Source organism: Rhodococcoides corynebacterioides NBRC 14404 (assembly GCF_001894765.1).
Classification (GTDB): Bacteria; Actinomycetota; Actinomycetes; order Mycobacteriales; family Mycobacteriaceae; genus Rhodococcoides; species Rhodococcoides corynebacterioides.
The window spans coordinates 229,803-679,804 of sequence record NZ_BCWV01000004.1 but is presented as its reverse complement, the minus strand read 5'-3'; the positions used below and the strand labels follow the sequence as shown (position 1 = coordinate 679,804).

The following is a 450,002-nucleotide window of genomic DNA, read 5'->3' as shown; positions in this document are numbered from 1 at the left end:
GAAACAACACACCGTGTTCCACACGTGTGACAGTTTCACAGAGTTACGGCGGCCATAGCGGAGCGGGAAACGCCCGGACCCATTCCGAACCCGGAAGCTAAGCCCTCCAGCGCCGATGGTACTGCACCCGACAGGGTGTGGGAGAGTAGGACACCGCCGAACAACCATTCCACAACACCCCCCGACCACACGGTCGGGGGGTGTCGTGCGTTTCAGGCCTGTTCGTTCGAACACCACCAGGTGGTGCGGCCGCCGACCGTTCCGCGCGCCATCGGCGCCCCGCAACGGGGGCACAGGGCATCGGACTTCCGGAACGGGATGATGTCACCGGTGTGTACGCCGCCCTTCGCGATCGCGGACCGGATCGCGCGGCGCAGTACCACACGGAGCTCGTCGACGGTGTCGTCGTCGAGGGTCTTCGATCGCCGCGACGGGGACACGCCGGCACGCCACAACACCTCGTCCGCCAGCAGGTTGCCGATCCCGGCCACCACGGACTGATCCAACAGTCGCGCCTTGATCGGTGCGGAGCTGGCCTGGATCCGCTCCCGGAACTCCTCACGTCCGATCTCTGCGGCATCGGGTCCGAGTGAATCGACGTCGGGGTCGAGCCGAACACGACCCAGCCGCCGCTTGTCGAACAGCCGTAGTTGGCCCCCGTCCTCGAAGGTCAGGGAGAAGCGCGTCCATTCGGGCTTGTCGGTGTCACGCTCGCCCACGTGCGGATCACCGCCGCCGTAGCGGGAGGTCTGCTCGCCGTCGGGCGCGGTCACGATGATGCGGCCGCCCATACCGAGGTGGATGCCGAGGGTGGGCCCCTCGGTCCCCTCGGCGTCGATCGTGTCGCACCACATGGCCTTGCCGCGCCGATGGGCGGCCACGAGTTGCCCGCCCCTCAGCGCGCCGGCGATGTCTCCGGGCAGGTGCGGGCGGCACTCGAACTCGTCGCGGTCGTCGACGTCGGTGACGACGCGATGCAGTGCTTTCTCGACGACCTGACGCGCGTTCTCGACTTCGGGCAGCTCCGGCATGGGGCGGGAGTACCCCGGAGGGGTCTTCTCCTACGCCCGGTCGAGCGGATGCGACCGGAACCAGTGGTCGCACGCGCGGCAGGCCAGGTCGGGGCCGTCGGGGTCGAGGACGCAACCGCCGAGCGGAACGCCGTCCGGCGGTGGATACGGAGGCATCCCGTACAGGATCTCGACCACGTCGCGGCTCCCGCAGAGCGGGCACACGGGTGCGTGGTGGGCGGCGAGCGCGTCGACGGTCGGTCCGAACGGATGGTGCAGCGTGTCGTGGCAGCGGTCGCACACGAAGGACGGATCGGCACCGCCGAGATGGGGATGTGCGATCCGCAGGCCGCGCCGACAGCACGCGCACCGGCCGGTCGCAGCGTTTCCGTCGTCCCGAGCGATCGCGCGCTGGACACGGGAGGGATCGCTGCACGCGGACGCGTCGAGAACGGGCCACGGCACCGGGTCGGACCGCAGGCACTCGATGTCGTCCAGCCAACGCTCGCCGTCGTGCAGAACCACCGATCGGGTCGGAAGGGCACGACCGGTCGCCCGCCACAGAATCGTGTCGGTGATCGGACGGCGGAGCAGCTCCTCTCGCGCGTAGTAGGCGGGCTCGCCCGAGCGCCGGACGACGGTGGCCACACTGACGACCGCGGTCCGTCGTCCACGCGCGACGTGCAGGACGACGTCGCCGTCGCGCAGATCGGCCGGGAAGTGCCAGGCCATCCGGTCGAACGACAGGGCGCCCGAGCTGAGATCGAGAGCAGGCTCGCCCTCGGACGCATGAGTCAGCAGAACGCGCGACGTGGTCATGGCCCGAATCATGGCCCGGGGGTCCGACAACCGGAGTCCGACAACGGGAGGTCACGGCGTCCGAGGTTCCGTGCAACGCCGCCGCGCGGGTCTCATCCGGCCCCGTCGTGAACGACTCGGGTTAGTCTCACCCCACCATGCCGCAGAGACCCCGCCGCTCCATCTCCCCGTTGGGCAGCCCGTTGCTGGGCCATACGGACGAATCGCCGCGCCGCCGCCGAATCCGCGTCCAGGTACTGCTGACGGTGTTCCTGCTCGGCGCCAACGCCATCGGCGCGGTGATCGTCGGAGCGCTCATCAGCGTGGTGGTCCCCGGGCCGAACGTGGTCACGCCGCGGGAGTACTGGTGGGTGAACTTCATCCTCATCCCGACCTACCTGCTGGTGGCCTTCCTCATCGGGGTCGGGTGGGGGACCAAACGCACCGTGCAGGGTCTGCGGTGGGCGATCGAGGACCGCCCCCCGACACCGAAGGAACAACGCCGGACCCTGGCGATGCCGTGGCGGTTGACCCGGCTGCAGATCGGACTGTGGATCGTCGGCCTCGTTCTGGTGACGACGGCGGACGGCATCATCGACCCCAACTCGATTCCCAAGGTGGCGTTCACCATCGCCTTCGGCGGTGCCACCGTCTGCGCGTTCAGCTACCTGCTCACCGAGTTCGCGCTGCGGCCGGCCGCGGCCCGCGCGCTCGAGTACGGCGACCCGCGGCGCATCCGGATCGCGGGCGTCATGGGTCGATCGATTCTCACCTGGTTGCTCGGGACCGGCGTTCCGGTCGCGGGTCTGATGGTCATCGCGATCGCGTCCTTCATCCGGCAGGACACCTCGGCGACGCAGTTCGCCGTGGCCATCCTCGCCCTCGGGGGCATCACGCTGGTGTTCGGGTTCGCGCTCTCGTTGCTCGGAGGTCTGGCGACGACCGCACCGATCGACAACGTGCGCTCCGCGATGGCCGAGGTCGAGCGGGGTGATCTGGACGTTCGCGTCGAGGTCTACGACGGCACCGAGCTCGGTGAACTGCAGAGCGGATTCAACCGGATGGCGGAGGGGCTGTCCGAGCGCGATCGCATCCGCGACCTCTTCGGGCGTCACGTCGGCATGGAGGTGGCCGAGGCGGCCCTGGCGAAGAATCCGGAACTCGGGGGCGAGGAGCGAGACGTCGCCGTGTTCTTCATCGACCTCGTCGGGTCGACGGAGCTCGCCGCGTCGCAGCCGCCCAAGCAGGTCGTCGACCTGCTCAACCGCTTCTTCGCCGTCGTCGTCGAGGAGGTCGATCGTCACCGGGGCTTCGTCAACAAGTTCGAGGGCGATGCGGCGCTGGCGGTCTTCGGCGCGCCCGGCGCGCTCGACGACCACTGCGGCGCGGCGCTCCGGTCCGCGCGAGCCATCATGGACCGGCTCGACCGCGAGGTGCCCGACTGCACGGCGGCCATCGGCATCGCGTCCGGCCGCGCCGTCGCCGGCAACATCGGTGCGAAGGAACGGTTCGAGTACACCGTCATCGGTGATCCGGTCAACGAGGCCGCGCGGCTGTCCGAACTGGCCAAGAGTGCCGACGGGCGCCTGGTCGCGTCGGCGCGGACGGTCGAGCACGCGACGAGCATCGACGGGGACGAGTGGAGCTTCGGCGATTCCGTGACGCTGCGGGGACGCGCGGAGGAGACCCGCCTCGCGATGCCGCGTCGGCAGGGTGGGTCGACAGCGAGCCGCGAAGCGTCCGCTCGATAGGGTGGCCCGGTGCGTCTGGTCATTGCTCGGTGTCAGGTCGACTACGTCGGACGGCTGACGGCCCATCTGCCCTGGGCCAAGCGTCTGCTGCTGGTCAAGTCCGACGGGTCGGTGAGCGTGCACGCCGACGACCGTGCCTACAAGCCCCTCAACTGGATGAGCCCGCCCTGTTGGCTCGAGGAAAGCGTGCCGGATCCGTCCACCACCGACGAGGACCTGGTGCCTGCCGACCGCCGTCTGTGGGTGGTGACCAACAAGGCGGGCGAGGAATTGCGCATCACGCTCGAGGAGGTCGAGCTCGACACCAGCCACGATCTGGGTGTCGATCCCGGCCTGGTCAAGGACGGGGTCGAGGCGCATCTGCAGGAACTGCTGGCCGAACACGTCCACACGCTGGGCGCCGGGTGGTCGTTGGTGCGACGCGAGTATCCGACGGCCATCGGTCCGGTCGACCTGCTCTGCCGGGCGGACGACGGTGCCACGGTGGCCGTCGAGGTGAAGCGACGCGGCGACATCGACGGCGTCGAACAGCTCACGCGCTACCTGGACTTGCTCAATCGCGACCCGTTGCTCGCTCCGGTGCACGGGGTGTTCGCCGCGCAGCAGATCAAACCGCAGGCGAAGACGCTGGCCACGGACCGTGGAATCCGTTGCATCACATTGGATTACGACGCCCTGCGCGGCGTCGAGACCAGCGAGTTCCGGCTGTTCTGAGCGCCGGTCGCTAGGCTGTGGGTCATGCCCCGCCGCCACCACCGTCGGTCGACCCGGCCCGACGTGTCGCCGACGTTCGGCGGCGCGACGGCACGCACCGAGGCGGGACCCGGTGACGAGGACTATGCGGTCCGATCCATCCCGGGTGCCCGCGCGGTCAAGCCCTACCGGTGCCCCGGATGCGACCACGAGATCGCACCGGGTGTTCCGCATCTCGTGGTGTGGCCGCTGGACCGCCCCGGCGGTGCGGACGATCGTCGCCACTGGCACACGGGGTGCTGGTCCGGCCGCCGGACCCGCGGCCTCACCCGGCGCTGGTCCTGATCCCGGCCGGCGTCAGGAACGCGCGGCGGCGGTGTCGCGGGTGGAGCCGTCGGCCGCGGTGTCGGCGGACCCCGAGGACTCCGCGGCCCCCACCGATTCCGAGGACTCCGTGGCCGGGTCGACGTTCTCCAGCGACTCGTCGATCTCCAGGTCGTCCGGTGCCAGGGGCGCGTCCAGAAGCTCGCTCTCCCGGTTGACCGACGCGAGCATGGCGGGCACGGAGTCCAGCTGACCGCGAATACCCAACAGTTGCGCGAGGACGCGACCCCGCAGGACCCGCAGTTCCTCGGCCAGTTCCTTCGCGTGGGCGATCCGTCGCTCGGACTGTTCGGTGGCGGCCTGCAGACGCCGCTTGGCTTCCGCCGTGGCGTCGGCGAGGCGACGCTCCGCCTCGGCCTTGGAGTCGGCTTCGAGGTCGTCGACGGCCTTCATCACCTTGGTGCGGCGATCGGCCATCGCGATCTCGAAGTCCTCCTGGATCGTGCTGCGCTTCTTCTCCGCCTCGGCGTCCAGTCGATCGCGTTCCGCCTGCGCCGCCTCCACGATGCGCGCGGCCTCGGTGCGGGCCTCGGCCATGGTCTGCTCGTGCTCGGTCTCGAGTGCGGAGCGTCGGTCCTTCAGCTCCGCGACGAGCCCTTCGTACTCGCCGCGCATACGCGTGGCGTCCTGCTCGGCGATGGAAACGATCTCCGCGGCGTCGGCCTCGGCCTTGGCGCGCACCTCGGAGGCCTCGTCGGATGCCAGGCGAAGCATGCGCGAGATGCGGTCGCTCATGCCCTCCGCGGTGGTGGGCGGAACGGACAGGCGATCGATGTCCTTGCGGAGGTCGTCGATCTCGTCCCGGGCGTCCTCCAGCTGTACCGCCAGGTCGCGGGCCTGCGCGGCGGCCGCGTCGCGGTCGGTGGCGATGACGCGCAACTCGGCGTCGAAACGCTCGAAGTACCGCTGGACCTCGTCCTTGTCGTATCCCTTGCGGACCACGCTGAACGGTAGAGAATTGCTGCCGAAGGCGGTGTCGGGGGCCATGGTCGACAACTTACCGGCCGGGACCGCCGATCGAGCGGCAGGACGCCCGTCAGCGAGCGGGTTCGACCAATTCCACGAGCACGCCGCCGGCGTCCTTCGGGTGCACGAAGTTGATGCGCGAGTCGGCCGTCCCGCGGCGCGGGGTGTCGTAGAGCAACCGTGCGCCGCGGGCGCGGAGGAAGTCCGCGACCTCCTCGACATCGGCGACCCGGAACGCCAACTGCTGGAGGCCGGGGCCGTTGCGGTCGAGGAACTTGGCGATGGTCGACGACTCGTCGAGCGGGGCGAGGAGCTGGATCTGGGCGGCGCCCGCGTCGGCACCGGGGACGGCCAGCATGGCCTCGACGACGCCCTGGCTGTCGTTGACCTCGCGGTGGGTGACCTCGAGGCCGAAGTGCGACCCGTAGAAGTCGATGGCCTCGTCGAGGTCGGCCACGGCCACGCCGACGTGATCGATCGCGGTCACGAGGCCGGCGGCCACGGCATCGGACGTGGGTGTGGCGGCGGCTGCGGTGCTCATAGTTTGACGTTAGACCTTTTCCGACCCGGGGACGATGGTGTCCTGTGTCACAAACCTCGCGGGGTTGCATCGTGGGGAACGACACTCCGGACGGGCACGGCACGTCGGGCAGAATGCACGTATGTCCGATTCTCGGCCCGCAGCCGGCACCGATGTCACCACCGGAGAACCGTCCACACTCGGGGCGGCGACCCCGCCTCGCCCGGCGATCGTGGGCTGGTTCCGCATCGTCGCCGTCGCCGAGGCCCTCACGTGGCTCGCCCTGCTGATCGGCATGGCGATCAAGTACGTCCCCGAACCGAACATCGACAGCGCCGTGCGCTACCCGGGCGCCGCGCACGGTGCGGTGTTCGTGCTGTACCTGCTCGTCACGGTGGCCACCGCCGTGGCGTTGCGTTGGAGCAAGGGGCTGACGGTGGTCGCGCTCCTGGCGAGCATCCCGCCGTTCGGCACCGTGGTCTTCGAGATCTGGGCGAACCGGACCGGACGACTCGACGTGCGGGACGCCCGGACCGCATCCACGCCGACTCTGCGCAAGTGACAAAATACGGAGCGTGACTCGACCCGGTTCCCGCCCGCCCGCTCGTCCGTCCGCCGCCGCGGCTGCCGCCATGTCCGGAGCCGTCGATCTGTCCGCGCTGAAGGCCAAGGCCGAGGCCGCGGCCGCGCCGCCCGCGCCCACCGGCGCCGGCGGCGTCCCCGTCGTGGTGACGGTGACGGAGCCGGACTTCGAGGCCGAGGTCCTCGTCCGGTCGAACCAGGTGCCGGTGATCGTCAACCTGCTGTCCTCGCGTTCGCCGGGCTCGCTGCAACTCACGCGCACGCTCGAAGCGTTGGCGGCCGAGGGCAACGGCACCTGGATCCTGGCCAACGTCGACGTCGACGTCAGTCCGCGCATCGCACAGGCCTTCGGGGTGCAGGCGGTCCCCACCCTGGTCGCCGTTGCGGCCGGTCAGCCGCTGGCCGATCTGCAGGGTCCGCAGCCGGAGGAGAACCTGCGCCAGTGGCTGTCGGCCATCGCGCAGGCCACCGAGGGCAAGCTCACCGGACCGGTCGGCGAGGCCGGCCCCGCTCCCGAACCCGAGGACCCGCGTTTCGACGCGGCCGAGAATGCGCTCGCCGAGGGTGACCTGGCCGGGGCGGAAGCAGCGTTCCAGGCGATCGTGGACGCGGAGCCGCAGAACAAGCAGGCCCTCAACGGTGTCCGCCAGGTGCGCTTCCTCGCGCGCACGCAGTCCCTTCCCGACGACGTCCTGGAGCAGGCCGACGCCGACCCGGCCGACGTCGAGCTCGGCCTCCAGGCCGCCGACGCGCTCCTCTACCAGCAGCGCACGGAGGAGTCCTTCGCGCGTCTGGTCGACCTGGTCCGCCGGACCGCCGGGGACGACCGAGCTCGCGTTCGCGCGCGACTGCTGGAGCTGTTCGAACTCTTCGATCCCGCCGACCCGCTCGTGGTGGCGGCGCGACGCAAGCTGGCGTCCGCCCTGTTCTAGGTCCGTCTGCGTCGCACGGTGTCACCGATACCGTGCGTCGCACGAGTCTCGGCCACCGAGCACGCCCCAGCGGAACGCGTCCACTCGCGCGAACCCGCTGGGGACCGTGCGTCCGTCGACGTCGCTCGCGGCGAGACCGTCGCTCAGCAGCCCGGACACCGCCTCGTCCAGATCGCCGGGGGAGAGCGTCACCGCCGCGTCGGGATTGCCTCCCGACGGGCCGAGCGCCGCGGTGACGACGCCCGCGAGGCACGCGGACCGCAGGCCGGCTCGTGCGTCGGTCAGTACCTGACCGGCCTGGTTCTGTACGGCCAGGACGTAGCGCGAGAGGAACAGCACGTAGGCCCCGTAGTCGCCGGTGACGTCGACGGGGACGACGCGGTCGTCGTCGTCCACCGCCGGTCGGCCGCGCTCGGCGAGGGCGTCGACCGAGACCCCGATCGTGTTGGTGGCCGGGCAGTAGGAGACCGGCTCCGTGGCCGTCGCGTCGGGACAATCGGTGTCGGCGCCCGAGTAGTCGACGGTCGGCGCCGGTGAGGTGGGCATGATGTCGACGAAGGTCGTCGCGAACGCCTCGAGGGTCTCGCGGGTCACGGGCAGCTCGCCCGTGTCCAGCGGGTTGTCGAACTCCCGTGGCAGGGTCGACCGTCGGGTCTCGATGTCCTGCAGGTCGATGGCCGCACACGCCGCGGGGCCGTCGGTGAATCCGATCTGGGCGGCGGTGACGCGCTCGAACGCCGAGCCGTGCACGGAATCGGGGTCTCCCGGATCCTCGTCGCGGACGGCCACGGTGGCGGCGAGCACGTCGTTCAGTCCGTCGGAGGTGTTCAGCGAGAAGTGGGTGGAGTCGCCCTCGGCGACATGGCGCATGAAGGCGCCCGCGTAGCAATCGGCCTGCTGCTCGGCGACGATGGTGGGGTCGTCGTCACCGAGCGCACCGGACTGCGTCTGCACGGCGTGGCCGTACTCGTGCGCGAGCACCATCACGACGGACATCGGACCGAAGGCGTCGACCATGGCGGGCATGAGGATGCCGCGGTCCCAGCCGATGCTGTCGTCGAGCGAGCAGTAGCCGGCGTTGACGAATCCGTCCGTCGGATCGCCGCAGAACACCGGCCCGGCACCGGGTTCGGCCCCGGCGTCCCAGGAGACCAGTCGGCCGACGGGGGTGAACTCGCCCCGGAAGAGCATCGGATACTGCCGACGCCAGAACTTCTGGATGTCGTCGAGAGCGTCGGTCGCGAGAACGTCGACGTCGGAGCCGGAGAACCCGTCGACGTCCAGTTGCGCATGCGCCACCCCGGGCCGGGGCCCGGACGGACCGTCGGTGACCGGGAGGCCGGCGACGGTGAAGGGGTCCTCGTAGATCGACACGGGCGTGCCGGTGACCACCGACCCGCACGCGGCCAGTGCCAGGCTGCAGGCCAGGAGAACGGGGCTCGTGAATCGGTGTCGACGAGCCCCGTCCATCACTTCTCCAGTCTGAGCCAGATCGCTCCGTAGGCGGGGAGGGCGACCTGCGCCGAGGCGGGCCGTCCGTGCCAGGAGTAGTCGGTGGCGGTGACCTCGCCGAGGTTGCCGACGCCGGATCCTCCGTACGCCTCGGCGTCGGTGTTGAGGATCTCGATCCAACGCCCCGGCTCCGGCAGTCCCACACGATACGTCCCGTGGACCGACCCCGAGAAGTTGAACAGGCACGCGGTCACGCTGCCGTCGTCCCCGTAGCGGAGGAAGGACAGCACGTTGCTGGCGGTGTCGTTCGCGTCGATCCACGAGAACCCGTCGGGCGTGTGGTCCTGCGTCCAGAATTCGGGGCTCGCGACGTACGTGCGGTTGAGGTCGCCGACCAGCTGCTGCACGCCTCGGTGGAGGTTGCCGACGCCTTCGGTGCCGATCTCCCACCAGTCCAGCCCGCGCTCGTCCGACCACTCACCGGTCTGCCCGAACTCCTGGCCCATGAAGAGCAACTGCTTGCCCGGGTGCGCCCACATGTAGGCGAGCAGGCCACGCAGTCCGGCCGCCTTCTGCCAGTCGTCGCCCGGCATGCGCGACCACAGGGTGCCCTTGCCGTGGACCACTTCGTCGTGGGAGATGGGAAGGACGAAGTTCTCGCTCCAGGCGTACACGAGGGAGAACGTGACCTCGTGGTGGTGGTACGAGCGGTGGATGGGGTCGCGCCCGATGAAGCCGAGCGTGTCGTGCATCCAGCCCATGTTCCATTTCATCGAGAACCCGAGGCCGCCGAGCGAGGTCGGCCGCGTGACGCCGGGCCACGACGTGGATTCCTCGGCCACGGTGACGACGCCCCGATGGAGCTTGTGGACGGTCGCGTTCATCTCCTGCAGGAAGGCCACCGCTTCGAGGTTCTCGCGGCCGCCGTGGATGTTCGGCGACCAGCCGCCCTCGGGACGCGAGTAGTCGAGGTAGAGCATCGAGGCGACGGCGTCGACCCGGAGCCCGTCGATGTGGTACTCGTCGATCCAGTACAGCGCGTTGGCGACGAGGAAGTTGCGGACCTCGGTGCGGCCGAAGTCGAACACGTACGTGCCCCAGTCGAGCTGCTCGCCGCGCTTCGGGTCAGCGTGTTCGTAGAGCGGCGATCCGTCGAACCGGGCGAGCGCCCACTCGTCCTTGGGGAAGTGCGCCGGCACCCAGTCGACGATGACGCCGATGCCGTCCTGATGCAGACGGTCGACGAACGCGCGGAACTCGTCGGGTGTGCCGAATCGGGAGGTCGGCGCGTAGTAGGAGGTGACCTGGTAGCCCCACGAGCCACCGAAGGGGTGCTCGGCCACGGGGAGCAATTCGACGTGGGTGAAGCCGGTCTCGCGGACGTGGGCCGAGAGTTGTTCGGCCAGTTCGCGATACGTCAGTCCCGGCCGCCAGGAGGCGAGGTGGACTTCGTAGACGCTCATGGGCGCACGGTGCGGCTCGGCGTCGGCGCGGGCGGCCAGCCAGGCGTCGTCGTTCCAGGTGTAGGCACTGGTGGTGACCACGGACGCGGTCGACGGAGGGACCTCCGTGCGGAACGCCATGGGATCGGCCTTGTCCCGGACCGAGCCGTCCTTGCCGTGCACGCGGAACTTGTAGAGCGTGCCGTCGCCGATGTCCGGCACGAAGAGTTCCCAGACTCCGGTCGAACCCAGGACGCGCATCGGCCACGTCTGACCGCCCCACCCGTCGAACTCGCCGACGACGGTGACGCCGACGGCGCCGGGCGCCCACACGGCGAACGACGTGCCGTGGACGTCGCCGTCGGGCAGGGTGTACGAGCGCGGGTGGGCTCCGAGGATGTCCCACAGGCGCTCGTGGCGGCCCTCGCCGAAGAGGTGCAGGTCCAACTCGCCCAGGGTGGGCAGGAAGCGGTACCCGTCGGCGACGGTCACCTCGTGGACGGCGTCGCCGCCGGTGGGGTAGCGCACCCGGAGGCGGTAGTCGGCCGGGTCCTCCATCGGCACGACGACGGAGAAGATGCCCTGCGCGACGTGGGTGAGCGGGTACTCCTTGCCACCGATGAGTGCGGTCACCTCGAGAGCATTCGGGCGCAGGGCCCGGATGGCGGTGCCGCCGGCGACGGAGTGCGCACCGAGCACGGAGTGCGGATCGTGGTGGTGGCCACGGGCGAGCCGCGACAGATCCGCCTCGGACGGCGCTCCGACGGTGTCCTTCGGGGTCGTCATGACGGTTCCTTCCGGAAGGCGAGCGTGGTGCGCTCGGGCTCGGCGATGGGCGGTAGGGCCAGGATGTGCGCGACCTGCCGCCAGGGCTCGAGCTTCACGTAGTTGGCCTGACCCCACTCGAACTGCTGACCGCCGACCTCGTCGGTCACCGTGATGCGTGACTGCCAGTCGCGACCGATGGCGGGCATGTCGAGCCAGACCGTGCCCTCCTCCGCGCCGAACGGGTTCAGGTTGACCACGACCAGGACGGCGTCGCCCGAGACGGCGTCGAACTTGGAGTAGGCGATCAGTGCGTCGTTGTCGACGTGGTGGAAGTGGATGTTGCGCAGCTGCTGCAGCGCCGGGTGCGCCTTGCGGATCGCGTTGAGAGTGGTGAGCCACGGCTCGAGGGACTCACCGCGAGCGCGGGCGGACTCGTAGTCGCGCGGGCGCAGCTGGTACTTCTCCGAGTCCAGGTACTCCTCGCTGCCCGGCCGCACCGGAACGTGTTCGTACAGTTCGTATCCCGAGTAGACGCCCCAGAGCGGGGACATCGTGGCGGCGAGTGCGGCGCGCAGGGCGAACATGCCGGGCCCGCCCGTCTGCAGGCTCTCGTGCAGGATGTCCGGTGTGTTGACGAAGAGGTTCGGGCGCCCCAGGTCGGCCTTCGCCGCGATCTCGGTGCCGAACTCGGTCAGTTCCCACTTGGCGACGCGCCACGTGAAGTACGTGTAGGACTGCGTGAAGCCGCGTCGCGCCAGACCGTAGAGGCGCGCGGGGCGGGTGAACGCCTCGGCCAGGAACAGCACGTCCGGGTCGGTCTTCTTGACCTCGGCGATCAGCCACTCCCAGAAGTCCGGCGGCTTGGTGTGCGGGTTGTCCACCCGAAAGGTCTTGACGCCCAACGACACCCAGTGCCGCACCACCCGGAGAACCTCGGCGTAGATGCCCTTGCGGTCGTTGTCGAAGTTGACGGGATAGATGTCCTGGTATTTCTTGGGCGGGTTCTCCGCGTAGGCGATGGTGCCGTCCGGAAGGACCGTGAACCACTCCGGGTGCGCCTGCGCCCACGGGTGATCGGGGGCGCACTGCAACGCGAGGTCCAGCGCCACTTCGAGACCGAGCTTCTCCGCGGCGCGGACCAGCTCGACGAAGTCCGCCTCGGTTCCCAGCTCGGGATGGACCGCGTCGTGACCGCCTTCCTCGGCGCCGATCGCCCACGGCGAGCCGACGTCCGTCGGGCCCGGGGTCAGCGTGTTGTTCGGGCCCTTGCGGTTGACCCGACCGATCGGGTGGATCGGCGGGAAGTAGACGACGTCGAAGCCCATGGCGGCGACGCGGGGGAGCGCGCCGACGGTGGTCGCGAACGTGCCGTGGCGCGGTGTGCCGTCCTCGTTCCAGCCGCCGGTGGACCGCGGGAACAGCTCGTACCAGGAGCCGACCAGGGCGGCGCGCCGGTCCACCCACACGTTGATCGCCTCGCCGCGGGTGACCAACTCTCGGAGCGGCGTCTCGCGCAGGATGCGGCGCACCTCGTCGGTGAACGCCGGGGCGACGCGGGAGGGCAGGTGGGCGTCGCTGCGCAGCGCGGCGGCGACGGCCGTGAGCACGGGACGGTCGGCGCTGCGCGCCTTCGCGGCGGCGCGGTCGAACAGCCGGGCTCCGACCTCGAGATCGTTGGCGAGGTCCGACGCGGTCTGACCGACGCCGAGCTTCGCCTCCACGGCGTGGGACCACGTCGCGATGGGATCTCCCCACCCCTCGACACGCGCGATCCAGTACCCCTCGCGATCGGGGGTGAACAGGGCGTGGAAGACGTCGGGCTCGGTGCCGGGAGTCATCGGGATGTGGACGGAGGTGCTCGAGCCGGGGCCGCGGACCGCGAGCGTCGCGTTCACGGCGTCGTGTCCCTCGCGCCACACGGCGGCGGTGATCGGGAAGGCTTCTCCCACAACGGCCTTCGCGGGGTACTTACCGGACGATGTGTTGGGTGATACGTCGTCGATGCCGATACGGCCTGTCACCGGATCCCCTTTTCTGATGGATGTCGCAGGTGCACGGGCTGAGAGGTCCAACCGTAGACGAGCGAGCGCACGCCGGATACCCGAGCCGCCCGCGGTCTCGTCCGAAGCGATACCCGTCCGGCCCGTCGGCAAACGCGAACCCGCGTGCGAGCGCGCCCGCGCCGCTAGGCTTCGGAATCGTGAAAGCTCTTCGTCGATTCACCGTGCGTGCGCAGCTTCCGGCCCGACTGTCCGGGTTGGCCGAACTCTCGGTCAACCTGCGCTGGTCGTGGCACACCCCCACCCTCGAGCTGTTCGAGAGCATCGACCCCGCCCTGTGGGTGAGCGGCGAGCGCGATCCCGGCCGCATCCTCGGCGAGGTCGATCCGGACCGGCTCTCGGCACTGGCCGAGGACGACGCGTTCGTCCGCCGGGTCGACGAACTGGTGGAGGATCTGCACTCCTACCTGGACCGGCCGCGCTGGTTCCAGAAGCAGGTCGACGGTGGTGCCGATCTGCCCTCCGGGATCGCCTACTTCTCCATGGAGTTCGGTGTCTCCGAGGTGCTGCCCAACTACTCCGGCGGCCTCGGCATCCTGGCGGGCGATCACCTCAAGGCCGCCTCCGACCTCGGCCTCCCGCTCATCGGGGTGGGCCTGCTGTACCGCTCCGGATACTTCCGCCAGTCCCTGACCGCCGACGGGTGGCAGGCCGAGCGCTACCCGTCGCTCGATCCGCAGGGCCTGCCGCTGCGCCTGCTCACCGACGACGCCGGGGCCGCCGTGCTGGTCCACGTCGCCATGCCCGCGGGCCGGGTGCTGCGGGCCCGCATCTGGATCGCCCAGGTGGGCCGGATTCCGCTGCTGCTGCTGGACTCGGACATCGCCGACAACGACGCCGACCTGCGCGGCGTCACCGATCGCCTGTACGGCGGCGACCAGGACCACCGCATCAAGCAGGAGATCCTGGCGGGCGTCGGCGGTGTGCGGGCGGTGCGCGCGTTCACGCAGTACGAGAACCTCCCGGCGCCGTCGGTCTTCCACATGAACGAGGGCCACGCCGGGTTCCTCGGCCTCGAACGCATCCGCGAACTGCGGACGGACGGCCTCGATTTCGACGACGCCCTGGCGGCGGTACGGGCCTCGACCGTCTTCACCACCCATACACCGGTCCCCGCCGGCATCGACCGCTTCCCGGCGGACCTGGTGCGGCGCTACTTCGGCGACGGCGGCGCCGGCTCGTCGCTGTTACCGGGTCTGGACATGGATCGCATTCTCGCCCTCGGGCGCGAGAGCGATCCCGCCCTGTTCAACATGGCTCACATGGGACTGCGCTCCGCGCAGCGCGCCAACGGTGTCTCGCTGCTGCACGGCCGGGTCAGCCGGGGCATGTTCGACGAACTCTGGCCGGGTTTCGACGCCGACGAGGTCCCGATCGGCTCGGTGACCAACGGCGTGCACGCACCCACCTGGGCGTCGCCGCGTTGGCTCGATCTCGCCGAGCGGGTCGCCGGCCGCGAGCTGATGGAGGAATCGCGGGGCTGGGAGAAGCTGCACGAGGTGCCCGCGAGCGAACTGTGGGCGACGCGCAACGCCCTCCGCGACGAGCTGGTCACCGAGATCCGTCGCCGGCTGCGCGCCTCGTGCCTCGAGCGCGGGTCGACGGAGGCGGAACTCGCGTGGACGGACGAGGCCTTCTCGCCCGACGTCCTCACCGTCGGTTTCGCTCGTCGTGTCCCCACCTACAAGCGCCTCACGCTCATGCTGCGCGACCCCGAGCGGTTGCGTGCGCTGCTGCTCGATCCCGACCGCCCCGTGCAGTTGGTGGTGGCAGGCAAGTCGCATCCGGCCGACGACGCCGGCAAGGCCCTCATCCAGCAGATCGTGCGCTTCGCCGACCGACACGACGTGCGTCATCGCATCGTGTTCCTGCCCGACTACGACATGTCGATGGCGCGCTACCTCTACTGGGGGTGCGACGTCTGGCTGAACAATCCGCTGCGCCCGCTCGAGGCGTGCGGAACGTCCGGCATGAAGTCCGCGCTCAACGGCGGACTGAATCTCTCGATCCGCGACGGGTGGTGGGACGAGATGTACGACGGTCGCAACGGGTGGGCGATCCCCACCGCGGACGGGGTCGACGACACCCGCCGTGACGACCTCGAGGCGGCTGCGCTGTACGAACTGCTCGAGAAGTCCGTCCTGCCGACGTTCTACGAGCGCGGCACCGACGGTGTCCCGGAACGCTGGGTCGGCATGGTGCGGCACACGCTCGAGACGTTGGGGCCGAAGGTGCTGGCGTCGAGGATGGTGCGCGACTACACGGTGCAGTACTACGGACCCGCCTCGCGGGCCGGCCACGCCGTCGCCGCCGACGGCTGGGCCGGGGCGCGCGCCCTCGCGGGTTATCGACGACGGGTCGACGCCGCCTGGCCTGCGGTCACCGTGCGCGACGTCGAGGCGGACGGCCTCCCCGACACCCCGGTGCTCGGCTCGGCCCTGACCCTGTCGGCCGGCATCGACCTCGGTGGGCTCACCCCCGCGGACGTGACCGTGCAAGCGGTGTTCGGCCGCGTCGACTCCGACGAGCACCTGCACGACGTGGTCACCGTGCCGATGACCCACCGCGGGCCGGTGGACGGCGTCGATCGGTTCGCGGCGGAGACGGAGCTGCCGCTCTCCGGTGCCGTCGGGTACACCGTCCGGGTGCTGCCGCACCACGAGCTGCTCGCCGGTGACGCCGAGCTCGGCAAGGTGGCAGGGCCGGCGATCGTCTGACGCGGCGGCTCGGCAGTCGTCCGACGACGGCCGGGCCGGCCCCCAGCGCTCGGCCGGGCCGGCCCTCGGCGCTCGGCCGAGCCGGCCCTCAGCGCTCGGCGAGCCGCCGCAGCGACCGGCGGACGACGTCGGGATCGGTGGTCTCCCAGAACGGCGGCAGCGACGCCCGGAGGTAACCGCCGTATCCGGCCGTCGCCAGTCGCGGATCGAGGACGGCGACCACCCCGCGGTCGTCCGTGCTGCGCAGCAGGCGGCCGACGCCCTGTGCGAGAAGCAGGGCCGCGTGGTTGGCCGCGACGGCCAGGAAGCCGTTGCCGCCCCGGGATTCGATCGCGCGCTGGCGGGCGACCAGCAGGGGATCGTCGGGTCGCGGGAACGGGATGCGGTCGATCAACACCAGCGTCAGCGACGGACCCGGAACGTCGACACCCTGCCAGAGCGAGAGAGTTCCGAACAGCGACGTCGCCTCGTCGGCGGCGAAGCGATCGACCAGCGCGCCGGTGGCGTCGTCGCCCTGGCACAGCACGGGAGTGTCGAGGCGCTCGCGCATCTCCGCGGCTGCGGCCTTCGCGGCGCGCATGGAGGAGAACAGGCCGAGCGTCCGGCCACCCGCGGCGGCCACGAGCTGGGCGATCTCGTCGAGCTGAGCCGGTGCGGCGCCGTCGCGGCCGGGCGCCGAGAGGTGCTTGGCGATGTAGAGGATGCCGGCGCGGCCGTGGTCGAAGGGCGAGCCGACGTCCAGGGAGTTCCACCGCACGGTTCCGGTGTCCGAGGGCGCCTCGCTGCCCGTGGCCAGCGCGGCGTCCACGCGCGACGGGTTCGCCGCCGGCAGACCCCACGTCACGGCCAGACCGTCGAAGCTGCCGCCGACCGTGAGCGTGGCCGACGTGAGGATCACCGTGGACTCGGCGAACAGGCGCGTGCGCAGCAGGCCGCCGACCGACAGCGGGGCGACCCGCACGACCCGCCGCACGACGCCGCGGAACTCGTCGACCGAGAGCCAGACGACATCCCGTCGCGCAGCGGGGTCGGTCTCCTGGAACGTCTCGAGGATGCGGACGGCGGTGTCGTGGACGTCGTCGATCGCGGCGAGGGCGGCGGTGCGTGCCGCGGCGGCGTCGGGATCCGACGCGGCGGCGCCGCGCTCGGCGGGACCGATCGCGCTGCGGACGGCCCACGCCGCGTCCCGGACGCCGGCGAGGACGGACCCGGCGCCACCGGGGAGTTCCTCCCACCGGCCACCGCGCAGGTCCTCGATGAGGTCGGCCAGGCCGTCGCCCGCGCCGGCGAGCCGGTCGAGGATCTCCTCCTCGACCAACTTCCCGCACCGACGCAGGGCCGCACTCACCGACGACGACGACAGTTCCGCCGTCGCGGCCGAGGTGACCCGGTCCACCAGTTCGTGAGCCTCGTCGACGACCACCACGTCGTGCTCGGGGAGCACGGCGATCCCGGTGATGGCATCGATGGCGAGCATGGCGTGGTTGGTGACCACGACGTCGGACTTCGCCGCGTCGACCCGCGCGCGCTCGGCGAAGCAGTCCTCGCCGTAGGGGCAGCGGGACTTGCCGAGGCATTCGCGCGAGGTGACCGACATCTGCCGCCACGCCTGATCGGACACGCCCGGGGTCAACTCGTCGCGGTCCCCGGTCTCGGTGTCCGACGACCACTCGGTGATGCGCTTGACCTCACGGCCGAGCCGGGAGACGGCGAACGCGTCGAACAGCTCCTCGGCCGGGTCGTCCACGGGCGCGCCGTGCAGCTTGTTCAGGCACAGGTAGTTGCCGCGGCCCTTGAGGATCGCGAACTGCGGCTCGTGATTCAGGGCGGGCGTGAGGGCCTTGCTCAGCCGTGGCAGATCGCGGTCGACGAGCTGGCGCTGCAGGGCGATGGTGGCGGTGGAGACCACCACGGTGCGCCCGCTCTCGACGGCGTGCCGCAGCGACGGAACGAGGTAGGCCAGCGACTTTCCGGTGCCCGTGCCGGCCTGCACGGCGAGGTGCTCACCGGTGTCGATGCTGTGGGCCACGGCCGAGGCCATGGTCAGCTGCGCCGTGCGTTCCGTGCCGCCGAGCGCCTGGACCGCCGTACCGAGCAGGGACGGGACGGTCGGCAGATCGGTCTTCGGTGGCACCGGAGAAGGTTACGACGGCGGGCCGTCAGCGGGTGGTGCGGCCACCCGCCTCGGTGATCGCGGCGAGCACGCCGGGGACGTTCTCGGGCGTCACGGCGGCGGTGTAGTCCACCAGGACGGTGACGTCGAACCCGTTCCGCAGACCGTCGAGGGCGGTGGCGCGGACGCAGAAGTCGGTGGTCAGGCCGACCACGTGGATCGCGTCGACGTTCCGGGCGCGGAGCCAGTCCGCGAGGGGAGCGCCGGCGTCGTCGACCCCCTCGAAACCCGAGTAGGCGGCGTCGTACTCGCCCTTGGAGAAGACGGCCTCGATCGCGGTGGTGTCCAGATCCGGATGGAACTCGCATCCCGGTGTGCCCGACACGCAGTGTCGGGGCCAACTGTCGACGTAATCGGGAGTCTCGGAGAAGTGATCACCCGGATCGATGTGGTGATCGCGGGTGGCCACGACGACGTCGTAGTCCGACCCCTGGATCAGCGTGCTGATCGCCGACGCCACGCGGGCGCCTCCCTGGACCGCGAGGGAGCCGCCCTCGCAGAAATCGTTCTGGACGTCGACGACGACGAGCGCGGTGGTCACGAGTCAGGAGAATACCGTCGGGATCGCCGCGTCTCCGCGGGACAGACCCAGGCCCTCCCACGGCAGCGAGGTGAGGCCCGCCGCCACCAGGTCCCGCGCGTCGGCGACGGTGCCGGTGGCGACCACGTCGCCGCCGCGGACGAGCGGGACGGCGACCTCGCGCGCGTCGTACGGGTCCGTGGACGGCACGGGTGCGTCGGCCGCCGTCACGAGTTCCTCGACCACCGTGCCCGTGCGACGCGCCAGACGCACCGCACGCTTGCGGCCGCCGCGGGACTCCTTGTGCGCACTGCGTTTCGCGACGGGCCGACCGTCGACCTCGACGAGCTTGTAGACCATGCCGGCGGTCGGGGCGCCCGAGCCGGTGACCACCGACGTGCCGACGCCGTAGACGTCGACGGGCTCGGCGCGCAGCGACGCGATGGCGTACTCGTCCAGATCCCCCGACACCACGATGCGGGTGTTCGGGGCCCCGAGGTCGTCGAGCTGCGCGCGGACCTGGCGGGCGAGCACGCCCAGGTCGCCCGAGTCGATGCGGACACCGCCGAGCTCGGGACCGGCGACCGCGACGGCCGTCTCGACGCCCGCCGTGATGTCGTAGGTGTCCACCAGGAGCGTCGTGCCCACCCCGAGCGCGTCCACCTGAGCGCGGAACGCCGCCGCCTCGTCGGGACCGTCGGCGTCGGTGTGCAGCAGCGTGAACGCGTGCGCACTGGTGCCCGCGCCCGGAATGCCGTGTCGCCGAGTCGCTTCGAGGTTGGACGTCGCCGAGAATCCGGCGATGTAGGCCGCCCGTGACGCGGCGACCGCGGCCTCCTCGTGCGCGCGTCGGGACCCCATCTCGATCAGGGGACGCCCGTCCGAGGCGCTGACCATCCGCGCGGCCGCCGACGCGACGGCACTGTCGTGGTTGAAGATCGAGAGCGCCAGCGTCTCGAGGATCACGCACTCGGCGAAGGTGCCCCGCACCGACAGGATCGGCGAGCCGGGAAAGTAGAGCTCGCCCTCGCGGTAGCCGTCGACGTCGCCGGAGAAGCGGTAGTTCCGCAGCCAGTCGAGTGTCTCGTCGGTGAGGAACTCCGCCACCGACGCCACCTCGTCGTCGGTGAATCGGAACCGCGTCAACGCCTCGAGGAATCGGCCGGTACCCGCGACGACGCCGTAGCGCCGACCGCCGGGGAGGCGACGGGCGAACACCTCGAAGGCGCAGGAGCGATCGGCCGTTCCGTCGCGCAGGGCGGCAGAGAGCATCGTCAGCTCGTACCGGTCGGTGAAGAGCGCGGTGGACCGCGGCGGGTGGGTCACGCCGTCGGAGGCAGTGGGGGTCACATCGTGGAACAGTAGGGCGCTCGGACGCCGTGGTGGGTGAACCGCGCGCGGTCCATCCGTATTCTGATGGTCATGGGTGCCTCCGAAACCGCCTCGACCGCCACCCTCGCGCCGCTCGCGACGCTCCCGCAGGCCGACCCGGAGGAGAGCGTCGCGGTACGCGAGGACGTCGCCGCGGACACACCGTGGGTCACGATCGTCTGGGACGATCCGGTGAACCTCATGCACTACGTGACCTACGTGTTCCAGAAGGTCTTCGGGTACAGCAAGGACAAGGCCACCGAGTTGATGATGCAGGTGCACTCGGAGGGGAAGGCCGTGGTGTCCAGCGGTCCCCGCGAGAAGATGGAGAGCGACGTCTCGAAGCTCCACGCGGCCGGCCTGTGGGCCACCATGCAGCACGACGTCTGACGCAGTTCCTTCACCACGGCGCAGTTGCCCACGACAGAGCAGGGAGACCTTTCAGTGCGAGTGTGGACCCGGAAATCGTCGTTGGGCGGGGTCAAGTTCCGGTCCGAGATGGACTCGCGGGAGGTCGCGGTGCTCCGCTCCCTCGTCGAGTCCGTGGTCGGGCTGCTCGACGAGCGCAGCGCGCAGGCGCCCACGGACGATCTGGCCGCCCTCACCGGCATCCGCTCGGGCAACACGAGCGCGCCCGAGGACGCCACCCTCGCGCGGCTGCTGCCGGACTTCCATCGGCCCGAAGGAGCCGACGCGGCCGACACGCCGGACGCCCTCGCCCAGCGCGCGGACCTCAACGGGGCCCTGCGCGGAATCCACGAGCCCGAGATCATCGACGCCAAGCGCGCCGCGGGAACGGTGATTCTCGAGTCGCTGCCCGCCGACGGGGGTCGGATCACGTTGACGCCCGAGCAGGCCGAGTCGTGGTTGACCGGGCTGAACGACGTCCGCCTCGCCCTCGGCACCACCCTGGGCATCGATGCCGACACCCCGGACGAACTGCCCGCCGACGACCCCCGCGCGCCGCACCTCGACGTCTACCACTGGCTCACCTGGATGCAGGACTCGCTGGTTCAGGTCATGATGGCCTGATGCAGGACCGCCTGACCGACGTCGCCGGTCTGACCGTCGGTCACCACCGGGTGTGGACGCCCGACGTCACGGTGGCCACCGACGACCGGGACGGCGTCGGCTGGGCCACCGGCACCACCGTCGTGCTGGCCGACGGGCCCGCCGTCGCCGCGGTGGACGTGCGGGGCGGCGGACCGGGCACCCGCGAGACCGATCTGCTCGACCCCTCGCACTCCGTTCAACGGGTGGACGCGATCGTGCTGACCGGCGGCAGCGCCTACGGACTCGCCGCCGCCGACGGCGTCATGCGGTACCTGGAGGAGCACGGCCGCGGCGTGGCGATGGGGCGTCCCGATCGCGTGGTCCCGATCGTCCCCGCGGCCGTGATCTTCGATCTTCCGCTGGGCGCCTGGACATCCCGACCCGACGCCTCGTTCGGCCACGCCGCAGCGGCGGCCGCGTCGTCGGACGTCGCGCAGGGCAGTGAGGGTGCGGGGACCGGCGCACGTGCCGGCGTGCTCAAGGGCGGCATCGGGACGGCGTCCGCGACGGCCACCGAGGGCCCCGCCGCCGGACTCACGGTCGGTGCACTGGTCGTGGCCAATCCCGTCGGCTCGGCCTTCGACCCCCGCACCGGTGTGCTGTGGGGCGACCCGGGGGTGACCCTGCCCGTCCCGACCGCCGACGAGGTCGCGGCCGCCGCGGCGCTCGCTGCCAAGGACACCTCGCTGAACACCACCATCGGCGTCGTCGCCACCGATGCCGACCTCACGGCGTCGGGCTGCCGTCGGTTGGCCGTCGCCGCGCACGACGGGCTGGCCCGCGCGATCCGTCCCGCGCACTCGCCGCTCGACGGCGACACGTTCTTCGCCCTCGCCACGGGCCGGGCGACGCCGCGGGGCGAGGCCGTTCCCGTCGACGCGCGCATGATGCCGGACCTCGCCGTCCTCGACGCCCTGTGCGCCCTGGCCGCCGTCGTCACGGAACGGGCGATCGCGCGCGCCGTGCTCACGGCCACGTCGATCGCCGGGATTCCCGCTTATCGGGACGTCTTCGCTTCCGCTCGCGTCTGACCCGCGCCGGTACCGTGGCAGGGGAACCTCCCGACGGACCAGGACGGCGACCATGAGCGTGACTCCCTCCCGCACACCGGGCTCGACGCCCCCGAGCGCCCGGTCGCGGTGGAGTGCCGCGGCGATCGGGATTCTCGGTTTCCTCGCCGTGCTCTACGTGGTCGAGGCCGTCGACGTGGCGCTGGGACAACGCCTCGACACGGCGGGAATCCGGCCGCGCGACGTCGACGGCCTGAGCGGCGTCGCGTTCGCGCCGGTCCTGCACGACGGGTGGGATCACCTGTTCGCCAACACCGGTCCGCTGCTCGTCCTCGGCTTCGTGCTGCTGCTGTCCGGCATCGGACCAGCCGTCGCGGTCACGGCGGTGATCTGGATCGTCGGCGGGCTCGGCACCTGGCTCACCGGGGCATCGGGATCCATCCACATCGGGGCGTCGATCCTGGTGTTCGGCTGGCTCGCCTACCTGATCGTGCGCGGGGTGTTCACCCGTGACATCGGGCAGATGGCACTGGGTTTCGTGGTTCTCGTGGTCTACGGCGGTCTGCTGTGGGGCGTGCTGCCCACCGAGGAACGGGTGTCCTGGCAGGGGCATCTGTTCGGTGCTCTCGCGGGGGTGCTCGCGGCGTGGATGTTCGCGTCCGGACGCCGCCGAACCGATCCGACCCGGGCGCCGTCACCGCACGGTCGATGAATCCTCGGATCGGACACGACACCGGCCGGGCCCGATCCTGTCCGGAGCGGCGCGATCACATGGCAGCATGACCCCCATGCGTCTCACGGTCCTGGGTTGTTCGGGCAGCGTGTCGGGTCCCGACTCACCGGCATCCGGATATCTCCTCGAGGCGCCCGACACCCCGCCGCTGGTCCTCGACTTCGGACCGGGAGTGCTGGGGGCACTGCAGAAGTACGCCGATCCCGTCGACGTCCACGTCCTGCTCTCGCACCTGCATGCCGACCACTGCCTCGACGTACCGGGCCTGCTCGTGTGGCGTCGCTACCACCCGGTGCCGGCCGAGGGGCGGGCGCTGGTGTTCGGCCCGTCGGACATGGCGTTCCGGCTGGGGGTCGCGTCGGCCGAGAGCGGCGGCAAGATCGACGACATGTCCGACACTCTGGACCTCCGGTATCTCCGCGACGGCGGGGTCATCGAGTTCGGTGCGCTGTCCATCGAGACCCGCCGGGTCTACCACCCGCCGGAGTCCTACGGCATGCGGGTGACCACCGAGAACGGCACCGTCCTCGCCTACACCGGGGACACCGGGATGTGCGACGCCGTCGAGACTCTCGCGCGCGATGCCGACGTCCTGCTGGCGGAGGCGTCCTGGACCGACGGCGCCGATCGGCCGCTCGGAGTCCACCTCTCCGGAGCCGAGGCCGGGCGCCTCGCCGCCACGGCCGGCGTCGGCGAGCTCCTCCTGACCCACATCCCGCCCTGGACGTCCCGCGAGGACGTGATCGCCGAGGCCAAGGCCGAATTCGACGGTCCCGTGCACGCGGTCTCGCCCGGGTACGTCGTCGAACTCTGACCGGCCGCGTCACCCGATAGGGTGGGCCGGTGGCCACACGCGAAGACGGACGAGACGACGACGAACTGCGCCCCATCACCCTGACGCGGGGTTTCACCTCGCATCCGGCCGGGTCGGTGCTGGTGGAGTTCGGCAACACGCGGGTCATGTGCACCGCGAGTGTCGAGGCGGGGGTGCCGCGCTGGCGCAAGGGTTCCGGGCTCGGCTGGCTCACCGCCGAGTACGCGATGCTGCCCGGCGCCACCCACACCCGGAACAGCCGAGAGTCCGTGAAGGGCAAGGTGTCCGGCCGCACCCAGGAGATCAGTCGACTGGTCGGTCGCTCGCTGCGGGCCTGCATCGACCTCGCCGCCATCGGTGAGAACACCATCGCACTGGACTGCGACGTGCTCCAGGCCGACGGCGGCACCCGCACCGCGGCGATCACCGGCGCCTACGTGGCGCTGGCCGACGCCGTGACGTACCTCGGTGCCCACGGTCGTCTCGCCGACCCGCAGCCCATCTCGTGCGCCATCGCGGCCGTCTCCGTCGGCGTCGTCGACGGTCGGGTGCGTCTGGACCTGCCGTACGAGGAGGATTCGCGCGCCGAGGTCGACATGAACGTCGTCGCCACCGACACCGGCACGCTCGTCGAGATCCAGGGCACGGGGGAGGGTGCGACGTTCCCTAGATCCACGCTCGACGCGATGCTCGACAGTGCGCTGGCCGGGTGTGAGCGCATCTTCGCGGTGCAGAGGGAGGCTCTGGACGCGCCGTACCCGGGTGAGCTTCCCGGTGCCTGATTCGGTGCGGTTGCTGGTCGCCAGCCGGAACCCGAAGAAGCTGGCCGAGTTGCGGCGGGTGCTCGACGGCGCGGCCGTCGAGGGCATCGACCTGGTCGGGCTCGACGAAGTGCCGGAGTATCCGGAGACACCCGAGACCGGCGCGACGTTCGAGGAGAACGCGCTGATCAAGGCGCGCGACGGTGCTGCTGCCACCGGATTGGCCTGCGTCGCAGACGATTCGGGGATCGCGGTCGATGCGCTGAACGGCATGCCCGGGGTGCTCTCGGCTCGCTGGTCCGGCCGACACGGCGAGGACGAGGCCAACACCTCCCTGCTCCTCGCGCAGCTCTCGGACGTGCCGGACGAGCGACGCGGCGCGGGCTTCGTGTCCGCCTGCGCGCTGGTGCTGCCGGACGGGACCGAGACCGTCACCCGCGGCGAATGGCGCGGTGCGGTGGCCCGGGAGCGGGCAGGTTCCGGCGGCTTCGGCTACGACCCGGTGTTCGTGCCGGAGGGGTCCGACCGGTCCGCCGCGGAACTGAGCCCGCAGGAGAAGGACGCCGCCTCGCATCGGGGAATCGCCCTGCGTGCGTTGGTGCCGGCGATCGCGGCGTTGCGGTAACGCGCTCGACCTGCCTGGTTGCACACAGGTCGACCGGATCGGCGGGTTCCCGGCATTCCGGGCGATTCGTGTGCAGGGAGGCATGGTCGGCCGCCGGGGCGCACGATGGCGGGTCGTGAGGCGTCCCCTGCGCGACAGCACACAGGTCGACCGAATCGACGGGTTCCCGGCACTCGGGGCGTCCTGTGGACACTCCGGCAGGTCCATCCACAGGTCGGTGTCCGCGGGGCTGTCCGGGCGGCCGTCGCGGTGAAGCTTGGCCCGTGACGGTGTATCGGCGAGACGAGTTGTTGCGCAGCGGTATCGGGCGGGGTGCCCTGAATCATCGCGTGCGCACCGGAAGACTCCATCGCGTGCTGCCGGCGGTGTACTGCACCCGCCCACCCACCTACGAGGATCGATGCCGTGCGGTCGTGGCCTGGAGACCCGAGGCGGTCCTGAGCCACGACACCGCGGCCCGGCTCTGGGGCCTGCTCGTCCCCGAGCCCGAGGTGGTCCACGCCACCGTCCCGATGTCCACCTCGTCGCGGTGCCCGCCGGGGTTCCGTCTGCACCGGCGCGTGGTGGAACCGGTGGTGTACCGCGCATTGTTGCCGGTGGTCACGCAGGAGCAGTGCTTCATCGACGTGGCGACCACGCTCGATGCCGAGGCTCTCGAACGGTTCGTCGATCAGGCCCTGTCGCATCGGGTTCGGTGGCGGGCGGTCGCCGCGCTCTGCGACGCGGCGCGGGGCATGCACGGCGTCGCGGCGGTGCGGCGGCAGTTGCGGACTGCGTGCCCGCGAACGCTGTCCGAGGCGGAACGGCAGGTCGCCCGTGCGCTCAGCGCGAGACACGCCGGCATGGAGATCAACGCCGAGGTGGGGAAGTACTACGGCGACCTGGTGTGTCGGCGTGCGCGGGTGATCGTGGAGATCGACGGGCGGGAGTTCCACATCGACCCGCACACGTTCACCCGCGACCGCATCCGCCAGAACGAGTTACTACTCGATGGCTGGCTCGTGCTGCGCTATTCCGCGGTACGGGCACTGGCCCACACGGACGAGGTGGTCGACGAGATCCTCGCGGTGGTACGGAAGCGGCGGAAGTCCCGTGCCTGAGTGCACACAGGTGGGGCGATCGGGCGGGTTCCCGGCAGTCGGGGCGACTTGTGTGCCGTGGCGCAGGTCAGACGGCGAAGTCCCGCTTGACCTGCTGGGTCCGCCGATGCTCGATGACGAAGGAGAGGAACGGCACGGTGCCCGCGAGAAGGGTGCCCACCGTGCGACCGACGGGCCAGCGCACCTTGACGGCCAGGTCCAGGGTCACGAGGAGGTAGACGAAGTACACCCACCCGTGCACGACGGCGATCCACCCGGGCAGGTCCTGCACGCCGAAGCCGTACTTGGCCACCATCTCCGCGGTCAGCACCAACAGCCAGAGCCCGGTGGCGTAGGCGAGCACGCGGTACCGCAGCAGCGCGGGCGCCACGCGCGCATCCTTCGTGCGAGTGGGGGCGGCGGGTCCGGAATCGGCGGTGCTCACGAACTGCTCCTGTCCTCGCGGCCGAGCTCCGCGAGATAGCGGTTGTATTCCTGCAGGCTGCGGGACTCGGCGTCGGAGCCGAGCGTCTCCGCGGGAGTGACCGTGGGCCGCTGCGGCAGCAGATCCGCAGGGATCTCGGTCGGCTCGGCGGTGAGATCCGGCTCCGGCTCCTCGGGAGCGTCCTCGAGCTGCACGAACCGGCGGTAGGCGAAGACGACGAACGCGGCGAACAGCGGCCACTGCAGGGCGTACCCGAGGTTCTGCCCCGAGCCGGTCGACGATTCGAAGCGCTCCCACTGCCACCAGCCGAGCGCCAGACAGCCGCCGGCCGCGACGACGACCAGCAGAATCAGGGCAGGTCGACTCCTGGCCCGGGTTCCGTCGCCGTGTCGATCCACACGGCCAGGCTACCGGAGCGCCGGTGTGTCAACGACGCGACGTCGTACTTCCCGGTGGGCTCCGATTCGGTGCGCGAGGGGGGACTCGAACCCCCACGTCCTTCGGACACCAGAACCTAAATCTGGCGCGTCTGCCATTTCGCCACTCGCGCGTGCGGGCCGAGTCTAGACGCCCGCGTCACCCCCGGATGGTGAGGTGACGCGGGCGTCCGACCTCACGCCTCGCGGGGCGGCGCAGGGGAGCGTCGGCCGGTGGCGACGCGCTGATGACGCCACAGCGAGTGTCGGACCGTGGGGACGTCGACCGCGAGCTCGTCGGCGATCACGGCGAGAATGCCGTCGACCGCGGTCGGGTCGAGATCGTCCGACGCCCCGGTGACCTCTCGGAGGAACGACGCGACGAGCGCCGCGGCGTCGTCCGTGACCACTCCGAGGGCGCCGAGGAAGCACTGCCACGTGCGGTCGCCGAGGCCGGGGACGTCGACGACGGCGCGTCGCAGCTGCTCGGTGTCGGTCACGTCCGCGGCGCTCCGGACGCCGGCCTCGGTGAGGGCGGCGGCTGCGGCCACCACCGCAGCGGCCTTGGTGGTGCGGTTGCCGGGCACCCGCTGTCGGTTGCCGAGCAGTGCGGCGAGTCCGTCCCCGTCGCACGCGGCGAAACCGGCGAGATCGTCGGTCCGGCCCTGTCGATGGGCCCGCCACGTGGCGACGACGCCTCGAACACCCGTGTTCGGCCCGCCGTAGGACGCGCGGGCGGAGAAGACGGCGTCGAGCAGGGCCGCCTCGGCGTCGCGCCACCCCGGGAACCAGAACGGTGACGATTCGCGCGGAACGGCGCGCAGGACCGACGCGGTGAGGTCCGACGGCGCGACGGCGGCGGTGGTGGTGGCGAGGTCGGCGGTGATGGATGCGGTCACGAGATTCCCCCCGGATCTACGTGCGGCACGCGTGGTGCCGGTGTGGGGCACGGCGGGCGCCGTGCGACGCGGACGGTAGCCGCGAGGTCCGACAGCGCGGACGGAGTCGGCGCGACACCGGACGCCGGGTCACAGATACCTGCAGGTCGTGACATGCATCACCCACGCCCACACCTGAATCCGAGGGTTTCCTCGAGTTCCGAGCCGCGGAGATACCCCCTGGTCTGCGACGACTTTCGCTACTCGCCGGTCACTTCCCGCCGCCGGTCGGGGCGGCGTCACGACGTACCGGCGGGTAGCACTAGGACGTCAAACAGAACGTGAGGATTTCCTCATGATTTTGTGTCACGCTGGTCCGCACGAGGCGACGGCTCCCCGCCAGGGATCGAGCGCGCGTCGTCTCACCGGACTCGTTCGACCGACCGGATCCACGAGAACCGAGGTCGCCGCCCCCAGCGGCCCCGACCCCCATCGCCTCGCACCCGAGGTAGGAGAGGACACGCACGCGTGACGATCAACGAGAGCACACCATCCCGCCCGCGGTCCGGAGACCGCAGCAGCTCGCTCGCCGAGCGCGTGGTCGACGGTGAGGCGTACGCCCTCGCCTTCGGGGGGCAGGGCGCCCCGTGGCTGCCGACGCTGGACGAACTGACCCGCGACTGCGCGCTGGAGCCGCAGATCACCGACCTGGTGAACTCGTCCGCCCGGGTGCTCGCGCCCGTGGCCGCCGAGCTGCTGGTAGTGCGCCCGCTCGGCTTCGACCCGATCGCGTGGATGCTCGAGCAGGAACTCGCCGACGACCCCGCCGCCGGCCCGTCGGATGCGGCTCTGCTGTCGGCCGCCGTGTCGGTGCCCGGCGTGCTGCTCACGCAGATCGCCGCGTTGCGCGCCCTCGCCGTGCAGGGTCTGGACTACACCACCACCCCGCCCGTCGCGGTCATCGGTCACTCGCAGGGTGTCCTCGCCGAAGCCGTCGTCGCCGACCGCGGTGAGAGCGATGTCGAGCTCCTCGCCCTCGCCCAGCTGATCGGTGCTGCCGCCGGGCTGGTCGGCCGCCGCCGCGGCCTCATCGGTGCCGGTGATCGCGCCCCGATGGTCTCGGTGTCGAACATCGACCCGGCTCGCCTGCAGGCCGTCGTCGACGAGCTCTCGGGCGACGAGGCCGCGGCGTCCGCCGTCGTGGCGATCCGCAACGGCCGTCGTCGTGTCGTCCTCAGCGGGCCCTACACCGCCCTCGTTCGCATCCAGCAGCGGTGCGAGGAGATCGCGGACCGCGAGAGCCGCGAGCGCGACGCCAAGAAGCGTGGCGGCGACGTGTTCTCGCCCGTCTTCGAGCCCCTCGCCATCGAGGTCGGCTTCCATCACCCGCAGCTCGCCGAGGCCGTCGAGATCGTCGAAGGCTGGGCCACCCGCTGCGGTCTCGACGTCGACCGTGCGCGGGCGCTGTCCACCGCCATCTTCGTCGAGCCGGTCGACTGGGTCGCCGCCGTGGATTCCGTCGTCGCCGCCGGTGCCGCCTGGGTCCTCGACCTCGGCCCCGGTGACGCCCTCACCCGCCTGACCGCCTCGAACATGCGCGGCCACGGCGTCGGTGTCGTCGCCGCGTCGACCAGGACCGGTCACCGAAACCTGTTGACGCCGGGCGCCGCTCCCGCCGTCGACCGCCCGTGGACCGACTTCGCGCCGCGCGTCGTCACGCTGCCGAACGGCCGCACCGTCGTCGAGACCTCCTTCACCCAGCTCACCGGTCGCTCGCCGATCCTGCTCGCCGGCATGACGCCGACGACGGTCGATCCGGCCATCGTCGCCGCGGCCACCAACGCCGGCCACTGGGCCGAGCTCGCCGGTGGCGGCCAGGTCACCGAGGAGATCTTCGCCGGTCACGTCGACCGTCTGAAGGAGCTGCTCGAGCCGGGCCGCTCGGTGCAGTTCAACTCGCTCTTCCTCGATCCGTACCTGTGGAAGCTGCAGCTCGGCGGCAAGCGCCTCGTGCAGAAGGCCCGCACCGCGGGCGCACCCTTCGACGGTGTGGTCGTCACGGCCGGTATCCCCGAGCTCGACGAGGCCGTCGCGCTGATCGAGGAGCTGACCGAGGTCGGCATCAGCCACGTCGCGTTCAAGCCCGGCACCGTCGCGCAGATCCGCAGCGTCATTCGCATCGCCACCGAGGTGCCCGACTACCCGGTGATCGTGCACATCGAGGGCGGGCGCGCCGGCGGCCACCACTCGTGGGAGGACCTCGACGACCTGCTCGTCGCCACCTACGCCGAGCTGCGTGCGCACGACAACATCGTCATCTGCGTCGGCGGCGGCATCGGCACCCCGGAGCGGGCGGCCGAGTACCTCACCGGCCAGTGGTCCGTCGACGCCGGGTTCCCGGCGATGCCGCTCGACGGCATCCTCGTCGGCACCGCCGCCATGGCGACCCTCGAGGCCACCACGGCTCCCGAGGTCAAGCAGCTCCTGGTCGACACCCCCGGATGCCCGGACTGGGTGGGCGCCGGAACCGCCACGGGCGGAATGGCTTCGGGCCGCAGCCAGCTCGGCGCGGACATCCACGAGATCGACAACGCCGCGTCGCGCACCGGCCGCCTGCTCGACGAGGTCGCCGGTGACGACGACGCCGTCGCGGCGCGTCGCGACGAGATCGTCGCCGCGCTGGACGCCACGGCCAAGCCGTACTTCGGTGACGTCGCCGACATGACGTACCTGCAGTGGCTGAACCGCTACGTCGAGCTCGCCGTGGGCGACGACCCGCGCGTGGAGAACCCGTGGCTCGACATCACGTGGCGCGTGCGCTTCCGGGACATGCTGCAGCGCAGCGAGGCTCGGCTGCACCCGGCCGACCGTGGCCCGGTCCCCACGCTGTTCGAGGACGAGGATCTGCTCGAGCGTCCGGCCGACGCCGTCGCAGCGCTGCTGCGTGCGTACCCCGACGCCGAGTCGGTGCGCCTGCACCCGGCCGACGTTCCGTTCTTCGTCTCGCTGTGCCGCCTGCCGGGCAAGCCGGTCAACTTCGTGCCCGTCGTCGACAAGGACGTGCGCCGTTGGTGGCGCAGTGATTCCCTGTGGCAGGCCCACGATCCGCGGTACAGCGCCGATCAGGTCTGCATCATCCCCGGCACCGTCGCCGTCGCCGGCATCGACCGCGTCGACGAGCCCGTCGGTGACCTGCTGAACCGCTTCGAGAAGGCCACCACGGACCGGCTGCTCGCCGAGGGTGCCGAGCCCGTCGCCGTCGCCACGCGCCGCCACCCCGAGGTGGCCGGTGGCGCCATCGGTGTCGTGCTCGCCGCGCCGGACATCACCTGGGCATCGCGCCTGGCGCCCAACCCCGTTCGTCGTCTCGGTGCGGTGAGCGAGTGGGAGGTCACCTCCGACGAGCAGGCGACGCACCCCGGCACCGGCGCCACCCTGACCACGTCCGGCGACGACGCCGTGCTGCTCTCGGTGCCGCTGACCGCCGGTCGCTCGGTCGACATCCGGATCACCGTCCCGGCCTCCGCGGTCGACGGCGGCGCACCGCTGGTGACCGACGCCGACGCCGAGACCGCCATGTCCGCGCTCCTCGGAGTGGCTGCGGGACAGGATCTTCCGACGGTCAAGAACGGCACCGCGCGTCTGAACATCGCGTGGTCGCCCGATCTGACCGCCGATCACGCCGGCGTCACCGGCTCCGGCCTGCCCGCGCAGTACGGCGTCGGACAGTCGATCGTGCCGGACGTGCTCGTCGGGGCCTGTTGGCCCGCCGTCTTCGCCGTGCTGGGCGCTGCCCGCACCGCGGACGCCGGCTCGGTCATCGAGGGCATGCTGGACCTGGTCCACCTCGACCACCGCATCGATCTGGTCGGCGAGCTGCCGGATCACCACAGCATCCTGGTGGTCAAGGCGACCGCCGGCGAGGTGATCGACACCGATCTCGGACGCGTCGTGGAGGTCTCGGTCGAGATCGGCGCGATGCTCGGCGAGGGCCTCGACGCCCCCGCCGTCGCGACCCTGGTGGAGCGCTTCGCCATTCGCGGGCGCACCGGTGCCGGCACCCTGACCGATCCGCCGCGCGCCGGCGGGTCGCTCACCGACGCCCTGGTGGAGACGCCGCGTCGACGTCGTCGGGACGTCACGGTCACCGCGCCGCGCCACATGGGTGCCTTCGCTCAGGTGTCCGGCGACCACAACCCGATCCACACCTCCGACGCCGCCGCGCGTCTGGCCGGTCTGGGCAGCCCGATCGTCCACGGCATGTGGCTCTCGGCCGCCGCGCAGCAGGTGGTGACGGCCGTCGATCCGTCGGCCACCACCCCGCCGCGTCGCCTCACCGCATGGACCACCCGGTTCCTCGGCATGGTGCGCCCCGGCGCGTCGATCGACGTGCGCGTGGACCGCATCGGGTTCGAGGCCGGCCGCGAGGTCGTCGAGGTCTCCTGCAAGGTCGACGGTGACCTGGTCATGCAGGCCACCGGCCGCATCGCGGCGCCGAAGACGGTGTACGCCTTCCCCGGTCAGGGCATCCAGACCCGCGGCATGGGTCTCGACGCGCGGAGCCGGTCCAAGGCCGCACGCGAGATCTGGGAGCGTGCCGACAAGCACACCCGGTCCGCGCTCGGCTTCTCCATCCTCGCGGTGGTGCGGGACAACCCGACCGAGCTCCGCGCTCGCGGCGTCACCCACAAGCACCCCGACGGCGTGCTGCACCTGACGCAGTTCACCCAGGTGGCCATGGCCGTCCTCGGTGTGGTCCAGGTGGCCGAGCTCCGCGAGTCCGGTGCGTTCGTGGAGGACTCGTTCCTCGCGGGCCATTCGGTGGGCGAGTACAACGCCCTCGCGGCGGTCGCCGGTGTGCTCCCGCTCGAGGCCGTTCTCGAGGTGGTCTTCCAGCGCGGGTCCGCCATGCACCAGCTCGTTCCGCGTGATGCGCAGGGCCGCAGCGACTACCGCATGGCCGCCATCCGTCCGTCGCAGATCGGCCTGGCCGACGACGACGTCATCGAGTACGTCGAGTCCATCGGCGCCCGCGTCGGCGAGTTCCTGCAGGTGGTGAACCTCAACCTGCGCGGGTCGCAGTACGCCATCGCCGGCACCGTCGCCGGGCTGGAGGAGCTCGAGCGCGACATCGACCGTCGCCGTGCGGAATTCGGCGGCAAGCGCGCCTTCATCCTGGTGCCCGGTATCGACGTGCCCTTCCACTCCACGGTCCTGCGCGGCGGAGTCGACGACTTCCGCAACCGTCTGCTGGACCTGCTGCCGGAGACGATCGATCCGTCGATCCTGGTGGGGCGCTACATCCCCAACCTGGTGCCGCGCCTGTTCTCGCTCGAGAAGGCGTTCGTGCAGGAGATCGCCGACCTGGTGCCGTCCGCACCGCTCGTCGACGTGCTCGGCGCGTGGGACGACTGGGCCGCTCGCCCGTCCGACCTGTGCCGCGTGGTGCTGACCGAGCTGCTCGCGTGGCAGTTCGCCAGCCCGGTGCGGTGGATCGAGACGCAGGATCTGCTGTTCGCCGACACCGCCGACGGCGGGTTGGGCATCGAGCGGTTCGTCGAGGTGGGTCTCGGCGCTATGCCGACGGTGGCCAACCTGGCGACCAACACGCTGAAACTGCCGGGCCGCGTGGGTCATCCGGTGGAGGTGCTCAACATCGAGCGCGACGCCGCCGTGGTGTTCTCCACCGACACGGACCCGGAGATCGTCGACGAGCCGGAGGAGACCCCGGCGGCCGACCCGGCCGCCACCGCCCCGGCCGCGGCTCCCGCGGCGCCGGCGCCTGCAGCGGCACCGGCGGGCGGGCCTCGTCCCGACGACATCGCCTTCACCGCGTCGGACGCGACCACCGTGCTCATCGGCCTGTGGACCAAGCTCCGCCTCGACCAGATCGGCCCCGCCGACACCATCGAGGCGCTGTGCGACGGCGTGTCCTCGCGTCGGAACCAGCTGCTGGTCGATCTCGGTTCCGAGCTCTCGCTCGGCGCGATCGACGGTGCGGCCGATGCCGACATGGGCGCTCTGGCCGGCACCGTCAACAAGCTCGCCCGCACCTACCGGCCCTACGGCCCGGTGCTGAGCGATTCCATCAACGACCACCTGCGGAAGGTGTTCGGCCCGTCGGGACGTCGTCCCGGCGCGGTCGCCGAGCGGGTGACCAAGGTCTGGCAGCTCGGCGACGGGTGGGCACACCACGTCACCGCCGAGGTCGCTCTCGGCACCCGTGACGGGCAGTCCGTCCGCGGCGGGGCGCTCGGTGGTCTCGGCGAGACCGCTCCGTCGGACGGCGCCGCCGTCGACGCGTTGATCGACGCCGCCGTGACGGCCGTCGGTCAGCGCCGCGGGGTGCAGGTCTCCATGCCGTCCAGCGGGGGTGGCGGCGGTGGGGGCACCGTCGACGCCGCCGCGCTCGGCGAGTTCACCGAGAACATCACCGGCCGGAGTGGCGTGCTCGCCTCGGCGGCGCGTCTGGTGCTCGAGCAGCTCGGGTTCGCGGACGCGGAGACGCTGCCGGAGGCCGATACCGCCGAGTCCGATCTGATCGATCTCGTCTCGTCCGAACTGGGCAGCGACTGGCCGCGTCTCGTGGCGCCGTCGTTCGACGCCCGTCGTGCGGTCCTGATCGACGACCGATGGGCCACGGCGCGTGAGGATCTCGCTCGCCTGTGGATCGGCGACGAGGCCGCTCGCGCCCTGGCGGTCGACGCCTTCACCGGCGCCGGCGAGGCCGTGGCCGCGCAGGCGGCGTGGTGGCAGCGCCGTGCCGACGCACAGGGTCTGGCCGACCTGGCGTCGTCGTACGCCGCCATCGCCACGGCCGCGACCGCGACCGAGACGCCGGGGCAGTGGGCCGATCAGGTGGCCGTGGTGACCGGAGCGAGCAAGAACTCCATCGCCGCTGCGGTGACCGGCGAGCTGCTCTCGGGCGGGGCGACGGTCTTCCTGACCACGTCGCGTCTGGACGAGGAGCGCGTCGGGTTCTACCGCGAGCTCTACCGCACGCACGCCGTGACCGGTGCCGCTCTCTGGGTGGTCCCCGCGAACATGGCGTCGTACGCCGACGTCGACGCGTTCGTCGAGTGGGTCGGCACCGACCGGATCGATTCGGCCGGTGGCGCCAAGAAGCTGGTCAAGCCGGCGATGACGCCGACCATGTTGTTCCCGTTCGCCGCGCCGCGCGTGGCGGGCGAGCTGTCCGACGCCGGCGCCCGCGCCGAGATGGAGATGAAGGTTCTCCTCTGGTCGGTCGAGCGTCTCATCGGCGGACTGTCCGCCATCGGGTACGACCGCGACGTCGACAGCCGACTGCACGTGGTGCTGCCGGGCTCGCCGAACCGTGGCCTCTTCGGTGGCGACGGCGCGTACGGCGAGGCCAAGGCCGCGCTGGACGCCGTGACCAACCGCTGGAAGGCCGAGCGCAGCTGGGCCGAGCGAGTGACGTTGGCGCACGCCCGCATCGGCTGGGTCCGGGGCACCGGGCTCATGGGCCACAACGACGTGGTCGCCGAGGCCGCGGAGGCGGCCGGCGTGCGGACGTGGTCGACGCAGGAGATGGCCGAGCAGCTGATCGCCCTGTGCGACGAGGACTCTCGCCGCCGTGCGGTCGACGCTCCGCTCGAGGCCGACCTCACCGGTGGTCTCGCCGAGGCCGGGCTCGATCTGGCCGCGCTGGCCAAGGACGCCGCGGACGCGGCCGTCGCCGAGGAGGCTCCGGCCCCCGCGCCGGCCACCGTCGACGCGCTGCCCGAGCCGCCGCGCATCACCGGCGAGCTCGATGCCCCGGCGTGGCCGGAGCTCGACGTGGACCCGTCGGAGCTGGTCGTCATCGTCGGTGCCGGCGAGCTCGGACCGTACGGCAGTGCGCGGACGCGCTTCGAGATGGAGGTCGACGAGAAGCTCTCGGCGGCAGGCGTTCTCGAGCTTGCATGGAGCACCGGCCTGGTGGTCTGGGAGAACGATCCCAAGCCGGGCTGGTACGACGTCGAGTCCGGTGATCTGGTGCCGGAGGCCGAGATCGCGGACCGCTACCACGACGTGGTGGTCGAGCGGTGCGGCATTCGCCGGTACGAGGACGACGGCGCCATGGTGAACAACACCGCGCCGCTGATGTCCTCGGTGTTCCTCGACCAGGACCTGACCTTCGTGGTGGGCAGCGAGGCCGAGGCCCGCGCGTTCGTCTCGGCGGATCCGGACCGGACCGTGGTGAACACCAACGCCGACGGCGACTGGCAGGTCACCCGCAAGGCGGGCACCGAGATTCGCGTGCCGCGCCGGATGAAGCTGACCCGCAGCGTGGGCGGCCAGATCCCCACCGGCTTCGATCCGGTGAAGTGGGGCATCTCGCCGGACATGGCGAGCTCGGTGGACCGCGTCGCACTGTGGAACATCGTGTGCACCGTCGACGCGTTCATCACCTCGGGCTTCGAGCCGTCGGAGCTCATGCGCTGGACCCACCCGTCTCTGGTGGCGAACACGCAGGGCACGGGCATGGGCGGCATGGAGTCGATGCGCTCGCTGTACATCGACACGCTGCTGGGCGACGCACGGGCGAACGACATCCTGCAGGAAGCCCTGCCGAACGTCGTGGCGGCGCACGTGGTCCAGAGCTACGTCGGCTCGTACGGCGCGATGGTGCACCCGGTGGCTGCCTGCGCCACGGCCGCGGTGTCGGTCGAGGAGGGCGTCGACAAGATCCGTCTCGGCAAGGCCACGTTCGTGGTCGCCGGCGGCTTCGACGACCTGAGCAACGAGGGCATCATCGGCTTCGGCGACATGTCCGCCACGGCGGACACCGAGGCCATGCGGGCCCAGGGCATCAGTGATCGGCGGTTCTCGCGGGCCAACGATCGCCGGCGCGGCGGATTCGTCGAATCGCACGGCGGCGGAACGATTCTGCTCGCCCGCGGCGACCTGGCCCTGGAGATGGGTCTGCCCGTCCTCGGTGTGGTCGGCTGGGCGCAGTCGTTCGGCGACGGTGTCCACACCTCGATTCCCGCCCCGGGCCTCGGCGCCCTCGGTGTGGGTCGCGGTGGCCGGGACTCGGCCATGGCGCTCTCGCTCGCGGCGCTCGGCGTCGCGGCGGACGACATCGCCGTGATCTCCAAGCACGACACGTCCACCAACGCCAACGACCCCAACGAGGCCGAACTGCACACGCGTCTGGCGCGGGCACTCGGCCGCAGCGAGGGCAACCCGCTGTTCGTGGTGTCGCAGAAGTCGCTGACGGGTCACAGCAAGGGCGGCGCCGCCGCCTTCCAGCTGATCGGTCTGTGCCAGGTGCTCGCGCAGGGCGTCGTGCCGCCGAACCGCAGCCTCGACTGCGTCGACGACAAGATGGCCGAGTTCGAACACCTGGTGTGGGCACGCCGGCCGCTGACGTTCGGAAACTCGTTGCCGCTCAAGGCCGGTCTGCTGACCAGCCTCGGGTTCGGCCACGTGTCCGGGCTGATCGCGGTGGTGCACCCGCAGGCGTTCGTCGCCGCGATTCCGGCCGATCGACGCGAGGAGTACCTGCGCACGTCGCGGGAGCGCGTCGTCGCCGGACGCCGACGCCTCGCCGACGCCATGTGCGGCGGTGACGCGCTGTACCGGCGTCCGGAGGATCGCCGGCTGGGTCACGACGGCACACCGTCGGCCGTCAAGCATCAGCTCGAGGCCGACCTGCTGCTCAGCGAGGCCACCCGACTCGGTGCGGACGACGTCTACCGCGTCGCCGCGCAGGATGGCACGGTGACCGAATGAGCATCCTCGGAGTCGGACTGGACCTGGTGTCGGTGTCGGAGTTCGCCGAGCAGATGGAGCGCGTCGGGACCACCATGGTCCGCGACAGCTTCACTGCCGGCGAGCGCCGCCACGCCGCCACCAAGAGCAGCGATCCCGCGCGGCACTACGCCGCGCGGTGGGCGGCCAAGGAAGCGGTGCTGAAGGCCTGGGCCGGGTCCCGGTTCGCCCGCGCACCGCAGATCGGCGACAACCCCTACCCGTTGATCGAAGTGGTCAACGACGCCTGGGGTCGCCCGTCGATCAAGCTGCACGGCATGGCGGCGGAGTTCCTGCCGTCGGTGAAGATCCACCTGTCGCTGACGCACGACGGCGACATGGCCGCCGCGGTGGCGATTCTGGAGGAGTGAGTACCGAGTGACTCGGGGGAGAGAGCCGGCGCGATCAGCGCCGGCTCTCTTTTTCTGCCAGTGACAGGTACGCGGCCATGATGCGCTTGAGTTCGACCACGGCGTCGGCGTGCGTCTGGCCGTCCTGGACGGAGAAGTTCAGCATCGAGTAGACGACGTGCACCAGCACCTCGGCCATGAGGTTGCGGCGCGCCCGCGGTGTCCGCGGGGTGAGCGGTGCGAGCATCCGCTCGATCTGCGCGGCGAACGCCCGCTCGTGGATCACGCCCGTCGCCCGCGTGGCCGGCGTGCTCTGCATCGCCAGCCACACCTCTCGACGGGACGGGTCGGACGACCACAGACCGGACATGTGGTCGAGGAAGTCGTCGAGGAATCGCAGCCAGTCGATCGACGGAATCTCGCCGTCGAATTCCGCCAGCTCGCGTTGGACGCCCTTGAGATCCTCGCGGTTGAGTTCGCAGACGATCACGTACTTGTTGGCGAAGAACTGGTAGAGCGTGCCGATCGGCAGTCCCGCGCGGGACGCCACTTCCTCGCAGGTGAACGATTCGAAGCCCACATCGACCAGAAGCTCGCGCGACGCGGTGAGCAGGGCGTCGAACTTGCGCTTGCTCCGCTCCTGCGTGGGACGACGTCGGGGGAGCAGCTCCACGGGTTCGTTGGTGTCCGCGTTCTCGCTGGTGTCGGCGCCGTCGCGGACGTCCGACTCGTCGAGGGTGTCGGAATCGTCGGGCGTGCTCGGCTGGTGCTGCCACGGTGACCCGGCGGTGGAATCCACGACATCGAGACTATCGGTCCGGCGCGTCGTCACCACCGAGCATCCCCGATCGGGCCCGCCGTTTGTGAACATCCGGTATGTTTGGAGAGCGTTGAGAGGGAGATGGACCGAAAAAGTCCCTCTCGTTCGCCCTCGCGCCCCGGATCGACGGGGGTGGTTCGGACTGCGTGAGGTTCCGGGTGCGTTGCGCCCGCGTCGCACATTCCTGCTGGTGGCGGCGCGGCCCGTGGCGGCACCGACCCGACACGCGTCGAGACCAGGGAGGGCTCGCCATGAAGGACTCCACGCCGGCTGCGTTGCTGGCCTACCACGTACAGGGCAGCACGGTGACCGCCGAACTGCTCGCCGCGGCCGACGGAACGGTCGTCGGCCCGCCGGCCGTCGTCACGCTGGACGGTCTCACCGCCGAGCAGATCGGCCTCTCCGTGCCCTCGCTGTGGAGCCTGGTCGACGACGCGGCCGTGACCCTCACCTGCGTCGTCGTCACCGGAGTCGCCGCGGACGTCGATGCCGCGCCGCCCATCCTCGAGCTGGCCCTCGACGTGCCCGTGCACCGCGCACCGTCGCCGACGGTCGTCGTCGACTCTCGGGGGTCCGCCCCGTGGGATCGCAGCGCGCCGCAGCGCCTGCGCCCGGTGCGTCCCGTGCCCGCCGCGCCCGGTCGTCGACCGGTCGAGCCGACGCGGGCGTCCGTGCCGGCCTCCGACGCGTCCCGGCCCGGCCGGGTGGCGTCCGCCGCCCTCACGTCCGGGGCTTCCGCGGCGTCCGCGGCGTCCGGGGCGTCCGTGGCGTCCGGGGCGCCCGAGGACGACGCAGCGTCGACGTCCGCGGACGATGTGGTTCCCCCGACGCCGATCGACGCCACCCCGGCACCGGCGGACGACATTCTCGTCCCGGAGACGGACGACGCGACCGAGGCGTTCGCCGTCGTCGTCGACGACGAGCCGGCTGCCGCACCCGTGTCGACGACCGACGGACGTCGAACCCGACGTGCGGGCACTCTCGTCGCCGCGTCGGCGGCAGCGCTCCTGGTGGCGGCGGGTATCGCCGGTGCCGCCGTCGTCGTCGGCGGGCCGGGGGACGATGCGCCGTCGTCGGCAGCCACCGGCACCGCGCCCGACGGGGCAGCGGTGACGGAGGGCGTGCGCGACGCCGCCCGACCGGTCGCCGACGTCCCGCCCGCCGGCACCGACGCCGCCGCAGTTCCGGCACCGGTGGCGCCGTCGTCGTCCGCCGCGCCGACCACCGAGGAGTGGACGCCCACCACGGAGGCGTCGCCCACCGCGGACACGTCGCCGGGAGTCCCGCCGCAGACCACGTGGTCCCCGCCGCCGCGCACCTCGACCGTGCCGCCGCCGGTGTTCGCGGTTCCGGTGCCCGAGCAGGATCCGAACAAGTCCCCGCAGCAACTGCAGGACGAGGCGTGGGCCCGGCACTGGGAGCAGACGGGCGAGTGGCTGAACCAGGAGTTCGGCGGCTGACCGAGTGAGGCAGACTCGGATGGCATGACTGCTTCTCCCGACCGGTTCCGTGCATCCGTGTCCGCCGACATGCCTCGGGTGCGGGACGAACTCGCCGCCGTGGTCGCGTTCCGGTCGGTGGCCGACGACGCGTCGCTCGCCGAGGACAACCGTGACGCCGCCGAGTGGGTGCGCCGAGCGTTCGTCGATGCGGGAATTCCCGACGTCGCACTGCACGAGACGTCGGACGGCTCGCTGGCCGTCGTCGGTCGGCGGCCCGCGCGAGACGGTGCGCCGACCGTTCTGCTGTACTCGCACTACGACGTTCAGCCCGCCGGTCCCGAATCGGTATGGGAGAGCGACCCGTTCGAGCTGACCGAGCGCGGCGGTCGCTGGTACGGCCGTGGTGCGGCCGACTGCAAGGGCAACCTGGTGGTGCACCTGGCCGCGCTGCGTGCGGTGGGGGACTCGCCGGTGGGCGTCGTCGTGGTGTGCGAGGGATCCGAGGAAACCGGCACCGGCGGCCTCGAGCACCTGGTGGCCGAGCGCCCCGACCTGGTCGCGGCCGACGCCGTCGTGATCGCCGACGCGGGCAACGTCGCGGTGGGCGAGCCGACCGTGACGACGTCGTTGCGCGGCATGGCCATCGTGCGGGTCGACGTCGAAACCCTCACCGGAGCCGTGCATTCCGGCATGTACGGCGGGCCTGCTCCCGACGCGTTGGTCGCGTTGATCGGCATGCTCGCGACGCTGCACGACGACGCCGGGAACACCACGATCGACGGGGTCGACGCGTCCGGAACCTGGTCCGGCGCCGACTATCCGGAGGACCGGTTCCGCGCCGACGCCGGTGTCCTCGACGGAGTCGGGCTCGCGGGCGAAGGATCCATCGCCGACCGGTTGTGGGCACGCCCGTCCGTGACGGTCATGGGGATGGACTGCCCGCCCGTCGTCGGGAGCGCGGCAGCCGTCGTGCCGAGGGCGTCGGCGCGACTGGGCCTGCGCGTCCCGCCGGGCGCCGACGCGGCCGCTGTCCGGGACGCGCTGATCGCGCACCTGCGCGCGCGGGTGCCCTGGTCCGCGCGGGTCACCGTCGCGGAGGAAGCCGTCGGGCAGCCGTTCGCGGCGCGCACCGACGGACCGGCCTACGCGGCACTCACCGAGTCGCTGCGGGATGCCTACGGACGCGAGGTGGCCGTCGCGGGGCAGGGCGGGTCGATTCCGCTGTGCACCGCGCTGCAGCAGGCGCTCCCCGACGCCGAGATCGTGCTCATGGGCGTCGAGGAACCCCTCTGCCGCATCCACGCCCCGAACGAGAGCGTCGATCCAACGGAGATCGAGAACCTCGCCGTCGCGGAAGCGCTGTTTCTGGAGCGGGTGGTCAGAGCTTCAGATCGCGGATGAGCTTGGCGACGTGGCCGGTCGCGCGCACGTTGTACTGCGCGACCTCCACGGCGCCGTCCGGGTCGATCACGAACGTCGACCGGATGACACCGCGAACGGTCTTGCCGTACATGGTCTTCTCGCCGAACGCGCCCCACGCCTCCAGCGTCGTCTTGTCCGGGTCGGACAGCAGCGGGAAGGTCAGCTCCTCCTCGTCCCGGAACTTGGCCAGCTTTGCGGGCTTGTCCGGCGAGACGCCGAGGACCTCGAGACCGGCGTCGTTCAGCTGCGCCAGGCTGTCGCGGAAATCGCAGGCCTGCTTGGTGCAGCCGGGCGTTCCGGCCGCCGGGTAGAAGTACACGACCACCCGCTTGCCCCGGTAGTCCGCCAGCGACACCGTGGTGCCGTCGGCGTCGGGCAGGGAGAGTGCGGGCGCGGGATCACCGGGGGAGAGTCTCGAGTCGGTCACACCGGCAAACCTAGTCGAGAAGAGCGCGGTGGCCGTGCTCTAGGCTCGAGGTTCGACCGCGCAACGATCACCTGTGGAGGGCCACGTGGCACGCAACACCGACAACATCGAGCGGGACATCGAGGCCGCACGCGACCAGTTGGCCGCCACCCTCGACGAACTGAGCGTGCGGGTGGACCCGAAGCGCCTCGCCGAGAACACCAAGCGCAGCGCCGTCGCCACCCTGAACGAGCCGGCCGTGAAGTTCTCGCTCATCGGAGTCGGTGTGGTCGTCGCGATCCTCGTCGTCCGCAAGATCGTCAGCTGACCCGTTTCGCCTGATCAGGGCGCCGATTTCACTCCGCGCGCCGGCAGGTGTTAGTGTCTTTCTCGCACCACGGAGCGGGCAACCGCTCCGGCGCCTATAGCTCAGTTGGTAGAGCAAGTGACTCTTAATCACTGGGTCCGGGGTTCGAGTCCCTGTGGGCGCACAGCAAAAGGGCCCCCGATCAGCGGATACGCTGGCCGGGGGCTCTTTCTGTACCTGACACTCCGGCGCTCACTCACTACTTATTCATGACTTTCGGCCCAAACGGGGCTGAAAGTCATGAGTGCCGAGGTCATGTCGGGTGCCACGTTGGTGCGCTGGATGTAGTGCGCCTCCGTGACACGTGAGTTCGAGTGACCCAGCTGCACTTGCGCTCCCTCGACTCCGTATTCGGCCCGGATAGCAGTGGCCACCGTCTTCCTCATGGTGTGTGGCGTGACCCATGCCAAGTCCTCACCCAACGCGGTGCGCCACGCTCGACGGACGTTCGAGGGGGAGACCCAGTTCCCGGTGGAGGTGACGAAGACCGGATCCGTCGCGCGCGGGGGAAGGTCGAAGGATGCCCAGCGTCGCGCGAAACTGACGACAGCGAAAGCAGGAAGCGTCACCGTCAGGGCCGGCGCATTGCCCTTCCGGAAGTTCTGGCGCCGGAAGGTATCGCCCTTGAAGCGAGGCACGACGAGGGTGGAGTCGATGACGAGTGTCGGCGGATCGGTCTCGAGATGGAGATCCTCCCACCGGAGAGCCAGTACCTCACCGATGCGTGCGCCTGTGGCGATCAAAATCGTGAAGATGTCCTCGAGCACCTTCGCGGGCTGAGGGCCCATCGTGTGCCCGGAACCATCCCTGGAAGCGCCTCGGCAGTACCGAGCGATCGCGTCGCGCGCCTCCGCGAACTCGCCCGGCGTCAGCGCCCGAATCGGTGCTCGAGTCTTTCGACCGACCACCCGCGCGTCCGTGACCGGGTTCGTCGTTCTCAGATCGAGGCGCACCGCGAGCGAGAACATGCCGGAACACACCACCCGAGCCGCGCGCGCTCGGCTGACGGCAGATCGCGACGTGCGTTTGAAGAAGGCGTCTAGCGTGCCGGTGGTCACCTCGCGAATGAGCAACTCGCCCAATGCGGGCGCGCAGATGCGACTCCAGATGTCTCGGTACCCGTTGAAGGTCTGCTCGGAGACGCTCGCCTGCTTGTCCTCCAGCCAGTAGGCAGCGAGATCACTCACCTTCGATGCGCTGGTCAGCGATCGACCTGAAGTCGGCGCGATACGTTCGCGAAGCTTTCGCAGTAACTTCCTTCGCGCGTCCTCAGGTGACGTGCCCCGCGATTCGACCGGGCGCCGCCGACCGTCGTCGTCCCGGATGTACGAACGTGCGTAGAACGCATCGCCGCGCTTGAAGTTGGTGATCGCGCCCCACTCACCGGGTTCCATGCGAGGTCTAGGCACGGGGATGTTCCTCACCGGGGTCGAGTCCGAGATCGGACATCTGCTGACCCAAACGTTGTGCGCGCTCGCGCGCTTCCTCGTAGATCACTTCGAGGGCTTCGAGCTGATCGGGTGTCTCGCGCGCCGAGATCGCGCTGCGCATGTGGATCCTGGCGCTGCGCATGGAGTGAATGGCTTTCAGCCACTGGCGGGTGAGTGTGACCCTGTCGAGCTCTGGTGCGAAGTCCTGGCGTGTCCATACAGGAACCGCCTCGCCCTCACCTGTTTGCCATCCTGGCGACGAGGCGAAGAGGCCGGTCTCGCCGGCGAACCATCGCACTGCGTCGTGTGACTCGTGCGGTCGTTCGGGCAGGACGTCCACTGGGCCGCGAGGCAGATCGGGAAACAGTAACTGCACCGGTGCGATCTGCAGCGCCGCTGCCAACACGATGAGATCCGCGACGTCCAGACCGCGGCGCCGACCTGTCTCCAGGTCGGAGATGACGGCGCGTGAGATCGGGTGGCCCAGCTCGGCCGTACGGTCGGAGAGTGCTTGCCCAGACAGGGGCGGCGAGGCGGCCGTTCGCGCGCGCCTCACCTCTTTCCCCACCCTGTCGACGATCTGCTGGCTCCACTCCTGCGTCATGTGCACGCATGTTACGGCATTTCATTGCGACTCTTGCGGTGAATCGACGACAGCGGTACGTTGTGGTGGAACCACTCAGACTCAACCGCAAAAGCGGAAAGCTGGTGGTGATTCACGACAGGGGGATGCAATGAGCAGGCAGCTCTTCTCGGTACAGGAAGGCATGGCCCGGACTGGGCTCGGTCGTTCCAACTTTTTCAACAAGATCGCGTCCGGCGAGATCAGAAGCGTCAAGGTCGGCAAGCGCCGCCTGATACCTGACACCGCCATCGACGAGTACATCGAACGCCTGGAGTCTCAGAGCACCGGCGACGCGGACGTCGCCTGAGTGACACTGACACCAGATCCCTACGAAACGGAAGTGCCCTCGGCTGAACCCGGTGTGTCGAGCACCGGAGCCGAGGGCACCAGGCCTACCACCCGCGAGGACGGAGGCTTCGACGACTGACTTTAGATCACTGATCGATTCCCATCAAGGGCCTTCTGCCATTCCTGGGATCGACTCCTGACGCGGTGACTAATCCCGCGATCACAACATTCACTGTCGATCGACTAGCTCGCATCATCACATGACCTGATGCGAGCGATGTCGGCATGTGCGTCGTTTTCAGGCAGAGCCCGACGATAACCAGCCTGCCGCCGTTGCCTGTGCACCCTTAGCGATCTCCGGAGACCGGCCCCGGGGCACCATGCCGTCGACTGATCATTGATGACGTGGCGATACCGAAAGCCGCGCGCCCACCCGGGCGCGGGGCCAGAGGGCGTGGAGCGGACAACGTGGGTGCGGACAATGGGGGTCACCCCTGGGGGGTCCGGGTGAAGCAGAACGTAGTCCGATGCAGTAGATGGGACCACTCTCCGTGCCAACAGGTTTCAGGTTCGATGCTCGAAGACGGAGTCTGTGGGTCCGGCCCCGTTGCGGGTTCATCGACAACGCTGGCAGTTACCAGTGATCGCAGTATCGGCGGGGTTGACAGCATCTACCGCTACCCCAGTGATGGTGGCATCGCTGGTATTGCGTCCCGTGCGGGTGTCACGTCCCAGTCGGTCATTACCGGTATCGGACTCTTCACCGGGGCGGCACGTATGGAGGTATGTGCCGCCACTCGTCCGATACAGCCATCACTTGCTTTTCTTCCTGCACCCGTATTGCAGGTATTGCGGGTACGGGAAGTCTCTTTCTTCGAACTTCCGACACATGAGAGGACACACATGTCACACAACGTGATCGCCTTCTGCAACCAAAAGGGTGGCGTAGGTAAGACGACGACCACCTTTCACATCGTTGATGCCGCCCGTCGCGCCGGCCACCGCGTTCTGGCACTCGATATGGACCCTCAGGGCAACCTGAGTACCGTCCTCAGTGCCGGTGAGCCGGCACCCGGTGACGCGGGGATGGCGGACGCGTTATCGGACCGGTCGGCCGCCACCCTCGCCGACGTCGTGGCGCCGTCCATCTGGGACGGTGTGGACCTGGTCGCCACCGACCCGAACTCGGAATCCCTCGCCTTCGTGCGGGATGAGTTGATTCTCGGCGGCGCAGGACGCGAGCGGCGACTCCGCGATGCGCTGGAGTCACTCGCTCCGAAGTATGGACTGGTGGTGATCGATTGCCCGCCGAGTCTGGACCTGTTGACGATCAACGCTCTGGTGGCAGCCCGGCGAGCGCTCGTGGTCAGTCAGTCCGCGCTCTTCTCCGCGAATGGTCTCGCACGGCTACGACGCACCATCGACGTGGTGCGCCGCAGCTACAACCCGACGCTGGAGCTGGTGGGCGCGATCATCAACCTTCACGAACGCAACACCATCGCTGGTCGCGAGCAGCTGGCGGAGATCGCCGCATGCATCACGATCATCGGCGACCCCATACCCAAGCGGGTCGTGCTGAAGGATTCCTCCGAGGCGCAGACCAGTCTCCTCGAGTGGGGGACGACGGACGCCCGCAATCTGGCCAGCATCTACCGCCGCACATCGGGGTTGCTTATGGAGGGAGTCGGACCTGGCGCGTCCTGAACGACTGAAGAGCAGCTTGGGCAACTCCAGCCCCCTCGATCCGGTCACCGTGGTGGCATCAAGTGCGTCCGTCTCCGGTCCTCAGCCGCCAGCGGGGGACAAGCCTGCCAAGACCAAGCGCACCTTTTACTTCTACGTCGAGACCAGTGAGCGGCTCTTGAATGTAGCCGAGGCACTGATGGCTACACCGGGTGCACCGCGCGGCCCGTCTGACCTCGCTGCAGAGGCTGTGGAGCGTTACGTCGACTACCTGGAGGCCACCCACAACGAAGGCCAGCCGTTCGCACAGCGAAGTGGGCCGCTGCAGAGGGGACCACGCATTCGATAGCTGCTCACGCGGGCTTTCTGAGGCGTGTCACGCCGAGAGTCGACTGATCAGCGTGGCGCCACTAAATCGCGATGACAACGTTCCTCGCGCGTGATGGTACTTATCGAGTTGATCGTGATCCTGGCCGGACTGAGGTCGCCCGGCGTCGCGGAGGCACGCGCGTCCAGTGCGTGCTGTTCTCGACCGGCCTGGCCTTGCGCCGTAGATTCGACCACCATGGACACAGCGCGCCTATCTGTCACCCACGGGACGTACTTCCTCACGGGAGCTGGCAACATCGACATCGCTGTCTCCGCAGCGGACGGGCTGTGCGAGCCGTCGCAGCGAGGACTGGCCCTTCGGGCGTCCTCGCAGGAGCTCGAAGTCAGCGTCGACTTTCTCGTTCGCCCGCAACCGAATCGCCTCGCCGAGGGATGGACTGTTCTGGCTTTCGGCACGTTCGACGCCTATAGCCCCTTGCAGTTGGAAAACGCCGAGGGTCAGGTCTTCCCAGGTTTCGGGTCACTTTCGCAGATTGTTCTTCCATCGGAGTTGAAATTCCGGCTCTTCCGCTCGACTGTCGATGATGGATCGGAACGCTACCTCCTCGAATTGACGTCACTTTCGAACATGCCGGGGCAGATGTCGGGACGTGACGATGCGATCGTGACCGGGCAGTCCGACTCATCGAGTGGTGACGTGTACTGGAGCGTTGGTTGCTCGGTACCGGGTAGCGCTCGCTATGTCAGTACGAACGGAGCTGCGCGTTCACGGCTGGCGGCGATGGGCGATGCCATCGACGCGGGTCGGATCCTGTTGCGCAGCGTGTATCCACAACCGAACACCGCTCCTGTGAGGGGCATCTCGGTCGGCCTTGGATTCGAATCCGGACAAGTTCACGGATTCGACGATCCGGCACTCGACGACAGTGTTTTGGCATCCCGCATAGTGTCCGAACTGCGCGACGAGGCGGCTCGTGAGGCCGAAATCCTTGCTGCAACTGCGGTTCCCACAGATCGACCGGGGGTGCGGTACGACACCGTTGCGTCATCGGTACCGGAACAGTGGTCGCGAGTAGCAGGGTGGCTGTCTCTTTCGAGTGAACCCGTGCGGCAGAAACGAAACTTGGGCGACGGAACTTGGCCTCGCGAGCTGATCGAGTTCGCCGACAGAGTCGACACCCTTCCCGACATATACCGACTGTCGCTGTTACCCACGTTCGAACTGTTTGATCGAGAACGTATGCGGTCGGAGCGAGCGATGATGGTCGAGATCTGGGCCTTGGTAGCCGAAGAGGAAGGTGTCGAGAACATCCCGAGTCTGGAGGCCGGGGTGAGCGCCTGGACGTTCGTTCCCGAGTTCGTACCGATCGCAGGGCTCGACGGCTCGTTCCTTGTGGTCGACACACGTCCTGGCGAACTTACTGGCTGTGTGACGCTGTTCGACAAGGTCGACGCCGATGCGGCTGGTCCGCAATGGAATTCGATCAGTGCGATGCTGTCGGATCTTGCGTCCAGCTTCGACGCCGGCACGCTGTTCGACGGCGCTTGGCGGCCTTCACTGATCGATGGAGGAGTCGAATGGACATGACGGGTGGGTGTGCCCTTCAAATCTGAAGTAATCGATACTGTGTCGTATCGACCGGGAACACCACCCTGCATCGCACGGTCCCCACCAGTACGTCGGAGCTTGACCCGGTTTCCCGGACAGTTCGGGTTGGGTGTTCAGGCCACGTCTAGGGTGACCCGTCGATGGTAGGCGTGTTCGTAGTCCACTGGCGAGGAGTAGCCGATCCCGGAGTGCCGGCGGTGCGGGTTGTACCAGGCTTCGATCCATTCGAAGATCGCGGAGGCGAGCTGATCTCGGGTGTCCCATGATCGGGTGTCGAGCAGCTCGCGTTGCATCGTCGACCAGAACGATTCCATCATCGTGTTGTCGACGCTCGAGGCCACCCGACCCATCGACCCGAGCAGTCCTGCCGTGCGCAGTCTGTCAACGGCCAGGATGAAGTCCCCGCTGGCGGCCAGGTGAAAGTCCCCGGGCCCGTGTTGATGTTTCCGGTTGTTCAGGGGCGGCCCTTTCGGTGCTGTGCGTCTTTCATGCGGTAGGACTCGCCGTCGGTGACGACGATGGTGGCATGGTGAAGCAGTCGGTCGAGGATGGATGCGGCGGTGGTGTGTTCGGGGAGAAATCGTCCCCATTGTTCGAACGGCCAGTGCGATCCGATGGCCAAGGATCGGCGTTCGTAGGCACCGGCGACGAGGCGGAACAGCAGTTGGGTGCCGGTGTCGTCGAGTGGGGCGAAGCCCATCTCGTCGATGATGATCAGGTCGACCCGCAGCAGTGATTCGATGATCTTGCCGACGGTGTTGTCGGCGAGGCCGCGGTAGAGCGTGTCGACGAGGTCGGCGGCGGTGAAGTAGCGGACTTTGTGTCCGGCGTGCACGGCGGCGGTACCGAGGGCGATGAGGGTGTGTGACTTCCCGGTCCCGGCGGGGCCGATCATCGCCAGATTCGATTGCGTGCGAACCCATTCCAGACTGGCCAGGTAGTCGAACACCTTCGGTTCGATCGACGATGCCGCCACGTCGAACGACTCCAGCGTTTTGGTCACCGGGAACCCGGCCGTCTTGAGTCGGGTGACGATGTTCGACGCATCCCGGGCGGCGAGCTCGGATTCGATCAGGGTCCGCAGGACTTCCTCCGGTGTCCAGCGCTGTGTCTTCGCGGTGATCAGCACCTCGGGTGCGGTGCGGCGGATCGCGGCGAGTTTGAGCCGACGTAAACCCGCGTCGAGATCGGGGGCGAGTTCCGGGACCGACTGTGGGACAGCAGTCTTGGTTGCGGTCACGACGGCACCTGCTGATCACCGGCGGAGGGGCGGATCGCGTACGCGTCCAGCGAGCGGGTCGGCGCCGTCGGTAGGTCGAGGATCAGCGCCTCCCCTGCGGGGCGGGGTTGCGGTGCCCCGGCGCCGGCGGCGAGGATCGACCGGACGTCGGCGGCACGGAATCGCCGGAACGCCACCGCCCGGGTCAATGCCGCCGTCAACGCCTCGGTGCCGTGTGCTGCGCCGAGCGCGAGCAGGATCTCGAGTTCGGAGGCGAGTCTGGTGTTGCCGATCGCGGCCGCACCGATCAGGAACTGGTCCGCAGTGGGTCCGAGGGCACAGAACTGGTGCTCGACTGTGGTTCTGGGCCGGGGACCGCGATGGGGTGCAGGGCGTGCCCCGCCGTAATGGTCGTCGAGCACCGACGCGGTGCCCGGTTGGGCGAGGTCGTGTTCGGCGACGACCTCACCTGTGTCGGGATCGACGATCACCAACCGTCCGCTGGTCTGCGCCACCGTCAGGGTCGTGCCGATGAAGCGGTTCGGGACCGAGTAACGGGCCGAGGCGAACCGCACGCAGGACAGCCGGTCGACCTTACGGGTCACTGGCGGTGGTCCGATCTCGAGTCGTAGGGACGGCAACGGCGACAGCAGCTTTCGCTCGGTGTCGAGCTTGTCGTTCGGTATTGCGCAGATCTCCGAATGAATCCGCGCGTTGACTTCGGCGCACCACACGGTGGCGGCAGCGTTCGCAGCATGAACGTCGACGGTGGTGCCGGCGACGGCGGCTTCGGTGAGCAACGGCACCGCAAGATCACGCTGGGCGAACCCGACGAGGTTCTCCACCACCCCTTTCGATTGTGGGTCGTTGGCGTGGCAAAAGTCCGGTGCAAACCCGTAATGGGTCGCGAAGCGGACATAGTCCGGGGTCGGGATCACCACGTTCGCCACCACACCGCCCTTGAGGCACCCCATCCGATCAGCGAGGACCTTCGCCGGGACACCACCGACCGCAGCGAGCGCTTCGGCGATCAGTGCCATTGTGGTGGTGGCTTTCTCGTCGGTGGCGAAGGCGGCGAACCGCCACCGCGAGTACGCCATCACCGCGCAGAACAGGTGCAACCCACCGACGGTGGCCCAGTCGATGATCAGGTAGTCGCCCGGTGCCCACACCGCCGGTCGGCGGCCGCGGTGATGATCGGTGCGCCACCGCTTCTTCTCCTCGGCGACCAGCCGGCGGAAGTTTCGGTCCGACCCGCGGTAGCCGGCGGTGCGGGCGATCGGCAGGATCCGTTTCGCCGAGATCCGGCCCTGAGACTTCGCGACCCGCTCGGTCACCAAGTCGGTGACGGCGTCGTAATTGTGTCCCCGGTCGGCCTTCGGTGGAGCCGTCTCACCGGACTGGTCGGCTTCGAACTTCTCGACGGTGCGTTTGACGGTCTTGTGGGTGGTGCCGCACAGCTCGGCGGCTGCTCGGTACGACCCGACTTCGCGGTAAGCGGAAATGATGTCCATGCGTTCCTTCGCAGACTTCAATGGAACTCCCCGGGCGGTGCGGTGTGTGGTTGGCACCTTCACCGTCACCGCTCGGGCCAGCAGTTCCTGATCGACACGACGAACACGGGCTGGGGACTCCTACATGGCCACCAGTGGGGACCTCGACCTGGCCACCAGTGGGGACTTTTTCATGGCCACGGACACAGTCGTTGGCCGAAAACCCAGCTGGTGTACTGAGATCCGCGGTCCGAGTGCATGATCGTCCCGGTATCGGGGTGGCGGCGCCACAGTGCCATCTGCAGTGCATCCACGACGAGGTCGGTACGCATGTGATCGGCGATCGACCACCCCACGATGCGCCGGGAGAACGTGTCGAGGACCCCGCAGCAGTACACCTTGCCCGTGCCGGTGGGGTGTTCTGTGATGTCGGTGCACCAGATCTGATCGGGCCGCTCGGCGACGAACCGGCGGGCGACGAGATCGTCGTGCACCGCTGGTGCGGGTCGGTGGCGACGCTTGTGGCGGGCACCGATACCAGCAACGCCGAGTAGCCGCATCACCCGTGCGACACGTTTGCGTCCGACCGAGATGCCACCGCCGAGACGGAGTTCGGCGTGGACCCGCGGCGCGCCGTAGCACCCGCGTGAGCCTTGGTGGATATCACGGATGCTGTTGGCCAACAGTGCATCCGACATATCACGTACGGACGGTGGTCGATGTCGCCAGTCGTAGAATCCGGATCTCGACACCTCGAGGGTCCGGCAGGTCACCTAGGGCGGGGAAGCCGTCCGCAGCCAATTCGTGGACCAGCCGGAAACCTATTTTGGGAGGATGTTCTCCCGCGCGAAATAGGCGCTTGCGCGTTTGAGGATCTCGACCTCGGTCTCGAGGCGCTTCTTGTCTCGGCGCAACTGTGCCAGCTCGGCGCGTTCGCTCGTGGACAGACCGTCGACGCGGCCGGCATCGACGTCATCGAGTTTCATCCACCTGCGCAGACACGACTCACTGATGCCGAGGTCGGACGCGATGCGCATGACACTCGCCCCCGGCTGACGTGTCAGGTCGACCGCCCGGCGGCGGAACTCCTCGGGATGGGCAGCGGGCATAGCTCGGACTCCTCTCCTGCAGCAGCAACGCTACAGATCAGGTGTCCGGGAAACCGGGTCAAGCTCCTTATGCCCCGCAGCGTCGGTGGGCCCTGGCCTTTGCGTAGCACCATCTCGTAGCTGTGGTCCGTCCAGTGGTTCCCGAGGAGGGCCCGAACCCAACCGTCGGCTTCGACGGTGGACACGGCATCGACCAACTGGCCTCGCGCGGCTGTGCGGGTGGGCAACTGCGCCGGGAAGGCCTGGACATGGATGCGGAGAGCGAGGACGTTCGTGCCGGGCGGGAACGAGCCGAGGTCACCACCGTCCTGGTGGGTGTGGAAGAGGTGTATCCGGAGGTCGAGGTCGAGGAGCGAGAGTCCTTCGACGAGCCGTGCATGAGCCGGCCAGCGGTTCCCGCGGTCGGCGACTCGATGATCGGCGGCGGTGTGCTCAAGCAGGTCTCGGTAGACGGCGATGTCGCGGCGGTACCGGGCTTCGACGAGTGCGGCGAGGGAGACGGCGTCCGGTGGGTCGTCGGCCGGACGGTCGTGGGCGTCAGAGCGCGGCGGCATTCTTTCGACGTGTCGAGTGCATGACGGTCACCCTAGCCCATCTACCCCCGCCTGGTCTCGGACCGCGCAACCGGCAACCATGCGGATCCGTCCTGCACTGACGGCAGGGTGAATCCGCCTCCCGACCGAGCCGGCCTCGACACGAGATCGGTGACTGGACAATTCGTCGGCTCTCCGAGTTCCCTTTCGACTGTGCGGGTGACGGTCGGACCGCCTGACCTGGTTACGCTCGACAGTGTGTTCCGGATCGCGTGGATAGTGCTTGCCGTGGCGGTGGGTGGCTGGAGCCTGTTGGCGGGTTCGACGGAAACGATGATGTCCGTGTCGATGGGGTGCGCGAAGATCGGTGAGACCGGAGCTGCGTATCGGTGCGATGACAGGGCAGTCGACGTTCTCGGTTGGTGGAATCTCGTGGGTGTCGTTGCGCTGGTCGTGGTTCCGTGTCTGGCGCCTGCAGTGGTGGCATCGCGACGCGTCGCGTGGTCGGCGGTGGCAATCCTGGTTGCACTGGCCTTGTTCGGGCTGACGAGGGTGACCGAGACGTCCTACCTCGACTCGCTCATGGTGGGGTTTCCTGTCGCGCTCGTCGGTGCCGGGTTGGCCGCACTGCAGGGCCGCCGCGAGAAGAAGTCAGCACTTTCCGCCTAGCGGCCAGGTGGACGATTGGTCGCTCGGGTTTCTGCACAGCCGTATCGGTCGTCGCGGTGTCCCGCGACCGGCGCGCCCTCGATTCACCAGATAACTCTGCAGCGCTGAGTGTCTAGTCCATCGGAATCAAACGTCGTGGCGGAGCCCCCGGGGCCGGGCGGCACGCGAGGGCACACCCGGAGGCGCACGACTCGCTCGTCGGGAGTCGCGTTGTGGTGTAGACAGATCGAAGTGTCCATCCCTGATCTCGAGTTCGTCGACGAGTGGACTCTGCCGGTGCGGCCGGAGTCTGGATTGGGTGCGCCGACGCAGATGGTCGACGCGTGTTACGCGGTGGGGTCGGATCTGCGGTGGCGACGATACGGGGCCGAGCTCGACATCGACCATCTCAAGTGGACGCTGTCGCTGCACGAGACGGGAGCGGTTCAGCTCGGCGTGAATTCTCGTCGCCCGCGGCGCCGCGTCCGCGGCGAAGCGGACGGTGTGCGCGAGTTGGGGATGCAGCGGTACACGGTGGCCCTGCACATTGAGCTCACGCTCGCCGAAGCCACGGTCGTTATCGCGGACATCGTGCAGACCGAGCTCGCGGGATATCCGCCGTGGGTTCAGTGGCCTATCGAAGAAAAGCGGCTGTTGCTGCCGGTCGTGGTCGAAGGCGAGGCAGTGTGGCGAGATCCGCGCACTGGAGAGTCGGTCGCGCCCATCGGTGGACTCACCGCGTGAACGACTCACGAGTAGGCCGGGTCAGCGACACGCAGCCAGAGGAACGTAGGTCAGAGCGGTTCGACCGGGGTGTCGACATTTGTGTCGAGGTCGATGAGCACGCCGGCCTCCCGGACCCAGGGGCCTTGTCGCGGCGGGGCCATTTCCACCCAGCCGGACTGCCCCGGGGGTAGTGGTTCGACTGGCTCCAGGCCGAGTCGAAACCCGGTTTGTCCTTCCGGTACGGGGTCAAGGCGGTCCGACCATTCGTCGTGTCTGCCGACGGCATCGGGGTAACTGGTCCGCGTCACGAGCCGAACCCGGGTAGCGGTGGCGGTGGTCTCGGCGACGGGGAGGATGGCCGACCAGTCCGCTTCGAAGATCCCGGTCAAGCGCTGTTCGCCGTCGAGCAACTCGGGCCCGGTGAAGTACGCGCTCCAGCCTGCACCGGCGAGGAGCATCGAATAGGTCCTGGGGCGCTCGATGCCCCCGGGGTCGGTCCATTCCGCCGACAGACGCCCGTCGTGGAGTGGTTCGACCCGGGCCACGACCGTGGTGATCATCTCGGGGTTGTCCGATGGGTGTTGCGTGCGGAATCGAAGCCAGTAGCCGACGCGGTCGCCCGCGGTGGGGATGGGGGCCATCCCATCCATGATGTAGTCCGCTGGAACGAGGACTCGCACATGTGTCACAACCCTATTTTGAGGCAATCGGCGTCCGGCCCGCGCGGAATTTTCCGAGCCCGGTGCTGCGCTGCGGACATGCTGTAAGCCTCAGCGAGTCCAACCGACGGTGTGTGTTGCAGCGAGGATGGTGCGTTCGGTGCCGGGCCGGTCGATCGGCGACGACTCCCAGGTGCGGACAGCGGCGTCGATGTCGTCGAGGACGGTGATGGCGTGGCCGGACCCGGGCCGGAGTGCAGGTGCTGCAGGGGTATCGCACGAGATGTGGGCTCCCACCACGGCGTGAACGAACCCGTCGGCGATGCAAGCGGAGAGCATCTTGCTGTGTACACGCGCGCCTGCGGCATGAGAGCCGTCACCGAGGACATCCACATCTCCTCGGCGAGGTCGAGTTGTGTGCGAGTGATACTGCCGCGGTGGCGAACCCGCTGATCGCCGGGCACACGGTTCTCGAACCTCCCGACGATGTACGAGACGACCGCAGCAACAGCGGGCGGGACGAGGGGCGGTGTGCTGTCGAGTTCGGCTTTCACGACCGACCTGTAGTCCAGGCACGCACGCGCAAGGGTGTACCCGTCGCCTTCACCGATCGCCATGGCTGTTGCGGGGAAGAGGAAGTCGTCGAAGTAGTCGAGGTGCGTCGGCATTGTTCGGCGCATGCCGTCGGCGTCGGCCATCGTGATCTCCGGGCGCATCAGATACCAGCCGAGGACGTTGCGTTCCACGTCTTGCAACCACATACGTCAGCCTGCGCGTGAGGGGAAACAGCGGACGACGCCGCCGTGGCGCAGGTTACCTGGCCCACAGTGAACCGCAGAACGAGACGAAGTCCAATGAATTCGCTGACGCAGACATCGAAAGCGCAGCGCAAGAATCGATTTGGCGCGGTGAACGAGGCGGTCGAGACAGCCCGTCCGCCAGTGAGCAAACTGGAGGCGTGAACGTCTTCTTTCCGAACCTGGAGCCGCGTCTGCGCGCGGCGTGGACATCGTCCGGCGGGATCGGGATTTTTGCCTCGGAGATGCCTACCGCGTGGGTCCGTGCGCTCGGGCGGCTGGGCGCCGATCTGCACGTGCGTCAGTACGCAGGCCGCGTCACTCACGTCGAGTGGGTGGTGCAGTACGACCCCGACGGTGGGTTCGCTTGGCTCAACAGTGCGGTCACGTCGGAGGCGATGGGTCGAGCGGGTTTCTTCGGTAGCGGGTCCGGCGCGCAAGTGCACGCCGATGAGGAAACGATCTTGCTTTCGATGGCGGACCTGGTGTCCACGGCGCTGGCGGAGTGTGGCGTCGCTTGGCCCCACGCCGACGGCGGCGGGTTTCTCACACCGCGATCACTGAGTGGTGTCGCCACGTGGAGCGATCGGTCTGGACTCGACGTGTCGATCGGGACCCTGGCAACGGTCGGTCAGTAGGTGAAGCCCCGCTCGCGCTTGATTCAACGCGTTCGTGGTGGGTCGGCCGCGACGATGTCGAGTCGGGTCTGGGCGACGAGCCGGGGGATCGTCGCTTCGGATCCGCTGATGTAGGCCCACGTCGGGTCGACGTCCGATGCCACACACCAGGCACGGTCGGCCGGCCAGATGAACGCTGCCGGCGGCATGTCGGGAGTGGGCTGGGCGCACCACTGTCCGACGTCGCTGAGCGGGCCGGAGAACAGATGGTAGGTGCGATTGGGGATGGCTACGACGGGTGGACCCGGCGTGATGGTCTCATCGATTCCCGGCCACCCCTCCCACAGGCAGAAGTAGCAGAATTGCGGCGTGGTGGTGTCCGCGGCCAGTATGTCGCAGAGCTCGGCGACGACGGGGCCGTCGCCCTGCTCGCCGAGGGGACGTGGCGGAATCGTCGGTCTCGCGGCGTCGCCGTCGTCGGGGATGTAGCGCAGGCGGGCGTGCGCGGGGAACAGAGTGTGGGGCCCAAGCGTCGCGAGCACGTCCCACGCAATTCCAGAATGGGTGAGCCACGCGGCTGGTGCGGGGTCTTTCACTAGTTGCAGGACCATTCCCGTAGTCAAGCAGTAAGAGAACGCCGGCCCAAGATCGTGCACGGCGGCGTTAGCGATGATCCGATATGGCCACGTCCCGCTCGCACGAGGTTCATCTCTGGTCGTTGCCGGTACCGGTGGGATACCCTCGTCGGAGGTGACCCCGAGTCCGCCGCCGTCGTGCGGCGTTCCTCCTACTACTCGGGGCTTCGACATGTACGACTCCGTACCGTCCGAATCCTTGTCAGCGGCAACATCTTCGCCACCACTCCCACCATTCCGCGTTCTCGTGTCGTGGTGGGTGATCGGAGACGGGTCCTTTCCTCGGGCGTCCGTCGGTGATGACGTCGAGGTCTTCGCCGAGCTGATCACCGGAACGTCGTCGCTACTGAACCGTCGGGTGACTGCGTTCGCGGTACCTGCGTACGGGATGGCGCCACGCGAGAGCCGCGACGGCAGGCGACGTTGGTGGCATCTGCTCTACGGCGAGGGGTGGAGCGCCGGGTGGTGGTCGGATGCGCCGCGTTCCGGTCGGGTGGCGGTCGAGGGATACTTCGTGGCGACTCTGGGTAACGACCCCGGCGGCCCGGTCGCGGTGAGCGGCCGGGTGTCGTCCCTGCAGTCGGTGCAGCTCCGCCTGGACCCGCTCGAGGGTGGTGGACGGCGAGAAGTCGGTGGTACCGAGTCGATGACCGAGGTGGACGAGGTTCCCGTCGAGTTCGAGCCGTTCTCCTTCCCGAACGACGGCCTGCCCCACCGCGGGGTGACCGGCGTGCTCGTCGACCTCGAGTTGGGCGACCCTCCGACAGATCGGACTCCGTTCGACCCGGGGGCGGTCGATGCCGGTGCCGGGGTGGTGTGGGTGATGCACCGATCGGACCCGACCGTGCTGCGCATCGACCCGCGTCAGGATCCGCCGGCGGTGCGAGAGTTCCTGCTGCCGTTGCCGATCGAGGAGCCGAGCGGCGACTTCACCCGCCGCGTACACGCTGCTGACGACGGATGCTGGATCGTCGGAATGCACGACGTGCATCGCGTCGTCGTCGACGGTGCCGATACGGTCACCGTCGAGCGTGTGTGCGCCGGCGGCGGTCAGCCGAGTGTCCTCGTCGACGGGCACGTGTACGTGTTCGGGTCGACGTCGGATCGACTAATGGCTGATCGACGGCACGGATTGATTCGTTGGCCGGCCGATGCGGTGGCGTTGTGGGTGTGCGACCCCGCGACGCAGTCGTTGCGGGAGGTGACCGATCGGCAGACCGTGTTCGAGGTGCGGCGACGTGGTCGGCGGCCGGACGTGGTGACCGACGCCGACGGTGTCCAGTGGATGTCGGGGCGCCGCGGGGTCCTGCGCCGCACGGGCAACGAGACGACCGCCGTCGACGTCGGTGATGCGGCGGTCGGGACGGCGGTGTGGGTGCAGCCGCGGCCCGAGGACGACCGGGCGACTGCGGCCCTGTTGGCCGATATCACCGTCGGTGCCTGGTTCGCCGAAGCCCCTGACACCGATGACGATCCGGAACCCGACAGTCCCGCCGGTGGGAACACCGAGTCCGTGAGCGGTGAGCGGTCGTGACCGGTTCTCGCACTATCGTCATCCGGATCGAGTCGTCGGTGATCGGCGACGGGGAGATCGCGGTGCCGCGCCGCGGCGAGGTGCTGGCTGGGCCGTTGCGGTTCGTCGAGACCGCCGCCGACGCCCCCCATGCGGTCCGTGTGCGCGCGGAATTGGTGCCGTCGGAGCGGCCCCCGATCTGGCAGTACACCGGCGAGGGAACGCCGCGGCGGTGGGAGTGGTCGGGGCTGCTGCGTGGGGACGGGTGGACGGCGTCGTGGCGGGGTGCTGTTCCGCGGACCGGGCAGGTCGACCTCACCGGGGTGTTCTGGGGGACGTTCGGCTACGACACGAAGGGGCGGTTCCGCGGCCGGGTGACGCGGGTGCGGATGGTGTCCGAACGGTACGAGCGCCGGGGCGCCGGGGGTTGGTATCCCGTGCCCGGTTTCCATCGGCTCCGGGAGGTGGACGCGGCGCCGCGGTTTTTCGGGCCGGGGGAGGAACTGCAGGACGGCGACACCGCGGACGTGGAGACCAGTGTCGTGGTCGATCTGGATCTGGACGATGTTCCGGCGCTGCCGGTTCGGCCGGCGCTGGTGCCCGGCGATGTGAGTGCCGCGGGTGGTGTGGTGTGGTTGGTGGATTCCGCGTTGCCGGTGGTGCTGCGCGTCGACGCAGACGACCGCGCGACTCGCGTGATGCTGCCGGGGGCGATCGGAACACAGCGGAGGGTGTACGCGACCCCGTCGGGATGCTGGGTCACCGGCCAGGACGGCACGTTCTGGGTGACCGAGGGTGCGGATCCGGTGCGGGTGGACGATCGGCCGGTGGTCGCCGGCGCCGTGGCCGGTGGGAGTCTGGTGGCATGCACGGGCACAGCGGTGTGGCGGCAGTACATGCCCGGCCGCGAACCGGTCGATCTTCCCGCCATCGCCGGCCACGTCAGTTCGATGGCGCCGATGGGCGATGGCGCCTACGCGGTAGTACTTCGTTCTGATGAGTCGGCCCTGCGGGTGGTGCGGGTGTCGGCGTCGGGGGAGTGCACGGTCGGACCCGCGGTGCCGTTGCTGCCGCGCGGACACGGCAACCCCTTCCTGTTGGGCGATCCACTGCGCGTGGTCCGTGGTGCCGATGTCGGAGTGGTGCAGCCGGATCTGAGTGTGCACGAGGAGCGCGAATTCCCGAAGCGCCAACTCGGAGGGTGTATCTCGGGTGGTGTGTCGTGGACCGTGGGTCGACAGCTACAGGGCAATACGACGGGCGAATCGTGGCCTCTGCCGGGACCTGTGGTCATGAATCCGACGCGGCCGTCATGGGTGCTGACCGTGCACGATCCGGCCGGCCTCGAGCCGGTGACGAGTGTGCCGGTCTCGACGCACGCGCCGAGGGTCGCGGCCGGCGCCGACGGGGAGGTGTTCGTCATCGACCGTGCGGTCCGCCGGTTCCGCACGGACAGCCCCGTGATGGCCGAACCCGAGGTGATCGACGTGGCGAGCATCGCCGCGCGACTCCAGTGACCCGGTCATAGGTGGGTCGCCGTCGCCACCTGTCTGAGAAGGTGAACCGATGAGTGTGGTCGAGACGTTGTTGGCGGGTCCGCGTGGTCGGCGGCTCTTGCTGGAATACGCGCTCACTGCGGACCGGCTGTCGGGGATGCAGTCGCAGAACTCGTTTCACACGGCGGTGTTCCTGGCGGCGTATCGCCTCGACGTCGATCGGGGCTCCGGGGTGGTGATGTTCGGTCCCGGTGCGGAGGAGGCGCGGCGGACGGTGGTGACCGCCGAGGAGGTCGCGGACCGACTCTCCCGCGTGGTGCTGCCGGAGGTCACCGCGAAAGCGGTGCGGCAGACGATGGAGTTGTCGATGGACTTTGCGCAGTACTGGCAGGAACCGGATGGTGCGGACGTTCTCGCCGCGACCGAAGCCGTGCGGGGAGCGCTGCGGCGGGTCGCCGAGCACGTCGCGCAGTCGCCGTGGACCGAGTGGTGGTCGTCCGATGCGGTGCTCACGGAGCAGTGGGCGGTGGGGCGGAGCTTCGGTGACGCGGGCCTTCTCGACGATTCCGCGGTGGGGCGGCCGGCGGCAGAGGTGTTGTCCGAGTGGTCCATTCGTACCGCAGTGGAGGAGGAGCGCGCGGCGCGGGAACGGCCCTTAGATCCCACAGCCAGCGTCGGGGGTGAGTGGTGGTCCAACCCGCCGACGCTGTGTTCGTCTCGCCTGTTGGCCGATGGGACGCCTGCGGGGTTGTGGTTCGTCGAGGACGGCTCGGACCCGGCGCGAGCCGTGTCGCGGCGCGTCACCGTCGCGGAGGGTGCTCGGGTGTTCGAGGTCGACGGCCCACAGGCGTGGGCGCAGTTGTGCCGGCGATTCCCCCTCGAGGTGACGGCGCAGAAGCGGCACGAGTGGTACCGCACCACCGGTCGGTCGGGCCGGTGGGTCATCCCGGACTGGCTACGGGTGGCCGAGGTGTACGACGGTGTCCACCTCACCACGACGGGATACCTCTCCGCTGCGACGACGGCTATTCCGGTCGACGACGACTGTGCGAGCGTCATCGCCGGATGGGCGCCGGACGAGACATACTGGTTCACCGACGCGGCGAGGATCGTCGCCGACGATGTCCGCCTGTGGGTGAGTGAGTCCGACGGGGAGCGGCTCGACTGGGTCGAGGACGACCAGCCACCGGCTTAGGCTGAGGCGATGACAGCGGTGATGCACGGCGAGAGGTCACCTGACGGGGCGCCGGCGCGGTGGGCGTGGTTGGTGCTGGCCTCGATCGTGGCCATTGTCGCCGCGGTGGGTGTCGTCGCCGGGTCGATTCGCGAGTACCAGGTGAGCTCGTGCGAGATCATCGACGCCACCGCCACCTGCATGATGTCCACTTTCGACATCGTCGGGTGGGGTGCGATAGCGGTCGTCGTGGGCGCTGCGTTGCTGTGTGTGATGCCGGCGCTGTGGCCGCGCCCGGCCGCGCGCTGGGGAAGCGTGGCAGCACTGGTGCTCCTCGGCGTCGGATCACTGATCGTGCTGGGCCGCATCGGGTTCAGTGTGGTTGCGGTCGCAGCGCTGGGCTCGATTCTCGCTGCCATGCAAACTCGGCGCCGTTCCGACAGCGGACCGTCGAACGACGAACGCGGCGTCGGGAAGCAGGTGCCCCTACGGGTGCTCATGCGGGACAGTTCAGCTTCTGTCGCCCGAGGGCGGATTGCCGTCGGGCAGCGGGTCACACACGAACGCTGACCCTGATGCGGACGTGCGACGGTCAATGCCACGACGGCTGTGGGCGTCGAATCCGTGGCATACCTGAGCCCGGAAGTCGAGGCTGATTACCATCAGTTCTTTCTGGCGGCTTCCGATGCCGATACGTCGTGGGCGCAGTCCGATGACGAGATGGTCGCTACCTCACCGAACGCGGTGGTGATTCGCACGGGGATCACCACCGGGCCGGTCGCCGTCGCCCTGGCGCAATTGCGAGCCGAGCCCACAGGCCACGCCGATCAGTGGGAGACCGCCGGTCGAGCAGTGGTGGAGGTGCTGCGAGCGAAAGAACGGTGTCAGACAGGCGTCTCCGCTGGCGCCCCGGGCATCGTGGCGGGTGCCGACTGCTGGCACGCTGTGATCGTGGTTCCGTTGATCGTCCTCGTTGCACTCCTCGTCATGTCGGTCACCTCGTTCCGCCTGCGCGACGCGACCGTCTCGAACTGCACTGCCGCAGCATGGATCGGGACGGTGGTGGGCGCTCTCGCGCTAACGCTGAGTAGCTACCGCTGGAACAACCAGCTCGGCTGCCGCGAGGCATTCCCTCGGCATTTCGGCTATCGAGGTCCGAATTGGGAGATGGCACCGTACCCGGTTCAGGACGAGCGGTCATGGTGGCCGCTGGGGTTCTCCTGCCGCGGCGTCAGCGTTTACACAAGAGAATTCGTTTCGATCGAACCCGGCTGGAATCTGACGGTGCTCGTGTACGGGTGTTTCGGGTGCGCAGTCGTCGCCGCGTTCATCGCTGCAAGACGGGTGAGTGTCGTCGTGCGACGTCGCCGCAGCGCGAGCCAGTGACGTCGATCGAAGCCAGGAGCATCTTCGCCCGCCGCCTAGCGACAGCGAAGAATGCCGCGAGAATCAACGGTGGCCAGGACGAACGCCGCTGCCCACGTCGATGCTGACGTGTCGAAACCGGCGTGCTCACGTATGGCCCGGAGCGTTCAACTCAGAGGACGACTCAGTGGCGGCCGTCGGTGCTGCGTGTGGTGCCGGCAATGCGGCCACGCCTTGTCGTGGGCTGGGCACTCGCGGCGTCGGCGAGATCGAGGTTCCTCTGGGAACGCTGGTGGGCAGGTCCCTCGGCCCGGACAAGGCGAACGGTAGCTCGTTGGGGCTGATCGGGAGAATCAATCGACTCGGCCGCGGCGGGGTGGATCGATGCGTCGCTGGCGGTCGACGGGGACGCCCGGGTGGAGGATGTTCTGCAACGCGTGCACGGTGTCGTCGTCGATGTCGACCTCGTTCATCGCGGCCGCCCAGTCCCAGTCGGGTGTGGACCACACGTAGTGCAGCGGGCCCCATCTGGGTGCCCAGCTCCCGTCGGGGGACCGTGGGTTCCGGGCGAGCATGGTGTGCTCGTTGTGCCCCTCGAATGCGCCTGTTGCTTTGTCCGCAACCGGCACGGTGGCGGGGGTGAAGTCGACAGGGACGGGCGCGACGAGGGGTTCGGCGGTCACGGTGTCCGCAAACCACTCCGCCTGACGTCTCTTCACGTCGTCGCTGCGGCGACGGAGTTCGTCCTGGCGCTCTCGTTGCGTCTGTGTGAGACCACTCCAGGCGAACATCGAGGAATCGATAGGCCGGCCGACCGTCAGGTCGACATAGTGCGCGCCCACGCCGACCGCGTCGACCCGGTAGCCGAGTATTCGGCCCGTCTCGATGTCGACCCAGATGCGCATCGGGTGCGGCTTGCGTTCGGGCGGGGCCAGTTCGACTGTCCAACATCGACGGTCGAGGAACGTCTCCTCGGTGATGGGCCCGGTCGGTCTGGTGAAGTCGTCACCGGCCCATTCCGCGGCCGTGCGTCGCTTGATCAGGAACTGATTCTTACCGAAGTAGTGCACCCGATCCGTCGGCCCCACCAGTGGGCGCTGCGGATCGGGGGTGAAGTCCCAGGCGGTGGTGCCGTCGGTAATGAACACGGGGTCACCGTCGTACTCCACGCGCATTGCGGGACCGTGGAGCCAGACGATGCAGTCGTCGACAGCCCGGACGAACATCGACCGGTACCCGGCGGTCTTGAACGTGACCGGGTCACGCTGGGAACCGGGGTCTTCTCGGATGGTCCCGTGCAGCGGTGCGTCGTTCGGTGTGGTGAGTGCGCGCAGGACTTCCACCCATTCGGTCACGATTCACCCTTTCGGTACCCGACGGAGAGTATCGCCGCGACGACGGCGCCGGCCAGGAGAAGCAGGACGACGTCAGCGCTGCGTTGGGCCGCTGAGGTCCCCGACCACGTCAGGACGCGCACGATCACGGCCAGTACGTACAGACCGATGGCGGCGGTGCGCGGATTGCCCATGGTGATGACCGTAAGCGCGAGCCGGGGTATGCGCACGTGAACGACAGTGCGGTCCCTGCTCTGGCTCGGAATCCACGGGCGGGTGAGCCTCTGCTGGCCGTCCCATTGTGCAGCGGGCTTCTACATCACCGTCGATCCGCGCACGAACGGGCTCCAATGAATGACGTCGCGCTGACGAGACACGGGGCCGTAGGGTGACCACGTGTCGTTCTCGTTCCCAATCCTTCTCCGCTTCAGTGCAACTGCCGGAACTGCACTGGTGGCCGTATGGGCTTTGAGCAATGCCTGGCCGATCGACCTGTACCAGGCCGAGACCGCCACTCGCTCCGAATACGCGTTCGGCAACAATTGGTCCGACCTGTTCTTGAATCCGTCGTGGGCTGCGGGCGTTGCCCTCGTGGTGGCCGTGGTAGCAATCCGGTTCAGCGGGGGTAACCGGGCTGCCCCGGTTGTCGGCGCTGTTGTCGGACTCACGGTGCTTGCGGCGCCGTCGGTGGTCTCGGTGCCCACGGGTTTGGCGCCGACGACGACGGGGGTCGCGGCGGGTCTGCTCCTGAGTTTCGCGGTGTCCGCTGCTGGATCGGAACGATCCGCTCTGACCGCTCTGGTTCTCGGTGCGGCGTCCGCGGACCCCGCACGGCGAGAAGCGGATGCGCACCTCGGTTCACCGCGGGACTGGTCGATCAGTCTTCGCGGCAGCGAAGCGACCACGCTGGTTCCGATCGCGGTGCTCGTTCTGGTCGGTGTGGTGGTTCTGGCTTCGTCGAGGTCGTTGCCGCCGTTGCCTACACGGCCGTCAGTATCGCGGTGGGCCGTCGCACCGATTGCAGCGGTCGTCATCTGGGGTGTGTACGTGTCGTTCGGTGACAGCGCATCGTCGGCAGGTCGGTGGGTAGTCGCCGTCGCCGTCACGGTGGCGGTAGTGGCCGTTGTCGCGCTCCGGTCCGGTCGAGACGGTCGCTTCCTTTGCGCCGGCTTGGCGGTCGGTGCCACCACAGTCAACGACGTGATCTGGAGTGGGTGGTGGTTGGCACCGCTTGCTCTGGTGGGGATTGCTTCTGGGGTCGTTCTGGCCCGCCGAATCCCGTCGACGGTGCCGGGGTGCTGCGCGCTGGCGGCAGTGTCCGTTTCCGGACTTTTCTGGGACAACCCCGTCTCGACGATCGCCTACGCCGCGGTTCTCCCTGCGGCCGCCGCCTTTTCCTTCCTGTCGACGCCGGTGTCGGACCCCTCTGTCAAGGCCCTGGGGATTCTGCTGCCGGTGATGGTTGCGGTACTTGGTTTTTCGGCATTGGGGAGGCGGCCGAGCGGAGAGCTGATGTGGGTCACCGATGAACCAAGCGAACTCCCCAGTGCGGGCGCGCTCATCCCGGCAAGTCCGGGTGCGATCACTCTTGCTGCGCTGGCGTGTGTGACGGCAGCGTCGGTCGCATTCGTGATCGGTCGCCGCGCGGCGCGCGCGGTCGAACGGTGACGGGGCCCGACAACAGGGCGGTGCGTCACTATCGAGCCCATGACGCCCCGCACCTACGACCACGGTGAACCTCTGCCGCCCGGGTGGGATTTCCTCGACCGCGAGCAACTGGACGAGGCGTGGTCTCGGTTCCGAGCCGCGCTCGGCGAGCTTCGACCCGGACTGCACGCCGACGACTGGCCGGCGATCACCGAGCCGGCACCGTCGGTCACGTTCGACCTCCGGCTCGACGCGACCCTCGTGCCCGCGATGTGGGCTGCGCGCATGGAGGCGATCAACGCGGAGACTGTCCGCTGCTTGCTCGGCATCGCGGATACTCCCGAAGTCGTGGTGCTGGATTGGCAGCATCCTGGTTACCGCCTCGACCTGTCCGAGCATGCGTCTGCCCCTGACGCCGTGTGGAGGGTGCCGGTTTACCCGGACGGCGATTACTACACCTTCGTGCTGCCCGACTTCAGCGAGGGGACGTTCGGCCACCCGTGGGAGCAGTCGTTGTGTGTGTTCGGTCCGAGACTGGTGGGCACACTGGCCGTCACGCTGTCGACGTGGCTGCCGGTCCTTCGGGTCGACGGGCGCACCCAGTAAGACATTCCCCTGCTCGTGGACGACCCGCCGCCCGTGCGGCTTCCAGCACGCAGGTTCATCGGAGGGTTTACCCAGGCCGGTCCGCACTTCGCCCATCGGATGCGGGAGCGGGGGGATGCCGGGTGCTCCGACGCCTCCGGAGCATGACGTACACCGCCGATCCGACGACGGGCAGGACCCACGCGGACGCGACAGCGAACGCTTTTGTCGACCCCGTCAGGCGACCCTGTGCCGCGATCGAGACGAACGCTCCCACGATGAACCACGCCGAGATGACGACGATACCGACGGCGACATCTACGAAGAATTGATTGAAAGACTCGACGCAGTCCGGGCTGAGGTGACATTCACTCAGGCCGGACTCGGCGAGGACGGTCGACGGCACGGGAATCACACTACCGACCCTGACGCGCGAGGTTGCTGGGTTCGTGCCGACACCGCCGGCCGCCGCTGTCCAGTCCGCTACGGTACGACACTGCTGGAGCATTCCGGCGCGTGAGGGCGTACTCCGTCGGCCGAACGGACTACGAGCGGTTCCGGGAAGATTCTGCCCCGCTGTCCGGCGAATGTCATTGTCGCAACTTCCCGTTGACGCCATAGGGATAGCGTTGACCCACCGCGAACCACAACAGCGGCCCTGATACCGACAGCATGAAGACAACCACCGTCCAGCCGGTCCTTCGCCCGCACTTTCACGTGACGGGCACGCAGAACCGAGACCACAGCGACCGCCCGTCAACGCCATCAAGACGACGCCCGCGAGCTCTATGCGCAGGCCGCATCGAGCATGTTTCCTGCTACGACCGACGCACGGCCTCGTTCGGGTTCGGTCCTGTCACTCTCACCCCGGCCGCCGTTGCCGAATGTCGAACGCTGGAACGCTGGAGTCGTGGTGCCATTGTCGTCCTTGCCGTACTCGTGGTCATGTCGGTCGGTTCGATCCGCCTGCGCGACGCGACCATCTCGAACTGCACCGCCGCAGCATGGATCGGGACGGTGGTGGGCGCTCTCGCGCTAACGCTGAGTAGCTACCGCTGGAACAACCAACTCGGCTGCCGCGAGGCATTCCCTCGGCATTTCGGCTACCGAGGTCCGAATTGGGAAATCGCGCCGTACCCGGTCGAGGACGAGCGGTCATGGTGGCCGCTGGAGTTCACGTGCCGCGGCGTCAGCTCGTACACAGGCGAATTCACCTCGATCGCACCAGGCTGGGGCCTGACGGTGCTCGTGTACGGATGCTTTGGCTGCGCCGTCGTCGCCGCGTTCATCGCCGCCGGACGGGTGAGTCTTCTACTCCGGCGTCATCACGGTGCGACCTGATGAGGTAGGTCGGGGGCCGACCCGGTCACCGCCCACCGCCTGGCGATACCGAAAGAGAGCGCCAGAACGACGGCGACCACGAGGACCACCACGACCCAGGTCGGTGCCGACGTGTCGAAACCGAGGTACCAGGCCGCCGCCACCCCCGAGGCCGTCGCACCCACGCCGCCGACCGGGGCGGCCACCGCTGTCGCTCTGACCGTGCGGGCCGACCACGCGTCGCGCCACCGTGTCATCAACAACCGAACCGCCACGACCGTCGATGCCCACGCCAACACCGCGGAGAACGCGTACAACGGCAACGTCGCGTATTCGGTCGCGATGCCCTCGACCCACGAGGCACCCGCGAACGCGGAGCCGACCACGATCAACGCCGGCGCCAAGCCCACCGATACGCCCAGGACGCCGACTGCGGCGACAGACCCGGCTCGGACGATCGGATCCCCTGACACCCTCATTCCGAGGACGTGCAAGGCCGACCCCAGCACGGCCCCGACCAGAAACCCCACAAGGGCTGCACCGATGAGCGAATAGATGCCCCACGGGAGCGAATCACCGGCGAAGCCTGCGGTTCCCACCACCACGTAGCCTCGGGATCCGCCCGGGGACAGAGCGGCCCCCGACAAAGCGGACCCCAGAACACCGGCGATCATCCCCACTACGCCGAACCCGACGCCCTGTTTCAGCATGGCTCCATCATGGGTTACACGCTGATCAGTGGCATCACACGCGCTGCTCACATGCGAATCGACGGTGATGCTGCCGGGAACGTCGCCGCCCGAGTCCACGACGTCCCCGTTGGTTCGGGGAGCGATCGCTCTGTCGAGACGCCCAGTGCGTCAACCGATCACGGGCTTGCGCCCGGACGTCAGCCTGTCCAGCTCGGCCTGCATCACGGTGACGACTCGGTCGGCGAAGTCCTCCGCCGACTCGTCCGGCCGAGCGGTCATGGGAGCGAGAACCGAGGTGTCGAGCTTGGTGGGCAACGGGAAATAGGGGAGCAGCCCGACGAGTCCGAGATTCACGCCCCAGGGAATGGACACCGAGAGCGGCAGCGCCTTGAGGCGAAGGAGCTTGTCGACGCGGGTGGCCTTGGCCAGTCGCTTGCCGCCGGCGATCACCAACAGCGATTCGCCCGCCCCGGCGGTGACCACGGGCACGACGGGCACCTGCGCTTCGAGGGCCAGGCGAGCGAATCCCGTACGGCCCGAGAACACGATGTCGTTGCGATTCGACCAGGCCTTCAATGCGTCGACGTCTCCGCCGGGGAAGACCAGGACGTTGCTGCCCTCGGCGAACGCTTTCAGGGCGGTGTCCTTGTTCGCGGGCCGAGCGCCGAACGGCTCGATCAGCCTCTCCGCGTGCAGAGTCCAGGCGATCTGGTGGGTCAGGGTGATCAGGCTTCGGTCGATCCCCATCTCGTCGTACGCGGCGGCGAAAGCGAAGACGTTGAGGTCGACGATCCCGCCGAATCCGTGGTTGGCGACGAACAGCACCGGCCTGTCCGGGATCGGCTCGGCAATCGACACGCTCAGGCGGTTGTAGAGCCGCAGGGTCGTGATGGACGCCGAGCGCAGCATCCGGGCGATGGTGTTCACGACAGTCCCGCTATCGGTCCAACTGTGTCTCGGCGGCGATGCCGGCGACGACGAACCCTCCGGCGATCAGGCATCCGGCGACGCGCGTGCGACGAGGCAGGTCCGCCGTGAGCGCGAATGCCGCGGTATCCCAGACGTCGACCGCCACGCCGGCGCGCAGCAGCGTGCGCACGACACGAGGGGCATAGGAGGTCGCGGCGAACAGCCCGCCGCCGATGTAGATCTCGCGGATCCCGAAGGTGCGTGCCGCGGCTCGCGTCGTGGGGGTCGCGGCGTCGGTGCCGGCGAGCAGTTCGTTCGCACGGGTCGGGGCCACCATGTGCGCGATGCCGATGGCTGCGCGGGCCAGCCCGACTGCCTCGGGCAAGCGCCGTCCTGTCCCCCGGTCCGACCTGACTGCCATGAGCCCCCCTCGTCGACGCTGCGTTTCGAACACCTATCTGACGATGTCCTCAGAAGTGAGCATAGCGGCAACAACGGGCCGTTTGGCGCCCGATCGGCCTCGCCGGCTGCTCGGGACCGTGAACTCGGGCGCCCGGACGCCTCACTCCTGCGGCGACTGCGCCGGGTCGCCGACGGTGCGCCGCAGGACCAGCTGCGTGAGCGGCGTGACGGCCAGCGCGACCGTGAGGCCCACGAGGACAGCCAGGATCATGTTGTCCTGCAACGCTTGTCCACCCAGGTAACCGGCCATGACGATGTAGATGCTCCAGGTGACCACTGCGATCGCGGTGTACGGACCGAAGGTGCGCCAGGGCAGCGAGCTGATTCCGGCGCTCAGCGTCACGAAATACCGCCCGACCGGAACGTATCTCGACGTGACGAGGATCAGGCCGGGGCGTTCGGCGAGCTGGGCTCCGATCCAGTCGAGAGACCGGCGACGACGCGTGCCGGGTGGCAGGCGTCGCAACACGGGCGCGGCGAGCGCACGCCCCACGAAGTAGGGCACGAGGTCCCCGCCGAACGCTCCGACCGCGGTCGCGACGATGACGAGCGTCACGTTGGCATCGCCGTTGGCCGCTGCGACTCCGGCCACGACAAGGAACGGTTCGCTGGGAATCGCGGGCAGGAACGAGTCCAGGAACGACACGACGACGAGGATCACGTAGAGCCACGGGGAGAGCACGAGTGCCTCTGCGGCGTCGAGCCAGTCCATCACGTCGGGCCGCCCACCGCACACCTCCACAGGACCGAATGCCGTGATCGTCGCAACTCGTCGATCGAAGGTCAACGGGCGTTGGGCGCTGTCCAGCTGCTCGGTAGCCTGAGGGTGTCGCCTCCCTGCAGAGTCGGCTCGAGCGTCGCCCAGGGGAAGGCCCGGACACGTGCGGACAGTCCTCGTGGAGACGCACCTGTTCGGCGACATCGAGTTGACCTACCGCGACTCCGCGATCGTCGCCACGTACACGGACGAGCCGAGTACGGAGGTCTCGATCACGCGCACCGGTAAGAGGAGTAGGAACTCCCCGATCGGGACCCGCGACGAGTCGGCCCTCCAGGCGGTTCTCGACGGCCGTGACGTCCCGCTGTCTCCGGGGCGCGCCCGACTGTCGAAGCGGACCTATCGCGTCGGCTTCGAGATCGACGGGCGCGTCCTTACTCTCGCGGCGCGCACTCTCACTGACAGCCGACTGCTCGACGGCACGTCGGACACCGGCGAGAACTGCTTCGGCGAGCTGACCCGAACGCACGACGGCATCGAGATCACGTGGGCCGTCCCGTTCCGGTTCATGACGCGATCAATCGAGCCGCCGATACCCACGAGGGACGACGTCCTCGTCGCGGTCTGCGTCGCTGCAGCATTCGGGACGGGCGGCCTGTCGGTGGCCACCGTCGTCTTGGGGTTCGTCGACGCGCTTCTTCCCTGAGGGCGCGGGAGTTCCGTCGACTGTGGCGCACGTGGCCGTCGCGCAGAAGGGCCGCCGGGGCCGCGTGAAGGCCGCGCAGCGCACCTCGATGCGCCCCCGTTGCAGCCTGCGCAGAGTGAGGTGCGCTGCGCACCGGAAAGGGGGGTGCGACAAATAAGCACCTATTGTCATCTTCGGATACGCGTGGTTTAGTTCTGTCACCAGGACAGTACGATCTCACCACCGAGGCGGTAGTCGTCATGCGCGTTCGCGACACGATCATCACGAAGACTCAGGCAGTGGTTCCGATGGAACGCCAGATCCAGGGACTGCATCTGTGGCAGCGCGCCAAGCGACTCGTGGTCGACGACGGCCAGCCACACTTCTCCGAGGCTCCGATTTCCGACGTCACCGACCTCGACCTGACCGAGATCGACGTCAGCAACCCGTTCCTGTGGCGTCAGGGGGCGTGGGAGCCCTACTTCCGTCGGCTGCGTGACGAGGCGCCCGTTCACTATCGCGCCGACAGTGCCTTCGGGCCGTTCTGGTCGGTGACCCGCTACGACGACATCGTCCGCGTCGACAAGGATTTCGAGACGTTCTCGGCCGAACCGCAGATCATCCTCGGAGCACCGCCCGAGGGCCTGGACATCGAGATGTTCATCGCAATGGACCCGCCACGCCACGACCAGCAACGCGCCGCGGTCCAGGGTGTCGTCGCACCCCAGAACCTCGAGGAAATGGAAGGGCTCATCCGCTCCCGCGTCGCGGAGGTCCTCGACGAACTCCCGGTGGGCGAGCCCATCGACTGGGTGGATCGCGTCAGCATCGAGCTGACCTCCCGCATGCTCGCCACGCTGCTGGACTTCCCGTACGACGAGCGTCGGAAGCTGGTGGAGTGGACCGATCTGGTGGCGGCGAGCGCGTCGGCGACCGGCGGATCCACGGACACAGACGCAGCGTACCGAGCAGCGGCGGAGGCGGCGCGCAGCTTCAGTGCCCTGTGGCACGACAAGGCCGCGCGGCTCGCGGCGGGGGAGAAGCCGGGGTACGACCTCATCACCCTCATGCAACTGTCCGAGGACACGAAGGACCTCATCGACCGACCGATGGAGTTCCTGGGCAACATCGTGCTGCTCGTGGTGGGAGGCAACGACACCACCCGCAACTCGATGACCGGCGGACTGCTGGCCCTGAACCGGTTCCCGGAGCAGTTCGACCGCCTCCGCGAGAATCCCGCCCTCGTCCCGAAGATGGTCCACGAGATCCTGCGGTGGCAGACGCCGCTGGCATACATGCGTCGTGTCGCCACCCGCGACACCGTCCTGAACGGACAGTTCATCCGGAAGGGCGACAAGGTCGTCATGTGGTACGCCTCGGCCAACCGGGACGAGCGCACGTTCGAGAACCCCGACGACTTCGTGATCGACCGGCGCAACGCCCGCCACCACCTCGCGTTCGGCATCGGCACGCACCGGTGCATGGGGAGCCGCCTGGCCGAGATGCAGCTACGCATCCTGTGGGAGGAACTGCTGGCGCGTTTCGACGACATCGAGGTGGTGGGGGAGCCGACGCGGGTGCAGTCCAATTTCGTGCGCGGTTACGGCTCGATGCCGGTGGTCCTGACGCCGAAGGGCGGCGAGCGTCGGCAGCACGGCACCTGGCGCGCGCAGAACGCCACGACTCCCGGCGGCGCCACGTCCGACGCCGCGACACCCGGCGCTACCACGCCCGACACGAGCGCGTCCGCGACGAGCGCACCCGACGCCCCCCGCACTCGGCGCGGTGCCGAGCGGACCCAGCTCGATCTGCGCGTGACCCGGCGGCGCACGGCGGCGGAGGGCGTCGTCGAACTCACCCTCGCCGACGCCGGAGGTGGATCGCTCCCGCCCTGGACCCCCGGCGCCCACGTCGAACTGACGGTGAAGCCCGGACTGGTCCGGCATTACTCGCTGTGCGGGGACCTCGCCGACCGGTCGTCGTGGACGGTGGCCGTTCTGCGAGAACCGGACGGCCGTGGCGGCTCGGCGCACGTGCACGATCAACTGGCCGAGGGCGCGACTCTCCGGGCGCGCGGTCCGATCGACAACTTCGCGCTCGTCCCCGCGCCGCGCTATCTGTTCCTCGCCGGCGGCATCGGCATCACTCCGATCCGCGCGATGATCGCCGCGGCGCGCTCGGCCGGGGCGGAATGGAACCTTATCTACGTCGGCCGGTCCCGGTCGTCGATGGCATTTCTCGACGAGTTCGACGGCGACGATCGGGTGACCGTGTGGGCGAAGGACGAGCGCGGCGGACGCCTCGACCTGGACACGGTGCTGGGCGAACCGCGCTCGGACACCCTCGTCTACTGCTGCGGACCGGCTGCCCTCCTCGACGCTGTCGAGACGCGGTGCGCCGCGTGGCCGGGGGAGGCCCTCCACCTCGAGCGCTTCGCGGCGCAGACCGTCGCTGCGCCCGACGGCGCACTCGAGTCGTTCGACGTGGAATGTGCGCGGACGGGGGTCACCGTCACCGTTCCCGAGGGCACGACGATCTTCGACGCGGTCGAGCAGGCCGGCGCCGACGTCATCGGATCGTGCATGGAGGGCATCTGCGGAACCTGTGAGGCCGACGTCCTGAGCGGCACCCCGGACCACCGCGATTCCGTGCTCTCCCGCGCCGAGCGCGAACGGGGTGACACCGTGATGACCTGTGTCTCGAGGTCGTTGTCCTCGAAGCTGGTCCTCGACCTCTGAGGATCCGAATCGCGTTGCGCAGCAGTGGCTCCGGGGCCGGCTCACTCGAAGCTGCGTACCACCCGATCGATGCGGTCGACGGCTTCGTCGATGTCCACGGTGGGCTGCAGGAGGTGGCTCAGCGTCAGCCGGACCACGCAGTCGACCAGCGCCTCGGACGCCCGATCGCCGACGAGCGCGCCCACGGCAGCGTTCGCTTGACCCAGCACGGCGTCTGGGTTGACGGTGACCATCGCGAGCAGGCCCGAATCGTGCCCCGGTCGCAGGACCGCGGCCAGAGCGGCGTTGGAGCGGCCGTGTGCGAGGACGCTCCGCACGGCCGCGGAGATGCCGTCCTCGAAGCTGTCGGGGTGCGCCGCGAGTCCGTCGCCGACCTGCTCGAGGAATTGGCCGACCTCCCGATCCACCACGGCGCGGCCGAGGTCGGTGCGGGTGCCCACCTCCTTGTAGAGGCTCTGACGAGGGACCCCGGAGCGCTTGGCGACCTCGGTCATGCTGAGGGCGTCCCAGCCCCGGTCGGTGATGATCTCCACCGAGGCGTCGAGAACCCGCTCGAGTCGCAGGGCCCGCAGTTCGGAATAGAAGTCGGGCGCGGTCACGCCCGTGAGCCTAGGTCAGAACCCGTGCGCCGCCACTCGTGGACTCGGGCCCGGTTGTCGTTTCCGCGGAGGGCGCACACCCTCGCGGACGATGCACCGTCCGTAGGAGCAGGGGCGATCCGCGGGAAGCGTGTCCCACCGCGAGCGGTCACGGAATGTGACCCGAACAACGGCACCCATCCATTCTTTTGGCGCGCACGAATGCGGTGATGACCACCCGGCGTTCCGAAGGCTGCCGCGCGTCCACGGCCTGTACGACCGTGCCGTTCGCGGCCGCGTCGGCGTCGTTGTTGTCGATACCGTGGCGCGACCCCGGCCCGCGCGACCTGCTCACCCTCGCAGCGGCTCTGGGCCTGGTGCGTCGAACCGCGGAGCATTCATCGTCACTGTCGAGGGCGATCTCCGCGGCCGGGGACGCCGTCGACTGCGCCGCGGCCTCCTGGTTCGACGAACTCGGAGTCACCGTCGACGGTGCCCGCCGGGAGGCGCACGCCGTCGCTGCCGAGGTTCGCGAGGTCCTGGCCGTGTCCGACTGCTCTTGCGGCAGCGCACTGTCCGAGAGCGCCGTCGTCGCTGCGGCGCTCGCCGGCACCATCGCCGACCTCGCCGGCTACATCGAGTCGCAGTCGGGTCCGCCCGTGCCGTGGGAGGTCTTCCTGTCACCGCACGTGCTCGACCTGCTGCGCCGGGTGGCGGAGACGCTCGTCCCGATCGCCGAGAATCTCGACGAGGCCTGACGACGTCGCGAACGACGTCCCGAGTGCACGACATCCCCCGTATAGTGCGAGCGGTTCCGTACCGAACGTTCCGAATCGACGAGGTGACTTCGTGCCGTATCTCGGTCTGCTGACGATGGCCCTGCTGGTCTTCTGCCTGATCGACGTGATCACCGCCGACGAGGGCGGTGTGCGCCACGTGCCGAAGATGGCGTGGCTCGTCGTCGTCCTGCTCCTTCCGCTGATCGGATCGCTGCTGTGGCTGACGGTCGGCCGGCCCATCGGTGCCGGACTCTGGGGTGGTGGTGAGCCGTCCCGGCCGCGCTCGGGCTTCGCGGAATACGACGTCCGCCCCGGCCGCGCCGTCGCGCAGAGTCCGGAGGCCGACGCCGAATTCCTGCGCCAGTGCCGCGCGCGGGCCGAGGAGCAGCGTCGCGTGGAGCGGGAGCGGCGTCGCGCCGAGGAGTCCTGAGCGGTCGATCGTCCACGTGCGCAGAAATATTCGCGTGCGACCGGGGTTCGGTCACCTCTAGGGTCGACGCGTCCGTTCCCCCACCGCGCGAGGTTCCCGATGGTCGTCCACCCCTCCCGTCCGGCCGAGGCGGCGCCGCTGCACATCGCGATGATCGGGACCACCGCCCCGAGTCACATCTACCCGTCGCTCTCCGTGATCGCGGAGCTCGTGCGGCGAGGTCACCGGGTCACCTATGCGGTCGGTGAGTCGTTGGCCTCTCTCGTCGAGCCGACCGGTGCGCGGGTGGTGCCGTTCGACTCCCTGCTCCCTCGAGGCGAGGAGTCCTGGCCGGACGATCCGGCGGCGGCGATGCACGTGTTCCTCGACGAGGCGATCGCCGCGTTTCCCACGTTGACGACGGCGTACGACGACGATCGTCCGGACCTGCTGCTCTACGACATCGGCGGACTGGCCGCGCCGGTCCTGGGCGTCCGTTACGGCGTCCCGGCGGTCCAGCTGTCGCCGGCGTACGTCGCGTGGAACGGGTACGAGGACGATCTCGCCGACGTTCTCACCCCGATGCGGACGTCGGCGACGGGCGTCGCCTATCGCGACGCGTACGCGGAGTGGCTGCGGGACAACGGGATCGAGGCCGATCCCTGGGACTGGATCACCTATCCCGAACACTGCCTGTCCTTGGTGCCGAGAACGATGCAACCGCACGCGGATCGCGTCCGCGAGTCCGTGCGCTTCGTCGGCCCCTGTCCGGATCCGACTCGCCTGGCGGATCGGAGTTGGACGGCTCCGGCGGGGCCCGTGCTCTACGTCTCCTTCGGCACCGGCTACAACGACCGACCCGATTTCTATCGACTGTGCATCGAGACCTTCGGCCACACGCGGTGGCAGGTGGTGATGTCGATCGGGCGCCGAGTCGACCCCGCCGTCCTGGGGTCGCTCCCGCCCAATGTTCAGGTCCACGAGCACGTTCCGCAGTTGGCGGTGCTCGCGTCGGCGCGAGTGTTCGTCACCCATGCCGGCATGGGTGGATGCACGGAGTCGCTGTGGTTCGGAGTGCCGACGGTCGCGATCCCGCAGGGAGTGGATCAGTTCGCCAACGCGGCGATGCTCGACGAGATCGGGACGGGAGTCCACCTCCCCTTCGACGAGGTGACGGCGGAGTCGCTCCGGGCCGCCGTGGAACGGGCCGTCGACCTCGGGCCCCGCGCGGCCGAGGTCGGCGCGGACGTCAGGGCGCACGGAGGCGTCGACGTCGCGGCCGATGCCGTCGAGTCGTTCGTACGGCGCTGAGTACTGCGCCGGCAACGGCGACAGCCGACTACCGTGCCTGTCATGCCGATCCGCATGGACAACGTCGGAATAGCGGTGCGTGACCTCGACGCCGCAGTGGCCTTCTTCACCGACCTCGGCCTCGAGGTGGTCGGCCGCGACACGGTGCAGGGCGAGTGGACCGACACGGCAGTGGGCCTGGACGGGAATCACGCGGACATCGCAATGCTGCAGACGCCGGACGGTCACAGCCGGATCGAGCTGTTCCGCTACCGGCACCCGCAGCCGATCGAGACGGAACCGACCCGGCCGAACGAGATCGGGATGCACAGGGTCGCATTCGAGGTCGACGACATCGAGGCCTCGCTGGCCATCGCAGCGCGTCACGGCTGTCTGCCTCTCCGCGGTGTCGCGGAGTACGACGGCATCTTTCGCTTGACCTATCTTCGTGGTCCCAGCGGCATCATCGTAATGTTCGCGCAACGCATCGGCGGCTGATCACCCGATCGCGGCGGCCAGCCGAGGGACGAGCGAGAGCGGGGTGGCGTTCTCGACCAGTGCCCGTTGCGCGCCGTCGAGGACGTCCGACAGGCCCGGCGCGGGATCGGTCGTCTCGGCCACGGCGAAGGTCGCGCCGCTGAACGGCCAATCGGTGCCGAAGACGATCTGGCCGACGTCCGCGACCTCGAGGACGCTGCGCATCGAGGACGCCGAGGCCGACAGTGCGGTGTCGTAGTAGAAGCGGCGGAGGGCTTCGCCGACACCGAGCAGGGACACCGACGGCACCGCGTCGGGAACCACCGTGCGGGGCGTCGACAGACGGGTCGCGAGGAACGGCAGGCAGCCCCCGGCGTGCGCGAGGACGAATCGGATGCGCGGGTACCGATCCAGGGTTCCGGACAGGATCAGACTCGTCGCGGTCCGCGTGGTGTCGAACGGGAACTCGAGCAGGAAATCCGGAAGCGGCATTTCGGGTTTCGACGGCGCAGGCATCTCGCCGGGGTGGACGAACACGGTGGCGGAGTAGGCGTTCAGCAGGGCCATCACCGGCTCGAACCGCGGGTCTCCGAGGTACACACCGTCGTACGACGACAACAGTGTGACCCCGTCCATCCGTACCACGTCGAGGGCGTAGGTGATCTCCGCGAGCGTCGCCGCGACGTCCGGCAGGGGAACGGTGGCGAACGAACCGAACCGGGTGGGCCACCGACGCTGAAGATCGCCGGCGTAGTCGTTGCACGCCCGCGCCAATCGGATCGCGTCTCCGCCCGAGACGAAGCGCACCCCCGGATCGGACACCGACAGCACCTGCGCGGCGATGCCGAACCGGTCCATGAAGTCGAGGGCGCTCTCCGGCGACCAGGCGGGGAACGGCAGACCACCGGGCGCGAGGAGGCCGGCACGCAGGACGGCGGCGCGGTAGTCCGGCGGAATCATGTGCCCGTGGAGATCGATCCGCCGACCGGCGGCACCGGACGAGGCCGGGGTGTCGCCGGCCGGGGTCGCCTGTGCCGTTCCCCCGCCGGACAGCGCCAGTGCCCCGCCCGCGGCGATCGCCTGGACGAGTCGGCGTCGGCCGATCCGTGCGGTCGACGGCGACGTGCTGGTCGGTTCGTCGTGTGTCATGGTCGCCCCCCGAGACGATGAACGTCGGCCGCCCCCCGACCGACGCCCGGCACGATAGCAAGGCGCGGCCGCGGGCAGGCTCGTCCCCGAACGGTTCGGCGCCGTCACAGAACGGGCCGACGACGTGGGGACCGATCCCGGGCGGCAGCGAGGCGACGCCGCGGCCGCCCGCGAACCCCTAGGGTCGGCTGCGTGCACTTCGACGACTATCGCCGGTACGACGCCCTGGGTCTCGCCGCACTGGTGCGCGACGGCGAGGTGACCTCGAGCGAGCTGGTCGAGGTCGCCCTCGACCGTGCGCATCGCACCCACGCCGCGCTGAACGCCGTCGTGCAGTGGCAGGACGACGACGCCCGATCCCGCTCCCGGTCCGCGTTGTCCGGCCCGTTCGCAGGAGTGCCGTTCCTGCTCAAGGATCTGGCGCAGGCCCAGGCGGGTGTGGTCGAGACGGCCGGATCGCGGGCATATCGAGATACGCGGGCCGCGGCGACGGACACCGTGGTGCAGCGCTGGCTGGACTCCGGCCTGGTGGTCATCGGACGGACCGCAGTCCCGGAATTCGGGGCGAAGGGCGTCACGGAATCCGACCTCTTCGGGCCGACCCGTAATCCGTGGGACACGACCCGCTCGCCGGGGGGATCGTCGGGCGGGTCCGCGGCCGCGGTGGCCGCAGGTGTGGTGCCGGCCGCCGGGGCCAACGACGGCGGCGGGTCCATTCGCATCCCGGCCGCCTACTCGGGTCTCCTCGGGCTCAAACCCGGTCGCGGGGTTGTGCCCTGCGGACCCCGCTCCAGCGAGTTCTTCCACGGCGGCGCGGTGACCGGCGTGCTCACCCGCTCGGTGCGGGACTCCGCGGCCATGCTCGACGTGCTGCGGGGCTCGGACCCGGCGGCGCCGTACGTCACCCCGACCCTCGCGGAGAGTCATCTGGCCGCACTCGACACTCCGGGGCCGCGTCTGCGCATCGGCATGCAGAGCACGTCGGCCCTGTGCGATGCGCCGGACCCCGAGGTGCTGGACGCCCTGCACCGCACCCGCTCACTGTTGGTCGACCTGGGACACGTCGTCGAGGACGTGCCTCCGCCGGTCGACGAGGAGGCGTTGGCGCGGGACTTCCTGCTGCCCTGGTTCGTGAACGTCGCGAGCGAGCTCGCAGCCATCGGATCGGCGCGCGCTGCGGACGTCGAGCTGGACACGATGGTGATGGCGGAACTGGGCCGACGCACCACGGCCGTCGATCACGACGCGGCGCTGAGCCGGTGGCACGACCACGTTCGCGCTCTGTCCGACTTCCACCGTCGTTTCGACCTGCTGTTGACCCCCACCACCGCGACGCCCGCGCCGCGAGTCGGCGAATTCGCGACCACTCGGCTCGAACGGCTCGGGGCGCGTGCGGCACTCGCGCTGCGTCTGGGGTCGGTGCTGGCCCGCGTGGGGGCCGTCGAGGCGGGCGTGATGCGGAATCTGTCCGCGGTGCCGTTCACGCAGGCGGCCAATCTGACCGGGCGGCCCGCCCTGAGCGTGCCGTTGTTCCGTACCGCGTCCGGGCTGCCGATGGGATCGCACTTCGTGGCCCCACCCGGCGGGGAAACACGACTCCTGCGCCTGGCCCGTGAGTTGGAGGAGGCGAAGCCCTGGTTCGACGTCGCTCCGCCGGACGTGGGGTAGATCGACCGATGTCCCGACATCGGGCGGCCTGCCGGTGTGCAGGCCCACAATGGAGTCGGTGATCACTCACAATGCGGAACAATGAAGTCACGCAATGGAATCCGTCCATACTGGGCGCACGCGAGACCAATCGCGACATCACCAGAAGGAGACATTCGTGTTCAGCTTCCTCAATGGCCTGAGCTTCCTCAACTTCAGCTTCGGCAACCTGTTGCCGTTGACGGATTTCCTCAAGATCGCGTCCTGATCGCGACTCGACGGGGCGCGTGCGCCGACGGCCTCGCCCGTCCGCGCACGCACCCGATCGGGGACCTCGCCCGTCGTTCTGCCCCACCCATCGAGGCTCAGCCGTCGACCAGGCAGATCCACCCGTCCAGCAGCGAGACCCGCCGCGTCGACAGCGGGACCAGCGACCCGATGGCCCGCACCGCGGCGGAGTAGGGCGGAAAACCGAACAGCATGCCCTGCGGGCCGGTGACCATCTTCCCGGTCCGAACATCGTATTCGGCTCGATGCCAGGGACATTCGAGACAACCATCGTCGGTGACCCGTCCCCGTCCGAGCTTGGCCAGTTGGTGCCGGCAGACGTTGCCCACGGCGAAGGGGGTGCCGTCGGGAAGCATGCCGACCGCGAGGTCCACGCCGTCCTCGGTCCGCACCTCCACCACGCGGTGGTCGCCGAGTCGGGACACCTCGACCAATCGGCGCCCGCGGGCCCGGATCGGGTCGGCCGGCAGCACCGGCGGTAGCACGCCGGACCGATCCGCCGACACGGCGTCGTCGCGGTCAGGGCCTCGTCGCTCCTCGCTCATCGGTGCGACATACCCGGGGCGATCGCCTCCAACCGGCGCCGTCGACAATGATGCGATGACCGTGTCGGTGGTGACCCTGGCCGATCGTCCCGACCTGTTCGACGCGATGTGGTCGATGCCCGATTCGTGGCCGGACTTCATGCTGCAGGACCCCGTGTCGTCGTTCTACTACCGGCCCGACGTCGTGACCCGCGTCGCCGACCACGTGGTGATCGCGCTCGACGGCGACGAGGTGGTGGGGAAGGGGTACGCGCTGCCACTGCGCCTCGACCCGGATGCGCTTCCCGCCGACGGATGGGACGCCGCGATCCGCCTCGGCGTCACTCAGTTTTTCGCGGGAGTGGCCCCGACGGTGCTGTGCGCGCTCGAGATCGCGGTGCGACCGGACCGGCAGGGGGACGGACTGTCGTCACTCCTGCTGGGCGCGGTCCGGCGATGCGCCGCACGGGCGGGCCTGCCGGAGGTGATCGTCCCCGTGCGGCCGAGCGGGCCGGTCGACCCCGGCGTCCCGATGAGCGCGTACGCCTCGCGCGTGCGTGACGACGGCTTGCCGGTCGACCCCTGGCTCCGGGTTCACGTTCGTGCGGGCGGACGCATCGCAGGTGTCGCCCCACGGTCGATGGTGATCGCCGGCACGCTCGACGAGTGGCGTCGGTGGACCGGACTTCCGTTCGATCGATCCGGCCCCATCGAGGTGCCGGGCGCTCTTTCCCCGGTGCTCTGCGATGTCGTCCACGGCACGGCCGTGTACGTCGAAGCGAACGTGTGGGTGCGCCACCGGGCCGCCTCGACCGGCTAGCGTTCCGCCCATGGCGTGGTGGTTCCTGGTGGGTGCGATCGTGGCCGAGGTCGCGGCGACGTTGTCGATGAAGGGGTCGGAGAACGTTCCGGCCCTGTACGCGGTGGTGGTGATCGGCTACGCGACGGCGTTCGTGATGCTGGTGCAGGTGTTGAAGCGTGGCATGGGAATCGGTGTCGCTTACGGCATCTGGGGTGCCGGCGGTGTCGCTCTGACCGCGGTGCTGGCGTGGGCCATCTTCGGTGAGACCTTCACACTCGTCATGGCGGGCGGCATCGCGCTCATCATCGCGGGAGTACTGCTGGTCGAGACGGGTTCACGCCCGTCGACGGTGGATTCCTGATGCAGTACGCCTTCCTCGTCGCCGCGATCCTGTTCGAGGTGACCGCGACTCTGTCCCTGCGCGGTGCGGTGGGCGGACGGCGCGCGCTCTACGTCGTGGTGGCAGTCGGCTACGTCGTGGCGTTCGCGTCGCTGCTCGGGGCCTTGCGTGCCGGGCTCGCGCTCGGGGTCGCCTACGGCATCTGGGCAGCGGCGGGCGTGGCCCTCACCGCGGTCGCGTCGCGGTTCCTGTTCGCCGAACCGCTCACTCGGCGGATGCTCGCGGGTATCGGACTGATCGTGGTGGGCGTGCTCCTGGTGGAACTCGGCGCGGCAGCGCATACGATCACGCCGTGACCGATCACGACCGTGCCGCCGCCCGCCGCGAGATCACCGCGGCCCTGCTGGCTGCCTTCGACCGCCGCCACGACGTTCTGGACGCCATCGTCGAGGCCGACGACCGCGATCAGGCGGTGGCCGCCATCGCCGGTCTGCTCGAGACGTCTCGTCTCGGCGGAGAAGCCGTCATGGGGATGGCGTTCGACCAGCTCACCAAGGACGCCCGGCGCAACAACGCCGCCGAGCTCGAGGACCTGGACGCTCGTCTGACGTTCACGCTCGCCGAGCGACCCGCCAGTGCGGGAGAGGGACTCACCCTGCGGGCGTTCTCCGACGACACCGACCGGGAGCTGTTCGCGGCCCGCCTCGCCGACGTCGGCAGTGCCGGGGACGGGTCCGGCGGCGCGGCCGGCGATCTGGACTCCGAGATCACCTCCGCTCGGGATCGCTCCGACTCGGAGCAGGCCGCCTGGTTCGTCGCGCGCGAGGGCGAGGAGAGCGTCGGGTTGGTGTTCGGCGAACTGAAGAACGGGGAGATCGACCTGCGGGTCTGGATCCACCCGGATCACCGCAAGAAGGGATACGGGACTGCGGCGCTGCGCAAGTCGCGGTCCGAGATGGCCGCGGTCTTCCCGGGTGTGCCGATCGTGGTGCGCACGCCCGGCGCCCTGCCGTCCTGATCGGCGGGCCCGAAGGCGGATCGGAAAGCTAACGGTCCGCGAGGGATCGGCTCCACGCCGACCACAGATCGTGGTACCGGCCGCCTGCTCGCACGAGATCGTCGTGCGACCCCTGCTCGACGATCCGTCCGTGCTCGAGGACCACCACGCGGTCCGCCGCCGCGGCCTGCGTGAGGCGGTGGGCGACCACGATCGTCGTGCGACCACGGGTGGCCGCGCGGGCCGCGTCCTCGAGATCGCGGGCACCGGCACTCCCGGCCTCGGCGGTGGCTTCGTCGAGCACCGCGACGGCCGGATCGGCCAGGACCAGCCGGGCCAGGGCCACGTGCTGTGCCCGGGCGGCGGTGAGGGCCAGGCCACCCTCGCCGACCACGGTGTGCACCCCGTCGGGCAGGTCGGCGACCCACCCGGCACCGACCCGGTCCAGGGCCGCCTGCACCTCGTCTTCCGAGGCGTCGGGTGCGGCCAGACGCAGGTCGTCGATCAGCGGGCCGGCGAAGACGTGCACCTCCTGGCTGACGACGGCGACGTGCCGACGGACTCGGTCCGCGGCGAGCTCGGTGAGGGGGACCCCGCCGATGCGGACGGTCCCGGCGGTGGGCTCGGTCGATCCCGCGACGATGGCGGCGAGCGTCGACTTGCCGGCGCCCGTGGACCCCACGAGGGCGACCGTCTCGCCGTTCGCGACGGTGAGGTCCAGCCCGTGAATCACCTCGTGCACGCCGTCGTAGGAATGGCGAATGCCCACGAGTTCGACTCGGCCGGAACCGGGTTCGCGGCCGGTCACGGTGCGGGGCGCGTCGGGCAGGTCGAGGACGCCGACCAGGCGGGCCAACGACGCGCCGGCGGACTGGACGTCGTCGAACGAGTACATGAGCATGCCGATCGGGTTGAACAGGCGATGGAAGAGCAACGCGGCGGCCGTGGTCTCGCCGACGGTCACCGATCCGTCTCTCACCAGGAGGAATCCGGCGAGAAGTACCACCGACAGTCCGACGCACTCGGCGCGGTTGCTCCTCGATCCGAACCGTGTGAACAGTCGGAACACCGTCACGGCGATGTCGCGGGCGCCGGCCGAGGCCGCGTCGATGCGCGACAGATGCTCGGACTCCACGCCGTAGGCGCGGACGGTGCGCGCGCCCTGCATGCTGCTGACCAGTGCCTGTGCCCGCTCACCCATGGCGACCCGCTCGCTCGCGTACAGCGGCGCCGACCGGGGCAGGTACCAGCGCAGGGCCATCACGTAGAGCGGAATCGCCACCATTCCGGCCAGGCCGAGTCGCCAGTCCACCCCGAGCATCGCGGCGATACTGACCACCACGAGGAGAACGGCGGCGAGGATCTGCGGAACCACCTCGCTCAGGGACTTGGCCATCACCGCGACGTCGTCACCCACGCGGGAGAGCAGGTCGCCGCGGCCCGCACGGTCGAGTCGGTCGACGGGCAGGGTGAGCGCGCGGGCGACGACGCGTTCGCGCAACGAGGCGAGAATGCGCTCGCCGAGCAGGGCGACGGTGTATGCCCCGAGGCCGGTGAACACGCCACCGACGACGGCGGCGACCACGATCACCGCCACGACCCCGATGATCGTCGACGCCGGCGCACCCTCGGTCACCCGGTCGACGAGGACGCCGAACACGTACACCGGAACCACGGTCGCCGCTGCGGCGACGATGCCGAGGACGACGGCGCCGAGCGTCGCGGCGCGATGTCCGGCCAACTCGCGCAGCAGGAACCGGCCCGACCGGCCGCCGGACGCGATGGGAAGCAGATCGGTTCCGGTCATCGCAGCACCCGCTCGCGATAGGTCGTGTCCGTCGTCGACAGCGACCGGTGCGTTCCGCGCGCCACGACCCGGCCGTCGTCGATGACGACGACGCGATCGGTCACCGCGAGCAGAGCCGGGCTGGTGGAGACGACGACGGTCGCGCGGTCGGGCCTCGCCCGGAGGGTGCGGATGCCGTCGGCGATGGCGTGCTCGGTCACCGAATCGACGGCGGTGGTGGGATCGTGCAGCACGAGAATCGGGGGATCGGCGGCGAGGGCGCGGGCGAGAGCGACGCGTTGACGCTGACCACCGGACAGGCTGGCGCCGCGATCGGTGACGGGGTGATCGAGCCCGGCGTCGTGCAACTCGATCAGATCGGTCACCGCGGACGCGGCCACGGCGGCCTCCAGACGGGCGTCGTCCGCCGCGCGGGTCACGATGTTGGTCCGGACCGTCCCGGCGAAGAGGTCGGCCGCGTGCGGTTCGACCAGCACGGTGCGACGGACCTCGGCCAGCGGAAGTGAGCGCACGTCGATGCCGCCGACGCCGACTCGGCCCGCCGACGGGTCCAGCGGAACCTGGCCGGAGAGCACCGCGACGAGGGACTCCGCGTCGGCGGGGCGGTACGCGACCACCCCGACCGCCTCACCCGGCGCGACGTCGAGATCGACGCCGCGGAGCGAACCGTGCGCGAGCGCGTGGAGGTCGAGTCGGGCCTCGCGGACCGTCGGGCGGGGGTCCGCGGCACGTGCGTCTCCGGTGCCGTCGGTGTCCACGGCGGTCACGACGTCGTCCACGAGGGGCGACGCCCCGAGGACCGTGGCAATGCGGTCCGCGGACCCGCGCACGACGGCCGTGACCCCGGGCAACCGGGAGAGCGACGACAACGGCTCGACCAGGAACTGGGCGAGTCCGACGACGGTGACGAGTTCGCCGAGAGTGAGCCGTCCGGTGAGGGCCAGGTAGCCGGCGCCGCCCGCGACTCCCGCCGCGAGCAGGGACCCGACCGTCGCCGACAGTCCGAGGTAGGCGCTGTTGCCCCGGGCCAGGCGCAGAGTGGCGTCCAGCGCGCGTCGACTCGCCTCGACGTAGCGCCGCGCCGCGGCGCCCTCGCCGCCGATGCCGCGCAGGGGGCGCACACCCCCGACGAGATCGGTCGCGAGACCGGACACGCGGGCGATCTCGGTCTGTGACGCGGTCGCCGCCCGCGTCAACACGGGCGCACACCACTGCAGGACGAGGAGCAGCAGGGGAGTGCCGATCACCACGGCCAGGCCCAGCGGCACATCGACGACGAGGAGCGCCACGGCCGTGACCACCAGCGCCGTCGTCGCCGACGCCGAACGGGCCACCACGTCGAGAATCCACGACGTCTTCTCCGCGTCCGAGGTACCCACCGTCAGCAGTTCCCCCGCGGACAAGTCGCTGTCGATGCCGCGGGGATCGAGCACGGTGCGGGCGACCTCGACGCGCAGGAGGTGCGCCTCGCGCTCGATGGCGACGACGATGATGCGGGCGCCGATCCGGTACGCGAACGACAGCACGACGAACAACGCCGCGAGCCCGACGAGCGAGAGCAGCATCGCCGTGACGTCACCCGTCTCGACTGCGCGGGCGACGATGATGCCGATCGCGACCGGAACCATGGTCTCGCAGAACTGGTGGAGGCAGAACAGCAGCGAGGAACCGATCATCCGAGCGCGGTTCCGGACGAGCGCACGGCGCAGGACCCCTCCGCCGCTGATCGCCATTAGCCGACCCTAACCGACGGGTGTGAGTGGCTCGTCGTCTGTCGTCGGCGTCACAACCACCGGCCGGGAAGGCGACGCCGACCGGACCGGATCCGAATAGTGCGTGTGCGTTCCCCCCGAGGCCGGTGAACTTCTCACGACGCGGAGTTTCCCGGCACCGGGGCCGGGGCACCCCGCAGCCGACGGCGTTGCGGTGATCACCAGACGAAGGGACAGTGTCGTGCCCGATTACGAGCGCGAGAACGAGCACCCCCAGGACGACGTGCGCACCATCCGGGCGCACGCCGGTGAGGCCATCACCGACAGCCGCAACTGGCCGGGATACGTGTTGATGGCGCTGGGTCTGGCGGCGTTGGGCCTGGCCCTGACGGCTGCAGGCGGCGGTTTCGAGGGCTGGGTGCTCATCACGGGCATCGCCTCGCCGGTGCTGCTGCTGGCCGGACTCGCCGTGGTGCTGCTCGAACGCAAGCGTGTGAAGGCCGCCGAGGGCAAGTCCCTCCTGGATCCCGGTGGTCACTGACCACGATGCGATCTCGGGCCCCGGTGCGCCGGGGTCCGGCTCTCTCTCCGGCCGTCGCGTCCCCGTGGAGCCGACCCCGACCGACCGCGACTCCTATCTCCGGGCCTGGTCGGCCCTGCACGGTGACTATCTCGTCGACTCCTCCGTGCTGGTGCGCGGCTGGCTCGGCCTGACGTACCGCGTGGCGCGTCCGCTCGTCCGTGGCCGCATCACTCCCGGCGCGGTGACCACCGTCGGGGTGGTGTTGGCGTCGGCCGCACTGGGCATCGCGGCGCTCGGCGGGCCCTGGTCGGCCGGTCTCGCGGCAGTCCTGCTCGTGCTCAGCGCGCTGACCGACAGTCTGGACGGGGCAGTGGCGCTGCTGCGTGGTCGATCGAGCGCGCTGGGTTACGTGGCCGACTCGGTGGCCGACCGCATCTCCGATCTCGCCGCACTGAGCATCCTGCTCGTGCTCGGCGGGCCCGTTCCCGCCGTCCTCGCGGTCGCGGCGCTCACCTTGCTCCACGAGACCCTGCGCGCTCGGGCCGTGTCCGCCGGCATGAACGACATCGGCGTGGTCACGGTCTGGGAACGGCCCTCGCGGATCATCGCGGTGACCGTGACACTGATCGGCTGCGTCTTCGTCGGCGACACGGCGCTCTTCGCCGCCGTCGGCACCGCCGTCTCCGCCGTGCTGGCCCTGATCGGATTCGGTCAGCTGGCGCTCACCGTGCGTCGGCGGCTGCGGGGTCACGACGCGCCACGAGTCGGTCGCACTCGAGGGTGAAGACCCATCCGATCAACACGATGATGTGCAGCAGGAACAGCCACAACACCGTCGCGACGGCGGCGCCCACCGGTTCGAGGCCACCGAACGGCCCGGACCAGTCCAGGGGAATCGCGAGGAACAGCACGTACCCCTGCAGGAAGCCGGCGACGAACGACGCCGTGGTCAGGGTGCCCACGACGACGGCCAACCGGGACAGGGTGATCGGGGCGACCACGCGGAACGTCCACCCCAGGGGCACGGACAGCACGAGCCACACGGTCACGAAGCCCAGCCAGACCCGGAACAGGCCCCCGGCGACACCGCCGTCGATCGACGCCAGCGCATTCCCGACCACGAGCACGGGCACGGTCAGCAGTGGCGTGATCACCAGCACCGGGAGTGACAGGGCGCGACCCCGCCACCCGATGTAGGTCTCCTCGTGCGGTGCGTAGACGAGGAGGGCGCGACGCATGCCCTCGCCGTAGAAGGTGGCCGGGAGGATCGCCACCACGACGCCGATCCACCCGATCGACGTCCCCGCGAGGAACAGGGCGCGCACGGCCTCCGGTGCCGCCGCCGGGTCGGGGAGGAGCGACGCGATCGCGTCGCCGTAGCGCAGGACCGTCGGGTTGCCGAGGACGACCGCGGTCGCCTTCAGGCCGAGCAGCAACATCGGTACGACGGCGATGCCTCCGTAGAACGTGACCCCCGCCGCGACGAGGGCCGTGTCCCGCGATGCCATCCGACGCCGCATGCCGGCCCGGATCACCACGTGTGACCGCACCAGTTCCGGCCACACGCTCGCGAAGGTCAGGGCGCGGGGCATGGCCTGTCGTTACCCGCCCGTACGGTCGGTCAACCGTTTCGGGTTGCCCGGTCGCGGGTAGAAGCCTGCGGTCCCACCACGCTGTTGTCGTCGATGAATCGAGAAATCCCCGTGAGTTCCGCTGTTCGCTCCTCCCGTGCCTCCACCCCGTATCCCCTCGGTGTCTCCCTCCGGCCCGACGGCACGGCCAACGTGGCGGTGTACTCCGAGACGGCGGAGTCCGTCACGGTGGTGACGTTCGACGAGTCGGGGTCCGAGCTCGAGTCGACCCCGCTCCCCGAGTACACCGGCCACGTCTTCCACGGACTCGTGCCGATGACGGTGGGCACCCGCTACGGCCTGCGGGTCGACGGGCCGTGGAATCCCGCCGAGGGACTGCGGCACAACCCCGCCAAGCTGCTCCTCGACCCGTACGCCAAGGCGATCACGGGAGCCGTGGAGTGGGACGAGGCGGTCTTCGGCCATCACCACGACGAGCCCGAGACCCGCAACGACGCCGACTCGGCTCCGTTCATGCCCCGGTCGGTGGTGGTGGACGACGACTTCGACTGGGGCGACGACGAGTCGCCACGCGTGCCGCTGTCGGAGACCGTGATCTACGAGACCCACGTCAAGGGGTTCACCGCGCTCGATGCCGATGTCGACGAGTCGATCCGCGGGACGTACGCCGGACTCGCGCACCCGGCGGCGATCGAGAAGCTCACCCGGCTGGGTATCACCTCGGTCGAACTGCTTCCGATCCACCAGTTCGTCCAGGACTCCCACCTGCTGGAGGCGGGACGCCGAAACTACTGGGGCTACAACAGCATCGGGTTCCTCGCACCCCACAACGAGTACAGCTCGACCGGTGACACGGGTGGGCAGGTCACCGAGTTCAAGGCCATGGTGAAGGCGCTCCACGCAGCCGGACTCGAGGTCATCCTGGACGTCGTCTACAACCACACGGCCGAGGGCAATCACCTGGGACCGACGTTGTCCCTCAAGGGGATCGACAACGGCTCCCACTACCGGTTGGTGCCGGACGAGCGCAGCGCCTACTTCGACACCACGGGCACCGGCAACAGCCTCAACGTCGGACACCCCGCCGCGCTCGCCCTCATCATGGACTCGTTGCGCTACTGGGTCACCGAGATGCACGTCGACGGCTTCCGCTTCGACCTCGCCAGCACCCTCACCCGTCAGGACGAGGACCTGGATCGGCACTCGGCGTTCCTGGACATGGTGCACCAGGACCCGATCCTGGCACCGGTCAAGCTCATCGCCGAGCCGTGGGACACCGCCGGCTATCAGGTGGGCGGATTCCCGGCACGGTGGTCGGAGTGGAACGGCAAGTTCCGGGACGACGTGCGGGACTTCTGGCGCGGCACCGAGGGCGCGCTTCCCGCTCTGGCGCAGCGGGTCTCGGGCAGCCCCGACGTCTACGAGAACGACCGCCGGCCCACCCTGGCCAGCGTCAACTTCGTCACCGCACACGACGGCTTCACACTCGCCGACCTCACGATGTACGACGAGAAGCACAACGAGGAGAACGGCGAGGACAGCCAGGACGGCGAATCCGACAACCGGTCCTGGGGCTGCGGGGCGGAAGGTCCCACCGACGATCCGGAGATCAACGCGCTGCGCGACCGCCAGCGCCGGAACTTCCTGGGCACCCTCCTGCTCTCGGCGGGTGTCCCCATGATCCTCGGCGGCGACGAGCTCGCTCGCAGCCAGGGCGGCAACAACAATGCCTACTGCCAGGACAACGAGATCTCCTGGTACGACTGGGAGAAGGCGGACGACGAGCTGGTCGCGTTCACCACCGCGCTGATCACGCTGCGTCGGGAACACCCGGGCCTGCGGCCGGTCTGGTACCGCCACGCCGAGTCCGACGGGGATCGCGACACCGTGGACTTCCAGCGGGCCGACGGCGTGGCCATGGGTGACGAGGACTGGAACGACGGCGCGAGCAAGTCCCTCGCCGTGCTCTACAAGTCGTCCGCCGAGGACACCGTGTTCCTGTGGTTGCTCAACGCCGCCGAGACGCCCGTCGAGTTCACCTTGCCGGACGAGTCGTGGACACTCGCCCTCTCCAGCGACCCCGACCAGCAGGTGGGGGAGAACCCCACCACGCTGCTGGTGCGAGACCGCTCGTTCACGCTGCTGCAGAGCGTCTGACGCGACCCGTCACCGACGCGTCGGGTACAGCCGCACCTCGGTCGCCTTCACGGTGAGGAACACCTCGGACCCCGGCTGCAGGTCCAGGTCCGTGGCCGCGACCGAGGTGATGTCGGCGGCGAGCACGCCGAGTGCCGCGCGTGCCGTCACCCGCACGCCGGAGCCGACGGCGTCCACCTGGTCGATCCGGGCGGGAATCACGTTGCGGGGACTGCCGATCGGTCGGACGGCGAACACCGAGACCGTGGTCGGCGCGATCGAGGCGATGCCCGGTCGGCCCGCGCCGGGGTGGTCGATCGCGTGCCCGTGCACCACGGTGCCGTCCTCCGTGCGGAGGGTGTCCCCGTCCTCGAACGTGCCGTGGATCAGCGTGGTGCCGGCGAGGGTCGCGGCGAAGGTGCTGCGCGGAGTCGCGAGGACGGCGGCGACCGGACCCTCCTCGACCACCCGTCCGCCGTCGAGGACCACCACGTCGTCCGCGAGGGACAGGGCGTCCACGCGGTCGTGGGTGACCACCATCGTCGTACATCGGCTGTGGCTCAACACGTCTCGGACCAGGCGGCGCAGTGTGGGCGTCGCGTCGGCGTCCATCGCGGCGAACGGCTCGTCCAGCAGCAGTACGTCGGGATCCGCGGCCAGCGCACGGGCCAGGGCCACCCGCTGGGCCTGACCGCCCGACAGCTGCCGGGGCAGCCTGTCGGCGAGGTCGCGAGCGTCGACTCGCTCGAGCCAGTCGTCGGCGATCGCCCTCGCCTGCCGCCGATCGTGTCGTACGCGCGGCGCGAAGGCGACGTTCTCCCGAACGGTGAGGTGCGGGAACAGCAGTGGGTCCTGGGCGAGCAGGGCGATCCCGCGGCGGTGCGGCGGGACGTGGACTCGGCTCGCGGTGTCGGTGAGCGTGCGGGCGCCCACCCGGACCGTTCCGTCGTCGGGACGCACGAGTCCGGCGACGACGTGCACCAGCGTCGACTTGCCCGCACCGTTGGGCCCGAGGAGTGCGAGAACGGACCCGCTGGGCACGGTGACGGACAGGTCCAGACCGCGCACGGGCACTCGGGCGCGAACGGTGATCGTGGTGTCGGTCCCCGCGTCCGCGGTCATGGAACTCACCGGACCGTCCGGGGCCGCCCGGCGCCGGTGGCGAGCACCACGGCGACCGCAACCAGAACGAGGACGACCGACAGCGCCACCGCGGCATCCGGGTCGGTCTCGCGCTGCAGGTAGATCTCGAGCGGGAGCGTGCGCGTGACACCCTGCAGCGAGCCTGCGAACGTCAGCGTCGCACCGAACTCGCCGAGCGCCCGCGCGAACGCCAGGACGGCCCCGGACGCGAGCCCCGGGAGAACCAGCGGAAGGGTGACCCGCAGCAGGACGGTGGTGGGTGGGGCGCCCAGCGTCGACGCGACCTGCTCGTACCGGGTTCCGGCGGTACGCAGCGCACCCTCGAGGCCCACCACCAGGAACGGCAGCGCGACGAAGGTCTGCGCGAGCACCACCGCCGTGGTGGAGAACGCGATGTCGATACCCAGGGCATTCAGATGCTCGCCCAGCAGACCGCGCCGGCCGAACGCGTAGAGCAGCGCGAGTCCGCCCACCACCGGCGGCAGGACCAGGGGCAGCAGCACCACCGCGCGCGTGATCGCGGCAGCACGTCCCCGTGACCGTGAGAGAACGAGCGCCAACGGAACGCCGAGCAGGACGCAGAGGCCGGTCGCGGCCGCGGACGTGCGCAAGCTGAGCAGCATCGCTGCGCGCGACGAGTCGCTGGTGACGAGGGACGGAAAGCGAGACCACTCGACCGAGAGGACGATGGCGAGCAGCGGCAGGGCCACCAGCGTGAGGCCCACCGCAGCGGGCAGGAGGACCCACCGGGGCAGTGTCCTCACGGTCCCCACGCCGCTCGTGCTCTCACCAGACCCACCCTAGTGACGATCGCGGGCGCGGGAATGATCGGCGGGGACGGCGCGTTGTGGAAGTCGACGGCGCCGGATCCATGCCCCGGGTACCACCCCTTTTGCCGCTGCGAGCGGCCTTCTGCCGAGAGGCGCACGGCCGGCGCCGTCACCCTTCTCTCACTCGGCCGGTCGAGTGGCGGCTGTGATGCGCCCTGTGAAGTGCCACTGCCGGTTCGGTATCGGACCGTGACCCCCGATTTCGCCGCGGGAGTGGTGACTTTCCGCTGGTGGCTGGCATCATGTGCAGCGGGTCGGTGGTCGTGCGTGTCGAAGTGGGGTTCTCGTGAAGGTGTTCTCGTCCGTCGCCGCTGCTCGCGGGCGTGTCGTGCTCGTGGCGTCGGCCGCCGTGATGTCGCTCGTCGTCACCGGCTGCACTGCGGGCGCCGGTGACGACGCCGCTGCCCCGCCCGCGCCGATCGATTCCAATCCGTTGTCGGAACTCATGAAGCCGAAGGTCACGCTGCCGGCCCCGGACGCGTCGGTCGGCTTCTCTCCCTCCGCTCCCGTGACGGTGTCCGTGGTCGACGGCAGCCTGTCGCGCGTCACCCTCACCGATTCCGCCGGGCAACCCGTCGAGGGTGCCCTCGCTGCCGACCGTGCCTCGTGGATCGCCACGGCACCGCTGGACTACAACGAGACCTACACGGTCGACACGCGCGCCTACGGGCTCGGCGGTGAGGCGACGTCGACGACCTCGTTCACCACCACCTCACCCGGGAATCTCACCAAGCCGTACCTGCTGCCCTCGGAGGGCGAGGTGGTCGGCGTGGGTCAGCCCGTCGCCGTGCAGTTCGACGAGCCGGTGCCGGACAAGGTGGCGGCGCAGAACGCCATCACGGTCACCACGAATCCGCCCGTCGAGGGTGCCTTCTACTGGGTGAACCAGAAGGAGGTGCGCTGGCGGCCGCAGAACTACTGGGTGCCCGGCACCACCGTCGACGTGGCCGTCGACGTGTTCGGTCGCGATCTCGGCGACGGACTGTTCGGCCAGGAGAACGCCCGGTCGTCGTTCACCATCGGCGACGCGGTGATCGCGGTGGCGGACGACGCCACCAAGCAGGTCACCTTCACCGTCAACGGCGAGCAGGTCATGACGATGCCGACGTCGATGGGCAAGAACAGCAGCCCCACCCCGAACGGGGTCTACACGATCGGCGACAAGTTCGCCTCGATGGTGATGGACTCGTCGACCTACGGCGTGCCGGTCGACTCGGCCCAGGGGTACCGCACTCCGGTGGACTGGGCGACGCGAATGTCGTACTCCGGCATCTTCTTCCACTCCGCGCCGTGGTCCGTGGGATCGCAGGGCTACACCAACGTCAGCCACGGATGCCTGAACCTGAGCCCGGCCAACGCCAAGTGGGTCTACGACAACACCAAGCGGGGGGACATCACCATCGTGAAGAACACGGTGGGTGGAACGCTGCCGGGCACGGACGGACTGGGCGACTGGAACATTCCGTGGGAGGAATGGAAGGCCGGGAACGCCCAGTCCGTCTGAAGCCGGTGAGAACTGGGTTCTAGACCCGCAGGCCCAGCGCCGTCAGGTAGCCGACGGGATCGACGGCCTCGCCGCCGCGGCGCACCTCGAAGTGCAGGTGAGGACCGGTGGAGTCGCCCGTGCTGCCGACCGCGCCGATGGCCTGGCCGGGTGCGACGGTGTCGCCCACCGAGACGTCGATGCGGCTCTGGTGGCCGTAGAGCACCTCGGTGTCACCCTTCTTGATGATCACGAGGTTGCCGTAGCCGTCGCCGTTGTCACCGGCGCGGGTGACGGTGCCACCGGTCACGGCGAAGATCGTGGTGCCCGACGGCGCCGCGAAGTCGATGCCCTGGTGGTTCTGCCAACCGCCGCCCGTCGGGTTGCCCCGCCCGCCGAAGCCCGAGGTCACCTCGAACGATCCCGGTGCGAGCGGGAGGCGCGACCCCCCGATACCGGGGGTGGACGTGAACGGAGGCACGGCCGGCGAGGTGCCGGGGCCGGCGGATCCGCTGGGCGGCGTCAGGAACTGATCGCCGAGCACCAGGCCCGCGACCTCCTGGACCAGGACGCCCGTGGCGTCGAAGACAGCGGCCAGGATCGCGGCCTGCTGCTTCGCGGTGAGGGGCAGACCCGGAATCGCCGGCAGGCCGGGGATCGCGGGCAGGGGCGGCAGAGCGGGTGCCGCGGTGGCCGGAGCGGCCCCCAGAACGAGGCTGCCCGTGAGCGCTACGCCGAGAACGGCGCCCCCGATGACCCGCCTTCCCCGGCGGGTGGTGACGGAACGGGACCCCGATTCCCGAGTGGACGTGTCGAGTTCGTGATGCACGTGCTACCTCCGGTTGCGCCCGGATGCGGGCGTCGTCGATCTGACCGGCGCAGACGGAGGAGGTGAGCCGAGCAGACGTCGCCGACGACCGTCGGGCCGGGACGGCCGACGGTCGCACGAGGCCGGTCGACGTCGATGCCCTTCCCTTGACATCCACGATCGACAGGTCTCACGAACAACACGAGTATCTGTGCGGCGCACCTTCCCCAAGAGCGCCAGCGGCCACTTTACGTCACAGAAGTATCTCGCGGTCACACCAATTAACAATTACATCACCGTAATTCGCGCGGTCGGCGTGATCGGCCCGTAACCGGCATGCCATGCGGTCGATCACCGCGAAACGGGGGCGGCGACAGGTGCGCACGCCCGACGTGCCATCATTCGTGCTGCAGGACCGCGGCTCGACCCGAGCCGCGGAGGGGACGAACGTGGGGGACGACCGACGGTGCGCGGGTATTTCAAGCTGGCTGCTGCTCTGACGACGACGGCGACGGTGGTCGGCACGCTGGTCACCGGGGCGGTGGTCGGGCCGGCGGTCGCCTCGGCCGAACCGTGCGGCGGCATCTCCGGCACGGGCATCACCGGGATCGGCGGGCTCGGGCAGCAGGCCGCCGGCCCCCAGGGCGCGCCGCCTCGCTACGCCGGACCCAACACCCGCATCGTCGACTGGGTCAGCGGTCAGGCCGGCCCCAACCGCACCTTCGATCGGTTCGGCATCACCGGAACCGACCTCGGCGTCTCGTGGGACAACGGCGCCGGCCAGACCCTTCTCGCCTTCGGTGACACCTTCGGCAGCTGCGTCGTGCCCGGCGGGCAGTGGCGGCACAACGTGATCCTGCGCAGTGACGACGCGAACCTCGCCGACGGCCTGACCGTGCCCGACGCCGTTCCCGGCGACGTGCGATCGGGTGCGGCCGTGACCGCGCTCGAACCCCGCGTCGCCCAGCAGGCCGTCTCCGCGCTGGGACTCGCCCCGGTGGAGCAGACGGTGGTCCCGACCGCCGGTATCGCGGTGGACGGGGTGCAGTACCTGCAGTTCATGTCCGTCCGCGGCTGGAACGGGTCGGTCTGGTCCACCAACTACGCCTTCACCGCGACCTCGCGCGACAACGGCCAGACCTGGACGCCGGAACCGAGCACCACCCGGTACAACACCGGGGTCACCCTGCCGGGCGCCGAGCAGCTCGACGGCAAGTTCCAGCAGTCCGCCTTCGTGCGCGGCCGAGACGGCATGGTCTACCAGTACGGCACCCCGAACGGTCGCCTCGGCGCGGCGTACCTCGGTCGCGTCGCCCCGGACGGGTTGTTGGACCTGCGGCGCTTCGAGTACTGGAACGGGTCGGGGTGGTCCCCGGACGTCGCGGCCGCCGCCCCCGTCGTCGAGCAGCCCGTGGGTGAGCTGTCGGTGACGTGGAACGACTACCTGGGCCGATTCGTCATGCTCTACGGCAACGACGTCGAGGGACGTATCGTCGCGCGGACCGCTCCGTCCCCGGAAGGTCCGTGGTCCGCGCCGACCACCCTGGTGACCAACAACGACGTCGGCAACTACCCCGGCGGCGGTCTCTACGCGCCGTTCGTCCTTCCGCGCTCCTCGGGCGACAAGCTGTACTTCACCGCGTCCCAGTACTCGTCCTACCAGGTGCTCCTGCTCGAAACGGACCTCGACGCGCTGCGGTGACGTCGCACCGGTCGTCGGCGAGACGCGCTGTCCGACCGCCCGGTTTGCCCAGTCTGTGGATTGGCCACACTGCATCGACAGGGGATAGCGTTCCCGTGCCCAGCGGGCCCACACGCTCCCGATCCTGCGATGAGAACCGAGGTCCTTTCCCGTCATGTCGTCCCTCACGACCGCGTGGCGCGGGCTCCGCAAGCCCGTGTTCGTCCCTGCCACACTGCTGATCGTCCTGATGATCGGCTTCTCGGTGTTGTTCGCCAAGACCGCCGAGGACGCCTTCGAGCGCCTCAACTCGGCCATCACGGACGGCGTCGGATGGTGGTACATCTTGGTCGCCACCGTGTTCGTCGCGTTCGCCTTCTACTGCGGCGTGAGCCGTATCGGCAACATCCGACTCGGGCGGGACGACGAGACGCCCGAGTTCGGCGTGCTGTCCTGGTTCACCATGCTCTTCAGCGCGGGAATGGGCATCGGCCTGGTGTTCTACGGCGTCGCCGAGCCCCTGTCGCACTACGTCACGCCGCCGGTGGCGGGCGGGGTCCCCGGCTCCACCGACGCCGCGGCGAATCAGGCTCTCGAGCTCACGCTGTATCACTGGGGTCTGCACGCCTGGGCGATCTACGTCGTGGTCGGCCTCGGGCTGGCCTACATGACCTACCGCAAGGGCCGGCCGCTCTCGGTGCGATGGCTGTTGGAACCGTTGCTCGGCCGCACGCGGATCGAGGGCGGTATCGGTCACGCGATCGACGTCGTCGCCATCGTGGGCACGCTGTTCGGAGTGGCGACGTCCCTCGGGTTCGGTGTGCAGCAGATCTCCGCCGGACTCGGCTATCTCGGATGGTTCGAGGTGAACAACTGGCTGGTGATCGGTCTCATCGTCCTGGTCACCGGCATGGCGACCTTCTCGGTGGTCTCCGGCGTCTCGCGCGGCCTGAAGTGGTTGTCCAACATCAACATGGGCCTCGCCGCGGCGTTGGCTCTCTTCGTTCTGATCGCCGGCCCCACGCTCTTCCTTCTGCAGTCCTGGGTGCAGAACCTCGGCGGGTACATCCAGTCGTTCCCCGAGCTGATGCTGCGGACCTCGCCGTTCGCGGAAGACGGCTGGACCGGCGCGTGGACCATCTTCTACTGGGGCTGGTGGATGAGCTGGGCGCCCTTCGTCGGCATGTTCATCGCCCGCATCTCCCGCGGCCGCACCATTCGCGAGTTCGTCTTCGGTGTTCTGTTGGCCCCCACCGTGATCGGTTCCCTGTGGTTCACGATCTTCGGTGACGCCGCCATCCTGCGGCAGCGGGGCGACGGGTCCATGACCAACGCCGACGGTGCCGTCGACGTCGACACCTCGCTGTTCCAACTGCTCGACGGGCTGCCGTTGGCCACCATCACCAGCGTGCTCGCGATCCTCGTGATCGTCTTCTTCTTCGTCACGTCCTCCGACTCCGGGTCGCTCGTCATCGACATCCTCTCGACGGGCGGCGACCTCGAGACCCCGAAGATCACCCGGGTGTTCTGGAGTGTGCTCGAAGGCATCGCGGCAGCGGTCCTGCTGCTCATCGGCGGGTCCGGGTCACTGACGGCCCTGCAGACGGCATCGATCGCGACGGCGGTGCCCTTCTCGGTCGTCCTCGTGCTGGCCTGTGTGTCGATGCTCAAGGCGTTCCGGTACGACGTGGCGACCACGCCGCGATACGTCCGCATCACGCCCACCGCCGACACGCGGGTGACCCGCACGGGAGCGCGCACCGTCCGCCGCGGGGGAGTGTCCGCCACGTTCGCCGGACTCTCGCTGCCGACGCAGCAGAACGGCACCTCGGCGCCGGCGGGCGATCACGTGGTCCTCGCGATCCAGGACGTTCCGCAATCGGCCATCGACGTCGACGCCGCCACCGGCGATGCGCAGTACGTGGCCGACGCCGAGCCGCAGGATCCGTTGGGCGGCGAGGTGTTCGACACCCCGCAGTTCGAGGAATCGGCGCAGGCGCAGACCACCAATAAGTAGGCGGAATGCAAGAAGGGCCCCGGTCGGATGACCGGGGCCCTTCTCGTCGGGGTGGACGACGGGACTCGAACCCGCGACAGCCAGGATCACAACCTGGTGCTCTACCAACTGAACTACGCCCACCATCGCGACGCACCCACCGGGCGCGCAGCGCGTTCGATACTAGCCTGACCCCGCGGCCGGAAGCCAATCGGTCCCGGTCCTGCCGGTCGGTCCCGGGCGCGCCCGCCGGTCGGTCTCAGGCGTCGCCGCCGGTCAGGGAACGCACGACCGTCCCGATCTGCTCGGTGGTGGGACCGGGGGGTGCGACGAAGGCCGTCCGCCGGTAGTACTTCAGCTCGCGGATGGACTCCTCGATGTCCGCCAGGGCCCGGTGCGCGAGCCCCTTCTGCGGCTGACCGAAGTAGATCCGCGGGTACCAGCGACGGCACAGTTCCTTCACGGAGCTGACGTCGATCATCCGGTAGTGGAGGTAGTCGTCGAGCTCGGGCATGTCCCGAGCCAGGAATCCGCGGTCGGTCGCGATGGAGTTGCCCGCCAGCGGTGCGGCCTTTTCCGGCACGTGCGCCCGGATGTACGCCAGGACCTGCTCCTGCGCCTCCTCGAGGGTGACCGTGGACCGCCGGACCTCCTCGGTCAGTCCGGACTTGGCGTGCATCTCGGTGACGACGTCCGGCATGTTCGCGAGCGCGTCGTCGTCCGCATGGATCACGATGTCGACCCCGTCGCCGAGCACGGTCAGGTCGCTGTCCGTCACCAGCGCGGCGATCTCGATCAGCTTGTCCGAGGCCAGGTCGAGACCCGTCATCTCGCAGTCGATCCAGACCAGGAAATCCTTGCTCACGTCGTGCCTCACGTTCGGTGCCGTTGTCCTGCTCACCCTAGACCTCGGCGCTAGGGTCGTCTCATGACCGATGCCGCATCCCGCTCCGCTGCCATCGCCGCCGGTTACGCCACGGAGGGTGCGGCCGTCGAACTCGGGACTGTGGTGCTGGGCGGTGCGGCGGACGCCTCGGCGCGCGTGCGTCTCCCGCTGGCGACGATGAATCGCCACGGTCTCGTGGCCGGCGCGACCGGAACCGGTAAGACCAAGACGATCCAGGTGATCGCCGAACAGCTCTCCCGTGCAGGCGTTCCCGTGGTGCTCGCGGACGTCAAGGGCGACCTGTCGGGACTGTCACGGGCGGGCGAGGATTCGGAGAAGATTCGGGCTCGCGCCGTCGACACCGCCGCCGAAGGATGGGCGCCGGAGGGTTTCCCGGTGGAGTTCCTCTCCCTCGGGACCGAGGGCGGTGCGATCCCCGTCCGCGCCACGATCAGCTCCTTCGGACCGATTCTGCTCTCGAAGGTGTTGGGACTGAACGCGACCCAGGAATCCACCTTGGGGTTGATCTTCCACTGGGCGGACACGCAGGGTCTGGCGTTGCTCGATCTGAAGGATCTGCGTTCGGTGATCACGCACCTGACCAGTGAGGAGGGCAAGGCGGACCTGAAGGGCATCGGCGGAGTGTCGTCGTCGACGGCCGGCGTGATCCTGCGGGCGCTGGTCAACCTGGAGGCGGACGGGGGTGACACCTTCTTCGGCGAGCCGGAGATCCGTACCGAGGATCTGCTGCGCGTCACGCCGGACGGGCGCGGCGTGCTGTCGCTGTTCGAGCTCGGACCGCTCGCTGCACGGCCGGCGCTGTTCTCCACGTTCCTCATGTGGATCCTGGCCGATCTGTTCCAGACGCTGCCCGAGGAAGGCGATCTGGACAAGCCGAAACTCGTGTTCGTCTTCGACGAGGCGCATCTGCTGTTCGCGGACGCGTCCAAGGCCTTCCTGCAGCAGGTGGAACAGACGGTCAAGCTGATCCGCTCGAAGGGGGTGGGCATCTTCTTCTGCACCCAGCTGCCGACCGACGTTCCCGGCCCGGTGCTCTCCCAGCTCGGAGCGCGGGTCCAGCACGCCCTGCGCGCCTTCACCCCGGACGATCAGAAGGCGCTGACGAAGACGGTGCGGACGTATCCCACGAGCGAGGACTACGACCTCGAGGAGGCGTTGACGACGCTCGGTACCGGTGAGGCCGTGGTCACCGTGCTGTCCGAGCGTGGCGCGCCGACCCCGGTGGCGTGGACCAGGATTCGGCCGCCGCAGTCGCTGATGGACACCATCGGCACCGAGGCGATCGCCGCGGCGGCGGCGGCGAGTCCGCTGCATGCGACGTACGCGGAGACCGTCGACCGCGACTCGGCGTACGAGCGCCTGTCCGCCCGCCTCGCGCCGCCGACGGCACCGACTGCGCCGACTGCCGAACCCGAATTCCCGCCGCTGCCACAGACCTACGACCTGCCGCCGCTCCCGGCTCCCGAGCCGTCCGGCCCGTCCGCCGCCGAACGGATCATGAGCAATCCTGCGGTGAAGAGCTTCTTGCGTTCCGCCGCCAGCGCGGCCGGACGCGAGATCTCGCGGAGCATCTTCGGGACGGGCCGCCGCCGGCGGTGACGGCAGTCGGATTCAGCCGACGCCGGTGATCACTCCCCGCCGAGCTTCTTGTAGAAGCTGCCCACGATCGGCGCGGTGATGAACCGCGGACTGTACTGTCCCGCAACGGACATGCCCTTGCTGAGGATGCCGGGCACGATACGCATCTTGTTCTTCTCGAGCCCGTCGAGGGACAGCCGCGCGGTGTAGGCGCTGTCGATCCAGAGGAAGTCGGGGACGAGCTTGTCGACGATCGACGCGTCGGCCGGGTCGGGGGTCTCGGTGCGAACCGGACCGGGCGCGAGCAGGGTGCAGTGCACACCGGTGCCGGCGAGTTCGGCGCGCAGGGACTCCGAGAAGGTGTTCACGAAGGCCTTGGTGGCGGCGTAGGTCGCGTTGTTGGGGATGGCCATGTTGCCGGCGGCGGAGCCGGTGATCAGGATGCCGCCGGCGCCGCGAGCGATCATGCCCGGAAGGACGGCGAGGGTGAGGTCGTGCACGGCCACCGCGTTGAGCTGCACCTGGGCGCGCTCGTAGTCGGGGTCGAGCTTCGCCACCGGGCCGAAGGTCGCGATACCGGCGTTGTTGCACAGGATCGAGACGTCGCGGTCGGCGAGTTCGTCGGCCAAGGACTGCCGCTGCACGGGATCGGAGAGATCGTTCACCCGCACCTCGACGGTGACGCCGTGCTCGTCGGTGAGGCGGTCGGCGAGGGCGTTCAACAGGTCACCGCGCCGCGCGACGACGATCAGCGAGTGACCGCGGGCGGCGAGTTCGGCGGCGAGGGCTTCGCCGATGCCGGACGACGCTCCGGTCACGACGGCACGGGCATCGGCGGTGGGTGCGGGGAGGCTCACGACCGCTCAGGCTAGCGAAGCCGGCGGGGGTCCGGCACCGGGAGAGGTCACAAACGTGCGGCCACCCGCGTCCCCTGCTCGATGGCCCGCTTCGCGTCGATCTCCGCGGCGCGCTCGGCCCCACCGATGACGTCGACCCCGATCCCGGCCGTCGTCACGGCGTCGAGCAACGTGCGAACGGGCTCCTGACCGGCGCAGACGATCACGGTGTCGACGGTCAGGGTCCGTGGTCGACCGTCGACCGTGAGGTGCACGCCGGCATCGTCGATACGGTGGTAGGTCACGCCGGAGAGCTGCTCGACGCCGCCGTCCACCAGGTGCGCGCGGTGAACCCATCCGGTGGTCTTGCCGAGCCGGGTGCCGATGCGTCCGGGAGTGCGCTGCAGCAGATACACCTGTCGACGCGGGCTCTCGACCCGGCGTTCGGTCAGCCCGCCGCGCGCGGCCGGGTCGTCGGTCACGCCCCACTCCCGTCGCCACCGCGCGACGTCGAGGGTCGGCGAGGACGTCGTGGTGAGGAACGTGCAGACGTCGACGCCGATGCCGCCCGCCCCGATAACGGCGACGCGATCGCCGATCGGAGCGCGGCCGAGGACCGCGTCGGCGTAGGTGACGACGCTGGGGTGATCGATGCCGGGGATCGTCGGCACGCGCGGCACCACACCCGTCGCGAGGACGACGTGATCGGCGCCGACGACGTCGTCGACGGTGGCGGTGACGCCCAGGCGAACGTCGACGCCGGCACGGTCGAGCGAGTGGGTGAAGTAGCGGATCGTCTCGGCGAACTCCTCCTTGCCGGGGATGCGGCGGGCGATCTCGAACTGGCCGCCGATGCGATCGCTCGACTCGAAGAGCGTCACGCGGTGGCCACGTCGACCCAGCTCGACGGCGGCCGCCAACCCGGCCGGTCCGGCGCCGACGACGGCGATGTCCCGTGCCCGCACGGTCGGTGCGAGAACGAGTTCGGTCTCCCGGCCGGCACGAGGGTTGAGCAGACAGGAGGCCTTGCGGTGGACGAAGACGTGATCGAGGCACGCCTGGTTGCAGGCGATGCAGGTGTTGATCTCGTCGCGGCGGCCGTCGCCGGCCTTGGCCACCCAGTCGGGGTCCGCCAGCATGGGCCGGGCCATGGAGATCAGATCGGCGGCGCCGTCGGCGAGCAGCTGTTCCGCGACCTCGGGCATGGAGATGCGGTTGGTGGCCACCACCGGGACCCGCGCGACGTCGGAGAGGCGGCGGATCTCGTCGGCGAACGCGGCGCGAGGGACCGACGTGACGATGGTGGGGACGCGGGACTCGTGCCAGCCGATGTCGGAGTCGAGCAGATCCACGCCTGCGTCCTCGAGCTCCCGGGCCAGGGCGACGACCTCCGGCCAGGTCTGCCCGTGCGCGACGAGGTCCGCGATCGACAGACGGAACATCAGCAGGAAGTCGGGGCCCACCGCGGCGCGGGTGCGACGCACGATCTCCACGGGCAGACGGCGGCGGTGCGCGGCCGAGCCGCCCCAGCGGTCCGATCGGTGGTTGGTCGCCGGCGCGAGGAACTGGTTGATCAGGTAGCCCTCGCCGCCCATGATCTCGACGCCGTCGTAGCCGGCCCGTTGCGCCAGGCGTGCGCAGCGCACGTAGGCGTCGATCTGTCGCTCGACGCCGCGATCGGTCAGGCGCCAGGGGCGGAACGGGGAGATGGGGGACTTGCGGGACGACGCCGACGCGGCGCCGGGGTGATAGGCGTAGCGGCCCGCGTGGAGGATCTGGAGCACGATGCGCGCGCCCTCGTCGTGCACGGCCGCGGTGATGCGGCGATGGCGCCGCGCCTCGATCCGGTTGGTCAGCTTGGCCGCGAACGGGAGCAACCACCCACGCCGGTTCGGTGCGTAGCCACCCGTCACGATGAGGCCGACCCCGCCGCGGGCCCGCTCGGCGAAGTACGCGGCGAGCTTTCCGGCGTCGTGCGCACGGTCCTCGAGGCCGGTGTGCATCGAGCCCATCACGACGCGGTTGCGCAGGGTCACCGAGCCGACCGTGAAGGGGGAGAGCAGCGTCGGATACCGGTGCGCCTGCGAGGTGTCGGTCACGTTCGCCGAGTGTAGGGACGATGTGCGGTGTCGGACCGGAATCGACGTGTCGCCGCCGCGCCCTATGCTGCGAGGATGGTGGTGGTCGGTGCTCCCGGCACGGTGTCGAAGAAGCAGATCGCGGCGTGGGGCCTGTGGGACTGGGGCGGCGCCGCCTTCCAGGCGGTCATCCTGACGTTCGTCTTCTCGGTCTACCTCACCGACGCCGTGGGCGACGATCTGCCCGGCGGCATCTCGGCCAGTTCGTGGCTCGGCTGGTCGCTGGGTCTGGCCGGACTGCTCATCGCGGTGAGTGCTCCGGTCTCCGGACAGCGCAGCGACGCGCGGGGGCGGCGCACGAGGTCGCTCTTCCTGCTGAGCGTCGCCACCGTCGCCGCGATGGCCGGCTTGTTCTTCGTGAAGGACGACTACCACTACCTGTGGCTGGGGCTGGTGCTGCTCGCGGGTGGGTCGGTCCTGTTCGAGCTCGCGCAGGTGCCCTACACCGCGATGCTCCGGCAGGTCTCCACCCCGGACAACCTGGGACGCGTGTCCGGATTCGGCTGGGCCATGGGCTATTTCGGTGGCATCGTGCTCCTGCTGGTGTCCTACTTCGGCTTCATCGCCGGGGAGGGTGACACTCGGGGCTTCCTGGGCATCTCCACCGAGGACGGTCTGAACATCCGCCTGGTCGCCCTCTTCGCCGCGGTGTGGTTCCTCGTCTTCTCCCTGCCGGTCCTGCTGGCGGTCCCCGAACTGCCGCGCACCGACGCCGTCGCCGCGCGGGCCGGGTACCTCGAGTCCTACCGAGTCCTGCTGCGCGACGTGCGCGACCTGTGGCGCACCGACCGCCGCACGGTGTGGTTCCTCGTCGCCAGTGCGCTCTTCCGGGACGGACTCGCCGGCGTGTTCACCTTCGGCGCCGTCCTCGCCGTCACCGTCTACGGCATCTCGGCCGCCGACGTGCTGCTGTTCGGCGTCGCGGCGAACGTCGCCGCCGCGCTGGGGGCGCTCGCCGCGGGACGCGTCGACGACGCGATCGGGCCCAAGCGGGTCATCGTCGTCTCGTTGGCCGCCATGATCGCCACCGGCATCGTCCTGCTGGTGGTGTCCGGGCCCACGATGTTCTGGATCTTCGGGTTGATCCTGTGCCTGTTCGTCGGGCCCGCGCAGTCGTCGTCACGCACGTTCCTCACGCGCATCGTGCCGCCGGGCCGGGAGGGTCAGATGTTCGGGCTCTACGCGACCACCGGCCGCGCCGTGTCCTTCCTGGCGCCGAGCCTCTTCGGGTTCTTCGTGTACGCGTTCGGCTCCGACCGGGCCGGCATCGTCGGCCTGCTGGTGGTGCTCGCCGCCGGTCTGGCCGCGTTGCTCCCGGTCGCCGCGCCGCGCGGTGATCTGGCTCGGGACGCGGTGGTCTGACGCGGCCCGAGAGGTGTTCAGCGAGCGAGGATCTCGTCCGCGAGTCGATCGGGGTCGTCCTCCGGAACCCAGTGGCTCACCCCGAGCTCGACGAACTCGTACGGCCCCTCGACGTGCTGCGCGCAGCGCTCCGCCGCCACTCGACCGATGGCGGTGTCGTCGTTGCCCCACACGAACGTGGTGGGCACCGTGACGGGACCGAGGTCGCCGAACTCGCGGGTCATGGCGCGATACCAGTTCAACGCGCCGGTGAGCGCAGCGCGGTCAACGACGACGGGCAGGTGGCGCTCGACGATCGTCGGATCCGCCGCGCCGGAGAACATGGCGATCAGGCGACGGGCGTCGTCGGCCAGCAGCACGTCCTCGGCCTTGTCCGGCTGACGGAACAGCTGCATGTACTCGCTGCGCTCCTTCTGGTCCGCGTCGTTCCGCAGGGCCCAGCCGAACGCACCGGGGTGGGGGACGGACACGGCCGTGAGCGAGCGCACCCGCCGGGGATGCCACGCGGCGACGTGCCAGGCGACGATCGCGCCCCAGTCGTGCCCCACCAGGTCGACCGCGTCGATCCCGAGGGAGTCGAGCATGCCCACGACGTCGGCGACGAGTTCCTCGATGCGGTAGGCCTCGATGCCGTCGGGTCGAGCGTCGGGGGAGTAGCCCCGTTGGTCCGGAGCGACGACGTACCGCCCGGCGTCGGCCAGGCGGGCGGCCACGTCGTCCCAGCTCGCGCCGGTTTCGGGGAAGCCGTGCAGCAGCAACGCCGGACGGTTCTCCCGGTCGCCGTACTCGCGTGCGTCGAAGGTCAGGTCGCCCACGGGGATGCGCATGGGCCCCACGCTAGCCGCGTGCGGCGGGGCCTCGCTCCCGGACCGCGGTGCGCGGTTGCCACTGGCCCATGCCCAGCATCACCACGCGCAGTTGCGCGAGGGCGCGTTCGACGACGTCGCGCTCGGCCACGCTGTTCGGCCGCACGTCGAGCAGGTCGACGACCGCCGCGAGCATGGTGTTCACGATGAGATTGGCGACCATGTCGAGATCGTCGGTGGGCCACTGCTCCAGCGCCGGTATGCGCTCGAGGTCCTGCACCAGCTCGTGCACGATGAGCCGCAGCTCGGTGGCGATGGCCCTCCGGACCTCGGGGACCCCGCCGTTGCGCTCGCGGAGGAGGAAACGGAACTGGACGTCGTGGTCACGGATCTGGCCGACGAGCAGACCCAGGGACTCGCGCGCGTTCTCGGCCGACGGGTGTCGACGCGCGTCCCTCAGGACGCGCCGCAACGTGCGCATGCTGTCCTCGACGACGGCGACGCCGAGATCGTCCATCGACGCGAAGTGGCGGTAGAACGCCGTCGGGACGATGCCGGCCGCGCGGGTCACCTCGCGCAGGCTCACGCTGGCGAAACTGCGGTCCTCGATCGTGGCCAAGGTGCCGTCGACCAGCGCACGGCGAGTGCGCTCCTTGCGCTCGGCCCGGCTGGCCGTCGCGGTCCCGGATCGGTCGGACATGAGGTCACAGTAACTCACCTGCGTGTATGCGTGTGCACTCCGCCGATACCGGTGGTGTCCGGATCACTGCTGGTGAGCAGACGTGTCGGTCGTCACATTGGCCTTGAACGTCCCTGGTCCGGGCTGTCACACTCGTTTCCAGTGAACGGATGTGCACTGTTGGCGGGTGCGGATCCGACGTCGCATCCCACCGACATCGAAGGAGACACGATGAGCATCGCCGAACCGGCCGCTCGCCGCCGTCCGTCCCTGCTGTCCAAGCTGCGTCCGCGCCTGCTGGAGACCCTCACCACGCCCCACGCCGTCGACCGCTACCTCGAGCTGGTCGACCCCATGGTGACCGTCGACGAGATGCGGGCCGAGGTGGTCGCCGTGCGTCGGCAGACCGCGGACACGGTGACCCTGACTCTGCGGCCGACCTGGCAGTGGGAAGGCCACACCGCCGGCCACTTCGTCCAGATCGGTGTCGTGGTGAACGGCATCCGGCACACCCGCTGCTACTCGCCCGTGGGCGCGGCAGGTGCCGACGGCACCATCGAGCTGACCGTCAAGAAGCAGAAGGACGGCATCGTCTCCACCTACTTGGTCGACGCGGCCGAGCCCGGACTGGTGGTGAGCCTCGCGCCCGCCACCGGCACGTTCGAGCTCCCGTCGCCTCGGCCGAGCCACGTCCTGCTGATCAGTGGCGGGAGCGGCATCACCCCGGTGATGTCGATGCTGCGCACACTGGTGCACGAGGGGTACACCGGACGCGTCGCGTTCCTGCACTACGCGTTCACCGAGAAGGACGTCTGCTACCGCGCCGAACTCGACCGCATCGCGGCCGAGAACGACAACGTCGACGTCGTCTACGCGTACACCGATCAGCAGGACGGTGGTCATCTCCACGGCTTCTTCGACGCCGAACACCTGGCGACCGCCGCGCCCTGGTACGAGTCCGCGCAGACCTTCCTGTGCGGCCCTCCCGGGCTCATGAAGGGCGTCACCGGCGTGTACGACGAGCTCGGGCTCGCCGACGCCCTCCACAAGGAGGAGTTCGTCACCGCCACCCCCGTCGCGGACGGCGACGCCACGGGCACCGTCACGTTCTCCGCCTCGGGCACCACGTCCGAGAACGACGGCGCCACGCTGCTCGAGCAGGCGGAGAACGCCGGGCTCACCCCGGAATACGGGTGCCGCATGGGCATCTGCTTCACGTGCACCTCGGTCAAGAAGTCCGGATGCACCCGCAACGTCAAGACCGGCGAGACGAGTTCGGATCCCGACACCGAGATCCAGCTGTGCGTCTCCGTCCCCGTGGGCGACGTCGACATCGACGTCTGACCACACCACCACCAGCAGGAGGCATCATGTTCGGACTGTCCTTGTCCTTCCTCCCGTTCATCGGCTCCGGCTCGAAGCCGGAGCCGGCGTCCAGCGCCCTCGATCGGCCCGGCACGGACGGCCCCGTCGTCCTGTCCTACGAAGCCGTCGAGGAACTCGGCCGCAAGCTCGACGACCTGCGTGCGCGCACCGTCGCCGACCTCGGCCAGGAGGATCGCGACTACATCTACAAGATCATCAAGGCGCAGCGGGGATTCGAGGTCGCCGGGCGCGGCCTGATGTACCTCGGCTTCTTCCCGCCGGCGTGGATCGCGGCCGTAGGCGCTCTGTCGATGTCGAAGATCCTCGACAACATGGAGATCGGCCACAACGTCATGCACGGCCAGTACGACTGGATGCGTGAGCCGGGCCTGAACTCCAAGAAGTTCGAGTGGGACACCGCGTGCCCCGCCGACCAGTGGCGGCACTCGCACAACTACATGCACCACACGTACACCAACATCCTGGACATGGACCGGGACATCGGGTACGGCATCCTCCGCATGGACAAGGACCAGAAGTGGAACCCGTACTACCTGGGCAACCCGGTGTACGCGTTCCTGCTGATGATGCTGTTCGAGTGGGGCGTCATGCTGCACGATCTCGAAGCCGAGAACGTGGTGCAGGGCAAGCGCAAGTGGAGCGACGTCAAGCCGCTGGTCCAGGGCTGGTGGCGCAAGGCCGGCCGCCAGGTGCTCAAGGACTACATCGTCTTCCCGGCGCTGACCGGTCCGCTGTTCGTCCCGACGCTCGTCGGCAACGCGACCGCCAACATCGTGCGCAACGTGTGGGCCTACTCGATCATCTTCTGCGGCCACTTCCCGACGGGTGTGCAGACGTTCACCGCCGAGGAAACCGCTCAGGAGACCCGCGGCCAGTGGTACGTCCGGCAGATGCTCGGCTCGGCCAACATCGAGGGCGGCCCGCTGTTCCACATCCTGTCCGGCAACCTCTCGCACCAGATCGAGCACCACCTGTTCCCGGATCTGCCCGCACACCGGTACCCGCAGATCGCTCCCGAGGTCCGGGCGCTGTGCGAGGAGTACGGCCTGCCGTACAACACCGGCGGCTTCTTCCACCAGATCGGTACTGTGTGGGGCAAGATCTTCAAGCTCGCGCTGCCGAACCGGTTCACCGGTCCGGACACCGTCACCGGTGTGATCATCGAGCGCGAGAAGGCCGCAGCCTGAGGAGGACCTTCGTGGTCGGCAAGTTCGAACGCAACAAGGACACCGTGCAGGAGATGACCGAGTCCGCCGCCATGCACGTCGGCCGGATCGCCGTCATCATCGCCACGGCGGTCCGCGACGTCACCCGAGAGATCGGCGACCTCGTCACCGACGGCATCGAGATGCGCGAAGCATCCCGGCGCGCCCAGCGCGACAACCGATCCTTCGAGGTGATCGACGGAGAGTTCGAGCAGGTCGCCGAGAAGTAGACCGATCGACGACGCCCCACCCCCGAATCCTCGGGGGTGGGGCGTTCGTCGTGGGTGGGGGTGGATCGTGACGTTCCGGCCCCGGATACCGGGGCTGAAGGTTCACTATCCCTGTCGCCACGGGTCTTCGTACACGACACTGTCCTCGTGAGAATCACCGACGCCCAGCGCCGCGCCCGACTGATCTCCCGCCATGCGGTGGGGACGGGGGAGTCGCTCACCCCCGACGAGGTGACCGCCCGCGTCCTGGCGCTCCACGCCACCGATCCCGCCAGCGTCTCGTTGCAGGTGATCGCCCGGTCGCGCACCGCCACGCTCGCCGACATCGCGACCGCCATGTACGACGCCCGCACGCTGGTCCGCGTTCTCGCCATGCGCCGGACGTTGTTCGTCGTCGAGAAGCCGTTCATGCCCGTCGTGCAGGCGGGGGCGAGTGCGGGGGTGGCGCGCACGCTGCGCACCCGCTTGCTCAAGGAGTTGTCGACCAAGCCGACCGACCCCGTGATCGACGACGCCGAGGCCTGGCTCTCCGGGGTGGAGGCCGACGTCGACGCGGCGTTGCGCGCGGCCGGAACGGCCACCGGCGCCGAGTTGTCCACCGCCGTACCGGCATTGCGCACCGCCTTCCTGCCGACGACGGACAAGAAGTACGACGTGCGTCGCAACGTCACGTCCTCGCTGCTCGCCCTGCTGTCCGCCGAGGGGCGCATGGTGCGGGTGCAGCCGCGGGGGTCGTGGTCGTCCCGGCACCACACGTGGGCGCCGGTCGACTACTGGTGGCCGGACGGACTGCCCGAGATCGACGAGGCCGAGGCGCGGGTCGAGGTGGCGCGGCGGTGGCTCGAGGTGTTCGGGCCCGCGACCGTCGACGACCTGCAGTGGTGGACCGGGTGGTCGAAGGGGCACACGCAGAAAGCCGTGACGGCCCTCGACGTCCGCGAGGTCGAGCTGGACTCGGCGCCGGGAATCATGCTGTCCGGCACCGAGATCGAGAAATCCACCGGAGGTGCGGCGCTCCTGCCCGCCCTGGATCCCACGCCGATGGGCTGGAAGGACCGGCGCTGGTTCCTGCCCGACGCGCTTCGCCCGGCGCTGTTCGACACCTTCGGCAACGTGGGCCCCACCGTGTGGTGGAACGGCCGCGTCGTCGGCGGGTGGGCGGTGCGGCCGGGGGAGGGCGTGGTTACCCGTCTGGTCGAGGAGGTTCCCGCGCGGGCAGCCGCGGAGATCGAGCGCGAGGCAGTCCGGATCTCCGCCGTGCTCGTCGGAACGCCCGTGACGCCGTCGTTCCCGACGCCGCTGGAGAAGGACCTGCGGACCGGCCCGGCACCCTCGGTGCAGTAGTCCACCCGCACGGTGGATTTCTGCACCGACAGTCAGGGCAGCAGGCCCGCCCGACGCGCCGAGGTGGCGGCCTCCATGCGCGTGGTGGCACCGAGCTTGACCATGATCGACTTCATGTAGCTCTTCACCGTGCCGACGGTCAGTCCCAACGACTCCGCCACGGCTGCATTGGATTTGCCGGTGGCGACGAGGGCCACCACGTCGAGCTCGCGTGCCGTGAGCACGCACGACGTATCGGGTTCGACGCCGCCGACCACGGCTCCGGCAAGATCGGCGCCGGCCCGATCGAGGGCGGCTTTCACGGTCGGATCGTCCACCCGCGCCGCGAGCATGCGCAGGTTGGCGTACGCCAGTCGAATGTCCTCACGCAGCCGGTCCGAGCGGGCCCGCTCCTCGTCCACCGCGAGTTCCTGGCCGACGCGGCGAGCCTCGTCGCTCAACGCGTCGAGGACCCGGCCGCCGATGATGCCGACGCGATGGTTCGCGCCGTAGAGCACGCCGACGTGCCGCTCGTTCACCACGACGGGCGCCGCGATCATGGCGCGCAGGCCCTCGGCGGCGATGATCGCGTCGTATCGATGGCTGATGACGGAGGTGGTGGTGTAGTCGTCGACCGACACCGTCCGGCCGATCTGGAGAACACGGCCGCCGAGCCCCTGCCCCGGCTCGAGCGCGACGCCGTCGAGAGCGCCGACCGACCGGCCGCAGAAGTGCGCGAGCGAGAGCTTCCGGGACGCGCCGACCGTGCCGCCGAAGGCAAGGGAGACCCCCGTGGCCTGCCGCAACCGGGCGACAGCGGTGTCCATGCGCGAACTCGTACTGGCGATCATCTCTCCGTCTTTCTCACCGAACCACGTCGGACACCCACCCCCTTCGGAGGGTATCGCCCGGCACGTGGTGTGGACCACACTGAATCACAGAACGAGTGAAAGGACACCACTGTGCACGGAGTTGCCACGGCCCCCGCGGCCGCCGCCGACGGAACCGCCGCCACCGCGGCCCACATCGACGCGCTCGTCGCGACGTACGGCGCCGCGTCGCTGAACGTCGCCGCCGTGCTCTGCGACGACCACGATCCGTCGGCGATCGCCTTCACGTTCGTCGACGTCGACACCGACGGCGCCCTCACCCACCACGATCTGACGTTCGGCGACCTCGCCGACAAGTCCGCGCGGTTCGCCACCGGGCTCGCGTCGATGGGCATCGGCGAGGGCGACCGCGTCGGCGTCCTGATGAGCAAGCGTGAGGAACTGATCGTCGCGCTGCTCGCGATCTGGCGCCTCGGCGCCGTGCACGTACCGCTGTTCACCGCGTTCGCGACGCCCGCGATCGAGATGCGGGTGACGGCCGCGGCAGCGCGCGTGGTCGTCGTCGACAGCGACCAGCGGCCGAAGCTCGAGGGCATCGACGGGATCGCCGTCGTGGAGACCGGACCCGGTTTCGACGCGATGGTCGCCGAGAACGAGCCCCTGGCGTCGTCGGTCGCCGTGGGTGGCGACGGCATCATCGTCCAGCTCTTCACCTCGGGCACCACCGGTCGCCCGAAGGGTGTGCCGGTGCCGGCACGGGCGCTGGCGTCGTTCGTGGCGTACATGACGTACGGGCTGGACGTGCGCGAGGACGACGTGTTCTGGAACGCCGCCGACCCCGGCTGGGCGTACGGGCTGTATTACGCGATTCTCGGGCCGATGGCGATGGGTCGGCGCAGCCTGATGCTGCACGCGGGATTCACCCCCGCGGTGACGTCCGCCGTCATGACCACCTTCGGGGTCACCAACTTCGCCGCCGCCCCCACCGTCTACCGCAGCCTCAGCAAGGATCCGTCCGTGGGCGGGCTGTCGCTGCGCCGGGCGTCGTCGGCGGGCGAGCCCCTGACTCCCGACGTCCTCGTCTGGGGCGAGAAGGCACTCGGGGTGACCGTGCGTGATCACTACGGGCAGACCGAACACGGCATGGTCATCGTCAACGGATGGCACGACGACGTACGTGTCGACGTGATCCCGGGATCGATGGGCACGCCGCTGCCGGGCTTCGCCGCGGGAGTGATCGACGGCCAGATCGCGTTCGACGTCGCCGGCTCACCGCTGATGTGGTTCGACGGCTACCTCGACGATCCCGACAAGACCGCCGAGCGGTTCACCGAGGACCGCGCCTGGTATCTCACCGGTGACGCGGGACGGGTCGAGGACGGCTCCTACTTCTTCTCCGCGCGCAACGACGACGTCATCATCATGGCCGGGTACCGCATCGGCCCGTTCGACATCGAGAGCGTGCTGGTCGAGCACCCGTCGGTGATCGACGTGGCCGTGGTGGGCCAGCCCGACGACATCCGCGGCGAGGTGGTCGAGGCGTACGTGGTGCTCGCACCCGGCACCGAGGGGTCGGCCGAGCTGGAGACCGAGCTGCAGCAGCTGGTGAAGACCAAGTTCGCGGCGCACGCCTACCCGCGGACGGTGCACTTCGTCGACGCCCTGCCCAAGACGCCGAGCGGCAAGATCCAGCGATTCCTGTTGCGCCGCAAGCGCTAGTTCGGGAGCAGGGCGCGGAACTCGGGGCAGTACGCCCCGATCGCGGAGCCGACGATGGCCCCGGCCGCGCCCTGATCCCACTTGCCGCCGCTGCCGGTGGTCACCGCGTCCACCTCGGCGATCACCGGCGCGCCCTGCTGCAGTTCGGCGCAGATGCCGCGGCCCAGGATGACCATGGTCTCGGGGTCGGCGAACTCGACGGCCCCGGCCCGCAGTCCGGCGACGAACAGATCGTCGGCCGCGACGGCGTCCGCTCCGGTGGGGACCGCGGGACCTGCGACGGCAGGGGTGCTCGGCTCGGTGGTGGGCGAGTCGGCGGACGTCTCCGGTGCCGCGTCGGACGCCGCTGGAGCCTCGGCGGGCGGGTCGGCCGGCGCACATCCGGCGAGCGCCAGCGCGCACGCCCCGGCGGCGAGTAGTCGGCGCATCACCCGAGCGACGGTACCGGGTGGGTGATGGTGGAATGTCCCGCGTGATCGACGACGTGCGCGAATTCCGAACGGTGGCGGGCCTCGCCGCGGTGGCCGGCTTCGTCGACGGCGTGGGATTCGTTGCGCTCGGCGGCTTCTTCCTGTCCTTCATCACCGGCAACTCGACGCGCAGCGCGGTGATGCTCGTCGAGGGCGACGTCGGGGCGGTGGCGGTCGGCTTGTCGATCGTGGCGACGTTCGTGGTCGGCGTGATCGTCGGGGGAGTGGTCGGGGCGGTCGCGGACCGTCGACGGCGCTCGGTCGTGTTGGCGACGGTCGCGGTGCTGCTGGCCCTCGCCGGGGTGGTCCACCTCCTGGTGCACACCACTCTGCCGTCTGCCCTGGTCCTCACCGCCGGCATGGGCGCGCTGAACGCCGCGTTCGCCCGTCGCGGCGGGGCCGTCGCCGTCACCTACATGACCGGCATGCTCGTCACCGCCGGGTTGCGCGTGGCCGATCGACTTCTGGGGCGCGGGACCGCGACGTGGCTGCAGCCGCTGGCACTCTGGACCGCACTCACCCTGGGTGCCGTGGCGGGCGCGGCAGCGTACCGGCTGCTGGGTTTCTCGGCGCCGGCGATCGCCCTGGCGGTGGTACTCGTGGCGGCCGGCCTGACGTACCGGGCCGGCCAGTGACAGCGGCGGGGGTTCCCGCGGGCGTTGTCTGCGTGCACGGACGGTGCACCGTCCGCGCACGCACGGGCGATCAGCGGGACGGGCGGTGCGGCCCGGGGGACAGGAGTCGCGGAGTGCCCCCGGCAGGATTCGAACCTGCGACCAAGGGATTAGAAGGCCCTTGCTCTATCCCCTGAGCTACGGAGGCGCACGGAAAGTGTAGCCAAGGGGCGTCCCCGGCATCGGTGGAGTCCGCCGGTGTGGCGCATCTACTACAACCTGTCGGCGAATACGGCCCGATCGGCTTCTACCCTGGAAGCATGGCAACCACCGAGGTCCGACCCGTCACGACGCCCGAGCGGGGCGCGGGGTCGTCGGGCGTCGCCGCGGGAGCCGGACTGGTCGCGGCGGTCGTGGCGGCGCTCGTCGTCGCGCTGTCCGCGTCGCAGGCCCTGGTGCTGCTCGGCATCCCGGATCCGGGTCCCGTCACCACCTACGGACTGCCGGCGGTGCGGGCGCTCGGGGAGATCGCCGCGGTGATCGCGATCGGGTCGCTGCTGCTCGCGGCGTTCCTCGTCCCGCCGCAGACATCGGGCGTGCTCGATGTCGACGGCTACCGCGCGGTGCGCACGGCCTCCGCCGCCGCCGCCGTGTGGGCCGCGTGCGCGATCGTCCTGGTGCCGCTCACCCTCTCGGACACGTCCGGTCAGCCGCTCGGGCAGGCGCTCGAACCCGCGAATCTGTGGTCCGGCCTGGCTCAGGTGGAACTGGCGCGAGCCTGGCAGTGGACGGCGATCATCGCCCTGATCCTCACCGTCGCCGCGCGCAGCGTGCTCCGCTGGGGCTGGACGCCGGTGCTCCTGCTGATCGGGCTCGCCTCGCTCATGCCGTTGGCCCTGACCGGGCACTCGTCGTCCGGCGGGTCGCACGACGTCGCCACCAACAGCCTGATCCTCCACCTCGTCGCGGCGTCGCTGTGGGCCGGCGGACTCTTCGCTCTGCTCGCGCACGCTCGTCGTCGCGGCGCTCACACCGATGTCGCCGCCCGCCGGTTCTCGGCCGTCGCGCTGGTCGCGTTCGTGGTGATGGGCGTGAGTGGCGTGGTCAACGCCTTCGTCCGCATCACCCCGTCCGATCTGATCGAGACCACCTACGGTCGCCTGGTGCTGGCCAAGGTGGTGGCACTCGTCGCGCTCGGGACGTTCGGCTACGTCCATCGTCGACGGTCGCTGCCGGACCTCGCCGCCGACCCGTCGTCACGCTCGGCGCTCGTCCGCTTCGCCGGTGCCGAGATGCTGGTGTTCGCGGCCACCGTCGGACTGGCCGTGGGACTCTCACGCACCCCGCCGCCCGCGGGCGACGGACGGGAGCTCACCCTCACCGAGGTCGAACTCGGCTACGACCTGACCCGGCCCCCGTCGTTCGCCACCTTCGTCACCGACTGGCGCTTCGACCTGATCTTCGGCACCGCCGCGATCGTGCTCGCCGTCGTCTATCCGATCGGCGTGCGTCGTCTGACCCGGCGCGGCGACACCTGGCCGATGGGCCGCACCGTCGCGTGGGTCCTGGGCTGTCTGAGCCTGCTGGTCGCCACGTCGTCGGGCATCGGCCGGTACTCCATGGCCATGTTCTCCGTGCACATGGGCGCGCACATGGTGCTCTCGATGCTCACGCCGGTGCTGCTCGCGCTCGGCGGCGGAGTCACCCTGGCGCTGCGGGTGCTGCCCGCGGCGGGGAAGACCGGTGTGCCCGGACCGCGTGAGTGGATCCTCGCGGCGCTGCACAGTCCGGTGTCGCGGTTCCTCACGCAGCCCCTGGTGGCCGCCGTGATCTTCGTCGGTGGTTTCTACGCGCTGTACCTGGGCGGTATCTACGACTCGGCGGTGGACTCGCACGGCGCCCACCTGCTCATGAACCTGCACTTCCTGCTCAGCGGCTACCTCTTCTACTGGGTGGTGATCGGGGTCGATCCGGCGCCGCGGCGGCTGTCCCCGGTGACCAAGCTGGCCATGGTGTTCGGGTCCCTGCCGTTCCACGCCTTCTTCGGCGTCGCGTTGATGAGCACCGAGTCGGTGATGGGGGAGCAGTTCTTCCGCGGACTGGGCCTGCCGTGGAACCAGGATCTGCTGGCCGACCAGCGACTCGGCGGCGGCATCGCCTGGGCGACGGGTGAGATTCCGCTGCTGCTGGTCATGATCGCGCTGCTCGTGCAGTGGTCGGCCAGCGACCGGAAGGAAGCCGTGCGCACCGACCGTGCCGCGGACCGCGACGACGACGCCGACCTGGCCGCTCACAACGCGATGTTCGCCGAGCTGGCCCGACGCGACCGCGACGGGAGTTAGAAGACCCAGCCCCGCAGGGCGAGGAAGCGCAGCGCGCCGACGACGGCCGTCACGGCCACCACGAGCACGGCCGACGCCAGGGCGCCCGTGCCGGGGGCCGCGACCTCGAGTGCGGTGACGGCAGCGGTCGAGACCATGAGGCCGACCAGCGCCAGCCCGCCCGCCTCCCACTGCGCGGTGAACCAGTGGACCCGCTCGCCGGCGTGGAACGTCAGACGGCGATGCAGTTCGTTGGCGAGCACGGTGGACGCGGCAGCGCCCGCGACGTTCGCGATCACCCGCCCCTCCGGCTGCATCAGGACGAACACCGCGACGTACAGCACGTTGCTGACGGCGCCGACGGCCGCGAAGCGAACCAGCTGGGGAACGACGGAATCGTTCCGCACCACCGCGGCGGCGATCACCCGTCCCCTCATGAGACAGGCTTGTTCCCGGTTCTGGGCCGACCTAACCCCACGACGGATCGACGGCCGCGACGAGGCGGCCGAGCAGCGCCTCGAGCGCACGCTGCTCGCCCTCGTCGAGCACGTCGAACAGCCCGGCCGACGCGCGTCGCTGCGCGCGGGCCACGTCCGCGGCGAGGTCCCGTCCGGCATCGGTGAGGTCGACCAGGACGGCACGCCGGTCGGTGTCGTCGGGACGGCGCAGGACGAGTCCGGCCTCGGCCAGGGCGTCGACGACGTCGGTGACCGAGCGGGGCGCGATGCGCAGGCGATCGGCGAGATCCCCCGGGCGCACGGGACCGTCGCTGCGAGCCAGCACCTTCAGCGCTCGCCCGTGCGAGGGCGGGAGTCCGAACGGTTCGAGGGCGGCCAGGTGGCGTCGTCGGAGCGCGCGCGCGACGGTGATCGTGAGGTCGCCGAGATCGCGGTCGGAGGAATGCACGGACCACATCCTACGTTGTAGCGGTCAGCCTCATAGTGAGGTAACCTCATTGTTATTCGGCCCGCGCTCGACGAGGCCGACCGATCACCCGGGAGGTTCCATGCATCCCACTTCCCCCACCCCGGCGCTCCGCGCTGACCCCGCCGGTTCTTCCCCCACCCCGGCGCACCGCGCCGATCCCGCTGGTTCTTCCCCCACCCCGGCCCTCCGCGCCGACCCCGCCGAGCTCCGCCGGGTCGTCGCCCTCTTCCACCCCTACCGTCGGCGCGTCCTCGCCGTCACCGCCGTCATCACCGCGAGCGCCGTCGTCGCTCTGGCATCGCCGCTGCTGCTGCGCGAGATGCTCGACCACGCCATTCCCGACGGCAACACCACGCTGGTCACACTCCTCGCCGCGGGCATGATCGCCGTCGCCGTGGTCACCAACTGTCTCGGCGTCGCGCAGACGTGGATGTCCAACGGGATCGGCCAGGCCCTCATGCACCGGCTCCGGGTGCAGGTGTACTCGCACCTGCAGCGGCAGTCGCTCGGCTTCTTCGCGCGGACCCGCACCGGAGAGGTGCAGTCCCGCATCGCCAACGACATCGGCGGCATGCAGTCCGTCGTCACCAACACCGCCACGTCGATCGCCCAGAACGCGACCACGGTGCTCGCCACGGTCGTCGCTCTGTTCCTGCTCGACTGGCGGCTGGCGCTGTTCTCCCTGCTCATCCTTCCGGTGTTCGTGCGCATCGCGCGCCGGGTCGGGGACGAGCGTCGTCGCATCTCCTCGGTCCGTCAGCGTCTGCTCTCGGAACTGTCGGTCCAGGTCGAGGAGTCGCTGTCGGTCAGCGGGGTGCTGCTGGGCAAGACCACCGGCTCGGGGTCCGTGCTCACGGAACGGTTCTCGGCGCGCTCCGCCGAGGTTGCCGACGTCGAGCTGCGCTCCACCATGGCCGGCAAGTGGCGGATGGCCACCATCTCCATCAGCTTCGCGGTGATGCCCGCGCTGGTCTACTGGTTCGCCGGCGTGAGCATCGGTCACGGCAACACCATCACCGTCGGCACCCTCGTCGCGTTCACCACCCTGCAGACCCAACTGTTCCGACCGACGATGTCGCTCCTCAACACCGGGGTGGAGGTGCAGAGTTCACTCGCCCTGTTCGGCCGCGTCTTCGAGTACCTGGACCTGCCGGTCGACATCGACGAGCCCGCCGCACCGATCGAGGTGGACCCTCGTCGGGCGCGCGGTGACGTGCGCTTCCGCGACGTGAGCTTCCGCTATCCGGGGTCGAGCTCGCCGACGCTGGAGAACATCGACCTCACCGTCCCCGCCGGCAGCACGCTCGCAGTGGTCGGCGCCACGGGCGCCGGCAAGACCACCCTGGGCTACCTCGCCGCCCGCCTGCACGATCCGGAGTCCGGCAGCGTCGAGATCGACGGTGTGGACCTCCGATCGCTCCCGCTCACGACCGTCGCCGACCTGGTGGGCGTGGTGTCGCAGGAGACGTATCTGTTCCACGACACCATCCGGGAGAACCTGCGCTTCGCGAGACCGTCGGCCACCGACGAGGAGATCGAGAACGCCGCCCGCGTCGCGCAGATCCACGAGTTCGTGCTCGCTCTGCCCGACGGCTACGACACGCTGGTCGGCGAACGCGGGTACCGCTTCTCCGGCGGGGAGAAGCAGCGGCTGGCCATCGCCCGCACGGTGCTGCGCGACCCCCCGATCCTCGTGCTCGACGAGGCCACCAGTGCCCTCGACACCGCCACCGAGCGCGCGGTCGCGACGGCCATGGACGAGCTCGGCCGGGGACGTACCCGCATCGTCGTCGCGCACCGGCTCTCCACCGTGCGGCACGCGGACCGCATCGTCGTCCTCGACCACGGTCGGATTCTCGAGCAGGGCACGCACGACGAGCTGGTGGCGGCCGACGGGGCCTATGCTGCGTTGCTCGCCGCGCCCGACCTCGAACCGGACGCCGTCCCGGTGGGCTGAGACCACCTCTGTCAACCCCTCGCCGTGCCCTGTTGATCACCGTCCACAGGGCAGGGTCCGGCGCACCCCGTTCGTCGCCCCGCGGCGGCATCCTCGGCGACGTACCGGCATCACCGCCGGACGGGAGGGGGAGAGATGAACGACGTCTGGACGACGGTGGTGGGCACCGTCATCACCGATCCGATCAAGCGGACCACGCAATCCGGGGACGAGGTGCTCGGGTTCCGCGTGGCCAGCAACTCGCGCCGACAGGACCGCGCGACGGGGGACTGGATCGACGGGGACACGCTCTACGCGTCGGTGTCCTGCTGGCGTCGGCTGGTCGCGGGCGTGGGGGCCTCGCTCATGAAGGGCGACCCGGTGATCGTCTACGGCCGCGCCCGCACCAGCGAGTACACCACCAAGGAGGGGGTGGGTCGGTCCGGACTCGAGATCACCGCGACGGCTGTCGGGCCGGACCTCTCGCGCTGCCAGACCACACTGCAGCGACCGCGCCGCGACGCCGCGCCGGCCGACTCCGATCCGGTCGAACCCGATCGGGTGGACGGCCCGCCGGACCTCGCCGAGGAGGAGGCGGAGGAGCATCGGGACTCCGTTCCGACGCCGGTCGGCTAGGGCGCGGGTGCCGGTCGCGCGGGCCCCTGGCCGGCGATCGGCACCCCGCTCCGGCGGTTATGGCGGCGACGGCCGTCCCGGTAGACTCCGATCGCATCTGACCACTTCGAGAGGAACCCGTGGCGGAATTCATCTACACCATGAAGAAGGTGCGCAAGGCGCACGGCGACAAGGTCATTCTCGACGACGTGACCATGAGCTTCTACCCGGGAGCGAAGATCGGTGTGGTCGGCCCCAACGGCGCCGGCAAGTCCTCGATCCTCAAGATCATGGCGGGCATCGACCAGCCCGGCAACGGCGAGGCCTTCCTCGCCCAGGGCGCGTCCGTCGGCATCCTGATGCAGGAGCCGGAGCTCGACGAGACCAAGACGGTCCGCGAGAACGTCGAGGACGGCCTGGGCGACACCATGGTGCAGCTCAAGCGCTACAACGAGATCGCCGAGCTCATGGCCACCGACTACTCCGACGAGTTGATGGAGGAGATGGGCGAGCTGCAGGAGAAGCTCGATCACGCCGACGCGTGGGAGATCGACTCGCAGCTCGAGCAGGCCATGGACGCGCTGCGCTGCCCGCCGCCCGAGGAGAGCGTGGTGCACCTCTCCGGAGGTGAGAAGCGCCGCGTCGCGCTGTGCCGGCTGCTGCTGAGCAAGCCCGACCTGCTGCTGCTCGACGAGCCCACCAACCACCTCGACGCGGAATCGGTGCTGTGGCTCGAGCAGCACCTCGCCGCCTACCAGGGCGCCATCCTGGCGGTCACCCACGACCGGTACTTCCTCGACCACGTCGCCCAGTGGATCTGCGAGGTCGACCGCGGTCGCCTCTACCCCTACGAGGGCAACTACTCGACGTACCTGGAGAAGAAGGCCGAGCGTCTCGAGGTCCAGGGCAAGAAGGACCAGAAGCTGCAGAAGCGGCTCAAGGACGAGCTCGCCTGGGTCCGCTCCGGCGCCAAGGCCCGTCAGGCCAAGAACAAGGCCCGCCTCGACCGGTACGACGAGATGGCGGCCGAGGCCGACAAGACGCGCAAGCTCGACTTCGACGAGATCCAGATCCCCAACCCGCCGCGTCTCGGCGACGTAGTGGTCGAGGTCTCGCACCTGGACAAGGGCTTCGACGGCCGCATCCTCATCAAGGATCTGTCCTTCACGTTGCCGCGCAACGGCATCGTCGGCGTCATCGGCCCCAACGGTGTCGGCAAGTCGACGCTGTTCAAGACCATCGTCGGCCTCGAGCAGCCGGACAGCGGCGAGGTCAAGATCGGCCAGACGGTCAAGCTCAGCTACGTCGACCAGAACCGCGCCGGCATCGATCCCGCCAAGTCGGTCTGGGAGACGGTGTCCGACGGGCTCGACTTCATCACCGTCGGCACGCAGGAGTTCCCGTCCCGCGCCTACATCAGCTCGTTCGGGTTCAAGGGCCACGATCAGCAGAAGGCGGCCGGCGTTCTCTCCGGTGGTGAGCGCAACCGGCTCAACCTGGCGATGACGCTCAAGCAGGGCGGCAACCTGATCCTGCTCGACGAGCCCACCAACGACCTCGACGTCGAGACGCTGGGTTCGCTGGAGAACGCCCTGCAGGAATTCCCGGGCTGCGCCGTGGTCATCTCGCACGACCGCTGGTTCCTCGACCGGACCTGCACGCACATCCTGGCGTGGGAAGGCGGCTTCGGCGACAACGAGGCTGCCTGGTACTGGTACGAGGGCAACTTCGAGGGCTACGAGGCCAACAAGGTCGAGCGGCTCGGTCCCGACGCCGCCCGTCCGCACCGCGTCACGCATCGCAAGCTCACCCGCGACTGACGCACCCCCCCGCACGACCGGCCGGCGCCGACGGAGTTCGCTCCGTCGGCGCCGTCGTCGTTCGTGAACCGCCCCGAATGTACTGGCCGGTAACCGGATTGCCTCCGAATCGCCGCCCACCCGCGCCCCTCGCGACCGGCCGACACCGTTAGGGTCGAGCCACACCGCCCCCCTCGTCGCGGTGTCGCGATGCGGGTCGGAAGGTGGAACGCACATGGCGGAATCGGACGCCCTGACGACGGAGCAGGTGCAGGCCGCCTACTTCGGTGACGTCGACCCGGGCGAGCTCGGCCGAACGAGCGACGTCGACCCCGCGGAGATCGTGCGGCTCCACACCGAGCTCGCGTCGTCGCGTCGTCCCGGAACTCCGGTCCTGGCGTTGCGCCGCGGCACGGACAGCCGCGTCGGGCTGGCCCTCCAGATCGTCACCGACGACATGCCGATGCTCGTCGAATCGGTCACCGCGTGGCTGAGCGGTGTCGGGATCGCCGTGATGGACGTCGTCCACCCCATCCTCCGTGTCGACCGGGACGACGACGGCCGGTTGCGCCGCGTACTCGGGTCGGCGACACCCACCGACGAGGCCGACCATGCGGCGAGTGACGGCGAGTTGCTCGAGTCGTGGATCCACGTCGTGCTCCACCCCGCGGCGTCGCCGGAGACGTTCGACGCGCTCGAGGACGCCCTGATCGCCGTCCTGCGCGACGTGCGCCGCGTCGCCGACGACAGCGCGGAGATGCGCACCCGGCTGCTCGATCTGGCGGCGGGCCTCGAACGGGAGCGCAGCGACGGGGCCGTGGGTCCCGAGGCGCGAGTGGGGGCGGCGCGACTGCTGCGGTGGCTCTCCGAGGGCAATTTCCGACTGCTCGGCAGCTGTCGCTACGCCGCGACCGCGACGTCCACCACGGGGGACGGCGGTCTCACCGCGATCGACGGCAGCGCGCTGGGCATCCTGCGCGCCGACGGGTCCGGTGACCCCGACGGGTCCGGGCGGGTCGGCGACTTCGATCTGCCGACCGACCGGGTGGTCGCCCGCGAGGACCTGCTGGTGCTGACGCAGGCGTCGGGTTCGACGTCGGTGCATCGCACCGTGCATCCCTATTTCGTCGGCGTCCACGATCTCGACGACGAGGGAAACACGGTGGGGGAGCACCGATTCGTCGGTCTGTTCACCATCAGCGCTCTGTACGGCAACGCACTCGACATCCCGGTGGTGGGAGACCGGGTGCGGTCGGTCATCGAACGCGCCGGCCACACCCTGACCTCCTGGTCGGGCCAGGTGATGCTCGAGTCCATCCAGGCGGTGCCGCGGGTGGAGCTCTTCTCCGCCGACGCGCGATCCCTGTACCGGGTGGCCACCGCGGTGGAGCGGAGCGGGCTGCGCCGGGACGTGCTGGTGTTCCTGCGCCGCGACGGGTACGGGCGCTTCGTCTCCGCGCTCGTGTACCTGCCGCGGGACAGCTACACCACCCGGGTGCGGCTCGAGACGCAGCGAATCCTGGTGCAGGAGTTGGGCGGAACGGGAATCGAGTACGAGGCGCGGGTGACGGACAGCCCGCTCGCGCTGGTGCACTTCACGGTGCGCTTCACCGGTCAGTCCGCAGACGCGGTCGACGTGTCCGAGGACAACGCCGAGCGCATCCGCGGTCTCATCGCCGAGGCCACGCGCAGCTGGGACGACGCGCTGCGCACCGCGGCGGCGACGACGTCTCGGGTGTCGCCCGACATGGCGGCGCGCTACGCCGCCGCGCTGTCCGAGGCCTACAAGCAGGACTTCGGCGTGGCCCGCGCGCTCAGCGACATCGCCCGCGTGAACTCGCTGAGCGGCGACGCGATCGACATGTGCCTGTACCGCCCGGAGAACTCCGAGCGTGGCCGTTGGCGCTTCTCGCTCTACGTCTCGGGAACGGAAGTGTCACTGTCGCAGGTGCTTCCGGTTCTGCAGAGCCTCGGTGTCGAGGTGGTCGACGAACGTCCCTACGCCGTGGTCCGCCCCGACGGGGTGCGGTGCTGGATCTACGATTTCGGACTCGCCGCCGAACCCGAAGTGCTCGGGGACGTCGACCCCGCCGAACTCGGTGCCCGATTCACCGAAGCCTTCCACGCCGTCTGGTCCGGCCGGGCCGAGGCCGATCGCTTCAACGAGCTGGTCCTGCGGGCGGGGTTGGACTGGCGTCGCGCCGTGGTGCTCCGTGCGTACGCGAAGTATCTGCGGCAAGCCGGTTTTCCCTACAGTCAGTACACCGTCGAGGGCGTGCTGCTGGCCGACCCGCGCGCCGCGCGCCTGCTGGCCGATCTGTTCGACGCCCAGTTCGACCCCGACCGGACCGGCGGGGCGACGGCCTCCGACGAGCGCGCGGCCGAGATCGCCGACACGCTGACGGAACTCATCGACGAGGTGGTCGGTCTCGAGGCCGACCGGGTACTGCGGTCCCTGCTGGGGCTGATTCGTGCCACGCTGCGAACCAACCACTTCGTCCGGGGCGCCGACGGGACGACGCGGCCGTTCCTGTCGCTGAAGTTCGATCCGCGAGCGGTCGACGTACTGCCCCAACCGCGTCCGCGGTTCGAGATCTTCGTCTACTCGCCGCGAGTGGAGGGCGTGCACCTGCGCTTCGGCGCCGTCGCCCGCGGCGGGCTCCGCTGGTCGGACCGCCGGGACGACTTCCGCACCGAGGTCCTGGGCCTGGTGAAGGCGCAGGCCGTCAAGAACGCCGTGATCGTGCCCGTCGGCGCCAAGGGTGGCTTCGTCGTCAAGCGTCCCCCGGCCGCCACCGGCGACCCGGCCGAGGACCGGCAGGCGACGCAGACCGAGGGCCGGGCGTGCTACCGCATGTTCATCGCGGGCCTGCTCGACGTCACCGACAACCTCGATCCGGAGACCCGCGCGACGGTGCCGCCGGAGCGCGTCGTGCGTCGGGACGACGACGACACCTACCTGGTGGTGGCCGCCGACAAGGGCACCGCCACCTTCTCCGACCTGGCCAACGAGGTGTCCGCCGAGTACGGCTTCTGGCTCGGCGATGCCTTCGCGTCCGGTGGATCGGTGGGCTACGACCACAAGGCCATGGGCATCACGGCCAAGGGTGCGTGGGAGAGCGTCAAGCGGCATTTCCGCGAACTCGGCGTCGACACCCAACGGGACCCGATCACCGTCGTCGGCATCGGCGACATGAGCGGCGACGTCTTCGGCAACGGCATGCTGCTCAGCGACCGACTTCGCATCGTCGCGGCGTTCGACCACCGCCACGTCTTCCTCGATCCCGATCCCGACCCCGCTGCGTCGTTCGCGGAGCGTCGGCGACTGTTCGAGCTTCCGCGCTCGTCGTGGCGGGATTACGACACCGACCTGATCAGCGCCGGCGGCGGCGTGTTCGATCGCACGGTCAAGTCGGTGCCGATCGGCCCCGAGATCCGCGCGGCGCTCGGCCTGAACGACGACGTGACGGCGCTGTCCCCACCCGACCTCATGCGGGCGATCCTGCGCGCACCGGTCGACCTGTTCTGGAACGGCGGGATCGGCACGTACATCAAGGCGCGCACGGAATCCCACGCGGACGTGGGGGACAAGGCCAACGACGCGGTGCGCGTGAACGGCGCCGACGTGCGCGCGAAGGTGGTCGGCGAGGGCGGCAACCTCGGGGTCACCGCCCTCGGTCGGATCGAGTACGCGGCAGCGGGCGGCCAGATCAACACCGACGCGGTGGACAACTCCGCCGGGGTCGACTGCTCGGACCACGAGGTGAACATCAAGATCCTGCTCGACTCCGCGGTCACGTCCGGTGATCTGAGCAGCGACGAGCGCACCGACCTGTTGTCGTCCATGACGGACGAGGTGGGTGCTCTGGTGCTCGCCGACAACGTGGCCCAGAACGAGGTCCTCGGTGTCTCCCGCTCGCACGCGCCCGAACTCCTCGGGGTGCACGCGCGCCAGATCTCGGAGCTGGAGCGGGACGGCCGCATCGACCGCGAACTCGATGCCCTCCCGACGACGGGTGAGATCGACCGTCGCCTGCAGCAGGGACTCGGACTCACGTCCCCGGAACTGTCGACCCTGCTCGCGCACGTCAAGCTCGCGGTGAAGGAGGACCTGCTGGCGACCGAGCTGCCGGACGCCGACGTCTTCGCGCCGCTCCTCGTCGGCTACTTCCCGGAGCCCCTGCGCGAGCGCTTCGCCGGAGCGATCCACACGCATCCGCTTCGCCGGGAGCTGGTGGCCACCCGCATCGTCAACGACACCGTCGACCACGCCGGCCTCACCTACGCCTACCGCCTCGCGGAGGATTCCGGCGTCGGCAGCACGGACGCGGTGCGCGCCTACTCCGCGACGACTGCCGTCTTCGGCCTCCACGACCTGTGGGACGAGATCGCGCGGACCGAGATGCCCACCGCGGCCTCCGACGCCCTCGTGCTGGAGACGCGTCGCCTGCTCGATCGCGGGTCGCGATGGTTGCTGAGCAACCGGCCGCAACCGATCGCCGTCGGCGCCGAGATCACCCGCTTCGCCCGCAAGGTGCAGTCGATGGCCCCGCGGTTGTCGGAGTGGTTGGACGGACGGCTGGCGGACGCGGGCCTCGCTCGATCGACGCGCGCGATCGACCTCGGTGCGCCGGAGGAGTTGGCGCACCGCGTGTTCCGGCTGCTCGACGTGTTCTGCCTCCTCGACGTCGTCGAGGTCGCCGACATCGGCGGCGCCGACGAGGTGGAGATCGCGAAGGTCTACTACGCCCTCAGCGAGCACCTCGGCATCGACTGGCTGCTCGGCGCCGTGTCGACGCTGGAACGCGGCGATCGCTGGCACTCCCTCGCTCGTCTCGCGCTGCGCGACGATCTCTACTCGTCGTTGCGGGCACTCACGCTGGACGTCGTCGACGGCGGCGCGCCGGGGGAGACTCCGCAGGAGATGATCGCCGACTGGGAGTCCACCAACGCCTCCCGGCTCGGCCGGGCGCGGACGGCGCTGCGGGAGATCGGCGAATCGGGAACCGTGGATCTCGCCACCCTGTCGGTCGCGGCGCGGCAGATCCGCAGCATGGTTCGGGCCGCGAGCACGGGCGCCGGGACCCGCTAGGTTGTCCGGGTGACCGATCACGCTGCTGCCGAGCCCGTCGGATTCCATTGCCCCGTCGAGGTGCGGTGGTCCGACATGGACGCCTATCGGCACGTCAACCACGCCCGAATGGTGACGCTGCTCGAAGAGGCGCGCATTCCGTGGCTGATGGCCGACGGCGTACCCACCGCGACCCTGCGCAACAGTGCCGTGATCACCGATCTGCACGTGCGCTACCGCGGTCAGCTGCGCCACGAGGACTCCCCGCTCGACGTGGTGATGTGGACGCAGCAGCTGCGCGCGGTGGACTTCACCGTCGGGTACGAGGTGCGCCCGCACGGGGCCGCCATGTCCACTCCGCCGTCCATCGTCGCCTCGACGCAGATCGCCGTGTTCGACATCGAGACCCAGCGACTGCGCAGACTCGCGCCCGCCGAGCGGGAGTACCTCGCGCGCTGGACGCGGTCGGACTCGACCGGTCGCCCGTGACGGGCGCTCTCGCCGAACGGTCCCTGACCCTCCCGGCGCCGTCGGACCGGAGCGACCTGTCCACCTTTCTCGGCCACGTCACGCGTCTCGACGCGGCCGCCGTGGTCCGGCTGCGGCGACGGGCGCCCGATCACGTCGTCGCCTGGTGCGAGACCGGGTTCGACGTCCTGGCCAGCCGCGCGGTCCGCGGCTCCGTGCACCCGGCCGACGTGACGGTCGCCGCCGACGGGTTGCGTGCGCTGCTCGCCGGCGCAGGATCGGCACCGTTCGACCCCGGCTTCGCGATGGATTCCGCCTGGCGCGGTCCGGTTCCGGGTGACAGCGGCGCCGGTTTCGTTCACGTCGAGGACGTCCCCGGGCCCGTTCTCGTCGATCTCGCGGAGCGCGGCGTCGCCCTCGCTCGGGAACACGGTGGGGAGCACGGCCCGCCGACCTCGCTGCTCGATCAGACGGTGCTGACGGCCCGCTCCGCCGACGAGTCCGTGGACATCCCCATGCGGATGGTGTTCGCGCTCAATGCCATGAAGTTCGTCCCCGGTGAGGACGCGGACGACCGGGTTCGAGTGCGGCTGCACCGGTCATGGGTGCGCCTCGACGCCCGCTACGGCTCCGTCGTCCGCGCGCGGGGTGCGTCGATACCGCTGATGGTGACGCCGGGGCGCTGACGGTCCTCGGGTGCGGTCCTGCGCAGATTGTGGTCACCTTCACCGGTTGCACCCTGAGCATCTGACCGGAACCCGTGCAGATTCCCCCGGCACAGCGCGGGGTGGGATCAGACCAGCCAGGCGGCGGAGTCGCCTGCCAGCATCCCGTCGACGACGGGGGTCGAGGACAGCAACACCGACCCCGGCGGCAGCGGGACGGGCTCGGACGTGGTGTTCAGGGCGCAGACGAGTCCGCCGCGTCGCCGGAAGGCCAGGCATCCCGGCGGGCTGCCGTACCAGTCGAGTCCGGCGTGCGCGAACTCCGGCCGGGTGGCCCGCAGTTCGAGGGCCGTCCGGTGGAAATTCAGCATCGAGTCGGTGTCCTCGAGCTGGGCCTCGACGGTCAGGGCGGCCCAGTCCGCGGGCATCGGCAACCACGGTTCGCCGGTGCCGAAGCCGAACGGCGGCGTGTCGCCTTCCCAGGGGAGGGGGACCCGGCATCCGTCGCGACCCTTCTCGGCACCGTCGGACCGGAACCACGCCGGGTCCTGCCGGGCATCGTCGGGCACGTCGGCGCTGGGCAGGCCGAGCTCGGCGCCGTTGTAGAGGAACACCACCCCCGGCAGTCCGAGGGTGACCAGGGCCATCGCGCGGGCCCGGCGGGTCCCGAGGTCGCCCCCGCCGTACCGCGTGACCTCCCGGTCGATGTCGTGGTTCGACAGGGTCCACGTGGGGACACCGAGCGCATCCTCGGTTTCGGCGAGCGCCACCGCGGCGAGGGAATTGTCGACGGCGTCCTTGACCTCGTCGGCGTCGAACGCGGCCTCGGCGAGCCGGAAGTTGAACCCGAGCGTGAGCTCGTCGGGACGGAGGTAGCGGGCGAAGCGCTCGTTGTCGCGCACCCAGACCTCACCGACCGTCATGGCGTCGTACTCGTCGACGACCCGGCGGATGGCCCGGTGGATCTCGTGGACGCCGTCCTGGTCGAACCGCGGGTCGCCGTCGGCGTTGCGCATCAGCTCGTTGGTGGTGAGGTCCATGTCCGGCAGATCGGCCGGCTTGGCCATGCCGTGTGCGACGTCGATGCGGAAGCCGTCGACGCCGCGGTCGAGCCAGAACCGGAGCGTGGCCTCGAGGTCGGCGCGCACCTCGTCGTTGTGCCAGTTCAGGTCCGGCTGTTCCGGCGCGAAGATGTGCAGGTACCACTGCCCGGGTGTGCCGTCGGCCTCGGTGACGCGGTGCCACGCCGGGCCGCCGAAGATGCTGGGCCAGTTGTTCGGCGGTTCGGAGCCGTCCCCGCGCCCGTCGCGGAAGACGTAGCGGTCGCGCTCGGGGCTGCCGGGTCCGGCCTCGAGCGCGGCCCGGAACCACGGGTGCTCGTCGCTGGTGTGATTCGGCACCAGATCCATCGTCACCTTGATCCCGCGTGCATGCGCATCGGTGATCAGCCCGTCCATGTCGTCGAGCGTGCCGAAGAGCGGGTCGATGTCCCGAGGGTCGGACACGTCGTACCCGTGATCGACCATCGGGGACCGCATCACCGGACTCAGCCACAGAGCGTCGATGCCGAGCAGTTCGAGATAGCCCAACTTCTCGCGAACACCGGCGAGATCGCCGACACCGTCCCCGTTCGCGTCCGCGAAGGAGCGCGGATAGATCTGATAGAAGACCGCGTCGGACCACCAGGGTGCCCCGGCACCGCCGCGACGGGCGGCGATGGCTCTGCTGGCGCGCGTGTTCACAGCAGTCATAGTGCCAGTGCCGGGGACGGATGCCGTCGCGGAGTGGGCTTGCTACTCGTCCACGTGACGGCCCCTCGACGACAAAGCAACCACGAGTCGGTTTCGTAGGGTATTTTCAGGGCGATCGTCAAGCCACGGTAAAGGACTGCACATGACCACTCCCGTTTTCGAGGCCGTCCGCCTCGACGACGTCGAGCTCACCGCCGCCCCCATCGATCCCTCGTGGATCATCGCGGGCAACCCCGTCGCGCGCAGCGGACAATGGTCCTGCAGCCCCGACACCACCACGTCCAGCTGGGTGTGGGACTGCACGGCCGGCACCTTCGACTGGTACTTCGAGCAGGACGAGACCATCCACGTCATCGAGGGCGAGGTGATCGTCACGTCCGCCGGTCAGCCGCCGCGCACCCTCCGCGCGGGCGACGCGGCGCTCTTCCACGCCGACACCTGGGCGCGCTGGCACGTGCCGCAGTACGTGCGCAAGCACGCCATCCTGCGCCCGCACATCCCGCGTCCGATCTGGTTCGCCATGCGCGTCGCCCGCAAGCTGCGGGGCGGCGGCGCACGGTCCGGCGGCTTCGCGGGCTGATCGCCCGGGCGGCGGGTCGTCAGATGGGGGAGTTGACCATCGACTGCGCCGCCATCTCGATGTAGTCGACGAACTGCTGTCGGTGCTCGTCGTCCATCGTGGCCCTGTCGATCGACGCGAGCGCCGTGTGCATGGCGCGCAACCAGGCATCGCGCTCGAACGGGCCGATGACGAACGGGCTGTGCCGCATCCGCAGTCGCGGGTGGCCTCGCTCGTCGGAGTAGGTGCGCGGGCCACCCCAGTACTGCTCGAGGAACATCCGCATGCGGCGCTCCGCCGGTCCCAGATCCTCCTCCGGGTAGAGCCGCCGCAGGATCTCGTCGCGTTCGACCTCCTCGTAGAACCGGGCCGTCAGGGCGCGGAACGTCTCGGCGCCGCCGACGGCGTCGTAGAACGTCTGCGCGGGCTGCGTCGACGGAGTGTCGCCGCGTGGTGTCATCGGTGGAGTCCTCACGTGGTCACGGTGCTGGTGGCGGTGCCGAACGGACGCCCGTTGGGGTACGGCGCGGCGATCCCGGCCTCGTCGAACGCCTCCAGTATCCGTCGGTGCAGGCGCCGCTGCACCGCCCACTGCCGCCCGGGCCGGACCTTGACGGTCAGGCGCAGGGTCACGGTGTCGGAGGTGACCGCGTCGACACCCAGCATCTGGGGAGACTCGAGGATGTCGTCGTCGAAATCGCCGTGCGCGATCGCCTCGGTCGCGGTCCGCTCCGCCACCTCGCACGCGGTGTCGATGTTGGCGGTGTGCGCCACGGGCAGGTCGAGGACGGCGACGGCGTGTCCCTGGCTCATGTTGCCCACGCGCAACACCTCGCCGTTGCGGACGTACCAGAGGGTGCCGGAGATGTCTCGCACGGTGGTGACGCGCAGCCCCACGGTCTCCACCGTGCCGGTGGCTTCGCCGAGATCGACGATGTCGCCGACGCCGTACTGATCCTCGAGCAGCATGAAGATGCCGGAGAGGAAGTCGCGCACCAGGTTCTGCGCGCCGAAGCCCAACGCCACGCCGACGATGCCGGCGGACGCGATGAACGGGGCGACGTTGACGCCGACGATCGAGAGCGCGGACAGGACGAACCAGATCAGAATGGTGACGGACACACCGGACTTGAGAACGGAGCCGATGGTGCGCGCGCGCTGCGCGCGCCGTTCGTGAACGATGTCGGCCTGCAACTTGGTGGTCGTGCGTTCACGCAGAGGTCTGAGCAACGCGGGCTTGCGCCCGTCGCCGGGGCGCCGCAGCGTCACCCGATCGATGGCCCGGTGCAGCACGAACCGGAGCACCAACGCCAGGACGAGATAGCCCACGATCTGGAGCGGACGGTCGACCAGCCAGTCACGGCCGGTCTCGGACAGCGCGAGAGTCGAGAACACGGCGAAGAGTCTACGGATCGGCCCCGCCCCCGGGGCCCCGAGAATTCACCCACCGGACGGTTCGCGGCCCCCCGAAACGCCGTGCGTCCTGCGCCGATCCGTGATGCACTGTTGTGGACGTCACGTGTGTCGGCGTCGGCCGCACTCCGGCGGCGCGAGCCGACCGACGCGCAGCGACTCCGCCTCGACGGGAATCGTCGCGCGTGTGGTGCGTACTGGAGGTGGCATGACGAAGAACCGGCCCGCAGCCCTCGCCGAGCATCGACAACTGTCGCCCACCGACGCGCGTCCCGCGCCGTCGTCGGGGGCCCACACCAGTTCCGGTCATCGAGCGTTGCGCTCGGTGACCGCCGACCCGCTCCACCGGGACGATCTGCCCGCCGGCGACGATGCCGTTCCTGCCTGGCTCTCCCGCCGCGTGCTCCTGCTCAACGCGACCTACGAACCGCTCACCGCGCTGCCGATGCGCCGCGCCGTCGTCCTCCTCGTGTGCGAGAAGGCCACCGTCGTGCACGACGACGACCAGGGACCGCTGGTCCGCTCCGTCGACCTGGCGCTGCAGGTTCCGTCGGTCATCCGACTCCGCACCTACGTACGTGTGCCCTATCGGGCGCGCATTCCCATGACCCGCTCCGCGCTCATGCACCGTGATCGCTTCCGGTGCGCCTACTGCGGCGGCAAGGCCGAGACCATCGACCACGTCGTACCGCGCAGCCGCGGTGGCGGTCACTCGTGGGAGAACTGCGTCGCCTGCTGCGCTCCGTGCAATCACCGCAAAGCGGACAAATTGCTGTCGGAGCTGGGATGGACCCTGCGCGCGGCCCTCACACCGCCGACGGGACCGCACTGGCGTCTGCTGGCCGGCATCAAGGAACTCGATCCGACGTGGCTTCCCTACCTCGGCGAAGGTGCTGCCTGAGCGGACGTCCCCGGGCCCGTCCACTAGGCTGAGCGGCGTGAGCATCCTCGAAACCACGGTGATCTTCGGACTGATCCCGCTCGCCATCTTCCTCGCGTTGTACGTCTTCGCGAAGATCACGTCCCGCGCACCGGCGCCGCGTCCGGCTCCCTATCGGTTGGGGCAGACCTGGACGCACGCACCGGTGCTGTGGACGGCGACGGACGAGGTCACGCCGTACACACATCAAGCGGGTGCTGCGCACTCGGGACACGCCGAGCTCACCGCGGGCTCGCAGGCACTGATCGGAGGCCGGGCAAGTGGCAAGTGGTGAACTCGCGCATCGTGCGGTGAACGAGGAGGACCTGCCCGTCGGCCACGTCGTCACGGCCAGTGGACGTGTCTCCGGCGTGCACCAGGTGGGCACGCCCAACCCCGATCTGTCGCCCTTCGCGGCCGACGAGCTGATCCAGCTCGACGAGACGCTCATCGACGCGACCCGCGCCACCGGCATCCGGTTCAGCATCGTCGTCGGTGACCTCGGCGCGGATCCCGCCGTGGGCGCCGAGCAGGCGCTCGCCGCGGCGCCCGAGTCCGAGTACTCCGTCCTCATCGCGGTCTCGCCCAACCAGCGAGTGATCGAGATCCGGTCCGGACGCGGCATCGCGCACCGGGTCGACGATCGCATCGCGCAGCTCGGCGTCACCGCCGCGCTGAGCCCGTTCCGTGACGGCGACCTCATCGACGGTCTCGTCGCGGCCGTGCGTGTCATGAGCGCGGCGATCGCGGGTCCGTCCGCCTGACGCTCCCCCCGAACGCCCGAGAGCCCGTCACCGATCGGTGACGGGCTCTCGGCGTCTCAGGCCCGGTCCGCGGCGCGAGCGCGCAGGGCGCGGACCACGCCGGCCCGGCCCTCGACGACCAGGCGTGCGAGCGCCGGGGGGTGATCGCCGGCCAGGAACGCGTCCGCCGCGGCGACGGCGTCCTCGGAGATCGCCCACGACGGGTAGAGGCCCACGACGACGGTCTGGGCCACCTCGCTGGACCGGCGCGCCCACACGTCGGCGACGACGTCGAAGTACCGCTGGACGAACGGCGCGAGCAGTTCGCCCTGGCCGACGCCGGGGAACGCCCCGATGATGGCGCGTGCGGTGATGTTGGGCAGGCTGTCGTCCTCGATCACCGAGGTCCAGGCCCGTTCCTTCACGGTGGCCTGCGGTCGGGCGGCGCGCGCCGCCGCGGCGTGCCGTGCTCCCGCCGCGGTGTTGTCGCGTTCCGCCTCCGCGTCGATCGTCGGCGTCTCGTCGCCGGTGTCGACGGCCCCGCTGCGGGCGAGCGCGGTGACGATGCGCCACCGCAGGTCGGTGTCCACGGTCAGGCCCGTCAGGCCCTGTTCCGTCGGGTCACCGTCCAGCACCGCGCGCAGCACCTCCAGGTGCCGGTCGGCGAGCACCGACGACGTCAGGGCTCCGACGTGGGCGAGCTGATGGTCGGAACCGGGCTCGGCGGCCCGGGCCAGCTCCAGCAGGCGGTCCGCGAAACCCGGCCAGCCGGTGCTCTCGGCCCACTCCGGATCGGCGTACGAGCCGAGGGCGGTCTGCGCCTGCAGCAGCAGCCGCTGCACCACACCCACCTCCGTCTCGGCGTCGACCCCGCGCTCGACCAACGCGACGAAATCGCGGGCCTTGGTCTCGGCCTGACGGGTCATCTCCCACGCCGCCGACCACGCCAGGGTGCGGGGGAGCGACTCGGCGATGTCGCCGATTCGCGACGTCAGGGTCTCGAGCGACGCCGGGTCCAGGCGCAACGAGCAGTAGGTGAGATCGTCGTCGTTGACCAGGACGAAGCGCCCCGCGGGGACGCCCACCAGCTCGGCCACGTCGGTGCGCTCGGCCGCGTCGAGGTCGAGTTCGACGCGGTGGGTGCGGACCAGCTTCCCGGCCGCGTCGTCGTCGTACACCCCGACCGCGATGCGGTGGACACGACGCTCGCCTGCACCGGGTTCCGCGGGGCCCTGCACGACGGCGAACGCCGTGTAGGTGCCGTCCTCACCGACGGTGAAGTCCGGGGTCAGCGTGTTCAGTCCCGTGGTGCGGAGCCATTGCGCGCCCCAATCCGACAGGTCCCGTCCCGACGCCGTCTCGAGGGCCGACAGCAGATCGTCGAACGTCGCGTTGCCGTACGCGTGGTCGCGGAAGTAGCTGCGCAGGCCGGCGAGGAAGTCCTCGAGTCCGACGTAGGCGACGAGCTGCTTGAGCACGCTGGCGCCCTTGGCGTACGTGATGCCGTCGAAGTTCACCTCCACGGCGGCGAGGTCGGGGATGTCGGCCGCGATGGGGTGCGTCGAGGGCAGCTGATCCTGGCGGTAGGCCCATGACTTCTCGACGTTGGCGAAGGTCGTCCACGCGTTGGTGTACTCGGTGGCCTCGGCCTGGCAGAGCACCGAGGCGAAGGTGGCGAAGGACTCGTTGAGCCACAGATCGTCCCACCAGCGCATGGTGACGAGGTCACCGAACCACATGTGCGCCATCTCGTGGAGCACCGTCTCCGCGCGGCGCTCGTAGGAGTACCGCGTCACCTTGGACCGGAAGACGTAGTCCTCGAGGAACGTGACGGCGCCCGCGTTCTCCATCGCGCCCGCGTTGAACTCCGGCACGAAGAGCTGGTCGTACTTGCCGAAGGCGTACGGCGTTCCGAAATTGTCGTGATAGAAGCGGAACCCCTGCTTGGTCTCGGTGAAGAGTCGCTCGGCGTCCATGTGGTCGGCCAGCGACGCCCGGCAGTAGATGCCCAGCGGAATGGTGCCGTGGTCGTCGGTGTAGGTGTCGGTCCACTTGGCGTAGGGCCCGGCGATCAGCGCGACGAGGTAGGTGCTCATCACGGGCGTCGTCTCGAAGACGTGGCGCACCCCGGCCGTGTCTCCGGCGTCTCCGGCGTCTCCGGCGTGCCCGGCGGCCGCGTTCGAGATCACGGCCCAGCCCGCGGGCGCGGTGACCGTCAGCGCGAACGTCGCCTTGAGGTCCGGCTGGTCGAAGCAGGCGAACATGCGCTTGGCGTCCGCCGTCTCGAACTGGCTGTAGAGGTAGACCGACCCGTCGGCGGGGTCGACGAACCGGTGCAGCCCCTCGCCGGTGTGGGAGTAGACGCAGTCGGCGACGACCGTCAGCTCGTTGGTCTCGGCGAGATCCGGCAGTGCGATGCCGGTGGACTCGTCGTAGTCCGCGACGTCGAGGTCGGTGCCGTTGAGGGTGGCGGAGTGGATTCCGGCCGCCACGATGTCGACGACCGTCGACGCGCCCGGCGTGGCGGTGAACGACACGGTGGTGCTCGACCGGAAGGTCTTCTCGCCCGGCCCTCCCGCCGAGTCCGTGAGATCGAGGTCGATGGCGTAGTGCGACACGGAGATCAGGCCCGAACGGGTCTCGGCCTGGTCCCTGGTCAGATTGGGAGCAACCACGTGCACCCTTCCTTCTCGTGGGCGGATGATGCGCGGAGGTGAACGGAACTCGTGCTCACCGCACGGGCTCGACACATCCCATCATGTCTCGTCCGTCGGATGGGGGTACAAACAGGTGTGGGGCGCACCTGCGCACAGGAGTGACGACGGAAGGACAGATGTGAGCGAGACCAAGGACGTGGCGGATTTCTGGTTCGACCCTCTCTGCCCGTGGTGCTGGATCACCTCGCGGTGGATCCTCGAGGTCGCGAAGGTCCGCGATATCGAGACCAACTTCCACGTCATGAGCCTCGCGGTGCTGAACGAGGGCCGTGACCTGCCCGACGAGTACCGCGAGTTGATGACGAAGGCGTGGGGTCCGGTACGTGTGGCCATCGCGGCGGCACAGGAGAAGGGCGACGAGATCCTCGAACCCCTCTACACCGAGATGGGCACGCGAATTCACAACGAGGGCAACAAGGACTTCGCCGATGTCGTCGAGTCCTCGCTCGCCGCACTGGATCTGCCCGCCGAGCTCGCGTCCGCGGCGACCAGCACGGACTACGACGACGCGCTGCGCAAGAGCCACCACGCCGGCATGGACAAGGTGGGCGACGACGTCGGCACGCCCACCATCCACGTCAACGGCGTCGCGTTCTTCGGCCCCGTCCTCTCGCGCATTCCGCGGGGCGAGGAGGCCGGCAAGCTGTGGGACGCGTCGGTGATCTTCGCCTCGTACCCGCACTTCTTCGAGCTCAAGCGAACTCGTCACGAGGATCCGCAGTTCGACTGAGCGGCACGCGTTCTCGATCGACACGCAGCGGGGGTCGGCGCAGTGGCGTCGGCCCCCGAGGCATCTGCCGCACCGAGGCTTCCTACACCACGATGCGGTCGGCGGACGACGGACCGAACGTCCGCGCTTGCCCGTCGCGCCACCGTCGGGCCGACCACGCGGCGGCCACCGCGTCCAGAACGTCGTCGAGCGCGGGGCCGTCGTCCAGTGCGGCCGTGGCCGCCAGCACGTCGGCCGGGTCGACGACGGCACCCAGCGCAGCGAGTCGCTGCGCCAGACCTCGGGCTCGCTTCTTCGACCCGAACGCCACGTCGGGCGCAAGGGCGCGAAACGACGACTCGGGATGGACCTCGATCACCCGATTCCGGTCCGGTGCCGTGTTCAGTGCCGCCGACCAGTCCAGGATGTGTCGGCACAGGAACCAGGCCTGCTTGCTGATCGCCTTCCCCGTCCGGGCGCGCGACGCCGCGCAGGCCTCCTCGTACGACGAGGCCCGGACCGCGTCGGCCACGGGGGTGGGGAACAGCGACGAGCGCGCCGAGCCGAGGAAGGCGCGCAGCGCCACCTCCGACTCCCGCGTTCCGTCGACCGGGACCACGAGCGGCATGTCGACGCCGACCACGGCACAATCCGCGGTGGTCCGGAGCACGTCGGCCGGGGTGTCCGCGAGATGGAGGCGCACGGCGTCGTCGTCGAGGACGGCGACCACCCAGCGCCCACCGGCGCCGTCCACCCCGGCGACCGGGGGAGCGGAGGCCGAGCCGGTGCCACGCACCTGTCAAACTCTAGCCATGCGCGTTTACCTGGGTGCCGATCACGCCGGCTTCGAGTTCAAGAATCAGATCATCGATCACCTCCGCGAGTCCGGGCACGAGCCCGTGGACTGCGGTGCGTTCACCTACGACGCCGTCGACGACTACCCGGCGTTCTGCATCGAGGCCGCACGCCGCACGGTGGCCGATCCGGACAGCCTCGGCCTGGTGCTCGGCGGATCCGGTAACGGCGAGCAGATCGCCGCGAACAAGGTGCCCGGCGCCCGTTGCGCGCTGGCGTGGAGCGTGGAGACCGCACAGCTGGCTCGCCAGCACAACAAGGCGCAGCTCATCGGCATCGGCGGCCGGATGCACACGCTGCCCGAGGCCCTCGCGATCGTGGACGCGTTCCTCGAGACGCCGTGGTCCGGCGAGGAGCGCCACCAGCGCCGCATCGACATCCTCGCCGAGTACGAGCGCACGGGCGACGCACCGGCAGTGCCCGGAGCACCGGCCGGCTCCGAACAGTAAGGGTCCACACCCTTCTCACCGGACAGGACCGCTCATGCCCGAGGGTCACACCCTGCATCGTCTGGCCCGCGCGCACCAGAAGTCCTTCGCCGGTCAGGAACTCGAGGTGTCCAGTCCGCAGGGGCGGTTCGTCGAGGGCGCGGAGTGGGTCACCGGTCACGTGCTGCTGCGTGCCGACGCGTGGGGCAAGCATCTGCTGCATCGGTACGACAACGGCGCGATCGTGCACGTGCACCTCGGTCTCTACGGCAAGTTCACCGATCAACCCGTGCCCATGAAGGACCCGGTCGGTCAGGTGCGGATGCGCCTGGTCGGCCGGGACAAGGGCACCGATCTGCGCGGCCCCACCCGGTGCGAGATCTACGACGAGTCCGACGTCGATGCCCTGGTGGCGCGGCTCGGCCCGGATCCGCTGCGCCGAGAGTCCGACCCGGACAAGGCGTTCCACCGCATCCACAAGTCGTCGGTGGCCATCGGCGCGCTGCTGATGGAGCAGGACGTGATCGCCGGCATCGGCAACGTCTATCGCGCCGAGTTGCTCTTCCGCCACGGCGTCGACCCGTTCCTGCCGGGCAAGAAACTGGACACCGAGCGATGGAACGCCATGTGGGTGGACCTGGTCGAGCTGATGAAGCTCGGGGTGCGGCGCGGGCGCATCGTCACCCTGCGCCCCGAACACGACAGCGCGGCCTCCCGAGGACCCGGAAGGCCGCGCAGTTACGTGTACAAGCGGACGGGGCTGCCCTGCCGGATCTGCGGAACGCCGATCCGCACGCAGGACATGAAGGGCCGCAACCTCTTCTGGTGCCCGACCTGCCAGGCGGACTAGAACCCGCCGAAGTCCCCGCCGCCGCCGAAGTCTCCGCCGCCGAAATCGCCGCCCCCGCCGCCGAAGTCCCCGCCGCCGTCGTAGCCGCCGCCCGCATCGCCGAAGTCGCCACCGCCGTCGCCGTAGTCACCACCGGCATCTCCACCGTCGCCGGCGTCGTTCATACCGTCCTCGTAGCCGTCGCCGTACCCGCTCTCGAACGCCTGCGCGTCGTATCCCACGCCGGCCATGCCCGAGAACATCGCGGAGAACAGGAACATCGACCCGACGCCCCAGGCGCCCGCGACGAGGGCCGGCTTCCACCAGGGTTCGGAATACCAGCCGGCGGGCACCGGACGACCGGCCACGCGGCCACCGGGGTAGTAGTTCGGCGTCTTCTCGCTCGGGGCGGGTGCGGCTGTCACCTGCCGGCCCTCGAAGTCGACGGTGCGCTCCTCGGTGACCTCACCGGCCGACTTCTGGCCGTCGATGGTGGGCACGTCGGGGCCGGGGTCCATGCCCATGGCGAGGCGGGCGGCACGGATGTAGTACAGGCCCTCGAGGGCGGTCTGCTTCGCCAGCCGTGCCTGGGCCGAGGTGCGCGCCTGGTCGATCTGCGAGCCCGCCGCGGTGTAGCGCTCGGAGGCGTCGGCCAGTGCCTGCTTGGACGCGGTGTCGCTGCCGACCAGATTGAATACCTGCCCGCCGAGCCGCTCGATCGCCTGCCGCGCATCGGCTTTCGCGTCGTCGACGGCGGCGGCCTCGCGCTTGCCGGTGTTCTTCTGGGAGATCATCACGACGCCGCCCACCAGGGCGATGACGACGACGATCAGCAGCAGGGGTTCCATCGTTCCTCCATCGTCGGCTTCGGACCCCAGTGTACGGAGGCCCCGAAACGGACGAACCGGACGTAGCTCAGAGCGTGATGCTGGGGCGCGCTTCGGCCCAGGCCTCCATCAGGTGCGCGGCGAGCACGTCCTCGACGTACCCGAGTGCGCGCATCCCGAAGACGACGTCCGCCTCGAGGGCGGGGTCGTTCGCCACGAGGTCGCCGACGACGTCGTGCCGCATCACCTGCTCGTGCACCGCGTCGGCCTCGACGTGCTCGGCGTAGAAGGCCACGCACTGCTCGGCGAAGCCGAGCCGCCGGAGTGCCGTCACCAGACGCGACGACCCGGGCGACGAGGTGATCTCGGTCGCGGCGAGGTGCCCGGCCGCGGCGCCGCGCCACCGACGATGCAGCCCGAAGAAGGACATGAGGTTGACCGGCGCGAGGGTCGGGGCCCCCACGTGATCGAGGTAGCCGAGGTACGACGAGTCGAGGCCGGCGGCGTCCAGGAGATCGCGGAAGAGCACCTGATGCATGCGGGATCCGCGTCCACCGCCGAATTCGTCGAACTCCACGGCGACGTAGGCCGCCTTGGCCTGCCCCTGCAACCGCGGAATCGCCCATGCGTGCGGGTCGGCCTCCTTGAGGTGGTAGAGCGAGCGGTGGGCGAGGTACTCGCGCATCTGCTCGGCCGTGCCGTGATCGCGGAGGTGGTACGAGGGGCCGCTGCCGTCGACGTGTTCGGTGGCCAGGGCATCCATCTCGTCGTTCACGGATCCACCGGTGGGCACCCGGGCCCGGAGGTGGTCGAGGAAGAGGGCTTCCATCGCGCCCCGTAGCCGAAGCAGGTCGGGGTTCCATTCCCAGGCGTCGTCGACGCCGGTGAAGCTGCGGTAGTGCAACTCGTAGCAGACGTACAGCGCGAGGTGCAGGTCGTCGCCGTACGGATCCGCATCGGTGACGGCGGAGCCGGCGAGGTCGGCCAGGGCCGTCGATCCCGAACCCGGTTCCGACGCCAGGGCGCGGATCACCGACTGCGACAGCGGACCACGAGGGGCGGGAAGCTCGGCGTCGGCGTGGCCTGCGGGGGCGGAAGACAGAGTGGACGTCACCAGGTCCGGCTACCCGTTCGCCGGGGGTCCGAACATGTCCGGGGCCGGGGACGTCCGATCCAGAAGGTACGTCGCGGCGTCCAGGACCACGGTGCGGTCGTAGGTGAGGCGGTAGTCGAAATCGGGGTCCGGGCCGTCGTCGACGACCCGCGCCAGCATCCCGGCCGTGAGGTGCGGACCGACGACGATGAGCGTGAACTCCGTCGCGATCGGGTCGTCCGGTGCGATGTCCCTGGTCCGCAGGTTGGGCAGGGACGGCAGGGCCGCGCGGTGCGCGTCGCGACCGAACACGGTGACCAGAGCGCCGGACCCGGCCACGCCGCGGGCTCCGGCGATCGCGTCGGTGTCGAGCGGAAAGCAGTAGGGAATCGTCGTGAGCACGACCGTCGACGGGCCGTTGGCCAGGGCCTGCTGTTCCAGTCGACGCGACAGCGACACGACCAGTTCGCCGTCGGCCCGCTGAACCCGCCCCGCGGCCGCACCGATCGCGAACGGGGTGTCCCGCGGCCGGCGACGCGCGGTGATGCCCACGGCGGACACCATGGGCGTGGTGTCCGTTGCCGTGTCGGGCGGAGCGGTCACGTCGGACGGCTCGGGAACGCGCCGAGGCAGCGGCGCCGGCTCGCCGAAGAGGTAGCCCTGGCCCATGGTGGCCCCGAGGTCGAGGGCGGATCGGAGGTGTCGCTCGGTCTCGATGCCCTCGGCGAGGACCCGCGCCCCCGTCCGGCCCGATTCCGCGGCGACGGCGGAGATGACCGATGCGGTGTCGTCCGCGCCTCTGGCCTGCGTGAACGACATGTCGAGTTTGATCACGTCCGGCTCCAGGAAGGGAAGCAATGCCAACGACGCGGCGTCGGCGCCGACGTCGTCGACCGCGATCATCCACCCGCGGCCACGGATGCGATCGACGGCTCGCAGCAGGGCGGCGGGATCGACCAACAGGTCGCGCTCGGTGATCTCCACGACGACGGACAGCGTCTCCGCGCGCCGAAGCACGTCCACCGCCTCCGGGGGCACGAACCCGTCCGTGACCCCGGGTTCGATGTTGACGAAGAGCAACTGACCCGGCGGCAACGGTGCCGACAGCGCGCCGCGCAGTGCGCTGACCCGGCAGAGCCAGTCGATCTCGCGCAGGCGACCGGCGGCCCGTGCCGCCGCGAAGAGCTCCTCCGGCCGCTCGAACGGGGAGCCCGCCGGACCGCGGGCGAGGGCCTCCACGCCGACCATCGCCCGCGTCGTCAGATCCACCACCGGCTGATAGAGGGAGCGGACCTCGACGCCGTCCGGCAGAGCCGGCGTCACCTGGTTTCGTCTCCGGCCGGGACGACCACCACCGGAACCTCGACCGAATGCAGGACCGCGCGCGACGTCGAGCCGAGCAGGAGGGACCGGAACCCGCCGCGGCCGCGACGTCCGACCACGACCGTCGAGGCGGACGCCGACCGGGCGACGAGTTCGCGGACCGGTCGATCGCGCACCACCACGCGCTCGACGTCGACGGTCGGGAATTCCTCGGACCACCCCGCGAGCGACTCGGCGAGGGCGGCCTGCTCACCCTCCTCCGTGCGAGACCAGGCGTCGGGCTCGAGATGCAGGTCGACGTCGCTCCAGGCATGCACGGCGACGAGCCGCTCCCCGCGGGCCGCGGCCGTCGTGAACGCGAGACGCAGGGCCGGCATGCTGTTGGCCGTTCCGTCGACACCGACCACGACCGACCCGGTCGCTCGATCCGTTCCGGCGGGGACGACGGCGACGGCGCACCGCGCGTGAGTGGCGACGGCCGTGCTGACCGATCCGGACAGGCCCCCGGTGAACTCGCCGAGCCCGCGGGTGCCGACGACCACGAGGGACGCCGTCTCGGATCGGTCGACCAGGACCCCGGCCGGGGTGCCGTGGTCCGATTCGACCTCGACGCGGACGCGGGCGTCGCCGAGCCGGTCCGTCGCGACGCCGCGGGCCCGGTCGAGCAGGGCGGCCGCGGTGGAACCCGGCGGGCTGTCGACGGTCGCGGCCACGTGGACCCCCGGGGCCACCGCGGTGAGGAGAATCAGGTCCAGTCCCTGTCGCCCCGCCACGTCCGCGGCCCACGACACCGCGTCCTCCGCTTCGGCCGAACCGTCCACGCCCACCACCACCGGTCCGCGACGAGTCGTGGTCGTGCCGTCCGGTCCCGTGTCCGTCATGGGAACAGTGTCGTCGGCGATCGGCCGGGCCGCGGCGAAACGCGCTGATTGCAAACGCAACGTAGTTATCCGAAAGCGATGTCATCGTTACCGTATCGAGACGCTGAGATCGCTGCCTCGACATGTCCGCGGACGAATCTGAAGACACAGCCGCCGGACGAGGCGAACCACTCGCCGCCCCCGACGACTCCACGCCGCACGCGGTGCAGACCAGCGCCGCACACGGTCACGACACCGGTCCACGACCGGAATGCACGACGACAGGGGAGCCACACCATGAGCGCACTCGAGACCTTCGCCTACGACATCGTCTCCACCGACCGTGCGGAGGGGATAGTCGCACGCCCCGCGGACCTCACGGTCGTCGATCACGTGCGCGACGGCGTGGCGGTCCTGTCCATCGGCGGTGAGATCGACCTCGGCACCACCCCCGAACTGCGCGAGATACTGATCCGCCTGGCCGCGCGCCGCGAGGACGCCGTCGTCCTCGACCTCTCCGACGTGACGTTCCTCGGATCCGCCGGCGCCGTGCTGCTGCTCGACGCGGCGTCGGCCGTGGCCGCTCGCCCGATGGTTCTCGTCGCGACGCACCCGGCCGTGCGTCGACCGCTGGGCTTGCTCGGCGTCTGCTCGCCCATCGCGGTGTTCGGCGACCTCGACGAGGCGGTCGCGTCCCTCGCGGACGACGAGCTGTTCTCCGAGGTCGGCTGACCCCGGGCGCCGTCCCACCCCGAGCACCGCCCGACCGAACCACCAACGGCCCCGAACTCCGCGGAGTTCGGGGCCGTTGGTGATCGTGGAGCGGGCGACGGGAATCGAACCCGCGTAATCAGTTTGGAAGACTGAGGCTCTACCATTGAGCTACGCCCGCATGCCGACGGCGAGTCCGGGATCGCCGGCCCGTCGCCTGCGAGGAGACTGTACCGAACCCGGCGCGGGAATCGTAAATCGGCCCGGCGTCGACCGAGCGTGCGTGGTCACCGTAGGATCGACCGCGCGAGGACGAGGTCCGACGCGTGCCGTGTCCGGGCGCGACGTACCTGCGCCCCTGCACGTGAACGGGATGTGGCGCAGCTTGGTAGCGCATCCGCTTTGGGAGCGGAGGGTCGCAGGTTCGAATCCTGTCATCCCGACCCCGACCGGGCTCGGGCCCGTGAACACCCGACGAACCATACGAAGGAGCCATGTCCGTGAAGAGCACCGTCGAGCAGCTCAGCCCGACGCGAGTCCGTATCAACGTTGAGGTGCCCTTCGAGGAGCTCAAGCCTGATTTCGATCGCGCGTACAAGACGCTCGCCCAGCAGATCCGTCTCCCCGGGTTCCGTCCGGGCAAGGCGCCCGCCAAGCTGCTCGAGGCTCGCGTCGGTCGTGCGAACGTGTTGAACCAGGTGGTCAACGACGCGCTCCCCGGCAAGTACAACGACGCGCTGAACGCCACCGAGCTCAAGCCGCTCGGTCAGCCGGACATCGAGATCACCAAGCTCGAGGACGGCGAGGAGATCGCCTTCACCGCCGAGGTCGACGTCCGTCCCGAGATCACGCTGCCCGACTTCTCGTCGCTGGCCGTGACCGTGGATCCGGTCGAGATCACCGACGAGGCCGTCGACGAGCAGTTGCTCTCGCTGCGGCAGCGGTTCGGCACCCTCACCGGCGTCGAGCGTCCCGCGCAGACCGGCGACTTCGTCTCCATCGACCTGTCCGCGACGGTCGACGGCGAGAACGTCGAGGAGGCGTCCACCGAGGGTCTCTCGCACGAGGTCGGCTCGGGTCAGCTCATCGAGGGTCTCGACGACGCCATCGTCGGCCTGTCCGTCGGTGAGTCGACGGAATTCGGCACCACCCTGCTCGCCGGCGAGCACGCCGGCCGCGAGGCCGTCGTGACCGTGACCGTGAAGTCGGTCAAGGAGCGCGAGCTGCCGGAGCCGGACGACGAGTTCGCGCAATTGGCCAGCCAGTTCGACACCTTCGACGAGCTCCTCGCGGACCTCCGCGAGCGCGTCGGCCGGGTGAAGAAGGTCGAGCAGGCCGGACAGATCCGGGACAAGGTGCTCGAGGCGCTCCTCGAGCAGACCGAGGTGCCCGTGCCCGAGGCCTTCGTCAAGGCCGAGGTCGACTCCGCCCTGCACGATGCGATCCACCCGCTGGACCACGACGAGGACAAGCTCGCCGAGCAGCTCACCGCGGCCGGCTCCTCGCGCGAGGAGTTCGACGCCGAGGCCAAGGCCAACGCCGAGAAGTCGGTGAAGACGCAGCTCCTGCTCGACACCATCGCCGATGCCGAATCGGTGCAGGTGGGTCAGGACGAGCTGACGCAGAACATCGTGTTCCAGGCGCAGCGCTACGGCATCGCGCCCGAGCAGTTCATCCAGCAGGTGCAGCAGGCCAACCAGCTGCCCGCCCTGTTCGCGGACATCCGCCGGAGCAAGGCCCTCGCGACGATCGTCGATCGCGTGCAGGTGACCGACACCGCGGGTGCGAGCGTCGACACCAAGGAACTCTTCGGCGAGCCCGACGGTGACGACAGCGGCGAGAGCAACGACGGCGGCGAGAACACGGCCGCCGAGCAGTAATAACGCTGACAGCGAACGACGGCGGTTCCGGGACTCCGGAGCCGCCGTCCTTCGTTAGTGTCGGTGTCGAGAAGGCGTGCGGCGGACGGGGGACCTCCCGCCGCCGCGTCGGACGAGACAACACCACGAGCACCATCCGAGCACCAGAAGGCAGGTAACGTGACCAGCACGAACCCGGTCGGTAAGTCCGGCCCCGCGGGATCGATCCACCAGGCCGCTCCGGTCATGACGTCCGCGACCGCCGGACTCAACCTCTCCGATTCCGTCTACGAGCGTCTGCTGCGCGAGCGCATCATCTTCCTCGGCACCCAGGTCGACGACGACATCGCCAACAAGCTCTGCGCCCAGATCCTGCTGCTCTCCGCCGAGGATCCCACCCGCGACATCGCGCTCTACATCAACTCGCCCGGTGGCTCGGTCTCCGCGGGCATGGCGATCTACGACACGATGAACTTCGCGGAGTGCGACGTCGCCACGTACGCGATGGGACTCGCGGCGTCGATGGGCCAGTTCCTGCTGACGGCGGGCACCAAGGGCAAGCGGTACGCCCTCCCGCACGCGCGGATCATGATGCACCAGCCCTCCGCCGGCATCGGCGGCAGCGCCGCGGACATCGCGATCATGGCCGAGCAGTTCGCGCTCACCAAGCGCGAGATGGCCGAGCTGATCGCACAGCACACCGGCCAGTCGTTCGAGCAGGTCACCGAGGACTCCGACCGCGACCGGTGGTTCACGGCGCAGCAGGCTCTCGAGTACGGCATGGTCGACCACGTCATCACCCGTGCGCAGCAGGCCGGGGGCACCAGCGGAGCCGACAACTGACGCTCGGCTCCACCCGTCACCCCTCCTTCGCGCCGCTCGCGGCACGTTCTCACACCTGGAGACTTCCATGACAGAACTGTTCGACCCCCGCAAGACCTTCGCGCCGGGATCCACCTCGCCCGTCGGCCCCGATTCCCGCTACATCCTGCCGTCGTTCGTGGAGCACTCGAGCTACGGCGTCAAGGAGTCCAACCCGTACAACAAGCTGTTCGAGGAGCGCATCATCTTCCTCGGCGTGCAGGTGGACGACGCCTCGGCGAACGACATCATGGCGCAGCTGCTGGTGCTCGAGGGACTCGATCCCGATCGGGACATCACGATGTACATCAACTCGCCCGGTGGTTCGTTCACCTCGCTGATGGCCATCTACGACACCATGCAGTACGTGCGGGCCGACGTGGCCACCGTCTGCCTGGGCCAGGCGGCCTCCGCCGCGGCGGTGCTGCTGGCCGCGGGCGCGCCCGGCAAGCGTGCGGCGCTGCCGAACGCTCGCGTCCTGATCCACCAGCCGTCCACCGGCGGCGTGCAGGGTCAGGTGTCCGACCTCGAGATCCAGGCCGCCGAGATCGAGCGCATGCGTCGTCTGATGGAGACCACCCTGGGTCGCCACACCGGCAAGGACGCCGACGTGATCCGCAAGGACACCGATCGGGACAAGATCCTCACCGCCGACGAGGCCAAGGACTACGGGATCATCGACACCGTGTTCGAGTACCGGAAGCTCTCGGCTCGTCGCTGACGGACACTCCGACACGTTCTCGCCACATCTCTGCCGCGCGGCGTGTGGACGGGTACGGTCGCAGGCAGAAGTTCGGCTCCCCGGCCGTCGTCGCATCGGCGTGTGCGGGGAGCCGAATTCGAACGACAAGTGAGGATCGATTCCCATGGCACGCATCGGAGACGGTGGCGACCTGCTGAAATGCTCTTTCTGCGGGAAGAGCCAGAAGCAGGTCAAGAAGCTCATCGCCGGGCCCGGCGTCTACATCTGCGACGAGTGCATCGACCTCTGCAACGAGATCATCGAAGAGGAACTGGCGGAGTCCAGCGAGGTCAAGCTCGACGAGCTGCCCAAGCCCGCCGAGATTCGTGACTTCCTCGAGAACTACGTCATCGGCCAGGACGCCGCCAAGCGTCGGCTCGCCGTGGCGGTCTACAACCACTACAAGCGCATCCAGGCCGGCGACAAGGCCCGTGACGCGCGGGGCGAGTCGGTCGAGTTGGCGAAGTCCAACATCCTCATGCTCGGTCCGACGGGCTGCGGCAAGACCTACCTGGCGCAGACGCTCGCAAAGATGCTCAACGTGCCGTTCGCCATCGCCGACGCCACCGCCCTCACCGAGGCCGGCTACGTGGGCGAGGACGTCGAAAACATTCTGCTGAAGCTGATCCAGGCCGCGGACTACGACGTCAAGCGGGCCGAGACCGGGATCATCTACATCGACGAGGTCGACAAGATCGCGCGCAAGAGCGAGAACCCGTCGATCACGCGGGACGTGTCCGGCGAGGGCGTGCAGCAGGCCCTGCTGAAGATCCTCGAGGGCACGCAGGCGAGCGTTCCGCCCCAGGGCGGGCGCAAGCACCCGCACCAGGAGTTCATTCAGATCGACACCACGAACGTGCTCTTCATCGTGGCCGGCGCGTTCGCCGGTCTCGAGAAGATCGTCTCGGACCGCGTGGGCAAGCGCGGCGTCGGCTTCGGTGCCGAGGTGCGGTCGAAGGCGGAGATCGACACGCAGGACCACTTCGCGGAGGTCATGCCGGAGGATCTGATCAAGTTCGGTCTGATCCCGGAGTTCATCGGTCGTCTGCCGGTGGTCGCCTCGGTGACCAACCTGGACAAGGACTCCCTGGTTACCATCCTGTCGGAGCCGAAGAACGCGCTGGTCAAGCAGTACACCCGCCTGTTCGAGATGGACGGGGTGGAGCTCGAGTTCACGCCGGACGCGCTCGACGCCATGGCGGAGCAGGCCATCCACCGGGGTACCGGTGCCCGCGGTCTGCGCGCCATCATGGAAGAGGTCCTCAACCCGGTGATGTTCGACATCCCGAGCCGTGACGACGTCGCCAAGGTGGTGGTGACGGCAGAGACGGTGAACGACAACGTCCTGCCGACCATCGTTCCGCGCAAGCCCGACCGTCCGGAGCGGCGCAACAAGAGCGCCTGACCCACTCACGACGCGAGCCCCCGATCCACACGGATCGGGGGCTCGTGTCGTGACGGGAGGGTCAGCCCGCCGCGATGTCCGACGGGTGCTGCGCCAGCGGGGTCACCGCGATGGTCATGTACGGGAACAGCGGAAGATTCCACAGGATCTCGTGCAGGCGAGCGTTGTCGGCGACGTCGAAGATCGACAGGTTCGAGTACTGCCCGACGCACCGCCAGATGCTGACCCACTCACCTCCCCGTTGCAGGTCCTGCGAGTACGCCTTCTCGCGAGCGAGCGTGTCGGCGCGAACGTCGGGATCGAGATCGTGCGGGATCGCGACGTCCATGGTCACGGCGAAGAGCATGTGATCAGGCCCGATCGGCGCGGTCGAGCACGAAGTCGTAGGTGACCTCCTGGCCGCCCTCGACGTCGCGGGGATCGAGCACGAGCTCCGGCTTCACAGCGCTGGCGACGTCGTCGTCGTTGTGGGTGTCGCCGGGGAAGTACAGCTGCGTGGTGATCTGCTCGTGGCCGGTCGCGCCGACCTTGAGGTGCAGGTGGGCAGGGCGCCACGGGTGCCAGCCGGCGGCCGAGATGAGCTTGCCGCACGCACCGTCGGTGGGGATCTGGTACGGAGCGGGCTTCAGCGTCCGGATGCGGAGCCGGCCCTCGTCGTCGGCCGTGACCGTGCCGCGCAGGTTCCACTCGGGGATGCCGGGGGCGAACTGGGAGTAGAAGCCGTCGGCGTCGGCGTGCCAGATCTCGACGACGGCACCCGGCAGTGGGCTGCCGTCGACTCCGGTGACCTGACCCTGGAACACCAGCGGCGTGCCCTGTTCGTTCTCGCGGGTGGGAAGCGTTGCGTCGCTGCCGAGTTCGGGTGCGTTCGGCACGTAGTAGGGCCCCTCGATGGTGCCCTTGCTGCCGTCCCGGGTCTCGCTGGCGACCTCCTCCACGACGTGTTCGACCCACACGTCGAGGAAGAGCGGCCACTCGCCGTCCTGCCCGACGGAGATGAGCCAGGCCTTGAGGGCGTTGTACTCCTCGTAGGTCACCTTGTGCTCGCGCACCGTGCGGTGCACGGCGTCGAGAACCTCACGGGCGAGGAGGCTGACGCGCTCGGGCGGCGTCGAGGCCGCCATGGCCTTGTCGGTGGTGAAGCGCTGGGTGGCAGTGGCGCCGGAGGCGGCGGCTGTTGCGGTGGTCATGGGCGTTCCTTCGGTCGATGTGGGGACTGTGATCGTGGGCTGTGTTCGTGTGTGTGGGGCTCAGGTGTCGGTGCGATAGTGCGCGAGCTTGTCCTCGTCGATCTGCACGCCGAGGCCGGGGCCGGGCGGCACCTGCAACTCGCCACCGGTGATGGCGAGCGGATCGGTCAGCAGGTCGTCGGACATGTCGAGGAAGTTCGAGAGTTCGCCGGCGCGGCGCGAGGTGGACTCGAACGCGGCGCCGAAGGCGACGGTGGCGGCCGAGCCGAGCTGACCGTCGATCTGGTTGCCCATGACGACCTCGAGACCGAGGCCCTCGCAGAGATGATGGGTACGGCGCCCGCCGGTGAAGCCGGAGCGGGAGGTCTTGATGCTCACCGCAGTGGCGGAACCACCGAGGATCTCGCGCGTCACCTCGGCGGGGGTCACCGCGGATTCGTCGGCGACGAAGGGGACCGAGAGCTGCGAGACCAGCCACCGGCGCCCCAGGACGTCGTCGGCGGGGCAGAGTTCCTCGGCCAGGGACAGATCGAGGTCGGCCATCTCCGCCATCGCGCGGGCGGATTCCGATGCGGTCCAGCCGCGGTTGCCGTCGACGTAGAGCTCGACGTCGTCGCCGAGTCCTTCGCGCAGGGCCCGGACGACGGCGGTGTCCAGGGATACCGGCCGACGGCCGACCTTCACCTTGAACGTCTCGATGCCGTACTCGGCGCGCATGCGGCGGGCCTCGTCGACCATGGCGGCGGGGGTGTCGAACCCGAGCATGTGGCTCACCCGCATACGGTCGGTCCAGCCGCCGAGCATCTCGGTGACCGAGGTGTCGAGGGTGCGGCCCAGCGCATCCCAGATCGCCATGTCCAGAGCGGCTTTCGCGACGGGGTTGCCGACCGTCCGAGACAGGCGACCGTGCACGACCTCACGGTCGAGCAGCGTCAGCCCGGTCACGGCCGGCGCGAAGATGTCCTCGATCACCGCGACGACGCCGCGTTGGGTCTCGCCGTAGGTGAACGGGCGAGGTGGGGCGTCGGCGATCCCGACGACGCCGTCGTCGGTGCGGACCCGCACCAGCACGTGGGTGGCGGCGTGGATCTCGCCGCTGGCGAAACGGAGCGGCTTGCGATAGGCGATCGTGTACGGGATCGCCTCGACGGCAACGATTTTCACAACGGTCCTTCGACGAGGGTGGCAAGGCGGGCGGTCTCGGGCGCGGAGTCCGTGGTGACCGCGTCGGGCGGGAGAATTCCGGATTCCTCGAGGGCCCGGATCAGGGAGTGGACCGCGGCGGGGGCGTCGCGGGGAAAGGCGAGGGCGAGGTCGATGGTCTCGGCGCCGGCGACGTCGCGGAAGACGACACCGTCGAGCCTCATCGACCGCACCGATTCGGGGACCAGGGCCACACCGAGCCCGGCGGCGACGAGAGCGAGGAGAACGGACGTGTCCGGTGCCTCGTGCGCGCGGCGAGGGGTGAAACCGGCCGTGCGACAACTGCGCACGACGACGTCGTTCACCGCGGAGTGGGTGTCCGCGTACATCACGAAGCCGTCGTGGGTCACGTCCGACACTTCGAGGGAGGGCTCGTCGGCCAACCGATGGTCCGCCGGCAGGGCGAGGACCAGCGATTCGGTGGCGAGAGTGCGGACCACCAGGTCGTCTCCCGCCACCGGCGGTCGCAGGACGGCGAGATCCAGTCGGTCCGTCCGCAGGCCCTCCACCTGGGCGGGGGTGAGCAGATCACCGTGGATCTCCAGGGCGATGCCGGGCAGCCGTTGCCCGACCGCTCGGGCGATCGCGGGGAGCCGGTCGAACGCCGCGGTGCCGGTGAAGCCGATCCGAACCAGGCCCGTGTGTCCTTCGTCGATGCGGCGCACGCCGTCGACGGCGTCGTCGAGGGCGGCGAGGATGCGCACGGCTTCGCGGTGGAAGTAGGCGCCGGCCGGGGTCGGGGTCACCTGGCGCGTGGTGCGGGCCAGCAGGGTCACGCCCAGCTCGGCCTCGAGCTGGCGTACCGACTGCGACAGCGCCGGCTGGGCGAGGAAGAGCCGCTTGGCCGCCTGGCCGAAGTGGCGCGTCTCGGCCACGGCGACGAAGTGGCGCAGGTGACGGAGCTCCACGGCATTCCTCGCTCTCGGGTTCGGTCGGGTCGTGACCGGTACCACAGTAGGACCGCGGTCCATCGAAGACAAAGACATGATCGGGCCGGATTGATCACTCGGACTGATCAATCCGTACCGGGGTCGGGTCTGGGCAAAACCCTGGTGTGACCCCGGCCACGGCTCGTCAGGATCGAGGCATCCCCCGCATCGACCCGAAGGGCCTGACGATGACCGACACCCTGGACAACGTTCGCGCACGCGTCGACGGCGCCGTCGTGGACGACGAGGCCGCCGGCGTGTATCGCGCCAACCGTTCGATCTTCACCGACGAGCAGATCTTCGAACTGGAGATGACGCACATCTTCGAGGGCAACTGGATCTACCTCGCCCACGAGTCGCAGCTGCCGAACCCCGGTGACTACTTCACCGTCCACATGGGCCGCCAGCCGGTGGTGATCACCCGGGACAAGGAGGGGGAGTTGCACTGCCTGATCAACGCCTGCGCCCACCGCGGTGCGATGCTCTGCCGTCGCAAGACGGACAACCGCACCACCCTCACCTGCCCGTTCCACGGGTGGACGTTCCGGAACGACGGCACGTTGCTCAAGGTGAAGGACCCCGAGGGTGCCGGGTACCCCGATACTTTCGACGTCGACGGCTCGCACAACCTCACCCGCGTCGCGAAGTTCGGGAACTACCGCGGCTTCCTGTTCGGCAGCCTGAACCCCGACGTGCCGTCCCTCGAGGAGCACCTCGGTGACACCACGAAGGTCATCGACATGCTCGTCGACCAGTCACCGGACGGGCTCGAGGTGCTCCGCGGATCGTCCACCTACACCTTCGACGGGAACTGGAAGGTGCAGGCGGAGAACGGCGCCGACGGATACCACGTGTCCGCCGTCCACTGGAACTACGCGGCCACCACGTCGCGCCGGAACAACGGTGAGTCGGCCAACACCACCAAGGCACTCGACGCCGGCGGGTGGGGCAAGTCGGGCGGCGGCTACTGGTCCTACCCGAACGGGCATCTGTGCCTGTGGACGTGGGCGGCCAACCCGCAGGACCGACCGCTGTGGGACAGCATGGACGAGCTCAAGAAGACGCACGGCGACGCCAAGGGCGAGTTCATGGTGAAGGGCTCGCGCAACCTGTGCCTCTACCCGAACGTCTATCTGATGGACCAGTTCTCGACGCAGATCCGGCATTTCCGACCCATCGCTCCGGACAAGACCGAGGTGACCATCTACTGCATCGCGCCGAAGGGCGAGAGCAAGGAAGCCCGTGCCCATCGCATCCGGCAGTACGAGGACTTCTTCAACGCCTCGGGTATGGCGACCCCCGACGACCTCGAGGAATTCCGCTCCTGCCAGCTGACCTTCCAGGCGACCGCCGCTCCCTGGAACGACATGAGCCGCGGTGCCGAACACTGGCTGACCGGACCGGATCCCGTCGCGACGGCCCTCGGAATGGACGGCGTCATCTCCGCCGGCGTCAAGAACGAGGACGAAGGCCTGTTCGCGGTCCAACACGGCTACTGGCGGTCCACGTTGCTGGCCGCTCTCGACCGCACCACCACCGAAGGACAGTGACGTGACCACTCCAGTCGACAACCGCACCCCGGCCGACACGGCCACCACCGGAAAGACGATCACTCAGAACGACATCGAGCAGTTCCTCTACCGCGAGGCGCGGTACCTGGACGACCGTGAGTTCGAGCTGTGGCTCACCTGCTACGCCGACGACATCGAGTACTGGATGCCGTCCTGGGGCGACGACGACCGACTCACCGAGGATCCGCAAACCGACATCTCGTTGGTCTACTACGAGAACAAGGGCGGGCTCGAGGACCGCGTGTTCCGCATCCGCACCGAGCGCTCGAGCGCGACGTCGATCCCGGAACCCCGCACCAGTCACAACATCTCGAACGTCGAGGTCATCTCCCGGCGCGGTGACCTGGTGGACGTGCGCTTCAACTGGCACACCATGTACTTCCGCTACAAGACGGTGGATCCGTACTACGGCACGTCCTTCTACACCATCGACTTCTCCGGCGACTCCCCGCTGATCCGTCGCAAGACGGTGGTGCTGAAGAACGACTACATCCACCACGTGGTGGACATCTACCACTTCTGACGACACGAGAGGAGAACTCATGAGTCACCGTGTCGCGCTGTCCTTCGAGGACGGCGTCACCCGCTTCATCACCTGTTCGAACGGGCAGACGGTGGCGGACGCGGCCTACCGGTCGCGCATCAACATCCCTCTCGACTGCCGTGACGGGGCCTGCGGAACGTGCAAGGCGGTGTGCGAGTCGGGCGAATTCGACGGCGGCACCTATCTCGACGACGCCCTGTCGGACGACGAGGCCGCGAAGGGCTACTGCCTGCCGTGCAGCATGACACCGCAGTCGGACCTGGTTCTGCAGATCGCGAGCACGTCCGCGGTGGCCAAGACCAGTGCCGCGACCTACACCACGACGGTGACGGCGGTGGAGCGACTGTCGCCCACCACCGTTCGACTCGCGGTGGCCGCGCCGACCGGTGCCGACCTCGCCTTCCTGCCCGGGCAGTACGTCAACATCGCCGTCCCGGGACGCGTGCCGGGGTCCGACGGGACGACCGACCACGAGGTCGAGACGCGGTCCTACTCCTTCAGCTGCGTTCAGGGATCGTCCGAGCTCGAGTTCCTGATCAAGCTGATCGACGGCGGGCTCATGTCGTCGTGGCTGTCCCGGGCGCAGGTGGGCGACGCCGTGTCGTTCACCGGTCCGCACGGCAGCTTCTTCCTGCGCGAGGCCGAGCGGCCCGCTCTGCTGCTGGCCGGCGGGACGGGCCTGGCGCCGGTGCTCGCGATCCTGCGGACGCTGCGGGAGAGTGGCAGCGACCGTCGCGTGCACCTGGTCTACGGCGTGAGCACGGACGACGACCTCGTGTGCCTCGACGTTCTGCGGGATCTCGAGACGTCGATGCCGAACTTCAGCTGGGACCACTGCGTGTCGGATCCGGCGACCACCGCGCCGCACACCGGCTACGTGACCGGGCTCATCGAGGACGAGCACCTCAACGGTGGTGACGTCGCGGTGTACCTGTGCGGGCCGCCGCCGATGGTCGAGGCGGTGCGCACGCACTTCGCCGAGCGCGGGGTCGAACCGACCGGCTTCTACTACGAGAAGTTCGCGCCGTCGGCGTCGAGCGTCGAGGCCGCACCCGCCGCACCCGCCGCTCCCGCTGCGGCCCACGGCGCCGCACCCGCGGTGGCCGTTCCCGCGGAGACCGTGTCCGCGGTGGATTCCGAGTCGAGCGTCGCGCCCGTCCCCGCGATCACCGATGTCACCGAGAGCACCGACGTCACCGATGTCAAAGAGACCGAGACCGCCGAGGCGCCGACTGCCGACGCCGCCGCGCGACGTCTCTGCGGTCAGGAGGTGTTCGCCGCCCGTGCGACGACGGCCGGTGCGACCCTGACGACGTCGGTCGAGTCCCGCGACGACCTCGCCACGGCGCGAACCGTGGCGGGACAGCAGATGATGCCGTCCGCGGGCGCCGGCGACGGTGTGGTGGCCGACGATCCCGGCCGAGATGTCCGACCCGCCACCGACGACGTCGCGAATTCCGTGGCGGGACAGTCACTCCGGTCGGGACGCGACGGGCTCCGGCCTCTTGTCGCGCCCGCCCCGGCAGGTCCGGCCCCATCCGCCCCGCCCTACGAGATCGGCGAGGAGCACCCGTCGGTTCACGAGTCGGACGCGGTCTTCGAGGCGCGACGGGCTCTCGAACTGGGCGCGCTGGAGCTGGTCGTCGGCCGACTGACGTCGCAGCAGATCGCCGGGTACCGACTGCTGGCTGAGGCGACCACTCGCTACGTCGACGGGGACCGTTTCGTCGACGCAGCGGCGTACACCGACACCAATGCCGCCTTCCACGACTATCTGTTCACCGCGACCGGCAACGACCACCTTCTGCAGGCGTACACCGCGCTCGGGGTGAAGGCGGCGATGGCCGAGGTCCTGCGCGGGGCGACGTGGTGCGATCCGCAGTGCGCTCAGGACCACCTCGACATCGTCGACGCCGTCGAGGCGGGCGACCGTGAGCGAGCGAGGACGCTGATCGCCGACCACGCGGAGAGGTCGAAGGCCACGATGAAGCGCGCCATGGCGGACACGCTCGCGGCGAAGCGTCCGAAGTTCGTGAGCCCCGGCCGGTTCGCGGGCAAGGTCGTGACGGTCACCGGCGCCGCGCAGGGTATCGGCGAGTGGGTGGCCCGGCGGATCGCCGCCGAGGGCGGCACGCTGGTGCTGGCGGACCGGTCGGAACTCGTCGACTCGGTGGCCGCCGAGTTGACCGCGCAGGGCGGGTCCGGTGGTCCGGTCACCGCGGTGCTGGCGGACCTCGAGACGATGGAGGGCGCCGAGTCGCTCGCGTCCGCGGCGATGGACCGTCACGGTCGCATCGACGTCGCCGTGCACGTGGTCGGCGGCACCATCTGGGCGAAGCCGTTCCAGGAGTACCCGCCCGATCAGATCGAGAAGGAGATCCGTCGTTCGCTCTTTCCGACTCTGTGGTCGTGCCGAGCGGTGTTGCCGCACATGATCGACGGCGGGGGCGGGACCATCGTCAACGTCTCGTCGGTCGCCACGCGAGGCATTCACCGGGTGCCGTACGCGGCGGCCAAGGGCGGCGTCAACGCCATCACGTCGGCCCTCGCGCTCGAGGCGGCACCGCACGGTGTCCGTGTGGTGGCGACGGCACCGGGTGGGACCGAGGCGCCGCCGCGGCGCATTCCCCGCGGGCCGGGGCCGGCCGACGACCGCGAGCGGCGCTGGTACCAGGACCTGGTCGATCAGACGACGAGTTCGTCGCTGATGGGCCGGTACGGCACGCTCGACGAGCAGGCGGCGGCGATCTGCTTCCTGGCGTCGGACGAGGCGTCGTACATCACGGCCACGGTCCTGCCGGTGGCCGGCGGCGACCCGGGCTGAGCGAGTCCGTGCGGCCCGGATCGCCTCGATGGGAGGGGCAACACGGCTACGGTGACCGCGTGAGCCCCACCCGACCGACGGGCAGCCGCGACGACGCGATCGCTCTCCTCGCCGGCACCGCCGAGCGCGGGTACGTCGTGGTGGTCCGGGGTCCGCGTGGGGCAGGCCTGTCCACGGCGCTCGCCCGCGTCGCCGCGGACCTGGCGCGGACCGGTGACGTCGAGATTCGCAGCGTGCGTGCCGTTCCGTGGGAGACGACGTCCCCCGGGGGCGTGCTCGCGCAACTCGGTCCGGCGGACCCGGGTGCGCCGGACGCCGTCGCCACGGTGATGGTGATCGACGACGCGCATCACGCCGATCCCGCATCGCTGCGCGACCTGACGACGAGGGTTCGCCGCCACCGCGACGGCGGTCTGTCACTGCTGTGCGGTGTGCATGCGGGCGATCATGGTTCGTCGGCGTCGCACGACGTTCTCACCCGGGCGGCGGACGTCGAGGTGGCGTTGCCGCGCCTCTCCGTGCAGGACGTCGCCGGTATGGCGGCCGCTCGTGGGATCACGCTGTCGCACACGGCGGCTCAACACCTGACGCGGCACGCGGATGGCCGGCCCGGTATCGTCGCCGCGCTGCTGGCGGAACTGCCGAGCGACACCTGGCGCACCCCTCGCCCCGCGCTGCCGGCGCCCGCGGCGGACCGTCGCCGCGTCCGAGACGCCCTCGCCGCGGGCGGGGACTCGGTGCGTGCCGTGGTCACGGCGGCCGCGATCCTCGGCGAGCGGGCGGCGCTACGGACGGTGTGTGCCGTTGCCGCGGTGGAGGATCCATGGCCGGCGCTGGAGGAGGCACGCCGCGCGGATCTGCTCTCGGTGGTCCGCGCGGCCACCGCCGTCACCGTCGAGATCGGCGATCCGGTGGCACGCGCGGCGATCCTGGCGACCCTCGGCGAGACCGAACGGGCGCGTCTGCACCGGGTCGCCGCGGAGACCGTCGAGGACCCGGCCGACGCACTGGCTCATCTGGTCGACTCGCGCGCGGTGCCGGATCCTGCGGTGTCCGATCGGCTGGACGCGGTCGCGGCCGAACGCGCCCGACGTGGCGAATGGGCCACGGCAGCACGGCTCTACGCGCTGTCGTCGAGGTCGAGTGTGGATCCCGCCGACCGGGACGCGCGATTGGTGCGTGCGGTGGACGCCGCGATCGGGGCGGGTGACGTGCCCACCGCGGCGGGCTGGAGCGCGCAGATCGAGAGCTTCCGCGACACCCCGGCGAAGAATGCGGTGCTGGGGTACCTCGCCATCCTGCGGGGACGCCCGCAGGACGCGGAGGTCCGGCTGCACCGGGCGTGGACCTCCGTGCGACGAAAGCACGATCCGCGGACGGCCGCGACGATCTGCCACCGCGAGGTCCTGCACAATCTGGCGCGGTGTCGCGGGGCGGATCTGGTGACGTGGGCCGACCGTGCGGTCGACCTGGTGGGGGCGGACGACGCGACGGCGGTGGAGGCGCGCACCATTCGCGGCCTCGGCCTGGGGTCGACCGGCCGCACCGCGGAGGCGCTGGCGAGTTACGACGACCTGCTCGCCCACGTCGAGTCGGGTGCCATGGGTCAGCGCGTGCAGATGGGGGCGGGATGGCTGCACCTGGCCACCGATCGCCCGGACGCGGCGCGGGCCGAACTCGAATCGGCACTGCCGACGGACTTTCTGGGCGGATCGACGCGAATCTCGTTGTGGGCCCATGCCTGGCTCGCTCGGTGCCACGTCGCGACCGGGGACTGGGACGCCGCACTGCGGGTCGCGGCGGCGGGTCTCGATCTCGCCGACCGGTCCGGGTCCGATCTGATCGTTCCCCTGCTGCGGTGGACGGTCACGCAGGTGCATGCGCTGCGGGGGGACTGGGAGGCTGCCGACGAGAGCGCTCGGGCGGGTGACGCGGGCGTCCGCGACTACGAGATCATGCGCGTTCCGGCGCTCCTCGCGCGAGCGGCGGTCGCGGAGGCGCGTGCGGACTACGCCGCGGTGCTGCGCATCCTCGCTCCGCTGACCGAGGACTGGGCGCGCGGCGACATCTCCGAACCGGGATTCTGGCCGTGGCCGGACGTGTTCGCCAACGCACTCGTCGTCGAGGGGCGGCTCGACGAAGCCGATGCCTTTCTCCGCGCCCACGAGGAACGCGTGCGTCTGCGCGGGCATCGCTCGGCCGGTGCCCGGCTGGCGTACGCACGGGGCCGATTGCTCGGCGCGCGTGGCGATCTCGACGCCGCCCGTGCCTCGTTCGAGTCCGCCGTCGGGGCACTGGCGGATCTGCCGCTGGTGTACGACCGGGCTCGCGTGCAGTTCGCGTACGGCCAGACGCTGCGGCGTGCCGGCAAGCGGCGGGAAGCCGACGTGGTGATCTCCGCCGCGCGGGACGCCTACCTCGCGCTGGGCGCGAACACCTATGTGGCGCGGTGCGAACGAGAGCTCAAGGCGGGCGGAATGCGGGCCGTGTTGAAGGATCGACCGCACGACGCGCTGACGCCGCAGGAGGACGCCGTGGCGTCCTTGGTTGCGACGGGTATGACGAATCGTGAGGTGGCGGCGGAGCTGTTCCTGTCGGTGAAGACGGTGCAGTTCCACCTCACTCGGGTGTACGCGAAATTGGGGATCCGCTCGCGCGCCGAGCTCGCCGCTCGGTCGGCCGGCGGCGAGTGACCGACGCCGCGACGTCGATTGGGCGGCTCCGGCGTCCGAACGGTGCCCGGGTCGGCACTGGGTGATCGTCCGGTGTGATCCAGGTCATGACGAGTGACGATCGTGATCTACACCGTCCGTGCCGCTCGTCGGCGCAGGACGTCCCCCCTTCGACGTCAGGATCACCATGACCACCTCCGCCGACGACGGCCGTGTCGCGGTCGCCGTGCCCCGCACGGACGGCTGGGCGAGCGATCGCCACCGCCGCAGCGTTCTCTGGATCGTCGCGCTCGCGACGGCCGCCATCGTGTTCGACGGCTACGACCTCGTGGTCTACGGCGCCGTGTTGCCGACCCTGCTCGCCGATCCCACGGCCCTCGGGACGATCGACCCCGCCACCGCGGGTGCGCTCGGGTCCTACGCCTTGATCGGGGTGATGGTCGGCGCGCTTCTCGCCGGCGCCGTGGGCGACCGCATGGGCCGCCGCCGCACCATGCTCACCGCCATCGTGTGGTTCTCGGTGGGGATGGGCGCGACCGCACTGGCCCCGTCCGTCGGGACCTTCGGCGCTCTGCGGTTCCTGACCGGCATCGGCGTGGGCGCCCTCGTGGCGACCGTGGGCGCCATGATCGCGGAATTCGCGCCGGCCGATCGCCGAAATCTGTTCAACGCCATCGTCTACAGCGGAATCCCGGCCGGCGGGGTGCTGGCGTCCCTCGCGGCGATCGTGGCCGAGGACGCCGTCGGGTGGCGCGGACTGTTCTGGCTCGGCGCGCTGCCGTTGGTGACGCTGCTCCCGCTGGCGATCCTCCGGATGCCCGAGTCTCCGCGGTGGTTGCTGGCCCGCGGTCGCGTCGACGACGCGCGCGCCGTCTGCGCGTCGACCGGCATTCCCCTGCCCGAGGCCGAGGTGTCCGCACCCGGTGATCGGGTGGGCTTCGCCGCGCTCGCCCGCCGTCCGCTCCGTCGCCCGACCCTTCTCCTCGGGTCGATGAGCTTCTGCGGATTGCTGCTCACCTACGGCCTCAACACCTGGCTGCCGCAGATCATGTCGGAGGCGGGATACAACGCCAAGGGCTCGCTGTCCTTCCTGCTGGTGCTCAACGGCGGCGCCATCGTCGGCGGTCTGATCGCGTCGCGAGTGGCCGACCGCACCGGTCCGCAGCGAGTGGTCGCGGCCACGTTCTGTCTGGCCGCGCTCGCGCTGGTGATCCTGACGTCCGGTGCGCCGCTGGGCGTCCTGCTGGTCGCGGTGGCGGGTGCCGGGATCGGCGCCATCGGCACGCAGGTCCTGATCTACGGATTCGTCTCCGGCTACTACCCGACGTCCTCTCGGGCCGCCGGTGTGGCGTGGTGCGCCGGCTTCGGACGCCTCGGTGGTATCGGCGGCCCGCTGGTCGGCGGGCTGCTGCTCGGGGCGGGGGTGTCGTCGGCGACGGCGTTCCACCTCTTCGCCGGTGTCGCCCTCGTGGGCGCCGCGGTCACCCTGACGGTGCCGCGGCGCACGGCGGGGCCGGTCGACCCCGCCCCGGCCGATCAGACTCGCTCGAAGACCGCCGCGAGGCCCTGACCGCCGCCGATGCACATGGTCTCGAGACCGTAGCGTGCGTCGGTGCGGACCATCTCCCGCGCCAGCGTCGTGAGAATGCGGGCTCCGGTGGCACCGACGGGATGTCCGAGGGAGATGCCCGACCCGTGGCGATTGAGCCGCGGGTCGTCGGCATCGATCTGCCACTCGCGGAGGACGGCGAGCACCTGCGCGGCGAAGGCCTCGTTCAGCTCGACCACGTCCATGTCCCCGAGGGCCAGACCCAGGCGGCCCAGAACGGTGGCGGTGGCGGACACCGGTCCGATGCCCATCGTGGCGGGGGCGACGCCGGACACCGCCCAGCCCGCGAGGCGCACCATCGGCTCGAGCCCGAGTGCGGCGGCCTTCTCCGCGGTGGTGACCACGCAGAGCGCGGCGCCGTCGTTCTGTCCGCTGGCGTTGCCGGCGGTGACCGTGGACTCGGGGTCGATCGCGCCGCGGATGGGGCGCAGTCGGGCGAGGGATTCGGCGGTGGTGTCGGCGCGGGGGTGCTCGTCCCGATCGACGACGACGTCACCGCGGCGGTTCGGCACGGTGACGGGCACGATCTCCTCGGCGAAGACTCCGCTCTCCTGCGCCGCGACGGCACGTCGGTGCGACTGCACGGCCAGCGCGTCCTGGTCGGCGCGGGAGATGCCGTACTCGGCGCGCAGGTTCTCGGCGGTCTCGATCATGCCGCCGGGCACGGGAAATGCGGTGCCGCCGGCGGTGACTCGGGCACGGGCGAGTCGGTCGTGCAGGGCGAGCGCGTCGCCGCGGACCCCCCACCGCATCCCGGTGGAGTAGAACTCGGTCTGCGACATCGACTCCACGCCACCGGCGAGCACGAGCTCGCTCGCGCCGGACTGCACCTGCATGGCGGCGTCGAGCACCGCCTGCAGGCCGGAGCCGCAGCGGCGGTCCACCTGACGGCCGGGGACGCCGATGCCGAGGCCGGCGTCGAGAGCCGCGACGCGGCCGATCGCGGGAGCCTCGCCGTTCGGTGAGCCCTGGCCGAGGATCACGTCGTCGACGTCCGACCCGGACAAGCCGGTGCGAGAGAGGATCTCGGCGATCACGGTGGTGGCGAGCGTCGGGGCGGTGACGTCCTTCAACGCTCCGCCGAAGCGGCCCACGGGGGTGCGCAGGGGGGTGCAGACGACGGCGTCGGGCATGGGGTCCTCCGGGTTGTCAGGGCTGGGTTGTCAGGGCTGGGTGGTCACGCCGACTCGGGTGAGATCGGCGTCGATGGCGGCAGCGGTGCGGCGCAGTGCCGGAACGAGAACGGAGTGCAGGTCCTCGTCGGTGTAGCGGGCGGCCGGGGTGCTGATGTTGAGGGCGGCGACGACGGCGCCGTCGGGCCCGTGAACAGGGGCGGCGAGCGAGCGCAGGCCGACCTCGAGTTCCTGGTCGACCACGACGATCCCGTCGGCCCGCGCCGCGAGGATGCGGTCGCGCAGCGACTCCGGTGTGACGGTGGTGCGGCCCGTGAGATCGGTGAAGTCGGTCCGGCGGAGGTAGGCGTCGAGGTCGTCGTCGGGGAGAGCGGCGAGCAGCACGCGACCCATCGACGTGGCGTAGGCGGGGAATCGAGTCCCGATGGTGATCGCGACGGTCATGATGCGCCGCACCGGAACTCGCGCGACGTACACGACGTCGTCGCCGTCGAGCACCGACACCGAGGACGATTCACCGACCTCCGCGGACAGAGCCTCGAGGTGGGGGAGCGCGACCTCGGGCAGCCCGAGCGACGAGAGGTACGAGTAGCCGAGTTCCAGCACCGCGGGGGTCAGCGCGAACGTGGCGCCGTCGGTGCGGACGTAGCCGAGCTCGACGAGGGTGAGCAGGAATCGGCGGGCGGTCGGCCGGCTCAGGTCGGTCGCCCGGGCGACGTCCGCGAGACTGCGCTGCGGGTGGGCGGCGTCGAAGCAGCGGATCACCGCGAGTCCGCGCGCGAGCGACTGCACGTGGTCCGGCGAGGTGGCACGCGGCTCGGTCACGAGTGCGTGGTGACGTGGCTGCGCACGAGGGCGGACACCTCGGCCGCACGTTCGATCGCGGCGAGATGCGCTGCGGGGGAGAGGACTTCCAGTCGAGCACCCGCGATCCCGTCGGCGATCACCGCCAGCGAGTCCGGTGGCGTGGCCGGGTCCCGGTCACCGGCGATCGTGAGCGTGGGAACGGTGATCGTGCCGAGCAGTGGGCGGGAGTCGAAGCGCGACAGGGCCTCACAGCACACGGCGTAGCCCTCGTCGGGCACCGCCGAGACCATGGTGACGCAGCGGTCGACCACGTCGGGATGCGCCGCGGCGTACTCGGCGGTGAACCAGCGTTCGACGATGGAGCCGGCGATCGACGCGACGCCGTCGCGGCGCACGGTGTGCGCGCGGCTGGTCCATGCGTCGGGATCGCCGAACCGGGCGGCGGAGCAGAGGACCGTGAGGGACGCGATTCGATCCGGATGCTGCGCGGCGAGGGTCTGCGCGACCGCACCGCCGAGGGACAGGCCGACCACGTGCACGCGACCCTGGCCGAGGTCGTCGAGCAGGGCCAACACGTCGGCAGCGAGGTGGTCGACCGTCACGTCGTCGGGCGCCCCGGTGTCGGTGACCGGGCTGCCGCCGTGGCCGCGGACGTCGACCGTGAGCACCGACGCGACGTCGGCGAGGGCGGCGACCTGCGCGGACCACATGGAGCGGTCCGACCCGAGCGAGCCGAGGAAGACGACGGTGGGCGCGTCGGGCCTCGGGGCCGGGGTGAGGTCGTGGGCGAGCGGGACGGTCATCGGGCGCTCCTGGGTCGTATCGGGGGCGAATCGGTGTCCGCATCGCGGACTATTGTCCGTCAAGCGTACACCGCGCTACAGTGGTGGACATGATGAACAAGGTGGTCGCGTCGGCACCCGACGCAGTCGCGGACATCCCGGACGGGGCGTCGATCGCCGTCGGCGGGTTCGGGCTCGTCGGAGTGCCGAACGTGCTCATCGCCGCGGTGCTCGAGCAGGGCGCGCGGGGTCTCGAGACGGTGAGCAACAACTGCGGTACCGACGGCACGGGCCTCGGCATCCTGCTCGAGGCCGGGCGCATCCGGCGCACGATCAGCTCCTACGTGGGCTCCAACAAGGAGTTCGCGCGGCAGTACCTCGCCGGCGAACTCGAGGTGGAGCTGACGCCGCAGGGGACGCTCGCCGAGCGTCTGCGCGCGGGCGGCGCGGGCATCCCCGCCTTCTTCACCCCGGCCGGCGTCGGCACGCAGGTCGCCGACGGCGGGCTGCCCCAGCGTTACGACGCCGACGGTGGCGTGGCCCTGGCGTCGCAGCCGAAGGAGACGCGAGAGTTCGACGGCGCCACGTACGTGATGGAGCGCGGCATCGTCGCCGACTTCGCCCTGGTCCACGCGTGGAAGGGCGACCGGATGGGCAACCTGGTCTACCGCGCCAGCGCGCGGAACTTCAACCCACCCGCCGCCGAGTCCGGCCGCATCACCATCGCGCAGGTCGAGCACCTCGTCGAGCCCGGTGAGCTGCGCCCCGAGGATATCCACACCCCCGGCATCCACGTCCAGCGCGTGGTCCCCGTGGGGCCGGTCACCACAGGAATCGAACGACGGACGGTGCGGTCATGACACTCACGCGCGATCAGATGGCGGCCCGTGTCGCCGCCGAACTCGAGGACGGCCAGTACGTCAACCTCGGCATCGGCATGCCCACGCTGGTTCCCGGCCACATTCCCGACGACGTGACGGTGGTCCTGCACTCGGAGAACGGCGTGCTGGGGGTGGGGCCGTACCCGCTCGAGGACGACGTCGACCCGGAACTGGTCAACGCCGGCAAGGAAACCATCACGGTGCTGCCCGGAGCCTCGTTCTTCGACTCCGCGCAGTCCTTCGGCATGATCCGCGGCGGCGCCGTGGACGTGGCGGTGCTCGGCGCGATGCAGGTGGACGCGCAGGGCAACCTGGCCAATTGGATGATCCCCGGCTCGATGGTCAAGGGGATGGGCGGCGCGATGGACCTGGTCCACGGCGCCCGGCGGGTGATCGTGATGATGGATCACGTCTCGAAGAACGGCAGCCCGAAGATCCTGCGGGAGTGCACCCTTCCGCTCACCGGCGCGGCCTGCGTCCAGCGCATCGTCACCGACCTCGCCGTGATCGACGTGACGCCGGAGGGCCTGGTGTTGGTCGAGACCGCGCCCGGCGTCACCGTCGACGAGGTCCGCGCGGCCACCGAGGCCGACCTGATCGTGCGCTGACCCGTCCCCTCCGTTCCCGCGCTGCGCGATCCGACCCCGGCGCAGGTCACATCCCGATCGGCGCTAGCGTTCGCACCATCATGAGCACGCCCGAGCAGTCGCACCTCTCCACCGGACTCAAGGTCCGCCACCTGACGATGATGGGCCTGGGCTCCGCCATCGGCGCGGGACTCTTCCTCGGCACCGGCGCGGGCATCGTCGCCGCGGGCCCGGCGGTGCTGCTGTCCTATGCGCTGGCCGGGCTGCTGGTCGTCCTCGTCATGCGGATGCTGGGGGAGATGGCGGCGGCCTCCCCGTCGTCGGGATCGTTCTCGACCTACGCCGAGATGGCGTTCGGACGCACCGCCGGCTTCGCGATCGGCTGGCTCTACTGGTTCACCCTCATCATGGTGATGGGCGCGGAGATGACCGGCGCCGCCGCGTTCATGGGCCGGTGGTTCGGCGTCGACCCCTGGATCCCCGCGCTGATCGCGATGGTGTTCTTCGCCGCGGTCAACCTGGCCCGCGTCGCCAACTTCGGCGAGTTCGAATTCTGGTTCGCCGCCGTGAAGATCGCCGTGATCGTCGGCTTCCTCGTGATCGGTGGGTTGCTCGTCTTCGGCCTGCTGCCGTCGTCGGATCCGGTGGGCTGGAGCAACTTCACCGGGCTCGGTGGCTTCGCGCCGAACGGTGTCTCCGGCATCGCGGCGGGGCTGCTGGTGGTCGCGTTCGCGTTCGGCGGCATCGAGATCGTCACCATCGCCGCGGCGGAATCGGACGATCCTGCCCTGTCGGTGGGGCGGGCGGTGCGCAGCGTCGTGTGGCGGATCAGCGTGTTCTACCTCGGGTCCATCCTCGTCATCACTCTGCTCCTGCCGTGGAACTCGCTCGGCCCCGCCGAGTCCGCCGCGCAGAGCCCGTTCGCGCTGGTGCTCCAGCAGGCGAATCTGCCGGGGGTGGTCGGCTTCATGGAGGCGATCATCGTGCTGGCGCTGCTCAGTGCGTTCAACGCCCAGATCTACGCCACCAGCCGGATGATGTTCTCGCTCGCGGACCGCGGCGACGGCCCCCGCGTGCTCGCGCGGGTCACCGCATCCGGCGTCCCCCGCGCGGCGCTCCTGGTGTCGGTGTTCTTCGGTTTCGTCGCGGTCGCCTTGAACTACCTCGATCTCGACGGGCTGCTGACCTTCCTGCTCAACGCGGTGGGCGCGTCGCTTCTCGCCATCTGGGCGATGACCGCGGCGGCGCAGCTCCGCCTCCGGCGCCGCCTCGAGGCGGCCGGCCCGCTCCCCGTGCGCATGTGGGGGTTCCCCTACCTCAGCTGGTTCGCCCTGATCCTGCTCGCCGGCCTGACCGTGCTCATGCTGACCGACGCGGCGGCTCGACAGCAGGTTCTCGCGATGGTGGTCGTGGTCGCCGGGCTCGCGGTGGTCGGTGCCGTCACCGCGCGACGCTCTCCGCGGGTGCAGCCGGCTCCGTGACCGTGATCCGGTGCGGGTGGCTGTAGACGTTCATTCCGTCACCGCGCAGGAACCCCACCACGGTCAGACCCGTCTCGTCGGCCAGGTCGACCGCGAGCGACGACGGCGCGGACACCGCGGCCAGCACGGGAATCCCGGCCATCACGGCTTTCTGCGCCAGTTCGAACGACGCCCGGCCGCTCACCATGAGAACGGTGCCGGTCAGCGGAACCCGGCCCTCGGACACCGCCCAGCCCACGACCTTGTCGACGGCGTTGTGCCGGCCGACGTCCTCCCGCGCGACGAGCAGTCGGCCGTCGGCGTCGAAGAGTGCCGCCGCGTGCAGTCCGCCGGTGGTCGAGAACAGGCGCTGGTGTTCGCGCAGCGTGTCCGGCAGCGACGTGAGGACGGCGGTGTCCACCGTCACCGGGTCCCCGGCCGGTGCGTGGCGGGACGTCAGACGTACCGCGTCGAGCGACGCCTTCCCACACACGCCGCAGGACGACGTCGTGTAGAAGTTCCGCTCCACCCCGGGATCCGGCGCCGGAACACCCTCCGCGAGTGCGATGTCGAGCACGTTGTACGTGTTGCGTCCCTCGTCGTCGACGCCGTCGCAGTACCGCGCGATCGCGACGTCCGCACGGCCGGCGATCACGCCCTCGGTGAGCAGGAAGCCGTGGGCGAGGTCGACGTCGTGCCCCGGCGTGCGCATGGTGACCGCGAGGGCCCGACCGCCGACACGGATCTCGAGCGGTTCCTCGACGACGAGCGTGTCCGGTCGCGACGAGTGGTGCGGTCCCCGGATGCGGAGGACCGGACGACGGACCGATGCGCGGCCCATCAGGAACGTCCGGACGAGCAGCGAGGGCGTGGCGAGGCGCTGGGCATGACTCCATAGTGGACCCGCGTCCGTCGTGACGGCCACGCACGTCCGTCACCCCGCGTCGCGGGCCCGGGCAACACAAGTTAGCCTAACCTGCCTACTGCATCGGTCGTGGCGCTCACGACCGTCTCCCGAAGGGACTGCTTCACCATGACCTCGTCGCCCCGTGTGTCACGTCGGACGTTCCTCCTCGGTGCTTCGGGCGCCCTCGTCACGCTCGGCGTCGCCGCCTGCGGCTCGGGTTCCGACGGCGGGTCGACCGACGAGGCCGGCGCGACCGTCGACACGAAGTACGGCGAAATCGGCGTGCCGGCCGACCCGCAGCGCGTCGTCAGCGTCGGCTACAACGATCAGGACACCCTCCTCGCGCTCGGCGTGGTCCCCGCCGGGGTCTTCGACTGGTACGGCGACTACCCGGGGGCGACCTGGCCGTGGGCGCAGTCGTTGCTGGGCGGTGCCACGCCGGAGATCGTCGGGACGGCCGCCGAGGGGATCGACGTGGAGAAGGTCGCCGCCGTCGGCCCGGATCTGATCGTCGGTACGTATGCGGGCGTGACGCAGGGCGAGTACGACCAGCTGTCGGCCCTCGCCCCCACCGTCACCGCGCCGCCCGGGGTCGCCGACTTCGGCATCGCGTGGCGCGACCAGACCCGCCTGCTCGGCGCCGCCGTCGGCAAGTCCGCGGAGGCCGATACGCGCATCGCCGATGTCGAGGACAAGTTCGCCTCGGTGGTCACCGCCAACCCGTCGTTCGCCGGGAAGACGGTGCTGGTCGGCGCTCTGCAGGGCCCCGCACAGTTCGGTGTCTACGGCGCGCAGGACCCGAAGGTGCGGTTCCTCAACGACCTCGGCTTCGTGAACCCGCCGGTGGCCGCGCAGGTGGGGGACGCCAACTTCGCCGCCATCAGCACCGAGCAGCTCTCCCTCGCCGACGTCGACCTGCTGGTCTGGTACGCGGGCGGCGGCTTCGGGGACAAGCTGCGCGCCGAACTCGCCGTGACGCCGGTTTACCAGCAGTTGCCGGTCGTGCAGGACGGCCGGGTGATCGTTCTCGAGGACGAGGCCGCCGAGGCGATGGCCTGGAGCACGGTGCTCTCGCTGCCCTTCGCGCTCGACCAGATTCCCGGCCGCCTGGCACCGCTGGTGCGCTGACCGTCCCGGGGTTCCGATCCCCGCGGTGTCGGGGTGAGCGTCTAGGTTCACGGGCATGGTTGCCGCGCACCCGTTCGCCGATCCCGAGACCTACCTCGACACCCCGCGTACGGCGGGACTGGCGCTGTCGCCGGACGGCACGCGGCTGGTCACCGCCCAGTCGACGCTGTCGGAGGACCGCACGCGATTCGACACCGCGCTCTGGTCGGTCGACCCGACGGGTGCGGAACCCGCGCGGCGGTTGACCCACGGCGCGTCGGCGTCGGATCCGGTGTTCGCGGCCGACGGCCGGTTGCTGTTCCGCCGCGTGGCCGACGCCACGGACTCCTCCCCGAAGGCATCGAAAGCGCTGTGGGCGTTGGACTTCCGCGGCGGTGAACCGCAGCGGATCGCGTACCGGGCGGGCGGGGTGGACACCGTGCGCTGCGCCGTCGGCTCCGACCGCATCGTGGCCACCGGCCCGGTCCTCGGTGACCCCGAGCGCGACGAGCAGGTGCGGGCGCTGCGGGAGAAGGGTGTCACCGCGATCCTGCACGCCGGCTATCCGATGCGGCACTGGGACGCGGACCTCGGGCCGGCGGTCACCCACCTGTTCGACGTGGTGAGCGGCGGCGGGATCGGCGGGCCCGACGGCGTGTTCACCTCGGTGACGCCCGACGCCGCCGGTCCGTCCGGCGGGGGCGTCTACCGCGACACGGGGTTCGACGTCTCGCCGGACGGCGCGACCGTCGTCGCGACGCGACGCGTCCCCGGGGCCGACGGCGTGACCCGCCACGTCCTGGTCCGTATCGATCTGCGGGACGGCGCCGTGGGTGCCGAGGGTGCCAGGGGTGCCGAGACCCTCGTCGACGACCCGCACGCGGACCAGTCGTCCCCCCGGATCTCGCCGGACGGCACCCGCATCGCCTACCTCCGCGAGGAGCATCCGGAACCGGACGCGGCCCCGCGGGTCACCGCGCAGGTGCTCGACCTCGCGACCGGTCGCAGCGAACGCTGGGGTGGGGACTGGGACCGGTGGCCCACCGCCCTGACGTGGACCGCCGATTCGTCGGCGCTGCTGGCCACGGCGGACGATCACGGTCACGCGCCCGTCTTCCGCGTCGATCGCACGTCGGCGATGCGCCTGACCGACGAGGGCGCGTTCACGGAGCTGCAGGTGGCTCCGGCCGGGGACGTCGTGTTCGCGCTGCGGGCGTCGTACCTGGCGCCGCCGCACCCCGTGCGCATCTCGCTGGCGGACGGCACGGTGACCGCACTGAACGCGCCCGCGCCGCTGCCGTCGCTGCCCGGCACACTCGAGGACGTCGACGTCCTCGTCGCGGACGGCACCCGGGTTCGGGCCTGGCTCGCACTGCCGGAGGGAACGTCCCCGGACTGGCAGGCGCCGTTGGTCCTGTGGGTCCACGGCGGCCCGCTGGGCAGTTGGAACACGTGGTCCTGGCGGTGGAACCCCTGGATGCTGGTCGCCGCCGGCTACGCGGTGTTGATGCCCGATCCGGCCCTGTCCACCGGGTACGGGCAGGCGTTCGTTCAGCGCGGGTGGGGCCGCTGGGGCGCCGAGGTCTACACCGACCTGACCACGATCACCGACGCGGTGGCCGACCGGCCGGACATCGACAGCACCCGCACCGCCATGATGGGCGGCTCGTTCGGCGGCTACATGGCCAACTGGATGGCGGGCCACACGGATCGGTTCCGCGCCATCGTCTCGCACGCCGGGCTGTGGGCGCTCGACCAGTTCGGCCCGACCACCGACGAGGCGTCGTACTGGGCCCACGAGATGACCCCGGAGATGGCCTTCGAGAACTCCCCGCACCTGTCGGTGTCCGAGATCGTCACACCCATGCTGATCACGCACGGCGACAAGGACTTCCGGGTCCCGATCGGCGAATCGCTCCGACTGTGGTGGGAGCTGCTGTCCGAGTCGGCGTCGCCCGCGGACGCGAACGGCGAGACCGTGCACCGCTTCCTGTACTTCCCGGACGAGAACCACTGGATCCTGACGCCACCCCACATCGCCGTCTGGTACGGCGCGGTCCTGGCCTTCCTCTCGACACACGTGCTGGGTCGTGAGCTGCCGATGCCCGCGGCCCTGGGCGTCCGACCGGGCAGAACCGGCGCATCGGACGAGAACTAGAATCGACCGAGTGACCGATACTGCGTCGACTACGCCCGACCCGACTCCCGCAGACCGCCTGCCGAAGGCGTGGAACCCCGGCGACGTCGAGGCCGACCTCTACCAGGGCTGGGTCGACGCCGGATACTTCACCGCCGATCCGGACAGCGCCCGGCCCGGGTACTCCATCGTGCTGCCGCCGCCCAACGTCACGGGCAGCCTGCACATGGGTCATGCCCTCGACCACACGCTGATGGACGTGCTCTCCCGACGCAAGCGGATGCAGGGCTACGAGGTGCTGTGGCTCCCCGGTATGGACCACGCCGGCATCGCCACGCAGTCGCTGGTGGAGAAGCAGCTCGCCGCCGAGGGCACCACGCGCGACGAGCTGGGCCGGGAGGCGTTCATCGAGCGCGTCTGGCAGTGGAAGCGCGAGTCCGGCGGCACCATCGGCGAGCAGATGCGCCGACTCGGCGACGGCGTCGACTGGAGCCGTGAGCGGTTCACCATGGACGAGGGCCTCTCGCGTGCCGTGCAGACCATGTTCAAGGAACTGCACGATCGTGGCCTGATCTACCGCGCCGAGCGGCTGGTCAACTGGTCGCCAGTGCTGCAGACCGCTATCTCCGACATCGAGGTCAAGTACGAGGACGTCGACGGTGAGTTGGTCTCGCTGCGCTACGGCTCGCTGAGCGACGACGAGCCGCACGTCGTGGTCGCCACCACCCGCGTGGAGACGATGCTCGGTGACACCGCCGTCGCGGTGCATCCCGACGACGAGCGGTACCGCGACCTCGTCGGCACCACGCTCCCGCATCCGTTCCTGGATCGCGAGATCCCGGTCATCGCCGACGACTACGTCGACCCCGAGTTCGGTACGGGCGCGGTGAAGATCACCCCCGCGCACGATCCCAACGACTTCGAGATGGGCGTGCGGCATTCGCTGCCCATGCCGTCGATCATGGACACCGAGGGCCGCATCACCGGCACGGGAACGCCGTTCGACGGTCTCGACCGCTTCGAGGCCCGCGTGAAGGTCCGAGAGGCGCTCGCCGAGCAGGGTCGCGTCGTCGCCGAGAAGCGGCCCTACACGCACAGTGTCGGCCACTCCGAGCGCAGCGGTGAACCCATCGAGCCGCGTCTGTCCCTGCAGTGGTGGGTGGACGTGTCCTCCCTCGCCGCCGCGGCCGGTGACGCCGTGCGCTCGGGCGAGACCACGATCCACCCGAGCAGCCAGGAACCGCGCTGGTTCTCGTGGGTCGACGACATGCACGACTGGTGCATCTCGCGCCAATTGTGGTGGGGGCACCGCATTCCCATCTGGTACGGTCCGGACGGCGAGACCGTCTGCCTCGGTCCGGACGAGACGCCCCCCGAGGGCTGGACGCAGGATCCCGATGTTCTCGACACGTGGTTCTCGTCGGGACTCTGGCCCTTCTCGACGATGGGATGGCCCGAGCGGACCCCGGACCTCGAGAAGTTCTATCCGACCTCCGTCCTCGTCACCGGCTACGACATCCTGTTCTTCTGGGTGGCGCGAATGATGATGTTCGGCACCGCGATCGCGGATTCGGTGCCGGGCCCCGTGCCGTTCCGAGACGTGTTCCTGCACGGGCTCGTGCGCGACGAGCACGGCCGGAAGATGAGCAAGTCCAAGGGCAACGGCATCGACCCGTTGGACTGGGTCGAACGGTTCGGCGCCGACGCCCTGCGCTTCACGCTCGCCCGCGGCGCGCACCCCGGCGGAGACCTGTCCGTCGGCGAGGACAACGCACAGTCCTCCCGCAACTTCGCCACCAAGTTGTTCAACGCCACGAAGTTCGCACTCATGAACGGTGCGACGGTGGGGGAGCTGCCCGCGCGGGACACGCTCACCGACGCCGACCGCTGGATCCTCGACCGGCTCGCGATCGTGCGCGCCGAGGTGGACGACGCCCTGGACCGCTACGAGTTCGGCAAGGCGTGCGAGGCGCTCTACCACTTCGTGTGGGACGAGGTCTGCGACTGGTACCTCGAACTGGCCAAGGTGCAGTTCTCGGCGCCGGCCGGGGACGGGGACGACACCGAGGACCGGGCCGCCGCGACCCGCCTCGTGCTCGGCTCCGTGCTCGATTCCGTTCTGCGCCTGCTGCATCCGGTGATTCCGTTCGTCACCGAGACCTTGTGGACCGCCCTGACCGGCGGTGAGTCCGTCGTCGTCGCGGACTGGCCCAAGGAGACCGGCGTGGGCGCCGACCCGGTGGCGCAGCGGCGCGTCACCGACGCCCAGAAGCTCATCACCGAGGTGCGGCGCTTCCGCAGCGACCAGGGCGTCAAGCCGAAGCAGCGAGTGCCCGCACGTCTTGTGGGCATGGACGACGCGGAGCTGACCGCGCTGGTGCCGGCCGTGCAGGCGCTGGCCTTCCTCACCGATCCCGACGGCCCCGACGGACCCGACACCGGGTTCAGCGAGTCCGCGTCCATCGAGGTGCGACTGTCGCGGGCGACCGTGACGGTGGCCGTCGACACCTCCGGAACCGTCGACGTCGCCGCCGAGATCAAGCGCGCGGAGAAGGACCTCGCGGCGGCGCGCAAGGAACTCGAGACCACCACGGCGAAGCTGGGGAACGAGGCCTTCGTCGCCAAGGCTCCCGAGGCCGTCGTGCAGAAGATCACCGCCCGGCAGCAGCTGGCCCGCGACGAGGTCGAGCGGCTGACCAAGCGCCTCGGCGACCTGGGCTCCGCGTGACCGGCCCGGTCGACGGCGCGGCGGGCGGAACCTCCGCCGCGCCGTCGCCGGTGGATCTCGCCGAGTTCACCCTGGTGGAGTCGGAGCTGGACCGCCGGTGGGGCGAGACCACCATCGAGCCGTCGCTCACCCGCATCCGGGCCCTGATGGATCTGCTCGGGTCGCCGCAGGCGAGCTACCCGGCCATCCACGTCGCGGGCACCAACGGCAAGACGTCGGTCACTCGCATGATCGAGTCGTTGCTCCGGGCGTTCCATCGCCGGACCGGCCGCACCACCAGTCCCCACCTGCAGCTCGCAACCGAACGCATCGCGATCGACGGGGTGCCGCTCACGCCGCGTGAGTACGTCGACACCTACCGCGACGTCCTGCCGTACGTCGAGATGATCGACGAGCGCAGCCAGGCCGCCGGTGGACCCGCGATGAGCAAGTTCGAGGTGGTGACCGCGATGGCGTTCGCCGCGTTCGCCGAGGCTCCCGTCGACGTCGCCGCCGTCGAGGTCGGACTCGGCGGCACGTGGGACGCCACCAACGTCGTCGACGCGCAGGTCGCCGTCATCACCCCGGTCGGGATGGACCACACCGAGTACCTCGGCGACGATCTCGCGTCCATCGCGGGGGAGAAGGCGGGCATCGTCAAGCGTGCGCCCGAGCGGCTCGACCCCGTCGACACCGTCGTGATCGTCGACGAGCAGCAGCCCGAGGCCATGGAGGTGATCCTGCGCCGGGCCGTCGAGTCCGACGCCGCCGTCGCGCGGGCCGGGTCCGAGTTCGTCGTGCTCTCGCGCCGCGTCGCCGTCGGTGGACAACAGCTCGACCTTCGCGGGCTCGGCGGGGTCTACGACGACATCTTCCTGCCGTTGCACGGTGCCCACCAGGCCCGGAACGCGTCCGTCGCCCTCGCGGCCGTCGAGGCGTTCTTCGGGGCGGGCGCCGACCGCGGCCTCGACCTCGACACCGTCCGCGAGGGGTTCGCCGGCGTCGTCAATCCGGGGCGGCTCGAACGCGTGCGGAACGCGCCCACCGTCTTCGTCGACGCCGCTCACAATCCGCACGGCGCCGCGGCGCTCGCGACGACCCTCGGCGAGGAGTTCGACTTCCGCAAGCTCGTCGGCGTCGTCGCGGTGATGAAGGACAAGGACGTCGACGGCATTCTCACCGCCCTCGAGCCGGTCTTCGACGAGATCGTCGTCACCACCAACGGGTCGCCGCGCGGCCTCGAGGTCGACGCCCTCGCCGATGCCGCCGTCGCCAAGTTCGGTGACGAGCGCGTCGTGGTCGCCGAGACCCTGCCCGACGCGCTCGAGATCGCCATCGGCATCGCCGAGGACGTCGCGGACGAGGGAGAGGCGGTGTCCGGTGCGGGCGTCGTCGTCACCGGGTCGGTGGTCACCGCCGGCGCCGCACGCACCCTCTTCGGGAAGGACCCCGCATGACCACCGCTCCGACCCCCGACGGCGGGTCCGTTCCGCCGCCCGCCCGTGACCCGTGGAAAGGGTTTCGCGGCGTCTGCGCCGGCACCCTGGTTCTCGAGGCCATCGTGGTCTTCCTGGCGTTGCCCGTCGTCGCGACCGTCGGCGGCGGTCTGTCCTGGATCAGCGGGACCTACATCGTCGGACTCGGACTCGTCATGCTTCTCGGGGCCGGTCTGCAGGGGCGGCCGTGGGCCCTGCAGTTCGACGTCGCTCTGCAGGTGCTGGTGATCGTGGGATTCCTGGCCCATCCGTCGATCGCGATCGTGGGGCTGCTCTTCTCCTGTGTGTGGGCGTACCTGATCTACCTTCGCCGCGATCTGCGCAAGCGCATCGCGGAGGGACGCCTGCCCAGTCAGCGCGAGTGACCCGGACGCTAGGCTCTGCCGCGTGACCGAACGCACTCTCGTACTGATCAAGCCCGACGGCGTCGCCCGCAAGTTCGTCGGAGAGATCCTCGGCCGGGTCGAACGCAAGGGCCTGGACATCGTCGCTCTGAAGATGCTCACCGTGTCCGAGGAGGACGCGACGCAGCACTACGCCGAGCACGCCGAGAAGTCCTTCTTCCCCGAACTCCTCGAGTTCATCACCTCCGGCCCACTGGTCGCCGCCGTGCTCGAAGGCCCGCGCGCGATCGCGGCATTCCGACAGATCGCCGGCGGTACCGACCCGGTGGCCAAGGCCGTGCCCGGCACGATTCGCGCCGACCTCGCACTCGACGGCCAGCAGAACCTGGTGCACGGATCGGACTCGCCGGAATCCGCCGCCCGGGAGATCGCCATCTGGTTCCCCGAACTGGGCTGATGCCGTCCGCCCGGGAACGGTCGACACCTCGGGCGACCGTTCCCGGCCACGGGTGGCGTGGGTGAACGCATCCGTGTGGGATACTGACGGAGGTCGCGGCGCGCACCACGCGCAGGCGACCGGATGACATCCACGGCACCCGGTGCCCGTCATCGCGGACCGCGCGTCGGTCGTCGTGCCCCGGCACCTCGACGGACGCCGACGCTGAGGACGAGGCGATCGGACCGGCCATCCGCCCAGGCATTCGCGGTACCCGTCGGCGACCGTTCCGGTCGGCGACGGGCCGAGATGCAACCCGACCTCGTCGAACCCGCCCGGGTTCCGCGAACAGACCAAGGCACCCGCGTGGCCGCGTGTCGTGTCGACGGACGAAGCCCCCACCAGGGGCCGACCGTTCGCGACGACCGCGCCCGGGGCCCCGAGGAGAACACGTGGCCGATCACGAGGCCCCCAGAACTTTCCCCGAACGTATCCGCGTTCATGCCCTGGCCAAGCTGCTGGGAGTGACCAGCAAGCAGGTCGTCGCCCAACTCGCCGAGATGGGCAAGGACGTGCGCAGCGTGCAGTCCAGCGTCGTGCGTGTGGACGCCGAGACGGTGGCCGACGCGTTCGACGTCCCCGTGGCGGATGCTCTCGCCACCGCCGGTCCCGACGTGGTCGAGATCCCCGCCGAGGAGCAGGCCGGAGCGTCCACCGCCGACGAGAGCCCTGTGTCCGCGACCGAGCCGGACCTCTTCACTTCGGCTCCGGCGACGACCGCGCCGGACGAGTCCGAGGCGCCCGCCCCGGACTCGCGGCCCGCCGAGGTGCCGCTCTTCCTCCAGCCCGAGCCCGCACCCGAGGCGCCGCGCCGGCGTCGCGCCTCGACGCGCAAGGCCGCTCCGGCCGAGCCCGCAGGCGACACGTCGGCCGCCGACGCGACCGAGGGCGCAGCGAGCGACACCGCGCAGGCCGACCCCGCGCAGAGCGTGTCGGCGCAGAACGAGACAGCGCAGAGCGAGACAGCGCAGAACGATTCCCCCCGCGGCGAGTCCGACCAGGACGACAGCGAGTCCGGCAACGGTCCGCGTCGCCGTCGTCGCGGACGACGCGGCCGTGGCCGCGGCCGTGGTGACACCGGTGGCGACGAGACCGGCGAGAACGGCGCAGAGTCGGGCGACGACGCGGACGCGTCGACGACCGCATCGTCGCGTACGGCCTCGGCCGACGGTCCGGACACGGCCACCCCTACCGAGTCGGCCACCACCGACGACGCTGCCACCGACGACTCTGCGTCCGGCGAGGCGGCTGCCCCCGACGTCGCCGCCGAGGGTGCCGACTCCACGGACGCTCCCCGGCGTGGTCGCCGTCGGAGCCGCCGCGGCGGACAGAAGAGCGCCGACAGCGGCGACACGGCCGAGGAGTCGACCGGTGGCACCGACGCCGACACCCCCGACACCTCCGACACCTCGGAGGCCGCCGACACGTCGGCGGAGTCCGACGAGTCCGACGACACGCAGGACGGCGCCACCGACTCCGACGAGACCGGCGGAGAGTCGGCCAGTCGTCGTCGGCGTCGTCGGCGTCGCCGGAAGAGCGGCGGTGGCGACGGAGACGACACCACCGGCGAGGACGATCCGCCGAACACGGTCGTGCACGAGCGTGAGCCGCGCCAGCGCGCCAAGAAGGACGAGGTGCAGGGCATCTCGGGATCGACCCGACTCGAGGCCAAGCGGCAGCGACGTCGGGACGGCCGGGACGCCGGACGGCGCCGCCCGCCGATCCTCACCGAATCCGAGTTCCTCGCGCGTCGGGAGGCGGTCGACCGCACCATGGTCGTCCGGGAGAAGTCGCTGGCCGGTCACCCCGATCTGACGCAGGTGGGGGTGCTCGAGGACGGTGTCCTGGTGGAGCACTTCGTCACCAGCACGTCGTCGGGCTCGATCGTCGGCAACATCTACCTGGGCCGCGTCCAGAACGTGCTGCCCTCGATGGAGGCGGCGTTCATCGACATCGGCAAGGGCCGCAACGGCGTGCTCTACGCCGGCGAGGTGGACTGGGACGCTGCCGGTCTGGGCGGCAACAGCCGCAAGATCGAGCAGGCGCTGAAGTCGGGCGACCAGGTATTGGTGCAGGTCTCCAAGGACCCCGTCGGCCACAAGGGCGCACGTCTCACCACGCAGATCTCGCTGGCCGGCCGCTTCCTGGTGTACGTGCCGGGTGGGTCGTCGACGGGCATCAGTCGCAAGCTGCCCGACAACGAGCGCAAGCGGCTCAAGGACATCCTGCGCGACATCGTCCCCGCCGACGCCGGCGTCATCATCCGCACCGCGTCCGAAGGTGTCAGTGCCGAGGAGCTCGAGCGCGACGTCACCCGGCTGCAGGCGCAGTGGGCGACCATCCAGGAGCGGTCCTCGAACGCCGAGTCGAGCAAGGGATCGTCGCCGGTCACCCTGTACGAAGAGCCGGACCTGCTGGTCAAGGTCGTGCGCGACCTGTTCAACGAGGACTTCTCGGGCCTGGTCATCGAGGGCGAGCGCGCGTGGTCGACCGTGCAGAGCTACATCGAGGCCGTGGCGCCGGACATGCTGCCGAAGGTGACGCGCTACGAATCGACGTCCAAGAACGTCGACGTCTTCGCCGCGTACCGCATCGACGAACAGCTGGCCAAGGCGCTCGATCGCAAGGTGTGGCTGCCGTCCGGCGGCACCCTGGTGATCGACCGCACCGAGGCGATGACCGTCGTCGACGTCAACACCGGCAAGTTCACCGGCGAGGGCGGCAACCTCGAGGAGACGGTCACGCGGAACAACCTGGAGGCGGCCGAGGAGGTCGTGCGCCAGATGCGGCTGCGCGACATCGGCGGCATGATCGTCGTCGACTTCATCGACATGGTTCTCGAATCCAACCGTGACCTGGTGCTGCGCCGTCTCACCGAGGCGCTCGGCCGGGACCGCACGCGCCACCAGGTGTCCGAGGTGACCTCGCTCGGCCTGGTCCAGATGACGCGCAAGCGCATGGGCACCGGGCTGATCGAGGCGTTCTCGACCACCTGCGAGCACTGCCACGGCCGCGGCATCGTCGTCCACCAGTTCCCCGTGGAGACGGCCAAGGACGACGGCGGGCGTGGATCGCGCGATCAGCAGAGTGGGTCGCGACGGAAGCGGGGCGGGCGATCCGCCGACCGCGACAAGTCGTCGGACACCGAAACCGAGACCACGGTCGACACCGAGTCCGGGGCGGCCCCGGACTCCGCCGCGTCGGCCACCGCCGAGTCGAAGGGCACTCCGCGTCAGCCGCATCCCGTCGCCCTCGCGATGGCGACTCACCACCACGAGGACAGTTCCGCCGACGCCGACGTCACCGGTGACCCCGTCGCCGAGGGGGCGGGCGACCCCGTCGCCGACGCCGAGGCAGCCGTCGAGGCAGTGTGGGCCGCGAGCACCGTGGACGCGGCAGCCCAGCCGGAAGAACCCGCGGTGGAGCCGACCCAGCCGGCGGCACGGCCGCGTCGTGCGCGACGGGTCGCCCGTGCGGCCGCCGCGCCGGCCGGCGATGCTGCCGGCACGGTGATCGTCGTTCCGGCTCAGGACTCGTCCGGGGACTTGTCCGGCGACTCGTCGTCGAAGGACTCGGCGCCCGAGAGTACGACTGCAGCGGCGTCCGCGGAGTCCGTGGCCGACACCTCGGTCACCACCGGAGGAGTGGCGTCCGCGTCGGCGGCCGCACCGGTGCGTCGTCCGCGTCGTCGCGCCGCAGGTCGGCCCGCCGGTCCGCCGGTGGAGGATTAGGGAGAGGTATGTCCGAGGGGTGGGGCGTCGCCGGTTTGACCCGGCACGACGCTCTCCCGTAATCTTGGACGGTCGCTGTCGGCGACGCGGTCGTGTCGTGCCCATCTCTCGGGTGGGTCCCGCTCGCTGTGCCGACCAGCAGATCATCACTGGATGCGACGCCCCCCGGTTCGCCGGAGGTCGTGTCGCGCCGAGAGACCAGTCGCCCCCACACAGGGGAGCGAGCACGTTCGACAAGCAAGGGGTGGCCGTCCGATGGCAACGTACGCGATCGTCAAGACCGGCGGAAAGCAGTACAAGGTCGCAGTGGGTGACCTCGTCAAGGTCGAGAAGATCGGGGGAGAGCCCGGCACGGCCGTCTCGCTTGACCCGGTTCTCGTCGTCGACGGCGCGGAGCTGACCACCGACGCCGACAAGCTGGCCAAGGTGTCGGTCGCCGGCGAGATCGTCGAGCACACCAAGGGCCCGAAGATCCGTATCCACAAGTTCAAGAACAAGACCGGCTACCACAAGCGTCAGGGACACCGGCAGAAGCTGACCGTCCTCAAGGTCACCGGCATCAACTGACGTCGTCCGACGTTCTCGATCTCTCTACCGACCCCGGAGGGTTTCTCATGGCACACAAGAAGGGCGCGTCCAGCTCACGCAACGGTCGCGATTCCAACGCTCAGCGACTCGGCGTCAAGCGTTTCGGCGGCCAGGACGTCAACGCAGGCGAGATCCTGGTTCGTCAGCGTGGCACGCACTTCCACCCCGGCGTGAACGTCGGCCGTGGCGGCGACGACACGCTCTTCGCCCTCGCTGCGGGCTCGGTCCTGTTCGGCACCAAGCGCGGCCGCAAGACCGTCAACATCGTTCCGGCCGCCGCAGAGGTCTGATCCTCCTGCGGCACCGCGGGAAGCCGTGCTTCCCGCTGACCGACACGTTCCCGACAGGGGCGGCTCGGAGGGCTTGTGCTCTCCGGCCGCCCCTGTCGGCTTTTCCCCACCAGTCACCACTCGCGTCACCCGCTCGGAAGGACCTCTCCCATGTCGCGCTTCGTCGACCGCGTCACTCTGCACGTCAGTGCAGGAAAGGGCGGCAACGGATGCTCGTCCGTGCATCGGGAGAAGTTCAAGCCGCTCGGCGGCCCCGACGGCGGTAACGGCGGGCGCGGCGGCAACGTCGTGCTCGTCGTCGACTCGGGTGTCCACACCCTCCTCGACTTCCACTTCCACCCGTACGCGAGGGGCGGCAACGGCACGCAGGGCGCCGGTAGCAACCGCGACGGGGCCATCGGCGAGGACCTGATTCTGCGCGTGCCCGACGGCACCGTCGTGCTGGACAAGGACGGCCGGATCCTCGCCGACATGATCGGAGAGGGCACCCGGTTCGAGGCGGCGGCCGGCGGCCGCGGTGGCCTCGGCAACGCGGCGCTCGCGTCCCGCGCCCGCAAGGCGCCGGGCTTCGCGCTGCTCGGCGAGGACGGCGAGGAACGCGATCTGGTTCTCGAGCTGAAGTCCGTCGCGGACGTCGGCCTGGTCGGGTTCCCCAGCGCCGGGAAGTCGTCGCTGGTGTCGGTGCTCTCGGCGGCCAAGCCGAAGATCGCGGACTACCCCTTCACGACGCTCGTGCCGAACCTCGGGGTGGTGTCCAGCGGCGAGACCACGTTCACCGTCGCCGACGTGCCGGGTCTGATTCCGGGTGCGAGCCAGGGCAAGGGGCTCGGTCTCGACTTCCTGCGTCACCTCGAGCGGTGCGCCGTGCTGGCCCACGTGGTCGACTGCGCCACCCTCGATCCCGGTCGCGACCCGGTGTCGGACGTCGAGGCACTCGAAGCCGAACTCGCGGCGTACGTGCCCGCGCTGTCGGGCGATGCGAGCCTGGGTGACCTGGCGGACCGGCCCCGCATCGTGGTGCTGAACAAGGTCGACGTGCCCGAGGCCGCGGAACTAGCGGAGATGGTGCGCCCCGATTTCGAGGCCAAGGGATGGCCGGTGTTCACCATCTCGGCCGTCAGCCGAGAAGGCCTGCGGCCGTTGACCTTCGCCCTGGCCGAGCTGGTGGCGCAGTACCGTCGCGACCACCCGAAGGCGGCCCCGCGTCGTCAGGTCATTCGGCCGGTCGCGACGGATCGCGCGGGCTTCAGTGTCATCGCCGATCCCGACGAGCCGGGCGGCTTCATCGTGCGCGGCGAGCGACCCGAGCGGTGGGTCAAGCAGACCGCGTTCGACAACGACGAGGCCGTGGGCTACCTCGCGGACCGCCTCGCGCGACTCGGGGTCGAGGACGAGCTGGTCAAGCAGGGTGCTCAGCCCGGCGCACCCGTCACCATCGGCGACGTCAGCTTCGACTGGGAGCCGCAGACTCCCGCGGGCGTCGAGGTCACGCTTACCGGGCGCGGCACCGACTCGCGTATCGACCAGGTGGACCGCATCGGTGCGGCCGAGCGCAAGCATGCGCGTCGGGTCCGCCGAGGGCTGGACACCGACGAGCAGTGACCGGAACGCGGGAGACCATCGCGGCCGCACGGTCCGTGGTGGTGAAGATCGGATCGTCGGCGCTGACCTCGATGGCAGAGGGGCTCGACGTGGGGCGTCTCGACGCCCTGGCCGACGCCATCGAGGCGCGGATGCGTCGCGGCTCGGACGTCGTGGTCGTCTCGTCGGGTGCGATCGGGGCGGGCATGGCCCCCCTCGGGTTGCGACGTCGCCCGCGGGATCTGGCCACCAAGCAGGCTGCGGCGAGCGTGGGTCAGTTGGCGTTGGCGCACGCGTGGGGCACGTCGTTCGCCCGCCACGGTCGGACCGTCGGGCAGGTGCTGTTGACGGCCGAGGACATCGCCCGTCGCGCCAACCATCGCAATGCTCAGCGGACGCTCGACCGGTTGCGGTCGCTCGGCGCGGTGGCCGTGGTCAACGAGAACGACACCGTGGCGACCACCGAGATCCGCTTCGGCGACAACGACCGGCTCGCGGCGCTGGTCGCCCACCTCGTGGGCGCGGACGCGCTGGTTCTGCTGTCCGACGTCGACGGTCTGTACGACGGTGATCCCCGCAAGGACCCCGCCGCGCGCCTGATCCCGGAAGTGGACGGACCCGAGGATCTCGACGGCGTGGTCGCGGGTTCCGGTGGCGCGCTCGGCACCGGCGGCATGGCCTCCAAGCTGTCCGCGGCGCGGCTCGCGGCCGACGCCGGAGTTCCCGTGTTGCTCGCGGCGGCGTCGGACGCCGCCTCGGCCCTGGCCGGTGGGCCGACCGGCACGGTGTTCGCGGCGCGGCCGACCCGGCTGTCCGCGCGACGGTTCTGGGTGCGACACGCCGCCGACACCAGCGGGGGGCTGACGCTCGACGCCGGTGCGGTCGAGGCGGTCGTCGGGCGGCGGCGCTCCTTGTTGTCCGCCGGAATCACCTCGGTGACAGGAACATTCGACGCCGGCGACGTGGTGTCGCTGCACGCCGACGACGGCACTCCGGTCGCGCGTGGGGTGGTCGCGTACGACTCGGCCGAGCTGGCCGGAATGCTCGGGAAGTCGACCTCGGACCTGGCGCCCGACGCGCGGCGGCCCGTCGTGCATGCCGACGACCTCGTGGCGGTCTGACCGGAGGGTGCGGCATCGGCCCGGAGATTCGTGTCGTACCCCTGTGTCATGGTGTCGGTGACACGAATTCGGGGGGATTCACGTGGACACACTTCTGAGCGGTGACGAGTTGTCGCCGAACGACATTCGACGATTCCTGACCCGCATCGCCGCCATCGCGGTGAGCGAAGCAGTGCAGGACGGGGCCGCCGCGGCGATCGACACCATCACCGCGCTGGAAGAGCTCAAGGCCGCCGCGGCGGGGGCGCAGGCCGTGCTCACCACCCGGGTGGCCGACACCATCCGCGGGCAGCGCCGCGACGCCGGCCGACCCGCCGCCCGCTGGAACACCGGCATCGCCACCCAGATCGGCCTCGCCCGACGCGACTCCCCCCACCGCGGCACCACCCACCTCGGCCTCGCCCGAGCCCTCACCGCCGAGATGCCCCACACCCTGGCCCAACTGCGCCGCGGGGACCTCTCCGAATGGCGCGCCACCCTCCTGGTCCGGGAAACCGCGTGCCTGACCGCCGACGACCGCCGCCTCGTCGACGCCCGCCTCTGCGCCGACCCCACCACCCTCACCGGGAAAGGCGACAGCACCGTCGTCGCCATGGCCGCCCGGCTGGCCGCCGAACTCGACGCCGCCGCCGTGGTCCGCCGCAAAGCCCGCGGCGCCCGGCACCGCCGCGTCACCGTCCGCCCCGCCCCGGACGTCATGGCCCACCTCGGCGCCCTGCTGCCGATGGACCGCGCCGTGTGCGTCTGGGCCACCCTGCGCCGCGACGCCGACACCCTCATCGCCACCGGCGCCGCCGACGGCCGCACCCGCGACCAGATCATGGCCGACCTGCTCGTCGAACGCACCACCGGCCTCGCCCACCCCATCAACCCACCGGTGGCGGTGCACATCGTGATCTCCGACCAGGCCCTGCTCGGCGGCAGCGACACTGCCGCCGAGGTGCCCGGATACGGGCCGATCCCCGCCGCCGCAGCACGGGCGTGGATCGCCGACGCCGTCGGTTCTGAGACCGCGGTGACCCTCCGCAAGCTCTACGCCCGCCCCACCGACGGGCAGCTCACCGCCGTCGAATCGGTCGCCCGCTGCTTCCCCACCGGCCTGGCCCGGCTGATCGACCTGCGCGACCGGACCTGCCGCACCCCGTGGTGCGACGCCCCCATCCGCCACCACGACCACATCCGACCGCACGAGGACGGCGGACCGACCACCGCCGACAACGGCCTCGGCCTCTGCGCCGCCTGCAACCTCGCCAAGCAAGGCGACGGGTGGACCACCACCCGAACCGAGGACCCCGACGTGCACACGGTGGAATTCCGCACCCCCACCGGCCACACCTACCGGTCGACACCGCCGGCCCAGCCGCTACCGCTGCGGCAGGTGAGCTGACGTGCGCGCTCGCAGCACCGCGGCCAGGGCAGCGACGGCGAGTCCGGCTCCCACCATGGACCACAGCGCCCAGCCGTATCCGACCTGCCCGGCGAGGGTGCCGAACCCGAGCGGGGCCACGAGGATGCCGACGCGGGCCACCAGCGAGACCACCGACAGCGCGGTGCCCGCCGCGATGCCGGGGAGCCCACCGGCCATGCCGAACACAGCCGGGAAGATCGGAGCGGCGCCGAGGCCGGCCACCGCGAACATCACCACCGCGACGGTGGGGGAGGTGACCCACGGTGCGGCGAGGAAGGCCAGCGCGATGGCCACGGCCCCGCCGATCAGGACGCGATGGCGTCCCACGCGATCCACCACGGCGTCGCCGACGAGACGGCCGACGAACATTGCCGTCGAGAACGCGACCACGGTGAGTCCGGCGGGTCCGGGTGCTGCCCCGAGGTCGGTCGCGTACAGCGCGCCCCAGGACTGGGGGAGGTCCTCGACGAGCGAGGAGACGAACACGAGGGCGCCGAGCAGCGCCAGAGCCGCGGCGGTGCCCGACCGACGACGCGCGGCGGATCGACGCTGTCGGCCGGACCCATCCGGCTGTGCCCTGCTGTCGGGGCCCCGCCGGCCGGCGTCGGGTTCGAGGTGTCGCGCGGTGACGACGGTGAGGGCGAGCAGGACGGTGGCGACCACGGCGAAGTGGAGCTCGACGGGCACGGCGAGTGCTGCGGCGCCCGCTCCGACGAGTCCGCCGGTGACGGCCCCTGCGCTCCATCCGGCGTGCAGACGGTTGAGAATCGAACGGCCACTGCGGTTCTCGACCAGGACGCCCTGCGCGTTCATCGCCACGTCCATCACGGCGTCGGCGGCGCCGAGGACCATCAACGCGAGGCCGAGGGACCACCAGGTGCCGGCCAGGGCGGGGAGAACGATCGCGACGGACAGCAGTGTGGCCGAGGCCAGAGTGGTCACCCGACTGCCCCGCGCGCGAATGGCCAGCGCCGCCAGCGGAGTGGCCAGTAGCCCGCCCGTGCCCATGCCGGCCAGCGCAAGGCCGAGCGTGGCCGCATCGAGGGAGAGCTCACCGGCGATCGCCGGGATGCGCGGACCCCAGTTGCCGAGGACGGCGCCGTTGACGAAGAAGATCAGCGCAACCGCGGCGGCGCGGCTCGTCGACACCGCCGCGGCGCGGCTTTTGTACACTGCCGCGGCGCGGCGGCGCGTCACAGGTACGACGTCAACACCTCGGAGCACCCGGCGTGCACCGTGTCGTCGGCGAACTCGTCGCCCCGAGTGGCGCCGCGGTTCACGATGACGACGGGCTTGTCGTGCTTGGCCGCGCGCCGGACGAAGCGCAGTCCCGACATCACCGTCAGCGACGATCCGAGCACCACCAACGCCGCCGCGTCGTCGACCATGTCGTACGCCGCCCGGACACGGGGCTTGGGCACGCTCTCGCCGAAGTAGACGATGTCCGGCTTGAGGATGCCGCCGCACCGGTCGCAATCGACCATGCGGAAGTGGGCGGTGCTGGAGATCTCGGCATCGGCGTCGGGTGCGATCTCGACGCCGTCCGCACCGACGACCGACTCGACGAAGCCGGGGTTGGCGGCGGTGAGCCGCTCGTCGAGGGCGACGCGGGAGATCAGCGTCTCGCAGGACAGGCATCGCACCCGGCCGTAGACGCCGTGGAGGTCGATGACGTTCCGGCTGCCGGCCTTGGTGTGGAGCATGTCGACGTTCTGGGTGATGACGCCGGACACGACGCCGCGCCGCTCGAGTTCGGCGAGCGCACGGTGGCCGGCGTTCGGCCGGGTCGCATCCATGTGGCGCCATCCCACGTGATTCCGGGCCCAGTAGTGCCGACGGAACTCGTCGTCCCCGATGAACTGCTGGAAGGTCATGGGGTTGCGGGGCGGCGAGTCCGGGCCGCGGTAGTCGGGGATTCCCGAGTCGGTGGACATGCCCGCACCGGTGAGAGCGACGACGCGCCCGCGGGACAGGACGTCGTCCAACGAGACGAGACCGCGCTGCGACGGTGAGAACGGGGAAACGGTGGTCACCTCGTCCAGGATAGGTCGCACGCGCGGTCTCGTTCGGCGATGCCGGGGTCGGACAGGGTCAGGCAGGGACCTCGATCAAGGGGTAGACGCCGTTCTCGTCGTGCCGCTCGTCGCCGACGACGGGCGGGTTGAAGACGCACAGCATGCGCATGCGCGTGGTGGTCTCGACGGTGTGCCGCTCGTGACCGTTCAGCAGGTACATGCTGCCGGGGCCGAGCGGGTAGGTCTCGCCGGTCTCACGATCGGTGAGCGTGCCCTCGCCCTCGATCAGCCACACGGCCTCGACGTGGTTGGCGTAGTGGAAGTTGTTCACCGTGTTCGGCTCGATGGTGGTCTCGTGGAAGGAGAAGCCCACCCGGTCGCCGCCGAGGACGATGCGCTTGGACCGCCACTGGCCGTCCTCGCTGGCGATGTCCCGTTCGGTGCCGGTGATCTCGTCGGTGGTGCGCACGATCATGGAAGTCGGTTCCTTTCGCTGGGGGTCGACGCGGGGTCAGGAGCAGACGGTCTCGGTGGCCTGGCGCAGGATCGACAGACCGTGGTCGAGGTCCTCCTCGGAGATGGTCAGCGGCGGGAGAAGCTTGACCACCTCGTCCGACGGGCCGGACGTCTCGGCGAGCAGACCCTGGTCGTAGGCCATGGAGGTCACCTTGCCGGCGAGGTCACCGTCGGCGAAGACGAGGCCGTGCACCATGCCGCGGCCGCGGGTGCTCACGCCCTCGTAGCGATCGGCGAGGTCGGTGAACGCGGCACGAATGCGCTCGCCCTTCGCGAGGATCTCCTTCTCGAAGGTGTCGTCGGACCAGAAGTGCTCGATCGCCGCGGTGCTGGTGACGAAGGCGGGGTTGTTGCCGCGGAAGGTGCCGTTGTGTTCACCCGGTCCCCACACGTCGAGGTCGGGGCGAATCAGGGTGAGCGCCATGGGCATTCCGTAACCACCGATGGACTTCGACAACGTGACGATGTCCGGCACGATGCCGGCCTCCTCGAACGAGAAGAACTGGCCGGTGCGGCCGACGCCCATCTGGACGTCGTCGACGATGAGGAGGATGTCGCGGCGCTTCAGCAGCTCGGCGAGGGCCTGCAGCCACTCGGCGCGGGCGACGTTCACGCCGCCCTCGCCCTGGATGGTCTCGACGATGACCGCGGCAGGACGGTTGATGCCGCTGCCGGAATCGTCGAGCACCCGCTCCATCCACTGGAAGTCGTCGGTGGCGCCGCCGAAGTAGTTGTCGAACGGCATCGGGGTCGCGTGCACCAGGGGAATGCCGGCCCCGGCGCGCTTCATGGAATTGCCGGTGACCGACAGGGCGCCGAGCGTCATTCCGTGAAAGGCGTTGGTGAAGTTGATGACCGACGATCGGCCGGTCACCTTGCGCGCGAGCTTGAGGGCGGCCTCGACGGTGTTCGTGCCGGTGGGGCCGGGGAATTGCACCTTGTAGTCCAGTCCGCGCGGCGCGAGAATCTTCTCGGTGAAGGCGGTCAGGAAGTCGCGCTTGGCCACGGTGGACATGTCGAGGCCGTGGGTGATGCCGTCGCGCAGGATGTACTCCACCAGCGCGGTTTTGAGGACCGGGTGGTTGTGGCCGTAGTTCAGCGCACCGGCGCCGGCGAAGAAGTCGAGGTAGCGCTTGCCGCTCTCGTCGGTGATCCAGGAACCCTGCGCGGTGTCGAACACGGCCGGCCACTGGCGGCTGTAACTGCGGACCTGCGACTCGTGGTTCTCGAACACGTCCGGGGTGGGGGCGATCTGGTTCATGAGGTCTCCTGCGAATCGTTGGTGGGGGCCGCGAAGGGGCCGACGGTGTAGAGGTCTTCCGGCTGGTGCGCGTCCGGGAAGGACCCGGCGGCGAACAGGTCCGATCGGACGATGCCGGTGCCGCGTCGGCGCGCGAGCGAGGTGAACGTGGCGATCGACGCCGCGTTGTCGGGACTGACCGTGGTCTCCAGGGTGGTGACTCCGTGATCGACGGCGACGCGATCGACGAGCGCCTCGAGCATGCCGCGGGCGAGTCCCCGGCCGCGGTGGGCGGCGTCGACGGCGACCTGCCACACGAACACGGTGTGGGGGGCGCCCGGTCGGAGGTAGCCGGTCACGAAGCCGACGGGACGATCGTCCTCGTCCACTGCCACGACGGACGTCGCCGCGAAGTCACGGCACCAGAGCAGGTACGAGTAACTGGAGTTGACGTCGAGCACGTCGGAGTCCCGGGCCATTTCCCAGAGGCGGACACCGTCGTCGACCGTCGGTGGACGGTACTCGTGTCGGGAGTCGAGATCGGGCGGGGTCGAGGTCGCACTCTGTAACACGGGCGTCATATGGCAATCGAACGTAACAAGGTGGTCCGGAGAAGTCAGGTGCGTCGGTCGAGGTCGACCCCGAGACCCCCGTCAATCCCCAGTGTGCGGCGGCTGTGTGAAGGTGCTCACAGCGTCGCGCGGACGCTCCGACCTCGATTCGGGACCGGTGCTGCGGCATGGCACCCACCTTTTCCAGCCATTTCTCGTTATCGTCCGGCCATGATGCGCGTGTCGTCCTCGCTGTCCCGCCTGGTCCCGGCGCGTTCGGGGCGTCCGGGGCGTGGCCGCGCCACGGCCGGAGTGCTGCTGGCGCTGATGGTCCCCACCCTCGCCGCGGGGGTCGTCGCGGCCACGACGTCCGGCGACGACGGGTCCGCGACCGGACCCACGCGCGTCGTGCCCGCGTCGCAGGCGAGCGACCCCCTCGCCGCGACCCGTGGTGCGCTCGGCAACACGGCGCTTCCGCTGCAGATCCTCACCGGCGGCATGACGGAACTGACCGACGGCAGTGTCGAACTCGACGACGGGGCACACCGACTGGCCGACGGGCTCGGCCAGGCCCGCGACGGTGGCGACCAGCTGGCGGACGGCATGACCCAGCTGCGGCAGGGACTGTGGCAACTCGGTGACGGGTCCACTCAGGTCAGCGGCGGCGTCGACCGGGTCGTCGGCGCGCTGACCGGGGTCGGCGCGGCCCAGGGTCAGATCGAGGTCATCGTCCAGCAGACGCTCGACTCGCTCGCCACGTCCACCGACCCGGCGGCGGCGGCCACGGCCGATCAGCTGCGCACGGTCCTCGACCTGCTGCGGACCCAGGGCCTGAACGGCGGGGTCCTGTCCGATCTCGAACGGCTCCGCGACGGCGCGCGGCAGGTGTCCTACCAGTTGTCGGATCCGTCCTCGCCATTCGTCGACGGCATCGTTCGCGCCACCGACGGGTCGGCGCAACTGCGGGACGGTCTGGTGCAACTCGACGACGGTGGGGTGTTGCTCGTCGACGGCACGACCCGTCTGCGCGACGGCGTCGGACCGATGGAAGGGATGTTCACCACCCTGCGCTCCAACGTCGACAAGGCGTCCTCGTCGCTGCCCGCCGCGGCGTCGACCGAGGTGGATCCCACCGGCTCGTCCTTCGTCGTGCGGCCTGCGGTCGAGAACTGGCCGTACCTGACCGCGGTGTTCGCCGTCCTGGCGGCCGCGCTGGTCGGCTTCCTGGTTCCGCGGGCGCGGGCCGCCGTGATCGGCGCCGTCGGGGCGGCCGCGACGATGGTCCTGGCGCTGACGTTCGTCGACACCGGTGCCTCCCTGGCGGGATCGATCCTCGCCACCGTGACCGTCGGTCTCTGGGTCGCCGCGGTGGTCACCGCCTGCCGCGCGGTGCGACTGATCCTCGGTCCGGTGGCCGGGGCAGCGGTGCTCGCGCTGCTCGGCCTGGTGCAGGTGATCCTCGGCGGAGCGGTACTACGCGGCGCAGGCGGTCTGCTCGCTCGGGCGGCCGACGTCACCCCGGTCGGGCAGATGGTGCGGGCGCTGACCGATGCGGTGGGCGGGCCCGGTCTGCCGACCCTGATCGCCGTGCTCGCGGCAGTGGCGACCCTGGCGGTGGCGTCGGTCGCGGTCCGGCGAGCCGAGACCCCCGGTGAGGTCCGGACGGCGACGGAATCCGACGACCCCGACGGTCCGGCCGCCGAAAAGGCCGACGACGAGGACGTCGTCTCAGTAACCTGAGGCCACGATCCGCGAGAGTCCGTGTCGGGCGAGCGGGTGCGAGGAGGCGACGTGCTGCTGTCCGGTGCCAACGCCGTGGTCTACGGCGCAGGTGGTGTCGTGGGCAGCGCCGTCGCGTCGGCCCTCGCCCGCGGCGGTGCGCGCGTGCATCTGGCCGGTCGATCGCGGACCCGGCTGGACGCCGTCGTGCGGCGCATCACCGATCTCGGTGGGCACGCCGAGGCGCAGGTGCTCGACGTCCTCGACGAGGTGGATGTCGACGAATACGTCGACGTCGTCGCGGCCTGCTCGGGGAGCATCGACATCTCGGTGGACCTGGTGGGTCCCACGCCCGTGACCGACCATCCCCACCGGCGCGTCGACTACACCGAACTCGCCGAGCTCGAGGGTCCCGTTCTCGGTGCGCTCCGCTCGCATTTCATCACTGCCCGCGCCGCCGCCCGGCACATGATGTGTCAGCACTCCGGCATCATCCTGGTGCCGCACCGGGCGGCCGTCACCGCCGGTCTGGACGGCGCATCACTGGCCGCGGCGTTGCTCGATCGTCTCGCCGAGCAGCTGGCCGCACAGCTCGCGGCCTCGGGAGTGACGGTGCGCGCCGTGGACCTCGAACAGGCGGTCGGAGACGACGCCGCGGAGGTGGGGCGCCGCGTGGTGGACGCCGTCACCGGTGGGGATCCGACGCTCGCCGCCGTCTGAGTTCCTCCGGCCGTGCACGCGGGTCACGTCGCGATGCGCAGCGCCTCCACCAGGTCGCGGTACAGGGTGTCCGACGTCAGCAGCGCCGTGTGCGAACCCTGCGCGCGGACCCGTCCGTGCTCCAGGACGACGATCGTGTCGGCGTCGATCACCGTCGACAACCGGTGCGCGATGGTGACCACGGCGCCCCGAGCGGAGAGGTCGCGGATCACCTCGTGGATCGCGGCCTCGGTGATGCCGTCGACCTGCGCGGTGGCCTCGTCGAGCAACAGGATGTCGGGCGGCCGCACGATGGCCCGCGCGAGCGCGATGCGTTGACGCTCGCCCCCGGACACCGCGGTGTCCCGCAACTCGGTGTCCAGGCCGTCGGGCAACGATTCCATCTTCTCCGCGAGCCGCACACGGCGCAGCGCCGCCCAGAGTTCGTCGTCCGAGGCGTCGGGATGCGTCAGGCGCAGGTTCTGCGCGATCGTCCCCGGCAGCGTCGGAGTGGCCTGCTCGACGTAGCCGATGCGCTGGCGGATCTGCCGGTGGGACAGCGCCGAGTACGGCACACCGCCGAGGACGAGCTCGCCGGCTCGCGGTTCGAGAAATCGGAGCAGCAGGGAGAACAGTGTCGTCTTGCCCGCGCCGGACGGACCCACCAGCGCGGTGTGGCCGCGCGCCGCCACGGTGAGGTCGATCGCGTGCACGGCCGACCGGTCGTCGCCGTACCCGGCGGTGACGCCCCGCAGGTCGAGCGCGGACGGGGCGTCCTCGATGCGGGCGGGGAGGACGGCGACGGTGGCGGGCGCGTCGGGTTCCGGCTCCATGAGCTGGACCTCGCGGATGCGGGTGGCGGCCGCGACACCGCGTTGCAGTTGGGCGACGTACAACGTCAACTGAGCCACCGGCCCGACCAGTTGGAACGCGTAGAGCAGGAAGGCCACGAGCGACGACACCGCGAGAGCACCGGAGGACACGCGGTAGGCGCCCACGCCGAGCACGGCGATGATGGTGAGTTGGATTCCGCTGCCGGTGATGGTCCAGGCCCACGCTTCGAGTCGGACGGAGCGGATACCGAACGATGCCGACACCCGCGCCTCGTTCACGATGCGATCGCTCTCGCGGTCCTCCGCCCGGCTGGCCTTGACGGTGCGAACCGCACGCAGCGCGCCCTCGAGCATGCCGCCGAGACGTCCCATCGCGGCCTGGGCGTCGCGTTGCGCCGCAGCCACTTTCGGCATGAGCAGGCCGGCGGCGACGCCGATGCCGGCGATGCCGAGCAGGGCCGTGCCGAGCAGGGGAAGGTCCAGCGTGGCCATGAGGATCACCACGCCGACGATCGCGATGGTGCCGTTCACGATCTCCACGAGCGCCCACGACGAGGCCTCGCGCAGCAGCACCGTGTCGGAGGTGACGCGGGTGAGCATCTCGCCCGCCGGGCGCGCGGTGACGGCCGGCACGGTGGCGCCGAAGAACCGATGCACCATCGATGATCTGGCTTCCAGGACCACCCGCTCGGCCATGGTGCCGAGCAGCAGCCGCTGGGCGAACCCGACGACGATGCCCACCAGGAGCAGGACCACCAGCACCGTCACCGCGGACGCGGTGGCGCCGGGCACCCCGAACGAGTCGAGCAGTCGCTTGGTCACCAGGGGAGTGGCGAGCGACGACCCGGTCGCCAGCAGGCCGAGGAGCAACCCGCCGACGAACATGCGCCGGTGCGGCCGGACGAACGTCCACAGCAGGCGCAGGTTGGGCCACCGCAGCGGCGCGCGATCGGTCACGCCCGTGCTGCCAGCACGAAGGGGAGGACGGCGTCGGCCCCGGCCGCGCGGAGGGCACGGGCGGCCACCGTGGTGGTCCATCCGGTGTCGGTGATCAGATCGAGGAGCAGGACCGGCCCGTCGTGCGCCGTGAGGTCCGGGGCGTCGAAGGCGTCGACCAGACTCGCCACCCGGAACGCCGAATTGGCACCGGACGCCGGCCGGGCGTCCGGGCGGCGCCGCAGGGTGCCCAGTGGCGCGAGCCGGCCGATCCGCGCGAGGCGGGCACCGAGGTCCTCCATCAGCGCGGGCCGCGACGTCTCCATCACCACGACGCCGGTGGGACGCTCCGTCCAGGTCCAGCCGGCGAGTACCGCGATGCAGGCCTGCTCGAGCGCGTCGGGCGCGGGAGCGTCGTCGCCGTCGACGAGGGCCCGCAGTCGAGGTCCCCACACCGGATCGGTGAGTCGGCCCAGCACGCGGCCGGGCTCGGGCCCGTCGGTGATGCGACCCGACAAGGACACGCCCACCTTCGCCAGGCCGGTGGGCCACTGCCTGCGCGGGGCGAGGTCGAGACCGGGGCGGTCCAACCGGGTCCGGGTGCGATCGACGGCCTCGGCGTCGACGTCCGGTGACAGCGGGGTGCCCGTGCAGTTGTCGCACTTCCCGCAGCGATCGACGTCGGCGTCGCCGGTGAGCGACGGGTCGTCGAGCTGCCGCCGGAGGAAGGCCATGCGGCACTCGTCGGTGGTCTGGTAGTCCAGCATGGCCTGCTGCTCGGCGGCGCGGGCCGTGTCGAGGCGCTCGTAGCGCTCGCGGTCGTACGTCCATTCGGCGCCCGTGGAGAGCCAGCCGCCCTTGACACGGCGGACGGCGCCGTCGACGTCGAGCACCTTGAGGACCATCTCGAGACGGGTGCGGCCGAGTTCGACGAGCGGTTCGAGCGCCGGGGTGGACTGGGGCCGCTCGGTGTCGAGGACCTCGAGGACGCGGCGCACGACGTGCTCGCGCGGGAAGGCGACCGAGGCGAAGTAGCTCCAGATCTCCCGGTCCTCCGGGCCGGGCAGCAGGATCACCTCCGCGCGGTCGGTGGCGCGGCCGGCACGGCCGACCTGCTGGTAGTAGGAGATGGGGGAGGACGGTGCTCCCACGTGCACCACGAACCCGAGATCCGGCTTGTCGAACCCCATCCCGAGGGCCGAGGTCGCCACCAGGGCCTTGACGCGGTTCTGCAACAGATCCTGTTCTGCCGCTTCGCGTTCGGTGGGATCGGTCTGGCCCGTGTACGCGGCCACGGCAATGCCCCGCTCGGACAGCAACGCCGCGAGGTCGGTGGCGCCCGCGACGGTCAGCGAGTACACGATGCCCGAGCCGGGGAGCGATTCCAGCCGGTCGGCCAACCATGCGATCCGGGCCGTGGGGTCCGGGATGCGCACCACGGCGAGGTGGAGGGAGTCGCGGCCGAGGCCGCCGCGGAGGACCTCGGTGTCGGCTCCGCCCACCCCCAACTGTGCGGCGACGTCGGCGACGACCCGGTCGTTGGCCGTGGCGGTCGTGGCGAGCACGGGAACCCCGTCACGCAACTCGGCGACCAGCGAGCGGATGCGGCGGTAGTCGGGTCGGAAGTCGTGCCCCCAGTCGGAGACGCAGTGCGCCTCGTCGACCACCACCAGGCCGGCGTCGGCGGACAGCGAGGGCAGCACCTGATCGCGAAAATCGGGATTGTTCAACCGTTCCGGACTGACGAGGAGTACGTCGAGCTCCCCGGCCGCGACGCGCGCGTGCACGTCGTCCCACTCGGTCACGTTGCCCGAGTTGATGGTCGCCGCCGTGACCCCGGCGCGCTCGGCCGCGGCCACCTGGTTGCGCATGAGCGCCAGCAGCGGCGAGACGATGACCGTCGGCCCGAGACCCTGCTCGCGTAGCAACCGCGCGGCGATGAAGTAGACGGCGGACTTGCCCCACCCGGTGCGCTGGACCACCAGGGCGCGGCGTTTGTGCACCACGAGTGCCTCGATGGCCGTCCACTGATCGTCCCGCAGCACCGCCGACGGGCCGGCCAGATCGGCGAGCAGTTCCTGCGCGCGCTCGCGCGTACTCACGCGAATTCCTGTGCGGCGTGGTCGATCTCCGCTGCGGTCGGGGCGGCGATGCCCGCTCGGGTGGTCGCGAGCGCGCCGCCGACGACCGCCCGGCGCACCGCGGTCTCGGGCCCGTCCCGCCAGGCGACGGCGAGCGCGCCGGTGAACGCGTCGCCGGCGCCGGTGGTGTCGATCGCCTGCACGCGAGGTGCGGGGACCTCGGTGACGGCGCCGTCGGGTCCGCGATGCCGCGCTCCGCGCGCGCCCAGGGTGGTGACGACGTGCGGGGTCCGCTCGACGGCGGCGCCCAGTGCGTGGTGCTCGCTCTCGTTGACCACCAGGACGTCGACGACGTCGAACAGGGCGTCGGGCACCGACCGGACGGGCGACGGATTGAGGAAGACGGTGGTGCCGCCGCGGCGCGCGGCCTCGGCCGCGGCGACGACGGTGGGCACCGGAATCTCCAGTTGCAGCAGCAGGACGTCGGCGCCCTCGATCGCCGCGACGTCGTCCGCGCCCAGCTCGGTCAGGGAGTCGTTGGCGCCGGCGACGACGACGATGGTGTTCTCGGCGGCGTCGTCCACCGTGACCACGGCGACGCCGCTGGCGCCGGGCGTCGTGCGCAGGGTGTCGGTGTCGATGCCGTCGGCCTGCAGGCTCGCCCGCAGCTCGGGAGCGAAGGCGTCGTCCCCGACCGCGCCGACGAACCGGACGCTCCCGCCGGCCCGCGCCGCGGCGACGGCCTGGTTGGCGCCCTTGCCGCCGCGGCCGAGGACCAGCTCGGTGCCCGCGACCGTCTCGCCGGGGGCGGGCAGCGACGACGTCCGCGCCGAGACGTCCATGTTGATGCTGCCGACGACGGTGATGCGCGGGGGTTCCGGAGGGGCCACGACGCCGACACTAACCGTCGGCGCCGACAGCCTCGTCTCGCGCGGACGGCGCGGTGACCGCCCGACGACGCCCTCGACGGTCGTACAGCGCCGCGACCGCCGCGCCGACGACGAGGCCGAGCGCCAGACCGATCAGCGTCATCGTCAGGCCGTGTGCCAACCCGGCCGACCACCGACCGTCGAAGTAGAGGATCGCGCGGACGGCGAGGTAGACCTGGTGCATCGGTTCGAACGTCGCGAGGAACCCGAACAGTCGGGGAGTGGCCTCGAGGGGAATGGTGGCACCGGCGGACGGCAGTCCGAGGATGACGAAGAGCACGAGGTTGATCACCAGGCCCGGCGTGCCGAGGACCGCCACGACGGACATGGCCGTGATGCCGACGGCGCTGATCGCGAGCGCCCCGTAGAGCCACAGCAGCAGAGCGTGCGGGGTGGGCATGCCCAGAGCGGCGGCGATGGCGAGGTACAGCGCGGACACGACGGCTCCGACCACGACCATGGTCAGCCACTTCGCGACCAGCGTGCGCAGACGGCTCACCGGGACCGCCGGCTTCTGTCGGAAGAACGGTCCGTACTCGAGCGGGAGGTAGCCGATGGCCCCGTCGACGAGTGCATTGGCGATGGTGGCGCCGGTGAAGCCGGCGAGGACGAGCAGCAGGGCGTAGTAGAACGCGGACAGACCGAGCCCGGTGCCGCCCGGCAGGGGGTCGTACGGCGCGACGACGACGTCGATGGGCTGCGCGAGGGTGAGTGCGGCGGTGCCGGTCAGGGCGGTTCCCTCGGGCAGACCGGCGGTGACCTGGTCGACGAGTTGCGACCCGACCGTCGTATTCGCCTCGGCGAGAGCGCGATCGGCGACGGTGCTCGCGAGCGTCGACCCCAGCGTGCCGGCGCGGGGGTTGGTCGTGACGGTGACGATCGGCTTCTCGACGTCGCCCGGAACCGCCGCGGCCTCGGCGAGCACGGTGACGCGTTTGGTGAAATCGCTCGGAATGGTCACGGCGGCGTAGACGTCACCGTTCGCCAGCATCTCCCGCGCCTGCGCGATGCCGACCACGCGAAGGTCGAACCGGTCGGGGTCGAGGCCCTTCTCGATGCCGTCGGCGATGGACTGGCCGAGATTGGCCTGCTGTCCGTTCGGCAGGACGTCGCCCTCGTCGTTCTGCACGAGCGCGAGGGGAAAGTGGCGCAGGTTCTTCTGCGGGTCCGCCACGCCGCCGAGATAGAGCGCGGCGAGCAGGGACATGAGCACCGACACGACGACCACCGGGACCGCCCAGGTGAGGGGTCGGCGGAACGCCGAGGGACGCGGTGCGATCACGGTGGGCATGGCAGTTCCCTCTCGACGACGTCGGTGGGCCGTGCTCGATGCACTTCTGTATCGAGTGGCAGTTCGATACAGTAATGCATCGAACTGTCGACGGACAAGGACCGACCCCTGTGAGCACCGAGACGACCCGGCCGAAACGCAGCCGCGCCGCGACGCGCGAACGCGTACTGGACGGCGCCCTGGCCGTCTTCGCCGAGCGCGGATTCGGACGGTCCACTCCGGAGCAGATCTGCGAACGTGCGGGATTCACCCGCGGCGCGTTCTACTCGAATTTCGGTTCGATGGACGAGGTGTTCCTCGCCCTCTGGCAACGTCAGGCGAACGCCCTCGTCGACCGACTCCGCACGGCGGTCGACGACGTCCACGTGACGGCTCCCGCGGGCACGTCCGTCGTCCGGGCGTTCACCGAGACCGTCGTCGACGGGTTGTCCGGACTCACCGCGGACGTCTCCTGGCACGTCCTCACGGCCGAGTTCTCCGCGTACGCCGCCCGCCGTCCCGAGCTCGCCGCGGTGATCGTCGAGCACCGCGCGGCCCTGCGTCACGCGCTGTTGCCCATGATCGTGCGCGTGCTGGCCGCGTTCGGGCGCGAACCCGCCGTCGACGAGGACACCCTGGGACGCAGCGTCGTCGCCGTGTACGACGGGGCCATGTCGCAGGCCATGATCGAACCCGACGATCCCGCGCCGCGACGGCTCGCCCTCGAGCTCGTCGCGGCGATCGTCTGGGATCGATCACGCCCCGTGCGAGATCAGTAGGCCCGCTCGTACTGCGGCGGCGTCGCGGGCGTCATCGCGACCCCGAGTTCCTGCGCGGCCCGGCGCGGCCAGTACGGGTCGCGCAGCAGTGCCCGGCCGAGCAGGACGGCGACCGCGTCCCCCGAGGCGACGACGTCCTCGGCCTGCTTGGCCTCGTCGATCAGCCCGACGGCCGCGGCGGGCACGGTGGTCTCGCTCTGGATCCGCCGCGCGAACGGCACCTGATAGCCGGGCGCGACCGGAATATCGGCCTTGGCGACGTTGCCGCCGGTGGAGACGTCGATCAGGTCGACTCCGTGATCCTGCAGCCGCTCGGTGAGCAGCACCGTCTGGTCGGCGGTCCAGGCGTCGGAGTCGATGCCACGCTCCTCGCCGGTCCAGTCGGTCGCGCTGACGCGCACGAAGACGGGGCGATCGGCCGGCCAGACCTCGCGCACGGCGTCGACCACGCGCACCAGGAACCGGGCGCGGCCGTCGAAGTCGCCGCCGTACTCGTCGGTGCGGTGGTTGCTCGCGGGGGAGAGGAACTGATGCAGGAGGTACCCGTGGGCCGCGTGGATCTCGACGACCTCGACTCCCGCGCGACGGGCGCGCGTCGCCGCCGCCCGGAAGTCGGCGACGACGGTGTCGATGTCCGCGACGGACATCTCGCGCGGTGGCGGGTAGTGCCCGAACGGCACCGCGCTCGGGCCGAGCGTCTCCCAGTGCAGCGGGTTCTCCGACGACAACGGCTTGCCGCCGCGCCACGGGGCGTCGGTGGACGCCTTGCGGCCGGCGTGTGCGAGCTGGACGGCCGGCACGCTGCCGTGCGCGACGATCTCGGCGACCACGTCGGTGAGCGCCCGCTCCTGCTCGTCGGTCCACAGACCCAGGTCCCACGGGCCGATCCGCCCCTCGGGCGACACGGACGTCGCCTCGGTCACGATCAACCCGGCGCCGCCGACGGCGCGGGAGACCAGGTGCGTGCGGTGCCAGGCGGTCATGGCCCCGACCTGCGGTCCCTCCGCGTCGGCCGAGTACTGACACATCGGCGACATCCACACGCGATTGGGGACGGTCAGCTCTCGCAGGGTCAGGGGTTCGAACAGCACGCTCATCGGTTCACTCCTCGTCTCGACTCCCTCTCTCGTTCGTGGCCAACCGGCTCGGCGGCGAACTATTCCCGGCGTTTACCCTGGGTTCGTGACCGCTGTCTCTCCCGCATCCGTCTCTCTCGAGGAGGCCGTCCACGCCGCGGCCCGGCGCGCCCGGCTCGCGGCGCGCGTCCTCGCGCAGACCACCACGGCGGACAAGGACCGGGCGCTCCACGCCGCGGCCGACGTCCTGCTCGCCGCGGCGGACACCGTGCTCACGGCCAACGCCGAGGACGTCGCGACCGCTGCGGCGGACGGCACCCCGGACTCGGTGCTCGATCGGCTGCGTCTGACGCCCGACCGGATCGACGGCATCGCCTCCGGTCTGCGGCAGGTGGCCGGGCTGCCGGACCCGGTCGGCGTGACCCTGGAGGGCACCACCCTGCCCAACGGACTCGAGACCCGTCGGGTGAGCGTGCCGCTGGGCGTCGTCGGGATGATCTACGAGGCGCGGCCCAACGTCACGGTCGACGCCTTCGGTCTCACGCTGAAGTCCGGCAACGCCGTGCTGCTGCGCGGCTCGTCGTCCGCCGCGCGCACCAACGCGGCGCTGGTGGAGGTGCTGCGCGCGTCGCTCACCGCGGAAGGTCTGCCCGCCGACGCCGTCCAGTTGCTCTCGTCGGAGGACCGCGCGACCGTCACGCATCTCATCCGGGCGCGCGGGCTGGTCGACGTCGTCGTGCCGCGCGGGGGAGCGGGCCTCATCGCCGCCGTCGTGCGGGACGCGACGGTGCCGACCATCGAGACCGGCGTCGGCAACTGCCACGTGTACGTCGACGCCTCGGCGGACCTCGACGTCGCCGAGCGCATCGTCCTCAACGCCAAGACCCGTCGCGTCAGCGTGTGCAACGCCGCCGAGACCGTCCTGATCGACCGCGCGGTCGCCGACGCGGCGGTGCCGCGGTTGGTGGCGGCGCTGGAGGCGCAGGACGTGCGCGTGCACGGCGATCTGCCCGGCCTGATTCCGGCCACCGACGCGGACTGGGAACAGGAGTACCTCTCGCACGACATCGCGCTCGCCGTGGTGGACGGGGTGGACGGGGCCATCGAGCACATCGACCGCTACGGCACCGGCCACACCGAGGCCATCGTCGCGCGCGACGTCGCGGCCGCCCGGACCTTCACCGCGCGCGTCGACGCCGCCGCCGTCATGGTCAACGCCTCGACCGCCTTCACCGACGGCGAGCAGTTCGGCTTCGGCGCCGAGATCGGCATCTCCACGCAGAAGCTCCACGCCCGCGGCCCGATGGGACTCCGCGAGCTCACCTCGTCCAAGTGGATCGTGTGGGGCGACGGACACGTCCGCCCGGCCTGACCCCGACTCGCCCCTCACCCGAAGGCTCCTCGTGACCCCTGCGCTCCAGACCCCCGCCGGTACCGCGAACATCGTCCCGGTCTTCACCGACGTCGACGACGTCGTCGCCCGGCTCGCGACCACCGGCTACCTCGCCGACAAGGCCACGGCCACCGCGGTCTTCCTGGCCGACCGGCTGGGCAAGCCGCTGTTGGTCGAGGGGCCGGCGGGTGTCGGCAAGACCGAGCTGGCGCGGGCCGTCGCGCAGGCCACCGGCGCGGAACTGGTGCGGCTGCAGTGCTACGAGGGCGTCGACGAGGCCCGCGCGCTCTACGAGTGGAACCATGCCAAGCAGATCCTGCGCATCCAGGCCGACCAGGGCTCCGGCTGGGACGCCACACGGCACGACGTGTTCTCCGAGGAGTTCCTGCTGCCGCGGCCGCTGCTGGCCGCGATCCGCCGCAGCGACCCGACGGTCCTGCTGATCGACGAGACCGACAAGGCCGACGTCGAGATCGAGGGCCTCCTGCTCGAGGTGCTCAGCGACTTCGCCGTGACCGTTCCCGAGCTCGGCACCGTCACCGCGACCCGCCGGCCGTTCACCGTGCTCACCTCCAACGCGACCCGTGAGCTCACCGAGGCGCTCAAGCGCCGGTGCCTGTTCCTCCACCTCGACTTCCCGGACGCCGCACTCGAACGCCGCATCCTGGCGAGCCGCGTCCCCGAGCTGCCCGACGCGATGGCCGAGCAGATCGTCCGCATCGTCCAGGTGCTCCGCGACATGCAGCTGCAGAAGGTGCCCTCGGTCGCCGAGACCATCGACTGGGGTCGGACGGTGCTCGCGCTGGGCGCCGACTCGGTCGACGATGCGGTCGTGAAGTCGACGTTGGGCGTGGTGCTCAAGCACCGTTCCGACACCGAGCGGGCCGTCGCCGAACTGCGCCTGGGCTGATGACGGCCGCCGCCGACGTCGCCGGGATCCCGGCGCACCTAATCGGCTTCGTCGAGGCTCTGCGCCGCCGCGGTATCGCGGTCGGCCCGTCCGAGACGGTCGACGCCGGCGCCGTGCTCTCGGTACTCGATCTGCTCGATCGCGAGGCCGTCCGCGAGGGACTGGCCTGTTCCCTGGTGCGGCGGCCGTCGCACCGGCCCGCGTTCGACGCCCTCTTCGACCTGTGGTTCCCCGCCGCGATCGGGGCCCGCACGGCCGACGAGGACGCCGTCGTCACGCCGCCGCGACGCGACGACGGGAGCATCGACCTCGACGCCCTCAAACACGTGCTGGCCGACCTGCTCGCCGACGGGTCGGACGAGGCGATGGCCGAGGTGCGACGACTGGTCGGCGACGTCGTCGAGACGTACGGCAAGTACTCCACCGCACGCGGCGACTCGTTCTCCGAGTACCAGACGTTGCGCGAGGTCGCCCCGGACACCCTGCTCGCCCGCATCGTCGAGGGCCTGCGCGGCCGCAGCCGCGACCCCGGCGCACCCACGTCCGGCGACTTCGAGAGCGAACTCGTCCGCCGCACCGCCGCCGTGCGGGTCGCGGAGTTCCGATCGATGATCGAGAAGGAGGTCCGACGCCGGACCGCCGAGGTGCTCGGTCGAGAGCGCGTGGCGTCGTACGGCGTGCCCCGCGCCGCCGAGGACGTCGACTTCCTCCGCGCGTCGGAAGCCGAACTCGCCGCGTTGCGACGGCAGATGGTCCCGCTCGCCCGCATCCTCGCCGGGCGGCTGGCCGTGCGTCGCCGACGGTCCCGCGCCGGGTCGATCGACCTGCGACGCACGCTGCGACGGTCCATGTCGACCGGTGGGGTCCCGGTGACGCTGGTGACCAAGGCGCCGCGCCGTGCCCGACCCGACCTCGTCGTCCTCTGCGACGTGTCCGGGTCCGTCGCCGGTTTCAGTCAGTTCACGTTGTCGCTGGTGCACACCCTGCGGGAGCAGTTCTCGCGCGTTCGCGTGTTCGCGTTCGTCGACACCGTCGACGAGGTCACCCGGTTCTTCTCCGGGCCCGCGTCGGCGGGGGTGACCGACGCGGTGAGCCGCATGATCGCCGAGGCCGACCTGGTCAGCTACGACGGCCACTCGGACTACGGGCACTCGTTCGAGTCGTTCGCGATGCGGCACCTGTCCGTCGTGACGCCGCGGTCGTCGGTGCTCGTCCTGGGCGACGCGCGCACCAACTTCCGGGACCCCCGGGTCGAGTCGCTCGCCCGTGCGGTCGCCGTCGCCCGGCACGCGCACTGGCTCAACCCGGAGCCGCGGGCCCAATGGGGGACGGGCGATTCGGCGGCCGAGGTCTACCGCCGGGTGATCCCCATGCACGAGTGCCGGTCGGCGTCGCAACTGGCGGACGTGGTCGGACGCCTGCTCCCGGCCACGTAGAGTCGACGCTCGTGCACCCAGCGCCGAACCCGTCGGACGGGCCGTCCGCATCCGAGCCGCGGCGGCTCGGCGTGATGGGCGGCACGTTCGATCCGATCCACCACGGCCACCTCGTGGCGGCCAGTGAAGTGGCGGACCGGTTCGACCTCGACGAGGTGATCTTCGTGCCCACGGGTCGGCCGTGGCAGAAGAACGACCGCAGCGTGAGCCCGCCGGAGGACCGGTACCTGATGACCGTCGTCGCCACGGCGTCGAATCCGCGATTCTCCGTCAGCCGCGTCGACATCGATCGGGGCAAGCCGACGTACACCGTCGACACGCTGCGCGACCTCGCGCGTCAGCACCCCGGGGACGAGCTCTACTTCATCACCGGGGCCGACGCGCTGGGCAGCATTCTCGGCTGGCAGGACTGGCAGGAGCTGTTCGGCCTCGCGCGCTTCGTCGGGGTGTCCCGGCCGGGCTACGAGCTCGAGGCGGACCACCTGGCGGACTACCTCGCCCGGCTGCCCCGCGACGTGCTCACGCTCGTCGAGATCCCCGCCCTCGCCATCTCGTCGACGGAGTGCCGTCGGCGATCCGCCGAGGGGCGACCCGTCTGGTACCTCGTGCCCGACGGCGTCGTGCAGTACATCTCCAAACGCAACCTCTACCGCTCGGCGGGAGCCGCGGGACGAGACACCGTCTCCGAACCGGCCGCACCGTCGTCCACCGAACACCCGGGAGTTCCGCAGTGAGTGCCACATCCGACGCCGTCGCGATCGCGACCGTCGCCGCCCGCGCCGCCGACGACAAGTTGGCTGCCGACGTCATGGTCATCGACGTCTCCGAGCAGCTCGTCATCACCGACTGCTTCGTCATCGCCTCCGCGCCCAACGAGCGTCAGGTCAACGCGATCGTCGAGAACATCGAGGAGAAGCTGCGCGAGGCCGGTCACCAGCCGGTGCGCCGCGAGGGCACCCGCGAGGGCCGCTGGGCGCTGCTCGACTACGTCGACGTCGTCGTGCACGTGCTCCACAACGACGAGCGCCACTTCTACGCACTCGAGCGGCTGTGGAAGGACTGCCCCGTCCTCGAGGTCGAGGGCGTCCGCTCCGAGGCGCGCACCACCTACGGCAGCGACGAGGGCCACGACGAGCCGAACGGAAGCGCCCCGACGGCGTGAGCGCTCCGCTTCCGGTGCGTCGGCTGGTGCTGCTCCGGCACGGCCAGACCGAGTACAACGCGACCGGGCGCATGCAGGGTCACCTCGACACCGACCTCACCGACCTGGGACGCCGGCAGGCCGACCTCGCGGCGCGGGAACTGGCGACCCTGCGCCCGCATCGCATCGTCACCTCCGATCTGCGCCGCGCGCACGACACCGCCCGCGCCCTGGGCACGCACGCCGCCGTGTCGGTCGAGACCGACGCGCGGCTGCGCGAGACGCATCTCGGGGATTGGCAAGGTCTCTCGCACACCGACATCGACGCGTCGGCCCCCGGTATCCGGGAGACCTGGCGCAGCGACTCCGAGTTCCGGCCGCCCGGCGGTGAATCGCGCCTGGACGTCGCTGCCCGCGCCCGCCCGCTCGTCGACGAGTTGCTGACCGACGCGGCGTGGACCGCGGATCCGGTGGTGCTCGTCGCGCACGGCGGCACCATCGCCGCGCTGACGGCGTCGTTGCTCGGACTGGCGGTGGAGTCCTGGCCCGTGCTCGGCGGGCTCGGCAACGCGAGCTGGGTTCAGCTGTCGCGCTACGACTCCGAGCCACCGTGGCGCCTCGACATCTGGAACGCCACCGCGGCCGTCGCCGGGGACGTGCTGTGACCGATCGGCCCGTGTTGCTGGTCCTGGCCGACTCGCTGTCGTACTACGGGCCCGAGGGTGGGCTGCCCGCCGACCACCCGCGCATCTGGCCGTCGCTCGTGGGGCGCGAACTCGGATGGGACGTCGAACTGGTCGCTCGCATCGGCTGGACCTGCCGCGATGCCTGGTGGGCCCTGACGCAGGATCCGCGCGTCTGGGCGGCGATCCCGCGCGCCGGGGCGCTGGTGGTGGGGACGGGCGGAATGGACTCGTTGCCCTCGCCGCTGCCGACCGCCCTGCGCGAACAGATCCGCTACGTCCGGCCGCCGGCGTTGCGCCGAGCGGTGCGCGCCGGATACGGGTGGGCACAACCCCGACTGTCGCGACTCGGACGTCCGGTGGCGCTGCCGCCCGCCCTGTCCGTCGACTACCTCGAGCAGATCCGGGGCGCGACGGCCGCGGTGCGGCCGGACCTGCCGATGGTGGCGACCCTGCCGTCCGTCCACGAGTGCGACGCCTACGGGCGGGTGCATGCGGGCCGGGAACCCGCCGTGCGCGCGACCACCGCGTGGGCTCGCTCGACGGGTGTTCCCGTGGTCGACCTCAAGGCCGCGGTGGTCGACGATTTCCGCGCCGGGACCACGAATCCCGATGGCATCCACTGGGGTTGGGCATCGCACGAGCGGGTCGCCGAGGCGATGCTGCGGGTGCTGCGCAGTCCCTAGCTCGTTCATCCCCAGTGCTGAGGTTGTCCCCGGGTCGATGTCGACGAGGCCGTCGCGTCGGGGGCGGAACCTACCGTCGCGGGCATGACCTCACCCGAGCCGGACGCGGACCTCGACGCACCCCCGGCCGGTCCGGCCCGGCGGCCGCGATCGGTGCGACTCGACCTCGGCTCGCGCGGGTTCCGCGCGCTTCTGGTGGTGGGGGTCGTGCTGGTTCTCGGAACGGCCGGGTTGCTGATGCGCGACGCGCCCGAGGTGGTCGCGGTGCCGCCGCTGCCGCCCGTGGCGGGACCGGCGGTGGAGTCGGCTCCCTCTGCCGAGCCCGACCCGCCCGCGTCGGTGGTCGTGAGCGTGGTCGGTGCCGTCGTGCGGCCCGGACTGGTCACCGTGCCGCCCGGGTCCCGGGTGGCGGACGCCGTGGCCGCGGCCGGGGGACATCGGCCCGACGCCGACATGCTCACCCTGAACTGGGCCAGGCCCGTCGCCGACGGGGAGCAGGTGGTGGTGGGGGTCGCCGGTGCTGCGTCGCCGGTCGCCGGGGTGCTGCCGGCCGGCGACACGCCGCCGACCGCCGGATCGGCGGGCGGGATCGCCGCAGCGGGGCGCGTCTCGTTGAACGCCGCCACCGAATCCGACCTCGACGCGTTGCCGGGCGTCGGGCCCGTCACCGCGGCCGCGATCGTCGCGTGGCGAGAGGAGAACGGACCCTTCGCGAGTGTCGATCAGCTGGCCGAGGTCACCGGCATCGGGCCCGCACGTCTGCAGAAGCTGACGGAGTTGGTGGTGCCGTGACACGCGACTCGGGCGGGGCCGAGGACTCTGCGGAGCAGCAGGATTCGACCGTGCCGGATCTGCGATTGGTGCCGTCGGCGGTGGGGGCGTGGACGGCCTGTGGGCTCGGCGTGGCGGCGGGGACGTCCGCTGCGGTGGTGCTGGCGGTCGCGTGCGTGACGGTGGTCGCCGGGTGCGGACTGTGGACTGCCGCGACGGGTTCCCGTCGGCGGATCGTCACGGTCGCCGCGGCCGCTCTCGTGGTGACCGCCGCCTTCGCCGGAACGACCGCGTTGCGTGTCGACGCCGTCGCGTCCGGGCCGGTCCGCGCCTACGCCGAGGCCGGGCGGTTCGTCGGCATCGACGGCGTCGTCAGCGAGGATCCTCGCGAGATCCGTGGTGCGGCAGCGACTCTCGTGGTGCTGTCCGTGCGGGCGCACCGGGTGGCATCGGGCCGCGATGCGGTGACCGGCCCGGCGGACCTGACCGTCCTTGCCGCCGGAGCCGAGTGGATGCGGGTGGCGTACGGGACGCCCGTCACGTTCCGGGCTCGCCTGGCCGTGCCGGACCGACCGGGCCTCGTCGCCGCGGTGGCGCGCCCGACCGGCCCGCCGAGCCCGGGCACCCCGCCGTGGTGGGCCACCGCGGCCACCTCGGTCCGGTCCGCGCTCGCCGCGGCGTCGGACCGCGCGTTGCCACCCGAGTCGTCGGGCCTGCTCCCGGGCATCGTGGTGGGGGACCGGTCGGGGCTGCTGCCCGAGGTCGAGGAGGACTTCACCGAGGCCGGGATGTCGCACCTGACCGCGGTGTCGGGCGCCAACTTCGCTTTTCTGGTCGGTGCCGTGGTGGTGCTGGCGCGGGCGTGCACACTGGGTCCCCGGGCGACGGTGCTGGTGGCCGGTCTCGCGCTGGTGGCGTTCGTGGTGATCGCACGTCCGTCGCCGAGCGTGCTGCGGGCGGCGGTCATGGGGGTGCTCGGTCTGCTCGCGTTGCTGACGGGACGTCGTCGCCACGCGATGCCGGCGCTCGCCACCGCCGTGATCGTGCTGCTGGCGGTGAACCCCGCGTTGGCGGTGTCGTGGGGGTTCGCGTTGTCGGTCACGGCGACCGCGGCGCTGGTGCTGTTGGCGCCGGTCCTCCTGCGCTGGTGGGTCGGCGACCCCGACGCGCCGGACGGCACTCCGGTTCGGTCACCCGTGCGGGGCGCCGTCGTGGTCGCGGTAGCCGCGCATCTGGTGACCGCGCCGATCGTCGCGGCGATGGCGGGCCGCTCGAGTCTCTATGCGGTCGTCGCGAACGTGCTCGCGGCACCGGTGGTCGGGCCGGTCACGGTGGTGGGCGCCGCGGCGGCCCTGGTCGCGGTGGTCGACGTCGACATCGGCGCGCTGGTGGCGGGGGTGACGCGGCTACCCCTCACCTGGCTCGTGGAGGTCGCGCGGGTCTCCGCGTCGGCACCCGGCGCGCAGATACCCACTACCGAGGGGCTCGCCGGGGCACTGGTGGTGGGCGGCGTCGCAGTCGGTGCGACCGGAGTGTGGTGGTGGCTGCGGGCGCCGCGGATTCCCGGGGGCCGGGAGGGTCCGGGCTGTCGGCCGCCCGTGGGACGATCGTCCGGTGACTGCAGCGACCCGCCCCGAGCCCCTTCATCTCGTCCTGGGTGACGAGGAGCTGCTCGTCGAGCGTGCGGTCTCGTCCATCGTGTCGGACCTGCGTCGATCGGCCGGTGGCGGTGCGGATCTGCCCGTCGACACCATCCGTGCCGGGGACACCACCACGGCCGAGCTGGCGGAGCTGCTCAGCCCGTCGCTGTTCGCCGAGGATCGGGCCGTGATCTTCGAGGCCGCGGCCGAGGCGGGCAAGGACGCGGTCACGCTCCTGCAGGACGCGGCGTCGTCACCCGTGGACGGCGTGGTGCTGATCGTGCTGCATTCCGGTGGGGGACGGGCCAAGTCGATGGTCGGCGTCCTCCAGAAGGCGGGTGCGGTGGTGCACGACTGCGCCAAGCTCACCAAGGCCTCGGATCGCATCGACTTCCTGCGTGGCGAGTTCCGTCGGCACGACGTGCGGGTGGCGCCGGACGCCATCGCGGCTCTGGTCGACGCCGTCGGCTCGGACCTGCGCGAGCTGGCGGCGGCGTGCTCGCAGCTGGTCTCCGACACCGGCGGCAAGGTGGACGTCGCCGCGGTGCGTCGGTACTACTCGGGGCGGGCAGAGGTCACGGGGTTCGACATCGCGGACAAGGCGGTGGCGGGGGACACGGCCGCGGCGCTCGAGGCGCTGCGCTGGGCGATGCTGGGCGGCGCCCCGCACGTCCTGCTGGCCGACGCCCTGGCCGATGCCGTGCACACGGTCGCCCGCGTCGGGTCGGCGGGCCGCGGAGACCCCTTCCGGATGGCGCCGGAGCTCGGAATGCCGCCGTGGAAGGTGAAGAAGGCGCAGGCGCAGGCCCGCCACTGGGATCCCGATCGCATCGCCGCCGCGCTGCAGGTGGTGGCCGCGCTGAACGCAGACGTGAAAGGGCAGGCCGCCGATGCAGACTACGCGGTGGAGCGGGCGGTCACCGTCGTGGCGGGGCTGGCCGCGGCCCGATAGGCCGGCCGACGTTCGGCCGGAGAACGTACGACACCCCGGCCGCCGAGGGCGACCGGGGTGAGGCAGGCACGGCACGGCTCGTCGCTCCCAAAGGAGAGCGGACCGTGGCGCGAATCAGAGCTTGTTGAAGGCCTGGGACAGCGCCGACTTCTTGTTGGCGGCCTGGTTCTTGTGGATGACGCCCTTGCTGGCAGCCTTGTCGAGCTGACGGCTGGTCGCATGCAGGAGGGTCTCCGCCTTGTTCTTGTCGCCGGCAGCAGCCGCCTCACGGAACGACCGAACGGCGGTGCGCAGCGACGACTTCACCGACTGGTTGCGCAGACGCTGACGCTCGTTGGTGGCAATGCGCTTCACCTGGGACTTGATGTTGGCCACGCTGAAATATCCTTCGCTTCTTCTCGGTCCGGGACGGCTGGCTCCGGGGAACGATCCTGGCCGTGACGTGCTGTGCTCGTGCTAAGCATGCGGCGGGCACGAATGACGTGCCCACGCCCGACGGTCGAGACTACCAGCGACGGTCGGTGAACCCAATTCGCCCGCCGCCCCGGGACGCCGCCGCGCGACGCGTGTGACGGCCGAGGCTGTTGTGACCGAGGGTAATTGTCGTGTCCCCCGTGCCAGGACGCACCCGGTGAGGCACCATGACGCCATGAGCCCACGGTCCACCGCGACGGAGAAGCCGGACAAGCCGGCGAAGACGACGCAGAAATCCGCGCAGTCGCAGAAGTCGACAGCACGGTCGTCCCGGTCGACCGCGCGCACGTCGACGACCGACGGGGTGTTCGGTGGCTACAGCGACATCGGCCGCTACGGCCTCGCGTTCGACGAGATGTTCGACGGTGACGGTGGTCTGCGCGGACCGTACAAGGGCATCCACAAGGCGCTGGCTCCGTCGGACGCCGGTGAACTCGCGGCACGGTCGGACGCGCTCGGCCGCGCCTTCGTCGACCAGGGCATCACGTTCTCGCTGTCCGGCCAGGAGCGGCCCTTCCCGCTGGACCTGGTGCCCCGCGTCATCGCCGCGGCCGAGTGGAACAAGCTCGAACGCGGCATCACCCAGCGCGTGAAGGCGCTCGAGATGTTCCTCGCGGACATCTACGGCGACCAGGAGATCCTGCGTGACGGGGTGGTGCCCAAGCGGCTGGTGACCTCCTGCGAGCACTTCCACCGCGAGGCGTTCGGCATCGTGCCGCCCAACGGGGTCCGCATCCACGTCGCCGGCATCGACCTCGTGCGCGACGCCGAGGGCACGTTCCGGGTGCTCGAGGACAACCTGCGCTCGCCGTCGGGCGTCAGCTACGTCATGGAGAACCGCCGCACCATGGCGCGGGTCTTCCCCGACCTGTTCGCCAGCCACCGCGTCCGCGCGGTCGGCGACTACGCGACCCATCTGCTCCGCGCCCTGCGTGCGGCGGCGGCGATCAACGAGGCCGACCCGGCCGTCGTCGTCCTGACCCCGGGCGTCGCCAATTCCGCGTACTTCGAGCACTCGCTGCTCGCCCGGTTGATGGGCGTGGAGCTCGTCGAGGGCCGAGACCTCTTCTGTCGCGACAACGTGGTCTACATGCGGACCACCGAGGGCGAGCGTCAGGTCGACGTCATCTACCGCCGCATCGACGACGACTACCTGGACCCGATGCAGTTCCGGCCCGACTCGGTGTTGGGGGTGGCCGGGCTCGTCAACGCCGCGCGCGCGGGCAACGTCGTCATCTCGAGCGCGGTGGGCAACGGCGTCGGCGACGACAAGCTCACCTACACGTACGTGCCCACGATCATCGAGTACTACCTGCACGAGAAGCCGCTGTTGGCCAACGTCGACACCTACCGGTGCTGGCTCCCGGAGGAGTGCGAGGAAGTCCTCGATCGCGTGGACGAGTTGGTCATCAAGCCGGTCGAGGGCTCCGGCGGCTACGGCATCGTCTTCGGTCCCGACGCCAGTCCGAAGGAACTGAACGCGATCTCGCGCAAGATCAAGGCCGATCCGCGGGGGTGGATCGCTCAGCCGGTGGTGCAACTGTCGACGGTGCCCACCAAGATCGGCGATCAGCTCGTGCCCCGTCACGTGGACCTGCGGCCCTTCGCGGTCAACGACGGCGACGACGTGTGGGTGCTGCCCGGTGGACTGACCCGTGTCGCGCTGCCCGAGGGCTCGCTGGTGGTGAACTCCAGCCAGGGCGGCGGCAGCAAGGACACCTGGGTCCTCGCGAGCCGGAGTTCCTCGGAGGAACGGGAACTCGGCGGGCAGGAGATCGTGAGCGAGCCGCCGTCGTCACCGACCGCGCCGCAGGGCCCCGAGCTGACGTCGTCGCAGATCCAACAGCAGCAGCAGGGGCGCATCGACACCACCGGAACGGGGGCCGAGTGATGTTGGCTCGCAACGCGGAATCGCTGTACTGGATCGGGCGCTACGTCGAGCGGGCCGACGACACGGCTCGCATTCTCGACGTGACGGTGCATCAGCTGCTCGAGGATGCCACCGTCGATCCCGACCACGCGTCACGAGTGTTGTTGCGCGTGTTGGGTTTCGAGCTCCCCAGTGAGCGACTCGACGTCTGGTCGCTGACCGAACTGGTCGCCTTCTCGCGCAACGGGACGGGGTCGATCGTCGACTCGCTGTCGAGTGCTCGCGAGAACGCCCGCGGCGCACGGGAAGTCACGTCCAGCGAGATGTGGGAGTGTCTGAACACCACCTACAACGCACTGAACGATCGCATCCGCGCGTCGAAGCGACTGGGGCCGCACGAGTTCTTCAGCTTCATCGAGGAGCGGGCCGCGATGTTCGCCGGCCTGGCGGACTCCACGCTCAGCCGCGACGACGGCTACCGCTTCCTCCTGCTGGGGAGGTCCGTCGAACGGGTGGACATGACGGTCCGACTCCTGCTCGCGCGCGCCGGTGACCGGCCCTCGTCGCCGGCCTGGGTCACGGTGCTGCGGTCGGCCGGGGCGCACGACACCTACCTGCGGACCTACCGGGGCGCGTTGGACGCCCAGCGGGTACTGGAGTTCATGGTCCTCGATCGACTGTTCCCGCGGTCGATCTTCTACGCGCTGAGCCAGGCGGAGGCGTCGCTCGACGAGCTCGACCACCGCCCGGACAGTCGCGTGGGCTCCACCGCGGAGGCGCAGCGACTGCTCGGTCGGGCCCGCAGCGAGCTCGAGTTCCTGCAGCCGGGAGCCCTGCTCGAGGACCTGCAGGATCGACTGATGGCGTTGCAGTCCGTGTGCAGCGACGTCGGCGATGCGATCTCGACGCAGTACTTCCACGCGGCGCCCTGGGTGGCGTGGACGGATGCCGGAGCGCGTACGGACGTCGCGCAGGTGGAGGGAGAGCTGTGAGCTGGCGATTGCGCGTGGTGCACACCACGGGCTACAACTACGACGCCCCGGTGACGTCGTCGTACAACGAGGCGCGTCTGACGCCGCGGAGCGACAACCGCCAGAACGTCATCCTGAATCGCGTCGAGACCGACCCTGCGACGCGTTCCTACCGCTACACGGACTACTGGGGGACCGCGGTCACGGCGTTCGACCTGCACGCCCCGCACACGTCGCTCGAGGTGGTGGGCTCCTCGGTCGTCGAGACCGACGCCTTCACCCCGCCTGCGGAACCCTCGGAGTGGGGCGAACTGCACGCGGACTCGGTGACCGACCGGTTCGACGAACTCCTCGGCACCAGCACCTACGTGCCCGCCAACCGTCAGTTGGCGTCCGTCGCGAAGAAACTGGCCAAGGACCGCACGCCCTACGAGGCCGTGACGGCGGTGGCCGAGTGGGTCCACGCCGAGATGGCCTACGTCCCCGGCACCACGGGCGTGCACACCTCCGCCGTCGAGGCGTACGCGGAGAAGAAGGGCGTCTGCCAGGACTATGCCCACCTGACCCTGCTCATGCTGCGCAGCATCGGGATTCCGGCGCGGTACGTGTCCGGGTACCTCCACCCGACCGCCGACGCGGTGGTGGGCGAGTCGGTGGAAGGGCAGTCCCACGCGTGGGTGGAGGCCTGGACGGGATCGTGGTGGGGCTACGACCCGACCAACGCCGTGCCGGTGCGAGAACAGCACGTCTCGGTGGGAATCGGCCGCGACTACGCGGACGTGCCGCCGCTCAAGGGCATCTTCTCCGGCGGCGGTTCCACCGAGCTGGACGTGGTCGTGGAGATCACCCGGCTCGCCTGACCGGGGTCAGTGCCAGGCGAAGTCCGACTTCAGCCGAGACGCGACGGTGTCGAACTTCTCGCGCGGGAAGATCGCGCCCTCGCGGCGGATGCCGGCCTCGGGCACGTCGAGGACGCGATCCAGACGCAGCCAGCTGGGTCGACCCTGTGCATCCCAGGGGCCGGACCCGACGGCGAGCCAGTCACGGTCGCCGTCGTGGTTCTTGCTCGAGAGCATGAGGCCGAGCAGCGTTCCGCCGTCGCGGCCGACGACGAGGACCGGCCGATCCTTGCCCTGCGACGGGTCCTCCTCGTAGGCGACCCAGGTCCACACGATCTCGCCCGGGTCCGCGGCACCGTCGAGTGCGGGGGCGTACTCGATGCGGCGGGCCCGCGCCGCCGTCGGGGCGGACGTGGTGCTCACCGGACGCCCGGCGGGTGCGGACGGCGCGGTCGTGCGGCGGCCCGCGAGTTGTTCCTGAACGCGGTCGAGGGCGCCGGATCGCTGCAACTGACGGAACAGGCGCGGCCCTTCCGCGACGGCGAGGCGGCCCAGCTTCTTCCCGATCTGTCCCAGCGTTGGCATGGGGACCAGATTACCGAGTCCGGCGATCGTGACTCACCCACGAGAGGTTAGGTTCGGCTACCCTAACTCCGTCCCGGACGATCCGGGCGATCGAGGGAGAGACGATGAGAACGACCGACCATCGACCGCGGCGACGGGGTCGAGTGCTCGTGGCCGTCGCGGCCGCGGCCCTGCTCGTCCTGACGGGCTGCTCGTCCGGCGACTCGGACGACGCGGTGGGGGAGACGACGGTGACGCACGCGTTCGGTGACACGGTGGTCCCGACGAACCCGCAGCGTGTGGTGTCGGTGGGGCTGACCGAGCAGGACACCCTGCTCGCGCTCGGAATCGTGCCGGTCGGCGTGACCGAGTGGTACGGCGATCAGCCCTACGCCACGTGGCCGTGGGCGCAGGACCTGCTCGGGGACGCCACGCCCGAGGTGCTGAGCCAGGTGGACGGCATCGAGTTCGAGAAGGTGACCGCGCTCGAGCCGGACCTCATTATCGGCACCAACGCCGGCATGAGCGCCGACGACTACGCGCGCCTGAGCGCCATCGCGCCCACCATCGCGCACAGCGATCCCGACTCGCCGTACTTCGAGCCGTGGGATCGACAGGTGCGGACGATCGGCGCCGCCGTCGGCAAGCCGGAGGAGGCCGACGCGCTGGTCCGCGGCGTGCAGGAGCGTTACCGCGAGGCCGCCGCGCAGCACCCCGAGTTCGCGGACACGAAGGCGGTGTTCCTGCAGAACGCGTTCTACGACGGTAACGCCATCGCCTACCAGGACGGACTGAGCACCGACTTCCTCACCTCGCTCGGCCTCACCATCCCGGACGAACTCGACGCGTTCGTCACCGCGCAGGACGCTCAGGCCTCCATCCCGCTCGAGAACCTGTCCGTCCTCGACGCCGCCGACGTCCTGATCTGGGGCACGGAGAACGCGGACGACCGCACCGCGCTCGAAGCCGATCCGGTGTACGCGTCGCTGCAGGAGGTCCGCGAGAAGCGGGTGGTCTTCACCGACGGCGTCGTCGCCGGGGCCATCTACTTCACCTCGCCGCTGTCGCTGCCGTATCTGCTCGACGCGCTCGTGCCGGCGCTGTCGTCGGCGCTGGCCGGGGACGGGCCGGCCACAGCGGCCGCGCCGGCCTGATCGTGACGGCCGCGCCGGCCTGATCGTGACGGCCGCGCCGGCCTGAGTCGGCTCGCGGCGGGCATCGGTGACCACCGACGTCCGCCGCGGGGCGTACTGCGGATATTCTGGGCGGTGCGCCGTCCGCCACCTGCGGATCACGCTCGTCTTAGGAGTTCCCCATCGCCAGTTTCTCGGACACGACGTTCACGGATCCCGCCCGCATCCGCAACTTCTGCATCATCGCTCACATCGACCACGGCAAGTCGACGTTGGCGGACCGGATGCTGCAGCTGACGGGCGTGATCGACGACCGGTCCATGCGTGCCCAGTACCTCGACCGCATGGACATCGAGCGCGAACGCGGCATCACCATCAAGGCGCAGAACGTGCGTCTGCCGTGGAAGGTCGGCGACACCGAGCACGTGCTGCACCTCATCGACACGCCCGGCCACGTCGACTTCACCTACGAGGTGTCGCGTGCGCTCGAAGCGTGCGAGGGTGCGGTTCTGCTGGTCGACGCCGCGCAGGGCATCGAGGCGCAGACCCTGGCCAACCTGTACCTGGCGCTGGACAAGGATCTGGAGATCATCCCGGTCCTGAACAAGATCGACCTGCCCGCCGCCGATCCGGATCGCTACGCCGCCGAGATCGCCCACATCGTCGGCTGCGAGGCCGACGACGTGCTGCGCGTCTCCGGCAAGACCGGCGAGGGTGTCGAGGCCCTGCTCGATCGGGTCGTCCAGCGCGTGCCCGCCCCGGTGGGCGACGCCGACGGTCCGGCGCGAGCGATGATCTTCGACTCGGTCTACGACACCTATCGCGGCGTCGTCACCTACGTGCGCGTCGTCGACGGCCGCGTCGTGCCGCGCGAGAAGGTCAAGATGATGTCGACGGGGTCGACGCACGAACTGCTCGAGGTCGGCATCGTCTCGCCCGAGCCGAAGGCGACGACGGGTCTCGGCGTCGGTGAGGTGGGCTACCTCATCACAGGCGTCAAGGACGTGCGCATGTCGAAGGTCGGTGACACCGTCACCACCGCCCGGCACGGCGCGACCGACCCGCTGACCGGGTACCGCGAACCGCGTCCGATGGTCTATTCCGGGCTCTACCCGGTGGACGGGTCCGACTACCCCAACCTGCGGGACGCGCTGGACAAGCTGCAGCTCAACGACGCCGCTCTGACCTACGAGCCGGAAACGTCGGTGGCGCTCGGGTTCGGGTTCCGCTGCGGGTTCCTGGGTCTGCTGCACATGGAGATCACGCGCGAGCGGCTCGAGCGCGAGTTCGGACTCGACCTCATCTCCACCTCGCCCAACGTGGTCTACCGCGTGGAGCTCGAGGACGGCAGCGAGCACGTCGTCACCAACCCGTCGTACTGGCCGGAAGGCAAGGCGCGCAACATCTTCGAGCCGATCGTCAAGTGCACGATCATCTCGCCGAGCGAGTTCATCGGCTCGATCATGGAGCTCTGCCAGAGCCGTCGCGGTGAGCTCGGGGGCATGGACTACCTGTCGGAGACGCGCGTCGAGATGCGGTACACGATGCCGATGGCGGAGATCATCTTCGACTTCTTCGACTCGCTGAAGTCCCGCACCCGTGGCTACGCCTCGCTCGACTACGAGGAGTCCGGCGAGCAGGCCGCTGCTCTGGTCAAGGTGGACATCCTGCTGCAGGGCGAGGCCGTCGACGCGTTCAGCGCCATCGTGCACAAGGACGCCGCCGCTGCCTACGGCAACAAGATGACCGGCAAGCTCAAGGACCTCATTCCGCGCCAGCAGTTCGAGGTGCCCATCCAGGCGGCCATCGGCTCGAAGATCATCTCCCGCGAGAACATCCGCGCCATCCGCAAGGACGTGCTGGCCAAGTGCTACGGCGGCGACATCAGCCGCAAGCGCAAGCTGCTCGAGAAGCAGAAGGAGGGCAAGAAGCGCATGAAGACCATCGGTCGCGTGGACGTCCCTCAAGAGGCGTTCGTGGCCGCGCTGTCCTCGGACGCGGCGTCGGACAAGCCGAAGAAGTAGTCCGGCTTCCGCGGGCGGTTCCTGCGTGTGCGGGCCACGAACCGTCCGTGCTCGTCGTGGAACGCGTGTTGCAGGCGGGGCTCCGGTATGTCGGGCCAGCCGAGGACAGTGCGCGGGAGAAGGACTCGCCGAGGCTCTCGGTGAGCGGACTGGCCCGCGCCACCGCGCGGCGCGCGAGCTCGATCCCGTGGCGGCGCCCCATTCGCTCGAGAACGCCCGGTACGTCCACGGCGCCGAGTCGGAGCGACGACTCGACCGCGCACAGTCCGTGCACGGCCGGCCGAACGCAGGCGAGGTCGAGGGCGGTGCGGGCCGGTGTGGTCACGCGGACGCCGTCGACCACGATCACGTCGACCTCGGACAACGGCACCCGGTGTTCGACCGTCGACACCGTGGTCTTCCCGCCGCCGCGACCGTCGACGGTGACGTGCACCCGATCGCGGCGCGGAGCGAGCACCGGCAGACGCAGCAGTGCGGCCGCACTGTCGTGGCTGGCGACGGACTGCGTGCGGCCGGTCATCGCGGCGTGGACCGCGAGGCGGCCGGTGCACCGTCCGTGAGCGCAGGAGGGGTCAGCGGGAAGGCCGGAGGCCGGTCGGGAATCAGCGGGAAGGCCGGAGGCCGGTCGGGAATCAGCGGGAAGGCCGGAGGCCGGTCGGGAATCAGCGGGAAGGCCGGAGGGGGTCAGGAGTGGCCGTGGGCGGGCTGGAACTGGCCCGACTGCGCTGCCTCCTCGGCCCGGATGACGTGCACGACCGCGTTGATCAGTGCGAGGTGGGTGAAGGCCTGCGGGAAGTTGCCCAGGTGGCGGCCGGTGGTGGTGTCGATCTCCTCGGCGTAGAGCTTGAGGGGGCTGGCGTACCCGAGCAGCCGCTCGCAGAGGCGCTTGGCGCGGTGCAGTTCGCCGATCTCCACGAGCGCCGACACCAGCCAGAACGAGCAGATGGTGAAGGTGCCCTCCTCCCCGGACAGGCCGTCGTCGGTGGTGTCGACGCGATACCGCAGCACCAGGCCGTCCTGGGTGAGCTCGTCTGCGATGGCGAGCACGGTCGCGCGGACCCGCTCGTCGTCCGCGGGCAGGAACCGCAGCAGCACGACGAGGAGCAGCGACGCGTCGAGTGAGTCGTCGCCGTAGCGCTGGGTGAAGACTCCGCGGTCGTCGACGCCGTGCTCGAGAATGTCGGCCTTGATCTCGTCGGCGACGGCGCTCCACTCCTCGGCGTAGGCCCGCTCACCGTGCAGCACGGCGAGTTTCGCTCCGCGGTCGAGCGCGACCCAGCACATGACCTTCGACGACGTGAAGTGCTGGGGTTCGCCGCGCACCTCCCAGATGCCGCGGTCGGGTTCACGCCAGTGCTTCTTCGCCTCCTCGACCTGACGTTTCAGCAGCGGCCACAGGGACTCGGGAACGTGCTCGCGCGAGCGAACGTGGAGGTACACCGAATCGAGCATGGTGCCCCAGATGTCGTGCTGGCGTTGGTTGTACGCACCGTTGCCGACGCGGACGGGGCTGGCGCCGTCGTAACCCGAGAGGTGGTTCAGTTCCTCCTCCTCGAGGGTGCGCTCCCCGCCGATGCCGTACATCACCTGCAGCGGAACGGGTTCGCCGTCGGCGTTGCCGGTGACGTCGGAGATGAAGGAGAAGAAGTCGTTCGCCTCGCGGTCGAGCCCGAGCGTGTACAGCCCCCAGAGGGCGAACGTCGAGTCCCGCACCCACGCGTAGCGGTAGTCCCAGTTGCGGGCACCGCCGGGCGTCTCCGGCAACGACGTCGTGCTGGCGGCGAGCAACGCCCCGGTGGGCGCGTAGGCCAGACCCTTGAGAGTCAGCGCGCTCCGCTGGAGGAAGCCGCGCCACGGGTGATCCGGGAAGCGGCCGATGGTGATCCACTGGCGCCAGCACTCCGCGGTCTGCCACATCTTGTCGGCGGCGTCGTCGAAGGTGCGCGGCGGCTCGAGAGTCGACCACGACAGCGCGACGAACACGTTGTCGCCTTCGCTCATTCGGGTGCGGGCGCGGGCCTCCCGGCCCTCGATCCCGATGCGCAGATTCGTCGACAGCTTCAGCGTCGGCTGGTCGCCGTCCTCCGGGCGAGCGGTGGCGGTGGCCTCCTCGTAGACGTCGCCGGTGTACTCCCAGACGGTCTGCTTGCGGTGGTAGTCGAAGGCGGGCTCACAGCTCATCTCGAGTTCCACGGTGCCGCTCACGCATTTGACGCTGCGCAACAGGCAATGCTCTGCATCCCAGTCCGACGGCGCGCGCTTGTGGGTGCGCGAGCGCTCGTCGGTGTTGTGCCAGGGCCCCATGAGGAGCGCGTCGCGCACGATCAGCCAGCCCGTCTCCGTCTGCCAGGTGGTCTCGACGATCAGGCCCCCGGGCAGGTAACGACGCGCGGCCGGCACGTTCTGCCCGTACGGGCCGATGCGGAAGTGGCCGGCTCCCCGGTCCAGAACGGCGCCGAAGACGCTGGGGGAGTCGGGGCGCGGCACGCACATCCACTCGACCGACCCGTTCCGGGCGATCAGACACGTGGTCTCGCAGTCGGAGAGAAATGCGTAGTCGTCGATCGGGGGGAAGGCCGACCGGTGCGGTGCCCAGCCGGCGGTGGTCTGCGGAACAGCGTCGAGCGCCCCGCCCTCGTCGCCGCCGTCCGGACTGGCCGGACCGAACACCGCCTCCCCGGCCGTCGCGACGCGAGGAACGGCGGACTGTTCGTCGAACGGGCTCATCGACACATCATCGGTGCGAGGGGGCCGGGCGTCCAGGTGACGCGCAGGGGCGATCCTCTCCTCGTGCTGCGGGGACTAGGCTCGGACCGATGAACGCGGTGGCCTCGTGGTGGGACGGAGTGGAACTCTGGATCGCCGGGCTCTCGTTCGTCCCCCAGGTCGCCGTGGTGCTCGCCGTGGTGGTGCCGGCCGCGGTCGTCGTCGCCGTGGTCGCCGACGTGGTGTTGTCGGCCGTGTTCGACGCCCGGCGCCGCATCGTCGGCACGGATCGGCCCGGCCGTGTCGTCGGCACGGATCGGCCCGGCCGTGTCGTCGGCACGGATCGGCCCGGCCGCGTCGTCGGCGAGGACCGCCCCAGCGGTGTTGCCCCCGCGGCCACCGAGAGTCGAGAGTGAGAAGCGTGCCCCGCTCGCGTGTGACGTTGACCTTGATCGTGTTGGTGCTGCTCGTCCTGGTGGCCTGGCTCCTCACGCGGTGACGACGGCGCGCCCGGGCAGGGCGTCGACCGCGTGGCTGCATCACGCCGGGACCGGGCACGTCGGTGACCTCTGCTAGATTCTCGGCTGTGTTCGACGCCGCGCCCGCACCGATCCGCCACGAGTTGGCGCTGATCGCTGTCGGCATGCTCGCCGTCGCCGACGTCGACTGTCGCTGACGTCCCTTCGCGTTCGGCCGTCTCCGTGCCGACGCCCCCTCGCCAGCCTGCGCTCCCTCCCCGTCGTGCCCCACGGTGGTCGCCGTCCGCGCGCCCCGTGCCGTCCCCGAGAGGCCCTCCCTCCGTGTTCCGATCTCGTCGCGTTCGCCTGCTCACCGTCACCGCTGCCGTGGCCGCCCTGACCCTCACCGCCTGCTCCGCCGGCTCGTCGGACACCGTCGGTGAGACCGCCGCCACCACGTCCGGCCCGTCGCTCACTCTCGTCGGCTACGCCGTCCCCAAGAACGGGTGGGACGCCATCGGAGAAGCGTTCCGCGCCACCGAGTCCGGCGAGAACGTCACCATCAACGCCGACTACGGCGCCTCGGGCAACCAGTCCCGGAAGGTCGCCGACGGCGCGCCCGCCGACATCGTCAACTTCTCCGTGGAGCCCGACGTGACGCGACTGGTCAAGGCGGGCAAGGTGAGCGAGGACTGGAACGCGAGCGCGACCGGTGGCGTCCCGTTCGGCTCCGTCGTCTCGTTCGTCGTGCGGCCCGGCAACCCGAAGAACATCCGCACCTGGCAGGACCTGATCCGTCCCGACGTGTCGGTCATCAGCCCCAGCCCGCTCAGCTCCGGCTCGGCGAAGTGGAACCTCCTCGCGCCCTACGCCGCCGTGAGCAACGGGGGACAGAATCGGCAGGCCGGCCTCGACTACATCACCCAACTGGTCGAGCGCTTCCCGGTCCAGCCGGACTCCGGCCGCTCGGCATCGGAAGCCTTCCTGCAGGGGCAGGGTGACGTCCTGCTGAGCTACGAGAACGAGGCGCTGCTCCTCGAGAGTCAGGGTCAGGCCGTCGAACACTTCGTCCCCGAGCAGACGTTCCGCATCGACAATCCCGTCGCCGTGGTCGAGGGGAGCGCCAACCTCGAGCAGGCCAACGCCCTCAACGAGTTCCTGTACACCGAAGAGGGACAGCGCATCTGGGCCGAGTCCGGTTTCCGGCCCGTCGATCCCGGCGTCGCCGCCGAGTTCGCCGACAAGTTCCCCACGCCCGGCACGCTCTACACCATCGATCAGCTCGGCGGCTGGACCGCGGTCGACGCCGACCTGTTCGGCGAGAACGGTGCCATCAACGCGATCTACAAGGCGTCGAACTGACCATGAGCCTCACCGAGCCACCGACGACACGCACCCGACGCAGGCCGGCCTCCGGCCTGCCCGGGAGCAAGCGACCGGCCTCCGGCCTGCCCGCGCGCAAGCGACCGGCCTCCGGCCTGCCCGGGGGCAGCCTGACGCTCGGCACCGTCCTCCTCTGGCTCTCGATCATCGTTCTGCTCCCGCTCGCCGCGGTCGCGAGCCGCTCGCTCGCCGACGGACCGGGCGCCTTCCTCGACGCGGTGACCGACCCCCGAGCCCTGGCGACGTTGCGCGTCACGGTCCAGGTGTCGGTCGCCGCGACGGTGGTGAACGTCGTGATGGGCACGCTCATCGCCTGGGTGCTCGTCCGCGACGACTTCCCCGGCAAGGGCATCGTGAACGCCCTGATCGATCTGCCGTTCGCGTTGCCGACCATCGTGGCGTCCCTCGTTCTGCTCTCGCTGTACGGGCCGATGAGCCCGGTGGGCATCACCCTCAACGCCACCAAGGCGGGCGTGATCGTGGCGCTCGCGTTCGTCACGCTGCCCTTCGTGGTGCGGGCGGTGCAGCCGGTGCTGATCGAACTCGACCGGGAGGTGGAGGAAGCCGCCGCGTCGCTCGGGGCGAGCAACCTCGTCGTCTTCCGGCGGGTGGTGCTGCCCGTGCTGTTGCCGTCGATCCTCTCGGGTGCGGGTCTCGCGTTCTCCCGAGCGCTCGGCGAATTCGGGTCCGTGGTTCTCATCGGCGGCAACATCCCCGGCGACACCCAGATCGCCTCGCAGCTCATCCGTGAGCAGATCGAGACGGACCAGCCCGTCGACGCCGCCGCCATCTCGGTGGTGCTGTTGGCCATCGCGTTCGTGGTGCTGTTCGTCCTGCGCGTGTCCGGCAATCGCCTCGCTCGACGGGAGGCTCGGCGATGAAGCTCGCACCCGGGACCCGCATCGGGCTGCGCACGGTGGCGTTGCTCTACCTCGGCATCCTCGTCGTCTTCCCGCTCGCCGCGATCCTCTACCGCACGTTCGAGAACGGCGTCCTCGAGTTCGTCCAGCTGATCACCACGCCGGCAGCCCAGTCGGCCCTGCAGCTCTCGCTGCTCATCGTGGCGATCGTCGTTCCGCTCAACGTGGTGTTCGGTGTCGTCACGGCGCTCGCCCTGGCCCGCGGCACCTTCCGCGGCAAGGGACTCCTGCACGCCGTCGTGGACCTCCCGTTCGCGGTGTCACCGGTCATCGTGGGTGTCGCCCTCATCCTGCTGTGGGGAGCGGGCGGATGGTTCGGCGCGCTCGCCGAATGGGGCATCACCGTCATCTTCGCGCTGCCGGGCATGGTGCTGGCCACCATCTTCGTGACTCTGCCGTTCGTCGTCCGCGAGGTCGAACCGGTGCTGCACGAGATCGGCCAGGAACAGGAAGAGGCCGCGGCGACGCTGGGCGCGACGTCGTGGCAGACGTTCCGGCGCATCACCCTGCCCGCCATCCGCTGGGGTCTGACCTACGGCGTCGTCCTCACCGTCGCCCGCGCGCTGGGCGAATTCGGCGCCGTCATCATCGTCTCGACCAACCTGCCCGGCATCTCGCAGACATTGACCCTGCTGGTCAACGCCCGCTACGAGGACTTCAACCAGGCCGGCGCCTACGCGGCGTCGACGCTGCTGATGGCCGTCGCCGTCGTCGTTCTGCTCTTGATGACGGTCCTGGACCGGAAGCGAACCAAGGAGTGACCACTGTGAGCACAGACTCGGCAGCGTCCACCACGGCCTCCACGGCCTCCACGGCCTCTGCGGCCTCCGCGGCCATCGAGATCTCCGTCCGCGACGCGCGCAAGCAGTACGGCGATTTCGTCGCGCTCGACGACGTCTCGCTCGACATCCCGTCCGGCTCGTTGACGGCGCTGCTCGGGCCGTCCGGGTCCGGCAAGTCGACCCTGCTGCGGTCCATCGCCGGGCTCGAAGAGCTGGACGGCGGGGCGGTGGTCATCGCGGGCGACGACGTCACGAGCGTGAGCCCACAGAAGCGCGACATCGGCTTCGTCTTCCAGCACTACGCCGCGTTCAAGCACCTCACCGTGCGCAAGAACGTGGCCTTCGGTCTCGAGATCCGCAAGCGCCCGAAGGCCGAGATCGACGATCGGGTCGACCAGCTGCTCGAGATCGTCGGCCTCACGGGCTTCCAGACGCGGTTCCCGGCGCAGCTGTCGGGCGGGCAGCGTCAGCGGATGGCGCTCGCACGCGCGTTGGCCGTCGACCCCCGGGTGTTGCTGCTCGACGAGCCCTTCGGTGCCCTCGACGCCAAGGTTCGCGCGGACCTGCGGACCTGGCTGCGCCGGTTGCACGACGACGTCCACGTCACCACGGTGCTCGTGACCCACGATCAGCAGGAGGCGCTCGACGTCGCCGATCGGATCGCCGTGATGAACGCCGGGCGTATCGAGCAGGTGGGTACGCCCCGCGATCTGTACGACCGGCCTGCCAACGACTTCGTGATGTCCTTCCTCGGCGACGTCTCGCGCGTGAACGGTCAGATGGTGCGTCCGCACGACATCCGGGTCGGTCGGACCCCGGATCTCGCTCGGGCGCAGGCGGAAGGCACTGCCGAGAGCGCCGGTGTGCTGCGTGCCACCGTCGAGCGAGTCGTTCACCTCGGGTTCGAGGTGCGGGTGGAGTTGCGCAACGCGGCGACCGGCGAGCCGTTCTTCGCTCAGATCACCCGCGGCGACAACGAGGCTCTCGGCCTGACCAGTGGGGAGACGGTGTACGTCCGCGCCACGCGCGTCCCCGCCATCGCCGGTTCCGCCTCCGTCGGCACGGACTGAACGCCGAGGTCGATCATCGGGCCCGCGATCGGGGCCGCGCCGGCGGCGGACACCAGGGCCAGGACGTCGCCGGCCCGCACGTCCGCCGCGAGGTCGACGGCCGGGCACAGGCAGACTCCTGCGGTGCAGAGGCGGACCGGAACGGGTCGGACGAGGGCGTGACGCGAGGCCACCCGTGCCCGCGCCGGTCGGACGCCGCTGGGGGTGCCGGTGGTGACCACGCGCAGCAATCCGTGGTCGTGCTCGACGGCGACCACGCGGACGACGGCCACCCGGGCGCCCGACTCCGTCCGCACCACGACGGCATCGCCGACGCGGTCGCACAGATCCGTGAGCAGGTGGTCGCCATCCACCGCCCGCGCCGCCAGGACGCCGGACCGGTAGTGGATATCGTTGGGCCACACCGGGTCCGCAGTGTCCGGCAGGAGCGAGGGCAGTGTCTCACGCAAGGTCACCCGTCGAGACTGCCCGCTCGGTCGGCCCGGCCGTCACCGCGCTGACGCGGTCTTGACGGCCGGGCGGCCGATCTCTACGCGAGTCCCAGTGCCCCCACCGCCGCGTCCGCGTCCGCGACGTCGTGCCGCTCCACGCCCGCGGCGTCGAGCTCTCCACGGACGGCAGCCAGGACGGCGGGATCCACGGCATCGAGGGCGAGGACGGCCACGACGCCGGCGTCGGCCAGCAATCGTGCGATGCGCGCGAGATGAATCGCTGCGGAGCGCACGTCGGGGGACAGGTCGAGAGCGCTGCGCAGTGCCGCGCCGTCGAGTGCGTACGCGTTGCGTCCGCGCGCCGTGAGGGCATCCTCGATGCTCGCGGTCGACGCGGTGGTGTCGTCGTCCGGGGTCAATGCCAGCAGGACGGCGCCGCGCTGACCCGTCCGCGCGGCACGGTCGTCTGCGGACAGGGCGGACGGTGTCCACGCGACGCCCTCACCCCTCGCCGCGATGTCCCGCGCGCCTTCGACGATGCCGGCGGCGACGGTGTCGTTGGTGTGCTCGTCGACCAGGATGAACGCCCCGGCGTCACGATTGTCCACGTAGTGATCGCTGACGACGATCGCGCTGGTCCGCACCGTGACCCGCGCGATGTCGTTGAGGGACAACGCTGCCGGGCCGGGCGACTCGTCGAGAGTCTCGGGATCCAGGCGCGAGTGGATGCGGTGCACGGTTGCGCGCACCGTCGTCGTCGTGTGCTTGAGTGCCACGCGATCGCCGACGGCGATGGGCTGCTCACCGAGCCAACAGACCGTCGCGTCGATCTCGCGGGCGAGCACGGGCAGATGCGCACCGTCGCGGCCGCTGACGAGCACGTCGCCGCGGGCGACGTCGATGTCGTCGGCCAACTCCACCGACACGCTCAGGGGTGCGACCGCCACGTCGCGGTTCTCGTCGAGGGTGTCGAGGGCGGTGACGACGCTGCGCGAGCCCGAGGGGAGCGCGACGACGGGGTCACCCACCTGCAAGGTGCCGGCGGACAGGCGGCCGGTGTAGCGGCGGCGCTCGCCGACCGTGGGACGTGAGACCCACTGCACCGGCAAACGCAGCTCGGTGGCGACCGGAGCCGGCGCGGCGAGGTCGATGCCCTCGAGGTGGTCGAGCAGGGTCGGACCGTCGTACCAGGGCATCGCCGCCGAGCGGTGGACGACGTTGTCGCCCGGCTTCGCGGCGATGGGGATGACGAGGATCTCCGTACCCAGACGTGCGCCGAGGGCGGCCAGTTCCTTCTCGACCGCGCGGAAGCGCGCCTCGTCGTACCCGACGATGTCCATCTTGTTGACGGTGGCCACCAGGCGGTCCACCCCGACGAGCGTCGCGATGCGTGCGTGGCGTCGAGTCTGGCGCAGCACTCCTGCGCGCGCGTCGACCAGCAGGATGGCCACGTTGGCGTTGGACGCACCGGTGAACATGTTGCGGGTGTACCGCTCGTGGCCCGGGGTGTCCGCCAGGACGTAGCTACGGGTGGGGGTGGAGAAGAATCGATACGCCACGTCGATGGTGATGCCCTGCTCGCGCTCGGCGCGCAGGCCGTCCGACAACGCGGCGAGGTCCGCGACGCCGTCCTCGTCCGTCACGGACTCGAGGTGGTCGAGCGGAAGGCTGTCGGTGTCGTGCAGCAGCCGTCCGATCAGCGTCGACTTGCCGTCGTCGACCGACCCGGCCGTGGCGATGCGCAGCAACTGGCGCGGGGCCACACCGCCGGAGTCGGGGGAGGCGTCGGCACCGGGCCGAACGTCGGTGACGGTCATCAGAAGTACCCTTCGCGTTTGCGATCTTCCATGGCGGCGCTGGACGTGCGGTCGTCGGCGCGGGTCTCCCCGCGCTCGGAGACGGTGGCGGCGGAGATCTCTCGGATCACGCCGGCGATGTCGGTGGCCTGCGATCGCACGGCACCGGTGATGGTCAGGTCGCCCACCGTGCGGTAGCGCACGGTCTCGACGCGCGCCTGCTCGTGCTCCGTCGGGGAGGTGAACTCCGAGGTGGCGAGCAGGATGCCGTCGCGCTCGAAGACCTCGCGCTCGTGCGCGAAGTAGATGGAGGGCAGTTCCAGCTGCTCGAGCTCGATGTAACGCCAGATGTCGAGTTCGGTCCAGTTGGACAGCGGGAACACGCGCACCTGCTCGCCCCGCTTGATGCGACCGTTGTAGAGCGACCACGGTTCCGGCCGCTGGGCTCGGGGGTCCCACTGCCCGAACTCGTCGCGGAAACTCAGGACGCGTTCCTTGGCGCGAGCGCGCTCCTCGTCGCGGCGGGCGCCGCCGAACGCCGCGTCGAACTTGTTGGCCTCCAACGCATCCAGCAACGTGCGGGTCTGCAGACGGTTGCGCGACCCGCTGGGACCGCCGACCTCGCGCACGCGCCCGGAGTCGATGGATTCCTGCACCGACGCGACCACCAGACGATGGCCGGCCTCGGCGAGCCGCCGGTCGCGGAACTCGATGACCTCCGGGAAATTGTGGCCCGTGTCGACGTGCATGACCGGGAACGGCACCGGCGACGGCCGGAACGCCTTCTCCGCCAGCCGCAGGAGCACGATGGAGTCCTTGCCGGCCGAGAAGAGCAGGACCGGGCGCTCGAGTTCGGCGACGACCTCTCGGATGATGTGCACGGACTCCGCTTCGAGAGCGCGCAGCTCGTCGACGTGGGTGACGTCGACGACCCGTTCGGCAGCCGCGGTCATCGCGTTCCTTCCTCGGTCGAATGCAGGCCGCACTCGGTCTTGGTGCTTCCGGCCCAGCGCCCGCTGCGCGGATCCGCTCCGGGCGCGGGCTTTGCGGTGCACGGCGCGCACCCGATGGACGGGTAGCCCTCCGCCACCAGGGGATTGACGAGAATGCCGTGGCGGTCGATGTAGTCCTGCATGTCGTCGTCCGACCACGCCGCGATGGGGTTGATCTTGACCAGACCGAACGCCTCGTCGAAGGACACCAGCGGCGCGTTGGCACGCGTGGGCGCCTCCACCCGACGGATTCCGGTGACCCAGGCGCTGTAGTTGGCGAGTTCGCGCTTCAGGGGCACCACCTTGCGCAACGCGCAGCAGCGGGCGGGGTCGCGCGCGAAGAGATCCTTGCCCTCGAGGCGGTCCTGCTCGGCGACGGACACGGTGGTGGCCGCGTCGATCACGTTGACGCCGTACACCTGCTCGACCGCGTCACGGGTCCCGATGGTCTCGGGGAAGTGGTAGCCGGTCTCGAGGAACAGCACGTCCACGCCCGGGTGGATCTGCGCGGCGAGGTGCACCAGCACCGCGTCCTGCATGTTGGAGGCGACGATGTAATCGTCGCCGAACGTGTCCTCGGTCCACCGGAGCAGGTCCTCGGCCGAGGCGTCGACCAGATCGCGGGCGCCGCGCTCGGCGATCTCCCGGAGTTGCTGCTCGGACAGATGGCGGTGCGTGGCAACGCTCATGACACACCCTTTCGCGAGGAGGTGGTGGGGTGGTGCAATCCGACGCGCGTCACTGCAGATCCGCGTCGTCCGCGCGCACGGCCCACTGGGCGAAGCGCTCGCCCTCCGTGCGGTGCTTGACGAAGTTGCGCACCACGCGGTCGATGTAGTCGCCGAGCTCGGCGCTGGTGACCTTGTGCTGCCGCAACTTTCGGCCGAACGCGCTGTCGAAGCCGAGGCTGCCGCCGAGGTGGACCTGGAATCCTTCCACCTGTCCGCCCTGCCCGTCGTCGACCAGCTGGCCCTTGAATCCGATGTCGGCGACCTGCGAGCGCGCGCAACTGTTGGGGCAGCCGTTGATGTTCACGGTGATCGGCACGTCGAGCTGCGCGTTGATGTCCGCCAGTCGCTCCTCGAGCTCGGGCACCAGCACCTGGGAACGCTTGCGCGTCTCGGCGAAGGACAACTTGCAGAACTCGATCCCGCTGCACGCCATGAGGTTCCGGCGCCAGGCGGACGGGCGCGCGGGCAGGCCCAGCGCGTCCATCTCGACGATGAACTGCTCGAGCTTCTCGTCGGCGATGTCGAGGACGATCAGCTTCTGATACGGGGTGAAGCGCATGCGGTCCGACCCTGCCCGCTCGGCGGCGTCCGCCACCTTCTGCAGGATCGTGCCGGACACGCGACCGGCGATCGGGGCGAGTCCCACCGCGTTCAGCCCGTTCCGGAGCTTCTGCACGCCGACGTGGTCGATGGGACGCGTGGGCTTCTCGGGCGCCGGCCCGTCCAGCAGCGGCCGCTTCAGGTACTCGGTCTCGAGAACCTCGCGGAACTTCTCCACGCCCCAGTCCTTGACCAGGAACTTCAGCCGCGCCTTGTTGCGCAGGCGGCGGTAGCCGTAGTCGCGGAAGATCGACACCACGCCCTCCCACACGTCGGGCACCTCGTCGAGCGGCACCCACACGCCGAGACGCTGCGCGAGCATGGGGTTGGTGGACAGCCCGCCGCCGACCCAGAGGTCGAGGCCCGGGCCGTGCTCGGGGTGGTTCACGCCGATGAACGCGACGTCGTTCACCTCGTGCACCACGTCCTGCTGACCGGAGATCGCGGTCTTGAACTTGCGCGGCAGGTTCGAGTACTCGGGCTTGCCGATGTAGCGCTCGACGATCGCGTCGATGGCCGGGGTGGGATCGAGCACCTCGTCGATAGACTCCCCGGCGAGCGGGGAACCCAGCACGACGCGGGGGCAGTCGCCGCACGCCTCGGTGGTCTTCAGACCGACCGCTTCGATGCGACGCCAGATCTCGGGCACGTCCTCGACGCGGATCCAGTGGTACTGGACGTTCTCCCGATCGGAGAGGTCGGCGGTGTCGCGGCCGAACTCCGTGGAGATCTCGCCGAGAGTGCGCAGCTGCTGCGCGGTCAGGGCGCCCGCGTCACAGCGGATGCGCATCATGAAGTACTTCGCTTCGAGGAGATCGATGTTCTCGTCGCCGGTGAACGTGCCGTCGTACCCCTGCTCGCGCTGGGTGTAGAGACCCCACCAGCGGAACCGGCCTCGCAGATCGCTCTTGTCGATGCTGTCGAAGCCCTGCTTGGAGTAGATGTTCTCGATCCGCGCCCGCACGTTCAGCGGGTTGTCGTCCTTCTTGTTCTGCTCGTTCGGGTTCAGCGGCTCCCGATAGCCGAGCGCCCACTGGCCCTCGGAGCGGCGTTTGGCCGGCCGCGGCGATCGTGCCCGGGGTGCGGACGGTGCGGGGGGTGCGGTCTCAGGTGTCGTCACGAAGTTCGCGCTCCAGAAGAGTCGGGGCGCGGGCGGGAGCGAGAGGGTCCGGCGGGCTGGTCCGCACACCTCGTCCCCGACCGGCCGGGAGTGTGCGGGCTGGCGGGAAGGTCAGACGATGGGCCCCAGACAGCTGCAGACGCGCGCGAGATCGACGTGGCGGCGAGCCACCAGCATGATCTCCACGACGGTCATGCGCCACATTCTGCCACGGCGGGCGGACGCTCCCGTCGTGCGGCCTCGTCGGCTCTCGATGGCCGGACCGACCGGACCGATCCGACCGGACCGACCGGGGCGATCGACCCGACCGGCGGGGAGGACAATCGACGCGGTGACCTCTCCACCCCTCGCCACCGCGTCGGCACACCCGCTGCCGAGCGCGGCGTTCTCGCGGCCCGCCCACCCGTTCGGGCTCTATCTCCACGTTCCGTTCTGTGCGACACGGTGCGGTTACTGCGACTTCAACACCTACACCGCGGGTGAGCTCGGCAGCTCGGCGTCTCCGCAGTCGTGGCTCGACGGGGTCCGCCGGGAACTGGAATCGGCTGCGGCGGTCTTCGACCGCGAGGCCGGGAGCGTGCCCACGGTGGACACGGTGTTCGTGGGCGGCGGAACGCCGTCGTTGCTCGGCGCGAGCGGTCTGACCGACCTGCTGGACGCGGCCCGGGCCGCCTTCGACCTGGCGCCGGACGCCGAGGTGACCACCGAGTCCAATCCGGAGTCGACCTCCCCGGCGTTCTTCGACGGCATCCGCGCCGCGGGCTACACCCGTGTCTCCCTGGGCATGCAGTCCGCGGCACCGCACGTTCTCGCCGCGCTCGATCGGACCCACACGCCCGGTCGCGCCGTCGCCGCGGCGAGGGAAGCCGCCGACGCGGGATTCGCGCACGTCAACCTCGATCTCATCTACGGGACGCCGGGTGAGGAGGACGCCGACCTCGACGCGTCGCTCGCCGCCGTGCTCGAGGCGGGCGTCGACCACGTCTCGGCCTACGCGCTCATCGTCGAGGACGGGACGGCGCTGGCCCGACGCGTGCGGCGCGGCGAGATTCCGCTTCCCGACGACGACGTCCTCGCGGCCCGCTACGAACGCATCGACGCGACGCTCGGTGCGGCCGGCTTCGCCTGGTACGAGGTGTCCAACTTCGCACGCGGCGAGGACGCCGCCTGCCGGCACAACCTCGGCTACTGGGACGGCGGGGACTGGTGGGGCATCGGGCCCGGAGCGCACAGTCACGTCGGCGGCACTCGGTTCTGGAACGTCAAGCACCCGGCCCGCTACGCGGACATCGTGTCCGGTGGCCTGCTGCCCGTCGCCGACAGCGAAGTGCTCACCGACGACGAACGTCACCTCGAGCGGGTGATGCTCACGGTGCGGCTGCGCTCGGGCGTCGCGGCGAAGGACCTCCGCCCGGCCGAGCGCGACCGCGCCGACGACGCCGTCCGCTCCGGACTGCTCGCACGGAACGGCGACCGCTACGTCCTCACCGACCGCGGCCGACTTCTCGCCGACGGCGTCGTCCGGGACGTGCTCGACTGAGCGGGCTGTCGGTGAGCTATCTCACGATGGCGTCGTAGTCGAAGACCCGGGCGTGCAGCACGGTCCGGTTCCGCAAAGCCGCGCGCACCGCGCGGTGCAGACCGTCCTCGAGGTAGACGACGCCGCGGAACTGCACCGCGTGGGGGAACAGGTCGCCGTAGAACGTGCTGTCCTCGGACAGCAGCCGATCGAGTTCGAGCACCTTCGTGGTGGTGACGATCTCGTCGAGTCGCAGCTGCCGCGGCGGGATCTTGGACCAGTCCCGCAGGGACAGACCGTGCTCGGGATACGGCTTGCCGTCGCGCACTCCCTTGAAGATCACTCCCGTCACAGTAGAGGTGGTCGGCCACACGGGGTAGGGCCGCCGGTCGGCGACTAGAATCGGCTGGTCGGGCAGGACGAGCGTGAGGGAGGAACGAGTGTCGACGACCGAGGATCGACGTTTCCAGGTCCTCCGTGCTCTGGTGGCCGATTACGTCGCCACCCAGGAGCCGATCGGATCGAAGGCGCTGGTCGAGCGCCACAACCTGGGAGTGTCCAGCGCCACCGTGCGCAACGACATGGCCGTACTCGAGGCGGAGGGGTACATCACCCAGCCGCACACCAGCTCCGGCCGCATCCCCACCGACAAGGGGTACCGACAGTTCGTCGACCGCATCTCCGACATCAAGCCGCTCTCCGCCGCCGAGCGGCGGGCCATCCTGCAGTTCCTCGATTCGGGCGTCGATCTCGACGACGTCCTGCGTCGGGGCGTCCGGCTCCTGGCCCAGCTGACCCGGCAGGTCGCCGTCGTCCAGTACCCCACGCTGTCGGCGTCGTCGGTGCGCCACCTCGAGGTGGTCGCGTTGACGCCGGCGCGGCTGCTGCTGGTCCTGATCACCGATTCCGGTCGCGTGGACCAACGGATCGTCGAACTCGGCGACGTCATCGACGACGAGGATCTGTCCCGCCTGCGGGCGCTGCTCGGTGGCGCGTTGGAGGGCAAGCGTCTGGCGCAGGCGTCGATCGCCGTGTCGGAACTGGCCGACGATGCCCCGGACGATCTGCGCGACGCCGTGATTCGTTCCGCGACCGTCCTGGTCGAGACGCTGGTCGAGCACCCCGAGGAGCGCCTGGTGCTCGGCGGAACCGCGAATTTGACCCGCAACGCCGCCGACTTCGCCGCGCTCAGCGGATTCCCCGGCTCGCTGCGGTCCGTTCTCGAGGCGCTGGAGGAGCAGGTGGTGGTCCTCAAACTGCTCGCCGCGACCCAGGAGACGGGCCGGGTGACGGTGCAGATCGGCGAGGAGACCAAGGTGGAGGAGATGCGCGGCGCGTCCGTGGTGTCCACCGGCTACGGTTCCGCGGGAAACATTCTCGGGGGTCTCGGCGTTCTCGGACCGACACGGATGGACTACCCCGGAACCATCGCCTCGGTGGCGGCGGTGGCCCGCTACATCGGGGAAGTCCTCGCGGAACGGTGACCCGCGCGGGGTACCCGACCACGACCTGTACGACCACTGCACGCACCTGTACGACGACGATCACTACACAGAGGACATGAGCACTCACGTGGCACGCGATTACTACGGCACCCTGGGCGTCGACAGCAAGGCCAGCGACCAGGAGATCAAACGCGCCTACCGCAAGCTCGCGCGGGAGTACCACCCGGACGTCAACCCCGACGAGGCCGCGCAGTCCAAGTTCAAGGACATCAGCGCGGCGTACGAGGTGCTGTCCGACCCGGAGAAGCGCCGCATCGTCGACCTCGGCGGCGACCCGCTCGAGAGCGGCGGCGGGGGCGCGGGCGGCTTCGGCGGTGCGGGCTTCGGTGGCGGTCTGGGCGACGTCTTCGAGGCGTTCTTCGGTGGCGGGGGCGGGGGTACCCGCGGTCCGCGTGGCCGGGTGCAGCCGGGCTCGGATTCGCTGCTGCGCACCACGCTGACCCTCGAGGAGTGCGCCACCGGCGTGACCAAGCACATCGCCGTGGACACGGCGATCCTCTGCGACGTGTGCACCGGATCGGGCACCAACGGCGACTCGAAGCCCGTGCGCTGCGAGACCTGTGGCGGCGCCGGTGAGGTGCAGTCGGTCCAGCGGTCGTTCCTCGGCCAGGTGATGACGGCGCGTCCGTGCCCCACCTGCCGCGGCGCCGGCGAGACCATCCCGGATCCCTGCCGCAAGTGCGCAGGCGACGGCCGGGTGCGTGCCCGTCGTGACCTGGCGGTGAAGGTGCCCGCCGGCGTCGGCAGCGGCATGCGGATCCGCCTCGCGGGCCAGGGCGAGGTCGGCCCCGGCGGTGGACCCGCCGGAGACGTCTACGCCGAGGTGGTCGAGAAGACCCACTCGACGTTCGTGCGCGACGGCGACGATCTGCACTGCACCATCCGGGTGCCGATGGCCGAGGCGGCGCTGGGGACGCAGGTGACCATCGAGGAGATCCTCGGCGGACCCACCGAGATCTCCATCGAGCCCGGGACCCAGCCGGGTGCCGTGCAGGTCCTGCGCGGCCACGGCATGCCGAAGCTGCGGAGCGGCGTCCGGGGTGATCTGCACGCCCACCTCGAGGTCGTGATTCCCGCCCGCCTGGACTCCACCGAGACCAAGCTGCTCAAGCAGTTGCGCAAGCACCGCGAGCGCGACCATGCCGAGGTGGTCACCACCTCGTCCCAGCACACGGGCGGTCTGTTCTCGCGCCTGCGCGACGCGTTCTCCCGCTGACCCGTGGTCGCCAGCGTCTATCACCTCGCCGACGTGCCGGCGGTCGGCGCGCGCGGGGTGCTGGACGGCCCCGAGGGTCGACATGCCGTCACCGTGCGCCGCACCGTGACCGGGGAGCGCATCGCGCTCTCGGACGGGCGGGGGACGCTGGCCACCGTCGAGGTGGTCGGGACGGCGCGCGACTCCCTGGACTTCGTCGTCGACGAGGTACGGACGGTGCCCGGGCCGACGCCGCCCGTCACCGTCGTGCAGGCGCTACCGAAATCGGATCGGGCGGAACTCGCCGTGGAGACGGCCACCGAGGCCGGTGTCGACGTGATCGTGCCGTGGCAGGCGTCGCGGTGCGTCTCGCGGTGGTCCGGTCCGAAGGCGGAGAAGGGCGTGACCAAGTGGCGCCACGCGGCGCTGGCCGCGGCCAAGCAGTCGCGACGCGCGCTGTTCCCCGAGGTCGCCGACCTCGCCTCGACGGCGGACGTCCTGGACCTCGTCGCGGACTGTGTGCAGCACGGCGGCGTGGCGCTGGCGCTGCACGAATCGGCGCGGGAGCCCCTGGCGGACGCCGGGCTGCGATCGGCGTCCCGGATCGTGCTGGTGGTCGGGCCCGAGGGCGGGCTGTCCGACGAGGAGCTCGCGGTGCTGTCCGAGGCCGGCGCCCGCCCGACGATTCTGGGGCCGACGGTGCTGCGGACGTCCACGGCGGCGTCGGTGGCCCTGGGGGCGATCGGGGTGTTGACCGACCGATGGTCGGGTGGGTCGCCCCTGGCGATTTCGCCCACGGAGCAGCCCACGGAGTAATCGGAATGCGCTGTCGGTGGGCGCGGTTAGACTCGATGTCAGTCCGGACACCGTAGTTCACGAGCACCGAAAGCAGGCCATACCGCACACGTGACAGACAACGTTTCTCGTTCCTCGGCCGCCCGGTCGGCTCGGGTCTCGGCCCGCCCGCTGCTCAGCGAGGCCGCCGTGCCCGCGACATCGGAATCCTTCGAACTCGACCCGGCCGTCATGTTCCCGCTGCTGGGGTCGGCCGACGAGAACCTGCGGGCTCTCGAGCAGGTGTTGTCCGCCGACGTGCACGTGCGCGGCAACGTCGTGACGCTCGACGGAGCACCGTCCGACATCGTCGTCGGCAAGCGGGTGCTGACCGAGCTCGCGGGCGTGGTCGCGGCCGGTGGTCCGGTCACGCCGGACGCGGTGCGGCGCACCGTCGCGATGCTGCACGGTGGGGTCAGCGAGACGCCGGCCGAGGTGCTCAGCCTGGACATTCTGTCGCGACGCGGCAAGACGATCCGTCCGAAGACGCTGAACCAGAAGCGTTACGTCGACGCGATCGACGCGAACACCATCGTCTTCGGGGTGGGTCCGGCCGGTACCGGCAAGACCTATCTCGCCATGGCGAAGGCCGTGCAGGCTCTGCAGGCGAAGCAGATCTCACGCATCATCCTGACTCGGCCCGCGGTCGAGGCGGGGGAGCGGTTGGGGTTCCTGCCCGGCACGCTGCACGACAAGATCGATCCCTACCTGCGCCCGCTGCACGATGCGTTGCACGACATGATGGACGTCGAGGCGATTCCGAAGTTGATGCAGGCCGGGATCATCGAGGTCGCGCCACTGGCCTACATGCGTGGCCGCACGCTCAACGATGCGTTCATCATTCTCGACGAGGCGCAGAACACCACCGCCGAGCAGATGAAGATGTTCCTGACCCGGCTCGGCTTCAACTCCAAGATCGTCGTCACCGGCGACATCACGCAGGTGGACCTGCCGGGCGGTTCGACGTCGGGTCTGCGCGCGGCCACGGAGATCCTCACCGACATCGACGACATCCACTTCGCCCGGCTCGATTCGTCGGACGTCGTGCGTCACCGCCTCGTCTCGAGCATCGTCGACGCCTACGACCGCCACGACGCGGCACGCGGCAACGACGGACCGAATCGCGCTGCTCGTCGCCGGTGATTCCGGTGAGACCCCGACGGTCGTTTACGGTGATCGCATGAGCATCGAGGTCTCCAACGAATCCGGAATGGACGTCGGCGAGGAGGACCTGATTTCCGTGGCGCGGTTCGCGATCGCGCGCATGGACGTCCACCCGGCGGCGGAGCTGTCGATGGTGCTGGTGGATTCCCCCACCATGGCCGATCTGCACATGCGGTGGATGGACCTGCCGGGACCGACCGACGTGATGTCGTTCCCGATGGACGAGCTCGAGCCGGGTGGTCGGCCGGACGCTCCGGACCCCGGTCCGTCCATGCTGGGCGACATCGTGCTGTGTCCGTCGTTCGCGGCCGACCAGGCGGAGAAGGCCGGGCACTCGTTGGCGCACGAGTTGGCGCTGCTCACCGTGCACGGTGTGTTGCACCTGCTGGGGTACGACCACGCGGAGCCGGACGAGGAGAAGGAGATGTTCGGTCTCCAGAACAGTCTGCTCGAGGAGTGGTACGAGAGCCTGCGTCGCACGGAGCGCGAGGCCGCTGCCGCCGAGCGCGACAGTCGGCTCCTGGGCAAGACCGGCTTCACCTCGCCCGGTGGTGAGTCCGCCCGGTGACCGACGCTCCGGCCCTCATCGTGCTGGCGGTGCTGCTGGTACCGCTGGGAGGCCTGTTCGCCGCCGTCGACTCGGCCATCAACACGGTGTCCTCGGCACGCGTCGAGGAGATGGTCAAGGACCAGCGGGGCGGCGCCGTCGAACTGCTGCGCGTGCTCGCCGACCGGCCCCGCTACGTGAACCTCATGGTGCTGCTGCGCATCCTGTGCGAGATCGGCTCGACGGTCGTGTTCGCGGGTGCCTTGCTGGATCTGCTCGACCCCGCCGTCGCACTGGGCGTCGCCGCGGCGGTCATGGTGGTGGTGGACTACGTCGTCATCGGCGTCGGGCCCCGCACGCTCGGTCGCCAGCACGCGTACTCCCTCTCGCTCGGCGCGGCCTACCCGCTCCGGGCGCTCGGGGTGCTGCTGAGTCCGATCAGCCGACTGCTGATCCTCGTGGGCAACGCCCTCACGCCCGGCCGCGGGTTCCGTAACGGGCCGTTCGCCTCCGAGATCGAACTGCGGGAACTGGTCGATCTCGCGCAGGAACGCGGCGTCGTGGCCGCCGAGGAACGCCAGATGATCCAGTCCGTCTTCGAGCTGGGCGACACCTCCGCGCGCGAGGTCATGGTGCCCCGCACGGAAATGGTGTGGATCGAACGCGGCAAGTCGGCCGGCCAGGCCACCACTCTCGCCGTGCGCAGCGGACACTCCCGTATCCCCGTCATCGGAGAGAACGTCGACGACATCCTCGGCGTCGTGTACCTCAAGGACCTCGTCGAGCGGACCTACACGTCGTCGGACGGGGGACGCAGCGTTCGGGTCGACGACATCATGCGACCGGCCGTCTTCGTACCCGACTCGAAGCCGCTCGACGGCCTGCTCGCCGACATGCAGCGCGACCGGAACCACATGGCCGTGCTCGTCGACGAGTACGGCGGCACGGCCGGATTGGTGACCATCGAGGACGTGCTCGAGGAAATCGTCGGGGAGATCGCGGACGAGTACGACACCGACGAGGTGGCGCCCGTGGACCCGCTGGACGACGGTCGGATTCGCGTGTCGTCGCGGCTCCCGCTCGAGGATCTGGGCGAGCTGTTCGACGTCGAGATCGACAACGACGAGGTCGACACCGTGGGTGGTCTGCTGTCCTACGAGATCGGCCGCGTGCCCCTGCCCGGCTCGGTGGTCGAGGCGCACGGCCTACGGCTGATCGCCGAGGGCGGGCGTGACGCCCGTGGGCGCGTGCACGTGCACACGGTGTTGGCCGAGAAGCTCGCCCGAGACGACGAGGACCCCACCGACGGCGGGTCGAGTCGAGACAGACAGTCCCCCGGATCGGCCGACGGCGCCGAGACGCAGCGTGAGGAGCATCGCAGATGACCGGAACCGATCAGGGCGACGAGACGGAGTTCCGATCCGGCTTCGTGTGCTTCGTGGGCCGGCCGAACACCGGCAAGTCCACTCTGACCAACGCGCTGGTGGGCAGCAAGATCGCGATCACGTCGTCACGCCCGCAGACCACGCGCCACACCATCCGCGGCATCGTGCACCGAGAGCACGCACAGCTCATCCTGGTGGACACGCCCGGGTTGCACCGTCCCCGCACCTTGTTGGGGCAGCGGCTCAACGATCTGGTTCGGGACACCTACTCCGAGGTCGACGCCATCGGCTTCTGCATCCCCGCCGACGAGAAGATCGGCCCCGGTGACCGGTTCATCCTCGAGCAGGTGCGCGCCAACGCGCCGCGTACTCCGGTGGTCGGGCTGGTCACCAAGATCGACAAGGTGTCCAAGCAGCGGCTCATGGAGCAGTTGGTGGCCGTCTCGAACCTCCTGGGCGGAGACGCCGAGGTGGTGCCCGTGTCCGCGGCGTCGGGGGAGCAGGTCGAGGTGGTCGTCGACGTCTTCGCGTCCGTGCTGCCTCCCGGCCCGGCGTTCTACCCCGACGGCGAGCTGACCGACGAGCCCGAGGACACCATGATGGCCGAGCTCATCCGCGAGGCCGCGCTGGAAGGCGTGCACGACGAGCTCCCGCACTCCCTCGCCGTGGTCATCGAGGAAGTCCTGCCCCGCGAGGGCCACGAGAACATGCTCGACGTCCACGCCATCCTCTACGTCGAGCGGCAGTCGCAGAAGGCGATCGTCATCGGCAAGGGCGGCGCGCGACTCCGCGAGGTGGGGACCGCCGCCCGGACGCAGATCGAGAAGCTCCTGGGAACCAGGGTCTACCTCGACCTGCACGTCAAGGTGGCCAAGGACTGGCAGCGCGACCCGAAGCAGATGGGCAAGCTCGGCTTCTGACGGCATTCCTGCGCGGGTTGTGGTCGGGTGCACCGGTTGCAACCCGTGCGGGTGGCTGGAGCCTGAGCGGGTGTGGTTGGGGCGCGGCGTCCGAGGCTCGTGCCGGTGATGGCCGCGACGAAGTCGCTCCGGTTCCAGCAACCTGCTCCTGTTGCGACCGGAGCAGGTTGCGGAAACCGGAGCAGGTTGCGGAAACCGGAGCAAGTAGCGAGCTGCGCAGGTTGTAGCCGAATGCACAGGTTGCAACCGGTGAGGGTGACCGGAACCTGAGCAGGTGGCGAGGTGCGCGGGTTCTGGTCGGGTGCACCGGTTGCAACCCGAGCGGGTGGCTGCAACCGGTGCACCTCGAGGACTGCTCGGGTCAGGACAGGTGTTCGGGCTGAGGGTGCGACTTGTGCCCCTCGTCCGACCGGACGCTGTCCTGCCCGTCACCCGACGCCGCGTGCCCCGCCGAAGCCGGGGTCAGGGACACCACGATGCCCTTGGAGGTGGGGCAGTTGCTCTCTGCTGCCGTGGAATCGAGCGGCACAAGGGGGTTGGTCTCGGGGTAGTAGGCCGCCGCCGAACCCTTGGGCGTGGCGTACTCGACGATGCGGAAGTTCTCCGCGCAGCGCACCCTGTCGTCGCCGTCCCACCGGGTGGTGATGTCGACGAAGTCCCCGTTCCGGAAGCCCAACTCGGCGATGTCGCCGCGGTGCATGAAGATCACGCGGCGACCACCCTCGATGCCGCGGTAGCGGTCGGACAGTCCGTAGATGGTGGTGTTGAACTGATCGTGACTCCGGAACGTCTGCAGCAGCAGGTGTTTCGGCGGGACCTGCAACGCCTCGATGGGCGAGACGGCGAACTGGCCGAGACCCGATTCGGTCTGGAACGTGCGCGAATCCCGCGGCGGGTGGGGGAGGACGAAGCCGCCGGGACGGCGGACGTTCACCTCGTATCCCGCGCACCCCGGAACGACGCGCGAGATGTGCTCGCGGATGTTCCGGTAGTCGTCGCGGAAACCCTTCCAGTCCAACCCGTATCGGTCGCCGATGGTGGCCTCGGCGATGCGGGTCAGGATCTCCACCTCGGACTTCAGGTACGGGCTCGCCGGCTCGAGTGGGCCGCGCGAGGAGTGCACCGAGCAGGTGGAGTCCTCCACCGAGATCCACTGCGGCCCACTGGCCTGGATGTCCTTCTCGGTCCGTCCCTTCGTGGGCAGGATCAGCGCCGTGTCCCCGCACACCAGGTGCGATCGATTGATCTTGGTGGAGATGTGCACCGTCATCCGGGTGTTGCGCAGCGCCTGGAACGTCACGTCGGAATCCGGTGCGGCCTGGGCGAAGTTGCCGCCGAGTCCCAGGAAGAAGTGCGCCTTGCCGTCACGCATGGCCCGGATGGAATCGACGGTGTCCAACCCGTTCGCCCGCGGCGGGTCGAAGCCGAACTCCTTCTGGATCGCATCGAGGAAGTGCTGGGGCGCGCGCTCCCAGATGCCCATGGTGCGGTCGCCCTGGACGTTGGAATGCCCGCGCACCGGCAGCAGCCCGGCCCCACGCTTGCCGATGTTCCCCTGCAGGAACGCGAGATTGGTGATCTCCTTGACGGTGTTGACCGCGTTGTGGTGCTGGGTGATGCCCATGGCCCAGCAGAAGACGGTGGCCGAGGAGTCGCGGAGCATCCGGGCCGCGTCGGTGATGACGGCTCGGGTCAGCCCGGTGGTGGCTTCCACCTCCGCCCAGTCCAGCGTCTCGATGTGCTGCTTCCACAGGTCGAACCCGGTGGTGTGGTCGCGCACGAACTCGTGATCGACGGCGCCCCACTCGAGCAGGAGATGCCCGAAGGCCTGGAACAGCGCCAGGTCGCCGTTGATGCGCACCGGCAGGTGCATGTCCTCGAGATCGGTTCCGGGACCGATCATTCCGCGCGGTGTCTGCGGGTTCTTGAAGTTGATCAGACCGGCCTCGCGCAGCGGGTTGATCGCGAGGATCTTGGCGCCGTTCTTCTTCGCCTTCTCGAGGGCGGAGAGCATGCGCGGGTGGTTGGTGCCCGGGTTCTGCCCGGCCAGAACGATCAACTCGGCGTCGTAGACGTCGTCGAGCGTGACGCTGGCCTTGCCGATGCCTATCGACTCCTGCAGGGCGATCGACGTCGACTCGTGGCACATGTTGGAGCAGTCCGGCAGGTTGTTGGTGCCGTAGGCCCGCACGAAGAGCTGATAGACGAATGCCGACTCGTTGGACGCGCGGCCGGAGGTGTAGAACACGGCCTCGTCCGGATCGAGTGCACGCAGCTGCGCCCCGATGAGGTCGAACGCCTCGTCCCAGTCGATCTCCTCGTAGTGGGTTCCGCCGGGCCGCTTGACCATCGGGTGCGTGATGCGGCCCTGCTGGCCCAGCCAGTGCTCGCTGTGCGAGTCCAGCTCGGCGATGGAGTGACGGGCGAAGAAGTCCGGGGTGGCGCGACGGGTGTCGGCTTCCTCGGCGACTGCCTTGGCGCCGTTCTCGCAGAACTCGGCAGTGTGTCGATGGCCGGGGTCGGGATCCGGCCACGCGCAACTCATGCAGTCGAAGCCCTCGGCCTGATTCAGGTCCAGCAGCGTCTTCGCCGTCCGGATCGGACCCATTCGGTCGAGCGACCGGTACATCGACACCGCGACGGCGGTGGGCCCGGCAGCGTGGGTCTTGGGCTTCTCGACGGACAGATCCGCTTCGTCGTAATCACGCACTCCGCGTGTACTCATGGCCACACTCTCTCTTCGACTCGTCCCCCCGCATCGGACGTCACTCGACAGTAACCGTGACGTCGGACTCGACATCGGCGATCGGGGTGTTCGCGGTTCGTGTACCCGTCGGAGCGCCCGGATACCGTGTCGGGAGTGCGCACTCGAACCGTCTCCGATTCCGTCGTCGTCGCGGCCTCGCCCGACGAGGTCTACGCCGCTCTCGCCGACCCCACCCGCATGGCGCAGTGGAGTCCGGAGAACACCGGCGCCGTCGTCGCCGACCCGCGACGCGGCGGAACCTACGTCGGGATGACGTTCGTCGGCACCAACCGGCGTGGGGGAGCGCGGTGGTCGACGCGGTGCGTCGTCACGGCGGCGGAGCCGGGCCGACGCTTCGCATTCGCCGTCCGGGCGATCGGGGTGGGCCGGCCGATCCTCCCGACGCCGATCGCGTCGTGGGAGTACCGATTCGAGCCCGTCGACGGCGGCACCCGGGTCACCGAGACCTGGACCGACGACCGTCCGTGGCCGGACGCCCTGGCCGCCGCCTTCGACAAGGTGGCGACGCGCGGCAGCCTGTTCGCCGACTTCCAACGCCGCAACATCGCCCGCACGCTCGCGTCGCTGCAGCAGGATCTCGGCGCACCCTGAGGCCGTCCCGTCGGGACGCGCCGACGTGCCACACTGGACCACGTGGGTGAGTCGTGAGGTCCTACCGGGATCACGCCGTCGTCCTGCGTGAGCACAAGCTCGGCGAGGCCGATCGCATCGTCACGCTGTTGACGCGGGACCACGGTCTGGTGCGCGCCGTGGCCAAGGGCGTGCGGCGTACGACGTCGAAATTCGGTGCGCGGCTCGGTCCGTTCGCGCACATCGACGTCCAGTTGTATCCGGGCCGGAACCTCGACATCGTCACCCAGGTGCAGACGGTGAACGCCTTCGGCGCCGACATCGTCGCCGACTACGCCCGCTACACGACCGGGTGCGCGATCCTCGAGACGACGGAGCGGCTCGCGGGCGAGGAACATGCCCCGGCCCCGCGGCTGTACTCGCTGACCGTCGGTGCCCTCCGGACCCTCGGCTCCGGCGAGCGACCGCCGGAACTGGTTCTCGACGCCTTCCTGCTGCGGTCCATGAATTTCGCCGGGTGGGCCCCGTCGCTGACCGAGTGTGCGACGTGCTCTGCGCCGGGCCCGCTGCGGGCGTTCCACGTGGCGGCCGGCGGTGCGGTCTGCACGCAGTGTCGGCCGGCCGGATCGGCCACCCCGGGAACCGGCGTCCTCGATCTCATGGCCGCCCTGCAGAGCGGTGACTGGCCCGCGGCCGTGGCGACGTCGGAGTCGGTGCGGACGCAGGCGAGCGGTCTGGTGGCCGCACATCTGCAATGGCACCTCGAACGGCAACTGCGGACCTTGCCGCTGGTCGAGCGCGGTGCCCCCGCGGCCGGGGCCGTCGGGCAGGATGAGACCCGTGATCCGTCGTCGCGAGCAGCCGACCCCGTCCGATAGTGGTGCCGTGCGTCCGCCGAGCCCGCACCCGTCGGGGGCGCGGGCGCCGATCCTGCAGCCCGAGCTGATCCCGCGACACGTCGCGCTGGTCATGGACGGCAACGGACGGTGGGCGCAGGACCGCGGACTGCCTCGCACGGCCGGCCACGAACGCGGCGAGGCGGTGCTCATGGACACCGTGGAGGGCTGCATCGAGGTCGGCGTGCGCTGGCTGTCGGCGTACGCGTTCTCCACCGAGAACTGGCGACGCAGTCCCGACGAGGTCAAGTTCCTCATGGGCTTCAACCGCGACGTCATCCGTCGACGTCGCGACGAGATGCACGAGATGGGCGTCCGGGTGCGGTGGGCGGGGCGACGACCGCGCTTGTGGCGCAGCGTGATCCGCGAGCTCGAGATCGCGGAGGAGCTGACGAGGGACAACACCGTCATGACGCTGACGATGTGCGTCAACTACGGCGGCCGCGCCGAGATCGTCGACGCCGCTCGGGAGATCGCGCGGCGGGCCGCGGCCGGGCAGCTCGATCCGGAGAAGATCTCCGAGGCGTCGTTCGCCCGCTACCTCGACGAGGCCGACATGCCCGACGTCGACCTGTTCCTGCGGCCGTCCGGCGAGCAACGCACGTCGAACTTCCTGCTCTGGCAGTCGGCCTACGCCGAGATGGTGTTCCAGGAGAAACTGTTCCCGGACTTCGACCGCCGCGATCTGTGGGCCGCGTGCGTCGAGTTCGCCTCGCGGGACCGACGATTCGGGGGAGTGAAATGAGCGAGCACGACGTGGTCGCGGCTCTGCAGGACCGGGCCCGGGTGGTTCTCGGCCAGTTCGCCGACGTCACCGTGGCCGACGATGGATCGCTCGGCTTCACGTACGCGGGCGCCCTCTGCTCGTTGCGGGCGGTCGCGCTGGGACCGGGCCTCGAGGTGCTCGCGTTGACGTCGGTCCTCGCCTGGGATCGACCGTCGTCCGGTGGGCTGCGCGCGAAAGTCGCTGCGCGCAACGCCGAATCGCAGTTCGGGTCGATCTCGGTGATCGGTCACGGATCGCAGGCCGACGTCATCCTGCGCTACACCTTCCCGGCCACCGGACTCGACGACGAGCCCCTGATGACCATGCTGGTCCTGGTGCTGTCCGGCGTCGAGAAGGCGCGCGTCGGCCTGGTGCCCTGACGCGCCGCACCGTCGAGATCAGGCCTTCGCCGCGCACTCGCTGCACAGGCCGAAGATCTCCGCCGTGTGGCTGACGTCGGAGAAGCCGTGCTCACCGGCCACCGACTTCGTCCACCGTTCCACCGCGGCGCCCTCGACCTCCACGGTGAATCCGCAGGTTCGACACACCAGATGATGGTGGTGACCGTCGGAACAGCGGCGATATACCGACTCGCCCGAATCGGTGCGCAGCACGTCCAGGGTGCCCGCGTCGGCCATCGCCTGCAGAGTGCGGTAGACCGTGGTCAGGCCGATGCCGTCGCCGCGCCGTCGCAACTCGTCGTGCAGGTCCTGCGCCGACCGGAACTCGTCGACCGTGTCGAGCAGCTCGGAAATCGCGCTGCGCTGCTTGGTCGACCGCAGGCCGACGGTCTTCGCCACGTTCATCGATCGGTACCGTCGGTCGCCTGCGCAGATCCGTCGGTCGCCTGCGCAGATCCTTCGATTGCATGCGCAGATCGTTCGGTCGCATGCTCGGATCCTTCGGTCGCATGCTCCACTGCATCCACCACGATGTGCGCCAGGTGGTCGTCCACCAACCGATACAGCACTTCACGCCCGGACCGCTCACCGTGCACCACCCCGGCGGCCTTCAGCACGCGCAGATGCTGGCTGATCAGCGGCTGAGTGACGCCGAGCGCGCCGACCAGCTCGTGTACGCACCGCGCCGATTCACGCAGCTGGAGCACGATCGCGATCCGCACCGGCGCGGCGAGCGCGCGCAGCAGATCCCCGGCGCCGGTCAGCACGTCCTTGGGCGGCAGATCCGTCGCCGGGTGGGGGAGGGTCGGGCCGGAATCCGGCACCGCGTGCGGCACGCTCATGGAGAGAACACCCCGTCGTCCAGTCGTCGTTATTGGAAATCGTAATCATTGTGATATGCGCGACGGCGCATGTCAACCGGGGCGCTCCGCGGACGCGGTGGACCGCGAACCCCCACCGGGCCGATAGTCTGATGTGTCGCGGCCGGACACACCACGTCCGCGCCCCGCCACCACCGACTCACGACCCGAGATGGAGAACTGGCCCCGTGGCTCCGAAGTCCAAGATCGATACCGTCGCCAACCTGGCCAAACGCCGGGGACTCGTCTACCAGTGCGGCGAGATCTACGGCGGTACCAAGTCCGCGTGGGACTACGGCCCCCTCGGCGTCGAGCTCAAGGACAACATCAAGAAGCAGTGGTGGCGCAACATGGTCACCAGCCGCGAGGACACCGTCGGCCTCGACTCCTCGGTCATCCTCCCGCGTGAGGTCTGGGAGGCGTCCGGGCACGTCGAGACCTTCTCCGACCCGCTGGTCGAATCGCTCCACACCCACAAGCGCTACCGCGCCGACCACCTCCTCGAGGCGTACGAGGAGAAGCACGGTCACCCGCCGGAGAACGGCCTCGCCGACATCCGCGACCCCGAGACCGGTGAGCCCGGCTCGTGGACCGAACCCCGCGCGTTCTCCGGGCTGCTCAAGACCTTCCTCGGCCCCGTGGACGACGAGGCAGGCCTGCACTACCTCCGCCCCGAGACCGCCCAGGGCATCTTCGTCAACTTCGCCAACGTGCTCACCACGTCCCGCAAGAAGCCGCCGTTCGGCATCGGCCAGATCGGCAAGAGCTTCCGCAACGAGATCACGCCCGGCAACTTCATCTTCCGTACCCGCGAGTTCGAGCAGATGGAGATGGAGTTCTTCGTCAAGCCCGGCGAGGACGAGCAGTGGCACCAGTACTGGATCGATTACCGCATGAAGTGGTACACCGACCTCGGCATCGACCCGGAGAACCTGCGCCTCTACGAGCACGCGCAGGAGAAGCTCTCGCACTACTCCAAGCGCACCGTCGACATCGAGTACCGCTTCGAGTTCCAGGGCAGCGCATGGGGTGAGCTCGAGGGCATCGCCAACCGCACCGACTTCGACCTCTCCACGCACGCCAAGCACTCCGGCCAGGACCTCAGCTTCTACGACCAGGCCGCCGACGAGCGCTACACCCCCTACGTCATCGAACCCGCAGCGGGACTGACCCGATCGCTCATGGCGTTCCTCGTCGACGCGTACCACGAGGACGAGGCCCCGAACGCCAAGGGCGGCGTGGACAAGCGCACCGTGCTGCGCCTCGACCGGCGCCTCGCCCCGGTCAAGGCCGCGGTGCTCCCGCTCAGCCGCAACGCCGACCTCACGCCCAAGGCGAAGGATCTCGCGGCCACGCTGCGTCAGCACTGGAACGTCGAATTCGACGACGCCGGCGCCATCGGTCGCCGCTACCGCCGCCAGGACGAGATCGGTACCCCGTTCTGCATCACGGTCGACTTCGACACCCTCGACGACCACGCCGTGACCATCCGCGAACGCGACTCCATGGCGCAGGAGCGGGTCGCCCTCGACCAGGTCGAGGGCTACCTCGCCGCCCGGCTGATCGGGAGCTAGAACCGGCCTCCGGAGCTCCTGCCTATCCGCCCCGAGGACCCCGACCCACCGAAGGACCGGGGCCCGCCACCGAAACCGCCGTAGCCTCCGCTGCGGCGGTTTCCGTAGGTGCGGCCGCCGCCGAAGCCGCCGCGCAGCACACTGTCGATCAGGACTCCGGTGAGGACGCCGCCGGCCGCGGACCCGCCGCCGTAGCCGCCGGAGTGCCGCGGCCGCTGCGTCGCCTCCCAGTCGGCGACGTCGGCCTGCGCGGCGTGCGAGGCCTGCGCGGACAACGACAGGGCGGCCGCGGCGTGCTGCAGTGCGCGCGGCGCGTCGGACTCGGCGAGCTGCTGCGCGGCCTGCAGGTGCCGTTCCGCTTCCGCCAGCCGGGTGCGGGCCTGCACCTTCACGGCACCGCTGCGCGAGGCGACGAACTCGTTCGCCGCCCGGACCTGCGCGGACGCCGCCGCGAGATCGCGGGCGAGACGCGCGCGGGCGTGCTCGTCGCGCTGCTGCGCCTCCGTCGCCGCGGCGAGCGCGTCGTCGAGCGCCGCGTCGGCGGACACGAGAGCGTGCATCGCCCCCAGCGGATCGGTGGTGCCGGACCGCTCGGCCCGGTCGATCGCGGCGACGGTCGCCGACCGCGCCGACGCCAACGCCTCGCCGCCGTGCGTCGCCAGCCGGTCCGCCGTCGCCACGTCCTCGCGGGCGTCGGCGATCGCGGCGGGCAGCTGGTCGACGGCCGCGACGATGTCCTCGTCCGCGTGATCGACCGCGTCGAGCAGCGTGCGGGCGCGGGTCAGTGCACTCTCCGCGGTGCGCACCGCGGCGACCACGGGCCCTTGCCGACCGACCGGCTGCGCGGCGGCGTCCCGACCGTCGTCGATCGCCGACTCGGCCAGCGTGAGCTGTTCGGTCGCGAGCGTGACGTTGTCGGCCACGGGGGCGAGCACGGACGCGTCGTACCGGGACCGCAACGACTCCAGCGTGGCCGCGCAGCCGTCCAGGCGCGCCGTCTGTTCGACCTGCCGCTGGGTCAGTGCGTCCAGCCGCGCGCCGGCGTCGATCAGCAGGTTGCGGATCTCGTCGAACTCGGCCACCTTCTCGTCCAGCACGCGGTCCGCCTCGGCGCACGAGGTGATGATCCGCTCGACCATCCGGCGACGCTCGTCCGGTGACTCCGGGATCGCGTCGTCGAGACGCTGGCGCAGCTCGTGGGCCTCGGCGAGCGCGCGACGGGCGTCGGCCAGCGCCGTCGTGAAGGGGCGGGCGCCGGCCTCGCCGAGTTCGCCCGTGGCCGCGGCCAATTCCTCGGCGCTGGCCCGCACGGCTTCGTCCGTCTCGGTGAGGATCTCGCGCGCCCGCTCGTCGAGCACGTCCGCGGGCAGCGCGGCCAGCGCCGCCGGATCGCTGCCGTCGACCGTGCGCGCCGCCTCGGCCGCCGCGTGACGACGGCGGGCGGTCCGGATGCGTCCGAAGGCGAGGGCGCCGACGACCACCAGGACGAGGACGGCGAGGGCGACCCACAGTCCGGCCGATCCGGAGCCGGTGGTCGAGACGGCCTTCGCGAGGCCGGTGGCCGCGGCGGTGGCCGCCCCGGCCCATTGCTCCTCGCGCAAGGCGGGTTCGATGCTGCTCTGCTCGAGGTCGGAGATCTCCGAGTTCGAGATGGCGGTCTGCGCCTGCGGCACGTTCAGGGTGTAGGACCGGGCGACGGTGGCGACGGCGAGCAGGATGTCGCGGTCGCCGAAGTCGCTGGCGACGGCGGTGCGCTCACCCCATTGCGCGTACGGGACGCCGGAGAAGTCGTCGACGAGCACCACCCACAGCCGCAGGCCCTGATCGGTGTAGAGACGGTCGACAGCGGCCTCGACCTCGGCGCGGTCGCCGTCGTCGAGGACCCCGGCGAGGTCCGTGACCTGCTCCGGAACACGGAACGGCTCCTCGGCGCTCGCGACACCGCCGCCCAGCAGGGTGGTCAGCAGGATCAGCGCGGCGAGCACGCAGCGGGCCGTTCGCGTCGAGGCCGGAGTCATGGGGGGAACCTACCGCGATCGGACCCGTGACAGTCGTCATGGCGAAGACGTGACGCTCGGCCGAGGGACGAGGCCGCCGCGGCGAGCATCGTCGTTCCCATGACATCGAACCCGCACATCACACCGGCCGTCGAACTCGACGGCCTGCAGAAGAGCTTCGGCTCCGTCACCGCGGTGGACGGTCTGTCCCTGACCGTCCACCCCGGTGAGATCGTCGCCTTCCTCGGCCCCAACGGCGCCGGGAAGACCACCACCCTCGACATGCTGCTCGGGCTGACCCGGCCGGACCGCGGCACGGTTCGCGTCTTCGGCGCGACGCCGCGCGAGGCGGTGGCGTCGGGTCGGATCTCGGCCGTTCTCCAGTCGGGGGGCCTGCTGCGCGACGTCACCGTCGCCGAGACCGTGCGGCTCGTGGCCGCTCTCCACGCGAGTGCGCGTCCCGTGGACGAGGTCCTGGAACGCGCCGGCATCACCGACATCGCCGACCGTCTCGTGGGGAAGTGCTCCGGCGGTCAGCAGCAGCGGCTCCGGTTCGCGCTGGCTCTGCTGCCGGACCCGGACCTGGTGGTGCTCGACGAGCCGACCACCGGCATGGACACCCTCGGGCGCCGCGACTTCTGGGCCGCGATGCGCGCCGACAGCGCCCGCGGGCGAACCGTCCTGTTCGCCACCCACTACCTCGAGGAAGCGGACGCCTACGCCGACCGCATCGTGCTCGTGCGTGCCGGCCGCATCGTCGCCGACGGGACCGCCGCGGAGATCAAGAACCTCGCGGCGGGTCGGCGCATCACCGCCGTCGTCACGGACGTCAATCGTGCCGCGCTGCTGAGCATTCCGGGAGTCGACGACGTGCAGAGCCAGGGCGACCGGATCGTCGTGCACAGCACGCGATCGGACCTGGTGGCGCGCCACCTGCTGACGACCACCGACGCGCGGGATCTCGAGATCGTCCCGCGCAGCCTCGAGGACGCCTTCCTGAGTCTCACCACCGACACCACCGACACCCTCACGACCGCCGGGAGCCCCGCATGACCACCACCACTGTCGACCGTCCTCGGTCCGTGCCCGCCCATGGCGGCTTCAGCCTGCTCTTCCTGGGCCTGGAGCTGCGCCGCATGCTGCGCAATCGCCGCACGATCGTCTTCACCGTGCTCGTCCCGCCGATCTTCTTCGCCGTGTTCGGACTGTCCGGCGACTATCGGACGCAGACGATGGGATCGGCCAATCTCACCGGCTACATCATGGTGAGCATGGCGCTCTACGGCGCGATGCTCGCGACCACCAGCGGCGGCGCCATGGTCTCGATCGAGCGCGGCGTGGGGTGGAGTCGGCAACTACGGCTCACCCCCCTCGACCCCGTCGCCTACGTCGCCACCAAGGTCCTCGTCGCCATGGCCCTGGGTCTGGTGTCGGTGACCACGGTGTTCGCGGTCGGCGCCGCCACGGGGGCGCACCTCACCGCCGCGGCGTGGGTGTCGTGCTTCCTGCTGGCCTGGGTGACCTCCGTCGTCTTCGCCGCCTTCGGCCTCTTCATGGGGTACGTGTTGCCCTCGGAGAACGTCATGCAGATCCTGGGGCCCGGTCTGGCGTTGCTCGCCTTCGCCGGTGGCCTGTTCGTCCCCGCCAGTGGGTGGTTCGCCGACGTGGCGAAGGTCGTGCCCACGTGGGGCGTCGCCACCATCGCCCGCGCTCCGATCGGGGAGGTGACGGCGGCGAATCTCGGCGAGGCGATCGTCAACGTCGTCGTGTGGACGACGGTGTTCGTCCTCGGCGCTCGGGCGATGTTCCGGCGCGACACCGCCCGCGGTTGACCCGGCGTGACCGACGGCACGCGTCTAGCGTGGCGACGATGACGGACATCGTCGCCACGCTCGCGGGCGGAGAGGTCGAGCAGCGGCAGCGCCGGGGATGGCTGTTCAGCGCCATCTGGCTGGCGTTCCTCTTCTACCCGCTGGAGCGGATCCTGCAGTACCGGGGGCCGTGGCCGTGGACGGTCGCCGGATACGTGTCGCTCGTGCTGTTCGCCGTGGTCTTCCTCCTGGGCTTCCGCGACTTCCGCCGCCGCCTGCACGACGACGACCGGCGGCCCGAGCAGACCCGGCGCGCGTGGACCACCCTGTTGCTCCTCACCGCACTGCTCGTCCCCGTGGTTCCGGCGGCCGGGGACGCCGTACTCACCGGGTCGGTGTACCTCGCGGTGTTCGGCATCATCACCCTGCCGGGCCGCACGGGTGTCGCGGTGGTCGCCGTCGTCGCGGCCGCCGTGGAGATTCTTCCGCGGGTCGTGGACGGATGGACCCCCGACAACTCCGCCGCCATCACGGTGGTCGCGGCGGCCATGGCCGCCTGGGGCGTGAAGACGCTGATCCAGCGCAACGCCCAACTGCTCGAGGTGCGGCGCCGCCTCGCCGACCTCGCCGTCGTCGAGGAACGGGAACGCCTCGCCCGCGACGTGCACGACATCCTCGGCCACTCGCTCACCGTCGTCACCGTGAAGGCCGAGCTGGCGGGGCGCCTGATCGATCACGATCCCCGACGCGCCGCCGCGGAGGTCGCCGACATCGAGGTCCTCGCCCGGCAAGCCCTCGCCGACGTCCGATCGACCGTCGGCGGGTTCCGACACCTGCGGCTCGACGAGGAGCTGCTCGGCGCGCACAGCGCCCTCGACGCGGCGGAGATCGAGCTGTGTCGCCACGGAACCGTCGACGACGTCCCCGAGGATCGACGCGAACTGTTCGCCCGCGTACTGCGCGAGGCGGTGACCAACGTCGTCCGCCACAGCGGCGCCTCGACCTGCACGGTGGATCTGGGACGAGAGCGCATCACCGTCGAGGACGACGGGATCGGACCCGGCGCGGGAGGCGAGCACGGGTCCACCGGATCCGGATTGAGCGGGTTGGCCGACCTGGTGCGCGACGCCGGCGGGACACTGACCATCGCCCGCGGCACCCGCGGCGGGTTCCGGGTGACGGCGGAGGTGCGCGAGTGACCGACTCCATCAGGCTGCTGCTCGCGGACGACCAGTCGTTGGTCCGCGGTGCGGTCGCCGCCCTGCTCGGACTCGAGCACGACCTCGAGGTCGTCGCCGAGGTCGGCCGCGGCGACGAGGTGGTGCCGGCCGCGCGGATGCACCGCCCGCACGTCGCGCTCCTCGACGTCGAGATGCCCGGCGGCGACGGCATCGAGACCACCGCCGCCCTGCGCGCCGCCGTCCCCGACTGCCGGGTGCTGGTGGTCACCACCTTCGGCCGACCCGGCTACGTCCGTCGCGCGCTCGACGCGGGCGCGAGTGGATTCGTCGTCAAGGACACTCCGGCGCGCGCCCTCGCGGACGCGGTCCGGCGGGTCCATGCGGGCCTGCGCGTCGTCGACCCCACGCTCGCCACGGAGACGCTGACGGCCGGGACGTCCCCTCTGACCGCTCGCGAGCGGGACGTCCTGATCGCGGCGCGCTCGGGCGGAACGGCGTCGGCGATCGCGCGGGAGCTGCATCTGTCGGAAGGCACCGTGCGCAACCACCTCTCGGCCGCGATCGGCAAGACCGGGGCCGCCACCCGGGCCGAGGCCGTGCGAGTGGCGCTCGACAACGGGTGGCTCTGACCGCCTCGCGCGCCGCACACGGCCGTCACAGGTGCGGCTGGCAAACTGGTCCGCGATGAGTACGGACTACTACTACGACGACCGCGACGGATACCGCGACACGGCCGGCCGACCACCCCGACTGGGGTTCGGGGGCACGCTGGCGCGGTGGATCCGGCGGCTGATCGCGGGTGTCGTCCTGGTGGGACTGCTGGTGGTGCTGGGCACGGCCGTCCGCGTGTGGCAGGTGGCGCGGATCGACGACCACACGCCGTCCGACGCCATCGTGGTGCTGGGAGCGGCGCAATACGACGGCGTGCCGTCGTCGGTGTTCGAGGCGCGGCTCGCGCAGGCGTCGGCGCTGTATCGGGCCGGTATCGCGCCGCTGGTGGTCACCGTGGGCGGCAAGCAAGTGGGCGACAACTACACCGAGGCCGCGTCCGGTCGGACCTATCTGATCGATCAGGGTGTCCCCGCGGACGACGTCGTCGCCGTCGAGGAAGGGTCGGACACGCTGCGCAGCATCGAGGCGGTGGCGGCCGAACTGCAGAGCCGAGGCCTGAACCGGGTGACCCTGGTCAGCGATCCCTGGCACTCTCTGCGGACCCGCACCATGGCGCACGACGCCGGCCTGGACGCGTGGACCTCGCCCACCCGGCAGGGTCCCGCCGTCTACACCCGTGAGTCGCAGATCCACGGAATCGGCCGGGAGACAGCGGCTCTGCTGTGGTACCAGCTCACCCACCACTCGGCGGACTTCGCCTACACGGCAGGACAGTGATGGTCGCCGACCTGCCCACCACCGAGACCTACACCGCCGCCGACGTCGACCGCCGGGTTCCCGAGGTACCGAAGTCGGCCGGCCTCGCGCCGGAGTCGACGGCGGAATCGCGCGGCGCGTTCGCCCGTGACCGCGCGCGGGTGCTGCACTCCGCGGCGCTGCGCCGCCTCGCGGACAAGACCCAGGTGACCGGTCCGCGGGAAGGCGACACGCCGCGAACGCGGCTGACCCACTCGCTCGAGGTGGCGCAGATCGGCCGCAGCATCGCCGACGGTATCGGGTGCGATCCCGACCTCGTCGAGCTCGCCGGTCTCGCCCACGACATCGGTCACCCGCCCTACGGCCACAACGGCGAGCGCGCGCTCGACGAGGTCGCCGCGTCCTGCGGGGGCTTCGAGGGCAACGCGCAGAACCTGCGCATCCTCACGTCCCTGGAACCGAAAGTGCTCGGGGACGACGGTCGCAGCGCCGGGCTCAACCTCACCCGCGCGTCGTTGGACGCCGCGATCAAGTACCCGTGGACCCGGCCCTCACCGGGGGCGAAGTTCGGCGCCTACGACGACGACGCGGCCACCCTGGCCTGGGTGCGCGCCGGCGCACCGGAACGGCGGCAATGCCTCGAAGCGCAGGCCATGGACTGGGCCGACGACGTCGCGTACTCCGTGCACGACGTCGAGGACGGCGTCATCGCCGGGCGTATCGACCTGCGCTCCCTCGCCGACCGGGCCGAGCAGGACGCGTTGGCCGACCTCGCGATCCGCGAGTTCCGTGGCCTGGACCGCGACCTCATGTGCGATGCGGCGCAGCGACTCTCCGAGCTGCCGGTGGTCTCCGACGCCGCCGGCTACGACGGCACCCTGGTCCGGTCCGTCGCCCTCAAGCGCATGACGAGCGAATTGGTCGGGCGCTTCACCACGGCCGCCGTCTCGTCCACTCGGGAGGCCGCCGACGGACGGCCGGTCCGGCGTTACGACGCCGACCTCGCCGTCCCCGACCTGGTGCGCGCCGAGGTGGCGCTGCTCAAGACCATGGCACTGCGGTACGTCATGTCCGACGACGGCCACCGACGACGCCAGGACCGCCAACGCGACCGCATCCACCGCGTCGCCGCGTGGCTGCTGCACTCCGCGCCCGCCTCGCTCGACCCGATGTTCCTGCCGGCCTGGTCCGCCGCCGAGGACGAGGCCGCCCGCACCCGCGTCGTCGTCGACCAGATCGCGTCCTGCACCGAGTCCCGGCTCGAACGGATCGACGCCGCCAGCCTCGGCGCGCAGGCGTCGTGGGGTTAGAGCGGCCCGCTCGTGGGATAGAGCGGCCCGCTCGTGGGATAGAGCGAGAGCGGCCCGCTCGCCCGTGCGGGGCCGTCGGACCGGACGCCTAGACTGTCCCGGTGGCCGGCCGAATACCCGAACGAGACATCGCGGCCGTTCGTGAACGGACGCGCATCGAGGACATCGTCGGCGAGTACGTCGCCCTGAAGGCGCCGCGCGGCGATTCCATGATGGGCCTGTGCCCGTTCCACGACGAGAAGACCCCGTCGTTCCACGTGCGGCCCAATCACGGCACGTTCCACTGCTTCGGCTGCGGCGAGGGCGGGGACGTCTACACGTTCCTGCAGAAGATGGAGCACATCAGCTTCGTCGAGTCGGTCGAGCAGCTCGCCGACCGGCTGAACTACCGCATCGACTACGAGGGCGGCGGCACCTCCGTGCAACGGGACCGCGGCACGCGTGCGCGGCTGGTCGCGGCCAACGCCGCGGCACAGCAGTTCTACGCCGAGCAGCTCGGATCGCCCGAGGCGCAGGCCGCGCGGGACTACCTGACCGAGCGCAACTTCGACGCGGCCGCGGCGCGGCAGTTCGGCTGCGGGTTCGCTCCCAGCGGGTGGGACACGCTGACCAAGCACCTGTTGAAGAAGGGATTCGAGTTCGCCGAGCTCGAAGCCGCGGGTCTGGCGCGGCAGGGCAAGCGGGGTCCGATGGACCGCTTCCACCGCCGACTCCTGTGGCCCATCCGCAACCTGGCCGGCGACGTCATCGGCTTCGGCGCCCGCAAGATCTTCGACGACGACACCATGCCCGGCAAGTACGTCAACACCCCGGAAACGCTGCTGTACAAGAAGTCCCAGGTGCTCTTCGGTCTGGACCTGGCCAAGAAGGACATCGCGAAGGGCCACCAGGCCGTCGTCGTCGAGGGGTACACCGACGTCATGGCGATGCACCTCGCCGGCGTCACCACCGCCGTCGCCTCGTGCGGCACCGCGTTCGGCGACGACCACCTCGCGTTGCTGCGTCGGCTGCTCATGGACGACAAGTTCTGGCGCGGCGAGATCATCTACACCTTCGACGGAGACGAGGCCGGGCAGGCCGCGGCGATGAAGGCGTTCTCCGGTGACCAGAAGCTCGCCGGCCAGACGTTCATCGCCGTCGCGCCCGAGGGAATGGACCCGTGCGATCTGCGACTGCGTCAGGGCGACGCCGCGGTGCGCGACCTCGTCGCGCGTCGTACTCCGCTGTTCGAGTTCGCCATTCGCGGCGCGCTCGCCGAGTGCAACCTCGACACCGCCGAGGGTCAGGTGGAGGCGCTGCGCCGGACCGTCCCGATGGTCGCGCAGATGAAGGACCGCGCGCTCCGGGACAACTACGCCGCGCGCCTCTCCGGTTGGGTGGGGTGGATCGACGAGCGGATGGTGGTCGGCCGGGTCCGCGAGGAGGCCGCGAAGATCGCCAAGGGTGCGGCACCCGCCCCGCTGCGCCGCCCGTCGCGACCGAGCGAGGATTCCGCGGCACCGGCCGGACCGGCGCATCCACGTCGGGACGACCCCACGCTGTGGCCGCAACGCGAAGCGCTGAAAGCCGTGATGCAGCACCCCGGCATCGCCGGATCGGTGTTCGACTCACTGCCCCCGGAGACCTTCGGACATCCCGCCTACGCCGCGGTCTCGGACGCGGTCCGCGAGGCCGGGGGCACCGCGGCGGGACTCGGAGGAGGGGAGTGGCTCGACGCCGTCGGCAAGAAGGCCGAGGCGAAGGGCCTCCGTTCCCTGGTGACCGAACTGGCGGTGGAGCCGATGCCCATCTCGGAGGAAGCGACCCCGCGCTACATCTCGGGTGTGCTGGCCCGCCTGCAGGAAGTCTGGGTGGGCCGTCAGGTCGCCGAGCTGAAGTCGAAGCTGCAGCGTATGTCGCCGATCGAGAAGCCGGAGGATTACAACGCGCTCTTCGGCGACCTCATCGCGCTCGAGCAGTACCGCCGCAGCCTGCTCGAACAAGCCGTGGGCAGCACCACCGACGCGGAGTTCCCCGCGATCTAGAGCTGGTCTCGGGGGACGAAGACCTGCGTGTCGTCGTACTGCTTCATGGGCTCGAGCTTGGGCTGCGTGCTCAGCGAATCGGACAGCTTCTGTCGGCCCGCGGTGACGATCTTCTTGGTGGCCGGGCTCGAGGCGACGGCCTTGGTCGCGCGGGAGATCTGCTCGTAGCGACCGCGGCCGGCCTTGGTGCCGAGCACGTATCCGGCAGCGACGCCGACCAACAAACGCATCATGAGTGCAGCGGTCCTCTCGGTGGTCGGGTGACGGGGTGTCCATCCTGCCCGATGACATACCCCGGTGCGCGCACCCCACCCCTCGTCCGTTCGTGCCGGGACACGAGAAAGCCCCGGATCGATGACGCGCGATCCGGGGCTCACTGGGGCTCCCCCATCTGGACTTGAACCAGAAACCCTTCGATTAACAGTCGAATGCTCTGCCAATTGAGCTATGGGGGAATGCAGCAACCGGTACGAGACCGGCCGAGAAGAGACTCTAACTCATAGCACCCGTGCACTGCCAAATCGCCTGGTACCACCGGTTCCCCACACTCCGACCAGGGCGAAGACGAGCAGCACGACACCGGATCCGACACCCGCGGTCAGGTCCGTCGCGACGGTGGGTGCGCCCGCGAACGCGAGCACCAGCCCCGCTACGCCGAGAGCGGTGATGGCTCCGCCGAGCACGTGGAAGAGCCGCAATCGCCACAGCACCGCGAGCACGACGAAGTGGATGCCGACGACGGTGGCCACCCACGCGACCCCGGCCTGTGGGTGCCCGGCCGCCGCGACGACGCGGACGCCGACCACGATGGCCACGACCTCCGCCGCGACCACCGCCCAGTACCCCCGCCCGAAGGGCCGCACCGACGGCGGGGTGGCCGGCTCCGGGCCGCGCGCGATGCCCACCAGGACCAGGACGGCGGCCGCCACCGCAGCGACGACGAGCACGATGCGGACGACCGTCGGTGAACTCGCGGAGTTCACGAGCACGAACACCAGGCCGAACACCGCACCGATCAGCGATCCGAGGTGCTGGGGGGCGAGGCGTCGGGAAGCCATACCCGTCAGTCTGACTCAGGATCGGTCCGACGACGGGAAATCACTGCCGATAGGGGCTTCGGGAGCGAAATACATTGCCCTCCGCATCGTCTTTGGGTTCACGCGAGATGCCGAAACGCCACATCAGGGGACCCACGAGACGGTCGAACACCGCCGGAACCAGGGTGTAGCCGACGGCCGCGACCTTGTTGACGTAGCCGAAGACCGCGTCCGCGTCACGCTCGCGTTGGGGCTTGCGCACCACGCGGTCGACGGCGCGGGCGATGACCTCGGGCGTGGTGACCGGCGGCGGGGGCGAGCCCGCGCGGCCGACCACGGTGGCGGCCTGCTCGTAGATCGGGGTGCGGACGGCACCGGGCGCGACCGAGCTGACGTGGATGCCGGGGTACTGCTGCATTTCCTGCTGCAGCGTCCGGGTGAGGCCGCGCAGCCCCCACTTGGCCGTCACGTAGGTGCCCATCCAAGGCACGGCGATACGACCGAGGAGCGATCCGATGACGACGAGGTGCCCGTGCCCCTGGTCGCGATAGACGGTCAGGACCGAGCGCGCGACGTTGGCAGCGCCGATCAGATCGACGGAGATCGCGTGGTCGAAGACCTCGGCGGGGGTGTCGAGGAACGTGCCGTAGGACATGACGGCGGCGCTGTGGACGCACACGTCGATGCGGCCGAATTGTTCGACGGTCTCGGTGACGGTCTTCTGGACCTCGGTGCCGTCCGCGACGTCGACGGGCTTGACCGCCACGTCACCGGCGCCGCGCCGACGGCACTCGTCGGCGACGTCCTCGAGGCCTTCGCGCCCACGGGCGCAGAGCGCGAGGGACCAGCCGCGTTCGGCGTAGAGGTGGGCGGTGGCGCGGCCGATACCGCTGGACGCGCCGGTGATCAGAGCGGTGCCGGGGCCGGAACGGCCGGCGCCGGGCGAACGGGTGGACGACATGATGCCTCGCAGACGTGCGCGGAGGGCGCACCGAGATGGGAGAAGCAGGAGCGCCGAGGGCTGGACGCCGGTATCCGCGGCCGAAGGGTGTCGCGGTGACACAGGGAGTTCGTGGCGGGTCCACGCGGTGGACTACCGCGAGGTGGAGTCGTCTTTGCCGCGCGAGAGTCGGAGCGAGCGGCCACGTTCGACGTGCTCGGCGTCCTTCTCGGCGTTCTTCTGCGACACGCGCGTGTCCCGCTCCGGCAGTTGCAGGTGCTCCTCGGCCCGGAGTCCTGCCTGCAGTTCGCGCCCCCGCTCGAGTTCGGAGTCGAGTTCCGCGCCGAACAGGAGTGCGAGATTGGTGATCCAGAGCCACAGAAGGAAAATGACGACGCCCGCGAGCGAGCCGTAGGTCGCGTTGTAGCTCGAGAAGTTCGCGACGTAGAACCCGAACAGCGCCGAGGCGACGATCCAGGTGACGATGGCCAGCGCGGCCCCCGTGCTGACCCACCGGAACTTCGGCTGCTTGACGTTGGGCGTGGCGTAGTAGAGCACCGCCACCGCGATCACCACCAGGATCAGGATGATGGGCCAGCGCGCGATGTTCCAGATCATGAGGGTCGTGTCGCCCAGGCCGACGGCGTCGCCGATCGCCTTGGCGACCGGGCCGCTGACCGCGAGCATCAACGCACCCGTGGCGAGGCAGATCAGACCGATCAACGTCACCAGCAGCATGACCGGGCGCAGTTTCCAGACCGGCCGGCCCTCGTCGACCTCGTACATGCGGTTCATCGCACGTCCGAAGGCGCCGACGTAGCCGGAGGCGGACCAGATGGCACCGGCGAGGCCGATGATCAACGCGAGGCCGGCCGTCGGCGTCGCCACCAACTGGGAGATCGGGTCCCGCAACGTGTCGACGGCCGACGACGGTCCGAGGTCGGAGACGATGTCGAGGACGGCGTTCACCGTGCGCTCGCCCTGACCGAAGACGCCCAGCAGGGACACCATGGCCAGCAGGGCGGGGAAGATCGACAGCACCGCGTAGTAGGTGAGGGCGGCGGCCAGATCCGTGCACTGGTCCTTGGAGAACTCCCGCGCGGTCTTGCGGACCACGTAGAAGAACGACGGCTTGGTCAGATCCGTGGGCGAATCCGGCTTGCGATCGTCGTCCGGATCGTGCGACATCGACGGGTCGGCGGCGGTCGGTCGCGTGGTGGTCATACCGACCGTCTTCCCTCGCAGCCGAGGGTGGAAACCGCGCGCGGCCCCCCGGTGCGGTCGGCCTGCGGTACTCGCGAGGGGAACGCGGAAACGGGTCAGGGTCGGTCGGTCAGGTACCCGCCGCCGTGGGGGAAGAACTCGGCCGCGGGAACGATACGGCCGTCGGCGGTCCGGACTTCGTCGACGACGAGGGCGCGGCCCCGACCGAGGTGAGCCGACGGTCCGGCGACGATGGCCATGCCGTCGCCCTCGTGGATGAAGACGCGGCCGGGGGTACCGCCGTAGCAGCAGGTGGAGACGTGGGCGCGGGTGATACCGATGCGCTCGCCGCGGTAGTGGGTCCAGGCGTCGGGATAGGGGTCGGACTGGGCGCGGATCAGGCGGTCGATCTCCTCGGCGGGCCAGGTCCAGTCGATCCGGCTGTCGAGGTCCGAGCGCTTGTGGAAGAAGGTGCGCTGCGCGAGGTCCTGCGGGGTCCACTCGGCCGTGCCGTTCTCGATGGCGGCGAGTGCGTCCGTCAGAATCTCCGGGATGAGGTCGATCGTGGCCTGGACGAGCTCCGTGGCGGTGTCCCGCGGACCGATCGGCACCGCGCGCTGGACCACGATGTCGCCGGTGTCGAGGTCGTCGTCCATGCGGTGCGCGGTGAGGCCGGTCTCCGCGGCGCCGCTGATCAGCGACCAGATGACGGGGGAGAAGCCGGTGAAGCGGGGCAGCAGCGAATCGTGCAGGTTCAGCGTGCCGTGCGGGGGAGCGTCGAAGATCTCCCGCGGCAGCTTGGTGCGCCAGTTGTTGGCGACGAGGATGTCCGGTGCCGCCTCGCGCACCCGTGCCGCGAGTGCGTCGTCCGGGCGCTGGGCCAGGTGGACCGCGATGCCGTGGCTCCGGGCGAGGTCCTCGACGGAGTCGGACCAGATCGTCTCGTAGGAGTGCTCGCTCGGCGGGTGGGTGACCACGAGGACCACCTCGTGGGAGGAGTCGAGGAGGGCCTGCAGGGTGCGGTGACCCCAGGTCTGATACCCGAACATCGCAACGCGCATGCGACATAGATTAGCCTACCCTTTGTTCCGGGCGTGGCCGGGGCGCGGCCGGGCGGTCAGCCCTTCAACATCACGGGAACACCCTGGTAGGGACCGAGTGTCAACGGGAAGCTGCCCAACTCGTCGACCGTGCCGATCTCCTGGTCGGTGAACAGGTCGACGACCGTGGCCCCACCCGGCAGGTGCTTCGACTGCACCGTCGCGGTGATCTCGTCCCCCGTGAAGTTCAGCACCGTCGCGGAGACGAGACCGTTGGCGAGCTGGTGCACCAGTACCAGCAGCCCCTTGTGGGACACCGATGGCACGTCGAGCTGGGTGGCGGTGGCGATGCCGTAGCGGTTCCGGACGTCGAGAATGCGCGAGAGCTGCCGGACGAAGGACGACCCGTCCTTCATCTGCTCCGGCAGCGATCCGTACAGGCTCCGGCCCCGCGGGATGCCCGAGTCGGAGCGCGTCGCGTCGGGGGCGTAGTTCATCAAGTCGTGCGCACCGCGGTTGATCCACCGCGTGTCGCCCTCCGCGATGAGGTCGGACACCTCCTCGGCCGGGACGGGGAGCACACCGCAGAGGTCCCATCCGGACAGCGCGAAGACGCCCGGCTGGAGCGCGTTGTACATCGCGAGGAGCAGGTGCGCCTTCTTCACCGTCTCGATGTCGGTCTCGTCCATCCGGTCGAGGTCCCGGATGCCGAGCGACGCCGTGATCACCGAGGCCGTGGTGCAGGCGATGCCGTTGTTGGTGAAGGTGCGGTTGTACGGCGCCCACCGGCCGGTGAGTCGCTCGCACAGCTCCGCACGGATCTGGTCGCCGAGATCACCGCCCTTGATCACCTCGCCGCCGTAGGAGAACTCGTCCTCCCGGTGCAACGTCGCGAAATGCACCAACTCGAAGGTCATCTCGTCGTGGTTCTGCAGAGCGTGCACCAGTGATCCGGTGTCGACGCCGTGGTCACGCGCGAGGTTCATCGTCAGGCGGAGGAACTCGGTGTTCCCCATGACCAGCGCGTGGTGGTAAGCGGGCCGGTTGATGAAGTCGTAGGACAGGTCCGCACCGCTGCCACCCATCGCCTTGATGTCGTCGATGGTGAGGTTCAGCTCCTGGAAGGTGAATCCGCCCATCTTGCGCACCACGCTCGCGATGAGATGGTTCGCGGCCTCGGACAACGGGTGGCCCTCCGACCAACCGGGGCCCTCGGTCCGCCGCTCGACACCGAGGAAGCCGTTGGCGTCGAGACGCAGAGCGCCCGCGCCGAGGTCGGCGATGGAGTGACACGCGTCGCCGATGACCAGGCGCATGCCGGCAAACGAGGGGTCGAGCCAGTTGATCGACGGCTGGCCGGCCTTGAAGTAGTGCAGGTAGACCCACCGGCGTTCCACGCCGTCGACGCCCCGGATGATCGGCGTCGCGCTCCAGTTGGTCTCCTTCACGCCCATCTCGTAGAAGATGACCCGCTGGAGTTGGCCGACGATGTAGCCGGCGCGGGCCAGTTCGGCCTCGGCGTCGGCGTCGATGTTCACCGAGTCCCGCCCCGCCCCGACCTTGGGGAGCAGGTGCCAGTCCTGCGGTTCGATCTCCACCATGTGGTAGATGCCGGGGTAGTCGGAGTACGCCATCTCCGCGAGGCGGAAGTCCGCACCCTTGCCGGTGTGGCCCGGCACGATGTCGTCGATGACGATGCCCTCGTAGGCCGAGGCGACCACGCAGAGGCGGCGGAACTCCTCCTCGGACCCGAACGCCGGGTCGATCTGCATGCTCACGCGGTCGAAGTGGCCGTCCACCGACGGCGTGGCGTGCCAGCCGTGCAGCCCGCCGGCCTCCTTGACGGGGCCGGTATGCACGGCGGTGATGCCGATGTCCGAGAACAGCTGCCACAGCGACTCGTCGCCGAGAGTGGCCAGGAAGCTCTGGCCCGGCGAGGCGATGAGCGAGATGGGGTAGGCCGTGAACCAGACGGGAGCACGCTCGACGGCGCCGCGCGGATCCGGTGAGGCGTAGGGGTTCTGCCACATGCTGCCCTTGCCGGACAGCTGCTCGGCGATGAGCTTGGCGTCCTGCAGCATGGACCGCTGCACCAGCCATGACACGTACTCCGGGTTGTCCGCCTCCGCGTCGCCGCGAGGCAGGTCGCCGGCCGTCCGGTAGGCCCGCCGCACGGACGGCTTCAGCGGCCGCGGCCGCGCCGGATAGAAGTTCTCGTCGTAGGAGATCTCGCTGGGCTCGTGCTGCACTTCCGGATCCACAGTTCCTCCGTCATCGCCGACCGCCCGATTATCGCCCTCCACCGGCCACACGGCCCGCCCCCCGAGACCGGACGAGAGCAACCCGGCACCGACGGGACGGCTACCCGACCCGTTCGTCGTCGAAACGGGTCGTGACCGAGCACGAGCCTACGCAGCCGGAAGCCACGTGTTCCGGCCGGTTCACGGCCCGTGTGGTCGAATATCCCCATGGACACCGAGGGGCAGGCCGGACCGAGCCTGACGCCCGGGCGGCTCGGAGAGATTCTCGGAGCGCTGGGCGGAAGAATCGAGGACACCGACCAAGTGGTCGAGTTGCTGCAGAAGGCCGTCGATCTGGCGCACGACATCATCCCCGGTGCCGACAGTTGCGGCGTGACAATCGATTTCGACGGCTCTACCTACACCGCGACGTACACGGACCTGCTGACCCTGACGGTGGACCGACACCAGTACGACGCGGGGGCCGGACCCTGCCTGCAGGCGTCACGCACCGGTGAGAGCGTGGTGGTGGACTGCACCGAGCGGGACGATCGGTGGCCGGACTTCACGGACGCCGCCCGTGCGGAGGGCATCCTGTCGGTGCTCGCGTCGCCGATCCGGACGCTCGACGGCGTGATCGGGTCCTTCAACCTCTACGGTCTGCGCGATCACGCGTTCGACGACATCGACACCGACGTCCTCGAGGGCATCACGACGACGGTGGGCCGCGCGATCGGGGAGCACACCCGCTACAGCGACGCCGCCTCGGCCGTCCGCGCCCTGCGCGAGGCCATGGAACAGCGCGCACCCATCGAGCAGGCCCGCGGCATCATGATGGCGATGGACGGCGTCGACGCCGAGGCCGCGTTCGCCGCTCTCTCCGACGAGGCACAGCGCCGCGGACTGCGGGTGCGCGACGTGGCCGCCGAATTCGTCCGTCGGACGTCCACCGCTCGGGACGACGCCGACGACCGGTCCGAGTAACTCGGCGCGCGGTCTCCCGCGGATCGAGCCTCTCAGCCGGCCCGTCGCTCGCGGAGCATGTCCGTCATGGTGGCGGCGTCGGTCGGCTCCGCGAGCCAGAATCCCTGCGCCAGATCGCATCCGCTGTCCCGCAGCCGGTCGAACTGCGCCTGCGTTTCCACGCCCTCGCCCACGACGGTGACGTCGAACGCGTGCGCCAGGGAGACGATGGCCGAGACGATGGCTTCCGGCCGCTTGCCGGGCATGGCCTGGATGTAGCTCTGGTCGATCTTGAAGGCCTCGATGACCGGGTAGCGGTTGAGGTAGGTGACGGAACTGTGCCCGCTGCCGAGATCGTCGAGAAGAATCGACACCCCCATGCGGTGCAGCTCGGTGAGGGCGTCGCGTACCTGGGCGGTGTCGGCGAGCCACACGGTCTCGGTGATCTCGAGGCCGAGCCGACCGACCGGCAGTCCCGTCTCCGCCAGCACGCGCGCGACGGCCGAGACGAACCCGGGCCGGCGCAGTTGCAGCGCCGACACGTTGACCCGAACACCCACGTCGGCGATGGCCTGCCACTCGGCGGCCTGCCGACACGCCGAATGCAGCGCCCAGAGGCCCAGCCGGTCGATCTGACCGGTTCGCTCCGCAATGGCGACGAACGTCTCGGGGCTGACCGACCCCAGTGTCGGGTGCTCCCACCGCGCCAAGGCCTCCACGGCGGTGATGCGGCCGGTGCCGATGTCGAAGATCGGTTGGTAGGCGAGCGTGAGGTACCGGCTCTCCAGTGCCGCACGCAGATCCGCCGACAGTGCCAGTTGGAGGCGGCGGTGGTCACGGTCGTCACGGTCGAACAGTGCGACGTGGCCCCGTCCGGTCTCCTTCGCCCGGTACATCGCGACGTCGGCCCGACGGACGAGCTCGTTGACCGGAACGTCGGTGGTGGTGATCGCGACCCCGATGCTCGCGGTGATGACCAGATCGTTCCCCTCCACGGAGACGGGGGCGCGTACGGCGTCGCCGTAGACCGCGGCGGCCGCCACGGCGTCGTCCTCGTCGCGCAGGTTCTCGCACACCACGACGAACTCGTCGCCCCCGAGCCGCGCGACCGTGTCCCCGGGCCGCGACGCGCGCGCGAGCCGGGTGGCCACCGCGACCAGGGCGGTGTCCCCGGCCTCGTGGCCGAGTCCGTCGTTGATGGACTTGAAGTCGTCGAGATCGATGAGCATGACCGCGGTGCACGAGCCGGCGACGAGGCCGCGTTCCACGGCGGAGCCGATGCGGTCGTGCGCCAGGGCGCGGTTGGGTAGTCCGGTCAGCGGATCCCGCAGACTGCGGTAGCGCAGTTCCCGTTCCACCCCGACACGGTGCACCGCGGCACCGACGATGTCGGCGACCTCGTCGAGTATCGACGGCTCGGGAACGGCGTCCGATCCGGACACCGCAGCCGCGGGCCCGTCGGTGGAGCGGCCCACGTCGACACCGAAGACGGCGAGCACACCCCACGGGCGCCCGCCGCCCTCGATCGGCACCGCGACGGCGTTCTCGAATCCCGCGTTCCGCAGGGACTCGGCGTCGATTCGGTGATCCAGGGTCTCGCCCCGCCACAGCAACGGCGTGCCGGTCGTCCCCACGAACGCCGGGACCGTGTCGCTACCGCGGGTGAGAGCGGAGTCGCCGCCGTCGGTGGTGGCGACCGTCTCGATCGTGGTCGGGTCGGCATGCACGCGCGAAATGGTCGCGAGTCGAGCCCCGAGCAGGTACGCGACCGTGTCCGCCGACGCGGCGAGCAGATCTGCCATGCGTCCCCGCAACGCCAGACGGGACAGTTCTGCCAGCAGATCGTGACGCTCGTCGGCATCGCGCGAGGCGCGCAGCACGGCCTGGACCTCGTCGGCGACGCCGCACGGCGGATCCAGGGTGAGCTCGGGAGTGCGCAGGGTGGCGACGATCAGCGGATCCTCGTCCCGATCGTGCACAGCGAACGCCGATGTCGACACAGGCACCCTCTCTCCGGTCGACTGCACCAGCTCGGCGCGGCCGAACCACGTACCACCTGCCCGGACGATGGTCGGCGAGTCCTGCGGACCCGCCCTTCCGGGCAGTTCGAGCGTCCAGGCGCGGTCGGCCGACACCGCGACGTCGCCGAGGCGATGGCGGGCCGCCGGGTTGGCCCGGACCACCCGACCGTCCGCGCGCACGAGAAGAACCGGCACGGCGGAACGATCCACCGCGGCCCCGACGGCCCGGACCAGGGCGGTGGGTCCGTCCTCCGGTTCTCGCTCGATCGACGTCACTGACCGTTCCCGCGCCCCTCGACCTGCGACGTCCCCCCGTCCGATCACCTGCCGGGACGAGGCGACGCGACGGCCGAACGCCGACAAAACAAACTGGAAGTACAGAATGTAGCAGAAAGCCGGACGCAGCGACCGGAGACGGGGATCGGGCGCGGCGGCGGACGCAGGAGCGTGGTGGTGGGGCGGGCGGGGCTCGAACCCGCGACCAATGGATTCGAAGTCCTTTGGTCCCGCTGCTACCCGTCGATGCCTCATCATCGCCGATGAACAGCGCAGGAGCGAGGTCGAGTGCCCAACGCGACTCGACGTAATGCTTTGCGTGGCGCCCTGAGACCGCGCGGTACCTTTTCTGGCAATGACGTATCCCGAAGTCGGTGATTCGATCGACGTGCCCGAGTTCGGAGTCATACCGACCTTGCGCGGCATCGAGAACAGAAAGCTGTGGTCGATGCAGCATCTCGGCAGCCAACGGTTCCGGTTCACGAACGGATTACGGAACCTCTCCGAAGGAGGAGGCCCGGGCCGTCATTGTGTAAAGCGGAGACCATCCCGCGGCGAACCTCCCGTCGCCCCCTGGCAAGGTTCCGGGCGGCGAGGTGGGGATCAAGGCTTCGACACTCAAGGTGCGGCTCACCTGGCAGACACCGACTCCGCCGCAGCGAGACTGCCTGAAATCGCTGAGGTGAGTCAGCTCGCTCGATTCGGCGACGAGGCTCTAGTCGGACTCATGATCGTCGGGCCCGCTCCTGGTAGCGGGGTAGCGTCCGCCTGGTGACGGACGGTGAGCGGTGGGGCCGCGCGGAGCCGTTGCTGTGCGCGCAGCGGCGAAGGCCGGCCGCGGACTACAACGGCGCGCACATCGCCGACGGCGGGTGGACCGCCGGCCCGGAAGCATAAGGCGCGCTACGGCCGCGGCGAAATCGCACTCGACCTCGAGGAATCGGTCGCCGCCTGGCTTGGCCACGGATGGGACGAAGGACCGGAGCCCGACGCGTGGGGGCGTGAGGCCACGGAGCGCTGAGGCACAATCTCGCCCATGGATCCCGACCAGTGGTTTCGTTTGTGGCTCGCGATCGGCCAGGGGTTGGGCGGCGGCCTCGTCACGCTGGTAGGTGGCTACGTGGGTTATCGACTAGCCGGCAGGACCGAACGCAACAAACTGCGCACCGAGGCGCTCCGAAACCTCAACGACCGCCTAAAGAGGATGGTCGAGATCGGCGAGGCGATCCCTGCGACCGCTACGTCCGACGAAGCGATGACCCAATTGATCGCGGAGTATCGGGCGGTTCTGAACGATGACCCGCCCCCGAAAGGTACGCCCGCGAACGTGATTGCCCTGGAGTTGATGCCGACCCTCACCAGCATGGCGCTTGAACACGCAATTGCGGCAAAGGCGGGCAAGCCGGGGCGAGGAACACCTCCCGCTGCATTGTCTGCCATTCGGAGATCGCGAGCCGAATGCTCTCGATGGATCATGAAGGGTCCACCGTCCGCTCGGTCGCTGCAGAGGCGAAACAAGGCTGTGTTGCAGGCAACCGAGAAGATCCTGGACGACGCCGACCCCGCAAAGAACTCAGAAGCCGGGGCATAGGCGTGGCTGCCGGACGATATCGGGAATGCGTGGCGACGAACCGCCTGGTCTGTCACCATTTCTATCCATGACGCAGACTCCTGCGCCCGGGTGGTTCCCTGATCCCGAAGGCGCACCGCATCTCCGGTGGTGGGACGGCCGCCAATGGACGAACGAGACACGGCCGATGCCGAAGAACCTTCCTCCCACCGGGCCGGGGGTGCCGGGTCGTCCCCCTGTGCAGAAGGGGATCAACTGGAAGTGGTTGGGCGGGGTCATCGCAGTCTTCGTGCTGATGGGTGTCGTGGCATCTTTCGGTACCGACGATGAACGCTCCACCTCGCGGTCATCGTCATCGTCGTCGAGCTCCTCGCCGCGGTCGGCCGCGGCAGCGCCTCGAACGACGAGCGCAGCCGAAGCGTCTGCGGCAGCCGAACGGTCTCGGGCGGCAGCCGAAGCGGCGGCAGCCCAGGAAGCCGCGCGCCTGGATCGTGGCGCCTATTCCCCGATCGACGCTCGGGAGTTCGCGCTCCTGGCGAAGACGCCGGACCGGTACATCGGGCGCAAGTTCGTGATCTACGGAGTCGTCACGCAGTTCGACGCCGCGACCGGCAGCGACACCTTCCGCGCGAACACGGCTTCGCAGCCGCAGGACTACCAGTTTGACTACGACGTCAACTCGGTGGTTGAGGGGTATGACTCAGTGGTGGCCGCGAACGTGGTCGAAGACGACTACGTGACAATGTTCGTTAGCGTCGACGGGTCGTTCTCCTACGACACCCAAATCGGCGGCAGCACGACGGTCCCCAAGTTCACGGCGAACATGATCGACGTGACTGGATCGGTGGGGTGAGACGCAGACCTCCGTCCGTGCCCGGTAGCGGGGCAAACGCACCGCTACCGGTAGCAGTATCCGAGGATGCTTTCCGCCCATCGCGACCTTAAGTTCGGCAGAGCAGACTCGACCATATTGCCCGTGACCGCCAATGACGTGGTAAGCACCTCGCATACAGGGAGGTTGTGAGCGCCAACGAGCGGTACGGCATCGAACTCTCGATGCTTGGCGACGAAGGGCTACAGCTATTCGTCGGTAGCTACGATGAAATTCACTGACCTCCTTCGGGGTAAGAATCCCCTAGTGAGAATCCCCTAGGAACATTGATAGACGGCAGGAGTAGGGCGCAGTCAGACCCCGCCGTTGAGGAAGGCGACCGACTTCCACTCAGCGTTTCCGCCGCGTGCCGCGACCCCTCTCCGCGAGTGTGCGCAGTCCGACGGCGATCGCTGTGGGCGCGGTCGTCGCCGCGGCGAAGGCAGCGTCGATCAGAGGATCTACTCGAGCGCCGTCGATGGGTGTGCCGGCGCGCAGTCGTTCGTCGACGTTTTCGTAGCCGTTGCCGGTGTAGAACTGCACGGCTCCGCGCTTGTCGTCGGGCAGGGTGCCGGCGTAGGCGAATCACGTCGACGCGCCGAGCTCACGACCTTCTCGTTCGGTCGGCGTGCGTGCTGGCCCGGCGACCCGGTAGAACTTTCGGTTTCGAACCAGTCCTGCACCCGCGCGGGTGTAACGGTTCTCCTCTTCGAGCCACGCGGCGACATCTGCGGACCGTTGGCCGGCGTCGATGTCGACGACGTCAGGGGAGCGGCGTCGTGAAGATCCGAGCTGTGGGACCAGCTACCACAGTAAGCGGTGAAGATACGACGGCCCGGTTCCATGGAACCGGGCCTGACGTGGGGCGGGCGGGGCTCGAACCCGCGACCAATGGATTATGAGTCCACGGCTCTGACCGACTGAGCTACCGCCCCGGTACGCCGCCGACGGACCCGTCGCGGCGCGCGGCATACGTTACCCGGTCGGGCGAGCACGGTTCCCGCGGTGATGCCGGGGTACGCGACCGGCATGAGCGATCACCGGAACGACAGCGAGAACGACGGCCGGACGGACGGCACCGGGTCTCCCGTGTCGGACGAGCCGACCCACACCTCCGAGCGTCCCTACGATTCGACGCGCGATCCCGACGCCGATCCGACCGAGCTCGACGACGCCGCCGGCAACCAGCCGGATCAGGCAGAAGGGGAGTGACCGCGCGTCAGGACGGTGTCAGGGTGCCGACGCGCAACATGTCGTAGACGGTCTCCGCCGGCTCGGGGCGCGCGTAGAGGTAACCCTGCGCGCGGGTGCATCCGAGATCGAGCAGCGCCGTGCGGGCCTCGACGGTTTCGAGGCCCTCGGCGATGAGGTCGAGTCGATAGGCCTTGGCGAGGGTGACGACGGCGCCGACGATGGCGCGGTCGTCGGCGTCGGTGTCCAGGTGGGCGACGAACTCCCGATCGATCTTCACCGCGTCGACGGGCAACGTCTTGAGGTGCGAGAGCGAGCTGTAGCCGGTGCCGAAGTCGTCGATGGCCACGCGAACCCCCAACGCGCGCACGGCAGCGAGCGCGCGAGCGGCGAGCGTGACGTCGTGGACGACGGCGACCTCCGTGATCTCGATGCAGAGGTCCGCGGGGGACATCGCGTGTCGGGCGAGGGTGGTCTCCACGACGCGGATGAAGTCGCGCGAGACCAACTGGGCCGGGGAGACGTTCACCCGCAGCGTGATGGTCGACCCACCCAGCCGTTGCCGCCACGACGCGTAGGTCCGGCACGCCTCGTTCAACACCCATCGACCGAGCTCGGTCGCCAGGTTGACCGACTCGGCGATGCCGACGAAGTCGGCGGGCGGAATCATGCCGCGCGTCGGGTGCAGCCACCGCACGAGCGCCTCGACGGCCGTGATGCGCCCAGTGGTGAGGTCGATCTCGGGCTGGAAGTGCAGCAGCAGGGCGTCGTTCTCGATAGCGGCGCGCAGGTGCAGCTCGATGTCGTTGCGCAGGGCGGTGCGTTCGCGGATCTCGTCGGTGAACAGCGAGACGGCGTTGCCGCCTGCGCTCTTCGCCGCGATCGCGGCCTGATCGGCACCCGCGATGACCGAATCGACGGTGTCGATGCCGGGTCGCGCGACGGCCACACCGATGCTGGCGGTGCGCGAGACGACGTCACCGGCGAGTTCGACCCGCGCGGTCACCGACATCAGCAGGCTGCACGCCTCGACGTACGCCTCGTCCTCGGTCGAGGCACCGGGGAGGAGCAGCACGAATTCGTCTCCGCCCCAGCGGCACAGCAGGGAGTCGTCGTCGGTGAACCGGCGCAGGCGTTCGGCGACGGTGCGCAGGAACTCGTCGCCGGCGGTGTGACCGAGTACGTCGTTGAGGGCTTCGAGGCGATCCAGGTCGAAGTAGAGCACCGCGAAGCGGGGACGTCCGTCCGCGAGCCGGGCGGAGAGCTCGTCCGTCATCCCCCGCCGGTTCAGCAGGCCGGTGAGCGCGTCGTGCCGCGCGGCCCATCGCAGACGTTCCTCGGCGGACACTCGTGCCTGGACCTGCGAGAAGAGGGAAGCGGTGGCCTTGAGTGCGCCGAGCTCCTCCTCGGTCCACTGGCGGTCGCCCGCCGCCACCAACCCGAGAACCCCGGTGGTGGCCGGACCCGACAGCAGCGGCACGGCCACCATCGACACCGAACTCATGCCCGACGCCGATTCGACCCGCTCGGCGTAGGCCCGCGCGGGTGACCCCGGCCGGAACACCAACGGTTCCTGCAGGTGCTCGGTGGCCGCGAACACCGGATCGGCATCGGCGAACCCCACGACTCCGAGCGGGTCCGGATCCGGAACGTGTTCGCGCTGCGGCCATTCGGCGACGAGCGTGGTGATGCGATGGTGGGAGTCGTGGTGGCGGAGGAAGACGGTGTCGACCCCGAACCAGTCACGGAGGTCGCGCAGTCCGGCCCGGTAGGCCGACGGAGCCGTGGGCGCGTCCGCACCGATGAGGTGCGTGGCGACCCGAGTGACCAGAACGTCGAGGCTCGGCGACAACTCCACCGTCGATGCCTCCTCGCGCGCCGCGAACGCATCCGCCACGGCGCGTTCGGGAATCGGAACGTTCCGGTCCCGGCGTGACAATACCGCGAACGGCCTGTTCACACCCGTCTGCGACGGCTTCTCGGCGCCGGGGCCGCCCCATGCGACAGGCGCACCACCAGAGCGATCGACGTCGCCGGATCCACGGCGAGCAGACCCGTCAGTTCCCTTCGCAGTCGTGCGAGGTGCTCGGCGTGATGCGGGGAGAGCGCCCGGAACTCCGAATCGGTTCGGGCGTACAGGAATACCGGCGAGACCGGGTGGACGGCGAGGCCGTGCCGTTCCGCCGTGATCCAGACGCGCTGCACGGCGCGCCCACCGCGGACGAAATCGACGGGACGGTCTCCGTCGACGAGGACCAGGCCGACGGCCGATGTGGCGGCCAGCCGGTCCCGCGAGTCGTCCCCGAGAGCCGCTCCGGTGTCCCACTCCGCGAGATGGCGCATGACCTCCGGCCGTCGGGCGACGTCCAACTTCACCAGATCGGTTCGGTCCAGCCCGAGTGTGGCGACGTCGATTCCCGTGTCCGGGTCCGCGTCTCCGGGCCACCGCAGCTCCGACATCATCTCCGCGTGGAGATGCCGGGTGAGGTACCGGACTCGGTCCGACTCGGCGAGGATCTCGCCGATCTCCGTGAGCACGGTCCGGTCGTCGGTGAGCACCCAGCGGCACCCTTCCGCCTCCGCGGCGCCGCGCAGTGCCGCCGCCGTCGTGGCCTCCACTGCCTGCGGACGGCCGTGGTGACGATTGGTGACGCGGGTCGACATCGCCGGGAACAGGTCGGCCTCCTCGCGGCACACCGCGCCGTCGCCGAACGTCACCTCCGCTCGGACGACGTCGTCGCCGAGGTCGACCACCGTGTCCGTGGTCGAGAAGCCCTCGTGCGCCGCGGCGATCCGTGCGTTCAGCAGCGCGGCCCCGACGGCGACGGCGCTGCCCCGGCGCCGCACGTCGAGACCCGACGTCCGATCCGGATCCAGTGTGACCGTCAGCGATTCGTCGGCGGTCTCGACGAACCAGGGCTGCACGTTGCCTCCCGACGGCGCGCGGCGCGCCCACCCGGCGATGCGGTCCACCGCGCGGTCGGGCCCCGCGTCGTCCACCTGCCCCGCGTCGTCCACCTGCCCGTCGTCCCCGCTCACCGCGTCGTCGGTCCGATCGACGGCCGGACCCCTCGCCGGCTCGGCGAGCCCGTCCAGGACGCCGTCGACGTCGATCCGCACGCGTCCCGACGGCAGCGCGTCGCCGCGTGCCCATCGGCGCACGGCCGCGGCGACTGTGGCGCCGCCGAGCGCGACGTCGCCGCCCAGCTGCGGCCACGTCGACACGGTGCGGTCGACCTCGACCATCGACGCGGCGAAGCGCGCGGACACCTGATCGGCACCGAGGATGGCCATGACGTACGGAACCTTGTCGTGCGTGCTCAGTCCGGCGACTCGGTCGGAGGTGACCACCCCGGCCGCGCCGTGGAACAGCGGCCGCTCGGGTTCGAGGTCGAACCGCTCGACGTCGAGGAGGCCACGGTCGGAGGTCTCCATGATCACCGGAACACGGTGTCGGCGTGCGGCTTCGCGGATCAGGACCTTGACGTCGAGGGAGTCGCATTCCTCGACGACGAGATCGACGCCGGCGACGAAGTCGTCCACCGAGTCGGCCGTGATGCCGTCGGGCCGGCACCGGACGTCGAGGTACGGGTCGAGTTCGGCGATGCGCCGGGCGGCGACGTCGGTCTTGCGTTCGCCGAGGTCGAGGATCCCGGCGGGGATCCGGTTGAGGTTCGACAGGTCGAGGGTGTCGAAGTCGGCGAGGTGCAGTGTGCCGCAGAGACCCTCCAGGGCGAGGGTATGGGCGACGGCGTGCCCGACGGACAGGCCGACGACGCCGATGCGCACCTGGCGCAGCCGGTCCTGTTCCGCCGTCGTGATCTTGTTCCGGTTGCGGTCGAGCCGCAGCAGCCGAAAACCGGTGGGACCCAGGAGGTGGACCAGAGTGTGTCGCCACGGGTAGTGGACCCACCGGGGTGCCTCGTCCAGCACCGCCCTGTCGGGCGTCGGCACCACCTCGGCGAGTGTGCGGAGCTGTCGGCTCAGGGTGTCGAGAACGGTGATGCCGGGACTGCGCCGCAGACGGTGCAGGGTGCGCAGGTCGTCGGGATCGCGCGGGTCCAGGACGGTGGCGGTGGCGTCGGTCATGGGGTCCTCTGTCCGGCTGGGGAGTGTGCCGTGGCTGCGGCGCGGGCACGATCGGGGGCGCGCAGGGCGGTGCGGCGTACGTGATCGGCCGCCACCTCGATCCGGCGAGCATGATCGGGCAGCGCCCGGTCGGTGTACGTCGTCCGATCCCAGAAGAGGGCGCGGGTGCGGTACCGAGCATCGGGGTAGGGCGTGGCGGGAACCTCGTCGACGAGAACGGCGCCCGCCCGCTCCCACAGACCGAGCGCGTGGTCGCCCGCGGTCACCAGGGTGTGGCGGACACCCAGGACCTCTCCGGCGAGCGGTCCGGAGAATCCGATCATGTCGGCCAGGCGTCGATCACGGGGAACGGCCGGGTCCACCCAGCCGGTCTTGAGTTCGACCACCCCGTCCGCGAGCCGGGCGGCGACCAGGTCGCGCAGCGCGGCCCGACCCGCCGGGCGGGGAATCCACTCCCGGTCGGCGTGGGTCTGATCGGGCCGCTCGTACGGACCCTGCACCCGGGCGCCGGCGACCGGATGGCCGGCGTCGTCCAGCGCGCAGAAGAACAGGGTCGTCGATCGGCCGTCCGCGATGCGGTCGAACTCCAGCGCCGCGTCGACGCCGTGCCGGGCGTAGCTCGCGCGCGCGCCGTCGAGGAAGCGGCGCCAGAGGGCGGGGTCGGACCGGGGGGTCCCGACCGTCACCGCGTAGCGGAAGACTCGGTCGACGTAGTAGCCGAACGGCCGATCGGACCGCGGTGCGGGGGCCACGCACAGCTCGGGACACGCGTCGAGCGTCGACACCACGGCGGGCGCGGCCGTCAGGCCGGCACGGACTCGACGACGAGGTAGCGACGGCCGGAGACCTCGACCCGGGACAGGCCGAGGTGGACCAGAACGTCGGAACCGTCCTTGCGCACCAGCCGCAGTTGCGTGTCCGCCGCCCCGCCGGGCGAGAGGGTCGCGCGGTCGGTGGCGTCGGCGAGGAGCGCCGCGTCGTCCGGATGCACGATGCCGTCACCGGTGAGCGAGGCGAGCTCGTCGGCGTCGTACCCCAGCAACCGCGAGCACGCGGCGTTGAAGAAGGTGAGGGCGCCGGACTCGTCGTGCACCGTCGTGGCGTCGTCGGAGCGGGCGATGCCGTAGTACAGCGACGGCAGACCCCCGCCGTCGGTCGGTGCGTCGCCCTCGGAACCGGTAGGTGGAGTAGCGGACATGGCTCGATGGTGGCACAGCCGGATACGATGCGCGGGGACGGCGGACGTCTCCGGATCGGACCGACGGCACGCTATTGTCGGGTGTCACAGACGGTGTGACAGGTTCGGAGTGTCGCTCGGTGTACGGGCTGATCAGTGTCTCGCGGGGTGTGGTGAGCCGGGGAGGATTCGGTGACATTTCATGGGCGACGACCAGGTATCGCGCCGCCGTCCGTTGGACGCGCTCGTCGTCGAGTTGGCCACCGGCCTGATCGACGCGGATGCCCGTAACGTCGAACGGGTCTACACCACGCTGCTGCGTGACCTGAGCACCGATTTCGGCACCGACACCTGCTTCCTCCGTCACAACGATCACGATCTCGACGTCTCCGTCCTGGTGGCGGAATGGCCGCCGCGACCGTCGATTCCGGATCCGGACCCGCTCGGCGTCGTCCCCTTCCGCGATGCCGATCCGGTCTTCGCGTCCACGCGCGACCAGACCACCGTCATGATCTACCGCCCCAGCGATCAGCCGCGTCCCTACCGGGAGCGGGTGACCACCGGCTCGGGGGAGCCGTCGACCACGATGGTCTCGGTGCCGCTCGTCGGTGAGGGACGCACGCTCGGCGTGCTCGGGTTCGTCTCGTTCCGGGACCGGGTGTGGAGCACCGAGGAGATCGACGCCGTCACGGCCGTCGGCGCGATGCTCGCCCAGGTCCATCGGCGCGTCGCCGCCGAGAACGAATTGCGACGTCATGCGCTGCACGACGAGCTGACCGGTCTGCTCGCGCGCCGCGGCCTGTCCGAGGAACTGCGCACGCGCCTGCGCGGCGACGAGCCGATCGCCGTCCTCTTCGCCGACGTGGATCGGCTGTCCGCGTTGAACGACTTCCTGGGACAGGGGATCGGCGACCGGTTCCTCCGGACCGTCGCCGACCGACTCACCCACCGCCTGCCGAGCGCCGCCATCGCTCGGCTCGGCGGCGACGAGTTCGTCCTCGTCGTCGGCGACGTGGCGACGGCGGCCGACGGCGTCGCTCTGGGCGAGCAGGTGCGGCGCACGATCGCCGAGCCGATGTCCATCGGGGAGGACCGAGTGACGCGGACCGCGAGCATCGGGGTCAGCGTGGGCGCGGAGAACCCCTACGAGCTGCTTCGTCGGGCGGATCGGGCGGCCCTGCGCGCCAAGGCGTCGGGGGGCAACGCGGTGGTCGAGTACGCCGGGGGTACCGCCGACGAGGTGCTCTCCCGCAACGGTCTCGAACTGAGCCTGGTTGACGCCGTCGCGACCGACTCGCTGGTGCTGCACCATCGTCCCGAGGTCGATCTCCGAACCGGTCGCCTGACGGCGGTGGAGTCGTCGGTGCGCTGGCCGCACCCCACGCGGGGACTGCTCGGGCCCGCGGACTTCGTGCCGGTGGCCGACATGTCCAATCTCGCGCCCGAACTGGGCCGGTGGATCGTGGAGCAGACCTGCCGCGCCCACGCGGAGCGGCTCCGCCGCACGGGACGGTCGGATCTCCGCGTGCACGTGACGTTGTCGCCGGGATTCGTGACCTCCGCCGCGTTTCCCGACGCGGTCGCCGCCGCCCTGGATCGGTGCGGTGTCGATCCTCGACTGCTCTGCGTCGGTGTCTCCGAGGTGGGCGTGGTCGACTCCGTGACCCGGACCGCCGACGCTCTCGCCGCGGTGCGCGAATCGGGCGTCCGCATCGCGCTCGACGACGTCGGCAGTGGGTTCGGCTCCCTGCTCCACGTCAAGAGGCTGCCCCTCGACGTGCTCACCGTCGACGCCCGTTTCGTCCGCGACGCCGCCGGCGACGCGGGGGATCGCGCGGTGCTGGCGGCCCTGGCGACGGTCGCGCAGGAGATGTCCCTGGACGCGGTCGCGACGGGCGTCGACACGCCCGAGGCGGTGCGCACGCTGCTCGAGCTCGGCTACGGCCCGGCCCGCGGTGCGGCCGTCGGTCCGTGGTCCGACGACGCACTTTGCGCCACGACGCGCGCGGTCGACCCGCCGACTACCGCTCCGCGGCGCGGGTGACGGTGACCGGAACGCCGTTGAGCACGGCGTTGCCGGCCACGGACTCGATCCGATCCGGGTCGGTCAGATCGTTCACGCTGGGCCCGATCACGGTGCGCGCCACGGAGAGTCGGACGCCGTCGCGTTCGTGACCGAACCCGTGGGGCATGCTCACGACGCCGCGCATGACGTCCTCCGACGCGGCCACGACGGTGCGGACCGACCCGGCGTCCGAGCGCACCTCGACGGTGTCGCCGTCCGCGAGCTGTCGCGGCGCGAGATCGTCCGGGTGCATCAGCAGCGCATGGCGTGGCTTGCCCTTCACCAGGCGTGGCGCGTTGTGCATCCAGGAGTTGTTGCTGCGCAGGTGTCGTCGCCCGACGAGGGTGAGTCCGCCGTCGGCCACGGGGGTGCCGGTCAGCGCGGCCCGGACCCGTGCGACGTCGTCCAGCACCAGCGGCTGGGCGAGGTCGATGCGGCGATTCGGGGTCAGCAGGGCGTCGGGCAGACGCGGCCGGAGCGGGCCGAGGTCGACCCCGTGGGGCGCCCGGCGCAGCGCGCGCAGCGACAGCCCACGGCGCCCACGGCGCAGCAGGACGTCGAGACTGCGCGCCGGGGACAGACGAAAACGCACCTCGCGCACCAGCGATGCCCGCGTGAGGCGCTCGCGCGGGGTCCGGCGACGCAGTGCGGCGTAGCGCAGCGCCAGGTCACGGAACACCTCCCAATCGTGGCGCGTCCCGTCGGGTTTCGGGAGGACGGCGGGGGAGAACTTGGCGACGTTCCGCACGGCGAACGAGGAGAAGATCAGGTCGTAGTGGTCGCGTTCGAGGGCGGTGGTGGACGGCAGGATCACGTCGGCATGGCGGGAGGTCTCGTTGACGTAGATGTCGAAGGACACCATGAAGTCGAGATCGGCGAACGCGTCGTCGAGGCGTCGTCCCCCGGGCGCGGACAGGACGGGATTGCCCGAAGCGACCACCATGGCGCGAATCCGATCCGGACCGTCGACGGTCATCTCGTCCACCAACGTCGACGTCGGCAACTCACCCGAGAACTCCGGGAGGTCGCGGACCCGGCTGCGCCAGAGATCGAAATGACCCTTGCCCGTGATCTTCTGACGCACCAGGTCGACCGCAGGCTCGGTGAACAGCTTGCCGCCGACGCGGTCGAGGTTGCCGGTGAGGATGTCGAGGACGTGGATCGCCCACTGACACACCGTGCCGAACTGCTGCGTCGACACCCCCATCCGGCCGTACACCGCGGCGGACTCGGCCGCGGCGAGCTCGCGGGCCAGTCGACGGACGGTCTCCGCGGGCACCCCCGTCACCTCGGCGACCGCGTCCGGGGTGAAGTCCGCGACCGCAGCGCGCACCTCGGCCACACCGTCGACGTAGTCCGCGGGACGTTCCGCACCGTCGCCCAGGATCACGTGGATCATCGACAGCAGCAGGAAGGCGTCCGAGCCGGGCCGGACGAAGACGTGCTCGTCCGCGACGGCCGCGGTCTCGGTCCGCCGCGGATCGACGACCACCATCCGACCGCCGCGGGCCTGCAGGTCCTTCACCCGGCGCCCGATATCGGGCACGGTCATCATCGAGCCGTTCGAGGCCATCGGATTGGCGCCGAGGACGAGGAAGAACTGCGTGTGGTCGATGTCGGTGATCGGCTGCCGCAGTTGATGACCGAACAGCAGCATGTTGGTCAGCTGATGGGGCAGCTGGTCCAACGACGTCGCCGAGTAGCGGTTGCGGGTGCGCAGCATCGACAGGAACGGGACACCGTGCGTCAGGGCGCCGAGGCTGTGCACGTTCGGATTGCCGACGTAGACGCCGACGGCGTTGCGGCCGTGGGTGTCCCTGATCTCCGAGAGCCGTCGCGCCACGAGGTCGATCGCCTCGTCCCACTCCATCTCCGCCCAGCCGTCCGCGGTGCGACGGACGGGTCGGCGCAGCCGGTCCGGATCGTTCGCGATGTCGACCAGCGCGGTGGCCTTCGGGCAGAGGTGACCGCGCGAGAGCGGGTCCTTCTTGTCGCCCCGAACGGACTCGACCCCCGTCGGTCCCACCGTGTACTCCAGTCCGCACATGGCTTCGCACAGGGCGCAGGTGCCGTACGCGGTGCGCGTGCCGGCGGCGTCGGTCGTCATGAACCACGACGCTAGTCCGCCGACGCTGTCCGCACGCCCCGACGGGCGGACCGGCCCGTCGGCTAAGTTCGCCTCGTGACTCCTCACGACGGTGACGACGACCTGCTGGCACCCCTGGGCGACTGGCCCGTCCCGGCCGTCTCCGCGGCCGTGTTGCGACGCTCCGACGACGGTGTCCGGGTGCTCGCCCGCCACGGCGATGCGGACCGCGTGCAGGAACTGGCCTCGGTCACCAAACTGCTCGTCGCCTACGCCGCCCTCGTCGCGGTGGAGGAGGAAGCCATCGCCCTCGACGAGCCCGCCGGGCCGCCCGGGTCGACCGTCCGGCACCTGTTGGCGCATGCGTCGGGCGTCGGGTTCGACGACCGGACGCCGAGCGCCGAGCCGGGGGAGAAGCGCATCTACTCCAGCGCCGGCTTCGAGCTGCTGGCCGAGCACGTCACCGCACGCACGGGCATCGACTTCCCGGAGTACCTGACGGACGCGGTGCTCGCGCCGTTGGGGATGACGGCGACCGTGTTGGTCGGGTCCGCGGGGCACGGCGCGCGGTCGAGCGCGGCGGACATGACCGCGTTCGCGGCCGAACTGCTCGTGCCGACCCTGCTCGCGCCCGAGACGGTGCGGGACGCCACCGGCGTGCAGTTCCCCGGCCTGGCCGGGATTCTGCCGGGCTACGGATCGCAGCGACCGAACGACTGGGGCCTCGGCTTCGAGATCCGCGACGGCAAGTCGCCGCACTGGACCGGGACCGGCAACTCCCCGCGCACCGTCGGGCACTTCGGCCAGGCGGGCACCTTCTGCTGGGTCGATCCGGATGCGGACCTGGCCGTGGTCGTGCTCGCCGACCGCGCGTTCGGGGACTGGGCCAAGCCGGTGTGGACCGAGCTCTCGGACCGGGTTCTGCGCCGACTCGCCGACTGATCTGCCGCGACACTCCGGACGACTGGTGTAACAGCGGTAACTCGAGGCACACTGGTATGCAGCCATTGCGCAGTCGACTCGTCGGGCCGTTGGGGAAGACGTCCCTCGTCGAGGCTGGAGGCAACGGTGAACGCACGAAATCAGTTCGCGGACGCGACGACGGGTGTGGTCTGGATCCACTCGTCTCCGGCTGCGCTGTGCCCGCATGTGGAATGGGCACTGTCGGACGCGCTGGACGCGCGCGCCAACCTGAAGTGGACCGCGCAGCCCGCGCAGTCCGGTCAGCTGCGGGCCACCACCGAGTGGGTGGGGCCCGTCGGCACCGGCTCGCGCCTGGCCGCGGTCCTGCGCTCGTGGCGCATGCTGCGCTTCGAGGTCACCGAGGACCCCAGTGAGGGCGTCGACGGCGAACGCTTCGCGCACGTCCCCGGACTCGGCCTGTGGCACGGCATCACCGCCGCGAACGGCGACGTAGTCGTGGGGGAGCAGCGCCTCAAGGCGATCCTCGCCGGCGGTGGCGCGGACCTCGCCGCCGACCTCGATCACGCCCTCGGCACGGCCTGGGACGACGAGCTCGAGCAGTTCCGGCTGGGCGGCACCGGCGCCGAGGTGACCTGGCTCGCGAGCTGACCCGGCTCGACCCGTCGGGGCGACCCCCGGCGGGCCGCTACAGCGGGATGTTGTTGTGCCGCCCGCGTCGCGCCGGGGCCTCGGCCAGGGCGCGGGTGAGCGTGCTGCGGGTGGTGCCGGGATCGATGACCGCGTCGACCACGCCGATGCCGACCGCGCGATCGACGCCGCCGGCGATGGCCTCGTGCTCGGCCGTCAGACGATCGTGCAGAGCCTCGCGCTCGTGCTCGGGTGCCGCGGCGAGGGCCTTCTTGTGCAGGATGCCCACGGCCGCCTTCGCGCCCATGACGGCCACCTCGGACTCGGGCCAGGCGTACACCGCGGTGGCGCCCAGCGCGCGGGAGTTCATCGCGATGTACGCGCCGCCGTAGATCTTGCGGGTGACCAGCGTGACGCGGGGGACCGTGGCCTCGGCGAACGCGTGGAGCAGCTTCGCTCCGCGGCGGACGACGCCTTCCCACTCCATGCTGACGCCGGGGAGGTATCCCGGCACGTCCACGACGACGACGAGCGGGATGCCGAACGCATCGCAGAGTCGGACGAACCGTGCGGCCTTCTCCGCGGACTCGGAGTTGAGGCAGCCACCGAGTCGAATCGGGTTGTTGGCGATCACACCGACGGTGCGGCCGCCGAGGCGACCGAGGCCGGTCACGATGCTGCGCGCCCAGCCACCCTGGAACTCCTCGAACGACGATTCGCCCTCGACGTTGTCGAGCAGTTCGTGGATCACCGGGTGCACGTCGTACGCGCGGCGGTTGGAGTCCGGAAGCAGGGCGCGGAGGTCGGTGTCGCCGTGCTCGGCCGCACCCAGATCGAACGTCCCCTGATCGCAGAACATCGAGACCAGGCGCCGGCCGCGTGCCAGCGCGTCCAGTTCGTCCCGGGCGACGATGTGGCAGACGCCGGACTTCTTGTAGTGGGTGTCGGGACCGCCCAGCGACGCCATGTCGACCTGTTCGCCGGTGACACTGCGGACCACGTCGGGACCGGTGACGAACACGCGGCCCTCGGGGGCCATGACGACCACGTCCGTCAGGGCCGGACCGTACGCCGCGCCACCGGCGGCGAAGCCGAGGACGACGGAGATCTGCGGGATGCGGCCCGACGCGCGCACCATGGCCTCGAAGACGAGACCGACGGCGTGGAGCGCCTCGACGCCCTCGGCGAGGCGGGCTCCGCCGGAATGCCAGATGCCGACGATCGGCGCGTTCTCGTCGAGTGCGGTGTCGATGGCCGAGACGATGTGCTTGCAGCCGTCCACACCCATGGCGCCGCCCATGACGGTGGCGTCGGAGCAGTAGGCGATGGTGGGGACTCCGTCGATCTCACCGCGCGCGGCCACGACCCCGGATCGGTCACGGGGGTGCAGGAGCGCGATGGAGGCGGAGTCGAAGAGTCGTTCGAGACGGGCCAGCGGATCGCGGGGATCGACGTCGGCCGCGCCGCGCGCGTGGGGAGCGAGAACGGTCACGGAACTTCTCCTTCTGCCGTCGGTCCGCGTGGCGATCCGGGCCGGGAGTGGTGGGTCGGGGCGGAGCGCGACGGTGATCGCTCACCGTGCGCCCCGCCCCCACCCGGGGGTCGAGCTGCTCTCGCCGTCGGTCAGGCTCGACCGATGGCGAGGGCGACGTTGTGCCCTCCGAAGCCGAACGAGTTGTTCAGCGCGTACCCGATCTCGCCGCGACGGGCTTCGCCCTTGACGACGTCGAGATCGATCTCCGGATCCTGGTTGTCCAGGTTCAGCGTCGGCGGAACGATGCCGTCCCGGACGCTGAGGACGGTGAGGACCGCTTCGAGGGCGCCGACGGCGCCGATCGAGTGGCCCAGCGCCGACTTCGGCGCGTACACCGACGCGTGCTTGCCGACGGCGGCACCGATCGCCGCCGCCTCGGCCGTGTCCCCGATGGGGGTGGCCGTGGCGTGGGCGTTCACGTGCGTGATGTCCGTCGCGGTGAGGCCCGCGGTCTCGATGGCGCGACGCATCGCACGCGCCGCTCCGGTACCGGCCGGATCGGGGGCCACCAGGTGGTAGCCGTCCGACGTGATTCCGGCACCGAGCAGTCGCGCGTGGATGGTCGCGCCTCGAGCCTTGGCGTGCTCCTCGGACTCGATGACCATGAGCGCGCCGGCCTCACCGAACACGAAGCCGTCCCGATCGACGTCGAACGGACGCGAGGCGGCCTTCGGATCGTCGTTGCGCGTGCTCATCGCACGCATCATCGAGAAGCTCGCGATCGGCACCGCGTCGATGTGTCCTTCGACTCCACCCGTGACCACGACGTCGGCATCGCCCATGACGATCATGCGCCACGCGTGTGCGATGGCCTCGGATCCCGACGAGCACGCCGACACGGGCGTGATCACCCCGGCGCGGGCGCCGAGTTCGAGTCCGACGACGGCCGACGGGCCGTTGGGCATGATCATCTGGACCGAGAGCGGAGACACCTTGCGGTACCCGCCCTCGCGCATCTTCTTGTCCGCATCGAGCAGTGCGTCGCCGCCACCGAGACCGGTGCCGATCGAGACGCCGAGGCGCTCCGGATCGACCTCGGGGCTGCCGGCGTTCTTCCAGACTTCCTTGCCCAGAACGAACGCCATCTGCTCGACGTAGCTCATCCGTCGCTGTTCCACTCGGGACAGCAGCGACGACGGGTTCACGGCGAGGTGACCGCCGATGCGAACCGGAAGATCGTACTCGGTGACGAAGTCGTCCTCGAGTACGTCGATACCGCTCTCGCCGTTCAGCAGACCCTTCCACGTGGCGTCGACGTCACCGGCGATCGAGGTGGTGGCCGCGAGCGAGGTCACGACGACGTTGCGGAAGCCCCCGTTGGCTGTGTTGGGCGTGGTCACGGCCTGGCTCACTCGCCTGCGGTGCCGCTCTGGCCCTCGAACTTCGCCTTGATGGCCTCGGCCGCCTCGGGGTTCTCGGACTCGAGCTTCTGGATGTAGGACACGGCGTCACCGACGGTGCGCAGACTCGCGAGGTCCTCGTCCGGGATCTTGACGCCGTACTTGTCCTCGGTCTGGACGGCGATCTCGACCATCGACAGCGAGTCGATGTCCAGGTCGTCGACGAAGGACTTCTCGACGGTCACCTCGGACGGCTCGATGCCGGTGACCTCTTCGATGATCTCGGCGAGTCCGGCGATGAGTTCTTCCTGCGTGGCCACGTAGGTGGCTCCCTTCTGGTTGTGACTGCGTCGTTCCCCGATCGGCCGCGGACGACCGATCGGAAGCAGATCTCGTCCCGGCGGCGCGTGCCGACCGGGTTCCGGCCGACGGACGTCGACCGGGTGGGCCCCGGCGAACCGGGACGCGCGGCAGGGTTCGCCGCGCGCAGTAACCTAGCCGACCGAGACCGGCAGGGTGAGGCCGGAGATGTCCTCCGGAGTCTGGAGAGCCGTGGCGGGCGTGCCGCGCATTTCGCGCTTGGCGATGCCGACCAGGGTGCCCGCGGGCGGGAGTTCGACCAGGTGGGACACCTCGGCCGCCTTCAGGGACGCCGTGCACAGATCCCACCGGACGGGCCGGGTGACCTGCGCGGCGAGCTTGGCGAGAACCTCGGCGCCGGTGGTGACCTCGCGACCGTCGAAGTTCGACAGCAGCCGACGAGTGGGGTCGGCCGGTCGGATCGAGGCAGCGGCGGTGTCGACGGCGTCGCGCGCGGGAGCCATGAAGCGGGTGTGGAAGGCGCCGGCCACGGGGAGCGGACGGATCCGGGCCTTCTCGGGCGGATTCTCGGCGAGTTCGGCGAGACCGGTCAGCAGGCCGGCCGCGACGATCTGGCCGGCGGCGTTCCTGTTGGCGGCCTCGAGACCCAGCTCGGTGAGGCGCTCGAGCACGGCGTCCTCGTCACCGCCCAGCACGGCGGACATGCCGGTCGGGGCCTGCGCGCACGCCTCGGCCATCGCCGCGCCGCGGACGGCCGCCAGGCGCACGGCCTCGTCGGCGGTGATGACACCGGCGACGGCCGCTGCGGCGAGCTCACCGACCGAATGGCCGGCGACGACCAGGTTCTCGGGGAGGCCGTGGGTGCGATCGAACTCCTCGAACGCGAGCAGGGCTGCCGCGACGACCAGCGGCTGGGTCACCGCGGTGTCGGTGATCTCGTCCGCGCCGGCGGTGGTGCCGAGGCGAACGAGGTCGAGTCCGGAAGCCTGCGACCACACGGCGAGACGGTCGGCGGCTCCGGGGAGTTCGAGCCACGGCGTCAGCATGCCGGGTTTCTGAGAGCCCTGTCCGGGCGAGAGCAACGCAATCACGGACATAAGAGAACACTGTGAGGCCCTCTCGAGGAGATGTCGTCCGCGATGAACCTTCTCGCCTCCATTTGTCGGAACCCTACAAACCCCCTGCAGAGAGCGTCGCATCGCTCGGAGCGCAAGATTCGTTACCGTATGAGGTTTCCAAATGTTCCCGCTGTGACGCTTGTTATCGGTGATGGACTTTCGTTATGCGATTGCGCCAGTCTTCCCACTGTTGCAGCGACACGAAGCACGTACGCGTCCCGTGCGTTGGTGGGGTCGCGGCCGGTGACGTCGGCGATGCGCTTCAGTCGGTAGCGGACAGTATTTGGATGAACAAACAGTGATCTTGCACAAGTCTCGACCGCGCCACCGCAGTCGAGGTAGGCGTCGAGCGTGTCCGACAGGCCGCCGCCCGCCGCCGCGAGCGGGGTCACGATCACGTCGTTCAGCGTGGCGACCGCCGCCGGATCACCCAGCAACGCTCGTTCCGGCAACAACTCGCCCGCGTGCACCGGCCGAGGCGCACCGCGCCAGCCGACCACCGCCTGCATGCCGGCGAACGCTTCCACTGCACTCGAATGCGCGGCGCCCAGCGTGCGCGTGGTCGGACCGACCACCACCGGATCGGTCGAGAAGTTCGCCATCAGATCGTCCAGGAACGCCGCCGAGGCGGCGTCACCCGACATCGAGCCGCTCACCACCATCACCAACCGCGTGCCCTGCACCACCGCCAGGGCCGCGCGGCCGTGGCGGCTGGCCACCGCGTGCACGGTGCCGACCACCGACACGCCCTGATCGGGCGGAGGCGACCCCACCAGCACCGTGGCCGGGGCCGTCGCGTCCCAGTTGAGCGTCGCCGCGCGCGAGAGCATGTCCGACCCGGTGTCCCCCCGCACCACGGCGTCGACCACGAGCGCCTCGAGGCGTGTGTCCCAGGCACCGCGGGACTCCGCCGCGCTCGCGTACACCGACGCCGCCGCGAAACCCAGCTCACGCCCGTACCGGAGCACCGCCTCGGTGAGCGCCACCAACTGCTCGTCGTTTCGGGCCAGCGCCGGCAGCCACTGCTCGAAGAACTCCATGGCCACGCGGACCATGTCGACGGTCTGACGCAGGGTCAGGCGCCGCGCCAGGTCCTGCGGGATCACCTGGAACGCGTCGAGGCTGAACCGGATGTCGCTCTCCGGATTCTGCAGCCATTCGAGGAAGTTCACGACGGCCGTCTGCACCAGCAACTGCACACTGGCCCGCTGCGAGGCATCCAGGTCGCGCACGAAGGGCAGCTGCCCCTCCATCTGCGTCAACGCCTCCGTCGACAGACGGGACGAGAACTGCTTGACCCGGCGCAACAGGGCGTCGGGCAGCGGCACACGTTCCTGCCGAGCACGCCGCAGGGCCGCGCCGGGTGTTCCCACCTCGGCAGCGGCCCTGCGGAGTTCACGACGTTCCCGGATGCGCTCGGCGTCCCGCGCCGACTCGGTGTCCCCGCCGGACGCGGGCGCGTCGGGCGCGGGGGAGGCGTCGGTCATGGATCGAACCTACGCCCCGCCCCCCGCCGCGACGGTCAGGCGACGCCGGGGTCGGAGGTGGAGATCGGTGCGGCGAGGACGTCGTCGATCTGGTAGCGCTCGGCGGCTTCGACGGCCTTGTCCGCGTCGACCTGTCCGGCCTTGGCCAGCGCGGAGAGCACGGCGACGACGATGGATTCGGCGTCGACGTTGAAGTGTCGACGCGCGGCGGTGCGGGTGTCGGAGAACCCGAAACCGTCGGTGCCGAGCGTGACGTAGTCACCGGGAACCCACTGGCGGATCTGATCGGGCACCGCCCGCATCCAGTCGGAGGCGGCGACGAAGGGGCCCTGCGCGTCCTGCAGCTTCTGCGTCACGTACGGCACCCGCGGGTTCTCGCCCGGGTTGCGCAGCGCCTCGGTCTCGGCGTCGACACCGTCGCGGCGCAGCTCGCCCCAGCTGGTGACCGACCAGACGTCGGCGGACACCCCGTAGTCCTCGGCGAGCAACTCCTGCGCCCGCAGACCCGACGGCATGCCGACTCCCGAGACCAGGATCTGCGCCTTGGGGCCGTCGTCCTGTCCCTTCTGGAACAGGTAGATGCCCTTGAGCAGACCCTCGACGTCGAGGTTCTCCGGCTCCGCCGGCTGACGGTAGGGCTCGTTGTAGAGGGTGATGTAGTAGAAGATGTTCTCCCCACCGAACCCCGGCTCGAGCTCTCCATCGGACCCGACGGTGCCCCCGTACATCCGTCGCAGACCGTCCTTGACGATGTGCGCGATCTCGAACGAGAACGCCGGGTCGTACGCCACGGCGGCCGGGTTGGTCGACGCGAGCAGCAGCGAGTGCCCGTCGGCGTGCTGGAGGCCCTCACCGGTGAGGGTGGTGCGGCCGGCGGTGGCGCCGAGGACGAACCCGCGGGCCATCTGGTCCGCCGCCGCCCACAGGCCGTCGCCGGTGCGCTGGAAACCGAACATCGAGTAGAAGATGTACAGCGGGATCATCGGCTCGCCGTGGGTGGCGTAGGAGGTGCCGACGGCGGTGAACGACGACGTCGACCCGGCCTCGTTGATGCCCTCGTGTAGGATCTGCCCGGTGGAGTTCTCCTTGTAGGCGAGCATCAGCTCCGCATCGACCGAGGTGTAGAGCTGGCCGTTGCGGTTGTAGATCTTCAGCGACGGGAACCACGAGTCCATCCCGAAGGTGCGGGCCTCGTCGGGGATGATCGGCACCACGCGGTGCCCGATCTCCTTGTCGCGCAGCAGTTCCTTCATCACGCGCACCAACGCCATGGTGGTCGCGACTTCCTGCTTGCCGGACCCCTTCATGATCGACTTGTACGTCGAGTCCGGCGGCATCGGCAGGGGCTTGGCCGACGTGCGCCGCTCGGGGACGAACCCGCCGAGCGCCTTGCGGCGATCGAGCATGTACTGGATCTCCGGCGCGTCCGGCCCCGGGTGGTAGTACGGGGGCAGGTACGGGTCCTTCTCGAGCTCCTCGTCGGAGATCGGGATGTGCTGGATGTCGCGGAACGCCTTGAGGTCGTCGAGGGTCAGCTTCTTCATCTGGTGCGTGGCGTTGCGGCCCTCGAAGTGCTTGCCCAGGGTGTAGCCCTTGATGGTGTGGGCCAGGATCACCGTCGGCTGACCCTTGTGCGCCATCGCCGCGGCGTAGGCCGCGTGCACCTTGCGGTAGTCGTGCCCACCGCGCTTGAGGTTCCAGATGTCGCTGTCGGAGAGGTCCTTGACCAACTCCTTCGTCCGCGGGTCGCGGCCGAAGAAGTGATCGCGGACGTAGCCGCCGTCGTTGGCCTTGTACGTCTGGAAGTCACCGTCGGGGGTGGTGTTCATCAGGTTCACCAGCGCACCGTCGCGGTCCGCGTGCAGCAGCGCGTCCCACTCGCGACCCCAGATCACCTTGATGACGTTCCAGCCCGCACCGCGGAAGAACGACTCGAGTTCCTGGATGATCTTGCCGTTGCCGCGCACCGGGCCGTCGAGGCGCTGGAGGTTGCAGTTGATGACGAAGGTCAGGTTGTCCAGACCCTCGGTGGCCGCCACGTGCGCCAACCCGCGCGATTCGGGCTCGTCCATCTCGCCGTCGCCGAGGAACGCCCACACGTGCTGATCGGAGGTGTCCTTGATGCCGCGGTCGTCGAGGTAGTGGTTGAACCGCGCCTGGTAGATCGCGTTCATCGGGCCCAGGCCCATCGACACCGTCGGGAACTCCCAGAAGTCCTGCATCAGCCGCGGATGCGGGTACGACGGCAGACCGCCGCCGGAATCGGCGTGGCTGTACTCCTGGCGGAATCCGTCCATCCGCTCGGCCGGGATGCGGCCCTCGAGGAACGCGCGGGCGTAGATGCCGGGGGAGGCGTGACCCTGGATGAAGATGTGGTCGCCGCCGCCGGGGTGGTCCTTGCCGCGGAAGAAGTGGTTGAAGCCCACCTCGTACAACGCCGCCGAGGACGCGTAGGTGGAGATGTGGCCGCCGACGCCGACGCCGGGGCGCTGCGCGCGGTGCACCATGATCGCCGCGTTCCAGCGGATCCACGCGCGGTACCGACGCTCCATCGACTCGTCGCCGGGGAACCACGGCTCGTTCTCGGTGGGAATGGTGTTGACGTAGTCGGTGGAGGTCAGCGACGGAATCGCCACCCGCTTCTCACCGGCCCGCTCGAGCATCCGCAACATCAGATACCGAGCACGCTGCGGACCGGACCGCTCGAGGAGCTGATCGAACGATTCCATCCACTCCGAGGTCTCCTCCGAGTCGATGTCCGGGAGGTACGAGGCCACCCCCTCTCGGATCACTCGCACCCGGCCGTCCGAGTTCGCACTCCGAGCCACTGCGCCGACGTCGGCCGCAGCCCCGTCGCGCCCTTCCTTGGTCGCTTCCGACAACGTCTCTCCTCGATCTGGCGGGTGCGTGGTGGTGCCCCGTTCCATCGCGGGTCGGTCCTGTGACGCCGACTCGCTTTTCGGTCTCATGGTGATCGTGGTCAATCCTGCCCCATCGACCCCCGTCCGGTGCAGGTGGTCTGGTAATGGGTACCCGTGAAATCAATGCAACGGTTGGCGGGTGCGTCGGCTTGCGCCGGGGCGCCCGAGCATGTTCGCTTTGTCTACTGCACACTTTCTTCACGGGCCGAGGCCAACTCGGACCTGCACGGCCCTGCTTCACCACCCCACCCATGAGGAGGACACGACCGTGGTCGCCGCGGCGGACGATCGGAACTACGCCCACAAGCTCGGAATCACCCACGACATGGTCGTGCAGGAATTGGGTTGGGACGAGGACACCGACGAAGACCTGCGGGCCTCCGTCGAAGAGACCATCGGTGGCGAGACCGTCGACGAGGATTCCGACGAGGTGGTCGACGTCGTGCTGCTGTGGTGGCGTGACGGCGACGGCGATCTGGTCGACGCACTCATGGACGCCATCACGCCGCTGTCCGACGACGGGTTCGTCTGGGTGCTCACGCCCAAGACCGGACAGTCCGGGCACGTCGAACCCAGCGAGATTGCCGAGTCCGCCCCCACGGCCGGTCTGACGCAGACGTCGTCGACCAACCTCGGGTCCTGGATCGGCAGCCGCCTGGTGCAGCCCAAGGCTCGCCCCACCAAGCGCTGATGCCTCTCGAGGTGGGCGCGCAGGCGCCCGAGTTCACGCTCAAGGATCAGAACAATCAGCCCGTCTCGCTGTCCGACTATCGCGGACGCAAGAACGTGCTGCTGATCTTCTTTCCGCTCGCCTTCACCGGCACCTGCCAGGGCGAGCTGTGCCGAGTCCGCGACGAGCTCCCGAAGTTCGAGAACGACGAGACGGCCGTCGTCGCCATCTCCGTCGGCCCGCCGCCCACCCACAAGATCTGGGCGGCCGAGCAGGGCTACCTCTTCCCCCTGCTGTCCGACTTCTGGCCCCACGGCGAGGTCGCGCAGCGGTACGGGGTGTTCAACGAGAAGCTGGGCTTCGCCAACCGCGGGACCTTCCTCGTCGACACCGAGGGCGTCATCCGGTTCGCGGAGATGATGGGACCGGGCGAAGCCCGTGACCAGGGCGCTTGGGAGAACGCGCTCGCCACGTTAGGGTCTTGACCGCGTTCGCCGGGGGTTCTCGAGCCGGCACGCGAGGGCGTATAGCTCAGCGGTAGAGCTCTGGTTTTACACACCAGCGGTCGGGGGTTCGAACCCCTCTGCGCCCACTCTCCTGCTGCCCTCCGCTCCCGCTGCTGCGCACCGCGCGAGGGGGCGGGGTCGAGCGGCTCCCCGGTTCAGGAGTGGCTCCCCGGATCGGGGGCGCCGGGCCGTAACCGGGGAGCCGCTCGCCTCAGAACACCTCGCGGTAGAGGTCCTCGATCTGCTCGGCGGTGGGGACGACGGGGTTGTTGTTCGGCGAGCCCGACGCCAGGGCCTGCTGCGCCATGGTGGGGATGAGGCGGTCCCACTCGGCCCGGTCGATGCCGTGGCTCGACGGCGTGGGGACCTCGACGTCGGCGCAGAGCTGCTCGAGGTAGGTGACCAGCTGCGCCGCCGCAACGGAGTCGTCGTCACCTGCGGCAGCCGCCCCGAGCTGACGGGCGCACTCGGCGTAGCGGGCCTCGGCGCCGGACACGGAGAACCGGGTGACGGCCGGCAGCAGCATGGCGTTCGAGAGTCCGTGCGCCACATGGAAGTTGCCGCCGATGGGCCGGCTCATTCCGTGCACCAGGCAGACGCTCGAGTTGGAGAACGCCATTCCGGCCTGGGTCGCCGCCACCATCATGGCGCCGCGGGCCTCACGGTCCTCGCCGTCCCGGTACACCCGGAGCAGGTAGCGGCCGATGGTGCGCATGGCGTTGAGCGCCAACGCATCCGCGATCGGGTTGTTCTTCGCCGACACGTACGCCTCGATGGCATGGGTGAGGGCGTCGACGCCGGTGTCGGCCGAGAGTCGCGCCGGCATGCTGACCGTGAGGTCGGGGTCGACGACCGCGGCGATCGGCAGGAACGACAACCCCGGACACAGCATCTTCTCGTCCGTCGCACTGTCGGTGATGACCGTGAACTGCGTTGCCTCGGAACCGGATCCGGCCGTCGTGGGCACGGCCACGATGGGCAGCGCGGGTCCGGTGTACGGGCCGGGGGCGCGGTAGTCGTTCATCCGACCCCCACCGCGGACGAGGACGGAGACGGCCTTCGCGGTGTCCATCGGGCTGCCCCCGCCGAAGCCGATCACCACGTCCGCGTCGTGCGCGACGGCCGCCTCGACCGCGGCCGTCAGCGAGTCGGTGGTGGGGTCCGGCACCGTGTCGGAGAACAGCGCACCGTCCATGCCCGCGGCGGCGACGAGGTCCATCATTCGTCCGGCGGCGCCGGTGCTCACCAGGAAGGCGTCGGTGACGACGAGCGGGCGGCGCACGTCCAGATCGGTGAGCACCGCACCGATGTCGTCCAGTGCCCCGGAACCGACGCGCAAAAATCGAGGGAACGAGAGCGAGGTCGCCATGCGGCTCGATGAACTGGTCGCCATACGGCTCAGTGTGCCCGCTTCGGAAGCGCGAACACCAACAGAAACGCCGCAACGGCGAAGGCCGCGCTGACACCCATCGCGTGGGCGGCGGCGTCGGTGAAGCCGGTGGCCAGGGCGTCCGGTCCGGGGCCGGCGACGGTGAGCGACCCGAACAGGACGCTGCCGATGATCGCGATGCCGATGGCGCTGCCGATGCGCTGCATCGTGGAGATGACACCGCTGGCGGCTCCGGCATCGGGGCGGTCGACGGTGGCGACGATGAACTGCGCGTTGGGGGCGATGAAGGCACCGTTGCCGAGGCCCGCGACGAAGAGCGGAACCAGCAGCTTCCAGTTGGTGAGGTCCGCGGCCTCGGTGGTGAGCAGGATCAGCCAGGCCGCGATCAGGCCGATGCTCTCGAGCCCGGCGCCGAGCAGAAGCACGCGTCGCCCGAGCCGCTCCGCCAGTCGGTTCGACTGCGAGGACGAGACGATGCTGCCGATCGCGAACGGGATGGACACCACACCCGAGGCCAGCGCGGTGTTGCCCAGACCGGTCTGCCACAGGATCGAGATGGTGAAGAAGATGGAGGTGAAGGCGGCGAAGTAGACCAACGCGAGGATCACGCCGCCGGTGAACGCCGGACGAGTGAATAGCCGTGGCGGGACCAGGGGAGTGCGGCCGCTGCGGGTGTAGCGCACCTCCCAGGCGCCGAAGAGCGCGAGCAGCAGACCGCCGACCACGAGCGTGACCACCGTCCAGGCCGGCCAGCCGGTGTCCTGCCCCTCGATCAGCGGAACCAGGAGCGCGACCAGGCCGGCGGTGACGAGGAGCAAGCCGACCCAGTCGATACCGCGGTCCGCGGCTCCGGCGCCGACCTCGTCGTGCGTCGGCAGGATCTTCGCCGCGAGCAGGACCCCGGCGATGCCGAAGGGCAGGTTGACCAGGAACACCAGGCGCCAGCCGCTGTCCGGGCCGACGGCCTCGATGATGAGCCCGCCGATGATGGGGCCGAGGGCGCTGGAGACACCGATGACGGCGCCCATGATGGCGAAGGCCTTGCCGCGCAGCTGCGGCGGGAAGAGCAGCTGGATGAAGGCCGTGACGGCGGGGACGAAGATGCCACCCGCGAGGCCCTGGACGATCCGCGCCGCCACCAGCTGCACGTCGTTCTGCGCCAGGCCGCACGCGAGGCTGGCGACCGTGAAGATCGCGAGGCCGGTGACGAAGATCCACTTGTGCCCGATGCGGTCGCCCACCCGGCCGGCCGGGATGAGCGCGAGCCCGAAGGCCAGGGCGTACCCGGAAATGATCCACGACAGCGTCGCCTCACCGGCGTCCAGCGAGGTGCGGATGGTGGGGAGCGCGACATTGACGATGGTGGTGTCCAGCAGGGCGATGAACATGCCCATGAGCAGCACCATCAGGGACTGCCAGGCGCGCCGGGAGACGGCGGGAGCGGACGCGTCCGAGGTGGACGACGACGCGGGAGAACTGGTGGACACCCTCGAAACCTTTCGCACAGGGAACAACTTGCCTAGCCTGATTCGGCACACCGACAACCGTCGGACCGTGGATGCCGAGGACGGGTACCGACCCGAGCGAGTACCCGCGTCGTACGCTGCGGGAACACCGGACAGAACGGACGCGGGCAGCAGGGACGGGGGAGCGATGGAGACGACGCGATCGGAATCGGTGGCAGGCGCGCCGACCGGGCGTCGGGTGTCGGTGTTCGCCGACGATGCGCTCGGCCGACACGACGCGGTGGGTCTGGCCGACGCGATTCGGCGGCGGGAGGTCTCGCCGGCCGAGGTGCTCGCGGCGACCCGCGATCGGCTGGCGGCGGCAGCCGAGCTGAACGCGCTGGTGGGGCCGGCGTTCGAGACGCCCGTCGCCGGGCGCGCGGCCGGACCGTTCGGCGACGTCCCGACGCTGCTCAAGGACAACAGCGACCTCGCCGGCGTTCCGACCGGCCAGGGATCGGAGATCGTTCGCGCGTCCCCGGCGTCGGCGCACGGCCCGGTGGCCCGCGAGCTGCTGCGGATGGGCATGACCATCGTCGCGAAGTCCACGTTGCCGGAGTTCGGACTCAGCGCGTCCACCGAGTTCCCGACGCGTCCGCCCACCCGTAATCCCTGGCACACCGGCTACTCGTCGGGGGCGTCGTCGGGCGGGTCGGCCGCTCTGGTGGCCGCGGGGGCGGTGACGCTGGCCCACGCCAACGACGGCGGCGGGTCCATTCGCATCCCCGCCGCATGCTGCGGACTGGTGGGCCTCAAACCGTCGCGCGGGCGGTTCGTGCTGCCGACCGTCGAGAAGATGCTGCCGGTGCCCATCGTCGCGGACGGGGTGGTCACGCGCAGCGTGCGCGACACCGCACGGTTCTGGGCGGAGGCCGACCGGCACTCGTCGCGATCGCTGCGGCCGATCGGATCGGTGACGGGACCGTCGGCGCGGCGGCTCCGCGTCGGGCTGGTCCTGTCCTCGCTCGCGGGCAACGGCATCGACGACCCCACCCGTCGCGCCGCCGAGGATGCGGCCGCGTTGGTCGAGTCGCTCGGTCATCGGGTGGAGCCGATCGATCGACTGCCCATCGACGCCGGGTTCCCCGACGACTTCGTGCGGTACTGGTCCTTCCTGGCCTTCGCGCTGCAGCACTCGACGCCGCGCGCACCCGGCACGACCCTCCGGGACTTCGATCCGCTCACCGTCGGTCTGGCCGACCGCTTCCGTCGCGACGCGTGGCGGCTTCCGGCCGTGATCCGTCGACTGCGTCGCGCCGCCGCGGACTACGCCACGATGTTCGCGTCCGTCGACGTGGTGCTCTCCCCGGTGACGGGACAGGCCACCCCGCCGCTGGGCTACCTGTCGCCCCGGGTGCCGTTCGATCTGCTGCTCGAGCGGCTGACCGACGTCGCGGCCTTCACTCCTCTGCACAACGTGGTGGGGGCGCCGGCGATCAGCCTGCCGCTGGGCCCGCCGTCCCCGGCTCCGCTGGGCATGATGTTCTCGGCGCGACAGGGCGACGATCGCACTCTGCTGGAGTTGGCCTTCGAACTCGAGCGGGCCGCGCCGTGGGCCGGCCTCGGTGGCTCGGGACGCGCCGCGGATCGACGCGTCGACCCGCGCGGAGGAACCGGAACGCGACCGACTTCGGAGTACTGATCGGGGTCGTCGACCGCTTGGGTCGTAGCAGCCCCACGGCCCGAGCTGGGGGCTTAGTGTTCGGTCACAGTACGAGCCGGTGACCGAAGGGGTGTCCGATGTCGGTGGGAATCACGATCGTCGACCTGTTGACCCGCATCTCCTACTTGTTCCGCGGGTGGGAATTCTGACCGGACCGCACCACCCGGGCGCCGAACACGATGGAGGCGTCGGTCAGCGCCACGCTCATCGCGGGACGACGTCCGTGCAGGTGGCCCAGGGGTCCGTCGGGCGCGAAGGTCCAGGTGGCGCCCAGCGTGCGGATGCGCGGGTAGAGGCGATTGCGGGAGATCACGCGTCGTCCGTCCAGCGCCTGCGCCGTGGTGAGGGGAATCGCGATCGAGCCGGGTAACGACGCGCGGCCGACCGTCGCGTCGAGAGACGCGACGGCGGCACCGTCCTTCGTCATGGAGGCGGTGACGCGGCGGCCGGAACTCTCGCGTCGGAAGTCCCCGAGATGTTTGGGGATCGACCACAGTTCCCGTCCACCCGTGCGGGATTGCGCGCTGTCCACCCAGATGTCCGGAATGGTGGCCATGATCGAGGCGCCGCGGCGGACGAGGATCGACCCGATCAGTTCGTCGTAGGTCAGCACACCGCCCGAGGTGTAGCGGACGAACGCCGCACCGACCACGGCGCGGCCCCCGACGGTGACCGGTCGAACGGCCGCGTCGCGCACCGTGTCGGTGATCCGGGCGGGCAACTCCCGTGTGGGGACGAGGAAGGTGGACACGAGCAGGGTTCCCCCGAGGTACCAGGGTTCGGGCGGGTAGGTCTCGCCGTCCTCGCCGATGTGCCAGTCCGCCGCCCGTAGCTCCGTCATGCGAGCCAGGATAGCCGATACGTGGACGTCCAATCATCGCGTCGGTCCGTAGGCTCGCGCGGTGCGCACTCGGTCCTCCGCCCTGCTCCTCTCGTGGCTCGCCGACGTCGTTCTCGGCGACCCGCAGCGTCGACACCCGGTGGCGGCGGTGGGGTCCGCCGCGGCCCGGCTCGAGACCCTCACCTACCGCGACACGCGCGCGGCGGGCGTCGTGCACACGACCGTCGTCGTCGCCACCGTGGTGGGCGCGGCCGTCGTGATCGACCGGGCGGTGCGCTCGCGGCCATGGCTGCACACCGCAGTGACCGCCGCCGGCACCTGGGCGTGTCTGGGCGGCACGACCCTCGGACGCACCGGGGCCGCGATGGCCGACGCGGTCGCGGCTGGCGACCTGTACGCCGCGCGGGCCATCGTGCCTTCGCTCTGTGGACGCGACCCGTCGCTGCTCGACGAGGCCGGGGTGGTGCGCGCGGCAGTGGAATCGGTGGCCGAGAACACCTCCGACGCCACGGTGGGCGTGTTGGTCTGGGCCGCGGTCGCCGGCCTGCCCGGGGCGGTGGGCTACCGCACCGTGAACACCCTCGACGCGATGATCGGCTACCGGAACGACCGCTACACCCGCTTCGGGTGGTGCGCCGCGCGCCTCGACGACGCGGTGAACCTGGTCCCCGCGCGACTGACCGGGCTGCTCACCGTCGGACTCGCGCCGGTGATCGGCGGCTCACCGTCGCGCGCGCTGCGCGCCTGGCGCGACGACGCCGGGGCACATCCGAGCCCCAACGCGGGCGTGGCCGAAGCCACGGCGGCGGGTGCGCTCGGCGTGGGTCTCGGCGGGGAGACCGCCTACCGACACGGGGTGGAGCAGCGGCCTCGGCTCGGACGCGGTCCGGCTCCGACGACCGACGACCTGCGGCGCGCGGTACGACTGTCCGCCGCGGTCCAGGCTGCGGCGGCGCTGGTCACGGCAGCCGCGGCGGCGCAGATCACCGCGGGCGCGGCGGGCAGGGTCGGTCAGCGTCGACGGCCGTAGCGGTCGGCGAGACGGTCGTCGGACACGGCCGGGGTGGCTTTGCGGCGTTTCCGGCGCGGGGTGAGCAGGGCGTCCAGACCGTCGTCGTACTCCGGAGTCGCCTCCCGATCGGCGGGGCCGACGGGCTCGTCGGATGCGGGATCCACCGTCTCGTCCGTCTCGCCGCGCACGCGTCGTCGCTCCTTGATCTCGGCGCGGACGAAGTACGCGAGTCCGAGGGGCGCCATGAGGCCGAACGCGAGCCACTGCAGTCCGTAGGACAGGTAGGGCCCGGCGTCGAGTTGCGGCAGGGCGATCACGCCCAGGCCGCCGGGCTGATCCTCGGCCAGCTGCAGATAGCCGTCGATCGGCCGGGTGCCGGTGAGCTCGCCGACCTGACCGGGCGTGATGGTGTAGACCTGCGGCAACCCGGGGCCGGTCACGGGGGGCTTGCCGTCGACCGGCGGTTCGGCGACGCGCAGGCGCCCGTCGAGCGAGACGGGACCGGACGGTGCCGGCGTGATCTCGGGGACCTCGACGCCCTGCGTCGGCAACACGTAGCCGCGGTTCACCATGAGGGTGGCGCCCTCGTCGGTGCGGAACGGGGTGAGGACCTCGAAGGCCGGCGTGTCGCCGACACTGCGCAGCCGGACGACGACGTCACTGTCCTGCACGTAGGTGCCGGAGGTGCCGACGCGTCGCCACTCGTCGTCGCCGGACACGACGCCGTCGCCGATCAGCGTCGCGGCGTCCACGGGGTCGGCGTCGAACGACCGGGAAATCTGCTCGTTGCGCGCCGACGTGGACGAGTTCTTGCCCAGTTGCCAGGGCGCGAGCACCGAGAAACACAGGTACGCGAACAGCAGCACCACAGCCATGAGCGCCAACCACCCGGGGCGCAGGAGGAACGACAGGCGACGCACAACTACACAGCGTAGTCGTCGGACCCGGGCAGCAGGGTCCGGACGCGGTCGACCAGACCGGGGACGGCGGCTTCGATCTGCGTGCGGACCTCGGTGAACCCGGACTCCGGGCCGTAGTACGGATCGGCCACCTCGGCGTCCGGATCGGCCGCGGGGTCGAACGACCGCAGCAGCACGAGCCGGTCGGCCGGTACGCCGAGCCGGACGAGCGCGCGCCGATGCGAGTCGTCGAGGGCCACGACCAGATCGGCGCCGAGGATGTCCTCGTCGACGGTGCGGGCGCGGTGCTGCTCGGAGTAACCGTGCGCACCGAGTTCGGCGGCCGCCCGCGGATCCATCGGGTCCCCGACGTGCCAACTGCCGGTGCCCGCGCTGGTCAGACGGACTCGGTCCGACAGTCCTGCGCGCTCCAGCGCCTGCGCGGCGATCTTCTCCGCCATCGGCGAACGGCAGATGTTGCCGGTACACACGAAGGTGACGTGGACGCTCACGCGGCCACCGTCGTCGTGGCCAGCAAATCGGTCAGCGCCTGCGGCGTCGCGACGGACCACGACGCGGCGGCGTGCTCGGTCGGCAACCCGTATCCCCACTCGACCAACGCGACGGGGATGCCCCACTGCCCGGCGCCGAACACGTCGTGGTCACGGTCGCCGACCATCAGCACCGCGGGCGTGCCGCCGTCGGCGGTGGCCCGCGGCTCGCGGCCCATCAGCCCCAGGGCGCGGGCCACGACGTCGGACTTGGCCCGCCGGGAGCCGTCGTCACTGGCGCCGGCGATCGCGCCGAAGAACCGGGCGAGGTCGAAGTGCTCGAGGATGCGGGTGGCGACGCGCTCGTTCTTGCTGGTGGCCACGGCCATCGGCACACCCGCCGCGGCCACTGCCTCGAGGACGTCGACGACACCGTCGTACACCCGGTTCTCGGCCCACCCGGAATCCTCGTAGTACTCCGAGTACGCCGCCCGCGCACGGTCGACCTGGTCCGGCGTCATGCCGAGGGACCGGAAGGTGTCGATCATCGGCGGACCCACCACGTGCGCGCGGACGTCGTCACCCGGCAGCGGCACCCCGACCGCGGTGAGCGCGCGGTCGAACCCGGCCAGGATGCCGGACGCGGAATCGGTGAGCGTGCCGTCGAGGTCGAACAGGATCAGATCGGCGGGCTCGCGGTCGGCAGGGTCGGGTGCGGTGGCAGGCATGATGCGCCCAGTTTACGGGCGGGGTCCGACGTCGAGCCGGGCCCGTGACAGTCTCACTCCCGTGAGCGACCCGCACGTCCACGACCACGACCTCCGTCATCACGGCGACGTCGACGCCGGTGCGGGGATGGAGGACTTCGCCGTCAACGTTCGCGGCACGCGGCCGCCGGGGTGGGTGCGCGCGGTTCTGGTCGAGTCGCTGGACCGCGTGGGGTCCTATCCGTCGGCCGAGCACGACCGCGCGGTGCGGGAGATCGTCGCCGCCCGGCACGGGCGACACCCCGACGAGGTGCTGCTGCTCGCCGGTGCCGCGGAGGGGTTCGCGATGCTGCCGCGGCTGGTCCGCCGGCGGGCCGCCGTGATCCACCCGTCCTTCACCGAGCCCGAGTTCGCGTTCCGCGAGGCGGGTGTGCCGACGGCGCGGGTGATCCTGCCGAAGCCGTACGCCCTCGCCGCGGCGACCGTTCCGGAGGACGCCGACGTGGTGGTCGTGGGCAACCCCACCAATCCGACGTCGGTGCTCCACCCGCGTCGAGACGTCCTCGCGATGCGTCGCCCCGGGCGGCTGCTGGTGGTCGACGAGGCGTTCGCGGACACGACGCCGGGGGAGCCGGAGTCGCTCGCCGGTGAGTCGCTCCACGATGTCCTGGTCCTGCGGAGTCTCACGAAGTCCTTCGCCCTCGCCGGTCTGCGATGCGGTTACGCCCTCGGACATCCCGACGTGCTCGCCCGCCTGACGCGCGGCCGGGCGCACTGGCCGCTGGGAACGCTGCAACTCGACGCGATCGCCGCGTGCAGCAGCCCGGAGGCGGTGCGCTGGGTCGAGCGCGACGCCGCGGTGATCGCGGAGGAGCGCGCGTACCTGATCGACCGGCTGGCGACCGTCGGGGTGCGGCCGGCCGCGGCGCCGTCGGCGTCGTTCGTCCTCGTCGACGTGCCCGACGCCGAGCGCGTTCGGCGGGAGCTGCGCGCGCGGGGTGTCGCGGTCCGGCGGTGCGACACGTTCCCCGGACACGGCGATCAGCTGCGGTTGGCCGTGCGCGACGGCGCGGCCGTGGACCGGCTTCTGACGGCGTGGCACGCCCTCTCGTGACGGCGTGGCACGCCGTTACCCTGGGCTCATGACCTCCCCTCGGCCCGCGCTCCTGTCCGACGTGATCGCCGAGCTCGATCGCGTGTATCCGCCTGCGCTGGCCGAGGATTGGGACTCCGTGGGATTGGTGGCCGGGGATCCGGCGGACGAGGTGCGCACCGTGCGGTTCGCCGTCGACGCCACCACGGCGGTGGTAGACAGGGCGATCGCCGACGGTGCCGAGTTGCTGGTGGTCCACCATCCACTGCTGCTGCGCGGGGTGGACACCGTGGGGGCGCACACTCCGAAGGGCGCTCTGATTCATCGGCTCGTGCGCTCCGGGTGTGCGTTGTTCACCGCTCATACCAACGCCGACTCCGCGCGTCCCGGCGTATCCGACGCGCTGGCCGACGCTCTGGGACTGGTCGACACCGCACCGCTGGATCCGAAAGACGTCGGCGCGCTGGACAAGTGGGTGGTGTTCGTGCCGGACGCCGACGCGGCCGCGGTGCGCGACGCGTTGTTCGCCGCCGGCGCCGGGTCGCTGGGCGACTACCGGGAGTGCAGCTGGGCGACGACGGGCGTGGGACAGTTCCGGCCTGTCGACGGCGCGACTCCCGCGCTGGGGTCGGTCGGATCGCTGGAGCACGTCGACGAGCACCGGGTCGAGACCGTCGCGCCGCGCTCGGCGCGTGCCGCAGTCCTGGCGGCTCTGCGGGCCGCGCACCCCTACGAGGAGCCGGCGTTCGACGTGTTCGCTCAGGTGGGTCTGCCCGGGCCGCTGGGGCTCGGACGGGTGGGCCGGCTGGAGTCGCCGGTCACGTTGCGGGAGTTCACCGCTCGGGTCGCCGAACGCCTGCCCGCCACGGCGTGGGGCGTACGCGCCGCGGGCGATCCGGACCTGCGCGTCGAGCGCGTCGCCGTGTGCGGGGGATCGGGCGACTCGTACCTCGGCGCGGCCCGCGCCGCCGGCGCCGACGTCTACGTCACCTCCGACCTGCGCCACCACGTGGCCGACGAGCACCTGCGCGGCGGCGGCCCCGCTCTTATCGACGTGGCGCACTGGGCCGGGGAGTTTCCCTGGTGCGCTCAGGCCCGGGGCGTGCTCGACCGTGCCTTCGGCGAGCGGCCCGGGTGGTCGAGTGCGGTCCTGGGGGAGCGGACCGATCCCTGGACGATCGGTGCCGTCGACACCGGCCGCTGACGGTAGCGTGACACCGGTGAACGTCGACCCGAAGATCCAGGAGCGGTTGCTCGACCTGGCTGCCATGGACACCGAACTCGCTCAGCTCGCCCACCGTCGACGGACGTTGCCCGAGCAGGCGGAACTCGACGCGCTCGAGAGCGAGCGGGTGGCGCGCAAGGACGCCGCCGTCGGCGTGGAGATCCAGCTCGACGACATCGACCGCGACATCCGCAAGCTCGAAGGCGAGATCGACGCCGTCCGCAAGCGCGAGGACAAGGATCGCGCCGCACTCGAGTCCGGCGCCGCGCCCGCGAAGCAGCTCACCGAACTGCAGCACGAGCTGGGCAGCCTCGAGCGCCGCCGCAGCATCCTCGAGGACGAGTTGCTCGAGGTGATGGAGCAGCGCGAGGCCCTCGCCGCGGATCACGACCACGCGGGTGCGCGGTTGTCGAAGGCCGAGGACGACCTGGTCGACGTGACCCGACGACGCGACGACGCCCTCGCCGACGTCGACCGTCTCGTGCAGACGCGGACCGGTCAACGCGCCGAGCTGGCGTCGTCGTTGCCGGACGAGGTGCTGTCGGTCTACGAGAAGCAACGCGAACGGTCCGGTGTCGGCGCGGCTCTGCTGCGGGGTCGCCGCTGTGGGGCCTGCCGCATCGAACTCGACCGCGGCGAGATCGCGCGTATTGCCGCGACCCCGGCCGACGCCGTCGTCCGCTGTTCGGAATGCAACGCGATTCTGGTGCGGACCAAGGAATCCGGTCTGTGACGACCGGTCGCGACGGTCGGGTGACGGTCGAGGCCGACGGCGGGTCGCGCGGCAATCCCGGCCCGGCCGGGTACGGCGCGGTGGTGCTCGACGACGCCGGGTCGGTCCTCGCGGAGCGCCGTGAGTCGATCGGTACCGCGACCAACAACGTCGCGGAGTACCGCGGACTGATCGCGGGGCTCGAGGCCGCGCGCGAGCTCGGCGCGGCCGAGGTGGCGGTCCGGATGGACTCGAAACTGGTGGTCGAGCAGATGTCCGGGCGCTGGAAGGTCAAGCACCCGGACATGATTCCGCTGCAGCGGCGGGCGGCGGAGGCGGCGCGCAGCTTCGACTCGGTGAGCTGGACCTGGATTCCCCGCGCCGAGAACGCTCGGGCCGACCGGTTGGCCAACGAGGCGATGGACGGGGAACCGGCCCTGCTGACCGGTGCGGCCCTGTCCGAGTCGACGAGTGGGTCGACGAGTGGGTCCGCGAGCCAGCCGGCGACGACGGACCGTCCCGCGTGGCAGTCCGTGTCCGGGGCGGCGACTCGGCTGATCCTGCTGCGGCACGGGCAGACTCCGCTGTCGGTGGAGAAGCGGTACTCCGGACGCGGCAACCCCGATCTGACCGACGTCGGGCGAGCGCAGGCCGCGGCCGCCGCCGAGCGCGTGGCACGGTTCGGACCGATCGACGCGATCGTCTCCTCACCGCTCGCCCGCGCCCGCGACACCGCCGAGGCGGTCGCCGCGCGGGTCGGGGTGTCGGTGCGCGTGCTCGACGATCTGACCGAGACCGACTTCGGGACCTGGGAAGGGCTGACCTTCGCCGAGGTGTCCGCCCGCGACGGCGACGCGCACCGCCGGTGGATGGGCGACACGTCGATCGCGCCACCCGAGGGCGAGAGCTTCGACGCCGTGCGCGCCCGCGTCGAGCGGGCGCTGGCCACGGTGCGCCGCGAGCACGCCGGGCGGACGGTGGTGGTGGTGTCCCACGTGACCCCGATCAAGACTCTCCTGCAACTCGGGCTCGACGTGGGCCCGTCGATCCTCTACCGGCTGCACCTCGACCTCGCGTCCGTCAGCGTCGTCGATTTCTACGACGACGACGCGGCATCGGTGCGGCTGGTCAACGACACGTCGTTCCTCGGCGGGTAGAACGGCCGCCGAGGACACTCGGCGCGACCCGCTCGTCAGACCCGAAGGGCGGCCCAGAGTGCGAGCGTGGCGGCCACGAGGGTCACCGGAGTCGTGAGTACCCCGAGCGCGGTGAAGGTTCGCAGGCTCACCGGTTCCCGTTCGGCGCGAGCGACTCGGCGCCACAGCATGATCGCCAGCGACCCCACGTAGGTCAGGTTCGGCCCGAGGTTGACCCCGATCAGCAGGGCCAGCAGGGCCGGGACCGAGGCGGCGCCGGAGCCGGTGAGCGCGGCGAGCAGCAGCAGGGTCGCGGGCAGGTTGTTGAGGACGTTCGAGGCGACGGCCGCGATCGCGGCGATCAGCAGCAGGGACGGCAGCGACGTCGACCCGGGCAGCAGGTCGGCCACCCATGACCCGACGGGTCCGTCGGCCAGGCCCGCGACGACGATGCCCAGGGCGAACACGAAGACGCAGAACCACAGGTCGAGCGCGCGCACGATGGCAGTCGGAGTGGTGTCGCGAGCGCGGACGGCTGGGACGGCCAGTACGACGGCCGCGGCGGCCGCCACCCACACCGGCTCGATGCCGACGGCCCCGCTCACGGCGAAACCGACCAGGGCGCAGGCGATCACCCCGAGTGCGAACACGGGTGCGGGGGTGTCGTCGTCGGGGGTGTCTCCGGCGTGGAGGTCGGCCGGTTCCGGGGAGGACTCGCCGCCGTGGAGATCGTTGCGGAAGAACCAGCGGAAGGCAAGGAACTCGACCACGATCGCCACCACCCACGGCCCCGCCATGAGCGCGGAGAAGTGCAGGAAGGACAGACCCGTCGCCGAGAACACCAGCAGATTGGTGAGGTTCGAGACCGGCAGCAGCGTCGACGCCGAGTTGGACAGGTGCGCCACCGCGTACGAGGTCGGCCGAGCGGAGAAGCCGGCCCGGCGGGCGGCGGCGATCACCACCGGGGTGAGCAGCACGACGGTCGCGTCGAGGCTCAGGACAGCGGTGGTCAGCGCCGCGGTGACGAACACGGCTGCCAGCAGGCGCACCGGGGACGATGCCGAGCGTCGGTGCAGGACACCGGCGATCCAGCGGAACACGCCGCGACGGTCCGCCAGATGGGCGAGCGCCAGAATGGCCGCGAGGAACGCCACGGTCGGTGCCAGATCACGCACCTCACGCAGGGCACCGTCGAGGCCGACCACGCCGAGGAGCAGCGCCAGGCCGGCGGCGGGCACCGCCAGCACGGCCTCGGGCAGTCCCCGCGGACGCACGATGGCGAACGCCAGTACTGCTCCGACGAGCAGGACCGGAAGAACGACGTCTCTCACGCGAGCAGGCGACGCAGCGTGCGGAGATTGCGGGTGGTCGTCGTCGACTTGTACGCCGCCTTCGCGCTCGCCTTGCCCACGACGCTGCCGAGCGTGTCGCCACGGACGACCTCCCAGTACAGGACGTGATGCGGCCCCGGTGCGGTCCGTTCCACGGCCGGGTCCAGGCCGTCCAGAGCGCCCAACTCGGCCGTCGAGTGGCCGTCCGAGGAGAAGATCACGTACGGGTGGCGCACGTCCTCGTCGGTCTCCCACGGATAGGACTCGACCACCTCGGCGAGCCGGTCCGAGGTCAGCACCACGACCCACGCGTCGTAACCGAACTCGCGGCGCAGCACGGCTTCGACGTCGGCCCGGACCGACGCCTCGTCGCCCTCCGCCGTGAGCAGGACGTTGCCGGACGCGAGCACGGTGGTGACGTCGACGTACCCGGCAGCGGTGAGGGCGGACCGCAGGTCGCTCATGACGAGGCGCACCCCACCGACGTTCACTCCACGGAGCAGGACGACGAATCGCATGGGGACGACTCTAGGGCGACGGCCCGACACCCCGGTTCGCCGAGTACCATCTGCCGTGCGGACGAGTCGACCGGGCGGCCGCGGCGGGAGGAACCGGCGACCGGTGTCGCCAGGCCTCGCGCCGAGGAAAGTCCGGACTCCACAGAGCAGGGCGGTTGCCAACAGCAACCCGAGGTGACTCGCGGGACAGTGCCACAGAGAACAGACCGCCGATCGTCCTCGTGACGCATCGGTGAGGGTGAAACGGTGCGGTAAGAGCGCACCAGCACCCCGGGTGACCGGGGTGGCTCGGTAAACCCCGCCCGGAGCAAGATCGAAGGTCGCATCGCCGCACGCGGTGGTGCGGCTGCGCAGGTGCCCGAGGGCTGCTCGCCCGAGCCTGCGGGTGGATCGCTCGAGGTACCCGGTGACGGTGTGCCCAGATGGATGGTCGCCGCCCGGACGCCCGCGTCCGGGAACAGGATCCGGCTTACAGGTCGACTCGTCCGCCCCGACTCGACCCACTAGAACATGTGTTCGATGTCCTGCTAGAGTCGGCCTCGGCGGGCCGGCGGTAGGCAACTACGGGAAGCGTCGGCCCGCCGCCGATCTCCCGCAGGGTCGCTCCCGCCGCCCGAACGACGGACCGGAACGACGAACGGCCCCCGTCCGGAGACGGGGGCCGTTCGTACGTCACGCGGTCGATCAGATGGGATTGACCGCCAGCAGGGTCGCCCAGTAGGTCGCGGCGTCGGGTCCGACCAGCGGCAAGAGGTGGTCGAAGATGATGACTGACATGTCCTACTCCTTCGTCGTGATGCACCGTGGTGACGGTGGCGTGCGCAGGGGGTTCCCGGGAAGTGTATCCCTGTAACCCCCACGATTGCGCGCGCGTCTCCTGCCCCGGCGCGTGCACCCACCGAGTGCCGCGTACGGGTCGCTCGGACGGGGCACACTGTGCTCATGAGCGACGACGAGCAGTGGTACTTCCGCATCAGCGACAAGGCCGTGGTGCAGGGCAAGGACGCGGGCGCGATGGACCGTATGGGTCCCTATCCCGACCGCGAGACCGCCGAGCGTGCTCTCGAGATCGCGGCGGAACGGAACAAGACGGCGGACGACGCGGACCGCGACTGGTCCTGACCCCGCCGATCTAGTCGGCGGTCCAGCCGGCTCGATCGGCAGTGCGGCGCAGCGTCTTCCAGGCCGACGGGAAGGGCTCGAGGGCCTCGGCGCCGGCACGCACCTCCGCGGCGTACAGCACACCGTGGGTGAAGGTGTCCGCGCCGCGTGCGTGGGCCGAGTCGGCTTCCACGAGCAGGGTGCGGCGCGCGACCGCGCTGTCCTGGTGATCGCCGAGCACCGACTGCACCTTCTTCGCGGACTTCGCCGTCCGTGCTGCCGTGCGCGCGAAGCGCTTCGGTGAGTCGACCACCCCGGCCGCCTCCGCGGCGTAGCGCAGCTTCTTCGCCAGCTTGCGCACATCGTGCATCGCGTCCTCGTGCTCGTCCTCGGCACCGCGATCGCGCAGCGCGAGAGCGCGACGGTGCGCCTCGTCCACGCGGGCGTACTGCGCGCGCAGCACGCGATCGAAGACTCGGGCGGCCGGCTTGCCCGCCTTCTTCCCGGTCGCCGATGACGCGAGCAGCGCCTCGAGGGCATCGAGGAGGGCGAAGTACCGCTCGCCGTCGAGTTCGCGCACCACCTCGGCGTGGGCGAGGGAGTAGAGCCGCTCCTGGGTGCCGATCAGCGAGTCCGCCACGTCGCCGCGTACGGCGTCGGCCGGAAGGGCGGCCAGGGCGTCGCGATATCGCTCGGCCAGCACCTCGGCGTCGCGCGCGGTCCCGAGAATGCCCGCGAGCCACGACAATTCGCTCCGAACCGCGTCGACCTCCGCGCGGTCGAGCAGTGCGCGGTAGGACCGGAGGACGCTGCGCAGCCGCCGCGTGGCGACGCGCATCGCGTGCACGGAATCGTCCTCGTTGCGCCGCACGCGGGGATCCGCGGCGACCAACGCGGACACATCGGCCGCGAGCGCGACGCGGAGCGCCGAGCCCGCCGTGCCGTCGGGCTGCGGGGACGTGGTCTCTCGGGCGGCGTCCAGACGCGAACCGAGTGCGCGCGCCAGCTTGGACGGCGACGAGCCCGGCTTCGCGCCGTGATCGAGGAGAAACGTGCCGAGATCGCGGAGTGTCGACCTCGGTCCGTCGACCAGTTCCAGCTCCCACTCTCGCCACCGAACGGTGATGTCGTCCAGCAGGTTTCGCGCCGTCACCGTGTCGTCGCAGAGCTCGGCCGCACGATCGGCCTTCGCTGTCGACACGGTGGTGATCACCCGACGGGTCTCGATGCTCGCCACCGGCACGAGGGGGCGGCCGCGCGTGTGGGCGCGCACCACCAGGGCGACCTCGTCGGGCACACGCGTGGAGTTCCCGCCCGCGGAGAGCGGGCTGCGCACCTCGACGCGTTCGTCCGACGAGACGGGCAGTTTGACGTGCCACCCCGCATCGGCGCTGCCCGTCCGTCGCCGCAGCGTGATGCGGGCGCGAGCCAGAGCCAGATCGGCGGTGTCGAAGTAGGTGGAGACCGGATGCGTCAGCTCCGGCGCCGACGCCGCCGTGACCGACGGCGCGCCCGCGAGATCCGGCACGGGAGTGTCCATCCCGACGTCGAACTTCACTTCGATCTCGGTGTGCGCCTCGGACTTCCTCGTCATGACCACATCTTTACCAGCCGAGGATGAACGCGCCGGTCCACTACCGACGCAGCGCGTCCTGCCACTACCGACGCAGCGCGTCCATGGCCTCCACGAGGTGGTGCACGATGCCCGGCTCGGCCGCCGAGTGACCCGCGTCGTCGACCACGTGCAGGGTCGACGACGGCCACGCGCGGTGGAGATCGAGGGCGCTGCGCGCCGGGGTCACCACGTCGTACCGCCCCTGGACGATCACGCCGGGGATGTCGGCGATGCGGCCGATGTCCCGCAGCAGCTGCCCCGGCTCGAGAAAGCCGCCGTGGACGAAGTAGTGGTTCTCGATCCGCGCGAAGGCGAGCGCGAATCGCGGGTCCGCGGTCTGATCCAGACGGCTCGGCGACGGCAGCAGGGAACTGGTCGCACCCTCCCACGTGGACCACGCCACGGCTGCCCGCACGGCGACGTCCTGATCGGGGGAGTGCAGCAGGTCGTGGTAGACCGCCACCGGATCCTCGTCCCGCCGATCGGCCGGGATCGGAGCGAGGAACTCCTCCCACTTCTCGGGGAACAGGTGGCCCGCGCCGCCGCGGTAGTACCAGTCGATCTCGGAGTCGCGGAGGAGGAAGATCCCGCGCAGGACCAGAGCCCGGACGCGGTCCGGATGCGCCTCGGCGTAGGCCAGGGCGAGCGTCGACCCCCACGAGCCACCGAACACGATCCACGACTCGACGCCGAGGTGCTCGCGGAGCCGCTCCATGTCGGCGATCAGCGCGGGCGTGGTGTTGACGGAGAGGTCGGCGCCGTCGGCGACGTGCGGCGTGGACGCGCCGCAGCCGCGTTGATCGAACAGCACGATCCGGTAGTGCTCGGGGTCGAAGTAGCGGCGCTGGTCGGGGTTGGTTCCGCCGCCCGGACCGCCGTGCACGAACACCACCGGGGTGCCGGCGTCGGTGCCGCTGACCTCCCAGGCGAGGCGCTGACCGTCGCCGACGTCCAGCAGACCCTGCTCGTGCGGCTCGATCGGCGGGTAGAAGGTGCGACGCGCGACGTCCGCGGTCACAGGCCCACCAGGCCCGTCGCCAGATCGGGGATCTCCAGCAGGTCGATCGCCTGCGAGCGGACGTCGCCGCACGTCTCCTCGGTCGCGTCGTCGACGATCGCCCGGTTCTGGACGACGGCGGCGTTCAGGCCGTACTGCGCCGCCCACGTCTGCACGAGGATGTTCAGGCCGCCGCGCCCCAGCGTGGGGCCCTGCGTCCGCCAATCCGAGAGCTGGGCCTCGAGGTCGCGGCACAGGGTCTCGGCCTGATCGGACGTGACGGTCGCCGTGGCGGACGCCGCCGTCGTCGACGTGGTCGACGTGGTCGACGACGGCACCGTGGTCGTGGAGTCGGCGGGCGCGGGCTCGGACCCACCGGTGCCGCACGCGGCCACGCACAGGGCGGTGGCCGCGAGGGCGAGACCGACGCGGGTGGGGACTGCGGAGCGAGACACGGTTCGGCGAATCATGTCTGCGAGTGTGTCAGAAGCTGTGCTCGGGCCCCGGGAACGAGCCGACACGCACCTCGCGCGCATACTCCGCGGCCGCGCGGCGCAGCTCGTCGCCCACCGCACCGAACCGCTTGACGAATTTCGCGGTGCGGCCGCTGGTGTAGCCCGCCATGTCCTGCCAGACGAGCACCTGGGCGTCGCAATCGGGACCTGCGCCGATGCCGACGGTGGGGATCATCAGCTTGCGGGTGACCTGGCCGGCCAGCTCGGCGGGAACCATCTCCATCACGACCGAGAACGCACCGGCCTCCTGGACCGCGACCGCATCGGCGACGAGGCGCTCCGAGGCGTCTCCTCGGCCCTGTACTCGGAATCCGCCGAGTCCGTTGACGCTCTGCGGGGTGAAGCCGATGTGCGCCATGACCGGGATTCCCGCGGCGGTGATCGCGGCGATCTGCTCGGCGACACGCTCGCCGCCCTCGAGCTTCACCGCGTGGGCCTGGCCCTCCTTCATGAACCGCACCGCCGTCTCCACGGCCTGCTGCGGGGAGGTCTCGTAGGTGCCGAACGGCAGGTCGGCGACGACGAGAGCGTTCGGTGCGCCCCGCACCACCCCGCGCACGAGCGGCATCAGCTCGTCGACGGTGACGGGAACCGTGGTGTCGTAGCCGTAGACGACATTGGCCGCGGAGTCGCCCACCAGCAGCACGGGGATGCCGGCGTCCTCGAAGATGCGGGCGCTGGAGTAGTCGTAGGCGGTGAGCATGGCCCACCGGTCACCGGACGCCTTCATGGCCTGCAGATGATGGACGCGGGTCTTCCGACCGGTCGGCGCGCCGTAGAGCGGGGTCTCGGCGGTGTCGGCGGTCGTGGGGGTCGTGGCGGTCTCGGTGGGGTCGGTGCCGGGTGCAGAAGTGGACACGTGGGTCCCTTTCGTCCTCGAGGCCCGCCGTGCGGGTCCCCGGGTGGGTGCTGACCAGGCAAGTCTGCCACCGACGGCACCGGTCGCCGCTGTGGTGTCCGTCACCTTCGGCGCGGTGTCGGCCGGGCGTGCCACCATCGCAGGCGTGGTCCATCCGCGCGGTCGTCGCCGCTTCTTCCCGTCGGTCACCCTCGTGTCGGTCGCCGTGGTGACGTCGGTCGCCGGGTGCGCCACCGCGAGCGGTCCCGCGCCGGGTGCCGTCGGCACGGAATCCGCCCCGACCGCCGCGCCGCTCGCCGCGGAGGTGTTGCCGGGCCCGGACGACCCCCGTCCCCGCACCCTCGCGGAGTACGAGGCCCAGCGCGTGGCCTGGGGTTCCTGCGATGGATTCGCGACGGACGGAACGGCGCTCGACACCGCACTCCAGTGCGGTCGGGTACTCGTTCCACTGGATCACGACGACCCGGCGGGTCCGCTCGCATCGCTGGCCCTGTCGCGCTCTCCCGCCACCGGACCGGTGATCGGGTCGATGCTCGTGAACCCGGGCGGACCGGGCGCATCCGGGCTCTCGACGGCCACGGTCGCTCGCGGAACCCCCGTGGCCGAGCGACTGGACGTCGTGGGATTCGACCCCCGCGGCATCGGTGCCTCGGTGCCCGCGGTGCGCTGCGACACCGCCGCGGAGTTCGATGCCGAGCGCGCCGACGACGACGTCGACACCTCGCCGGCCGGGATCGCCGAGACCGAATCGGAGAACCGCGACTACGCCCAGCGCTGCGCCGACCGCAACGACCCCGTCCTGCTCGCGCACATGAGCAGCGAGGACGTCGCCCGGGACATGGACGTGATCCGCGCCGCGCTGGGTGACCGCGCGCTGACCTATCTGGGGTTCTCGTACGGCACGCGGCTCGGGTACACCTACGCCGAGCTGTTTCCGGACCGGGTGCGGGCGATGGTGCTCGACGGCGCCCTCGACCCCGCCGCGGACGTCTCCGAGGAGACCGTCGCGCAGGCCGCCGGCTTCCAGACGGTGTTCGACGCGTTCGCCCGCGACTGCGCCACGCGGGCGGACTGCCCGCTCGGGACCACGCCGGCGGACGCCGTGACCCGTTTCCGCGCGCTGGTCGATCCACTGGTCGGGGCACCGGTGCCGGCGGGGAACGACAGGGCGTTGAGTTACGACGACGCCATCACCGGGGTTCAGCAGGCGCTCTACACCGAGCAGCTGTGGGAACCGCTCCGGCGCGGTCTCACCGAACTCGCCTCCGGCCGCGGCACCGTCCTGCTCGCGCTGGCCGACCTCTACAACGGCCGCCTACCCGACGGCAGCTACACCAACAGCAACGACGCGTTCACCGCCGTGCGGTGCGTCGACGACCCGCGCCTGACGGACCGCGCGGAGAACGGCGCGGTCGATCGCGAGTTCCGTGCCGCTGCGCCGTTCCTCGACGACGGCCGCGGCACGGGCGAGGCACCGCTGGACTCGTGTGCTTTCTGGCCGGTCCCGACGCGCGCCGACCCGGGGCCGCTGCAGATCACGGGACTGCCGCCCACCGTCGTCGTCTCCACCACCGCCGATCCGGCCACGCCCTACGAAGCGGGCGTGGCGCTCGCCGACCAACTCGGCGCTGCCCTGGTGACGTTCGAGGGAGACCAGCACACGGCGTCGTTCGACGGGGTGGCGTGCGTCGACGACGCGGTGACCGACTACCTCGTCGACCTCACCGTGCCGCCGGCCGGACTGCGCTGCCCGTGACGACTCGACGCGCCGAGCCCGATGTAACACGGATTTAATGCGGCGTGCCTAGCCTGACGGTCATGGATCGCCAAAAGGAATTCGTGCTACGCACGCTGGAGGAGCGCGACATTCGGTTCGTGCGGCTCTGGTTCACGGACGTGCTCGGATACCTCAAGTCGGTGGCGATCGCGCCTGCGGAACTCGAAGGCGCCTTCGAGGAGGGCATCGGCTTCGACGGCTCCGCCATCGAGGGCTTCTCCCGCGTGTCCGAGGCGGACACGGTGGCCAAGCCGGACCCCACGACGTTCCAGATCCTGCCGTGGACCACCAGCAAGGGCGAGCAGCACTCCGCCCGCATGTTCTGCGACATCGCCATGCCGGACGGCTCCCCGTCGTGGGCCGACTCGCGACACGTCCTGCGGCGCCAGCTGAGCAAGGCCGGCGATCTCGGATTCAGCTGCTACGTGCATCCGGAGATCGAGTTCTTCCTCTGCAGCGAGATGCCGGACGACGGGCGTCCGCCCACCCCGGCCGACAACGGCGGCTACTTCGACCAGGCCGTCCACGATTCCGCACCGAACTTCCGCCGCCACGCGATCGACGCCCTCGAGTCCATGGGCATCTCCGTGGAGTTCAGCCATCACGAGGCCGCACCCGGCCAGCAGGAGATCGACCTGCGGTACGCGGACGCGCTGTCGATGGCGGACAACGTGATGACCTTCCGGTACGTCGTCAAGGAGGTCGCGATCGAGGAGGGCGTGCGCGCGACGTTCATGCCCAAGCCGTTCAGCGATCAGGCCGGCTCGGCGATGCACACCCACATGAGCCTGTTCGAGGGCGAGACCAACGCCTTCCACAACCCGGACGATCCGATGCAGCTCTCGGACACCGGCAAGGCGTTCATCGCCGGCATCCTCGAGCACGCGAACGAGATCAGCGCCGTCACCAACCAGTGGGTCAACTCCTACAAGCGCCTCATCCACGGCGGAGAGGCTCCGACGGCGGCGTCGTGGGGCCCGTCCAACCGGTCCGCGCTCATCCGCGTGCCGATGTACACGCCGAACAAGGCGTCGTCGCGACGCGTCGAGATCCGCAGCCCCGATTCGGCCTGCAACCCGTACCTCACGTTCGCCGTGCTCCTGGCCGCCGGCCTGCGCGGGATCGAGCAGGGCTACGAGCTGCCGCCCGAGGCGGAGGAGGACGTCTGGTCGCTCACCTCCGCCGAACGGCGCGCCATGGGATACCGGGAGCTGCCGAGCAGTCTCAACGAGGCGTTGGCCGCGATGGAGAAGTCGGAACTGGTGGCCGAGACGCTGGGGGAGCACGTGTTCGACTACTTCCTGCGCAACAAGCGTCGAGAGTGGGAGTCCTACCGATCGCGCGTCACGCCGTTCGAGCTCGAGACCTACCTCGGACTGTGAGCCGACGCGCCGCCGACAGCGCGTCGCCCGATGCGGAAGTCCGTTCGACCCGAGAGAGTGCCCGATGACTCCACCGACCGGCCGATCCACTCTGCCCAGCCCGGGGCGACTGGGGCTGGTCGCGGGAACCGCGGCAGCCGACCTCGCTCGGCTGGGGTGGACCGGCGAAGCCGACGTGGACCTGTTGTGGTCGTTGTCGCGGTCGCCGGACGCGGACCTCGCGTTGCGCACGGTGGTGCGTCTCGCCGACGCCCTCGGTGACGACTGGTCCGAACTCGACGGCATCCTGCGCCGCGACACGGTGCTCCGGGGTCGCCTGTTCGCGCTGGTGGGCTCGTCGAGCGAGCTGGGCGATCACCTGGTGGGGCAACCCGAGAAGTGGCGACTGCTCGCCGACCACCGGACCGCGTTGCCGACGCTCGAGGAGGTGCGGTCCGACCTGCTCGGCGCCGTGGAGGCGACCCCCGAGACGGGGGAGTGCGCGTCCGACGGGCTCTTCCGCGCGGCCCTGACGGGACCGAAAGCCGTCCTCGCCCTGCGGACCACCTACCGCGACCACCTGATGATCCTCGCCGCCGCGGATCTCGCGGCAACGGTGGAGAACGAACCCGTCGTGCCCTACGAGACGGTCGCTCGCCACCTGTCCGACCTCGCCGACGCCGCGCTCACCGCGGCGCTGGCCGTGGCCGTCGCCACCACCTTCCCCGACGAGCCGTGCTCGGTACGGCTCGCGGTGATAGCCATGGGCAAATGCGGTGCGCGCGAACTGAACTACGTCTCCGACGTCGACGTCGTCTTCGTGGCCGAGCCGGCGACCACCGCCGCGACGCGGCTCGCGGGTGAGCTGATGCGCGTGGGGTCGTCGGCCTTCTTCGAGGTCGACGCGGCACTGCGGCCCGAAGGCAAACAGGGTGAGCTGGTTCGTACCCTCGATTCTCACGTGGCCTACTACCAGCGGTGGGCGAAGACCTGGGAGTTCCAGGCGTTGCTCAAGGCCCGCGCGATGACCGGCGACGCCGAGTTGGGTGCCGCGTACGTCGCCGCCGTGACGCCCCTGGTGTGGAACGCCAGTGAGCGCGAGGACTTCGTGCCCGAGGTGCAGGCCATGCGCCGCCGGGTCGAGGAGATGGTGCCGCCGGAACTGCGCGAGCGGGAGATCAAACTCGGACGCGGCAGCCTGCGCGACGTGGAGTTCGCCGTGCAGTTGCTGCAGATGGTGCACGGCCGCGGCGACGAGTCGCTGCACGTGCAGAGCACCGTCTCCGCCCTCTCCGCTCTGGCGGACGGTGGGTACGTCGGCCGCGACGACGCTGCCAATCTCACGGCGTCCTACGAGTTCCTCCGGCTGATCGAGCACCGGTTGCAACTGCAGAAACTGCAACGGACCCACACACTTCCGCCGTTCGACGACGACGAGGCGCTGCGCTGGCTGGCGCGCGCCGCGCACATGCGGCCCGACGGCAACCACGACGCGCTGGGTGTCCTGCGTCAGGAGATTCGCCGCAACGCCCAGCGCATCCGCCGGCTGCACGCGCGACTGTTCTACCGGCCGCTGCTCGAATCGGTCGCCCGGCTCGACAGCGACACGCTGCGCCTGAGCGCCGACTCGGCCAAGCGGCAGCTTTCCGCCCTCGGCTACTCGGCGCCGCAGAACGCACTCGGACATCTCACCGCCCTGGTGGGCATGGGTGCGCGCAAGGGCCGTATCCAGTCGATGCTGCTGCCGACGCTGCTCGAATGGCTCGGGGACACGCCGGATCCCGACGCCGGCCTGCTCGCCTATCGGCGTCTGTGCGAGGAGGTCGCGGAGCAGTCCTGGTTCCTGCGTCTCGTCCGTGACGAGGGCCCGGTGGCGCAGCGGCTGATGCGTGTCCTCGGCTCCTCGGAATACCTGCGCAGCGTTCTGGTCAACGCCCCCGAGGTCATCCGCCTCTACGGCGACGGCGCCTCCGGACCGAAACTGCTCGACGTCGACCCCACCGAGACGTACGGCGCCATCCTCAAGTCGTCCGCACGATACGAGGACCCGGTGCGTGCCGTCGGTGCTGCCCGGTCGTTGCGCCGCTACGAGCTCGCCCGCGTCGCGTCCGCCGACATCCTCGGACTGCTCGACGTCCCCGAGGTGTGCCGGGCGCTGTCGTCGGTCTGGGCCGCGGTCATCAACGCCGCGCTCGACGCGGCCGTCCGCGCGTCCGTCGCCGACCGCGGCGAGCCCGCCCCGGCCACGATCGCCATCATCGGCATGGGCCGTCTCGGCGGTGGGGAACTGGGTTACGGGTCCGACGCCGACGTGCTGTTCGTGTGCGAGCCCGTGCCGGGTGCCGACGACTCCGAGGCCGTCAAGTGGGCCAACGCGATCGCCGACCGCGTCCGCACGCTGCTCGGCTCACCCAGCCAGGACCCGCCCCTGGAGGTGGACACCGGGCTGCGGCCGGAGGGCCGCCAGGGCCCCGTCGTGCGCACGCTGTCGGCGTACGAGGCGTACTACACCCAGTGGGCACAGCCGTGGGAGATCCAGGCCCTGCTGCGCGCCCACCAGGTGGCCGGGGATCACGACCTGGGGATCCGCTTCCTCCTCGTGGCCGATGCCGTCCGCTACCCGGAGGGCGGTGTGTCCGAGGAGGCCGTCCGCGAGATCCGCCGCATCAAGGCCCGCGTCGACGCGGAGCGGCTGCCCAAGGGAGCGGACCCCACCACCCACACCAAGCTCGGACGAGGCGGCCTGGCCGACGTCGAGTGGACCGTGCAGTTGCTGCAGCTCCGCCACGCCCACCGCGTTCCGGCGCTGCACAACACCTCGACCCTGCAGGCGTTGGACGCCATCGGCGCAGCCGAACTGATGAGCCCGGGCGACGTCGATCTGCTCCGCCAGGCGTGGCTGACCGCGACCAAGGCGCGCAACGCCCTGGTCCTGGTGCGCGGCAAACCCACCGACCAACTGCCCGCCCCCGGCAAGGTGCTCTCCGCCGTCGCGCAGGTCGCCGGCTGGCCCAACGGGGACGCGGGGTCCTTCCTGGACAACTACCTCCGCGTCACCCGGCGAGCGAAGAACGTCGTCGAGCGGGCGTTCGGGTCCTGACGAATCAGTCGGTACCCGCGGTCACGAACCCCTGCTGCACCATCCAGTCCCGCGCCACCTCGGCCGGCTCCCGGCCGTCCACGTCGACTTGCTTGTTGAGCTCGGTGATGGCGTCGTTGGTCAACGCCGCCGAGACGGGGGCGGTGATCTCGGCGATCTCCGGGTACCGGTCCGCCACCTCCTGGCGCATGGTGACCGTGGCGTTGTAGCGCGGGAAGAACGCCTTGTCGTCCTCGACCACCGCGAGGTTCAGGCCCTTGATGCGGCCGTCGGTGGTGAAGACCTCGCCGAACTTGCACTGCGAGCCCTCGGCGGTCGCCTGGTAGATCACGCCGGTCTGCAGGATCTGCCGCGGCACGGCGTTGGCATCGAACCCGTACGTCGCGGCGAGGCCGGGGAACCCGTCCTGGCGCGAGTTGAACTCCGTCTCCACGCACACCGACGCGGCCGCGGGGTCGGAGTTCGCGAGCGCGGCGTAGTCGGACAGGGTCTTCACGCCCGTCGCCTCCGCGGTCTGCTGGTTCATCGCGAGTGCGTAGGTGTTGTCCATCGGCGCGGGATTGACCCAGACGATGCCGTTCTCCTTGTCGGCGTCGCGCACCGCGTCGTACTGCTCGGTGGCGTCGGCGATCGGAGTCTCGTTGCCCAGATAGTTGATCCATCCCGTGCCCGTGTACTCGTAGGCCAGGTCGACCTGGCCGCTGATCATGGCCTGCCGCGTGCTGTTGGACCCCGAGATGTTGGTCAGGTCGCGGACGTTCGCCCCCGCCGCCTCGAGCGCGAACTCGAGGATGTAGCCGAGCACGATCTGCTCGGTGAAGTCCTTCGACCCCACCGTCAGCTCGGCACCCTCGAGTCCGGGTTGCGCGGTGATGCTGCCCGGCCCCACGTCGAGCGGAACCGCGCTGCCGGACTGCAACCCGCAGCCGGCGAGGAGGAGGGAGGAGGCGCCGAGCGCCGCGAACAACCGTGTGGTGCGGCGCATCTAGCGAAGTCCCTTCGGTCCGAGATAGGCCTCGGCCAGCGCGCCGAGCCAGTCGACGAGCAGGGCGAGCGCGACGGCCAGGACGGCACCGACGACGAGGATGAGCGGCTGGTTGAGCTTGTACCCGGTGTCGATGAGGACACCCAGACCACCGGCGCCGACCAGGAAGCTCAGCGTGGCGGTACCGACGGCGAGCACGAGCGAGGTGCGCAGGCCCGCCAGGATGTACGGCACGGCGAGCGGGAACTCGATGCGGCGCAACACCCCTCCGCTGGACATGCCCTGCCCGCGGGCGGCGTCGATGTAGCTGGGATCGACCTGCTGGAACCCCAGCATCGTGTTCCGCAGGACCGGCAGGAGCGAATAGAAGGCGATGGGCAGCACGCCGATCCAGAAGCCGGTGGTGCTGGTCAGCAGGAAGAGCAGCACCAGCAGACCGACCGCCGGAGCCGCCTGCCCGATGTTCGCGATCCCGATGAAGATCGGCGCGAGTCTGCGGTACCCGTTGCGAGTCAACAGGATTCCCAACGGGACGGCCACCAGGACCACGAGGGCGGTCACCACGAAGGTGATGAGGACGTGCTGCAGCACCGTCTCGGAGATCGTGCCGATGTTGATGGTTTCCGCCTGGGTGGCCGTCAGATCTCGGGTGAGGGCGTAGATCAGCAGGACGGCGACCATCACGACCACGATCAGCGGCTGGATCAGCAGGCGGATTCGTTCCGCGCGCCGCACGGCGCGGGCCGCGGACTCCGCGTCGGCGGCCGGGTCGACGTCACCGCCGAGGGCAGGCGCCTCCGACGCGGTGGTCACGAGGACGCTCCCGCCGCGGCCGGCGACGCGGCCGGATCCTGATCGACGTGGTCGTCGGCGTGCGCCGAGCGGATGGTCTTGATGGTGTCGATCAACTGCTCGATGGTGATGGTGCCGACGTACTCGCCGCGGTTTCCGGTCACGGTGGCCGTCGCATTGCCCTCGGCGAGAAGGGCTTCGAGCGCGTCCTGGAGCGTCGACTGCGTCGAGACCAACTCGCCGATGGGGACGCCGACGTCGCGCAGGCTGCCCACACCGGTGAGGTGGCGACGGTCGGTCCACCGCACCGGGCGACGCCGCTCGTCGAGAATCAGGCCCCAGGCCTGCGGGTCGGAACCGAGGGCGGCGTTCATGGATTCGACGGGCTCGTTCTCGCCGAATGCGGGCACGTCGGACAGTTCGATGTCGCGCACGCGCATCAGGGTGAGCTGCTTGAGCGCGGCGCCGGCGCCGACGAAGCCGGCCACGGTGTCGTCGGCGGGGTTGGCGAGGACGGCCTCCGGTGTGTCGTATTGGAGGATCCGAGACTGGTTGCCCAGCACGGCAATACGATCACCGAGTTTGACCGCCTCGTCGAAGTCGTGGGTGACGAAGACGATGGTCTTGCCGAGTTCCGACTGTAGGCGCATGAGTTCGTCCTGCAGCAGACCACGAGTGATGGGGTCGACGGCTCCGAAGGGCTCGTCCATGAGCAGCACCGGAGGATCGGCGGCGAGGGCCCGTGCCACGCCGACGCGTTGCTGCTGACCACCGGAGAGCTGCCGCGGGTAGCGGCCGCGGTACTGGGCCGGGTCGAGACCGACGAGGTCGAGCATCTCGTCGGTGCGGCTCTCGATCTTCTTCTTGTCCCACCCGATGAGCCCCGGCACGATGCCGACGTTCTGCGCGATGGTCATGTGCGGGAACAGTCCCGCCTGCTGGATGGAGTACCCGATGGTGCGCCGGAGCTCGTTGGGATCGATCGACAGCGCGTCCTTGCCGCCGATGGTGATGCGACCCGACGTCGGCTCGATCAGGCGGTTGATCATCCGCATGGTAGTGGTCTTGCCGCAGCCCGACGGGCCCACCAGGACGACCACCTCGCCGGCCGGAATGGTCATCGACACGTGGTCGACGGCGGCGTTCTTCTGGCCCGGGTAGGACTTGGTGACGTCCTCGAGCACGATCTCCGCGCCGGTGGTGGTGCGATTGCTGTCAGTCACGGATACCCCTCGAGGTGGTGAGCTTGCCGACGAGCACGTAGATGCCGTCGAGAATCAACGCCAGAACGACGATGAGAACGGTGCCGGTGAGGGCCTGGGGAACAGCGGTGGGGCTGCCGACGCGGGCGAGGCCGGAGAAGAGCAGGTTGCCCAGGCCCGGGCCCTTCGCGTACGCCGCGATGGCGAGGATGCCCATCGCCATCTGCGTACTGACGCGCATGCCGGTGAGAATGGACGGCCACGCGAGCGGAATCTCGATGCGACGCAGAACCGAGACGCGGCTCATGCCGATACCGCGGGCGGCGTCGCTGACGGCGGGATCGACCGCGGCGAGCCCCACCACCGTGTTGCGGATGATGGGGAGCAGGGAATAGAGCACCAACGCCGTCACCGTGGGACCGACACCGAGACCGAGAATCGGAATCAGCAGACCCAGCAGGGCGAAGGACGGAATGGTCAGAACGGTGCTGGCGAGTGCGGTCGCCACGGCGGAACCCGCAGGACTGCGATACACCAGGATGCCGATGACGACGCCGAGCAGAGTGGCGATGAGCACGCACTGCACGACGGCGGAGACGTGCAGGTAGGAATCGATCGCGAGCTGCTTGCGCCGCCCGACCACGAAGTCCCAGAGGGCATCCATCAGGCGCAGATCCTTTGTTCGGGAACAGTGGGGCGCAGCGGCACGTGTGCACTGCGCCGTCCGGATCTGCGGGTGGATCGGCACCCACGCCCATCGGGACGTTTCCACTTCTACCCCGATCGATGCCGAGACAAACGGAAACGGCGATATCGGCGACCGGATCGAGACCACCCGGGGAACGCCGAACGCCCGGCCGGAAGGATCCGGGCCGGGCGTTCGAGGTGTGATCGAGTGATCAGCAGTCGTAGTACAGCTGGAACTCGTAGGGGTGCGGACGGAGGTTCACCGGGGCGATCTCCGACTCGCGCTTGAGCGAGATCCAGGTCTCGATCAGGTCGGTGGTGAACACGCCACCGGCCGTCAGGTACTCGTGATCCTGCTCGAGGCGGTCGATCACGGCCGGCAACGAGGTGGGAGCCTGCGGGATGTTCTTGGCCTCCTCCGGCGGGAGCTCGTAGAGGTCCTTGTCCACCGGAGCGAGCGGCTCGATCTTGTTCTTGATGCCGTCGAGACCGGCCATCATCTGCGCGGCGAACGACAGGTACGGGTTGCCGGACGCATCGGGGGCGCGGAACTCGAGGCGCTTGGCCTTCGGGTTGTTGCCCGTCGTCGGGATGCGCACCGCGGCGGAGCGGTTACGGCCCGAGTACACCAGGTTGATGGGGGCCTCGTAGCCCGGCACCAGACGGTGGTACGAGTTGATCGTCGGGTTGGTGAACGCCAGCAGCGACGGGGCGTGGTGCAGGATGCCGCCGATGTAGTGACGAGCCAGGTCCGACAGACCCGCGTAGCCCTTCTCGTCGTAGAAGAGCGGCTTGCCGTCCTTCCAGAGCGACTGGTGCACGTGCATGCCGGAGCCGTTGTCGCCGAAGAGGGGCTTGGGCATGAAGGTGGCCGACTTGCCGTGCTGCCACGCGGTGTTCTTGACGATGTACTTGAACAGCTGCAGATCGTCGGCCGCACGCAGCATCGTGTTGAACTTGTAGTTGATCTCCTGCTGGCCGCCGGTGCCCACCTCGTGGTGGCCGCGCTCGAGCTCGAAGCCCGCGTTCTGCAAGTTGGTGGAGATCGCGTCGCGCAGGTCGACGTAGTGGTCGTACGGAGCGACCGGGAAGTACCCGCCCTTGGGGCGAACCTTGTACCCCAGGTTGGGGGAGCCGTCGATCTCGGCCTCGGCGCCGGTGTTCCAGGCGCCGGAGCTCGAATCGAGCTCGTAGAACGCGCCGTTCATCTGCGAGTCGTAGCGCACCGAGTCGAAGATGTAGAACTCCGCCTCGGGACCGAAGTACGCGGTGTCGGCGATGCCCGTCGAGACCAGGTACTCCTCGGCCTTGCGTGCGACGTTGCGGGGGTCGCGGCTGTAGGACTCACGCGTGTACGGATCGTGGACGAAGAAGTCCATGTTCAGCGTCTTCGCGCGACGGAACGGGTCGATCTGCACCGTGCCGTAGTCGGGAAGCAGCATCATGTCCGACTCGTGGATCGACTGGAAGCCGCGGACCGACGAACCGTCGAAGGCGAGGCCGTCCTCGAGGGTGTCCTTGGTGAACGCCTTCGCTGCGATCGAGAAGTGCTGCTGAATGCCCGGGAGGTCCGTGAAGCGGATGTCGACGTATTCGATGTCCTCGTCCGCGATGTACTTGATGACCTCTTCGGCCGTGGTGAAAGCCACGCTTGTGCTCCTTCTGTGTCGAGTGCCGATCCGCGACGATCCGTCACCGGATGCGCGGCAGCTCCGTCGAGGCACGACGGTAGGGAAGCGGTGTTGCCTGACCGTCAAGCCCGTGTTTCGTCGGTGTTACGGCCGAGGTGGCCACGGAGCACCACCTATCCTGGAGCAATGGCTCACCACGTGTACACCGGCAGTGTCCGCTGATGGCGCGCGCGACAGGATCGTGGCTGTCCGGCCCGGCGGCCGCACACCCCGGCGGCGACCACGACAAGCAGGCCTACCAGGGCGAGTACCTCGGGCTCCCGAAGACCGGTCGCGGCTCGCTCGCCGCCACCCCGCGCCGGGTCGCGGCGCTGACGATCGACTGGCTGATGTCGATGGGCGTGTCCGCGCTGTTCCTCGGCGCCGCACTCGACGGCGGCTACCTGTCCACGGCGACGCTGGGTGTCTGGTTCGTCCTCGGCGTGGTGGGTGTCGGCCTGTTCTCGTTCACGCCCGGCCAGCTGATCATGGGTATCCAGGTCGCGAGAATCGACGGGCCCGCCCGCGTGGGCTTCGTTCGTGCCCTGGTGCGTCAGGTGTTCCTCACCACGGTCGTGCCGGCGGTCATCTCCGACATCGACAGCCGCGGCATGCACGACCGCGCCACGGGAACGGCGCTGCTGGTCGCCCGCTGAGCGGGAACCGGCAGCGCCGTCGTCGAGTGCGGGAACCGGGTCGTATCCCGCCGGGCCGGGTCAGCGGCGCTTGATGGTGCGCTGCATGCCCTTCATCTTGGCGCCGCCGGGAATCGGACCCTTCGGCAACGGCGGGCCCGAGCGGGTGCCCAACGCGGCGAGTCGGCCCTCGATGGTGTCCATGCGCTTGGCGTCGATGTTGCGAGGCAGCTTGGTCAGGAACTTCTGCAGGCCCGACAGCGGCACCTGGCCGTCGCCGTTGCCCACGACCACGTCGTAGATCGGGGTGTCGCCGACCAAGCGGGCGATCTTCTTCTTCTCCTGTGCCAGCAGGGATTTGACGCGGGTGGGCGATCCCTCGGCGACGAGCACGATGCCGGGCCGCCCGATGACACGGTGCACGGCGTCGAGCTGCGCGGTCCCGGCGACGGCCGTCTTCACGCGCCAGTTGCCGCGCAGGTTGTCGAGCGCCCACGCCGCGGCGCCGGCCTGCCCGTCCGCCTTGCCGTAGACGGACTTCTGCACCCGACGGCCGAAGATGACGAAGGCGACCAGGACGCCGATGAGCAGACCGAACGGCAGCAGCAACCACTCGATGCCGAAGACCAGGCCGATCAGGAAGAACAGCACCGTCATGCCGACGACGGACCCGATCATCAGCGGCAGGAGGAGCTTGTCCTCCTTGCGCTGCATCTGGAACGCCTGCCACAGCTGAGCGCGCCGCTCCTTGGAGGCCTGCTTGCGTGCGGCTTTGGCGGCGGCCTTGGCTTCCTTGGTGGGTTTACCGGAGCCGGATCTGCCGGTCTTCGTCGATGCCATGACGTCCAGGATAGGCCCCGACGGCCGGGGAACCGAACGGCCCGCCACCCGCGGGAGCGGGGGCGGGCCGGGGGACGAATCGGGCGGCCGGCCGTCACCGAGCGGCGAGACGCTCCATCAACGAACTGGCCTCCTGCGACGCGGAGCCGGCCTCGCCGAGGTGCGCCATGTTCTCCGCGATGGGACGGCCGTGATGAGCCATCGCCTGGGCGTAGAGGCGACCGGCGCGGTACGACGAGCGCACCAGCGGTCCGGCCATCACGCCGGCGTAGCCCATGGCCTCGGCGGCGGCGGAGTGCTCGACGAATTCCTCCGGCTTGACCCACCGCTCGACGGGGTGGTGCCGCGGCGACGGCCGCAGGTACTGGGTGATGGTGAGGATGTCGCAACCGGCGTCGTGCAGGTCCTGCATCGCCTGCGTGACCTCCTCGGGGGTCTCGCCCATGCCCAGGATGAGGTTGGACTTGGTGACCAGGCCGGCGTCGCGCGCCGCGGTGATGACGTCGAGGCTGCGCTGATACCGGAACGCGGGGCGGATGCGCTTGAAGATGCGGGGGACCGTCTCGACGTTGTGCGCGAGCACCTCCGGCTGCGACGAGAAGACCTCGGCGAGCTGGTCGGGGTCGGCGTTGAAGTCGGGGATCAGCAGCTCGACTCCGGTGTTGGGATTGAGCCGCTTGATCTCCCGGACGGTCTCCGCGTAGAGCCAGGCGCCGCCGTCCTCGAGATCGTCACGCGCCACCCCGGTGATCGTGGAGTAGCGCAGACCCATCGCCTGCACCGACTCGGCGACCCGTCGCGGCTCGTCGCGGTCCAGATCGGCCGGCTTGCCGGTGTCGATCTGGCAGAAGTCGCACCGCCGGGTGCACTGCTCACCGCCGATGAGGAACGTGGCCTCGCGGTCCTCCCAGCACTCGTAGATGTTGGGGCACCCCGCCTCCTCGCACACCGTGTGCAGTCCCTCGCGCTTCACGAGGCCCTTGAGTTCGGTGTACTCGGGGCCCATCTTGGCGCGGGTCTTGATCCACGACGGCTTGCGTTCGATCGGGGTCTCCGCGTTTCGGATCTCGAGGCGGAGAAGTTTGCGTCCGTTCGGGGCGTGTGCGGGGTTCTCGGGTGCGACGGTCACCGGGCCGATCCTACGCCCGACCGAACCGCCGGGTTCGCGCTCGGGGTCCCGCCGCGACCGGCCGACGAGTCAGCGGAAGACGGTGGTGGTGAACTGCGGTGCCGCAGGCGCATTCTCCGCGGACGGGGTGCGGTCGAGTTCCCGATCGGTCACCTCGAGGCGGCCGTCGAGGGCGTCGACGATCCACCGCGTGACGTCGGGCGTGACGTCCTCGACGGTGACGGATCGTCCGAGTTCCGCCGTCAGCGTCGTCACCCCCGCGTCCGCGATGCCGCACGGCACGATGGCGCCGAAGCCGTCGAGGCTCGCATCGCAGTTGAGGGAGAAGCCGTGCAGGGCGACGCCGCGCTGCACGCGCACGCCGATCGCGGCGACCTTGCGTTCGGGCTGCCACACGCCGTGAACGGGGCCGGCCGCGAGCCAGACACCGGATCGTCCCTCGACCCGGCCGGTCGTCAGCCCCAGCTCGCCGCAGAAGGAGATCAGCGCTTCCTCGATCAGGCGCACGTACCGGACCACGTCGACCGGCTCCGCGAGACGGACGATGGGGTAGCCGACCAGCTGGCCGGGGCCGTGCCAGGTGATCTTGCCGCCACGGTCGACGTCGATGACCGGCGTGCCGTCGGCGGGGCGATCCTCCGGCGCGGTCCGGCGGCCGGCCGTGAACACCGCCGGATGCTCGAGGAGCAGCAACTCGTCCTGCCCGAGTCCCTGCGCTCGGCGATCGGCCACCCGACGCTGCAATTCCCACGCCTCGACGTAGTCGACGGTGCCGAGACGGCGGACGTCGACGGGCGTGGACTCCAGACGGATCGGGCGGCTCATCGGTCGGATTCTACGCCCGCGCCGGGCACCGGAGATCAGCCGACGGTGTCGGCGAGCGCCTCGCCGATGGTGTTGTGCTCGAACGTGAAGCCGTGCTTCTCGAGCACCGCGGGAATGGCGCGCGGATTGGCCAGGATGGCTTCGTTCGCGAACTCCCCGATGAGGGCGCTGATGGCGAAACCGGGCACCACCCAGGGTGCGGGACGGTGGGCAGCGCGGCCCATCGCGCTGTTGAACTGCGCGTTGGTGACCGGCGCGGGACCCTGCAGATTCACCGGCCCGCGGATCTCGGTGTTCTCGACGGCGAACACGATGGCCCGCACCTCGTCGGTCAGCGAGATCCACGGGAAGTACTGCCGGCCGCTGCCGAGGCGACCACCGAGACCGAGCTTGTAGAGCGGGCGGAGCTTGCCCATCATCCCGCCGTGGCGGGACAGCACGGCCGCGCTGCGCAACAGGACCACCCGGACGCCGTTCTCGGCGGCGTACGACGTCGCCCCCTCCCAGTCCCGGCACACCTCGGCAAGGAAGCCGGAGCCGGCCGGAGCGGTCTCGTCGACCACGCGGTCACCGGTGTCCCCGTAGAAGTTGATGCCGCTGGCGTTGATCAGCGCCGGCACTCCCGCCGCCACGACGGCGCGCGCGAGCAGTTCCGTCGGCTCGATGCGGCTGTCCCGGATGGCCTGCTTGTACGCACCCGTCCACCGCTTGTCGCCGATGCCGACGCCGCACAGGTTGACGACGGCGTCCGCGCCGGACAACGCCGACTCGTCCAGCCGGCCCTCCGCCGGGTTCCAGGTGATCTCGTCGGGGCCGGCGGCCGGACGCCGCACCAACCGATCGACGTCGTGCCCCGCCCGGCGCAACGACGCGACGAGAGCAGTTCCGATCAAGCCGGACGAACCGGCGACGACGACACGCACGGTGACGGGCCTCCTGTGCTGGTGGAACGCGAATGGAGCCGGAACGCCACGAGGGGCATCCGCCTCGGCGGATGCCCCTCGTGCAGTCGAGCGTCGAAGCGGACCGCGTCGACCGCCGGGGGCTGTACCCGACGGTACCCACCCGGCCGAGCCGACGACGGTCCGGCGACTACAGGCCCAGATCGGCCTCGAACGCACCGTCCTCGAGGCGCTGCTTGACGGTGGTCAGGAAGCGACCGGCGTCGGCACCGTCGACCAGGCGGTGGTCGTAGGTCATGGGCAGGTAGGCCATCGACCGGACACCGATGGACTCCGCGCCGGAGGCGTCGGTGACCACCACGGGACGCTTGACGATCGCACCCGTGCCCAGCATCGCCGCCTGCGGCGGCACCAGGATCGGGGTGTCGAACAGCGCGCCCTGGCTGCCGATGTTGGTGATGGTGAACGTGCCACCGGACAGCTCGTCGGGCTTGAGGCCGTTGGAGCGGGCGCGGTTGGCGATGTCGGCGATGGCGCGGGCCAGACCGGCCAGCGACAGGTCACCGGCGTTGTGGATGACCGGCGAGAGCAGACCCTGCTCGGTGTCCACGGCGATGCCGAGGTGCTCCGAGTCGTAGTAGGTGATCTGCTTCTTGTCCTCGTCGATGCTCGCGTTGACGTTCGGGTGCACCTTGAGCGCCTCGACGACGGCCTTGGCGAAGAACGGCAGGAACGTGAGGTTCACGCCCTCGCGGTCCTTGAAGCCGGCCTTGGCACGGGTGCGCAGCGCGGCGATGCGGGTCATGTCGACTTCGAACACCTGCGTCAGCTGAGCCGACGTCTGCAGGGACTCGCGGGTCTTCTTGGCCGTGATCTGCCGGATGCGGTTGATCTTCTGCGTGGTGCCGCGCAGGTGCGCGAGTTCCGGACGCACGCCCGCGGTGGACGGGGCCGACGAGGACGGGGCCTGATTCGCCGAGGCGGCGGGGGCCTGCTGCGCCGGAGCGGACTCCTGCGTCGCGGGAGCCTTCTTCGCCTCCGCAGCGGCGAGGACGTCCTGCTTGCGGATGCGGCCGCCGACACCGGTGCCGGTGACCGAGTTCAGGTCGACGTCGTTCTCCGCGGCGAGCTTGCGCACCAGCGGGGTGACGTACGGGCTGGACCCGGTGGAGGTGGACGAGGAGTCCGACGCGGGCTTCTCGCCGCCGCCGGAGCTGTTCTCGGACTTCGACTCCGACTTCGGCTCCGGGGTGTAGTGCTCACCGGCGGGCTCGGGGTCGGCCTGCTTCGACTTCTGCTCGGCCGGAGCGGCCTCCGCCTTCGGCTCCGCCTTGGGCTCGGCCTTCGGCTCCTCCTTGGGAGCCTCCTGCTTCGGCTCGGGCGCCTTCTCGGACTTGGCCGGCGCACCGGAGCCGATGACGGCGAGCTGTCCGCCGACCTCGACGGTGTCGTCCTCCTCGGCGGAGATCTCGAGGAGCGTGCCCGCGACGGGGGAGGGGATCTCGGTGTCGACCTTGTCGGTGGAGACCTCGAGCAGCGGCTCGTCGACGGCGACCTCGTCGCCCACGGCCTTGAGCCAGCGGGTGACGGTGCCCTCGGTGACCGACTCGCCGAGTTCCGGCATGGTGACCGGGGTGCCGTCGCCGGACCCGGAATCGGTGCTGCCGGAGTCGTCGGAGGAGGAGCTCGGTGCCGGAGCGTCGGCCTCGTCCTCACCCTCGACGGATGCCTTCTCGGCGGCGTCGGACGGGGCAGCGTTCGCCTCGTCGTCGCTGTCGTCGCTGTCGGTGGCGGAGTCGTCGTTGCCGGAATCGTCGTTGCTGCCGGCGTCGTCGGCCGAGTCGCCGATGACGGCGAGCTCACCACCGATCTCGACGGTGTCGTCCTCCTGCGCGACGATCTTGGTCAACACACCCGCGGCCGGAGAGGGAATCTCCGTGTCGACCTTGTCGGTGGAGACCTCGAGCAAGGGTTCGTCGACTTCGACCGTGTCCCCCTCCTGTTTCAGCCACCGTGTGACAGTTCCCTCGGTGACGCTTTCACCGAGAGCTGGCATCTGGACGGAGAAGGTCATGTCTGTTGACTCCTCGACAGTTGTTGTGCGGGTGTAACGGCTGGTGCCGACTCGTGGTCGCGTGCGGTGCGGCGCGTGCCCCGAGTCGGCTGCCGGAACGGGGGCCGTCGGATGAGTTGCCTCCACGACCCTCGACCCGCAGCGTGAGGTGGTTCACGCGCGTGCGGACCCATCCTGTCACTTCCCGCCGTGCGGCGCGCCCGGCGGGGTCGGCGCGGCGTCTGGATGATGGGACGAGAGCGTTTACGTGCATTACGTGCACCGACGACGACGCAGACGACGACACGAACGAGGCGGGAGCGAGACAGTGGGACTGTTCGACAGGTTGCGGCGATCGGGCGGACGACGAGGGGGCGGTGCGACGACGAGCGACCGCCAGTACCTCGCGGACTGGACGGCCGCGCGGGTCGGAGTGGAGGCGTTCGTGGAACCGGAGACCACGGTCACCCCGATCACCGTCGTGCTGGTGGCCAAGGACGGTGAGTGGACCCGGCGAGCCGTCGGCGGCGCGAAGGGCGCCCGGAAACTCGGGGAGGACCTGAAGATCCCGGTCTACGACGTCCGCAAGGTCGGGTACCCCCAGCGGATGCGCGACCACGACGCCCGACAGAAGATCATCCGCCGACGCGAACAGGGTGCCTGAGCGCCCCACTCGCGTCGGCGGTTCCGAGACTCTGCCGTGCCGATCAGCCGTGCTCGGCGATGTCCTCGAGGACGGCGATCATGGTGCGAACCGGGACGCCGGTGCCGCCCTTGGGGGTGTAGCCGAACGGTCCACCGGTGTTGAACGCCGGACCGGCGACGTCGATGTGGGCCCACTGGACCCCCTCGGCCACGAACTCCTTCAGGTAGAGGCCGGCGACGAGCATGCCGCCCCACCGGTGGTTGGTGACGTTCGCCAGATCGGCCACTCGCGAGTCCAGGTCCGCGCGCAGCTCGCGCGGCATCGGCATGGCCCATCCGCCCTCGCCGACCCGCTGCGAGATCGCTGCCACGCGGTCGCGGAACGCCTCCGTTCCCATGACGCCCGGCGTGCGCGTTCCCAGCGCGACCATCTGCGCTCCGGTGAGCGTGGCGGTGTCGATGAGGTAATCGGGCTCGTCCTCGCAGGCCCGCACGATCGCGTCGGCGAGAATGAGTCGACCCTCGGCGTCGGTGTTGATCACCTCGACGGTGGTGCCGCCGTACTGGGTGAGGACGTCGCCCGGCCGCTGCGCCGTGGACGACGGCATGTTCTCGGCCATCGGCACGGTGGCGGTGACGTTCACCGGCAGCTCCAGCTTCGCGGCGAGCACCACGGTGGCGACGACCGCCGCCGCGCCGGCCATGTCGGAGGTCATGTTCTCCATTCCGGCGGCCGGCTTGATGGAGATGCCGCCGGTGTCGAAGGTGATGCCCTTGCCGACCAGGGCCACGGACGGCGCCTTCTTCTTGCCGCCGGTCCAGGACAGTCGCACCAGACGCGGCGGACGCGAGGACCCCTTGCCGACACCGACGATGCCGCCGTATCCGCCGCGCTCGAGCGCGCGTTCGTCGAGCACCTCGACGGACAGTCCGGCCGCGGACCCGAGGGTGCGCGCCCGCTCGGCGAACTCGGCCGGGAAGAGGTGGCTCGGCGGGGTGTTCACCAGATCACGCGCGACCCCGACGGCCTCGGCCACGGCGACCGCGCGGGTCAGGTCGGCCTTGGTCTGCTTGTCCCGTGGGGAGTCGACCAGCAGGTCGATCCGGGTGAGGGACGGTGCGTCGTCCTCGGCGGGCTTCGTGAACTCGGTGAAGCGGTACGCCCCGAGCACCAGCCCCTCGGCGACCGCACCGAGCCCGGCCGGCGCGAGGGTGGTGCTGACGTGGCCGATTCCGGTGAGCGCGCGCGCGGCCGTTCCCGCCGCCGCGCGGACGAGGTCCTCCGACCTGTCGTCGGCACCGCCGAGCCCGACGCTCACGACGGAGGCGACCGGCAGCGAGGACGGGGCGGGGATGCGGTGCACCTGATCGCGGCGACCGGTGGCGCCGACGGCCACGAGGCCGGCGAGGACGTCCCGGGCGGCGTCGCCCAGGAAATGGTCGCCGATCAGCCGCGGGTCGCCCGCGGTGGTCTCGAGTCCGACGAGGATGGCGTCGGCGGCCTTGTCGACGGTGCCGGCGAGGACCAGGTCGGGTCCGGGTGTGCTGCTCACGAGTGGTGACTCCTGTGGGTCGGCGGGCGGTCGAAGACCTCGATCGTAGGGCGGCGGACCGACAGGCATCGTCCGGGCGGGGCAGGCGCTAGCGTTGCCCCTCATGAGCGATGTCGCACTGCAGCAGGGACCCCTCCACGACGCCCACGTCGCGCTGGGAGCGACGTTCGCGTCGTTCGGCGGATGGTCGATGCCCGTCTCGTACGCCGGGACCGTCGCCGAACACACCGCCACGCGCACCGGCGTCGGACTGTTCGACGTCAGCCATCTCGGCAAGGCCGTCGTCCGCGGACCGGGCGCCGCGGACCACGTGAACGCGGTCCTGACCAACGATCTCGGCCGCATCGGACCCGGCCGGGCGCAGTACACGTTGTGCTGCACGGAATCCGGCGGCGTCATCGACGACCTCATCGCGTACGTCGTGTCCGCCGACGAGGTGTTCCTCGTCCCCAACGCGGCCAACACCGCCGCCGTCGTCGACGTCCTCGCGGCCGACGCCCCGTCGGGAGTGACGGTGGAGTCCCTTCATCGCAGCCGCGGCGTGCTGGCCGTCCAGGGGCCGCGCTCCGCCGCCGTGCTCGCGGCCGTCGGCCTGCCGTCGTCGCTCGAGTACATGGCGTTCGAGGACGTGCCCTTCGGCGACGGGGAGGTGCGGGTCTGCCGCACCGGCTACACCGGCGAGCACGGCTACGAGTTGCTGCCGCAGTGGGACACCGCGGCGCCGCTGTGGGAAGCGTTGCTGGCCGCGGTGCGGGCCGAGGGCGGACAGCCCGCGGGGCTGGGCGCGCGGGACACGCTGCGCACCGAGATGGGCTACCCGCTGCACGGTCACGAACTGTCCGTCGACATCACCCCGCTCGAAGCCCGGTGCGGGTGGGCCGTCGGATGGTCCAAGCCGGCGTTCCACGGCAAGGACGCCCTGCTCGCGCAGAAGGACACGGGTGCACCGCGGACTCTCGTCGGTCTGCGCGCCGTCGGTCGCGGTGTGTTGCGAGCCGAGCTGGCGGTGCTGCGCGACGGCGAGCCCGTGGGGACGACGACGTCGGGCACCTTCTCGCCGAGTCTCAAGGTCGGCATCGCCCTCGCGTTGGTGGACACGGCGGCGGGCGTGGCCGTCGGCGACGCCGTCGAGGTGGACGTCCGGGGTCGCGCCGTGGCCTGCGAGGTGGTCCGACCGCCCTTCGTCGAGTCGCACGTGAGGTGACCGCCGCGCGCCCGTGAGCGCCGACAAACCGCTGGACCTGGTGTCCTAGGATGATTCGCATGACCGCTCACCTGGAGTTCACGCGTCACGCGCACCCGTCACCTGCCTCCGAGCAGGCGCTGGCCGCGGTACTCGAGGCTCCCGGTTTCGGCGTGCACTTCACCGATCACATGGTGAGCATCGACTGGGACACCGACCGCGGCTGGCACGACGCCGTCGTGACCCCCTACGCGCCCTTCCCGATCGATCCGGCCGCGATGGTCCTGCACTACGGGCAGGCGATCTTCGAGGGCCTGAAGGTCTACCGGCAGCCGGACGGCAGCCTCGCGTCGTTCCGGCCGGGTGCGAATGCCGACCGGTTGCAGTCGTCGGCCGCGCGCCTGGCGATGCCCGCCCTGCCGGCGGAGCTCTTCCGCCGGTCCATCGAGGAATTGCTCGCGGTCGATCATCGCTGGGTCCCGGTGGCCGGTGGTGAGGACGCGCTGTACCTCCGTCCCTTCATGTTCGCCACCGAGGCGGGTCTCGGAGTTCGGCCGGCGTCGTCCTACCGCTACCTGCTCATCGCCTCGCCCGCCGGGGCCTACTTCCCGCGCGGTGTGAAGCCCGTCAGCGTGTGGCTGTCCACGGAGTACGTTCGCGCGTCCCCCGGCGGAACGGGTGCGGCGAAGTTCGCCGGCAACTACGCCGCGTCGCTGCTCGCGCAGGCCCAGGCCGCCGACCAGGGGTGCGACCAGGTGGTGTGGCTCGACGCGATCGAGCGGCACTACGTCGAGGAGATGGGCGGGATGAACCTGTTCTTCGTCTTCGGCTCCGGTGCCGACGCTCGTCTGGTCACCCCGTCGCTGTCCGGATCGCTGCTGCCGGGCATCACCCGCGACTCCCTGCTGGCCCTCGCCACCGACGCCGGATTCGCGGTCGAGGAGCGGCGCATCTCCACCGACGAGTGGCGCAAGAAGGCCGAGTCCGGCGAGATCACCGAGGTGTTCGCCTGCGGCACCGCGGCCGTCATCACCCCGGTGGGACGCGTCAAGTCCGCCGAGGGCGAGTTCGTGGTCGGCGGCGGCGAGCCGGGCGAGGTCACCATGGCCCTGCGCGACACCCTCACCGGGATCCAGCGCGGGACGTTCGCGGACATCCACGGCTGGATGAGCACGCTCCGGTCAGCCGACCAGTAGCCCGACGGCGACGACGGCGGTCGTGACCTCGATCGTCGCCCCCAACACGTCGCCGACCAGCCCGCCGAAGCGGCGAACGCAGTGGCGCACCAGCAGCGTCGCCGCAGCGAGCGCGAGAGCCACCGCGATCGCACCCTGCCACCAGGGCGCGGCCACCGCGGCACCGACGGCGATCGCGACGACGCACCACGCCGAAACCGCGATCCGTCCCTGTGTCGCGGCGACGAGCGCACCGAAGCCCGTCGTCGTGGCCGCGGGGATCGAGGCGCGGCACGCCAGCACGACCGCGCACCGCGCGACCGTGACCGCGGCGATCACGGACAGGGCATGGCCGCGTGCCACCAGGTCCCCGAAGGCCACCGCCTGCACGCCGCCGACCGCGGCCAGGGCGGCGACGCCGAACGGTCCCGCGCCGCCGGACTTCATCACCTCGCGCGCGCGCTCGGGCGGCCCGTAGCACCCCAGGCCGTCCGCGGTGTCCGCGAGGCCGTCGACGTGCATGCCCCGCGTGAGCAGGGCCAGTGCGGCGACGGCGAGGATGCCGCCGAGCACGGGGGGGAGCGACGCGGCGTCGGCGAGCACCAGGATCCCGGTCGCCACGGCGCCGAGCACGACGCCGACCAGAGGGACCGCGGCGATCGCGCGTCGGGCGTCGTCACGCGTGACGGACGACGGTCCCCGTAGCGGCACCACCGTCGTCCACGTCAGGGCCAGACGCAGGTTCATGCGTCTCGCGTGCTGACACCGGCGTCGTCGAAGGTCGCCATCTCCGCGAGCGTCGCGACGGCCCCGGAGAGAATCGGCAGCGCCACCACGGCCCCCGACCCCTCGCCGAGGCGCATCGACAGATCGACGAGCGGCTCGAGCCTCAGGTGAGCCAGAGCGAGGGCGTGCGCCGGCTCCGTGGAGCGATGTCCCGCCACCCACCACGCCGACGCGCCGACCGACAGATCGTGCGCGACCAGCGCCGCGGCGGAGACCACCAGCCCGTCCAGCACCACCGGCGTACGTCGCACCGCCGCCTGGATCAGGAACCCGGTCATCGCGGCCAGATCGGCGCCACCCGACGTGCGGAGCAGCGCCACGGGGTCCTTCACCACGGGGCGGGCTCGCCGCAGCGCATCGCGGATGGCCGCCGTCTTGCGCATCCACCCGGCGTCGTCGACGCCGGTACCGCGACCGACGGCCGCGACCGGCTCGGTGGTCGTGATCGCCGCGATCAACACCGTCGCCGGCGTGGTGTTGCCGATGCCCATGTCACCCGCGATCAGCAGGTCCGCACCGCCGTCGATCTCCTCGTCGGCGATCGCCTTGCCTGCCAGCAGCGCGGCCCGGACCTCGTCGTCGGTCAGCGCGTCCTCGCGGTGGATCGAGCCCGACGAGCGTCGTACCTTGCGGTCGCTCACGGCGGCGTCGGTGTCCGCATCGACCGCCACGTCGACCACGCGGACCGTCGCGCCGGCGACCGCAGCCAGAGCGTTCACCGCCGCGCCGCCCGCCCGGATGTTGGCCACCATCTGCGCCGTCACCTCGGGCGGATACGCGGAGACGCCGTGCCGGGCCACGCCGTGATCGCCGGCGAAGACCACGACGCGGGCGCGCTCGAACGGCCGCGGCGGGCAGGTGCCCTGACACGACGCGACCCAGGCGCCGAGCGTCTCGAGTCGGCCCAGGGAGCCGGCCGGCTTGGTCAGCGACGCCTGCCGATCGTGCGCCTGCCGAGCCACCGCCGCATCGGGCGGGTCGACGGGGTCGAAGAGGGGAGCGGTGTCGGTCACCGGGGGCTCCGTCCGTGATCGGGGTGGGGGAGAACGAGGGAACGTCCGGCGACGACGAGTTCCACGCGGTCGCACAGCTCGGCGAGCCGGGCGTTCAGCGCGCCGATCTCGTCGCGGAAGAGGCGACCCGCCCGTGATTCGGGGACGACGGACATCCCCACCTCGGGCGTGACCATCACCAGCGTGTCGGATCGGTCGGCGACCGCGGCGACCAGGTCGTCGGCCGCCGCCGTCACGGTGCCGCGCGGAGCCTCCCAGGCGTTCAGATCGTCGAAGGCCCCGGCCAACCACGTACCGAGATCGTCGACGAGCGTGACACCGCCCGTCCGCAGCGTCGTCACCAGGTCTCGATGGTGCCCGATCTCCACGGTGGTCCAGTGCGCCGGGCGTCGGTCACGGTGTCGCTCGATGCGGTCCGCCCACTCGGCGTCCCGCGCGTCGCGACGTCCGGTGGCCACGTACCGCACCGACGGCTCGTCGGCCACCAGCGCCTCGGCGCGGCCGGACTTGCCGGACCGGGCACCGCCGAGAACCAGGGTCCGCGGCATCGCCGGAGTCAGACCGCGTCGCCGGGCCCGACGCGCGGCTTCGGAGCGCGCATCTTGCGCACCTGCGACGCGCGCACGAACGTGTACCAGCCCAGCTTGAATCCGCCGTCCGGTGTGTCGGGGAACCGCTCGCGCACGCGGTTGTTGATGCGGCGGCCGAGCAGGTAACCGTCGATGGCCATGAAGATCATCATGACGAAGAGCACCAGCGTCACCACCGACTGGATCTGCGGGCTCAGGAATAGCGCTACCAGCAGGATCAGTGCCATCGGCATGAACAGGCCGAGGAAGTTGCGCCGCGCATCGACCAGGTCGCGGGCGAAGGCGCGAACCGGGCCCTTGTCGCGGGGGAGCAGGTACTTGTCCTCGCCCGCCATCATGCGGGCCCGCTGATCGGCCGACCGCGCGCGCCGCTCGGCCGCCGCCGCCTTCCGCTCCTCCTTGGTGCCCCGATTCGCCTTCCGACGAGCCCGGGCCTCCTTCGCCGTCAGCGGCGCCGGGGCCACCGGGCCGCGGCGACGAGCCTCGGCGTCACGGCGCTTCGGGGTGGGACGACCCTTCCCCTGCGGAGCGGCCTTGCCGGTCACCGTGCGCTCCGTGGACGAGTCGCCGAGTGCCGAGGACCCGTCGTCACCGGTAGCCTGGTCGGCGTGGGCGTCGGAATCGCCGGACTTTCCGAAGGGCAGTTTCACGGAGTCCAGGTTATTCGACGCTCGCCCCGCCGCGAACACCGCAGTGCGCGCACCCGGCCTGCGCCGGTGAGGAGCCGGTGAGGAATAGGGGAGACGGGAGTACCGTTGACCCGTTCGCGGGAGTTACGAACGAAGAGGGAGACCCCATGACAGTGCAGAACGACGTGACCGCCGGTGCGGCCGCGACCGAGACCGAAACGCACGCTGTCGTCATGACGGAAGCAGCGTCGTCCAAGGCCAAGGCCCTGCTGGACCAGGAGGGCCGCGACGATCTGGCGCTGCGCATCGCCGTGCAGCCGGGTGGCTGCGCCGGCCTGCGGTACCAGCTCTTCTTCGACGACCGCTCGCTCGACGGCGACCTGACCCGCGACTTCGGCGGCGTCACCCTGGCCGTCGACCGGATGAGCGCGCCGTACGTCGAGGGTGCGTCCATCGACTTCGTCGACACCATCGAGAAGCAGGGCTTCACCATCGACAACCCCAACGCCACGGGTTCGTGCGCGTGCGGCGACTCGTTCAACTGACGCTCCGTTCCACGACACACCCCCGGCCACGGTCGGGGGTGTTCTCGTGTCCGGGGTCGGTGCCCCGGCCGGGTTCGGGTCGCCCGGGATTCGGCGTCGGTACTCCCGGGTAAGGTCGACGAGACCCGATTCCTGCGGAAAGGCCCTCGGACGTGACCATTGCGGTGTCCGGCTCCATTGCTACCGACCATCTGATGCGATTCCCAGGTCGGTTCGCCGATCAGTTCCTCGCCGATCAGCTCGCCCACGTCTCGCTGAGCTTCCTCGTCGACGACCTGGTGATCCGCCGTGGCGGCGTCGGCGGGAACATCGCCTACGCGATGGGCGTCCTCGGTGGGTCGCCCCTGTTGGTGGGATCGGTCGGACCCGACTTCGACGACTACCGGTCGTGGCTCGAGACCAACGGGGTCGACTGCGGCGCGGTCGCCGTGTCCAGCACCGCGCACACCGCCCGGTTCGTGTGCACCACCGACGAGGACATGGCGCAGATCGCCTCGTTCTATCCCGGTGCGATGACCGAATCCGGATCCATCTCGGTGCACGACGTCGCCCGCGACCGCACGCTGGATCTGGTGCTCGTCGGCGCCAACGATCCGGCCGCCATGGTGCGCCACACCGAGGAGTGCCGTGAGCTTGGCATTCCCTTCGCCGCCGATCCGTCCCAGCAGCTCGCCCGGCTGAACGGCGACCAGGCCGCGCAGCTGATCCACGGCGCGCAGTACCTGTTCACCAACGAGTACGAGTGGGGCCTGCTGCGGCAGAAGACCGGCCTCACCGAATCCGACATCCGTGCGCGGGTGGGCCTGCGGGTGACCACCCTCGGCAAGAACGGCGTCGAGATCGTCGGCGACGGCGTCGACCTGCGGGTCGGCGTCGTGCCCGAGACCAGCAAGGTCGACCCCACCGGTGTCGGTGACGCCTTCCGGGCGGGTTTCCTGGTCGCCCGCTCCCACGGGCTGGGCCTGGAACGGGCCGCGCAACTCGGGTCCTACGTCGCGGTGCTCGTCCTCGAGACCACCGGCACGCAGGAATGGACGCTGGTCCGCGACGACGCCGTCACGCGCCTCACCGGGGCTTACGGCGCCGAGGCGGCGCGGGAGATCGCGGAGATCCTGCCGGCCTGACGCCCGACCGCTAGAGCCGAACCGGGTACGTCGGTTCGGCGATGGCCGGCCGGATGCGCTTCTCGACGAAGATGCCGTGCCAGATCATGAACACCAGAACGGTCCACAGCCGCCGGCTGTGATCGCTGCGGCCGTCGCGGTGGTCCTCCAGCATGCGGAGGACGGCGGCCTTGTCCAGCAGGTGGTCGGTCTGCGAGTCGACGATCTGCTGCCGCGCCCAGTCGAACAGCTCGGGTCCCCGCAGCCAGTGCCGCAGCGGCACCGGGAACCCGAGCTTCGCGCGGTCGAGCACGTGCTCGGGGACGATGCCGTCGAGCGCCCGGCGCAGCGCGTACTTGGTGGTGGACTTGGTGATCTTCTGCTCCAGGGGCAGCTGCTCCGCCACGGCGAACACCTCGGAATCGAGGAACGGAACCCGCAGTTCGAGCGAATTGGCCATGGTGATCTTGTCGGCCTTGACCAGAATGTCGCCGCGGAGCCAGGTGAACAGGTCCAGGTGCTGCATGCGCGCCACCGGATCCCACCCGCGGGACTCCGCGTAGATCGGTGCCGTGACGTCCTGGTGGTTCCACTCGGGGCGGAAGTCGCGCAACACCGACCGCAGTTGCGCGTCGTTGAAGCTGCGAGCGTTGCCGTAGTACCGATCCTCCAGGGTCATCGACCCACGGTGGAGCAAGCTCTTGCCGCGCGTGCCCTCGGGGATGCGCTCCGACAGTCGCCCCGCGGCCCGGCGCAGACCGCCCGGCAACTTGTCGAACGCCCCGAGGGACAACGGCTCCCGGTAGATGGTGTACCCGCCGAACAACTCGTCGGCACCCTCACCCGACAGCACCACCTTGACGTGCTTGCGGGCTTCCTTCGCGACGAAGTACAGCGGGACCAACGCCGGATCCGCCACCGGATCGTCGAGATACCAGACGATCTCGGGAATGCTCGCCGCGAACTCCTCCGGGCCGACCACCTTGATGACGTGCTTCGCACCGATGGCGGCGGCGGACTCCGCCGCGACGTCGACCTCCGAGTACCCCTCGCGCTCGAAACCGGTGGTGAAGGTGATCAGATCGGGGTTGTGCCGCATCGCCAGCGCAGCGATGGCCGTCGAGTCGATGCCGCCGGACAGGAACGAGCCCACCGTGACATCGGCACGCATGTGCTTGGCGACGGAATCCTCGAGCGCCGCGGCGATCTCCCGGTAGCGAGCGTCCTCCGTGCCCGCGCGCACGGGGCGCACGGGGAAGGACGGCCGGAAGTACCGGGTGATCATCGGTTCGCTGCCCGGGGTCAGGCGCGCCGTGCAGCCCGACTCGAGCCGTCGGATGCCGGCGTGCAGGCTCTCCGGCTCCGGGACGTATTGCAGCACCGCGTAGTGCTGCAGAGCGCGAGGATCGAGGTGGTCCTCGACCCCCAGCGTCTCGAACAGCTCGAGAATGCTCTTCTTCTCGCTCGCGAACGCGGTGCCGGACGGGCCGGTCGAGTAGAACAACGGCTTGATGCCGAACGGGTCGCGTGCGAGGAACAGTTCCCGCTTCTCGGTGTCCCACAGCGCGAACGCGAACATGCCGCGCAAGCGACGGACGGCGTCGTCACCCCAGAAGTGGAAGGCGGCCACGATGGCCTCGCCGTCACCCTCGGTGGCGAACGTCGCCCCGTGATCGCGAGCGAGGGTCTCGCGGAGTTCGAGGTAGTTGTAGATCTCTCCGTTGAACACCAGGGCGTACCGCGTCGGGTTCTCGGCCGGACCCCAGCGCAGCGGCTGGTGCGAATGGTCGATGTCGATGATGGAGAGGCGGTTGAAACCCAACGCCAGATCGTCGTCGTGCCACGTCCCGGGCTCGTCGGGTCCGCGGTGACGCATGCAGTGCGACGCGTGACCCACGGCGTCGACCACATCCTTCGCGGATGCGTTCGACGTCAACAGTCCCAGCAGTCCACACACGGTGTCAGGCCTCGCTTCACATTCGATGTACTCGGCCGGTCGACCGACCGCGCACGAGTATGCCGCAGGACCGTCTCGCGGACCGCGACCACCGGCGCTGCATGCGGCTCGACGAGACGAAAATCGCGGCGGTTCGATGCCACCCGGCACGATCGGCGGGCCCCCTTTGGTCTACGCTGCGTAGTACACGGGGAATTCCTGCGTGGGGTGGCCGACACCCTGCGATTACGGGTCTCCCGCAGTCTCCGTCTGGCAAGCAGGAAGGCGTGATCGTGGCGCAGCGTGGTGAGGGCTCCGGCCGTCGTAGGACAAGACGTGTCGGACTGGTGGCGTCGCTCTCGTTGGCGGCCGTGATGCTGTCCGGTTGCGGCATCGACAACGCCGTTCTCCGCTTCGGGTGGCCCTCGGGCGTCACCCCGCAGGCGGATCGCATGCGCGAGCTGTGGACGTGGTCGGTCATCGCTGCCCTGATCATGGGTGTGATCGTCTGGGGCCTGACCTTCTGGACCGTGGCCTTCCACCGCAAGAAGAAGGACTCGCCCGACTTCCCGCGGCAGACCGCCTACAACGTGCCGCTGGAGCTCTTCTACACCGCCGTTCCGTTCGTCATCATCGCGGTGCTCTTCTATTTCACCGTCGTGGTGCAGAACTACGTCCACGAGAAGCAGGACAACCCCGACGTCGTCGTCGACGTGACGGCGTTCCAGTGGAACTGGAAGTTCGGCTACCGCACCGTCGACCTCAAGGACGGGCGCCCGCTGTACGACGGCACCGACACCGAGCGCGAAGCCGCAGCCGAGGCTGCCGGCACGCCCGCGGAAGAGGGCGAAGGCCAGGTGCACGGCCGCGAGAAGTCCGACCAGTCGTACCTCAACTACAACCAGGTCGAGACCGTCGGCACCAGCAACGAGATCCCCGTCCTCGTGCTCCCCACCGGCAAGCGCATCGAGTTCGAGATCGCGTCCTCCGATGTCATCCACTCCTTCTGGGTTCCGGAGTTCCTCTTCAAGCGGGACGTGCTGCCGAACCCGAAGGAGAACCACTCCGACAACGTCTTCCAGATCAGCGAGATCGATCGCGAAGGCGCCTTCGTCGGACGCTGCGCCGAGATGTGCGGCTCGTACCACGCGATGATGAACTTCGAGGTTCGCGCGGTCAGCCCGGAAGCCTTCGAGAACTACATGGACGCGCGCCGCGACGGTCAGACCAACGCCCAGGCCCTCGAGTCCATCGGGCAGGCACCGCGCGCCACGTCGACCACGCCGTTCGACACCGATCGCACCGTCAAGTCCGCGACCGTGGCTGAAGGGAACTGACCACCGATGAAGATCGAAGCCAAGCTCTTCGAGATCCTGACCATCTTCTTCATCCTCGTCGGCATCCTCTACGGCGTGTTCACCGGGTTCTCACGCACCGGTGTCGAATGGGCCGGCCTCACCGCCATCGCCTTGTCGGCGGGCCTCACCTTGATCGTCGGCACGTACTTCCGCTTCGTGGCTCGTCGCCTCGACACCCGACCGGAGGACTACGACGACGCGGAGATCGCCGACGGTGCCGGTGACCTCGGCTTCTTCAGCGCGGGCAGCTTCTGGCCGATCGTGCTGGCGGCGTCCGGCGCGTTCATGGCTCTGGCCTTCGCCTTCTACGAGCCCTGGATGCTCGCAGTCGGCGCCCTCGCCATCATCAGCGCCGCTGCCGGCCTGGTCTTCGAGTACCACGTCGGACCCGAGAAGCACTGACAGTTCTCCCGGAACGCCCCCGAACCTGCCTGGTTCGGGGGCGTTCGGCGTTTCGGGGCGGCGGGTCCGGCGATCCGCGCGGGTTCCGGGGATGCGCGTGTGTTGCAGGTGGTGCGGATCCCTGCAACCGCAGCGGATTGGTCGGCGCGGGGGTCTGTGTGGCCGCTGGTGCCCCGAGCCCGGCGATCCGCGCGGGTTCCGGGGATGCGCGTGTGTTGCAGGTGGTGCGGATCCCTGAAGCAGCAGCGGATCAGTCGGCGCGGGGACTGTGTGGCCGCTGGTGCCCCCGAGCTCGTCGATCTGCACGGGATGCAGGAGATCGGGCTGCTGGGGGGACTGTGGCCGCCGGGACCTCTGGCTCGATGGTGCGCAGGTGTTCCAGGGGCCCGCGTGATTCCGGCAGGGCGGATGCCTAGAGCGGTTGCGGATCGGGCGGCCAGGACCCCGGCGCGGCGATCCGCGCGGGTTCCAGGGAGCCGCGTGAGTTTCAGGCAGCGCGGATCCCTGAAGTAGCAGCGGACCGGGCCGGCCGTGACCTCTGGCTCGGTGAGACCGGTCGCCGGTCTGCCGTGTGGCTGCGTTGGGCGGCTGGCGGATCCGGTCGAAAAGTGAGCAGGTGGTTCGAGCAAGCCGCGGACACTTAGCCGCCGCGACCGCCTGAAGCGGCCGCGGGAGTCCCTGGCTCGATGGTGCGCAGGTGTTCCAGGGGCCCGCGTGATTGCGGCAGGGCGGACGCCTGGAGCGGTAGCGGTAGCGGATCGGGCGGCCGCGACCCTTGGCGTAGCGATCCGCGCGGCTTCCGGGGATGCGCGTGTGTTGCAGGCCGCGCGGATCCCTGAAGTAGCAGCGGATCGGGCGGCCGGGGGCGTGTGTGGCGGCGGAGGTGGTCCGCGGGGGTTTCAGGGATCCGCTGGTGTTGCAGTCGGTGCGGATGCCTGAGGCGGTAGCGGGATCGGAAGGCCGGACCCTGGCGTGTCGATCCGCGCGGGTTGCAGGGAGCCGCGTGAGTTTCAGTCGGCGCGAATGCCTGAAGCGGCAGCGGATCGGGCGGCGAGGCCGGCGGCTCGGGGGCAGTGGGGGAGGGGAGTGGTCGGTGCCCGAAACGCCGACAGACGCCACCCCGTGTGGGGTGACGCCTGTCGGCGGGAGCGCGATCAGTGTCCGTTGGACTCCGGTGCGTGCCCGTTGCCGTTGGACGAGCCAGTGGTGTCGGGAGCATGCCCGTTACCGTTGGTCGATCCGTTGCCGTTGGAGTGCCCGTTGCCCTGCGCCAGGACCTTCGCCTGGTAGGTGCGGAGCATGGTGAGCTGGTCGTGCTCACCCTTGTGCGCGAGCTCCTCGTGCAGGCGGTGCTCCTCGTCCGAGTCCGGGGTGAACCAGCTGCCGGAGCCGGGCTTGCCGGCCGTACCGAGCTTGTTCATCTTCTTCGGGATGGCAGCACCCTGGTACTCGAGCGGGATGGGGTGTCCGTGCTCGTCGACCGGTCCCAGCGGCTGGTGGATCTCGACGTACTGGCCGTGCGGCAGACGCTTGATCACACCGGTCTCGATGCCGTGCTCGAGCACCTGACGGTCACTGCGCTGCAAGCCGATGCAGAAGCGGTAGGTGATCAGGTACACGATGGGCGGCAGCACCAGGAGGCCGATGCGACCGATCCACGTCATCGCGTTCAGCGAGATGGCGAACTTGTACGCGATGAGGTCGTTGACGCAGGAGAGCGTCAGGACGACGTAGAACGCGATGGCCATGGCGCCGGCCGCGGTGCGCACCGGGACGTCACGCGGACGCTGGAGCAGGTTGTGGTGCGCGTCGTCCTTGGTGAACCGCTTCTCGATCCACGGGTAGGCGATCATGATCGCGAACACCGCACCCATGATCACGGCCACCCAGAACACGGCGGGGATCATGTAGTTGCCGATGTACAACTCCCATGCCGGCCACAGTCGAGCAAGGCCGTCGGTCCACATCATGTAGAAGTCGGGCTGCGATCCTGCGGAGACCTGGGACGGGTTGTACGGCCCGAGGTTCCACACCGGGTTGATCTGCAGCACGCCACCCATGACGGCGAGGATGCCGAAGGTCATGGCGAAGAAGGCACCGGACTTCACGGCGAAGACGGGGAGGATGCGCACGCCGACGACGTTGGTCTCGGTCCGGCCGGGGCCGGGGAACTGCGTGTGCTTCTGGTACCAGACCAGCGCCAGGTGGGCCGCGATGAGCGCCAGGATGATGGCGGGCAGCAGCAGCACGTGAGCGACGTAGAGGCGCGGGATGATGATCGTGCCGGGGAAGTCCCCGTCGAAGATCAGCCAGTGCATCCAGGTGCCGATCACCGGGATGGAGATGGTGATGCCGGAGAACGCGGCGCGCAGGCCCGTACCGGACAGCAGGTCGTCGGGCAGCGAGTAGCCGAAGAAGCCCTCGAACATCGCCAGGATGAGCAGAAGCGAGCCGATGACCCAGTTGGCCTCACGCGGGCGGCGGAACGCGCCGGTGAAGAAGATGCGCATCATGTGCACGATGATCGACGCTGCGAAGAGCAACGCCGCCCAGTGGTGGATCTGGCGGATGAACAGACCGCCGCGGACCTCGAACGAGAGGTTCAGGGTGGTGGCGTAGGCCTTGGTCATCTCGACGCCGCGCAGGGGAGCGTAGGCGCCGTCGTAGATCGTCTCCGACATGGAGGGGTCGTAGAACAGGGTGAGGTAGACGCCCGACAGCAACAGGATGATGAAGCTGTACAGCGCGATCTCACCGAGCAGGAACGACCAGTGCGTCGGGAAGACCTTGTTGATCTGACGACGGAGGCCCGACGACAGGTGGTAGCGGGAATCGACTCCCTCCGCCTGCTTCGCGGCCAACGTGGCGATGGATGGACTCATCGTGCACCTTCCGATGACGAGGCCGCAGATGCGCTCTCCGGCTCGTGTACTCCGGCCGGACGTTCCCAGTAAGCGGGGCCGAGCGGCTCGATGAAATCACCCGCGGCCACGAGGTAACCCTCGTCGTTGACCGTCAGGGGAAGCTGCGGAAGAGCGCGGGCGGCCGGTCCGAAGATCGGCTTTCCGTACTCCAACGCGTCGAATTGCGACTGGTGGCACGGGCAGAGGATGCGGTTGGTCTGCTGCTCGTACAACGAGGTGGGGCACCCGAGGTGGGTGCAGATCTTCGAGTAGGCGAAGTAGTCGCCGTAGTTGAAGCTCTCCTGACCGACCCGCTTGACGGCGCGGTCGGCGTCCTCCGTGCGGAGGCGGATCAGCATGACGGCGTTACGGATGCCCTTGAGTGCGTGCGCGAGCTCTTCTTCGTTGCCGCGCTCGGACTCGCGGAAGGGGAACACCGTCTCCATGGCGCCGGCGTCGAGATCCTCGGGGCGGACCAGGACGACGTCGTCGACGCGGCCGGTGTAGCGACGGAGGTAGATCGTCTCGCCCGGGTAGTTGGGCGTCCAGCCCGACACCCACAGCGGGGAGTCGTCGCCCTCGGCCCACGGGTTCTTGATCAGTCCGCCGAGGGGGAGGACCGACATGATGCCGAGAGCGCCGCCACCGAAGACCAGGCTGCGCTTGATCATCTTGCGGCGACCGAGGGTGGAGGTCTCGAACGAGTCGGACAGCTCCGCCACCACGGTCTTCTTGTCCACCTCGGACGAGCCACCGTCGTGGCGGTCCTGGATGGAGACCTCTTCGGGGATGAACTTCTTGGTGAACTGCACCGCTCCGACGCCCACGAAGATGATCGCGAGACCCATCGTGAGACCGATCAAGGGGGTGTACAGGCTGTACAGGCCGTAGTTGTCCTCACCCATGCCGGCGTACTGCCAGGGCCAGAACAGGTAGATGGCGACGAAGGCGATCGCGGACAGGCCGGCCAGGAAGAACCACAGGGCGACGTTGCGCTCGGCGCGCTTCTCGGCCTTCGTGCCGGGAACGGGCCACCGGTGGCGACGGAACGCCACGTCGACGTGGTCGAGGTTGGTGCCGAGAGCGACCAACTCGTCGCGGCTCATGGCCGAGAGTTCCTCGTCGGTGTACTTCCGGTTCGGGTCGACACCGTCCGGCTGCGTGCCGTCGGCGCCGACGCCGTCCTTGCGACCTTCGTCGCTCATGACCTCACTCCGATCCACAATGCTGCTGCGACGACTGCGCCGATGCCGGCGACCCAGATGGCGATCATCTCGGTACCGGGACCGAAGCCGCCGAGTCCGTACCCGCCGGGAGGCTGGGTTTCGGACGACGACTTGACGTAGGCGATGATGTCCGCCTTCTCCTCGGGCGTGAGCTGCCGGTCGGAGAACTTGGGCATGTTCTGGGGGCCGGTCACCATGGCCTGGTAGATCTGCTGCTCGTTGGCCGGATCCAGGATCGGCGCGTACTTCCCGGACGAGAGCGCACCGCCGCGACCGGTGAAGTTGTGGCAGGACGCGCAGTTGAGCCGGAACAACTCGCTGCCGCGGGCCTCGTCACCGCCGCGCAGCGATTCCTGGGCGATGGATCCGTCGGCGTTGCGGACGACGGTCGGGCCGCCGCCGTTGGCCTGGATGTAGGCGCCGAGGGCGTCGACCTGCTCCTCGTTGTACTTCGGGGGCTTCCGCTCGGCCTGGGCCTCGTTGCGCGCCATCGGCATGCGGCCCGACGAGACCTGGAAGTAGACGGCGGCCTCGCCGACGCCGATGAGCGACGGTCCGCGATCCTGCACACCCTGCAGGTTCACGCCGTGGCACGTCACGCAGGACGTGTCGTAGATCTGCTGGCCCTTGCGGACCATGGCGGCGGAGTCCTCCTGGGCGGTGGCGACCTGCGCGCTCGGGGTCAGGGCAGCGGCCAGGAAGCCGGCGCCGACGAGACCCATGAACAACGCCATGGCACCGCTGACCCGGCGACGGGTTCGTCGCCGACGACGCGCCTTGACCGCCGCGGCGGTGTCGGCTGCACCGTCGGTCCCGGTGACGTCGTCACCGGAGGTGGAGGGGGGTGAGGAGCTCATCTGTATCCCTTGTCGTGTCGGGACGGCTTGTCGGACGAGACCGATGAGGCTGTCATCGGAAGATTCGATGCGCGGTCGGCTAGCGGATGAAGTAGATCGTGGCGAACAGGGCGATCCAGACGATGTCGACGAAGTGCCAGTAGTACGACACCACGATGGCCGCGGTGGCCTGCGCGGGCGTGAACTTGGAGACGAGCGTGCGCGCGATGAGGAACACGAAGGCGATCAGGCCGCCGATGACGTGCAGGCCGTGGAAGCCGGTGGTGATGTAGAAGACCGAGCCGTAGACGCTGCTCGAGATCGACGTGCCCTCGTGCACCAGGTGGTAGTACTCGTAGCCCTGACCGGCGACGAAGAACGCGCCCATCGCGAGGGTGATCGCGTACCAGCGACGCAGGCCGAAGACGTCGCCGCGCTCCGCTGCGAACACGCCGAGCTGGCAGGTGAACGACGAGGCGATCAGCACGGCCGTCACCGGTACGGCGAGCGCGAGGTTGAGCTCGGTGGGCTCCGGCGGCCACTGGCCTTCCGGCGCCTGTGCGCGTGCCACGAAGTACATCGCGAAGAGACCGGCGAAGAACATCAGTTCGCTGGACAGCCACACGATGGTGCCCACGCTGACCATGTTCGGCCGGTTCAGCGAGTGGACACGCTGGGTGATGGCCGTTCCCGAAGTACCTACTGCGCTCGTCACGTTCGCAAGTATGACTCGTCGTAGTACGGATGGCATAGCCGGGTGCGCGGACGGCGGGTCGATCGTCGTTCGCGCGCGCGTAGCAAACGGACGCGTCGTTGCCGGTCTCGAGCCCCGGTACTGGACTTTCAGTCCAATAGACGGTGTCGCACCCGGTGGACGGGGGTGCGAAAATTTTTTCGGCGGACGTGACGAACGAGACGGTCGACTCTCGATCAGTGGTCGAGAGTCGACCGGATCCGGCACCGCCGGGGGCCCCGTCTGGCAACCTCGGGTGATGACCGAGAAGCGATCCGGCCGGTGGTGGCGGCGACTGTTCGGCGGCAGTGCTCCGACGCCGTTGGATCCCAGCCGCGCGGACCTGGTGGTCGTCGCCTCGTGCTTCGACGACGTCGAGGCGTGCTCGGTGACGCTCGACCGCGCCGCGTCGACGACGCCGCCCTGGCGGTCCGAGGAGCAAGCGGTCCTGCGGCACCATCTGCTGCTGCCGGGCGAGCACGTCACGGACGCCATCGCCGTGGCGGGGCAGGACGACTATGTCGAGGCGACCGCCGGGCCGCTCGCCGACACCCCGCCGGTCGCCCCCGGGCACGGCGAGGATCTGACTGTCCTGATCCTGCAGCGGGTGCAGGTCCTGGATGCGTTGCACTGCTCCCAGGAGCGATCCCGGATGGCGGGGTTGGCGCAGCGTCGAGGTGGTCGGGTGCTCGGTTGGGATGCACTCCAACCCGACCCGGCCGCGGCCGAGTCCTCGTGACCGGCCGACGAGGGATCCGACGATCGAGGGCGACCGACGCCCACTAGGCTCGCGCCCATGAACGCGCCGCACGTGCCGAGGACCTGGCCGGCCGTCCTGGGGGAACTGGCCTCGGGACACGACCTCACGGCGGACGACACGGCCTGGGCGATGGACGAGATCATGTCGGACAACGCCACGTCGGCACAGATCGCGGCGTTCGGTGTGGCGCTGAAGATCAAGGGCCCCACGGCCGCGGAGTTGAGCGGCCTCGCCTCGTCGATGCTGGGTCACGCACGCCGCGTGCCGATCGACGACGACGTGGTCGACATCGTGGGCACGGGCGGCGACCGCTCGAACACGGTGAACATCTCGACGATGGCGTCCGTGGTGGTCGCGGCCGCGGGCGTCCGCGTGGTCAAGCACGGGAACCGGGCGGCGTCGTCGAAGAGCGGCGGAGCCGACGTGCTCGAGGCCTTGGGTGTGCGCATCGACCAGGGGCCGGAGCGGGTCGCCGACAGCGTGCGCGCACTCGGTATCGGCTTCTGCTTCGCGCCGGTGTTCCATCCCGCGCTGCGGTACGCCTCGGCGGCCCGCAAGGAGATCGGCATCCCGACGGTGTTCAACGTGCTCGGCCCGTTGACCAACCCGGCCGCTCCCCGTGCCGGCCTGGTGGGGTGCGCGTTCCCCGATCTGCTCGACACCATCGCGGGGGTGTTCGCGACGCGCGGCAACTCGGTGCTCGTGGTGCGCGGAGACGACGGGCTCGACGAGATCACCACGTCGACCACGACCACCGTGCGCATCGTGCGCGACGGCGAGATTCGGACCGAGACGCTCGACCCGCGTGATCTCGGCGTGGCCCGGGTGCCGCTGGACGAGCTGAGGGGCGGCGACGCCGACGCCAACGCGGACGTGGCCCGACGGGTGTTCGCCGGCGAGAGCGGTCCGGTGCGCGACGCCGTGGTGCTGAATGCCGCGGGCGCCATCGCGGCCCATCGCGGTATCGAGGGCTCGCTGGTGGATGCACTCGCGGAGGCGACGACCGCCGCGACGGCAGCACTGGACTCGGGTGCGGCGGCAGCGTTGTTGGAGCGCTGGGCCGCCTTCACCGCGTCCTGAGGGGCACGTCCGGACCGACGGGACCGGAGCTACTCGCCGATCGAGAACCCGGCGTCGACGTCGGCGCTGGAGTACGACTTGAAGGCGATGTGCGTGTCCGTGCGCACGACGCCGGCGATGCGGTTGATGCGCTCGGTGACGACGTCGGCGATCTCGTCGTGCGACCGGACCTTGACCACGGCGATCAGGTCGACGTCGCCGGCACACGAGTAGACCTCGGTGACTCCCGCGACGTCCGCCACCGCACGGGCGGTCTCCGGGATGGTGTGGACCTCGGAATGGATCAGAACGATGGCGGTGATCATGGCGCCAGCCTAGTTCGCCCGAGTGCCCGCGCACGGTCGTCTCCGCGCTCACGCCCACGCCATCGTCCGTTCTCGCTCGCGCCGTCCCACGTCCCGCACGGTGGCGACCCAGGGGGCCCATCGACCGGCTCCGCGGACCGGCTCGGACCATCGGTCCGTGACGTCGACGATGCGGACGCCACCGGAGTCCAGCCAGCGGGCGAGGAGCGCGACTTCCTCGGGGGTGGTGCCGCGCAGGGGAGTGTCGTCGGGAATCACGGTCTCCGCGCCGGCGATCAGCGCCTCCACCACGGGCATCGGGGCCACGCCGCGGCGTGACACGCCCGCGGCGGCGAGCCGCCCGTGCCGGATCACCACGAACTCCCATCCGCCGTCCTCGGCGCGCCGTGCCGCGACGAGTTGCCCCACGGCGGCGAGGGCGCCGAGGCGCTGCACCGTCCGCAGGGCCGTCAGCAGTGCGGCCGTGCGATCGCGCAGGCGGGCGGCGGTCTCGAAGAGAAGGTCCTCGGACAGCGCGTCGATGCGCGCCACGGCCTTCTCGATCACCGCGACGTCGGCCCCGTCGGCGAACCGGCGGAACGCGTAGACGAGGGGGGCGTACTCGGCCACGGTCACCGGGTCCCCGGCCGCGGTGCATCCGCCCACCGCTTCCGGCTCGCAGTGGTGCACCCCGGCAGCGCGGATGCGGCGGGTACACGAGCGCAGCCGGAGATGCTCGGAGATCAGGGCAGCACTCTCGACGGCCGTGGTGCGCTGCGCGAACGGGCCGATCGCTCCCGCGGCGGGGGTGCGCACCACCGACAGGCGCGGGAACGACTCTCGGGTCGGTGCGACCCACCACCCCTTGCGTGGGTACTTCGACCGCCGGTTGTAGGGCGGCGTGTGGGCGCTGATGAGACGCAGCTCGTGCACGCCCGCTTCGACGGCGTGACTGCACTCGACGTGGTCCACCCGCGTGGCCAACGCGATCATCTCCTTCATCCGCCCCCGTGTCTCGGAGCCGGTGAAGTAGGTCCGCACGCGGCGGTGCAGGTTCTTCGACGTCCCGACGTAGAGCACCTCGTCCGACGGGCCCCGGAACAGGTAGACCCCCGGCGCGTGCGGAAGGCCCGCGGCGAGCGTGCGCTTGGCGCGGTGCGCCGCGGTGACCGTCGGGAGGTAGTCGACGAGCTCGGCATAGCTGTGCACACCCTGGTTGCCCACCCGTTCGATGAGCCCGTGCAGGACGTCGACCGTGGCGCGGGCGTCGTCGAGCGCGCGGTGCGTGGGCCGGGTGGACGAGGTGAAGAGGGTGGCGAGCGAGGACAGCTTGACCGACGGCGCCTCGTCACGGGTGAGGACCCGCCGGGCGAGTTGCACGGTGCAGAGCACCTGGAACCGCGGCCAGGCGAGGTCCATGCGTACGGCGGCCGCGCGCAGGAAGCCGGTGTCGAATCGTGCGTTGTGGGCGACCAGCACGCAGCCGCGGGAGAACTCCAGGAACGCCGGGAGCACCCGCTCGATGCGCGGAGCGTCGACGAGCATCGCCGAGGTGATGCCGGTGAGGTGCACGATGGCGGGCGGAATACTGCGGCCGGGATCGACGAGGGTGGCCATCTCGCCCAACACGCGGCCGCCCCGGATCTTCACGGCACCGATCTCGGTGATGGCGTCCTCGCCCGGACGGCCCCCGGTGGTCTCGAGGTCCACCACGACGAACGTGGTGTCCCGCAGCGGCGTGTCCAACTCGTCGAACGCGAGCTGCCCGTCGCTCTCGTCCGGTCTCGTTCTTCCCACGCCGCGCACCGTAGAGCCCACCACCGACAGCGAGCGACGCGCCGCGATCGTGTCGGTGGGCGGGGTTAGCGTCCGCCTCGTCGGTCACGGTGCCGTTGTGACACCACCCGGACCGCCCACCATCACGATGAGACGGAGATCACATGATTGTCGATTGCGGCGACTGCTCGGTGCGTGGGGACGCGTGCTCGGACTGCGTGGTGTCGGTGCTTCTGGGGGTGCCCGCAGTGCCGTCGGCATCGGACGACGCCCCCGCGAACGGGCTCGCCCACGCCCGCCGATTGCGGCTCGAGCAGGACGAACAGGAAGCGATGCGGGTGCTCGCGGACGGCGGTCTGATCCCTCGTCTGCGGTTGGTTCGCGGGGGTGGGACCGCGCCGGTCGGCCGGACCGGAGGCGGGTCGGGGCACGGCCCCGAACACGCCGCAGGGTAGTCGGTGACCGTGATCGAATTGCGACACGTCACGAGCGGACTCGACATCGCGGAGACGGTTTCGTAATCTTTCCGAGACATTGCGGAGTCGAGCAGCTCCACCCGCGGACTGCGTCGCAATGTCACCGCTCAATCGGGCGCCTCTTCCGGGCGTCCGAGCCGGGAACCCACCGTTACACCGGGGTGAATCCCGTCGCGACGCCACAGCGTCTCGCCGGGTAGGGCTGATCTTCCCAGCCCGAACCCGTCAGCTAACTCGGTCGGCGGATGACAGGAAGAAACGGAGTACCTCTTTCTCGTGGCGAAACACCGCAAGCCCAGCACTGCCACGCGGCCCGTCCGCAACGTTCTCGTCGCCGGCGCCCTCACCGCCGGTGCCATCGCAGTCCCCGCTGCCCCCGCCTTCGCAGCGCCGGTCGAGATCCCCGGTATCGGCACCGTCGAGGTTCCGGACCAGATCCTGAGCCAGCTGCCTCCGATGCCGCAGGTCCCGGCGCTGCCGCAGGTCCCCGCACCGATCGCCCCCGTGGTGAGCGCCGGAGCCCAGGCCGCGCAGGCCGCCGAGAGCAAAGTCGGTGCCCCCTACGTGTGGGGTGCTGCCGGCCCCAACGCCTTCGACTGCTCCGGCCTCGTGAAGTGGGCCTACCAGCAGGCCGGTATCGAGCTGCCCCGTACCAGCTACGACCAGGCCGCCGCCGGAACCCCCGTCTCGCAGAACGCGCTCCAGCCGGGTGACGTGATCTCCTTCTACGGCGGTTCGCACTCGGGCATCTACGTGGGCAACGGCAACGTCGTCCACGCCTCGACCGAGAGCCAGCCCGTCAAGGTCGTGCCGCTCTCGTCGATGCCCTTCGACGGCGCACGCCGCTACGCCTGATCTGTCGTTCCACCACAAGAGTCACGACGAGAACCGAGCCGACCACCGGTTCGGTTTTCGTCGTTTCTCACGACGTCGAGCCGGGTTCGTGCCGCATTTCCGGAAGTCGAGGCGGAAAGTCTCCGCGGCGTCGTAACCTGCTCGTGATCGACTCGGACGCCACAGGTGCCCCGTCGATCGACACCCCTCGGCAGCCGGATTCCCGGCCTTCGACGAAGGAGTAGCTCCGCCCGTGTCGTCTCCGGCCCCGTTCCGTCGCACCGTCGGTGGTCTCGCATTCGCTGTCGCGCTGGCTGCGGCCGTCGCCATCGCCCCGGCTGCGTCCGACCTGGCCGCGCCGGCCGCAGCGGATCCCGTTCCCGGCGCCTCGGCCTCCGAGGCCATGGCGCGCCTGGCGGACCTGTCACACCAGTCGGAGCTGACCACCGAGGCGATGCACAACGCCCAGATCGAGCTCGACGCGAAGGCCGCCGCGCAGCGCGAGGCGGAGGACCGGCTGGCAGCAGATCGCGCCGCCGCCGACGCCGCTCGCGCGCAGCTCGAGACGCTGCGTCCGGACGTCGACAAGATCGCCCGCGCGAACTATCAGGGCGCGCGCACCAACCGCCTGTTCGCCGTGATGATCAGCGACTCCCCACAGCAACTCCTCGACCAGATGGCCGCTCTGGACGTCATCTCGAAGGACACGGCTACCGTGGTCGACGGGTTCCGTGCCACGTCCGATGCCGCGGCCGCCGCCGAGCAGGCCTCTGCTCGGTCCGCCGAGGACGCCCGCGCCGCCACCGAGCAGGCGAAGGCGGTCAGCGACGATCTGCAGAGCAAGCAGAGCACGTTGCAGACGGAGATCGCGGACGTCGTCGCCGCGTTCGGAGCTCTCTCGGCCGACGAGAAGGCCCAGCTGGCCGGCTCGGCGTTCCCGCCGGGATTCGACCCCTCGGTCATCCTGAAGTCGTTGACACCCGGATCGCAGGCGGGGGCGCTGCAGGCTGCGCTCACGCAGATCGGCAAGCCCTACGTGTGGGGCGCCACCGGGCCGGACGGGTACGACTGCTCCGGACTCGTCGTCTGGGCGTACAAGCAGGTCGGCAAGACGCTGCCGCGGTCCAGTCAGGCGCAGGCGGCCGGTGGGACCCCGGTGAGCAAGGAGGACCTGCAGCCGGGCGACGTGGTGCTCTTCTACCCGGGCGCCACGCACGTCGGGCTCTACGCGGGTAACGGAAACGTGCTGCACGCCAGCACCTTCGGCGTCCCTGTGCGGGTCGAGTCGATGGCGTCCTGGCCGTTCTACGGCGCTCGCCGATACTGACCGCGACGCGCGCTCTCGCGGCGCTGCTGATCCTCGTGCTGCTCGGCGCCTGCGCCGAGCCCGCCGTCGAACCCGACCGAGCCGCGGCCGCGCCGAGCGCGGACGAGCAACGACGCACCGCGGTCGGCGACCTTCTCGATCGCTGGGCCGCGGCGGTGCGGTCGGGGGACGACGACGCCGTCCGTGCGGTCCTCGATCCCGCCGCGGATCCGTCGTTCGTCGCGCGGGAGGTGGCCCGTGCGGACGTGGTGGCGACGGTGCCGCTGTCGGACTTCGGGTACGAGATCCTGGACGAGCCGGAGACGCCCGTGCCGCCCGACCTGGCGGACGCGGTGGACGCGACCGAGGTCTGGGCTCCCCGAGTGGCACTGCGCTACGCCTACGCCGACGCGGACACCGCGCCCACCCGCCGCGACGTGTCGCTGGTCCTCGCGCGGCGCGGCGAGGGGTGGCGGGTGGTGTCGGACGCCGATCTCCCGCAGTACGGCCGCACGACGTGGCGCGGACCGTGGGACTTCGGCCCGGTGGAGACCGTGCGCGTCCCGACCGGATCGACGACCTCGATCGTCGTCGGTCATCCCGAACAGCGCGCGTTCCTCGACGCACTGGCGGCCGACCTTCCCGGCGCGGTCGCTGCCGTGACCGACTTCGCGGGCGAGGGGTGGAGTCGTCGCGCCGTGGTGACGGTGGCCGGGTCGGACCCGGAGTTCACGTCTCTGGCGAACGGATCGACGACGCCCGCGGTGGCGGCGTCGACCATCGCGGACCCGGTGCGCGGTGGCCTGGTGACCGGTCAGCGCGTGGTGTTCGGCGCGTCCGCCCCCGACCGGCTGACCGACTCGACGCGGCGCACGGTGCTGCAGCACGAGCTGACCCACGTGGCGCTGCGCACGATCACCGGGGAGGGCGCCCCGCTGTGGGTGCTCGAAGGGGTGGCGGACTACTCGGGATACCGCGGCTCCGGGCTGGAGTTCGCACAGATCGCCCCGACCCTGACTGCCGTGGTGAGGGTCGGCGGGCCGCCGACCGTGTTACCCGAGGACGAGGATTTCGGCGCCGGGGGGCCGCGGGGGTCGATCGCGTACGAGTCGGCGTGGTCCGTCGCGTCGTTCGTCGCCGATCGGTTCGGCGAAGCCCGGTTGCTCGCGCTCTACCGCGCGCTCGCCGGCGGTCCGACGGATCCGACGCGGCTCGACGCCGCGCTCTCGGCCACGCTGGGTCTGCCCACGGAGGCGTTCCTGGCGGAATGGGGCCGCTGGGTCGCAGGAAAGACGGCGGGGCCCGCGTGACCGTCTACGGTTGATCGGTGCGCCGAACCCTGCTGGTCACCAACGACTTCCCTCCTCGCCGCGGCGGGATCCAGTCGTACCTGCACACGTTCGCGCGGCTCCTGCCGCCGGAGGACCTGGTCGTCTACGCGCCGCGGTGGCGCGGGGACACGCACGTGCGCTTCGACGCGGAGCAACCGTTCGAGGTGGTGCGGCACCCGACGACGCTGATGCTGCCCACGCCGCTCGTCGCGCGTCGCGCAGCCCGCTTGGTGCGGGAGCGGGGGTGCGAGACGGTGTGGTTCGGCGCCGCGGCGCCGTTGGCGGTCCTGGGTCCGCATCTCCGCCGGGCGGGTGCGTCGCGGGTCGTGGCGTCGACACACGGGCACGAGGTGGGCTGGTCGATGCTGCCCGCGGCGCGGCAGACGCTCCGGCGCATCGGGTCGACCACGGACGTCGTCACCTACGTCAGCCGCTACACCCGGGGTCGATTCGCGTCCGCCTTCGGAGCGGACGCGGCGCTCGAACACGTGCCGCCGGGCGTGGATTCGACGGTCTTCCGACCCGACGACGCGGCTCGCGCGGACCTGCGCGCGCGGTACGGGCTGGGTGATCGGCCGACCGTGCTCTGCCTGTCCCGGCTGGTGCCGCGCAAGGGTCAGGACGTCCTGATTCGCGCACTGGCCGGCATCCGCGAGCAGATCGACGGCGCGGTGTTGGTGATCGTCGGCGGCGGACCGTACGGCGACACGCTCCGTCGGTTGGCGACGGCGTGCGGAGTGGCCGAGCACGTGGTGTTCACCGGCTCGGTTCCCGCGGACGAACTGGCCGCTCACCACACGATCGCCGACGTGTTCGCGATGCCGTGCCGCACCCGCGGCGCGGGCCTGGACGTGGAGGGCCTCGGCATCGTCTTCCTGGAGGCGTCGGCGACCGGTGTTCCCGTCGTCGCCGGGCGGTCGGGTGGGGCGCCGGAGACGGTGATCGAGGGCGTGACGGGGACGACGGTGGACGGCACGGACGTCGAGGACGTCACCCGGTCCGTCGTCGGGGTGCTGCAGGACCGGGATCGCGCGGCGGCGATGGGCGCCGCGGGCCGCGAGTTCGTCACCACCGAGTGGCGGTGGGACGACCTCGCGGCCCGGCTGGCTCACTTGCTGTAGAGGGCCTCGATGTCGCTCGCGTAGGACTCCGCGACGACGTTGCGCTTGAGCTTCATCGTCGGGGTGAGCTCGCCGCCCTCCTCGGTGAAGTCCACCGCCAGCACGCGGTACTTCTTGATGGCCTCGGCGTGCGAGACGGTCTTGTTGGCCTCGGCGACGGCGGCATCGATCTCGGCGACGAGGTCCGGGTCGGAGGTGAGGTCCGCGACCGTCGCCGACTCGTCCTTGCCGTTGCGCTGCTTCCACCCGGGGAACGCCTCGGGATCGACGGTGATCAGCGCGCCGATGAAGGGACGCTGGTCGCCGACGACCATCGCCTGACCGATCAGCGGGCTCGCCCGCAGCGAGTCCTCGAGTCCGGCGGGGGCGACGTTCTTGCCGCCCGCGGTCACGATGATCTCCTTCTTGCGACCGGTGATCGCGATGAATCCGTCGTCGTCGACGGTGCCCAGATCGCCCGTGTGGAACCACCCGTCGGTCAGGGCCTCGGCGGTCGCGTCGTCGTTCTTCCAGTAGCCGCCGAAGACGACGCCGCCGGACAGCAGGATCTCGCCGTCGTCGGCGATGCGCACGGCGTTGCCGGGCAGCGGCTTGCCGACGGTGCCGATGCGCTGCTGTCCCGGCGTGTTCACGGCCGCGGCCGCGGTGGTCTCGGTGAGCCCGTAGCCCTCGTAGATGGTGATGCCGAGGCCGCGGTAGAAGTGCGCGAGGCGCTCGCCGAGCGGCGCGCCACCCGAGATGGCCAGCTCGCACTGCCCACCGAGCGCCGCCCGCAACTTGCCGTAGACGAGACGATCGAACAGCGCGTGCTTGGCGCGCAGCACCAGCGAGGGCCCGGACGCGTCGAGGGCCCGGCTGTACGCGACGGCGGTGTCGGCCGCGGTGTCGAAGATGCGGCCCTTGCCGTCGCCGTGCGCTTTCTGGCGGGCGGTGTTGTAGACCTTCTCGAAGACGCGGGGCACCGAGAGGATGAAGTGCGGACGGAACGCCCCGAAGCTCTCGACGAGCCGGGGGATGTCGGCGGTGTGGCCGAGCATCGCGCCCCGGTCGAACGCCGCGATCGACACCGCGCGGGCGAGCACGTGCGCCATCGGCAGGAACATGAGCGTGGTGCGGCCCTCGGTCAGCATCTCGCCGAGTGCACTGGCGGCGATGCCGCGGCTCTCCGCGAGCAGGTTCGCGTGGCTCAGGACGCAGCCCTTGGGTCGGCCCGTGGTGCCCGAGGTGTAGACCAGCGTCGCCGGGTCCGAGGATCTCAGGGCCGCCACGCGGGCGGCGACCACGTCGTCGCCGAGCTCGGCGCCCGCATCGGTGAGAACGTCGACGGCTCCCTGCTTCTCCGGCGACACCTCGATCTGGAAGGTGTGGTCCACGTGCGGGAGGTCGGGGAGGACCTCGGCGAGGATGTTCGAGTGCGCCACGGTCTCGACGATCGCGACGCGGGCACCGGAGTTCTCGAGGATCCAGCGCACCTGGCCGGCCGACGACGTCTCGTAGACCGGCACCGTCACCGCGCCCGCCGCCCAGATCGCGTAGTCGAGCAACGGCCACTCGAATCGCGTGGCGGACATGAGCGCGACGCGGTCGCCCTGCTCGACGCCCGACGCGATCAGACCCTTGGCGACGGCGCGCACCTGCGCGGCGAAGTCGGCTGCCGTGACGTCGGTCCACGACCGACCCTGTCGGCGGTAGACGACGGCGTTCGGGCGCGACCGTTCGTGCGCGAACACGGAGTCGACGGCGGATTCGCCGTCGTCGACGGAGAACGAGGCGGGGACGCGGAATTCACGCACGGACGGCTCCGGTGGTCGAGGTGATCGGGGTGGGATCGGCAGGATGCGAACGGTCGGACCGATCACGCGGTTCGGACGAGGCATCACACTAAACCTGTCGTGATGTGACCCGTCACGGGTCCCGGTGGACGGCCGAGGTCGGGATGAGACGCTGGACCCATGAGCAGCGTGCAGGTGGCGGACCAGACGTTCGTCGCAGCCCCTCCCGCCGACATCGCGGCCGTCGTCGGCGACCCCCGGCGGTGGCGGGCGTGGTTCCCGCGTCTGGCGGTCACGGTGACGGACGACCGCGGGGACAAGGGCGTTCGGTGGTCCGTCGCGGGTGAGCTGGTGGGCACCATGGAGGTCTGGCTCGAGCCGTCTCTCGACGGCGCGATCCTGCACTACTTCCTGCATGCCGAACCCACCGATCGCGCGGCGTCGGCCCCCGCGCTCGATCGCGCCCGACGGGTGGCGGGCAAGGCCATGTCCTTCGAGATCAAGGCCCTGCTCGAAGCCGGGCGGGCGCCGGGCGAGCCGCCCCGCCGCGTGGAGCCGACACCCGGAACCGACCCCGGCGTTCGGAGCTGACGGTGCCACCGTCGATCATGGTGCCGACGCCGCGATCACGCGCGCGCGGAGACTAGGGGCACTCATGGCAGACAAGACCACGAAATCCATCGTCGTCGGTGGGACGCCCGCTGCCGTCATGGCGGTGATCGCGGACTTCCCGGCCTACCCCGACTGGGTGGAGGCGGCGAAGTCCGTCGAGGTCCTCGAGGACGGCCCGAACGGACGCGCCCGCCGCGTGCGGTTCGTGCTCGACGCCGGGATGGTGAAGGACACCTACGAACTCGAATACGACTGGGCCGGTGACGAATCGGTGTCGTGGCGGCTGGTCGAGGGGCAGATGCAGAAGTCGCAGGAGGGGTCCTATCGGCTCGCCGACCGCGGGGACGGCAGCACCGAGGTCACCTACGAACTGACGGTCGACCTCGCGATCCCCATGATCGGCCTGTTCAAGCGCAAGGCGGAGAAGGTCATCACCGACACCGCCCTGAAGGAGTTGAAGAAGAGGGTCGAGGGCTGACCGCCGCGGCGCCCGGAGCGCCCGCTCGCCTCACGTTCGTGGTGGGGCCGGGTGGGGCCGGCAAGTCCACCGTGGCCGCGGCCCTCGCGACCCGACTCCGTCGCCGGGGGGCGCGCGTGGTGCTCACCTGTCTCGACGGGCGTGACCCGGCGACGCTGCTCGGTTCCGGCGCGGACCTGCCCGAGGTCGTCCGTCTCGACGCCGCCGGCCTCGTCGAGGAGCGGTACCGCACCCTCGCCACGCTGGCCGCGGGGGGCCACGACCACGGCGCCGGCCCGTCTCTGCCCGACGCCGAGGAACTCACCGGGGTCCCCGTCGCGGAGACCGTCGCCGCCCTCGCCGAGGTGGTTCGTCTCGCCGAGCGAGTCGACGTCGACCACGTCGTCGTCGACGGCCCGTCCGCGGGGGAGTGGGTGGACGTCGTCGCCACGCCCGCGTCGGTCGCGGGCTACCTCGACCGCATCTGGCCACAGCACGCGCGAGTGGTCGCGGCGACCGGTGGCGATCTGCGGGCCGCGGTGCTGGTCCAGGTGGTCGACCGCATCGTCGAGACCGTGACGCGCATCGGTGCCGTGCTGGGCGACGCGGACCGAACGGACGCGGTGGTCGTTGCGGGGCCTCGTGGTCGGTCGATCGAGCGCGCCCGAGACGTGCTGTCGCTGACCGTGTTCCACGGCGTCGCCGTGAGCGGGGTGGTCATCGACGGGGTGCAGCCGGACCTCGGCGGCGCCGTCCCGACGTCCGTGCTCGGCACCCACCCCGCCGTCTACTGGGCCGAGCGCCGACGGGCCGAGCATCTCGCCGCGGTCCGGGACGCCGAGCGGTTCCTGCCGGGAGTGCGCCTCGACGTCGTGACCGAGCAGCCCGGTGAGCCGGTAGGGTCGACGGCTCTGGCGGCCGTGGCCGACGAGATCGGCGACGTGGACCCGTGCGGGCCGGGATCGGTGCCGGCGCTGACGCCGCAGGTCGAGCACGAGTCGGGTACCGGTCTCGACTCGGTGTACGTGATGAGGGTGCCGCTGCCCTACGTGGACGCGTCCACGGTGGCGGTCGGACGCGTGGAGGACGACATGATCGTGAGTGCGCAGGGTGCGCGACGTCGGCTGCGGCTGGCGTCGGTCCTGCGTCGCTGCACGGTCGTCGGTGCCGCGTTCGACGAGGGTGTTCTCACCGTGCGCTTCACGCCCGACGCCGCCGTCTGGCCCGAGAACCTCACTGCGCCCCCGCCCTCGGCGCCGACACCGGGGGCCGGGAATGGCTGACGAGCGCGAGACCCGCGACCTCGTGGCCGAACTGCGCATCCTGGCCGAGCTCGTCATCGATCGAGTCGAACCGGCGCTGCGCCGGTTCGACGACCCCGAGGCTCCGCACTGGGACGGCTGCTCCTGGTGTCCGCTGTGCGCGCTGGCTGCGGCGCTGCGGGGCGAACGGCACGACCTGCTGAGCCTCGTCGCGACCGAGTTCGACGCCCTCGCCGCCGTCGTCCGGGCCTACCTCGACGACCACGCCTCGACCGCGGCCCGGCCCGCGTCCCACGCCTCGACTACCGCTCGGCCCGCGTCGCCGACCACGCCGACCGTCGACGCCGACGGGACGGGGACCGCCGTCCCCGGCGCGTCGACGCCGTCGGTTCGCCCCGGCGGCTACCAGCCGATTACCGTGACGACGACGTCGAAACCCGACCGGGAGCGTCCGACGCCGCCGACGCAGTGAGGACCGAGCACGACAGTGAGAACACAGGGCCACGGAGCCAAGCCCCTGACCATCGGTATCGACGTGGGCGGCACCAGCATTCGCGCGTCGGTGGTCGACGTGGACGGGCAGGTTCTCGACAGCACCCAGGCCCCGACGCCGCAGGAGTCCCGCGCGCTCGAGAACGGCATCGACCGCGCGGTGCGTGAGTTGGCGAGCCGTCACGACATCGCCGCCGTCGGACTCGCCGTCGCCGGGTTCATCAACTCCGACCGCACCGTCGTCCGGTTCGCACCGCATCTGCCGTGGATCAACCGGCCGGTGGCGCGCGAGATGACCGAACGCCTCGGCATCCCGGTCATTCTCGAACACGACGCCAACGCGGCGGCCTGGGCCGAACATCGGTTCGGCGCCGCGGCGGGTGGCGGCAACGTCGTCATGATCGCCATCGGCACCGGTATCGGCGCTGCCCTGCTGATCGACGGCAAGCTCTACCGCGGCAGCTACGGCATCGCGCCGGAGCTCGGTCACCTGCAGGTGGTGCCCGACGGCCGCCAGTGCGCGTGCGGCAAGCGTGGGTGCTGGGAGCGCTACTGCAGCGGAACGGCGTTGGTGGACACGGCGATCGAGCTCCTCGCCGCGAATCCGCGCGGCTCCACGGTGTTGGCGCGCGAAGCGTTCCTCGACCCCGGGTCGCTCACGGGCCGTCGCATCGCGGGCGCCGCGCAGGACGGCGATCTGGTCGCCATCGAGACCATGTCGGAGTTCGCGCGGTGGCTCGGCATCGGCCTCGCGCTGGTCTCGGACGTCTACGACCCCGATCGTATGGTCATCGCCGGGGGAGTCGCCACGTCGTCGGCGCTGTTCCTCGACCTCGCTCGCGAGCACTACGCGGCGCAGATCACCGGGGCCGGGCATCGGCCCCTCGCACGCATCCGCGGCACCCAACTCGGGGAGGCCGCGGGCATGATCGGTGCCGCCGAACTCGCTCGGGTCGAAGTGGGTGCGTCGCGCGGATGACCGCACGGTGACGGCCGTGTGAGATGTGTCCGACTGCACGTCCGAACTGTGGCTGGTGTCATAAACCGGCGGTAGGATACGCGTAACGCTCGGTGATCGCCGCGGATCTCGAGGCGGCTGTTCGACGAAAGGCGTGTCGGGAATGTGGTATTGGACCTTCAAATACGTGCTTCTCGGTCCGCTGCTGCACCTGTTGGGGCGACCCAAGGTGGAGGGGCTCGAGAACATCCCCGTCGACGGTCCGGCCATCCTCGCGAGCAACCATCAGGCCGTTCTCGATTCCTTCTATCTGCCTCTGGTGGTGACTCGCCGGATCACCTTCCTGGCCAAGAGCGAGTACTTCACCGGCCGCGGCGCCAAGGGTCGGTTCCAGCGCTGGTTCTTCAGCTCCGTCGGTCAGGTTCCCATCGACCGCACCGGAGCGTCCGCGGCTCAGGACGCGCTCGACGCGGGTCTGCGCGTCCTGCGGAACGGCAAGCTCCTCGGCATCTACCCCGAGGGCACGCGGTCCCCTGACGACCGGCTCTACAAGGGCAAGACCGGCATGGCGCGGTTGGCCCTCGAGAGCGGCGTGCCCGTCATCCCCGTCGCCATGATCGGCACGGCCAAGATGAACCCCATCGGCTCCAAGCTCCCGCGCCCCACCAAGGTCGGCATCCGGATCGGCAAGCCGCTGGACTTCTCGCGCTACGAGGGCATGGCCGGCAACCGCTTCGTCGAGCGCGCCGTCACCGACGAGGTCATGTACGAGTTGATGAAGCTCGGCGGCCAGCAGTACGTCGACGTCTACGCCGCGAGCATGAAGGCCACCCCGGAATCGGACGGCGCGGCGGGTGCCGACGGAGCCGCCCGCATCCCGGACAGCCGCGCGGGCTGAGTCCCGCTCTCTCCGCGCGGGACCGTCAGGCCACCGGCTCGGGGGTCCGGCGTCGCGGAAGGACCGCGGCCACCACGAGGAAGGCCAACCCCCACCAGACGTACGACGACGCCTGGATCTGATCCCAGAGCGGCCAGCCCACGCCGTCCCACCGGCCGGGGCCGAGGCGCCAGTGGGCGGGGAAGTGCAGCAGCACCGCGCCGATCATCCCGAGGGCGGGGAGGGCGACGGAGCGACGGGTGAGACCGGCGTGGATGCACAGCACCAGGATCGGCACCGACCACACCCAGTGGTGCGACCACGACACCGGTGAGACCAGCAGCCCCAGAACGGCGTTGACGCACAGGGCGGTGAGCCGGTCGCGAGCCGCGAGGGCGCGGTGCATGGCGACGACGGCGATCACACCGACGACGGCGCTGCACGCGATCCAGACCAGGGTGCGGGGCCCGTCGTCGAGTCCGAGGCGGGCCAGCATGCCGGTGAGCGACTGGTTGGCGACGTACCCCGGGTGGCCGATGCGGTCGGAGTCGACGAGCACGTCGGTCCAGTACCGGACGGAGCCGTCGGGGGTGGCGACGAACCCGAGGGCGGTGAACGCGAGGAAGGACACCACCACGGTCGCGGCGGCGCGGAACCGGCGCGCCAGCAGGAAGTACAGAACGAAGACGGCCGGGGTGAGCTTGATGGCGGTCACGAAGCCGACGAGCAGTCCGCGCGGCCACAGCGTGCGGCGGGGGAGGACGTCGAGCACCACCAGGCACATGAGGACGACGTTGATCTGGCCGTAGTCGAACGTCGACCACACCGGTTCCAGCGCGAACGCCGCCGCCGTGCCCGCGGCCGCGACCCACGCGGTGTCGGCCCGGCCGAGGGTGACCAGCGAGCGCACCGTGACGGCGACCGTCACCGCGAGCAGCACCATCGTCATCAGCGTCATGACCGTCGACGCCACGGTCAGGGGGAGCACCGCCATGGGCGCGAAGGCCAGCGCCGCCATGGGCGGATACGTGAACGGCAGGGGAATGTCGACGCTGGTGGCGGGGAGGACGCCGTAGAGGTCGACGCCGTCGAGCAGGGCACGACCGCCGATCCGATAGACGTCGAGGTCGAGGCGATAGATCTCGCCCCACTCCCGCAGTGGCGGTAGTCCGATCAGGTTGAACGCGATGCCGGCCAGGAGGGCGGCGACGGTGAGGACCTTGGCCGCCACCACCAGGGGCCGACGCCACCGAGGCGGGTCGGCGGTCGGCGCGGGTGAGCTCCGCATGCGAGGTCCTTCCGCGGCCGGCCGATAGGGTGGCCACCGTGCGCTATTTCTACGACTGCGAGTTCATCGAGGATGGTCGCACGATCGATCTGGTCTCCATCGGCATCGTCGCCGAGGACGGCCGTGAATACTACGCGGTGTCGGCGGAGTTCGATCCGGAGCGGGCCGGTCCCTGGGTTCGCCGCAACGTCCTGCCGAAGCTGCCGCCGTTCTCGTCGTCGCTCTGGCAGTCGCGTGCGCGGATTCGCGACGAGATCCTCGACTTCGTCACCGCCGCCGGGAACGACGACGTCGAGATGTGGGCCTGGGTGGCGGCGTACGACCACGTGGCGCTGTGTCAGCTGTGGGGGCCGATGACGGCGTTGCCGCGGGTGATGCCGCGCTTCACGCGCGAGCTCAAGCAGTACTGGCAGGAGCACGGGTCGCCGGCCCTGCCGGACGCTCCGGACGACGCGCACGACGCGCTGGCCGACGCGCGGCACAACCTGGCCAAGTTCCGTGCCGTGGAGTCCGCCCGCGCCGCAGGCTGAGCCGCCGCGCCGTCGGCTCGGGATCGGCCGTCCGACCGGGCTCGGCCCGGAATGGGGACCGTGACCGGTCACCACTATCCTGGAGTCGTGAACTGGACTGTCGACGTTCCGATCGAACGCCTGCCCGAGCTCCCTCCGCTCCCGGAGGCCCTGCGCGACCAGCTCGCCGCGGCACTGGCCAAGCCGGCCGCACAGCAGCCGGACTGGCCGGCCGATCAGGCCGAGGCGATGCGCACGGTGCTCGAGAGCGTGCCGCCGATCACGGTCGCAGGCGAAGTCGAGGCCCTGTCCGCCGAGCTGGCCGCCGTCGCGCGCGGCGAGGCCTTCCTGCTCCAGGGCGGTGACTGCGCCGAGACCTTCGTCGACAACACCGAGCCCCACATCAAGGGCAACATCCGCACCCTGCTGCAGATGGCCGTCGTCCTCACGTACGGCGCCTCGCTCCCGGTGGTCAAGGTTGCGCGGATCGCGGGTCAGTACGCCAAGCCGCGGTCGTCCGACGTCGATGCCCTGGGCCTGAAGTCCTACCGCGGCGACATGGTGAACTCGCTGGTCGCCGACGAGGCGGTGCGTGCCCACGATCCGTCGCGCCTGGTGCGTGCGTACGCGAACGCGAGCGCCGCGATGAACCTGGTGCGCGCGCTCACCGGCGCCGGAATGGCCGACCTCTACAAGGTGCACGACTGGAACCGCGAGTTCGTGCAGAACTCGCCCGCCGGCGCCCGGTACGAGCAGCTCGCGTCCGAGATCGACAACGGTCTCAAGTTCATGGACGCCTGCGGTGTCACCGACCCGAACCTCAAGCAAGCCACCATCTTCGCCAGTCACGAGGCGTTGGTGCTGGACTACGAGCGGGCGATGCTGCGTCTCGACAACGACGACGAGCACCCCAAGCTCTACGACCTGTCCGCGCACTTCCTCTGGATCGGCGACCGCACCCGTCAGCTCGACGGTGCGCACATCGCGTTCGCCGAGCTCGTGTCGAATCCGATCGGACTCAAGATCGGGCCGTCGACGACGCCGGAGATGGCCGTGGAGTACGTCGAGCGGCTCGACCCCACCAACAAGCCGGGCCGTCTCACGCTCATCTCGCGCATGGGCAACGGCAAGGTCCGCGACCTGCTGCCCGCGATCGTGGAGAAGGTGCAGGCCACCGGCCACCAGGTGATCTGGCAGTGCGATCCGATGCACGGCAACACGCACGAGGCGACCACCGGGTACAAGACTCGTCACTTCGACCGCATCGTCGACGAGGTGCAGGGGTTCTTCGAGGTTCACCGCGAACTGGGCACGCACCCCGGCGGCATCCACGTGGAACTGACCGGCGAGAACGTCACCGAGTGTCTCGGCGGTGCCCAGGACATCTCGGATCTGGACCTGTCCGGCCGCTACGAGACCGCCTGCGACCCGCGCCTCAACACGCAACAGTCGCTCGAGCTGGCGTTCCTCGTCGCGGAGATGCTGCGCGGCTGAGATCGGCGCGGCGGGGGGCTCGTCAGCCGCACCGCGGTCGGGCTACGGCAGCGACACCACCGTCACGGTCCCTCCCGGCGCGACGCGCTCGGAGGGACCGGGCGTCTGCGAGATGACCAGTGACCGATCGGTGCGGGTGACCTGGCGGACCCGGACGTCGAGGCCGAGCCGTTCGAGTTCCTCGCGCGCCGAGCCGACGGTCCGGCCGAGCAACGACGGTACGGGGACGGCCGTCGACACTCGCAGCGTCACGGCGGTTCCGGCCGTCACGCCGGTCCCGGCCGCCGGGTCGGTGCCGACGGCGGATCCCCGGTCGACGTCGGCGTCGAAGACCTCCTCGACCGCGGAGACGGTGATGCCCACGCGATCGAGCGCGGCGCGCGCGTCCTGCTCGCTGCGTCCACGCACGTCCGGGACGTCGACCGGCGGTGCGCCCTTGCTGGTCACCACGCGGACCTCGCTGCCGACGGGAAGCACCGTGCCCGGTGCCGGATCGAGTGCGGCGACCTCGCCCCGCGCGGCGGAACTGCTGAACGCCTCGCCGCCGTCGACGGCGACGAACGTGCGGTCCTCGAGCGCTCCGGCGATCTGATCGGGCGACGCACCGGGCACGAGATCGGGCACGGCGGGACGCCCCTGCGAGACGAGGACGGTGACCGTCTCGCCCCGCTCGATCCGCGAACCCGACGGCGGATCGGTGCCGAGCAGCCGATCGGTGGGCGCGTCGTCGGTCCACCGTCCTTCCACGGTGGCCGACAGGTCCGCGGCCTCGATCGCGGATACCGCCGAGGTGCGGTCGAGTCCGTCGACGGCGGGCACCGCGGTGAACCGGCCGGAGCCCGCCCACCATCCGACCGTTCCGAGCACCAGTGCGGCCACCACCAGAATGGCGACCCAGATGGCGGCGACCCGACGGGACCGACGACGATCCGACCGGTAGTCCGGGTAGGCGTACACGCCCCGGCCGCGGCCCGTGGGCTCGGTGCCGCCGGGCTCGGCGTCCGTGTCGCGCGGGACGGCGGCGGTGACCATCTTGGTGTGCTGCGTGGGGGACGGGGCGCCGATCGACGCCGCCGGAACGGCCACGATGGCGGTGTCGGGGGAGCGCGGTGCCTGCGGGGCGTAGGGCCGCGGGGCGTGCAGTGTCTGGGCGGACAGGTGTTCGGCCGAGCGTGCCGGAGCCGGCACTCGGTAGGCCGGCAACCCGAGCGCGGCGGTGACCGAGCGGAGGGCCTCACCCATCGTTCCGGCGTCGCGGAAGCGGTCCGCGGCGTCGCGGCGGGTGGCGTCGCGGACGACCGAATCGAGATGACGCGGTACCCCCGGCACGACGGAACCCGGCGCGGGAACGTCGTTCTCTACGCGCTGATACGCGATGGACAACGACGTGTCCCCGTCGAACGGCGTTCGGCCGGTGAGTACCTCGAACAGCAACACCCCGGCCGAGTAGACGTCGCTGCGCGCGTCGGCGGTCCCCGACGTGACCTGCTCGGGGGAGAGGTAGGCCGCAGTGCCGAGGATGACGCTCGCCGACGTGGTGGTCGCGGCGGCGACCGCGCGGACCAGGCCGAAGTCGGCGATCTTGACGTCACCGTCGTCGGAGATCAGGACGTTCTCGGGTTTGACGTCGCGGTGCACCAGGCCGGCCCGATGCGCGACGGCGAGCGCGTCGAGCACGGGTTGGAGCACCGCGACGGCGGCGTGCGGCGGCATCGGACCCCGCTCGCGCAGCAACTCCCGCAGCGTGCCGCCCTCGACGAGTTCCATCACCAGGAACGCGTGGTCACCGTCGCGCCCGTGGTCGTGGACGGCCACGAGACCGGGATGATGCAGACGCGCGACGGCGCGGGCCTCGAACTCGAAGCGGCGCACGAACTCGGGGTCCCCGGCGAACTGCGGATCCATCACCTTGATGGCCACGGGCCGATCCAGACGAGTGTCGAGACCGCGGTACACCGTCGACATGCCACCGCGGGCGATGGGAGCGTCGACTCGGTAGCGCCGCTCGAGGAAGGCGCCGAGCAGCGACGGACCGGACACGGCCACGGTGGAGCCTCCTGCTCGTCGTCGGGGATCGAGGTCGTCGGGGATCGAGGACGGGCCGATCGGGGCCCGTCGTCCGATGGTAGTCAGTCCGCGCGGTGAACTTGGTTCACGACGTCCGCCGTGACTACCGTTGTCGCGGTGAGTGCCATTCCCTACTGCGACGACGTGATCCCCGCCGACGAGCAGGTCGTGCCCCTTCCCGACGTCGCGGCGTCCCTCGGCGTCGCCGTGACACGCGTGCATCAGATGCTGCGCGAGAACAAGCTGATCGCCGTGCGCCGCGACCGGGTGGTCGCCGTTCCCGCCGCATTCCTCGACGAGCACGGTCACCCGCTCAAGCACCTCGCCGGCACGGTGTCGGTGCTTCTCGACGGAGGCTTCGATCACACCGCGATCGTGCGGTGGCTCTTCGAGGACGACGCCAGCCTGCCGGGCCGACCGGTGGACGTCCTGCACGGCGACCACGCCCGCGAGATCGTGCGGCGTGCCCAGGCGATGGGTTTCTGACCGGCCCGGTCGATGGGTTTCTGACCGGCCCGGTCGATGGGTTTCCGACCTCAGGACGCCGTCGGGAGCAGGCGAGCGGCGAGTCCGCGACCCGCGGCGCGCGCGGCCACGCCGCCGCGTCGACCGTTCCCGACGGTGGAGCGGCGGGACAACGAGCGATACCCGTCCCGTTCGACGACGCCGAGGATGTCCCGGTACAGCGCGAACGCGACACGGATGCCCGGCCGGGCCCTCGGCGACAGCAGCTCGATCCCCGGCTCGGCGGTGCGGTAGAGGGCGCGGCACGTCGCGATGACGTCGGCGAGCGCACGCGCCACGCGCGGATCCACCCGGTCGGTCCGACGGCACCAGTGCAGCAGGTCCTCGTCCACGCCGTAGGCGGCCAGCACGTCGCCGGGTAGGTAGATCCGGTCGCGGGCGAGGTCCTCGCCCGCGTCCCGCACGAAGTTCGTCAGCTGGAACGCCTCGCCGAGGGCCGCCGCGGCGGGTGCGGCGTCCTCAACCGGGCCGACGGTGCCGAGGATCGGCAGCATCTGCAGCCCGATCACCGCTGCCGAACCCCACATGTAGACCCGCAGGTCGTCGAGGGTGGCGTACCGGTCGGTGTAGATGCTCGACGACGGCACGTCCATGCGCATCGAGGTCATGAACGCCGTGAAGTACTCGGCCGAGATGTCGTACTGGCGCGCGGTGTCCACCGCGGCGGCGAGGATCCGGTCGTGGTCGGTCACGGGTTCGCCGGTCGCCGGCGCCACCGCCGCCGGTCCGTCGGCGAGACCGGCCCGGAACCGCTGGTCGATACGGTCGAGCAACGCTTCGTCGTCGGCGACGGCTGCGGCGTCGTCACGCTCGGCGATCATGTCGACGTCGATGATGTCGTCCACCATGCGGGCGTACGCGTACAGCGCGTGCACGGCCGGACGGCGCTCCGGCGGCAACAAGCGGGTCGCCAGGAAGTACGTCTTGCCGTGCTCGCGCGCGACCTCGCGGGAGACGGCATAGCCCTCGCGCAGTAGATCCGTCACGTGCTCACCTCTCGGGGGGACCGTCGAGTGGACGGCTCGGCGGTCTCGCGGCCCTCTTCGGTCTCACGGCCCTCGGGGATCGCCGTCGCCACGGTGTGGCCGTCGGGATCAGCCACGGTGTGGCCGTCGTCGGAATTCGCCGCGGCGACGGCCGCCTCCGACGTGTCGTTCGGCAGGTGCGCGGACCGCGTCGCAGTCTCCGCCGCGGCGAAGGGCGGTTCCGGGTCCGGATGGGTGACCGAGCGCAGTCGCAGCGGATCGACCTGCCGCAGGGACAGGGCTGCGACGACCGCGGCCACGATGGCGAGCACCACGTGGGGGAACGTGTACAGCCCGATCGAGCCGTCCGGCTGGAACACCAACATGAGCCAGGCGGACAGGCCGACGAGCACGGTCAACGTGGTGATGGACATGGTCAGACCGGCAGCGACGGCGAGCGGCCACGAGTAGTACCACGGCAGCGCCGCGGGGGACAGGATGACGATGGCCACCAGCGAGACGAGGATGCCCAGCAGGGCGCTGCGCTCGGAGTGCCGTGACCGCCACCACGCCGTGACCAGGACGATCGCCAGGGCGACGGCGCAGAGCAGGCGCGTGACCTCCAGCACCGGCCCGAGCCGGGCGCCGGTGAACCAGCCGGTGCCGACGGTCACGAGGTGGGCGAGGATGGTCGGGAGCGACAGCCAGTTGATGATCTTGGCCGACCCGCTGAGCGCGGTCAGCCAGCCGATGCCGACGCCGGCGACGGCGGACGAGACGACGAACACGGCGGCGAACACCGCGAAGCCGATGCCCGCCGTCTTCACGAAGAGCTGCAGGGTGCGCACCTGCCGGGTGGGTTCACCGCGCTCGCGGCGGGCATCGTTCTCGGCCCGCAGACGGGTGCGCTCGTGCTGCATCCACATCCAGACCAGGAACGGCAGCGCGATGCCCGCCGTCGCCTTGATGGCGACGGCCACCGCCACCAGACCCATGCCGAGCACGTGGCGGTGACCCAGGACGGCGGCGATGCCCGCGGTCATCAGGCCGACCATGAGCATCTCGTTGTGGACGCCGCCGATGAGATGGACGAGCACCAGCGGGTTCAGGACCGCGAGCCAGAGCGCGACGGCCGGGTCGGCGCCGAAGTGCCGGGCGATCCGCGGCACGGCCCACATGGTCAGCGCGAGCCCCGGCAGCATCGTCAACCGCAACAGCATGGTGCCGGCGATGACGTTGTCACCGGTCAGTGACGTGATGCCCTGCCCGAGAAGCAGGAACAGGGGGCCGTAGGGGGCGGTGGTGGTGGTCCACACGGTGGAGACGTTGTCCAGCAGGATCCCGGGGTTGGCCACGGGTCCCACGGCGTACGGGTCGAAGCCGTCGCGCAGGAGGGCGCCCTGGGCGAGGTAGGAGTAGGCGTCGCGGCTGAACATCGGCACCGCCAGCAGCAGCGGGGCGATCCACACCGGAACCACCCAGCGGAGTCGGGAGACGGTGGTGCGATGAGCCAACGTCTCGCGGCCGAGGCGAACCCACGCGGCGATCATGAGCAGGACACCGATCCACACCATGGCGGTGGAGAGGACCAGGCCGTGGCCGAAGCGCAGCCACGACAGGTGCATCTCTTCCAGGAGTGGATCACGGCGGCGGACGGCGCCGGATCCGAAGCCGCCGAACGTGATCAGCGCGGCACCGGCGAGGCCGACCAGCGTGGCGCGGCCCGCCGCGCCGGAGAGAAATGCCCGCACACCGTGTCGATCGGTGCCCGCAGGGGACCGACCGAGGGAGGGCGTGGACATGTTCCTCCCCGAATACCTCGACAGCGACGTGTGACGGCCGCGTGCGGCCTGTCGGAGAGTTTAGAGGCAACTCCGGTGAACCCACGCACGGACCGGGCCGGAGCGCGAGGAACCGTTCGCGAAAGTTCAGACCCGCGCGCGTCCGGCCGTCGCGTCGATCCGCTGCGCGGCCAGGCGCCCGGAGATGAGCACGGTCGGAACGCCGACCCCGGGTGTGGTGCCGCATCCGGCCAGCACGACGTTCTCGATGCCGGGGACCAGGTTGCGACGCCGGAACGGTCCCGTCTGACGGAAGACGTGCGACGCGGAGAACGGGGTGCCCGCGATCATGCCCTGCGCGGCCCACGTCGTCGGGGTGTCGACGTGATCGATCACCAGGTGCTCGGCGATGCCGTGGTACCCGCGACGTTCCATCTCGAGCAGGATCTCGCGCACGTACGGCTCGGTGACCGTGTCCCAGTCGATCGGGGCGGTGTCGAGATTCGGGCACGGGGCGAGAACGGAGATCGGCTCCTGCTCGATCCCGTCCGTGGTCACGCGCAGGCCCGGATCGGTGAGCGACGTGCGGGTGATCAGCAGCGACGGATCGCTCATCACCGAGCCGCGACCGCGCCGGGCGGTGAGTTCGCGGAAGGTCTCGGCCCACTTCGCGCCGAAATCGATGACGTGGTGCGACCGCGAGGACCACCGGTCCGTCACCGACACCGGGACGCGCCCGTGGACGACCACCGCCGACGGGGACGCGCGAATCCGTCGACGCGGCGTCCGTACCCCGGCAGTGCCGAGGAGGGCGTCGACGACGGGCAGGTCGGGGGTGAGCACCAGCGCGTCGCACGCGATGCGCTCGCCACCCTCGAGGACGACCGCGCGTGCGCGACCTCCGCCCTGTTCGATGCTGCGGACGGTCGCCTCGGTGCGCAGCGTGCCGCCGGCCGTGGTGAACGCGTCGGCCATCGACTCGGCGATCACGCGCATCCCGCCCTCGGGGAACGTCACCCCCAGGGAGGTGTCCATGTGGGCGATGACGGAGTAGACGCCCAACGCCTTCGCCGGAGCCACGCCCGCGTACAGGGCCTGGAACGTGAAGATGCGGCGCAGCCGATCGTCGTGGACGAAGGCGTCGACCTTGCCGCCCAGCTTCGCGAACCCGCCGAGTTTCAGCAGCGTCAGGGTCTTGCGGAGCGAGGTGGGTTCGGCCACCAGATCCACGGGGGAGTCGAAGTTGCCGCCGACGAAGCGGTCGTACGCGGCGTCGAACATCGACGCCAACCACCCGCGCAGTCGGCGATAGCGCGCGGCTTCCTCGGGCCCGCACGTGCGCTCGACCTCGGCCACCATCCGCTCGGGGTCGGAATGCACGTCGATGCTGGTGCCGTCGGAGAAGCGCGTGTGGTACGCGGGATGGAGCGGGTGCAGACGCAGTGGTGGTGTGGTCGACTCACGGGTCGCGCCCACCGCGGCGAGCGCCTCGTCGATCAGGTCCGGCATGGTCAGCACGCTGGCGCCGGTGTCGATGCGGTAGCCGGGCGCGGCGACCGATCCGACGCGGCCGCCGACGGTGTCGGAGCGTTCGAGCAGGGTCACCTCGCGGCCCGTGCCCCGCAGATGCAGAGCCGCGGCGAGACCGGACAGTCCGGCCCCCACCACGACGACATGATCGGTGGGGCCGGTGACCGTGGCGGCGGTGGACGTCATGTGGTTCTCCTGGTGGCGGCGTGCGCCATGGCGACGAGGCGATCCGCCGCGTCGGGTGAGATGTCGGCACCGGACAGCGCCGTGAGCGCGGAGTCGGTCAGGTCGGTGATGCGGCGCTCGACGTCGTCGACCGCGCCCAGCCGGACGAGCAGGTCCCGCATCTCGTCCACCTGCGCCGCGGTGAGGTCGGTTCCGAGTCCGGCACGGATGGTCTCGGCGGCCGCCGGGTCGTCACGGTCGGCGACGTCGAGTGCTGCCGCGATCAGGACGGTGCGCTTGCCCTCGCGCAGGTCGTCGCCCGAGGGCTTGCCCGTCACCGCCGGATCGCCGAACACCCCCAGCAGGTCGTCCCGCAGCTGGAACGCGATGCCGATGTCGGCGCCGAAGGTGCGGTAGACGTCCAGTAGTTCGGCGTCCGCGTTCGCCAACGCCCCGCCGATCAGCAGGGGCCGCTCCACGGTGTACGCGGCGGTCTTGTAGCGATCGATCCGCAGCGCCGCGTCGAGCGAATCGTCGCTGCGTGCCTCCACCGCGATGTCGAGCAACTGGCCACCGAGGACTTCCGTGCGCATCGCCGACCACATCGGGCCGACGCGGCGCACCGTCTCGATCGGCAGGTCCGCCTCGCGGATCAGATCGTCCGCCCAGCACAGCGCCAGATCGCCCAGCAGGATCGCCACGGCCTCGCCGAACGCGACCGGATCGCCGATCCACTCGGAACGGCGATGGCGCTCGGCGAAGGTGACGTGGACGGTGGGGAAACCGCGCCGGGTCAGCGAGGAGTCGATGATGTCGTCGTGCACCAGGGCGCAGGCCTGGACGAACTCGAGGGCCGAGCAGACCTGCAGAACGGCGGGGGCGTCGGGCCCGGAGGGATCGCCGCCCGCGCCGAGCCAACCGGTCCACGCGAACGCCGGCCGAATTCGCTTGCCGCCGCGCAGGACGAACGAGCGCAGTTCGTCGACCGCCTCGGCGTAGACGGGGCCGACGCTGTCGACGGTGGCGCGTCGAGACTCGACGAAGGAGTCGAGGACGGATTCCACTGCGGTCACGAACGATCCGCGGGGCCAGTCGGCTCGGTCGCCGGCGAGGGATGCGCCGGTGGTCGGGAGAGATGCGGCAGACAGGGTTTCCTCCGGGGACACGCAGGGACGTCGTGAAGCGAGGTCCGCACCGGTCGACGGAGGCGGACGCAGGGCGGAACAGGACCCCGCCTGCCCGCACTCTAGTGCTGATTCGGACACCCCCGCGCCGAGGGACGACCCCGCGCCTCGACCCGCGACGAGGGGTCTGTCACAGCGCGCGGGCCGCCGCGACCCGGCGCGCCGCTTCTATGCTGTGCTCGTGACCGATCGATCACGCACGTCCCGCACCCCGTCCGTCGTCGACCGGCTGGCGGCGGCCACCCATGGGAGCGTGCCGTTCTCCGTCGAGTTCTCGCCGCCCCGCGACCAGGCCGGCGAGGATCGTCTGTGGCGGACCGTGCGGGCGTTCGAGCAGATGCATCCGGCGTTCGTCTCCATGACCTACGGCGCCGGCGGGTCGACGCGTGACCGCACGGTGCGCGTCACGGGCGACCTGGCCGACTCCACGACGTTGGTCCCGGTGGCCCACCTCACCGCGGTCGGACACAGTGTCGCCGAACTGCGGTCGATGGTCGGCGCCTACGCCGATCGCGGCATCGCCAACATCCTGGTGCTGCGCGGCGATCCGCCCGGAGATCCACTCGGTCCGTGGGAGAAGCACCCCGACGGGGTCGAGTACGCCGAGGATCTGGTCCGGTTGGTCAAGGAGCTGGGGGACTTCCACGTCGGTGTGGCGTCCTTCCCGGGTGGGCACCACCGGTCGCCGTCGGTGGACGACGACACGCGATTCCTCGTGAGCAAGCTCCGGGCCGGCGCGGACTACTCCATCACCCAGATGTTCTGGGACGTCGAGGACTATCTGCGTCTCCGGGACCGGGTGAGCGCGTTCGATCCCGAGCAGGGTGCCAAGCCGATCATCCCCGAGATCATGCCCATCACCTCCATGCGTTCCATCGAGCGCGCCGTCGAGCTCTCCGGATCGGAACTGCCCGCGGCCGTGCGGTCGCGACTCGCCGCCGCGGCGGGCAGCGGACCCGAGGAGGACCGGGCCGCCGTCCGGGCGGTCGGCATCGAGTTGGCCACCGAGATGGGGGAGCGGCTCATCGCCGAGGGCGCCCCCGGCCTGCACTTCATCACCCTGAACTTCGCGAAGGCGACGTCGGAGGTCGTGGCCAACCTCGGGCTCGCCCGGCCCGCCCCCGCGATGACCGGGTCAGCGACGGGTGTCGAGAGCGCGTGATTTCCAGGTGAGCGTGCCGCGGCGCCGACCGCGGTCGCTCGACACCGCCAGTGCCGTCCCCACCACGATCGACGCCGGGTGCCAGCTCGACGTGACGACGTCGCGAACCAGCGAATCGGGGCTGCCCTCGGCGCGCCGGGTCACCAGTCGCGACACCACGCCGGCGCCGTAGCCGACCGCCGCCCAGCGGCGCGTACGCCGGGACGACGAGAGCAACCCGGTGGGCGGCACCACCCAGATCGCCGCCACCAGCGCACCGACGACGACGGCGACCGGTCCCCGCCCGAACTGCGACCACAGCCACTTGCCGTGTCCGGCCCACACCTGCGCGGCGTCGTCGTACATCCGGCAGGTGGCCACCCGTCCGCCGTACCCGACGGCCGTCGGGAATCCGTGGCGGCGGAACTCGCGGACCAACTCCAGATCGTCCGCGACGGCTCCGCGCGTCGATCGGTGCCCGCCGACAGCGCGATAGGCGGCGGCGTCCATGACGAGGAACTGGCCGTTGGCCACCCCCATCGACGGACGTCGGCCGCGGTTGGCTCCCCGCACGTAGAGGCTGACCGACCAGGACCAGGAGAGCAGGGGCTGCACCAGCCGCTCGGCTCGGGTCACCGCGACCTGGCCCGGCCACGGGCTGAGGAAGGCGGTGCCGAGTTCGCGCAGCTCCGCGACGGCCGCGTCCACCGCGTGCGGAGTCAGCCGGACGTCCGCGTCGACGAAGACCACCATCGTCGGATCCGTCTCGGTGAGCGCACGGACACCGAGATCGATGCACGTCACGGACTTGCCGACGCCGCCCGCCGTGTCCGGTCGGCGACGGTCCACGCGGACGCGGGGGTCGCCACCGGCGGCGGCCCGGGCGGCGTCGGCGGTGCCGTCGGTGGACTCGTCGTCGAGCACCAGGACGGTCAGGGCGGCGGCCGTCCGCTGGGCGAGCAGATCGGCCAGGAGGTCGGGGAGCCGCTCCGCCTCGTCGCGTGCCGGAATGCACACGGTGACTCGCTCGGTCGCGGCGGCGCCGCCACGTCGGGGAGCGACCACGGGTGCCGTGCGGGCGTTCGCCATCGCCAGCGCCGCGGTGGCCGTCGCCGCGAGGGCGCCGGCGCGGACGAGGCGGCCGTACACGGTCAGCGAGCGTCGTTCCGGCGGCGCGGCGTGCGGAGGGAGGGATTCCGCGACACGTAGGCCATGCCGCCGACGATCGCCGCGACACCGACGGTCACGCCGAACACGATGCCCGCCCAGCCGGCGAAACTGCGCGTGTTCGGATCCGAGTACCGCACCTCGGCGCGCAGCGTGCTGCGTTCGCCGGCCGGCAGGGCCCAGGAGACCACGTTGTCACCCTCGCGGGCGCCGTTGGTGGTGGTGACCCGCGCTGGGAACGCGATGGTGAACTGGACGTCGCTGCCGTCGGCGGGCACGGTGCCCAGGTCCACCTGCCCCGACAGGGCGACCAGATCACCGGATCGCACCAGGGAGAGTTGGAACAGCCCGTCGGCCTGATCCGACAGCCCGCCGAGCTGTTGGACGTCGCCGAACGTGAGGTCGCTGAACAGGGCCTCGCTGCCGACGTACCCGTCCGACGAGTACGGCTGGACGCGAATCTTCCCGGCGAGGCTGTCGGGCACGTCGAGACCCGGTCCGGTGTCGCCCTCGGCGGTCGGGATCACCGCCACGACGATGCGACCCGAGACTCGATCGTCGGAGGAGACACCCATGGACACCTGGGCGCGCAGGCACCCGGAGAGCAGGACGGCCGCGAGGGCGAGAACGGTCACGACGGCGAGACGGCGCGTCCGACGACGACCGGGACGGCGGGAGCGAGGTTCGGCTGGCGTGACCACAGCGGTCATGGTGCCAGCCGATCACCCGTCGTCAGTGCACGGGTCGATCGACACGCGGAGGGGTCGGCGCGGCGTCGCGTCGACGCACCGCCAGCAGGAAGGGAACGCCGACGACGCCCATGGCGACCAGGCCGTACAGCGCGGACCAGCCGAGGTCGGGAAGGAACACGGCGTGGGCCAGGGCGGACCCGAGCCAGGTCCACAGGAACAGCGCGAGTGGAACCGATCGTGAGACCTCGGGCCGTTCCGCCCGCACGCGACCGAGCAGCTCCATGGCCACCGCCATGCAGAAGGCGACGAGCAACCACCCGACGTAGTTGGTCCACGGGATTCCGGGCAGCCCCGGCAGCCCGGAGAAGGCGCTGCACCAGGTCCACTGGCCGTCGGCGACCATCTGCGGGTCGAGGTAGAGATCCCACCCGACCACGCCGACCGTCGTCAGTCCGATGCGCGTCGCGGTGCCGGCCCGCGCGCGTTCGGTGATCACCGTGGCTGCCGTCCACACCGGATACAGCCCTGCGGTCCAGGCGAACGGGACCACCACCGGAACGTGGGCGATCGAGGGACCGATGCGGTCCTGCGCGTAGGCGTAGCACCCGAAGGGCATGCCGGTGCGCGTGCCGACGATCTCGGCGGTCAGACCGATACCGGCGGTGATCAGCACCATCGCGACGGCCCACCCGCCGCCGCGGGAGCGCGTGGCATGCGCGACGCACGCCGCAGCGAGGAGCGCCACCACGGAGAAGGTGATGGCGTCCTTCACCGAGCCCGACGCGAGCGGGTAGGTGATCTGGGCCAGGACGGCCGCCACCGCGAAGCCGAGGGCCACCGGCGGAGTCCGCGTCGCCGGGGTCATCTCACCGGCCCACCATCGCGCCGAGCCGCGAGGCGAGCCGCCGCACGGGTGAACCGGCACGGTCGGCCAGGGCCAGTCGGGCCGCGCTGCGGCCGGATGCGCCGGACACCCCACCACCGGGGTGGGTCGAGGCGCCCGTGAGGAAGAAGGACGGAGCGCCCGGCACGGTCATACCGGCCAGGGCGGGCATCGGCCGCCACATCATCATCTGGTGCAGGGACATCTCCACGTGCATGACGTTGCCGCCGATCAGCCCCAGTTCCTGTTCGAGATCCCACGGCGACTGCGTGTGGCGACGCAGGACGGACTCGGCGAACCCGGGGGCGTACCGATCCACCTCGGCGACGATGCGGTCGCCCTCGAGTTCGGCGACCTCGGGCGATCCGCCGCGCCACGAGCGGCCGTCCGCCAGGCGGTAGGGGTGCCACTGGGACCACAGGGACACCTGGTGTTCCCCGGGCGCGGCGATCGAGGGATCCACCGCGCTGAAACTCATGGCCAGGACGACCGGCGCGGGGGGCAGGTCACCGGCCGACGCGGCGCCGTGGGCCCGGCGCAGCTGGGCGCGGTCGTGCACCAGTAGCTGCAGTCCGTGCGAGGACTCCGCGACGTCGGTGTTCGGGTAGGTCGGCAGGGCGGTCGTCGACGCCCGGACCACCATGCCGATACCCGGGCCCACGTCGATCTGCCGTCGCCACGAGGCGGTGGTCGCCGTGTCGAAGCCGCCGGCGTCGAGCAGGTCGAGGGTCGTCAGGACGTGGCATCCGGCGATCACGGTGCGGGCGCGGACCTCCTCGCCGCTCGCGGTGCGGACCGACCACCCCTCGCCTCGTCGACTCACCGAGGTGACCGCGTCGCCGAGGGTGACGGTGCCGCCGTCGGCCTCGATCTTGGTGGCCAGGGCGACGGAGAGCGCGCCGCTGCCGCCGACCGCGCGACCGGGCGGGGTGGTGTGCATCAACGTGTTGAACGCGACCATCGGGGCCGTGCCCGGTTCGGACATCGGCGGACCGGACTGCGCCCCGAACCAGGCCAGCGCGGCCTTCAGTCGCTCGCTGTCGAACCAGCGGTCGAGCAGAGCGTCGCCGGACGCGAGGAACTCGCGTGACAAGGCCGCGGGGCCGTCCTTCGCGTCCATGCCCCAGAACGAGGAGAAGAACGCGCGCCCGGTGGGCGGCGCGCCGAACGAGCGCATGACGCGGGCGCTGCGCGGCCCCCACACGGCGACGAAGCGTCGGTACGCGTCAGCGTCCCGACGTCCGCAGGCTGCCTCGATCGACGCGCACGTGGCGTCGAGGTCCACCGAGAACACGATGCCCGGCTCGTCCGTTCCGGGTGGCGGGGGAGCGAACGCCCAGGGATCGCAGTCCAGGTAGCGCAGGCCGTGGTCCGCCAGGCGCAACTCCTCGATGATCCCGGTCTGTCGCACCATGATGTGCGCGGACGACCCCCGGTCGACCTTGTGGCCCGGGAACCGTTCCACCGTGGACGCCGCCCCGCCGACGACGGTGTCCCGCTCGAGAACTCGGACCGACCACCCGGCCTCGGTGAGGTAGGCGGCGGAGACGAGAGCGTTGTGTCCCGAACCGATGACGGCGGCGTCGATCACGTGGTCGGCTCCTCGGTGGTGGTGGTGGTGGTGGTGGTGGTGCCGGTGACGGCGGAGCTGCGGGTGGGCAGGGGTAATTCGCGGCCGAGGACGGCGAAGGGTCGGGAATCGCCCGCGAATCGGAATCGGCGCAGCACGTCGGTGAACCCGGCCCGTCGGTACAGACGCCACGCGCGGTTGTCCTCGGCATGGACTTCGGGGGTCGAGAGCAGGACGCGCTGCTCGCTCCGCCCGGCCAGGAGGGTGCCGAGCAGTCGGCTGCCGACGCCGGCGCCCTGGACGCCGGGCGCGACGTGCAGTTCGGTGAGCTCGACGTAGTCCGCGAGGACGTGTTCCGCGCGTTCCGGAGTCCACCCGGCCCGGCGCATTCCGTCGCGGACCTGCCGATGCCACCACTGTCCGTGATCGCCGCGGTAGCAGTAGGCGATGCCCACGATGCGGTCGGCCTGCAGCGCGCCCACGGCGCGCCATCCCGGCCGCAGGATGTGCTCGGACCACATCGGGGCGCGGTGCAGGTCCGTCCCCGGCGGATATCCCATGGCGTCGACGTACACGGCGAGCGCCTCGGTCAGCCGCGCGCGCATCTCGTGCGGGCTGAGGTCGAGCAGAGTGACGTCTCCGCTCCCGGCGGATGCGGGCACGACGGTCACGGTACCCATCCGGTGAGCCCTGGCGCGTCGGCGAGGGGAGCGGTACTGTCTCTATCGAACACACGTTCGACGACGGCGATCGGTGTCGGACCCACGTGATCTTCTTCGCACCGGAGGTCGACGCGGAATGCGCGGCCCCCCGCAGCACGGTTGATCCGGGAGAACGGCCGATCCGCGACGCAGGCCCACGCACCGGCACACGGGTACGAGCACACGAGTACGAGCACGAGTACGAGCACGAGGAGGTTTCGACCATGGCGAGAGGCTTCGCTCCGACGAGCACCCGCGGCGGTCGTGGCACGGTGCTGTCCTTCGGCGCTCCTGCTCCCGCCCCGGCGGGGCCGCCGTCGCGCTCGGCGGCGCTGTTGCGTCGGGCCGACGCGTTGCTCGCGACCGCGGCGGGTGCGCCCACGGCCGCCGATCGTTTCCTCGAGGCGTACGTGGCAGCACTGCGCGGTGCCGGCGCCCTGCTCGATGCGGTGGATCCGACACCGAAGCGTGGCGCGCCGCGCAGCGCGTGGATGCGCATGCAGTCCGCGGCGCCGGAGTTCTCCGACTGGGCGGCGTACTTCGCGGCCCACTCGTCGGTCCGAGCGGCGATCGAGGCGGGGTCCGGCGATCGGATGGACTCGGCGGAGGCCGACGAGTTCTTCACCCAGGTCGGACGCTTTCTCCACCGGGTCGAGGACCGGCTGATCACCTCGCCCGACGCGGTCCCGCAGTCCGCGTAGGACGCGGCGCCACCACGGCGCCCGATTTTTCCGCATACTGGTGTGGCAGCGAGGTGGTACGCCACCGAATCTGCTCGTATCATCGTCAGCAGGTGGCCGGACCGATCGGCCACCTCTCACTTCTGGCCGGGAGTGAGAGCCCATCCAGTGCCGGGGGAGGTACCGTGCCACTCTCCGAGCACGAGCAGCGCATGCTCGATCAGATCGAGAGCGCTCTCTATGCCGAGGACCCCAAGTTCGCGTCCACCGTGCGCGGCGGACGCATCCGAGCGGCGTCGACTCGTCGCCGCTTCCAAGCCATCGCGCTCTTCGTCGTCGGTCTGGTTCTCCTGATCGCCGGCGTCGCGCTGCCCGTCAAGCCCGGTGGGTTCCCCATCATCAGCCTGGTGGGTTTCGCGGTCATGTTCGGCGCGGGTGTTCTCCTGCTCGTCCGGAAACCGGGTGCGCCCACCGCCGAGACGGAGTCCGAGGGTGGTGCCGAGCCGTCGGGACCGCCGTCCTCGTCCCGTCGCCCCGGGCCGACTGCCCGTGGCACCTCGGGTCAGCGTGGGGCCAAGCGTCCCGGCTTCTCGGCCCGGATGGAGGAACGCTTCCGTCGCCGCTTCGACCAGGGCTGACCTGTATGGGTCGGCGTCCGCGCTGACTCCCTGATCTCCACGCCGAATGCGGCGCCTCGTCACGAGGCGCCGCATTCGGCGTTTTTCGTGCGTGCCCGCCACCGCACTGCTGTCCACCGAGCCTCGAGGGCGCGAGTTCCGCCACGGGATCCGGGGCCAATCCGCGGATCCGCAGTGTCGAGGCGGATCGTGTGGCAGAACTCGCGCGGGTGCCGGGCCACGGTGTCCGCGACCCGGCTGATTCGCCGGGATTTCTGTCGGAACGATCGAGGGCGGGCACTCACGCCCGACGGCGCCTTCCGATATGGGTGTCGGCCCGGCTGCGCAACCCCACGACGCCCCACCTGAGCCGGCGAACGTCGTCCGGGCCCCCACTTTCCTCCACTACCGCACGGAAAAGCGCCTCGAGCTGCACTGTTCGTCTGCCGAAGCAGCGTCGCAGAACCAGGTCCTGACGTCCGGTCTCGTCGTCACCCACGAGAACTCACCGCGCGCGACCTGCTCTTTCGTGGACATGTCACCACTCCGAGGGGGTGAAGTGATTGAAAGTGGGGGAAAGTGGGGTAATGTGGCCGTCAGCGGAGAGAGCAAGCCGCGACGGACGCAAGCGGGAGGTGCCGGGTGTTCCTCGGTACCTACACGCCCAAGCTCGACGACAAGTTCCGGCTCACGTTGCCGGCGAAGTTCCGAGACGAACTGGCAGGAGGGGTGATGGTGAGCAAAGGGCAGGATCACAGCCTGGCCATCTACCCCCGGGCGGTGTTCGCCGAGCGTGCGGAGCGGTTGGCGGCAGCGTCGCGGTCGAATCCGCGGGCGCGGGCCTACATCCGCAACCTCGCGGCCGGGACGGACGAGCAGCACCCCGACGGTCAGGGCCGGATCACCATCGGACCTGCCCACCGGGAGTACGCGAACCTCTCCAAGGACTGCGTCGTGATCGGCTCGATGGACTACCTCGAACTGTGGGACGCGGCGTCGTGGGAGACCTACTCCCGTGAGCACGAAGAAGATTTCTCGCAAGCAGTGGACGAATCGCTCGAAGGAATGTTGTAGCCGACCGTGGCCGACGCGAGTGCCGCGTGGCCTCTGCCCGAACCGGGCCTTGACGTACTTCCCCGACGCCAAGTACCGGACCAGGACCCTGACGTACTTCCCCGACGCCAGGTGCCTGATCGGACAGGGACCTCGCGCGCATTCGCTCCACACGGACCGCGAGACCGACCGCAACCGACACGACTGCAGAACACGGCGAGACACGGCGGGAGATCCAGATGGTGGAGCAGCAGGGGTCCCCGTCCCCCTTCTCTCACGTTCCCGTGCGACTCCACCGCGCCGACGAGCTGCTCGGACCGGCCTTCACGGCCGCGGGCGATCGTGATCCGGTCTACCTCGACGCCACTCTCGGCCTGGGCGGGCACGCCGAACACTTCCTCGAGACCTACCCGCGCCTGCGCCTGATCGGCCTCGACCGCGACACCGACGCACTCGCGCTGGCCGGTGAGCGCCTCGCCCCCTTCGGCGATCGGGTGGTTCTCGTCCACACCACGTACGACGGCATCGAGGACGCGTTGGATCGCGCCGGCCTCGATCACGTCGGCAGCGTCGACGGCATTCTGTTCGACCTCGGTGTGTCGTCCATGCAACTCGATTCCGCGGATCGCGGCTTCGCCTACTCGGTGGACGCGCCGCTGGACATGCGGATGGACCCGACGACGGGCCGTACCGCGGCGGACATTCTCAACACCGCCACGCACGGCGAGATCGCCCGCATCCTGAGCACCTACGGGGAGGAGCGGTTCGCGGGACGAATCGCCTCCGCCATCGTGCGGCGTCGCGACGAACAGCCGTGGACCACCAGTGGACCGCTCGTGGAGTTGCTGTACGACAGCATTCCCGCCGCCACCCGTCGCACCGGGGGACACCCGGCCAAGCGCACGTTCCAGGCGCTGCGCGTCGCGGTCAACGCGGAACTCGACTCTCTCCACGACGCGATCGCGCCGGCCCTGGCCTCGCTGGTCGTGGGCGGTCGCATCGTCTTCATGTCCTACCAATCGCTCGAGGATCGCGTGGTCAAGCAGGAACTGACACCGTCGACCCGCTCGACCACCCCCGAGGGCCTGCCCGTGGAACTGCCCGGCAGCGGTCCCGAGTTCCGGCTGCTCACCCGCGGTGCCGAGAAGGCGCCGCAGTCCGAGATCGACGACAACCCCCGGGCGGCACCCGTGCGACTGCGTGCAGCCGAACGTATTGCGAGGAGGACGTCGTGAGTGCACCCGTGGACGTGACGGGAGGTCCCCGGCGTTCGGGCGGCGCGGTCGAGCGGGTCGGATCCCCGTCCGCACCCGCCCGCACCGGTGCGGCCCGACGCGCGTACGAGAAGCGTCAGCGACGCGCCCGCGCTCTCGACGTCGACACGGCGACGACCGATCGTCGCGCCGTGGCCGCTCGCGTCCCGTTCGTCGCGGCCGTCATCGGCCTGCTCGCGATCGGTCTGGCCTGCACACTCCTGCTCAGTACGCGCGCGGCCGAGGAGTCCTACCGGCTGAGCGACGCACGCGCCGAGAACCAGCGGCTGACCGAACAGGCGGCCGCGTTGCAGCGTGACGTGGAGTTGGCCGGGTCCGCACCCGAGCTCGCCCGGCGTGCCGCCGAGCTGGGCATGATCCCGACGAAGGATGTTCCCCGTCTGGTGGTGCAACCGGACGGCGTCGTCCAGGTGATCGGTACGCCCGCTCCGGCGGCGGGCCCTCCGGCTCCGGCGTTCTCGGCGCCCGGGGCGTCGCCGACCCGTGGCGCCGCCGGTCCGACGACGGCGAGGACCGGAACGGGCGCCGCCGCAGCGCCCGGCGCCACGCCCGGCGAGGCGCTCACACCGCTGAACCGGAGCGCGGCCCCCACCACGACCACGCCGGCGCCGGCGAACTCCGCGCCCGCGGCAGCGCCGCAAAACGCAGCGCCGCAGAACGCAGCGCCGCAGAACCCCGGACCGGTCGACGAACAGCCCGTGGCGGTCCCATCCGCGACCGGAGGCACGCAGTGAACCAGCGACGCGACGAGCCGCCCCTGCGCTCCCGAGGCCCCGCACCTCGGTACCCTGCGCGGTCCGGGCCGCAGTACCCGGGTCGACCGGCCGCGCCGCGCGGACGGGGCCCCTCGCGCCGTGGTGGGGCGCGAACGGAGACGTTCGACTTCCGCTTCCGGTACGGCCGCTTCGCCATGTTCCTGATCCTCGGTATCGCGACGGTCCAGCTGCTGTGGATCCAGGGCATCGACGCGCCCGCGTTGTCGGCGCAGTCGGCCAGTCAGCGGACGACGACCATCGTCGACCCCGCCACGCGCGGATCCATCACGGACCGGGACGGCAAACCCATCGCGTTCACCATGGAAGCGAAGGCGCTCACGTTCCAGCCGCAGCGGGTGCGCGTCGAGCTCGAGGAGGCGAAGGCGAAGGACCCGTCGGCGCCCGAGCCGGACGATCGCATCGACGCCATCGCCGCGGGGGTCGCGGACACCCTCGCCGGTGTCGTCACCGAGAAGGACCTCATCGCCAAGATGACGGGCAACACGTCCTTCGAGTACCTGGTCCGCAGCGTCGACCCGGCGGTGGCGGCGACGATCGCCGAGAAGTTTCCCGAGGTGGGCCTGGAGCGGCAGGACATCCGTGAGTACCCGGGCGGCGCGCTCGCGGCGAACATCGTCGGGGCCACCGGGTGGGACGGGCACGGTCTGCTCGGCCTCGAGGACTCGATGGATCCCGTCCTGGCCGGAACGGACGGCTCCCGCACCTACGACCGCGGCAGCGACGGTGCGGTCATCCCGGGGAGCTGGCGCGATCAGCAGCCCGCGATCGACGGGTCCACCGTCGAGCTCACGCTGAACAGCGACATCCAGTACCAGGTGCAGCAGCAGGTGCAGCAGGCGAAGAACCTGTCGGGCGCGAAGAACGCGTCGGCCGTCGTGCTGGACGCGAAGACGGGCCAGGTGCTCGCCATGTCCAACGACGGCACGTTCGACCCGTCCATCGGCGTGGGCAACAACCCCGCCGACGCCCAGATGGGCAACCTCGCCGTGTCGAGTCCGTTCGAACCCGGCTCGGTGAACAAGATCGTCACCGCCGCCGCGGCCATCGAGGACGGGCTGACGCGCCCGGACGAGGTCCTCCAGGTTCCGGGCAGCATCACGATGGCCGGGGCCACCGTGAAGGACGCGTGGGATCACGGCGTCGCGCCGTACACCACCACCGGCGTGTTCGGGAAGTCGTCCAACGTGGGCACGCTGATGTTGGCGCAGCGAGTGGGCGAGGACCGTTACGCGGACATGCTGCAGAAGTTCGGCCTGGGCCAGCGCACCGAGGTCGGTCTGCCCGGCGAGAGCGCCGGCAGCGTTCCGGCGCGCGACCAGTGGTCGGGCGGCACGTTCGCCAACCTCCCCATCGGGCAGGGCCTGTCGATGACGCTGCTCCAGATGACGGGGATGTACCAGGCCATCGCGAACGACGGCGTGCGCATCCCGCCGCGCATCGTCTCCGCGACGGTGGGCCGGGACGGAACACGGACGGAGACCCCCCAACCCGACGGCGTGCAGGTGGTCAGCCCGGAGACCGCACGCACGGTGCGCGACATGTTCCGCTCGGTGACCCAGAACGACACCGGCGACCAGCGCGGCACGGGTGTGCAGGCCGGCATCGAGGGCTACCAGGTGAGCGGCAAGACCGGTACGGCACAGCAGGTCGATCCGAACTGCAAGTGCTACTCGAACTCGAGCTACTGGATCACCTTCGCGGGCATCGCGCCCGCGGACGATCCGCGCTACGTGATCGGAATCATGCTCGACGCACCCACGCGCAGCGCGGACGGTTCCGGCGGGCAGTCCGCGGCGCCGTTGTTCCACTCCATCGCGTCGTGGATGCTGCAGCGTGACGCCGTGCCGCTGTCCGCCGAGGCCGACCGGCTGGTGTTGCAGGCGGGCTGACCGGACCGGACCGGTCGGGGTGCGGTCGGGCCCGCCGGTAATCTGATGCGTCGGCCTCCTCGCCGGAACGTCGCGTTCCGGCGTCCCGGCGCGCCATGACCACCGCGTGAACAGCCGTTTCCGCCACGACAACCAGGAGCGATCACACCGTGCCCAGCTCGTCCCTCCGCCCGCAGCGGCCTCCGATCACGCTGATCGGCCGTCTCGCCGACGCGATCGGGGCGACCGTGCACGGCGGTGGCGGCGGTTCGGTGACGGAGCTCTCGGTGACCGGCGTCGAGCTGCGGGCCCAGGACGTTCTGCCCGGGGACCTGTTCGCGGCTCTGCCGGGTGCACGACACCACGGAGCGCGATTCGCCGCCGACGCCGTCGCGCGGGGCGCGGTCGCGGTCCTCACCGATCCGGAGGGCGCGGACCTCGTCGCGACCACGACGGCGGGTTCCGACGTCGTGGTGCTGGTGCACTCGAATCCACGGTCGGTGCTCGGCTCGGTCTCGGCGACGGTCTACGGCGATCCGTCGGCGTCCATGACCGTCGTCGGCATCACCGGCACGTCCGGCAAGACCACCACGTCGTATCTGGTCGAGGCGGCGCTGCGCGCGGGCGGCCGCACCCCGGGCCTGATCGGCACCGTGGAGACCCGGATCGGTGACACTCCGGTGCCCTCGGCACTGACGACGCCCGAGGCGCCGCATCTGCACGCCCTGTTCGCGGCGATGCTCGAGCAGGGATGCGACAGCGTCGTCATGGAGGTCTCGTCGCACGCGTTGTCGCTGGGCCGCGTGGACGGCACCCGCTTCGCCGTCGGGGCGTTCACGAACCTCTCGCAGGACCACCTCGACTTCCACCACACCTTCGAGGAGTACTTCGCGGCCAAGGCGCGCCTGTTCGCCGCCGACTCCGACGTCCACGCGGCCGAGTCGGTCGTCTGCGTCGACGACGAGTGGGGGCGTCGGATGTCCGACATCGCGGCCGCGTCCGGCCCCGTGACCACCGTGTCCACCGGCGGGGAGACCGACGGTGCGTCGGCCGTCGCCCGCGACTGGCAGGTGCGGGCCGACGGCACGCAGACCTTCCGGGCCGTGCTGGGGGATCACGACGTGGCGGCGACGCTGCGCCTGCCGGGCCGGTACAACGTCGCCAACGCTCTCGTGGCCGCCGCCGTGGCCGTGCGCGTCGGCGTCGATCCACAGGTCGCGATGGACGCCATGGCCACCGTGGACGTACCCGGGCGCATGCAGCGAGTCGACCGCGGCCAACCGTTCCTCGCCCTGGTCGACTACGCCCACAAACCCGCCGCCCTCGAGGTGGCGCTGGCCACCCTGCGTCGGCAGAGCACGGGCCGCATCGCCGTCGTCGTCGGCGCCGGCGGGGATCGGGACACGGAGAAACGCCCGCTGATGGGTGCCGTGAGCGCTGCCGCGGCCGACCTGGTGGTGATCACCGACGACAATCCGCGGTCCGAGGATCCGGCTCTGATCCGCGCGGCCGTCCGGACCGGCGCGATGGGCGTCGCCGACGACGTGCGTGGGGAGGTCGTCGAGATCTCGCCGCGCGCCGACGCCGTCGCGTACGCGGTGCGCTGGGCGCGTCCGGGTGACGTCGTCTTGGTGGCGGGCAAGGGCCACGAAGTGGGTCAGAAGGTCGGTGACGTCGTGCATCCGTTCGACGATCGCGAGGCGCTGGCCCGGGCCATCGACGGACTGGCCACCGTCGGACCGTCCATCGACGAACGCGGGGAGGACCAGAGGTCATGAGAGCACTGTCGATCGGGGAGATCGCGGAGATCGTCGGAGGGACCCTGCACGACGTGCCGGATCCGGACGTCCGGGTCACGGGCACGGTGGAGTTCGACTCCCGCAAGGTCACGCCGGGCGGAGTGTTCCTCGCCCTTCCGGGCGAGCGGGTGGACGGGCACGATCACGCTGCCGACGCCGTCGCGGCCGGCGCGGTCGTGGTGTTGGCGACGCGGCCGGTGGGGGTGCCCGCCGTCGTGGTCGAGCCGACCCCGCGCCCGGACCTGCCCGCGTACGACCCGGCCGGAGCGGGTCCCGCCGTCCTGACGGCACTCGCCGCGCTGGCGTCCGCGTCGGTGACCGGATTGATCGACGACGGGCTGACGGTCGTCGGTATCACCGGGTCGTCGGGCAAGACGTCGACGAAGGACCTGATCCGTGCGGTCCTCGAACGGGCGGGCACCGTGGTCGCACCGCCGGGGTCGTTCAACAACGAGCTGGGGCACCCGTGGACCGTGCTGCGCGCGGACGAGACCACCCGATTCCTGGTTCTGGAGCTCTCGGCTCGTGGTCGCGGGCACATCGCCCAGTTGGCGCGGATCGCGCCGCCGCGCATCGGCGTCGAGCTCAACGTGGGCACGGCGCATCTGGGGGAGTTCGGGTCGCGGGAGAACATCGCGGAGGCGAAGTCCGAGCTGGTCCAGGCCCTGCCCGCCGCCGCCGCGGGCGGAGTGGCCGTCCTCAACGCCGACGACCGGCTGGTGGCGGCGATGGCCGAGAAGACCGCCGCACGCGTCGTCTCCTACGGCCACGGGGGCAGCGCGGACGTGCGCGCGACGGACGTCGTCCCCGACGCGGAAGCGCGCGCGTCGTTCACGCTGCACACGGCGTCCGGATCCGCGCCGGTCGCGTTGCAGGTGCACGGCGAACATCAGGTCTCGAACGCCCTGTCGGCCGCGGCCGTCGGACTCGAGTGCGGGATGGCCGTCGACGACATCGCGGCCGCGCTGGGCGACGCCCGCGCCGCCTCGGAGCGGCGCATGGACGTGCGCACGCGCCCGGACGGGGTGACCGTGATCAACGATTCCTACAACGCCAACCCCGATTCGGTGCGCGCCGCCCTCAAGGCACTGGTCACCATGGCTCGCGCCGACCGGAGCAGCGCACGGCGATCCTGGGCGGTTCTCGGCGAGATGGCCGAGTTGGGCGAGGACTCCGTGATCGAACACGACCGGATCGGCCGACTGGCCGTGCGGTTGGCCGTGGACAAGCTGGTGGTCGTGGGGACCGGACGTCCCTCGCACGGCATGCACCAGGGCGCGGTCATGGAAGGGTCGTGGGGCGACGAGTCGGTGCTGGTTCCCGATGCCGAGGCTGCCGTCGCGCTGCTGCGCGAGCAGGTGGCTCCGGGTGATCTGGTGTTGGTCAAGGCATCGCAGTCGGTGCGACTGTGGACCGTCGCGGAGGCGGTCCTCGCGGAGCAGGGGGAGAACCGGTGAGGCAGATTCTGTTCGCGGGAGGCATCGCGCTGGCGGTGGCGATCCTGCTGACGCCGGTCCTCATCAAGGCGTTCTCGCGCCAGGGGTTCGGCCAGGAGATCCGCGTCGAGGGCCCGGCCAGTCACCAGTCCAAGCGCGGCACCCCGACCATGGGCGGCGTCGCGATCCTCGCCGGTCTGTGGGCGGGCTACTGGGGTTCGCACCTGATCGGCATCGCGTACGAAGCCGACGGACCGTCGGTGTCGGCGCTGTTGGTGCTGGGACTGACCACCGTCCTCGGTGTGGTGGGCTTCCTCGACGACTTCATCAAGATTCGCAAGCAGCGCAACCTGGGGCTGAACAAGACGGCCAAGCTGGTGGGCCAGCTGTTCGCGGCCGTCATCTTCGGCATCCTCGCGCTCCAGTTCAACGGTGCGGGAGGTCTGACCCCCGGCAGCGTGCAACTGAGCTACGTCCGGGACATCGCCACGGTCTCCATGGGCGGCATCGTCTTCATTCTGTTCTGCTACCTGCTGGTCAGCGCGTGGTCCAACGCGGTGAACCTCACCGACGGTCTCGACGGGCTCGCGGCGGGCTCGATGACTTTGGTGCTCGGCGCGTACACGGTCATCACGTTCTGGCAGTACCGCCAGTCCTGCACCACCGAGCCGCGGCCGGGATGTTACGACGTTCGCGACCCGCTCGATCTGGCCTTGATCTGCGCGGCGGCGGCCGGCGCCTGCATCGGCTTCCTGTGGTGGAACGCCGCGCCCGCGAAGATCTTCATGGGTGACACCGGATCGTTGGCCCTCGGCGGCCTGCTCGCCGGTCTCTCCATCGTGACCCGCACCGAACTGCTCATGGTGGTGATCGGCGCGCTGTTCGTCGCCGAGGCGGCCTCGGTGGTCATCCAGGTGGCGGTGTTCCGGTCCAGTCGACGCCGCGTGTTCCGCATGGCGCCGTTCCACCATCACTTCGAACTGGGGGGATGGGCGGAGACGACGGTCATCATTCGGTTCTGGTTGCTGGCGGCCATCTCGTCGGCCGTCGGTCTGGCGCTGTTCTACAGCGAATACCTCGCCGCGGTCGGAGACTGATCGTGGCCGGTGCAGCCGACCACGGGGCCGGTGCGAACAGTGAGGCGGTCACCGACCCTCGCGACCTGAGTGGTCGGCGTGTCCTCGTCGCGGGCGGCCGGGTGTCGGGGCGTGCTCTGCTCCCGACGCTCGACGCGCTGGGCGCGCAGGTCACGGTGGCGGATTCCGACGAGGCGGCCCTGGCCGCGTGCGCGGATCTCGGGGCGGACACGGTGTCCATGGACCGGATCGCCCCGGACCGGGCGGCCGTCGCCGAGTTCGCCCTGGTGATCACGAGTCCCGGGTTCCGGCCCGATGCGCCGCTGCTGACCACCGCCCTCACCGTGGGCGTGCCGGTGTGGGGCGACATCGAGTTCTCCTGGCGCGTCGACCGCGCCGAGGTACACGGTCCGGCCCGCACCTGGCTCGTGGTCACCGGAACCAACGGCAAGACCACCACCACGTCGATGCTCGCGTCGATTCTCGAGGCGAGCGGCCGACCGTCGCAGGCGTGCGGGAACATCGGCGTCCCCGTCCTCGACGCCCTGCGGTCGGAGTCACCGCGGGCCGAGGTCCTCGCCGTCGAACTGTCGTCCTTCCAGCTGTTCTGGGCGCCGTCCGTGCGGCCCGCGGCCGGGGTGGTCCTCAACATCGCCGCCGACCATCTCGACTGGCACGGCGGTATGGACGCCTACGTGGAGGCCAAGCTGCAGGCCCTGCGCGGGGACGTCGCCGTCGTCGGTCTCGACGACGCGGTGGCGTCGTCGTTGCGGTCGCGGGCGACGGCGCCGCGGACGGTGGGGTTCACGGCCGGGCGACCGTCCGCGGGCGATCTCGGGGTCGAGGACGGCATGCTGGTCGATCGCGCGTTCGGCGACGGCGTGCCGCTGGTGTCGTCGGCGGAGATCGAGCCGCCGGGCCCGGCCGGTCTGCAGGACGCCCTGGCCGCCTCGGCGCTCGCTCGCGCGGCGGGCGTGGACGCGGATTCCGTCGCACGCGGGCTGGCGGCGTTCCGCGTGGGGCCGCACCGCGCGGCGACAGTGCGTGAGCTCGGTGGGGTGCGGTTCGTCGACGATTCGAAGGCGACCAATCCGCACGCGGCGCGATCGTCGATCCTCGCGCACGAGCGGGTCGTGTGGCTCGCCGGCGGGCTGCTCAAGGGCGCCGAGGTGGACGACTTGGTGGCGGAGGTGCGGTCTCGACTGGCGGCAGCCGTGGTGTTCGGCCGGGACGGCGAGGCCATCGCGGCCGCGCTGGGGCGACACGCGCCGGATGTCCCCGTGGTTCACGTGCCGCCGGGGGACGATGCCTCTGTGGCCGATGAGACGGATGTGACCAACGGGGATCAGGTGATGACGCTGGCCGTGCGCGCCGCCGCCCACCGCGCCGAGCCCGGAACCACCGTGTTGCTGGCCCCGTCGACGGCCTCCTTCGACCAATTCCGTGACTACGGCCACCGCGGGGACAGCTTCACCGCCGCCGTCGCCGACCTCACGGAGGCGGATCTGGGCACCGGCACCCGGCCGGGGAACGCGGGATGAGCAGCCCGAAGGCATCCCGCTCCCGCTGGTCCGTGCGCCCACCCCGCGCCGTCGACACCTGGATGGACCGGCCGCTCGCGTCGTTCCACCTCGTCGTGACCGTGGCGGCCATGCTGACGACGCTCGGTGTGGTCATGGTCCTGTCCGCGTCGTCGGTCGAGGCCTACGCCGAGGACGGCTCGGCCTACACGATGTTCACCCGCCAGGTCATCTTCGCGGTCGTCGGAGTCGTGGCGTTCGTGGTCGCTCTGCGGCTGCCCATCCGCGTCATTCGGGCATGGTCGTTCCCGCTGTTCGTGATCTCGGTCGTGCTGCTGGTCCTGGTGCTGATCCCGGGGATCGGCACGGTGGCACAGGGCACTCGCGGATGGTTCATGATCGGCGGCGTCGGTCTGCAGCCGTCCGAGATCGCCAAGGTGACGTTCGCGGTGTGGGGTGCCCACCTGCTGGCGTCGCGTCGCGCCGAGCGCGCCGATCTCAAGGGTCTTCTGATCCCGTTGGTTCCCGCCGCGATGGTGATCTTCGCTCTCATCGTTCTGCAGCCCGACCTCGGCACGACGGTGGCTCTCGGCATCATCCTCATGGCGCTGCTGTGGTTCGCGGGTCTACCGCTCAAGTGGTTCGTCTCCATCGTCGGCGGTCTGGCAGTGGCGGGCGGCGTGCTGGCCATGACCGCCGGCTACCGCTCCGCGCGCATCGCCCAGTGGCTCGATCCCGGCAGCGATCCGCAGGGCGCCGGCTACCAGTCGCGTCAGGCGCTCTACTCCCTCGCCGACGGTGGCGTGTTCGGCCTCGGACTCGGCCAGAGCCGGGCCAAGTGGAGCTATCTCCCCAACGCCCACAACGACTTCATCTTCGCCATCATCGGCGAGGAACTCGGACTCGTCGGCTGCGTGGCCGTCATCGGCCTGTTCGGTCTGCTCGTCTTCACGGGCCTGCGCATCGCCGCGCGGGTGCCGGATCCGTTCATGAAGATCCTCGTGGCCACCTTCACCGTGTGGATCCTGGCGCAGGCCGCCATCAACATCGGATACGTCATCGGGCTGTTGCCGGTCACCGGTCTCCAGCTGCCGCTCGTGTCCGCCGGCGGAACCTCGACGGCCATCACCCTGCTGGTGCTGGGACTGCTGGCCAACATCTCCCGGCACGAGCCCGAAGCGGTCGCCGCCCTCGCCTCCGGCCACGACGGCAAGGTCGGGCGGCTGCTCCGGTTGCCCGTCCCGCAGCCGTACTCCCCGGTCGAGGCGCAGCGCGCGCGGCTGCAGGGACGGGGTGCCGCGGGTCCGGTCCGTGCGCCCGCCCGAGCGGCAGACCGGCCCCGGACTGCACCCCGAGGCGCCGCGGGTCAGCCGCGCGCCACGGCCCAGCACCCGCGGGCGGCGGCACCGCAACCACGGGCGGCAGCCGCCCAGCCACGGGCAGCAGCCGCCCAGCCACGCGGTGCCCGACGCGCGCAGCCGGACGCGGCGTCCGGCCGCCGCACCGCCGTGCCCCACGACCCGAGATCACCGGAACGGAGACGTCGCCGATGACGCGCCCTGCCCCCGTGTCCGTCGTCGTCGCCGGAGGCGGCACGGCAGGCCACGTCGAACCGGCGCTCGCGGTCGCCGACGCCCTGCGCGAGCTCGATCCCGCCGTTCGCGTCACGGCGCTCGGAACCGAGCGCGGTCTCGAGACCACGTTGGTGCCGGACCGCGGCTACCCGTTGGAGTTGATCCCGCCGGTGCCGTTGCCGCGCCGGCTGTCCCGGCCGCTGCTGGCGCTGCCCGCGAACGTCGTCCGCTCGGTGCGCGCGACGCGCGCCGTGCTGACGCGGGTGGAGGCCGACGTGGTCGTCGGCTTCGGCGGGTACGTGGCGCTGCCCGCGTATCTCGCTGCGCGTGGACGGGTTCCGGTCATCGTCCACGAGGCCAACGCGAGTGCCGGCGTCGCCAACAAGGTGGGCGCCCGCGTCGCCGACCGCGTGCTCGCCGCCGTCGCGAACTCCGGCGTCCACGCCCGCGGCCGATCGGACGCCGAGGTGATCGGCATTCCGGTGCGCCCCACCATCACCGACCTCGACCGCGCCGCCGTCCGCGCCGAGGCGCGGGCGCACTTCGGCCTGCCCGCCGACGGGCCCGTGCTGCTGGTGTTCGGGGGATCCCAGGGGGCCCGGTCGTTGAACGAGGCGGTGTCCGGAGCCGCCCCCGCGCTCGCCGCGGCCGGAGTGTCGGTGCTGCACGCGCACGGTCCCAAGAACACGCTCGACGTCGCCTCCACCCCCGACGCCCCGTACGTCGCCGTGCCGTATCTGACCCGGATGGATCTCGCGTACGCCGCGGCCGACGTCGCCCTGTGTCGGTCCGGGGCGATGACGGTGGCGGAGGTCTCGGCCGTCGGATTGCCGGCCTTCTACGTACCCTTGCCCCATGGCAACGGCGAGCAGGAACTCAACGCCCGCCCCGTCGCGGACGCGGGCGGCGGCGTCGTGATCGCGGACGCCGACCTCACGTCGGACGCGGTGGCCTCCCGCGTCGTCCCGCTCGTCACCGATCCGGACGCGGTCCGACGCATGGGGGCCGCGGCCGCCGGCGCCGGACATCGCGGCGCGGCCACCGAGGTGGCCCGCATCGTGCTCGAGACCGCTCGGCGGCACCAGCAGCAGAAGTCGCACTCGTGAACCAGGAGAACCCGCTCGTGTCCACCCCGCCCGGAACCCCGTCCCCGGCCTCGACGGAAGGCCCCCCGGCGGGTCTTCCGGAAGAACTGTCGCGTGTGCACATGGTGGGCATCGGAGGCGCGGGCATGTCCGGCATCGCCCGCATCCTGCTCTCGCGCGGCGGTGCGGTGTCCGGCTCGGACGCGAAGGAGAGTCGCGGCGTCAAGGCGCTGCGGGCCCGTGGTGCTCGGGTGCGCATCGGTCACGACGCGTCGGCGCTGGACATGCTGGACGGTGGACCGACCGCGGTGGTGACCACGCACGCGGCGATTCCGAAGACCAATCCCGAATTGGTGGCGGCGGGGGAGCGGGGCATTCCGGTGCTGCTGCGTCCGGCCGTGCTCGCACGCCTGATGACCGGGTTCCGCACGGTCCTGGTCTCCGGGACACACGGCAAGACGTCCACGACGTCGATGCTGGTCGTGGCGCTGCAGCACTGCGGTGCCGACCCGTCCTTCGCCGTGGGCGGCGAGCTGAACGAGGCCGGGACCAACTCGCACCACGGCACGGGTGACGTCTTCGTCGCCGAGGCGGACGAGAGCGACGGCTCCCTGCTGCAGTACGACCCCGACCTGGTGGTGGTCACCAACGTCGAGGCCGACCACCTCGACTACTTCGGCAGCGAGGACGCCTACACGCAGGTGTTCGACGATTTCGTCGCACGGCTCCGGCCGGGCGGTTCGCTGGTGGTGTGCACGGACGATCCGGGTTCGCTCGACCTGGCGCGTCGCGTCGCGTCACGGGCCCCGGACGGCGTGCGCCTGCTGAGTTACGGCGCCGACGACGTCCGGATCGACGGTGTGGAGACCGGAGCACGGTTGCTCGGATGGAAGCCCGAGGACACGGGCGGGGTCGTCCACTTCCGGCTCGCGGGCGAGGACCGCGACCGCACGGTGCGTCTGGGCGTACCCGGGCGGCACATGGCGCTCAACGCCATGGGTGCGGTGGTCGCGGCGATCGAGCTCGGCGCGGCTCCGGACACGGTCGTCGAGGGACTGGCGGGGTTCGCCGGGGTGCATCGGCGCTTCCAGCTGCGGGGACGCGAGCGTGGAGTGCGGGTGTTCGACGACTACGCCCACCACCCGACGGAGGTGCGGGCGGTGCTCGGCGCGGCGGCCGATCTGGTGCGTACCGCCGATCCCGACCGTCCGGGCCGGGTGCTCGTGGTCTTTCAGCCCCACCTCTACTCGCGCACCGTCACGTTCGCCGAGGAGTTCGCGTCCGCGCTCGACCTGGCCGACGAGGTGATGGTGCTCGACGTGTACGGCGCACGGGAGGAGCCGGTTCCCGGCGTGAGCGGTGCGACGGTAGCGCGCTCGGTCACCAAGCCGGTCCACTACCAGCCCGACCTGTCGGCGGTCCCGCGTCAGGTCGCACACCTCGTGGGCGCCGGCGACGTCGTGGTCACCATGGGCGCCGGTGACGTGACCATGCTGGGGTCGCAGATTCTCGACGCGCTCCGCTCGACGCTGCCGCGGCGCTGATCGTGCGGTCCCGGAACGGCTCTCGGCCCGGGTGCGCTCGGTGACGAACGCACGCGGGGGTCGGCGCCCGGCCGCACCGCGACGGGTCGGTGCGCAGCGCGGCGCGGCGTCGGGACAGGCGTCGCGTTCGTCGGCGTCCTCGTCCGCCCGCCGCGACCGGACCGCCACACGGACCCGGCCCACTCGCGAACCGCGGATCGGTCGACGCGGGCGGATCGCCCTCGTGGCCGCTGTGCTGGCCTCGGCGGTGTTCCTCGGGGTGTCCTGGTTCGGGCCGATCTGGGCCGTCGACACCATCGACGTGACCGGGAACGCGGCGGTGGATCGCACGGAGATCGTGACCACGCTGGCGGTCGCCGAGGGCACCCCACTGCCGCGGGTGGACACGGACGCGGCGGCGACGAGGGTGGCCGGCATTCCGAAGGTGGCGTCGGTCCGCGTCCAGCGGGTCTATCCGTCGACCGTGCGGGTCACCGTGCAGGAACGGGTGCCGGTGGTGTTCTTCGACGCGCCGGACGGCACGCATCTGATGGACGAGAACGGCGTCGACTTCGCCGTCGAGCCGCCCCCGCCGGGAGTCGTGCGACTCGTGGCGGCGAGTCCGTCCTACGGCAACCTCGAGACCAGGGCCGCACTGGACGTCCTGGCGGTGTTGCCGCCGCCGCTGCGCGCGCAGGTCACGCAGATCGACGCGCCGACGATCTCGAACGTCTCGCTCACCCTCGTCGACGGTCGCGTCGTGGTGTGGGGGAGCAGCGAGGACGGCGAGTACAAGGCGTCGATCGCGTTGCCGCTGCTCACGCAACCCGGGCAGACCTACGACGTCTCGAGTCCGGACCTGCCGACGATCCGGTGAGGTGTCACGGATCCATCCGGAATTCTCCGTATTTCTCGGCGCGCCACGGCGCGCCTCCCGGACGCCGGGAGGGGTGGTCTCTACCGTTTTCCCGGTCGGACTACTTGACATAACTATAACCCTATGGTTCAGGTTGAGGGTTTCGACCCGACAGTTCGACGACACACACCAACCACGGAAGGCGAGAGCCCATGACGCCCCCGCACAACTACCTCGCCGTAATCAAGGTCGTCGGCATCGGCGGCGGCGGCGTCAACGCGGTCAACCGCATGATCGAACAGGGACTCAAGGGAGTCGAGTTCATCGCGGTCAACACCGACGCGCAGGCGCTGCTCATGTCCGACGCCGACGTCAAGCTCGACGTCGGCCGCGAACTCACCCGCGGCCTCGGCGCCGGGGCCGACCCCGAGGTCGGTCGCAAGGCCGCCGAGGACCACAAGGACGAGATCGAAGAGGTGCTCAAGGGCGCCGACATGGTCTTCGTCACCGCCGGTGAGGGCGGCGGCACCGGCACCGGCGGCGCGCCCGTCGTGGCCAGCATCGCCCGCAAGCTCGGCGCTCTCACGGTCGGCGTCGTCACCCGTCCGTTCTCCTTCGAGGGCAAGCGGCGCGGGGGACAGGCGGACACCGGCATCCAGTCGCTCCGCGAGTCCTGCGACACCCTGATCGTCATCCCCAACGATCGGCTGCTCCAGCTCGGCGACGCGGCGGTCAGTCTCATGGACGCGTTCCGCTCCGCCGACGAGGTGCTGCTCAACGGTGTCCAGGGCATCACCGACCTCATCACCACCCCCGGTCTGATCAACGTCGACTTCGCCGACGTCAAGGGCGTCATGTCCGGCGCCGGCAGCGCCCTGATGGGCATCGGGTCGTCGCGGGGCGAGGGTCGGGCCATCAAGGCCGCCGAGGCCGCGATCAACTCCCCGCTGCTCGAGGCCTCGATGGAAGGCGCGCGCGGCGTGCTGCTCTCCATCGCGGGCGGATCCGATCTGGGTCTCTTCGAGATCAACGAGGCCGCCTCGCTGGTGCAGGAAGCAGCCCACATCGACGCCAACATCATCTTCGGCACCGTCATCGACGATTCGCTCGGTGACGAGGTCCGGGTCACCGTGATCGCGGCCGGTTTCGACGGCAGCGGGCCCGCCCGTCGACCCGTCGAGGCCGCGCCCGGTCAGACCCGCGCCGCGACCGTCGGCTCGGGCCGGGCCGGCGACCTCCACGCCGAGGACGACGGACCCGCCGTCTTCCGCGACGCACCCGCCAAGTCGACGCTGCCGCCGATCGGCGAGCGTGCCGCCCGGGCGACGGGTCACCCGGTGCGCGTGTCCGACGACGAGGGCGACGACGACGTGGACGTCCCCTCCTTCATGCGTCGGTGAGCACCCCCGGCCGACCGACCGGCTACCGCGTCCGGCGCGTGACCACGTCACGCGCCGGAGGCGTGTCCAAGCCTCCCTACGACGCGTTCAATCTCGGCGACCACGTCGGCGACAGCCCGGCGGACGTCGCGGCGAACCGGCGGCGGCTGGCGGACAAGATCGGTCTGAGCCCGGATCGGCTCGTCTTCATGGACCAGATCCACGGACGCACCGTCACGGTGGTCGACGGATCGGTCCGAGGCACCGTCCCGGCGACCGACGCGCTGGTGACCACCGAACGCGACCTCGCGCTGGTGGTGCTCGCTGCCGATTGCGTGCCGGTCCTGCTCTCCGACGACGCGGCGGGGGTGATCGCCGCGGTGCACGCCGGCCGGATCGGCGCCCGGATCGGCATCGTTCCCCGCGTTCTCGACGCCATGGTGGCGGCGGGCGCGTCGCTGTCCCGCATCGAGGGATTCCTCGGGCCGGCCGCGGGCGGCGAGGACTACGAGGTCCCGGCGGCCATGCAACGTGACGTGGAAGCTCACCTCCCCGGCAGCGCGACGCGCACCCGCAAGGGCACGCCCGGCCTCGACATCCGGGCGGGTCTGCGCCGCCAGTTGCTCGAGGCGGGCATCGCCGGGGTCGCGGTCGATCCGCGCGAGACCATCACCGACCGCTCGCTGTTCAGCCACCGCCGCGGTGCGCCGACCGGCCGACACGCGGGTGTCGTCTGGATGGACACGACGGAGGGCGGACGATGACGGGCGGTGAAGGCGGCACCGGAGGTGACGCACGGCGCGCGTACCTCGCCGAGCATCTCGACGCGGTCCGGTCCCGGCTCGCCGACGCCTGCCGCGCCGCCGGGCGGGGTGTGGACGATGTGACCTTGTTACCCGTCACGAAGTTCTTCCCGGCGTCGGACGTCGCGATCCTCCGCGACCTCGGCTGCCGCGAGTTCGGCGAATCGCGCGAGCAGGACGCGGCACCCAAGGTGACCGCACTGCGCGAGGCGCCCGGCGACGACGTCCGGTGGCACATGATCGGGCACGTGCAGCGGAACAAGGCTCGCGCCGTCGCCCAGTGGGCGCACGTCGTGCATTCCGTGGACAGCCTGCGGCTCGTCGACGCGCTCCGGCGCGGGGTCGAGCGCGCAGGCGACGACGGCGCTCGGACCGACGATCTCGCGGTGTACGTCCAGGTGAGTCTGGACGGTGACACGCACCGCGGCGGCGTGGATCGCGCCGAGCTGGATGCGGTGGCGGATGCCGTCGCGGAGTCGTCGGGATTGCAGCTGGCGGGCCTGATGGCGGTGCCGCCGCTGGAGTCCGACGCGGACGCCGCGTTCGCCGACCTCGCGGGCCTCCACCAGCGACTTCTCCGATCGCACCCGACGGCGACCGGGCTGTCGGCGGGCATGACCGGAGACCTCGAGGACGCGGTTCGACACGGCTCGACGTGTGTGCGTGTCGGAACCGCGATCCTGGGTCCCCGGCCCGTAACCTCGCCTTGACAGCATGAACCACAGGAACCTCGAGATTCACGCCAGTCACACAGGACGCACCGGCTCCGCCCGCGTTCTCGCCCCACCCCGCATCACCACGCCAAGGAAGGTCGACCGATGAGCACGCTCCACAAAGTCAAGGCTTACTTCGGCATGGTTCCACTCGACGAGTACGAGGACGACTACCTCGACGACACCGACGCCCCCGTGGGTCGGTCCTCGCGCGGTGGCTATGCGCGGTCGATGGACGACGAGTACGACGACGAGCCCGCCTACGTCGGCGCGCGTCGCGGCGACGACGACTACGAGCCGGCCGGACGGGACGACTACGCCGCGGCTGCCCCGCGTCGATCCGCCCACGTCGCGCCGCTGTCCGCCCGTGGCGGCGGCCGGGCGACCACGCTGCGTTCCACCGGACCGTCCACCCGCGGCGCCCTGGCGATGGACACGCGGCCCGAGCCGCGCCCGGAGCCGCGCCGTTCCGTGTCCGTCGACGACGGGGGTCCCGTGTCCACCATCACCACTCTGCGTCCGCGGGACTACGGCGAGGCGCGCACCATCGGCGAGCGGTTCCGTGACGGCACGCCCGTCATCATGGACCTCGTCGAGATGAGCAACGCCGACGCGAAGCGACTCGTCGACTTCGCCGCGGGCCTGGCGTTCGCGCTGCGTGGCTCGTTCGACAAGGTGGCCACGAAGGTGTTCCTCCTCTCGCCGGCCGACGTGGACGTCTCCGCCGAGGAGCGTCGTCGCATCGCCGAGAACGGCTTCTACAACCAGCAGTGACCCGGCGGCGAGCGGTGCCGGCCGCGCCCTCGGGCCCGCCGGTGCCGGCGCTGCTGGCACAGTGGAGTGGTGGACGAGTCGAATGATCGGGACGTGATCGTGCTGTCGGGAAGTGTCTCCGCGAGCGATGCAGGGTCGGTGAGCTGAGTGTTCGCCGTGCTCTACTTCGTGTTGTTCCTGTTCTGGCTGCTGCTCATCGGCCGGGTGGTGGTCGAGTTCATCCGGTCCTTCGCCCGTGACTGGCACCCCACCGGTGTCATGGTGGTGATTCTCGAGGCGATCTTCACCGTGACGGATCCGCCCGTGAAGTTCCTCCGCCGCATCATCCCGCCGTTGAACCTGGGCGGGGTGCGTCTGGACCTGTCCATCATGGTGTTGCTGTTCATCGTGTTCATCTTGATGCGTGTGGTGCAGAGCGTCGGGTGATCCTGCGCGTCGGGTGTGACAGAATGATCCGTCAGGGCACACCGGCGCCTCGTCGTGGTGCACAACAACCGAATGTCCGCCGAGCGATGATCGCACCGATCGTTCGCTGGGAAACTGTCCGTACCGTGACGCCGCGTCCAGCCCGGTCGCGAGTCGCTGTCGCAGGCGACACCCGTCGCTCGCGACCGAACTGTCCGCGTAGTCGCTAGTCGATGCTCCACCGCTCTCGAGACGCGTGAAGGGATCCTTCCATGCCGCTGACTCCCGCCGATGTGCACAACGTCGCGTTCAGCAAGCCGCCCATCGGTAAGCGCGGTTACAACGAGGACGAGGTCGATGCCTTCCTCGACCTCGTCGAGCAGGAGCTCTCGCGCCTGATCGAGGAGAACGCCGACCTGCGTCAGCGCGTCGGTGAGCTCGATCAGGAGCTGGCCGACGCCAAGTCGTCGTCCTCGCGTCAGAGCGCACCCGCTGCCGCTCCCGCTGCCGCTCCCGCCGCTGCTCCCGCCCCGGCCCCGGCGCCGCGTCCCGAGCCGCCCAAGCCGGCCCCCGTGGTGCAGGCTCCGGCGCCCGCCGCCGCACCGGCCGCCGCCGCGCAGGGTGGGGGCGACTCCAACATGCAGGCCGCCAAGATCCTCGGCCTCGCACAGGAGATGGCCGACCGCCTCACCGGTGACGCCAAGACCGAGTCCGAGCAGCTGCTCGGCTCCGCTCGCGCGAACTCCGATCGTCTGGTCAGCGAGGCGCAGAGCCGCGCCGAGTCGCTGGTGTCCGAGGCTCGTCAGAAGGCCGACGCGCTGCTCGCGGATGCGCAGACGCGGTCGGAGACCCAGCTGCGTCAGGCCAAGGAGAAGGCCGACGCCCTCGAGAGCGATGCCGAGCGCAAGCACACCGAGATCATGGCGACCATCAACCAGCAGCGGTCCGTGCTCGAGGAGCGCATCGAGCGTCTCAAGACGTTCGAGCGCGAGTACCGCGTCCGCCTGAAGTCCTACCTGGAGTCCCAGCTGCAGGAGCTCGATCAGCGCTCCTCCGCGCTGCCGGTCGACAGTGGCCAGGATCCCTTCACCAAGGACAACGGTCAGGGTTCCTACGGCCAGTCGTCCTACGCCAAGGGCAACAACTAGCGGTGACCACCTCACCGGTCTCGTCGGCCGGTGAGGTTCGGGGGGAGGAAACCGGCCGGGTGAGATCGTGCTCGTTCTGACGCTGGTGGCTGCCGGCGTGGGCTTCGCCTTGCTGGTCGTCTCTCTGATCACGGGGTCGGTGGTGTGGGCCTGGGCCTGCATCGCCGTCTGCCTCGGCGGCGCGATTCTGTTGCTCGTCGGTCTGCTGTCCGGTCGGCGGACGACACCTCGTCGTCGACGGCGGTAGACTCCCCTCGACCCGACCACCGGGTCACTGCACAACCCACTGTCACAGACGATTCAGTGTCACCAGCGACGATCCGGCCATCACCGGGGAGCTGTCCGGAAGAACGGTGTCGCCCGGCAGGATCACCCGGCGGGGACGCTCAGTAGAACCGGACGGGACGAGCCCGTCACAGCTCGACCGAGAGAGGGTCGCCGCCCCGCGCGGCGACCAAGCGGGGTGGTACCGCGGCTCCGGCGCCAGGCGCGTCCGGGAGTTCGTCCCCGTGCCGTGACGACGCAGGCACAGGAGTACCCGCCATGAGCACCGACCAGTCCCGCCCCGGCTACCCTCGCGTGGCCTACGAGACCGGCGACGGCAGCGTGCAGTTCCCGCACCTCGAGCAGCAGGTCCTCGCGCGCTGGGAGGCCGACGGCACCTTCCGCGCATCCGTCGACGCGCGCGCCGACGCCGACGAGTACGTCTTCTACGACGGCCCGCCGTTCGCCAACGGCCTCCCGCACTACGGCCACCTGCTGACCGGGTACGTCAAGGATCTGGTTCCGCGTTTCCAGACGATGCGCGGCAGGAAGGTCGAACGCCGCTTCGGCTGGGACTGCCACGGCCTGCCCGCCGAACTCGAGGCGGAGAAGCAGCTCGGCATCACCGACAAGAGCCAGATCGACGCGATGGGACTCGCGGAGTTCAACGCGTACTGCAAGCAGTCGGTGCTGCGCTACACCGGCGAGTGGCGGGACTACGTCACCCGTCAGGCGCGGTGGGTGGACTTCGACAACGACTACAAGACGCTCGATCTCGACTTCATGGAGTCGGTCATGTGGGCGTTCCGGGAGCTCTACGACAAGGGACTGATCTACCAGGGCTTCCGCGTGTTGCCGTACAGCTGGTACGAGCAGACACCGTTGTCGAATCAGGAGACGCGGCTCGACGACGCCTACAAGATGCGTCAGGATCCGGCCGTCACCGTGCGCATGACCCTGTCCGCGCCCGGCTCGCCGCTGGACGGTGCCGACGCGTTGATCTGGACGACGACGCCCTGGACCGTGCCGTCGAACCTCGCGACCGCCGTGCGGCCGGACATCGAGTACGTCCAGATCGAGGACGGCGAGAGCGGCCGCGTCGTGCTGGCCAAGGACCGGCTGGTGCACTACGCGCGGGAGTTCGGCGAGTCGCCCACCGTGGTGTCCGAACACACCGGAGCCGACCTGATCGGTCTCGCGTACACGCCGCCGTTCGACTTCTTCCGCGGGCACCCGAATGCGCATCGGGTGTTGTCCGCGGACTACGTGACCACCGACTCGGGCACCGGAATCGTCCACCTCGCACCGGCTTTCGGTGAGGAGGACATGGACGTCGCGACGGCCAACGGCATCGAGGTGGTGCAACCGCTCGACGCCGGCGGCAAGTTCACCGCGATGGTGCCGCCGTACGAGGGCCTGATGATCTTCGACGCCAACCCGGTGATCATCAAGGACCTCAAGGCCGCCGGGAAGCTCGTGCGCCACGAGACCATCGAGCACTCGTATCCGCACAGCTGGCGGTCCGGCCAGCCGCTGATCTACATGGCCGTGCCGTCGTGGTTCGTCTCGGTGACGCGCTTCCGCGACCGGATGGTGGAGCTGAACCAGGACATCACCTGGGTGCCCGAGCACATCCGCGACGGACAGTTCGGCAAGTGGCTCGAGGGTGCCCGCGACTGGAACATCAGCCGGAACCGGTACTGGGGCAGCCCGATCCCGGTGTGGGTGTCCGACGATCCCGCCTACCCGCGGACGGACGTCTACGGCAGCCTCGATCAGCTCGAGGCGGACTTCGGGGTGCGTCCCACGGATCTGCACCGGCCGTTCGTCGACGAGTTGACTCGTCCCAACCCGGACGACCCCACGGGGCGCTCCACCATGCGCCGCGTCCCCGAGGTCCTGGACTGCTGGTTCGAGTCGGGATCGATGCCGTTCGCCCAGGTGCACTACCCGTTCGAGAACAAGGACTGGTTCGACGGGACGGGTGGTCGGTCGGGCCACAACCCGGGCGATTTCATCGTCGAGTACAACGGGCAGACCCGCGGGTGGTTCTACACCCTGCACGTGTTGGCGACGGCGCTGTTCGATCGTCCGGCGTTCCGCACGGTCGCGGCGCACGGCATCGTGCTGGGCGAGGACGGGCTCAAGATGAGCAAGTCCAAGGGCAACTATCCCGACGTCAACGAGGTGTTCGACCGCGACGGCTCCGACGCCATGCGGTGGTTCCTCATGTCGTCGCCGATCCTGCGCGGCGGCAACCTGGTGGTCACCGAACAGGGCATCCGCGAGGGCGTGCGTCAGGCGTTGCTGCCGATGTGGAACGCGTGGAGCTTCCTGCAGCTCTACGCCTCGACGCCGGGAACGTGGCGGACCGACTCCACCCACGTGCTCGATCGATACGTCCTGGCCAAGCTCGCCGAGAGCACGCGGGTCATCACCGACGCGCTGGAGGCCGTGGACATCGCGGGTGCCTGCGACGAGCTGCGCCTGTTCTGCGACGCCCTCACCAACTGGTACGTGCGCCGCTCCCGGCAACGATTCTGGGACGAGGACGCCGACGCGATCGACACCCTGCACACCGTGCTGGAGGTGCTCACGCGCGTCGCCGCCCCGATGCTGCCGCTGATCAGCGAGGTGATCTGGCGTGGGCTGACCGGTGGTCGGTCCGTGCATCTCGCCGACTGGCCCGCCGCGGGTGAGCTGCCCGCGGACCCGGAGCTGGTGGCGTCCATGGACGAGGTGCGGTCGGTGTGCGGCGCGGCGCTGTCGCTGCGCAAGGCGCAGAACCTGCGCGTGCGCCTGCCGCTGCCGGAACTCACCGTGGCCGCCGAGGACGCGGACCGGCTCGCGCCGTTCGCGGACCTGATCGCCGACGAGGTCAACGTCAAGCACGTGGCGCTCACCGAGAACGTCGACGCCCACGGCCGGTTCGAGTTGGTGGTCAACGCCCGCGTGGCGGGGCCGCGTCTGGGCAAGGCCGTCCAGGGGGTCATCAAGGCCGTCAAGGCGGGCCGATGGGCAGACACCGACGGCGCCGTGACGGTGACCGTCGACGACGGAACCGACGTGGCGCTCCTCCCCGAGGAGTACACGCGGCGCCTGGTCGCCGCCGAGCCGGATTCGACGGCTGCCCTGCCGGGCAACGGCGGTCTGGTGGTCCTGGACTCCGCCGTGACCGAGGACCTCGAGGCCGAGGGGTGGGCCAAGGACCGCATCCGCGAGTTCCAGGACGCTCGTCGGTCGGCGGGCTTCGAGGTCAGCGATCGGATCGTGGTCCGCGTCGACGTGCCGTCCGCGCGGCGGCCGTGGTTCGACGCTCACCGCGACCTCATCGCGGGCGAGATCCTCGCCGTGGACCTCGCGGTCGACGATCCGGGTGCGGACGCGGTGGAGCTCGGAGACGGCGTGCGCGCGTCGCTGGCGAAGGCCTGATTCCGACGGTCGGGGTATGACCGGCGGCCCGCCTGCAGACCGGACTGCGCTCGGCAGCTCGTCGGCCGAGCGCAGTCGGCGGTGGGTGCTCCACCTCGACATGGACGCGTTCTTCGCGTCCGCCGAGCAGCTGACTCGGCCGACCCTGAGAGGCCGTCCGGTGCTCGTCGGCGGGTCGGGTGGCCGTGGGGTGGTGGCCGGTGCGAGCTACGAGGCGCGCGTGTTCGGGGCGCGGTCGGCCATGCCCATGCATCAGGCCCGGCGGCTCGTCGGGGCGGGTGCCGTGGTCGTGCCCCCACGCGGCTCGGTGTACTCGGTCCTGTCCGCCTCGGTGTTCGACGCCGTGCGGACCGTGGTGCCCGTCATCGAACAGCTCTCGCTCGACGAGGCGTTCGGGGAGCCGGCCGAGCTGGCCGGCGCAACGGCTGCCGAGGTGGACGCATTCTGTCGCCGCCTGCGCGACGTCGTGCGCGACGCGTCGGGACTGATCGCCTCGATCGGTGCCGGGTCGGGCAAGCAGGTGGCCAAGATCGCGTCGGGGTTGGCCAAGCCGAACGGCATCACCGTGGTCCCGCCCGACGAGCAGGCGGCCCTGTTCGCGACGCTGCCCGTCCGCAAGCTCTGGGGCATCGGGCCCGTCGCCGAGGACAAACTGCGCCGACTGGGAGTGCTCACGGTCGGCGCGTTCGCGGCACTGCCGGAGGCGGAGGCGGCGTCCGTGCTCGGGTCGACCGTCGGACCCGGTCTGCACCGGCTGGCCCGCGGCATCGACGACCGGCCCGTCGCCGAACGGGCGGAGGCGAAACAGGTCAGCGCGGAGACGACCTTCGCCACCGACATCGTCGACCTGGACGGTCTGCGCGCCGCCATCGCGGCGAGTGCGGAGGCGGCGCACGCACGTCTGCTGAAGGACGGGCGCGCCGCCCGCACGGTGGTGCTCAAGCTCCGCAAGTCCGACATGAGCATCGTCACCCGGTCGGCGACCCTGCCTTACGCGACGGCCGATCTGGCGACCATCGTCGCCACCGCCCGTCGGCAGGCCCTCGACCCCCGTGACCTCGGCAGCATTCGCCTGGTGGGGGTGGGCCTGGCCGGACTGTCGGCGGTCCGGCAGGAATCGTTGTTCCCCGAACTCGATCAGGACGGCGCGGTCACCACCAGCGACGTCACCCGTCCGGAAGCGGCCATCACCGCGGGGGAGACGCTGGTGTGGCGACCGGGTCTGGACGTGCGGCACGACGATTTCGGGCACGGGTGGGTCCAGGGCGCGGCGCTCGGCCCCGGCCCCGGTGTGGTGACGGTGCGCTTCGAGACGCGCAGCACCGGCCCCGGGGTGGCCCGGACCTTCGCCGGCGACGACGCACACCTGACGGTCGCCGACCCCCTCGACAGTCTGCAGTGACGACACCTCCGGACTCGTGGTGCGCCACGAGCTTTACCGTTTCCTCAGAACCGGTCGGTAAGGTCGTCCTCCGACGCTCGACCGAATGTCCAGAGATTTCCCGAGAACGAAATTCCCCGAGACCGAAGAGGACGAACGCGTGAAGCTTCCCCGCACCGGACGCGCACTGGTGGCCGGCATGGCCGTCGCCGCCGCACTGACCATGACCGCCTGCAGCTCGGACGACGGTGGTGACACCGCCACCACGACGGCAGCGACCACCACGTCGGCGACCGCGGCGACACCGGCGGGCGATCTTCCCCCGGTCCCGACGGCGGCCGAGCTCAACCAGCGCCTGCAGGAGAGCCTGGATCCGGCCGTGCCGCTCGATCAGAAGGTCTCCTACGTCCAGGGCGCCGAGGAAGATCCGGAGCTGATCAACAAGGTCGCCGAGGCCGCTCGTGTGAACAACGCGAAGATCGAGGTCCTCGACGTCACCGATCTCGGTGACGGCACCCTCAGCTCCAACGCCACCATCGACCTCGGTGGCCAGGTCAACCCGCTCCAGGTGACCTACGTGGCCGAGGACGGCCAGTGGAAGCTCTCGCGCGACAACGCGTGCGCCATCGTGTCCCTGGCACAGCTGAGCTCGCCGGCCTGCCCGGCCTGATCCACCGCCCTGCACTCGGGCCCCGTCACCGTTCGCGGTGCCGGGGCCCGAGTCGTCTCGGCCGGTCCGGGTAGGCACCTGCCGGGTGGGCAGAACCGAGCGCGCACCGGTCAGGTACGCAACCGGTCGGCCGCGGTCGTCGCGAGACCCCGCACGAGCTCGGGATCCACCGGGTCGAGCCCCGTGGCCACGATCTGCGTGACCGTCGCCCCCACCAGCGTGATCACCGCGTCCGTGGTCAGCTCGACCCCGTCGCTCGTGACCTGGATGCGCGCCGCCACGGCGGCGTCACCGGGGGAGACGACCCCCGGCCCGGACACCAGATCCGACGCGCCCACCCGATAGTCGACCCGGACCCCGTCGGCGTCCGTCCCGCTGAACGTCCCGCATCGGGCGAGCGAATCCTGGATCTGCCCGAACGCCGTCGCCGCACCGGGCCCGTCGTACGACGCCGCGTCCTGGTCGAGCGAGGTGAAGTCCGGGCCGCCGTAGCTCACGGACGCGGCGCTGATGCCGCCGGGAATCGCACTCGCGATCGGCGCCAGAACCGCCGCGCAGTCCGCGGGGTCGGTGCTGGAGCGATCCTCCGCGGTCGCGCCGGGTGCCGACGGATCGAGCGGGGGCAGGTCGTATCCCGTCCACCCGGCCGGCAGATCCGCGATCGTGAGCAGACGACCGGCGAGAAACGCGTTGTCCACGATCGGCGCAGCGCCCGCCGCGACCGACGGGACCGCCACGCGCTCGAAGGGGGCGAGGTCGACGCGCGGCGGCGGAGGTGCCGGTTCGGTGCTCCCGCCGGGGTCCGGTGTTCCCGTGCCGCATCCGGCGGCCACCGCCACCGAGAGCACGCCCGCCACCAGGGCAACCGATGTCCGAGGCACGGTCACCGCCACGCGATGGAGTTCGTGGTGGTCTGCGACAGCGTCGTCGCGCTGTTGGGATCGCGGTAGACCTGGTCCCCGCCCACCGTGACCGAGCCGGCGATGGGCAGCGGGCGCCTCGGGTCCACGGTGAGGGAACCGCCCCCGGTCATGACGAACGTCTCGATGTTCAGCGTGCCCTGGTTGTCGGGCAGCTCCCAGACGGAGTCCTCCGGCGCCTGGGTGATCTCGACGTCGATCTGCGCCACGCCGTCGTCGATCGACCGCAGCGTCGCGGTGGTGGTCTGGGTCAACGCGATACCGCTCACCACCTGCTGGGTGACCGTCCACCGCGCGCCGACACCGATCGGGTCGGCGGGGAACGGCACCGCCCGGTACACCGCCTGCGACAACGCCTGCTCCACCGCGGACCGCGCGATGTCCCGCGCGTCCGGCGCCGGGTCGATGGTCAGAGCGGTGACCGCTCCGGTGCCGGTCGTGGAGAATCCGGCGGTCGATCCCTCCGTGGGAGGCAACGCCGCCTGCAACGTCGCGTCGGGCGAGCTCACCGCGCCGAGCGTCATCGACACCGTCGTGACGTCGTCGTCCGACGACGCGGTCGCCGTCAGCGGCATCGTCAGTTCCGGCGTCGAGAAGTCCTGCGACTCCGCCGCGTCGATCCGCTGCCCGATCGACGACGACGTCACCAGCGTCACCGACTGCGGTTCGTCCGTCACCTCGCGGGCCACGACGCTGCGCGGCTCCGCACCCGGATCGAGCAGCGTGGTCGTCGACGCGGACACCGGCAGGGTCACCGCACTGGTGGTCGGGGTGACGTCCTCGCTCGGCGCCGAGTCGTCGTCCGACCCGCACGCGGAGACCAGCACCAACGCCGCCGCCGTCAGCACGACGGTCAGGGGACGGACGAGCCCGGGCCGAGACCGACGGAACCGGGCAGACAGACGCGTACTCACGGGAATCAGGCTAACCAGACAACCTGAGCGCTCGGTGAGTGCTCGCTCCGCAGGCTCCGCTCGGGTCGAGTACTGCTCGGCCGGTAGGGGACAATGGACCCGTGACCGAGGATCCCACCGCCATCCGTCCACTCCGGACGAGACGACTGCTGACCGTGGCCGCCGTCGTTCTCGCCGCGGACCTGCTCACCAAGATCGCGGCCGTCGCCTTCATCGAGCCGGGTCGCCCCGTGAGCATCGTGGGGGACACCGTCGAGTTGGTGCTCTACCGCAATCCGGGCGCGGCGTTCTCCCTCGCGACGGGCATGACCTGGGTGTTGACACTGGTGGCCGTGGCCGTCGTGATCGGCGTGATCAGGATCGGCCGAACTCTGCGCTCGCCGTGGTGGGCGCTGGGGCTGGGGCTGATCCTGGGTGGTGCACTGGGCAACCTCGTCGACCGCTTCTTCCGCTCGCCCGGCCCGCTGCAGGGCCACGTCGTCGACTTCGTGTCCGTCGGGTGGTGGCCGGTGTTCAACGTGGCGGACTCGTCCATCGTCTGCGGCGCGGTGCTGCTCGTCGCGCTGTCGCTGTTCGGGGTCGAACCGGACGGCTCGCGACGCCGAAACGAGACCGACACCGAGGCGACCGCCGAGACCGACGCTCGCGGCACCGAGGCAGGCGGCCGCCCGGGACAGTCGGGGGCGACGGCGTGAGGGAAGTGCGGTCCATGCCGGTTCCCGACGGACTGGACGGCATGCGCGTCGACGCCGGACTCGCGCGGCTGCTGGGTCTGTCGCGCACCGTGGTGGCAACCCTCGCCGAGGAGGGGTCGGTCAGCGTCGACGGTGCGGCCGTCGCCAAGTCCGACCGTCTGGGCAGCGGGTCGTGGCTCGAGGTGCAGCTGCCCGAGCCGGCGCGGCCGCTCACCGTCGAGGCGCAGCCGGTCGAGGGCATGGAGATCCTCTATTCCGACGACGACATCGTGGTGGTCGACAAACCCGTCGGCGTCGCGGCGCACGCCTCCGTGGGATGGACCGGGCCGACGGTCATCGGCGGTCTCGCGGCCGCCGGGTTCCGTATCTCGACGTCCGGTGTGCACGAGCGGCAGGGCATCGTCCACCGTCTCGACGTCGGCACCTCGGGAGTGATGGTGGTGGCGACCAGCGAGCACGCGTACACCGTGCTCAAGCGAGCGTTCAAGCAGCGGACCATCGACAAGCGCTATCACGCTCTGGTGCAGGGACATCCGGATCCGAGCAGCGGCACCATCGATGCACCCATCGGTCGGCATCGCAGCAACGACTGGAAGTTCGCGGTCACCGCGGACGGCAAGCCGAGCATCACGCACTACGACACCGTGGAGGCGTTCCAGGCGGCCAGTCTGCTGGACGTGCACCTCGAGACCGGGCGGACGCACCAGATCCGGGTGCACTTCTCCGCGCTCCGCCACCCCTGCTGCGGCGATCTCACCTACGGTGCCGACCCCACGCTCGCCGCCCGCCTCGGTCTCGAGCGTCAGTGGTTGCACGCGCGTGCTCTCGGATTCACGCACCCGGCCGACGGGCGCTACGTCGAGTTCACCAGTCCCTACCCGGCCGACCTGCAGCACGCCCTGGACGTTCTGCGAGCGGGTTGACCGGTGGCGCGCATCGGGTCGGCGGCGGCGCTCGTGGTGCTGGCCGCGCTCGTCCTCGTCCTCGGCGTGACGACGCCCGCCTCCCGCGCCCCGGGCGCCACCGACGCGCTCGGTCCGGGGAACGACGAGACGGCGGCGGAGTACCGTGCGCGTCTCGAACCGCCGACGGGTGACGGTGAGCAGGAGCGGTGGGCGCTGGTGTCGCCCACCCGGTCGCTGCGGGCCGACGAGATCCGCGGTCTCGTCGGCGACGTCCGGGTGTCCGAGGTGTTCGTCCACGTGCCGGTCGATCGGGTGCAGACGCCGCTGCTCACGATGGCGGTGCCGGACACCGAGTCGGTGCTGACCCGTGCGGTGCGTGATGCCGCGTCTCGTCTCGGGCCCGGTCGGGACGAGCGCGGAGAGACCGTGACGGCGCTGGTCCGCTCGCGTCTGCTCGCCGACTGTGCCTGCGTGGCCGGGGTTCTCGTCCGCGGCACCGCGGCGAGCCTGGCTCGACTCGCGACTGCCGACGGCGTCCGCGCCGTCGAGGTCGCACCGGTCGATGCCGTGGCCGGACGTCTGTCGGTGAGCCCGCTGTGGCCGGAACGGGTGGGCACGGCGGTGCTGCCCGACGACGGACCGGTCCCGCCGGCATGACTCGACGTTCGAGGCCGTCCGTCGTGCGCGGCGTGCGCGCGGCGACGGTGCTCACGGCTGCGGCGGTGGTCGGGGCGATCGTCGCGAGCACGGTCTGGATCGAGGCGACCGCGCGAGGCCGCGTGTTCGGCGTCGACGATGCGCCCGCCGCACCGGTGGCCGTCGTGCTCGGTGCACGGGTGGAGAACGGTGCGCCGGCGCGGTATCTCGCGGCCAGGGTCGACGCCGCGGCACGGCTGGTCGAGTCCGGTCGCGTGGAGGTTCTGCTGTTGTCCGGCAACGGATCCGGAGACTCCGGTGACGAGATCGCCGCCATGACCGACGATCTCGTGGCGCGGGGGATCGATCCCGCGCGTCTCGTGGCCGATCCGTTCGGGCTGAACACCCGCGACTCGTGTCTGCGGGCCGCGCGGACCTACGGGATCACGCGGGCGCTGGTGGTCAGCCAGGGCATGCACACCGCCCGCGCGCTCGCCCAGTGTCGCGACGCCGGGATCGAGGCCGACGGAGTCGACGCTCCCGTCGAGGTGTCGCGCCCGGCAGCGATCCGTCAGTTCGGTCGCGAGTTGCTGGCGAGGCCGAAGGCCGCGGCGACCCGGTTGCTCGACACGCCGCCGACCGTCGAGTCACCGCCGACCGACGCGGTCCGACGGGCTCTGGCGCTCGTCAGCCGGTGACGCCGCGCCGTGCCTTCTCCAACGCCGCGAGGGTGGTCATCACGGTGGCCCGCTGGCGGGTGAGGTCGCTCAGGCGCGCGCGGGCGGGAAGTCCGCTCGAGGCCTCGGCATCCGCGATGCCGGCGTCGATCGCGCTCAGCTGATCGAGCAGCCCGGCGACCCGGTCGGCCAGGGCGGCGACGTCGACCCCGGTGACGGACCCCGCGGGCGGGGTCGAGCGCGTCGCGGCGGCACGCGGCGCGGGGGCTGCGGTGCGCGAGGCGGGGGTCGGCGGGTGCGCGGGGCGAAGCGTCCCGGCTGCGCCGGCGCGGGACGAGGACCTCCGCACGTCGGCGGCGGCCGGACGCTTCGGCAGACGCACGCGCTCGAGAGCGGCGCGGGCAGTGCGGGCCGCCGTCCGGTGCTCGAGTTCCTCCTCGTCGTCGGAGGTGACCGCGCCGCCGAGGGGGCGCAGGCCGTACATGCCGAGGAACCGGCGCGCGGCGTCGATGGTCGACTCGTGCGCACGGCATTCGGCGCAGCGCGGCTCGTTCGCGAAGTCCTGCACGTCCTCACGGCTGCCGCACCAGACGCACCCGCCGGGGCTCCACTTCCGCGGTGCGTGGTGGTCGCTGCGAGACACGGTGAGGGTGTCGGAGCCGTGCGGGAGGGAGTCGGAACCGGTGGAGACGTCGTCGATCACGTCGACCGAGAGTAATGCAGACCCGCCGGGCCCCCGACGGCCGGACCCGCTGTCGCCAGCGGCTTTTGGTGGTGAGGGTGACCAACGTCATGGGATACGCCTGCGCCTGCCGTCGCGGACGGCCATACTCGTCGGTCGTGAGCACTCCCACCGTGACGACCGTCGCCGACGGCGTCCACGTCGCTGCCGGGCCCGACGTGAACTGGACGCTGCTGGTCGACGGCACCGACGTCACGCTGATCGACTCCGGGTACCCGCGGTACGTCGGTGCGGTGATCGAGTCCCTCGCGCGGTTGGGTCGTCGGCCCGAGGACGTGCGCGCAATCCTGTTGACGCACGCGCACATCGACCACATCGGCGGTGCCGCGCACTTCGCGGCCACGTACGGAACGCCGGTGCTGACGTCGTCGGTCGAGGCGCGGCACGCGCGGCGGGAATACCTCGAACAGGCCGGCCCCGCCGACGTCGTCCGCAACATCTGGCGACCGGGGGCGGCGTCCTGGGCCCTGCGCATCGCCCGCGCCGGAGGGACGCGTTCCGGTGCCGTGCCCGACGCGGACGGCTTCGAGACCGTCGTCGGCAGCGGGGGAGCGCTGGACCTGCCGGGGGCGCCGGTGCCCGTCCCGTCGCCCGGGCACACGTCGGGACACACGGCGTACCACCTGCCCGATGCCGGTGCGCTGCTCACCGGGGACGCCCTGATCACCGGGCACGCGCTGTGCCGTCGCGTCGGCGCGCAGATGCTGCCGAACCTCTTCGCGCACGACCGGGACGGTGAGATCGCCGCCCTCGACGCCTTCACCGGACGGGACGCGACCGTCCTGATCCCCGGGCACGGTCCGGTGATGCGGGAATCGGTCGACGCGGCGGTCGACCGGGCTCGGCGACTGGCCGGGGTGGCGTGACGCCGGTCGCCGGGGCCTAGGTGCGCGGTCGACGAATCCGGATGGGGCCCTTGGCCGTCGACGGGTCCACCACCGACCCGCCCTGAGTGATCTCCACCTCGCCGCGGGCCACCAGGCGGCGGGCGGCGCGTCGGACCGGTTCCATCAACGGACGCCAGTCGTCGGGCGCCACCGCGCGGGCGACGTCGGACGGGCAGATCGACGAATCCCGCGCGCGGGCGTCGAGCAGACGGCCGATCTCGCCCTCGAGATCGTGCTCGGGCGTGCGGCCGGACTCGGCACTCCCGAGCACGCGGCGCGCGTCGGCGCGGCAGGAATCGCTGCAGTACTTCACCGAGTCCCAGTCGCGCTCCCATTTCTTGCGCCACTCGATCCGGCGCCCGCACACGGCGCAGGTCTTCTCCGGCACGGTCGTCGTCTCGCGCTTGCGGTGGGCCACCTCCTCGATTGTGCCCGTGCCCCGTCGTCGGGGTCGGGGGCCGGGGCTAGCGTGAGCGAGTGCAACGACAGTCGTCCTCGCGACCGACCACCACCGTGGGCACGGCCGCCGGTGTGGGCGCCTACGGTCTGTGGGGCCTGTTCCCCGCGTACTTCGGTCTGCTGAGCTTCGCCGGCGCCCTCGAGGTGCTCGCGCATCGCATCGTGTGGACGCTGGTGCTGATGACCGTCGTGATGGCGGTGCTCGGTCGGCTCGGCACGCTGCGCGGGTTGTCGCTGCGCACGTGGGCGGTGGTGGCGTCGGCGTCCGCGTTCATCGCGATCAACTGGGGCACCTACATCTACGCCGTTTCGTCCGGTCGGGTCGTGGAGGCCGCGCTCGGGTACTTCGTGAATCCGTTGGTCAGCGTGCTGCTCGGGGTGGTGATCTTCCGTGAGCGGCTGGCGCGGTCCCAGATCGCGGCGCTGGTCCTCGCGGCGATCGCCGTGGTCGTCCTCACGATCGACTACGGGCGGCCGCCGGTCGTGGCGTTGACCCTCGCCCTGTCCTTCGCCTGCTACGGCGTCATGAAGAAGATCGTGCCGCTCGAACCCACCACGTCGCTCACGGCCGAGGGTCTGGTGGCCGCGCCGGTCGCGGTGGTGTTCCTCGTCTGGCTCGGCGTGAGCGGGGGAGCGGGTGCGTTCTCGGAGGGGCCGTGGCACGCGGCGCTGCTGCTCACCGCCGGCCCGGTGACGGCCGTGCCGTTGCTGCTGTTCGGGGTCGCCGCGCAGAAGATCCCCCTGGTCACGCTCGGCCTGCTCCAGTACCTCACACCGGGGTTGCAGATGGCCTGGGGTGTGCTGGTCCTGCACGAGGACATGCCGGCCTCGCGGTGGGTCGGATTCGCCCTGATCTGGTGCGCGCTGGTGGTCTTCACCGTGGGCTCGATCCGGCGGATGCGGTCCCACCGGGTGGCCACCGTGCCCGCCGAGGCGGTGGTCGCGGACCCCGGCCGGTGACCGTCGGCGCCGTCTCCGCAGGTCCTCGGCGGCGGCTCCCGGGTGCCCCTTCCGTCACTCGGGCACCGGTCCGCGTGTGCGGCGAATCGTGTCGGTCCGACGGCTTAGAGTGGCTCCCGTGTCGGACTTCGTTCATCTCCACAATCACACCGAGTACTCCATGCTGGACGGCGCCGCGAAGATCGCGCCGCTGTTCGCGGAGGCGCAGCGCCTGGGCATGAGCGCGGTGGGGATGACCGACCACGGCAACATGTACGGGGCCAGCGAGTTCTACAACGAGGCCAAGAAGGCCGGCATCAAACCGATCATCGGGATCGAGGCGTACATCGCGCCGGAGTCGCGCTTCGACAAGAAGCGTGTGCTGTGGGGCGATCGCAGTCAGAAGTCGGACGACGTGTCGGGCAGCGGCGCCTACACGCACATGACCATGGTGGCGGAGAACGCCACCGGTCTGCGGAACCTGTTCAAGCTGTCGTCGCTCGCGTCCATCGAGGGGCAGCTGGGCAAGTGGGCGCGCATGGACGAGGAGCTCATCGCCACGCACGCCGAGGGCATCATCGCGACCACCGGATGCCCGTCCGGCGAGATCCAGACTCGCCTCCGCCTCGGGCACGAGCGCGAGGCGCTCGAGGCCGCGGCCAAGTGGCAGGAGATCTGGGGTCCGGACAATTTCTTCCTCGAGCTGATGGACCACGGGCTGTCCATCGAGCGTCGCGTGCGGGAGGGCTTGCTGCGCATCGGCGAGCAGCTCGGCATCCCGCCTCTCGCGACGAACGACTGCCACTACGTCACCAAGGACGCCTCCACCAATCACGAAGCGCTGCTGTGCATCCAGACCGGCAAGACGCTCTCGGATCCCACCCGCTTCAAGTTCGACGGGGACGGCTACTACCTCAAGTCGGCGGAGGAGATGCGCGCGCTGTGGGACTCCGAGGTACCCGGCGCGTGCGACTCGACGCTGCTCATCGCCGAGCGCGTGCAGTCCTACGACGACGTGTGGGAGCACCGGGACCGCATGCCGATCTTCCCGGTGCCGGAGGGCGAGACCCAGGGCTCCTTCCTCACCAAGGAGGTCGAGCGCGGTCTCGAGTGGCGCTTCCCCGACGGTGTCCCGCAGGAGTACCGGGATCGGGCGAAGTACGAGATCGCCGTCATCCTCGAGATGGGCTTCCCGGCGTACTTCCTCGTCGTCGGTGACCTCATCAAGCACGCCCGCGAGGTGGGGATTCGCGTCGGACCGGGTCGTGGTTCGGCCGCCGGGTCGCTCGTCGCCTACGCGATGGGCATCACCAACATCGATCCGCTGCCGCACGGTCTGCTCTTCGAGCGGTTCCTCAACCCCGAGCGTGTGTCGATGCCCGACATCGACATCGACTTCGACGATCGTCGCCGCGGCGAGATGGTGCGCTACGCCACCGAGAAGTGGGGCAGCGACCGGGTGGCCCAGGTGATCACCTTCGGCACCATCAAGACCAAGGCGGCCATCAAGGACTCCGCCCGCGTGCAGTTCGGCCAGCCCGGGTTCGCCATCGCGGACCAGATCACCAAGGCGCTGCCGCCGCCCATCATGGCCAAGGACATCTCGGTCGCCGGCATCACCGATCCCACGCACGAGCGGTACAAGGAAGCCGCCGAGGTGCGCTCGCTCATCGAGTCCAACCCGGACGTCGCCAAGATCTACGACACCGCTCGGGGTCTCGAGGGGCTGATTCGCAACGCCGGCGTCCACGCCTGCGCGGTGATCATGTCCTCCGAGCCGCTCACCGACGCCATTCCGGTGTGGAAACGGCCGCAGGACGGCGCGATCATCACCGGGTGGGACTACCCGTCGTGCGAGGCCATCGGCCTGCTCAAGATGGACTTCCTCGGCCTGCGCAACCTCACGGTCATCGGGGATGCGATCGACAACATCAAGGCCAATCGCGGCATCGAGGTCGATCTCGACACGCTCGGCCTCGACGATCCCGCGACGTACGAGTTGCTCGCGCGCGGCGACACCCTCGGCGTGTTCCAGCTCGACGGCAGCGCGATGCGCGACCTGCTGCGCCGCATGCAGCCCACCGGCTTCGAGGACATCGTCGCGGTGCTCGCCCTGTACCGCCCGGGTCCGATGGGCATGAACGCCCACAACGACTACGCCGATCGCAAGAACGGCCGCCAGGAGGTCACCCCGATCCACCCCGAGCTCGAGGAGCCGCTCGCGGAGATCCTGAAGGACACCTACGGGCTGATCGTGTACCAGGAGCAGATCATGCAGATCGCTCAGAAGGTCGCGGGGTATTCGCTGGGTCAGGCCGACATCCTGCGGCGCGCGATGGGCAAGAAGAAACTCTCGGTGCTGGAGGAGGCCTACGCGGGATTCCGAGAAGGCATGCTGAGCAACAACTTCTCCGAACCCGCCATCAAGGCGCTGTGGGACACCATTCTCCCGTTCGCCGGCTACGCGTTCAACAAGTCGCACGCCGCGGGTTACGGCCTCGTCTCCTACTGGACCGGGTACCTCAAGGCCAACTTCCCGGCCGAGTACATGGCCGGGCTGCTCACGTCCGTCGGCGACGACAAGGACAAGGCCGCGGTGTACCTGGCCGACTGCCGCAAGCTCGGGATCACCGTGCTGCCGCCGGACGTCAACGAGTCCGAGCAGAACTTCGCGTCGGTGGGCGAGGACATCCGCTTCGGCATGGGCGCGGTGCGCAACGTCGGAGCCAACGTGGTGTCGTCGATCATCGCGGCGCGCACGGAGAAGGGGAAGTTCACCGACTTCTCCGACTATCTCGCCAAGATCGATGCCACCGCGTGCAACAAGAAGGTCACCGAATCCCTCATCAAGGCCGGCGGTTTCGACTCGCTCGGTCATCCCCGCAAGGGGCTGGTGCTGGTGCACGCCGACGCCATCGACTCCGTCCTCGGCACCAAGAAGGCCGAAGCCATCGGGCAGTTCGACCTGTTCGGCGGAGTGGACGCCGACGAGTCCGTCACCAGCGTGTTCAACGTCAAGATCCCGGACGAGGAGTGGGACACCAAGCACCGGTTGGCGCTCGAGCGAGAGATGCTGGGGCTCTATGTCTCCGGGCACCCGCTCAACGGTGTCGAGCACGTGCTGGCCGCGCAGTCCGACACGGCGATTCCCACCATTCTCGAGGGTGGACTCAAGGACGGCACGCAGGTCACGGTCGGCGGCATCCTGGCCTCGGTGAATCGCCGCGTGAACAAGAACGGCCTGACGTGGGCGTCGGCTCAGCTCGAGGACCTCAACGGCGGGATCGAGGTGCTGTTCTTCCCGCAGGCGTACTCGGTGTTCGGCGCCGACGTCGCCGAGGACTCCGTCGTCCTGGTCAAGGCGCGCGTCTCCGCGCGTGACGATCGGATCTCGCTCATCGCCAACGACCTCGCGGTGCCGGACCTCTCCGCGGTGGGGGTCGCCAAGCCTCTCGCGGTCAGTCTGCCCACCCGGCTCTGCACGGCGGACAAGGTCGGCGCGCTCAAGCGCGTGCTGGCCAGTCACCCCGGGACGTCCGACGTCCACCTGCGTCTGATGAGCGGCGACCGCGTGACGGTCCTCAAGGTGGACGAGAAGCTGCGGGTGACGCCGTCCTCGGCGCTCATGGGGGACCTCAAGGCGTTGCTGGGTCCGGGCTGCCTCACGGCCTGAGCAGTACCCGTCGGTACCGTCGAGGGCGTCGACGCACGACATCACGTCAACGAAAGGACGCCCCTGTGATCACCGACTTCATCAATCTGATTCTCAGCGGCATCGGCGGCATCGCCGCCGGGTCGAGCGGGTTCTACCTGGCCCCCGGTGTACTGCCCTTCGGCCTCTGAGTCCTGCCGCCTCGACCGAGTTCGAGACGACGACGGCGCCCGCCCCCGGTCATCGGGGAGCGGGCGCCGTCGTCCGTGTCGGAGGTGCCGTCAGAGGCGGTGATGCGACCGTTCGGTCAGGGGCAGGACGATCCAGAGCAGCACGGCCGCTGCGGCTCCCGTCAGCACACCCACGTGCAGCGCGGTGACCGATCCGACGGCCACGGCGAGCACCAGCCCCACCACGAGGGTTTCGAGCTTCCACACCGGCCACGGCGTGCCCGCCAGGTCGACCGTGCGGACGGACCCGCGGCGCTGAACAGCGCCCGCATCGAACGTGGTCATGTCGCCTCCCGAAGTGCCTCGTCGTGGTGGACCGATCTCTGTAGATCAGCGTACACGCACGGCAAAGTTCGGCCACCCGAACTCCACTGCTGGGAGCCGATTCGGTTGCCGTCGCGAGCAAGGCTGTGTCTACTGGAAGCATGCCGCTACAGGGTGAGTACGCACCGAGTCCGTCCACCTGGGCCGCCGAGCAGGCGGACCTCTACGAGAACTCCGGAGGGACGGAGGGGACCGAGCTGAACGGTCGTCCCGTCGTCCTCCTGACCACCGTGGGCAACAAGAGCGGCAAGCTGCGCCGCACCCCGCTCATGCGCGTCGAGCACGAGGGGAAGTACGCCGCGGTGGCCTCGCTGGGCGGCGCGCCCAAGCATCCCGTCTGGTACTACAACGTGCTGGCCGAGCCTCATGTGGAGCTGCGTGACAAGACGCAGAAGTGGGACATGACCGCCCGCGAGGTGCACGGCGCCGAGAAGCAGGAGTGGTGGGACCGCGCCGTGGAGGCCTTCCCCGACTACGCCGAGTACCAGAAGAAGACCGACCGGGAGATCCCGGTCTTCGTCCTCGAACCGCGCTGAGCCGGTCCGGCCCGCCGAACTGGGCCGTTCTCGACGTGGCAGCATGGTCCGCGTGATCGTGAGCACCACCTCCGGACCCGCGGCGGCACCGACAGCACCGTCGGCACCGTCGGGGGCCGCGCACGCCGAGACGGCCCTGCCCACTGCAGTCGACGTCGACGCCGCCGCCGACCGCCTCCGCGGCGTCGCCACGGTGACTCCGCTGGAGCCGTGCGAGAGGTTGTCGGCGGCCACGGACGCGCGGGTGTTCCTCAAGCGTGAGGATCTGCAGCGGGTGCGGTCCTACAAGCTGCGCGGCGCCTACAACCTCATGGTGCAGCTCACCGAGGCCGAGCGTGCCGCGGGCATCGTCGCCGCGAGCGCCGGCAATCATGCGCAGGGAGTCGCCTTCGCGTGCCGCATGCTCGGCGTCCGCGGTCGCATCTACGTGCCGACCACGACGCCGCGTCAGAAGCGCGACCGCATCGCGTTCCACGGTGGCGATCTGGTGCAGGTCATCAGCGTCGGCTCCACCTTCGACGCCGCCGCGGCGGCCGCGGCCGAGGACGTGGCCCGGACCGGGGCGACCATCGTTCCGCCGTTCGACGATCCGCGGACCGCGGCCGGGCAGGGGACCATCGCCGCGGAGATTCTCGAGCAACTGCACACCGCGCCCGACGTCGTGGTGGTCCCGGTCGGCGGCGGCGGCTGCGCCGCGGGAATCGCGACGTACCTCGCCGAGCGCTCGCCGAACACCCGGCTCGTGGCGGCCGAACCGGCCGGCGCGGCATCCCTCACGGCCGCGCTCGTCGCCGGGGGACCGGTCACGCTCGACGAGATAGACCCGTTCGTCGACGGCGCCGCGGTACGCCGCATCGGAGCGCTGCCGTACGCCGTGCTGTCCGCGCGCGAGGCGGAGGTGGTGCAGATCGACGAGGGCGCCATCTGCACCGCCATGCTGGACCTCTATCAGAGCGAAGGTGTCATTGCGGAGCCGGCGGGCGCTCTGTCCGTGGCGGCCCTGACCGCGACGTCGATCCCCGCCGGTGCCACCGTCGTGTGTCTGGTGTCGGGCGGCAACAACGACGTGTCCCGATACGGCGAGATCCTGGAACGGTCACTGGTGCACCGGGGCCTCAAGCACTACTTCCTGGTCGACTTCCCGCAGGAACCCGGCGCGCTGCGCACGTTCCTCGACTCGGTGCTGGGCCCGGACGACGACATCACTCTCTTCGAGTACGTCAAGCGCAACAACCGGGAGACCGGTGCGGCGTTGGTCGGCGTCGAACTGGGTGCCGCCGAGGGGCTGTCGGCGCTGCTCGAGCGGATGGAATCGTCGCCGATGCACGTCGAGCATCTCGAGCCGGGCACCCCCGCGTACCGCTACCTGACCTGATTGCGGAGCAACCGCTCGACGACGCGGCGGTGCAGGTCCGGATCCGGCCCCGGTAGCCCGACGAGCGCGGCCAGGTACAGCCCGTCGCCCACCAGGCGCACGATCTCCGCGTGCACGGGATCGTCGAACTCGTCCTGCAGCACGCGGTCGTACATCCCCATCATCTCGACGACGGCATCCTGGACCGCGCCCGGTGCGCCGTCCGTGCTGCGGAACGCCGCGAGGGTGGACCGGAAGAGCGCGATCTCGACCGCATCGTCGTCGGGGACAGTGTCGTCGGTGCGGCGGGACGTCGACGGCGTGACGGGCGGGGAGAGGTACCACTCGGCCAGGGACGCACCGGCGTCCGCCGCCTGCAGGCGCTTGCGTTCGGCCCGCTCGGCGAGGCGCCGGACCATGGCCGCCATCATCGCGTCCTTGCTCGGGAAGTGATACAGCAGACCACCTTTGGACACCCCGGCGCCCGCGGCGACGGCGTCCAGGGTGGCCTTGTCGGTGCCGTCGCGCACCAGGATGTCCTCGAGTGCGTCCAGGATGCGGTCCCGAGTCTCCGTGGCCATGATCTCACTGTACCGGCTGGACGGTCGTTGCTATGCTCGCTCCGTCCGCTGTACCGGCTGGACGGTTGGAAGGAGTTCTCGTGTCTGTGTCCGTCGCCCCCGACGCCGCGCGCGCCACGCGCCGTGACTGGGTGGGCCTGTGCGTCCTCGCCGGAGCGGTCATGCTGGTCGCCGTCGACGGGACGGTGCTCGACATCGCGCTGCCGTTCCTCAGCGCCGATCTGCAGCCCTCCGGCACCGAGTTGCTGTGGATCATCGACATCTACTCGTTCGTGCTCGCCGGTCTCCTGGTGACCATGGGCACGCTCGGGGACCGGATCGGGCGCCGGCGGCTCCTGCTGATCGGCTCGGTGGGCTTCGGGCTGTCCTCGGTGGTGGCGGCGTTCGCCGTCGACCCCGCCATGCTCATCGCCGCCCGCATCATGCAGGGCGTCGCCGGGGCCACGCTCATGCCCGCGACTCTCGGACTGATCCGGTCGATGTTCACGAACCCCGGCGAACGCACCCTCGCCATCGGCGTGTGGGGCGCGATGGCCGGGGGCGGCGCCGCGGCAGGTCCCGTCATCGGTGGCGTGCTGCTCGAGCACTTCTGGTGGGGGTCGGTGTTCCTGATCAACGTGCCGGTCATGATCGTGCTCGTCGTCGCCGGCCCGATCGCGATCCCGGAGTCGAAGGACCCCGCGCCGGGCGCATTCGATCTGCTCGGCGCCGTCCTGTCCATCGTGGCGATCGTGCCGCTGGTCTACGTCGTCAAGGAGGCCGTCGCGCACGGTCTCGGTGTCGAGTTGCTGCCGATCGCTCTGGTCGGCCTGGCCTCGGGCTGGGCGTTCGTCCGACGGCAGCGCCGCTCGACCTCGCCGATGATCGACCTGAGCCTGTTCGCGCAGCGGCAGTTCTCGACCGCCGTGATCACGAACCTGCTGTCGATCTTCGCGCTGGCCGGCGTGCTCTTCTTCGGCTCGCAGTACCTGCAGTCGGTGCTCGGACTGTCACCGCTGGCCGCCGGCCTGTTCCTGATCCCGGGCACCGCGGCCAACATGGCGGCGTCGCTGCTCGCCGCCTACCTCGTCCGGCGGTGGCAGCCCGGCACGGTGCTCACCGCGGGCCTGTTGATCGGCGCGCTCGGCGCGCTGGTGCTGACGCGGCTCGGGACGATCGACGGTCGCCTGACGTTCGTCGCGGCCTTCGTCGCCGTCGGTGTCGCGGCCGGCCTGGCCCTCACCCTCACGTCCGACCTCGTCATCGGCTCGGTTCGCCCCGAACGCGCCGGCGCCGCCTCGGCCGTGTCGGAGACGGCGTACGAACTCGGTATCGCGCTGGGTGTCGCCGTTCTCGGGTCCGTCGTCCTGGGCATCTTCCGCTCCGGCGTCGACGTCACGGGCCTGACCGCCGAGAACGCCGGGCACGCCCGCGAGACGCTGGGCGAAGCCGTCGCACTCGCCGGGTCGCTCCCCGGCGAGGTCGGGGACGTGCTGCGAGCCTCCGCGCAGGCGGCGTTCGTGGACGGGATGCACGCCGCGGCGACGGTCACCGCGGCGATTCTCCTCGCCAACGCGGCGCTGGTGGCGTGGGCACTGCGCGGGCGGTCGAGTCAGGTCAGCACGACGAAGGAGTGACCGGGCACGGTGGTGGACGAGCCGGTGCGGTCGCTGGTCGACTCGCTCGACCACAGCACCGGCGTACCGCCCACCGGGACGGTGACCGGGGCGTCGGACAGGTTGCAGACCAGCGCCGTCCCTCGCCCCGGCGTCCCGACCCGTCGGCGGTGCACCACGATCCAGCGTTCGTCCTCGTCGTGGTCCACCCGGACGTTCGTCAGCCACGGGTCGGTGAACTCGGGGCGTTCGGCACGCAGGGCGAGCAGGCTCCGGTAGATCTCCAGCAGTCGAGCGTGCTTCCCCTCCGTGACCTCGCTCCAGTTCAGCTTCGATCGCTCGAAGGTCGCCGGGTCCTGCGGATCAGGGATGTCGTCGGAATCCCAGCCGTGCGAGGCGAATTCGGCCTTGCGGCCCTCGGCAGTCGCCTTCCCGAGTTCGGGTTCGGGGTGCGAGGTGAAGAACTGGAAGGGCGACGACGCGTCGAATTCCTCGCCCATGAAGAGCATCGGCGTGAAAGGGGACAGCAGGATCAGGGCGGCCTTGACGGCCTGCTGACCCGTGGTGAGGTAGTGGCCCGGCCGATCACCGATCGCGCGGTTGCCCACCTGATCGTGCGTCGTGGTGTAGGCGACCAGCGAACTGGCCGGCAGCACCCGCGGATCGACCGGTCGGCCGTGGACCCGGCCCCGGAACGACGAGAACGTGCCGGCGTGGAAGAACCCGTGACTCAACGTCGTGGCGAGGCAGGACATCGAGCCGAAGTCGCCGAAGTAACCCTGCCGTTCGCCGGACACCGCCGCGTGGACCGCGTGGTGGACGTCGTCGTCCCACTGGGCGGTCAGACCGTATCCGCCGCCCGCGCGCGGGGTGATCAGTGTCGGATCGTTCAGATCGCTCTCGGCGACGAGCGACAGCGGACGTCCGACGTGTGCGGACAGCGATTCGGATTCGACGGCCAGCTGTTCGAGGATGTGCACCGCGGTGGTGTCGGCGAGGGCGTGGACGGCGTCGAGTCGCAGGGCGTCGATGTGGAACTCGTCGAACCAGCGCAGGGCGTTGTCGACGATGTACCGCCGCACCACGTCCGATCCGCTCTCCGCGACGTTCACGGTGCGGCCCCAGGAATTGGCACCCTCGGCGAGGTACGGGCCGAACTTCTCCAGGTAGTTGCCGGACGGGCCGAGATGGTTGTAGACCACGTCGAGCGCGACGGCCAGCCCGCGGGCGTGGCAGGCGTCGACGAAGCGCTGCAGTCCGGCCGGACCGCCGTACCCTTCGTGCACGGTGTACCAGAGAACGCCGTCGTACCCCCAGTTGTGGGTGCCGTTGAACCCGTTGACCGGCATGACCTCCACGAACGTGATGCCCAGGTCGACCAGATGGTCGAGCTTGTCGATCGCGGCGTCGAACGTGCCCTCCGGGGTGAACGTGCCGATGTGCAGCTCGTAGAGGACCCCGCCCGCCAACGGGCGACCGGTCCACCCGTCGTCCGTCCACGCCGTGCGGTCGACGTCGAACACCGCCGACGGCTCGTGCACCCCGTCGGGCTGGCGGGGCGAGCGCGGATCGGGGATCACCGCGTCGTCGTCGTCGAGGACGAAGCCGTACCGCGCCCCGTCGGCCGCGGCCACGTCCACCGACCACCAGCCGTCCGTCTCGCGCATCTCGTGCAACTCGCCGTCGAGGTGCAGGCGCACGCGGTCGGGGGTCGGCGCCCACACGGAGAACGTGCGAGTGGCGGCGGTGTCCGAGGACGGGGAGGGGCTCATGCGTCCCCGGTACCCGGGCGACGGCTCGTCCACACCCGAACACCGTCCGGTATGACCGACGTCGCGCTACGGTGAGCGCGCCACGGTTCGTCGGGGACCGTGTTCCGGGGGGAATCATGGTGTCACTGCGCTCTGTTCGGCCACGCTCTGTTCGGCCACGCTCTGTTCGGCCGCGTCCTGTTCTGCTGCGCCGTCTCGGCGTTCTCGTCGCCACGGTGGCCCTGGCCTCGACGCTGACCGCGGGTCCGGCGTTCGCCGTTCCGGTCGTGACGGTGGCCGGCGGCGCCATCTCCGGCTTCTCGCGGGACGGCATCGACCAGTACTTCGGCGTGCCGATGGCGGTGGCCGACCGGTACGCCTCGCCGCGGCCGGCGCCGGGGTGGACCGGGGTCCGAGAGGCGATCCGGCACGACGATCAGTGCCCGCAGGCGGTGCCGCTGCCGGACCTGCCGACGAACCCCGTGCTGCCGCCGATTCCCGTGCTGCCGACGAACTCGGAGGACTGCCTCGGCATCGACCTCTACGTTCCGCCGAACGCCGCGGGCCGATCGCTCCCGGTGATGGTGTACCTGTACGGCGGCGCGTTCGTCGTCGGCAACACGACGCAGTACGACTCGCCGTCCCAGCTGGTCCGCGACGGCGACGTGATCGTCGCGATCCCGAACTATCGCGTCGGGTCGTTCGGGTTCCTCGCGCTGCCCGAGCTCGCCGCCGAATCCGGTGGGGCGACGGGTAATCAGGGCATCGAGGATCAGCAGTTCGCGCTGCGGTGGGTGCGGGACAACATCGCCGCGTTCGGCGGCGACCCGTCGAACGTCACGATCTTCGGCGAATCCGCGGGCGGGATGAGCGTGTGCACGCACCTGGCGTCGCCGCGCTCGGCCGGACTGTTCCGGAAGGCGATCGTGCAGAGCGGGCCGTGTTCGCGGAGCCCGCTCGTGCCCCCGAGTCGCGAGGTCGCCTTCGCCCGGGGCGCCGCCTTCGCCGAGGAGATGGGATGCGGCGACGGTCCGGGGCGACTCGCCTGCCTCCGCGGCCTCCCGGTCGACCGGTTGCTGGAGTCCACCACGCACAAGTTCACGAGCCCGAACGCGACGTGGACACCGGTGGTGGACGGCGTCGTGCTCACGGACACGCCGGAGGGTGCACTGCGGGCCGGTGCCTCCGCCGACGTCCCGATCCTGATGGGCAGCAACTCCGAGGAGGGTGGTACCTTCGTCGTCCTCTTCGACTACCTCGCCGGTCGCGTGCCCACGGCCGAGAGTGTCGCCGCGTCCGTGCGCGAGGTGTATCCCGAGGACGCGGACGCGATCCTGGCCGCCTACCCCGTGGACTCCTACCCGACGTCGGCCGACGCCCTGTCCGCGGTGTGGACCGATTCGCTGTTCGCGTGCCCGACCGTCGTCACGGCGGACGCGGCCCGAGCCGGTGGCGCGCGGGTCTGGCAGTACCGCTTCACCGAGGCGCCGCTCGCCCGCGGTGGTCCGCTGTTGCCCGGGGCGTTCCACGCCGCCGACGTGCCCTACCTGTTCTCCCGGCTCGGTGGCATCCCGGTGCCGTGGACGGGCTCCGCCGCCGCCCTCGCCGACCGCATGAAGCGGACCTGGGCGACCTTCGCGCACACCGGCGACCCCAACGGCCCCGGCCTGCCCGCGTGGCCGGACTCCGGTGCCCCCGGCAACCCCGCCCTGCAGTTCGACCGGGACCGCGCCGAGCCGGTCACCGACGTCGCCGACGTCCACCGGTGCGGGTTCTGGGCGGGCGTCTCCTGACCCGATCGTGTGCAGTAGTCCGTGCTGTACACGGATTTCCGCACACGATTCGGGCGGTGGCAGTGGCACAGTGGAGAGGGTGACCACCCACTCGCCGCTGCCGATGTTTCCGCTCGGCAGCGTGATCCTGCCCGGTGATGCGCTCCCGCTGCACGTCTTCGAGCCGCGGTACCGCGCGATGATCGAGGACATCGTCGTCGGCGACGCGCAGTTCGGGGTGGTGCTGATCGAGCGGGGCCACGAGGTCGGCGGCGGTGACGTCCGCGGAACGGCCGGGGTGATGGTTCGGGTCGACCAGGCGGTGCAGACGCCCGACGGTCGGTACGTGCTCGAGTGCACCGGGCTCCACCGCATCCGCGTCCTCGAATGGCTGCCGGACGATCCGTATCCGCGCGCCACTGTCGAGGACTGGCCGGACTCCGACCACGAGCCCGCCCGCGACGAGCAGTACGAGCAGGTGCGCGACCTCACCGAGCGATTGTTCGACGTCCTCCGCGACATCTCCGAACGTCGTGACCTGCCGCCGCCGGAGACGCCGGTGCTCGATCCGGCCGGGGCGTACGGCGAACCGACGTCCCTGTGGGAGTTCGCGTCGTCGTTGCCGCTGGGGTCGGCGGACCGCGCGAAGGTCCTCACGGCGGAGACGCCGGGGGAGCGGCTGCGGGTACTGGCGTCGGCGGTCGAGGACGTCACTGCCGTCGCCGAGTTCTCGCGGGGATAGGGTCGAGAGGTTCGACGGAGTCGACAGGATCGACCCCAGTCGGCAGGGTCGACACGAGTCGTCGGCAGCGAGGAGAACGAACGTGGCGCACGAGCGAGCGGGACGACGCGCGGAGCCGTCCGATCTGGTGGACCTTCCGCACCTGGTCACCGCGTACTACACGCAGAAGCCGGACCCCGAGAACCCCGATCAGCAGGTGGTGTTCGGCACGTCCGGGCACCGTGGATCGAGCCTGGACGCGGCGTTCACCGAGGACCACATCGTGGCCACCACGCAGGCCATCGTCGAGTACCGCACCGAGCAGGGCATCACGGGTCCGCTGTTCCTCGGCCGGGACACCCATGCGTTGTCCGAGCCGGCCTGGGCCTCGGCGCTGGAGGTGCTCGCCGCGAACGACGTTGCCGTGCTGATCGATTCGGCGGACCGGTACACCCCCACGCCGGCCGTGAGTCACGCGATCCTGCGGCACAACGCCTCCGGGCCCGCGGCGCAGGCGGACGGCATCGTCGTCACGCCGTCGCACAATCCGCCCCGCGACGGCGGATTCAAGTACAACCCGCCCAACGGTGGTCCTGCCGACAGCGACGCGACCTCGGTCATCGCCGCACGCGCCAACGAGATTCTGCGGCAGGGCGTCTCGTCCGTGCGGCGCGTGCCGCTCGCGCGGGCGCTGGCGCAGTCCGCCGAGAAGTACGACTACCTGGGAACGTACGTCGACGATCTTCCGTCCATCCTCGACCTCGACGCCGTGCGATCCGCCGGCGTGCGCATCGGCGCCGACCCGCTCGGCGGCGCGGCGGTCGACTACTGGGGCGCGATCGCCGAGCGTCATCGGCTCGACCTCGAGGTCGTCAACCCGCTCGTCGACGCCACGTGGCGCTTCATGACGCTCGACACCGACGGCAAGATCCGCATGGACTGCTCGTCGCCGAACGCGATGGCCTCGCTCATCGAGGTGCGCGACCGCTACGACATCGCCACCGGCAACGACGCCGACGCGGATCGACACGGCATCGTCACGCCCGACGGCGGGCTGATGAACCCGAACCACTACCTCGCCGTCGCGATCGACTACCTGTTCTCGCACCGACCGGACTGGTCGGCGGACACGGCGGTGGGCAAGACACTGGTGAGCTCGTCGATGATCGACCGGGTGGTGGCGGCGCTGGATCGCCGACTGGTCGAGGTGCCGGTCGGGTTCAAGTGGTTCGTCGACGGACTGGTCACGGGCACACTCGGTTTCGGCGGGGAGGAGAGCGCCGGCGCATCGTTCCTGCGGCGCGACGGATCCGTGTGGACGACCGACAAGGACGGCATCGTCCTGGCGTTGCTCGCCTCCGAGATCACCGCCGTCACCGGCGAGACCCCGTCGCAGCGGTACGCCGCGTTGGCCGACCGCCACGGCGCTCCGTCGTACGCGCGGACCGACGCCCCCGCCTCGCGGGAGCAGAAGGCCGTGCTGGCGAAGCTCTCGGCGGAGCAGGTCACCGCCACCGAGCTGGCCGGCGAGCCCATCACCGCGACGCTGACGACGGCACCCGGTAACGGGGCCGCGCTCGGCGGGCTGAAGGTGACCACGGACAGCGCGTGGTTCGCCGCGCGCCCGTCCGGCACCGAGAACGTCTACAAGATCTACGCCGAATCGTTCCGTGGTGACGACCACCTCGCCGAGGTGCAGGCGGCGGCGCGCGAGTTGGTGTCGTCCGTGCTGTCCGGAGCGTGACTCGGCCGGAGTCCCCGAGCTCTCCGGCTCGCGGTTCGACCGATCGGGACATCCGGATCCTGATCTCGGCGGCGTTCGTCATCGCGCTGGGATTCGGCATCGTCGCACCCGCTCTGCCGGGCTTCGCTCGGAACTTCGGAGTCACCGAGTTCGCGGCGACGGCGATCATCAGCGCGTTCGCCGCCACTCGGTTGCTGTTCGCGCCCGCGTCCGGGGCGCTCGTCCAGCGCATCGGCGAACGACGGGTCTACATCACCGGGTTGACCGTCGTCGCCGTGTCGACGGGACTGTGCGCCGTCGCGCAGACGTACTGGCAACTGCTGCTGTTCCGGTCGCTCGGCGGCATCGGCTCGACCATGTTCACAGTGTCGGCGCTCGGGCTCCTGATCCGTATCGCGCCGCCGGACCGGCGCGGCCGGGTGTCGGGGATGTACGCGTCGAGTTTCCTCGCCGGCACCGTGCTGGGACCGTTCGTGGGCGGGGTGGTCCTCGAGATCGGCGGACTGCGAGCGCCGTTCGTGTTCTACGCCGTGACGCTCGTGATCGCCGCGGCCGTCGTCGCGGTCGGTCTGCGCAGCCCGGTGAAGGACGTGGACCTCGACTCGGCGCCCGTCGCCGTGCGGTTCGCCGACGCGGTCCGGTCGCCGATCTACCGGTCGGCGTTGTTGTCCAACTTCGCCAACGGGTGGGCCGTGTTCGGGGTCCGCACGGCGATCGTGCCGCTCTTCGTCGTCGGCGCACTGAACCAACCGGATTCGATGGCGGCCATCGCGCTCGCGGTGTTCGCCGTCGGCAACGCCGTGGTGCTCGTCCCGGCGGGTCGGTGGTCGGACCGCCACGGCCGCAAGCCCTTCCTGATCGTCGGCCTGGCGGTCTGCGGTGCGACGACGGCCGGCATGGGGGTGTCCGGGTCGACGGTGGTGTTCCTGGTGCTCACCTTCGTGGCGGGCGTGGGTTCGGGTCTGATCACACCGACCCAGCAGGCCGCGGTGGCCGACCTCGTGGGGTCACGCGCACGCGGAGGTCCGGTGTTGGCGGCGTTCCAGATGGCGATGGACGTCGGGTCCGTCATCGGCCCGCTCGTCGCCGGGGTGCTGGTCGAGGAGCTGTCCTATGCGTGGGCGTTCGGGACGTCCGGGGCCATTCTGCTGGTCGCCGCGGTGGGCTGGTCGGTCGTGCCCGACACCATCGGTCGTCCGCTCGTCGCGGAGCCCGCCGACTCCGGATCCGGGTCAGCCCGCGACGCCGACGCCAATCAGCGAGCCGACCGCGTACGTCGCGGCGACGGCCAGTCCGCCGAGAACCAGCTGCCGTAGTGCGCCCAGCACCGTCGACCGCGCGGTGAAGTGTGCGGCGATCGCGCCCGCCGCCAGGAGGCCGACGCCGCCGCACGCGAGTCCCGCCGCGAGCGAGGCGTATCCCAGCAGGAACGGGATCAGCGGGATGATCGCGCCGATCGAGAACAGCACGAACGACGACCCGGCGGCCACCCACGGCGACGGCTTCTCGTGCGGGTCGATGCCCAGCTCGCGGGAGATGTGCAGATCGACGGCGCGGTCGGAGTCCGTGTGGATCTCGCGGGCGGCAGTCGTCGCCGTGTCGCGGGTCATGCCCATGTCGGTGAGCATGTCCACCAGTTCGGCCTCCTCGGCGTCCGGGTACTTCCGGAACGCGGCACGCTCGGTGAGCACCTCGGCGTCGATCTGCTCGTTCTGCGTGGTGACGGAGGTGTACTCGCCCAGCGCCATCGAGAACGCGCCGGCCACCAGGCCCGCCACGCCGCTGAGGACCAGCGTGTGCGTCGTGACGCCGGCGCCCCCGACGCCCGCGATGAGCGAGGTGTTGGTCACCAGGCCGTCCATGGCACCGAACGTCGCCGCGCGCAGCCAGCCGCCGGAGACGTCGGCGTGGGAGTGGTCGACGTCGTGGGGAACGATGGGGGCCGATCCGTCGGAGTCCTGAGCTGTGGTCACGGTCGAGAAACTACGCCCGGTTCCGCTGCGCTGCCAGCAAGTATCGGCTACCCTCAGCTGCGCTTTCAGGGTGGTATCAGGCCCCCGTGGCACCATGAACGCCGTGAACGCGAAGAACCCCGGGTCGTCGAAGTACACCCCGCAGAAGTCGTCGTCCGCCTCCACGTACGTGTTGGGCGGTCTCGCGTTGCTGGTCATCGCGGCCGTCGTCATCGGGGGCGTGCTGTGGCAGAACTCCCGGACCGCCCCGCGGGCCGACGGGTACGGCACGGTGAAGAACCCCGACGTCGTCGCCGCGGTGGACGCGGACGGGGTGATCACACTGGGGCTGCCGTCGGCCACCCGGACGGTCGACATCTTCGAGGATGCGATGTGCCCGTACTGCGCCGAACTCGAGCAGGTCCACGGTCAGGAGCTCGCGCAGAAGATCGACGAGGGCGCCATCACCGTCCGGTACCACATGCTCGACTTCCTCAACCAGCTCTCGCCGAGCGGCACCTACAGCACGCGGGCCGTGGCGGCGTCGCAGTGTATGGCGGCCACCGGCGACGGCCCCGTGTTCTCCGCATTCCACGCCGCGCTGTTCTCCGCGGACTTCAAGCCGGAGGAGAAGGGCAGCACCGACCGCACAGACGCCGAGCTCGCGGACCGCGCTCGGGAGTCGGGTGCCTCGGACGAGGCGGTCTCCTGCATCACCGACGGCTCCCGCGTGGACGCCGCGGCGCAGAGCGCGGCCACCGGCAGTCAGGCGCTGGCGGCAGCGGGCGGTCGCGGCACGCCGACCGTGCTGGTCGACGGCGCGGTGGTGGACACCCAGAACAGCGACTGGGTCGCGAACCTCGGCTGACCGGGCGTGATTGCGCAGCGGCCAGGCGATTTGGTGCCCCGATGGGCATGGTGTAACTTTTTCTCCAGTGTTCACCGGACGAACTCGTCCGGTGATCCGGGGCTATGGCGCAGCTGGTAGCGCACCACACTGGCAGTGTGGGGGTCAGGGGTTCGAGTCCCCTTAGCTCCACCGATCACGACACCCCCTCTCGACATCGTCGGGAGGGGGTGTCGTCGTATGCGGGGCGGACCAGGGCCTGCTCAGCGGCACACAGGTCGGGTGAACGGGCGGGATCCCGCCGGTTCGGCGCAGTCGTGTGCAGCCGCGCAGGTCGGGTCAGGCGTGCGCGGCCTCGTACGCCTGCTGCACCTCGGCGGGGATGCGCCCCCGCGGTGCGAGCGTGTAGCCGGCGCCCGCGGCCCAGTCCCGCACGGCGCGGGCGGATTCGGGCGATCGACGCCGGCGGCCCGTCGACTCCGCCGTGGTCCGACGTGCGCCCGACCGGGACGTCGACCGGGCCGACGACGTCACCCGCGTCGCGTGGTCGAGATACGGCGCGAGAATGCGTCGGAATTCGGCGGCATTGTCGGGACCGAGGTCGATTTCGTAGTCGACCCCGTCGACGGCGAAGACGATGTGTTCACCGTCGTCACCCAAGAGAGTCCGATCGATATCGTCGACCAGTTCGATCACGACCTTCTTCGCCATTCCCGCTCTTTTCGTCGACCGCAATGTTCCGGGAAGACTACACGGTCGGAAATGTGCGCGGAGACGCGGCTCGACTCCCTCGAAGATGCTGTCCGACAGGCTTTTCGAGCCCGGCACGGGAGACAGGATCGAGATCTCGTCGCGGTCACGAACGACCGACGATAATGGCACGAGACGCGACAGTCGGCCGGATCGGCCGGTGGCCCAGCCACGCTCATGCCGACGGTACCCTCTCTGCATGCCCGGTACGGTTCCCGTCGTTCTCGTCGCCGGCTACCTCGGCTCCGGCAAGACCACCATGCTCAATCACGTCCTTCGCCGTAACCGCGGCATTCGCCTCGGAGTGATCGTCAACGACTTCGGCTCGATCGACATCGATTCCATGCTCGTGGCCGGGCAGGTCGACTCCGTGATCGGGCTCGGAAACGGGTGTCTGTGCTGCGCCGTCGACAGCGAGGACCTGGACGAGATGCTCGGCACGCTCACCGGACCGAGCTCCCCGGTCGACGCCGTCGTCATCGAGGCCAGCGGACTCGCGGAGCCCCGTGCCCTCATTCGCATGGTGCTCGGCAGCTCGCACGCCGGAGTGCGGTACGGCGGGCTCGTCGTGGTGGTGGACGCCGTGAACATGACGGATTCGGTGGAGCGGCACCCGGATCTGGCGCAGCACCTGGCGTTCGCCGACCTGGTGGTGGTCAACAAGAGCGACCTGGTGGGTGACGACGGCCGGGCGTCCATGGTGAACCTCGTCCGCCGGCACGCCCCGGGCGCGCCGGTGGTGATCACCGAGCACGGGCGGGTCGACGTGGCCCTGCTGCTCGACCCGCCGGAGCGGACGGAGGACGACGGGCCCCGCCAGCTCAGCCTCGACGACCTCCTCCGCGAGGACGACCACGACCACGACGCGCATCACGAGCATCTGCACGACACCTACCGCAGCGTGGCGGTGGAGACGACGCGCCACGTCGACCCGCGCGCGCTGATCGCGCTGCTCGAGGACCCGCCGGCGGGCCTCTACCGATCGAAGGGCTTCGTCCGCTTCACGACGGGCCGGGGTCGATTCCTGCTGCAGACGGTCGGTCGGCACATCGTGATCGAGCGGGCGCCGACGCGGGGGAGCACCGCCCTGGTCTTCCTCGGCGCGGGGATGGACGACGACGTCGACGCGGCCATCCAGGGTGTGGTGCGGGACCGCCCCGCGACGGACGAGGAGATGCTCGTCGTGCACCGCTACCTGCGGGAGCAGGGAATCTAGAGTCCGACCCACTCGCTGGTGCCCTCGGGGAAGCGCTGACGCTTCCAGATGGGCACCTCGGACTTGATGCGGTCCACCAGCGTCTCCAGCGCGTCGAACGCGGCGTCGCGGTGGGGCGCGGCCACGGCCGCGACGAGCGCGGTGTCCCCGATGGTCAGGTCGCCGACCCGGTGGACGGCGGCCGTCGGCAACCCGGACGCTGCCGCGGCGTCGTCACAGCAGCGACGCAGGAACGCCTCGGCCTCGGGATGGGCCTGGTACTCGAGCGCGGACACCGAGCGGCCGCCGTCGTGATCGCGGACGACGCCCCAGAACACCAGCACCGCACCGTGAGTCGGTCCGGCGACGAAGTCCGACACGGTGGCCGGATCGATCGGTTCGGCGGAGATGCGGGCGAGTACGGATGTCATTCGTGAGCTCCTCCGCCGCGCACCTGCGCGATCAGGTGATCGAGAATCGGGTCGAGGACGGAGAGGCCGTCCTTCACGCCGCCCGGAGACCCCGGCAGGTTGACCACGACCGTGCGTCCGGCCACGCCGACCAGCCCGCGGCTCATCGAGGCGTGCACGGTCGCGCCCAGTCCCACGCGGCGGATCTCCTCGGCGACGCCGGGCAGCTCGCGATCGAGGATCACGCGCGTCGCCTCGGGCGTGGCGTCGGTGGGGGAGACGCCCGTACCGCCGGTGGTGACGATCAGCGCGGGTCCGCCGTCGAGCGCGTCCTGCAGTCCGGCCGCGATGTCGGCGTCGGCCACCACCACCGGCCCGCGCACGTCGAAGGTGCGCTCGGTGAGCCAGGAGACGAGGCGGGGTCCGGTCGTGTCCTCACGGGTGCCCGCGGCGCCGGCCGTCGAGGCGACCACCACCACTGCCGTCCGATCGCCGAGCGGGGCGGGAGGCAGGGCGGGTTCGTCCCGCGTCCACACCCCGCGCTTGCCGCCTTCCTTGCGCAGCAACCGAATTCCGTCGAGCACCGCAGCGGGGTCGACCGCCTTCACCATGTCGTGCAACGTCAATCCGGCCACCGCGACGGCCGTCAGCGCTTCCATCTCCACCCCGGTCCGGCCGGTGGTGCCCGCGGTCGCCTCGATGGCGATGGAGTCGTCGGACAGGTCGAACGAGATCGACACCGACGTCAACGGCAGCGGGTGGCACAGCGGAATCAACTCGGAGGTCTTCTTCGCCCCGCCGATGCCGGCGATCCGGGCGGTGGACAGGACGTCGGCCTTCGGCAGACCGTCGGCGCGGACCAGCGCGACCACCTCGGGCGTCGTTCGCAGCACTCCGGCGGCCACGGCGACGCGCGTCGTCTCCCGTTTGGCGCCGACGTCCACCATGCGCGCGCGGCCGTCGGAATCGACGTGGGACAGACCGGACTCGTTCACAGGGGCCACACTCGCACAGTGGCGCCCGCGGGAAGGTCGGTGGTGTCCTCGGGGAGGTCGACGAGGACGTCCGCGGCGGCCATGGAGGCCACCAGGTGCGAGCCGGGACCCGAGGTGGTGATCCCGCCCGGGGTGCGTCGGCCGCGCAGGAACTGACGCTTGCCGGGGATCGAGCGCACGGCCTCCACCAGGGTCGCGTCGTCGGGACGCAGGGCCGGCAGTCCGGCGAGGTCGCGGAGGACCGGCCGGGCGAAGATCAGGTACGAGACCAGAGTGCTCACCGGGTTGCCGGGGAAGCTGATCACGGGAGTGCCGTCCAGGTCGGTCCACCCCTGTGGCCCGCCCGGCTGCATGCCCACGTGGCCGAAGGTGCCGCCACGCGGTCCGAGGACGTCGCGGACGACCTCGAAGTCGCCCATCGACACCCCGCCGGACGTGACGACGACGTCCGCCCGGGTCAGCGCGTCGTCGAGCAGGGCGGCGAAGTGCTCGGCGGAGTCGGTGCTGCGAGTCCGGACGGTCACGTCCGCGCCGTCGGCGATCGCCGCGGCGGCGAGGGTGGGCCCGTTGGAGTCGTACAGGCACCCGGGCCCGGGCTCCGTTCCGGGCGCGACCAATTCGGCTCCGGTGGCGATGACCGCCACCCGCAGTCGGGGCCGCACCGCCACGCTCGCGTGGCCGACGGCGATGATCGCGCCCACGTGGCGCGCGTCGAGTCGCGTCCCCGCCGGGACGACGACCTCGCCCACCCGGACGTCGCTGCCCTGCTCGCGCACGAACTCGCCGGCCCGTCGGGACCGCCCGATGCGGACCCGCCCACCGACGGCGTCGGTGTCCTCGACCGGGACGATCGCGTCGGCCCCGCGGGGGACGGGGGCGCCGGTCATGATCTTGCGGGCCGTGCCGGGGACGTGCGCGTCACCGCCGTCGTCTCCTGCGGCGACGACCCCGGTGACGTCGAGCTCGACGGGGACCGTCGCCACCGCGGCGGCATCCACCGCGTACCCGTCCATCTGCGAGTTCCGGAAGGACGGGACGTCGATCAGGGCGCGCAGATCGGTGTGGGCGACGCGTCCGTGGGCATCCTCCACGGCGACGGTGTCCGGTCCGCGGCGGGCCAGTGCGGTCCGGATCAGCCGGTCGACCGTGGCGGCGTGGTCGGCGACCGAACGTGTGCTGTGCCCCTGCGTCATCGGTACATCGTAGGAGCCGGGCATACTCGGACGGGACAGCCGCGACGGAACGAGGAGGTGAGACCGGTGACGGTGGTGAGCATGGGAATTCCCCGCCTGCCGGGTCGGCGCCCCTCGGTGGCCGACCGCCCCGACGTGCCGGTCCTGCTGGACCGCTTCGGCCGCGTGGCTCGTGATCTGCGCATCTCGGTGACGGAGAAGTGTTCGCTGCGCTGTACTTACTGCATGCCCGCCGAGGGACTGCCCGGGCTGGACGCCGAGCAGGTGTTGAGTGCTGCCGAGATCGCCCGGCTGGTCGGGGTCGCACACCGCGAACTCGGCGTCCGGGAGGTGCGATTCACCGGCGGGGAACCGTTGGTACGCAAGGACATCGTCGACATCGTGGCCCGGTCCGCGGCGGCCGCGCCGGGTGTGGCGTTGTCGATGACCACCAACGGCATCGGTCTCGACCGCCGCGCCGCGGCGCTCGTGCAGGCCGGGCTCGGGCGCGTGAACATCTCCCTCGACACGGTCGACCGCGCGCACTTCGCCGCGCTGACCCGACGCGACCGACTCCCGGCCGTCCTCGCGGGCATCGATGCGGCGGTGGCCGCGGGCCTGACGCCGGTCAAGATCAACGCCGTCCTCATGCGCGAGACGCTCGCGGGTGCGGCCGACCTGCTCGCGTGGTGCCTCGAGCGGGGGGTGGCGCTGCGGTTCATCGAGCAGATGCCGCTCGACGCCGACCGCGAGTGGGCCCGCTCGACGATGGTGCCTGCCGAGGAACTGCTGGGCGTCCTGCGCGAGCACGTCGACCTGACGGAGATCGGCCGGTCCGATCCGTCGGCACCCGCGGAGGAGTGGACCGTCGACGGCGGCCCGGCGACCGTCGGCATCATCGCGTCCGTCACTCGATCCTTCTGCTCGGACTGCGACCGCACCCGGCTCACCGCGGAGGGCACCGTCCGATCGTGCCTGTTCAGCGACGTCGAGACCGACCTGCGCGCGGTGCTGCGCCGCGGCGCCGACGACTCCGAGATCGCCGACCTCTGGCGCGGTGCGATGTGGGAGAAGAGCGCCGGCCACGGCATGGACGACGCCGGGTTCGTCCCGCCCGAGCGATCCATGGGGGCCATCGGTGGTTGAGGTGCGCTATTTCGCCGGGGCCGCCGATGCGGCGGGCACCTCCGCCGAGACGCTCGACGCGACGCCGGACCTCACCGTCGGCGAACTCAAGGCCCTGCTGTCCGCACGCCACGGTCCGCGCCTCGCACCCGTCCTGGACGTCGCCGTCTTCCTCGTCGGCGACGAGATGATCCGCGACGACGCCCGCACGGTCGGTCCGCGCGTCGACGTCCTCCCGCCCTTCGCGGGCGGCTGACCGTGCGCGGGGACGGCGGGTCTCGTGACGACGTCGTCAAACGGCGTCCGGACGCCCACCCGAACTTCTTCCCCGCCGAGGCGGCCGGTCTGGCGTGGTTGGCCGACGGGGGAGCGCGGACCGCACGGGTGATCGAGGTCGACCGCGAGCACATCCGCCTCGAGCGCGTCCCGGCCGCGCGGCCGACGCGCGAGGCGGCCGAGGAGTTCGGGCGCATGCTGGCGCGCACGCACGCCGCCGGCGCTCGGGGGTTCGGCTGCCCACCCGACGGCATCGACGGGACCCTCTTCATCGGCAACCGCACGATGACGTCGACCGTGCACGCGTCGTGGGGTGAGTTCTACGCGGCCGAGCGGGTGCTGCCGTACCTGCGGGTGGCGGTGGACGAGGGCACGGTGACCGCCGACGAGGCCGCCCTGGTGGAGCGCGCCTGCGCGCTCGTGGCGTCGGGCGTCGCGAATCCGGTGGGTGGTGCAGACCGGATCCACGGCGATCTGTGGACCGGCAACGTCCTGTGGTCACCGGACGGGGTGGTGCTCATCGATCCGGCGGCGCACGGTGGTCATCGCGAGACGGACCTGGCGATGCTGGCCCTGTTCGGCTGCCCGTTCCTCACCGCGATCCACGAGGGCTACCGCGACGCCGGCAGGCTCGACGACGGGTGGGAGGAGCGGACGGCGCTCCACCAGCTCCATCCGCTCGCGGTGCACGCGGCGGGACACGGGCGCAGCTACGGCGAGTCGTTGGCGACGGCCGCGGCGGAGACGGTGCGCCTACTCGCGTGACCTCGGCGTGTCGGCCGGTACGGGCCGGGTGACACGCAGGACCAGGTCCTCCCAGCCCGCCACGAGGCGCTCGGGCGTCATGCGGCCGTCGCGCAGTTGGTGCAGGACCACCGTGGCCTCGAGAGGCGCGAGGACCGCGTAGGTGAGCAGTTCGACGTCGCCCTGCACCTCGGCGGCGCGCAGCAGACTGGCCACGTGGGTGAAGCCGACGGCCCAGGCGGGGGCGGCGAAGCGTGAGGAACCGGAGTTCTCGGCGGAACGCAGGAGCTCGCCCTGGACCTCGACGACGCCGAACCGTGCACGTCCGTAGGCCAGGAGGCGGTCGAGCGGCGGGGCGCCGGGCCCGAGGGGAGGCGGGCCGAACATGTAGGACTGCTGCAGGGCGGTCTCGGTGTGGTCGAGCAGGGCCAGCATCAGTCCGGCGCGGCTGCCGAAGCGGCGGAACACTGTGCCCTTGCCCACACCGGCGCGGGCGGCGACGGCGTCCATGGTGAGGCCGTCCGGGCCGCGCTCGTCGACCAGCGCCACGGCCGCATCGAGCAGCAACCGGCGGTTTCGTGCCGCGTCGCAGCGTTCGGCTTCACCGTTCGCCAGGGGGAGCAGGGCGTCTGTCACACCCTCAGCTTACGCACCCGGGAATGAAGTGGACTATGGTCCGGTTACGGATCGGGTACCCCCGATCCACCACCGTCTGCGAAAGGACCGCACATGTCTCGCGTCATCGCCCTCGTCGGCAGTCTTCGTGCCGAATCCGTGACCCGCCGCCTCGCCGAGACCGCCGCGTCCGTGGCGCCCGAGGGTGTTCGGGTGGACATCTTCGAGGGCCTCGGAGACCTTCCCTTCTACAACGAGGACATCGACAACACCGATGCCCTCGCCGCGCACCCGGCCGTCGACCGCCTGCGCACCGCCGTGGGCGACGCCGACGCCGTGCTGCTGCTGACGCCGGAGTACAACGGCACGATCCCCGCCGTGCTCAAGAACGCCATCGACTGGGCGTCGCGTCCGTTCGGCGACGGCGCGATCAAGGGCAAGCCGACCGCGGTCATCAGCTCCTCGCCGAGCGCGAACGCCGCCCGCTGGGCCAAGGACGACACCGCGAAGGCCGCGCGCGTGGCCGGTGCCACCGTGCTCGACGACGCCGACCTGGCCATCGGCAGCATCCTGTCGGCCATCGACGGCAAGCATCCCCGTGACAACTCACAGATCGCCGGAGACATCGCGGGCGTCGTCTCCGCTCTCGACGCCGCGCTCGTCGACGCGTGACGACGACGGGTGGGCGCGTCTCCGCGACGCGCCCACCCGTCGCGACACGCCGTGATTTTCCGGTTCTGTCCAGGTAATTCCACGACTGTCATTACAAGTTGTGGTGTTGCCTTGCTCTGTCGGACACCAGGTGTAGTGTCTGGGACAGCGAGAGGCCACCACGGCTTCGACCCGGAACTTCGAGGTTGTCGGCCCTGTCGGGCCCGCAACCGCGGCAGGGAAGAGCGGGACCTTCGGGGGCCCGATCGGAGGGTCGGCGGCCCTGTGGTCGCGCACCAGAACGCGACACCGTCACGCGAGAGAACGAGGACACTCATGAGCGCCACCACCGTCACCGTCTACACCAAGCCCGCGTGCGTCCAGTGCAAGGCGACCTACCGCGCCCTCGACAACGCCGGCATCGAGTACGACGTGGTGGACATCTCGCTCGACCCCGAGGCCCGTGACTACGTCATGGCACTCGGCTACCTCCAGGCTCCCGTCGTCGTCGCCGGCGACGAGCACTGGTCCGGTTTCCGTCCGGACCGCATCAAGTCGATCGTCACCGCCGCCGCCTGAACGGTCCCACCCGGCCCGCAGGACCGTTCGTAGACCATCCGTCCGTCGGAATCCGTCGTCCATCGTTCCGGAGGCGAGCACCGTGACCGAGTCGCTGGTCTACTTCTCGAGCGCGTCGGAGAACACGCACCGGTTCGTCGCCAAGCTGGGCCTGCCCGCCACGCGGATCCCCGTCTCGTCGCGGGACGGGGGACTGCGCGTCGATCGACCGTACGTGCTGATCCTGCCGACCTACGGCGGTGGCACCACGGCCACGGGCCGGGACACGTCGTACGTGCCGAAGCCGGTCATCCGATTCCTCAACGATCCCCACAATCGCTCCCTGATCCGCGCCGTCATCGCAGCCGGCAACACGAATTTCGGGGAGTCCTACTGCTTCGCCGGTGACGTGATCGCCGCGAAGTGCCGCGTGCCCTATCTCTACCGCTTCGAATTGATGGGTACTCCCGAGGACGTCGATCGCGTCCGCGAGGGACTCGCCCAGTTCTGGGACCGCCACGACGGTGAGAACCCGAGTGACGCCACCCGGCCCGCAGACACGTCCCGCATCATCACCGCCACCCCGTAGGAGTTACGCCCATGGCCCCGACCGTCACGGACACGTCCCCGGCGACGTCGCGATCCGACGCTTCGGATCTCGACTACCACGCGCTCAACGCGATGCTCAACCTGTACGGGCCGAACGGGGAGATCCAGTTCGACAAGGACCGCGAGGCGGCGCGGGCGTACTTCCTGCAGCACGTCAACCAGAACACCGTCTTCTTCCACAACCTGGACGAGAAGCTCGACTACCTCGTCGAGGAGAACTACTACGAGGCCGAGGTTCTCGACCAGTACTCCCGGTCGTTCGTCAAAACCCTTCTCGACCACGCGTATTCGAAGAAATTCCGGTTCCCGACGTTCCTGGGTGCGTTCAAGTACTACACCTCCTACACGCTGAAGACGTTCGACGGGAAGCGCTACCTGGAGCGGTTCGAGGATCGCGTCGTCATGGTGGCGCTGACCCTCGCCGCCGGTGACGAGGTACTCGCCCGGCATCTGGTCGACGAGATCATCGCCGGCCGGTTCCAGCCCGCGACGCCGACGTTCCTCAACTCGGGCAAGAAGCAGCGCGGCGAGCCCGTCTCCTGCTTCCTGCTGCGCATCGAGGACAACATGGAGTCCATCGGTCGCTCGATCAACTCGGCCCTGCAGCTGTCCAAGCGCGGCGGCGGAGTGGCGTTGCTGCTCAGCAACATTCGTGAGGCCGGCGCGCCGATCAAGCGCATCGAGAACCAGTCGTCCGGCGTCATCCCGATCATGAAGCTGCTCGAGGATTCGTTCTCGTACGCCAACCAGCTCGGCGCCCGGCAGGGTGCGGGCGCGGTGTACCTGCACGCGCACCACCCCGACATCTACCGCTTCCTCGACACCAAGCGCGAGAACGCGGACGAGAAGATCCGCATCAAGACGCTGTCGCTGGGCGTGGTGATCCCGGACATCACGTTCGAGCTGGCGAAGAAGAACGAGGACATGTACCTGTTCTCGCCGTACGACGTCGAGCGCATCCACGGCGTGCCCTTCGCGGACGTGAACGTCACCGAGAAGTACCACGAGATGGTGGACGACAAGCGCATCCGCAAGACCAAGATCAAGGCGCGCGAGTTCTTCCAGACCCTCGCCGAGCTGCAATTCGAGTCGGGCTACCCGTACATCATGTTCGAGGACACGGTGAACCGGGCGAACCCGATCGACGGCAAGATCACCCACTCCAACCTGTGCTCGGAGATCCTGCAGGTCTCCACCCCGTCGACGTTCAACGACGATCTGTCCTACAGCCATGTGGGCAAGGACATCTCGTGCAACCTCGGCTCGCTGAACATCGCCAAGACGATGGACTCGCCGGACTTCGCGCAGACCATCGAGGTCGCCATCCGCGGCCTGACGGCCGTCTCCGATCAGACGCACATCACCTCGGTGCCGTCGATCGAGGAGGGCAACAACAACTCCCACGCCATCGGCCTCGGGCAGATGAACCTGCACGGGTACCTCGCTCGCGAGCGCATCTTCTACGGCAGCGAGGAGGGCATCGACTTCACCGACATGTACTTCTACACGGTGCTGTTCCATGCGCTGCGCGCGTCGAACCGTCTCGCCATCGAGCGCGGCACCTCCTTCGGTGGGTTCTCCGAGTCGAAGTACGCCTCAGGCGAGTTCTTCGACAAGTACACCGATCAGGTGTGGGAGCCGAAGACCGCGCGGGTGCGAGAGTTGTTCGCGGACGCCGGGATCCACATCCCGACGCAGGCCGACTGGGAGCAGCTGAAGGCGTCGGTGCGCGAGCACGGCATCTACAACCAGAACCTGCAGGCGGTCCCGCCGACCGGGTCGATCTCCTACATCAACTACTCCACCAGCTCCATCCACCCGGTGGCGTCGAAGATCGAGATCCGCAAGGAAGGCAAGATCGGCCGCGTCTACTACCCGGCGCCGTACCTGACGAACGACAACCTGGACTACTACCAGGACGCGTACGAGATCGGGTACGAGAAGATCATCGACACCTACGCCGCGGCCACGCAGCACGTCGATCAGGGCCTGTCGCTGACGCTGTTCTTCAAGGACACCGCCACCACCCGCGACATCAACAAGGCGCAGATCTACGCGTGGCGCAAGGGCATCAAGACGCTGTACTACATCCGGCTGCGGCAGATGGCTCTCGAAGGCACCGAGGTCGAGGGTTGCGTCAGCTGCATGCTCTAGCAGGTGGCTCCGTGCCCGGTAGGGTCGGAGCGAAGGTCGGTGAGGGCGTGTCACGCCCGGTCACGAGCATCGCGGTGCGGCCGCGAAACAGGGTCGAATCAGCAGGTAGGAAATCATGGTGAAGCTCATCGATCGCGTGTCCGCGATCAACTGGAACCGCGTGCAGGACGACAAGGACGCCGAGGTCTGGGATCGCCTCACCGGCAACTTCTGGCTCCCCGAGAAGGTGCCGGTGTCCAACGACATCCCGTCGTGGCAGACCCTCACCGAGCACGAGAAGCAGCTCACCATGCGGGTCTTCACCGGCCTGACGCTGCTCGACACCATCCAGGGCACCGTGGGCGCCGTGTCGCTGATCCCCGACGCGATCACCCCGCACGAGGAGGCGGTGTACACCAACATCGCGTTCATGGAGTCGGTGCACGCCAAGTCCTACTCGTCGATCTTCTCCACCCTGTGCTCCACGCGGGACATCGACGACGCGTTCCGCTGGTCGGAGGAGAACGCCAACCTGCAGCGCAAGGCGTCCATCGTCATGGACTACTACCAGGGCGACGACCCGCTCAAGCGCAAGGTCGCCTCGACCCTTCTCGAGTCGTTCCTCTTCTACTCGGGCTTCTACCTGCCGATGTACTGGTCCTCGCGGGCCAAGCTCACCAACACCGCCGACCTGGTCCGCCTGATCATTCGCGACGAGGCGGTGCACGGGTACTACATCGGCTACAAGTACCAGCGCGGGCTCGAGACGCGGTCCGCCGCCGAACGCGAGGAGCTGAAGAACTACACCTTCGACCTCCTCTTCGAGCTGTACGAGAACGAGACCGAGTACACCCAGGACCTCTACGACGAGGTCGGGCTCAGCGAGGACGTCAAGAAGTTCCTTCGCTACAACGCCAACAAGGCGCTGATGAACCTGGGCTACGAGGGGCTCTTCCCCAAGGACGAGACCGACGTCAACCCGGCGATCCTGTCGGCGCTGTCGCCCAACGCGGACGAGAACCACGACTTCTTCTCCGGCTCCGGCAGCTCCTACGTCATCGGCAAGGCCGTCAACACCGAGGACGACGACTGGGATTTCTGATCCTCTGCGTACGAACGGGGCGCCACCTTCGGGTGGCGCCCCGTTTCGCGTGTCGGGGGCCGGCGCGCGAGTTCTCCCACACGATCCGCCCCGATTCCGCGGATCCGCAGAACCCCGGCCGACAATGCGGCGGAACTCGCACACGAGGGTGGTGGGAAGCGGCGCGGGTGCGCTGACCTACTGCCGGAACCACGCCTCGGGGCCGTGGTGGAGTGCTTTGTCGATGCGCAGCCGGGAGGTGTCGGTCAGGTCGGCCGGCAGGTCGTTCGCGTCGAACCACCGGACGTCGGTGTTCTCGTCGTCGGCCACCCGAGCTTCACCGGAGACGTGCCGGGCGAGAAAGCAGAGGTCGAGGTACTGCGTGTGGTCGCCGTTGGGGTAGACGATCGGGTCGGTGACGTCGACGCTGGTCAGCCGAACCAGCTCGGCCACCACACCCGTCTCCTCGGCGATCTCGCGCAGGGCTGCGGGGCCGGGCTCCTCGCCGGGTTCCAGCACCCCGGACACCACGGCCCACCGCCCGTTGTCGACGCGGCGGGTCAGCAGGATCCGATCGTCGGCGTCCAGGACGACGGCGCTGACGCCGGACAGCCAGAGCGGAGCGTGGCCGATCTTCTCGCGCAGGTCCAGGATGAACTCGGGCACCGGCACGTCAGACGTATCCGTTCAGCGAGTTCTCGAGGTCGGTCAGCACGGTGCGGGCGGCGATGACGCCGTTGCCCGACCAGGCGGCGTCGTCGACGGCGAACACACGCCCGTCGGTGGCGGCGCCGAGGTCCTTCCAGGCGTCGCTCTCCATGACGGACCGCCCGTTCTCGAGCCCGTCGGGGCCGTCGAAGATCACGTAGATCAGATCGCCCTCGGCGACGGAGAGGTCGTCGGCGGGGAGCGGAGCGGTGGGGCCCTGCTGCGGCCCCGGTCGGCGGACGCCGGCGGCGGTCAGGACCTGACCGGCGAAGCTGTCGTCGCCGAGAACATCCGCACCGTCGCCGTGGAAGCGGATCACGGAGGCCTCGGTCAGTCGGCTGTTCAGCCGCAGCCCGACGTCCTCGGCCCGAGCGCGGTAGTCGTCGACGGCGCGCGACGCCGCCTCACGACGTCCCATCGCCGTGGCCGCGAGGAGGGCTCGGTCGGTCCAGGAGGACTCGGTGCGAGTGAGCACCGTCGGGGCGATGGCGTCGAGCTCGTCGCGAACGGCCGGGTCGAGCTCGTCGGTGCCGACGATGACATCGGGCGCGAGGGCTCGTATCGCCTCGACGTCCGGGGCCGAGGGTGGGCCGACCGGAGCGATCCGGGCGATCCCGGTACCGAGGTAGTCGGGACGCGGCAGGGCGGACGGGGGAGCGGTGGGCGCGAGCGGAACGGTGGGCGCGCCGACCACCCGCTCCCAGGTGCCGACCGCGCAGGACGCGTCGAGTGCCTCCATCGACAACACCACGATGCGTTGCGGGTCGGCCGGGACCGTGACGGTGCGCCCGCTGCCGACGACGATGCGCCCGTCACCCTGCCGGCCGAAGGCGTCGGCGGGTTGGGGGAGGGCACAGAGTCCGACGGTGTCGCGTTCGATTCCGACGACGCCGGCACCGGCCACGTTGGTCGTGGTCCGCACGATCGTCGACGCGTCGTCACCACCGGTGTCGCCGCAGGCAGCGAGGGTCGCGACCAGGGTCCCGACGGTGACGACGAGCGCTGCCGACCGACGGCGGGAACGACGAAGCATGGCGGTGACCCTACTGGAGGTGCCCGGGCGTGACGGACGACCTACGACACCGAGTAGGACCCGCGCTTCACATGTCGGCCCAGGGGGTTACGATCCATGTAGCGCACGTTCATGCGTCCACTTCGCTTCCGCGGAGAGACGCGCATTCAGGAGGATCAGTGACTGCCCTAGCGCCCCAGCCAGTCCCCGAGCTGACGGCTTCGCGGCCGTACCCGCCCCGCATGGGGCCCAAGGGTTCGTTCGTCCACAAGATGGTGACGACCACCGATCCCAAAACGCTCGGCATCATGTACATGGTCACCTCGTTCGGGTTCTTCCTGTTCGGTGGTGTCCTGGCGCTGCTCATGCGCGCGGAGCTGGCCGTGCCGGGCCTGCAGTTCCTGTCGAACGAGCAGTACAACCAGCTCTTCACCATGCACGGCACCATCATGCTGCTGCTGTACGCGACGCCGATCGTCTTCGCGTTCGCGAACTACATCATGCCGCTGCAGCTCGGCGCTCCGGACGTGGCGTTCCCGCGTCTGAACGCGTTCAGCTACTGGCTCTACCTCTTCGGTGCGCTCATCGCCTCCGCCGGCTTCATCACCCCCGGCGGTGCCGCGGACTTCGGGTGGACGGCCTACACGCCGCTGACCGACGCGGTGCACTCGCCCGGCATCGGTGCCGACTTCTGGATCATGGGTCTGGCCCTGTCCGGCCTGGGCACCATCCTCGGCGGCGTCAACATGATCACCACGGTCATCTGCCTGCGTGCGCCCGGCATGACCATGTTCCGCATGCCGATCTTCACCTGGAACATCTTCGTCACGATGATCCTGGTGCTGCTCGCCTTCCCGCTGCTCACCGCCGCGCTGCTCGGCCTGGCTGCGGACCGGCATCTCGGCGCTCACCTGTTCGATCCGGCCACCGGCGGTGTTCTGCTGTGGCAGCACCTGTTCTGGTTCTTCGGACACCCCGAGGTGTACATCATCGCGCTGCCGTTCTTCGGCATCGTCTCGGAGATCTTCCCGGTCTTCTCCCGCAAGCCGCTGTTCGGTTACACGGGTCTGATCTACGCCACCATCGCCATCGCGGCGCTGTCCATCGCGGTGTGGGCGCACCACATGTACGCCACGGGCGCGGTGCTGCTGCCGTTCTTCTCCTTCATGACGTTCCTCATCGCGGTGCCCACCGGCGTGAAGTTCTTCAACTGGATCGGCACCATGTGGAAGGGGCACCTGACCTTCGAGACGCCGATGCTCTTCTCGGTCGGCTTCCTGGTGACGTTCCTCTTCGGTGGTCTGTCCGGCGTGCTGCTCGCCAGCCCGCCCATCGACTTCCACGTCACCGACTCGTACTTCGTGGTCGCGCACTTCCACTACGTGCTCTTCGGCACGATCGTGTTCGCGACCTACGCGGGCATCTACTTCTGGTTCCCCAAGATGACCGGCCGCATGATGGACGAGGCGCTCGGCAAGTGGCACTTCTGGGCCACGTTCATCGGCTTCCACGCCACGTTCCTGGTGCAGCACTGGCTCGGCGCCGAGGGCTTCCCGCGTCGCTACGCCGACTACCTGCCCTCCGACGGCTTCACGGTGCTGAACTCGATCTCCACCGTCGGTGCGTTCGTCCTCGGTGCCTCGACGCTGCCGTTCCTGTGGAACGTCTTCAAGAGCTACCGCTACGGCGATCCGGTCACGGTCGACGATCCGTGGGGTTACGGCAACTCGCTCGAGTGGGCCACCAGCTGCCCGCCGCCGCGCCACAACTTCGTGGAGCTGCCCCGCATCCGTTCGGAGCGTCCGGCGTTCGAGCTGCACTACCCGCACATGGTCGAGCGCATGCGTGCCGAGGCGCACGTGGGCCCCGGCCACGGCGGCGGCAAGACCACGGAAACCCTCGAGCAGGCTCGGCGGGCACCGATCGCCACCAGCGACCACGAGTCGTCGGCGGATCGCGATCCGGATTCCGGCCGCCCCTGACACCGTCTCGTGCGATCAGCCCCTCCCGTCTCGGCGAGGGGCTTTTCGCTGGAAAGGGGTCCTTCGTGACCAGCAGTGAGGCACAGCCCGAACGACGCGCGACGTCGGTGCTCGTCACCGTCACCGGCGGCGACAAGCCCGGTGTCACGTCCGTTCTGTTCGCCACCCTCGCGCGCCACGACGTGTCCGTGCTCGACGTGGAGCAGGTCGTCATTCGTGGTCGACTGACGCTCGGTGTCCTCGGCGAGTGCTCGGGCGACGTCGAGACGCTGCACGAGCATCTCGAGGAGGCGATGGCCACCGTCGGTGTGCACGTCGACGTCGAGGTGGGCAGCGAACACGGCCGCACCCCGCTGTCCACTCACGTGGTGGTGGTGCTCGGCCGACCCGTCACGGCGCGGGCGATCAGTGTGCTGTCGAGTGAGTTGGCCCGTCAGGGCGCGAACATCGATTCCATTCGCGGCATCGCCGATTACCCGGTCACGGGCCTCGAGCTGCACGTGTCCGTGGACCACGCGGCGGACGACGCCGACGAGCGGCTGCGCACCTCGCTCGCCACCGTCGCCGCCGGTGTGGGCATCGACGTCGCGGTGGAGCGCGCCGGCCTCGCCCGACGCGCCAAGCGGCTCATCGTCTTCGACGTCGACTCGACGCTCGTTCAGGGCGAGGTGATCGAGATGCTGGCCGCTCGCGCCGGCGTCGAGGACGAGGTCCGCGAGGTCACCGAGG

405 protein-coding genes, 10 tRNA genes, 1 rRNA gene, 1 other RNA gene, 4 pseudogenes and 1 riboswitch (1 of these 422 only partly in view) are annotated in these 450,002 nt (G+C 70.3%); of the genes and pseudogenes, 244 read left to right on the top strand and 177 right to left on the bottom strand.

What is annotated here, in order from left to right; all coding sequences use genetic code 11:
• Nucleotides 1-44 precede the first annotated feature (44 nt).
• Nucleotides 45-162 (top strand): 5S ribosomal RNA (rrf, locus tag RC2_RS12475).
• Nucleotides 163-212: 50 nt separating this feature from the next.
• On the opposite strand, the gene RC2_RS12470 is transcribed toward rrf, so the two are convergent.
• Nucleotides 213-1,031, bottom strand: a complete 819-nt coding sequence (locus RC2_RS12470) for an Fpg/Nei family DNA glycosylase (RefSeq protein WP_068148405.1) — start codon at nucleotides 1,029-1,031, stop codon at nucleotides 213-215.
• A gap of 30 nt (nucleotides 1,032-1,061) precedes the next feature.
• Entirely contained in the window at nucleotides 1,062-1,829 is a 768-nt protein-coding gene (locus RC2_RS12465; RefSeq protein ID WP_139277361.1) for a hypothetical protein, read from the bottom strand.
• 137 nt (nucleotides 1,830-1,966) lie between these two features.
• Between RC2_RS12465 and RC2_RS12460 the strand changes: the two genes are divergently transcribed.
• From RC2_RS12460 to RC2_RS12450, 3 genes are read left to right on the top strand one after another with little or no spacing between them, the layout of a single operon-like run.
• On the top strand, nucleotides 1,967-3,559 hold the full coding sequence (locus RC2_RS12460) for an adenylate/guanylate cyclase domain-containing protein (RefSeq protein WP_068148410.1): 1,593 nt from the start codon (nucleotides 1,967-1,969) through the stop codon (nucleotides 3,557-3,559).
• A 9-nt stretch (nucleotides 3,560-3,568) separates the two neighbouring features.
• Nucleotides 3,569-4,273 (top strand): endonuclease NucS, encoded by a 705-nt coding sequence (gene nucS, locus RC2_RS12455; RefSeq protein WP_068148414.1) that lies wholly within the window; start codon nucleotides 3,569-3,571, stop codon nucleotides 4,271-4,273.
• 24 nt (nucleotides 4,274-4,297) lie between these two features.
• Complete coding sequence (locus RC2_RS12450) at nucleotides 4,298-4,597, top strand: Rv1322 family protein (protein WP_068148416.1); 300 nt, start codon at nucleotides 4,298-4,300, stop codon at nucleotides 4,595-4,597.
• Between the two features lie 12 nt (nucleotides 4,598-4,609).
• On the opposite strand, the gene RC2_RS12445 is transcribed toward RC2_RS12450, so the two are convergent.
• Together RC2_RS12445 and mce are read right to left on the bottom strand one after the other, a co-directional pair.
• A complete protein-coding gene (locus RC2_RS12445) occupies nucleotides 4,610-5,623 on the bottom strand; it encodes a coiled-coil domain-containing protein (RefSeq protein WP_068148419.1) in 1,014 nt (337 codons plus the stop codon).
• A 49-nt stretch (nucleotides 5,624-5,672) separates the two neighbouring features.
• Nucleotides 5,673-6,143, bottom strand: coding sequence for a methylmalonyl-CoA epimerase (mce, locus tag RC2_RS12440; RefSeq protein ID WP_068148422.1), 471 nt, complete (start codon nucleotides 6,141-6,143; stop codon nucleotides 5,673-5,675).
• A 121-nt stretch (nucleotides 6,144-6,264) separates the two neighbouring features.
• Here mce and RC2_RS12435 point away from each other — a divergent pair, with 121 nt between their 5' ends.
• Both RC2_RS12435 and RC2_RS12430 read left to right on the top strand, forming a co-directional pair.
• Nucleotides 6,265-6,684: a DUF3817 domain-containing protein gene (locus RC2_RS12435; RefSeq protein ID WP_082895506.1), complete on the top strand. Its 420-nt coding sequence runs from the start codon at nucleotides 6,265-6,267 to the stop codon at nucleotides 6,682-6,684.
• Between the two features lie 70 nt (nucleotides 6,685-6,754).
• A complete protein-coding gene (locus RC2_RS12430) occupies nucleotides 6,755-7,636 on the top strand; it encodes a tetratricopeptide repeat protein (RefSeq protein ID WP_068148425.1) in 882 nt (293 codons plus the stop codon).
• A gap of 21 nt (nucleotides 7,637-7,657) precedes the next feature.
• Here the strand turns inward: RC2_RS12430 and RC2_RS12425 are convergent, their stop codons facing one another.
• The 3 genes from RC2_RS12425 to RC2_RS12415 are packed head-to-tail and all read right to left on the bottom strand — an operon-like array spanning nucleotide 7,658 to nucleotide 13,319.
• A complete protein-coding gene (locus RC2_RS12425) occupies nucleotides 7,658-9,106 on the bottom strand; it encodes a neutral zinc metallopeptidase (protein ID WP_068148428.1) in 1,449 nt (482 codons plus the stop codon).
• Complete coding sequence (gene glgB, locus RC2_RS12420) at nucleotides 9,106-11,316, bottom strand: 1,4-alpha-glucan branching protein GlgB (RefSeq protein WP_068148432.1); 2,211 nt, start codon at nucleotides 11,314-11,316, stop codon at nucleotides 9,106-9,108. Before glgB ends, RC2_RS12425 begins: the two co-directional genes overlap by 1 nt.
• Nucleotides 11,313-13,319: an alpha-1,4-glucan--maltose-1-phosphate maltosyltransferase gene (locus RC2_RS12415; protein WP_068148434.1), complete on the bottom strand. Its 2,007-nt coding sequence runs from the start codon at nucleotides 13,317-13,319 to the stop codon at nucleotides 11,313-11,315. Before RC2_RS12415 ends, glgB begins: the two co-directional genes overlap by 4 nt.
• Nucleotides 13,320-13,498: 179 nt before the next feature.
• Here RC2_RS12415 and glgP point away from each other — a divergent pair, with 179 nt between their 5' ends.
• The gene (gene glgP, locus RC2_RS12410; protein ID WP_068148437.1) at nucleotides 13,499-16,075 is read left to right on the top strand and encodes an alpha-glucan family phosphorylase; all 2,577 of its coding nucleotides are present in this window, start codon (nucleotides 13,499-13,501) and stop codon (nucleotides 16,073-16,075) included.
• 88 nt (nucleotides 16,076-16,163) lie between these two features.
• On the opposite strand, the gene RC2_RS12405 is transcribed toward glgP, so the two are convergent.
• From RC2_RS12405 to RC2_RS12395, 3 genes are read right to left on the bottom strand one after another with little or no spacing between them, the layout of a single operon-like run.
• Nucleotides 16,164-18,209, bottom strand: coding sequence for an ATP-dependent DNA helicase (locus RC2_RS12405; RefSeq protein WP_068148440.1), 2,046 nt, complete (start codon nucleotides 18,207-18,209; stop codon nucleotides 16,164-16,166).
• Nucleotides 18,210-18,234: 25 nt separating this feature from the next.
• Nucleotides 18,235-18,789 carry an isochorismatase family protein gene (locus RC2_RS12400; RefSeq protein WP_068148441.1) on the bottom strand — a complete coding sequence of 185 codons (555 nt, stop codon included), beginning with the start codon at nucleotides 18,787-18,789 and terminating at the stop codon, nucleotides 18,235-18,237.
• Between the two features lie 3 nt (nucleotides 18,790-18,792).
• Nucleotides 18,793-20,118 (bottom strand): nicotinate phosphoribosyltransferase, encoded by a 1,326-nt coding sequence (locus RC2_RS12395; protein ID WP_281250868.1) that lies wholly within the window; start codon nucleotides 20,116-20,118, stop codon nucleotides 18,793-18,795.
• Between the two features lie 72 nt (nucleotides 20,119-20,190).
• Here RC2_RS12395 and clpS point away from each other — a divergent pair, with 72 nt between their 5' ends.
• The 8 genes from clpS to RC2_RS12355 all read left to right on the top strand — a co-directional run bounded on the left by clpS (nucleotide 20,191) and on the right by RC2_RS12355 (nucleotide 26,235).
• Entirely contained in the window at nucleotides 20,191-20,529 is a 339-nt protein-coding gene (gene clpS / locus RC2_RS12390) for an ATP-dependent Clp protease adapter ClpS (RefSeq protein ID WP_068148489.1), read from the top strand.
• A 54-nt stretch (nucleotides 20,530-20,583) separates the two neighbouring features.
• Nucleotides 20,584-21,171 carry an oxidative stress transcriptional regulator AosR gene (aosR, locus tag RC2_RS12385; RefSeq protein ID WP_068148444.1) on the top strand — a complete coding sequence of 196 codons (588 nt, stop codon included), beginning with the start codon at nucleotides 20,584-20,586 and terminating at the stop codon, nucleotides 21,169-21,171.
• On the top strand, nucleotides 21,171-22,223 hold the full coding sequence (locus tag RC2_RS12380; RefSeq protein ID WP_068148447.1) for a P1 family peptidase: 1,053 nt from the start codon (nucleotides 21,171-21,173) through the stop codon (nucleotides 22,221-22,223). Before aosR ends, RC2_RS12380 begins: the two co-directional genes overlap by 1 nt.
• A 52-nt stretch (nucleotides 22,224-22,275) precedes the next feature.
• On the top strand, nucleotides 22,276-22,914 hold the full coding sequence (locus tag RC2_RS12375) for a rhomboid family intramembrane serine protease (RefSeq protein WP_082895507.1): 639 nt from the start codon (nucleotides 22,276-22,278) through the stop codon (nucleotides 22,912-22,914).
• A 76-nt stretch (nucleotides 22,915-22,990) separates the two neighbouring features.
• Nucleotides 22,991-23,749, top strand: a complete 759-nt coding sequence (locus tag RC2_RS12370) for a cyclic nucleotide-degrading phosphodiesterase (RefSeq protein WP_174552326.1) — start codon at nucleotides 22,991-22,993, stop codon at nucleotides 23,747-23,749.
• A 29-nt stretch (nucleotides 23,750-23,778) separates the two neighbouring features.
• The gene (rph, locus tag RC2_RS12365; RefSeq protein ID WP_068148454.1) at nucleotides 23,779-24,531 is read left to right on the top strand and encodes a ribonuclease PH; all 753 of its coding nucleotides are present in this window, start codon (nucleotides 23,779-23,781) and stop codon (nucleotides 24,529-24,531) included.
• Nucleotides 24,524-25,135: an RdgB/HAM1 family non-canonical purine NTP pyrophosphatase gene (gene rdgB, locus RC2_RS12360; protein ID WP_068148458.1), complete on the top strand. Its 612-nt coding sequence runs from the start codon at nucleotides 24,524-24,526 to the stop codon at nucleotides 25,133-25,135. Before rph ends, rdgB begins: the two co-directional genes overlap by 8 nt.
• 263 nt (nucleotides 25,136-25,398) lie before the next feature.
• A complete protein-coding gene (locus tag RC2_RS12355; RefSeq protein ID WP_082895508.1) occupies nucleotides 25,399-26,235 on the top strand; it encodes a DUF559 domain-containing protein in 837 nt (278 codons plus the stop codon).
• 67 nt (nucleotides 26,236-26,302) lie between these two features.
• On the opposite strand, the gene RC2_RS12350 is transcribed toward RC2_RS12355, so the two are convergent.
• From RC2_RS12350 to RC2_RS12335, 4 genes are all read right to left on the bottom strand, one after another.
• Entirely contained in the window at nucleotides 26,303-26,659 is a 357-nt protein-coding gene (locus RC2_RS12350; protein ID WP_068148459.1) for a DUF3817 domain-containing protein, read from the bottom strand.
• The gene (locus tag RC2_RS12345; RefSeq protein ID WP_068148461.1) at nucleotides 26,656-27,057 is read right to left on the bottom strand and encodes a transcriptional regulator; all 402 of its coding nucleotides are present in this window, start codon (nucleotides 27,055-27,057) and stop codon (nucleotides 26,656-26,658) included. Before RC2_RS12345 ends, RC2_RS12350 begins: the two co-directional genes overlap by 4 nt.
• Before the next feature lie 70 nt (nucleotides 27,058-27,127).
• Nucleotides 27,128-27,209, bottom strand: a tRNA-Leu gene (locus RC2_RS12340).
• Between the two features lie 63 nt (nucleotides 27,210-27,272).
• Entirely contained in the window at nucleotides 27,273-27,974 is a 702-nt protein-coding gene (locus RC2_RS12335; RefSeq protein ID WP_082895509.1) for a DUF8548 family protein, read from the bottom strand.
• 507 nt (nucleotides 27,975-28,481) lie between these two features.
• Here RC2_RS12335 and RC2_RS12330 point away from each other — a divergent pair.
• Nucleotides 28,482-37,694: a type I polyketide synthase gene (locus tag RC2_RS12330; protein WP_068148464.1), complete on the top strand. Its 9,213-nt coding sequence runs from the start codon at nucleotides 28,482-28,484 to the stop codon at nucleotides 37,692-37,694.
• Nucleotides 37,691-38,083 carry a holo-ACP synthase AcpS gene (gene acpS / locus RC2_RS12325; RefSeq protein WP_068148466.1) on the top strand — a complete coding sequence of 131 codons (393 nt, stop codon included), beginning with the start codon at nucleotides 37,691-37,693 and terminating at the stop codon, nucleotides 38,081-38,083. The genes RC2_RS12330 and acpS overlap by 4 nt, the downstream gene beginning before the upstream one ends.
• A gap of 34 nt (nucleotides 38,084-38,117) precedes the next feature.
• Here acpS and RC2_RS12320 read toward each other — a convergent pair whose 3' ends face one another.
• Nucleotides 38,118-38,735, bottom strand: a complete 618-nt coding sequence (locus RC2_RS12320) for a TetR/AcrR family transcriptional regulator (protein WP_082895513.1) — start codon at nucleotides 38,733-38,735, stop codon at nucleotides 38,118-38,120.
• Nucleotides 38,736-39,133: 398 nt separating this feature from the next.
• On the opposite strand from RC2_RS12320, the gene RC2_RS12315 reads away from it, so the two are divergent.
• Nucleotides 39,134-40,342 carry a hypothetical protein gene (locus tag RC2_RS12315; RefSeq protein ID WP_072681427.1) on the top strand — a complete coding sequence of 403 codons (1,209 nt, stop codon included), beginning with the start codon at nucleotides 39,134-39,136 and terminating at the stop codon, nucleotides 40,340-40,342.
• A 24-nt stretch (nucleotides 40,343-40,366) separates the two neighbouring features.
• Nucleotides 40,367-41,725 carry a dipeptidase gene (locus RC2_RS12310; protein WP_068148470.1) on the top strand — a complete coding sequence of 453 codons (1,359 nt, stop codon included), beginning with the start codon at nucleotides 40,367-40,369 and terminating at the stop codon, nucleotides 41,723-41,725.
• Here RC2_RS12310 and bcp read toward each other — a convergent pair.
• On the bottom strand, nucleotides 41,703-42,173 hold the full coding sequence (gene bcp / locus RC2_RS12305; protein WP_068148472.1) for a thioredoxin-dependent thiol peroxidase: 471 nt from the start codon (nucleotides 42,171-42,173) through the stop codon (nucleotides 41,703-41,705). The two genes, RC2_RS12310 and bcp, sit on opposite strands and share 23 nt — an antisense overlap.
• Before the next feature lie 85 nt (nucleotides 42,174-42,258).
• Here bcp and RC2_RS12300 point away from each other — a divergent pair, with 85 nt between their 5' ends.
• The gene (locus RC2_RS12300; protein ID WP_068105176.1) at nucleotides 42,259-42,480 is read left to right on the top strand and encodes a DUF3618 domain-containing protein; all 222 of its coding nucleotides are present in this window, start codon (nucleotides 42,259-42,261) and stop codon (nucleotides 42,478-42,480) included.
• Nucleotides 42,481-42,570: 90 nt separating this feature from the next.
• Nucleotides 42,571-42,643: transfer RNA gene (locus tag RC2_RS12295), tRNA-Lys, on the top strand.
• Between the two features lie 79 nt (nucleotides 42,644-42,722).
• On the opposite strand, the gene RC2_RS12290 is transcribed toward RC2_RS12295, so the two are convergent.
• Together RC2_RS12290 and RC2_RS12285 are read right to left on the bottom strand one after the other, a co-directional pair.
• Nucleotides 42,723-43,913 (bottom strand): tyrosine-type recombinase/integrase, encoded by a 1,191-nt coding sequence (locus RC2_RS12290; RefSeq protein ID WP_082895510.1) that lies wholly within the window; start codon nucleotides 43,911-43,913, stop codon nucleotides 42,723-42,725.
• Nucleotides 43,914-43,920: 7 nt separating this feature from the next.
• Nucleotides 43,921-44,553, bottom strand: a complete 633-nt coding sequence (locus RC2_RS12285; RefSeq protein ID WP_068148478.1) for a helix-turn-helix domain-containing protein — start codon at nucleotides 44,551-44,553, stop codon at nucleotides 43,921-43,923.
• Nucleotides 44,554-44,683: 130 nt separating this feature from the next.
• Here RC2_RS12285 and RC2_RS12280 point away from each other — a divergent pair, with 130 nt between their 5' ends.
• From RC2_RS12280 to RC2_RS18700, 3 genes are all read left to right on the top strand, one after another.
• Nucleotides 44,684-44,881 (top strand): excisionase family DNA-binding protein, encoded by a 198-nt coding sequence (locus RC2_RS12280; protein ID WP_042575140.1) that lies wholly within the window; start codon nucleotides 44,684-44,686, stop codon nucleotides 44,879-44,881.
• Between the two features lie 884 nt (nucleotides 44,882-45,765).
• Nucleotides 45,766-46,566, top strand: a complete 801-nt coding sequence (locus tag RC2_RS12275) for a ParA family protein (RefSeq protein WP_068148481.1) — start codon at nucleotides 45,766-45,768, stop codon at nucleotides 46,564-46,566.
• A gap of 544 nt (nucleotides 46,567-47,110) precedes the next feature.
• Nucleotides 47,111-48,463 (top strand): SMI1/KNR4 family protein, encoded by a 1,353-nt coding sequence (locus RC2_RS18700; protein ID WP_139277360.1) that lies wholly within the window; start codon nucleotides 47,111-47,113, stop codon nucleotides 48,461-48,463.
• 134 nt (nucleotides 48,464-48,597) lie between these two features.
• Here RC2_RS18700 and RC2_RS12260 read toward each other — a convergent pair whose 3' ends face one another.
• The 5 genes from RC2_RS12260 to RC2_RS12240 form a co-directional block, all read right to left on the bottom strand.
• Nucleotides 48,598-48,834 (bottom strand): integrase core domain-containing protein, encoded by a 237-nt coding sequence (locus RC2_RS12260; protein WP_083529684.1) that lies wholly within the window; start codon nucleotides 48,832-48,834, stop codon nucleotides 48,598-48,600.
• 104 nt (nucleotides 48,835-48,938) lie between these two features.
• Nucleotides 48,939-49,724 (bottom strand): IS21-like element helper ATPase IstB, encoded by a 786-nt coding sequence (istB, locus tag RC2_RS12255; RefSeq protein WP_068148754.1) that lies wholly within the window; start codon nucleotides 49,722-49,724, stop codon nucleotides 48,939-48,941.
• Nucleotides 49,721-51,238 carry an IS21 family transposase gene (istA, locus tag RC2_RS12250; RefSeq protein ID WP_072681473.1) on the bottom strand — a complete coding sequence of 506 codons (1,518 nt, stop codon included), beginning with the start codon at nucleotides 51,236-51,238 and terminating at the stop codon, nucleotides 49,721-49,723. Before istA ends, istB begins: the two co-directional genes overlap by 4 nt.
• Before the next feature lie 149 nt (nucleotides 51,239-51,387).
• Nucleotides 51,388-51,969, bottom strand: a complete 582-nt coding sequence (locus RC2_RS12245; RefSeq protein WP_139277359.1) for an IS3 family transposase — start codon at nucleotides 51,967-51,969, stop codon at nucleotides 51,388-51,390.
• Between the two features lie 48 nt (nucleotides 51,970-52,017).
• Nucleotides 52,018-52,305, bottom strand: coding sequence for a transposase (locus tag RC2_RS12240; RefSeq protein ID WP_068151775.1), 288 nt, complete (start codon nucleotides 52,303-52,305; stop codon nucleotides 52,018-52,020).
• Nucleotides 52,306-52,439: 134 nt separating this feature from the next.
• Here RC2_RS12240 and RC2_RS12235 point away from each other — a divergent pair, with 134 nt between their 5' ends.
• The 3 genes from RC2_RS12235 (at nucleotide 52,440) to RC2_RS12225 (ending at nucleotide 54,230) form a co-directional block, all read left to right on the top strand.
• The gene (locus RC2_RS12235) at nucleotides 52,440-52,883 is read left to right on the top strand and encodes a hypothetical protein (protein ID WP_068149717.1); all 444 of its coding nucleotides are present in this window, start codon (nucleotides 52,440-52,442) and stop codon (nucleotides 52,881-52,883) included.
• Between the two features lie 174 nt (nucleotides 52,884-53,057).
• Nucleotides 53,058-53,507, top strand: coding sequence for a hypothetical protein (locus tag RC2_RS12230; RefSeq protein ID WP_068149720.1), 450 nt, complete (start codon nucleotides 53,058-53,060; stop codon nucleotides 53,505-53,507).
• Nucleotides 53,508-53,801: 294 nt separating this feature from the next.
• A complete protein-coding gene (locus RC2_RS12225) occupies nucleotides 53,802-54,230 on the top strand; it encodes a hypothetical protein (protein ID WP_139277358.1) in 429 nt (142 codons plus the stop codon).
• A gap of 50 nt (nucleotides 54,231-54,280) precedes the next feature.
• Here the strand turns inward: RC2_RS12225 and RC2_RS12220 are convergent, their stop codons facing one another.
• Nucleotides 54,281-54,853: a hypothetical protein gene (locus tag RC2_RS12220; protein ID WP_139277357.1), complete on the bottom strand. Its 573-nt coding sequence runs from the start codon at nucleotides 54,851-54,853 to the stop codon at nucleotides 54,281-54,283.
• 44 nt (nucleotides 54,854-54,897) lie between these two features.
• A complete protein-coding gene (locus tag RC2_RS18695; protein WP_139277356.1) occupies nucleotides 54,898-55,617 on the bottom strand; it encodes a hypothetical protein in 720 nt (239 codons plus the stop codon).
• Between the two features lie 212 nt (nucleotides 55,618-55,829).
• Between RC2_RS18695 and RC2_RS12210 the strand changes: the two genes are divergently transcribed.
• Nucleotides 55,830-56,306 carry a hypothetical protein gene (locus tag RC2_RS12210; protein ID WP_082895579.1) on the top strand — a complete coding sequence of 159 codons (477 nt, stop codon included), beginning with the start codon at nucleotides 55,830-55,832 and terminating at the stop codon, nucleotides 56,304-56,306.
• A gap of 23 nt (nucleotides 56,307-56,329) precedes the next feature.
• Here RC2_RS12210 and RC2_RS19065 read toward each other — a convergent pair whose 3' ends face one another.
• Entirely contained in the window at nucleotides 56,330-56,827 is a 498-nt protein-coding gene (locus tag RC2_RS19065) for a hypothetical protein (protein ID WP_211266809.1), read from the bottom strand.
• A gap of 451 nt (nucleotides 56,828-57,278) precedes the next feature.
• Between RC2_RS19065 and RC2_RS12200 the strand changes: the two genes are divergently transcribed.
• Genes RC2_RS12200 through RC2_RS12180 form a run of 5 tightly spaced genes read left to right on the top strand, consistent with a single transcriptional unit; the run spans nucleotide 57,279 to nucleotide 62,489 of the window.
• Nucleotides 57,279-58,454 carry a hypothetical protein gene (locus RC2_RS12200; protein ID WP_139277355.1) on the top strand — a complete coding sequence of 392 codons (1,176 nt, stop codon included), beginning with the start codon at nucleotides 57,279-57,281 and terminating at the stop codon, nucleotides 58,452-58,454.
• Nucleotides 58,451-59,950: a hypothetical protein gene (locus RC2_RS12195; RefSeq protein WP_068149733.1), complete on the top strand. Its 1,500-nt coding sequence runs from the start codon at nucleotides 58,451-58,453 to the stop codon at nucleotides 59,948-59,950. Before RC2_RS12200 ends, RC2_RS12195 begins: the two co-directional genes overlap by 4 nt.
• Before the next feature lie 49 nt (nucleotides 59,951-59,999).
• Entirely contained in the window at nucleotides 60,000-61,124 is a 1,125-nt protein-coding gene (locus RC2_RS12190; RefSeq protein ID WP_068149735.1) for a PIN domain-containing protein, read from the top strand.
• Between the two features lie 9 nt (nucleotides 61,125-61,133).
• Entirely contained in the window at nucleotides 61,134-61,673 is a 540-nt protein-coding gene (locus tag RC2_RS12185; protein WP_068149737.1) for a hypothetical protein, read from the top strand.
• 54 nt (nucleotides 61,674-61,727) lie between these two features.
• Nucleotides 61,728-62,489: a hypothetical protein gene (locus tag RC2_RS12180; protein WP_072681418.1), complete on the top strand. Its 762-nt coding sequence runs from the start codon at nucleotides 61,728-61,730 to the stop codon at nucleotides 62,487-62,489.
• 332 nt (nucleotides 62,490-62,821) lie between these two features.
• Here RC2_RS12180 and RC2_RS19020 read toward each other — a convergent pair whose 3' ends face one another.
• Both RC2_RS19020 and RC2_RS18950 read right to left on the bottom strand, forming a co-directional pair.
• Entirely contained in the window at nucleotides 62,822-63,823 is a 1,002-nt protein-coding gene (locus RC2_RS19020; RefSeq protein WP_068149741.1) for a hypothetical protein, read from the bottom strand.
• Nucleotides 63,820-63,996: a hypothetical protein gene (locus RC2_RS18950; RefSeq protein ID WP_156509750.1), complete on the bottom strand. Its 177-nt coding sequence runs from the start codon at nucleotides 63,994-63,996 to the stop codon at nucleotides 63,820-63,822. Before RC2_RS18950 ends, RC2_RS19020 begins: the two co-directional genes overlap by 4 nt.
• Before the next feature lie 202 nt (nucleotides 63,997-64,198).
• Between RC2_RS18950 and RC2_RS18685 the strand changes: the two genes are divergently transcribed.
• The 3 genes from RC2_RS18685 (at nucleotide 64,199) to RC2_RS18680 (ending at nucleotide 67,375) form a co-directional block, all read left to right on the top strand.
• A complete protein-coding gene (locus tag RC2_RS18685; RefSeq protein ID WP_139277354.1) occupies nucleotides 64,199-65,470 on the top strand; it encodes a hypothetical protein in 1,272 nt (423 codons plus the stop codon).
• Between the two features lie 39 nt (nucleotides 65,471-65,509).
• On the top strand, nucleotides 65,510-66,055 hold the full coding sequence (locus RC2_RS12165) for a DUF2716 domain-containing protein (protein WP_068149748.1): 546 nt from the start codon (nucleotides 65,510-65,512) through the stop codon (nucleotides 66,053-66,055).
• Between the two features lie 651 nt (nucleotides 66,056-66,706).
• Nucleotides 66,707-67,375 carry a hypothetical protein gene (locus RC2_RS18680; protein WP_139277353.1) on the top strand — a complete coding sequence of 223 codons (669 nt, stop codon included), beginning with the start codon at nucleotides 66,707-66,709 and terminating at the stop codon, nucleotides 67,373-67,375.
• Here RC2_RS18680 and RC2_RS12150 read toward each other — a convergent pair.
• The 4 genes from RC2_RS12150 to RC2_RS12135 all read right to left on the bottom strand — a co-directional run bounded on the left by RC2_RS12150 (nucleotide 67,360) and on the right by RC2_RS12135 (nucleotide 70,129).
• Nucleotides 67,360-68,163: a hypothetical protein gene (locus RC2_RS12150; RefSeq protein ID WP_139277352.1), complete on the bottom strand. Its 804-nt coding sequence runs from the start codon at nucleotides 68,161-68,163 to the stop codon at nucleotides 67,360-67,362. The genes RC2_RS18680 and RC2_RS12150 overlap by 16 nt on opposite strands.
• A gap of 51 nt (nucleotides 68,164-68,214) precedes the next feature.
• On the bottom strand, nucleotides 68,215-68,973 hold the full coding sequence (locus RC2_RS12145; protein ID WP_082895581.1) for a lysophospholipid acyltransferase family protein: 759 nt from the start codon (nucleotides 68,971-68,973) through the stop codon (nucleotides 68,215-68,217).
• 10 nt (nucleotides 68,974-68,983) lie between these two features.
• A complete protein-coding gene (locus RC2_RS12140; protein WP_245811087.1) occupies nucleotides 68,984-69,340 on the bottom strand; it encodes a hypothetical protein in 357 nt (118 codons plus the stop codon).
• Between the two features lie 177 nt (nucleotides 69,341-69,517).
• Nucleotides 69,518-70,129 (bottom strand): DedA family protein, encoded by a 612-nt coding sequence (locus tag RC2_RS12135; RefSeq protein ID WP_068149826.1) that lies wholly within the window; start codon nucleotides 70,127-70,129, stop codon nucleotides 69,518-69,520.
• Between the two features lie 169 nt (nucleotides 70,130-70,298).
• Here RC2_RS12135 and RC2_RS12130 point away from each other — a divergent pair, with 169 nt between their 5' ends.
• Nucleotides 70,299-70,841: a hypothetical protein gene (locus RC2_RS12130; protein ID WP_068149764.1), complete on the top strand. Its 543-nt coding sequence runs from the start codon at nucleotides 70,299-70,301 to the stop codon at nucleotides 70,839-70,841.
• A 239-nt stretch (nucleotides 70,842-71,080) separates the two neighbouring features.
• Complete coding sequence (locus RC2_RS12125) at nucleotides 71,081-73,558, top strand: cytochrome P450/oxidoreductase (protein WP_068149767.1); 2,478 nt, start codon at nucleotides 71,081-71,083, stop codon at nucleotides 73,556-73,558.
• A gap of 41 nt (nucleotides 73,559-73,599) precedes the next feature.
• On the opposite strand, the gene RC2_RS12120 is transcribed toward RC2_RS12125, so the two are convergent.
• Nucleotides 73,600-74,157, bottom strand: coding sequence for a TetR/AcrR family transcriptional regulator (locus tag RC2_RS12120; RefSeq protein WP_068149769.1), 558 nt, complete (start codon nucleotides 74,155-74,157; stop codon nucleotides 73,600-73,602).
• Between the two features lie 209 nt (nucleotides 74,158-74,366).
• On the opposite strand from RC2_RS12120, the gene RC2_RS12115 reads away from it, so the two are divergent.
• The 4 genes from RC2_RS12115 (at nucleotide 74,367) to RC2_RS12100 (ending at nucleotide 77,112) form a co-directional block, all read left to right on the top strand.
• Entirely contained in the window at nucleotides 74,367-74,894 is a 528-nt protein-coding gene (locus RC2_RS12115) for a hypothetical protein (RefSeq protein ID WP_139277351.1), read from the top strand.
• Between the two features lie 91 nt (nucleotides 74,895-74,985).
• On the top strand, nucleotides 74,986-75,345 hold the full coding sequence (locus RC2_RS12110; RefSeq protein ID WP_068149775.1) for a PLDc N-terminal domain-containing protein: 360 nt from the start codon (nucleotides 74,986-74,988) through the stop codon (nucleotides 75,343-75,345).
• A gap of 99 nt (nucleotides 75,346-75,444) precedes the next feature.
• The gene (locus RC2_RS12105) at nucleotides 75,445-76,635 is read left to right on the top strand and encodes a macrolide family glycosyltransferase (protein ID WP_068149777.1); all 1,191 of its coding nucleotides are present in this window, start codon (nucleotides 75,445-75,447) and stop codon (nucleotides 76,633-76,635) included.
• Between the two features lie 42 nt (nucleotides 76,636-76,677).
• Complete coding sequence (locus RC2_RS12100) at nucleotides 76,678-77,112, top strand: VOC family protein (protein ID WP_068149780.1); 435 nt, start codon at nucleotides 76,678-76,680, stop codon at nucleotides 77,110-77,112.
• Here the strand turns inward: RC2_RS12100 and RC2_RS12095 are convergent, their stop codons facing one another.
• Nucleotides 77,113-78,240, bottom strand: coding sequence for an amidohydrolase family protein (locus RC2_RS12095; RefSeq protein WP_068149783.1), 1,128 nt, complete (start codon nucleotides 78,238-78,240; stop codon nucleotides 77,113-77,115).
• A 192-nt stretch (nucleotides 78,241-78,432) separates the two neighbouring features.
• Here RC2_RS12095 and RC2_RS12090 point away from each other — a divergent pair, with 192 nt between their 5' ends.
• Nucleotides 78,433-79,908 carry an amidase gene (locus RC2_RS12090; RefSeq protein ID WP_068149785.1) on the top strand — a complete coding sequence of 492 codons (1,476 nt, stop codon included), beginning with the start codon at nucleotides 78,433-78,435 and terminating at the stop codon, nucleotides 79,906-79,908.
• A gap of 344 nt (nucleotides 79,909-80,252) precedes the next feature.
• On the opposite strand, the gene RC2_RS12085 is transcribed toward RC2_RS12090, so the two are convergent.
• Complete coding sequence (locus RC2_RS12085; protein WP_169818396.1) at nucleotides 80,253-80,720, bottom strand: Rieske (2Fe-2S) protein; 468 nt, start codon at nucleotides 80,718-80,720, stop codon at nucleotides 80,253-80,255.
• Between the two features lie 55 nt (nucleotides 80,721-80,775).
• On the opposite strand from RC2_RS12085, the gene RC2_RS12080 reads away from it, so the two are divergent.
• Genes RC2_RS12080 through RC2_RS12065 form a run of 4 tightly spaced genes read left to right on the top strand, consistent with a single transcriptional unit; the run spans nucleotide 80,776 to nucleotide 82,859 of the window.
• Nucleotides 80,776-81,519 (top strand): GNAT family N-acetyltransferase, encoded by a 744-nt coding sequence (locus RC2_RS12080; protein WP_068149788.1) that lies wholly within the window; start codon nucleotides 80,776-80,778, stop codon nucleotides 81,517-81,519.
• A 10-nt stretch (nucleotides 81,520-81,529) separates the two neighbouring features.
• Nucleotides 81,530-81,862, top strand: a complete 333-nt coding sequence (locus RC2_RS12075; protein WP_068149791.1) for a DMT family transporter — start codon at nucleotides 81,530-81,532, stop codon at nucleotides 81,860-81,862.
• Nucleotides 81,862-82,197 (top strand): DMT family transporter, encoded by a 336-nt coding sequence (locus RC2_RS12070; protein ID WP_068149794.1) that lies wholly within the window; start codon nucleotides 81,862-81,864, stop codon nucleotides 82,195-82,197. The genes RC2_RS12075 and RC2_RS12070 overlap by 1 nt, the downstream gene beginning before the upstream one ends.
• The gene (locus RC2_RS12065; RefSeq protein ID WP_068149798.1) at nucleotides 82,194-82,859 is read left to right on the top strand and encodes a GNAT family N-acetyltransferase; all 666 of its coding nucleotides are present in this window, start codon (nucleotides 82,194-82,196) and stop codon (nucleotides 82,857-82,859) included. Before RC2_RS12070 ends, RC2_RS12065 begins: the two co-directional genes overlap by 4 nt.
• 28 nt (nucleotides 82,860-82,887) lie before the next feature.
• Here RC2_RS12065 and RC2_RS12060 read toward each other — a convergent pair whose 3' ends face one another.
• Nucleotides 82,888-84,645: an ABC transporter ATP-binding protein gene (locus RC2_RS12060; protein ID WP_068149801.1), complete on the bottom strand. Its 1,758-nt coding sequence runs from the start codon at nucleotides 84,643-84,645 to the stop codon at nucleotides 82,888-82,890.
• Nucleotides 84,642-86,378, bottom strand: coding sequence for an ABC transporter transmembrane domain-containing protein (locus tag RC2_RS12055; protein WP_072681412.1), 1,737 nt, complete (start codon nucleotides 86,376-86,378; stop codon nucleotides 84,642-84,644). Before RC2_RS12055 ends, RC2_RS12060 begins: the two co-directional genes overlap by 4 nt.
• Before the next feature lie 220 nt (nucleotides 86,379-86,598).
• Here RC2_RS12055 and RC2_RS12050 point away from each other — a divergent pair, with 220 nt between their 5' ends.
• Nucleotides 86,599-86,898, top strand: a complete 300-nt coding sequence (locus RC2_RS12050) for a hypothetical protein (protein ID WP_139277350.1) — start codon at nucleotides 86,599-86,601, stop codon at nucleotides 86,896-86,898.
• A 64-nt stretch (nucleotides 86,899-86,962) separates the two neighbouring features.
• Nucleotides 86,963-87,664 (top strand): CDP-alcohol phosphatidyltransferase family protein, encoded by a 702-nt coding sequence (locus RC2_RS12045; protein ID WP_068149832.1) that lies wholly within the window; start codon nucleotides 86,963-86,965, stop codon nucleotides 87,662-87,664.
• Here RC2_RS12045 and RC2_RS12040 read toward each other — a convergent pair.
• Nucleotides 87,603-88,472 carry a YhjD/YihY/BrkB family envelope integrity protein gene (locus RC2_RS12040; protein WP_082895584.1) on the bottom strand — a complete coding sequence of 290 codons (870 nt, stop codon included), beginning with the start codon at nucleotides 88,470-88,472 and terminating at the stop codon, nucleotides 87,603-87,605. The two genes, RC2_RS12045 and RC2_RS12040, sit on opposite strands and share 62 nt — an antisense overlap.
• A gap of 93 nt (nucleotides 88,473-88,565) precedes the next feature.
• On the opposite strand from RC2_RS12040, the gene glgX reads away from it, so the two are divergent.
• Entirely contained in the window at nucleotides 88,566-90,629 is a 2,064-nt protein-coding gene (glgX, locus tag RC2_RS12035) for a glycogen debranching protein GlgX (RefSeq protein ID WP_068149804.1), read from the top strand.
• Nucleotides 90,630-90,638: 9 nt separating this feature from the next.
• On the opposite strand, the gene RC2_RS12030 is transcribed toward glgX, so the two are convergent.
• The gene (locus tag RC2_RS12030; protein ID WP_068149806.1) at nucleotides 90,639-91,730 is read right to left on the bottom strand and encodes a sulfate/molybdate ABC transporter ATP-binding protein; all 1,092 of its coding nucleotides are present in this window, start codon (nucleotides 91,728-91,730) and stop codon (nucleotides 90,639-90,641) included.
• A gap of 5 nt (nucleotides 91,731-91,735) precedes the next feature.
• The gene (locus RC2_RS12025; RefSeq protein WP_068149809.1) at nucleotides 91,736-92,524 is read right to left on the bottom strand and encodes an ABC transporter permease; all 789 of its coding nucleotides are present in this window, start codon (nucleotides 92,522-92,524) and stop codon (nucleotides 91,736-91,738) included.
• Between the two features lie 409 nt (nucleotides 92,525-92,933).
• On the opposite strand from RC2_RS12025, the gene RC2_RS12020 reads away from it, so the two are divergent.
• Nucleotides 92,934-94,085 (top strand): L,D-transpeptidase, encoded by a 1,152-nt coding sequence (locus RC2_RS12020; protein ID WP_082895586.1) that lies wholly within the window; start codon nucleotides 92,934-92,936, stop codon nucleotides 94,083-94,085.
• A gap of 19 nt (nucleotides 94,086-94,104) precedes the next feature.
• Here the strand turns inward: RC2_RS12020 and RC2_RS12015 are convergent, their stop codons facing one another.
• Nucleotides 94,105-94,893 carry a M23 family metallopeptidase gene (locus RC2_RS12015; protein WP_068149812.1) on the bottom strand — a complete coding sequence of 263 codons (789 nt, stop codon included), beginning with the start codon at nucleotides 94,891-94,893 and terminating at the stop codon, nucleotides 94,105-94,107.
• A gap of 445 nt (nucleotides 94,894-95,338) precedes the next feature.
• On the opposite strand from RC2_RS12015, the gene RC2_RS12010 reads away from it, so the two are divergent.
• Nucleotides 95,339-96,574, top strand: a complete 1,236-nt coding sequence (locus RC2_RS12010; RefSeq protein WP_245811085.1) for a glycoside hydrolase family 183 protein — start codon at nucleotides 95,339-95,341, stop codon at nucleotides 96,572-96,574.
• A gap of 154 nt (nucleotides 96,575-96,728) precedes the next feature.
• Nucleotides 96,729-98,570 (top strand): BCCT family transporter, encoded by a 1,842-nt coding sequence (locus RC2_RS12005; RefSeq protein WP_068149815.1) that lies wholly within the window; start codon nucleotides 96,729-96,731, stop codon nucleotides 98,568-98,570.
• A 50-nt stretch (nucleotides 98,571-98,620) separates the two neighbouring features.
• Here the strand turns inward: RC2_RS12005 and RC2_RS12000 are convergent.
• Together RC2_RS12000 and orn are read right to left on the bottom strand one after the other, a co-directional pair.
• Nucleotides 98,621-98,693: transfer RNA gene (locus RC2_RS12000), tRNA-His, on the bottom strand.
• A gap of 115 nt (nucleotides 98,694-98,808) precedes the next feature.
• Nucleotides 98,809-99,414, bottom strand: a complete 606-nt coding sequence (gene orn / locus RC2_RS11995) for an oligoribonuclease (RefSeq protein ID WP_072681410.1) — start codon at nucleotides 99,412-99,414, stop codon at nucleotides 98,809-98,811.
• 63 nt (nucleotides 99,415-99,477) lie between these two features.
• Between orn and RC2_RS11990 the strand changes: the two genes are divergently transcribed.
• Nucleotides 99,478-101,055 (top strand): helicase HerA-like domain-containing protein, encoded by a 1,578-nt coding sequence (locus tag RC2_RS11990; RefSeq protein WP_068152868.1) that lies wholly within the window; start codon nucleotides 99,478-99,480, stop codon nucleotides 101,053-101,055.
• A gap of 29 nt (nucleotides 101,056-101,084) precedes the next feature.
• Here RC2_RS11990 and cmrA read toward each other — a convergent pair whose 3' ends face one another.
• Entirely contained in the window at nucleotides 101,085-101,891 is an 807-nt protein-coding gene (gene cmrA, locus RC2_RS11985; protein WP_068152871.1) for a mycolate reductase, read from the bottom strand.
• A 47-nt stretch (nucleotides 101,892-101,938) separates the two neighbouring features.
• Complete coding sequence (locus RC2_RS11980; protein ID WP_068152874.1) at nucleotides 101,939-103,969, bottom strand: NADPH-dependent 2,4-dienoyl-CoA reductase; 2,031 nt, start codon at nucleotides 103,967-103,969, stop codon at nucleotides 101,939-101,941.
• Between the two features lie 75 nt (nucleotides 103,970-104,044).
• On the opposite strand from RC2_RS11980, the gene RC2_RS11975 reads away from it, so the two are divergent.
• A complete protein-coding gene (locus RC2_RS11975) occupies nucleotides 104,045-105,370 on the top strand; it encodes an MFS transporter (protein WP_068152876.1) in 1,326 nt (441 codons plus the stop codon).
• Between the two features lie 17 nt (nucleotides 105,371-105,387).
• On the opposite strand, the gene RC2_RS11970 is transcribed toward RC2_RS11975, so the two are convergent.
• Together RC2_RS11970 and RC2_RS11965 are read right to left on the bottom strand one after the other, a co-directional pair.
• On the bottom strand, nucleotides 105,388-106,197 hold the full coding sequence (locus RC2_RS11970) for an alpha/beta fold hydrolase (RefSeq protein ID WP_068152891.1): 810 nt from the start codon (nucleotides 106,195-106,197) through the stop codon (nucleotides 105,388-105,390).
• Nucleotides 106,198-106,207: 10 nt separating this feature from the next.
• The gene (locus RC2_RS11965; protein ID WP_068152892.1) at nucleotides 106,208-106,876 is read right to left on the bottom strand and encodes a TetR family transcriptional regulator; all 669 of its coding nucleotides are present in this window, start codon (nucleotides 106,874-106,876) and stop codon (nucleotides 106,208-106,210) included.
• A 210-nt stretch (nucleotides 106,877-107,086) separates the two neighbouring features.
• On the opposite strand from RC2_RS11965, the gene RC2_RS11960 reads away from it, so the two are divergent.
• From RC2_RS11960 to RC2_RS11945, 4 genes are all read left to right on the top strand, one after another.
• The gene (locus RC2_RS11960) at nucleotides 107,087-108,199 is read left to right on the top strand and encodes a ferredoxin reductase (protein WP_068152895.1); all 1,113 of its coding nucleotides are present in this window, start codon (nucleotides 107,087-107,089) and stop codon (nucleotides 108,197-108,199) included.
• 26 nt (nucleotides 108,200-108,225) lie between these two features.
• Nucleotides 108,226-109,428: a fatty acid desaturase family protein gene (locus tag RC2_RS11955; RefSeq protein WP_068152879.1), complete on the top strand. Its 1,203-nt coding sequence runs from the start codon at nucleotides 108,226-108,228 to the stop codon at nucleotides 109,426-109,428.
• A gap of 11 nt (nucleotides 109,429-109,439) precedes the next feature.
• On the top strand, nucleotides 109,440-109,676 hold the full coding sequence (locus RC2_RS11950) for a hypothetical protein (RefSeq protein WP_068152881.1): 237 nt from the start codon (nucleotides 109,440-109,442) through the stop codon (nucleotides 109,674-109,676).
• A 147-nt stretch (nucleotides 109,677-109,823) separates the two neighbouring features.
• On the top strand, nucleotides 109,824-111,020 hold the full coding sequence (locus RC2_RS11945) for a winged helix DNA-binding domain-containing protein (protein WP_072681408.1): 1,197 nt from the start codon (nucleotides 109,824-109,826) through the stop codon (nucleotides 111,018-111,020).
• A 32-nt stretch (nucleotides 111,021-111,052) separates the two neighbouring features.
• Here RC2_RS11945 and RC2_RS11940 read toward each other — a convergent pair whose 3' ends face one another.
• On the bottom strand, nucleotides 111,053-111,850 hold the full coding sequence (locus tag RC2_RS11940) for a helix-turn-helix transcriptional regulator (protein WP_072681406.1): 798 nt from the start codon (nucleotides 111,848-111,850) through the stop codon (nucleotides 111,053-111,055).
• A gap of 111 nt (nucleotides 111,851-111,961) precedes the next feature.
• On the opposite strand from RC2_RS11940, the gene RC2_RS11935 reads away from it, so the two are divergent.
• Complete coding sequence (locus RC2_RS11935; protein WP_082895660.1) at nucleotides 111,962-113,548, top strand: AMP-binding protein; 1,587 nt, start codon at nucleotides 111,962-111,964, stop codon at nucleotides 113,546-113,548.
• Here the strand turns inward: RC2_RS11935 and RC2_RS11930 are convergent.
• Complete coding sequence (locus RC2_RS11930; protein ID WP_068150953.1) at nucleotides 113,545-113,976, bottom strand: DUF732 domain-containing protein; 432 nt, start codon at nucleotides 113,974-113,976, stop codon at nucleotides 113,545-113,547. The genes RC2_RS11935 and RC2_RS11930 overlap by 4 nt on opposite strands.
• A 44-nt stretch (nucleotides 113,977-114,020) precedes the next feature.
• Here RC2_RS11930 and RC2_RS11925 point away from each other — a divergent pair, with 44 nt between their 5' ends.
• Nucleotides 114,021-114,653: a YoaK family protein gene (locus RC2_RS11925; RefSeq protein ID WP_169846844.1), complete on the top strand. Its 633-nt coding sequence runs from the start codon at nucleotides 114,021-114,023 to the stop codon at nucleotides 114,651-114,653.
• 114 nt (nucleotides 114,654-114,767) lie between these two features.
• Here RC2_RS11925 and RC2_RS11920 read toward each other — a convergent pair.
• Nucleotides 114,768-114,840, bottom strand: a tRNA-Arg gene (locus tag RC2_RS11920).
• Between the two features lie 112 nt (nucleotides 114,841-114,952).
• On the opposite strand from RC2_RS11920, the gene RC2_RS11915 reads away from it, so the two are divergent.
• Complete coding sequence (locus tag RC2_RS11915) at nucleotides 114,953-116,974, top strand: bifunctional copper resistance protein CopD/cytochrome c oxidase assembly protein (protein ID WP_068150960.1); 2,022 nt, start codon at nucleotides 114,953-114,955, stop codon at nucleotides 116,972-116,974.
• Here the strand turns inward: RC2_RS11915 and RC2_RS11910 are convergent.
• Nucleotides 116,971-117,390 carry a GtrA family protein gene (locus tag RC2_RS11910; RefSeq protein WP_068150962.1) on the bottom strand — a complete coding sequence of 140 codons (420 nt, stop codon included), beginning with the start codon at nucleotides 117,388-117,390 and terminating at the stop codon, nucleotides 116,971-116,973. The two genes, RC2_RS11915 and RC2_RS11910, sit on opposite strands and share 4 nt — an antisense overlap.
• A 31-nt stretch (nucleotides 117,391-117,421) precedes the next feature.
• Complete coding sequence (locus tag RC2_RS11905; protein WP_068150968.1) at nucleotides 117,422-117,859, bottom strand: MarR family winged helix-turn-helix transcriptional regulator; 438 nt, start codon at nucleotides 117,857-117,859, stop codon at nucleotides 117,422-117,424.
• Nucleotides 117,860-117,959: 100 nt separating this feature from the next.
• Here RC2_RS11905 and RC2_RS11900 point away from each other — a divergent pair, with 100 nt between their 5' ends.
• From RC2_RS11900 to RC2_RS11875, 6 genes are all read left to right on the top strand, one after another.
• Nucleotides 117,960-119,837, top strand: coding sequence for an ABC transporter ATP-binding protein (locus RC2_RS11900; RefSeq protein WP_083529681.1), 1,878 nt, complete (start codon nucleotides 117,960-117,962; stop codon nucleotides 119,835-119,837).
• Between the two features lie 135 nt (nucleotides 119,838-119,972).
• Nucleotides 119,973-120,452 carry a single-stranded DNA-binding protein gene (gene ssb / locus RC2_RS11895; protein ID WP_068152342.1) on the top strand — a complete coding sequence of 160 codons (480 nt, stop codon included), beginning with the start codon at nucleotides 119,973-119,975 and terminating at the stop codon, nucleotides 120,450-120,452.
• A 119-nt stretch (nucleotides 120,453-120,571) separates the two neighbouring features.
• On the top strand, nucleotides 120,572-122,251 hold the full coding sequence (ettA, locus tag RC2_RS11890; protein ID WP_068152345.1) for an energy-dependent translational throttle protein EttA: 1,680 nt from the start codon (nucleotides 120,572-120,574) through the stop codon (nucleotides 122,249-122,251).
• Nucleotides 122,252-122,465: 214 nt separating this feature from the next.
• Nucleotides 122,466-127,322, top strand: coding sequence for an NAD-glutamate dehydrogenase (locus tag RC2_RS11885; protein WP_068152348.1), 4,857 nt, complete (start codon nucleotides 122,466-122,468; stop codon nucleotides 127,320-127,322).
• A gap of 9 nt (nucleotides 127,323-127,331) precedes the next feature.
• A complete protein-coding gene (locus RC2_RS11880) occupies nucleotides 127,332-127,790 on the top strand; it encodes an acyl-CoA thioesterase (RefSeq protein ID WP_068152352.1) in 459 nt (152 codons plus the stop codon).
• Nucleotides 127,787-128,455, top strand: a complete 669-nt coding sequence (locus tag RC2_RS11875; protein ID WP_068152354.1) for a DUF8010 domain-containing protein — start codon at nucleotides 127,787-127,789, stop codon at nucleotides 128,453-128,455. The genes RC2_RS11880 and RC2_RS11875 overlap by 4 nt, the downstream gene beginning before the upstream one ends.
• 107 nt (nucleotides 128,456-128,562) lie before the next feature.
• On the opposite strand, the gene RC2_RS11870 is transcribed toward RC2_RS11875, so the two are convergent.
• Complete coding sequence (locus tag RC2_RS11870; RefSeq protein ID WP_082895722.1) at nucleotides 128,563-130,185, bottom strand: glycoside hydrolase family 13 protein; 1,623 nt, start codon at nucleotides 130,183-130,185, stop codon at nucleotides 128,563-128,565.
• A gap of 142 nt (nucleotides 130,186-130,327) precedes the next feature.
• Here RC2_RS11870 and RC2_RS11865 point away from each other — a divergent pair, with 142 nt between their 5' ends.
• Nucleotides 130,328-130,765, top strand: coding sequence for a cupin domain-containing protein (locus RC2_RS11865; RefSeq protein ID WP_068152359.1), 438 nt, complete (start codon nucleotides 130,328-130,330; stop codon nucleotides 130,763-130,765).
• Nucleotides 130,766-130,784: 19 nt separating this feature from the next.
• Here the strand turns inward: RC2_RS11865 and RC2_RS11860 are convergent, their stop codons facing one another.
• Both RC2_RS11860 and RC2_RS11855 read right to left on the bottom strand, forming a co-directional pair.
• On the bottom strand, nucleotides 130,785-131,204 hold the full coding sequence (locus RC2_RS11860; RefSeq protein ID WP_068152361.1) for a globin: 420 nt from the start codon (nucleotides 131,202-131,204) through the stop codon (nucleotides 130,785-130,787).
• 11 nt (nucleotides 131,205-131,215) lie between these two features.
• Nucleotides 131,216-132,139 (bottom strand): mechanosensitive ion channel family protein, encoded by a 924-nt coding sequence (locus RC2_RS11855; protein ID WP_068152362.1) that lies wholly within the window; start codon nucleotides 132,137-132,139, stop codon nucleotides 131,216-131,218.
• Between the two features lie 226 nt (nucleotides 132,140-132,365).
• Between RC2_RS11855 and RC2_RS11850 the strand changes: the two genes are divergently transcribed.
• Genes RC2_RS11850 through RC2_RS11840 form a run of 3 tightly spaced genes read left to right on the top strand, consistent with a single transcriptional unit; the run spans nucleotide 132,366 to nucleotide 133,840 of the window.
• Nucleotides 132,366-133,058 carry an HNH endonuclease gene (locus RC2_RS11850; protein WP_082895724.1) on the top strand — a complete coding sequence of 231 codons (693 nt, stop codon included), beginning with the start codon at nucleotides 132,366-132,368 and terminating at the stop codon, nucleotides 133,056-133,058.
• A gap of 37 nt (nucleotides 133,059-133,095) precedes the next feature.
• Nucleotides 133,096-133,371 (top strand): aa3-type cytochrome oxidase subunit CtaJ, encoded by a 276-nt coding sequence (gene ctaJ, locus RC2_RS11845; RefSeq protein ID WP_068152365.1) that lies wholly within the window; start codon nucleotides 133,096-133,098, stop codon nucleotides 133,369-133,371.
• Nucleotides 133,358-133,840 (top strand): DUF5130 family protein, encoded by a 483-nt coding sequence (locus RC2_RS11840; protein ID WP_068152381.1) that lies wholly within the window; start codon nucleotides 133,358-133,360, stop codon nucleotides 133,838-133,840. The genes ctaJ and RC2_RS11840 overlap by 14 nt, the downstream gene beginning before the upstream one ends.
• A gap of 56 nt (nucleotides 133,841-133,896) precedes the next feature.
• On the opposite strand, the gene pepN is transcribed toward RC2_RS11840, so the two are convergent.
• Nucleotides 133,897-136,494, bottom strand: coding sequence for an aminopeptidase N (gene pepN, locus RC2_RS11835; RefSeq protein WP_068152385.1), 2,598 nt, complete (start codon nucleotides 136,492-136,494; stop codon nucleotides 133,897-133,899).
• A 160-nt stretch (nucleotides 136,495-136,654) separates the two neighbouring features.
• Between pepN and RC2_RS11830 the strand changes: the two genes are divergently transcribed.
• A complete protein-coding gene (locus RC2_RS11830; protein ID WP_068152383.1) occupies nucleotides 136,655-137,266 on the top strand; it encodes a mycothiol-dependent nitroreductase Rv2466c family protein in 612 nt (203 codons plus the stop codon).
• An 82-nt stretch (nucleotides 137,267-137,348) separates the two neighbouring features.
• Here the strand turns inward: RC2_RS11830 and RC2_RS11825 are convergent, their stop codons facing one another.
• Nucleotides 137,349-138,041, bottom strand: coding sequence for a DUF429 domain-containing protein (locus tag RC2_RS11825; protein WP_139277348.1), 693 nt, complete (start codon nucleotides 138,039-138,041; stop codon nucleotides 137,349-137,351).
• Between the two features lie 16 nt (nucleotides 138,042-138,057).
• On the opposite strand from RC2_RS11825, the gene RC2_RS11820 reads away from it, so the two are divergent.
• Entirely contained in the window at nucleotides 138,058-138,549 is a 492-nt protein-coding gene (locus tag RC2_RS11820; RefSeq protein ID WP_068100075.1) for a ribose-5-phosphate isomerase, read from the top strand.
• A gap of 34 nt (nucleotides 138,550-138,583) precedes the next feature.
• Nucleotides 138,584-139,378, top strand: a complete 795-nt coding sequence (locus tag RC2_RS11815) for an Fpg/Nei family DNA glycosylase (protein WP_072681404.1) — start codon at nucleotides 138,584-138,586, stop codon at nucleotides 139,376-139,378.
• Here RC2_RS11815 and RC2_RS11810 read toward each other — a convergent pair.
• The 4 genes from RC2_RS11810 to RC2_RS11795 all read right to left on the bottom strand — a co-directional run bounded on the left by RC2_RS11810 (nucleotide 139,375) and on the right by RC2_RS11795 (nucleotide 143,481).
• On the bottom strand, nucleotides 139,375-140,205 hold the full coding sequence (locus tag RC2_RS11810) for a hypothetical protein (protein ID WP_072681400.1): 831 nt from the start codon (nucleotides 140,203-140,205) through the stop codon (nucleotides 139,375-139,377). The two genes, RC2_RS11815 and RC2_RS11810, sit on opposite strands and share 4 nt — an antisense overlap.
• A 67-nt stretch (nucleotides 140,206-140,272) precedes the next feature.
• Entirely contained in the window at nucleotides 140,273-141,298 is a 1,026-nt protein-coding gene (locus RC2_RS11805) for an iron-containing redox enzyme family protein (RefSeq protein WP_174552318.1), read from the bottom strand.
• Between the two features lie 9 nt (nucleotides 141,299-141,307).
• On the bottom strand, nucleotides 141,308-142,600 hold the full coding sequence (locus RC2_RS11800) for an EAL domain-containing protein (protein ID WP_068147119.1): 1,293 nt from the start codon (nucleotides 142,598-142,600) through the stop codon (nucleotides 141,308-141,310).
• Nucleotides 142,597-143,481: a universal stress protein gene (locus RC2_RS11795; RefSeq protein ID WP_068147115.1), complete on the bottom strand. Its 885-nt coding sequence runs from the start codon at nucleotides 143,479-143,481 to the stop codon at nucleotides 142,597-142,599. The genes RC2_RS11800 and RC2_RS11795 overlap by 4 nt, the downstream gene beginning before the upstream one ends.
• A gap of 276 nt (nucleotides 143,482-143,757) precedes the next feature.
• Between RC2_RS11795 and RC2_RS11790 the strand changes: the two genes are divergently transcribed.
• Complete coding sequence (locus tag RC2_RS11790) at nucleotides 143,758-144,192, top strand: STAS domain-containing protein (protein ID WP_068147111.1); 435 nt, start codon at nucleotides 143,758-143,760, stop codon at nucleotides 144,190-144,192.
• A gap of 86 nt (nucleotides 144,193-144,278) precedes the next feature.
• Here the strand turns inward: RC2_RS11790 and RC2_RS11785 are convergent.
• Nucleotides 144,279-144,352 (bottom strand) — tRNA-Gly (locus tag RC2_RS11785).
• Between the two features lie 188 nt (nucleotides 144,353-144,540).
• On the opposite strand from RC2_RS11785, the gene RC2_RS11780 reads away from it, so the two are divergent.
• From RC2_RS11780 to clpX, 5 genes are all read left to right on the top strand, one after another.
• Nucleotides 144,541-144,614, top strand: a tRNA-Pro gene (locus tag RC2_RS11780).
• Nucleotides 144,615-144,671: 57 nt separating this feature from the next.
• Nucleotides 144,672-146,051: a trigger factor gene (gene tig, locus RC2_RS11775; RefSeq protein ID WP_068147262.1), complete on the top strand. Its 1,380-nt coding sequence runs from the start codon at nucleotides 144,672-144,674 to the stop codon at nucleotides 146,049-146,051.
• A gap of 204 nt (nucleotides 146,052-146,255) precedes the next feature.
• Nucleotides 146,256-146,873, top strand: coding sequence for an ATP-dependent Clp protease proteolytic subunit (locus tag RC2_RS11770; protein ID WP_280141905.1), 618 nt, complete (start codon nucleotides 146,256-146,258; stop codon nucleotides 146,871-146,873).
• Nucleotides 146,874-146,940: 67 nt separating this feature from the next.
• The gene (locus RC2_RS11765; protein WP_068147109.1) at nucleotides 146,941-147,612 is read left to right on the top strand and encodes an ATP-dependent Clp protease proteolytic subunit; all 672 of its coding nucleotides are present in this window, start codon (nucleotides 146,941-146,943) and stop codon (nucleotides 147,610-147,612) included.
• Between the two features lie 145 nt (nucleotides 147,613-147,757).
• On the top strand, nucleotides 147,758-149,038 hold the full coding sequence (gene clpX, locus RC2_RS11760) for an ATP-dependent Clp protease ATP-binding subunit ClpX (protein WP_068147105.1): 1,281 nt from the start codon (nucleotides 147,758-147,760) through the stop codon (nucleotides 149,036-149,038).
• Nucleotides 149,039-149,099: 61 nt separating this feature from the next.
• On the opposite strand, the gene catC is transcribed toward clpX, so the two are convergent.
• Genes catC through RC2_RS11740 form a run of 4 tightly spaced genes read right to left on the bottom strand, consistent with a single transcriptional unit; the run spans nucleotide 149,100 to nucleotide 152,339 of the window.
• Nucleotides 149,100-149,384 carry a muconolactone Delta-isomerase gene (catC, locus tag RC2_RS11755; protein WP_068100091.1) on the bottom strand — a complete coding sequence of 95 codons (285 nt, stop codon included), beginning with the start codon at nucleotides 149,382-149,384 and terminating at the stop codon, nucleotides 149,100-149,102.
• A gap of 4 nt (nucleotides 149,385-149,388) precedes the next feature.
• Nucleotides 149,389-150,228 carry a catechol 1,2-dioxygenase gene (catA, locus tag RC2_RS11750; protein WP_068147102.1) on the bottom strand — a complete coding sequence of 280 codons (840 nt, stop codon included), beginning with the start codon at nucleotides 150,226-150,228 and terminating at the stop codon, nucleotides 149,389-149,391.
• 60 nt (nucleotides 150,229-150,288) lie between these two features.
• Nucleotides 150,289-151,392 carry a mandelate racemase/muconate lactonizing enzyme family protein gene (locus RC2_RS11745; RefSeq protein ID WP_068147098.1) on the bottom strand — a complete coding sequence of 368 codons (1,104 nt, stop codon included), beginning with the start codon at nucleotides 151,390-151,392 and terminating at the stop codon, nucleotides 150,289-150,291.
• Nucleotides 151,389-152,339: a LysR family transcriptional regulator gene (locus tag RC2_RS11740; protein WP_068147095.1), complete on the bottom strand. Its 951-nt coding sequence runs from the start codon at nucleotides 152,337-152,339 to the stop codon at nucleotides 151,389-151,391. The genes RC2_RS11745 and RC2_RS11740 overlap by 4 nt, the downstream gene beginning before the upstream one ends.
• Before the next feature lie 209 nt (nucleotides 152,340-152,548).
• Between RC2_RS11740 and benA the strand changes: the two genes are divergently transcribed.
• The 5 genes from benA to RC2_RS11715 all read left to right on the top strand — a co-directional run bounded on the left by benA (nucleotide 152,549) and on the right by RC2_RS11715 (nucleotide 161,541).
• Nucleotides 152,549-153,910: a benzoate 1,2-dioxygenase large subunit gene (gene benA / locus RC2_RS11735; protein WP_068147092.1), complete on the top strand. Its 1,362-nt coding sequence runs from the start codon at nucleotides 152,549-152,551 to the stop codon at nucleotides 153,908-153,910.
• Nucleotide 153,911: 1 nt separating this feature from the next.
• The gene (gene benB, locus RC2_RS11730; protein ID WP_068147091.1) at nucleotides 153,912-154,454 is read left to right on the top strand and encodes a benzoate 1,2-dioxygenase small subunit; all 543 of its coding nucleotides are present in this window, start codon (nucleotides 153,912-153,914) and stop codon (nucleotides 154,452-154,454) included.
• A 19-nt stretch (nucleotides 154,455-154,473) separates the two neighbouring features.
• Nucleotides 154,474-157,299 carry a benzoate 1,2-dioxygenase electron transfer component BenC gene (gene benC / locus RC2_RS11725; RefSeq protein WP_068147088.1) on the top strand — a complete coding sequence of 942 codons (2,826 nt, stop codon included), beginning with the start codon at nucleotides 154,474-154,476 and terminating at the stop codon, nucleotides 157,297-157,299.
• A 59-nt stretch (nucleotides 157,300-157,358) separates the two neighbouring features.
• A complete protein-coding gene (locus tag RC2_RS11720) occupies nucleotides 157,359-159,992 on the top strand; it encodes a helix-turn-helix transcriptional regulator (RefSeq protein WP_068147086.1) in 2,634 nt (877 codons plus the stop codon).
• Between the two features lie 166 nt (nucleotides 159,993-160,158).
• On the top strand, nucleotides 160,159-161,541 hold the full coding sequence (locus RC2_RS11715) for an MFS transporter (RefSeq protein ID WP_068147081.1): 1,383 nt from the start codon (nucleotides 160,159-160,161) through the stop codon (nucleotides 161,539-161,541).
• On the opposite strand, the gene RC2_RS11710 is transcribed toward RC2_RS11715, so the two are convergent.
• The 3 genes from RC2_RS11710 to pcaD are packed head-to-tail and all read right to left on the bottom strand — an operon-like array spanning nucleotide 161,508 to nucleotide 164,323.
• Nucleotides 161,508-162,713 carry an acetyl-CoA C-acetyltransferase gene (locus RC2_RS11710; protein ID WP_068147077.1) on the bottom strand — a complete coding sequence of 402 codons (1,206 nt, stop codon included), beginning with the start codon at nucleotides 162,711-162,713 and terminating at the stop codon, nucleotides 161,508-161,510. The two genes, RC2_RS11715 and RC2_RS11710, sit on opposite strands and share 34 nt — an antisense overlap.
• A 30-nt stretch (nucleotides 162,714-162,743) precedes the next feature.
• Nucleotides 162,744-163,538, bottom strand: coding sequence for an IclR family transcriptional regulator domain-containing protein (locus RC2_RS11705; protein WP_068147074.1), 795 nt, complete (start codon nucleotides 163,536-163,538; stop codon nucleotides 162,744-162,746).
• Nucleotides 163,535-164,323 carry a 3-oxoadipate enol-lactonase gene (pcaD, locus tag RC2_RS11700; RefSeq protein ID WP_068147071.1) on the bottom strand — a complete coding sequence of 263 codons (789 nt, stop codon included), beginning with the start codon at nucleotides 164,321-164,323 and terminating at the stop codon, nucleotides 163,535-163,537. Before pcaD ends, RC2_RS11705 begins: the two co-directional genes overlap by 4 nt.
• Before the next feature lie 92 nt (nucleotides 164,324-164,415).
• Between pcaD and RC2_RS11695 the strand changes: the two genes are divergently transcribed.
• From RC2_RS11695 to RC2_RS11685, 3 genes are all read left to right on the top strand, one after another.
• Nucleotides 164,416-165,162, top strand: coding sequence for a CoA transferase subunit A (locus RC2_RS11695; protein WP_068147259.1), 747 nt, complete (start codon nucleotides 164,416-164,418; stop codon nucleotides 165,160-165,162).
• Nucleotides 165,159-165,791, top strand: coding sequence for a CoA transferase subunit B (locus RC2_RS11690; protein ID WP_068147068.1), 633 nt, complete (start codon nucleotides 165,159-165,161; stop codon nucleotides 165,789-165,791). Before RC2_RS11695 ends, RC2_RS11690 begins: the two co-directional genes overlap by 4 nt.
• Nucleotides 165,792-165,868: 77 nt before the next feature.
• Nucleotides 165,869-167,251: an amino acid permease gene (locus tag RC2_RS11685; protein ID WP_371828684.1), complete on the top strand. Its 1,383-nt coding sequence runs from the start codon at nucleotides 165,869-165,871 to the stop codon at nucleotides 167,249-167,251.
• On the opposite strand, the gene fdhD is transcribed toward RC2_RS11685, so the two are convergent.
• A complete protein-coding gene (gene fdhD / locus RC2_RS11680) occupies nucleotides 167,211-168,071 on the bottom strand; it encodes a formate dehydrogenase accessory sulfurtransferase FdhD (protein WP_068147063.1) in 861 nt (286 codons plus the stop codon). The genes RC2_RS11685 and fdhD overlap by 41 nt on opposite strands.
• Before the next feature lie 192 nt (nucleotides 168,072-168,263).
• On the opposite strand from fdhD, the gene RC2_RS11675 reads away from it, so the two are divergent.
• The 12 genes from RC2_RS11675 to RC2_RS11620 all read left to right on the top strand — a co-directional run bounded on the left by RC2_RS11675 (nucleotide 168,264) and on the right by RC2_RS11620 (nucleotide 185,122).
• Nucleotides 168,264-169,265 (top strand): iron-siderophore ABC transporter substrate-binding protein, encoded by a 1,002-nt coding sequence (locus RC2_RS11675; RefSeq protein ID WP_068147061.1) that lies wholly within the window; start codon nucleotides 168,264-168,266, stop codon nucleotides 169,263-169,265.
• A 55-nt stretch (nucleotides 169,266-169,320) separates the two neighbouring features.
• Nucleotides 169,321-171,402 (top strand): S9 family peptidase, encoded by a 2,082-nt coding sequence (locus RC2_RS11670; protein WP_072681398.1) that lies wholly within the window; start codon nucleotides 169,321-169,323, stop codon nucleotides 171,400-171,402.
• Between the two features lie 10 nt (nucleotides 171,403-171,412).
• Nucleotides 171,413-174,109 carry a valine--tRNA ligase gene (locus RC2_RS11665; RefSeq protein ID WP_068147054.1) on the top strand — a complete coding sequence of 899 codons (2,697 nt, stop codon included), beginning with the start codon at nucleotides 171,413-171,415 and terminating at the stop codon, nucleotides 174,107-174,109.
• Nucleotides 174,106-175,545, top strand: coding sequence for a bifunctional tetrahydrofolate synthase/dihydrofolate synthase (gene folC, locus RC2_RS11660; RefSeq protein ID WP_068147052.1), 1,440 nt, complete (start codon nucleotides 174,106-174,108; stop codon nucleotides 175,543-175,545). Before RC2_RS11665 ends, folC begins: the two co-directional genes overlap by 4 nt.
• Nucleotides 175,542-175,949, top strand: coding sequence for a DUF4233 domain-containing protein (locus tag RC2_RS11655; protein WP_068147049.1), 408 nt, complete (start codon nucleotides 175,542-175,544; stop codon nucleotides 175,947-175,949). The genes folC and RC2_RS11655 overlap by 4 nt, the downstream gene beginning before the upstream one ends.
• A gap of 22 nt (nucleotides 175,950-175,971) precedes the next feature.
• Nucleotides 175,972-176,385 (top strand): nucleoside-diphosphate kinase, encoded by a 414-nt coding sequence (gene ndk / locus RC2_RS11650; RefSeq protein ID WP_068147046.1) that lies wholly within the window; start codon nucleotides 175,972-175,974, stop codon nucleotides 176,383-176,385.
• A gap of 431 nt (nucleotides 176,386-176,816) precedes the next feature.
• Complete coding sequence (locus RC2_RS11645; protein ID WP_068147041.1) at nucleotides 176,817-180,155, top strand: translation initiation factor IF-2 N-terminal domain-containing protein; 3,339 nt, start codon at nucleotides 176,817-176,819, stop codon at nucleotides 180,153-180,155.
• Between the two features lie 255 nt (nucleotides 180,156-180,410).
• Nucleotides 180,411-180,722 (top strand): 50S ribosomal protein L21, encoded by a 312-nt coding sequence (gene rplU / locus RC2_RS11640; protein ID WP_068147037.1) that lies wholly within the window; start codon nucleotides 180,411-180,413, stop codon nucleotides 180,720-180,722.
• A 47-nt stretch (nucleotides 180,723-180,769) separates the two neighbouring features.
• Nucleotides 180,770-181,033, top strand: a complete 264-nt coding sequence (gene rpmA / locus RC2_RS11635; RefSeq protein ID WP_068100135.1) for a 50S ribosomal protein L27 — start codon at nucleotides 180,770-180,772, stop codon at nucleotides 181,031-181,033.
• Between the two features lie 150 nt (nucleotides 181,034-181,183).
• Nucleotides 181,184-182,635, top strand: a complete 1,452-nt coding sequence (obgE, locus tag RC2_RS11630) for a GTPase ObgE (protein ID WP_068147034.1) — start codon at nucleotides 181,184-181,186, stop codon at nucleotides 182,633-182,635.
• Nucleotides 182,632-183,735, top strand: a complete 1,104-nt coding sequence (gene proB / locus RC2_RS11625) for a glutamate 5-kinase (protein WP_068147032.1) — start codon at nucleotides 182,632-182,634, stop codon at nucleotides 183,733-183,735. Before obgE ends, proB begins: the two co-directional genes overlap by 4 nt.
• Nucleotides 183,736-183,817: 82 nt before the next feature.
• A complete protein-coding gene (locus RC2_RS11620) occupies nucleotides 183,818-185,122 on the top strand; it encodes an HNH endonuclease signature motif containing protein (RefSeq protein ID WP_245811084.1) in 1,305 nt (434 codons plus the stop codon).
• On the opposite strand, the gene RC2_RS11615 is transcribed toward RC2_RS11620, so the two are convergent.
• From RC2_RS11615 to ectA, 5 genes are all read right to left on the bottom strand, one after another.
• Nucleotides 185,099-186,292: an MFS transporter gene (locus tag RC2_RS11615; RefSeq protein WP_169846843.1), complete on the bottom strand. Its 1,194-nt coding sequence runs from the start codon at nucleotides 186,290-186,292 to the stop codon at nucleotides 185,099-185,101. The genes RC2_RS11620 and RC2_RS11615 overlap by 24 nt on opposite strands.
• 44 nt (nucleotides 186,293-186,336) lie before the next feature.
• Nucleotides 186,337-187,128 carry a Sir2 family NAD-dependent protein deacetylase gene (locus RC2_RS11610; RefSeq protein ID WP_245811105.1) on the bottom strand — a complete coding sequence of 264 codons (792 nt, stop codon included), beginning with the start codon at nucleotides 187,126-187,128 and terminating at the stop codon, nucleotides 186,337-186,339.
• A gap of 106 nt (nucleotides 187,129-187,234) precedes the next feature.
• A complete protein-coding gene (locus RC2_RS11605; protein ID WP_068100146.1) occupies nucleotides 187,235-187,633 on the bottom strand; it encodes an ectoine synthase in 399 nt (132 codons plus the stop codon).
• A 36-nt stretch (nucleotides 187,634-187,669) separates the two neighbouring features.
• Nucleotides 187,670-188,935, bottom strand: a complete 1,266-nt coding sequence (gene ectB / locus RC2_RS11600) for a diaminobutyrate--2-oxoglutarate transaminase (RefSeq protein ID WP_068147027.1) — start codon at nucleotides 188,933-188,935, stop codon at nucleotides 187,670-187,672.
• Nucleotides 188,932-189,495 carry a diaminobutyrate acetyltransferase gene (gene ectA, locus RC2_RS11595; RefSeq protein WP_068147025.1) on the bottom strand — a complete coding sequence of 188 codons (564 nt, stop codon included), beginning with the start codon at nucleotides 189,493-189,495 and terminating at the stop codon, nucleotides 188,932-188,934. Before ectA ends, ectB begins: the two co-directional genes overlap by 4 nt.
• A 201-nt stretch (nucleotides 189,496-189,696) precedes the next feature.
• On the opposite strand from ectA, the gene RC2_RS11590 reads away from it, so the two are divergent.
• Both RC2_RS11590 and RC2_RS11585 read left to right on the top strand, forming a co-directional pair.
• Nucleotides 189,697-191,205, top strand: a complete 1,509-nt coding sequence (locus RC2_RS11590; RefSeq protein ID WP_068147022.1) for a hypothetical protein — start codon at nucleotides 189,697-189,699, stop codon at nucleotides 191,203-191,205.
• A 51-nt stretch (nucleotides 191,206-191,256) separates the two neighbouring features.
• Nucleotides 191,257-191,904: an SDR family NAD(P)-dependent oxidoreductase gene (locus RC2_RS11585; protein WP_169818368.1), complete on the top strand. Its 648-nt coding sequence runs from the start codon at nucleotides 191,257-191,259 to the stop codon at nucleotides 191,902-191,904.
• Nucleotides 191,905-191,927: 23 nt separating this feature from the next.
• On the opposite strand, the gene RC2_RS11580 is transcribed toward RC2_RS11585, so the two are convergent.
• The 4 genes from RC2_RS11580 to RC2_RS11565 are packed head-to-tail and all read right to left on the bottom strand — an operon-like array spanning nucleotide 191,928 to nucleotide 197,953.
• A complete protein-coding gene (locus tag RC2_RS11580) occupies nucleotides 191,928-193,673 on the bottom strand; it encodes an ABC transporter ATP-binding protein (RefSeq protein ID WP_222677768.1) in 1,746 nt (581 codons plus the stop codon).
• Nucleotides 193,670-195,754, bottom strand: a complete 2,085-nt coding sequence (locus RC2_RS11575) for a RecQ family ATP-dependent DNA helicase (RefSeq protein ID WP_245811083.1) — start codon at nucleotides 195,752-195,754, stop codon at nucleotides 193,670-193,672. The genes RC2_RS11580 and RC2_RS11575 overlap by 4 nt, the downstream gene beginning before the upstream one ends.
• Nucleotides 195,751-196,575 carry a PfkB family carbohydrate kinase gene (locus tag RC2_RS11570; protein ID WP_068147244.1) on the bottom strand — a complete coding sequence of 275 codons (825 nt, stop codon included), beginning with the start codon at nucleotides 196,573-196,575 and terminating at the stop codon, nucleotides 195,751-195,753. Before RC2_RS11570 ends, RC2_RS11575 begins: the two co-directional genes overlap by 4 nt.
• 58 nt (nucleotides 196,576-196,633) lie before the next feature.
• Complete coding sequence (locus RC2_RS11565; protein ID WP_068147015.1) at nucleotides 196,634-197,953, bottom strand: DUF3533 domain-containing protein; 1,320 nt, start codon at nucleotides 197,951-197,953, stop codon at nucleotides 196,634-196,636.
• A gap of 110 nt (nucleotides 197,954-198,063) precedes the next feature.
• On the opposite strand from RC2_RS11565, the gene RC2_RS11560 reads away from it, so the two are divergent.
• Entirely contained in the window at nucleotides 198,064-198,711 is a 648-nt protein-coding gene (locus RC2_RS11560) for a TetR/AcrR family transcriptional regulator (RefSeq protein WP_068147011.1), read from the top strand.
• On the opposite strand, the gene RC2_RS11555 is transcribed toward RC2_RS11560, so the two are convergent.
• A complete protein-coding gene (locus tag RC2_RS11555; protein WP_068147007.1) occupies nucleotides 198,705-199,808 on the bottom strand; it encodes an NADH:flavin oxidoreductase/NADH oxidase in 1,104 nt (367 codons plus the stop codon). The genes RC2_RS11560 and RC2_RS11555 overlap by 7 nt on opposite strands.
• Nucleotides 199,809-199,869: 61 nt before the next feature.
• On the opposite strand from RC2_RS11555, the gene RC2_RS11550 reads away from it, so the two are divergent.
• The 10 genes from RC2_RS11550 to holA all read left to right on the top strand — a co-directional run bounded on the left by RC2_RS11550 (nucleotide 199,870) and on the right by holA (nucleotide 209,399).
• Complete coding sequence (locus RC2_RS11550) at nucleotides 199,870-201,159, top strand: glutamate-5-semialdehyde dehydrogenase (protein WP_072681469.1); 1,290 nt, start codon at nucleotides 199,870-199,872, stop codon at nucleotides 201,157-201,159.
• A gap of 31 nt (nucleotides 201,160-201,190) precedes the next feature.
• Entirely contained in the window at nucleotides 201,191-202,090 is a 900-nt protein-coding gene (locus tag RC2_RS11545; protein ID WP_245811082.1) for an AAA family ATPase, read from the top strand.
• On the top strand, nucleotides 202,090-203,526 hold the full coding sequence (locus RC2_RS11540; protein ID WP_068147002.1) for a vWA domain-containing protein: 1,437 nt from the start codon (nucleotides 202,090-202,092) through the stop codon (nucleotides 203,524-203,526). Before RC2_RS11545 ends, RC2_RS11540 begins: the two co-directional genes overlap by 1 nt.
• 11 nt (nucleotides 203,527-203,537) lie before the next feature.
• Nucleotides 203,538-204,260: a nicotinate-nucleotide adenylyltransferase gene (nadD, locus tag RC2_RS11535; protein ID WP_072681396.1), complete on the top strand. Its 723-nt coding sequence runs from the start codon at nucleotides 203,538-203,540 to the stop codon at nucleotides 204,258-204,260.
• Nucleotides 204,257-204,688, top strand: coding sequence for a ribosome silencing factor (gene rsfS / locus RC2_RS11530; protein WP_068146998.1), 432 nt, complete (start codon nucleotides 204,257-204,259; stop codon nucleotides 204,686-204,688). The genes nadD and rsfS overlap by 4 nt, the downstream gene beginning before the upstream one ends.
• The gene (locus tag RC2_RS11525) at nucleotides 204,685-205,332 is read left to right on the top strand and encodes a histidine phosphatase family protein (protein ID WP_068146995.1); all 648 of its coding nucleotides are present in this window, start codon (nucleotides 204,685-204,687) and stop codon (nucleotides 205,330-205,332) included. Before rsfS ends, RC2_RS11525 begins: the two co-directional genes overlap by 4 nt.
• Nucleotides 205,329-206,036 carry a diglucosylglycerate octanoyltransferase gene (octT, locus tag RC2_RS11520; RefSeq protein ID WP_068146993.1) on the top strand — a complete coding sequence of 236 codons (708 nt, stop codon included), beginning with the start codon at nucleotides 205,329-205,331 and terminating at the stop codon, nucleotides 206,034-206,036. The genes RC2_RS11525 and octT overlap by 4 nt, the downstream gene beginning before the upstream one ends.
• A gap of 84 nt (nucleotides 206,037-206,120) precedes the next feature.
• Nucleotides 206,121-206,828, top strand: a complete 708-nt coding sequence (locus tag RC2_RS11515) for a ComEA family DNA-binding protein (RefSeq protein WP_068146990.1) — start codon at nucleotides 206,121-206,123, stop codon at nucleotides 206,826-206,828.
• Nucleotides 206,825-208,468 carry a ComEC/Rec2 family competence protein gene (locus tag RC2_RS11510; RefSeq protein WP_068146986.1) on the top strand — a complete coding sequence of 548 codons (1,644 nt, stop codon included), beginning with the start codon at nucleotides 206,825-206,827 and terminating at the stop codon, nucleotides 208,466-208,468. Before RC2_RS11515 ends, RC2_RS11510 begins: the two co-directional genes overlap by 4 nt.
• A complete protein-coding gene (holA, locus tag RC2_RS11505) occupies nucleotides 208,422-209,399 on the top strand; it encodes a DNA polymerase III subunit delta (protein WP_068146973.1) in 978 nt (325 codons plus the stop codon). The genes RC2_RS11510 and holA overlap by 47 nt, the downstream gene beginning before the upstream one ends.
• Before the next feature lie 114 nt (nucleotides 209,400-209,513).
• On the opposite strand, the gene rpsT is transcribed toward holA, so the two are convergent.
• Nucleotides 209,514-209,774, bottom strand: coding sequence for a 30S ribosomal protein S20 (gene rpsT, locus RC2_RS11500; protein ID WP_068146970.1), 261 nt, complete (start codon nucleotides 209,772-209,774; stop codon nucleotides 209,514-209,516).
• Between the two features lie 454 nt (nucleotides 209,775-210,228).
• Here rpsT and RC2_RS11495 point away from each other — a divergent pair, with 454 nt between their 5' ends.
• From RC2_RS11495 to RC2_RS11485, 3 genes are read left to right on the top strand one after another with little or no spacing between them, the layout of a single operon-like run.
• Nucleotides 210,229-211,764: a circularly permuted type 2 ATP-grasp protein gene (locus RC2_RS11495; protein ID WP_245811103.1), complete on the top strand. Its 1,536-nt coding sequence runs from the start codon at nucleotides 210,229-210,231 to the stop codon at nucleotides 211,762-211,764.
• Nucleotides 211,764-212,735 (top strand): alpha-E domain-containing protein, encoded by a 972-nt coding sequence (locus RC2_RS11490; protein ID WP_068146966.1) that lies wholly within the window; start codon nucleotides 211,764-211,766, stop codon nucleotides 212,733-212,735. Before RC2_RS11495 ends, RC2_RS11490 begins: the two co-directional genes overlap by 1 nt.
• Complete coding sequence (locus RC2_RS11485; protein WP_174552316.1) at nucleotides 212,732-213,574, top strand: transglutaminase family protein; 843 nt, start codon at nucleotides 212,732-212,734, stop codon at nucleotides 213,572-213,574. Before RC2_RS11490 ends, RC2_RS11485 begins: the two co-directional genes overlap by 4 nt.
• Nucleotides 213,575-213,580: 6 nt before the next feature.
• On the opposite strand, the gene RC2_RS11480 is transcribed toward RC2_RS11485, so the two are convergent.
• The gene (locus RC2_RS11480) at nucleotides 213,581-214,138 is read right to left on the bottom strand and encodes a type II toxin-antitoxin system PemK/MazF family toxin (RefSeq protein WP_068146963.1); all 558 of its coding nucleotides are present in this window, start codon (nucleotides 214,136-214,138) and stop codon (nucleotides 213,581-213,583) included.
• Nucleotides 214,139-214,242: 104 nt separating this feature from the next.
• Here RC2_RS11480 and RC2_RS11475 point away from each other — a divergent pair, with 104 nt between their 5' ends.
• Together RC2_RS11475 and lepA are read left to right on the top strand one after the other, a co-directional pair.
• Entirely contained in the window at nucleotides 214,243-215,271 is a 1,029-nt protein-coding gene (locus RC2_RS11475; protein ID WP_068146961.1) for an iron-siderophore ABC transporter substrate-binding protein, read from the top strand.
• Between the two features lie 161 nt (nucleotides 215,272-215,432).
• Nucleotides 215,433-217,274 (top strand): translation elongation factor 4, encoded by a 1,842-nt coding sequence (gene lepA, locus RC2_RS11470; RefSeq protein WP_072681394.1) that lies wholly within the window; start codon nucleotides 215,433-215,435, stop codon nucleotides 217,272-217,274.
• Nucleotides 217,275-217,485: 211 nt separating this feature from the next.
• Here lepA and RC2_RS19460 read toward each other — a convergent pair.
• Nucleotides 217,486-217,794, bottom strand: a pseudogene (locus RC2_RS19460) (type IV toxin-antitoxin system AbiEi family antitoxin); the annotation flags it as partial.
• A gap of 164 nt (nucleotides 217,795-217,958) precedes the next feature.
• Nucleotides 217,959-219,944, bottom strand: a complete 1,986-nt coding sequence (locus RC2_RS11460) for a glycoside hydrolase family 15 protein (protein WP_346243060.1) — start codon at nucleotides 219,942-219,944, stop codon at nucleotides 217,959-217,961.
• Between the two features lie 146 nt (nucleotides 219,945-220,090).
• Here RC2_RS11460 and RC2_RS11455 point away from each other — a divergent pair, with 146 nt between their 5' ends.
• The 6 genes from RC2_RS11455 (at nucleotide 220,091) to RC2_RS11435 (ending at nucleotide 224,593) form a co-directional block, all read left to right on the top strand.
• Nucleotides 220,091-220,396, top strand: a complete 306-nt coding sequence (locus RC2_RS11455; protein ID WP_068146951.1) for a hypothetical protein — start codon at nucleotides 220,091-220,093, stop codon at nucleotides 220,394-220,396.
• Nucleotides 220,397-220,566: 170 nt separating this feature from the next.
• Entirely contained in the window at nucleotides 220,567-220,656 is a 90-nt protein-coding gene (locus RC2_RS19390) for an Ms4533A family Cys-rich leader peptide (protein ID WP_346243059.1), read from the top strand.
• A 124-nt stretch (nucleotides 220,657-220,780) separates the two neighbouring features.
• Nucleotides 220,781-221,800 (top strand): sulfate ABC transporter substrate-binding protein, encoded by a 1,020-nt coding sequence (locus tag RC2_RS11450; RefSeq protein ID WP_068146948.1) that lies wholly within the window; start codon nucleotides 220,781-220,783, stop codon nucleotides 221,798-221,800.
• Nucleotides 221,801-221,802: 2 nt separating this feature from the next.
• The gene (cysT, locus tag RC2_RS11445) at nucleotides 221,803-222,702 is read left to right on the top strand and encodes a sulfate ABC transporter permease subunit CysT (protein WP_082895430.1); all 900 of its coding nucleotides are present in this window, start codon (nucleotides 221,803-221,805) and stop codon (nucleotides 222,700-222,702) included.
• Nucleotides 222,699-223,502: a sulfate ABC transporter permease subunit CysW gene (cysW, locus tag RC2_RS11440; RefSeq protein ID WP_068146945.1), complete on the top strand. Its 804-nt coding sequence runs from the start codon at nucleotides 222,699-222,701 to the stop codon at nucleotides 223,500-223,502. The genes cysT and cysW overlap by 4 nt, the downstream gene beginning before the upstream one ends.
• A gap of 74 nt (nucleotides 223,503-223,576) precedes the next feature.
• Entirely contained in the window at nucleotides 223,577-224,593 is a 1,017-nt protein-coding gene (locus tag RC2_RS11435; protein WP_068147225.1) for a sulfate/molybdate ABC transporter ATP-binding protein, read from the top strand.
• On the opposite strand, the gene RC2_RS18675 is transcribed toward RC2_RS11435, so the two are convergent.
• From RC2_RS18675 to RC2_RS19385, 6 genes and pseudogenes are all read right to left on the bottom strand, one after another.
• On the bottom strand, nucleotides 224,479-225,048 hold the full coding sequence (locus tag RC2_RS18675; protein ID WP_139277345.1) for a hypothetical protein: 570 nt from the start codon (nucleotides 225,046-225,048) through the stop codon (nucleotides 224,479-224,481). The two genes, RC2_RS11435 and RC2_RS18675, sit on opposite strands and share 115 nt — an antisense overlap.
• 191 nt (nucleotides 225,049-225,239) lie before the next feature.
• Nucleotides 225,240-226,841, bottom strand: a pseudogene (locus RC2_RS11430) (GTP-binding protein); the annotation flags it as partial.
• Nucleotides 226,841-227,773 carry a sulfate adenylyltransferase subunit CysD gene (gene cysD, locus RC2_RS11425; protein WP_068146939.1) on the bottom strand — a complete coding sequence of 311 codons (933 nt, stop codon included), beginning with the start codon at nucleotides 227,771-227,773 and terminating at the stop codon, nucleotides 226,841-226,843. The gene cysD and the pseudogene RC2_RS11430, both read right to left, overlap by 1 nt.
• Nucleotides 227,770-228,501: a phosphoadenylyl-sulfate reductase gene (locus tag RC2_RS11420; protein ID WP_068146936.1), complete on the bottom strand. Its 732-nt coding sequence runs from the start codon at nucleotides 228,499-228,501 to the stop codon at nucleotides 227,770-227,772. The genes cysD and RC2_RS11420 overlap by 4 nt, the downstream gene beginning before the upstream one ends.
• Nucleotides 228,502-228,550: 49 nt before the next feature.
• Entirely contained in the window at nucleotides 228,551-230,263 is a 1,713-nt protein-coding gene (locus tag RC2_RS11415; protein WP_068146933.1) for a nitrite/sulfite reductase, read from the bottom strand.
• A 111-nt stretch (nucleotides 230,264-230,374) separates the two neighbouring features.
• Nucleotides 230,375-230,467 (bottom strand): putative leader peptide, encoded by a 93-nt coding sequence (locus tag RC2_RS19385; RefSeq protein ID WP_315774186.1) that lies wholly within the window; start codon nucleotides 230,465-230,467, stop codon nucleotides 230,375-230,377.
• A gap of 166 nt (nucleotides 230,468-230,633) precedes the next feature.
• On the opposite strand from RC2_RS19385, the gene hemW reads away from it, so the two are divergent.
• Nucleotides 230,634-231,803, top strand: a complete 1,170-nt coding sequence (gene hemW, locus RC2_RS11405) for a radical SAM family heme chaperone HemW (protein ID WP_068147222.1) — start codon at nucleotides 230,634-230,636, stop codon at nucleotides 231,801-231,803.
• A 16-nt stretch (nucleotides 231,804-231,819) separates the two neighbouring features.
• Here hemW and RC2_RS11400 read toward each other — a convergent pair whose 3' ends face one another.
• Nucleotides 231,820-232,125, bottom strand: a complete 306-nt coding sequence (locus RC2_RS11400; protein ID WP_068146926.1) for a type II toxin-antitoxin system VapB family antitoxin — start codon at nucleotides 232,123-232,125, stop codon at nucleotides 231,820-231,822.
• Nucleotides 232,126-232,222: 97 nt separating this feature from the next.
• Between RC2_RS11400 and hrcA the strand changes: the two genes are divergently transcribed.
• From hrcA to era, 7 genes are all read left to right on the top strand, one after another.
• A complete protein-coding gene (gene hrcA, locus RC2_RS11395; protein WP_068146922.1) occupies nucleotides 232,223-233,266 on the top strand; it encodes a heat-inducible transcriptional repressor HrcA in 1,044 nt (347 codons plus the stop codon).
• Nucleotides 233,267-233,354: 88 nt separating this feature from the next.
• Entirely contained in the window at nucleotides 233,355-234,503 is a 1,149-nt protein-coding gene (gene dnaJ, locus RC2_RS11390) for a molecular chaperone DnaJ (RefSeq protein WP_068147220.1), read from the top strand.
• 3 nt (nucleotides 234,504-234,506) lie between these two features.
• The gene (locus tag RC2_RS11385) at nucleotides 234,507-235,298 is read left to right on the top strand and encodes a 16S rRNA (uracil(1498)-N(3))-methyltransferase (protein WP_068146918.1); all 792 of its coding nucleotides are present in this window, start codon (nucleotides 234,507-234,509) and stop codon (nucleotides 235,296-235,298) included.
• Between the two features lie 210 nt (nucleotides 235,299-235,508).
• Nucleotides 235,509-236,459 (top strand): PhoH family protein, encoded by a 951-nt coding sequence (locus RC2_RS11380; RefSeq protein ID WP_082895441.1) that lies wholly within the window; start codon nucleotides 235,509-235,511, stop codon nucleotides 236,457-236,459.
• A gap of 37 nt (nucleotides 236,460-236,496) precedes the next feature.
• On the top strand, nucleotides 236,497-237,048 hold the full coding sequence (gene ybeY / locus RC2_RS11375; protein ID WP_068146915.1) for an rRNA maturation RNase YbeY: 552 nt from the start codon (nucleotides 236,497-236,499) through the stop codon (nucleotides 237,046-237,048).
• Nucleotides 237,045-238,412: a hemolysin family protein gene (locus tag RC2_RS11370; protein WP_068146912.1), complete on the top strand. Its 1,368-nt coding sequence runs from the start codon at nucleotides 237,045-237,047 to the stop codon at nucleotides 238,410-238,412. Before ybeY ends, RC2_RS11370 begins: the two co-directional genes overlap by 4 nt.
• A complete protein-coding gene (gene era / locus RC2_RS11365; RefSeq protein WP_068146908.1) occupies nucleotides 238,409-239,332 on the top strand; it encodes a GTPase Era in 924 nt (307 codons plus the stop codon). The genes RC2_RS11370 and era overlap by 4 nt, the downstream gene beginning before the upstream one ends.
• A 361-nt stretch (nucleotides 239,333-239,693) precedes the next feature.
• Here the strand turns inward: era and RC2_RS11360 are convergent, their stop codons facing one another.
• Nucleotides 239,694-242,057, bottom strand: a complete 2,364-nt coding sequence (locus tag RC2_RS11360; RefSeq protein ID WP_068146905.1) for an FdhF/YdeP family oxidoreductase — start codon at nucleotides 242,055-242,057, stop codon at nucleotides 239,694-239,696.
• Between the two features lie 135 nt (nucleotides 242,058-242,192).
• On the opposite strand from RC2_RS11360, the gene RC2_RS11355 reads away from it, so the two are divergent.
• The 4 genes from RC2_RS11355 to RC2_RS11340 are packed head-to-tail and all read left to right on the top strand — an operon-like array spanning nucleotide 242,193 to nucleotide 244,711.
• Entirely contained in the window at nucleotides 242,193-242,690 is a 498-nt protein-coding gene (locus tag RC2_RS11355; RefSeq protein ID WP_068147214.1) for an SRPBCC family protein, read from the top strand.
• Between the two features lie 53 nt (nucleotides 242,691-242,743).
• Entirely contained in the window at nucleotides 242,744-243,547 is an 804-nt protein-coding gene (gene recO / locus RC2_RS11350; RefSeq protein WP_068146902.1) for a DNA repair protein RecO, read from the top strand.
• Nucleotides 243,501-244,310 (top strand): isoprenyl transferase, encoded by an 810-nt coding sequence (locus RC2_RS11345; protein WP_068146899.1) that lies wholly within the window; start codon nucleotides 243,501-243,503, stop codon nucleotides 244,308-244,310. Before recO ends, RC2_RS11345 begins: the two co-directional genes overlap by 47 nt.
• Nucleotides 244,307-244,711: a hypothetical protein gene (locus tag RC2_RS11340; RefSeq protein ID WP_068146896.1), complete on the top strand. Its 405-nt coding sequence runs from the start codon at nucleotides 244,307-244,309 to the stop codon at nucleotides 244,709-244,711. The genes RC2_RS11345 and RC2_RS11340 overlap by 4 nt, the downstream gene beginning before the upstream one ends.
• 18 nt (nucleotides 244,712-244,729) lie before the next feature.
• Here RC2_RS11340 and RC2_RS11335 read toward each other — a convergent pair whose 3' ends face one another.
• Both RC2_RS11335 and RC2_RS19060 read right to left on the bottom strand, forming a co-directional pair.
• Complete coding sequence (locus tag RC2_RS11335; protein ID WP_068146893.1) at nucleotides 244,730-245,137, bottom strand: Fur family transcriptional regulator; 408 nt, start codon at nucleotides 245,135-245,137, stop codon at nucleotides 244,730-244,732.
• A 92-nt stretch (nucleotides 245,138-245,229) separates the two neighbouring features.
• Nucleotides 245,230-245,574, bottom strand: a pseudogene (locus tag RC2_RS19060) (ArsR/SmtB family transcription factor); the annotation flags it as partial.
• A 206-nt stretch (nucleotides 245,575-245,780) separates the two neighbouring features.
• Here RC2_RS19060 and RC2_RS11325 point away from each other — a divergent pair.
• Entirely contained in the window at nucleotides 245,781-247,166 is a 1,386-nt protein-coding gene (locus RC2_RS11325) for a glycine--tRNA ligase (protein WP_068146891.1), read from the top strand.
• On the opposite strand, the gene RC2_RS11320 is transcribed toward RC2_RS11325, so the two are convergent.
• Entirely contained in the window at nucleotides 247,163-249,184 is a 2,022-nt protein-coding gene (locus RC2_RS11320) for a TPM domain-containing protein (RefSeq protein WP_068146887.1), read from the bottom strand. The two genes, RC2_RS11325 and RC2_RS11320, sit on opposite strands and share 4 nt — an antisense overlap.
• 99 nt (nucleotides 249,185-249,283) lie before the next feature.
• On the opposite strand from RC2_RS11320, the gene RC2_RS11315 reads away from it, so the two are divergent.
• The 7 genes from RC2_RS11315 to dnaG all read left to right on the top strand — a co-directional run bounded on the left by RC2_RS11315 (nucleotide 249,284) and on the right by dnaG (nucleotide 256,857).
• Nucleotides 249,284-250,216: an ABC transporter ATP-binding protein gene (locus tag RC2_RS11315; protein WP_068146885.1), complete on the top strand. Its 933-nt coding sequence runs from the start codon at nucleotides 249,284-249,286 to the stop codon at nucleotides 250,214-250,216.
• Complete coding sequence (locus RC2_RS11310; RefSeq protein ID WP_068146883.1) at nucleotides 250,213-250,995, top strand: ABC transporter permease; 783 nt, start codon at nucleotides 250,213-250,215, stop codon at nucleotides 250,993-250,995. Before RC2_RS11315 ends, RC2_RS11310 begins: the two co-directional genes overlap by 4 nt.
• A 38-nt stretch (nucleotides 250,996-251,033) precedes the next feature.
• Nucleotides 251,034-252,173 carry a sensor histidine kinase gene (locus RC2_RS11305; protein ID WP_068147210.1) on the top strand — a complete coding sequence of 380 codons (1,140 nt, stop codon included), beginning with the start codon at nucleotides 251,034-251,036 and terminating at the stop codon, nucleotides 252,171-252,173.
• Nucleotides 252,170-252,784, top strand: a complete 615-nt coding sequence (locus tag RC2_RS11300) for a response regulator transcription factor (protein WP_068146880.1) — start codon at nucleotides 252,170-252,172, stop codon at nucleotides 252,782-252,784. Before RC2_RS11305 ends, RC2_RS11300 begins: the two co-directional genes overlap by 4 nt.
• Nucleotides 252,785-252,839: 55 nt before the next feature.
• A complete protein-coding gene (locus RC2_RS11295; protein WP_068146878.1) occupies nucleotides 252,840-253,544 on the top strand; it encodes a YdcF family protein in 705 nt (234 codons plus the stop codon).
• Nucleotides 253,544-254,833 (top strand): deoxyguanosinetriphosphate triphosphohydrolase, encoded by a 1,290-nt coding sequence (locus RC2_RS11290; RefSeq protein ID WP_068146875.1) that lies wholly within the window; start codon nucleotides 253,544-253,546, stop codon nucleotides 254,831-254,833. Before RC2_RS11295 ends, RC2_RS11290 begins: the two co-directional genes overlap by 1 nt.
• A 101-nt stretch (nucleotides 254,834-254,934) precedes the next feature.
• Nucleotides 254,935-256,857 (top strand): DNA primase, encoded by a 1,923-nt coding sequence (dnaG, locus tag RC2_RS11285; RefSeq protein ID WP_068146872.1) that lies wholly within the window; start codon nucleotides 254,935-254,937, stop codon nucleotides 256,855-256,857.
• Here dnaG and RC2_RS11280 read toward each other — a convergent pair.
• From RC2_RS11280 to treS, 7 genes are all read right to left on the bottom strand, one after another.
• Nucleotides 256,854-257,090 (bottom strand): hypothetical protein, encoded by a 237-nt coding sequence (locus RC2_RS11280; protein WP_068146869.1) that lies wholly within the window; start codon nucleotides 257,088-257,090, stop codon nucleotides 256,854-256,856. The genes dnaG and RC2_RS11280 overlap by 4 nt on opposite strands.
• Before the next feature lie 149 nt (nucleotides 257,091-257,239).
• A tRNA-Asn gene (locus tag RC2_RS11275) sits at nucleotides 257,240-257,312 on the bottom strand.
• 42 nt (nucleotides 257,313-257,354) lie between these two features.
• Nucleotides 257,355-257,915 carry a hypothetical protein gene (locus RC2_RS11270; protein WP_068146866.1) on the bottom strand — a complete coding sequence of 187 codons (561 nt, stop codon included), beginning with the start codon at nucleotides 257,913-257,915 and terminating at the stop codon, nucleotides 257,355-257,357.
• A 40-nt stretch (nucleotides 257,916-257,955) separates the two neighbouring features.
• A complete protein-coding gene (locus RC2_RS11265) occupies nucleotides 257,956-258,855 on the bottom strand; it encodes an SDR family NAD(P)-dependent oxidoreductase (RefSeq protein WP_068146863.1) in 900 nt (299 codons plus the stop codon).
• A gap of 132 nt (nucleotides 258,856-258,987) precedes the next feature.
• On the bottom strand, nucleotides 258,988-260,058 hold the full coding sequence (locus RC2_RS11260) for a YihY/virulence factor BrkB family protein (RefSeq protein WP_245811079.1): 1,071 nt from the start codon (nucleotides 260,056-260,058) through the stop codon (nucleotides 258,988-258,990).
• A gap of 95 nt (nucleotides 260,059-260,153) precedes the next feature.
• Nucleotides 260,154-261,098 (bottom strand): methionyl-tRNA formyltransferase, encoded by a 945-nt coding sequence (locus RC2_RS11255; RefSeq protein ID WP_068146861.1) that lies wholly within the window; start codon nucleotides 261,096-261,098, stop codon nucleotides 260,154-260,156.
• 56 nt (nucleotides 261,099-261,154) lie between these two features.
• Complete coding sequence (treS, locus tag RC2_RS11250) at nucleotides 261,155-263,338, bottom strand: maltose alpha-D-glucosyltransferase (protein ID WP_068146857.1); 2,184 nt, start codon at nucleotides 263,336-263,338, stop codon at nucleotides 261,155-261,157.
• Between the two features lie 207 nt (nucleotides 263,339-263,545).
• Here treS and RC2_RS11245 point away from each other — a divergent pair, with 207 nt between their 5' ends.
• A complete protein-coding gene (locus RC2_RS11245; protein ID WP_068146854.1) occupies nucleotides 263,546-264,301 on the top strand; it encodes a GAF and ANTAR domain-containing protein in 756 nt (251 codons plus the stop codon).
• A 32-nt stretch (nucleotides 264,302-264,333) separates the two neighbouring features.
• On the opposite strand, the gene RC2_RS11240 is transcribed toward RC2_RS11245, so the two are convergent.
• A complete protein-coding gene (locus RC2_RS11240; protein ID WP_082895427.1) occupies nucleotides 264,334-266,577 on the bottom strand; it encodes a sensor domain-containing protein in 2,244 nt (747 codons plus the stop codon).
• 771 nt (nucleotides 266,578-267,348) lie between these two features.
• On the opposite strand from RC2_RS11240, the gene RC2_RS19295 reads away from it, so the two are divergent.
• The 4 genes from RC2_RS19295 to RC2_RS18660 all read left to right on the top strand — a co-directional run bounded on the left by RC2_RS19295 (nucleotide 267,349) and on the right by RC2_RS18660 (nucleotide 269,801).
• Complete coding sequence (locus tag RC2_RS19295) at nucleotides 267,349-267,474, top strand: hypothetical protein (protein WP_281250865.1); 126 nt, start codon at nucleotides 267,349-267,351, stop codon at nucleotides 267,472-267,474.
• Between the two features lie 139 nt (nucleotides 267,475-267,613).
• Entirely contained in the window at nucleotides 267,614-268,168 is a 555-nt protein-coding gene (locus RC2_RS18665) for a hypothetical protein (protein WP_139277343.1), read from the top strand.
• A 67-nt stretch (nucleotides 268,169-268,235) separates the two neighbouring features.
• On the top strand, nucleotides 268,236-269,000 hold the full coding sequence (locus tag RC2_RS11235; protein WP_068146851.1) for a DUF2510 domain-containing protein: 765 nt from the start codon (nucleotides 268,236-268,238) through the stop codon (nucleotides 268,998-269,000).
• 345 nt (nucleotides 269,001-269,345) lie between these two features.
• Complete coding sequence (locus RC2_RS18660; protein ID WP_139277342.1) at nucleotides 269,346-269,801, top strand: hypothetical protein; 456 nt, start codon at nucleotides 269,346-269,348, stop codon at nucleotides 269,799-269,801.
• Between the two features lie 78 nt (nucleotides 269,802-269,879).
• On the opposite strand, the gene RC2_RS11225 is transcribed toward RC2_RS18660, so the two are convergent.
• A tRNA-Ile gene (locus RC2_RS11225) sits at nucleotides 269,880-269,953 on the bottom strand.
• 94 nt (nucleotides 269,954-270,047) lie between these two features.
• Here RC2_RS11225 and RC2_RS11220 point away from each other — a divergent pair.
• Nucleotides 270,048-270,230: a hypothetical protein gene (locus RC2_RS11220; protein ID WP_139277341.1), complete on the top strand. Its 183-nt coding sequence runs from the start codon at nucleotides 270,048-270,050 to the stop codon at nucleotides 270,228-270,230.
• 7 nt (nucleotides 270,231-270,237) lie between these two features.
• Here the strand turns inward: RC2_RS11220 and RC2_RS11215 are convergent, their stop codons facing one another.
• The 4 genes from RC2_RS11215 to RC2_RS11200 are packed head-to-tail and all read right to left on the bottom strand — an operon-like array spanning nucleotide 270,238 to nucleotide 275,496.
• Nucleotides 270,238-272,106 carry a putative bifunctional diguanylate cyclase/phosphodiesterase gene (locus tag RC2_RS11215; RefSeq protein WP_245811078.1) on the bottom strand — a complete coding sequence of 623 codons (1,869 nt, stop codon included), beginning with the start codon at nucleotides 272,104-272,106 and terminating at the stop codon, nucleotides 270,238-270,240.
• Nucleotides 272,107-272,165: 59 nt separating this feature from the next.
• Nucleotides 272,166-274,298 (bottom strand): Rv1355c family protein, encoded by a 2,133-nt coding sequence (locus RC2_RS11210; protein ID WP_068146843.1) that lies wholly within the window; start codon nucleotides 274,296-274,298, stop codon nucleotides 272,166-272,168.
• The gene (locus tag RC2_RS11205) at nucleotides 274,295-275,050 is read right to left on the bottom strand and encodes a hypothetical protein (protein ID WP_068147200.1); all 756 of its coding nucleotides are present in this window, start codon (nucleotides 275,048-275,050) and stop codon (nucleotides 274,295-274,297) included. The genes RC2_RS11210 and RC2_RS11205 overlap by 4 nt, the downstream gene beginning before the upstream one ends.
• A gap of 50 nt (nucleotides 275,051-275,100) precedes the next feature.
• Entirely contained in the window at nucleotides 275,101-275,496 is a 396-nt protein-coding gene (locus RC2_RS11200; RefSeq protein ID WP_068146840.1) for a PAS domain S-box protein, read from the bottom strand.
• Nucleotides 275,497-275,677: 181 nt separating this feature from the next.
• Between RC2_RS11200 and RC2_RS11195 the strand changes: the two genes are divergently transcribed.
• Nucleotides 275,678-277,519, top strand: coding sequence for a GGDEF and EAL domain-containing protein (locus tag RC2_RS11195; protein ID WP_068146837.1), 1,842 nt, complete (start codon nucleotides 275,678-275,680; stop codon nucleotides 277,517-277,519).
• Here RC2_RS11195 and RC2_RS11190 read toward each other — a convergent pair.
• Nucleotides 277,497-279,647 carry a molybdopterin-dependent oxidoreductase gene (locus tag RC2_RS11190; protein WP_068146836.1) on the bottom strand — a complete coding sequence of 717 codons (2,151 nt, stop codon included), beginning with the start codon at nucleotides 279,645-279,647 and terminating at the stop codon, nucleotides 277,497-277,499. The genes RC2_RS11195 and RC2_RS11190 overlap by 23 nt on opposite strands.
• A gap of 75 nt (nucleotides 279,648-279,722) precedes the next feature.
• On the opposite strand from RC2_RS11190, the gene RC2_RS11185 reads away from it, so the two are divergent.
• Both RC2_RS11185 and RC2_RS11180 read left to right on the top strand, forming a co-directional pair.
• Nucleotides 279,723-280,568 (top strand): serine hydrolase domain-containing protein, encoded by an 846-nt coding sequence (locus RC2_RS11185; RefSeq protein ID WP_245811077.1) that lies wholly within the window; start codon nucleotides 279,723-279,725, stop codon nucleotides 280,566-280,568.
• Between the two features lie 126 nt (nucleotides 280,569-280,694).
• Entirely contained in the window at nucleotides 280,695-281,198 is a 504-nt protein-coding gene (locus tag RC2_RS11180) for a DUF3145 domain-containing protein (RefSeq protein WP_068146832.1), read from the top strand.
• Nucleotides 281,199-281,235: 37 nt separating this feature from the next.
• Here the strand turns inward: RC2_RS11180 and RC2_RS11175 are convergent, their stop codons facing one another.
• The 6 genes from RC2_RS11175 to aceE all read right to left on the bottom strand — a co-directional run bounded on the left by RC2_RS11175 (nucleotide 281,236) and on the right by aceE (nucleotide 289,904).
• On the bottom strand, nucleotides 281,236-282,669 hold the full coding sequence (locus RC2_RS11175) for an acyl-CoA carboxylase subunit beta (protein ID WP_068146829.1): 1,434 nt from the start codon (nucleotides 282,667-282,669) through the stop codon (nucleotides 281,236-281,238).
• Between the two features lie 131 nt (nucleotides 282,670-282,800).
• On the bottom strand, nucleotides 282,801-284,051 hold the full coding sequence (locus RC2_RS11170) for a KasA/KasB family beta-ketoacyl-ACP synthase (RefSeq protein ID WP_068147195.1): 1,251 nt from the start codon (nucleotides 284,049-284,051) through the stop codon (nucleotides 282,801-282,803).
• Nucleotides 284,052-284,059: 8 nt separating this feature from the next.
• Entirely contained in the window at nucleotides 284,060-284,371 is a 312-nt protein-coding gene (gene acpM / locus RC2_RS11165; protein ID WP_068100291.1) for a meromycolate extension acyl carrier protein AcpM, read from the bottom strand.
• 174 nt (nucleotides 284,372-284,545) lie between these two features.
• Nucleotides 284,546-285,463, bottom strand: coding sequence for an ACP S-malonyltransferase (locus RC2_RS11160; RefSeq protein WP_068147193.1), 918 nt, complete (start codon nucleotides 285,461-285,463; stop codon nucleotides 284,546-284,548).
• 128 nt (nucleotides 285,464-285,591) lie between these two features.
• Nucleotides 285,592-286,977 carry a PucR family transcriptional regulator gene (locus tag RC2_RS11155; RefSeq protein ID WP_082895424.1) on the bottom strand — a complete coding sequence of 462 codons (1,386 nt, stop codon included), beginning with the start codon at nucleotides 286,975-286,977 and terminating at the stop codon, nucleotides 285,592-285,594.
• A 35-nt stretch (nucleotides 286,978-287,012) separates the two neighbouring features.
• Entirely contained in the window at nucleotides 287,013-289,904 is a 2,892-nt protein-coding gene (aceE, locus tag RC2_RS11150; protein ID WP_245811076.1) for a pyruvate dehydrogenase (acetyl-transferring), homodimeric type, read from the bottom strand.
• A 262-nt stretch (nucleotides 289,905-290,166) separates the two neighbouring features.
• Between aceE and RC2_RS11145 the strand changes: the two genes are divergently transcribed.
• The 3 genes from RC2_RS11145 (at nucleotide 290,167) to RC2_RS11135 (ending at nucleotide 291,160) form a co-directional block, all read left to right on the top strand.
• Nucleotides 290,167-290,589: a DUF3052 domain-containing protein gene (locus RC2_RS11145; RefSeq protein WP_068146827.1), complete on the top strand. Its 423-nt coding sequence runs from the start codon at nucleotides 290,167-290,169 to the stop codon at nucleotides 290,587-290,589.
• On the top strand, nucleotides 290,589-291,053 hold the full coding sequence (locus RC2_RS11140; RefSeq protein WP_068146824.1) for a peroxiredoxin: 465 nt from the start codon (nucleotides 290,589-290,591) through the stop codon (nucleotides 291,051-291,053). The genes RC2_RS11145 and RC2_RS11140 overlap by 1 nt, the downstream gene beginning before the upstream one ends.
• A 35-nt stretch (nucleotides 291,054-291,088) precedes the next feature.
• Nucleotides 291,089-291,160: transfer RNA gene (locus RC2_RS11135), tRNA-Val, on the top strand.
• A gap of 125 nt (nucleotides 291,161-291,285) precedes the next feature.
• On the opposite strand, the gene RC2_RS11130 is transcribed toward RC2_RS11135, so the two are convergent.
• A complete protein-coding gene (locus RC2_RS11130; protein ID WP_068146819.1) occupies nucleotides 291,286-292,443 on the bottom strand; it encodes an iron-containing alcohol dehydrogenase in 1,158 nt (385 codons plus the stop codon).
• A 29-nt stretch (nucleotides 292,444-292,472) separates the two neighbouring features.
• Entirely contained in the window at nucleotides 292,473-293,951 is a 1,479-nt protein-coding gene (locus RC2_RS11125) for a DHA2 family efflux MFS transporter permease subunit (protein WP_072681390.1), read from the bottom strand.
• Between the two features lie 166 nt (nucleotides 293,952-294,117).
• Between RC2_RS11125 and RC2_RS11120 the strand changes: the two genes are divergently transcribed.
• A complete protein-coding gene (locus tag RC2_RS11120) occupies nucleotides 294,118-295,611 on the top strand; it encodes an amidase (protein WP_072681388.1) in 1,494 nt (497 codons plus the stop codon).
• A gap of 142 nt (nucleotides 295,612-295,753) precedes the next feature.
• Here the strand turns inward: RC2_RS11120 and RC2_RS11115 are convergent, their stop codons facing one another.
• Complete coding sequence (locus RC2_RS11115) at nucleotides 295,754-296,473, bottom strand: acetoacetate decarboxylase family protein (protein WP_068146810.1); 720 nt, start codon at nucleotides 296,471-296,473, stop codon at nucleotides 295,754-295,756.
• Between the two features lie 61 nt (nucleotides 296,474-296,534).
• Between RC2_RS11115 and RC2_RS11110 the strand changes: the two genes are divergently transcribed.
• A complete protein-coding gene (locus RC2_RS11110) occupies nucleotides 296,535-297,503 on the top strand; it encodes a cobalamin biosynthesis protein (RefSeq protein WP_068146807.1) in 969 nt (322 codons plus the stop codon).
• On the opposite strand, the gene RC2_RS11105 is transcribed toward RC2_RS11110, so the two are convergent.
• From RC2_RS11105 to RC2_RS11095, 3 genes are read right to left on the bottom strand one after another with little or no spacing between them, the layout of a single operon-like run.
• Nucleotides 297,485-298,405, bottom strand: a complete 921-nt coding sequence (locus RC2_RS11105; RefSeq protein ID WP_082895423.1) for an SURF1 family cytochrome oxidase biogenesis protein — start codon at nucleotides 298,403-298,405, stop codon at nucleotides 297,485-297,487. The genes RC2_RS11110 and RC2_RS11105 overlap by 19 nt on opposite strands.
• Before the next feature lie 2 nt (nucleotides 298,406-298,407).
• Complete coding sequence (locus tag RC2_RS11100) at nucleotides 298,408-298,896, bottom strand: low molecular weight protein-tyrosine-phosphatase (RefSeq protein WP_072681386.1); 489 nt, start codon at nucleotides 298,894-298,896, stop codon at nucleotides 298,408-298,410.
• The gene (locus RC2_RS11095) at nucleotides 298,893-299,603 is read right to left on the bottom strand and encodes an HAD hydrolase-like protein (RefSeq protein ID WP_068146805.1); all 711 of its coding nucleotides are present in this window, start codon (nucleotides 299,601-299,603) and stop codon (nucleotides 298,893-298,895) included. The genes RC2_RS11100 and RC2_RS11095 overlap by 4 nt, the downstream gene beginning before the upstream one ends.
• Before the next feature lie 61 nt (nucleotides 299,604-299,664).
• Here RC2_RS11095 and cobC point away from each other — a divergent pair, with 61 nt between their 5' ends.
• Genes cobC through RC2_RS11075 form a run of 4 tightly spaced genes read left to right on the top strand, consistent with a single transcriptional unit; the run spans nucleotide 299,665 to nucleotide 303,769 of the window.
• The gene (cobC, locus tag RC2_RS11090; RefSeq protein WP_068146802.1) at nucleotides 299,665-300,696 is read left to right on the top strand and encodes an Rv2231c family histidinol phosphate aminotransferase CobC; all 1,032 of its coding nucleotides are present in this window, start codon (nucleotides 299,665-299,667) and stop codon (nucleotides 300,694-300,696) included.
• 28 nt (nucleotides 300,697-300,724) lie between these two features.
• Nucleotides 300,725-301,879: a Nif3-like dinuclear metal center hexameric protein gene (locus RC2_RS11085; RefSeq protein ID WP_068146800.1), complete on the top strand. Its 1,155-nt coding sequence runs from the start codon at nucleotides 300,725-300,727 to the stop codon at nucleotides 301,877-301,879.
• A gap of 16 nt (nucleotides 301,880-301,895) precedes the next feature.
• Nucleotides 301,896-302,633, top strand: coding sequence for a zinc ribbon domain-containing protein (locus RC2_RS11080; protein WP_068147177.1), 738 nt, complete (start codon nucleotides 301,896-301,898; stop codon nucleotides 302,631-302,633).
• The gene (locus tag RC2_RS11075; RefSeq protein WP_245811075.1) at nucleotides 302,630-303,769 is read left to right on the top strand and encodes a bifunctional RNase H/acid phosphatase; all 1,140 of its coding nucleotides are present in this window, start codon (nucleotides 302,630-302,632) and stop codon (nucleotides 303,767-303,769) included. The genes RC2_RS11080 and RC2_RS11075 overlap by 4 nt, the downstream gene beginning before the upstream one ends.
• Nucleotides 303,770-303,804: 35 nt before the next feature.
• Here the strand turns inward: RC2_RS11075 and RC2_RS11070 are convergent, their stop codons facing one another.
• Together RC2_RS11070 and RC2_RS11065 are read right to left on the bottom strand one after the other, a co-directional pair.
• A complete protein-coding gene (locus RC2_RS11070; RefSeq protein WP_068146791.1) occupies nucleotides 303,805-305,079 on the bottom strand; it encodes an SLC13 family permease in 1,275 nt (424 codons plus the stop codon).
• Nucleotides 305,076-305,597, bottom strand: a complete 522-nt coding sequence (locus tag RC2_RS11065; protein WP_068146789.1) for a DUF1697 domain-containing protein — start codon at nucleotides 305,595-305,597, stop codon at nucleotides 305,076-305,078. Before RC2_RS11065 ends, RC2_RS11070 begins: the two co-directional genes overlap by 4 nt.
• Nucleotides 305,598-305,659: 62 nt before the next feature.
• Here RC2_RS11065 and rnpB point away from each other — a divergent pair.
• An RNA gene (gene rnpB / locus RC2_RS11060) (RNase P RNA component class A) lies at nucleotides 305,660-306,085 on the top strand.
• A gap of 454 nt (nucleotides 306,086-306,539) precedes the next feature.
• Nucleotides 306,540-306,719 carry a hypothetical protein gene (locus RC2_RS11055; RefSeq protein ID WP_068147174.1) on the top strand — a complete coding sequence of 60 codons (180 nt, stop codon included), beginning with the start codon at nucleotides 306,540-306,542 and terminating at the stop codon, nucleotides 306,717-306,719.
• 10 nt (nucleotides 306,720-306,729) lie between these two features.
• Here the strand turns inward: RC2_RS11055 and RC2_RS11050 are convergent, their stop codons facing one another.
• The 4 genes from RC2_RS11050 to panB form a co-directional block, all read right to left on the bottom strand.
• Nucleotides 306,730-308,292, bottom strand: a complete 1,563-nt coding sequence (locus RC2_RS11050) for a CYTH and CHAD domain-containing protein (RefSeq protein ID WP_068147171.1) — start codon at nucleotides 308,290-308,292, stop codon at nucleotides 306,730-306,732.
• A gap of 64 nt (nucleotides 308,293-308,356) precedes the next feature.
• A complete protein-coding gene (gene pip, locus RC2_RS11045; RefSeq protein ID WP_068146787.1) occupies nucleotides 308,357-309,331 on the bottom strand; it encodes a prolyl aminopeptidase in 975 nt (324 codons plus the stop codon).
• Nucleotides 309,328-309,780: a hypothetical protein gene (locus RC2_RS11040; RefSeq protein WP_068146784.1), complete on the bottom strand. Its 453-nt coding sequence runs from the start codon at nucleotides 309,778-309,780 to the stop codon at nucleotides 309,328-309,330. Before RC2_RS11040 ends, pip begins: the two co-directional genes overlap by 4 nt.
• Nucleotides 309,781-309,793: 13 nt before the next feature.
• Nucleotides 309,794-310,684 carry a 3-methyl-2-oxobutanoate hydroxymethyltransferase gene (gene panB, locus RC2_RS11035; RefSeq protein WP_068146781.1) on the bottom strand — a complete coding sequence of 297 codons (891 nt, stop codon included), beginning with the start codon at nucleotides 310,682-310,684 and terminating at the stop codon, nucleotides 309,794-309,796.
• Between the two features lie 193 nt (nucleotides 310,685-310,877).
• Here panB and RC2_RS11030 point away from each other — a divergent pair, with 193 nt between their 5' ends.
• The 3 genes from RC2_RS11030 to RC2_RS11020 all read left to right on the top strand — a co-directional run bounded on the left by RC2_RS11030 (nucleotide 310,878) and on the right by RC2_RS11020 (nucleotide 316,922).
• Nucleotides 310,878-312,440 (top strand): alpha/beta hydrolase, encoded by a 1,563-nt coding sequence (locus RC2_RS11030; RefSeq protein WP_139277379.1) that lies wholly within the window; start codon nucleotides 310,878-310,880, stop codon nucleotides 312,438-312,440.
• A gap of 62 nt (nucleotides 312,441-312,502) precedes the next feature.
• Nucleotides 312,503-313,843, top strand: a complete 1,341-nt coding sequence (gene glnA / locus RC2_RS11025; protein ID WP_068100336.1) for a type I glutamate--ammonia ligase — start codon at nucleotides 312,503-312,505, stop codon at nucleotides 313,841-313,843.
• A 64-nt stretch (nucleotides 313,844-313,907) separates the two neighbouring features.
• On the top strand, nucleotides 313,908-316,922 hold the full coding sequence (locus RC2_RS11020; protein WP_068146779.1) for a bifunctional [glutamine synthetase] adenylyltransferase/[glutamine synthetase]-adenylyl-L-tyrosine phosphorylase: 3,015 nt from the start codon (nucleotides 313,908-313,910) through the stop codon (nucleotides 316,920-316,922).
• A 4-nt stretch (nucleotides 316,923-316,926) separates the two neighbouring features.
• On the opposite strand, the gene RC2_RS11015 is transcribed toward RC2_RS11020, so the two are convergent.
• The 5 genes from RC2_RS11015 to glnA (RC2_RS10995) form a co-directional block, all read right to left on the bottom strand.
• Entirely contained in the window at nucleotides 316,927-317,907 is a 981-nt protein-coding gene (locus RC2_RS11015) for a glycine betaine ABC transporter substrate-binding protein (RefSeq protein ID WP_068146777.1), read from the bottom strand.
• On the bottom strand, nucleotides 317,908-318,642 hold the full coding sequence (locus RC2_RS11010) for an ABC transporter permease (protein WP_068147166.1): 735 nt from the start codon (nucleotides 318,640-318,642) through the stop codon (nucleotides 317,908-317,910).
• A gap of 74 nt (nucleotides 318,643-318,716) precedes the next feature.
• Nucleotides 318,717-319,922 carry an ABC transporter ATP-binding protein gene (locus tag RC2_RS11005; protein WP_068146774.1) on the bottom strand — a complete coding sequence of 402 codons (1,206 nt, stop codon included), beginning with the start codon at nucleotides 319,920-319,922 and terminating at the stop codon, nucleotides 318,717-318,719.
• A complete protein-coding gene (locus RC2_RS11000) occupies nucleotides 319,915-320,565 on the bottom strand; it encodes an ABC transporter permease (protein WP_068146770.1) in 651 nt (216 codons plus the stop codon). The genes RC2_RS11005 and RC2_RS11000 overlap by 8 nt, the downstream gene beginning before the upstream one ends.
• 235 nt (nucleotides 320,566-320,800) lie before the next feature.
• The gene (gene glnA, locus RC2_RS10995; protein ID WP_068100346.1) at nucleotides 320,801-322,237 is read right to left on the bottom strand and encodes a type I glutamate--ammonia ligase; all 1,437 of its coding nucleotides are present in this window, start codon (nucleotides 322,235-322,237) and stop codon (nucleotides 320,801-320,803) included.
• A 203-nt stretch (nucleotides 322,238-322,440) separates the two neighbouring features.
• Here glnA (RC2_RS10995) and RC2_RS10990 point away from each other — a divergent pair, with 203 nt between their 5' ends.
• Nucleotides 322,441-322,914: an RDD family protein gene (locus tag RC2_RS10990; RefSeq protein WP_068146768.1), complete on the top strand. Its 474-nt coding sequence runs from the start codon at nucleotides 322,441-322,443 to the stop codon at nucleotides 322,912-322,914.
• Between the two features lie 60 nt (nucleotides 322,915-322,974).
• Here the strand turns inward: RC2_RS10990 and RC2_RS10985 are convergent, their stop codons facing one another.
• The 5 genes from RC2_RS10985 to sucB all read right to left on the bottom strand — a co-directional run bounded on the left by RC2_RS10985 (nucleotide 322,975) and on the right by sucB (nucleotide 328,663).
• A complete protein-coding gene (locus RC2_RS10985) occupies nucleotides 322,975-323,733 on the bottom strand; it encodes a DUF4191 domain-containing protein (RefSeq protein ID WP_068146765.1) in 759 nt (252 codons plus the stop codon).
• Between the two features lie 94 nt (nucleotides 323,734-323,827).
• Nucleotides 323,828-324,862 (bottom strand): lipoyl synthase, encoded by a 1,035-nt coding sequence (gene lipA, locus RC2_RS10980; protein ID WP_068146762.1) that lies wholly within the window; start codon nucleotides 324,860-324,862, stop codon nucleotides 323,828-323,830.
• A gap of 69 nt (nucleotides 324,863-324,931) precedes the next feature.
• Nucleotides 324,932-325,687 (bottom strand): lipoyl(octanoyl) transferase LipB, encoded by a 756-nt coding sequence (gene lipB, locus RC2_RS10975; protein WP_068146760.1) that lies wholly within the window; start codon nucleotides 325,685-325,687, stop codon nucleotides 324,932-324,934.
• A 35-nt stretch (nucleotides 325,688-325,722) separates the two neighbouring features.
• Nucleotides 325,723-326,610, bottom strand: coding sequence for a TIGR01777 family oxidoreductase (locus tag RC2_RS10970; protein WP_068146759.1), 888 nt, complete (start codon nucleotides 326,608-326,610; stop codon nucleotides 325,723-325,725).
• A 169-nt stretch (nucleotides 326,611-326,779) separates the two neighbouring features.
• Nucleotides 326,780-328,663: a 2-oxoglutarate dehydrogenase, E2 component, dihydrolipoamide succinyltransferase gene (gene sucB, locus RC2_RS10965; RefSeq protein WP_068146757.1), complete on the bottom strand. Its 1,884-nt coding sequence runs from the start codon at nucleotides 328,661-328,663 to the stop codon at nucleotides 326,780-326,782.
• 307 nt (nucleotides 328,664-328,970) lie between these two features.
• On the opposite strand from sucB, the gene RC2_RS10960 reads away from it, so the two are divergent.
• Nucleotides 328,971-329,306, top strand: coding sequence for an oxidoreductase (locus RC2_RS10960; RefSeq protein WP_068146756.1), 336 nt, complete (start codon nucleotides 328,971-328,973; stop codon nucleotides 329,304-329,306).
• Between the two features lie 43 nt (nucleotides 329,307-329,349).
• Here RC2_RS10960 and RC2_RS10955 read toward each other — a convergent pair whose 3' ends face one another.
• The gene (locus RC2_RS10955; protein ID WP_082895419.1) at nucleotides 329,350-330,909 is read right to left on the bottom strand and encodes a leucyl aminopeptidase; all 1,560 of its coding nucleotides are present in this window, start codon (nucleotides 330,907-330,909) and stop codon (nucleotides 329,350-329,352) included.
• A 34-nt stretch (nucleotides 330,910-330,943) separates the two neighbouring features.
• Here RC2_RS10955 and gcvT point away from each other — a divergent pair, with 34 nt between their 5' ends.
• Together gcvT and RC2_RS10945 are read left to right on the top strand one after the other, a co-directional pair.
• Nucleotides 330,944-332,044: a glycine cleavage system aminomethyltransferase GcvT gene (gene gcvT, locus RC2_RS10950; RefSeq protein WP_068146747.1), complete on the top strand. Its 1,101-nt coding sequence runs from the start codon at nucleotides 330,944-330,946 to the stop codon at nucleotides 332,042-332,044.
• Nucleotides 332,045-332,103: 59 nt separating this feature from the next.
• A complete protein-coding gene (locus tag RC2_RS10945) occupies nucleotides 332,104-333,219 on the top strand; it encodes a branched-chain amino acid aminotransferase (protein WP_068147163.1) in 1,116 nt (371 codons plus the stop codon).
• Here the strand turns inward: RC2_RS10945 and RC2_RS10940 are convergent.
• Genes RC2_RS10940 through RC2_RS10925 form a run of 4 tightly spaced genes read right to left on the bottom strand, consistent with a single transcriptional unit; the run spans nucleotide 333,205 to nucleotide 336,231 of the window.
• Complete coding sequence (locus RC2_RS10940; protein ID WP_068146743.1) at nucleotides 333,205-333,945, bottom strand: adenosylcobinamide-GDP ribazoletransferase; 741 nt, start codon at nucleotides 333,943-333,945, stop codon at nucleotides 333,205-333,207. The two genes, RC2_RS10945 and RC2_RS10940, sit on opposite strands and share 15 nt — an antisense overlap.
• Nucleotides 333,942-334,997: a nicotinate-nucleotide--dimethylbenzimidazole phosphoribosyltransferase gene (gene cobT / locus RC2_RS10935; RefSeq protein ID WP_068146737.1), complete on the bottom strand. Its 1,056-nt coding sequence runs from the start codon at nucleotides 334,995-334,997 to the stop codon at nucleotides 333,942-333,944. Before cobT ends, RC2_RS10940 begins: the two co-directional genes overlap by 4 nt.
• A complete protein-coding gene (locus tag RC2_RS10930) occupies nucleotides 334,994-335,545 on the bottom strand; it encodes a bifunctional adenosylcobinamide kinase/adenosylcobinamide-phosphate guanylyltransferase (RefSeq protein ID WP_082895418.1) in 552 nt (183 codons plus the stop codon). The genes cobT and RC2_RS10930 overlap by 4 nt, the downstream gene beginning before the upstream one ends.
• Before the next feature lie 8 nt (nucleotides 335,546-335,553).
• Nucleotides 335,554-336,231, bottom strand: coding sequence for a DUF3043 domain-containing protein (locus RC2_RS10925; RefSeq protein WP_068147158.1), 678 nt, complete (start codon nucleotides 336,229-336,231; stop codon nucleotides 335,554-335,556).
• A 152-nt stretch (nucleotides 336,232-336,383) separates the two neighbouring features.
• On the opposite strand from RC2_RS10925, the gene RC2_RS10920 reads away from it, so the two are divergent.
• Complete coding sequence (locus RC2_RS10920; protein ID WP_068146734.1) at nucleotides 336,384-336,761, top strand: HesB/IscA family protein; 378 nt, start codon at nucleotides 336,384-336,386, stop codon at nucleotides 336,759-336,761.
• Between the two features lie 152 nt (nucleotides 336,762-336,913).
• On the top strand, nucleotides 336,914-337,885 hold the full coding sequence (locus RC2_RS10915) for a carbohydrate kinase family protein (RefSeq protein WP_068146730.1): 972 nt from the start codon (nucleotides 336,914-336,916) through the stop codon (nucleotides 337,883-337,885).
• A 10-nt stretch (nucleotides 337,886-337,895) separates the two neighbouring features.
• Here the strand turns inward: RC2_RS10915 and asnB are convergent, their stop codons facing one another.
• Nucleotides 337,896-339,821: an asparagine synthase (glutamine-hydrolyzing) gene (gene asnB, locus RC2_RS10910; protein ID WP_068146728.1), complete on the bottom strand. Its 1,926-nt coding sequence runs from the start codon at nucleotides 339,819-339,821 to the stop codon at nucleotides 337,896-337,898.
• A gap of 266 nt (nucleotides 339,822-340,087) precedes the next feature.
• Between asnB and ctaC the strand changes: the two genes are divergently transcribed.
• Both ctaC and RC2_RS10900 read left to right on the top strand, forming a co-directional pair.
• Nucleotides 340,088-341,137 carry an aa3-type cytochrome oxidase subunit II gene (gene ctaC / locus RC2_RS10905; RefSeq protein WP_245811074.1) on the top strand — a complete coding sequence of 350 codons (1,050 nt, stop codon included), beginning with the start codon at nucleotides 340,088-340,090 and terminating at the stop codon, nucleotides 341,135-341,137.
• Nucleotides 341,138-341,143: 6 nt separating this feature from the next.
• Nucleotides 341,144-341,560 (top strand): cytochrome c oxidase subunit 4, encoded by a 417-nt coding sequence (locus tag RC2_RS10900; protein WP_068146726.1) that lies wholly within the window; start codon nucleotides 341,144-341,146, stop codon nucleotides 341,558-341,560.
• Between the two features lie 1,154 nt (nucleotides 341,561-342,714).
• Here RC2_RS10900 and qcrB read toward each other — a convergent pair.
• From qcrB to ctaE, 4 genes are all read right to left on the bottom strand, one after another.
• On the bottom strand, nucleotides 342,715-344,442 hold the full coding sequence (gene qcrB / locus RC2_RS10895; RefSeq protein ID WP_068146723.1) for a cytochrome bc1 complex cytochrome b subunit: 1,728 nt from the start codon (nucleotides 344,440-344,442) through the stop codon (nucleotides 342,715-342,717).
• Nucleotides 344,439-345,668 (bottom strand): cytochrome bc1 complex Rieske iron-sulfur subunit, encoded by a 1,230-nt coding sequence (gene qcrA, locus RC2_RS10890; protein ID WP_068146720.1) that lies wholly within the window; start codon nucleotides 345,666-345,668, stop codon nucleotides 344,439-344,441. Before qcrA ends, qcrB begins: the two co-directional genes overlap by 4 nt.
• Nucleotides 345,665-346,546, bottom strand: coding sequence for a cytochrome bc1 complex diheme cytochrome c subunit (gene qcrC / locus RC2_RS10885; RefSeq protein ID WP_068146717.1), 882 nt, complete (start codon nucleotides 346,544-346,546; stop codon nucleotides 345,665-345,667). Before qcrC ends, qcrA begins: the two co-directional genes overlap by 4 nt.
• A gap of 79 nt (nucleotides 346,547-346,625) precedes the next feature.
• Nucleotides 346,626-347,240, bottom strand: coding sequence for an aa3-type cytochrome oxidase subunit III (ctaE, locus tag RC2_RS10880; RefSeq protein ID WP_072681384.1), 615 nt, complete (start codon nucleotides 347,238-347,240; stop codon nucleotides 346,626-346,628).
• 277 nt (nucleotides 347,241-347,517) lie between these two features.
• Here ctaE and RC2_RS10875 point away from each other — a divergent pair, with 277 nt between their 5' ends.
• Nucleotides 347,518-347,997, top strand: a complete 480-nt coding sequence (locus RC2_RS10875) for a hypothetical protein (protein ID WP_068146712.1) — start codon at nucleotides 347,518-347,520, stop codon at nucleotides 347,995-347,997.
• Between the two features lie 57 nt (nucleotides 347,998-348,054).
• Nucleotides 348,055-349,098 carry an anthranilate phosphoribosyltransferase gene (gene trpD, locus RC2_RS10870; RefSeq protein WP_068146711.1) on the top strand — a complete coding sequence of 348 codons (1,044 nt, stop codon included), beginning with the start codon at nucleotides 348,055-348,057 and terminating at the stop codon, nucleotides 349,096-349,098.
• A 29-nt stretch (nucleotides 349,099-349,127) separates the two neighbouring features.
• Here the strand turns inward: trpD and RC2_RS10865 are convergent, their stop codons facing one another.
• Nucleotides 349,128-349,403 carry an Lrp/AsnC family transcriptional regulator gene (locus RC2_RS10865; RefSeq protein ID WP_068146699.1) on the bottom strand — a complete coding sequence of 92 codons (276 nt, stop codon included), beginning with the start codon at nucleotides 349,401-349,403 and terminating at the stop codon, nucleotides 349,128-349,130.
• A 48-nt stretch (nucleotides 349,404-349,451) separates the two neighbouring features.
• Nucleotides 349,452-351,179 carry a DEDD exonuclease domain-containing protein gene (locus RC2_RS10860; protein ID WP_068146695.1) on the bottom strand — a complete coding sequence of 576 codons (1,728 nt, stop codon included), beginning with the start codon at nucleotides 351,177-351,179 and terminating at the stop codon, nucleotides 349,452-349,454.
• A 143-nt stretch (nucleotides 351,180-351,322) separates the two neighbouring features.
• On the opposite strand from RC2_RS10860, the gene RC2_RS10855 reads away from it, so the two are divergent.
• The 5 genes from RC2_RS10855 (at nucleotide 351,323) to RC2_RS10835 (ending at nucleotide 356,226) form a co-directional block, all read left to right on the top strand.
• Entirely contained in the window at nucleotides 351,323-351,613 is a 291-nt protein-coding gene (locus RC2_RS10855) for a hypothetical protein (protein WP_068146692.1), read from the top strand.
• Nucleotides 351,614-351,728: 115 nt separating this feature from the next.
• Nucleotides 351,729-351,893: riboswitch (cyclic di-AMP (ydaO/yuaA leader) on the top strand.
• 17 nt (nucleotides 351,894-351,910) lie between these two features.
• Complete coding sequence (locus RC2_RS10850) at nucleotides 351,911-352,489, top strand: C40 family peptidase (RefSeq protein ID WP_068146690.1); 579 nt, start codon at nucleotides 351,911-351,913, stop codon at nucleotides 352,487-352,489.
• Nucleotides 352,490-352,721: 232 nt separating this feature from the next.
• Nucleotides 352,722-353,795, top strand: a complete 1,074-nt coding sequence (locus RC2_RS10845; RefSeq protein WP_068146687.1) for a C40 family peptidase — start codon at nucleotides 352,722-352,724, stop codon at nucleotides 353,793-353,795.
• 35 nt (nucleotides 353,796-353,830) lie between these two features.
• Nucleotides 353,831-355,084, top strand: a complete 1,254-nt coding sequence (locus RC2_RS10840; RefSeq protein ID WP_245811073.1) for a peptidase MA family metallohydrolase — start codon at nucleotides 353,831-353,833, stop codon at nucleotides 355,082-355,084.
• Nucleotides 355,085-355,101: 17 nt separating this feature from the next.
• The gene (locus RC2_RS10835; RefSeq protein ID WP_068146680.1) at nucleotides 355,102-356,226 is read left to right on the top strand and encodes a glycosyltransferase family 4 protein; all 1,125 of its coding nucleotides are present in this window, start codon (nucleotides 355,102-355,104) and stop codon (nucleotides 356,224-356,226) included.
• Here the strand turns inward: RC2_RS10835 and RC2_RS10830 are convergent.
• Nucleotides 356,214-358,019: an AMP-dependent synthetase/ligase gene (locus tag RC2_RS10830; protein WP_068146666.1), complete on the bottom strand. Its 1,806-nt coding sequence runs from the start codon at nucleotides 358,017-358,019 to the stop codon at nucleotides 356,214-356,216. The genes RC2_RS10835 and RC2_RS10830 overlap by 13 nt on opposite strands.
• Before the next feature lie 159 nt (nucleotides 358,020-358,178).
• Between RC2_RS10830 and RC2_RS10825 the strand changes: the two genes are divergently transcribed.
• The 6 genes from RC2_RS10825 to RC2_RS10800 all read left to right on the top strand — a co-directional run bounded on the left by RC2_RS10825 (nucleotide 358,179) and on the right by RC2_RS10800 (nucleotide 362,677).
• Nucleotides 358,179-358,589 (top strand): polyketide cyclase / dehydrase and lipid transport, encoded by a 411-nt coding sequence (locus RC2_RS10825; RefSeq protein ID WP_068146663.1) that lies wholly within the window; start codon nucleotides 358,179-358,181, stop codon nucleotides 358,587-358,589.
• Between the two features lie 64 nt (nucleotides 358,590-358,653).
• The gene (locus RC2_RS10820; protein ID WP_068146661.1) at nucleotides 358,654-359,088 is read left to right on the top strand and encodes an SRPBCC family protein; all 435 of its coding nucleotides are present in this window, start codon (nucleotides 358,654-358,656) and stop codon (nucleotides 359,086-359,088) included.
• 38 nt (nucleotides 359,089-359,126) lie between these two features.
• Nucleotides 359,127-360,350, top strand: a complete 1,224-nt coding sequence (locus RC2_RS10815) for an ArsA family ATPase (protein WP_068146658.1) — start codon at nucleotides 359,127-359,129, stop codon at nucleotides 360,348-360,350.
• On the top strand, nucleotides 360,343-360,801 hold the full coding sequence (locus tag RC2_RS10810; RefSeq protein WP_068146654.1) for a hypothetical protein: 459 nt from the start codon (nucleotides 360,343-360,345) through the stop codon (nucleotides 360,799-360,801). Before RC2_RS10815 ends, RC2_RS10810 begins: the two co-directional genes overlap by 8 nt.
• A 15-nt stretch (nucleotides 360,802-360,816) precedes the next feature.
• On the top strand, nucleotides 360,817-361,800 hold the full coding sequence (locus RC2_RS10805) for an ROK family protein (RefSeq protein ID WP_068146653.1): 984 nt from the start codon (nucleotides 360,817-360,819) through the stop codon (nucleotides 361,798-361,800).
• 142 nt (nucleotides 361,801-361,942) lie between these two features.
• Nucleotides 361,943-362,677, top strand: a complete 735-nt coding sequence (locus tag RC2_RS10800) for a lysophospholipid acyltransferase family protein (RefSeq protein WP_068146652.1) — start codon at nucleotides 361,943-361,945, stop codon at nucleotides 362,675-362,677.
• A 25-nt stretch (nucleotides 362,678-362,702) separates the two neighbouring features.
• On the opposite strand, the gene RC2_RS10795 is transcribed toward RC2_RS10800, so the two are convergent.
• Complete coding sequence (locus RC2_RS10795; protein ID WP_068146651.1) at nucleotides 362,703-363,944, bottom strand: glycosyltransferase 87 family protein; 1,242 nt, start codon at nucleotides 363,942-363,944, stop codon at nucleotides 362,703-362,705.
• Between the two features lie 38 nt (nucleotides 363,945-363,982).
• On the opposite strand from RC2_RS10795, the gene RC2_RS10790 reads away from it, so the two are divergent.
• On the top strand, nucleotides 363,983-364,474 hold the full coding sequence (locus tag RC2_RS10790; protein WP_068147152.1) for a polyadenylate-specific 3'-exoribonuclease AS: 492 nt from the start codon (nucleotides 363,983-363,985) through the stop codon (nucleotides 364,472-364,474).
• A gap of 87 nt (nucleotides 364,475-364,561) precedes the next feature.
• Nucleotides 364,562-365,947: a class II 3-deoxy-7-phosphoheptulonate synthase gene (locus RC2_RS10785; protein ID WP_068147149.1), complete on the top strand. Its 1,386-nt coding sequence runs from the start codon at nucleotides 364,562-364,564 to the stop codon at nucleotides 365,945-365,947.
• Nucleotides 365,948-365,989: 42 nt separating this feature from the next.
• Here the strand turns inward: RC2_RS10785 and pknB are convergent, their stop codons facing one another.
• Nucleotides 365,990-367,993 (bottom strand): Stk1 family PASTA domain-containing Ser/Thr kinase, encoded by a 2,004-nt coding sequence (gene pknB, locus RC2_RS10780; RefSeq protein WP_068146649.1) that lies wholly within the window; start codon nucleotides 367,991-367,993, stop codon nucleotides 365,990-365,992.
• 138 nt (nucleotides 367,994-368,131) lie between these two features.
• Here pknB and RC2_RS10775 point away from each other — a divergent pair, with 138 nt between their 5' ends.
• The gene (locus RC2_RS10775; RefSeq protein WP_068146647.1) at nucleotides 368,132-368,500 is read left to right on the top strand and encodes an Rv2175c family DNA-binding protein; all 369 of its coding nucleotides are present in this window, start codon (nucleotides 368,132-368,134) and stop codon (nucleotides 368,498-368,500) included.
• Nucleotides 368,501-368,550: 50 nt separating this feature from the next.
• Here the strand turns inward: RC2_RS10775 and RC2_RS10770 are convergent, their stop codons facing one another.
• From RC2_RS10770 to RC2_RS10755, 4 genes are all read right to left on the bottom strand, one after another.
• A complete protein-coding gene (locus RC2_RS10770; RefSeq protein ID WP_068146645.1) occupies nucleotides 368,551-369,525 on the bottom strand; it encodes a phytoene/squalene synthase family protein in 975 nt (324 codons plus the stop codon).
• A complete protein-coding gene (locus tag RC2_RS10765; RefSeq protein WP_082895415.1) occupies nucleotides 369,522-371,306 on the bottom strand; it encodes an alpha-(1->6)-mannopyranosyltransferase A in 1,785 nt (594 codons plus the stop codon). The genes RC2_RS10770 and RC2_RS10765 overlap by 4 nt, the downstream gene beginning before the upstream one ends.
• 126 nt (nucleotides 371,307-371,432) lie before the next feature.
• On the bottom strand, nucleotides 371,433-373,001 hold the full coding sequence (gene crtI, locus RC2_RS10760) for a phytoene desaturase family protein (protein ID WP_068146643.1): 1,569 nt from the start codon (nucleotides 372,999-373,001) through the stop codon (nucleotides 371,433-371,435).
• Nucleotides 372,998-374,053, bottom strand: a complete 1,056-nt coding sequence (locus RC2_RS10755; protein WP_068147147.1) for a polyprenyl synthetase family protein — start codon at nucleotides 374,051-374,053, stop codon at nucleotides 372,998-373,000. The genes crtI and RC2_RS10755 overlap by 4 nt, the downstream gene beginning before the upstream one ends.
• A 292-nt stretch (nucleotides 374,054-374,345) precedes the next feature.
• On the opposite strand from RC2_RS10755, the gene RC2_RS10750 reads away from it, so the two are divergent.
• Nucleotides 374,346-375,326 carry a methylenetetrahydrofolate reductase gene (locus tag RC2_RS10750; protein WP_174552315.1) on the top strand — a complete coding sequence of 327 codons (981 nt, stop codon included), beginning with the start codon at nucleotides 374,346-374,348 and terminating at the stop codon, nucleotides 375,324-375,326.
• On the opposite strand, the gene RC2_RS10745 is transcribed toward RC2_RS10750, so the two are convergent.
• From RC2_RS10745 to RC2_RS10725, 5 genes are read right to left on the bottom strand one after another with little or no spacing between them, the layout of a single operon-like run.
• Nucleotides 375,300-376,454 (bottom strand): glycosyltransferase, encoded by a 1,155-nt coding sequence (locus RC2_RS10745; protein ID WP_245811072.1) that lies wholly within the window; start codon nucleotides 376,452-376,454, stop codon nucleotides 375,300-375,302. The two genes, RC2_RS10750 and RC2_RS10745, sit on opposite strands and share 27 nt — an antisense overlap.
• A 2-nt stretch (nucleotides 376,455-376,456) precedes the next feature.
• A complete protein-coding gene (locus RC2_RS10740; RefSeq protein WP_068146631.1) occupies nucleotides 376,457-377,182 on the bottom strand; it encodes an LppM family (lipo)protein in 726 nt (241 codons plus the stop codon).
• 22 nt (nucleotides 377,183-377,204) lie between these two features.
• Nucleotides 377,205-378,029 (bottom strand): carotenoid biosynthesis protein, encoded by an 825-nt coding sequence (locus tag RC2_RS10735; RefSeq protein WP_068147136.1) that lies wholly within the window; start codon nucleotides 378,027-378,029, stop codon nucleotides 377,205-377,207.
• Nucleotide 378,030: 1 nt separating this feature from the next.
• Nucleotides 378,031-379,638 carry a phytoene desaturase family protein gene (locus RC2_RS10730; RefSeq protein ID WP_068146630.1) on the bottom strand — a complete coding sequence of 536 codons (1,608 nt, stop codon included), beginning with the start codon at nucleotides 379,636-379,638 and terminating at the stop codon, nucleotides 378,031-378,033.
• Nucleotides 379,635-380,297, bottom strand: a complete 663-nt coding sequence (locus tag RC2_RS10725; RefSeq protein WP_068146629.1) for a GNAT family N-acetyltransferase — start codon at nucleotides 380,295-380,297, stop codon at nucleotides 379,635-379,637. The genes RC2_RS10730 and RC2_RS10725 overlap by 4 nt, the downstream gene beginning before the upstream one ends.
• A gap of 245 nt (nucleotides 380,298-380,542) precedes the next feature.
• Here RC2_RS10725 and RC2_RS10720 point away from each other — a divergent pair, with 245 nt between their 5' ends.
• From RC2_RS10720 to RC2_RS10605, 24 genes are all read left to right on the top strand, one after another.
• The gene (locus RC2_RS10720) at nucleotides 380,543-381,019 is read left to right on the top strand and encodes an SAV_6107 family HEPN domain-containing protein (protein WP_169818367.1); all 477 of its coding nucleotides are present in this window, start codon (nucleotides 380,543-380,545) and stop codon (nucleotides 381,017-381,019) included.
• A 164-nt stretch (nucleotides 381,020-381,183) separates the two neighbouring features.
• Nucleotides 381,184-381,636, top strand: a complete 453-nt coding sequence (locus RC2_RS10715; protein ID WP_068146628.1) for an SCO2097 family morphological protein — start codon at nucleotides 381,184-381,186, stop codon at nucleotides 381,634-381,636.
• Nucleotides 381,637-382,257: 621 nt separating this feature from the next.
• Nucleotides 382,258-382,689 (top strand): division/cell wall cluster transcriptional repressor MraZ, encoded by a 432-nt coding sequence (mraZ, locus tag RC2_RS10710; RefSeq protein ID WP_068146627.1) that lies wholly within the window; start codon nucleotides 382,258-382,260, stop codon nucleotides 382,687-382,689.
• A 218-nt stretch (nucleotides 382,690-382,907) separates the two neighbouring features.
• Nucleotides 382,908-383,903, top strand: coding sequence for a 16S rRNA (cytosine(1402)-N(4))-methyltransferase RsmH (rsmH, locus tag RC2_RS10705; RefSeq protein WP_068146626.1), 996 nt, complete (start codon nucleotides 382,908-382,910; stop codon nucleotides 383,901-383,903).
• Nucleotides 383,900-384,676 (top strand): cell division protein FtsL, encoded by a 777-nt coding sequence (gene ftsL / locus RC2_RS10700; RefSeq protein WP_245811071.1) that lies wholly within the window; start codon nucleotides 383,900-383,902, stop codon nucleotides 384,674-384,676. The genes rsmH and ftsL overlap by 4 nt, the downstream gene beginning before the upstream one ends.
• Nucleotides 384,652-386,607 carry a peptidoglycan D,D-transpeptidase FtsI family protein gene (locus RC2_RS10695; RefSeq protein ID WP_371828682.1) on the top strand — a complete coding sequence of 652 codons (1,956 nt, stop codon included), beginning with the start codon at nucleotides 384,652-384,654 and terminating at the stop codon, nucleotides 386,605-386,607. The genes ftsL and RC2_RS10695 overlap by 25 nt, the downstream gene beginning before the upstream one ends.
• A 149-nt stretch (nucleotides 386,608-386,756) precedes the next feature.
• The gene (locus RC2_RS10690; protein WP_068146623.1) at nucleotides 386,757-388,364 is read left to right on the top strand and encodes a UDP-N-acetylmuramoyl-L-alanyl-D-glutamate--2,6-diaminopimelate ligase; all 1,608 of its coding nucleotides are present in this window, start codon (nucleotides 386,757-386,759) and stop codon (nucleotides 388,362-388,364) included.
• On the top strand, nucleotides 388,361-389,842 hold the full coding sequence (locus RC2_RS10685; RefSeq protein WP_068146622.1) for a UDP-N-acetylmuramoyl-tripeptide--D-alanyl-D-alanine ligase: 1,482 nt from the start codon (nucleotides 388,361-388,363) through the stop codon (nucleotides 389,840-389,842). The genes RC2_RS10690 and RC2_RS10685 overlap by 4 nt, the downstream gene beginning before the upstream one ends.
• Nucleotides 389,839-390,918 carry a phospho-N-acetylmuramoyl-pentapeptide-transferase gene (gene mraY / locus RC2_RS10680; RefSeq protein WP_068146621.1) on the top strand — a complete coding sequence of 360 codons (1,080 nt, stop codon included), beginning with the start codon at nucleotides 389,839-389,841 and terminating at the stop codon, nucleotides 390,916-390,918. The genes RC2_RS10685 and mraY overlap by 4 nt, the downstream gene beginning before the upstream one ends.
• 65 nt (nucleotides 390,919-390,983) lie before the next feature.
• Nucleotides 390,984-392,438, top strand: a complete 1,455-nt coding sequence (gene murD / locus RC2_RS10675) for a UDP-N-acetylmuramoyl-L-alanine--D-glutamate ligase (RefSeq protein ID WP_068147130.1) — start codon at nucleotides 390,984-390,986, stop codon at nucleotides 392,436-392,438.
• The gene (gene ftsW / locus RC2_RS10670; RefSeq protein ID WP_068146618.1) at nucleotides 392,435-393,970 is read left to right on the top strand and encodes a putative lipid II flippase FtsW; all 1,536 of its coding nucleotides are present in this window, start codon (nucleotides 392,435-392,437) and stop codon (nucleotides 393,968-393,970) included. The genes murD and ftsW overlap by 4 nt, the downstream gene beginning before the upstream one ends.
• Nucleotides 393,967-395,097 (top strand): undecaprenyldiphospho-muramoylpentapeptide beta-N-acetylglucosaminyltransferase, encoded by a 1,131-nt coding sequence (gene murG, locus RC2_RS10665; protein ID WP_068146615.1) that lies wholly within the window; start codon nucleotides 393,967-393,969, stop codon nucleotides 395,095-395,097. The genes ftsW and murG overlap by 4 nt, the downstream gene beginning before the upstream one ends.
• Before the next feature lie 101 nt (nucleotides 395,098-395,198).
• Nucleotides 395,199-396,620, top strand: a complete 1,422-nt coding sequence (gene murC / locus RC2_RS10660; RefSeq protein WP_068147124.1) for a UDP-N-acetylmuramate--L-alanine ligase — start codon at nucleotides 395,199-395,201, stop codon at nucleotides 396,618-396,620.
• A 223-nt stretch (nucleotides 396,621-396,843) separates the two neighbouring features.
• Nucleotides 396,844-397,476, top strand: a complete 633-nt coding sequence (locus tag RC2_RS10655; RefSeq protein WP_245811070.1) for a cell division protein FtsQ/DivIB — start codon at nucleotides 396,844-396,846, stop codon at nucleotides 397,474-397,476.
• Between the two features lie 191 nt (nucleotides 397,477-397,667).
• Nucleotides 397,668-398,855, top strand: a complete 1,188-nt coding sequence (gene ftsZ, locus RC2_RS10650) for a cell division protein FtsZ (protein WP_068146612.1) — start codon at nucleotides 397,668-397,670, stop codon at nucleotides 398,853-398,855.
• Complete coding sequence (gene pgeF / locus RC2_RS10645) at nucleotides 398,852-399,598, top strand: peptidoglycan editing factor PgeF (protein WP_068146609.1); 747 nt, start codon at nucleotides 398,852-398,854, stop codon at nucleotides 399,596-399,598. The genes ftsZ and pgeF overlap by 4 nt, the downstream gene beginning before the upstream one ends.
• Nucleotides 399,595-400,347 (top strand): YggS family pyridoxal phosphate-dependent enzyme, encoded by a 753-nt coding sequence (locus tag RC2_RS10640; RefSeq protein WP_068146608.1) that lies wholly within the window; start codon nucleotides 399,595-399,597, stop codon nucleotides 400,345-400,347. The genes pgeF and RC2_RS10640 overlap by 4 nt, the downstream gene beginning before the upstream one ends.
• 108 nt (nucleotides 400,348-400,455) lie before the next feature.
• Nucleotides 400,456-401,124, top strand: a complete 669-nt coding sequence (locus RC2_RS10635) for a cell division protein SepF (RefSeq protein WP_068146605.1) — start codon at nucleotides 400,456-400,458, stop codon at nucleotides 401,122-401,124.
• Between the two features lie 147 nt (nucleotides 401,125-401,271).
• Entirely contained in the window at nucleotides 401,272-401,550 is a 279-nt protein-coding gene (locus RC2_RS10630) for a YggT family protein (protein WP_068100448.1), read from the top strand.
• 251 nt (nucleotides 401,551-401,801) lie between these two features.
• Nucleotides 401,802-402,677, top strand: a complete 876-nt coding sequence (gene wag31 / locus RC2_RS10625; RefSeq protein WP_068146602.1) for a DivIVA-like cell division protein Wag31 — start codon at nucleotides 401,802-401,804, stop codon at nucleotides 402,675-402,677.
• Between the two features lie 67 nt (nucleotides 402,678-402,744).
• Complete coding sequence (locus RC2_RS10620; protein WP_068146599.1) at nucleotides 402,745-402,924, top strand: hypothetical protein; 180 nt, start codon at nucleotides 402,745-402,747, stop codon at nucleotides 402,922-402,924.
• 296 nt (nucleotides 402,925-403,220) lie between these two features.
• Nucleotides 403,221-406,373: an isoleucine--tRNA ligase gene (gene ileS, locus RC2_RS10615; RefSeq protein WP_068146596.1), complete on the top strand. Its 3,153-nt coding sequence runs from the start codon at nucleotides 403,221-403,223 to the stop codon at nucleotides 406,371-406,373.
• 16 nt (nucleotides 406,374-406,389) lie between these two features.
• Nucleotides 406,390-407,775, top strand: coding sequence for a DNA polymerase IV (locus tag RC2_RS10610; RefSeq protein WP_072681382.1), 1,386 nt, complete (start codon nucleotides 406,390-406,392; stop codon nucleotides 407,773-407,775).
• Nucleotides 407,776-407,953: 178 nt separating this feature from the next.
• Nucleotides 407,954-408,424 (top strand): WKL family lipoprotein, encoded by a 471-nt coding sequence (locus RC2_RS10605; protein WP_261767923.1) that lies wholly within the window; start codon nucleotides 407,954-407,956, stop codon nucleotides 408,422-408,424.
• 110 nt (nucleotides 408,425-408,534) lie between these two features.
• On the opposite strand, the gene RC2_RS10600 is transcribed toward RC2_RS10605, so the two are convergent.
• Together RC2_RS10600 and RC2_RS10595 are read right to left on the bottom strand one after the other, a co-directional pair.
• The gene (locus tag RC2_RS10600; protein WP_068147121.1) at nucleotides 408,535-409,305 is read right to left on the bottom strand and encodes a sensor domain-containing protein; all 771 of its coding nucleotides are present in this window, start codon (nucleotides 409,303-409,305) and stop codon (nucleotides 408,535-408,537) included.
• 2 nt (nucleotides 409,306-409,307) lie between these two features.
• On the bottom strand, nucleotides 409,308-410,258 hold the full coding sequence (locus tag RC2_RS10595; RefSeq protein WP_371828680.1) for a hypothetical protein: 951 nt from the start codon (nucleotides 410,256-410,258) through the stop codon (nucleotides 409,308-409,310).
• Nucleotides 410,259-410,380: 122 nt separating this feature from the next.
• Between RC2_RS10595 and lspA the strand changes: the two genes are divergently transcribed.
• Genes lspA through RC2_RS10575 form a run of 4 tightly spaced genes read left to right on the top strand, consistent with a single transcriptional unit; the run spans nucleotide 410,381 to nucleotide 413,192 of the window.
• Nucleotides 410,381-410,953 (top strand): signal peptidase II, encoded by a 573-nt coding sequence (gene lspA / locus RC2_RS10590; protein WP_371828681.1) that lies wholly within the window; start codon nucleotides 410,381-410,383, stop codon nucleotides 410,951-410,953.
• Nucleotides 410,950-411,876: an RluA family pseudouridine synthase gene (locus RC2_RS10585; protein ID WP_068146579.1), complete on the top strand. Its 927-nt coding sequence runs from the start codon at nucleotides 410,950-410,952 to the stop codon at nucleotides 411,874-411,876. The genes lspA and RC2_RS10585 overlap by 4 nt, the downstream gene beginning before the upstream one ends.
• 3 nt (nucleotides 411,877-411,879) lie before the next feature.
• On the top strand, nucleotides 411,880-412,515 hold the full coding sequence (locus tag RC2_RS10580) for a hypothetical protein (protein ID WP_068146578.1): 636 nt from the start codon (nucleotides 411,880-411,882) through the stop codon (nucleotides 412,513-412,515).
• Nucleotides 412,512-413,192 (top strand): SanA/YdcF family protein, encoded by a 681-nt coding sequence (locus tag RC2_RS10575; protein WP_072681458.1) that lies wholly within the window; start codon nucleotides 412,512-412,514, stop codon nucleotides 413,190-413,192. Before RC2_RS10580 ends, RC2_RS10575 begins: the two co-directional genes overlap by 4 nt.
• Here RC2_RS10575 and RC2_RS10570 read toward each other — a convergent pair.
• Nucleotides 413,182-413,874 (bottom strand): hypothetical protein, encoded by a 693-nt coding sequence (locus tag RC2_RS10570; protein ID WP_308125318.1) that lies wholly within the window; start codon nucleotides 413,872-413,874, stop codon nucleotides 413,182-413,184. The genes RC2_RS10575 and RC2_RS10570 overlap by 11 nt on opposite strands.
• 137 nt (nucleotides 413,875-414,011) lie before the next feature.
• Here RC2_RS10570 and RC2_RS10565 point away from each other — a divergent pair, with 137 nt between their 5' ends.
• Nucleotides 414,012-414,779, top strand: coding sequence for an MBL fold metallo-hydrolase (locus RC2_RS10565; protein WP_245811068.1), 768 nt, complete (start codon nucleotides 414,012-414,014; stop codon nucleotides 414,777-414,779).
• Between the two features lie 16 nt (nucleotides 414,780-414,795).
• Here the strand turns inward: RC2_RS10565 and RC2_RS10560 are convergent, their stop codons facing one another.
• On the bottom strand, nucleotides 414,796-415,071 hold the full coding sequence (locus RC2_RS10560; RefSeq protein WP_245811093.1) for a DUF3253 domain-containing protein: 276 nt from the start codon (nucleotides 415,069-415,071) through the stop codon (nucleotides 414,796-414,798).
• Nucleotides 415,072-415,095: 24 nt separating this feature from the next.
• Nucleotides 415,096-415,188, bottom strand: a pseudogene (locus RC2_RS19290) (DUF2256 domain-containing protein); the annotation flags it as partial.
• Between the two features lie 89 nt (nucleotides 415,189-415,277).
• Between RC2_RS19290 and rarD the strand changes: the two are divergent.
• Together rarD and dnaE are read left to right on the top strand one after the other, a co-directional pair.
• A complete protein-coding gene (gene rarD, locus RC2_RS10555; protein ID WP_068149434.1) occupies nucleotides 415,278-416,219 on the top strand; it encodes an EamA family transporter RarD in 942 nt (313 codons plus the stop codon).
• Nucleotides 416,220-416,337: 118 nt separating this feature from the next.
• Nucleotides 416,338-419,871 (top strand): DNA polymerase III subunit alpha, encoded by a 3,534-nt coding sequence (gene dnaE, locus RC2_RS10550; protein ID WP_174552312.1) that lies wholly within the window; start codon nucleotides 416,338-416,340, stop codon nucleotides 419,869-419,871.
• A 260-nt stretch (nucleotides 419,872-420,131) separates the two neighbouring features.
• Here dnaE and RC2_RS10545 read toward each other — a convergent pair whose 3' ends face one another.
• Entirely contained in the window at nucleotides 420,132-420,365 is a 234-nt protein-coding gene (locus RC2_RS10545; protein WP_068149436.1) for a hypothetical protein, read from the bottom strand.
• A 140-nt stretch (nucleotides 420,366-420,505) separates the two neighbouring features.
• Between RC2_RS10545 and RC2_RS10540 the strand changes: the two genes are divergently transcribed.
• Together RC2_RS10540 and ilvA are read left to right on the top strand one after the other, a co-directional pair.
• Entirely contained in the window at nucleotides 420,506-420,940 is a 435-nt protein-coding gene (locus RC2_RS10540; protein WP_068149439.1) for a nitroreductase family deazaflavin-dependent oxidoreductase, read from the top strand.
• Nucleotides 420,941-421,076: 136 nt separating this feature from the next.
• Nucleotides 421,077-422,315, top strand: coding sequence for a threonine ammonia-lyase IlvA (gene ilvA, locus RC2_RS10535; protein WP_068149523.1), 1,239 nt, complete (start codon nucleotides 421,077-421,079; stop codon nucleotides 422,313-422,315).
• Here the strand turns inward: ilvA and RC2_RS10530 are convergent.
• The gene (locus RC2_RS10530; RefSeq protein WP_068149441.1) at nucleotides 422,303-422,875 is read right to left on the bottom strand and encodes a TetR/AcrR family transcriptional regulator; all 573 of its coding nucleotides are present in this window, start codon (nucleotides 422,873-422,875) and stop codon (nucleotides 422,303-422,305) included. The genes ilvA and RC2_RS10530 overlap by 13 nt on opposite strands.
• 80 nt (nucleotides 422,876-422,955) lie before the next feature.
• On the opposite strand from RC2_RS10530, the gene RC2_RS10525 reads away from it, so the two are divergent.
• Nucleotides 422,956-424,491, top strand: a complete 1,536-nt coding sequence (locus RC2_RS10525) for an MFS transporter (protein WP_068149443.1) — start codon at nucleotides 422,956-422,958, stop codon at nucleotides 424,489-424,491.
• Here RC2_RS10525 and treZ read toward each other — a convergent pair.
• Complete coding sequence (gene treZ / locus RC2_RS10520) at nucleotides 424,467-426,242, bottom strand: malto-oligosyltrehalose trehalohydrolase (protein ID WP_072681449.1); 1,776 nt, start codon at nucleotides 426,240-426,242, stop codon at nucleotides 424,467-424,469. The two genes, RC2_RS10525 and treZ, sit on opposite strands and share 25 nt — an antisense overlap.
• Nucleotides 426,243-426,457: 215 nt before the next feature.
• Between treZ and RC2_RS10515 the strand changes: the two genes are divergently transcribed.
• The 4 genes from RC2_RS10515 (at nucleotide 426,458) to RC2_RS10500 (ending at nucleotide 431,774) form a co-directional block, all read left to right on the top strand.
• A complete protein-coding gene (locus RC2_RS10515) occupies nucleotides 426,458-428,014 on the top strand; it encodes a carboxylesterase/lipase family protein (RefSeq protein WP_068149446.1) in 1,557 nt (518 codons plus the stop codon).
• Between the two features lie 79 nt (nucleotides 428,015-428,093).
• Nucleotides 428,094-428,735, top strand: a complete 642-nt coding sequence (locus RC2_RS10510) for an LON peptidase substrate-binding domain-containing protein (protein ID WP_245811067.1) — start codon at nucleotides 428,094-428,096, stop codon at nucleotides 428,733-428,735.
• 82 nt (nucleotides 428,736-428,817) lie between these two features.
• Complete coding sequence (gene pgm / locus RC2_RS10505) at nucleotides 428,818-430,458, top strand: phosphoglucomutase (alpha-D-glucose-1,6-bisphosphate-dependent) (RefSeq protein WP_068149448.1); 1,641 nt, start codon at nucleotides 428,818-428,820, stop codon at nucleotides 430,456-430,458.
• Nucleotides 430,455-431,774 (top strand): MFS transporter, encoded by a 1,320-nt coding sequence (locus RC2_RS10500; RefSeq protein WP_068149451.1) that lies wholly within the window; start codon nucleotides 430,455-430,457, stop codon nucleotides 431,772-431,774. The genes pgm and RC2_RS10500 overlap by 4 nt, the downstream gene beginning before the upstream one ends.
• Here RC2_RS10500 and RC2_RS10495 read toward each other — a convergent pair.
• Entirely contained in the window at nucleotides 431,691-432,431 is a 741-nt protein-coding gene (locus tag RC2_RS10495) for a VIT1/CCC1 transporter family protein (RefSeq protein ID WP_068149454.1), read from the bottom strand. The two genes, RC2_RS10500 and RC2_RS10495, sit on opposite strands and share 84 nt — an antisense overlap.
• Nucleotides 432,432-432,525: 94 nt before the next feature.
• On the opposite strand from RC2_RS10495, the gene RC2_RS10490 reads away from it, so the two are divergent.
• Together RC2_RS10490 and RC2_RS10485 are read left to right on the top strand one after the other, a co-directional pair.
• On the top strand, nucleotides 432,526-433,278 hold the full coding sequence (locus tag RC2_RS10490) for a DsbA family protein (protein WP_139277339.1): 753 nt from the start codon (nucleotides 432,526-432,528) through the stop codon (nucleotides 433,276-433,278).
• A 98-nt stretch (nucleotides 433,279-433,376) separates the two neighbouring features.
• Nucleotides 433,377-433,449: transfer RNA gene (locus RC2_RS10485), tRNA-Ala, on the top strand.
• A gap of 147 nt (nucleotides 433,450-433,596) precedes the next feature.
• On the opposite strand, the gene RC2_RS10480 is transcribed toward RC2_RS10485, so the two are convergent.
• The gene (locus RC2_RS10480; protein ID WP_068149458.1) at nucleotides 433,597-433,968 is read right to left on the bottom strand and encodes a histone-like nucleoid-structuring protein Lsr2; all 372 of its coding nucleotides are present in this window, start codon (nucleotides 433,966-433,968) and stop codon (nucleotides 433,597-433,599) included.
• Nucleotides 433,969-434,206: 238 nt separating this feature from the next.
• On the opposite strand from RC2_RS10480, the gene RC2_RS10475 reads away from it, so the two are divergent.
• The gene (locus RC2_RS10475) at nucleotides 434,207-435,223 is read left to right on the top strand and encodes a CobW family GTP-binding protein (RefSeq protein ID WP_068149461.1); all 1,017 of its coding nucleotides are present in this window, start codon (nucleotides 434,207-434,209) and stop codon (nucleotides 435,221-435,223) included.
• Here RC2_RS10475 and RC2_RS10470 read toward each other — a convergent pair.
• The 3 genes from RC2_RS10470 to RC2_RS10460 are packed head-to-tail and all read right to left on the bottom strand — an operon-like array spanning nucleotide 435,220 to nucleotide 437,800.
• On the bottom strand, nucleotides 435,220-435,633 hold the full coding sequence (locus RC2_RS10470; RefSeq protein WP_068149464.1) for a molybdenum cofactor biosynthesis protein MoaE: 414 nt from the start codon (nucleotides 435,631-435,633) through the stop codon (nucleotides 435,220-435,222). The genes RC2_RS10475 and RC2_RS10470 overlap by 4 nt on opposite strands.
• Nucleotides 435,630-436,607: a bifunctional molybdenum cofactor biosynthesis protein MoaC/MoaB gene (gene moaCB, locus RC2_RS10465; protein ID WP_281250870.1), complete on the bottom strand. Its 978-nt coding sequence runs from the start codon at nucleotides 436,605-436,607 to the stop codon at nucleotides 435,630-435,632. Before moaCB ends, RC2_RS10470 begins: the two co-directional genes overlap by 4 nt.
• Nucleotides 436,604-437,800 carry a molybdopterin molybdotransferase MoeA gene (locus RC2_RS10460; protein ID WP_068149538.1) on the bottom strand — a complete coding sequence of 399 codons (1,197 nt, stop codon included), beginning with the start codon at nucleotides 437,798-437,800 and terminating at the stop codon, nucleotides 436,604-436,606. The genes moaCB and RC2_RS10460 overlap by 4 nt, the downstream gene beginning before the upstream one ends.
• A gap of 66 nt (nucleotides 437,801-437,866) precedes the next feature.
• On the opposite strand from RC2_RS10460, the gene moaA reads away from it, so the two are divergent.
• The 3 genes from moaA to RC2_RS10445 are packed head-to-tail and all read left to right on the top strand — an operon-like array spanning nucleotide 437,867 to nucleotide 439,945.
• The gene (gene moaA / locus RC2_RS10455) at nucleotides 437,867-438,925 is read left to right on the top strand and encodes a GTP 3',8-cyclase MoaA (RefSeq protein WP_068149467.1); all 1,059 of its coding nucleotides are present in this window, start codon (nucleotides 437,867-437,869) and stop codon (nucleotides 438,923-438,925) included.
• Complete coding sequence (locus RC2_RS10450) at nucleotides 438,918-439,160, top strand: MoaD/ThiS family protein (RefSeq protein WP_068149470.1); 243 nt, start codon at nucleotides 438,918-438,920, stop codon at nucleotides 439,158-439,160. The genes moaA and RC2_RS10450 overlap by 8 nt, the downstream gene beginning before the upstream one ends.
• 2 nt (nucleotides 439,161-439,162) lie before the next feature.
• Nucleotides 439,163-439,945, top strand: a complete 783-nt coding sequence (locus RC2_RS10445; protein WP_082895562.1) for a fructosamine kinase family protein — start codon at nucleotides 439,163-439,165, stop codon at nucleotides 439,943-439,945.
• On the opposite strand, the gene RC2_RS10440 is transcribed toward RC2_RS10445, so the two are convergent.
• Nucleotides 439,934-440,560, bottom strand: a complete 627-nt coding sequence (locus RC2_RS10440; RefSeq protein WP_068149477.1) for a TetR/AcrR family transcriptional regulator — start codon at nucleotides 440,558-440,560, stop codon at nucleotides 439,934-439,936. The two genes, RC2_RS10445 and RC2_RS10440, sit on opposite strands and share 12 nt — an antisense overlap.
• 93 nt (nucleotides 440,561-440,653) lie before the next feature.
• Here RC2_RS10440 and RC2_RS10435 point away from each other — a divergent pair, with 93 nt between their 5' ends.
• From RC2_RS10435 to nrdF, 5 genes are all read left to right on the top strand, one after another.
• Nucleotides 440,654-441,211, top strand: coding sequence for an NAD(P)H-dependent oxidoreductase (locus RC2_RS10435; protein ID WP_068149479.1), 558 nt, complete (start codon nucleotides 440,654-440,656; stop codon nucleotides 441,209-441,211).
• Between the two features lie 315 nt (nucleotides 441,212-441,526).
• The gene (locus tag RC2_RS10430; RefSeq protein WP_068149482.1) at nucleotides 441,527-441,769 is read left to right on the top strand and encodes a redoxin NrdH; all 243 of its coding nucleotides are present in this window, start codon (nucleotides 441,527-441,529) and stop codon (nucleotides 441,767-441,769) included.
• Between the two features lie 82 nt (nucleotides 441,770-441,851).
• The gene (gene nrdI, locus RC2_RS10425) at nucleotides 441,852-442,337 is read left to right on the top strand and encodes a class Ib ribonucleoside-diphosphate reductase assembly flavoprotein NrdI (RefSeq protein WP_068149485.1); all 486 of its coding nucleotides are present in this window, start codon (nucleotides 441,852-441,854) and stop codon (nucleotides 442,335-442,337) included.
• An 11-nt stretch (nucleotides 442,338-442,348) separates the two neighbouring features.
• Complete coding sequence (gene nrdE / locus RC2_RS10420; RefSeq protein WP_068149488.1) at nucleotides 442,349-444,511, top strand: class 1b ribonucleoside-diphosphate reductase subunit alpha; 2,163 nt, start codon at nucleotides 442,349-442,351, stop codon at nucleotides 444,509-444,511.
• Nucleotides 444,512-444,629: 118 nt separating this feature from the next.
• Entirely contained in the window at nucleotides 444,630-445,592 is a 963-nt protein-coding gene (gene nrdF, locus RC2_RS10415) for a class 1b ribonucleoside-diphosphate reductase subunit beta (protein ID WP_068149541.1), read from the top strand.
• Between the two features lie 177 nt (nucleotides 445,593-445,769).
• Here the strand turns inward: nrdF and RC2_RS10410 are convergent, their stop codons facing one another.
• Nucleotides 445,770-446,243 (bottom strand): NUDIX hydrolase, encoded by a 474-nt coding sequence (locus RC2_RS10410; RefSeq protein WP_068149490.1) that lies wholly within the window; start codon nucleotides 446,241-446,243, stop codon nucleotides 445,770-445,772.
• A 1-nt stretch (nucleotide 446,244) separates the two neighbouring features.
• Nucleotides 446,245-447,312 (bottom strand): ABC transporter substrate-binding protein, encoded by a 1,068-nt coding sequence (locus RC2_RS10405; RefSeq protein ID WP_068149493.1) that lies wholly within the window; start codon nucleotides 447,310-447,312, stop codon nucleotides 446,245-446,247.
• A gap of 158 nt (nucleotides 447,313-447,470) precedes the next feature.
• Between RC2_RS10405 and ctaD the strand changes: the two genes are divergently transcribed.
• Nucleotides 447,471-449,273, top strand: coding sequence for an aa3-type cytochrome oxidase subunit I (gene ctaD, locus RC2_RS10400; protein WP_068149498.1), 1,803 nt, complete (start codon nucleotides 447,471-447,473; stop codon nucleotides 449,271-449,273).
• A gap of 65 nt (nucleotides 449,274-449,338) precedes the next feature.
• Nucleotides 449,339-450,002, top strand: the 5' portion of a protein-coding gene (gene serB / locus RC2_RS10395) for a phosphoserine phosphatase SerB (RefSeq protein WP_068149500.1). It continues 581 nt past the right edge of the window; only the first 664 of its 1,245 coding nucleotides appear in the window; the start codon lies at nucleotides 449,339-449,341; its stop codon lies beyond the right edge, outside the window.

Bases quoted from the DNA above. Each gene is read 5' to 3' on its own strand.
- RC2_RS10765 (WP_082895415.1), bottom strand. From the start codon at position 371,306: ATGTCCACGCCCTCCCTCGGTCGGTCCCCTGCGGGCACCGATCGACAC.
- RC2_RS10940 (WP_068146743.1), bottom strand. From the start codon at position 333,945: ATGAACCTGCGTCTGGCCCTGACGTGGACGACGGTGGTGCCGCTACGG.
- era (WP_068146908.1), top strand. From the start codon at position 238,409: ATGACCGGAACCGATCAGGGCGACGAGACGGAGTTCCGATCCGGCTTC.
- RC2_RS12030 (WP_068149806.1), bottom strand. From the start codon at position 91,730: ATGACCGCGGACGCGGGGACCGACACCACGATCACCGTTCGCGCCCGA.
- RC2_RS19385 (WP_315774186.1), bottom strand. From the start codon at position 230,467: ATGTGGCGCATGACCGTCGTGGAGATCATGCTGGTGGCTCGCCGCCAC.
- RC2_RS12280 (WP_042575140.1), top strand. From the start codon at position 44,684: ATGAGCAGGCAGCTCTTCTCGGTACAGGAAGGCATGGCCCGGACTGGG.
- RC2_RS12435 (WP_082895506.1), top strand. From the start codon at position 6,265: ATGTCCGATTCTCGGCCCGCAGCCGGCACCGATGTCACCACCGGAGAA.
- RC2_RS11965 (WP_068152892.1), bottom strand. From the start codon at position 106,876: ATGTCCGACCGATCCGGGACCGCGACGGCCAGCCGGGCCGAGCGCAAG.
- RC2_RS11885 (WP_068152348.1), top strand. From the start codon at position 122,466: ATGGCGGAATCGGACGCCCTGACGACGGAGCAGGTGCAGGCCGCCTAC.
- RC2_RS12430 (WP_068148425.1), top strand. From the start codon at position 6,755: ATGTCCGGAGCCGTCGATCTGTCCGCGCTGAAGGCCAAGGCCGAGGCC.
- RC2_RS11850 (WP_082895724.1), top strand. From the start codon at position 132,366: ATGACGAAGAACCGGCCCGCAGCCCTCGCCGAGCATCGACAACTGTCG.
- RC2_RS11795 (WP_068147115.1), bottom strand. From the start codon at position 143,481: ATGACGGACACGGGACCGGACGGCACGACCACGACTCGTCGCGGACCG.
- RC2_RS11295 (WP_068146878.1), top strand. From the start codon at position 252,840: ATGAGTACGGACTACTACTACGACGACCGCGACGGATACCGCGACACG.
- RC2_RS10685 (WP_068146622.1), top strand. From the start codon at position 388,361: ATGAGAGCACTGTCGATCGGGGAGATCGCGGAGATCGTCGGAGGGACC.
- RC2_RS11130 (WP_068146819.1), bottom strand. From the start codon at position 292,443: ATGGCGACCTCGCTCTCGTTCCCTCGATTTTTGCGCGTCGGTTCCGGG.
- RC2_RS12115 (WP_139277351.1), top strand. From the start codon at position 74,367: ATGACCACCCGGCGTTCCGAAGGCTGCCGCGCGTCCACGGCCTGTACG.
- RC2_RS11990 (WP_068152868.1), top strand. From the start codon at position 99,478: ATGACCGATGCCGCATCCCGCTCCGCTGCCATCGCCGCCGGTTACGCC.
- RC2_RS11670 (WP_072681398.1), top strand. From the start codon at position 169,321: ATGGTTGCCGCGCACCCGTTCGCCGATCCCGAGACCTACCTCGACACC.
- RC2_RS12275 (WP_068148481.1), top strand. From the start codon at position 45,766: ATGTCACACAACGTGATCGCCTTCTGCAACCAAAAGGGTGGCGTAGGT.
- rpmA (WP_068100135.1), top strand. From the start codon at position 180,770: ATGGCACACAAGAAGGGCGCGTCCAGCTCACGCAACGGTCGCGATTCC.
- RC2_RS11340 (WP_068146896.1), top strand. From the start codon at position 244,307: ATGAGCGAGCACGACGTGGTCGCGGCTCTGCAGGACCGGGCCCGGGTG.
- glgX (WP_068149804.1), top strand. From the start codon at position 88,566: ATGAATCGAGAAATCCCCGTGAGTTCCGCTGTTCGCTCCTCCCGTGCC.
- RC2_RS11335 (WP_068146893.1), bottom strand. From the start codon at position 245,137: ATGAACGTGGCGAAGACCGTCGGCCTGCGGTCGACCAAGCAGCGCAGC.
- RC2_RS11605 (WP_068100146.1), bottom strand. From the start codon at position 187,633: ATGATCGTGCGCACCACCGACGAGATCACCGGCACCGAACGGGACATC.
- murG (WP_068146615.1), top strand. From the start codon at position 393,967: ATGACGCGCCCTGCCCCCGTGTCCGTCGTCGTCGCCGGAGGCGGCACG.
- RC2_RS11290 (WP_068146875.1), top strand. From the start codon at position 253,544: ATGGTCGCCGACCTGCCCACCACCGAGACCTACACCGCCGCCGACGTC.
- RC2_RS11970 (WP_068152891.1), bottom strand. From the start codon at position 106,197: ATGCGCATCCCCGTGGGCGACCTGACCTTCGACGCACGCGAGTACGGC.
- RC2_RS11975 (WP_068152876.1), top strand. From the start codon at position 104,045: ATGGTGGTGGTCGGTGCTCCCGGCACGGTGTCGAAGAAGCAGATCGCG.
- RC2_RS10930 (WP_082895418.1), bottom strand. From the start codon at position 335,545: ATGCCGCGGACCCTGGTTCTCGGCGGTGCCCGGTCCGGCAAGTCCGGC.
- trpD (WP_068146711.1), top strand. From the start codon at position 348,055: ATGAACGCGCCGCACGTGCCGAGGACCTGGCCGGCCGTCCTGGGGGAA.
- aceE (WP_245811076.1), bottom strand. From the start codon at position 289,904: ATGGAACGGGGCACCACCACGCACCCGCCAGATCGAGGAGAGACGTTG.
- RC2_RS12220 (WP_139277357.1), bottom strand. From the start codon at position 54,853: ATGGCCCCCATCCCCACCGCGGGCGACCGCGTCGGCTACTGGCTTCGA.
- RC2_RS18950 (WP_156509750.1), bottom strand. From the start codon at position 63,996: ATGGGCAATCCGCGCACCGCCGCCATCGGTCTGTACGTACTGGCCGTG.
- RC2_RS12445 (WP_068148419.1), bottom strand. From the start codon at position 5,623: ATGGCCCCCGACACCGCCTTCGGCAGCAATTCTCTACCGTTCAGCGTG.
- RC2_RS11930 (WP_068150953.1), bottom strand. From the start codon at position 113,976: ATGCGCCGACTACTCGCCGCCGGGGCGTGCGCGCTGGCGCTCGCCGGA.
- cysW (WP_068146945.1), top strand. From the start codon at position 222,699: ATGAAGCTCGCACCCGGGACCCGCATCGGGCTGCGCACGGTGGCGTTG.
- RC2_RS10855 (WP_068146692.1), top strand. From the start codon at position 351,323: ATGATTGTCGATTGCGGCGACTGCTCGGTGCGTGGGGACGCGTGCTCG.
- RC2_RS12100 (WP_068149780.1), top strand. From the start codon at position 76,678: ATGCCGATCCGCATGGACAACGTCGGAATAGCGGTGCGTGACCTCGAC.
- qcrA (WP_068146720.1), bottom strand. From the start codon at position 345,668: ATGAGCGACGAAGGTCGCAAGGACGGCGTCGGCGCCGACGGCACGCAG.
- RC2_RS10530 (WP_068149441.1), bottom strand. From the start codon at position 422,875: ATGGCCACGGAGACTCGGGACCGCATCCTGGACGCACTCGAGGACATC.
- cysD (WP_068146939.1), bottom strand. From the start codon at position 227,773: ATGACCGCGGCTGCCGAACGGGTCGTCGACGTCACCCACGTCGACGAG.
- RC2_RS11715 (WP_068147081.1), top strand. From the start codon at position 160,159: ATGACCACCTCCGCCGACGACGGCCGTGTCGCGGTCGCCGTGCCCCGC.
- RC2_RS11200 (WP_068146840.1), bottom strand. From the start codon at position 275,496: ATGTCCGCTACTCCACCTACCGGTTCCGAGGGCGACGCACCGACCGAC.
- RC2_RS11490 (WP_068146966.1), top strand. From the start codon at position 211,764: ATGTTGGCTCGCAACGCGGAATCGCTGTACTGGATCGGGCGCTACGTC.
- RC2_RS18680 (WP_139277353.1), top strand. From the start codon at position 66,707: ATGAAGACAACCACCGTCCAGCCGGTCCTTCGCCCGCACTTTCACGTG.
- RC2_RS12070 (WP_068149794.1), top strand. From the start codon at position 81,862: ATGCAGTACGCCTTCCTCGTCGCCGCGATCCTGTTCGAGGTGACCGCG.
- RC2_RS10945 (WP_068147163.1), top strand. From the start codon at position 332,104: ATGACCGCTCACCTGGAGTTCACGCGTCACGCGCACCCGTCACCTGCC.
- ectB (WP_068147027.1), bottom strand. From the start codon at position 188,935: ATGAACCAGATCGCCCCCACCCCGGACGTGTTCGAGAACCACGAGTCG.
- RC2_RS11910 (WP_068150962.1), bottom strand. From the start codon at position 117,390: ATGAGGGGACGGGTGATCGCCGCCGCGGTGGTGCGGAACGATTCCGTC.
- RC2_RS11940 (WP_072681406.1), bottom strand. From the start codon at position 111,850: ATGATCGCCAGTACGAGTTCGCGCATGGACACCGCTGTCGCCCGGTTG.
- RC2_RS11475 (WP_068146961.1), top strand. From the start codon at position 214,243: ATGAGAACGACCGACCATCGACCGCGGCGACGGGGTCGAGTGCTCGTG.
- RC2_RS12290 (WP_082895510.1), bottom strand. From the start codon at position 43,913: ATGGAACCCGGTGAGTGGGGCGCGATCACCAACTTCAAGCGCGGCGAT.
- RC2_RS10865 (WP_068146699.1), bottom strand. From the start codon at position 349,403: ATGATCACCGCCATCGTTCTGATCCATTCCGAGGTCCACACCATCCCG.
- RC2_RS11055 (WP_068147174.1), top strand. From the start codon at position 306,540: ATGAGCGACGACGAGCAGTGGTACTTCCGCATCAGCGACAAGGCCGTG.
- RC2_RS10545 (WP_068149436.1), bottom strand. From the start codon at position 420,365: ATGACCACGTTCGATGCGGGCGCTGTTCAGCGCCGCGGGTCCGTCCGC.
- RC2_RS10475 (WP_068149461.1), top strand. From the start codon at position 434,207: ATGCCCGGTACGGTTCCCGTCGTTCTCGTCGCCGGCTACCTCGGCTCC.
- lipB (WP_068146760.1), bottom strand. From the start codon at position 325,687: ATGAGCCGCCCGATCCGTCTGGAGTCCACGCCCGTCGACGTCCGCCGT.
- RC2_RS12285 (WP_068148478.1), bottom strand. From the start codon at position 44,553: ATGACGCAGGAGTGGAGCCAGCAGATCGTCGACAGGGTGGGGAAAGAG.
- RC2_RS10640 (WP_068146608.1), top strand. From the start codon at position 399,595: ATGACGGGCGGTGAAGGCGGCACCGGAGGTGACGCACGGCGCGCGTAC.
- RC2_RS11590 (WP_068147022.1), top strand. From the start codon at position 189,697: ATGATGCGCGTGTCGTCCTCGCTGTCCCGCCTGGTCCCGGCGCGTTCG.
- RC2_RS11305 (WP_068147210.1), top strand. From the start codon at position 251,034: ATGACGGACATCGTCGCCACGCTCGCGGGCGGAGAGGTCGAGCAGCGG.
- RC2_RS11155 (WP_082895424.1), bottom strand. From the start codon at position 286,977: ATGACCGACGCCTCCCCCGCGCCCGACGCGCCCGCGTCCGGCGGGGAC.
- catC (WP_068100091.1), bottom strand. From the start codon at position 149,384: ATGCTCTTCGCCGTGACCATGGACGTCGCGATCCCGCACGATCTCGAT.
- RC2_RS12240 (WP_068151775.1), bottom strand. From the start codon at position 52,305: ATGCCCGCTGCCCATCCCGAGGAGTTCCGCCGCCGGGCGGTCGACCTG.
- RC2_RS10470 (WP_068149464.1), bottom strand. From the start codon at position 435,633: ATGACATCCGTACTCGCCCGCATCTCCGCCGAACCGATCGATCCGGCC.
- RC2_RS11265 (WP_068146863.1), bottom strand. From the start codon at position 258,855: ATGTCGTCCACCCGTTCGCCCGGCGCCGGCCGTTCCGGCCCCGGCACC.
- RC2_RS10825 (WP_068146663.1), top strand. From the start codon at position 358,179: ATGAGCAGCGTGCAGGTGGCGGACCAGACGTTCGTCGCAGCCCCTCCC.
- RC2_RS12080 (WP_068149788.1), top strand. From the start codon at position 80,776: ATGACCGTGTCGGTGGTGACCCTGGCCGATCGTCCCGACCTGTTCGAC.
- RC2_RS10575 (WP_072681458.1), top strand. From the start codon at position 412,512: ATGACTCGACGTTCGAGGCCGTCCGTCGTGCGCGGCGTGCGCGCGGCG.
- RC2_RS11655 (WP_068147049.1), top strand. From the start codon at position 175,542: ATGACCACCGCTCCGACCCCCGACGGCGGGTCCGTTCCGCCGCCCGCC.
- RC2_RS10605 (WP_261767923.1), top strand. From the start codon at position 407,954: ATGGCCGTCGCCGCCGCACTGACCATGACCGCCTGCAGCTCGGACGAC.
- RC2_RS12425 (WP_068148428.1), bottom strand. From the start codon at position 9,106: ATGGACGGGGCTCGTCGACACCGATTCACGAGCCCCGTTCTCCTGGCC.
- RC2_RS10720 (WP_169818367.1), top strand. From the start codon at position 380,543: ATGGCGAGAGGCTTCGCTCCGACGAGCACCCGCGGCGGTCGTGGCACG.
- RC2_RS18700 (WP_139277360.1), top strand. From the start codon at position 47,111: ATGGACACAGCGCGCCTATCTGTCACCCACGGGACGTACTTCCTCACG.
- RC2_RS12370 (WP_174552326.1), top strand. From the start codon at position 22,991: ATGCGTCTCACGGTCCTGGGTTGTTCGGGCAGCGTGTCGGGTCCCGAC.
- RC2_RS11235 (WP_068146851.1), top strand. From the start codon at position 268,236: ATGACGCAGACTCCTGCGCCCGGGTGGTTCCCTGATCCCGAAGGCGCA.
- RC2_RS12450 (WP_068148416.1), top strand. From the start codon at position 4,298: ATGCCCCGCCGCCACCACCGTCGGTCGACCCGGCCCGACGTGTCGCCG.
- RC2_RS12375 (WP_082895507.1), top strand. From the start codon at position 22,276: ATGAGCGTGACTCCCTCCCGCACACCGGGCTCGACGCCCCCGAGCGCC.
- RC2_RS11710 (WP_068147077.1), bottom strand. From the start codon at position 162,713: ATGCCCGACGCCGTCGTCTGCACCCCCCTGCGCACCCCCGTGGGCCGC.
- RC2_RS10460 (WP_068149538.1), bottom strand. From the start codon at position 437,800: ATGACGCAGGGGCACAGCACACGTTCGGTCGCCGACCACGCCGCCACG.
- cysT (WP_082895430.1), top strand. From the start codon at position 221,803: ATGAGCCTCACCGAGCCACCGACGACACGCACCCGACGCAGGCCGGCC.
- RC2_RS10990 (WP_068146768.1), top strand. From the start codon at position 322,441: ATGGCGCGCGCGACAGGATCGTGGCTGTCCGGCCCGGCGGCCGCACAC.
- RC2_RS10635 (WP_068146605.1), top strand. From the start codon at position 400,456: ATGAGCACGCTCCACAAAGTCAAGGCTTACTTCGGCATGGTTCCACTC.
- RC2_RS11495 (WP_245811103.1), top strand. From the start codon at position 210,229: ATGTTCGACGGTGACGGTGGTCTGCGCGGACCGTACAAGGGCATCCAC.
- rsmH (WP_068146626.1), top strand. From the start codon at position 382,908: ATGGTGGAGCAGCAGGGGTCCCCGTCCCCCTTCTCTCACGTTCCCGTG.
- RC2_RS12095 (WP_068149783.1), bottom strand. From the start codon at position 78,240: ATGACACACGACGAACCGACCAGCACGTCGCCGTCGACCGCACGGATC.
- fdhD (WP_068147063.1), bottom strand. From the start codon at position 168,071: ATGGGCCGCGCATCGGTCCGTCGTCCGGTCCTCCGCATCCGGGGACCG.
- RC2_RS12055 (WP_072681412.1), bottom strand. From the start codon at position 86,378: ATGGCGATCAGCGGCGGAGGGGTCCTGCGCCGTGCGCTCGTCCGGAAC.
- RC2_RS18665 (WP_139277343.1), top strand. From the start codon at position 267,614: ATGGATCCCGACCAGTGGTTTCGTTTGTGGCTCGCGATCGGCCAGGGG.
- RC2_RS11120 (WP_072681388.1), top strand. From the start codon at position 294,118: ATGGAGACGACGCGATCGGAATCGGTGGCAGGCGCGCCGACCGGGCGT.
- RC2_RS11095 (WP_068146805.1), bottom strand. From the start codon at position 299,603: ATGCCTGCCACCGCACCCGACCCTGCCGACCGCGAGCCCGCCGATCTG.
- RC2_RS11065 (WP_068146789.1), bottom strand. From the start codon at position 305,597: ATGCGATTCGTCGTCCTGCTCCGTGGAGTGAACGTCGGTGGGGTGCGC.
- RC2_RS11050 (WP_068147171.1), bottom strand. From the start codon at position 308,292: ATGACGAGGAAGTCCGAGGCGCACACCGAGATCGAAGTGAAGTTCGAC.
- RC2_RS12190 (WP_068149735.1), top strand. From the start codon at position 60,000: ATGAGTGTGGTCGAGACGTTGTTGGCGGGTCCGCGTGGTCGGCGGCTC.
- RC2_RS12465 (WP_139277361.1), bottom strand. From the start codon at position 1,829: ATGACCACGTCGCGCGTTCTGCTGACTCATGCGTCCGAGGGCGAGCCT.
- murC (WP_068147124.1), top strand. From the start codon at position 395,199: ATGGTGGGCATCGGAGGCGCGGGCATGTCCGGCATCGCCCGCATCCTG.
- RC2_RS10735 (WP_068147136.1), bottom strand. From the start codon at position 378,029: ATGACCCCGGCGACGCGGACTCCGCCGGTGGCCCTCGGCTTCGCGGTG.
- RC2_RS11820 (WP_068100075.1), top strand. From the start codon at position 138,058: ATGCGCGTTTACCTGGGTGCCGATCACGCCGGCTTCGAGTTCAAGAAT.
- RC2_RS11860 (WP_068152361.1), bottom strand. From the start codon at position 131,204: ATGACACCACGCGGCGACACTCCGTCGACGCAGCCCGCGCAGACGTTC.
- RC2_RS10820 (WP_068146661.1), top strand. From the start codon at position 358,654: ATGGCAGACAAGACCACGAAATCCATCGTCGTCGGTGGGACGCCCGCT.
- RC2_RS12060 (WP_068149801.1), bottom strand. From the start codon at position 84,645: ATGACCGGAACCGATCTGCTTCCCATCGCGTCCGGCGGCCGGTCGGGC.
- RC2_RS11790 (WP_068147111.1), top strand. From the start codon at position 143,758: ATGAGCGCACTCGAGACCTTCGCCTACGACATCGTCTCCACCGACCGT.
- RC2_RS11040 (WP_068146784.1), bottom strand. From the start codon at position 309,780: ATGATTCGCCGAACCGTGTCTCGCTCCGCAGTCCCCACCCGCGTCGGT.
- sucB (WP_068146757.1), bottom strand. From the start codon at position 328,663: ATGACCTTCTCCGTCCAGATGCCAGCTCTCGGTGAAAGCGTCACCGAG.
- RC2_RS10725 (WP_068146629.1), bottom strand. From the start codon at position 380,297: ATGGGTACCGTGACCGTCGTGCCCGCATCCGCCGGGAGCGGAGACGTC.
- RC2_RS11870 (WP_082895722.1), bottom strand. From the start codon at position 130,185: ATGACTGCTGTGAACACGCGCGCCAGCAGAGCCATCGCCGCCCGTCGC.
- glnA (WP_068100336.1), top strand. From the start codon at position 312,503: ATGGATCGCCAAAAGGAATTCGTGCTACGCACGCTGGAGGAGCGCGAC.
- RC2_RS10800 (WP_068146652.1), top strand. From the start codon at position 361,943: ATGTGGTATTGGACCTTCAAATACGTGCTTCTCGGTCCGCTGCTGCAC.
- RC2_RS11195 (WP_068146837.1), top strand. From the start codon at position 275,678: ATGGGCGACGACCAGGTATCGCGCCGCCGTCCGTTGGACGCGCTCGTC.
- RC2_RS11765 (WP_068147109.1), top strand. From the start codon at position 146,941: ATGACAGAACTGTTCGACCCCCGCAAGACCTTCGCGCCGGGATCCACC.
- acpS (WP_068148466.1), top strand. From the start codon at position 37,691: ATGAGCATCCTCGGAGTCGGACTGGACCTGGTGTCGGTGTCGGAGTTC.
- RC2_RS12460 (WP_068148410.1), top strand. From the start codon at position 1,967: ATGCCGCAGAGACCCCGCCGCTCCATCTCCCCGTTGGGCAGCCCGTTG.
- RC2_RS11675 (WP_068147061.1), top strand. From the start codon at position 168,264: ATGACCTCGTCGCCCCGTGTGTCACGTCGGACGTTCCTCCTCGGTGCT.
- RC2_RS12075 (WP_068149791.1), top strand. From the start codon at position 81,530: ATGGCGTGGTGGTTCCTGGTGGGTGCGATCGTGGCCGAGGTCGCGGCG.
- RC2_RS11695 (WP_068147259.1), top strand. From the start codon at position 164,416: ATGAACAAGGTGGTCGCGTCGGCACCCGACGCAGTCGCGGACATCCCG.
- RC2_RS11270 (WP_068146866.1), bottom strand. From the start codon at position 257,915: ATGGCTTCCCGACGCCTCGCCCCCCAGCACCTCGGATCGCTGATCGGT.
- RC2_RS11480 (WP_068146963.1), bottom strand. From the start codon at position 214,138: ATGCCAACGCTGGGACAGATCGGGAAGAAGCTGGGCCGCCTCGCCGTC.
- RC2_RS12085 (WP_169818396.1), bottom strand. From the start codon at position 80,720: ATGAGCGAGGAGCGACGAGGCCCTGACCGCGACGACGCCGTGTCGGCG.
- rplU (WP_068147037.1), top strand. From the start codon at position 180,411: ATGGCAACGTACGCGATCGTCAAGACCGGCGGAAAGCAGTACAAGGTC.
- ybeY (WP_068146915.1), top strand. From the start codon at position 236,497: ATGAGCATCGAGGTCTCCAACGAATCCGGAATGGACGTCGGCGAGGAG.
- obgE (WP_068147034.1), top strand. From the start codon at position 181,184: ATGTCGCGCTTCGTCGACCGCGTCACTCTGCACGTCAGTGCAGGAAAG.
- RC2_RS11420 (WP_068146936.1), bottom strand. From the start codon at position 228,501: ATGAGCGTTGCCACGCACCGCCATCTGTCCGAGCAGCAACTCCGGGAG.
- gcvT (WP_068146747.1), top strand. From the start codon at position 330,944: ATGAGCGATGTCGCACTGCAGCAGGGACCCCTCCACGACGCCCACGTC.
- RC2_RS11260 (WP_245811079.1), bottom strand. From the start codon at position 260,058: ATGACCACCACGCGACCGACCGCCGCCGACCCGTCGATGTCGCACGAT.
- RC2_RS11900 (WP_083529681.1), top strand. From the start codon at position 117,960: ATGCATCCCACTTCCCCCACCCCGGCGCTCCGCGCTGACCCCGCCGGT.
- ftsZ (WP_068146612.1), top strand. From the start codon at position 397,668: ATGACGCCCCCGCACAACTACCTCGCCGTAATCAAGGTCGTCGGCATC.
- RC2_RS11915 (WP_068150960.1), top strand. From the start codon at position 114,953: ATGGCAACCACCGAGGTCCGACCCGTCACGACGCCCGAGCGGGGCGCG.
- RC2_RS11190 (WP_068146836.1), bottom strand. From the start codon at position 279,647: ATGACGACCGACGCCGCCGGCACGCGCACCGCGTACGGCACCTGCGCC.
- RC2_RS11280 (WP_068146869.1), bottom strand. From the start codon at position 257,090: ATGATGCGTTTGTTGGTCGGCGTCGCTGCCGGATACGTGCTCGGCACC.
- ssb (WP_068152342.1), top strand. From the start codon at position 119,973: ATGAACGACGTCTGGACGACGGTGGTGGGCACCGTCATCACCGATCCG.
- RC2_RS10900 (WP_068146726.1), top strand. From the start codon at position 341,144: ATGAAGATCGAAGCCAAGCTCTTCGAGATCCTGACCATCTTCTTCATC.
- RC2_RS10795 (WP_068146651.1), bottom strand. From the start codon at position 363,944: ATGCGGAGCTCACCCGCGCCGACCGCCGACCCGCCTCGGTGGCGTCGG.
- RC2_RS11565 (WP_068147015.1), bottom strand. From the start codon at position 197,953: ATGCCCACCGTGATCGCACCGCGTCCCTCGGCGTTCCGCCGACCCCTC.
- nrdE (WP_068149488.1), top strand. From the start codon at position 442,349: ATGGCCCCGACCGTCACGGACACGTCCCCGGCGACGTCGCGATCCGAC.
- RC2_RS11455 (WP_068146951.1), top strand. From the start codon at position 220,091: ATGAACGCGGTGGCCTCGTGGTGGGACGGAGTGGAACTCTGGATCGCC.
- RC2_RS11380 (WP_082895441.1), top strand. From the start codon at position 235,509: ATGTTCCCGCTGCTGGGGTCGGCCGACGAGAACCTGCGGGCTCTCGAG.
- RC2_RS12125 (WP_068149767.1), top strand. From the start codon at position 71,081: ATGCGCGTTCGCGACACGATCATCACGAAGACTCAGGCAGTGGTTCCG.
- qcrC (WP_068146717.1), bottom strand. From the start codon at position 346,546: ATGAGCTCCTCACCCCCCTCCACCTCCGGTGACGACGTCACCGGGACC.
- RC2_RS10435 (WP_068149479.1), top strand. From the start codon at position 440,654: ATGTCTCGCGTCATCGCCCTCGTCGGCAGTCTTCGTGCCGAATCCGTG.
- ftsW (WP_068146618.1), top strand. From the start codon at position 392,435: ATGAGCAGCCCGAAGGCATCCCGCTCCCGCTGGTCCGTGCGCCCACCC.
- RC2_RS11320 (WP_068146887.1), bottom strand. From the start codon at position 249,184: ATGACTCCGGCCTCGACGCGAACGGCCCGCTGCGTGCTCGCCGCGCTG.
- RC2_RS11315 (WP_068146885.1), top strand. From the start codon at position 249,284: ATGACATCGAACCCGCACATCACACCGGCCGTCGAACTCGACGGCCTG.
- RC2_RS12315 (WP_072681427.1), top strand. From the start codon at position 39,134: ATGAAGGACTCCACGCCGGCTGCGTTGCTGGCCTACCACGTACAGGGC.
- RC2_RS11345 (WP_068146899.1), top strand. From the start codon at position 243,501: ATGAGACCCGTGATCCGTCGTCGCGAGCAGCCGACCCCGTCCGATAGT.
- RC2_RS12105 (WP_068149777.1), top strand. From the start codon at position 75,445: ATGGTCGTCCACCCCTCCCGTCCGGCCGAGGCGGCGCCGCTGCACATC.
- RC2_RS10740 (WP_068146631.1), bottom strand. From the start codon at position 377,182: ATGACCGCTGTGGTCACGCCAGCCGAACCTCGCTCCCGCCGTCCCGGT.
- RC2_RS11015 (WP_068146777.1), bottom strand. From the start codon at position 317,907: ATGCGCCGCACCACACGGTTGTTCGCGGCGCTCGGCGCCTCCTCCCTC.
- RC2_RS11955 (WP_068152879.1), top strand. From the start codon at position 108,226: ATGTTCGGACTGTCCTTGTCCTTCCTCCCGTTCATCGGCTCCGGCTCG.
- RC2_RS12380 (WP_068148447.1), top strand. From the start codon at position 21,171: ATGCAGGACCGCCTGACCGACGTCGCCGGTCTGACCGTCGGTCACCAC.
- RC2_RS11020 (WP_068146779.1), top strand. From the start codon at position 313,908: ATGACTCCACCGACCGGCCGATCCACTCTGCCCAGCCCGGGGCGACTG.
- RC2_RS11810 (WP_072681400.1), bottom strand. From the start codon at position 140,205: ATGGAACCCCTGCTGCTGATCGTCGTCGTCATCGCCCTGGTGGGCGGC.
- RC2_RS10610 (WP_072681382.1), top strand. From the start codon at position 406,390: ATGACCGGCGGCCCGCCTGCAGACCGGACTGCGCTCGGCAGCTCGTCG.
- RC2_RS11540 (WP_068147002.1), top strand. From the start codon at position 202,090: ATGACGGCCGCCGCCGACGTCGCCGGGATCCCGGCGCACCTAATCGGC.
- RC2_RS12310 (WP_068148470.1), top strand. From the start codon at position 40,367: ATGACTGCTTCTCCCGACCGGTTCCGTGCATCCGTGTCCGCCGACATG.
- RC2_RS11000 (WP_068146770.1), bottom strand. From the start codon at position 320,565: ATGGATGCCCTCTGGGACTTCGTGGTCGGGCGGCGCAAGCAGCTCGCG.
- RC2_RS12470 (WP_068148405.1), bottom strand. From the start codon at position 1,031: ATGCCGGAGCTGCCCGAAGTCGAGAACGCGCGTCAGGTCGTCGAGAAA.
- RC2_RS11815 (WP_072681404.1), top strand. From the start codon at position 138,584: ATGCCCGAGGGTCACACCCTGCATCGTCTGGCCCGCGCGCACCAGAAG.
- benA (WP_068147092.1), top strand. From the start codon at position 152,549: ATGACCGACACCCTGGACAACGTTCGCGCACGCGTCGACGGCGCCGTC.
- RC2_RS11570 (WP_068147244.1), bottom strand. From the start codon at position 196,575: ATGGACGTCTCGGCGCGGACGTCGTCGCTGCCCGCCCCCGGCGAGACG.
- RC2_RS10405 (WP_068149493.1), bottom strand. From the start codon at position 447,312: ATGCTTCGTCGTTCCCGCCGTCGGTCGGCAGCGCTCGTCGTCACCGTC.
- RC2_RS11690 (WP_068147068.1), top strand. From the start codon at position 165,159: ATGACACTCACGCGCGATCAGATGGCGGCCCGTGTCGCCGCCGAACTC.
- RC2_RS12005 (WP_068149815.1), top strand. From the start codon at position 96,729: ATGTCGTCCCTCACGACCGCGTGGCGCGGGCTCCGCAAGCCCGTGTTC.
- RC2_RS12135 (WP_068149826.1), bottom strand. From the start codon at position 70,129: ATGGACTGGCTCGACGCCGCAGAGGCACTCGTGCTCTCCCCGTGGCTC.
- benC (WP_068147088.1), top strand. From the start codon at position 154,474: ATGAGTCACCGTGTCGCGCTGTCCTTCGAGGACGGCGTCACCCGCTTC.
- RC2_RS11310 (WP_068146883.1), top strand. From the start codon at position 250,213: ATGACCACCACCACTGTCGACCGTCCTCGGTCCGTGCCCGCCCATGGC.
- RC2_RS10540 (WP_068149439.1), top strand. From the start codon at position 420,506: ATGCCGCTACAGGGTGAGTACGCACCGAGTCCGTCCACCTGGGCCGCC.
- RC2_RS11255 (WP_068146861.1), bottom strand. From the start codon at position 261,098: ATGCGCGTTGCGATGTTCGGGTATCAGACCTGGGGTCACCGCACCCTG.
- RC2_RS10480 (WP_068149458.1), bottom strand. From the start codon at position 433,968: ATGGCGAAGAAGGTCGTGATCGAACTGGTCGACGATATCGATCGGACT.
- crtI (WP_068146643.1), bottom strand. From the start codon at position 373,001: ATGACGTCCACCGCCGCCACGGTCACCGGCCCCACCGATCATGTCGTC.
- RC2_RS11115 (WP_068146810.1), bottom strand. From the start codon at position 296,473: ATGACGGAGCTACGGGCGGCGGACTGGCACATCGGCGAGGACGGCGAG.
- ileS (WP_068146596.1), top strand. From the start codon at position 403,221: ATGAGCACCGACCAGTCCCGCCCCGGCTACCCTCGCGTGGCCTACGAG.
- pcaD (WP_068147071.1), bottom strand. From the start codon at position 164,323: ATGACCGTCCCGCTCGCCCACGACCTCACCCCGGCCCCGAGGCCCGAC.
- RC2_RS11210 (WP_068146843.1), bottom strand. From the start codon at position 274,298: ATGACCGACGCCACCGCCACCGTCCTGGACCCGCGCGATCCCGACGAC.
- RC2_RS12020 (WP_082895586.1), top strand. From the start codon at position 92,934: ATGTCGCTCGTCGTCACCGGCTGCACTGCGGGCGCCGGTGACGACGCC.
- RC2_RS12040 (WP_082895584.1), bottom strand. From the start codon at position 88,472: ATGCCCCGCGCCCTGACCTTCGCGAGCGTGTGGCCGGAACTGGTGCGG.
- wag31 (WP_068146602.1), top strand. From the start codon at position 401,802: ATGCCGCTGACTCCCGCCGATGTGCACAACGTCGCGTTCAGCAAGCCG.
- clpS (WP_068148489.1), top strand. From the start codon at position 20,191: ATGGGTGCCTCCGAAACCGCCTCGACCGCCACCCTCGCGCCGCTCGCG.
- RC2_RS11360 (WP_068146905.1), bottom strand. From the start codon at position 242,057: ATGAGTACACGCGGAGTGCGTGATTACGACGAAGCGGATCTGTCCGTC.
- RC2_RS10430 (WP_068149482.1), top strand. From the start codon at position 441,527: ATGAGCGCCACCACCGTCACCGTCTACACCAAGCCCGCGTGCGTCCAG.
- RC2_RS12260 (WP_083529684.1), bottom strand. From the start codon at position 48,834: ATGGGTCGGGTGGCCTCGAGCGTCGACAACACGATGATGGAATCGTTC.
- RC2_RS11865 (WP_068152359.1), top strand. From the start codon at position 130,328: ATGACCACTCCCGTTTTCGAGGCCGTCCGCCTCGACGACGTCGAGCTC.
- RC2_RS12165 (WP_068149748.1), top strand. From the start codon at position 65,510: ATGACGCCCCGCACCTACGACCACGGTGAACCTCTGCCGCCCGGGTGG.
- RC2_RS10985 (WP_068146765.1), bottom strand. From the start codon at position 323,733: ATGGCATCGACGAAGACCGGCAGATCCGGCTCCGGTAAACCCACCAAG.
- RC2_RS11515 (WP_068146990.1), top strand. From the start codon at position 206,121: ATGACCTCACCCGAGCCGGACGCGGACCTCGACGCACCCCCGGCCGGT.
- catA (WP_068147102.1), bottom strand. From the start codon at position 150,228: ATGACCACCGCAACAGCCGCCGCCTCCGGCGCCACTGCCACCCAGCGC.
- qcrB (WP_068146723.1), bottom strand. From the start codon at position 344,442: ATGAGTCCATCCATCGCCACGTTGGCCGCGAAGCAGGCGGAGGGAGTC.
- RC2_RS10810 (WP_068146654.1), top strand. From the start codon at position 360,343: ATGGCTGACGAGCGCGAGACCCGCGACCTCGTGGCCGAACTGCGCATC.
- RC2_RS11555 (WP_068147007.1), bottom strand. From the start codon at position 199,808: ATGAGCGTGCTGTTCGAACCCCTGACCCTGCGAGAGCTGACCGTCCCC.
- RC2_RS11220 (WP_139277341.1), top strand. From the start codon at position 270,048: ATGAGCGATCACCGGAACGACAGCGAGAACGACGGCCGGACGGACGGC.
- RC2_RS10920 (WP_068146734.1), top strand. From the start codon at position 336,384: ATGACAGTGCAGAACGACGTGACCGCCGGTGCGGCCGCGACCGAGACC.
- RC2_RS10875 (WP_068146712.1), top strand. From the start codon at position 347,518: ATGACCGAGAAGCGATCCGGCCGGTGGTGGCGGCGACTGTTCGGCGGC.
- RC2_RS11085 (WP_068146800.1), top strand. From the start codon at position 300,725: ATGACCTCCCCTCGGCCCGCGCTCCTGTCCGACGTGATCGCCGAGCTC.
- RC2_RS12185 (WP_068149737.1), top strand. From the start codon at position 61,134: ATGACAGCGGTGATGCACGGCGAGAGGTCACCTGACGGGGCGCCGGCG.
- mce (WP_068148422.1), bottom strand. From the start codon at position 6,143: ATGAGCACCGCAGCCGCCGCCACACCCACGTCCGATGCCGTGGCCGCC.
- RC2_RS10490 (WP_139277339.1), top strand. From the start codon at position 432,526: ATGAACGCCGTGAACGCGAAGAACCCCGGGTCGTCGAAGTACACCCCG.
- RC2_RS11140 (WP_068146824.1), top strand. From the start codon at position 290,589: ATGCCTCTCGAGGTGGGCGCGCAGGCGCCCGAGTTCACGCTCAAGGAT.
- treZ (WP_072681449.1), bottom strand. From the start codon at position 426,242: ATGAGCCCCTCCCCGTCCTCGGACACCGCCGCCACTCGCACGTTCTCC.
- RC2_RS11960 (WP_068152895.1), top strand. From the start codon at position 107,087: ATGAGCATCGCCGAACCGGCCGCTCGCCGCCGTCCGTCCCTGCTGTCC.
- ectA (WP_068147025.1), bottom strand. From the start codon at position 189,495: ATGACGCCCGTGTTACAGAGTGCGACCTCGACCCCGCCCGATCTCGAC.
- glgB (WP_068148432.1), bottom strand. From the start codon at position 11,316: ATGACGACCCCGAAGGACACCGTCGGAGCGCCGTCCGAGGCGGATCTG.
- clpX (WP_068147105.1), top strand. From the start codon at position 147,758: ATGGCACGCATCGGAGACGGTGGCGACCTGCTGAAATGCTCTTTCTGC.
- RC2_RS10955 (WP_082895419.1), bottom strand. From the start codon at position 330,909: ATGCCTGTCGGTCCGCCGCCCTACGATCGAGGTCTTCGACCGCCCGCC.
- RC2_RS11245 (WP_068146854.1), top strand. From the start codon at position 263,546: ATGGACACCGAGGGGCAGGCCGGACCGAGCCTGACGCCCGGGCGGCTC.